Annotated in this window: 357 protein-coding genes, 2 tRNA genes, 1 other RNA gene and 1 pseudogene (1 of these 361 only partly in view); 197 read left to right on the forward strand and 164 right to left on the reverse strand. The window is 62.7% G+C overall.

Translation table 11 applies throughout. The features are described from left to right. Positions 1-2: 2 nt before the first annotated feature. Positions 3-797: an ABC transporter permease gene (locus tag SZ64_RS00595; RefSeq protein WP_156313377.1), complete on the forward strand. Its 795-nt coding sequence runs from the start codon at positions 3-5 to the stop codon at positions 795-797. Between the two features lie 10 nt (positions 798-807). On the opposite strand, the gene SZ64_RS00600 is transcribed toward SZ64_RS00595, so the two are convergent. The 3 genes from SZ64_RS00600 to hspQ form a co-directional block, all read right to left on the reverse strand. Further along, positions 808-1404, reverse strand: a complete 597-nt coding sequence (locus SZ64_RS00600) for a hypothetical protein (RefSeq protein ID WP_054529057.1) — start codon at positions 1402-1404, stop codon at positions 808-810. A gap of 64 nt (positions 1405-1468) precedes the next feature. Further along, positions 1469-2053, reverse strand: a complete 585-nt coding sequence (locus tag SZ64_RS00605; RefSeq protein ID WP_054529058.1) for a PH domain-containing protein — start codon at positions 2051-2053, stop codon at positions 1469-1471. An 83-nt stretch (positions 2054-2136) separates the two neighbouring features. Continuing rightward, positions 2137-2517 (reverse strand): heat shock protein HspQ, encoded by a 381-nt coding sequence (gene hspQ / locus SZ64_RS00610; RefSeq protein WP_054529059.1) that lies wholly within the window; start codon positions 2515-2517, stop codon positions 2137-2139. A 159-nt stretch (positions 2518-2676) separates the two neighbouring features. Here hspQ and SZ64_RS00615 point away from each other — a divergent pair. Continuing rightward, positions 2677-2766: transfer RNA gene (locus tag SZ64_RS00615), tRNA-Ser, on the forward strand. Between the two features lie 377 nt (positions 2767-3143). On the opposite strand, the gene SZ64_RS00620 is transcribed toward SZ64_RS00615, so the two are convergent. From SZ64_RS00620 to SZ64_RS18070, 3 genes are read right to left on the reverse strand one after another with little or no spacing between them, the layout of a single operon-like run. Next, positions 3144-4739 carry a recombinase family protein gene (locus SZ64_RS00620; protein ID WP_054529060.1) on the reverse strand — a complete coding sequence of 532 codons (1596 nt, stop codon included), beginning with the start codon at positions 4737-4739 and terminating at the stop codon, positions 3144-3146. Continuing rightward, on the reverse strand, positions 4736-5131 hold the full coding sequence (locus SZ64_RS00625) for a DUF2924 domain-containing protein (protein ID WP_082384362.1): 396 nt from the start codon (positions 5129-5131) through the stop codon (positions 4736-4738). The genes SZ64_RS00620 and SZ64_RS00625 overlap by 4 nt, the downstream gene beginning before the upstream one ends. After that, complete coding sequence (locus tag SZ64_RS18070; protein WP_082384363.1) at positions 5128-5442, reverse strand: DUF3489 domain-containing protein; 315 nt, start codon at positions 5440-5442, stop codon at positions 5128-5130. Before SZ64_RS18070 ends, SZ64_RS00625 begins: the two co-directional genes overlap by 4 nt. A 579-nt stretch (positions 5443-6021) precedes the next feature. Here SZ64_RS18070 and SZ64_RS00640 point away from each other — a divergent pair. Further along, on the forward strand, positions 6022-6366 hold the full coding sequence (locus SZ64_RS00640) for a hypothetical protein (RefSeq protein WP_162225046.1): 345 nt from the start codon (positions 6022-6024) through the stop codon (positions 6364-6366). Positions 6367-6500: 134 nt separating this feature from the next. Here SZ64_RS00640 and SZ64_RS00645 read toward each other — a convergent pair whose 3' ends face one another. Then, positions 6501-7202 (reverse strand): hypothetical protein, encoded by a 702-nt coding sequence (locus SZ64_RS00645; protein ID WP_054529063.1) that lies wholly within the window; start codon positions 7200-7202, stop codon positions 6501-6503. Here SZ64_RS00645 and SZ64_RS18410 point away from each other — a divergent pair. Continuing rightward, entirely contained in the window at positions 7189-7608 is a 420-nt protein-coding gene (locus SZ64_RS18410) for a hypothetical protein (protein ID WP_156313379.1), read from the forward strand. The two genes, SZ64_RS00645 and SZ64_RS18410, sit on opposite strands and share 14 nt — an antisense overlap. A 66-nt stretch (positions 7609-7674) precedes the next feature. Here SZ64_RS18410 and SZ64_RS00655 read toward each other — a convergent pair whose 3' ends face one another. Beyond that, positions 7675-8904, reverse strand: coding sequence for a hypothetical protein (locus SZ64_RS00655; protein ID WP_054529065.1), 1230 nt, complete (start codon positions 8902-8904; stop codon positions 7675-7677). 243 nt (positions 8905-9147) lie between these two features. Between SZ64_RS00655 and SZ64_RS18075 the strand changes: the two genes are divergently transcribed. Continuing rightward, positions 9148-10211 (forward strand): IS630 family transposase gene (locus SZ64_RS18075; protein WP_193391501.1). Its coding sequence is split into 2 segments (ribosomal slippage): positions 9148-9639 and positions 9642-10211, totalling 1062 coding nucleotides; the frame shifts between segments, so codons are not numbered across the junction. Positions 10212-10331: 120 nt separating this feature from the next. On the opposite strand, the gene SZ64_RS00670 is transcribed toward SZ64_RS18075, so the two are convergent. Continuing rightward, positions 10332-11066 (reverse strand): hypothetical protein, encoded by a 735-nt coding sequence (locus SZ64_RS00670; RefSeq protein ID WP_054529068.1) that lies wholly within the window; start codon positions 11064-11066, stop codon positions 10332-10334. After that, a complete protein-coding gene (locus SZ64_RS00675) occupies positions 11063-11644 on the reverse strand; it encodes a hypothetical protein (protein WP_054529069.1) in 582 nt (193 codons plus the stop codon). The genes SZ64_RS00670 and SZ64_RS00675 overlap by 4 nt, the downstream gene beginning before the upstream one ends. 27 nt (positions 11645-11671) lie before the next feature. Here SZ64_RS00675 and SZ64_RS00680 point away from each other — a divergent pair, with 27 nt between their 5' ends. From SZ64_RS00680 to SZ64_RS00710, 7 genes are all read left to right on the forward strand, one after another. Further along, positions 11672-13066, forward strand: coding sequence for a hypothetical protein (locus SZ64_RS00680; RefSeq protein WP_162225049.1), 1395 nt, complete (start codon positions 11672-11674; stop codon positions 13064-13066). 4 nt (positions 13067-13070) lie between these two features. Next, positions 13071-17471 (forward strand): hypothetical protein, encoded by a 4401-nt coding sequence (locus SZ64_RS00685; protein WP_054529071.1) that lies wholly within the window; start codon positions 13071-13073, stop codon positions 17469-17471. 2 nt (positions 17472-17473) lie between these two features. Then, positions 17474-22699 (forward strand): hypothetical protein, encoded by a 5226-nt coding sequence (locus tag SZ64_RS00690; protein ID WP_054529072.1) that lies wholly within the window; start codon positions 17474-17476, stop codon positions 22697-22699. Positions 22700-22950: 251 nt separating this feature from the next. Beyond that, entirely contained in the window at positions 22951-23658 is a 708-nt protein-coding gene (locus tag SZ64_RS00695) for an IS6 family transposase (RefSeq protein WP_054529073.1), read from the forward strand. Between the two features lie 265 nt (positions 23659-23923). Continuing rightward, on the forward strand, positions 23924-38536 hold the full coding sequence (locus SZ64_RS00700; protein ID WP_054529074.1) for a polymorphic toxin-type HINT domain-containing protein: 14613 nt from the start codon (positions 23924-23926) through the stop codon (positions 38534-38536). A gap of 15 nt (positions 38537-38551) precedes the next feature. Then, entirely contained in the window at positions 38552-38980 is a 429-nt protein-coding gene (locus SZ64_RS00705) for a hypothetical protein (RefSeq protein WP_054529075.1), read from the forward strand. A gap of 100 nt (positions 38981-39080) precedes the next feature. After that, positions 39081-39788: an IS6 family transposase gene (locus SZ64_RS00710; RefSeq protein WP_054529076.1), complete on the forward strand. Its 708-nt coding sequence runs from the start codon at positions 39081-39083 to the stop codon at positions 39786-39788. Between the two features lie 198 nt (positions 39789-39986). Here SZ64_RS00710 and SZ64_RS00715 read toward each other — a convergent pair whose 3' ends face one another. From SZ64_RS00715 to SZ64_RS00730, 4 genes are all read right to left on the reverse strand, one after another. Then, entirely contained in the window at positions 39987-41201 is a 1215-nt protein-coding gene (locus tag SZ64_RS00715) for a Ca2+-dependent phosphoinositide-specific phospholipase C (protein WP_162225050.1), read from the reverse strand. 70 nt (positions 41202-41271) lie between these two features. Continuing rightward, on the reverse strand, positions 41272-44163 hold the full coding sequence (locus SZ64_RS00720; RefSeq protein ID WP_162225051.1) for a TonB-dependent receptor: 2892 nt from the start codon (positions 44161-44163) through the stop codon (positions 41272-41274). A gap of 206 nt (positions 44164-44369) precedes the next feature. Next, positions 44370-45317 (reverse strand): FecR domain-containing protein, encoded by a 948-nt coding sequence (locus SZ64_RS00725; protein WP_054529079.1) that lies wholly within the window; start codon positions 45315-45317, stop codon positions 44370-44372. Next, positions 45286-45801 (reverse strand): RNA polymerase sigma factor, encoded by a 516-nt coding sequence (locus SZ64_RS00730; protein ID WP_054529080.1) that lies wholly within the window; start codon positions 45799-45801, stop codon positions 45286-45288. The genes SZ64_RS00725 and SZ64_RS00730 overlap by 32 nt, the downstream gene beginning before the upstream one ends. 742 nt (positions 45802-46543) lie before the next feature. Between SZ64_RS00730 and SZ64_RS18415 the strand changes: the two genes are divergently transcribed. After that, a complete protein-coding gene (locus SZ64_RS18415) occupies positions 46544-47011 on the forward strand; it encodes a hypothetical protein (RefSeq protein ID WP_156313387.1) in 468 nt (155 codons plus the stop codon). Here the strand turns inward: SZ64_RS18415 and SZ64_RS18080 are convergent. Further along, positions 47008-47641, reverse strand: a pseudogene (locus SZ64_RS18080) (IS5 family transposase). The gene SZ64_RS18415 and the pseudogene SZ64_RS18080 sit on opposite strands and share 4 nt — an antisense overlap. A 362-nt stretch (positions 47642-48003) precedes the next feature. On the opposite strand from SZ64_RS18080, the gene SZ64_RS18420 reads away from it, so the two are divergent. Continuing rightward, positions 48004-48468 carry a hypothetical protein gene (locus SZ64_RS18420; protein ID WP_156313389.1) on the forward strand — a complete coding sequence of 155 codons (465 nt, stop codon included), beginning with the start codon at positions 48004-48006 and terminating at the stop codon, positions 48466-48468. 465 nt (positions 48469-48933) lie between these two features. Here SZ64_RS18420 and rlmJ read toward each other — a convergent pair whose 3' ends face one another. Continuing rightward, complete coding sequence (rlmJ, locus tag SZ64_RS00735) at positions 48934-49764, reverse strand: 23S rRNA (adenine(2030)-N(6))-methyltransferase RlmJ (protein WP_054529081.1); 831 nt, start codon at positions 49762-49764, stop codon at positions 48934-48936. 74 nt (positions 49765-49838) lie between these two features. Further along, positions 49839-50387: a pseudouridine synthase gene (locus SZ64_RS00740; protein WP_054529082.1), complete on the reverse strand. Its 549-nt coding sequence runs from the start codon at positions 50385-50387 to the stop codon at positions 49839-49841. Here SZ64_RS00740 and SZ64_RS18855 point away from each other — a divergent pair. Further along, positions 50340-50621: a hypothetical protein gene (locus SZ64_RS18855; protein ID WP_199797094.1), complete on the forward strand. Its 282-nt coding sequence runs from the start codon at positions 50340-50342 to the stop codon at positions 50619-50621. The two genes, SZ64_RS00740 and SZ64_RS18855, sit on opposite strands and share 48 nt — an antisense overlap. 12 nt (positions 50622-50633) lie before the next feature. On the opposite strand, the gene SZ64_RS00750 is transcribed toward SZ64_RS18855, so the two are convergent. From SZ64_RS00750 to SZ64_RS00765, 4 genes are read right to left on the reverse strand one after another with little or no spacing between them, the layout of a single operon-like run. After that, positions 50634-52637: a TonB-dependent receptor gene (locus tag SZ64_RS00750; protein ID WP_054529084.1), complete on the reverse strand. Its 2004-nt coding sequence runs from the start codon at positions 52635-52637 to the stop codon at positions 50634-50636. A gap of 5 nt (positions 52638-52642) precedes the next feature. After that, entirely contained in the window at positions 52643-53212 is a 570-nt protein-coding gene (locus tag SZ64_RS00755) for a cytochrome b/b6 domain-containing protein (protein WP_054529085.1), read from the reverse strand. Further along, positions 53209-54156: a glycerophosphodiester phosphodiesterase family protein gene (locus SZ64_RS00760; protein ID WP_162225052.1), complete on the reverse strand. Its 948-nt coding sequence runs from the start codon at positions 54154-54156 to the stop codon at positions 53209-53211. Before SZ64_RS00760 ends, SZ64_RS00755 begins: the two co-directional genes overlap by 4 nt. A gap of 35 nt (positions 54157-54191) precedes the next feature. Continuing rightward, positions 54192-56159, reverse strand: a complete 1968-nt coding sequence (locus SZ64_RS00765; protein ID WP_054529087.1) for a TonB-dependent receptor — start codon at positions 56157-56159, stop codon at positions 54192-54194. A gap of 80 nt (positions 56160-56239) precedes the next feature. Here SZ64_RS00765 and SZ64_RS00770 point away from each other — a divergent pair, with 80 nt between their 5' ends. After that, positions 56240-56905: a helix-turn-helix domain-containing protein gene (locus SZ64_RS00770; RefSeq protein ID WP_206742893.1), complete on the forward strand. Its 666-nt coding sequence runs from the start codon at positions 56240-56242 to the stop codon at positions 56903-56905. 136 nt (positions 56906-57041) lie between these two features. Here SZ64_RS00770 and SZ64_RS00775 read toward each other — a convergent pair whose 3' ends face one another. From SZ64_RS00775 to SZ64_RS00785, 3 genes are all read right to left on the reverse strand, one after another. Beyond that, positions 57042-57614, reverse strand: coding sequence for a sigma-70 family RNA polymerase sigma factor (locus SZ64_RS00775; RefSeq protein ID WP_162225053.1), 573 nt, complete (start codon positions 57612-57614; stop codon positions 57042-57044). A gap of 189 nt (positions 57615-57803) precedes the next feature. Continuing rightward, complete coding sequence (locus SZ64_RS00780) at positions 57804-59096, reverse strand: ATP-binding protein (protein ID WP_082384370.1); 1293 nt, start codon at positions 59094-59096, stop codon at positions 57804-57806. Then, positions 59093-59791: a response regulator transcription factor gene (locus tag SZ64_RS00785; protein WP_199797061.1), complete on the reverse strand. Its 699-nt coding sequence runs from the start codon at positions 59789-59791 to the stop codon at positions 59093-59095. Before SZ64_RS00785 ends, SZ64_RS00780 begins: the two co-directional genes overlap by 4 nt. Positions 59792-59904: 113 nt before the next feature. Here SZ64_RS00785 and SZ64_RS00790 point away from each other — a divergent pair, with 113 nt between their 5' ends. The 5 genes from SZ64_RS00790 (at position 59905) to SZ64_RS00810 (ending at position 66075) form a co-directional block, all read left to right on the forward strand. Continuing rightward, complete coding sequence (locus SZ64_RS00790; protein ID WP_054529090.1) at positions 59905-61101, forward strand: efflux RND transporter periplasmic adaptor subunit; 1197 nt, start codon at positions 59905-59907, stop codon at positions 61099-61101. 10 nt (positions 61102-61111) lie between these two features. Further along, positions 61112-63061, forward strand: a complete 1950-nt coding sequence (locus SZ64_RS00795) for a MacB family efflux pump subunit (RefSeq protein ID WP_054529091.1) — start codon at positions 61112-61114, stop codon at positions 63059-63061. 3 nt (positions 63062-63064) lie between these two features. Then, positions 63065-64489, forward strand: coding sequence for an efflux transporter outer membrane subunit (locus SZ64_RS00800; RefSeq protein WP_082384371.1), 1425 nt, complete (start codon positions 63065-63067; stop codon positions 64487-64489). Positions 64490-64539: 50 nt separating this feature from the next. Beyond that, complete coding sequence (locus tag SZ64_RS00805; RefSeq protein WP_054529092.1) at positions 64540-64905, forward strand: BA14K family protein; 366 nt, start codon at positions 64540-64542, stop codon at positions 64903-64905. A 222-nt stretch (positions 64906-65127) separates the two neighbouring features. Further along, positions 65128-66075 (forward strand): TauD/TfdA family dioxygenase, encoded by a 948-nt coding sequence (locus SZ64_RS00810; protein ID WP_241773080.1) that lies wholly within the window; start codon positions 65128-65130, stop codon positions 66073-66075. A gap of 30 nt (positions 66076-66105) precedes the next feature. Here the strand turns inward: SZ64_RS00810 and SZ64_RS00815 are convergent, their stop codons facing one another. Then, the gene (locus tag SZ64_RS00815; protein ID WP_054529094.1) at positions 66106-66618 is read right to left on the reverse strand and encodes a MarR family transcriptional regulator; all 513 of its coding nucleotides are present in this window, start codon (positions 66616-66618) and stop codon (positions 66106-66108) included. Between the two features lie 312 nt (positions 66619-66930). Between SZ64_RS00815 and SZ64_RS00820 the strand changes: the two genes are divergently transcribed. The 4 genes from SZ64_RS00820 to SZ64_RS18695 all read left to right on the forward strand — a co-directional run bounded on the left by SZ64_RS00820 (position 66931) and on the right by SZ64_RS18695 (position 77672). After that, positions 66931-70059: a TonB-dependent receptor gene (locus SZ64_RS00820; RefSeq protein ID WP_054529095.1), complete on the forward strand. Its 3129-nt coding sequence runs from the start codon at positions 66931-66933 to the stop codon at positions 70057-70059. 125 nt (positions 70060-70184) lie between these two features. Then, positions 70185-72341: a PQQ-dependent dehydrogenase, methanol/ethanol family gene (locus SZ64_RS00825; protein WP_241772947.1), complete on the forward strand. Its 2157-nt coding sequence runs from the start codon at positions 70185-70187 to the stop codon at positions 72339-72341. 376 nt (positions 72342-72717) lie between these two features. Further along, the gene (locus tag SZ64_RS00830) at positions 72718-76743 is read left to right on the forward strand and encodes an autotransporter domain-containing protein (protein ID WP_054529096.1); all 4026 of its coding nucleotides are present in this window, start codon (positions 72718-72720) and stop codon (positions 76741-76743) included. A gap of 575 nt (positions 76744-77318) precedes the next feature. Continuing rightward, positions 77319-77672, forward strand: coding sequence for a TonB family protein (locus tag SZ64_RS18695; RefSeq protein WP_054529097.1), 354 nt, complete (start codon positions 77319-77321; stop codon positions 77670-77672). Between the two features lie 6 nt (positions 77673-77678). Here the strand turns inward: SZ64_RS18695 and SZ64_RS00840 are convergent, their stop codons facing one another. The 3 genes from SZ64_RS00840 to SZ64_RS18430 form a co-directional block, all read right to left on the reverse strand. Continuing rightward, complete coding sequence (locus SZ64_RS00840; protein ID WP_054529098.1) at positions 77679-78776, reverse strand: cytochrome c peroxidase; 1098 nt, start codon at positions 78774-78776, stop codon at positions 77679-77681. A gap of 5 nt (positions 78777-78781) precedes the next feature. Beyond that, positions 78782-81268 (reverse strand): TonB-dependent receptor plug domain-containing protein, encoded by a 2487-nt coding sequence (locus SZ64_RS00845; protein WP_156313393.1) that lies wholly within the window; start codon positions 81266-81268, stop codon positions 78782-78784. Between the two features lie 65 nt (positions 81269-81333). Next, on the reverse strand, positions 81334-81576 hold the full coding sequence (locus tag SZ64_RS18430) for a hypothetical protein (protein ID WP_156313395.1): 243 nt from the start codon (positions 81574-81576) through the stop codon (positions 81334-81336). Between the two features lie 9 nt (positions 81577-81585). Between SZ64_RS18430 and SZ64_RS00850 the strand changes: the two genes are divergently transcribed. The 3 genes from SZ64_RS00850 to SZ64_RS00860 all read left to right on the forward strand — a co-directional run bounded on the left by SZ64_RS00850 (position 81586) and on the right by SZ64_RS00860 (position 86227). After that, entirely contained in the window at positions 81586-83898 is a 2313-nt protein-coding gene (locus tag SZ64_RS00850) for a TonB-dependent receptor (protein WP_193391502.1), read from the forward strand. Between the two features lie 29 nt (positions 83899-83927). Next, on the forward strand, positions 83928-85553 hold the full coding sequence (locus SZ64_RS00855; RefSeq protein WP_054529100.1) for an alkaline phosphatase D family protein: 1626 nt from the start codon (positions 83928-83930) through the stop codon (positions 85551-85553). 236 nt (positions 85554-85789) lie between these two features. Further along, on the forward strand, positions 85790-86227 hold the full coding sequence (locus SZ64_RS00860) for an Rrf2 family transcriptional regulator (RefSeq protein WP_054529101.1): 438 nt from the start codon (positions 85790-85792) through the stop codon (positions 86225-86227). Here the strand turns inward: SZ64_RS00860 and SZ64_RS00865 are convergent. The 3 genes from SZ64_RS00865 to SZ64_RS18700 form a co-directional block, all read right to left on the reverse strand. Beyond that, a complete protein-coding gene (locus tag SZ64_RS00865) occupies positions 86214-86909 on the reverse strand; it encodes an alpha/beta hydrolase (protein WP_082384375.1) in 696 nt (231 codons plus the stop codon). The genes SZ64_RS00860 and SZ64_RS00865 overlap by 14 nt on opposite strands. Before the next feature lie 165 nt (positions 86910-87074). Then, complete coding sequence (locus tag SZ64_RS00870; RefSeq protein ID WP_206742894.1) at positions 87075-87455, reverse strand: hypothetical protein; 381 nt, start codon at positions 87453-87455, stop codon at positions 87075-87077. 9 nt (positions 87456-87464) lie between these two features. Continuing rightward, complete coding sequence (locus SZ64_RS18700) at positions 87465-87998, reverse strand: cytochrome b (RefSeq protein ID WP_162225054.1); 534 nt, start codon at positions 87996-87998, stop codon at positions 87465-87467. A 147-nt stretch (positions 87999-88145) separates the two neighbouring features. On the opposite strand from SZ64_RS18700, the gene SZ64_RS00880 reads away from it, so the two are divergent. Then, complete coding sequence (locus SZ64_RS00880) at positions 88146-89489, forward strand: cytochrome C (RefSeq protein WP_162225055.1); 1344 nt, start codon at positions 88146-88148, stop codon at positions 89487-89489. A 20-nt stretch (positions 89490-89509) separates the two neighbouring features. After that, on the forward strand, positions 89510-89902 hold the full coding sequence (locus SZ64_RS00885; protein WP_082384689.1) for a c-type cytochrome: 393 nt from the start codon (positions 89510-89512) through the stop codon (positions 89900-89902). Between the two features lie 56 nt (positions 89903-89958). Here the strand turns inward: SZ64_RS00885 and SZ64_RS00890 are convergent, their stop codons facing one another. Continuing rightward, complete coding sequence (locus SZ64_RS00890) at positions 89959-90558, reverse strand: TetR/AcrR family transcriptional regulator (RefSeq protein WP_054529104.1); 600 nt, start codon at positions 90556-90558, stop codon at positions 89959-89961. 100 nt (positions 90559-90658) lie between these two features. Here SZ64_RS00890 and SZ64_RS00895 point away from each other — a divergent pair, with 100 nt between their 5' ends. The 10 genes from SZ64_RS00895 to SZ64_RS00940 all read left to right on the forward strand — a co-directional run bounded on the left by SZ64_RS00895 (position 90659) and on the right by SZ64_RS00940 (position 105582). Beyond that, on the forward strand, positions 90659-92089 hold the full coding sequence (locus tag SZ64_RS00895) for an efflux transporter outer membrane subunit (protein ID WP_054529105.1): 1431 nt from the start codon (positions 90659-90661) through the stop codon (positions 92087-92089). 13 nt (positions 92090-92102) lie between these two features. Then, a complete protein-coding gene (locus SZ64_RS00900) occupies positions 92103-93269 on the forward strand; it encodes an HlyD family efflux transporter periplasmic adaptor subunit (protein WP_054529106.1) in 1167 nt (388 codons plus the stop codon). 8 nt (positions 93270-93277) lie between these two features. Continuing rightward, the gene (locus SZ64_RS00905) at positions 93278-94840 is read left to right on the forward strand and encodes a DHA2 family efflux MFS transporter permease subunit (RefSeq protein ID WP_054529107.1); all 1563 of its coding nucleotides are present in this window, start codon (positions 93278-93280) and stop codon (positions 94838-94840) included. Between the two features lie 194 nt (positions 94841-95034). Beyond that, a complete protein-coding gene (locus tag SZ64_RS00910; protein ID WP_054529108.1) occupies positions 95035-95679 on the forward strand; it encodes a sigma-70 family RNA polymerase sigma factor in 645 nt (214 codons plus the stop codon). Then, positions 95676-96644 carry a FecR domain-containing protein gene (locus tag SZ64_RS00915; protein ID WP_054529109.1) on the forward strand — a complete coding sequence of 323 codons (969 nt, stop codon included), beginning with the start codon at positions 95676-95678 and terminating at the stop codon, positions 96642-96644. Before SZ64_RS00910 ends, SZ64_RS00915 begins: the two co-directional genes overlap by 4 nt. After that, positions 96613-98913 (forward strand): TonB-dependent receptor, encoded by a 2301-nt coding sequence (locus tag SZ64_RS00920; RefSeq protein WP_241772948.1) that lies wholly within the window; start codon positions 96613-96615, stop codon positions 98911-98913. The genes SZ64_RS00915 and SZ64_RS00920 overlap by 32 nt, the downstream gene beginning before the upstream one ends. Positions 98914-99011: 98 nt before the next feature. Further along, on the forward strand, positions 99012-99593 hold the full coding sequence (locus SZ64_RS00925) for a sigma-70 family RNA polymerase sigma factor (protein WP_054529111.1): 582 nt from the start codon (positions 99012-99014) through the stop codon (positions 99591-99593). Positions 99594-99714: 121 nt separating this feature from the next. After that, entirely contained in the window at positions 99715-100677 is a 963-nt protein-coding gene (locus tag SZ64_RS00930; protein WP_054529112.1) for a FecR domain-containing protein, read from the forward strand. 86 nt (positions 100678-100763) lie between these two features. Further along, positions 100764-103961 (forward strand): TonB-dependent receptor, encoded by a 3198-nt coding sequence (locus SZ64_RS00935; RefSeq protein ID WP_054529113.1) that lies wholly within the window; start codon positions 100764-100766, stop codon positions 103959-103961. A 73-nt stretch (positions 103962-104034) separates the two neighbouring features. Then, complete coding sequence (locus tag SZ64_RS00940; protein ID WP_054529114.1) at positions 104035-105582, forward strand: alkaline phosphatase D family protein; 1548 nt, start codon at positions 104035-104037, stop codon at positions 105580-105582. Between the two features lie 30 nt (positions 105583-105612). Here the strand turns inward: SZ64_RS00940 and SZ64_RS00945 are convergent, their stop codons facing one another. The 3 genes from SZ64_RS00945 to SZ64_RS00960 all read right to left on the reverse strand — a co-directional run bounded on the left by SZ64_RS00945 (position 105613) and on the right by SZ64_RS00960 (position 110343). Beyond that, on the reverse strand, positions 105613-106395 hold the full coding sequence (locus SZ64_RS00945; RefSeq protein WP_241772949.1) for a UTRA domain-containing protein: 783 nt from the start codon (positions 106393-106395) through the stop codon (positions 105613-105615). Positions 106396-106569: 174 nt separating this feature from the next. Next, complete coding sequence (locus SZ64_RS00955; protein ID WP_199797062.1) at positions 106570-109362, reverse strand: TonB-dependent receptor; 2793 nt, start codon at positions 109360-109362, stop codon at positions 106570-106572. 429 nt (positions 109363-109791) lie between these two features. Further along, positions 109792-110343: an HD domain-containing protein gene (locus SZ64_RS00960; RefSeq protein ID WP_054529117.1), complete on the reverse strand. Its 552-nt coding sequence runs from the start codon at positions 110341-110343 to the stop codon at positions 109792-109794. A gap of 129 nt (positions 110344-110472) precedes the next feature. On the opposite strand from SZ64_RS00960, the gene SZ64_RS00965 reads away from it, so the two are divergent. The 9 genes from SZ64_RS00965 (at position 110473) to SZ64_RS01005 (ending at position 128237) form a co-directional block, all read left to right on the forward strand. After that, positions 110473-112611 carry a phospholipase C, phosphocholine-specific gene (locus tag SZ64_RS00965; protein ID WP_054529118.1) on the forward strand — a complete coding sequence of 713 codons (2139 nt, stop codon included), beginning with the start codon at positions 110473-110475 and terminating at the stop codon, positions 112609-112611. Positions 112612-112824: 213 nt separating this feature from the next. Further along, positions 112825-114114, forward strand: coding sequence for a DUF5690 family protein (locus SZ64_RS00970; RefSeq protein WP_241772951.1), 1290 nt, complete (start codon positions 112825-112827; stop codon positions 114112-114114). Continuing rightward, the gene (locus SZ64_RS00975) at positions 114095-115216 is read left to right on the forward strand and encodes a TIGR03364 family FAD-dependent oxidoreductase (protein WP_054529120.1); all 1122 of its coding nucleotides are present in this window, start codon (positions 114095-114097) and stop codon (positions 115214-115216) included. The genes SZ64_RS00970 and SZ64_RS00975 overlap by 20 nt, the downstream gene beginning before the upstream one ends. Positions 115217-115226: 10 nt before the next feature. After that, a complete protein-coding gene (phnX, locus tag SZ64_RS00980) occupies positions 115227-116027 on the forward strand; it encodes a phosphonoacetaldehyde hydrolase (protein ID WP_054529121.1) in 801 nt (266 codons plus the stop codon). A 317-nt stretch (positions 116028-116344) separates the two neighbouring features. Beyond that, a complete protein-coding gene (locus SZ64_RS00985) occupies positions 116345-121126 on the forward strand; it encodes a hypothetical protein (RefSeq protein WP_156313399.1) in 4782 nt (1593 codons plus the stop codon). Between the two features lie 221 nt (positions 121127-121347). Then, positions 121348-121956, forward strand: coding sequence for a TetR/AcrR family transcriptional regulator (locus SZ64_RS00990; protein ID WP_054529123.1), 609 nt, complete (start codon positions 121348-121350; stop codon positions 121954-121956). 382 nt (positions 121957-122338) lie between these two features. Beyond that, positions 122339-123595, forward strand: coding sequence for an efflux RND transporter periplasmic adaptor subunit (locus SZ64_RS00995; RefSeq protein WP_054529124.1), 1257 nt, complete (start codon positions 122339-122341; stop codon positions 123593-123595). 21 nt (positions 123596-123616) lie between these two features. Next, entirely contained in the window at positions 123617-126808 is a 3192-nt protein-coding gene (locus tag SZ64_RS01000; RefSeq protein WP_054529125.1) for a multidrug efflux RND transporter permease subunit, read from the forward strand. 10 nt (positions 126809-126818) lie between these two features. Beyond that, on the forward strand, positions 126819-128237 hold the full coding sequence (locus SZ64_RS01005; RefSeq protein ID WP_054529126.1) for a TolC family protein: 1419 nt from the start codon (positions 126819-126821) through the stop codon (positions 128235-128237). 41 nt (positions 128238-128278) lie between these two features. On the opposite strand, the gene SZ64_RS01010 is transcribed toward SZ64_RS01005, so the two are convergent. Continuing rightward, entirely contained in the window at positions 128279-130621 is a 2343-nt protein-coding gene (locus SZ64_RS01010) for an arylsulfatase (RefSeq protein ID WP_241772952.1), read from the reverse strand. Between the two features lie 164 nt (positions 130622-130785). On the opposite strand from SZ64_RS01010, the gene SZ64_RS01015 reads away from it, so the two are divergent. Both SZ64_RS01015 and SZ64_RS01020 read left to right on the forward strand, forming a co-directional pair. After that, positions 130786-131748, forward strand: coding sequence for a formylglycine-generating enzyme family protein (locus SZ64_RS01015; protein ID WP_241772953.1), 963 nt, complete (start codon positions 130786-130788; stop codon positions 131746-131748). A gap of 270 nt (positions 131749-132018) precedes the next feature. Next, on the forward strand, positions 132019-132855 hold the full coding sequence (locus SZ64_RS01020) for an alpha/beta hydrolase (protein ID WP_054529128.1): 837 nt from the start codon (positions 132019-132021) through the stop codon (positions 132853-132855). A 292-nt stretch (positions 132856-133147) separates the two neighbouring features. Here the strand turns inward: SZ64_RS01020 and SZ64_RS18435 are convergent, their stop codons facing one another. Together SZ64_RS18435 and SZ64_RS01025 are read right to left on the reverse strand one after the other, a co-directional pair. Beyond that, entirely contained in the window at positions 133148-133732 is a 585-nt protein-coding gene (locus tag SZ64_RS18435) for a hypothetical protein (RefSeq protein WP_156313401.1), read from the reverse strand. 590 nt (positions 133733-134322) lie between these two features. Beyond that, entirely contained in the window at positions 134323-135252 is a 930-nt protein-coding gene (locus tag SZ64_RS01025) for a LysR family transcriptional regulator (protein WP_054529129.1), read from the reverse strand. A gap of 112 nt (positions 135253-135364) precedes the next feature. On the opposite strand from SZ64_RS01025, the gene SZ64_RS01030 reads away from it, so the two are divergent. Continuing rightward, positions 135365-136063, forward strand: coding sequence for a pirin family protein (locus SZ64_RS01030; protein ID WP_054529130.1), 699 nt, complete (start codon positions 135365-135367; stop codon positions 136061-136063). 84 nt (positions 136064-136147) lie between these two features. Here the strand turns inward: SZ64_RS01030 and SZ64_RS01035 are convergent, their stop codons facing one another. Beyond that, a complete protein-coding gene (locus SZ64_RS01035) occupies positions 136148-137311 on the reverse strand; it encodes a cytochrome P450 (RefSeq protein ID WP_054529131.1) in 1164 nt (387 codons plus the stop codon). Positions 137312-137429: 118 nt separating this feature from the next. Between SZ64_RS01035 and SZ64_RS01040 the strand changes: the two genes are divergently transcribed. Continuing rightward, positions 137430-138338, forward strand: a complete 909-nt coding sequence (locus tag SZ64_RS01040) for a helix-turn-helix domain-containing protein (RefSeq protein ID WP_054529132.1) — start codon at positions 137430-137432, stop codon at positions 138336-138338. Here the strand turns inward: SZ64_RS01040 and SZ64_RS01045 are convergent. After that, positions 138335-140047, reverse strand: coding sequence for a sigma-54-dependent Fis family transcriptional regulator (locus SZ64_RS01045; protein WP_054529133.1), 1713 nt, complete (start codon positions 140045-140047; stop codon positions 138335-138337). The two genes, SZ64_RS01040 and SZ64_RS01045, sit on opposite strands and share 4 nt — an antisense overlap. Positions 140048-140263: 216 nt before the next feature. Here SZ64_RS01045 and SZ64_RS01050 point away from each other — a divergent pair, with 216 nt between their 5' ends. From SZ64_RS01050 to SZ64_RS01060, 3 genes are read left to right on the forward strand one after another with little or no spacing between them, the layout of a single operon-like run. Then, on the forward strand, positions 140264-140659 hold the full coding sequence (locus SZ64_RS01050) for a hypothetical protein (protein ID WP_054529134.1): 396 nt from the start codon (positions 140264-140266) through the stop codon (positions 140657-140659). Beyond that, positions 140656-141036, forward strand: coding sequence for a cytochrome c (locus SZ64_RS01055; RefSeq protein ID WP_054529135.1), 381 nt, complete (start codon positions 140656-140658; stop codon positions 141034-141036). The genes SZ64_RS01050 and SZ64_RS01055 overlap by 4 nt, the downstream gene beginning before the upstream one ends. Before the next feature lie 16 nt (positions 141037-141052). Beyond that, positions 141053-142603: an FAD-binding oxidoreductase gene (locus SZ64_RS01060; protein WP_054529136.1), complete on the forward strand. Its 1551-nt coding sequence runs from the start codon at positions 141053-141055 to the stop codon at positions 142601-142603. A gap of 51 nt (positions 142604-142654) precedes the next feature. Here the strand turns inward: SZ64_RS01060 and SZ64_RS01065 are convergent, their stop codons facing one another. Both SZ64_RS01065 and SZ64_RS01070 read right to left on the reverse strand, forming a co-directional pair. Next, positions 142655-145054 (reverse strand): TonB-dependent receptor, encoded by a 2400-nt coding sequence (locus SZ64_RS01065; protein ID WP_054529137.1) that lies wholly within the window; start codon positions 145052-145054, stop codon positions 142655-142657. A 238-nt stretch (positions 145055-145292) separates the two neighbouring features. Continuing rightward, complete coding sequence (locus SZ64_RS01070; protein ID WP_054529138.1) at positions 145293-146057, reverse strand: IclR family transcriptional regulator; 765 nt, start codon at positions 146055-146057, stop codon at positions 145293-145295. A gap of 191 nt (positions 146058-146248) precedes the next feature. Here SZ64_RS01070 and SZ64_RS01075 point away from each other — a divergent pair, with 191 nt between their 5' ends. Further along, on the forward strand, positions 146249-147886 hold the full coding sequence (locus tag SZ64_RS01075) for an NAD(P)/FAD-dependent oxidoreductase (protein WP_054529139.1): 1638 nt from the start codon (positions 146249-146251) through the stop codon (positions 147884-147886). Continuing rightward, positions 147883-149076 carry an aromatic ring-hydroxylating dioxygenase subunit alpha gene (locus SZ64_RS01080; protein ID WP_054529140.1) on the forward strand — a complete coding sequence of 398 codons (1194 nt, stop codon included), beginning with the start codon at positions 147883-147885 and terminating at the stop codon, positions 149074-149076. Before SZ64_RS01075 ends, SZ64_RS01080 begins: the two co-directional genes overlap by 4 nt. Positions 149077-149084: 8 nt before the next feature. Here the strand turns inward: SZ64_RS01080 and SZ64_RS01085 are convergent, their stop codons facing one another. Genes SZ64_RS01085 through SZ64_RS01100 form a run of 4 tightly spaced genes read right to left on the reverse strand, consistent with a single transcriptional unit; the run spans position 149085 to position 154189 of the window. Continuing rightward, positions 149085-151616, reverse strand: a complete 2532-nt coding sequence (locus tag SZ64_RS01085; RefSeq protein WP_054529141.1) for a CehA/McbA family metallohydrolase — start codon at positions 151614-151616, stop codon at positions 149085-149087. Further along, positions 151613-152749 (reverse strand): P1 family peptidase, encoded by a 1137-nt coding sequence (locus SZ64_RS01090; protein WP_054529142.1) that lies wholly within the window; start codon positions 152747-152749, stop codon positions 151613-151615. The genes SZ64_RS01085 and SZ64_RS01090 overlap by 4 nt, the downstream gene beginning before the upstream one ends. Positions 152750-152762: 13 nt before the next feature. Then, on the reverse strand, positions 152763-153248 hold the full coding sequence (locus SZ64_RS01095) for a GNAT family N-acetyltransferase (protein WP_054529143.1): 486 nt from the start codon (positions 153246-153248) through the stop codon (positions 152763-152765). Positions 153249-153250: 2 nt separating this feature from the next. Then, entirely contained in the window at positions 153251-154189 is a 939-nt protein-coding gene (locus SZ64_RS01100; RefSeq protein ID WP_054529144.1) for a 3-keto-5-aminohexanoate cleavage protein, read from the reverse strand. An 87-nt stretch (positions 154190-154276) separates the two neighbouring features. On the opposite strand from SZ64_RS01100, the gene SZ64_RS01105 reads away from it, so the two are divergent. From SZ64_RS01105 to SZ64_RS01115, 3 genes are read left to right on the forward strand one after another with little or no spacing between them, the layout of a single operon-like run. Beyond that, a complete protein-coding gene (locus tag SZ64_RS01105; RefSeq protein WP_054529145.1) occupies positions 154277-155293 on the forward strand; it encodes a LysR family transcriptional regulator in 1017 nt (338 codons plus the stop codon). Then, a complete protein-coding gene (locus tag SZ64_RS01110) occupies positions 155290-156636 on the forward strand; it encodes an aspartate aminotransferase family protein (RefSeq protein WP_054529146.1) in 1347 nt (448 codons plus the stop codon). The genes SZ64_RS01105 and SZ64_RS01110 overlap by 4 nt, the downstream gene beginning before the upstream one ends. Beyond that, positions 156633-157667: a histone deacetylase family protein gene (locus SZ64_RS01115; RefSeq protein WP_054529147.1), complete on the forward strand. Its 1035-nt coding sequence runs from the start codon at positions 156633-156635 to the stop codon at positions 157665-157667. The genes SZ64_RS01110 and SZ64_RS01115 overlap by 4 nt, the downstream gene beginning before the upstream one ends. On the opposite strand, the gene SZ64_RS01120 is transcribed toward SZ64_RS01115, so the two are convergent. Further along, positions 157656-158078 (reverse strand): acyl-CoA thioesterase, encoded by a 423-nt coding sequence (locus tag SZ64_RS01120; RefSeq protein ID WP_054529148.1) that lies wholly within the window; start codon positions 158076-158078, stop codon positions 157656-157658. The two genes, SZ64_RS01115 and SZ64_RS01120, sit on opposite strands and share 12 nt — an antisense overlap. A 112-nt stretch (positions 158079-158190) precedes the next feature. Between SZ64_RS01120 and SZ64_RS01125 the strand changes: the two genes are divergently transcribed. Beyond that, entirely contained in the window at positions 158191-159528 is a 1338-nt protein-coding gene (locus SZ64_RS01125) for an amino acid permease (protein ID WP_054529149.1), read from the forward strand. Positions 159529-159617: 89 nt separating this feature from the next. After that, positions 159618-160235: a TetR family transcriptional regulator C-terminal domain-containing protein gene (locus SZ64_RS01130; protein WP_054529150.1), complete on the forward strand. Its 618-nt coding sequence runs from the start codon at positions 159618-159620 to the stop codon at positions 160233-160235. A 3-nt stretch (positions 160236-160238) separates the two neighbouring features. Here SZ64_RS01130 and SZ64_RS01135 read toward each other — a convergent pair whose 3' ends face one another. Both SZ64_RS01135 and SZ64_RS01140 read right to left on the reverse strand, forming a co-directional pair. Beyond that, positions 160239-162239, reverse strand: a complete 2001-nt coding sequence (locus tag SZ64_RS01135) for a S9 family peptidase (protein ID WP_082384379.1) — start codon at positions 162237-162239, stop codon at positions 160239-160241. A gap of 3 nt (positions 162240-162242) precedes the next feature. Next, a complete protein-coding gene (locus SZ64_RS01140; protein WP_054529151.1) occupies positions 162243-165176 on the reverse strand; it encodes a TonB-dependent receptor in 2934 nt (977 codons plus the stop codon). 268 nt (positions 165177-165444) lie between these two features. Here SZ64_RS01140 and SZ64_RS01145 point away from each other — a divergent pair, with 268 nt between their 5' ends. The 10 genes from SZ64_RS01145 (at position 165445) to SZ64_RS01190 (ending at position 177155) form a co-directional block, all read left to right on the forward strand. After that, positions 165445-166182: a response regulator transcription factor gene (locus SZ64_RS01145; RefSeq protein WP_054532022.1), complete on the forward strand. Its 738-nt coding sequence runs from the start codon at positions 165445-165447 to the stop codon at positions 166180-166182. Then, the gene (locus SZ64_RS01150; protein ID WP_241772954.1) at positions 166179-167531 is read left to right on the forward strand and encodes an ATP-binding protein; all 1353 of its coding nucleotides are present in this window, start codon (positions 166179-166181) and stop codon (positions 167529-167531) included. The genes SZ64_RS01145 and SZ64_RS01150 overlap by 4 nt, the downstream gene beginning before the upstream one ends. Further along, positions 167531-168130 carry a hypothetical protein gene (locus SZ64_RS01155; protein WP_054529152.1) on the forward strand — a complete coding sequence of 200 codons (600 nt, stop codon included), beginning with the start codon at positions 167531-167533 and terminating at the stop codon, positions 168128-168130. Before SZ64_RS01150 ends, SZ64_RS01155 begins: the two co-directional genes overlap by 1 nt. A 69-nt stretch (positions 168131-168199) precedes the next feature. After that, complete coding sequence (locus SZ64_RS01160) at positions 168200-171148, forward strand: CHAT domain-containing protein (RefSeq protein ID WP_054529153.1); 2949 nt, start codon at positions 168200-168202, stop codon at positions 171146-171148. Between the two features lie 189 nt (positions 171149-171337). Next, positions 171338-172414: a hypothetical protein gene (locus SZ64_RS18785; protein WP_193391503.1), complete on the forward strand. Its 1077-nt coding sequence runs from the start codon at positions 171338-171340 to the stop codon at positions 172412-172414. A gap of 270 nt (positions 172415-172684) precedes the next feature. Beyond that, positions 172685-173344: a PepSY-associated TM helix domain-containing protein gene (locus SZ64_RS01170; protein ID WP_241772955.1), complete on the forward strand. Its 660-nt coding sequence runs from the start codon at positions 172685-172687 to the stop codon at positions 173342-173344. Positions 173345-173349: 5 nt separating this feature from the next. Beyond that, positions 173350-173859, forward strand: a complete 510-nt coding sequence (locus SZ64_RS01175) for a DUF2271 domain-containing protein (protein ID WP_054529155.1) — start codon at positions 173350-173352, stop codon at positions 173857-173859. A gap of 14 nt (positions 173860-173873) precedes the next feature. Beyond that, positions 173874-174788, forward strand: coding sequence for a DUF4198 domain-containing protein (locus tag SZ64_RS01180; RefSeq protein WP_054529156.1), 915 nt, complete (start codon positions 173874-173876; stop codon positions 174786-174788). 28 nt (positions 174789-174816) lie between these two features. Continuing rightward, complete coding sequence (locus SZ64_RS01185) at positions 174817-175818, forward strand: FAD:protein FMN transferase (protein ID WP_054529157.1); 1002 nt, start codon at positions 174817-174819, stop codon at positions 175816-175818. Next, positions 175815-177155: a sulfite reductase subunit alpha gene (locus SZ64_RS01190; protein WP_054529158.1), complete on the forward strand. Its 1341-nt coding sequence runs from the start codon at positions 175815-175817 to the stop codon at positions 177153-177155. Before SZ64_RS01185 ends, SZ64_RS01190 begins: the two co-directional genes overlap by 4 nt. Here the strand turns inward: SZ64_RS01190 and SZ64_RS01195 are convergent. The 6 genes from SZ64_RS01195 to SZ64_RS01220 all read right to left on the reverse strand — a co-directional run bounded on the left by SZ64_RS01195 (position 177149) and on the right by SZ64_RS01220 (position 183599). Then, a complete protein-coding gene (locus tag SZ64_RS01195) occupies positions 177149-178270 on the reverse strand; it encodes an alpha-hydroxy acid oxidase (RefSeq protein ID WP_054529159.1) in 1122 nt (373 codons plus the stop codon). The genes SZ64_RS01190 and SZ64_RS01195 overlap by 7 nt on opposite strands. Further along, a complete protein-coding gene (locus tag SZ64_RS01200; protein WP_054529160.1) occupies positions 178267-178947 on the reverse strand; it encodes a Fe2+-dependent dioxygenase in 681 nt (226 codons plus the stop codon). Before SZ64_RS01200 ends, SZ64_RS01195 begins: the two co-directional genes overlap by 4 nt. A gap of 128 nt (positions 178948-179075) precedes the next feature. Next, complete coding sequence (locus SZ64_RS01205; RefSeq protein ID WP_054529161.1) at positions 179076-181412, reverse strand: TonB-dependent siderophore receptor; 2337 nt, start codon at positions 181410-181412, stop codon at positions 179076-179078. Positions 181413-181599: 187 nt separating this feature from the next. After that, positions 181600-182313 carry an energy transducer TonB gene (locus SZ64_RS01210; protein WP_054529162.1) on the reverse strand — a complete coding sequence of 238 codons (714 nt, stop codon included), beginning with the start codon at positions 182311-182313 and terminating at the stop codon, positions 181600-181602. Positions 182314-182436: 123 nt separating this feature from the next. Beyond that, the gene (locus SZ64_RS01215; protein WP_054529163.1) at positions 182437-182940 is read right to left on the reverse strand and encodes a sigma-70 family RNA polymerase sigma factor; all 504 of its coding nucleotides are present in this window, start codon (positions 182938-182940) and stop codon (positions 182437-182439) included. Then, positions 182937-183599, reverse strand: coding sequence for a M23 family metallopeptidase (locus tag SZ64_RS01220; RefSeq protein ID WP_054529164.1), 663 nt, complete (start codon positions 183597-183599; stop codon positions 182937-182939). Before SZ64_RS01220 ends, SZ64_RS01215 begins: the two co-directional genes overlap by 4 nt. Positions 183600-183738: 139 nt before the next feature. Between SZ64_RS01220 and SZ64_RS01225 the strand changes: the two genes are divergently transcribed. The 10 genes from SZ64_RS01225 to SZ64_RS01270 are packed head-to-tail and all read left to right on the forward strand — an operon-like array spanning position 183739 to position 194781. After that, the gene (locus SZ64_RS01225; RefSeq protein WP_193391504.1) at positions 183739-184545 is read left to right on the forward strand and encodes an aldolase/citrate lyase family protein; all 807 of its coding nucleotides are present in this window, start codon (positions 183739-183741) and stop codon (positions 184543-184545) included. Positions 184546-184550: 5 nt separating this feature from the next. After that, complete coding sequence (locus tag SZ64_RS01230; RefSeq protein WP_054532026.1) at positions 184551-185381, forward strand: inositol monophosphatase family protein; 831 nt, start codon at positions 184551-184553, stop codon at positions 185379-185381. Then, positions 185378-187261: an SLBB domain-containing protein gene (locus SZ64_RS01235; RefSeq protein ID WP_054529165.1), complete on the forward strand. Its 1884-nt coding sequence runs from the start codon at positions 185378-185380 to the stop codon at positions 187259-187261. The genes SZ64_RS01230 and SZ64_RS01235 overlap by 4 nt, the downstream gene beginning before the upstream one ends. Next, entirely contained in the window at positions 187258-188379 is a 1122-nt protein-coding gene (locus tag SZ64_RS01240; protein WP_054529166.1) for a hypothetical protein, read from the forward strand. The genes SZ64_RS01235 and SZ64_RS01240 overlap by 4 nt, the downstream gene beginning before the upstream one ends. Beyond that, a complete protein-coding gene (locus tag SZ64_RS01245; protein ID WP_054529167.1) occupies positions 188376-189314 on the forward strand; it encodes a glycosyltransferase family 2 protein in 939 nt (312 codons plus the stop codon). Before SZ64_RS01240 ends, SZ64_RS01245 begins: the two co-directional genes overlap by 4 nt. Beyond that, positions 189311-190627 (forward strand): glycosyltransferase family 87 protein, encoded by a 1317-nt coding sequence (locus tag SZ64_RS01250; protein WP_054529168.1) that lies wholly within the window; start codon positions 189311-189313, stop codon positions 190625-190627. The genes SZ64_RS01245 and SZ64_RS01250 overlap by 4 nt, the downstream gene beginning before the upstream one ends. Then, entirely contained in the window at positions 190624-191637 is a 1014-nt protein-coding gene (locus SZ64_RS01255; RefSeq protein WP_054529169.1) for an NAD(P)-dependent oxidoreductase, read from the forward strand. Before SZ64_RS01250 ends, SZ64_RS01255 begins: the two co-directional genes overlap by 4 nt. After that, positions 191625-193457: a thiamine pyrophosphate-binding protein gene (locus SZ64_RS01260; RefSeq protein WP_054529170.1), complete on the forward strand. Its 1833-nt coding sequence runs from the start codon at positions 191625-191627 to the stop codon at positions 193455-193457. Before SZ64_RS01255 ends, SZ64_RS01260 begins: the two co-directional genes overlap by 13 nt. Beyond that, positions 193454-193867 (forward strand): GtrA family protein, encoded by a 414-nt coding sequence (locus SZ64_RS01265; protein ID WP_054529171.1) that lies wholly within the window; start codon positions 193454-193456, stop codon positions 193865-193867. Before SZ64_RS01260 ends, SZ64_RS01265 begins: the two co-directional genes overlap by 4 nt. Beyond that, on the forward strand, positions 193864-194781 hold the full coding sequence (locus SZ64_RS01270) for a methyltransferase domain-containing protein (RefSeq protein WP_054529172.1): 918 nt from the start codon (positions 193864-193866) through the stop codon (positions 194779-194781). Before SZ64_RS01265 ends, SZ64_RS01270 begins: the two co-directional genes overlap by 4 nt. A gap of 149 nt (positions 194782-194930) precedes the next feature. Here the strand turns inward: SZ64_RS01270 and rfbG are convergent, their stop codons facing one another. Both rfbG and rfbF read right to left on the reverse strand, forming a co-directional pair. Further along, positions 194931-196046 carry a CDP-glucose 4,6-dehydratase gene (rfbG, locus tag SZ64_RS01275; RefSeq protein ID WP_082384381.1) on the reverse strand — a complete coding sequence of 372 codons (1116 nt, stop codon included), beginning with the start codon at positions 196044-196046 and terminating at the stop codon, positions 194931-194933. Then, on the reverse strand, positions 196010-196783 hold the full coding sequence (gene rfbF / locus SZ64_RS01280) for a glucose-1-phosphate cytidylyltransferase (RefSeq protein WP_054529173.1): 774 nt from the start codon (positions 196781-196783) through the stop codon (positions 196010-196012). The genes rfbG and rfbF overlap by 37 nt, the downstream gene beginning before the upstream one ends. Before the next feature lie 29 nt (positions 196784-196812). Between rfbF and SZ64_RS01285 the strand changes: the two genes are divergently transcribed. From SZ64_RS01285 to SZ64_RS01325, 9 genes are all read left to right on the forward strand, one after another. Beyond that, positions 196813-198489 carry a glycosyltransferase family 39 protein gene (locus tag SZ64_RS01285; RefSeq protein WP_162225056.1) on the forward strand — a complete coding sequence of 559 codons (1677 nt, stop codon included), beginning with the start codon at positions 196813-196815 and terminating at the stop codon, positions 198487-198489. A gap of 218 nt (positions 198490-198707) precedes the next feature. Continuing rightward, complete coding sequence (locus SZ64_RS01290; protein ID WP_054529175.1) at positions 198708-199910, forward strand: aromatic ring-hydroxylating dioxygenase subunit alpha; 1203 nt, start codon at positions 198708-198710, stop codon at positions 199908-199910. A 273-nt stretch (positions 199911-200183) separates the two neighbouring features. Further along, entirely contained in the window at positions 200184-200669 is a 486-nt protein-coding gene (locus tag SZ64_RS01295) for a VOC family protein (protein WP_054529176.1), read from the forward strand. Positions 200670-200869: 200 nt separating this feature from the next. Then, positions 200870-201652: a 4,5-DOPA dioxygenase extradiol gene (gene ygiD, locus SZ64_RS01300; RefSeq protein WP_054529177.1), complete on the forward strand. Its 783-nt coding sequence runs from the start codon at positions 200870-200872 to the stop codon at positions 201650-201652. Between the two features lie 49 nt (positions 201653-201701). Then, positions 201702-202793: an acetamidase/formamidase family protein gene (locus SZ64_RS01305; protein WP_054529178.1), complete on the forward strand. Its 1092-nt coding sequence runs from the start codon at positions 201702-201704 to the stop codon at positions 202791-202793. A 31-nt stretch (positions 202794-202824) separates the two neighbouring features. Next, on the forward strand, positions 202825-203796 hold the full coding sequence (locus SZ64_RS01310; protein WP_162225057.1) for a helix-turn-helix transcriptional regulator: 972 nt from the start codon (positions 202825-202827) through the stop codon (positions 203794-203796). Between the two features lie 62 nt (positions 203797-203858). Beyond that, positions 203859-204860: a bile acid:sodium symporter family protein gene (locus tag SZ64_RS01315; RefSeq protein ID WP_156313403.1), complete on the forward strand. Its 1002-nt coding sequence runs from the start codon at positions 203859-203861 to the stop codon at positions 204858-204860. Positions 204861-204879: 19 nt separating this feature from the next. Further along, a complete protein-coding gene (locus SZ64_RS01320; RefSeq protein WP_347230247.1) occupies positions 204880-205662 on the forward strand; it encodes a TauD/TfdA family dioxygenase in 783 nt (260 codons plus the stop codon). Next, on the forward strand, positions 205662-206966 hold the full coding sequence (locus tag SZ64_RS01325) for a serine hydrolase domain-containing protein (protein WP_054529182.1): 1305 nt from the start codon (positions 205662-205664) through the stop codon (positions 206964-206966). Before SZ64_RS01320 ends, SZ64_RS01325 begins: the two co-directional genes overlap by 1 nt. 115 nt (positions 206967-207081) lie before the next feature. Here the strand turns inward: SZ64_RS01325 and SZ64_RS01330 are convergent, their stop codons facing one another. From SZ64_RS01330 to SZ64_RS01355, 8 genes are all read right to left on the reverse strand, one after another. Further along, positions 207082-209412 (reverse strand): acetamidase/formamidase family protein, encoded by a 2331-nt coding sequence (locus tag SZ64_RS01330; protein ID WP_054529183.1) that lies wholly within the window; start codon positions 209410-209412, stop codon positions 207082-207084. 188 nt (positions 209413-209600) lie between these two features. After that, positions 209601-210836, reverse strand: a complete 1236-nt coding sequence (locus tag SZ64_RS01335; protein ID WP_054529184.1) for an MFS transporter — start codon at positions 210834-210836, stop codon at positions 209601-209603. A 120-nt stretch (positions 210837-210956) separates the two neighbouring features. Then, entirely contained in the window at positions 210957-212210 is a 1254-nt protein-coding gene (locus SZ64_RS01340; RefSeq protein ID WP_156313405.1) for an MFS transporter, read from the reverse strand. After that, positions 212207-212887, reverse strand: a complete 681-nt coding sequence (locus tag SZ64_RS01345; RefSeq protein WP_054529185.1) for an isochorismatase family cysteine hydrolase — start codon at positions 212885-212887, stop codon at positions 212207-212209. Before SZ64_RS01345 ends, SZ64_RS01340 begins: the two co-directional genes overlap by 4 nt. After that, positions 212880-214004: an LLM class flavin-dependent oxidoreductase gene (locus SZ64_RS01350; protein ID WP_054529186.1), complete on the reverse strand. Its 1125-nt coding sequence runs from the start codon at positions 214002-214004 to the stop codon at positions 212880-212882. The genes SZ64_RS01345 and SZ64_RS01350 overlap by 8 nt, the downstream gene beginning before the upstream one ends. A gap of 606 nt (positions 214005-214610) precedes the next feature. Next, positions 214611-214814, reverse strand: coding sequence for a hypothetical protein (locus SZ64_RS18445; RefSeq protein ID WP_156313407.1), 204 nt, complete (start codon positions 214812-214814; stop codon positions 214611-214613). A gap of 126 nt (positions 214815-214940) precedes the next feature. Beyond that, positions 214941-215660, reverse strand: a complete 720-nt coding sequence (locus SZ64_RS18450) for a hypothetical protein (RefSeq protein WP_156313409.1) — start codon at positions 215658-215660, stop codon at positions 214941-214943. 274 nt (positions 215661-215934) lie between these two features. Further along, complete coding sequence (locus SZ64_RS01355; protein ID WP_054529187.1) at positions 215935-216846, reverse strand: ribokinase; 912 nt, start codon at positions 216844-216846, stop codon at positions 215935-215937. Between the two features lie 178 nt (positions 216847-217024). Here SZ64_RS01355 and SZ64_RS01360 point away from each other — a divergent pair, with 178 nt between their 5' ends. The 3 genes from SZ64_RS01360 to SZ64_RS01370 are packed head-to-tail and all read left to right on the forward strand — an operon-like array spanning position 217025 to position 219142. Next, entirely contained in the window at positions 217025-217867 is an 843-nt protein-coding gene (locus SZ64_RS01360) for an oxidoreductase (RefSeq protein WP_054529188.1), read from the forward strand. Beyond that, positions 217860-218546 carry a cysteine hydrolase gene (locus SZ64_RS01365; RefSeq protein WP_054529189.1) on the forward strand — a complete coding sequence of 229 codons (687 nt, stop codon included), beginning with the start codon at positions 217860-217862 and terminating at the stop codon, positions 218544-218546. Before SZ64_RS01360 ends, SZ64_RS01365 begins: the two co-directional genes overlap by 8 nt. Then, positions 218543-219142, forward strand: coding sequence for a nitroreductase family protein (locus SZ64_RS01370; RefSeq protein ID WP_054529190.1), 600 nt, complete (start codon positions 218543-218545; stop codon positions 219140-219142). Before SZ64_RS01365 ends, SZ64_RS01370 begins: the two co-directional genes overlap by 4 nt. A gap of 77 nt (positions 219143-219219) precedes the next feature. Here the strand turns inward: SZ64_RS01370 and SZ64_RS01375 are convergent, their stop codons facing one another. Further along, positions 219220-220299, reverse strand: coding sequence for a TauD/TfdA family dioxygenase (locus SZ64_RS01375; protein WP_054529191.1), 1080 nt, complete (start codon positions 220297-220299; stop codon positions 219220-219222). Positions 220300-220676: 377 nt separating this feature from the next. On the opposite strand from SZ64_RS01375, the gene SZ64_RS01380 reads away from it, so the two are divergent. From SZ64_RS01380 to atzF, 4 genes are all read left to right on the forward strand, one after another. Continuing rightward, entirely contained in the window at positions 220677-223058 is a 2382-nt protein-coding gene (locus SZ64_RS01380; protein ID WP_054532029.1) for a TonB-dependent receptor, read from the forward strand. Between the two features lie 123 nt (positions 223059-223181). Then, positions 223182-224579, forward strand: coding sequence for an amidohydrolase family protein (locus SZ64_RS01385; protein ID WP_054529192.1), 1398 nt, complete (start codon positions 223182-223184; stop codon positions 224577-224579). 130 nt (positions 224580-224709) lie between these two features. Further along, on the forward strand, positions 224710-225201 hold the full coding sequence (locus SZ64_RS01390; protein WP_156313411.1) for a VOC family protein: 492 nt from the start codon (positions 224710-224712) through the stop codon (positions 225199-225201). Positions 225202-225259: 58 nt separating this feature from the next. Then, positions 225260-227044 carry an allophanate hydrolase gene (gene atzF / locus SZ64_RS01395; protein ID WP_054529194.1) on the forward strand — a complete coding sequence of 595 codons (1785 nt, stop codon included), beginning with the start codon at positions 225260-225262 and terminating at the stop codon, positions 227042-227044. Positions 227045-227300: 256 nt separating this feature from the next. Here the strand turns inward: atzF and SZ64_RS01400 are convergent, their stop codons facing one another. The 5 genes from SZ64_RS01400 to SZ64_RS01420 all read right to left on the reverse strand — a co-directional run bounded on the left by SZ64_RS01400 (position 227301) and on the right by SZ64_RS01420 (position 234484). Next, positions 227301-229400, reverse strand: coding sequence for a phospholipase C, phosphocholine-specific (locus tag SZ64_RS01400; RefSeq protein ID WP_054529195.1), 2100 nt, complete (start codon positions 229398-229400; stop codon positions 227301-227303). A 24-nt stretch (positions 229401-229424) separates the two neighbouring features. Beyond that, positions 229425-230432, reverse strand: a complete 1008-nt coding sequence (phnE, locus tag SZ64_RS01405) for a phosphonate ABC transporter, permease protein PhnE (RefSeq protein ID WP_054529196.1) — start codon at positions 230430-230432, stop codon at positions 229425-229427. Next, positions 230429-231235 carry a phosphonate ABC transporter ATP-binding protein gene (locus SZ64_RS01410; protein WP_054529197.1) on the reverse strand — a complete coding sequence of 269 codons (807 nt, stop codon included), beginning with the start codon at positions 231233-231235 and terminating at the stop codon, positions 230429-230431. Before SZ64_RS01410 ends, phnE begins: the two co-directional genes overlap by 4 nt. Continuing rightward, the gene (locus tag SZ64_RS01415; RefSeq protein WP_054529198.1) at positions 231232-232164 is read right to left on the reverse strand and encodes a phosphate/phosphite/phosphonate ABC transporter substrate-binding protein; all 933 of its coding nucleotides are present in this window, start codon (positions 232162-232164) and stop codon (positions 231232-231234) included. Before SZ64_RS01415 ends, SZ64_RS01410 begins: the two co-directional genes overlap by 4 nt. Positions 232165-232324: 160 nt before the next feature. Continuing rightward, positions 232325-234484: a TonB-dependent receptor gene (locus tag SZ64_RS01420; protein ID WP_241772956.1), complete on the reverse strand. Its 2160-nt coding sequence runs from the start codon at positions 234482-234484 to the stop codon at positions 232325-232327. A 326-nt stretch (positions 234485-234810) separates the two neighbouring features. Here SZ64_RS01420 and SZ64_RS01425 point away from each other — a divergent pair, with 326 nt between their 5' ends. Further along, positions 234811-235719: a MurR/RpiR family transcriptional regulator gene (locus SZ64_RS01425; protein ID WP_241772957.1), complete on the forward strand. Its 909-nt coding sequence runs from the start codon at positions 234811-234813 to the stop codon at positions 235717-235719. Here SZ64_RS01425 and SZ64_RS01430 read toward each other — a convergent pair whose 3' ends face one another. Beyond that, on the reverse strand, positions 235720-236499 hold the full coding sequence (locus tag SZ64_RS01430; RefSeq protein WP_156313413.1) for an HAD-IA family hydrolase: 780 nt from the start codon (positions 236497-236499) through the stop codon (positions 235720-235722). Between the two features lie 284 nt (positions 236500-236783). Between SZ64_RS01430 and SZ64_RS01435 the strand changes: the two genes are divergently transcribed. From SZ64_RS01435 to SZ64_RS01450, 4 genes are all read left to right on the forward strand, one after another. Continuing rightward, positions 236784-237449: a PilZ domain-containing protein gene (locus SZ64_RS01435; RefSeq protein ID WP_054529200.1), complete on the forward strand. Its 666-nt coding sequence runs from the start codon at positions 236784-236786 to the stop codon at positions 237447-237449. A gap of 76 nt (positions 237450-237525) precedes the next feature. Next, positions 237526-239010, forward strand: coding sequence for a thymidine phosphorylase family protein (locus SZ64_RS01440; protein WP_054529201.1), 1485 nt, complete (start codon positions 237526-237528; stop codon positions 239008-239010). Then, complete coding sequence (locus SZ64_RS01445; RefSeq protein WP_082384382.1) at positions 239010-239897, forward strand: ribose-phosphate diphosphokinase; 888 nt, start codon at positions 239010-239012, stop codon at positions 239895-239897. The genes SZ64_RS01440 and SZ64_RS01445 overlap by 1 nt, the downstream gene beginning before the upstream one ends. Before the next feature lie 10 nt (positions 239898-239907). Then, the gene (locus tag SZ64_RS01450) at positions 239908-241515 is read left to right on the forward strand and encodes an MBL fold metallo-hydrolase (RefSeq protein WP_054529202.1); all 1608 of its coding nucleotides are present in this window, start codon (positions 239908-239910) and stop codon (positions 241513-241515) included. 39 nt (positions 241516-241554) lie between these two features. Here SZ64_RS01450 and SZ64_RS01455 read toward each other — a convergent pair whose 3' ends face one another. Both SZ64_RS01455 and SZ64_RS01460 read right to left on the reverse strand, forming a co-directional pair. After that, positions 241555-242229, reverse strand: coding sequence for a phosphoribosyltransferase family protein (locus SZ64_RS01455; protein WP_054532033.1), 675 nt, complete (start codon positions 242227-242229; stop codon positions 241555-241557). A gap of 96 nt (positions 242230-242325) precedes the next feature. Continuing rightward, complete coding sequence (locus SZ64_RS01460) at positions 242326-242763, reverse strand: MarR family transcriptional regulator (RefSeq protein WP_054529203.1); 438 nt, start codon at positions 242761-242763, stop codon at positions 242326-242328. Between the two features lie 103 nt (positions 242764-242866). On the opposite strand from SZ64_RS01460, the gene SZ64_RS01465 reads away from it, so the two are divergent. From SZ64_RS01465 to SZ64_RS01480, 4 genes are all read left to right on the forward strand, one after another. Continuing rightward, complete coding sequence (locus SZ64_RS01465) at positions 242867-244033, forward strand: HlyD family secretion protein (protein ID WP_054529204.1); 1167 nt, start codon at positions 242867-242869, stop codon at positions 244031-244033. 83 nt (positions 244034-244116) lie between these two features. Then, complete coding sequence (locus SZ64_RS01470) at positions 244117-245604, forward strand: DHA2 family efflux MFS transporter permease subunit (protein ID WP_241773081.1); 1488 nt, start codon at positions 244117-244119, stop codon at positions 245602-245604. An 8-nt stretch (positions 245605-245612) separates the two neighbouring features. Continuing rightward, entirely contained in the window at positions 245613-247073 is a 1461-nt protein-coding gene (locus SZ64_RS01475; RefSeq protein ID WP_054529206.1) for an efflux transporter outer membrane subunit, read from the forward strand. Between the two features lie 271 nt (positions 247074-247344). After that, positions 247345-249690 carry a TonB-dependent receptor gene (locus SZ64_RS01480; RefSeq protein ID WP_054529207.1) on the forward strand — a complete coding sequence of 782 codons (2346 nt, stop codon included), beginning with the start codon at positions 247345-247347 and terminating at the stop codon, positions 249688-249690. A gap of 76 nt (positions 249691-249766) precedes the next feature. Here SZ64_RS01480 and SZ64_RS01485 read toward each other — a convergent pair whose 3' ends face one another. After that, positions 249767-250678, reverse strand: coding sequence for a LysR family transcriptional regulator (locus tag SZ64_RS01485; protein WP_054529208.1), 912 nt, complete (start codon positions 250676-250678; stop codon positions 249767-249769). Between the two features lie 196 nt (positions 250679-250874). On the opposite strand from SZ64_RS01485, the gene SZ64_RS01490 reads away from it, so the two are divergent. From SZ64_RS01490 to SZ64_RS01505, 4 genes are all read left to right on the forward strand, one after another. Continuing rightward, positions 250875-251786: a formylglycine-generating enzyme family protein gene (locus SZ64_RS01490; protein ID WP_054529209.1), complete on the forward strand. Its 912-nt coding sequence runs from the start codon at positions 250875-250877 to the stop codon at positions 251784-251786. Between the two features lie 17 nt (positions 251787-251803). Next, positions 251804-254110 (forward strand): arylsulfatase, encoded by a 2307-nt coding sequence (locus SZ64_RS01495; RefSeq protein ID WP_082384384.1) that lies wholly within the window; start codon positions 251804-251806, stop codon positions 254108-254110. A 222-nt stretch (positions 254111-254332) separates the two neighbouring features. Beyond that, positions 254333-256300, forward strand: coding sequence for a TonB-dependent receptor (locus SZ64_RS01500; protein ID WP_054529210.1), 1968 nt, complete (start codon positions 254333-254335; stop codon positions 256298-256300). A gap of 17 nt (positions 256301-256317) precedes the next feature. Continuing rightward, the gene (locus SZ64_RS01505) at positions 256318-257502 is read left to right on the forward strand and encodes a hypothetical protein (protein ID WP_156313414.1); all 1185 of its coding nucleotides are present in this window, start codon (positions 256318-256320) and stop codon (positions 257500-257502) included. A 10-nt stretch (positions 257503-257512) separates the two neighbouring features. Here SZ64_RS01505 and SZ64_RS01510 read toward each other — a convergent pair whose 3' ends face one another. From SZ64_RS01510 to SZ64_RS18705, 4 genes are read right to left on the reverse strand one after another with little or no spacing between them, the layout of a single operon-like run. Continuing rightward, positions 257513-261613 (reverse strand): cobaltochelatase subunit CobN, encoded by a 4101-nt coding sequence (locus SZ64_RS01510; protein WP_054529212.1) that lies wholly within the window; start codon positions 261611-261613, stop codon positions 257513-257515. After that, on the reverse strand, positions 261591-261980 hold the full coding sequence (locus tag SZ64_RS01515) for a DUF2149 domain-containing protein (protein WP_054529213.1): 390 nt from the start codon (positions 261978-261980) through the stop codon (positions 261591-261593). Before SZ64_RS01515 ends, SZ64_RS01510 begins: the two co-directional genes overlap by 23 nt. Continuing rightward, on the reverse strand, positions 261980-262600 hold the full coding sequence (locus tag SZ64_RS01520; protein ID WP_054529214.1) for a MotA/TolQ/ExbB proton channel family protein: 621 nt from the start codon (positions 262598-262600) through the stop codon (positions 261980-261982). The genes SZ64_RS01515 and SZ64_RS01520 overlap by 1 nt, the downstream gene beginning before the upstream one ends. Next, positions 262597-263178 (reverse strand): hypothetical protein, encoded by a 582-nt coding sequence (locus tag SZ64_RS18705; RefSeq protein WP_054529215.1) that lies wholly within the window; start codon positions 263176-263178, stop codon positions 262597-262599. The genes SZ64_RS01520 and SZ64_RS18705 overlap by 4 nt, the downstream gene beginning before the upstream one ends. A 314-nt stretch (positions 263179-263492) precedes the next feature. Here SZ64_RS18705 and SZ64_RS01530 point away from each other — a divergent pair, with 314 nt between their 5' ends. The 8 genes from SZ64_RS01530 to SZ64_RS01565 are packed head-to-tail and all read left to right on the forward strand — an operon-like array spanning position 263493 to position 270332. Continuing rightward, positions 263493-265082, forward strand: coding sequence for an FAD-binding oxidoreductase (locus SZ64_RS01530; RefSeq protein ID WP_054529216.1), 1590 nt, complete (start codon positions 263493-263495; stop codon positions 265080-265082). Beyond that, the gene (locus SZ64_RS18105; protein WP_156313416.1) at positions 265079-265531 is read left to right on the forward strand and encodes a cytochrome c; all 453 of its coding nucleotides are present in this window, start codon (positions 265079-265081) and stop codon (positions 265529-265531) included. Before SZ64_RS01530 ends, SZ64_RS18105 begins: the two co-directional genes overlap by 4 nt. Next, the gene (locus SZ64_RS01540) at positions 265528-265932 is read left to right on the forward strand and encodes a hypothetical protein (protein WP_054529217.1); all 405 of its coding nucleotides are present in this window, start codon (positions 265528-265530) and stop codon (positions 265930-265932) included. The genes SZ64_RS18105 and SZ64_RS01540 overlap by 4 nt, the downstream gene beginning before the upstream one ends. A gap of 4 nt (positions 265933-265936) precedes the next feature. Next, entirely contained in the window at positions 265937-267550 is a 1614-nt protein-coding gene (locus SZ64_RS01545) for an FAD-binding oxidoreductase (protein ID WP_054529218.1), read from the forward strand. After that, on the forward strand, positions 267547-267984 hold the full coding sequence (locus SZ64_RS18110; protein WP_199797063.1) for a cytochrome c: 438 nt from the start codon (positions 267547-267549) through the stop codon (positions 267982-267984). Before SZ64_RS01545 ends, SZ64_RS18110 begins: the two co-directional genes overlap by 4 nt. A 7-nt stretch (positions 267985-267991) precedes the next feature. After that, positions 267992-269575 (forward strand): FAD-binding oxidoreductase, encoded by a 1584-nt coding sequence (locus SZ64_RS01555; RefSeq protein WP_241772958.1) that lies wholly within the window; start codon positions 267992-267994, stop codon positions 269573-269575. Beyond that, entirely contained in the window at positions 269572-269913 is a 342-nt protein-coding gene (locus tag SZ64_RS01560; protein WP_054529220.1) for a cytochrome c, read from the forward strand. The genes SZ64_RS01555 and SZ64_RS01560 overlap by 4 nt, the downstream gene beginning before the upstream one ends. Further along, on the forward strand, positions 269910-270332 hold the full coding sequence (locus SZ64_RS01565) for a hypothetical protein (protein WP_156313417.1): 423 nt from the start codon (positions 269910-269912) through the stop codon (positions 270330-270332). Before SZ64_RS01560 ends, SZ64_RS01565 begins: the two co-directional genes overlap by 4 nt. A gap of 143 nt (positions 270333-270475) precedes the next feature. Here the strand turns inward: SZ64_RS01565 and SZ64_RS01570 are convergent, their stop codons facing one another. Continuing rightward, a complete protein-coding gene (locus SZ64_RS01570; protein WP_156313419.1) occupies positions 270476-271327 on the reverse strand; it encodes a helix-turn-helix domain-containing protein in 852 nt (283 codons plus the stop codon). Between the two features lie 92 nt (positions 271328-271419). On the opposite strand from SZ64_RS01570, the gene pobA reads away from it, so the two are divergent. The 12 genes from pobA to SZ64_RS01630 all read left to right on the forward strand — a co-directional run bounded on the left by pobA (position 271420) and on the right by SZ64_RS01630 (position 289250). Further along, entirely contained in the window at positions 271420-272589 is a 1170-nt protein-coding gene (gene pobA / locus SZ64_RS01575; RefSeq protein WP_054529223.1) for a 4-hydroxybenzoate 3-monooxygenase, read from the forward strand. Positions 272590-272765: 176 nt separating this feature from the next. Further along, positions 272766-274982: a BamA/TamA family outer membrane protein gene (locus tag SZ64_RS01580; protein ID WP_241772959.1), complete on the forward strand. Its 2217-nt coding sequence runs from the start codon at positions 272766-272768 to the stop codon at positions 274980-274982. Further along, positions 274982-279229, forward strand: a complete 4248-nt coding sequence (locus tag SZ64_RS01585; RefSeq protein WP_054529224.1) for a translocation/assembly module TamB domain-containing protein — start codon at positions 274982-274984, stop codon at positions 279227-279229. The genes SZ64_RS01580 and SZ64_RS01585 overlap by 1 nt, the downstream gene beginning before the upstream one ends. A gap of 1 nt (position 279230) precedes the next feature. Then, positions 279231-279422 carry a hypothetical protein gene (locus SZ64_RS01590; RefSeq protein WP_054529225.1) on the forward strand — a complete coding sequence of 64 codons (192 nt, stop codon included), beginning with the start codon at positions 279231-279233 and terminating at the stop codon, positions 279420-279422. A gap of 653 nt (positions 279423-280075) precedes the next feature. Continuing rightward, positions 280076-280450, forward strand: a complete 375-nt coding sequence (locus SZ64_RS01595; protein ID WP_156313421.1) for a DUF6152 family protein — start codon at positions 280076-280078, stop codon at positions 280448-280450. Positions 280451-280467: 17 nt separating this feature from the next. After that, positions 280468-280848 carry a DUF6152 family protein gene (locus tag SZ64_RS01600; RefSeq protein WP_156313423.1) on the forward strand — a complete coding sequence of 127 codons (381 nt, stop codon included), beginning with the start codon at positions 280468-280470 and terminating at the stop codon, positions 280846-280848. Positions 280849-281060: 212 nt separating this feature from the next. Next, the gene (locus tag SZ64_RS01605; protein WP_054529228.1) at positions 281061-281837 is read left to right on the forward strand and encodes a glutathione S-transferase family protein; all 777 of its coding nucleotides are present in this window, start codon (positions 281061-281063) and stop codon (positions 281835-281837) included. Next, positions 281834-282553: a glutathione S-transferase family protein gene (locus SZ64_RS01610; RefSeq protein ID WP_082384387.1), complete on the forward strand. Its 720-nt coding sequence runs from the start codon at positions 281834-281836 to the stop codon at positions 282551-282553. Before SZ64_RS01605 ends, SZ64_RS01610 begins: the two co-directional genes overlap by 4 nt. Positions 282554-282647: 94 nt before the next feature. Continuing rightward, on the forward strand, positions 282648-285092 hold the full coding sequence (locus tag SZ64_RS01615; protein ID WP_054529230.1) for a TonB-dependent receptor: 2445 nt from the start codon (positions 282648-282650) through the stop codon (positions 285090-285092). 66 nt (positions 285093-285158) lie between these two features. Further along, complete coding sequence (locus SZ64_RS01620) at positions 285159-286571, forward strand: MFS transporter (protein WP_054529231.1); 1413 nt, start codon at positions 285159-285161, stop codon at positions 286569-286571. An 11-nt stretch (positions 286572-286582) separates the two neighbouring features. Continuing rightward, positions 286583-287557 carry a hypothetical protein gene (locus SZ64_RS01625; protein ID WP_054529232.1) on the forward strand — a complete coding sequence of 325 codons (975 nt, stop codon included), beginning with the start codon at positions 286583-286585 and terminating at the stop codon, positions 287555-287557. A gap of 61 nt (positions 287558-287618) precedes the next feature. Continuing rightward, complete coding sequence (locus tag SZ64_RS01630) at positions 287619-289250, forward strand: MFS transporter (RefSeq protein WP_054529233.1); 1632 nt, start codon at positions 287619-287621, stop codon at positions 289248-289250. Positions 289251-289322: 72 nt separating this feature from the next. Here SZ64_RS01630 and SZ64_RS01635 read toward each other — a convergent pair whose 3' ends face one another. The 3 genes from SZ64_RS01635 to SZ64_RS01645 are packed head-to-tail and all read right to left on the reverse strand — an operon-like array spanning position 289323 to position 292219. Then, positions 289323-290381, reverse strand: coding sequence for a hypothetical protein (locus SZ64_RS01635; RefSeq protein ID WP_054529234.1), 1059 nt, complete (start codon positions 290379-290381; stop codon positions 289323-289325). 30 nt (positions 290382-290411) lie between these two features. Continuing rightward, entirely contained in the window at positions 290412-291323 is a 912-nt protein-coding gene (locus tag SZ64_RS01640; RefSeq protein WP_054529235.1) for an SDR family NAD(P)-dependent oxidoreductase, read from the reverse strand. Between the two features lie 5 nt (positions 291324-291328). Beyond that, positions 291329-292219 (reverse strand): SDR family NAD(P)-dependent oxidoreductase, encoded by an 891-nt coding sequence (locus tag SZ64_RS01645; RefSeq protein WP_054529236.1) that lies wholly within the window; start codon positions 292217-292219, stop codon positions 291329-291331. A 237-nt stretch (positions 292220-292456) separates the two neighbouring features. On the opposite strand from SZ64_RS01645, the gene SZ64_RS01650 reads away from it, so the two are divergent. After that, the gene (locus tag SZ64_RS01650; RefSeq protein WP_054529237.1) at positions 292457-292960 is read left to right on the forward strand and encodes a MarR family transcriptional regulator; all 504 of its coding nucleotides are present in this window, start codon (positions 292457-292459) and stop codon (positions 292958-292960) included. A gap of 205 nt (positions 292961-293165) precedes the next feature. After that, positions 293166-293885, forward strand: coding sequence for a glutathione S-transferase family protein (locus tag SZ64_RS01655; protein ID WP_054529238.1), 720 nt, complete (start codon positions 293166-293168; stop codon positions 293883-293885). Here SZ64_RS01655 and glgX read toward each other — a convergent pair. The 6 genes from glgX to SZ64_RS01685 are packed head-to-tail and all read right to left on the reverse strand — an operon-like array spanning position 293870 to position 304641. Then, positions 293870-295705, reverse strand: coding sequence for a glycogen debranching protein GlgX (glgX, locus tag SZ64_RS01660; RefSeq protein WP_054529239.1), 1836 nt, complete (start codon positions 295703-295705; stop codon positions 293870-293872). The two genes, SZ64_RS01655 and glgX, sit on opposite strands and share 16 nt — an antisense overlap. After that, entirely contained in the window at positions 295702-297333 is a 1632-nt protein-coding gene (locus SZ64_RS01665; protein ID WP_054529240.1) for an alpha-D-glucose phosphate-specific phosphoglucomutase, read from the reverse strand. Before SZ64_RS01665 ends, glgX begins: the two co-directional genes overlap by 4 nt. A 2-nt stretch (positions 297334-297335) precedes the next feature. Then, positions 297336-298784: a glycogen synthase GlgA gene (glgA, locus tag SZ64_RS01670; RefSeq protein ID WP_054529241.1), complete on the reverse strand. Its 1449-nt coding sequence runs from the start codon at positions 298782-298784 to the stop codon at positions 297336-297338. Further along, positions 298784-300046: a glucose-1-phosphate adenylyltransferase gene (gene glgC, locus SZ64_RS01675; RefSeq protein ID WP_082384390.1), complete on the reverse strand. Its 1263-nt coding sequence runs from the start codon at positions 300044-300046 to the stop codon at positions 298784-298786. The genes glgA and glgC overlap by 1 nt, the downstream gene beginning before the upstream one ends. A gap of 12 nt (positions 300047-300058) precedes the next feature. Next, on the reverse strand, positions 300059-302230 hold the full coding sequence (gene glgB, locus SZ64_RS01680; RefSeq protein WP_054529243.1) for a 1,4-alpha-glucan branching protein GlgB: 2172 nt from the start codon (positions 302228-302230) through the stop codon (positions 300059-300061). Then, entirely contained in the window at positions 302227-304641 is a 2415-nt protein-coding gene (locus SZ64_RS01685) for a glycogen/starch/alpha-glucan phosphorylase (RefSeq protein ID WP_193391505.1), read from the reverse strand. Before SZ64_RS01685 ends, glgB begins: the two co-directional genes overlap by 4 nt. A gap of 232 nt (positions 304642-304873) precedes the next feature. Here SZ64_RS01685 and SZ64_RS01690 point away from each other — a divergent pair, with 232 nt between their 5' ends. Then, the gene (locus tag SZ64_RS01690; RefSeq protein ID WP_054529244.1) at positions 304874-306502 is read left to right on the forward strand and encodes an alpha-amylase family glycosyl hydrolase; all 1629 of its coding nucleotides are present in this window, start codon (positions 304874-304876) and stop codon (positions 306500-306502) included. A gap of 823 nt (positions 306503-307325) precedes the next feature. Here the strand turns inward: SZ64_RS01690 and SZ64_RS01695 are convergent. The 3 genes from SZ64_RS01695 to SZ64_RS01705 all read right to left on the reverse strand — a co-directional run bounded on the left by SZ64_RS01695 (position 307326) and on the right by SZ64_RS01705 (position 310854). After that, on the reverse strand, positions 307326-307790 hold the full coding sequence (locus SZ64_RS01695) for a nuclear transport factor 2 family protein (protein WP_054529245.1): 465 nt from the start codon (positions 307788-307790) through the stop codon (positions 307326-307328). Between the two features lie 5 nt (positions 307791-307795). Further along, the gene (locus SZ64_RS01700) at positions 307796-309922 is read right to left on the reverse strand and encodes a PQQ-binding-like beta-propeller repeat protein (protein WP_054529246.1); all 2127 of its coding nucleotides are present in this window, start codon (positions 309920-309922) and stop codon (positions 307796-307798) included. 92 nt (positions 309923-310014) lie between these two features. Further along, a complete protein-coding gene (locus tag SZ64_RS01705) occupies positions 310015-310854 on the reverse strand; it encodes a DUF3617 family protein (RefSeq protein WP_054529247.1) in 840 nt (279 codons plus the stop codon). Positions 310855-311023: 169 nt separating this feature from the next. On the opposite strand from SZ64_RS01705, the gene SZ64_RS01710 reads away from it, so the two are divergent. From SZ64_RS01710 to SZ64_RS01730, 5 genes are all read left to right on the forward strand, one after another. Beyond that, positions 311024-311581, forward strand: a complete 558-nt coding sequence (locus SZ64_RS01710; protein WP_054529248.1) for a zinc ribbon domain-containing protein — start codon at positions 311024-311026, stop codon at positions 311579-311581. A gap of 37 nt (positions 311582-311618) precedes the next feature. Next, positions 311619-312689 carry a hypothetical protein gene (locus tag SZ64_RS01715; RefSeq protein ID WP_054529249.1) on the forward strand — a complete coding sequence of 357 codons (1071 nt, stop codon included), beginning with the start codon at positions 311619-311621 and terminating at the stop codon, positions 312687-312689. 484 nt (positions 312690-313173) lie between these two features. Next, a complete protein-coding gene (locus SZ64_RS01720; RefSeq protein WP_199797064.1) occupies positions 313174-313560 on the forward strand; it encodes a hypothetical protein in 387 nt (128 codons plus the stop codon). Between the two features lie 19 nt (positions 313561-313579). Continuing rightward, positions 313580-314932, forward strand: coding sequence for a CsgG/HfaB family protein (locus SZ64_RS01725; RefSeq protein WP_054529250.1), 1353 nt, complete (start codon positions 313580-313582; stop codon positions 314930-314932). Between the two features lie 147 nt (positions 314933-315079). Then, positions 315080-319966 carry an S-layer family protein gene (locus SZ64_RS01730; RefSeq protein WP_156313425.1) on the forward strand — a complete coding sequence of 1629 codons (4887 nt, stop codon included), beginning with the start codon at positions 315080-315082 and terminating at the stop codon, positions 319964-319966. A gap of 273 nt (positions 319967-320239) precedes the next feature. Here SZ64_RS01730 and SZ64_RS01735 read toward each other — a convergent pair whose 3' ends face one another. The 6 genes from SZ64_RS01735 to SZ64_RS01760 all read right to left on the reverse strand — a co-directional run bounded on the left by SZ64_RS01735 (position 320240) and on the right by SZ64_RS01760 (position 326690). After that, positions 320240-321250 carry a cation transporter gene (locus SZ64_RS01735; RefSeq protein ID WP_082384391.1) on the reverse strand — a complete coding sequence of 337 codons (1011 nt, stop codon included), beginning with the start codon at positions 321248-321250 and terminating at the stop codon, positions 320240-320242. A gap of 131 nt (positions 321251-321381) precedes the next feature. Next, positions 321382-323481, reverse strand: a complete 2100-nt coding sequence (locus SZ64_RS01740; protein WP_054529252.1) for a PQQ-dependent dehydrogenase, methanol/ethanol family — start codon at positions 323479-323481, stop codon at positions 321382-321384. Positions 323482-323486: 5 nt separating this feature from the next. After that, the gene (locus SZ64_RS01745; protein ID WP_054529253.1) at positions 323487-324278 is read right to left on the reverse strand and encodes a nuclear transport factor 2 family protein; all 792 of its coding nucleotides are present in this window, start codon (positions 324276-324278) and stop codon (positions 323487-323489) included. Further along, on the reverse strand, positions 324278-325009 hold the full coding sequence (locus SZ64_RS01750) for a nuclear transport factor 2 family protein (protein ID WP_054529254.1): 732 nt from the start codon (positions 325007-325009) through the stop codon (positions 324278-324280). Before SZ64_RS01750 ends, SZ64_RS01745 begins: the two co-directional genes overlap by 1 nt. Next, positions 325009-325728 (reverse strand): nuclear transport factor 2 family protein, encoded by a 720-nt coding sequence (locus SZ64_RS01755; RefSeq protein WP_054529255.1) that lies wholly within the window; start codon positions 325726-325728, stop codon positions 325009-325011. The genes SZ64_RS01750 and SZ64_RS01755 overlap by 1 nt, the downstream gene beginning before the upstream one ends. Beyond that, complete coding sequence (locus tag SZ64_RS01760) at positions 325728-326690, reverse strand: hypothetical protein (RefSeq protein ID WP_156313427.1); 963 nt, start codon at positions 326688-326690, stop codon at positions 325728-325730. Before SZ64_RS01760 ends, SZ64_RS01755 begins: the two co-directional genes overlap by 1 nt. A 177-nt stretch (positions 326691-326867) precedes the next feature. Here SZ64_RS01760 and SZ64_RS01765 point away from each other — a divergent pair, with 177 nt between their 5' ends. The 3 genes from SZ64_RS01765 to SZ64_RS01775 are packed head-to-tail and all read left to right on the forward strand — an operon-like array spanning position 326868 to position 331455. Further along, a complete protein-coding gene (locus tag SZ64_RS01765) occupies positions 326868-329006 on the forward strand; it encodes a PQQ-dependent dehydrogenase, methanol/ethanol family (RefSeq protein ID WP_054529257.1) in 2139 nt (712 codons plus the stop codon). 16 nt (positions 329007-329022) lie between these two features. Continuing rightward, positions 329023-330804: a hypothetical protein gene (locus SZ64_RS01770; protein WP_054529258.1), complete on the forward strand. Its 1782-nt coding sequence runs from the start codon at positions 329023-329025 to the stop codon at positions 330802-330804. A gap of 24 nt (positions 330805-330828) precedes the next feature. Next, on the forward strand, positions 330829-331455 hold the full coding sequence (locus tag SZ64_RS01775; RefSeq protein WP_241772960.1) for a hypothetical protein: 627 nt from the start codon (positions 330829-330831) through the stop codon (positions 331453-331455). On the opposite strand, the gene SZ64_RS01780 is transcribed toward SZ64_RS01775, so the two are convergent. Continuing rightward, positions 331452-332051 carry a murein L,D-transpeptidase catalytic domain family protein gene (locus tag SZ64_RS01780; protein ID WP_082384392.1) on the reverse strand — a complete coding sequence of 200 codons (600 nt, stop codon included), beginning with the start codon at positions 332049-332051 and terminating at the stop codon, positions 331452-331454. The two genes, SZ64_RS01775 and SZ64_RS01780, sit on opposite strands and share 4 nt — an antisense overlap. A gap of 77 nt (positions 332052-332128) precedes the next feature. On the opposite strand from SZ64_RS01780, the gene SZ64_RS01785 reads away from it, so the two are divergent. The 7 genes from SZ64_RS01785 to SZ64_RS01815 all read left to right on the forward strand — a co-directional run bounded on the left by SZ64_RS01785 (position 332129) and on the right by SZ64_RS01815 (position 343691). Next, positions 332129-333262 (forward strand): L,D-transpeptidase family protein, encoded by a 1134-nt coding sequence (locus SZ64_RS01785; protein ID WP_162225058.1) that lies wholly within the window; start codon positions 332129-332131, stop codon positions 333260-333262. A 102-nt stretch (positions 333263-333364) separates the two neighbouring features. Then, a complete protein-coding gene (locus tag SZ64_RS01790; protein ID WP_054529260.1) occupies positions 333365-333892 on the forward strand; it encodes an RNA polymerase sigma factor in 528 nt (175 codons plus the stop codon). Between the two features lie 38 nt (positions 333893-333930). After that, a complete protein-coding gene (locus SZ64_RS01795; RefSeq protein WP_054532041.1) occupies positions 333931-334869 on the forward strand; it encodes a FecR domain-containing protein in 939 nt (312 codons plus the stop codon). A gap of 1 nt (position 334870) precedes the next feature. Next, positions 334871-337303 (forward strand): TonB-dependent receptor, encoded by a 2433-nt coding sequence (locus SZ64_RS01800; RefSeq protein WP_054529261.1) that lies wholly within the window; start codon positions 334871-334873, stop codon positions 337301-337303. 108 nt (positions 337304-337411) lie between these two features. Further along, the gene (locus SZ64_RS01805; RefSeq protein WP_054529262.1) at positions 337412-340633 is read left to right on the forward strand and encodes an autotransporter outer membrane beta-barrel domain-containing protein; all 3222 of its coding nucleotides are present in this window, start codon (positions 337412-337414) and stop codon (positions 340631-340633) included. 191 nt (positions 340634-340824) lie between these two features. Then, positions 340825-342405: a tannase/feruloyl esterase family alpha/beta hydrolase gene (locus tag SZ64_RS01810; protein WP_162225059.1), complete on the forward strand. Its 1581-nt coding sequence runs from the start codon at positions 340825-340827 to the stop codon at positions 342403-342405. A gap of 38 nt (positions 342406-342443) precedes the next feature. Further along, positions 342444-343691 (forward strand): MFS transporter, encoded by a 1248-nt coding sequence (locus tag SZ64_RS01815; protein WP_054529264.1) that lies wholly within the window; start codon positions 342444-342446, stop codon positions 343689-343691. 42 nt (positions 343692-343733) lie between these two features. Here the strand turns inward: SZ64_RS01815 and SZ64_RS01820 are convergent, their stop codons facing one another. Together SZ64_RS01820 and SZ64_RS01825 are read right to left on the reverse strand one after the other, a co-directional pair. Then, the gene (locus tag SZ64_RS01820; protein WP_241772961.1) at positions 343734-345344 is read right to left on the reverse strand and encodes a tannase/feruloyl esterase family alpha/beta hydrolase; all 1611 of its coding nucleotides are present in this window, start codon (positions 345342-345344) and stop codon (positions 343734-343736) included. 100 nt (positions 345345-345444) lie between these two features. Next, positions 345445-346059, reverse strand: a complete 615-nt coding sequence (locus SZ64_RS01825; RefSeq protein ID WP_082384394.1) for a glutathione S-transferase family protein — start codon at positions 346057-346059, stop codon at positions 345445-345447. Between the two features lie 299 nt (positions 346060-346358). Between SZ64_RS01825 and SZ64_RS19005 the strand changes: the two genes are divergently transcribed. Together SZ64_RS19005 and SZ64_RS01835 are read left to right on the forward strand one after the other, a co-directional pair. Further along, entirely contained in the window at positions 346359-346877 is a 519-nt protein-coding gene (locus SZ64_RS19005; protein ID WP_054529266.1) for a MarR family transcriptional regulator, read from the forward strand. A gap of 126 nt (positions 346878-347003) precedes the next feature. Then, on the forward strand, positions 347004-347522 hold the full coding sequence (locus SZ64_RS01835) for a hypothetical protein (RefSeq protein WP_054529267.1): 519 nt from the start codon (positions 347004-347006) through the stop codon (positions 347520-347522). A gap of 156 nt (positions 347523-347678) precedes the next feature. On the opposite strand, the gene SZ64_RS01840 is transcribed toward SZ64_RS01835, so the two are convergent. Next, positions 347679-350738: a TonB-dependent receptor gene (locus SZ64_RS01840; protein ID WP_162225060.1), complete on the reverse strand. Its 3060-nt coding sequence runs from the start codon at positions 350736-350738 to the stop codon at positions 347679-347681. A gap of 554 nt (positions 350739-351292) precedes the next feature. On the opposite strand from SZ64_RS01840, the gene SZ64_RS01845 reads away from it, so the two are divergent. Next, positions 351293-352627 (forward strand): MFS transporter, encoded by a 1335-nt coding sequence (locus SZ64_RS01845; protein ID WP_162225061.1) that lies wholly within the window; start codon positions 351293-351295, stop codon positions 352625-352627. A 43-nt stretch (positions 352628-352670) separates the two neighbouring features. Here SZ64_RS01845 and SZ64_RS01850 read toward each other — a convergent pair whose 3' ends face one another. Continuing rightward, on the reverse strand, positions 352671-355031 hold the full coding sequence (locus SZ64_RS01850; protein WP_054529270.1) for a serine/threonine-protein kinase: 2361 nt from the start codon (positions 355029-355031) through the stop codon (positions 352671-352673). Between the two features lie 99 nt (positions 355032-355130). On the opposite strand from SZ64_RS01850, the gene SZ64_RS01855 reads away from it, so the two are divergent. Both SZ64_RS01855 and SZ64_RS01860 read left to right on the forward strand, forming a co-directional pair. Continuing rightward, positions 355131-355850 (forward strand): protein phosphatase 2C domain-containing protein, encoded by a 720-nt coding sequence (locus SZ64_RS01855; RefSeq protein ID WP_054529271.1) that lies wholly within the window; start codon positions 355131-355133, stop codon positions 355848-355850. Positions 355851-356120: 270 nt separating this feature from the next. Then, complete coding sequence (locus SZ64_RS01860; RefSeq protein ID WP_054529272.1) at positions 356121-357107, forward strand: TIR domain-containing protein; 987 nt, start codon at positions 356121-356123, stop codon at positions 357105-357107. A 61-nt stretch (positions 357108-357168) separates the two neighbouring features. Here the strand turns inward: SZ64_RS01860 and SZ64_RS01865 are convergent, their stop codons facing one another. Further along, positions 357169-358860: a DUF4231 domain-containing protein gene (locus SZ64_RS01865; protein ID WP_054529273.1), complete on the reverse strand. Its 1692-nt coding sequence runs from the start codon at positions 358858-358860 to the stop codon at positions 357169-357171. Between the two features lie 210 nt (positions 358861-359070). On the opposite strand from SZ64_RS01865, the gene SZ64_RS18710 reads away from it, so the two are divergent. Then, positions 359071-360030: a nuclear transport factor 2 family protein gene (locus tag SZ64_RS18710; RefSeq protein ID WP_082384399.1), complete on the forward strand. Its 960-nt coding sequence runs from the start codon at positions 359071-359073 to the stop codon at positions 360028-360030. Between the two features lie 19 nt (positions 360031-360049). On the opposite strand, the gene SZ64_RS01875 is transcribed toward SZ64_RS18710, so the two are convergent. From SZ64_RS01875 to SZ64_RS01900, 6 genes are read right to left on the reverse strand one after another with little or no spacing between them, the layout of a single operon-like run. After that, on the reverse strand, positions 360050-360970 hold the full coding sequence (locus SZ64_RS01875; protein ID WP_054529274.1) for a 2-dehydropantoate 2-reductase: 921 nt from the start codon (positions 360968-360970) through the stop codon (positions 360050-360052). Between the two features lie 32 nt (positions 360971-361002). Then, a complete protein-coding gene (locus tag SZ64_RS01880) occupies positions 361003-361866 on the reverse strand; it encodes a hypothetical protein (protein ID WP_054529275.1) in 864 nt (287 codons plus the stop codon). Further along, positions 361866-362417, reverse strand: a complete 552-nt coding sequence (locus tag SZ64_RS01885; RefSeq protein WP_054529276.1) for an NUDIX hydrolase — start codon at positions 362415-362417, stop codon at positions 361866-361868. The genes SZ64_RS01880 and SZ64_RS01885 overlap by 1 nt, the downstream gene beginning before the upstream one ends. Further along, on the reverse strand, positions 362414-363094 hold the full coding sequence (locus SZ64_RS01890; protein ID WP_054529277.1) for a hypothetical protein: 681 nt from the start codon (positions 363092-363094) through the stop codon (positions 362414-362416). The genes SZ64_RS01885 and SZ64_RS01890 overlap by 4 nt, the downstream gene beginning before the upstream one ends. Positions 363095-363105: 11 nt before the next feature. Beyond that, on the reverse strand, positions 363106-363945 hold the full coding sequence (locus tag SZ64_RS01895) for a TPM domain-containing protein (RefSeq protein ID WP_054529278.1): 840 nt from the start codon (positions 363943-363945) through the stop codon (positions 363106-363108). Between the two features lie 26 nt (positions 363946-363971). Beyond that, positions 363972-364613 (reverse strand): LemA family protein, encoded by a 642-nt coding sequence (locus SZ64_RS01900; RefSeq protein ID WP_054529279.1) that lies wholly within the window; start codon positions 364611-364613, stop codon positions 363972-363974. A gap of 163 nt (positions 364614-364776) precedes the next feature. Between SZ64_RS01900 and mscL the strand changes: the two genes are divergently transcribed. After that, positions 364777-365196 (forward strand): large conductance mechanosensitive channel protein MscL, encoded by a 420-nt coding sequence (mscL, locus tag SZ64_RS01905; protein WP_054529280.1) that lies wholly within the window; start codon positions 364777-364779, stop codon positions 365194-365196. A gap of 17 nt (positions 365197-365213) precedes the next feature. Beyond that, positions 365214-365557: a transfer-messenger RNA gene (ssrA, locus tag SZ64_RS18120) on the forward strand. Positions 365558-365640: 83 nt separating this feature from the next. Here the strand turns inward: ssrA and SZ64_RS01910 are convergent. The 4 genes from SZ64_RS01910 to SZ64_RS01925 all read right to left on the reverse strand — a co-directional run bounded on the left by SZ64_RS01910 (position 365641) and on the right by SZ64_RS01925 (position 369482). Then, positions 365641-365898: a hypothetical protein gene (locus SZ64_RS01910; protein ID WP_054529281.1), complete on the reverse strand. Its 258-nt coding sequence runs from the start codon at positions 365896-365898 to the stop codon at positions 365641-365643. Between the two features lie 109 nt (positions 365899-366007). Continuing rightward, positions 366008-367258, reverse strand: a complete 1251-nt coding sequence (locus SZ64_RS01915) for an N-succinylarginine dihydrolase (RefSeq protein WP_054532043.1) — start codon at positions 367256-367258, stop codon at positions 366008-366010. Further along, positions 367255-368271, reverse strand: a complete 1017-nt coding sequence (locus SZ64_RS01920) for an arginine N-succinyltransferase (RefSeq protein WP_054529282.1) — start codon at positions 368269-368271, stop codon at positions 367255-367257. Before SZ64_RS01920 ends, SZ64_RS01915 begins: the two co-directional genes overlap by 4 nt. After that, positions 368268-369482, reverse strand: a complete 1215-nt coding sequence (locus tag SZ64_RS01925; protein WP_054529283.1) for a hydrolase — start codon at positions 369480-369482, stop codon at positions 368268-368270. Before SZ64_RS01925 ends, SZ64_RS01920 begins: the two co-directional genes overlap by 4 nt. Before the next feature lie 136 nt (positions 369483-369618). Here SZ64_RS01925 and SZ64_RS01930 point away from each other — a divergent pair, with 136 nt between their 5' ends. Both SZ64_RS01930 and SZ64_RS01935 read left to right on the forward strand, forming a co-directional pair. After that, positions 369619-371721, forward strand: coding sequence for a malate synthase G (locus SZ64_RS01930; RefSeq protein WP_054529284.1), 2103 nt, complete (start codon positions 369619-369621; stop codon positions 371719-371721). Between the two features lie 62 nt (positions 371722-371783). Further along, a complete protein-coding gene (locus tag SZ64_RS01935) occupies positions 371784-372185 on the forward strand; it encodes a Rap1a/Tai family immunity protein (RefSeq protein WP_156313429.1) in 402 nt (133 codons plus the stop codon). A gap of 18 nt (positions 372186-372203) precedes the next feature. Here the strand turns inward: SZ64_RS01935 and SZ64_RS01940 are convergent, their stop codons facing one another. Both SZ64_RS01940 and SZ64_RS01945 read right to left on the reverse strand, forming a co-directional pair. Further along, complete coding sequence (locus tag SZ64_RS01940; RefSeq protein ID WP_156313431.1) at positions 372204-373106, reverse strand: hypothetical protein; 903 nt, start codon at positions 373104-373106, stop codon at positions 372204-372206. Positions 373107-373361: 255 nt separating this feature from the next. Further along, complete coding sequence (locus SZ64_RS01945; protein ID WP_054529287.1) at positions 373362-374276, reverse strand: hypothetical protein; 915 nt, start codon at positions 374274-374276, stop codon at positions 373362-373364. A gap of 208 nt (positions 374277-374484) precedes the next feature. Here SZ64_RS01945 and SZ64_RS01950 point away from each other — a divergent pair, with 208 nt between their 5' ends. Next, positions 374485-374985 (forward strand): PilZ domain-containing protein, encoded by a 501-nt coding sequence (locus SZ64_RS01950; RefSeq protein ID WP_162225062.1) that lies wholly within the window; start codon positions 374485-374487, stop codon positions 374983-374985. Here SZ64_RS01950 and rsmA read toward each other — a convergent pair. The 4 genes from rsmA to lptD form a co-directional block, all read right to left on the reverse strand. Next, positions 374960-375781 carry a 16S rRNA (adenine(1518)-N(6)/adenine(1519)-N(6))-dimethyltransferase RsmA gene (gene rsmA / locus SZ64_RS01955; RefSeq protein ID WP_156313432.1) on the reverse strand — a complete coding sequence of 274 codons (822 nt, stop codon included), beginning with the start codon at positions 375779-375781 and terminating at the stop codon, positions 374960-374962. The two genes, SZ64_RS01950 and rsmA, sit on opposite strands and share 26 nt — an antisense overlap. Beyond that, a complete protein-coding gene (gene pdxA, locus SZ64_RS01960; protein ID WP_054529290.1) occupies positions 375778-376791 on the reverse strand; it encodes a 4-hydroxythreonine-4-phosphate dehydrogenase PdxA in 1014 nt (337 codons plus the stop codon). Before pdxA ends, rsmA begins: the two co-directional genes overlap by 4 nt. Before the next feature lie 7 nt (positions 376792-376798). Further along, the gene (locus SZ64_RS01965; protein WP_082384698.1) at positions 376799-378118 is read right to left on the reverse strand and encodes a peptidylprolyl isomerase; all 1320 of its coding nucleotides are present in this window, start codon (positions 378116-378118) and stop codon (positions 376799-376801) included. 223 nt (positions 378119-378341) lie between these two features. Further along, entirely contained in the window at positions 378342-380633 is a 2292-nt protein-coding gene (gene lptD, locus SZ64_RS01970; RefSeq protein ID WP_082384401.1) for an LPS assembly protein LptD, read from the reverse strand. A 118-nt stretch (positions 380634-380751) separates the two neighbouring features. On the opposite strand from lptD, the gene SZ64_RS01975 reads away from it, so the two are divergent. From SZ64_RS01975 to ndk, 4 genes are all read left to right on the forward strand, one after another. Further along, positions 380752-382215 (forward strand): leucyl aminopeptidase, encoded by a 1464-nt coding sequence (locus SZ64_RS01975; protein WP_054529291.1) that lies wholly within the window; start codon positions 380752-380754, stop codon positions 382213-382215. A gap of 16 nt (positions 382216-382231) precedes the next feature. Then, on the forward strand, positions 382232-382669 hold the full coding sequence (locus SZ64_RS01980) for a DNA polymerase III subunit chi (protein WP_054529292.1): 438 nt from the start codon (positions 382232-382234) through the stop codon (positions 382667-382669). 79 nt (positions 382670-382748) lie between these two features. Continuing rightward, entirely contained in the window at positions 382749-383249 is a 501-nt protein-coding gene (locus SZ64_RS01985) for a hypothetical protein (RefSeq protein WP_054529293.1), read from the forward strand. 126 nt (positions 383250-383375) lie between these two features. Beyond that, positions 383376-383798, forward strand: coding sequence for a nucleoside-diphosphate kinase (ndk, locus tag SZ64_RS01990; protein ID WP_054529294.1), 423 nt, complete (start codon positions 383376-383378; stop codon positions 383796-383798). Between the two features lie 82 nt (positions 383799-383880). Here ndk and SZ64_RS01995 read toward each other — a convergent pair whose 3' ends face one another. From SZ64_RS01995 to purM, 4 genes are all read right to left on the reverse strand, one after another. Continuing rightward, the gene (locus SZ64_RS01995; RefSeq protein WP_054529295.1) at positions 383881-384498 is read right to left on the reverse strand and encodes a MarR family winged helix-turn-helix transcriptional regulator; all 618 of its coding nucleotides are present in this window, start codon (positions 384496-384498) and stop codon (positions 383881-383883) included. Positions 384499-384768: 270 nt separating this feature from the next. Continuing rightward, positions 384769-385965, reverse strand: coding sequence for a sulfotransferase (locus tag SZ64_RS02000; RefSeq protein WP_054529296.1), 1197 nt, complete (start codon positions 385963-385965; stop codon positions 384769-384771). Between the two features lie 4 nt (positions 385966-385969). Continuing rightward, positions 385970-386920: a phosphoribosylglycinamide formyltransferase gene (gene purN, locus SZ64_RS02005; protein ID WP_054529297.1), complete on the reverse strand. Its 951-nt coding sequence runs from the start codon at positions 386918-386920 to the stop codon at positions 385970-385972. A 146-nt stretch (positions 386921-387066) separates the two neighbouring features. After that, positions 387067-388173, reverse strand: coding sequence for a phosphoribosylformylglycinamidine cyclo-ligase (gene purM / locus SZ64_RS02010; protein WP_054529298.1), 1107 nt, complete (start codon positions 388171-388173; stop codon positions 387067-387069). Between the two features lie 72 nt (positions 388174-388245). On the opposite strand from purM, the gene SZ64_RS02015 reads away from it, so the two are divergent. From SZ64_RS02015 to SZ64_RS02030, 4 genes are read left to right on the forward strand one after another with little or no spacing between them, the layout of a single operon-like run. Further along, positions 388246-389538 (forward strand): heavy-metal-associated domain-containing protein, encoded by a 1293-nt coding sequence (locus tag SZ64_RS02015; protein WP_241772962.1) that lies wholly within the window; start codon positions 388246-388248, stop codon positions 389536-389538. A 3-nt stretch (positions 389539-389541) separates the two neighbouring features. Beyond that, the gene (locus tag SZ64_RS02020; protein WP_054529299.1) at positions 389542-390153 is read left to right on the forward strand and encodes a hypothetical protein; all 612 of its coding nucleotides are present in this window, start codon (positions 389542-389544) and stop codon (positions 390151-390153) included. 29 nt (positions 390154-390182) lie between these two features. Next, positions 390183-390893: a serine O-acetyltransferase EpsC gene (gene epsC, locus SZ64_RS02025; RefSeq protein WP_054529300.1), complete on the forward strand. Its 711-nt coding sequence runs from the start codon at positions 390183-390185 to the stop codon at positions 390891-390893. Then, positions 390893-391249, forward strand: coding sequence for a DUF2794 domain-containing protein (locus SZ64_RS02030; protein ID WP_054529301.1), 357 nt, complete (start codon positions 390893-390895; stop codon positions 391247-391249). Before epsC ends, SZ64_RS02030 begins: the two co-directional genes overlap by 1 nt. A 17-nt stretch (positions 391250-391266) precedes the next feature. On the opposite strand, the gene SZ64_RS02035 is transcribed toward SZ64_RS02030, so the two are convergent. From SZ64_RS02035 to SZ64_RS02045, 3 genes are all read right to left on the reverse strand, one after another. Continuing rightward, positions 391267-391929: a DUF4328 domain-containing protein gene (locus SZ64_RS02035; RefSeq protein ID WP_054529302.1), complete on the reverse strand. Its 663-nt coding sequence runs from the start codon at positions 391927-391929 to the stop codon at positions 391267-391269. 21 nt (positions 391930-391950) lie between these two features. Then, a complete protein-coding gene (locus SZ64_RS02040; protein ID WP_054529303.1) occupies positions 391951-392601 on the reverse strand; it encodes a DUF4328 domain-containing protein in 651 nt (216 codons plus the stop codon). Between the two features lie 87 nt (positions 392602-392688). Continuing rightward, a complete protein-coding gene (locus SZ64_RS02045; protein ID WP_054529304.1) occupies positions 392689-393600 on the reverse strand; it encodes an SDR family NAD(P)-dependent oxidoreductase in 912 nt (303 codons plus the stop codon). Between the two features lie 303 nt (positions 393601-393903). On the opposite strand from SZ64_RS02045, the gene SZ64_RS02050 reads away from it, so the two are divergent. Next, a complete protein-coding gene (locus tag SZ64_RS02050) occupies positions 393904-395040 on the forward strand; it encodes a porin (RefSeq protein WP_054529305.1) in 1137 nt (378 codons plus the stop codon). Positions 395041-395260: 220 nt separating this feature from the next. Here SZ64_RS02050 and SZ64_RS02055 read toward each other — a convergent pair whose 3' ends face one another. Next, positions 395261-395926: an HAD family hydrolase gene (locus SZ64_RS02055; protein WP_054532047.1), complete on the reverse strand. Its 666-nt coding sequence runs from the start codon at positions 395924-395926 to the stop codon at positions 395261-395263. A 62-nt stretch (positions 395927-395988) separates the two neighbouring features. Between SZ64_RS02055 and glmU the strand changes: the two genes are divergently transcribed. The 4 genes from glmU to SZ64_RS02075 all read left to right on the forward strand — a co-directional run bounded on the left by glmU (position 395989) and on the right by SZ64_RS02075 (position 402561). Beyond that, on the forward strand, positions 395989-397353 hold the full coding sequence (gene glmU / locus SZ64_RS02060) for a bifunctional UDP-N-acetylglucosamine diphosphorylase/glucosamine-1-phosphate N-acetyltransferase GlmU (RefSeq protein WP_054532048.1): 1365 nt from the start codon (positions 395989-395991) through the stop codon (positions 397351-397353). A gap of 28 nt (positions 397354-397381) precedes the next feature. Continuing rightward, entirely contained in the window at positions 397382-398212 is an 831-nt protein-coding gene (locus SZ64_RS02065; RefSeq protein ID WP_054529306.1) for a TIGR00266 family protein, read from the forward strand. Positions 398213-398308: 96 nt separating this feature from the next. Next, entirely contained in the window at positions 398309-400132 is a 1824-nt protein-coding gene (glmS, locus tag SZ64_RS02070; RefSeq protein WP_054529307.1) for a glutamine--fructose-6-phosphate transaminase (isomerizing), read from the forward strand. A 137-nt stretch (positions 400133-400269) separates the two neighbouring features. Beyond that, positions 400270-402561 (forward strand): EAL domain-containing protein, encoded by a 2292-nt coding sequence (locus SZ64_RS02075; RefSeq protein WP_241772963.1) that lies wholly within the window; start codon positions 400270-400272, stop codon positions 402559-402561. Between the two features lie 43 nt (positions 402562-402604). On the opposite strand, the gene purQ is transcribed toward SZ64_RS02075, so the two are convergent. The 4 genes from purQ to purC form a co-directional block, all read right to left on the reverse strand. Then, positions 402605-403282 carry a phosphoribosylformylglycinamidine synthase subunit PurQ gene (gene purQ, locus SZ64_RS02080; protein ID WP_054529309.1) on the reverse strand — a complete coding sequence of 226 codons (678 nt, stop codon included), beginning with the start codon at positions 403280-403282 and terminating at the stop codon, positions 402605-402607. Next, entirely contained in the window at positions 403279-403515 is a 237-nt protein-coding gene (purS, locus tag SZ64_RS02085) for a phosphoribosylformylglycinamidine synthase subunit PurS (protein ID WP_054529310.1), read from the reverse strand. Before purS ends, purQ begins: the two co-directional genes overlap by 4 nt. An 81-nt stretch (positions 403516-403596) precedes the next feature. After that, on the reverse strand, positions 403597-406485 hold the full coding sequence (locus tag SZ64_RS02090) for a M16 family metallopeptidase (protein WP_054529311.1): 2889 nt from the start codon (positions 406483-406485) through the stop codon (positions 403597-403599). 185 nt (positions 406486-406670) lie between these two features. Continuing rightward, positions 406671-407471, reverse strand: a complete 801-nt coding sequence (purC, locus tag SZ64_RS02095; protein ID WP_054529312.1) for a phosphoribosylaminoimidazolesuccinocarboxamide synthase — start codon at positions 407469-407471, stop codon at positions 406671-406673. Positions 407472-407640: 169 nt separating this feature from the next. On the opposite strand from purC, the gene SZ64_RS02100 reads away from it, so the two are divergent. The 6 genes from SZ64_RS02100 (at position 407641) to SZ64_RS02125 (ending at position 412771) form a co-directional block, all read left to right on the forward strand. Continuing rightward, complete coding sequence (locus SZ64_RS02100; RefSeq protein ID WP_054529313.1) at positions 407641-408051, forward strand: ketosteroid isomerase-related protein; 411 nt, start codon at positions 407641-407643, stop codon at positions 408049-408051. Then, entirely contained in the window at positions 408048-408635 is a 588-nt protein-coding gene (locus tag SZ64_RS02105) for a GNAT family N-acetyltransferase (protein ID WP_054529314.1), read from the forward strand. Before SZ64_RS02100 ends, SZ64_RS02105 begins: the two co-directional genes overlap by 4 nt. Continuing rightward, positions 408632-409519, forward strand: a complete 888-nt coding sequence (locus SZ64_RS02110; protein ID WP_054529315.1) for a carbon-nitrogen hydrolase family protein — start codon at positions 408632-408634, stop codon at positions 409517-409519. Before SZ64_RS02105 ends, SZ64_RS02110 begins: the two co-directional genes overlap by 4 nt. 107 nt (positions 409520-409626) lie before the next feature. Beyond that, positions 409627-411903, forward strand: coding sequence for a TonB-dependent receptor (locus SZ64_RS02115; protein WP_054529316.1), 2277 nt, complete (start codon positions 409627-409629; stop codon positions 411901-411903). A 182-nt stretch (positions 411904-412085) separates the two neighbouring features. Further along, positions 412086-412517, forward strand: a complete 432-nt coding sequence (msrB, locus tag SZ64_RS02120; RefSeq protein ID WP_241773083.1) for a peptide-methionine (R)-S-oxide reductase MsrB — start codon at positions 412086-412088, stop codon at positions 412515-412517. Positions 412518-412543: 26 nt separating this feature from the next. Then, a complete protein-coding gene (locus SZ64_RS02125) occupies positions 412544-412771 on the forward strand; it encodes a hypothetical protein (RefSeq protein ID WP_054529318.1) in 228 nt (75 codons plus the stop codon). An 18-nt stretch (positions 412772-412789) separates the two neighbouring features. On the opposite strand, the gene SZ64_RS02130 is transcribed toward SZ64_RS02125, so the two are convergent. After that, positions 412790-413176 carry a helix-turn-helix domain-containing protein gene (locus SZ64_RS02130; RefSeq protein WP_054529319.1) on the reverse strand — a complete coding sequence of 129 codons (387 nt, stop codon included), beginning with the start codon at positions 413174-413176 and terminating at the stop codon, positions 412790-412792. Positions 413177-413284: 108 nt separating this feature from the next. Here SZ64_RS02130 and SZ64_RS02135 point away from each other — a divergent pair, with 108 nt between their 5' ends. Continuing rightward, complete coding sequence (locus SZ64_RS02135) at positions 413285-414037, forward strand: SDR family NAD(P)-dependent oxidoreductase (RefSeq protein ID WP_054529320.1); 753 nt, start codon at positions 413285-413287, stop codon at positions 414035-414037. Between the two features lie 3 nt (positions 414038-414040). Here SZ64_RS02135 and SZ64_RS02140 read toward each other — a convergent pair whose 3' ends face one another. Beyond that, positions 414041-414877, reverse strand: coding sequence for an NAD(P)-dependent oxidoreductase (locus tag SZ64_RS02140; RefSeq protein ID WP_054529321.1), 837 nt, complete (start codon positions 414875-414877; stop codon positions 414041-414043). 71 nt (positions 414878-414948) lie between these two features. Between SZ64_RS02140 and SZ64_RS02145 the strand changes: the two genes are divergently transcribed. Beyond that, positions 414949-415314 (forward strand): nuclear transport factor 2 family protein, encoded by a 366-nt coding sequence (locus SZ64_RS02145; protein ID WP_054529322.1) that lies wholly within the window; start codon positions 414949-414951, stop codon positions 415312-415314. Here the strand turns inward: SZ64_RS02145 and SZ64_RS02150 are convergent, their stop codons facing one another. Further along, positions 415315-415803, reverse strand: a complete 489-nt coding sequence (locus SZ64_RS02150; protein WP_054529323.1) for a nuclear transport factor 2 family protein — start codon at positions 415801-415803, stop codon at positions 415315-415317. Between the two features lie 828 nt (positions 415804-416631). Here SZ64_RS02150 and SZ64_RS02160 point away from each other — a divergent pair. From SZ64_RS02160 to SZ64_RS02175, 4 genes are all read left to right on the forward strand, one after another. Beyond that, on the forward strand, positions 416632-417732 hold the full coding sequence (locus SZ64_RS02160; protein ID WP_054529325.1) for a mechanosensitive ion channel domain-containing protein: 1101 nt from the start codon (positions 416632-416634) through the stop codon (positions 417730-417732). A gap of 208 nt (positions 417733-417940) precedes the next feature. After that, positions 417941-418717, forward strand: a complete 777-nt coding sequence (gene otsB, locus SZ64_RS02165; RefSeq protein WP_054529326.1) for a trehalose-phosphatase — start codon at positions 417941-417943, stop codon at positions 418715-418717. Continuing rightward, positions 418693-420486: a glycoside hydrolase family 15 protein gene (locus SZ64_RS02170; RefSeq protein WP_054529327.1), complete on the forward strand. Its 1794-nt coding sequence runs from the start codon at positions 418693-418695 to the stop codon at positions 420484-420486. Before otsB ends, SZ64_RS02170 begins: the two co-directional genes overlap by 25 nt. Beyond that, positions 420483-421889: a trehalose-6-phosphate synthase gene (locus tag SZ64_RS02175; RefSeq protein ID WP_054529328.1), complete on the forward strand. Its 1407-nt coding sequence runs from the start codon at positions 420483-420485 to the stop codon at positions 421887-421889. The genes SZ64_RS02170 and SZ64_RS02175 overlap by 4 nt, the downstream gene beginning before the upstream one ends. Positions 421890-421955: 66 nt before the next feature. Here the strand turns inward: SZ64_RS02175 and SZ64_RS02180 are convergent, their stop codons facing one another. The 6 genes from SZ64_RS02180 to infA form a co-directional block, all read right to left on the reverse strand. Next, positions 421956-424460 carry a G8 domain-containing protein gene (locus SZ64_RS02180; protein ID WP_054529329.1) on the reverse strand — a complete coding sequence of 835 codons (2505 nt, stop codon included), beginning with the start codon at positions 424458-424460 and terminating at the stop codon, positions 421956-421958. Between the two features lie 439 nt (positions 424461-424899). Then, positions 424900-424975: transfer RNA gene (locus tag SZ64_RS02185), tRNA-Phe, on the reverse strand. Positions 424976-425081: 106 nt separating this feature from the next. Next, positions 425082-425258, reverse strand: a complete 177-nt coding sequence (gene yacG / locus SZ64_RS02190) for a DNA gyrase inhibitor YacG (RefSeq protein ID WP_054529330.1) — start codon at positions 425256-425258, stop codon at positions 425082-425084. Then, the gene (locus tag SZ64_RS02195; protein WP_054529331.1) at positions 425255-426229 is read right to left on the reverse strand and encodes a ribonuclease E/G; all 975 of its coding nucleotides are present in this window, start codon (positions 426227-426229) and stop codon (positions 425255-425257) included. Before SZ64_RS02195 ends, yacG begins: the two co-directional genes overlap by 4 nt. Next, positions 426222-426824: a nucleoside triphosphate pyrophosphatase gene (locus SZ64_RS02200; RefSeq protein WP_054529332.1), complete on the reverse strand. Its 603-nt coding sequence runs from the start codon at positions 426822-426824 to the stop codon at positions 426222-426224. The genes SZ64_RS02195 and SZ64_RS02200 overlap by 8 nt, the downstream gene beginning before the upstream one ends. Positions 426825-426833: 9 nt before the next feature. Beyond that, positions 426834-427079 (reverse strand): translation initiation factor IF-1, encoded by a 246-nt coding sequence (gene infA, locus SZ64_RS02205; RefSeq protein WP_021689091.1) that lies wholly within the window; start codon positions 427077-427079, stop codon positions 426834-426836. Positions 427080-427289: 210 nt separating this feature from the next. Between infA and SZ64_RS02210 the strand changes: the two genes are divergently transcribed. The 3 genes from SZ64_RS02210 to SZ64_RS02220 all read left to right on the forward strand — a co-directional run bounded on the left by SZ64_RS02210 (position 427290) and on the right by SZ64_RS02220 (position 433502). Continuing rightward, positions 427290-430424 (forward strand): hypothetical protein, encoded by a 3135-nt coding sequence (locus tag SZ64_RS02210; protein ID WP_054529333.1) that lies wholly within the window; start codon positions 427290-427292, stop codon positions 430422-430424. Positions 430425-430894: 470 nt separating this feature from the next. After that, the gene (uvrC, locus tag SZ64_RS02215) at positions 430895-432835 is read left to right on the forward strand and encodes an excinuclease ABC subunit UvrC (RefSeq protein WP_054529334.1); all 1941 of its coding nucleotides are present in this window, start codon (positions 430895-430897) and stop codon (positions 432833-432835) included. 13 nt (positions 432836-432848) lie between these two features. After that, positions 432849-433502, forward strand: a complete 654-nt coding sequence (locus tag SZ64_RS02220) for a 5-formyltetrahydrofolate cyclo-ligase (protein ID WP_054529335.1) — start codon at positions 432849-432851, stop codon at positions 433500-433502. 6 nt (positions 433503-433508) lie between these two features. On the opposite strand, the gene SZ64_RS02225 is transcribed toward SZ64_RS02220, so the two are convergent. From SZ64_RS02225 to SZ64_RS02245, 5 genes are all read right to left on the reverse strand, one after another. Next, a complete protein-coding gene (locus SZ64_RS02225; protein WP_241772964.1) occupies positions 433509-435599 on the reverse strand; it encodes a TonB-dependent receptor in 2091 nt (696 codons plus the stop codon). Between the two features lie 148 nt (positions 435600-435747). After that, positions 435748-436653 (reverse strand): acyl-CoA thioesterase II, encoded by a 906-nt coding sequence (locus SZ64_RS02230; RefSeq protein ID WP_054529337.1) that lies wholly within the window; start codon positions 436651-436653, stop codon positions 435748-435750. Positions 436654-436684: 31 nt separating this feature from the next. Beyond that, positions 436685-437572, reverse strand: a complete 888-nt coding sequence (locus SZ64_RS02235) for a cupin-like domain-containing protein (protein WP_054529338.1) — start codon at positions 437570-437572, stop codon at positions 436685-436687. Then, entirely contained in the window at positions 437569-438705 is a 1137-nt protein-coding gene (locus SZ64_RS02240; protein ID WP_054529339.1) for a GNAT family N-acetyltransferase, read from the reverse strand. The genes SZ64_RS02235 and SZ64_RS02240 overlap by 4 nt, the downstream gene beginning before the upstream one ends. Positions 438706-438905: 200 nt before the next feature. Beyond that, positions 438906-440999, reverse strand: coding sequence for a sodium-translocating pyrophosphatase (locus SZ64_RS02245; protein WP_054529340.1), 2094 nt, complete (start codon positions 440997-440999; stop codon positions 438906-438908). A 254-nt stretch (positions 441000-441253) separates the two neighbouring features. Between SZ64_RS02245 and SZ64_RS02250 the strand changes: the two genes are divergently transcribed. Next, positions 441254-441448 (forward strand): hypothetical protein, encoded by a 195-nt coding sequence (locus SZ64_RS02250; protein WP_054529341.1) that lies wholly within the window; start codon positions 441254-441256, stop codon positions 441446-441448. A 31-nt stretch (positions 441449-441479) separates the two neighbouring features. Beyond that, entirely contained in the window at positions 441480-442496 is a 1017-nt protein-coding gene (locus SZ64_RS02255) for a fatty acid desaturase (protein WP_156313433.1), read from the forward strand. Positions 442497-442546: 50 nt separating this feature from the next. Here the strand turns inward: SZ64_RS02255 and thiL are convergent, their stop codons facing one another. After that, positions 442547-443422, reverse strand: coding sequence for a thiamine-phosphate kinase (thiL, locus tag SZ64_RS02260; RefSeq protein ID WP_054529342.1), 876 nt, complete (start codon positions 443420-443422; stop codon positions 442547-442549). Between the two features lie 69 nt (positions 443423-443491). Here thiL and SZ64_RS02265 point away from each other — a divergent pair, with 69 nt between their 5' ends. Continuing rightward, positions 443492-444325, forward strand: coding sequence for a S1/P1 nuclease (locus tag SZ64_RS02265; RefSeq protein WP_241772965.1), 834 nt, complete (start codon positions 443492-443494; stop codon positions 444323-444325). Between the two features lie 7 nt (positions 444326-444332). Here the strand turns inward: SZ64_RS02265 and nusB are convergent, their stop codons facing one another. Genes nusB through hisG form a run of 3 tightly spaced genes read right to left on the reverse strand, consistent with a single transcriptional unit; the run spans position 444333 to position 446721 of the window. Beyond that, positions 444333-444785, reverse strand: a complete 453-nt coding sequence (nusB, locus tag SZ64_RS02270; RefSeq protein WP_054529343.1) for a transcription antitermination factor NusB — start codon at positions 444783-444785, stop codon at positions 444333-444335. Then, entirely contained in the window at positions 444782-446068 is a 1287-nt protein-coding gene (gene hisD / locus SZ64_RS02275; protein ID WP_054529344.1) for a histidinol dehydrogenase, read from the reverse strand. The genes nusB and hisD overlap by 4 nt, the downstream gene beginning before the upstream one ends. Further along, on the reverse strand, positions 446068-446721 hold the full coding sequence (hisG, locus tag SZ64_RS02280) for an ATP phosphoribosyltransferase (protein WP_054529345.1): 654 nt from the start codon (positions 446719-446721) through the stop codon (positions 446068-446070). Before hisG ends, hisD begins: the two co-directional genes overlap by 1 nt. Positions 446722-446756: 35 nt before the next feature. Between hisG and SZ64_RS02285 the strand changes: the two genes are divergently transcribed. Then, entirely contained in the window at positions 446757-447848 is a 1092-nt protein-coding gene (locus SZ64_RS02285) for a DUF2332 domain-containing protein (protein ID WP_347230249.1), read from the forward strand. On the opposite strand, the gene SZ64_RS02290 is transcribed toward SZ64_RS02285, so the two are convergent. The 4 genes from SZ64_RS02290 to SZ64_RS02305 are packed head-to-tail and all read right to left on the reverse strand — an operon-like array spanning position 447845 to position 451208. After that, positions 447845-449146, reverse strand: coding sequence for a low temperature requirement protein A (locus SZ64_RS02290; protein ID WP_162225064.1), 1302 nt, complete (start codon positions 449144-449146; stop codon positions 447845-447847). The genes SZ64_RS02285 and SZ64_RS02290 overlap by 4 nt on opposite strands. Further along, the gene (locus SZ64_RS02295) at positions 449115-450035 is read right to left on the reverse strand and encodes an alpha/beta hydrolase (RefSeq protein WP_054529347.1); all 921 of its coding nucleotides are present in this window, start codon (positions 450033-450035) and stop codon (positions 449115-449117) included. Before SZ64_RS02295 ends, SZ64_RS02290 begins: the two co-directional genes overlap by 32 nt. A gap of 4 nt (positions 450036-450039) precedes the next feature. Next, positions 450040-450933 carry a pirin family protein gene (locus SZ64_RS02300; RefSeq protein WP_054529348.1) on the reverse strand — a complete coding sequence of 298 codons (894 nt, stop codon included), beginning with the start codon at positions 450931-450933 and terminating at the stop codon, positions 450040-450042. Further along, the gene (locus SZ64_RS02305) at positions 450930-451208 is read right to left on the reverse strand and encodes a BolA family protein (RefSeq protein WP_054529349.1); all 279 of its coding nucleotides are present in this window, start codon (positions 451206-451208) and stop codon (positions 450930-450932) included. Before SZ64_RS02305 ends, SZ64_RS02300 begins: the two co-directional genes overlap by 4 nt. Positions 451209-451259: 51 nt before the next feature. Between SZ64_RS02305 and SZ64_RS02310 the strand changes: the two genes are divergently transcribed. Further along, positions 451260-451886, forward strand: coding sequence for a J domain-containing protein (locus SZ64_RS02310; RefSeq protein ID WP_054529350.1), 627 nt, complete (start codon positions 451260-451262; stop codon positions 451884-451886). A gap of 136 nt (positions 451887-452022) precedes the next feature. Here the strand turns inward: SZ64_RS02310 and SZ64_RS02315 are convergent, their stop codons facing one another. From SZ64_RS02315 to SZ64_RS02355, 9 genes are all read right to left on the reverse strand, one after another. Then, positions 452023-452439, reverse strand: coding sequence for a hypothetical protein (locus SZ64_RS02315; RefSeq protein ID WP_156313435.1), 417 nt, complete (start codon positions 452437-452439; stop codon positions 452023-452025). A 291-nt stretch (positions 452440-452730) separates the two neighbouring features. Further along, positions 452731-453354 carry a glutathione S-transferase family protein gene (locus SZ64_RS02320; protein ID WP_054529352.1) on the reverse strand — a complete coding sequence of 208 codons (624 nt, stop codon included), beginning with the start codon at positions 453352-453354 and terminating at the stop codon, positions 452731-452733. Positions 453355-453406: 52 nt separating this feature from the next. Then, positions 453407-453853, reverse strand: a complete 447-nt coding sequence (locus SZ64_RS02325; protein ID WP_054529353.1) for an SRPBCC family protein — start codon at positions 453851-453853, stop codon at positions 453407-453409. Between the two features lie 23 nt (positions 453854-453876). Continuing rightward, complete coding sequence (locus SZ64_RS02330; protein ID WP_054529354.1) at positions 453877-454524, reverse strand: glutathione S-transferase family protein; 648 nt, start codon at positions 454522-454524, stop codon at positions 453877-453879. Between the two features lie 5 nt (positions 454525-454529). Then, a complete protein-coding gene (locus SZ64_RS02335) occupies positions 454530-455012 on the reverse strand; it encodes a VOC family protein (RefSeq protein ID WP_347230250.1) in 483 nt (160 codons plus the stop codon). Further along, complete coding sequence (locus tag SZ64_RS02340) at positions 455009-455809, reverse strand: VOC family protein (protein ID WP_082384406.1); 801 nt, start codon at positions 455807-455809, stop codon at positions 455009-455011. The genes SZ64_RS02335 and SZ64_RS02340 overlap by 4 nt, the downstream gene beginning before the upstream one ends. Beyond that, entirely contained in the window at positions 455806-456162 is a 357-nt protein-coding gene (locus SZ64_RS02345; RefSeq protein ID WP_054529356.1) for a DUF1428 domain-containing protein, read from the reverse strand. The genes SZ64_RS02340 and SZ64_RS02345 overlap by 4 nt, the downstream gene beginning before the upstream one ends. Before the next feature lie 3 nt (positions 456163-456165). Next, a complete protein-coding gene (locus tag SZ64_RS02350) occupies positions 456166-456561 on the reverse strand; it encodes a DoxX family protein (protein WP_054529357.1) in 396 nt (131 codons plus the stop codon). A gap of 25 nt (positions 456562-456586) precedes the next feature. Then, positions 456587-457000, reverse strand: a complete 414-nt coding sequence (locus tag SZ64_RS02355) for a VOC family protein (RefSeq protein ID WP_054529358.1) — start codon at positions 456998-457000, stop codon at positions 456587-456589. 68 nt (positions 457001-457068) lie between these two features. On the opposite strand from SZ64_RS02355, the gene SZ64_RS02360 reads away from it, so the two are divergent. Further along, the gene (locus SZ64_RS02360) at positions 457069-457776 is read left to right on the forward strand and encodes a helix-turn-helix domain-containing protein (RefSeq protein WP_054529359.1); all 708 of its coding nucleotides are present in this window, start codon (positions 457069-457071) and stop codon (positions 457774-457776) included. Between the two features lie 111 nt (positions 457777-457887). Here SZ64_RS02360 and SZ64_RS02365 read toward each other — a convergent pair whose 3' ends face one another. Next, the gene (locus SZ64_RS02365; RefSeq protein ID WP_054529360.1) at positions 457888-458529 is read right to left on the reverse strand and encodes a glutathione S-transferase family protein; all 642 of its coding nucleotides are present in this window, start codon (positions 458527-458529) and stop codon (positions 457888-457890) included. An 89-nt stretch (positions 458530-458618) separates the two neighbouring features. Here SZ64_RS02365 and cobS point away from each other — a divergent pair, with 89 nt between their 5' ends. Both cobS and SZ64_RS02375 read left to right on the forward strand, forming a co-directional pair. Continuing rightward, positions 458619-459611, forward strand: coding sequence for a cobaltochelatase subunit CobS (cobS, locus tag SZ64_RS02370; protein WP_054529361.1), 993 nt, complete (start codon positions 458619-458621; stop codon positions 459609-459611). Between the two features lie 81 nt (positions 459612-459692). Continuing rightward, a protein-coding gene (locus tag SZ64_RS02375) for a transglycosylase domain-containing protein (protein ID WP_241772966.1) crosses the window boundary here: on the forward strand, positions 459693-461373 show its 5' portion. It continues 497 nt past the right edge of the window; the window shows 1681 of its 2178 coding nt (coding positions 1-1681); it begins with the start codon at positions 459693-459695; the stop codon falls past the right edge of the window.

Genomic DNA, 461373 nt, shown 5'->3' on the forward strand with positions numbered 1-461373 from the left:
CCGTGATCGGCGGATTGAACCGCATCGGGCTGTGGACTCTCTATATGAAGGAGGTCCGCCGTTTTCTCAAGGTCCAGACCCAGACTGTCTGGGCCCCGGCGGTAACAACCTTGCTGTTTCTGGTGATTTTCACCGTTGCACTGGGCCGCGGCGGGCGTGAAGTGCTGGGCGTGCCCTTCGCCAGCTTCGTCGCGCCGGGCCTGATCATGATGGGCATGATGCAGAATGCCTTCGCCAATTCCAGCTTCTCGCTGCTGGGCGGCAAGATGCAGGGCACCATCGTCGATTACCTGATGCCGCCGCTTTCCGAAGGGGAATTGATGATCGGCATCGTCGGCGCGGCAATGACGCGCGCGATCATGGTGGGCCTTGCGGTGGCGGCCGCCATGCTGCTGTGGCCGGGAGTCACACTGCATGCCGCGCATCCCTGGGCGATCGTGTGGTTCGGCCTGATGGGATCGATGCTGCTGGCGCTGATGGGGCTGATGACATCGTTGTGGGCCGACAAGTTCGATCATGCCGCGGCGGTTACCAATTTCGTGATCCAGCCGCTCTCGCTGCTGTCGGGCACGTTCTACGTGATCCACAACCTTGCCCCCGCCTTCCAGGCGGTGAGCCGCGCCAATCCGTTCTTCTACGTGATCTCGGGCTTCCGCTTCGGCTTTCTGGGCGCCAGCGACATCGGCAATACCAATCAGGCCGTGCTGGGCGCGGCTGTGGGGCTGGGCCTGTTCAACCTCCTCTTCGGCTTCATCTGCTACCGCGTGCTGAAGAGCGGGTGGAAGCTGAAAAGCTGAGCCGGGCCGGTCAGGAACCGCCCCCGTCGAAGGTCCTTATCTGGCGCCGGACATCGCGCATGGTTGCGCCTGCGGACAGCATCGTATCGTCCACATCCTCGCCGTGCTTCATGCTCTGGCACAGCGTCTCGTCAGCGCCGCCGTAATCCGGGTCTGCAGTGTCGCAGGGGCAGTAATCGCCCAGGCAGCGCGGCGTTCCCGCGGGTTCCGGCGGAGCTTCGTAATCGGCCGCCAGCGGCAGGGGCGCGGGCGCGCTGTGCGTCTCGTCCACCGGCGAATCGATATCGATGCCGCCGGCTGCATCCGTGCCGTAGCAGCGGCTGGTCATGGTGCTGAACTGATCGTCCGAAAGCAGCACTACGCCGGTATCTGCCGCATGGTAGAAGGGCTGGAAGCCGACATAGGCGCCATAGCCGTTCTTTGAATTATATTCCCCGCGGATCAGCGCGGGATCGTCAGGACAGGCGGAAACTTCGCGGAATTGCGTGGCATCCGGGTCTTTCATCGCGCGGCGCACGGCATCCTCGGCCTGTCGCACCTCGCTGTTGCAGGCGGCGGCAAGGCAGCAAAGCGCGATCAGGCCGGGCAGGCGGAAATGGCGTTTCATCCGCCCTGCTTATGGCGCGCTGCCGCCTATGTCTCGGCCCGAACGGTCCGAATGGAAATCTGTTTCAGAAGGTGGGCCGCGCCGCCCGATCCATTGCCTCGCGCAGCCGGCTCTCGACCATACGGACATTGGGAATGTCTGGCAGTTCGAAAGAGCCGCTCCGCGCATCGCCGGGCGCCCGGTCAGCCAGTTCGATCCGCAAGGTGCCCGAACCATCCCGCGATTCGGTGCGCTGCAGGCCGCCCACGCGGCTTACGGGCAGGCTCTGCACATCCAGCTTGCCTGCCTTCTGCAGCCGCAGCACACGCTGGTCGGTAATGGCGAACAGAGTGCGCCGCGCGCGTAGCGGGGCGAGAAAGGGCGAGGCCAGCATTCCGAAGCCCACCAGAACGAAGGGCAGGCCGAACAGGGGGAACACCCAGTCGATCAGTCCCCAGCCGCCGGCGTCGGGCACAGCCTGAGTCGCCGTCCAGGCCATGCCGGTCCAGAACAGGGCAAAGGCCGTCCAGGGAATGGCGAAAAGCCACATGACAAGCGAGGCAGGCCGGAAGCGGCCGAGCGGGCGGCCCTGCCACAATATGCGCTCTCCGGGCTGCAATTCCTGCCGCAGCAAGGCATTGAGCGGATCTGGCAGATAGGGATCGTCCATCGCTACCTGATGCCCAATGCTGCAGGGCAGGGCAATCGCGGAAAGCCTCCGGGCCAGTGGCGCGGAGGTACCAGCGGGAACGATCAGTGCGTCAGGCGGCGGCGCAGGCGATAGCGGCCTTCGGCGAAATCGTCGAACAGCTGGGCTACGCTGGGGTGATCCACCGGGCCGCCTTCGCTGTCGGCCATCAGGTTCTGCTGGCTGACATAGGCGACATAGGACGAATCGTCATTCTCTGCGAGCAGGTGGTAAAAGGGCTGATCCCGGCGTGGACGCATGTCCTTGGGGATGGCCTCGTACCATTCCTCGCTATTGGCGAAGACGGGGTCGATATCGAAAACTACGCCGCGGAAATCGAACAGCTTGTGCTTCACCACGTCGCCGATGGCGAAACGGGCTTCGGCATGAAGGGGGGCGTCGATTCGGCGGCCGGCCTGGGCAGAAAAGAAATGGGCACGATCCATGGCTGTGAATATAGTTTGCCGGGAAGGCGAAACAAGCGGCCCTTTGCGGGCGTCCCCGCATTTGTAACGGTTTGGGGCTTGGCAAGTGCCGAGCCTTCGGCTAACCGCGCGCTTCCCGGCCCTCGGGCGCGCATCCGCCGCGCCCAGAACACCCGATACGGAGAGGTGGCAGAGAGGTCGAATGCGCCGCACTCGAAATGCGGTGTACGGGCAACCGTACCGTGGGTTCGAATCCCACCCTCTCCGCCACAAGCCATTGATATTATTGGGTATTCTCTGAACTCGCGCCAGAACCGCGCGGTTCTGCGCGCGCCTGCGCGAGCATCTGTGTGCCCCTGCCCGATGGATCGGCCGGAAGGCCCCGGTTTTCGCTTCCGGTCTCTGCGACCCTTGGCCCACACACCCTTTGCCACCTGTTATCAGTTTTTTCGAACAGATGTTTCCGCATCCGGATTCGCCGGTCCTGGCCACAACTCCAGCAATTCTGCGGGGTGGCGAGCAGCGGGCGCAATCTGGTGTTTCCGGCCACCGCAAAGATAACAGGCAAATATCAGGACCTGATCACGGTTGGATCACGCAGGTATCACGACCTGATCAGGGTCAGATCAGGAATGTTGCAGGACCTGTTATCTGTGCAGGTGCAATGCAAACCCGAACCTGTCGCGCTGCGCGTCCCATGCGAGCGGAAAGCCTTCGGCCATGAGCTCGGCCAGGGTGACGCCGGCCGGCTGGTGGCCGGCAAGGATCGCCTGCTGGATGTCGGGGGCAAGGAAAGCGAGCTGCATCAGCCTGCGGTTCCAGGGATCATCGATCCCGCGTGCGTCGGCAAGGTGGGGAACCCGTGGGAGGTGATGGACCGCATGCTCCTCAAGGATGGCGTGCGCGCGGCGCAGGCCGGAGATCAGGGTCTGGTCGGGCCGGGCGCGCGCAGCGCCGGTTGCGTTGATGACCGAGCGGCGCCCGCCGCGCGGACGGACCGCGGCGGTGATGGTGATGCGCAGTTCGTCGGTAGTGAGTGTCTCGACCCTGTCGGCTGCATCAATCCGCTCATGCCAGCAGGCGTTGGCCGGACAGGTGAGATCGATCACTGCCGATCGGGGATGAACCTCGACCCGGGTGAGGTGGGGCAGGAACCGCTCCCAACCGGCATGCGGTTCGCCTGACCAGAGCCGCAGGCGTTCGAGTACAAGCTCCTCGACCGGTTTGGCAGGAATGCGCCGCAGCGTACCTGCGGGCGCTGAGCGTCCCTGCTGCAGCGGGGCGGAGTTGTAGTAGCGGTAGCTCACCCCCCAGCGCCCGCGTGCATGCACCGGCGACATGCGGTTGCCGGCCGCATCGAACAGCAGCCCGGTGAGCGGAGCGGCCTGCGTCAGGGCAGCCTTTCGCCGGTGGATCTTTGCATCGAGCATGGCCTGCACCGCATCGAACAGCTCGCGCTCGATGATTGCCTCGTGCTGGCCGGGATATGTCCGGTCGCGATGCCTGATCTCGCCGACATAGATGCAGTTGCGCAGGATATGGAAGATCTGCCCGCGGTTAAGGATCGTGCCGCCCCGGACAGTGCCGCGCGATGTCGTCCATTGCCGCGAACGCACACCTTCGGCTTCGAGCTGCTGCTGAAGGACATGGACCGAGCCAAGTTCGAGATAGCGGGTGAAGATCGAGCGGACGAGCTCTGCCTCGCCTTCTATGATCTTCAGGCTGCGGTTATCCGGTTGGTAGCCCAGTGGCGGCAGGCCGCCCATCCACATACCCTTTGCCTTCGAGGCGGCGATCTTGTCGCGAATACGTTCGCCGGTGACCTCGCGCTCGAACTGCGCAAACGAGAGCAGCACGTTGAGGGTAAGCCTGCCCATCGAGGAGGTCGTATTGAACGCCTGGGTGACCGAGACGAATGATACCTCCCTGCGATCGAACGTCTCGACGATCCGGGCGAAGTCCGAGAGCGAGCGGGTCAAGCGGTCGACCTTGTAGACCACCACGACATCAACCCGGCCTGCCTCAATGTCGGCGAGCAGACGGGCCAGACCGGGCCGGTCCATGTTGCCACCGGACCAGCCGCCATCGTCATACTGTGCCGGCAGGGCGACCCACCCTTCGCTCTTCTGCGAGGCGATATAGGCGAGGCAGGCCTCGCGCTGCGCATCAAGGCTGTTGAAGTCCTGTTCAAGCCCTTCCTCCGAGCTCTTGCGGGTGTAGATCGCGCAGCGCAGCCTGTTCATGCTGGATCCCTCAGGCCGAAGAAGCGCGGACCGTTCCAGCGGGTGCCGGTGATGTGGCGGGCGATCTGCGACAGGCTCTTCCAGTGCCGCCCGTCATGGATGAACCCCTTGTCCGCGATCTCGACCCGGTACACGGCTCCCTGCCACTCGCGGGTCAGGATGCTGCCGGCTGCGAGCACACTCTCCGGACCGGTCGCGCCCCCCCTGATCTGCTTGCGGGTGGCGGCATCGAGACCGCCGCAGCTGTCCGCCTGGATGCGCCATGCCAGTACCAGCCGAAGGAGCGCGGCCGAGCGCAGGCGCGGTGGCGGGCCATATTGCCGCTGCCACCGCGCGCGCAGGGCCGGGAGGTCTTCGGCGGCGATCGCCGCGAGTTCCCGGGCGATGTTCACGAGGCCGCCTTCCCGGCAATGATACGATAGACCCGGCCGGCGTCTTCCTTCTGCGACACCAGTTCGTGACTGAGCTTCTTGCGCACCGTTCCGGCGAGGAAGCCGCGGACGGAGTGTTGCTGCCAGCCGGTAGCCTCCATCATCGCGGCGATGGTCGCGCCCGCCGGCTTCGACAGCATTGCGACCAGCGTATCGCCCTTCGAGAGTGCCTTCGCTTTCGGTGTGGCCGCTGCCCTGGTCGTCTTCGCCGCAGTTCCTGCGGTGCGGGCCGTGCGCGGCTTGGCGGCAGCGGTGTTTTCAGTTTTCGTCATTTCGATGCTCCTGTGTCAGCGCGGCGGTTCGCCGCACTGCTCACAGCCCCGAAAAGCATGGTACCTGCGGGGCGCTGCCGGCGATCGGGGCGCCGGTGGAGCCCGTCCAATGGCGCTCTGTTCCGAAGGGAAGTCCAGTCCTTTGTCGGGCTCCCGCGAAAGAATGAACTTGCCTGCGGCAGACAGTCGAGCAAAGTGGCCCCGCTTCCCGTGAAAGCCGGGCGTGGAAACCCCATCGCTAGACGCTCGGTCGAGATATCGGCCGGGTGGCATGCGCGCATGTCCAGCCGGCAACGGTAAAGGCGCATGCGCCTGATCCTAGCGACAGGTTTCCAACACCCGGCTTCGGCCGTCGCCCCGAGTGGACATAGGAGCGACTGGTGGAGCCAGAAGACAGCAGTGAAGGGGAGCAGCCATCGACCTGGCGGTTGCAGACCCACGGCTCGAAGATGGTCGAGCAGACCCTCGAATACCGCTTCCTTGCCGAGATGACCGCAGGCCTGCTGCGGCGCGGGTTGCACTATGAGATCCTGCGCGGCGACTTCGACACCAGCGGTTACGACATCGTGATCGAGGTGGGTGGGTGGGATCATGCGGCATATTCAGCTCAAGGCGAGCATCGTCGGCGGCAAGGCCCGCCATGTACCGATCCACACTGCGCTCGCCGCCAAGCCGTCAGGCTGCGTGGTGCGTATGCGCTACGATCCGGGCACGCTCGACATCACCGGATGGGAGTGGTTTGGGGCAGAGCCCGGCGAGCCCCTGCCTGACCTCTCCGACCGGGTTGTTCGTCACACCAAAGGCGACAGTGAAGGGCGCAAGGGAGAACGGCCGCATCTGCGCGAGCTGAAGATATCGCGGTTCGAGAAGATTGCGATTCCCGCTGCGGTACTCGATCGATTGTTCGGGCCCGCTCTGAACTGACGAGTGTTCGCGAGGGCAGGTTTGAACGTTGTGTCGGAGGGCCAGGACCGGCCGCCTCCGAAATGGGACTGGCGACAAGCTGCCGTTCCCTCTGATCGAGGCCAACGTCAGCTACGCGCCTTCAATCCGGACGCTCAGAGCGGCAGATATTCCATCTTTATGCCCCAAAAGTCCGCCGGGGCGGCATACTTGTTAATCGTGTCGCTCGAACAATATGCGACCAATCCTGAAGGCGGCATCGCCGGCAGGGAAGGGGACCACCACACAAACCAGTACGGATTCGGGTAAGCTTCCTCTTTCCAATGCATCGTCATTTCGCGGCGTACGCCGAGCAGTTCCTTCAAAAGCGCTTTGGTGAACGGTCTGTCCTTCGCTTCCACTCCGAGCAGGATCTCGTACGGATCAGGACGGCCGTCGGTTTCGGGCATGACGAGCACGATATCGAGCTCATGGCATTTGCCGTAAAGATGGCCGGTAAGCGCCTTCGCGCCGCTGTCGGCACTGATCGCGAGGCACTCGATATCCACCCACAGCTCACCAACCGGACTGCCGTGTTCGTCGATGCGGATATAGGGCCAGTTCGTCCGGTCGATCGGGCCGCCCTTGGCGCGGAACGTGACCGACGTTCCGTGTACCAGCGTGAAGCTGAGGAAGGGGCGCGCGTTCTTCAGTTCACGCATCACGGCGATCAGCGCGTGGAGCTCGTACGCCTTATCCTGCAGCGTCGCGCTCGCCAGCAACTGACCCGCCGTTAGACGATCCACGCCGAGATGCGATTTGAAAGCGGCTTCGAGCTTGGCCTTGATGGCGCCGGTGGTAGGCTTGCGCGTCGCCATCAGCGATCACCCCCCCCTCAGCCTCGGTGGCTCCGTCCCAATAGTTGCGGTCCTCGCCGTACAGCTCGTCAAGGAAACGTCGCAGTTCTCCGATCATCGCTGCGTTGCCGTCGAGGTGCTCATCGAGCCGCCGTATCTCGCCGCGGTCGCCAAAGGACACTGTAAAATCGGCCACGGGACGGCCTTCGGTTGTGCGCAGCAGACTGCCGAGGCTACGACGCTGCATATCGAGCGCCTCACCCGTTCGACCCTTCAAAAGGCGCATAAACGCGGCGACATAACGCCTCAGTCCGTCAAGCTCCGGGATGTCGGAGGCGACGTCCGTCCGCCGATCGAAGGCTTCCTCATCGCTTTCTCATCGCTTTCGATCAGCGCATCGGCCATCGCGCCATCCCACTCGGCATAGCCCGCGCGCACGACCAACAAGCGAAACTCGTCAAGCACCTCCTGCCAGTCGCGATCGCTGTAGTTCTCAAGATCCATCGGCTGATTCGGTCCTTTGCTGTCGTTCGATCACAAGCATAGCGGCAGCCGGCCATCCGGGCAGACAAATCGCAACGCTAATTTCGCTCGATCTGAGCGAAGTATGTCTACGGCTGGCGGTAAACGCGCATCTGTACTTCAGACGATTGGTTGGAGACATTTCAAGATGCGGCATCGCGGCCGCGCATTCCATGACCAGAGTCGAAGAAACGGGCGACGCTAGCGTCGAATTTTTCCTCGGCCGCCGGCGCGACTTGTGGCACGTTGTGATCAGCAGGCAGACAGGGGCGGATGTGGACGCCGCCGCGACCGAGCGTTGCGCGCCGCACGCCTTGCGGCTGGATTGTGGCCAGGCGCGCACGAGCTGCCTCCCGCCCTCAAGCGCATCCGGATACTCGGTCTGAAGGGCAGCACTCCATTGCCCTCCCGCTTCGGCAATGCGAGCGTCGGGCGCGAGCCAAATGGTGTGTTTAGATTGCTCGGGCGGTTTCAGCAGGGCGCTCAGCGCCGTATCGGCGATCAGATCAACCACAAATCCGAGCTCCACCGCGCCGTAGGGCGTGAAATGGTTGCCGCAGGACGCCTTCTGCTCGGCTTCCTCCTTCTTCGTCAGAACATGGGGTTCGCGCTTCAGGGACTCCCGGATTGTGAATGCGATTCTTTCGCTGTCGCAGGCGAGCATCGCAGCCGTCTCGCCGCGCACGATGTCGCCGCCGACGGCGCGAAACGCCGCGAAAATGGCGTTGAGCGCAATCTCGAGGCGATCAATCGATGCCGGAGCAATGGCGACCGCGACGAGGCCCGGGCCGCTCGCAGATACGAGTCCGTTTTCGGAGGAGGGTCTGGCCTTGCGCAGTCTTGCGAGGGTGCGCTCGACAATGGGGTGAGGGGCAATCGCAGGTTCGCCGGCCGGAGACGACAGAAGCACACGGGCGTTCTCGCGCGCGAGCGTAAGCGGGGCGGGCTCGTCCCGCAACTCGGCGCCCGCAATCGTGATCCGCCCGGTCCCCGGGTCGGGCGAGGGCGGGAGGGGTGTTATGGCCACACGCTTGCCCGCGGCCTTCTTTGCCCACCATCCGGCCGGTGGTGTCGGGATTGCGTGCTTGCGGCAGACCTTGTGCAAGGCGACATCGGAGAGGCCGAACTCTTTTGCGAGGTACGTCATCGGCTTCGACCAGACGAGGGCGCAAAACTCCTCGCGGGTAAAGTCCCGGGCCATGGTTGTTCCGTCCGGATTGCTACAACAGGATCTGTCGGCCGGTAGACCGGGGGAGCGGGCGATGTCTCCATCAAGGCGCCGCGGTCAGGCAGTGGTCATGGCGTGACGGGGCAGGGGGCTAAATGCCGGGCGAGGGGGCTCGAACCGGACTTATACCAACTTGTGCGGCCGCTGACTCACGATGGGGATTCCCAAGAGCCTGAAAGTCTGAATCTATGACGCCCTGTTCTGGAGGGTAGTTTGATGGGTTCAGCGATCGGCTTGCGTGATGATTATGATGGCGCTGCCTTGAGGCGATTGGCGCGTGCGTCGAAGAGCGCGAACCAGACGCGGCGGCTTTTAGCCTTGGCCGAGATCTACGACGGTGGCAGCCGGACTGCGGCGGCGCGGATCGGCGGGGTGGGTCTGCAGATCGTGCGAGACTGGGTGGTCCGGTTCAATACCCGTGGCCCGGATGGCCTTCTGGATGGCAAGGCACCCGGTCCTCGATCCCGGCTCAATGATATTCAGCGCCGCGCGCTTCTGGAGGTTGTCGAGCGTGGTCCGATCCCGGCGGTGCATGGCGTCGTGCGCTGGCGGCTGATCGATCTGGTGCAGTGGCTTCATGATGAGTTTGCGGTTTCGCTCGATGTGAGCACCGTGTCGCGCGAACTGAAGAAGCTGGGCTACGTCAAGCTCACGGCTCGGCCTCGCCACCATGCCCAGAACGAACTCGCCGCGGAGGCCTTCAAAAAGGGGGTTTTGCCGCCGAGCTGGCAAAGGTCAGAGCAACCCTCCCCAAGGGCACGCCCATAGAGATATGGTTCCAGGACGAAGCGCGGATCGGCCAAAAGAACAAGATCACGCGGCGCTGGGCCAGACGCGGGACCCGGCCATCAGCGCCCAAGGATCAGCGGACGAAATCGGCCTACATCTTCGGCGCGATCTGCCCCGAGCAGGGCAAGGGTGCCGGCCTTGTTCTGCCCTTCTGCAATACAGAGATGATGTCCCTGCATCTTGCCGAAATCTCCCTCGCCGTCGCCCCCGGCGCTCACGCGGTCGTGCTGATGGATCAGGCCGGTTGGCACATGACCGGAAAGCTCATCGTGCCCGACAACATCAGCATCATCGCGCTGCCAGCCAAGTGCCCAGAGCTCAACCCCGTCGAGAACATCTGGCAGTTTATGCGCGACAACTGGCTCTCCAACCGCGTGTTCACCTCCCACGATAACATCGTCGATCACTGCTGCGAGGCGTGGAACAAGCTCACCGATCAGCCATGGCGCATCATGACCATCGGCCGCCGCAAATGGGCCCGTGGGTCATGATCAATGCAGGTTGGTATTAACATAAGAGCACTGACGACCCCAGAAAGGTACGGATCGAGCAGTTGCCAACTGTTGAACGCCCAATGCGGCGGGTTGGCCTAGCGTGCGCGCTTGGCGAGTTTAGTTCTTCTCGATCCAGAACAGCACGAACTCGCCGCCATAGCTCTTGAGGGTGTAGGAATCTTCCATTGAAAGCGCGCCGTGATAAGTGCGATCCCCCGGCAAGTCGGAGGAATTGCAGGCTGGCGCAAAGTTCGCTCCCGAGTTGCCTCCGCCGCCGCGCTTGACGGCTGAATTGAGGAGCAAAAGCTTCGGCTGGACGCTGCTGTTTGACCCCGATGGTCGATCCAGTCCGAAAATGGTGACGATATGTCCGCCGTAATTGTTGCTTCCGATACGCGTGAAGGACGTCATTACCGGCGTGATCGAGGCGAGGTAAGAGAGAGTGGAGCCGAGCGTTCCCGCTGCCGAAATCCCTGTCTTCCGCACGACCTCGTCCATGAATTCCTCGCCCGAGGAGTAGGTGCGGCGCATCAGCCGGTAATTGTTCGAGGTCAGCTGAGAAACGGCACGGACCCAGACCGAATGCGAATAGGCGGTCTCACCAGACTGAATGGCCCCTTCGATCGCTGAACGCACGCGTGCTTCAGCGGAACGGACGCCTGCGACCGTGTCGAGTTCGTAGCCCGGAACCCCGGCACGGGCGAGCGCAAAGGCAAGCGAATAGGACTGGCAAGTATTGGTGAATGCCTGCGGAATCGGGCTGCTCACGACATCCAGCGATTGCGCCTGCGCAGGGATGTGCAGGCCTATCGCCGCCGCAGCCAGGGCAAAGCTGGAAATCGCGCACTTCATTTCGTTACCTCCGAGTATCCGACCGGCTCACACAAGCCCTTGCCAGGATCGAGCAGCAGGCGGCGTGACGGTTCAGTCGCGCCTTCGCTTCGTGCGATGACACCCATTCTCGTGAATCCCGTCGAATAGATCGCTGCCGTCACCGGGCCGAGCATGCATCCGGAAATTCGTCGAAAATCGGCCCGTCCGGATTCCAGCCGGCGCAGAACTCCCGGCGTGTATAGGGCTACGAAGGGCTCCACTATTCGTACGACCCGTGCAATCACCGTCCGGTCTGCAAGGGTGCGGAGGTCTCTGCCGCGCTGCGGATCATGGAAAGCAATTGCGCAGACCGGATCCATTGCCGGGGCGATCCGCCTCAACGCGCCGGCGACGGCCTGGTCGCTTGCGTCGAGTGCCTTGGCGATGTCGGGTATGACGGCGGCGGTCCGAACAAGATTGTGAGGCGCAGCAGCGGAACTTGAAGAGAGCCCAACCACTGCGAAACCTGCAAACTGCATGGCTACACGGCGATCGCATTCCATATTGCCTACCTCATTGGCGATTTCCTTGATAGTCAATAAATATACTTTTTGCATGTGTCCACAATTGATATAGATTTCCCAGTGCTGGGGGCAAAGATGATTCGATTGTGTTTATTTGTAACTGCGACACTTTTGCTGTCTGCTTGTGCCAGCACAATTGAAGGCACCAACCAGCTATATTCCACGCAAACCTACCTGCCGTTGCCCAAGGAATGCCGCGGGGCCGCAGATAAATGCGAACTCCAAGACATCAGACCCACCGCCATGCCGGACAATTGCGTTGCCGGCGCGGTGCTCAATTCCGACCGGGCATTCCGCAGCCGAAAGCGCTTCAAGATTCTCAAGGGCATGGAACTGGATGTTATCCAGACCGGCTATTCCGCCACCGACCGCACGCGTGCGCCGGCCATGGCAAGTTGGCAGTGGCGTGTGCCTGCAGCGCAAGATTGCGGCGACAACGTTGCTGCAATACCGCTTTGGGCGCGCGGCGATCTTGTTACTGTGCGCCATCTTTTCAGCACTGCCGAGCTGCATACCCCTGCCGAGACGGATCCGCCGACCCCGCTTGCGCCGCAATTCTACTCCGAAGCGCTGATTGCCGCTTCGGATTGCGGGGCGGGGAAGAGCAAGTGTCTCGTCGATCGGTTTCTCGAAAAGTTCGCGGATGGGCTCGAACTCGATGTCAGGGACATGGAGAACGATTCCGGCTCGACCGAACCCGAGCAAGCTCGATCGGATTGGGTTTCGGAGCCCATTACGCCCGCCGGCGGGCTGGCATTGTGGTTTGCAAACCTTTTCCCGGCCCGGGATGCGGACTTCGATCTGCTCGGGATCCGGGATAGGCCCGGCAATCCGCCGATCGATTGTGCCAAGGCGGATCAAACGATCGACAATGAGCGCCCACCCGCCGAGTGCAATTTCGCGCAGGCGGCGCTGATTTGGAAGGGCGACGTGGGCGACTTGCCGGGTGAGTTCCTGCAAGGCTACACCCGGCTCGACCTGTTGCGAACCGGCGATCCGCTCGCTGCGATGCGGCCTCCGCGGACCGATATTCCGCTCGACCCTGCGATTGGCGAAATTGCGCCTTGTGCCAATGATGGGATCGGTTGTCGCCTGGAACGGCAGATGGTTGCCGGCTTCAACGACATCGATATCCGTATCCCGGTGCTGGTCCGGTCGGTCAGCTATCCCGGTAGCGAACGGCTTGTGATGGTCCCAGCATGGATGAGCATCGAGGCATTCAGCCGCGAATATGGGACGATTCGGAGGATCGAACGCCCACTCGATTGGATTCCGACAACCGTTTCCCTGGTGAATGGCAAGTCGATCGCCAGCTCGAAGCTCGCGGATAGCGACGGACGCGTTACCCTGTTCATCGACCAGGGCGGCCTTGGCAAGGGCCTCAGACTCAAGGATGTCAGGCTCAGCGATATCTTGCTGGCCCCCGGGGACCTGATCGTAATCGATCCGTTCTGAACCAGTGGCCGGTTTACGACTCTTCGGATGGACACTTCCGCTGGAGCAATCGGGCGATACCTATATTGTTGGCCATCCCACGGAACACCACGACGGCGATACTTACTGGGATCAGGGCAGCTTCGTCCTTGTTCCGGAAAACGGAAGGTACAGCGCCTATCTCGACTGGACGGCGCTTCGTCTTGCCGGCCTGGTGGTCCGGATCGAGATAGAGAACCTCGGACTTGAGAAGATCGGCGAGGATTTCCGGCCCAAGCGCGGGAATGTCGCCGGTGAAGTAAAGGTGCGCTTCTCGAACAAGGCAGGCGCCGAGGCCTTGCTGCGATTTGGGCCGGTCGCTCTTCCCGCGGTTTCGTATAGCCTGTTCTTCGACAAGGACGATCCCCGTGCCCTGGGTCGCTTCAGCACGGCGAGTGATTGGTGCGAGCGTGGAGCGACGGATGAGAGCGTCGCGCCCTTGGCCTTGCGAATTCCGGACGGTCGGGGCCTCCTGCTTGACTTGGCAAATCGTGAATTCATCCTGCCTGAGGGATCACTGCGCGCAACGCTTTCGAGCCGCCGGCCCGCGGATATCGACGCGCCAAGGCCCGCGCTGTTCCTAAATCGCGACGATATCCCGGTCCCGTTTGCGAAGATGCGCGAAGGCAGGGCGGAAGACCTCACTGTGCGGTTCGAAAAGACCGACGATACACCCGTCATTCTCAACGCGGACCCACGCGACGGAAAGCATGCGATCGAAGTCACGATTGCCGATTTGGACTTGACCTTGCGCGAGCCGGGCGGAGGTGCGGCGGGCGCCCGGGGTGGGCCCAATTCGATCCTTGCCAGGGCTGATCTGGCGCCTCCTCCGGATGGCGAGCTCGTGCTGCGCTTTCTCGCGATCAGGAATTCGCGCAACCGCGCCGAGGAATGGGCAACGTCCGATCGGGTCAGGCTCGGCTTCCGCAAGCCTGTCGGCAACGACCGGCGCTGCGTCTTGATACAGCCCGAGGATGAAAGGGAACCGAGGCGGAAGCTGCCTGAATTCCACCGGCTCAAAGGCAACCGGCAAACAGGCGGACAAACCCGGCATCTGCCAATGCACAGCTGGTTCGGCAATTCGCATCTCGTCATGGCGGAAGCGACCAGAATGCAATTACGCTGTTCACGGGACAGTTCTTCGAAGATGCCCGGGCAAGATGCGTCGATCCCGGATGACAATCTGTGGTCGTTCACGCGGCCCTGGCTTCAAATCGAGAATGCGAAACTGCGACAGGGCCGGCCGGGTGACGCATTTCGCGGCGGAGAGGCCTCGGCAAGTTGGATGTTCGAGGGTCCCGCCGGTGCGCCGGTCGCCGGTATTCCGGCTCTGCACCGGAAAAGCTGGGAGATCGGCGGCTCTATCGACGGCAATGCCCGGCTGAGGCATGCCAACGCCCTCGTCGACGGCAGCTTCAAGAGCATGAAGTTGCTTGTGCGGGAGGCAGTGCATGAAAGCGGCCTGAAAGACGTCACCGCGGCAGCGCCAGGCCTGAAGGCGATCGTGCCTGACGGTCGTCTGCCGATCGGCGAAATCCAGTTGGAGACGCATGGGCGCATGCTTGAAATTTCGGCACCCAGGCCGGTCTCAGTCGGTGTCGAACGGGTCAAACTCGAAATTCCCTTTTCGGTCCCTCAGATGCAATCGGCGGACTTTGTGCTTTTCTGGCCAGGTTGGGGGAGCACGCTCACCTTCCCCAAGCTGACTCCGGGCGATTTCAAGAAATGGGGTCCGCAACTCAGCCAGGTGATCGACGAAGCGGCGCCGATAAAACTCGTCGCGGATCTGCCGGATGCAAACTGGCTACCCGAGTTTCCCAGGGCCCTCGTCAAGCTCGGACGCAGGAAAGGCCTGAAGGAAATTCTCGACGAGCTTCGCGCCGCGATAAGCCATCGGCCCGACGCGAACCTGTTCGACGCCAAGCGCACGGAAATCGAAGCGGCGATCCGGGAAACCAATCCCGAATTGTTCGAGCCGAGCTGGTTGGGCGTGGTGTTGTTCGATGCGCCGATCGATTTCAGCGATTTCGCGGTCCTCGAAGCGCTCGTGCCGACAAACCCGGAAGATGCCCCGCGTTTCAGTTTCTTTGCGCTCGCACCGCGTTCACCCGACCACGACGCCGATGTCGCGATCTCCGCCGCGGTGCATTGGAGCAACGATTCAGACGCCTGGCCAGGGCAGTCCGGAGAGCAATACGAAGCGGCGCTCAAGCCTCTCAAACTCGATGCCGGGTTTCGCGACAACCGGCTGGTCAATTTCTCGTCCAAGGCGCGGCTGCGCCTTTACAGTTTCCTTGCCGTGAAAGGGGCGGGCGCCAACGACACCAAAGATATCGATATACTGGGCAGCGTCCGGCAGACCGGGAACGGCGCCGGGAGCAATAGCGCCTATGAGGTTCGTTTCGCCGCCGAAGTCAGGGACAATAAGCGCCTGACACTGTTTCCGGTGGGCGACGGCAAGCCGGACCAGGCCGAAAAGTTCTTTGTCGAAAGCGTCTGGCTGCGGCGCCTCGAAGTGGTCGACCGTCCCGCTACTGCCGAAGAGCAGTCGGATCCAAGTGTCGGCAAGCGCAGGGCCGAGATACAGATCGATGGTTCGATCGAATTCAACAAGGATTTGAAAGGCTTCGGCGGTTTGTCCGGTGCGCAGGACTTCTTCCAGGGATTGCGTTCGGTCTCCTTCGCGAACCTGAGGGTCGACCTTACCGCATTGACCGGCAAGCTGCCGCGAGACCTCAAGCTCAAATACCCAAGCCTGCAGTTCGATCTCAACCTGCCGCATGTCAGCCTGTTGGGGAACGCCTTGCGGCTCAAATTCCAGCAACTGGTGATCGACTGGCCGGACAGTCTCCCTTCGCTGAATCTCGGGGATTTCGTCGACATTGGCAGTTTCCCGCGGCTCGACCCGAAACTGCCGAAGATATTGTTCCTCGGGCAGCTCGACTTCGGCGACTTGCCGGACCTGTTCGCGCGCAAGCTGAGCAGCTTCTCGCTGGAGGGGGTGTTTGGCTTCAATTTCAAGAACGGGCTGCTCAGTGGCAATCCCTTCATCGGGATGCGCGGCTTCGGCTTCTCTGGGCTCAACTTGGACCTGGCGAACTTCTTCACGCTTCGGATCAAACAACTCAGTCTTAAACATCGTAGCTGGAAGAACCCGCCTGGACCTGACGTCTCGGGAGCAGCGCTGACACTTGAAGGTGGCGACCTCTCGATCCTCAAATACAAGGTCTTCGAGAATCTGAACGGCGGCTATTTCAGCCTGAAAGACGACAGGGGCGACGGCTTCTGGGCGCTATTCGAACGGCCGGTGAAATTTCCGTTGCTGGAGTTCCACTGGGCGTTTGCGGCACAGAACGTCGATTTCCCGCCCGAGGTCGCGAAACTGCTGCTCGCACCGCCGAAGATCCGTGAAGGCGATGATCCCGGTGGCGGGGATGACGGGGACAGCGACGTCAGCGGAATGGGCGGGAAACTTGCTGATTACTGGAAGGATGGCGTCCTGCGGCCGGCACTTGGCCGCAAGAGCATCGGCTGGACCTTTGCCGCGAGTATCAGCGCGCTGGAGGATGCCTTGCAGGGGCGGGCGCTTTTCCAGGACGGCGGGTTCATGGGGCTCGCGCTCAATGGCGGCGCGCTTAGCGAACTCTTCGGCTGGGATTTCGCCTTCGTCGGTCTCTATAGAAAGGACATTACGCCTGGCGAAGACTATTTCTACTTCTCCGTCACCCTTCCGCCGATAACCTTCAGCACGATCCACTTCACCGGCGGCGAAATTGCCGCGGAACTCTACACGTCAGGCGATTTCGCCATCGATTTTGGTTTTCCGTGGCAGCTTTCGCGCGGCGGTCGCGCATGGGAGCGCACGATCGGAGCGATCGTGACGCCCGGACAAGCCTCGGGCGGTTGGTACGTCCGCAAGCGCGAACATATGGTGCCGCAGGGCAAGCAGCTTGTGATCGCTGCCGGGATCGCGATCCAGTGGGGCCTCGGGGCCGCATTCGGTGGCGGAACTTTCAAGGCATGGGTCCGGATCGGCGTCTACGGAATTCTCGAAGGACAGCTAACGCTGCTCTTGGGCGAGCAGAGGGGCAAGGCCCCAAGGATCACGGCAATCCATGTCCAGGGTGCGGCCGGCATTCTTGTCGAAGGCCAGGGCGAGATCGACTGGTGGGTCATCAATGTCAGCGTCGGTGTCAGGGCCACGGCCGAAGTGCGCGTCGCCATCGCCTGGGTTGAGGGGAACGACGTCGTGCACATGCACGTCGAAGCTGAACTGAGCGTCAGCGCCTATGCCCGCGCCTGTATCGGACCTCGATGGGCTCGCATATGCAAGGGCATCTCGGTTGGCCTCAGCATTCCGGTCAAGCACACGCTGGAGTTCGGATAGCGATGCCAGTCAAAATTACCCTCGTCCCCGATCTCTATTACCGCAATTGGGTAGAAGGCGCGGATAGCGGGCCGGGAGAGCTGTGGCTTTGCCTGCGGCCGTTCGTTTCCGGCACGATCGATCCCGATGCTCCGGCCGGTCTCGACGAGTTCCTGGCCTGGGCCTCGTTGTCGGAAAAATCCTTCGATGGCGAAACGGCGCGCTTCGAATACGAGACCGTGAACACCGATCCCAGCTGCGGCCCGGATGGAGACAGCGACCTGTTGCCCGTCAACCTGCCGGACGATGTCGATCTGGTCGTGACGATCGGCGGCAGCGCGGACGGCCCCATTCGCATTGACCGGTCGAGCGGCTGTCGGGTCATCAAGAAGGACGGGTCACGCGATCCCATGGACCTGTTCGAGGAACATCCGGCCACGAACAGCGGAATGCCGTTTCCGACCGCATTCAACGACGAGTTGCGCGCCGGCTTGCGGGGAGAGAGAACCGAACCGGGAACGCCGGTCGACAAGTTCTCTGTTGCTTTTGCGATCTCGCAAATGCTGGATTTCGGCCGCCGCTATCATTGGACCGACGAGCAGGTTCACGGACTGTGGGATAAAGGGCTAATTCCCGAATTGGGCGGCGTACCGGACAAGCACGTCACCGGAATATACTGGCTGCTGGGACTGATGATACCCCTGGGGCGGCAGGACGACCTTGACGCAATCCACAAAATCCACTCGATCGACGTCGATCTCGTCGCCGGAGGGAAGATTGTCGGCGAAGTAACCTATCCCGAAGCAGGCCCGGGGATTCCCAATCTCAACAGCTATTTCCGGCGGATCGGTGACAACTTCGAACGAAAACTCGAAAGCGAGATTGTCGACCTCGGTGTGCCGGGAAGGCTGGGGCGCGAGCACATTACTTACGTTCAGCCGGGCTATCACGCCCTGGCTCATGGCGGGCAATTTTCGGCGCAGATTCCGATCTGGCGCATGGAGGAGCCCGGCGCAGTTCGAAACGACGATGGCGGTGCGGCTCGGCGAATGCCGCGGGGCGAAGCGGGTGCAAATTCGACGATCAAGCATGGCTTCGAGCTGAAGCGGCTTGCCGGAATCGAGATTCGGCCCCTCCAAAAGACTGTCAGTGGAGAGGCACCGCGAGCCGGCCCTCTTCCCGCCAACGCCTCATCACTGAAAATCACTCCAGGCCTCGCCATCGAAGGTACGCTCTCGCTGTACCGGCGTTTTCCAGACGTGGCCGCAGAGGGCGAGAACAAGGCTCTGTTGCAGACCGTACTCCTGTTCGAGCCCGAACCAAGTGCGGCGGTGGCGCTGGAAGCGATGTCGGCAAGGCTTTCCGATGCCGGTTTCAGGTCGCTGTTCAATGCTGCGCTATCGGCGGCAGGCGAGGCGAATTGGACACTCACGCTACTCCACCACGGGATACTTCCGTGGGACGGGCCGCGCACCCAGTATCGTCTGCTGGCGATTCCGCAAGGTGGCGCTGCCGTACCTGAAGGGGGAAGCCGGATGTATCCCGGTAGGAAGCTCTCGCTCTTCGTTGCGGCGCAACTGAGCGCCGGAGGGCCGATTGAACTGAGCCCCAACATCGATGCTGGCGAGAGGTTTATCTGGCGCAGTCCAGCAAAATCAAGTGTGGCGGCACTCGAGGGGTTCTGGACCAGGCTTGCGCAAAGCGGCGAAATGAGGATCAACGCCATACGAATGGCCGGGTCCGGAGATCCGTCGGACATTTCACTTGTCGCGATGCCGATCGATGCCTTCACCTTCGCTGCAGCGGAGAGCCCGGTGCGGCTTGAAAAGGTCTTGCGCGTCAAGGGAACATCGGATTGTCCTGCGGGTGATCCTGACGACCCCCGTCCCGACTATGAGGACGATCTTGAGAACTACAACTCGGCCGTCCTCTCGCGAAACGGTGAGGATCTGGCTCCCGCGCATTATCGAATCCCGCAGCGGATGGATGCCGCCGACCGATCGCCGCAACGGGAGCAATTTATCCCGCTGATCGAGGGTTTTCCGCGCGATCCCGCCGATCGGTCGGTGGAGCTCGAACGCGCAGGCGAACCGATACCCTCAATTCCGCACTGCAAGATCAGGGATGCGATTGCAGAAATCTACGGGCTCGGACCGGCTTCACTGGAGTTCCAGGTCGAATTGGAACATACTTACGGCGACCGGATGGAAGTCGGGGACGCATTTCGCATCTCAAAGCGCTTCGACTGGCCGGTCCAACTCGCGAGTTCGGTCGAAGGCGAGAAGGTTGACGGTCTTGACCGTCCATTCGTTATCGCGAGCTACGACTACACCACAGAGCAGGTCGCCCTGACATTCGATCTTTCGCTCCTGCGTGGTCACTTCGATCCTGGCGGCGGACCAGCGCTGGCCGCGTTCGGTACGGGGCAGGCGGCTTACAGTATTGCCGTTGCAGCGTGGCGCTCGCTGGCGGAACTGGCGATGGACGACATGGAAGTCGAGCTTGTGATCGAATCCGCAACCTTCGATCTCGGTGAATCCCTATCCAAATCAGATCCCGCAGGCACGCTGGCATCCTGGGGATTTCCCGGTGGTATTTCGGAAGCAGTTGCAACTAGGCCGGGACTTAGAAAGTCTGAAACAATTGGGAAAAATGACCCACTCAGGACGTTTGCCCGCAACCTGCTGACCGGCGTGGAAGAACCGGACGATGACCGCAGGGTGTTTTACTTTACCCTCAAAGGCGGCAGCGCGCTTGGCGACGAAGCCCATGTCAGCCGGATCGACCTGAAGGTGCGCCGCGCCGAAGCGCATGCTCGGCCGGATGTCCAGACACTGCTGCCGCTCTCGCAACAGCCGGGCCTGTTCCGCTACATCGATGAAACGCTGCTGGGCAATTGGGCGCGCCTCGGCTTCGGGCCCGATGTGCCGCCCCTGCCGAACCAGCTAACCGGGCCGGTCGCGGAGCAATTGAAGAGCCAGCACGGGGCATGGATCGATCGGATCAGGGAAGGACGGCAGCCCTTCCGGTCCGATACGGGTGAGGACGATGCGGTCGCCGGTGCACTTGTGGCATCGCTCGACGGCACTGGCTGGTTCGTGCCGGACGGGCCCGGCCCTGGCGGCAAGGCCCAAAGCGTGGATGCTTTGCTCCTGCCTCTCGGCTTCGTTCCGACAATGCCTTTTGGAGGACTCGGCAACGGAACCGAGCCGTCGCTTCAGCGGCTGGCGGTCGCCTTTGGCGACGCTATCGACCTTTCATATCGGAGCTGGGCCACCGATGAGACAATGGACTGGCTGGCGCGATTTGCCGAGGTCGCCGCGCTGGCCGAGCCCAATGGCGACAATGGCTGGAAGGGCAACCTGTTCGATTTCGTGCGTATCCTGGTGGAAAAGCTGCTCTTTCCGCAGCCGGCGGACGACCCGCTTAACGATGGCAGCATTGTTGCGCTCGCCAATGCCGTTCGGAGCTCGAGCGGTGATTTAGCGAGTCTGCGCAGGGCAGTGATTGTGCGGCTTCTCAAGAACCCCGCGCTTTTTGCGGATAGCAAGGCAATCCTGCTCACCGCCCTCCGTTTCGTCGACGCGCGAACGCCGGGAAGGACACCGCCATCGGTAAGCCTTGCGCGCGCGCGCTTCGATCGCGTAATCCGGCCAGAAGGGAATGTCGGTGAAGGACCGGAATCGCCTTCCGATCCGTCGTCCCAGCGCGTCAGCTCTGTACTCACGATCGACAATCTCCAGCTAACCGGACCTCTCGGAGAGAAGGATTGGGATAGCAGATTCGGCTTTTTGGAAATGCTGGACGACGCTCGCTACGACAATGCGTTCATCGCCGCTGCCGATGGTCGTTTTTGGCCGGAATCATTTGAAGACGTCGTCGATCCACCCGATGAAACCGATGATCCGCGCCTCGCTTCGCGCTGGCTGCCCGGCAAGCTGGTCGTGCCCCTGGCGGCCGATGCGACGGCTGGAATTGTGCGTCTTGCTTCGCGATCACCCGTCGCACCCCCGGTTCTCGTCTGGTCAGGTCCTGCACCTAGTCTGCGTGTGTCTTTACGCAAGGATTCGAAGTGGTCGCTTGATCACCTCTTGGAGCGGCAGGCAGGTCAGGGTGCGGGGGCAATTCTCGAGATTATCGGAAAAAGGCTGGAACAGCACGACTTCTATGCGGATACGGGCCAGATCTTCGCGCTGTATCGGATTGAAGGTGATGAGGAGACAACCAGCCTTGCCGAAGCGCTCGAGAATGACGGGTTGTTCCTACGGCTGTCGGAAGCCGATGCCGGCCCACCCCTCTTACCGGAGGACGATCGCGAGCCGGGCAATGGCGGGAAGACAATCGATCGCGAGAAATTGCAGGCTGCAGAGCTGAATCTTTCGCTCCTGCTCAAATCTGCCCGTGGCACGTCCGAAGCCGCTGCCGCACTGTGCGATCTGGCGCTGGCAAGCGGTGATTTCACCGATCTCATGGGGCAGATCGTCAGATCATCCTCCGCTGCTTTGCCCGCGAACGACTTCTTGCTTCTCCGCCCATCGCAATCGCTCGAACCGCGCGTGCACAATACTGCGCCGCCGACGGATCGGAAAATTCTCGACCTCGCACTCTTTGCGCAAAAGGACGCTGGACCAGCGGAGGCGCGAACCGGTTACCTGCTGTGTTCGTTCGAAACGGAGGTCTGGAGCCGACGCCGGCTGGAAATACTGCACGGACGCAATCTCGATTATTCCGATTGGAACGGCTCGATCAACGGGCTTCCGGACGCTGTATTCGGCAAGGAGTTTTGGCAGGCGGCACCACAGGCCAGCCGGCCTTCGCAATATACGCTTGCGCGGCATTTCGAGAATATTCCGGAAGACTGGGGCGAGTCTGAACGGACCTCCGAGCTTGACGATAGCTGGCGTCCCAGCCGGTCCGCGAAGGAACTGATCGAGCTGATGTTGCGGACTTCGGGCAAGACAATCCGCGGCTTGGAAGGTGCACCCGCGATTCTTTCGCCGGCCTCGATATCCAAACTGCTTTCGCATGAACTGAACATCTCGATCTATCACGAACAGTTTGAAGACGATCCTGCGACGGGGGCTGAGCCGGTAGGCCGGATAATGCTTGAAAGCCGGAGGATCACAAATATCGACGCAGAGTTCGCCTTCTTTGACCGCGATTACGATCATTTTTCTGTCGACTTCGACTGGTATTCGCGATCCGGGGTGGCAGTTCTTCAGCTCAGGCGCTTATTTGCCCAGTTCTAGACTTCGTGCCGGAAGTTTGTATCGGGTGGGGTTGTCAGCTTAACTTCCGTCGGTCGCACTGAAGCCCGAAACCGAAATTTCATCCAGCAGCGGCGGATGCGGCGTTCCACTCCGCAAAAGCGGCGGTCCGGAAATTTCGCATGGTCTTTCGGGAGGTGGGGTGGCGCTGGATAGCGAAGGTGTTGTAGATCGCCGAATGGTGCTGTCAGAGCAATCTCGACGGCGGTGCAAGGCGTGGGTAAGCTCGAGAAATGAGCAAGCCAGCCAACCCGTTTCGCTGTTTCAATTCGTCGCCCGAGGTGATCCGGCTCGTCGTGATGATGTATGTTCGGTACCCGCTCAGCCTGCGTAACGTGGAAGACCTGCTGTTCGAGCGAGGCATCGATATATGCCACGAGACCGTGCGGTTCTGGTGGAACCGGATCGGCCCCCTGTTCGCCGCAGATATTCGACGGCAGCGGGTTTCGCACATGCGGGTCTTCCGGCACTGGCGCTGGCATCTCGACGAGGTGTTCGTAAAGATCAACGGCGAGCAGCATTACCTTTGGCGTGCAGTGGATCACGAGGGTGAAATCCTGGAGTCCTTCGTCACGAAGAAACGGGACAAATCCGCGGCTCTGGCATTCATGAAGCGAACGTTGAAGCGCCAGGGAAAGCCGGAGAAGGTCGTCACCGACGGTATGCGCTCATACCCGGCGGCCATGCGCGACCTCGGCAATCTCGACCGGCGCGAAGTGGGCCGTTGGTTGAACAATCGGGCAGAAAATAGTCACCTGCCACTCCGCAGAAGAGAGCGGGCGATGCTGCGTTTTCGACAAATGAAGTCGCTTCAAAAGTTCGTCTCGGTCCATGCCAACGTTCACAATCACTTCAACCAGCAGCGCCATCTCGTCGATAGAAAGACCTACAAGGAACGACGCTCGACCGCTTTGGCCGAGTGGCAAATCCTCATGGCCTAGGCAAATGCCGAAAAGGGGTGAACTGTGTCGATCGGAGACAAGTTGCGGTTAGACTGACAGCACCCTCCTGCCATCTGACTGACAGCACCAGAAAAATCTCTAAACTTCTCATTCCCTCGTCTGATTGGGTTTCGGAGCGGGACGGAGTGCGCCTCGCTGTGGAACAGGCTCTTTGCCGGCGAGGGGTTCGATGGTTGCGATTTATACTGGACTAGGTGCGGGTTTCACTCGGGGTTCGGGCAATCTTCTGGGTGGAGTGGGGCAATTGGGTTCCGCGCTGCTGGGACGCGGGAGTGATAGTGTTTCGCTCAACGCTGCGACCGGTAATCTGCTGATCAGCCATCAGGACGAATTTCTTATCGGTCTCGGACCCGATGCCGCAATCTCACGGACCTATAACAGCATTCAGGATGCTGCTGACGGCGACAATGGCGATCATTGGCAGCAGAATACCGCTCGCAAGGTTTTCGGCCTGACTGGCACCCTGAACACAGTCGATAGCACCATCAGCCGCTTGGGGGCCGATGGTTCTGTGATCGTTTACGGATGGGATACGGGGCGAAGCGCATATCTGACGAAGGACGGATCGGGAGCCTTCGACACACTGACCAATTCCGGATCCGAATGGGTCTGGACCGACGGCGACAGCCAGGTGAAGGAATATTACGAGGTCGCCCAGACCGCTGGCGAATATCGCATTCGCACTGTGGCGGATATTGATGGCAACGCGCTTACCTTCACCTATATCACGGGTTCAGACCACCTCGACAAGGCAACCACCGCCGACGGCAGCTGGACCCAGTATGGCTGGAGTGGCAATTCGATCACCCAGGTGGTTACTGGGTACACCGATCTTGCCACATCTTCCGCCAAGACCCTCACCCGCGTCCGATATGGTTATGACGGGCAGGGACGGCTCGAGACTGTCACGACAGATCTCACGCCGGGCGACAATTCAGTGGGCGACGGCAATAGCTATGTCACCACTTACACCTATGACGGGGCGACCAATCGGATAGCCTCGATCAGTCAGGCCGATGGATCGCATCTGGCGGTGACCTACGACGGCTTGGGCCGTGTCCTGACCCTGACGCAGGCAGTTGCAGCTGGGGTTACTCGGGTTACCACACTCACTTACGGTGTGGGCTATACCGAAGTTGCCGGGCCGGACGGGCAGGTCACCCGGCTTGACTATGATGTCCAGAACCGCCTCACACAGATCACCGCGCCGCCGGCCGCTTCGGGCGCTGCCGTGCAGACCGTTCAGTTTGCCTATGATGCTGACGGCAATCTCGAAACGGTGACTGACTCCAACGGCAAGATCACCAGCTACACATACGACGCGAATGGAAATAACACGCGGGTCACCGATCCGACCGGTAACGCTCTCGCGCGCACCTATGACGGCAAAAACCGCCTGATCACCGAACAGAGCATCGGCTCGGATGAGCGCGGGAAGGCCTTCGCTCATTACACCCAATATGCCTATGACAGCGAAGGACATCTACGCTTCACTGTCGATGCGGCAGCCCGCGTTACCGAATATCGTTATACTACCGCTGGTCAGCTTTCCCGTACGATTTCCTATGTCGGGCATTCCCGCGTGGCCGGGGAGACGGAGATATCGGTGGCGGAGATGGAAGCATGGGTTCCTTCGCTCACCGACCTCAATTCGGTGCGTATCGCCGAGAATACCTATGACGCGCGCGGCAATCTGGTTCTTAGCAAGGCTTACGGCATTGCCGACAACTCGGGTAATCCATTGACGAGCGAGGGCGTTACGACCGCCCATTACGCCTACGACCAAGCTGGAAATCTGCTGGAAGGTTGGCGCGAGGGTGAAGCGCACGAGACCTTCCTCTACGATGGAATGGGGCGGCTCTATTCCTCGACGGACAGGAATGGCGGCACGACAACCGTAACATTCATCGGCGGCGGTAGCACAACAATCGTAACGACTGCGGCAGGCCTGACCACAACCTCGGTTTATAACAAGGCAGGGGAACTGATCAGCCTGACCGAGAGCGGCGCAGGCACGACAGCAGGCACAGCCACATACGAATATGATGCCGCCGGACGATTGCGCTCAGTGACAGATGCAAGCGGACGATCGAGCTACATCTATTACGACAAGGGCGGTCGCAAAGTGGCCAGCGCCAATGAATACGGCGAAGTCACTGAATTCCGTTACGATACGGCGGGCCGCCTTGCGGCGACAATCAGCTACGCTACGGCGCTTTCCGCAGCGAACAAGACGGCCTTCCAGAACCCGGCATCGACCGCTGATTTTGCAGATATTCGCCCTTCAACCAGTGCCGCCGATGTGTGGAGCTGGACGGTCTATGACGATGCCGGCCGTGTGATCCAGTCGATCGACAATGCGGGTGGGACCGTCACCAACGAGTATGACAAGGCCGGGCAGCTGGTGAAGTCCGTTGCGTGGTATACCGCGCTTTCAGGATCGGCTCTGGCCGCTCTGAAGGTAGGACTGCCGACCGCGCCAGTGCTGCCGACGGCACACGCCAAGGACGTAGTCGCGCGCAGCTTCTACAACGCGGCCGGTCAGCATGTGGGTGTGCTCGACGGAGAGGGTTACCTCTCCGAGACGATTTACGATGCTGCCGGGGTGGCAATTGAGACCATTGCCTATGCGACCGCGACCAAGGCAGCAGATCGAGCGAGCGGAACCTTCGAGGCGTTGAGAGCATATGTGGCCGGCAGCTCCACCGTCGACCGGTTTGGCTATGCCGTTTATGACGGTCAGGGGCTTTTGCGTTTTGACATCAATGCGCAAGGTGGGGTCGTCGGCTACGGCTATGACGCTGCAGGACGGCTCGTAAGCACCACTGTCTATACTACCGAACTTGATCTGGGTGCACTTGCCGACCGGACCTACGCGTCGGTCAAAGCCGCTGTCACTTCCAATGCTGTCGATCGGACAAGCCATACGGTTTATGATTCCGCGGGACGTGTAGCTTACACTGTCGATGCCAAAGGCGGTGTGGCAGCCTTTTCTTACGATACGTCGGGGCGTGTCACCAAGGCTGTGGCGTTCGACAATCTGTACAGCTCCAGTGTGACACTCTCTGCGTTGAACAACTGGGCTGCAAATTCCGCGCAGGCAAACGATACGGCCAATCGCATTACCCGAAACTGGTATAATTCGCGTGATGAAGTGGTCTTCAGCCTCGATTCCGGGAATTTCGTTACCGGTTATGCTTACGATCAGGAAGGCCGCGCCGTGTCGACCACGCGCTACGGCGGGAACGGGATGCCGGTGGGCGATTCCACTACCATTTCTCAGCTCGCGTCGCTGCTCGCGGGTACGCCGACCACCACGGCCATTACCGTCAGCCAATCCTATGACGAAGCGGGCAATGTGCTCTCCACCACTGATGGAGAGGGGTTTGTCACCCGCAATGCCTATAATGCGCTTGGCCAGCTGACCGACGTCTATACCGCCTATGGGACAGCGGATCAGGTCCGCACTCATTACGAATACGATGGAGTGGGCCGGCTCAAGAGGCAGTTTTCTGCATACGGCGAGGCCGAGCAGATCTCAGTCCAGTTCGCCTATGATGGCCTTGGCAACCAGTCCAGTGTGACTGACGCCAATGGCAATGTAACCAGCTTTACTTATGACAAGCTGGGTCGGGTGTTGACCGCCACTAACGCGCTGATCGGCACGACACGCTACGTCTATGACACATTTGGCAATGTGGTGAAGGCTACCGACGCGCTCGGTAACGCCACGTACAATTACTACGATAGCCTCAACCGCCTCGTCGCTACACGCGATGCCCGGGGTTTTGTGACGACCACGCGCTATAACCGCTTCAACGAGGTTGTGGAGAGCGCACGCTTCAGTGTCGCGGTAACCGGTTCGGCTGAAACCGGCGTCGCCGTTTTTGATCCTGCCCAAATGCCGGGAACGTCAGGCTCGCTGTATTCGCTTTACAACCAGTTGCAGGCGGCGGCCCATGCTTTGAATGCTCCGGCTATTGCAGCGGAAGGGGTCGCGGCGCAGGCGCAGGCCGATGCAGATGCCGCGCAGGCCTATGCGGATAATCTGCCAACTGCGGCAGATGTGCAGACAGCCTACAATGCTGCAACTCAGGCACAGGCGGCTGCCGATGCCACACAGGCTGCAGCTGTTCAGGCCGCAGCCGATGCTGCCGCCGCCGCCGCCGCGGTGTTGCCGTTTCAGGCGGCAGCAGGTGCCTCGCAGGCTGAAGCCGATGCGCTCCAGTCCATCGCTGATGGAGTCGCCGCTGACGCAGCGCAGGCGCAGGCGGACGCAGTGGCGGCACAGGCTGCTGCTGATGCTGCCTGGGATTATCTTGAGTCGCTTCAGGGTCCCGATCAGGCAGAGGTTCAGGCGGCCTATGATGCTGCCGCTGCACTTCAAGTCACAGCCGATGGCTTGCAAGCCACGGCGGACCAGAGCGCGGCCGATGCAGCCTCGGCTCAGGCGGCTGCAGTCACTGCCCAGAGCGCAGCGAACGCTGCTGCGGCAACAGCCGCCCAGAAACTGACAGCTTACAATAATGCGGTGACCGCAGCAGCCAGCGCGCAAACTGCCTATAACACCGCTTCGCAGGAAGCTGCCGATGCACTGGCAGCAGCGAACGCTGCGACCACTGCCTACAACACCGCAGCGGCGGCGGTCACCAGCCAGCAAACCACCGTTAACAACCTTGCCAGCCAGCTTTCGTCGAACACCGTCGCGCAGGCCTATGCCAGCCCGATTACATCCTTGCAGGCATATTCCAACTCGCTCCAGACGACCTCGAATAACCTCCAGACGCAAATCAGTGCGGCAACGGCCTCAATGGCGTCCCTGTCCCCTGAGTATCAGTATTTATATTATATTCAGTATGTTCAGCCGTTGCAGCAGCAGCAGCAGGCGGTCAATACCACAAGAACTGCGGTCAATAATGAAATCACAAGTGTGCAGGCAGGCAGCCAACTGAGTGCCGCAGGCAAGACCTATGTGAACACTTACAAGGGATTCACGACCCAGCAGGTCAGTGATTACCAGGCGCTCCAGTCCAATTACGACACCGCTGTGGCGACGCTGGCGACCCGTCAGTCGCAAAAGGCGAGCGCACAGACCGCGATGAACTCGGCGGTGACGCTTTCCAACCAGAAAGCCAGCGCGAAAACTGCTGCACTCAACACCAAGAATACTGCCGATGCGGCCGTGGTCACAGCCAACAATGCGAGGCAGGCTGCCAACACGGCAGCCACTCAGGCGCAGAATGCTGCAAACGCAGCGCAGACCACCGCCAATGAGGCCGCCTCTGCCGCGGCATCTGCACAAGCCACGGCCGATGCCGCGCAAGATGCTGCCGATCAGGCGCTCGATTATGCAGACCTGCTGGCATCAGGTGGTAATCCTGATGTTCAGGCGGCCTATGAGGCGGCCACACTGGCGCAGCAGTCTGCCGCCGCTCTGGATGCTCAGGCCGATGCGGGCGAGGCCGCCCAGGCACAGGCGCAGGCGATCGCCAATGCCGCTGCGGCTGCCGCCGCCGGCGCCGAAGCGCTGGTCGATGATCTAGAGGGGCAGATTGCCAATTACAGCGGTGGAGGTGCGGTCAGCTTTGAAGCAGAGCGTGCGGCTGCATTGGCAAATGCCAGCAGCTGGATCAACTCGCACGAGAACTGGCTCGACAACGCCGAGGAAGAGGTGTCAGACCTCGACAACGGAACCAGCGGCCTCGTGCTGGCGGAACTCACGAATTATTGCAGCCTCTACTCGGCCCAGACGAACTACGTCGAGGATCTTGGTGGTTCATACCGCAGTCTCTACATAAACGTCTATTATAACAACCTGACTTGGCGGGCAAATAACGTTGGTGCGGATCGCGCCGTCGCTCTGGCTGACAAGCTTAGTTGGCTTGTTGCTCGCGAGCAGGATCTGGAGAACTGGATAACCGGCTTTGCGGGCGTTTCGGGTGGGGGTGTCAACCCTACTCAGACGATGAACAAGCTGAAGCTGCTGTGGGTGCAGGTGCGCGCAGCAATCTATGACCTCAATCACAACACTTATTCGACGGGCTGGCCATCCAGCACATCGACGGTCAACAGCTTCTACAGCAGTGGCAAGGACAATGCGTCCTTTGTTCCGTCCGGGATTTCTGGTTCCTCATCGCAAACGTCGACATATCGTGCTGGCGTTGTAATCAATGCCTATTTCGATGTCGCGAACGGGGTTGGTGAACCGCTCGGCGGAAGCGATCCTGCCTATAGTGCTCTGCTTGCCGATCTTGCTCAGGCGCAATCCGCAGCCAGTTCGGCGCATGATGCTGATACTGCGGCGCAGGTTGCTCTTGCAGCGGCAACTTCCACGGCAACCCAGTTGCGGACGGCGTCGGATTTGGCCCAGTTGGATGCCGATGCGGCAATTGCCTATGCCGATCAACTGGCGGCGCAGCAGAACAATTCTCAGGAAATACAGGCTGCTCAGGATGCCTATGATGCGGCTTTAGAGGCTGCTGACGCGGCTCTGGCAGCGGCAAATCAGGCAGTTGCCGATGCAGTTTCTGCTCAGGTTAGTGCCCATGAGGGGCAGGCCAGCGCAGATGCTGATCTTGTCCTTGCGCTAGCTGCGCAGGCCGCCGCAGATGAGGCCGCCTCCGACGCTGTCCAGGCGCAGAGTGATGCCGATGCCGCGCAAGGTGTCGCAAACGCTGCACTCGCAAATGCCCAGCAGATAGAGGCATCCATTGCCGACCCGGCGGCGGCTCAGGTGGCTCACGACGCCGCAGTGCAGGCACGGGCTGAGGCGGATGCGGCGCAGGCCATTGCAGACCAGTTGCGTAATGACGCCAATGTCGCCCAAGCTGAAGCAGATGCGGCATATGCTGCGGCGCAGGCCGGCTCGGGCGCAGGCATCCTCGACAACTTTGAGCTGTTCAATCTGCCTCAGCTGGGAGCCCGATCGGCAGTTTATTATTCCTATGACAAGCTAGGCCACGTAACACAGCGGATCGATGCCGAAGGCTATGTAGAAACTTCTGCATATAACGCATTCGGGCAGATGGTGTCCTTCAGCCGCTATGAACTGAGCATCTATGGTTCCCGTGGTGGCCAGTCCGGCAAGATACAGGAAGCCGCTGCGAATGTCGCTTCGCTGCAGCAGATTGCCGATAGCCGGGCTGCGCAGGCGGACGCCCTCGCCGCTGAAGCCGCTGCCGATCACGCGGCCCACACCGCCCTTGCCAACAATGCTCAAGGCCTTCGCGCCGATGCCAATGCCAAACTGAGTACAGCGAACAGCCTGCAGCAACAGGCGAACACGACGGCAACCAATCTGGCGCCACAGATCACTGCCGCCTTCAATGCCTATTTCGTGGAGCTGGCCGCCAAGCTGCCAAGCATGCAGCAGACTGCTCAGAATGCTCAGCAGGAGATGGAGAATTGGTATTACAGCCTCACACCTGAACAATTGGCCAATCCCAGTGTTGGGGCGATGGCCCAATATTATCAAAGTCAGGTAGACCAAGCTTGGGCGAATTATAGCGCGGCCAACACCGTCGTGAATAACCAGGCGAACTATTCGCCTGGAGATGCTCTCCCGATTTTCGGGACTTCGGCTGGGGCCACTTACACCAGCCTGCTCCAACAGGTTGCAAGCGCCCGGACGGCCGCCAGCAATGCCATGGCTGCTTATGTCACTGCAGATGGGCTGGCTGACAGCGCAGAAGCTGCGGCCAGTGCGGCTCAGGTCACTGCCAATCAATCGCAGGCTGCGGCAAATAGCGCTCAGTCTCAAGCAAACACAGCGCAGAACGCTGCCAGTGCCGCGCTTCTGAATCTGCAACAACTGAAGGCGGCCCAGCAGAACGGAACGGCACAGTTGCCTTCCTTCACTCTCGGCCAGCTCGACGATCCGGCGACGACCAGCTTTGAATATGACCTTCGGGGCCAACTGGTCAGGTCGACAGATGCGGAGGGCTTTGCCGAACGTTACACATATGATGCGTTCGGTCGCCGTGTGAGCACCGTGGCTCGATCATACACGACGAACCCAGCCACTGCCGGCGGCACGACTACTTACACCTACGACAAGCGCGGGCTTTTGCTGAGTGAGACCGATCCGTCAGGTTCGGGCAGGACCGAATACCAGTATGACGGGCTCGGAAATGTCAGGCGCAAAATCGAAGCGGCTGGCTTCACCGAAGCGCGCGCAACCAACTACGTCTACGACAAGCTTGGTCGATTGACCCAGACAACCGGCGATACGCGCACGGTGCTCGATCAGAACGGGCATGTCGCCTTTGACGCGAATTTCGTGCCGACGGAGGCGGTCACTTATGACGCCAACGGCAATGTGACGAAAACCGTGGATGCAGCAGGCAATCGTACCGTGTTCTTCTACGACAAGCTCAACCGTAAGACCCACGAGATCAACGCGATTGGCGCTCACACCGTCTACACATATGACGCAAACGGTAACGTGAAGACCGTTTCCGTCTATGAAGGCAATGGTTCCCAGCCGGCAACCGGTGGCGCTGACAATCTTGCGCCGGGCCTCGTGGGGGCGGTGCGTCAAACGAGTTTCGAATATGATGCTCTCGGAAAGATGACTGAGAGCAAAGTCTTGCTGCCGAGTGGTTACAAGACGGGCGTCTGGAACGGTTCGTCATGGACTAACACGACCACCACCGAACTGGTCACCCAGTATGAATACGATTACCTTGGCAATGTCGTTAAGCTGACTGACCCTGAGAACAACAAGACTTTCAGCTATTATGACGCGCTGGGGCGCAAAACGTCGCAGGTGGACGGTGAGGGATATCTCACTGCTTGGTCATACAATTCAGATGGCAATGTCCTGAGTGAGCGCCGTTTCGCGGCCCGTTTCACCGGGGCGCCGAATACGAGCAGCGCGCCCGTCATTGCGTTTGATGCCAATGATCGAGTGACCGAATATACTTATGACGAAAATGGCAATCGGCTTTCCGAGAGGCGCCTGAAAGTCACAATCTTCGACGGTCAAGGCGCTAGCATCTCCGCCGACGCGACCGTTCACTACCAATATAACGGGCTCGGGCAGGTCACTCGGAAGACCGAGGCGACAGGGGATGCAATCAACTACTTCTACGATGCCGCAGGTCGGCTGTGGAAGGAGCAGCGGCCGCAGTTCACTGATTATCAGGGGAGCCTCGCTTCTCCGCAGGTCAATTATGAATATGACGCGCTCGGCAATCTGACGCGGACGACGCAGGCAGGCCTGGGCGGCACTGCGGCGCGTATTACTCAATATACATATGGTGCGGGCGGCCTGCTCGATACGGTTACCGACGCCGAGGGCAATGTTCACCAGTATTTCTATGACGATCTCGGCCATGTGATCCGCGACCAGTATTTCCGCGCCGGATCGGCAGGCGGGCAGGGCACGCTTGAGGCCGTGCTTAGCAAGTATGACGCGCTCGGCCGGGTGACCGAACAGAAGGTCGCGGCATGGATCAGCAGCGCTTGGCAGGCGGGTGACGTCAGCAGCACCGAATACAATACCTTCGGCGACGTCGTGCGCAGCGGCATTAACGGGGCTTGGCAGCAGCAAAATATGTATGATGCCGCAGGCCGACTGTGGGCGTCCAATTCCGGCGACGGGATCTGGAAATATTTCGGCTATGACAAGAACGGTAGTCAGACCGTCGCTATTACCAGCGCTGGCGCCGATCTGAGTGGCAAGACCTTCAGCCAAGCAAGAGCGCTGATTAGCGAGGCCAACGTCAATGCGACCTATACCGTTTATGACGGTCGCAATCTGGCAACCTCAGTGGTGGAGGAAGAGCGTCAACTGATCGGCAGCGCTGGCGTGAAGTTGACCACGACCCGCAACTACAACGCCTTTGGCGAGGTCGCGAGCGAGACTAATGCGGCCGGGGCGAAGCTCAGCTATACGTATAACACGATGGGGCGGATGATCCGCTCGGAGAGCCCGGCTGTCGAGATCACGCTGGAATCCGGCGCCACCAAATGGGTGAAACCAGCCGAAGATTACTATTATGATGTGTCCGGGCGCCTCGTTGCCATGCGTGACGCTAACGGCAATTATGCGGCAGGCGGAGCAGATGCGGCAACTGGTACATCGAAAGATGCAAACAAGGGCAATCTTACGCGTCTGACCTTGCTGGCGGGGACCGGCTATGACGGAAGCCAGGCGCTGGTCACCGAGGAAATTTACGCCGACGGCGGCCGGAAGCGCACTGGATACGACATTCACGGTGATGCCCGCGTGGCGAAGGTGCTGTTCGACGGGACCGGCTCGAGCTCCAACGACATCTGGCTCGAGACCGAGCAGACCTTCGACAAGCTTGGTCGCCTCATCGAACGCCGGGAACTGCGTCAAAAGTATTCAACAGGCACTCAGAATCTCTATACGGCCGACGATTTCTACGAGAGCTACCGCTACGATTTGCTCGGGCAGCAAATCAAGCACGGTAACAGCCACTACAATGCTTATGACGCTGGTGCAGGCGGCTATCTCGGAAGCAACATCGAGACGACGGATTACGACCTGCAGGGCAGGGTTGTCTCGACGCGCGCTTTTGGCGGCGATGTAACGACGTACACCTACAGCTGGGATGCAACCATCGCAGCGGGCGGGATCGGCTATACGGCGCCTGGCGGTTGGAGCAAGGTCACTACATATGCCAATTCAAAGATGCTGACTGAGAGGGCAGACCTGTTCGGCCGTGCGACCTACAAGAGCGACCTGGGCGGCCACATCACCAGCTACACTTACGACTTGGCAGGCCGGCTGACCAAGTCGCAGATCGGATCGACCAGCTACAATTACGAGTATTACAACACTGGTCAGATCAGCAAGGCATTCACCGTTGCCTCTGGCTGGACCTACTATACCAGTACGGTCGGCAATGGCGGCATTGCCGCGAAACAGACCCTCAGCGGTACGACCACGCAGAGCGCGATCTACACCTATGACGAAGTTGGCAATCGGCGGACCGAATACGGCACGCTTGAAAGCGGCAGCACGACTGTGGTCTGGAAGGATCACACGGCGACCTATGACGCGCTGGGCCGCCTGACTTCCGACACGATCGAACCGACCACAGTCCAGCCTGAGGCCAAGGTCGAATTCGGATACGACGCCAATGGCAACGTGATGATGAAGCGCTCAACCTATCGCTACATGAACGCGGAAGGGGGTTTCAACACCAGCGATGCGGTCCGGACATCCTGGTACCGTTACGACAACATGAACCGGGTCGTGATCAACAACGGCGATCTCTACAATGGCGTGATCAGTCTGGCGACGCCGATAAACAAGGATTTCGTCGGCGATCCGTCGCAGTCTCTCACCTATAACAAGGCGGGCCAGCGGATTTCCGTCACCACTAACCAGTTTTATGAATACTATCTCCAGCCCATGGACTTGCCGCCTTACGGCTCTTTTTCGGGCAGTTTGACACAATATACTGCTACCGAAACCGAGAGATACGTGTATGATGGTGCCGGTCGCCTGAACAAGATTTACGTCGCCGGGAACACTTTTAACCAGCAGGCCTATATTGGTGCGGCGCTCGATGCCGCGACGGGCGGCCCGCCCATGCCTTCGGACCAAGCCTTCGTCGTCTATACCGCCGAAGTCCTGCGCGGCACCTTCGCATACGATAAGCTGAACCGGCAAACTGCGCAGAACACCTATGACACGGACGGGACGACCGTCGTCTACAACACCACCACCACCTACAACACCCAGAATGGCCGGGTAGACGCGACCTTCGCCTCGACGCTGAAGAGCGATGGAAAGACCTACACTCAGTCGGTCACCAACAATTACGGTGCGGGCACCAGCTATGCGCTCGGCACCGTGATATCCTTCATCAGCACAAACAACGTCACCGGCCAGTCAGCAAAGACCTCGACTACCACTAACACTTTCGAATGGTGGGATGGCGCGGTGCAGAAGACCATTCACTACGTTGAAGGCAGCAACGACTGGACGACTACCTTCAATTACAATGGCCTGGGCCAGCTGATCAACGCGCATATCGCCGATGACCAGGTGCGCGACGTCTACTTCACGCTCGACGAAGTCGGCCAGATCATCCGCCGCGATGAAACCAAGCCGAGCAACGCGCCCTCCGCACAAACCGGCAGCCCGCACGAGCTGTGGTATCGCCTGGGCGACCGCGAGATCGGCTATGTCGGCAATAATGGCGGCACCAACCCGACCCTGCTGACTTCACTCTCGCAGCAGCAGACCGTCGGCGATACCGGCACTTTCCGCAGCGGATCGACCAAGGCGCAGTCGAGCATCGGGTTTGCTCAGGCGCTCGATCCGATCAATTTGCACGAACAGGGCAGCCTTGGCGGCAGCTGGACCGTGAAAGCTGGCGATACGCTGCAATCGATCGCCCAGAAGCTCTATGGCGATGCCTCGCTGTGGTACAAGATCGCCGAGACCAACGGGCTTTCGGTCGCCAGCAACCTGATCGCCGGGCAGCAGCTGACCCTGCCCTCCGGCGTGCTGCGCAATACCTACACGGCGGACAGCTTCCGCCCCTACGATCCGGCACAGGCGATCGGGGATCTCTCGCCCTCGACGCCCAAGCCGCCCAAGAAGAACAATTGCGGCCTCTTCGGGCAGATCCTGCTGGCCGCGATTGCTATCGGGATCTCTGTCATCGCTCCCTTCGGCGGTAGTTTCTTGGCATCGATTGGCAATTCCATGCTGGGCAGCGTGGTCAGTCAGACTGTGGGCTTCGCCACCGGAATCCAGGATTCCTTCAGCTGGAAGAGCGTGGCATTGGCAGGTGTCAGCTCCGTTGTTGGCGCTGGCGTTGCCGATGTCTTCGGTCAAGGCGCAGTCGCGGGCAGCCAGTTCCTTGGCGATGTCGTGCGTGGCGCGGTCTCCAGCGCAGTGACCCAAGGGATCGGTGTAGCGACCCATCTCCAGGACAAGTTCAGTTGGGCAGGTGTCGCGGCGGCGGGCATGGCGGCGGGCGTTGGCGGGGCAGTGCAGCGCGGGCTCAACAGCAAAAACGGCAGTTTCGGAAAAGATGGATCCTGGAGTTGGGACAAGGACTTCCAGCCCGGTCAGATCTCGCAAGCGGTCGCAGGGGGCGCATCACTCATCGCCAGCGCCGCCACACGAAGCGCGATCGAAGGCACCAGTTTCGGTGACAATCTCATCGCGGGTCTTCCCGACGTGATCGGACAAGTGCTGGCGAGGGCGGTCGTCGCGGCGGCAAAAGGAAATGGTACATCCGAAGTGCCGGCGATCGAAATTGCAAACGTCAACTACGATCCCGCGCGGGGGCCCTGTTTTGTGGCAGGCACTTTGGTAGCCACAGCCTCCGGGGCGCTCCCCATTGAAGATCTGCGAGTGGGCGATTTGGTCTATTCCAGAAATGATAGGGACGTCAACGGTGCCGTTTCGGAACGAAAGATCATCGAGCGGTACAGGTTTGAGAACAAAGACGTTATCGAAATCGTATTCCAAGGCGAGAAGGGGGCAGAGGAAACAATTATTGCGACCAAGGAGCACCCATTCTACGTGGTTGGAAGCGGTTGGGTGGCAACGGGCGATCTGACGATCGGGATCGAAGTCATCAATCAATTCGGAAGAAAGTACCGGATTTCTTCGCTGAATGCTCTTCCCGACAAGGCGGACGTCTACAACTTTGCCGTCGAAATCGATCATACCTACTTCGTCGGAAACAGCCGGATTTGGGTGCACAATGAGTATTTGACCGTTGGCAATGCGGTGATCAACACCGTCAAGGCTGAGACCAACGGAAAAAGAGAGCGCATCGACGGCCCTGAAGCTCCTAAGGAATTGCTTGAGGCGATGGGGGCGGATGAAGCGCGATTTGTTAAAGAAGGCGACCTTTACGGATACGAATTATACAAAGACGGAAAAGCGTTCCGTGCAATTGATGTCGCTCTTATGGGAAATGCGGCTCAATCCTATTTAAGTGAGCAGCTTAATGGACTGGATACTTTTTCGGCTACCAACCGGTTCGTCGACTGGAGCCGGGAAATTTCCGCTAATTTGACCGACTCCGGAATATCGACGAACGGGTTGAGCGGCGGTGCGGCTGCATTGGTATTCGCTCATAGCTTGACCGAATACGATGGATCTGGGGACTCGTCGTTCCTCGGTGCTTTGAAATCTGCGTGGTCGGGTTTCGTTGATTGGCTTTCTGGGCCGTCGGCGCTCTTCAATGAGTTGCCAAGGGCGTCAACTATCGTGACGTCGGTCGCGCCTATGCAAATCTCCGGAACGGGAGCGGAAGCAAGCTTGGCGATCGCCATGGCGGCGTCACAGGATGTGAGTCCTTGGTTGCGAGATGAGGCGACCCTGATGCGACCGGCCACCCGCGCTGACGACCTAGAATTTGGGCTGAATCTCTTGGGCGTCTTGGGGCTAATTGCGCCGGAGTTTCGTGCCGCTTCTCCGGTAGCGAGGATCGGCAGCATTGATCTGAGAGTGGCCGGAGCCGCAGAGAGGGGTGTTTGGAGGCTCAATCCTTTCGCGCGTGGTCAGCAGATCGAACAGGCGCTTGGTCACAATCTTCCCGGTAACTTCCCGGTTATCGACAAGTTTGAGAATGGGCTGGCGACGAGTATCAAAAGCGTCGATCTGGATGCTGTGACGTATCAGAGCGGTTCCACCCTAACCCGAACGCTCAACGGCTACGTGGATACGGTGGCAGAGTTTCAGGGCAGGACTTGGGCTGGTGTTCGAATCCGCCCTCAGGACATTTCTGGGCGCGCGCTTGATCTCGCTATCCCCCATAGCGGATCGTCGGCGCAGCAGGCTATCATCAATCAGACAGTGGAGTATGGAGCCTCACGCGGTGTTTCGGTAAATGTCATACTCTTTCCATGACGAGAGCGAGGTTCGATGAAGGCTGCAACTATCTATGAGCGTGGAGGTAAGATTTACGTCCACAGCTCGTCGAAGACTACTGCCGGTATATGGGTTATCAATGATCCGGTTATGATAGTCGAGAAAGATGATGTCGAGGAGTTGGGGCTATCCGTAAGGCGATGCTTGGATGCGTCGCGTGAGGGTGTTCCGCATCCGAAATCTTTTGCGAATCTGTTCGATCCAGTTCTCGCGCTCGCTGGGGTGAAGTCGTTCAATACGTTCGTGAAGTCTGCGAAATGTGTTGAGGTCGAGATGGTAGGTGAAACGGCTACCTTAATACCTACTCGAAATGAGGGAGCTGAAGACGGGTTTGTGCCCTTATTTGGAAAAGCGCAGGCTGCAGTTGACACGAATAAGGCTGTAGGCTCAGCAGCAGTCGCTGCACTCGCAATAGCGGTGTGAACAAGGGCGAGGCCCTGCCTCACTTGGTCCTGGTGATCTGACGCTGGCGGGTGCTGTCAAAGGGATGGCTCGAGCGGCGACTGAGTGCTAGCCGCGGCAGATGAGCAAAGCCGCCAATCCGTTCAGATATTTTCATTCATCGCCCGAGATCATCCGGATGGTGGTGATGCTCTACGAGCGATATCCGCTGTCATTGCGGAACGTCGAGGATCTGCTCTTCTCGCATGGATATGATCTTTGTCATGAGACGGTGCGGCTTTGGTGGAACCGGTTCGGGCCGATGTTCGCTGCCGAGATCCGCAGGCAGCGCGTGAGCCACATGCGTGGCTTCCGGCACTGGCGGTGGCATCTTGATGAAATGTACGTCAAGTTGAATGGCGAGATGGTTTACCTCTGGCGCGCCGTTGATCATGAAGGTGAGGTCCTGGAATCCTTTGTGACGAAGAAACGGGACAAATCCGCGGCTTCGGCGTTCATGAAGAAGGCGCTGAAGCGCCACGGCAAGCCCAAGAAGATTGTGACTGACGGGCTTCGATCCTACCCTGCTGCGATGCGCGACCTGGGCAATCTCGATCGTCGCGAGATTGGGAGGTGGTTGAACAATCGGGCTGAGAATTCACATTTGCCGTTCCGAAGACGAGAGCGGGCAATGCTGAGGTTTCGACGAATGAAATCGCTACAGAAATTCGCTTCGGTCCAAGCCTCATTGCACAACCATTTCAACTCGGAACGCCACCTCGTCGATCGTCAAACCTACAAGATCCGTCGCTCGGCCGCCCTGGCCGAGTGGCAGTCGCTTTTGGCCTGACGTAACGATGGTCTCGCCGTAGCTGCGCCGTTCGGAGACAAGTTGCCATCCGACTGACAGCACCTTCGTGACTATTTTAGCGTTCGGCCTAATGACCGCAACGGGTCGTGTCCGGAATGCCGAGAAGTAGGGGGGCGAATGCCGGGCCAATGACAGGGCTGGGAACGCGTATCTGTCTTTCAGGCGCGAACGCAGGCTCTAGGGATCCGGGCACTCGCCGATTGGTTCCAGGGCGCCTTGCGGGCTCTGCCCCTGCCAATGGGGATTGAGGCGGGCGGTGCGATGGCCTTCCAGCGATACGGAATAATCGCTCAGGTCGGGGTGGGCTTCGTAAAGATCGGTGGTCACAAATTGCGCGCCCGATTTGAGCGCTGCGGTCAATCGGGATGTGTCGCCCGTGCGGGCTTCCTTGAGGTCGGCATCGGCGCGCGTGCGAACGATGAAGCCGGCATCTACAAGCCCGCAGATCTTGTCGTATTGTTTCAGCGGATCGTTCTCCACAAACACCGCCGCATGGGGCTGTTCGGGCGAAACCGACTTGACGAACAGCAGCTTGCCTTCCAGCGCCTTGCTGCGGTCCAGATATGTCTTGATGACGCTTTCGCCTTCGTCGACCAGGAAGAACACTTTCCCCCGCGTATCATGCAAGCTGGGCCAGCCGTGCTTGCGTAGCGCCTCGGGCAAGGTCGCTTCTCCCCGGCGTACGTCGTCGGGGGTCACGATCCTGTCGCGGACGAAGACCGACAGAATCTCTGTTTCCAGTGCGGCAAAGACCTTCCTGCTTACCGGCAATGGCCGGACAGTCCCCTCGAAATCGATAGTTTCCTGCTTGGTGTTGAACATGATCAACAGCGGTACATGGCCGGGGTGCGCCTGCGACCATGCGCTGATCTCGCCAAGGCAGGAAACCAGCGTGGCGCAACTGGACCGCACATCGATATCCTGCATATGCATGACCTTGAACCCCGGCCATTGCATCGGCGTGGCATCGTAGGGAGCAGCGCCCCGGGTTCCGGCCGTCAGCCGCGGGCCGAGCGGATCGGCGTAACGGCCGCCATCGGGGTCGTAATAGACGTCCAGCTCCAGCTGACGCATTCCGCGATCAAGCTGATCGGCAAGCGGCGCATGGCCATAATCCCAGCCGTGGGACGGGCCGCGCCGGATATGCTCGATCAGCTTGAGTTCCGGCGGTGTTGGCCGCTGGTGATAGCTGTTGTGCGAACCGATCGTCTGAATCCGGTTCATGGGCATATCGTCGAACATCGAGCCGCAGGGGCCTTCGATATCCGCATCGGACTGGCAATCGTTCTGCGCGGGCGGCGGCATAGGCACGGGCTGGGGCTGGCTCTGGCCATGGACAACAGAAGCACTGGTGCAGGCGAGTAGCCCGGCAAAGGCAAGTTTCAAACGCATGGATGGATTATCCCCGCACTGAGATAGAGAGCGGGGCGCCCGCACCCGATTGTGCCGACGCCCCGAAGGATCAGAAACGATAGGTGGCGCCAAGGAAGAAGGAGCGGCCGAACTCGTTCTCTTCATAGATATACTGGAAGCCCGGCCCCTGCATCTTGCGCCGATTGGCGTTCGTCAGGTTCTTCGCTTCAAGTTCCACCCGCAGTTTGTCGGTCACCTTGTATTGCAGCTTGGCATCGATGGTTTGCCAATCGGTCCAGCGGGTCTGGCTCTTGAGATTGACCGCGGTCTCGTCGGAATTGAGGCTTACGCCGTCCTGATAACCGCCCAGGAAATTATAGGCGACGCGGGTTTCCAGCCGGTTCGTCCATTCGTAGCTGACGGCGACATTGGCCACGAATTTCGACTGGTAAGGCAGGAAGGCCAGTTCCAGATTGTCGCTATACTTCATCCGGGCACGGGTGAGCAGGGCGTTGGCATTGAAGCCCAGCCGGTCAAACGGCTTGGGCAGGAAGCTCAGATCGGACAGCACAATCTGCGCCTCGGCACCCCAGACCCGCGCGTTCTCGGCGTTCTGCGGCTGTTTGACCCGCACGTCCTCATACAGGACACCATCATAGACAAGGTCCATCACGCTGGTGCGGGTGACGATCTCATCCTGGATATATTTGTAGAAGGCCCCGACCATGATCAGGTTCTTTCGGCCGCTGAAGTAATATTCCAGAGCGCCATCCAGATTGGAGGAACGACGCGGCTTCAGATCGGGGTTGCCGCGTGTCGCTGACGTCAGTTCGTCATCCGCGTTGAACGATACGCTTTCACCCGATTTGGCCACTTGCTCGGGATTGGGACGGCCCAGCGTTTGGCTGAAGGCCAGCTTCAGGCGCAAGTCGTCGGCCAGCGCATAACGGAAGCTGACACTGGGGCTCAGTGCGCGGTAACCACCCTTGATGTCCTGGCGGCTGTAGAGATCATGCGGAGAAGCTTCCTCCACCGCATTGTACCAACCGCGCACATCCACATCTTCATAGCGCAGGCCGGCGGCCAGCTTCATTCGATCGGTGGCGTAAGTGCCCATGGCGTAGACCGCCTTGATGGTCTCGCCATAGGCGCTGTCGTCCTGGCGATCATATTCATAGGAACTGTTCACATCCTCTGTCTGGCTCATCACTTCCTGCCAGCGCTGGAAATCGAGCAACAGCATGGGCTGCCCGTCGCGCCCGGAAATTTCGAAATCGCTCAGATAGGTGAAGTCGTAATCGGAAATGCCGGTGTTCGTGCCTCGCACGCCGCGGATGCGGCCATCGTCACGCGTGCGATAGAGATCGGTAATCTTGATCCCGGTCTTGAAGCCCAGGCCCAACTCGCCCTGCGTGTGCCAGTCGTAATCCGCCTTGAAATCGATCACCCGCTCCTCGCTATGGCGCGAGCGAATGTCGTTGGAGGTGACGTTCACGTAGCTGGGGCTGGAATACCACGCCGTGGTCGATGCTTCATTTGGGATCAGGCGCCAGAAGGTGTCCGATGTGTCGTAAGTGCCGGCAATATTGGTCGCCGTGCGAATGCTGACGTCGGGGAAGGCATCATCCTTCAGCCTGTGCTGGCTGTAGCCGAGATCCATGCTCAGCTTGCCGTCATTGCTCCATGTATGGTCGCCGTGAAGCTTGGAACTGATCTGGCGTCGATTGTTCGGGAAATAGGCTGCCTGGATTTCACCATAACCCTTCGCGAAGGTGCCAGAGGTGGCGTCCGTCACCTTCATGTTGCTTTCGCTGATCCCGCGGATGCCGTGCATGAAACGGTTTTCGGATTCGTTCATCGTGTAGAGCGCGCCGGTCCAGGCCAGATAGGTCATCGGATCGGGCTTCCATTCCAGCTTGGCCACGACGCCCGCGCGCTCGACCGCATTGGTATAGGCATAGGCACGAATTTCCCGTGGGACGACCGTATCGCCCACCCCATCGCCATCCTCGTCGGCCCCGAGATAGCCGAGCGTATTGTACTGGGTTTTGTATTGGTGGCGGTTCTTGTAATAATAGCTTCCGCCCAGAACGAAGCCGAACTGGTCATCCGAACCGAAATGGTCGCTGACGGTCAGATCGGCCTGATAGCCCAGCGTGTCGGCGCTGTTGGCGTCTCCCACCGGAACGGCCGTGGGTGTGTCATTGGCGGTGAAGTAATTCAGCTTGGCGCGCGCGACGAGATAAAGGCCCCTGGCATCGAAGGCAGACCGGGTGTCGGTGTTGAAATGGGCGCCCACCCAGCCAAGGTCCTGATCGGACATATGGGATTTGTAGACTTCCAGCCGCTTGAGCGCGGTGGAAGGAATGGCCTGCATGTTGATGTTGCGCGAGCCATCGCCATAGCCGCCGATGGTGGACATCACCATGCCGTCAAAGGTCGTGAGATTGTAGGAGACGGGCAGGCCACGCGCCGTCATGAACTGGCCTTCGTCCTCGTCGTAAATTGCCGAAACGCCGGCAATTCGGCGCATGGCTTCCGGGATGTTGAAATCAGGAAGTTGGCCGACATCATCCACGTTCACGGAGTCGTAGATTTCGTCCATCTCGTATTTGCGGGCAATATTCGACTGATCGACAGCCCTCTCACCCACAACCACGATTTCATCTGCAAGTGCGGGAGCTGCTTCTGCCAGTGGCTGGGCAGTCGCGGCCGAACTCGCTTTGCCTGCTGGCTTTGTGTCGGGCTTGGGCTTGGCCGTGTTCCGGGCCTTGTCTCCGACAACCAGATAAGTGCTTCCACGTTTTTGATAGGTGAGGCCCGACCCGTGCAGAAGCCGGGCCAGCGCCGTTTCGACCGAAGATACGCCTTGAATTGCCGGCGCTTTCTTGCCGCGCAACAAGGCCTGATCATACAATATCTGAGCGCCGTATTGACGGGATAGGGCGTTGAGAGAATCCTCCAAGGTTCCGGAGTGAAGGTCGATGGCTTCCTTCGCCAACGTCGGCGATGCGGCTGCAACAGCGCCAATAGCAAGAGCGAATGCGGCGACCCCCGCATGAAGCGAGCTCTGGAACGTTGACACTATGTATTCCCCTGTGTGCAAGTTGATTGGGTTCGGGGGAAGACGCAGCCAGTGCCGAAATTTGCCAAAGTTTTTTGTTGCAGATTTATGGCAGTCTGCGGGTGAAGAGCGCGGCCTGCAGCTCAGTTGCCTGAAACGATCAGGCCATCATCGCCGCGTCGCACGCGAAACTCATGGATGATAGCCAGATTTTCAAGCTGGCCCGCCGGATCGGTCAGACGAATCCGGCCGCCGACCAGCTTGTTTGCGAGGCTTTCATCGGCAATGGTGATGGGCAAAGGCGAGAGCGTTTGCAGATCGGCCACCACCTGCCTCAGGGGCGCTCCCTTGTATTCCACCCACTCATTTCGCCAGCGGGCGACATCGTCGGGTGCCACATCCGCTATCCGGCGCAGTCCCGCCGGGCCAAGGCTGGCCGCCTGTTTCTGAACCAGTCTGATCGGCTGGCCAAACCAGCCATTGCGACCGAATTCGACCACACCCGAAGCCACTGTGACGCGGACATTCCCGGGCCTGCTCGAAACCTCGAAGCTCGTGCCGAGGTCAACGATGCGGGCGCCTCCAGTATCGATTCTGAAGGGCCGCCGCTCATCATGGGCGACATTGGCAAAGATCGCGCCCTGGGTAAGCTCAACCACTCGGTCATGGCGCGTATAGCGCACCGTCACATGTGCACCGCCTGCCAGGAAGATCTGCGTTCCGTCCGCAAGTTCGACCTCGCGGATATCTTCGCCGTTTACTGCAAACTTCTGCGGCTGGGCGAGCTGCAACTCAACCATGGGCATGGCTTTGTAACCGCCTGCCATGACCAGCACGGCGACCACTGCCCCTGCGACAAGTTTGCGTCTGGAAGCGGATCGCCGGTCAAACCGGTGCAGGGCGGCGTCCATGTCCTCTCCCATGATGTGCTGCCACATAGTGTCGAACACCAGAGGGCGCCGGGAATCCCCGGCGAGCCAGGACTGAAAGGCGGACTCGTCGAACGGCTCGCCGCTGGTGCGCCGGTCTATCCATTCCGCTGCCTGGAACTCAAGGGAACTAGTCTCGGACAGGGCCGCCTCGTTTTTCAATTTTCTCGATCGCCAGATGCAAGTCCACAATCGCACGCGCCATGTGGTGACTGACAGCACTGGCAGAAAGCCCCATCGCTGCCACGACTTCACCCGCAGATTGCCCGCGCACACGGCGACGGATGAAGACTTCCCGGCGCAGGCGCGGCATCTTGCCCAGAACATCCGCCACGAGCCCGATCAGTTGCCGTCGTTCAATTTGCTGATCCGCAGTCGGCATCGGACAGGGAATTGTCTCGCACAATTCAACAACCGGAACACGGGTGACGCGGCGGAAATGGTCCCGCACCAGATTCAGCGAGATGCGGCGCAGAAAGGCTGGCCGGTTGGTAATGGTATTGTCCGGTTTGGCCTCAAAGGTCAGCATCCGCAGATAGGCTTCCTGCACGATGTCTTCGCTCAGCGCAGAATCACGCACCTGCCGGCCGACATAGTCCAGCAGAGCGGCGTGTTGCGCGTGAAATCGGGATGCAGTGCCAGCCATCGCGGCGCGCTGATACGGACCTCAAATGACAATTGCATTTCGCCCAGCCTGCATCACCGGCCGACAGGCCAGTAATGCTTGCCCCTTAAACTGATCGATTTGTCCGCCAGTGTGATCCTCACTCACGGATACCCCTTCGAATGACGGTGTTGACGTCTTCGGCCCGGATTTCGTTCGGAAATGCTGGTGCTGACGCCCTGGTCCTGCAAGAGATAAAGCGGACTAGCTAGTCTGATAATTGATTTGCATACGCAGAAGTCTGGAAAACTTTTGCGAGATGGACATGGGCAGATCTCTTCCCCTTCTTCTGATCCATCCTCACGCCATTCTGGCTGCCAAGGTCAGCCACACAGCGTGGCATATGATCTCAAGCGGAAAGCGATGGCGCTTGAAGGATAGGGGCTTCGTAGCCCGCTGTTTAGACACGAAAATTCGTGAAGTGGAGACGAGCTGCGGTTAGGCTGAAAGCACAGGTTTAACTGCCGACGTTGTCGGGCAATGACACTTGCATCCGCCTGGAGGCGGCAACAATTTTTCGGGCCAACTTCCTGGTGATCAGAGGAGCTATATTATATCTTTTAATGGATATCACACAGGATCTAGTCCGAGAGATTTGATATTTTATATTGGCGGTGAGGATGGAGGTTTTGATAATTTTTATAGATAGCCTATAACGAATTAATTATAAATATAAAGAATATGTGGGATTTTTGTCGAAAATTAAATTAATGTATGGAAAATAATGATGAGGAAAATATTTTTCATTGCAACATTGTTTATCATTTCTTCATGTATTAATAATAATAATTATTTAAATGGGGTTGATACTCCGATTAATTACCTTACGCAATTCATCCGTTCGTCCACTGATTATTCGTCTTCTTCCGCTCCGGAGCGCGCAAGGGTGAAGATATTTCTGGGAAATCCGGAGAATGATTATTTCCAGTTTGGAACATTTTTGAATAACGAGGAGATGCCCGAGTTGGGGTGTCGCGGCAATGTTGAAATTATGGTCATTTACGATAAGGAAATTGGGCCTCGTAACATTATAGGAAAGCGAGGTCATCCGGAGGCGCCATATCGGGAAGCTATTGTTTCAGGAATTCCTAAGAAAGGTGATTTCAGTACGATTTTCGGGGCGCTCTTATTTACTGCGAATTTCGTGATCGAAGATGCTCGTATAGAGAGTTATACGGGGCGGACATGCTAGGCCGTAGACTCATAAACGCGGAGCCACAGGCGCATTGATGCCAGTTGGACCATGGCGAGGAAGTTTTCCACCAGCTTGTCGTATTGCTTAGCAACCCCGCGGAAGTGCTTCAGCTTGGAGAAGAAGCGCTCGATCAGGTTACGCTCGCGATAGAGCTATGTGCTGAAGCGGGGCTTCGATTTCCGATTGGGCTTTGGCGGGATATTGGCGAACGCTCCTTTTCCTCGGAGGGAGGCCCAGCCCGTCTGCGACCGCGTGGATTTCGGTCGTGAGGCCACCTCGGAAACGACTGAGACAATCATCTCGCTCCCCCTTTTTGCCGACGCGGCCTGCTGATGGGGGCGGCGGATGTGCAGTCGATCATTTGAATGTCGCCATCATGTGCGGCGGTGATGGCGTCCATCATCCGATCCCACACCCCGGCCTTCCGTCATCGCACTAAGTGGCTGTAGCAAGTGGTGCGCGGGTCATAGCGTTCCGGCCAGTCGCGCCGCGGTGCACCGGATCGAAGCGCCCAGAAAATGCCGTTCAGCACGCGCCGGTCATCGACACAGGCCACGCCCCTAGGTTTGTTAGGCGAAGCGGCTCGATAACGCGCCACTCAAAGTTGGTCAGATCATGTCGGCTCATGCCGGTGCTGAAGCAGTTCGCATTGGATTGCGCATGCTGGTGCTGGGAGGACGGGAGAAATCCCTCTGCTCTTCGCAGAGCCCCAGCTGTTCCCCTCGCCAATTCTTGCCTCCTGACTTGGCTAAGAGAGCTGACAGCTTGACGCCATCCGTGCTTCTAGCGCAAGTTTATGAGTTCGCGACCTAAATCCTATACTGACTATTATTCTGGCCGCGGTTCTAAAGATTTTATATTTTATCTTGGAGGTGATGGCGGAAGTTTTGGTGTCATTTCTCGCGACCATATCGCGAAAAAATTGAATCCTATAAATAATGTATATGCGGGATTTTCGTTCAAAATTAATATGATTAACGGAATTAATCATGGTCAAAATTTGTTTATTTCCAATATTTTTTCTTTTTGTGGCTTGTGCTTCGAACGGTGGTGGGCCGGCGCAGAATGCCCCCCCCGTTCATGATCTTTCGCAATTCATCCGCTCGGCCGCTGACTCTGCGGGTGCTTCCGAGGCGAAACGAACGAAGGTGAGGCTGTTTCTGAGTAATTCGGAAAATGACTACTTTCTGTTTGGGACATTTTTGAAAAATGAAGAGACTCCGGAGTTGGGGTGTCGTGATGACTTTCAAATTATGGTGATGTATGATAAGAAAATTGGGCCTCGTAATGTAAAAAGGAATCCCGGGCATCCAGAGGCGCCATATCGAGAGGCTATTGTTTCAGGAATTCCTAAGAGCGGTGATTTTAGTACGATTTTCGGGGCGCTCTTATTTACTACGAATTTCGTGATCGAAGATGCTCGTGTTGAGAGTTATACGGGGCGGACATGCTAAGCTGGCCCATTGTAACGGTTTTGGAGACCTGTCTTTCAAGGATGGTGGTGACAAGTGCGAAAGCGCTCCTGCCAGACGTGACGCACCTTTTTGAAAGGTGAGGCGATTTGGCTAGGCGGGGTGGCAGATTTGAGCGTGGCTTTGCGGAAAAAAGCTGCGATGCAGACGCGATCCGGGTCGGCCTCGCCGTGCGGAACATTGACCCCGTCTCCACGGTCGATCGAACCGCCGCGTAAAGAACGACTACTACCGGACAGGCTATAAGCAGCCCAAACGTATCGTGCTGATGTACGCCGGTTTCCCTCCAGCTCTGCGGAATGTTGAAGGCTGAGTGGCCCCTGGATTTCTGGACGCCTTCGACCCTGATTTTGAGGCCAAGAGGCAGGACTTTCCATCAGCGGCTAATGCAGGTCACCACGATCACCGAGCCGATGCTGCCGCGTTGATCTGTCAGCATCGTTTATTCTAATCGTCCAACCAATAGGCTGCGATCTCGCCGCTATGCCCTTCCGGTGCCAGCGTGGCGCGGAGTGCTTCCAGTAGAGGCGGCAAGGCCTGCGTGAAGGCGTATGGCGGGTTGACGATGAAAAGGCCCGCGCCGTTATAGATGCCGGGCTGATCGCTATCGTACAACCAATGCTCCACCGCCAGAAATTTCGGGATGCCGAGCTTGCGCAACTGTTCCTTCCACCGGGAATGTGTGTGGCGCTCTTTCAGCGGATACCAGATCACTGTCACGCCATGCGCCCATTTGCGGTGAGCGGCGGCGAGGGTGGTTGTGATACGGGTGCGTTCATCCGTCTGCTCGTACGGCGGATCGACCACCACCACGCCGCGAGGCGTACGGGTCGGCAGCATCGCAAGCCATAGCTCGTAGGCGTCGCGCTCATGCACTGCGGCGGGTATGCCGCGCATCGCGCCGCGCAGGGCACCTGCGTCCTCGGGATGCTTTTCGTTGAGGATCAGGACATCTTGCGGGCGCAACAGCTGCGCCAGAATGCGCGGCGAGCCGGGGTAAAGGTGTGGCTCGCCCCCCTCGTTCACCGCCTGTACGGCAGCACGGTAGTCGGCCAGCAGGGGGTTCGGATCGGCAAATGCCCGCAGCACGCCCTGCGTGGCCTCACCGGTGCGTTGGGCCTGATCGCCGTGAAGGTCATACAGCCCGCAGCCGGCATGGGTGTCGATCAGGGTCAGTGCGCCCTCTTTGAGCTGCAAGGCCCGAACGAGGGCGATCAGCAGGCTATGCTTCACGACATCGGCGCTGTTTCCGGCATGGAAGGAATGGCGATAATTCATGGGAATTCAGAATCCTGACGACTTGCCTTGATGACGATTGAAAGCGTGGCGGTGCCTTCCGCGGTTGACTTCGCCTAGACAGAGAGTTCCTTGAACTGGCCCGGCGCGATCCCGGCGACAGTCCAGTCACCGATCGACCAGCGCACCAGCCTGAGAGTGGGCAGCCCGACCGCCGCCGTCATTCGGCGCACTTGTCGGTTGCGGCCTTCGCGGATGGTGATTTTCAGCCAACTGTCGGGAATGGACTTGCGCTGGCGTATCGGCGGATCGCGCGGCCAAAGGTCCGGCTCGTCAATGCGCGCAATTTGGGCCGGCAGGGTCATGCCATCCTTGAGCCGGACGCCCTTCCGCAAGCGTTCAAGTTCCTGCTCCTGCGGATCGCCTTCGATCTGCACAAGGTAGGTCTTGGGCAGCTTGAAGCGTGGATCGGCAATGCGCGCCTGCAGCCGCCCGTCATCGCATAGCAGCAGCAGGCCCTCGCTATCCCGATCGAGGCGCCCGGCGGGATAGATGCCCTTCACTGCAATGAAGTCGGACAATGTCGAGCGAACCGTTGGCGAACCGCGGTCGGTGAATTGCGACAAGACCCCGTAGGGTTTGTTGAACAGAAGCAGCCGGGCCATCCCGGATCCATATCGTTCGATTGCGGCTATGTCTTCAAGCTCATGTCGCCGCCGGATGTGATCGGCCTCATGGTGATGATGGAAGTCCGCTTCCCGTTGAGCCTGCAGAACGTCGAGGATCTAAAAGCCGAGCGCGGGATCCACATCGCGCAGATTCTCGCGCTCTTAAGCCGCGCTTTGCCGGTTGGAGACAGGTCGCCATCCGACGACAGAATTGACCTGGACGTCAGCTGATCCCGCCCGGCGTCAGAGCTGGCGCCGCAATGACAGGAACAGGCCGGTGGTGGAGCGATACCAGCGCTCTTCCTCGAACAGCAGGCGCCCGTCTGCCCGTGTCCCGTCATAGACTTTCCGGTCCCGCTCCCGCTTGCGGCCAAGGATGTTCTGGGCACTGGCCTCGATGGTCAGGCGCGGCGAGGCGGTGTAGGTCCATTTCAGGCTGATATAGGGCTCGTCCGAAGTCTGCCGCCATTCCGCAAGTCGGCGATAGGTCAGTTCCTGTCCGAAATAGACGTCGATCGCGAAGCTGGACCGCAAGGATGGCCGGTCGAGCGTGGCGTGGATTTCACCCGTGAAGGGCGCCAGTGCCGTGATCGGGCGACGCGAACCATCGACCGGATCGCGCACCGCACTGGATCGCCATTCGCCCGAGAAGGACACCCGTCCGCCCGAAATGCCAAGCGGATCGAGCGGCCATGTCACTTGAGCGCCCAGCGCGTTGATATGGCCCCGGCCGATATTGCCCGGCGCATCGAGCCCCTCGACCGGAATGAGGTCCAGCACGTTGTCGATACGGTGATGGCGATAGGTCAGTGTGACCACCCCGTCCTTGCCGAAACGCCGTTCGGCCGCCGCTTCCCCGATCCAGGCCGTCTGCGGTCGCAAGTCGAGATTGCCGGCATTGACCGTTCCGTCGATCAGCGAGGCTGAGCTGGCAAAATCGGTGAAATCCAGCTGCCCCACTTCTCGTTCCAGCCGCAGGCGGATCTGGCTGCGATTGCCTGCATCCCAGCGCATGAGCAGCTTGGGTTTGAAGAAGCCGAAGCGAGTGGTGTAGTCGAAATCGGTGACGCGGTTCGTCTGGCCAAGGCTGGAATATTCTCCCCGCGCAGTCGCCTCCGCAGTGAGGCGCGGGGAGAGGGGAACGGTCAGCTTGGCGGATGCATCGCCGCGCCATTCGGCAATCCGCACATCCGAATTCGGCAGCGCGACAGGCACTCCGTCGATCTCGAAGGCGCTCTGGCTGTCGAGCGAATTATAGGCGACCTCGCCATTGATTTCCCACGCAATGCCGCTGCCGGGCGCGCGGGCAAGGGTGGCGCGCAGGATGCGCTCGTCGGCGATGCTGTCGGCGCGGTAAAGGCTTGAGCCATCCGGGCCCTCACTTGCCGAACGGGTCGACACATCCTTGCGCGTGGCAAGAACGAGCAGCTTGGCCGAGAGGTTCGAGGCAAAGCTGCGCGACCATTCGGCACCAGCCTCGCCGCTATTGGTCCGGATCGCATCATCGGTGCGAGCCATACTTCCTGCAAGCGGCCCCTCGAGAAAATCGAGGACTTCGTGCGTTCGGTAATCCTGATGCGTGAAGGACAGATTGCCGCGAATGACCCCGCCCGCGAAGCCTGTGTCACCCGCCAGCCGGGCCTCAGCCCCGCGAATGGGAGAATCGATAGCCACCTTCGCTCGGTCAAACACGGTGCCATCGGGCAATCGGGTGATCCTTTTGCCGTCCCCGCTCTCATCCTGGTTCAGCGACAGGAGGAACGAGGCTTCCCAGCCGCCTTTCCTATTGCGGCGCGACATCTCGCCGCGCAGCGACGGCAACAGGGCACTGCCCGCATAGGAATAGTTGGAGAGCGTGACAGCCTGACTGCGGGATTCCTTGGCCACACGCACCACGTTGACCAGCAATTGCGCGCCCTGCTGATCGAGGCCCGGACGCGGGGTGCGGATCAGTTCGATACGCAGCACCTGCGCGGCGGGGATAGCCGTCAGCACATCGTCGATCGTGCGGTTCTTGGTGGACGGGCGCACCCCGTCGACCAGCACATTGCCCGCTGCCCCGGCAAAGCCACGCACGGCATCCCCGGAATCGATCACGAAGCCGGGTACCCGGCGGACCATGTCCAGCGCGGTCACCGGAGCGGCCTCGGCGAAATAGGCAGGTTCAAAGACAAGATCGCCGGCGGGCGTGGCCGTTGCGGCAGATGCGCCCTGCACGAGGGCGGTCGCCAGAATGAGTGTATTCAAGGAAATTACTTTCTCTTGCCCAATCGAGGCAGCATCGCTCGCAACGTCCGGTCGTCGGGGCGCTGGCCGTGCCAGAGGGCTGCCGCGATGTGGAGCGCGGCGATACCCAGCAGGGTTAACCCGCCCCATTTGTGGATATAGCTGAGCGCCAAGCTGAAGGTCTGGTGCCTGGGCAGCGGGCTCGGCAAAGAAACCCCGCCGGGCAGCTCAAGCGCGGGATTGATAAGGGCATCCATCAGATAACCGCTCACCGGCAGCGCGATCAGGAAGGCGAGCATCAGCCCTTGCGCCAGAATGGCCGCCGCCTGCATATGCGGCCCGCCCGTGCGCGGTGGCCTTGGCTTCAGGCGCCGCAGCGCGATCCACCCCGCCGCCAACAGCAGGACCGCCAGACCGCCCAGGCGGTGCCAGCCGATCCATGCCATGTAGCGATCGATGTAGAACTGGCTCCATTCGGGAGGGGAGAGCAGAAAGACGGCCAGCCCTGCGACGGCCAGAACCAGCCCCCCGGTCACCCAGTGGAGCAGGATGACCGGCAGGCTCCAGCCCGAACTTCCGCTCTCGTCTTCCGTCACTTCGGCTCCATTCCCACAGCCTTGCACTGACGCAGCGCCGCCTCGATCGGGCGGACCCGGGCAATCTCGGCCTGTGCCGCCACCGCCCGGTCGGTTGCGAGCAGCGCGACGCCGTCCTGCGCCAGTTCGGCATAGATGCCCTTGAGATCGAGATTCTCGACCGCACCGTCAATGAACCACAGCGTGCCGTAAGACACGGTAAGGCCCTGCGCGCGCAGATCGTTCCAATAGGCCCGGTCGCGCTTGCCGATCCCGGTCCAGGCGATCACACGCTTCATGTCGATACCGGCCTCCTTGGCGCGGGCCAGCGCGGTTGCATCGGCCATTTCGAAGGTGATGCTGATCGTCGGATCGAGTTCCTGCACCCGTTTGGCATCTTCAAGGCTGTTGACCAGCAACATGAAGTTGGTCTGCGCCCCGGCCGCGCGGATTTCCCGGATCATCTGGGGCAGCGCATCGCTGTCCTTCACTTCCGCCAGCACCAGCGCGCGATTATGCGCCCATTCGGCCATCGTGCTCAGCCGGGGAATGCGGAAAGTGGTGAGGTTGCCGTCATTGTCCTCGAGATAGAGCTGGGACAGCGCCGACCAGGTCTGCGCCTCCACCGGGCCGGTGCCGGTGCTGGTGCGGTCGAGCGTGTCGTCATGCATCAGCACCAGCACGCCGTCACTGGTACGGCGCACGTCCACTTCCACCAGAACGGGGAATTGCGACAAAGTATGCGCCGCAGTTTCGATGGCGTTTTCCGGATAGCCGGGCGCGGCGCCGCCGCGATGGGCGCTCACCAGCGTGCCGGTGTCGCGGGTGCAGTCGAAAAGGTCGTGAACCGAGGCAAAGGGATTGGCCACCGGAACCTTCGGCTCGGGCAGCTTCGCGTCGGGCGCCGCGAAGGCGGTTGCCGGAAGCAGGGCGGCGGCTATCACGCAGGGCAGAATCTTACGCATGGGCATGTTCCTGATATGTGTGGGAGAGAGACGGGTCAGAACCGCGCCCGTGTGCCGATCTGCCAACTGCGCGGTGCGCCGCGGTAGCTGTCCGGCTCTTCGTAAGTCTGGTCGAAGGCATTGCGCATATTGGCGAACAGTTCGACGCTGTCGGTCACGCTGTAGCGAGCCGAGAAGCTGACCAGATCGTATGCCGTGACCAGCCCGTCGCCGACATAGCCGCCACCCGGCCCCCATGCGCTGCTGTCGTCATAGACGACGTCCATGCGCTGGCCGCGGCGATACCAGTCGGCCGAGAGGGAAAGGCGCTCGATCGGGTTGAGCGTGAGGCTGGCCGACCAGCTGTGCTTGGGCCGGCGCAGCAACTGGTCGCCGGTCGCGTCGTTGAAAGCGTTGGTGCGGCTGTAATTGACCCGCAGGTCCACGATCCGGCCGATCTTCGCCTGCACGCCAAGTTCGAAACCGTCGATAGCGGCCTTGCCGACATTGCGGTTGGCAAGCGCGGCATAATCATATTCGATCAGGTCAGTGATCTTGGTATCGAAATAGGTGAAGTTGAGCCCAATCCAGCCTTGCGCGCCCACTTCGGTGCCGACATCGGCGCCCGCCTCGAAGGACTTGCCGTGTTCCGGTACGAGGTCGGGATTGCCCAGGTTCCAGGCGCTCTTGGTGAAGCGCTCGCTCAGGGTCGGGGCTTTGAACGAAGTGCCATAGGAGACATAGGCCCGGCCGCCGACTTCGGGCAGGTGCAGGACGCCGCCCGCGTTCCAGGTGGTGACCGCATCGAAGCTTTCCGGATTATCGTGCCGCAGCGATCCGTTAAGATCGACCCGGTCGGCAATCGTCACCTGCGCAAGGCCATAGAGGGCTGTCTGTTCTTCGGAGCGGGACAGCGCATCGCTGTAGCCGTCAAAGGCGTCCACCTTGTCCTTCTGCCATTCGAGACCGGCTGAAACGGTCGCCTTGACCGCATCCGAGGGGCGGACTTCCAGCCGGTTGCGCCAGGCAGCGAAAGTGCGCAGGCCGCTTGCTTCGGTATCGGCGCCGCCGAAGCTGTCATTGGTATCGGGGTGGTTCCATTCCGAACGCTGGTTGTCGACCTGCCCGAATTCCAGATCGCCCTGATAGCGGCCATCGAGAGCGGTGAGGCGCGGGGCGATCCGCCAGAGGAAATAGCGATCGCGTCCGCCGCGCCCTTCGCGGTCCAGCGCGGCATCGTCGAATTCCGACTTCGCCCGGCGATAGCGGGCCAGCCCGCGGATCGTCAGTCCATCGGTCAGCGTCAGTTCGCCATTGCCGGTGATAGTGAAGAAGCGGCTGCCGTCGCGCTCGCCCAGATCGTCGGCAATGCGCGCGGCGACATTGTCGTAACCGCCCGTCTCGAAATATTCGGCCGTCAGGCCATAGGCGAGAATCCCGGCCGTGCCGCGCGCGCCGACCAGCCCGCGATAAGTATCGAGATTGCCAGTCGCGACTTCCGCATAGGGCATGAAGGCCCGTTCCCCGCCGATGCGCGGGATGAAGTTGATGACCCCGCCGATCGCATCGGAACCGTAGACGGCCGAGGCAGGGCCACGCAGCACCTCGATCCGTTCCAGATCGCCCAGCGTGTCGGAGCCGAAATTGAACTGGCCATTGGGGGTGGAGGCATCGTTGAGGCGAATGCCGTCATACAGGGCCAGCGTGTGCTTCGAATTGGTCCCGCGCGAGAAGACCGAGGTCAGCCCGCCGGCACCGCCGCTCTGCACCAGGCTGAGGCCCGGCACCGATTTGAGCGCATCGGCCGCGGTGACGAGGCCCTTGCGCTCGATATCGTCGCGCGAGATCACTTCGGTACGCGCAGCGACGCTTTCGACAGCGGCATTGCCGCGCATGGCGGTGACGACGATCAGTTCGCCTTCGGGTTCGGTCTCCACTGTCTCGGCATGGGCAGAGACGGTCAGAGAGGAGAACGCCAGAAATGGCAGCGAGAGTATCACAATGTTGTAACGGGACACGGTCATGGAGGGGGCTACCTGCTGAGGACTTTCCCGCGTGCCCCTAGAGTGCCGCCATGACCGGTAGATTTCCCTTCGATGATCGCTTGAAGAATCCCGCGTATAAAAGCGTATCTTCGCGCCCCACGCAGAGCCTTCGCAACGAACCGCGCTGGCCGCGCCTGATCCGGCAGGTCCGCCAGCAGATGGGGCTGACGCAGGCTGCCTTTGCAGAAATGATGGGCGTGAAGCAGGCATCGGTTTCCCGCTGGGAAAACGGCCATGACACGCCCTCCCTCGCGCAGCGCCAGCGGATCACGGACCTGTGGCGCGCGGCCGATGCGCCGCGGCTGCGGCAACAGTTGAAGGCGCGCATGATCTATGCGCCCAATCCGATCAGCATCGTCGGCCGCGGGGCGCATTTCCTGGAATTCAGCAACAGCTTCGCGCGCGAGGCCGGCGTCACTACGGATCAGCTAAGGGGCTGCCCGGTCTATGGCCAGTTCGGCGACATCGTGGACCGCACCACCGAAGCATGGGAGCAGAGCGGCATTTTCAAGGGCGACATCGCCTTTACGCTGACTGTCCTGACCCTGACCGATGTTGCCGGGCAGACCATCCACCTCAAGAATTTCGACACGCCCTATCACCTGGATGACGAGATCGTCTCGGTCTGCGAAGTGAAGCGGATCGACGAAGCGGAGTATGAGCAGCACGTGCGCGCCTATGGTGCCCCGGTCTTCAGCCTGAGCTACGACGATCTGCCCCGCTAGGCTGGGTGGGCGATTTCGATTTCTGGAGACAATGTCTGCCATGCCGATCGGAGACCAGGCGCCATCTGGCTGACGGCACCGCAATAATGCGTCCGGGCATGTTTTGCGATCGGCGCCGGGTGCCGTCGATCGGCCGTCATGCGAATACATCGAGATCGTGGGAAACGACGCCTTCCGTAAACAGGCTGGAACCCAGCTTTCGTCTGGCGCGGTGCAAAAGGGATTCGAACGCCTTGATGTCCATATCCAGCAATTCGGCGGCTACCCTGTTCGAATAACCTTCGAAATAGGTCAGCACGATGGCCGTCCGGTACCGGCATGGCAGCGCCTGCAGGCAGGAATCCAGAGCGGCCTTGATCTGGTCGTGTTCGATCCGGCGATCCGCGGGGAGGGCGGGGTCCACAAATTCGGTGATTTCTTCGGTCCGCCAGCGGCCGTTTTGCCTGACGCGGTCAATACACAGGTTCACGCAGACACGGTGGACCCAGCCGCCCACGCCCGCGCCCACATGTGCCCACCGCGGTGCCCTGCGCCAAAGCCTGGCGAAGGTTTCCTGTGTGACGTCTTCAGCCTCGAACCGGTCATGCAGAATGCGGAACGCGCTGCGATAGGCTGCGGCGACATGGCGGTCCACCAGCTGGCCGAAGGCGCAAACGTCCCCTCGTCCAGCGAGGACGATCAGTTCTGCATCGGGTGTTTCTGCGACCACCAACCAACTCCGGCTCCAGTGGCCGGGCTGGCGGTTGCATTCCAGACCCGGCCGGGCACGCGGAATATCGCCCGGATCGCCGCCCCGATGGGGTAAAGAGTTCGTAAGCCGAATGTAAATTTTCCGACAATTGGTTTCCGACGAGCCCGGTTTGAGCGGATCGGGCCGTTGTCGCGGCCTGCCGCGAGGTCAATCGACGGGAAATGCCATGGCCACTGTAAAGCCGCCCCCGACGCGGTTGCGCGCTTCCACGGTGCCGCCATGCGCCATCACTGCGCGCGATGCGATTGACAGGCCAAGGCCCAGCCCGGCGCCGCCATCTTCGCCCCTTACGAAGGGATTGAACATCGCGGCGATGTCCGCATCGGGCACACCGGGGCCGGCATCGGATATTTCCACCCGGTACAGCCCGGCCTGAGGATCGAGGCCGATGAATACATCGATGTCCTGCCCGGCCTTGGAGAAGCGCAAGGCATTGCGCATGATATTGTCGATTGCCCGGCGGACGAGTTCCGCACTGCCGCGCACCAACGGGCGGTCGTCTTCATCGGGTATGTCGGCTTGCAGCCTGATACCGATCCGGCTGGCTTCCGCTTCGAAACGCGCATCTTCCAGCACGCTTTCCAGCACGCCGGCCAGATCGAAATAATCTTCCTGCGACCTTTGGCCGTGCTCCGCGCGGGCGAGGGTCAGCAATTCTCCGACGAGCATTTCGAGCCGCTGGGCCTCCTGCTCGATGCGCTGCAACGTCTGCTCCGTCTTTCCAGCGTCTTTGCGGGCCAGCGCGATGGCCAGTTGCATGCGGGCAAGGGGAGTGCGCAATTCGTGGGAAACGTCGTGCAGCAGGCGATCCCGCGCTGACACGAGCATTTCCAGCCGTTGCGCCATCAAGTCGAAATCGCGCCCCAGATCGGCGATCTCATCCCTGCGACGGCCAATCGAGGCCGCCAGCCGCACTTCAAGGTCGCCCCGAGCGAGCCTGTCGAAGCCCTTGCGCAGTCGGTTGATCGGCTCGGTCAGATACCACGCCAGTGCGGCACTGAATGCCAGACCGCCAAACAGGCCGAGAATGAGCATTTCCGGTGGAGCGCTGGGCAGGGAACGGCGAGCAGGCATGCCCTGATAGGTGTAGGTCAGGCGATATTCGGTCCCGTCCGGCCCATTCACCATGCGTGACACCACGCGTTGCAGATCATCGCCAGACTTCGGTCGGACGGGATCGGCGGGGTTGCTCAGTTCCACCCGTCCGCGCTGATTGTCGGGGAGGGATTGTGTGAACGAGGAAAGCGCGGCGGGGCCGCCCGTCGTCACGGCTTGCGCGCCTGCGGCAAGGATTGCGGGCGCAACTTCTTCTTCCATCAGCCGCTGGGGATTCGGGCGGTCATTCCTGTTCAGCTCGAACAGCAGCCAGACCCCTTGGGTGATCGCGAAAAGCGTCAGCCAGAAGGCGAGCAGGATCTTCCAGAACAACCTGCGCTTCATGCCGTCACCTGAAGGCGATAACCCACACCGCGCACGGTTTCGATCGCGATGGCGCCGCCGGAACTGCCTTCCAGCTTGATCCGCAGATTGCTGACATGAACGTCCACGCTGCGATCATAGGATTGCCGCGCGCGTCCCAGCCCTTCCTGCGACAGGCTGTCCTTCGTGGCCACATCGTCGCCGGTGCGCATCAGCACGACCAGGAGGTTGAATTCCGATGCCGTGAGTTCGAGGGGCTGCCCGTTCCAGCTGGCGCGGCGCGCGGCGACCTGAACTTCCAGACCGCCAACCACAACCGGGTCGGCCGGGCGGCTGCCATGTGCCGTATTGCGTCGCATGACTGCCCGCAGCCGGGCGACCAGTTCGCGCGGGTAATGCGGCTTGGCCACGTAGTCGTCCGCGCCAAGCTCGAGGCCGACCACCCGGTCAATCTGATCGCCTCGGGCGGTCAGCATGAGGACGGGTATCTCGCTGGAACGACGGATCATCCTGAGAACCTCGATCCCATTGATGCCGGGCAGCATCACGTCCAGGATCACTGCATCATGCTCGCCGGACAAGGCTCTGGCAGCGCCGTCAGTGCCATTGGAGACGATTTCGACTTCGAAGCCTTCGCCTTCGAGATATTCGCGCAACAGGGCGCTGAGATCGGCATCGTCATCGACGAGCAGGATGAAGGGGTGATCGGTCGACACCGCATCTGCATGGCGCAGACAATCCCGCGAGTCATGCCGCCTTTTCGAAAACTTTACGTTTCGATTGCGGACTCTTTACCCACAAGGCCAGCGTCACCGCCCATATCGCCGGAATGATGTCCCGCAGACGTATTGTAGTCGGTGCTGCCGGTCTTGGCGCGCTCATCCTCATCCTGATCCTCTGGCGCGTGTTTTTCGCCGGTGGCGACGAGCCAGCTCTCCTCACCGCGGATGTGACGCGCGGCGATATAGAGCAGACGGTGGAGGCTACCGGCACGCTGGAGCCCAAGGAAATGGTCAGCGTGGGCGCGCAGGTTTCCGGCCGGCTCGAAACGCTGAATGTCGAAGTGGGGCAGGTGGTCAGGAAGGGCGAGTTGATCGCCCAGATCGATGCGCAGACGCAGACGAATACGCTCAGGACCGCGCAGGCGGAACTGGCGAACATGCAGGCTCAGCGGGCTTCGCAGCAGGCCACTCTGGCCAAGGCTGAACTGAGTTTTCGTCGCCAGCAGGCCATGGTGCCGGGCGAGGCTACATCCATGGCGGATTTCGAGGCTGCGGAGGCCGATCTGAAATCCGCGCGGGCGCAACTGGCGGTGATCGACACACAGATCCAGCAGGCGCGCGTGGGCGTGAACACGGCGGAGATCAATCTGGGCTATACCCGCATCGTCGCCCCGATGGACGGCGTTGTGGTGGCCGTGGTCACCAAGCAGGGCCAGACGGTCAATGCCAACCAGTCCGCACCGACTATCGTCATTCTTGCCCAGCTTGATGTGATGCAGGTGAAGGCCGAGATTTCGGAGGCCGATGTCATCAAGGTCGATGCGGGCCTGCCGGTCTATTTCACGATCCTGGGCGATGCGGATCACCGCTATAACGCCTCCCTGCTGCAGGTCGAACCGGCGCCGGAATCGATCGTGGACGAAGTGAATTCCACCAGCTCCAGTTCTTCCAGCAGTTCCACCGCGATCTATTACAACGCGCTGTTCGAAGTGCCGAACACGGACGGAAAACTGCGCGCGCTGATGACGGCGCAGGTTTCCATCGTGCTCGCCCGGAAGAAGAACGTGCTGCTGATTCCGTCGTCCGCTCTGGGCGCAAAGGCCAAGGACGGCACCTATTCCGTGCGAGTCATGGGCGCGGGCGGCCGGATGGAGCAGCGCCAGATCAGGATCGGGATCAATAACAACGTGTCGGCCGAGGTGCTGAGCGGGCTGAAGAGTGGCGAGAAGGTTGTGGTCGGCCAAGCGACCGAGGCAACCGCTTCCAGCAATAGCGGCGGCCGGATGGGGCCGCCCCCCTTCTGAGGCCGCGCCCGTGACTGATACCCCCTTGTTGCGCCTGCGGAAGGTCTGGCGCGAATATCCTTCCGGCGACGGCGTGTTCGCTGCCCTGAAGGATGTCGATCTGGATATCCATTCCGGCGAGATGGTGGCGATTGTCGGCGCTTCCGGTTCCGGCAAGTCCACCCTGATGAACATTCTGGGCTGCCTCGATCGGCCCAGCCGGGGCAGCTATGCCGTAAGCGGCCGGGAGACTGCCGAACTCGTACCGGATGAACTGGCAGAACTGCGGCGCGAATATTTCGGCTTCATCTTCCAGCGCTATCATCTGCTGGGCGATCTGACCGCGCTGGGCAATGTCGAAGTGCCGGCCGTCTATGCGGGCAAGGGCCGCGAGGCTCGCGCCCAGCGCGCCCGTGCCCTGCTGGGGCGGCTGGGGCTGGAAGAACGCACCGGCCACCGGCCCGGCCAGCTTTCCGGCGGCCAGCAGCAGCGCGTTTCCATCGCCCGCGCCCTGATGAACGGGGGCGAGGTGATCCTGGCCGACGAGCCGACCGGCGCACTGGACAGCGCAAGCGGCGTGGAAGTGATGCGCATCCTGGGCGAATTGCATCAGGAAGGGCACACGGTCATCCTCGTCACGCATGACATGGCAGTGGCCGAACATGCGGACCGGATCATCGAGATCAGCGACGGCCAGATCGTTGCCGACCGGACGACGCGCAAGGCGCAGGCTGTGCGCAAGCTCCCCCCGCCGGAAACGGGCGGCAGTGCGCTGGAACAACTGGTTGATCGGTTCCGCGAGGCTTTTCGCATGGCCCTGCTGGCCATGGCGGCGCACAAGCTGCGCACTTTCCTGACCATGCTGGGCATCATCATCGGCATTGCCTCCGTCGTTTCGGTGGTGGCGCTGGGCAATGGATCGCAGCAGCAGATCCTCGAGAATATCAGCAGCCTGGGCACCAACACGCTCGACGTCTATCCGGGCAAGAGTTTCGGCGACATGCGATCCAGCCGGATCGAGACATTGGTTCCGGCCGACGCGGAAGCGCTGGAAAGCCAGCCCTTCGTGGACAGCGTGACCCCGTCTGTTTCCAGCAATGTCACTGCCCGTTTCGGCAATGTCGCCGCCACGGCGCAGGTGAGCGGGGTGGGCGAAGGCTATTTCCGGGTGAAGGGGCTGGATATCGTCCAGGGCAGCCTGTTCAATGCCGCCAGCGTGAAGCAGCGCGCGCAAGACGCCGTGATCGACGAGGATACGCGCGACACTTTGTTCGTGAACGGCGAGGAACCCATCGGGCGGATCGTGATGCTGGGCAATGTCCCCGTCCGCGTGATCGGCGTGATCGAAACCAGCCAGTCCGGGCCGATGAACAGCGACAGCCTGAAGTTCTTCGTGCCCTATACTACGGTGATGACGCGGATGCTGGGCCAGACCTATCTCAGCAGCGTCACCGTGCGTATCGTGGACGATGCGGACATGTCGGCTGCGCAGGCGGCGGTCGAACGCCTGATGGCCATGCGCCACGGCACGACGGACTTCTTCATCCGCAACACTGACGACATCCGCGAAACCATTACCAGCACGACGCAGACGATGACCCTGCTGATCGCGGCAATTGCGGTGATCTCCCTCATCGTCGGCGGGATCGGGGTGATGAACATCATGCTGGTTTCGGTCACCGAACGCACCAGCGAGATCGGGGTGCGCATGGCCGTTGGCGCGCGCCAGTCTGACATCCTGCAGCAGTTCCTGATCGAGGCCGTTCTGGTCTGCCTGCTGGGCGGGGTGATCGGCGTGCTGCTCGCGCTGGGCATCGGTGCCGTCTTCAGCTGGAGCGGTGCGAGCTTCCCGATGGTGTTCTCCACCATCTCCATCGTGCTGGCTTTCGCCTGTTCGACCCTGATCGGCGTCGCCTTCGGCTTCCTGCCCGCTCGCAGCGCGGCTCGCCTCGATCCGGTCGATGCGCTTTCCAGGGATTGAACCATGTCATTGACCGCCACACCCACGATCATCCGCCACAAGCTGCCGCTGACTGTATGTCTCGCGGCCCTGCTGGTGAGCACGAGCGGCTGTGCCTCGATTGCCCGCAGTACATATTCCGCGCCGCAATTGCCGGTCGAAGCAGCATGGCAACAGGCCGCAAGCGGACCAATCGCCCGGCAGACCGGGCCGTGGTGGGACGAGTTCGGCGATGCCGAGCTTTCCGCCCTGGTGGATCGTGTGCTGGAACAGAACGCGGACCTTGCCGCCGCAGGCATTCGCTTGCGGCAGGCCCGCATGTCGGCCCGCCTTGCGGCCAGCCAGATGCTTCCCACGCTGGGTACCAGTGCCTCCACCGGTGCATCGCATGAACTGGACGGTTCGGCATCGTGGAATGAAAGCTCCTCGGCTTCGCTCGGTGCCTCGTGGGAAGTGGACCTGTTCGGCAGGCTCGATGCAGAGCGCGATGCCGCACATTGGGAAGCGGCGGCGAGCGAACGCGATCTGGCCGCCACGCGCCTTTCGCTCGTCGGCACAACGGTGAGTGCATGGTGGCAACTTGCCTATGCCAATGAACGGATCGCGATCAGCGAGCGGACCCTTTCCTATTCGCGCAAGAAGCTCGAACTCGTGCAGAAGCAGTTCGATGCCGGTGCCGTGCCGCGGCTGGATCTGCGCGAGGCGGAGCAGACTGTCGCCTCGCAGGAAGCCTCCCTTTCGCAACTTGAGCAAAGCCGCGCTGAAACTCGCAACGCGCTGGCTGCCCTGCTCGGCAGGCAGGTCTATGACGGCCCGGAACGGACCGAACTGCCCCACGCGGATTTGCCTTCCGTCGATGCAGGAGTGCCCGCCGAATTGCTCGCCCGCAGGCCGGACCTTTCCGCTTCCGAATTGCGGCTGCGCAAGGCGCTGGCGAGTTCAGACGCAACGGCGGCGAGCTATTACCCCAAGCTCAGCCTGACAGGTTCGCTTGGGACAGCCAGTAGCAGCTTGCTGTCTATCCTCAGCAACCCCGTGGCCAGTCTGGGTGCCGCTCTGTCCCTGCCGACACTCAATCCTGACCGTATCCGGCTGGGTACGGGCATCGCGCGCGCGGATTACGAGGCCGCCGTCCAGCAGTTCCGGCAGGATTTCTACGATGCCCTGCGCGATACGGCGAATGCCCTTTCGGCGCGCCAGCATTATCAGCAGCAGGGTGAAGCCCTCCAGCGGTCGCTGGATGCGGCGAAGGATGCGGAAGGCCTCTACGCTCGTCAGCATGCTGCCGGGGCCGTCGCCTTGCGGAGCTGGATCGACGCGCTGGAGCGCCTGCGCAGCGCCGAGAGCAGCGTGAGCGAAAACCGGCTCAACCAGCTCAACGCCCAAGTCGCGCTCTATCAGGCGCTTGGTGGCGGTGCCGTGATGCCGCCTGAAAATGCCGACCAGTGATTTCCCGCCTCGTTCCCCCCTTTTCGAGGCACTGCACAAGGAGTGAAACAATGCGCAACTTCCTGGCCCCGCTCTTCGCGGCGGCACTTCTGACCATTGCCCCGCAGGCGCTTCAGGCCCAACCGAAGCCGGCTGAACCGCCGCGCAAGGAAGGACAGGCCAAGCCCCAACCCCAGCCCACGCAGAAGCCGGCGGCAAAGAAGGAGGCGCCGAAACAAGGGCCTTCATCCAAAAGCCCCTATGGCGAATGGAAGAGCGCGTGGGGCAAGGCCCCGCCGGCTCCTCCCAAGCATTGGACCAAGACGAATGACTGGCATCGCCACGTCCGCGCCTGCCAGCAGCGCTACAAGTCCTATAACGCCAAGACCGACACTTATCGCACGCAGTCGGGCAAGCGGCCCCGCTGCAAGCTCTGATTTTTTGGTGATGGCCCGGCCGAACGAAGGGTCAGGCTGATTGACCGCTGACGGGCCTGCCTTTCGCCTGGAGCGGGGGCAGGTTCCAGTTCGGCGCAGATGTTGGCCTCGAACTGATTGTCAGGGATCGCGGGCAGTCTGGCCCGGCCTCGCGCTGCGGAGCTTCCCTTATAATCCCTACTATGGTAGGCAATACCAACTATAGAGGATTCCGGGGTGAAGATGGCGTTGAAGTGCGAACCGATTCTGGAGAAGTTCGGGGCAGAGTGTTCCGGGCTGGACCTGACGAAGCCACTCTCCGCTGAGGAAGTGCAGCAGGTGATCGACGCCATGTCGCAATATGGTGTCTGCGTCTTCCGGGACACTGGCATGAACGACGAACAGCACGTCCAGTTCAGCCGCAATTTCGGCTATCTGGAACGTGTTCCGAAGCGGGAGGGCAGCAAGTTTCGCTTGCCTCATCGTGAACTGTTCGATGCATCCAACCTCAATGCGGAAGGCGAGATCACGCAGGATCCGGCCGCGATCCAGTATCGCAAGGGTGATCGCCTGTGGCACACCGACAGTGCCTTCATGGAAAAGCGGACGTCCTATTCTCTGCTGCTGGCGCATGAAGTCCCGGCAGAGGGTGGGGAGACCGGCTTTGCCGATGCCCGTAGCGCCTATGACGATCTGGACGAAGAGACCAAGGCACTGATCGAAGGCAAGGTGGGCATCAATTCTCTGTGGTGGAGCCGCAAGCAGGCCGGCGCGGAAATCTCGGAAGAGGAGATCAACGACCGGTTCAAGGCCCGCCATCCGATCGTACACACCCATGCCGGGTCTGGCCGCAAGTCCCTGTTCATCGCGGCGCATACGATGGACATCGAAGGGATGGACAAGGAAGAAGGGCGCGCCCTGATCAGGCGGTTGATTGAGCATACAACCCAGCCGCGCTACACCTTCTATGTCACCTGGAAACCCGGCGATCTGGTGATCTGGGACAATCTGTGCAGCATGCACCGCGGCGGAGATTTCGATGCTGCCCGGTACAAGCGCGACATGCGCCGGACCACTGTGCGCGAAGGCACCGAACCGTTCAGCGTGGATCTCGACGATCCCTATACGGACCTGTTCTCCCGCGCGCCCAAAGTGGTGGACATTCAGCAGGCCCGCACGGACGGGGCCTGATCGCGGGAGAACCTGGGCGGGCGCGATCCCTCAGCGGATCGCGGCCTCGAAGATCTTCTGCAGCATGGCGGTGCAGCGAGGCAGATCTTCGTCCGAAAGGCCGGAGAGCAGGGCGGTTCTCTCCCGATCCAGCGTCGGCTGAATGTGCGCCACCACATCGTCGCCGGCCTTGGTCAGCCGGAGCAGCTTCGACCTTTTGTCTGCCGGGTTGTTCTCGCGCGTGATCAGTCCGTCGCGCTCCATGCTTTCCACGACACGGACTAGCGTTGGCCACTGGACCCGCGCGCGATGGGCGATGTCCGACATGGTGGCGGGCTGTTCAGCGAAGGCGATGGCGAACAGCACCTGCCAGCGCGCGCGGCTCTGGCCCGTTTCCTGACGTAACAAATTGTCGATTCGGTACATCCAGTTGCGCGCTGCAAGAACGAGCAGGCGCGACGTGCGAAACTCGAGGTCAAGGCGCGAGCCTACGGGGTAATACTCGTTATAATGGTCGCTCCAGGCATCAAAATCGTCTGCGCTGCCTGCGTCGCTTTCGGTCATAGTCAACTACCTCTTCCGCTGCGACGCCCCCGCAGCGCCCTTGAACATTCGTCCCCCCGGACTTTGGCTACGCCAGCGGACGCATAACCGCAAACGACCAATTTGATGTTGAACTATCTACCACGATAGATAGATTGTTAAGGCCGAAAAGCGGCACGGCACACAACAAGTGCGACTCACGGAAAGGGATCGTCTGCAAGATCCCACCGATGAGGGGAGTGGGAGAAGGATATGACGGGCACTACAGCAAAGTTGCGTCTTGCGTTCGCGTGTTCGACGGCGATTGCCATTGTGGCAGCGGCGTCACCAGCCATGGCGCAGACATCTTCAGGCGACGAAGCAGAGCCGCAGGCTCAGGACATCGTCGTCACCGGCTCGCGCATCGTCAGGCGCGATTATGAAGCGAACAGCCCCATCGTATCGGTGGGCGAGGATTTGCTGAAGGCGACAGGTACTGCCGCCATCGAAACCAGCCTGAACAAGCTGCCCGCTTTCACTCCGGTACAGACGCCTTCGCTGGGTGGCGACATCCAGCCCACTGCAACTAACACTCCGGGCGCGGCAACCGTTTCGCTGCGCGGCCTGGGCACCAACCGCAACCTGGTGCTGGTCGACGGGCGTCGTGCTACGCCGGCCAACGCACTTGGCGTGGTCGACATCAACACGATACCGGCTGCTGCGATCGATCGTGTCGAAATCATCACCGGCGGCGCATCGGCAACCTATGGTGCTGACGCGGTCGGCGGCGTCGTGAACTTCATCCTCAAGAAGAACTTCCAGGGGCTCGATCTCGATGCGCAGATCGGCACCACCGAACGTGGCGACGGCACGGAATACACCATCAGCGGCATCATGGGCGCAAATTTCGACGATGGTCGGGGCAATGTGACTTTCGGCCTGTCGATGAACGATCGCCGTTCCGCCGCCCAGGCAGAACGCGAATGGTTCCAGGAAGTGTGGTCCGATCCACGCTTCACCGGCACGGAATTTTTCCCGGATTTCTCGGGCTTCCAGCCCTATGGCGGGATTAATCCCACGCAGGGTTCCTATGACGCGATATTCGGCGCGGGTGCGGTGGCAACCGGCTCTCGCCTGTATTTCAATGAAGACGGCACTGCCTTCACCGGCTTCTTCCAGAGCCCTCCGGGCGGCGTTTCCCGCTTCAAGGGCGACACATCCGGGCCGAAATGGAAAGAGCAGGCCGATGGCACGCTCGGCCAGAACTTCCTCGATGGCTTCGTCCAGCTGCCGTTGTCGCGCTATAACGTTTACGCTCGCGGCAATTACGAGATCAACGACTGGATCGGCGTATTCGGGCAGGGAACCTTCACCCATGTCACGACCAACACTGTCCAGCAGCCTTCGCCCTCGGTGAATGGCTGGTCGGCCTTCGTGCCGGCCGCCAGCGAAGTTCCAACGGAACTGCGTTCGATCCTCGACAGTCGCGTCATCCCGATCGGCACGCCGGATTCGATCCGCGACCTGCTGCATTGCGATCCCTCGGCAGTGGCCGGGGCCGCCGGTTCCGGGGCGAGCTGCGACTGGCAGCTGACCTATTACCTCAATTATGCGAACCGCGAATCCAAGACCGAGGTGATGACCTATAACCTCGTCGCGGGCCTTGAAGGCAGCATTCCGGGCAGTGACTGGACCTGGGAACTCTATGCATCGCGCGGTCAGTCGCAGACCACGTCGCTGATCACCGGTACGGCTTCGCTCGAGCGGTTCCGTGCGGTGATCGGTTCGCCCAATTGGGGCGCGGGCTTCAAATCGACTGGCAATTCCGCATTTGGCGGCTTTGGTGCCTCCACTGCCACCTGCACCAGCGGGTTCGATCCGTTCGATGTCGACCAGGTCGTCTCGCAGGACTGCATCGAGGCGGTTTCCGCCAATCTGCAGAACAAGGCCACGATGGAACAGACGGTGTTCGAATTCAACGCGCAGGGCGGGTTGTTCGAACTGCCGGCAGGGCAACTGCGTGCGGCCATCGGCGCCAGCCACCGCAAGAACAGCTATGATTTCATCAACGATACGCTGACCACGCAGGGTCGTTCGTTCAAGGATCAGGCAATCGGCATCTACCCGAGCGGTAATTCATCGGGCGAGATCGAAGTGGATGAATTCTACGGCGAATTGCTGATTCCGGTTCTGGCGGATGTGCCGGGCATCAAGAAATTCGAGCTAAATCTCGGCGCGCGTTCGTCCGATTACAACACCACCGGCAACAGCTTCACCTGGAAGGCGATGGCCGATTGGGAAGTGACCGACTGGTTGCGTCTGCGTGGCGGGTTCAACAAGGCGGTGCGCGCACCGAACATTGCCGAACTCTACCTCGCTCCGCAGCAGACCTTCACTGCAGCGGGCGGCGGCGACGTTTGCCGTCGGAACAACACGCTGGGCTGGTCCGCCAACCCGGGCAAGAACTCGAACGCGGCCAATGTCGAAGCGGTCTGTCGCATCCTGATGGACAAGTCGATCGCGGGAACGGCCGATACGTTCTATTCGAACCCGCAATTCTACAACGCGCTCGGCCCGGCATTTGCCTTCCCGACACTGGTCGGCAATCCGGATGTGAAGCCTGAATCCGCCAAGACCTGGACTCTGGGTGCTGTGGTCAGTTCGCCCTTCGATGCGGAAATGTTCAATCGCCTGCGTCTGTCGGTCGATTATTACAACATCGCCGTGGACGATGCGATCGGGCCGCTCACGCTGGATACGGCGCAGCGCTTCTGCTTCGATCCCACTTTCAATCCGGCAATCTCAAGCGATCCGTCTGCTGCTGCGGCGTCTTCCTTCTGTCAGGCAGTGGGGCGTGTCGCGGGTGATGGTGCGCTGGGCAATGTTCAGGTGACCTATCTGAACAATGGCCGCTTCCGGACTGAAGGCATCGACGTTCAGCTCGACTGGTCCTTCCCGATCGGCCCGGGCACGTTCAGCCTCAACACGGTGTTCAACTACCTGCTCACCCTCAAGTCGGCGGCACTTCCCGCCAGCGCGGGTGCAGCCGGCCAGCTTGTGGAATATGCAGGCACGCTCGGCCCGGCAGGCAGCAACGCCATTGCGGAAAACGGCCTCAATCCGGGTACCTTCCGCTGGAAGATGCTGAACAACTTCACCTATTCCATCGGCAAGGCCACGATCGGCCTGCAATGGCAGCATCTGCCGGCGGCGAAATCCATCGCCTACACGTCGGATCCGAACACGCCCTTCGTCGGTAGCCCGGCCTATGACCTGTTCAATCTGAACGGCAGCTATGCGGTTACGGACAATGTGACGTTCCGCTTCGGCGTCGACAATCTGTTCGACAAGGCACCGCCGCTTACCGAGTATAATGCCTCGGCAACCGGCCTTGCCAACACCATCGGCGGCTTCCCGATCAACGCCTATTTCTTCGATCAGATCGGTCGCCGTTTCTATGCCGGGATCAACGCCAAGTTCTGACCTGGCGTTACCCTGGATGTGGGGCTCCACAGCAAAATCCTCCCGGAGCCCCACACCCTTAATTCAGTCAGGCAGGCAGTGACACTGCGATGAGGCATCGCGGGCGCATCGAAAGGGCGTCTGCGATGGCTGCCGTCCGGGGGCGGCGCGCGTCCATTGCCTGCGATTATCGCGGAGTAACGCTTGTGTTCCACAGGGCAGTCATGCTGGCCGCAGCACTTCTTCTCACCGGTTGTGAAAAACCGCCTGCAGGCAATGTCACCGAAGCGCGGTTGCTGGCTGCGGAAGACGATCCGGATAACTGGCTGTCCTATGGCCGCACCTATGCCGAACAGCGATACAGTCCGCTGGAAGACGTGAATGACGGCAATGTCGGCAAGCTAAGCCTTGCATGGTCCGTCCCGCTGGACACCAACCGCGGGCAGGAAGCCACGCCCATCGTGGTGGATGGCATCATGTATGTCTCCACCGCATGGTCCAAGGTCATGGCGGTGGACGCCAGCACCGGCAGCCTGTTGTGGAACTACGATCCCAAGGTGGACGGGCAGAAGGGCGCTCACGCCTGCTGCGACGTGGTCAATCGCGGTGTCGCGGTGTGGGAAGGCAAGGTATTCGTCGGCACGATCGATGGCAGGCTGATTGCGCTGGATGCGGCCAGCGGCAAGGAATTGTGGTCCACCGTCACGGTCGACCAGAAGAAGCCCTATACGATCACCATGGCCCCGCGCGTGGTGCGCGGGAAGGTCATCATCGGCAATTCGGGCGCCGAACTGGGCGTGCGCGGCTATGTCAGCGCCTATGATGCCAATACCGGAAAGCTTGTGTGGCGGTTCTACACCGTGCCCGGCAATCCGGCCGATGGCCCCGATGGGGCCGCTTCGGACGAGGCCTTCGCCAAGTTCGCGGGCAAGACCTGGAACGGCAATTGGTGGGAAATGGGCGGCGGCGGCACCGTGTGGGACTCGGTGGTCTACGATGCCGATTTCAACCAGCTGATCGTGGGCGTGGGCAATGGCTCGCCCTGGAACCACCGCGCGCGCTCGGCAGGCAAGGGGGACAATCTGTTCCTCTCCTCGATCCTCGCGCTCGATCCGGATACGGGCAAGTACAAGTGGCACTATCAGGTGAACCCGGGCGAGACCTGGGACTTCACGGCCACGCAGCAGATCACGCTGGCGGATCTGACCATCGACGGGAAGCCGCGCAAGGTGCTGATGCAGGCGCCGAAGAACGGGTTCTTCTATGTGATCGACCGCAGCAACGGGAAGCTGATCAGCGCGGAGAACTTCGTTCCCCAGAACTGGGCCGAGAAGATCGACCTCGTCACTGGCCGCCCGGTTGAAAAGCCCGAGGCGCGCTATGCGGACAAGCCCTATCTCATCCATCCCGCCGGGATCGGGGCGCATGCATGGCACCCGATGAGCTATTCGCCCAAGACCGGGCTGGTCTATATCCCGGCAATGCATGTGCCGTTGGCCTATGGCGATGACAAGAATTACACCCGCCATGTCGGGCGCTGGAACACCGGCGTTACGTTCCTCGATCCGCCGGAAGGCACCGTGGCCGGTGCCACGCCTGCGGAACGACGCGCAGCCCTCGCCAAGATGAACCGCGGCATGCTGGTGGCCTGGGATCCGGTGAAGCAGAAGGCACGCTGGCAGATCGACATGCCGTGGCCGTGGAATGGCGGCACGCTGGCCACTGGCGGCAACCTCGTCTTCCAGGGCGATCCCTATGGCATATTCCGCGCCCGCGCTGCGGATACGGGCAAGGAATTGTGGAAATTCGATGCCCAGCGCGGGATCATGGCGGGGCCAGTCACCTTCCGGGCAAAGGGCGTGCAATATGTCGCGGTGCTGGCCGGCTATGGCGGCTCCATGGGCATGGCCACGGCCAGCGACTGGATGCGCCGCCCGCCTGCCAATGGCGTGCTGCTGGCCTTCCGGATCGATGGCAAGGGCACTCTGCCCAAGCTGCCGCCGATCCCGCAACTGCCCTTTGCCCAGAGCGACGAGATCTTCACCGCAGCCCAATATGCGGAAGGGGAGAAGCAATATTTCGCCTTCTGCTCGATCTGCCACACCGGACCGGTCAACCCGAACCTGTTCAAGAGCCAGGTGGCGACGAACCGGGATGCATGGCGCTCGGTTGTGATCGAGGGGGCATTGAAGGACAACGGGATGATCAGCTTCGCCCCTTGGCTCAGTGCCGATCAGGCAGAGGCAATTCGCGCCTATGTGCTGAAGTCCGCCAAAGAACAGCAGGCCACCGCCGGCCACTGACGAGTGTGTTGCCGGAGCGTGACCAGAAGGTTACGCCCCGGCGATGCGTCCGACGCAATGGTTGCCTCCGAAGGCGGTCGGACAAGGCTGACGAACCGGCCTTCCAAACTCCATTCAGACGCCATCACTGCCCCCGTCGCCTCGCTGGCGACGGGGCGTTTCTGTGCGTCTTAACTGGGCGTTTCTGTGCGTCTTAAGTGCCTTTGTGGCCCTGCTCAGCACTCACTAGGTGAAATAGCGTGTCTTGCGTTGACACTTTATATAACCTTATGAAAGATCAATGAATATTGAAGTTCGTGCCTTGCGGGTTAAGTCCCGGAAGTGAGCAGGATTGCTCGCTTTGCGCGTGTTCGCGAACTTCCAAAGGGGGAATGAGATGCAGTCCGAATACCAATCAACGCATGCGCTGAAGCCGCTTCTTCTCGCAGGGGCCGCCCTTGCATGCCTTTCCGCATTTCCGCAGCAGGCATCCGCCGCCTGTTCGCCCGGCGGGCCTGGCAGTGTAACCGTGCTGAATTGCGGGCCTGACAGGATTGACGCAACGGCAAATTCCGGGGCGGGCAGCCTCGATGTTACCGGCGAAACCCTCGAAGATGGCAATATCAACTACAATCCCCATCCGGATGCGGAAGGCCCGCTGGGCATTACGCTGACGGTTGAGGATACCAGCGTGAACTCGACCGATTACGGCGGCATCAACATCAATTCCTTCGTCGAGGATACGACGATTTCCGTGACGCTGGCCGATGATGTGGACATCACCAGCACCGAAGGCTTCGGCGGCGTATGGGTGCGTAACAACATCGGCGGCGACATCACGATCGAAAGCGGCGCGACCGTCACCGCCGGGACGCCTGACCCGAACGGCGCGGGCATTACCGCCACCAGCAATGGCGGTTCTGTCTCGATCACGAATACCGGGACCGTCACCGACACGAACAATCGTGGCATCTATGCGGATGGTGCGGGCACTGTGGACGATTTCGCAACGGTGCTGATCGACAATAGCGGCGAGGTGAAAGGCAATCAGGCAGGCATTCGCGCCGTTGGCTATTTTGCCGACGTCACTATCGAGAATTCCGCCAAGGTCACTTCAGAACAGAAGCAGGCACTGGTCGCTTGGTCGCAGACAGGCGATGTGAAGGTCACCAATTCCGGCCAACTGATCGCATCGGCCGATGCTGGTATCCGTGGATCGGCCAATCAGGGCGACACGACCGTCCTGAACACCGGCACGATCAACGCCTATCAAGGCATCTTCGCAGATGCCGGATATTACGATGATGAAGATGGCTTCGGCGATGTTTCCGTCACCAATGAATCCGATGTCATCGCAACCGGAAGCGAAGGCATTTACGCCTTTGCCCGCAATGGCGAGATCGAGATCGTCAATTCCGGCAAGGTCGTCGGCAAGACGGACGGCATCAGTGTCGAAGTCCTGACTGGCAGCGCGACGATCGACAATAGCGGTCAGGTGCAGGGCGCGGATGGCATCCGCACCGGGGCCACCACGACGACGATCACCAATAGCGGCACGATCACGGGAACCGGATCGGCCGTGGTAGTGGGCAGCGGCGCCACGACCCTCGTTCTCGAGGAAGGCTCTGTCCTCAACGGCGATCTCACCATCGGCACTGGCTCTCTGGCAATCGATCCTTCGCTGGATACGAGCCTTTCCAACGTGGTTGCAGGCGGCGGCACCCTGATCAAGCAAGGCGATGCGAAGCTGACCCTTACCGGCGACAGCTCCGCCTATGCGGGTGACGTTCGCGTGGAAGAGGGCCTGTTTGAACTCACCGGACAGCTTGGCTCCACCAATGCCTTTGTTGGTTCCGATGATGGCGCATCCGCCGCTATTTCGGGCGAGGACGCCGAGTGGATCAACACCGCCACCTTCACCATCGGCCAGGAAGGCAGCGGCGATGTGACCGTTTCCGGCGGTGCCCGGGTTGAAACCTACCAGACAGTGATGGGGCCGGAAGAAGGCTCGCTGACGCTGGAGGGGGAAGGCACCCATTGGTTTAACGAACTTCATGCCCAGATCGGCCGGGAGGAAGGTTCCAGTGCGACGATCATGGTGCGTGATGGCGCCGTGTTCGAAACCTCCGGCGGCGGGCTTTACGCTGGCGAAGGCGCGGACATCACCATCACCGGTGAAGACAGCAAGATGCTGATCGGCACCTTGCATCCCGAACTTCCGGCGGATTGGGGCGCAGCCGATGGCTGGTTCAGTCTGGACGAAGGCAAGACGCTGGTTTCCGAAGGCGGCCTGCTGCAGGCAGATGGCGTCTACATCGGCGGCTATGGCGACAGCCTGGCCGAAATGACGGTTACTGGCGAGGATAGTGCGCTGGTCAGCCAGCTGAGCCTCTATGTCGGCGGCTCTGGCAACGGCACTGTGGGCTATGGCCAGCTGACCATTGCCGATGGCGCGAGCGCAACGGCCTATACGGCAGCGGCTGGCGTGGACGAAGGGTCTTACGGCACGGTTCTGATCACCGGAGAAGGCTCCTCCCTCGAGGTGCTCACACGTGAGGGATATTCCGGCAATATGCGTGTCGGCTTCACCGGCAATGCCACTGTCATCGTGCAGGATGGCGGCTTGCTGAAGGCAGCCAACAAGATCGACATCGCCACTTACGATACGGCCACCGGTACGCTGGTGATCGGCGCGGAAGAGGGTGAAGATGCGGTCGCCGCCGGTACGGTCGACGCAGTCAACGGCATCTATTTCGGTGAAGGCGATGCCACTCTGGTGTTCAACCACACCAGCAATATCGACTTTGACAATGTGATGTTCGGCACGGGCGGCGAAATTCGCCACCTTGCCGGGGTTACTGACCTGACAGCGGATTCCCCGGACTATTTCGGGACGATCGACGTTGCAGGGGGGCTTCTGAAGGCGAACGGGAACCTGGCCGGCGCGGGCGTTGCCGTAGGTGACGGTGGCACCCTTGGCGGCGCGGGCACGATCGGTTCGCTGGTCGTTGGCGATGGCGGTACACTGGCGCCGGGCAATTCGCCGGGCCAGCTCACCATCGTTGGCGACGTGTTGTTTGAAAGCGGCTCAATCTTCGATGTGGAGATCGATGGCGCGCTGCATGACAGCATTCTGGTGGAATCCGGCGATGTCACCATTGAGGATGGCGTGCAGTTGACCGCGGATTTCGCGCCGGGCGTGCTGCTCGACAATCCCTATCAGGTGATCGCGCTGGGCGAAGGTTCCACTGGCGAGATCGTGGTGGAAGGCGATGGCTTCCTGCTGCCCGTCGAGAACAATCCGCTGCTGGAAGGCGTGGTGACCTATCTCGATGACGGTGTGACGGTTACCTATCAGGGCATCAAGACTCCGTGGTCGGCGCTGGTGACAGCTGCCAATCAGGGCGCTGCGGCCAATGCCGTGCAGGCGCTGGGCGGCACCAATGCGATCAACTATGCGGCGATGTTCCTGGAACAGGGTGACCTTGCCGCTGTTTTTGACGGGCTTTCCGGCGAAATCCACGCATCGATCAAATCGGCGCTCATCAACGAGAGCCAGATCCTGCGCAGTGTCGCGATGGACCATGCGGCCGAAAGCGGGGAGGGCACTGGCCTGTGGGCGACAGGCTTCGGCAATTGGGGCCACACGAATGGCGATGCCAATGTGGCGAAGCTGGAGCGGGATAGCGCTGGCGTGTTCGTCGGGTTCGATACGCAGCTTGGCGATTGGCGCCTCGGCGTGCTGGGCGGCTACAGCAGCAGCGATTTCGACGTTGCGGCCCGAGCCTCGACTGCGGAAGCGGAAACCTATCACCTTGGCGCCTATGCCGGCGGGGAAATCGGCCAGTTCCGCCTGCGCGGTGCGTTCAGCCACAGCTGGCATGATCTCTCCACCGTTCGGGAAGTGGCCTTCCCGGCAGCGCAGACGCTGGCAGCCGATTACGATGCCGGCACGACGCAGGTGTTCGGTGAAGTGGGCTATGCGCTCAAGGTCGGGGCCATCGATCTCGAGCCGTTTGCGGGCCTTGCCTATGTCAGCCTGAAGACCGACGCCTATGCCGAAGCCGGGGGCGTTGCGGCGCTGACTGGCGGCAGCATGACCACGGACACAACCTTCGGTACGCTGGGCCTGCGCGGTTCGGCCAAGCTGGACGTGGCTGAAGAAGGCGCCGAACTGAAGGTTGTGCTGGGCTGGCGTCATGCCTTTGACGATACGGCGATCCTCGCGACCCACTCCTTCGGTGCGGCGGCAACGCCGTTCACGGTTTCGGGTGTGCCGATCGACGACGATGCCCTGCTGGCAGAAGTCTCTCTGGACTTCCCGATGAGCGAGAATGTCCGCCTGAATGTCGGATACAAGGGCCAGTTCGGCGCCGACGCGACGGACAACAGCGTGTTGGGCGGTCTCAGCATCCACTTCTGATCCTGCCAATATGGCGCCCGGATTGGCGGGCAGATGGGATGGGGCGGCAATTGCCGCCCCACTTTCACTCGTTTGGCCCGGCTTCTCAATTCCCGCCAAGGGCGAACCAGAACTCCCGGACTGACCATCAGAGTGATGGTTCGGCAACTTGATAATGCGAGTAATTCGCGTTAAGCTGCAGCATGTTTGGCCAACGGGCTTTCGCCCTGGTTCTTTCTGTGGCGATTCATGGTGCGCTGGCCTTAATTCTCGTCTCGCGTGCGTGGAATCCTGCGTCCATGGGCGAGGGGCCGCTTGAGCCTGCCCTCACTGTCGTCAGTCTGTCCGCACCCCCGGCTGAGCAAACACAGTCTCGCCCGTCGTCGCCTTCCCAAGTGGCAGAGGCTGTGTCGCCACTTCCTGCCGTCAGCAGTCCGCAACCGGCATTTCGGCTGGTAAACGAGCCAGCGGCGGAAGCCGTGCGGCCAGCCGACGTTCCTGCCTTACCTGACGTGAACGAAGGAGGAACCGTCTTCGCGACCGGTGTCGTCACGAGTGCTGCAACCGGTACACCCTCAGCCCCGGTCAGCGCAAATGTGGCTGCGCGCTCCGCTCCGGCTGACTCCATCCCCACCAATGGGCGCCCGGCGGCGAATGCGGAGGAAGCCTATGGCGCGGAAGTGCATCGCTGGATTGAGCGGCGCAAGTCCTATCCTGCCAATCTGGCCGCGAGGGGGCTGCAGGGCACGGTGACGGTGGCATTCCAGATCGATCGGCGCGGCAGGCTCAGCGGGCCGGTGCGGATCGTCGCAACCAGTGGAGAGCCTGCGCTGGACCGGCTGGCCCGGCAACAGATAGAGGCGGCATCCCCGTTTCCTCGCCCGCCTGCCACTTCCACCTGGAAGCGGCGCAGTTTCACCATGCCGCTGACTTACCGGCCCCGGACGTAGGCGCGCCTAAAGCGTTTCCAGAAAGGCAACCAGAGCGCGCCGTTCTTCCGCCGTCAGGTTCAGTTCCTTTACCAGCGGGTCCAGCGCAGGGCGGGGGGCGGCCGGGTCGGCCAGCGAAGCCTCGCGTTTTTCAGTCACGCCGCCTGCATTGTAGAGGTTCACGATCCCGAGCAGGGACGGGAACAGGCCGTTATGCATATAGGGCCCTGTTCGCCCCGCCGCGCGCAGGCTCGGCGTGCGGAACCGGCCGACATCCTCGGCCTTTCCGGTCAGGAGATAGCGGCCCAGATCCTCATATTTCCGGCCGTAATAGGTCAGGCCGATATTGTGATAGCGCTGATCGCTGAACAGCGGGCCGTTATGGCAATTGGCGCAGCCCGCCTTGGTGCGGAAAAGGTGCAGGCCGGTCAGTTCCTCGTCGGTGAAGACCTGCGGCCCGTCCTCCAGCATCCGGTCCCATTTGCTCCGGGGTGGGCGCAGGCTCTTCTGGAATGCGGCAATGGCACCCACAATCTGTTGCAGGGTGATGCGGCCTTCACCCTGAAGCGCGGCGAATTTCTCGCGATAATGATCGTCGGAATTGATCCATTCCTCGATCCGGGCAGGTTCGCCAGCCATCTCGATGGGGTTGGTCATGGCCGCGATGGCCTGATCTTCCAGAGTGGCGGCGCGCCCGTCCCAGAACCATTCATGCATCAACCCGGCAGTGAATATCTGCTGGGAATTTCGGCTGCCACGCTGGCGGTCATGGCCGAAGGCCGTTCGCAAGCCGTCGCCCATGCCCAGCTCGCGATTGTGGCAGGATGCGCAGGCAAACTGGCCGGAGCCGGAAAGGCGCCGTTCGTTGAACAGTTCCTCGCCCAGTTGCGCCATCTGCGCATCGCGCCCTTCCAGCGTGGGGCGTGCGGGAAGCGGGCCGAATTCTTCGAACACGGCGCCGTCATGCAGGGTGGGGCGGGGCCAGTCCTGAGGTTTCCCGGCATAGAGCATGCGCAATTCGCTTGCTGGGGGCACAGGCTCAGGCTCTCCAGCCGCCCCCGCCAGCAGCAGGCCTGCGCCAAGCAGGGATGCCAGCCGTATCCATTTTCCATGCCGGGAATTCACGGTCCTCAGAACCTGTATTTCGCGCCGATCCAAGCCTGCCGGCCGAGCAAATATGGGCTGCTGCCTGCAAGATCGTCGTCCGACTGCTTGGTGTCGAACAGGTTGCTGATCGCGGCTGTCAGCGTGAGCGTGCCGTAGCGCGAGCGGACCACGTCCGCCTCGAGATTGAGGTCCACGTCCACCGCGTCGGAATAATGGACCAGCTCGTAGACGTCATAACGGACGCCTTCGATCGTCTGGTTGACCAGCGTATCCTCAATATAGTCGAAGCCGCTTCGGAAATGGACGCTGACATTGCTACGCAACCTGTCGGACAGCCAACTGCCCGACCATGTCGCGTTGATCAGCAGTGGAGAATGATAGTTGGACGCATCGTTCAGCGCGGCGATCTCGCGCGAAGTGTAGAACCCGCCATCGTAGAGGACCGGCAGCACATCCCAGAACAGGTCATCGACATCTTCCAGATAATCCGGGTTTGAACGGTCGGTAGTGGAATAATTGACGCTGAAACCCAGCGCATGCTTGCCGAGGCTACGTTCCCATTCGAACGAGACGCCGCGATATTTGGTCCAGCCATCGTTGCTCATATTGTAATAGCGCAGCGTCAGGTTGCCGGCATCTTCGGTCAGCATCGGGGTTCTGACGAAGGCGTTCTTCCCGTCACGATAAATGCCCTTGAGGCGCGCGACGCCGCCCAGTGCCCGGCCGGTTACGGCAGCGGTGAGTTCGTCCGAATACGGAGTCTTGAGGTTCGAATTGCGATAGCTGGTGGCATTGGTGACGGAATACAGTGCCCATCCGTCATCGGAATAGAGCAGATCGCTGCCGCTGCTCACGCCGGTGCGGCGCCAAAGTTCGGTGCTCGGATATTGTTCGCGCAGGGCGTAGCTAAGCATGCTGGTGCCGTAATAGCGATTGGCGCCAACACTCACTTCGATGTCGTTCCAAGGGAGGCGGTAGGCAGCGGCAAAACGCGGCGCCAGCACGTGATTGCCCAGGAAGCTTTCATAATCGTAGCGCAGGCCGCCGCGCAGGGTCAGCGTGCCGGTTTCCAGCGTTCCCTCAAGCCATGCTCCAGCGGAATCGAGAGAGACGCGCGCATTGTAAGCCTTACTGTAATTATACTGTTCCAGCGCATATTCGCCGCTGGCGCAGTCGAGACTTTCGCCGTCCAGGCAGACGATGTTGCTGGCAAGCTTGCCCCGGCTATAGGCCAGAACGTCCACGGGGCGTGATTTGCGGGCAGTGACATGTTCGTAATCCACGCCGCCGCGCAGGGCCAGATCGCCCAGTTCGGTGCTCATGGTGCCCTTCAGCGTGTAGATACGCTGGGTCTGGTCCAGATCGCCAATGCCGCCAATTGTGCAGGAACTGTTGTCGCAGAAGGCACCGTTCGTGGTGGTGTTGGGGATATTGTATTGCACGCCCGGCGCTGTGCGGCTGGTATCGGTATAGGCATAGGAGCCTTCGACTTTCCAGTTGACGGTGCCGGTATGTTCAAGTTCCAGCTTGGAAGTGATCCCGCCGCCTTTGGAATTCACGACCGCGTCCACTGCCACATCGGTGGATGAGGTGCTGCTGTATGGCGAATAGGCGAACTGTCCGCGCAGGACGGTGGCATTGTCGATGTCGAAAATGCCCTTCACCAGCACATTGTCGCTCAGGTCGCGGAAGCGACGCTGGGCATTGCCATATTTGGCGCTGGCGAAGTGAGTGACGCGGGATTCAGAGTGATTATAGGCGATCAGCACTGCTGCACGGTCGCTCAGTGGAAGGTCTATCGTGGCGCCGTAACGCCATTTCTCGAATTCCGGCGTTGCCGGAAGATCACCATCTTCATACAGGGCTTCCGCGCTGCGAGTCAGCTTGAAGCTCGTGACTTCGTCACTGGTGTGGGAAGCAGTGGCCGTCACGCCGAAAGTGCGGCTGGGGTCGCGCGTTTCGATCGTCACTGCACCGCCGGTGAAATTCCCATATTCGGCCGAGACGTTGGAATCGAAGACGGTGATCTTGCCGATCAGTTCTGAATCGAGCCAGTGCGTCTGAGAGCTGGGGCCCGCGACTTCGCTGCCGTTCTGCGGATTGTCGTTCGTGACGTCGAGGCGCGAATTGATGTTCACGCCATCCAGCGTGATGTTGTTCGCGTAATAATGCCCGCCTGAAATCGTGATATTTGCGGGACGGATGTCCTGAATGTTGTCTTGCGATGCTACGCCGTCGGTTTGGTCGAACTGTACGGTGGGCAGGATGCGAAGCAGCCTGTTGACGTCGCCCGAGCCGGGTGTGCGCAACTGGATGTCCTGCCGGTCGATCGTTGTCATACCGGAAGCGACCCCGGTGCCCAGCTTCGCGGGCGGGGCGATCTGTTCGCCTTCCGCGACCACTTCGGGCAGGCTTTCCGCCGCCCCATCGCTGTCCGATTGAGCCTGTGCCGCCCCGCCCCAAAGGCCTGCGGCGGCAATGGCGATCCAAGCTGTGTGCATTCGCATCATTCGCGCCCTGTTCTGTTGCTTACAGGCGCGTCAATAACGATCCTCAATGCTAATGCAAATGATTCTCAATAGATTTTTATGCAATTGATCAACTGTGCATCATTCCTGTCCATGGCGCGCAGGATGACAGGTGTTCCGATATGGTCAGGTGGCCTTTCGCGATGCGAGATGTCTTGCGGGTGCGTGGATGAGCTTGCTGGATAAGACTGTTTGAAGGCGTTGGTCGCAATAGTGACCTGAAATCGCAAACGACCGGTCATGCCAACGTAACTACCTGAGTTCATTGGCGCGGCGACACCAAAATCCATGAGGAACCTATGATGCGCCCCTCCATCAAGTTCGCTTCGATTCTGCTCGCCGGCACTGCGCTGATCCCGTCCGTCGCCATGGCCGAGGAGGCCGCCGATCAGGCCGGTGGCGCCGTAGACGAGGCCACAATCATCGTTACGGCTCAGAAGATCGAACAGCGTGCCATCGACGTGCCGATGACGATTTCGGCAAATACGGGCGCGGCGATGGAACGTCTGGGCGTGTCGGATCTCGACGAACTGGCAAATTATGTTCCCGGCCTGAACATTCAGGAGCAGAGCGCCAACAATCCGGGCATCGTCATTCGCGGGATCACGTCGGACAGCGGTTCTGCCCAGCAGGCCGCGCGCGTGACGCTTTATTATAACGGCGTGGACATCTCGCGTTCGCGCGGTGCCTATCAGGCAATCTACGACATGAACCGGATTGAGGTGATCAAGGGACCGCAGGCCACCCTGTTCGGCACGGCATCCACTATCGGTGCCGTCAGCATGATCACCAACAAGCCGGAACCGGGCGTGTCCGGCGAAGTGACGGGCGGCCTCGGCAATTACGACGCCATCCTGCTGCGCGGCTACCTGAATGCAGGCAATGACGTTATCGCGGGCCGCATTGCTGGCGAATGGAAGAAGCGCGACGGTTATGTCACTAACCTGTCCGACCGGCAGGACGATCTCTACGCGCAGGACAATCTCGGCTTGCGCGGATCGCTGCGCTACACCCCGAATGATGCCCTGACGATCGACCTTGTCGGCACCTATGACCGGCAGCGCAATTCGGGTACGCCGTTCGTTTCCGGCACTTATCCGACTGCTGACGGGCCGGCGAACCCCTTTGGCTCAGCCAACCTTTCCGGCGCGCCGGAACCGATCGCGAGCCAGGTGTTTGGCGACGGCAAGCTCGGCCTTGTGCGCGATGTTTACGATGCAAACCTGTCGTTTGATTGGGAACTGGGCGGCGGCTGGACGCTGTCCATGGTAAATGGCTATCGCGAATTCGATGCCGACGAAGTGTTCGATGCCGACGGTACGCAGGCGTGGTTCCTCGAATTCGCAGAGGAAGCGGCGGGTTGGCAAACCAGCCACGAAACCCGCTTCACTTATGACAGCGATACGCTGCGCGGATCGTTCGGCTTCAACTATTTCTATGAGAACAGCCACCAGATCGTTCCTTTCTCCACGGAGGAAGGAACCTATCTGCAATGCGCCGCAAAGGTGGTGCCGAACCTTCCCTGTATCGCGGCAGACGGCACGCTGATGGCGGATCAGGCCACCGGTTTCCTGACCGGCGGGCTGGCCGCGGCGATCCCCTATACCTCCACTTTCGGCAATTACGGCAAGAACGCATCCTATTCGCTGTTTGGCGATGTCACCTGGCTGCCCACGCCCGATCTGGAACTGACGGCGGGCGTGCGCGGACTGCTGGAAAACCGCAAGTCGGGCTATTTTGCAGTGGTGCCCAATTCGGTGCTCACCGGAACTCCGCTTATCCCGGGTCAGGTCGATACCGATGGCACAATCTGGGCGGATGATAATTTCGATGCAATCCTGCCGCGCTTCAACGTGCTGTATCGCCTCAGCCCGCAGGTGAACCTCTATGCCACCGTTTCGAAGGGCCGCCGCTCGCCCACGCTGAACGTCAGCGCCAGCAGCATCAGCGTGATCCCGCAGGAAGTGGTCTGGAACTATGAAGGCGGGGTGAAATTCTCCAGCCGGGTCGCTTCGGGTTCGGTCGGCGTCTATTACCAGAAGTATGACAACTTCCAGGTCAGCCGCCAGGTGACCGATGCCAACGATCCTTCGGGTCAGCCGGTCGGCTCCACCGTGACGGAAAGCGCGGGCAGCGCCAGCAATCTTGGCATCGAGGCCGAACTGCAGCTGCGGCCCACTTCGTGGCTGAGTGTGTTCGGCAATATCGGCTATATCGATGGCGGGATCGACGACAAGGCGGCCAATGGCATCTATGCGGGCGACCGCTTCCGCCTGCAGCCGGAAGTGCAGGCATCGGCCGGCTTCACGGTGGATGCGCCGCTTGCACAGGGCGTGCGCTTCTTCGCAACGCCTTCGCTGACCTATCGCGGTAAGATCTATTTCGAAGTGCCCAATTCGGAAGTCACCAGCCAGGGGCCGGTCACGCTGATCAATGCGCGCGCGGGCGTCAGCTTCGCGAATGACAAGTATGAGATTGCCGTGTTTGGCCGCAATATCGCCGATGAGAAATACCTGCTTGACGCAGGCAATACGGGCGGCGCCTTTGGTATTCCCACCTTCATCCCGGCGGAGCCGCGCATGTATGGTGTGCAGGCCACGGCGCGGTTCTGATCTTTCGCGAACAGAAGGACAGGCAAACCATGAAACTCGCGATTGACCGCAGAACCCTCGTCAAGGCCGGCATGCTCGGCCTTGGCGCCCTTTCCACGCCGGGCGTTGCCGCGCTGCTGACTGCGCGGGGCTTTACCCACGGGGTTGCCAGTGGGGAACCGAGGCAAAACAGCGTGCTGCTGTGGACACGCTACGCCGGGTCCGGCGATACGACTCTGCGTGTTGACGTGGCGCGCGATCCCGACTTTTCACAGATTGTGACTGGCGGAGAAGCGATTGCACGGGCCGATGCCGATTACACCGCCAAGGCCGTGATTGGCGATCTGCCCGCCAATAGCTGGCTGTTCTACCGCTTCGTCGCGCCCGATGGCTCGATGAGCCGGGTAGGGCGCACACGCACCTTGCCGGAAGGAGACATCGCCCGCTTCGGCATTGGCCTCTTCTCCTGTTCCAACCTGCCCTATGGCTGGTTCAACGCTTATGCCCATGCCGCGGGCCGCCAGGACATCGATCTGACGATCCATGTGGGCGACTATTTCTACGAATATGCGGCGGGCAATTACCCGCCTGTGGACGAAGCGGTGGCCGGGCGCTTGCTGCAGCCCGACCACGAGACGCTGACGCTGGCCGATTACCGGATGCGCTATGCCTGTTACCGGCTGGATGAAGACCTGCAGAACCTGCACGCGGCCTTTCCGATGATCGCCCGCTGGGACGATCACGAGAGCGCCAACAACAGCTGGAAGGATGGGGCAGAGAACCACCAGCCCGATACGGAAGGCCCTTGGTCTGTCCGCAAGGCCATGGCGGAGAAGGCCTATCGCGAATGGCTGCCCGTGTCCGAGAACGTGTGGGACAGCTATCAGATTGGCACGCTGGCCACGATCTTCCTGCCCGAAACGCGCCTGACCGCGCGGACCGAAGAGGCAGACATCGCAGCGGCGCTTAAGGGCCAGACCGACATCGGCAAGGCGCTCCTCCACTTCCGTGACGAAGTATGGATGGACCCGTCGCACACCCTGCTGGGACAGGCACAGGAAGACTGGTTGTTCGGCGGGCTTCGCCAGTCGAAACAATCCGGCACGCAGTGGCAGATTCTGGCGCAGCAAGTGGTGATGGGGACGGTTTCCGCCCCGCAGGACATGCTGAGTTGGTTCGGCAACGACGCATCGGAACAGGTGAAGCGCTATGTCCAGCTTGCGGCAGCTTCGGCGCAGGCAGGCCTGCCGTACAATCTGGATGCGTGGGACGGGTATCCGGTCGCCCGCAATCGGCTGTACGAGGCCGCGCTTGCCGCCAACGCGGATCTGGTCGTGCTGGCGGGTGACAGCCATAACGCCTGGGGCAATAATCTAGCCCATGGCAGCGAGCGTGTGGGCGTGGAATTCGCGGGCCACTCCGTGACCTCGCCCGGTTTTGAGCATTACGCCGTCGGTGCTCGCCCGCAGGACGTGGCCCGATCGCTGATGCAGGCCAATCCCGGCCTCGTGTTCAGCGATACCAGCCGGCGCGGCTATGTCTCGCTCGACGTCAGGCCGGATGCCGTCACGGGGGCGTGGCACTTCCTCGACACTATCCAGCGGCGCAGTTCCGCAATGGCGGAAACGGTCAGCATGAAGGTGCGCAAGGGCCAGCACCTGCTTGAGGCTGTGTAGGTTTGCTCAAGGGGCCGCCGCGTTGCGTGGCGGCCCTTTCCTGTAGGAAAGGGGCACTACCATCAGGCCCGCGTCGGGAAACCCCATTAGAAAGCTGGAGATAACCTCTCGCTGGAACTCTTCGGCTTGACCGCCGGAAGCCGGAACAGGCGGCTAGTTACGAGCGGCGCCGTGCGGTCAGGCATAAACTCTATCGCTGCACTTGAAAAAGCTGTCGCAAGGAATAGGGTTCGGCGATGCTCTCGCAGAAAAGCCGCTATACCATTCGTGCGCTTCAGCATCTGGCCGCGATTTACCCGGAAGGCCGCGCCCAGATGGGTGAGATTGCGAAAGCACAGAACATCCCGCCCAAATTTCTGACAGTGATCCTGTCGGAACTGGTCCGGGTGGGTATCGTGATGTCCCAGCGCGGGCGCGAGGGCGGATACCAGCTTGCCCTACCGCCAGTGGACATTCGTTATGGCGACATCATTCGGATAACGCGTGGTTCACTGGCGCTGGTGCCATGCGCCAGCCGTTATGCGCACGAGCATTGCGATCATTGCTTGCCGGAAAGCGAATGCCGTCTGCGCGCCCTGATGCTGAAAGTGCGGGACGAGACGGCAGCGATCCTCGACGGGATAACTCTCGCCGATCCGATCGCCACCGCACCGGAATTCATCATCGAAGACTGAGCCTGGCAGGACCATCGGGTTCGCACCTGACATAAGGGCGGGACGTCCTGCGGACGGAGTCAGATGCTCGCTCGGTAACCTTTCGGCGCTCTTCTTCCACCTTGGCCTGCGCAGCATTGTTGAGCAGTCGGCGCAGCAGGAAGCGGCCATAGGGCCAATCCCTGATATTCGACTGCGCGTTGATGTGGCCCAGCGGACCGGCATCGATCAGGCGGCTGCCCCATGTGCGCGCCATCCGCCTTGCCTTGCCGAAGCTGGCATAGGGATCGTTGCCGCTCGCCACCAGTATCGAGGGGAAAGGCAGCTTTCCGCGCGATAGCGGTGCGAAGGGGGCAAGGCGGGAATCGATCGGCGCATCCTCCACTTCGGGCGGGGCAACCAACAGGGCACCGATCACCTTGCCCGTTTCCGGCCGCCGAAGTGCGTTCCACCAGGAGACGGCGTGGCAGCCGAGACTGTGCGCGACGAGCAAGACTGGACGGTCCGCAGCTTCGATTGCAGCGCCAAGACGGTCGGCCCAAATTGCCGGCTGTGGGCGGTCCCACATGCCGAGTTGCACGCGGCTGCAGTCGTCGCGCTCCCGTTCCCAGTGAGTCTGCCAATGACCGGGGCCGCTATTGTCGAGACCCGGGACGATCAGCACCAGTGGCCTGTCCGGGTTGCTGTTATGGACTTCCGTCATTTTCTCGCTCCTTCGTGGCCATGCCTAAGGGTCGTCGAATATCCCTATCTAAATGGTAGGGAAATGCGAATTAGGTGAAGCGAGATGATTTGTCGACTAATTTAGTAGAGATTTGAGGTTAGGAAAATTTGGCCGGGCGATGGCTGGGCTTGCGACAGCTCGTGCTCAGTCCTGTGGCGGAACAACGGCCCAGTGCGGACCTGCATCGACCAAAGCCAATCCGGTCTGCCGGGCAAGCTGACGCGCGGCGGACATTGTATCAGGCGGGCCGGGTAATTCGCCATTGAATGCCAGCCTCCGCAATTGCGGCAGCGTCACGATGCGCAGGCTGGAATAGCGGTTGAGATCGTCAATCGCTTCGCCAAGCGTGGCATTTCGGTAGACCAGCCTTGTTCCTTCGATCTTACCGTGCAGGCCTTTCTGCCATTCGGCACGCGCTGCGCGGTCTTCAAGCCAGTGCGGAAGCACGGCAAAGACGGCGAGCGCGCACAGTGCTCCCGCCGTCAGTCGCAAGATCATCCGCCGAGTTGCAGTGCGAAGTGCCATCGGCAAGGCTCAGGGAAGAGTGGGGCGGAAGCGTAGCATGTTCGCAAGTACGCCGTCCCGCCGGACGAAATGATGGTAAAGGGCGGCTGCCGCGTGCACACAAATCAGGCCCAGCAGCACCCAGGCCAGTTGCTCGTGCCATTCGCCAAGCCGGTCCGCCAGATCGCTGTCATGCTTCACCAACGCAGGCAGTTTCACGCCGAAGAGCTTGAATTTGCGCATCTTCGCGCTGGACTGGGCCCAGCCCAGCAGGGGCATGGCCAGCATCCCGGCATAAAGGGCAATGTGGGAAATGCCCGCTGCAAAGCGCAGCAACGGGTTGGTCTCATGTAGCCGTTCGAACCGCACAGCGACACGAAACAACAGGCGCAGGGCTGCAAACGCCAGGATCGCAAGGCCGATTGCCCGGTGCATGTCGAGCCAGAACAGGCGGCTGTCCGGATCTTCCATTCCTTCATGTGTGAAGCCGATCACAAATACCACGGCGATCAGCACGGCACTGGTCCAGTGAAACGCCACTCGCAACGCATGCCCCTTCATCATTCGAACGCTCCCTGAAGTTCCGATGCTCAGACGCCGCCGCTTGCCGATCGCCTCAGTCGCCCAAAAATTTTTTCGTCGGCCGAACTGGGGAGGGAGCCGGTGGGCGGCGTCTGGGCCAACAGCGAGTGCTCTCTTGAGGGGAAATTTATGCGGTATTATCTGCTTGGCGGCGCCAGTGCCCTGCTTGGTGCGGCCTTGATGAGTCCGGGCTGGCTGGCGCCCGATCCGGCTCGGGCGCTGCCATCCTATGCCCGCCAGACGGGTGAGGACTGCGCGGCCTGCCACGTCGGCGGCTTCGGCCCGCAGCTGACGCCGCATGGGCGGGACTTCAAGATCAACGGCTTTTCAGACGGAACGACCAAGATCCCGCTTTCCGGCATGGCCGTGGCCAACTTCACTCACACCGCAAAGGCGCGGGAAGACGTGATTTCCGACCATGACGGCCGCAACGACAATGTCGCTCTGCAGGAGGCGTCCGTTTTCTTGGCTGGCCGTCTGGCCAAAGGGCTAGGCACATTCGTGCAGACGACCTATTCGGAAGTGGATCGCGCCACGGCGCTGGACCATGCCGAAGTCCGCTATGCTCACCCGGTCAAGATCGCTGGTGCTGATGCGGTGATTGGCGTGGACATCAACAATAACCCGACCCTGTCCGATCCGTTCAATTCGGTTGGGGCATGGAGCTTTCCCTATACAAGTTCGGACCTCGGCTTCGAAGGCGCGGCTGCGCCGTTGTTGCAGGGCGGGATCGAACATCAGGCCGTGGGCGCCACTGCCTTCCTTTCGATCGCAGACGGGCTTTACGCCGAAGCAGGCGGTTATCGGTCGCTGCGCCCATCGCTGCTCGGCACGTTCGGGATCGAAGCCGAAGCGGGCAGCATCAGCGGGGTCGCGCCCTATTGGCGCCTTGCCTATTCAAAGGATTTCGGCCGCTCGAATGCCTCCATCGGTGTGATCGGGATGAGCGCGCATCTCAACCCCGACCGCGACGGTGGGCCGACCGACAAATTCAGCGATGTCGGCGTAGATGCGACTTACCAGTTCCTGGGTAACCGCAAAAACATCGTCAGCGCGAATGCGTCCTACATTCATGAGAACCAGACGCTGGACCATGCCGTCTTTGCGGGCGAAACGAGCATGGCAAATCACAGTCTCGATACGATCTCCGGCGATGTCAGCTGGTATTACAAGAAGCATTTCGGCCTGACGCTGGGCGGCTTCAGCACCACCGGCACGCGCGACACGGACCTGTTCGCACCGGCTGCAGAGGAAGGCAGCCGCACCGGCAAACCCGATACGGCCGGCTATATCCTTCAGGCCGACTATTCCCCCTGGGGCGGCGAAGGGCAGTCCACTTTCGCCAACCTGCGGCTGGGCCTGCAATACAAGGGTTACACGAAGTTCAATGGCGCGAGCCATGACTATGATGGTTCGGGCCGGGCGGCGAGCGACAACAACACTGTCACGGCCTTCATATGGACCGCATTCTGAGCCAGCTGGAGATGGGTTCCATGAGAAAGACAGCAATGGCCGCGATTCTGGCAATGGTTCTGGGTGGGCTTGGCGTTTCCATGCCTGCTCGTTCGCAGCCGGCAGGCGACGCGGATGCGGGCGGCGATGTGTTCGACAGCTATTGTTCCGATTGCCATTCGGTTTCGCCAAAGGGCACGAACAAGAAGGGGCCTTCGCTTTACAAGGTGATCGGACGGAAGGCGGGCGCGATCTCCGCCTTTTCCTACTCGGCGCCGATGAAGTCTTCCGGCATTGCGTGGACGCCCGATAAAATTGCGGCCTATCTCGCCAATCCCAAGGCCGTGGTTCCGGGAGGGACCATGAAGTTCAAGGGACTGGCGAAGCCTGCCGACCGGGCGAATGTGATTGCCTATCTGGCTAATCCGGATTGAGCTTGCCCGATGCCGGCTGAACCTTGCGGGCCGGGGGTAATTCCGCCTTCGGCCCGTCAGTTCCGGCGATAGGCCTTGATAAAAGTCGAGACGGCCGCCGTCACGGCGTAGTCCGCAGTAAATGCAGCCGGGGCGCCGAACAGCAATGGTTCCATGATCCCGGCTTCCAGCAAGACCTTGAATTGGTGGGCGGCAATCTGTGGGTCAGCGATTTCCATGTCCTCCCTTGCGGACAAGGCGCGCATATAGTCCGTAATCGCGTCCAGCCCGCGCTGTGGGCCCAGGGCATAGAGATGCTCACCCAGCCTTTCGCGGGCCGGGCTTTCTGCAATGGCCGTGCGCGTAACGGACAGCGCTTCAGGCGATGCCAGAAGCGTGAGATAGGCAAGGCCAAACCGGTGGAGCACTTCCTCCACATCCGGTCGGGACGCATCCAGCAGATCGATCAGATCCTGCCCCTGATCTTCCAAGGCATCGATCATCGCTGCCGCGAACAGTTCATCCTTCGACTTGAAGTAGCCGTAGAGAGTGGCCTTCGAACCGCCGACTTTCGCGGAAATGGCGGCCATGCTGGCCCGTTCGAAGCCGACATCCCGGAAAATATCCTTCGCCGCCTTGATGATCGCGCGGCGGCGATCGTCAGTTCTTACCCGCATCGCGGCCTCTCCTTTTCTGAACCAGCATGTACAGTTTTGGCTTGACTGGCAAGTCCCCTGCTTTAATTGAACTGAACGGTTCAGTTTTATGGGCTACGTTATGATTCGACGGAATTTTTCCGCGCAGCGTCTGCGTGCTGGGGTGCTTATCGGCGCGCTGCTTCTCGCTGGCTGCGTTACGCCTCCTCACGCAGCCGATCTGCGCAGCCCGGCCTCGCCGGATAGCCTAGGGGCGACACGCAGCTTCGCGGCCCCTGTGGGGGAATGGCCATCGGACCGCTGGTGGGAAGGGCTGGGCGATCCGCAGCTTTCCGCGCTGATCGAGGAGGGTCTGGCAGGCGCCACCGATCTGCGCGTGGCGCAGGCACGGTTCGATCGTGCCGATGCAATCGTTCAACAGGCGCGCAGCCGTTTGCTACCGACAGCATCGCTCGCGGCCGAGGGCGGTGTCACCAAGCAGAGCTATAATTACCTCTTTCCCAAGGAAGTGGCGCCCCAAGGTTGGCCCGATTACGGGCAGGCAAGTCTTGGCCTCAATTGGGAGCTGGACTTCTGGGGCCGCAATCGCGCCGTGCTTGCGGCAGCACTCTCCGATGCGGAAGCAACTGGGGCGGAGGCAGCATCGGCGCGGCTGGCTGTCTCGGCGGGGATCGCTTCGGCCTATGCCGATATGGCGGGCCTTGAAGCCGAACGGGATTCCGCCGAACTGGCAGTGACCGTCCGGGCGAAGACTCTGGACCTGATGACCCGGCGCAAGGCGGAAGGGCTGGAAAACCAAGGGGCCGTCAGCCGTGCCGAGGCAAACCTTGCTGGCGCAAAGGGCGATCTTGCCGCACTCGATGAGGCGCTGGCCATCACCCGCAATCGCATTGCCGCGCTGTTGGGTGCGGGGCCTGATCGTGGCCTTGCCATCGGCCGCACTACTTCTGCCGCGCATGCGGATTTCGCCCTGCCGGACCAACTGCCCGCCGAACTGATTGGCAGGCGCCCTGACATCGTTGCGGCTCGCCTTCGGGCAGAGGCCTCCGCAAGCCGCATCAAGGCTGCACGTGCCGCCTTCTATCCCAACGTCAATCTGGCCGGCCTGATCGGTTTCCAAGCGCTGGGCATTGGAGATGTTTTCAAATCCGGCTCCGAATTCGGCACTGCCGGGCCTGCCATCAGCCTGCCTATCTTCGACGGAGGGCGGCTGAAGGGCCAGTATCGCGCAGCAGAGGCGGATTATTCCGCCGCAGTCGCGCAATATGACGGCGCCCTGGTGCAGGCCCTGCGCGAAGTCGCCGATGCCGCCACGAGCCAGCGTGCGCTGGAGGAAAGGCTCAGACTCGCGGCACAGGCTGAACAGGCTGCGGAAGCAGCGTGGACGGTGGCGAACAACCGCTATCGCGGCGGCCTTGCGACCTATCTCGATGTGCTGGCAGCCGAAGATGCGCTGATCGCGGCCCGGCGCAGTGTCGCCGTGCTTCAGACCCGTGCCTTCGCTCTCGATATCGCTTTGATCCGCGCGCTCGGCGGCGGTTACCGTTCCTGATTGGGGAAAGTAGATGACCAAGATCACCCATGTCGTCGAGCATGACGTCTACACTACAACCGAGGAAGAAAGCCCTGCCGAGGAGGTAGCGCGCAAGGGCAAGCGCAAGCGCCTGTTCCTCGCGTTGGGGGCCAGCGTCGTGGTGCTGGGCGGACTTTACTTTGCCTACGATGCCATCTTCGCCTCCCGTTATGTCTCGACCGATAATGCCTATGTCGGTGCAGACGTGGCGCAGGTTACCCCACTGGTCGCCGGGCCTGTCGTGGAAGTGACAGTGCAGGATACGCAGGCGGTCAAGCGTGGCGATGTGCTGGTGCGGCTTGACGATACCGATGCGCGGCTTGCCCTTGCAGAGGCGGAAGCAGCCTTGCAGGCAGCGGAACGCCGGGTGCGCGGCATTGTCGCCACCGACAGCGGGCTTGCCTCGCAAGTCGCCGCGCGAGGTGCGGAACGGGCGCAGGCCGCCGCGCGGCTTGCTTCGCGCAAGGCAGACTTGGACAAGGCCCGCATTGATCTTGAACGGCGCGAGGCGCTCGCTGCCTCCGGCTCGGTCTCCGGTGAGGAACTGACCAGCGCCCGCAATGCATTCAACATCGCCTCGGCCAATCTTCGCTCTGCAGAAGCGGAGCAGGCATTGGCGGCAGCGAACCAGTCGGCAGCGGCCAGCCAGCAGCGCGCCAATTCCGCGCTGATCGAGCATTCGACCGTCGACACCAACCCCGAAGTAGCTGCAGCCCGCGCCCGGCGTGACCGGGCCAAGGTCGATCTGGAGCGGACGGTAATCCGCGCGGCAGTGGACGGCGTTGTCACGCGCCGTCAGGTCCAGGTGGGGCAACGTGCTCAGCCCGGCACGGTACTGATGATGATTGTCCCGACTCAGCAGGCCTATGTCGATGCGAACTTCAAGGAAGTGCAATTGGCAAAGGTCCGGCCCGGACAGCCGGTGACGCTACATTCCGACCTATATGGCAGCGATGTGGAATATCACGGCAAGGTCGTGGGCTTCTCGGGCGGTACTGGTGCTGCCTTCGCCGTTGTGCCGGCCCAGAACGCCACGGGCAACTGGATCAAGGTGGTTCAGCGTCTGCCGGTGCGGGTCGCGCTCGATCCCAAGGAGCTTGCGCAGCATCCGCTCCGCGTAGGCCTTTCCATGAACGTCACAGTCGACGTTTCCGAATAGGTCCGGCCATGGCCAGCACGGCAATCTCTCCATCGGGGGCGGGGCAGACTCCCGCCGGCCCGGTGCCCCTTTCCGGCTTGCGCCTGCTGATTGCTGCGCTGGCCATCGGCTTCGGCAATTTCCTCGTCGTCCTCGATACGACGATCGCCAATGTCTCTGTGCCGAACATCGCCGGTTCGCTGGGCGTTTCGGCCAGTCAGGGGACATGGGTCATCACCTCTTACGCGGTGGCGGAGGCAATCACGGTTCCGCTGACAGGCTGGCTGACCAAGCGGTTCGGCGCGCAGCGCGTGTTCATTACCTGCTATTTTGCTTTCGGCGCCATTTCGCTGCTTTGCGGCCTTGCCCAGTCACTGGGCATGCTGCTGGCTGGGCGGGTGTTGCTGGGGCTTGTCGGCGGACCGCTGATGCCGCTTTCCCAGATGCTGCTGCTGCGCATCTTCCCCCCGCAGAAGGCCACTATCGCGGCGGTTATCTGGGCGATGACGACCCTGATCGCGCCGGTCGCCGGTCCGATCCTTGGCGGCATCATCAGCGATTCGATCGGCTGGCCCTGGATCTTCCACATGAAGGTGCCCATCGCGCTGATTGGCGGCTTTATCGCTTGGACGATGCTGCGCGGCCAACCTGATCCAAGGGAACGAGCGCGGATCGACGTGGTTGGCCTGGTGCTGCTGATCGTGTGGGTCGGCGCGCTGCAGATCATGCTGGACGAAGGTCGCAACCATGACTGGTTCGCTTCGGGCGAGATCGTTGTTCTGGGCATTGTCGCAGTGGTTGGCTTCATCGCCTTCCTGATCTGGGAACTGACAGAGCCGAACCCCATCGTCGATCTGCGGATTTTCCGCCATCGCGGCTTCACAGCCTCAGCGATTACCTACAGCGCAGGCTTTGCCGCCTTCTTCGCATCGCTGGTGCTGATCCCGCTCTGGTTGCAGACCAACATGGGCTACACCGCCACCTGGGCTGGGCTGGCTACTGGCATGATGGGCCTTCTGGCTATCGCGAGTGCGCCAGTGGTGGGCAAGGCAGTGGAGAAGATCGACGCCCGGCTGATCATCTGTACCGGCCTGATCGGGCTGGGCGCTATTCACCTGTGGCGCATGAGCTTCACGCCGGATGTGACGTTCTGGCAGATGGCCTGGCCGACACTGGCATCGGGCCTGTTCATGGTGATGTTCTTCATCCCCGTCACCGGCCTTGCCATGGCGAGCGTCGATCCGGAGGAGGCGGCCAATGCGGCGGGCGTGTCCAACTTCATGCGCACTCTGGCGGGGGCCTTTGCTGCCGCTCTCGCCCAGACCGGATGGAGCAATGCCGCGCGCACCAGCCAGACGGAAATGGCGGGAGCCATGACACATGCGCAGGACGTAGTGGACGGGATGGTGGCAGGCGGGGCATCGCCCGATGCTGCGGTAGCCAATCTTTCCTTCCTGGTGGAAGGGCAGAGCCTGATGGTGGCAACGTTGCATATTTTTGCGATCATTGCGCTAGTGTTCTTTGTATCGGCGACTCTGATCTGGCTCGCGCCCCGGCCGAAAGGGCCGATCGACACGGCTTCCGGGCACTGACCGGGCCCTTTTCCGCCACGCGGCGATTTTTCTTCCGGTGCGACTGGGGAGGGTGCCCATCGGTGTCGTCCCGGCTGTGACGGGAAAGGGGGCGCAGCCCTTGCCGTCGCATGGAAATTTGCCGCGGAGCGTATTTGGGTGCAGGAAGTGTCGGTAACGCGCCCGGCCGGCGGTTTGCCGGCAAGGGCGGCGGGATGAAGCCACACGGGCCGGGGCAGATTATGGTTCCCGAGGACAATGCGGCACAGGCAGCCGGCCTTGCGCAGGTTCTGGTGCAGCATAGCGGCGAGTTGCTGCGCTTTCTGGCCGCGCGCTGCGGCGATGCGGCCGAAGCGGAAGATTTCCTGCAGGAATTGTGGATCAAGGCATCGCGCCAGTCCGCTGGGCCTATCGGCGACGGGCGGGCATATCTGTTCCGCATGGCAAACAACATCGTGCTGGACGCGCTTAAGATGCGCCGCCGGGCAATGGTTCGCGACCGTAGATGGATCGTGGAGGAGGCAGGCGCGGAAGGCCCGCCGGAAGACCGGCCCGATCCCGCCCCCAATGCCGAGGAAGATGCATCCAGCCGGCAGGAGGCCGAACTGGTGCGCAAGGCAGTGGCCGGCCTGCCCCCCGGCGCGCGCGAGGCTCTGCGTCTCTATCGTTTCGAGGGCAAATCCCAGGGAGAAATCGCGCAGATATTGGGCATCAGCCGCAGCGGGGTGGAAAAGCATCTGGCGCTGGCCATGAAACATCTTCGCAATGCGCTGGCCGACTGTGGATTGTATGGCGCGGCGGCGTCTGAACAAGCGGGGACGCCCGGCGGATCGGTTCCGCCTGCGGGGCAACTGACATGAGCGATACGGAACAGGCGATTATCGAACAGGCGGCGGCATGGCATCTTGCCAGCCTTGGCCATGCGGCCGACGGGGCCATGGATTGGGACGCTTTCACCCTGTGGCTGGAGGCAGACCCACGCCATCGCCGGGCCTTTGACGAGGTGGCACTGGCCGATGCCTTGCTGGGCGATCATCCGGGCGCATTGACCGCGCAGGAAAGTGCGAATGACGACTGGGCGGGAGAGAATGCCCAACCCGAACCGCCAAGGCGGAGCTTCGCCCTGCGCTGGACCGGGGCGGCCATGGCGGCATCGCTGGTGGTCGCGCTGGCGGTGTGGCAGTTCGGCATGGGCAGCGTGCAGACCTATGCCACCGATATGCAGGCGCGGCAGATCGCTTTGGCGGACGGATCGCAAATCGAGCTGGCACCGCATAGTAGCCTGCGGATCGAAGGGCGCGATCAGCAACGCATCGCACTGGAGGGCGGGGCATGGTTCGACATTCGCCACGATCCATCGCGGCAACTGGCGATCACGGCCGGTCAGCTCGAAATCAGCGACATCGGTACGCAGTTCGATGTGCAGTCTGCTGCCGGGCAGGTCCGGGTGCAGGTGGCACAGGGCAGGGTGCGCGTATCCTCCGACGCATTGGGCAAGCCGCTTAACCTCACCGCGGGCCACGGGGTTACGTTCGATCCTGCCGGGGGCACCGCGGAAGTCATGGCGGTTCCTGCCGGGAAGGCTGGCGAGTGGCGCGAAGGCAGGCTGTCGTTCGATGCGGCGCCCATGCCGCTGGTCGCGGCCGATCTCAGCCGCTATGCGGGGGTGAAAGTGTCGGTGGCCAAATCCTTGCGCGGCCGACGATTTACGGGAACCTTGGTCATCCGTGATGGTGAAGCGGCGCTGCGCGATCTTTCCCAGCTCATGGACCTTGAGCTTGGCCGCAGCGGCGATGGCTATCGCCTGCAGCCCCGCACACGCTGAGGGTGAGCGCCGCCGCATAGATCTGCCCGCTTCCACACTGAGCCACGCCATTGCCCTGCTGTCGCGCGAGGCGGGCATTTCCATCGGCACGGACGGCACCTTGCCGCATATCCGCACAGGCCCCGTGCATGGCAGCATGGAGCCGGGTGCCGCGCTCAAGGCGCTGCTGATGGGCACGGGATACCACGCGCGGCAGGTTGGGCCCACGGCGTGGCGAATCGAGCGCGATGCCCCCGCGTCCGCTCTCGCCCCCCGCCAGTCCGGCCCAAAGGCAAAGCCGCCGGCGGACGGAACCGGCACCCCGATCCTTGTAACGGCGACAAAGCGCGCTGCCCGCCTCATGGATCTGCCTATGGCCGCATCGGTAGTGGAACTGGGCGACCGGGCCGAACTGCGCCCCGGCGCGGCGGTGCAGACGGCGGATGTGGCAGCTGAAGTAGACGGCATGACGCTGACCGCATCGGGCCATGGCCGCAACCGGTTGTTCCTGCGCGGGATTGCCGACAGTGCCTTCAATGGCGAGAGCCAGTCCACCGTTGCCGTCATCCTTGACGAGGCGCGGCTGACCTATGCCGCGCCGGACCCTGACATCGTGCTGGTGGATATGGAGCGGGCTGAAGTGCTGAAGGGGCCACAGGGCGCCCTGCACGGCACCGGTGCGCTGGGCGGCATCTATCATCTCGTCACCCGCAAGGCGGATACGGACACCGCATCCTTCTCACTTTCGGGCGGGGCGGAAGCGATGTCGGGCGGGGATCTGGGCTATGACGCTGCGGCAGTGGTCAACCTGCCCGTCAGCCCCGGCGTGGCGGGGGCAAGGCTGGTGGCCTATGCACGCAGGGATGCCGGCTGGATCGATACAGGCGCCCGGGAAGACAGCAATTCGAGCCAGCTTCTGGGGGCAAGGCTAGCGCTCGGCGTGGAGGCTGGCGGCGGCTGGCGGCTGAACCTGACCGGCTTTGGCCAGTGGCGGGAATCGCGTGACAGCCAATATGTCTATCAGCCCGGCGCCCGTACCCGCCCGGATCAACTGGCAGAGCCGCATGACAACGATCTGCGCCATGTCGCGCTGAACATCGCGCGCGATGGGGAAGGGGCAAGGATCGTCCTCAGCAGCGCAATGACCTGGCACGATGTGAACGATGTCTACGATGCCACACAGGGCGCCGAAGGCTTCGGCCTGGCCGATCCGCTCAGGCTGAATCTCGAACGCACTTATCGTGTGTGGGACAATGAAGTGCATGCCAGTGGCGATATGGGCGGGATCGCCTGGTTGGCAGGCATTTCCGTCATCGAGGCGCGCCAATACGATCTGACGCTCCTCACCTCTGCGACTGGCCAGCTTTCGCTCGATGACGATCGTCGGATCACTACGGACCTGTCGGCATTCGGCGACCTGTCCGTGCCGCTCGGCTCGGGCCTTTCGCTGGATGCCGGGGCGCGGCTGTTCCGCAGCAGCCTGTCCGAAACTCGGACGCTGCCTTCCGGCGTGCTGAAGAGCGATCTGGGCCGAACCGGAGTGACGCCCGCCTTTGCGCTGTCATGGCGGCCGGACGGGGCGCATCTGGCCTATCTGCGATACGGCTCCGCAATCAGGCAGGGCGGGCTGGACATAGATGGCATCGGCGAACAGGCCCGGTTGAAGGGTGATGAACTGGCGACTGTCGAAGCGGGCTGGCGCCAGCAGATCGGCGCAAAGGGCACCCTGGATCTGGGGGCCTATTTTACCCATTGGCAGGACGTCCAGTCAGACATGTTGCAGCCTGACGGGCTGATCGAAACAGCCAATGCCGGCAATGCGGAAATCATCGGTTTCGAAGGATCGCTGGCCTTGCCGCTGGCGGGCGGCTGGCAGGTTTCGGCAGGGGCATCCTATCAGGACGCCCGGCTGGTGCGGAACGATCTGGGGATCGACGTGGAAGACCGACGCCTTCCCATGGCGCCGGAATATACGTTGCGCGGGTCGCTGGGATATTCCTTTGCCATCGGTAACGCGGAAGCTTCGCTGCGGGCAAGGCTGCGTTATGTCGGGCCGGCAAGGCTCAGCTTCGATCCGGCAGTGGACCGGCCCATCGGCGATTATCTGGAAAGCAGCCTGCAGGCACGGCTCGATCTGGGGCAGGTCGGCTTTGCGCTGGACGTGGACAATCCCTTCGGTTCGGGCGCGGACCTGTTCGCCTTCGGCAATCCGCTGCGTTTTGGGAGCCTGCGCCAATATACACCGCAGACACCTGCAAGCGTGACCCTGTCCGCGCATTGCAGGTTTTGATCGGGGCAGGCCGCTTCGCGCCGATGCGATGTACCTGTCACCGGGCGGCAACATTCCCACCTTAGCGGCCGGCGGAACTCCTCCAATCGTCAGGCCCGATGTCCGCTCTGCGCCCCATAGATCGCTGGTTCATCGATGAGGTTCTGCCTCATGAACCCGCCTTTCTCGATGCCGCGCGCAGGCTGGAACGCGATCCCGAAGCGGCAGCCGATCTGGTGCAGGAGGCATTCGTGCGCCTGTTCGCCATGGACGGCTGGGCATCCATCGGCAATCCGCGCCATTATGTGCTGCGCATGTTGCGGAACATCTCCATCGAGCGGCTGCGCCGGGCGCGGATCGTTGAATTCCAGCGCATTACCGAAATCGACGATTTCGACATAGAGGATGAAACGCCGGACCAGTTCCGCACCCTTTCCGGCAAGGAAATGGTGGCACGGGTCAACGCGGCCCTGTGGTCCATGCCGGAACGCTGCCGGACGGTGTTCATCCGCCGCCGGTTCGACGAGCAGCCGCCGCGCGAAATCGCCAGTGAACTGGGCATCAGCCTGTCCACCATGGAAAAACGGCTCGCCCGGGCTGTCGTGCTGCTGGGCAGGGCACTCAATCCCGAAAGGGCGCGCGGCGAGCCGGAGCAGTCGGTTGAAGATGTGCTCCGGCGGGACGATGCCCGGCACGGTTGAAACGCGGCCGAGGCCGGACCGAATTTTTTTCATTCGTAATTGGCGGTAAGCCGCTTCCCGTTCGTCTCTTCATATAAGGGCTCGCGGGGAGCCCGCCCTGAAAGGGAGCGGAAACATAGAGTTGCCACGCCGATCCGGGCCAGATCGCCTTGCCGAAGAAGCTGCCGAATGGGTGGCGCGGCACGATTTGGGCACGGCCTATCCTGCCGCATTCGAGGAATGGCGCGGCCGCAGCCCGGCTCATGCGCTGGCCTTCGCACGCGCCTATGCGGCGTGGGAAAAGGTCAGCCCCGGCATCGGGCTGGATGCGGAACAGGCGGGCACCTTGGCCGGCGCGTCTTTCTCCCGCCGCGCGATGATGCGTGCGGCAGGCGCCGCGGGCCTGATTGCGCTGGGCGGCGGTGGGCTGGCGGTTTCGCGCGCCTATGCGTGGGAGCGGATCGAAACCGGCATCGGGGAATCGCGCAAGCTGCGCCTGCCCGACGGCAGCCTGCTGGCGCTCAATACCGACAGTTCGGTCGCCTGGCGGGTCAAAGGGGGCAAGCGTGTCCTCCGGCTGGAAAAGGGCGAGATGGCGCTGGAGGTTTCGCCTAACGGCCCACCGCTGCTGCTGATGGGCGACGATGTGGCGATCAGCCTGACCAGCGGATTGTTCAATGCGCGGCTGAAGCCCGGCGGGATCGACGTCATGGTGCTGCGTGGGCAGGCGCGCAGCGCGGAAGGGGCGCAGGCCGGCGCCAAGGGCACGCATGCACCCGGTGCGGCCGGGGCCTATCGCATGCTCAGCGTCACAGCCGCCGGGCCGCGTATCAGCCCGGCCTCGGAACTGCAGGTCGCGGCGACGCTGGCGTGGCAGAATGGGGAGATCCTGTTCCAGGACGAACCGCTATCGGCCGCGGTGGACGAATATAACCGGTATCTCGACGGCAAGATCATGCTCGACGATCCGGCGCTGGGCGCGATCCGAGTGGGTGGGCGTTTCACGTCCACCGATCCCACCGTGTTCTTCGAGGCGCTGGATACCTCGCTAGACATCCAGGCGATGCCGCAGGATGGCGGTTATCTGCTCAGGCAGAAAAAATAGTCACCCTGCATGGCGGCATCTGCCCTGCCACTCGTCTGCCCTGATGAGAACGAAATTCATCGTGCTTCGGGGCAACGGAGATTCCAATGGCAAATAAGTCCTTCGTATCGGCGCTGAAATATGCGTGCTTTATTCCTGTCGCAATTGCGCCATATGCGGCCGAGGCGAAGGAAGAGAAGGCTATCTATTTCGATATTCCGGCGCAGGCGCTGCCGGATGCTCTGAACCTCTATGCCCGCCAGGCAGGCGTTCAGATATTCTTCCCCAGCGAGAAGATCAGCGCGATCCGTTCGACTCCCATCAAGGGCGAGATGAAGGCCAGCCAAGCCCTGCGCACCCTGATCGCGGGCAGCGGGCTGGAAGTGGCCAGGGGCAGCTCGGGCACGGTGATGCTGCGCGCCGCACGCGGCCCGGCGGCTCCGCCTGCTTCCGCCTCTGCCCCCGCCAAAGTGAGCGAAGCCCCCGCCGCGGAGGCGGCGCCGATCGTGGTGACCGGATCGCGCATCGCCCGCGTGGCTGAAGAAAGCTCCACCCCGGTCTCGTCCGTCGGGCGGGAGGAGATCGAAAGCACCGGGGCACTGGCGCTGGAGGATTTCCTCACCCGCCAGCCGCAATTCGCCGGCGGGCGTACCAGCCGCTCGAACAATCCGGGCACCGGCAAGGCAGAGATCGACCTGCGCAGTCTGGGCACCGGGCGCAATCTGGTGCTGGTGAACGGCCGGCGCTACGTCTTTTCCGGCTCTTACCAGACGACCGACATCAATACGATCCCCGCCGCGCTGGTGGAACGGGTCGATGTGGTGACCGGCGGCTCTTCCGCCGTCTACGGCTCCGATGCCATTGCCGGCGTCACCAACTTCATCCTGCGCACGGATTTCGACGGTGTCGAAGGCAAGGTGCAATATGGCGGCGACACTGCTGGCGATTCCACCAGTTACAGTGTTGACCTGACGGCCGGCACCAATTTCGCGGGCGGTCGCGGCAATATCGTGCTGAGCGGCAATTACTACAATCGCGGGGCGGTGACGCAGGCCGACCGGGCCTATTCCAGCATTCCCTTGGCCGACGGCATCGTGGACGGTGCGCCGGGGCTGATCAGCCGCGCGGCCACTTCCACGCCGAACGGCAGCTTCCCGATGCTGACCGCCGCGCAGCTGGCGAAGCTGCAATCGGGCACGCCTGCCTATGCCAACCTTGCCGCGGCGCTGGACGCGGCCGGGCTTTCGGGCCTCACCTCGCTGGGCTTCACGTTCGACGGCGCGGGTTCAGATGCCCGAATGTTCCGCGATCCGGAGGACCGCTACAACTTTGCCGGGTACAATTACCTGCAGATTCCAGAGGAACGCAAAGGCCTGTCGGGCTTTGGCCATTTCGACGTCAGCGACAATGTCACCCTCTATGGCGAAGGTTCCTGGTATCGCACGCAGGTGACGATGCAGCTGGCGCCCACCACACACGGTGTCGCGGCCTATCTGTTCGATGTGGACAATCCCTATGTCTCGCCGGAAATGCAGGAAGTGTTCCACCAGCTGGACCTGCTTGAAACCGGCGCGAATGCCAATAACGGCCAGGTGAGCATCCGCTTTGCCCGCCGGTTCGAGGAAATCGGCCCACGTAATGTCTACATCAACACCGATACGTTGCGCATCGGCGGTGGCCTGAAAGGCACGCTGCCGGATGCCGGCGACAGCTTCCTGCGCAACAACCGCTTCGACGTTTTCTATTTCTATGGCGAGGCGAAGGGATCGTCAGATCTCACCGGGATGGTCTCCCGTTCGGCCTATACGGCTGGCCTGCTCAGCGTGGACGGTGCGGCGCCGCTGGTGAACCCGTTCGGCTATGGCATGTCGGATGCCGCGGTAGAGGCGTTGACCATCAACACCCACAATGAATCCTTCAGCAGCTTGCACACCGCAATGGGCACGCTGTCTTCGGATGTCGTGCCGCTGCCGGCCGGGCCGCTGAGTGTTGCGTTGGGTGCGGAATGGCGCAAGGCCTACGATGAATCCAACCCGGATCCGGCGCAGCAGAGCGGCGATGCCATCGGGCAGGATCCGTTCTATCCCACGTCAGGCGGAATCGAGGTGTTCGAACTGTTCGGCGAAACGCGCCTGCCGTTGTTGTCGGAAGATTCCGCGGTCGGCCGCCTCACGGCCAATGGCGCCCTGCGCTATTCCCACTACAATCTGACCGGTGCGGGCAATGTCTGGACCTGGCTTGGCGGGCTGGAATGGTCGCCTGTGCCGGGGCTGGAACTGCGCGGCCAATGGCAGCACGCCGTGCGTGCGCCCAATATCGGCGAATTGTTCAGTGGCCAGTATTCCGACAGCCCTTCCGCGCAGGATACCTGCGCACTGGCTTCGGCGGCAGCCGATCCGGTTGTGCGCGATCTGTGCATCGCCACGGGCGTTCCGGCCAGCATGGTGGGGCAGGCCGCGCTGCAGCCTACATCGCGGCTGGACGTGCTTTATGGCTCCAACCCCGATCTGAAGCCGGAAAGCTCCAACACGCTGAGCTTCGGGGCCACGTTGCGGCCGGAAGCGCTGCCGGAATTCTTCCTCAAGGTCGATTACTTCAATATCGAAGTGAAGGACGCAATCGCGCCGCTCGGCTCCTCGGTCGCGGGTATTTTCGACCTGTGTTACAATGTGTTGCAGGATGCAGAGAGCGCGCCGTGCCTGGCGATCCGCCGCGATCCGGAAGATGGCAGCATCGGCTCGCCCTACAGCGTGGAAGCTTTCAATACCAACATCGGCAAGATCGCTACTTCCGGCATCGATTTCCAGTTGGGCTGGGCGCACGATCTGGCGGGTGGTGAAGTGAGCCTCGATCTGCGCGGGACATGGCTGCACAGCTATGACGTCACGCCGATGCAGGATCTGCCGGACGAAGTGAACCAATGTGCCGGCACCTTCGGCGCCCTGTGTGGCTATGAAGTGCGGCCCAAGTTCAAGACTGTAACACGGCTCGGCTGGAGCTCCGGCGCTTTCAACGCCGCGTTGCAGCATCGCTACATCGGCCCGGTGACGGATGACCGCATTGCGGTCGGCGGAGGCGCAGAGGCCAACTATGCCGTGCCCGTGCTCCATTCGCGCAGCTATTTTGACCTTTCGGCCAGCTATGAAATCGCAGACGGCAAGCTGACGCTCTATGGCGGGGTGAACAATCTGTTCGATACCCAGCCGCAGATGCTCGGCACCTCGCAACAGCAGGCCAACAGCTATCCCTCGACCTATGATGCGCTGGGCGCGGAATATTTTGTAGGGGCGAAGGTTCGCTTCTAGGCAGATTGCCGGCAAACCCCACCGGCGCCCTCAGGGCCGGTGGGGCCATGCCCGGGCAGGAAGGAATGGTGCCATGCGTCTCGATCGCCGCAGCCTGATCCGGGGCGCCGGCCATCTGGCAATCCTTGGCGGCCTTGCGCCCATCCGGGCGCTTGCGGCCATGCCGGGGGCCTATCCCTTCACGCTGGGCGTGGCGGCGGGCGATCCCTGGCCGGACGGCTTCGTGATCTGGACCCGGCTTGCGCCCGATCCCTTGGCCGAACATGGCGGTATGCCGATGGCGCCGGTAGTTGTGCGTTGGGAAGTGGCGGCTGACTATGGCTTCACCCACGTCGTGCGCAGCGGCGAGGCGCTGGCCCGGCCGGAACTGGGCCATAGCGTGCATGTGGAAGTGGACGGCCTGCTGCCGCGCCGGCCCTATTGGTACCGCTTCATGGCAGGTGGCAACGACGTCAGCACGCTGGGTATGGCGCGCACGGCCCCTGCGGCGGACGAGATGCCGGAAAGCCTGCGGATCGGGGTCGCCGGGTGCCAGAAATGGGAGCATGGCTATTTCGATGCCTGGGGCCATATGGCTGCCGAGCCGGACCTCGATCTGGTCTTCCATTATGGCGATTACATCTATGAAGGGGCGTCAACCCCGCTCGGCCCCTATATTCCGCGCCAGCACTTGGGGGATGAGCCTTACAGCCTCGACGATTATCGGCGCCGCTATGCCCAGTACAAGGCCGATCCCCATTTGCAGGCGGCACATGCGGCCTGTGCCTTTGCCGTTTCGTTCGACGATCACGAAGTGGACAATAACTGGGCAGGCGATTTCGACCGGGACGGGACGCCGCCCGAAATCTTCGCCCTGCGGCGGCTGGCCGCGATGCAGGCTTGGTACGAACATATGCCCCTGCGCCGCGCGCAAATGCCCGGTCCGGGCGGAGTGCGGGCCTTTCGCCGGCTGAATTACGGGCGGCTGCTGAGCATGCATGTGCTCGATACGCGCAGCTTCCGGTCCGATCAGCCCTGCGAGGATGGCAAGGCGCTGCCGTGCCCGTTCGAGGCGCATAATTCGCCCGATATGCTGGGCGCTGTGCAGGAAGGCTGGCTGGATGCGGGTATGGCCAACAATGCACAATGGAACCTGCTGGCGCAGCAGATACTGACCATGCCCTATGACCGGAGGCAATCCGCCACGGCGCAGCCCGATTTCGCCTTCGATACCTGGGACGGCTATCGTCCGGCGCGCAGGCGGCTGGTGGAAAGTATCGCGCGGCAGGGGCTGGGCAGGACGGTAATCGCCTCGGGCGATTTTCATCGCCACTTCGCGGGTGCGGTCCCGCTGGATGACGAGCGGCCGGATGGCGAAATGGCGGCTGTGGAATTCCTCGCCACGTCCATCAGTTCCAATGGCGACGGGATGGAAATTCCCGGCGCCGATTTCCAGATGGCCAACAATCCGCATATCAGCCTGATGACCGACCGGCGTGGGTATCAACTGTTCCGGATCACACCGGAAAGCTGGCAGACCGATATCAGGGTGATGGACCGGGTGACCACGCCCGGAGGGAGCATTTCCACGCTTGCCAGCTTCACTGCCAGCCGTGGTCGTGTGGCGATTGATCCCGCCTGACATTTGCCCGGCGAGTGCTGCCCGACAGGATCAGGTGACGTCCAGATCCACGTGGATGCGGATGGCGTCGTGGCGCCAGTATTCCTGATCGTATTCGACCACGCGCCCGGTCTTGTCGAAACTGGTGCGCACCACCAGCAGGCCAGGCGTCCCGGCCTTGACACCCAGCCCGTCTGCCGCCGATTTGACCAGCGCGCAGGGCCGCATGGTCACGCGGTTGCGGGCCACGGACAGGCCGTAATTCTTGCTGAGGATCTGGGTGAGCGAACCGTCCAGCGAATGCTCGAACAGGCCCGGCGCCAGCTTGGGGTCCACCGTGATCCGTTCCACCAGCACCGGCCGCCCGTCGATCAAGCGGCGGCGTGAGACAACGAACAGGCGCGTGCCGGGCGCCACGCGGAAGATGTCCGCTACGGCGGGCGGGGCGGGCAGTTCTTCCGTCGACAGGGTCTCGGTCGCCGGGGTGCGCCCCTGTTCGGACACATAGGTCATGAAACCGGCCCAGCGGGTCGGATCGTAGGTCACCGGCGGCGGGGAAACGTACCAGCCGCTGCGGTCGCGGCGGTAGATCAGCCCTTCGGCCTCCAATTGAAACAGCGCTTCGCGGATTGTGCCGCGCGCTGCGCCGCTATCGGTTTGCAGACGCCTTTCCGAAGGCAGGCGGGCGCCGGGCGGCAATTTGCCCAGTTCGATCCCTTCCGCGATCTGGTCGCGCAGTGCCAGATATTGGGGCATCGGCTGGTCGCCGCTTCTTGAGGCCTTTCCCCGGCCTTCGCCCGGCATGCTGGCGGTCTGTTCGGGCGTGGTCGGCATGATCGGGCAGGTTCTCGCGGGAAATGTGCAGTTCGGGGTTCTGCCCCGCCAGCACTATAGAAGCGAGCGGGGACGCAAAGACAAGAGGGCGGATGTAAGCGCGAGGGGGACCTTCCCCGGCTTCCATCCGCCCATGTCGCAGAGCGCAACGCTCCGCTATCGCGGTTCAGGCGATCAGTAGTTGTAGCTCAGGCGCGCAAGGAAGGTTCGGCCCGGCTCCAGATAGTCCTTCTGATAGGAAGGATTGTCGCCCTTGGTGGTGTAGTATTTCCAGTCGTTCAGCAAATTGCCGACGTCGAAATCGAGCGCGAGGTTCCGGGAGAAGTTGTAGCGCGTGTGCAGATCGACGCTGCGATTGTGCTGCACCCATTTGTCCACGGCATTGTCGCGCAGATCTTCAACGAATTTGCCGCGATAATTGTAGGACAGCTTGGCTTCGAACCCGTACTTCTGGAAGGTCAGAGCCAGATTGTAGAGCACGTGCGGCGTGTTCACCAGGCGCATCTTCTCGCCTGCGCGATAGTCCAGCCCGCTTTCGGCCGCGCTGTGCTGCAGCGTCAGGTTGCCTTCGAAGCCGAAGCCGTCGAACGGCGCCGGAAGGCCTTCGAAGCCCTTGATGAGGTTCATTTCCACGCCATAGACAGTTGCCGTCTCACCATTCTTCGGCTGAGTGATCTCGATCGTGCCGATAGTGGTGTTGGCGTCCACCTGATTGCCGTTGGTGAAGATGAAGTTCTCGATGTGCTTGTAATAGCCCGAGACCGAGACGACGCTCGACCGGTCGGGATAGACTTCCAGCGACAGGTCGGCGTTATAGGCCTTGGCGGGCTTCAGATCGGGATTGCCCTGGCTGATGGCGATGATTTCCTTGGTCGTCTCGTCGCGCGTGATCGACTGGCCGGCCGAGACATTGCCATATTCCGGCGGCGAATAGCCGGTCCACAGTGCGCCGCGAATGGCCACCTTGTCGTTCGGGCGATAAGTCGCGGTCAGGCTGGGCAGGAAGATGGTGTATTTGCTATCCGAGCTGCCGAAGCCGCTATCGTCGCCATCGTCCACCCAGAAGATGTTATGGATGTCGCGATGTTCCAAGCGGGCGCCGGCGATCAGGCGGAGTTGGTCCCACTTGAAGGCGGCAAGCGCATAGGCGGCATAGACGCTTTCGGTCCCACGCTTGTCGTCTCGCAGCAGGTCTTCCTCGCTCACGCTGTCGGGATTGGCGGCCTCGGCAGCGCGGATCGCGGCGATCACGGCGTCGCGGCTGAACACGTCGCCGTAATAATACTGGCCGCCCAGCATGCTGGTGACTTCCTTGTCCACCAGCCCTGAATCCGCGAGGCTCAGCCCGTCGAGCGGAGTGCCGGCAAAGTCGCCATCCCAGATCGGCGTGTTGTCATACTCGCGCTTGGAACGCAGCCACTTGGCACCGGCCTGAACGTAATCCAGCGCGCTGCCAACATCGTAGCGGGCATCCAGCTTGGCGGCGAAGCGGCTGTCCGTCTGCTTCGAGCGCGAGTGGCTGGCCCCATCGAACGGCAGCAGGGAACTGTCGGTTTCGACCGGAACAGCATAGGCCGGCAGGCTGGCATGCGGGAAGCGCGGATCGTTCGATACCCAGTCGATCCCGGTGGCATTGAGCGGATAGGTGCACTTGTCGCAATTGTACCCGATCGAATAGCTGTCCGGGTTCTCCCGCGCGCCGCCGGAATAGCTGGCGCTGTAATTCAGGGTCAGTGCGCCCAGCTTGCTCTTGCCGCCGAATTCCACCGTGCCGAGCGTCTGTGTGACGTCGATGGTGGAGAAGCTGCGGGCGAACTGGAAGGCTTCCGGATCCCACACGCCCGAACGGCCATTGAGCGACCAGTATTTGCTGGAAGACCGGTCGGCGTCGGTGATCTTGCCATCGTGGTCGGTGTCGACGATCTGAGCCGTGGTGTAGCCGTAGATGTTGCCCAGATCGTCATCGTGGCCGATGACCATGTCTTCGGGCTGGAGCAGGCTGGTGTCTTCCAGATTGACCTGCGTCAGGCGCGGAGTGGGGCGGTTGCGGTAGTCGGTATAGTCGTTCGTGCCGACCAGTTCCTGGCGCGCATATTGGCCGCGCAGATAGAGTTCGGTCGTATCGCCGTGATAGTCGAAGGACAGATTGCCGCCATAGCGGGTTTGCTTCACGCGGCGATAATCGAGGTCGATACCCGGAAGGTGCATGTTCTGTTCCGAGATTGTCTCGGTCGAGTTCTTGCGCCAGATATGCGGTTCCCACTCGCCGTCATTCTCGGTTTCCTGGCCATTGCCATGCGAAACGCCGTAATTGGCCGAAAAGAACATGCCGAAGCGATCGTCGGCGAAGCGGTGGGCGAAGTCGAGCTGGCCCTGATAGATTGCGGCATCTTCGCCCGCGCTGTCGGCACGGCCGTTAAGGCCGGCATTGGCATAGACGCGCACGGTGGTCGGCTTCATGAAGTCGAAGGCGGTTGGGGTGCGGAAATCGATCACGCCGGCAATGGCATCGCCTTCCTGGTCGGGCGTCAGCGTCTTGGTCACGCGGATCGCGGCAAGGCCGTTGGGCGGCAGCACGCTGAGCGAAACGTCGCGGCTGCTCGGATCGGTCTGCGCAACGCGCACGCCGTTTACGGTGACGGCATTGTAAGTGCCGGAAAAGCCACGGATGGTGACGTATTCGCCTTCGCCCGTGTCCTGATTGACCACCACGTTCACGCCCGGAAGGCGAGCGAGGGCGTCGGCCACATTTGCATCGGGCAGCTTGCCCAAGCTGTCCGCGGTTACTTCGTCGATCACTGTTTCGGCATCGCGCTTGGCCGCGATTGCGCTTTCGACGCTGAGCTTCTGGCCGGTCACCACGATGGCGCTGCCTTCACTGTCTTCTGCGTGAGCGGTGCCAGCGGCGAGCAGAGCGACGAGGCCGGCGGAATAGAAAAGCGACCGTTTCAGAGCACGGCAAGACACAGGATGTTCCATGATAGCCCTCATGATTCCCAGAGAAAATGATAGAAATTCAGACGTTTGAGATGAGGCTGGGGCGCGCGGCATCGCATGCGGAAACGCGTTCCACATTCGATCTCCCCCCGATTTCCCTGCCACGGCGAGTCGTTACTGCCGGTAAACTGGTATAGGCCAGATTCGAATTACACGAACATGACAGTTGGCTGCGTCGCAACGAAAATTTCGGCGAAAAATTACCTATCTATCTGTAAATAAGAAGATATTTTATGCTGCGCCGCCGCAAAATGGCCTGCTTCACATGAAGGGCACCTAAACGCACCGCTCATGCAAATTCGCCCGCACCGCGCGGGAAGGCGCGGGCGGGCGATGCAATATTCCGGCAGCGGCTCTGTGCAACGGATGTTGGCGCAGCCTGATCGCATGCCTTTGCGATCAGGCAGTAAGTTGTTCCTCGCGGAGCAGCGACTGCAGAAGATCGCGATAGGTCTCCAGGCTTGGAACCTCCCAGTCCGGGCGCTTTCCGGCATCGTCGAAATGGCGCAATTGAACGGACTGCTCGAAGAAAGGTTCGGCGCGGAAGGCTTCGACTTCTTCCTCGTTCATCCGGCCGCCCTGGAGGCGCAGGCTCAGCAGCGAAGCGCCGCTCAACCCGGCCTCATAGGTCGGTTCCACGGTGCAGAGATAGCGCTTGGCATCGACATGCAGGCGCACGGGTTCCGTCACTTCCGGGCCAAAGCTGCGCGCCAGATAGGCTGCGCCAGTGATCTCGTGCCGGGCATCGAGGTTCAATTTTTCGGCTGCATTGCCGGCATCGTCGATGAACTGCCCGATGTCGTGAAGCAGGGAAGCTGCAATCAGGCTGGGTTCGCAGCCGTGATCCTGCGCCAGCTTGGCGCATTGCAGCGCGTGCTGAAGCTGGTTTGCATTTTCGCCGTAATGCTCGCTGCCGAACGTGTCGAACAGGGAGAAGATGGAATCGATCATCGGTTTGTCACTGTCCCGTGCCTTTGCTGACAAGCGAGGCGCGAGTGCCCGGATTGTCGCAGGATTGTAGTTTTTGGACTATACCAAAATGGCGTTGCCCATCTAGCTTAAGGTCAGGAGCAAGGAAAGATGATTCGCAGTTCGCGCCGGCGATTTCTCGGAATGACGGGTGGCGCAGCGATCGCCTCGCTTTATCCGAACCTGATTGATCGGGCGCTGGCTATCCCGGCCAGTCGCCGCACCGGGACGCTGCAGGACATCGACCACATCGTGGTCCACATGCAGGAAAATCGTTCGTTCGATCACTATTTCGGCATGCTCAACGGCGTGCGCGGGCTGGGCGATCCTCGGCCCCTGCGCCTGCCGGGCGGAAAGTCTGTCTGGGCGCAGCCGTCCGGCCAGCACGCTGACGGCTACGTTCTGCCCTATCACGGGGATTCGAAGACCACGCGTTCGTTCAAGGTGGATGGGGCGGACCAGTCCCATCAGGAGAACATGGTGATCTTCAACCGCGGCCGGTACGATCGCTGGGGCCATACGGATGAGCTGCATAATCGCATGCTCCACTACACGGCTGGCGATCTGCCCTTCTATTACGCTCTGGCCGGCGCTTTCACGGTTTGCGATGCCTATCACTGCTCCACCATGACGCAGACCTACCCCAACCGTTTGCACCTGTTCAGCGGGTGCAATGGCGGCGGCACGGTGGGGCGCGATCCGCAGATGCACAATTACGGCGAGGACGAGACGCCCAGTGCCGATATGCGGCAGGACCAGCCGCTGGACCCCGATGCCTACACCTGGTCGACCTATGCCGAGCGGCTGCAGAAGGCGGGCGTGAGCTGGAAAGTCTACCAGGAATACGACAATTTCGGCGACAATCTGCTCTCCGTCTTCCCGGCTTTCCGGCCCTGCGATCCGGAATCCGAACTCTATCGCCGGGGGCGTTCCTGGGTCAGCGAACACAAGGCGGAACCCGACCGGACCCGTTCGGACGGGGGTCAGCTTGTCGCGGCTTTCCGTGCCGATGTGGAATCCGGCAATCTGCCGCAGATAAGCTGGATCGTTACGGCGGCGGATCTTTCCGAACATCCCAAGGCGGAGCCTGCCAAGGGCGAACATGTGACCGCCGGGCTGATTGCCGCGCTGGTCGATAATCCGGAAGTCTTTGCCCGCACGGCCTTCATCCTCAATTTCGACGAGGCCGGTGGATTCTACGATCACATGCCGCCCCCGGTGCCGCCTGTGGGCGACTATCGCGGGCACAGCACCGTGCCGCTGGACGGTGAGACGAAGGTGTGGGGGCCGGAAGCGGAAAAGGTGCAGGGGCCCCATCCCATCGGGCTGGGCATCCGCACGCCAACCGTGATTGTCTCTCCATGGAGCCGGGGCGGGTTCGTCTGCTCGCAATTGTTCGACCACACATCCGTATTGCGGCTGATGGAAGAGCGTTTCGGCGTAGAAGAACCCAATATCAGCCATTGGCGCCGCTCGGTCTGCGGCGATCTCTCCTCGGCCTTCGATTTCGCCAGGCCGGATGAGAGCCTGAAGCGCATTGCCTTGCCCGGCACGGATGATTTCAAGCAGCGCGTGGCGCAGTCTGCCGCCGGAACCGCCAATGCCATTCCGCAAGTGCAGCAGCCTGCGACGCAGATGGAGGGACGTCGGCCCCATCGCCCGCTGCCTTATCGCTTCGCGGTTCAAGGCCGGGTGAGCAGGGAAAAGGGCCTGCGGATCGAGTTCGTGAATGACGGGCCGGTCGGCGCAACCTTCACGGTCCATGACAATCTTGAGCGGATGGAGCCGAGCCATTTCACGATCGGCGCGGGCGATCGCCATGTGGCCGAAGACTGGCAGGAAGGCAGCGCGCCTGCGGCTTATGACCTCACTTTGCGCGGGCCTAACGGCTATTGGCGGCGCTATGCCGGATCGCCCGCCACTGCGGCGCCGGAAGCTGTGCTGGAAGAGGACGGCGAGGCTGGAGCGATCCGGCTTGTTCTTGCCAACAGGGGCGAAGAACCGCTGACTTTCCTGCTTGAAATGGACCCCGCCTATGCCGGTTCGGGCGCGGCGCGGCGCGAGGTTTCGGTCGCGCCGGGCAAGACGGTGACCCGTGCCTGGCTGCTCGACGCGACGCAGGGCTGGTACGACATCGCGGTGACCGCGAAGGGTGCCGAAGGCTTCCTGCGGCGTTTCGCGGGCAAGGTGGAAACCGGGCATGCAGGGTTGACGGACCCCGGAATCGGGACGCTGCGCGTCACTGTCTGAGCATCTTCGCAAGCATGTGCTCAAGGGAACACAAGGCGTACTCAAAGGCACAGACGGTGGCGATACCGGCCTGCTGGCGGCACCGGCAAGGCAGATTTGCCGGGTGCGTCCAGGTTCGCCCGACTTCGCCGCCGTCACGAAAATGAAGTCAAACTGGCCTAGACCAGATTCCTGGCTTCGTTGGATGCCGCAACCAGTTCGATGGCGATATTCTTGACCGACTCCACTCATTCCACTCGCGGGCGCAAGGCTGCGCTGATCCTGGGCGGCATTGCCGCCTTCAGTGCCTATTTCGCCATGTATGCCTTTCGCAAACCCTTCGCGGCGGCAACCTTCGCCGATCATGCGACGGTGCTGGGCGGGCTGGATTACAAGACGGTGCTGCTGATCGCGCAGGTGCTGGGCTATGCCCTCTCCAAGCTGATCGGCATCCGCGTGATTGCCGAGTTCGGCCGCAAGGGCCGGGCGCTGGCCATTCTGGGCCTGATCGTGGCGTCATGGGTGGCGCTGATCCTCTTTGCGCTGGTCCCGGAGCCGTGGAACGTCGCCTGCATGTTCCTCAACGGATTGCCGCTGGGCATGATCTGGGGGCTGGTGTTCAGCTATGTCGAAGGGCGGCGCGTTTCCGAAGTGCTGGGCGCGGTGCTCTGCGCCAGCTTCATCATTTCTTCCGGTGCCGTGAAGTCCGTCGCCGTGCTGGTGATGGGCTGGGGCGTCAGCGAGATCTGGATGCCTGCCGTCACCGGGGCGCTGTTCTTCCCGGTGCTGTTCGTCTCCCTCTTCCTGCTGGAGCGCATGCCGCCACCTGACGAGCGGGACGAGGCGGAGCGGACAGTGCGCGTGCCGATGCTGAAGCAGGATCGCGCCGCCTTCCTGCGCAATTACGGCGTCGCGATGGCGCTGCTGGTTTCCGGCTATGTGCTGCTGACCGCGATGCGCGACTTTCGCGATAATTTCGCCGCCGAACTATGGACGGCGATGGGCTATGGCGGGGTCGCCTCGGTGTTCTCCGCGAGCGAACTCCCTGTAGCGGTAGTGGCACTGGCCGCGCTTGGCGCGCTGATGCTGATCCGTGACAATATGCGCGCCCTGCTGGCCATGCATGCGATCATCTTTGCTGGCGCGGTGTTGCTGGGCCTGTCCACGCTGGCGTTCCAGATGGGTCTGCTCGGGCCGCTGGGCTATATGATCCTGACCGGGGCGGGGCTGTATTTCGCCTATACGCCGTTCAACGCAATGCTGTTCGATCGGATGATCGCGGCGATCGGCCATGCGGGCAATGCCGGTTTCCTGATCTATATCGCGGACAGTTCCGGCTATGTCGGCAGTGTCGCCCTGTTGCTCTATCGCAGCTTCGGCGCGCCGACGATGGACTGGCTGCCTTTCTATATCGACTGCGCATATTGGACGGCGGGCGCTGTGGCTTTGCTGACGCTGTGTTCCGCGCTCTATTTCCACCTGCGTCTTGGCCGGAGGCACGCCCATGCCGTCGCCGCAGCCTGACCTGATCGTCGTCGGCGCGGGGATTGTCGGCCTCGCCCATGCGCTCGCCGCGTCGCGCAGGGGGTTGCGCGTGCTGGTGGTGGACCGCGATGCCCAGGCAAACGGCGCCTCTATCCGCAATTTCGGCTTCGTCACCGTCACCGGGCAGCAGCGGGGCAAGGTGTGGGATCTTGCCCGGCGCAGCGCCGCGACCTGGCGCGAAGTGGCGCCGCAGGCAGGCATTGCAGTGGAACAGGAAGGGCTGCTGCTCGTGGCGCACCGGCCCGAGGCAGTGGACGTGATCGAGGCTTTCGCCGCCACCGAAATGGGCGAGGGGTGCCGCCTGCTCACACGCGAACAGGCGCGCCAGCATTGCCCCCAACTTCGCACCGAATTCGGCGGCGCGCTGCTTTCCACTGCCGACCTGCGAGTGGAATCGCGCACGGCCATTCCGCTGCTCGCCAACTGGCTGGAACAGGTGATGGGCGTGGAATTCCTGCGGGCCGCTGCAGTAAGCCGGATCGAGCCGGGTGAGGTTCTGCTGGCAGACGGAACACGTCTGGCCGCGCCGCGCATCGTCGCCTGCCCCGGTGATGACTGGGCGGGGCTGTTCCCGGCCATTTACGCGGACGAGGGGATCACGCGCTGCCAGTTGCAGATGCTCCGCCTTGCCGCACCGGGCTGGCGCCTGCCCAACCCGGTGATGAGCGATCTGAGCATGGTGCGCTATCTCGGTTATAGCGAGTTGTGCGCCACTGGCCCCTTGCGCCGCCGCCTGATGCGCGAGGCGGCGCAGGAGCTTGACCACGGCATCCACCTGATTGCGGTGCAGAGCGCCGATGGATCGCTGGTGGTGGGGGACAGCCATGTTTACGGCCCCACGCCCGCGCCCTTCAGCCATGCGGCGATAGACGATCTGATGCTGCGGCAATTCGTGGATCTGTTCGGCCATGCCCCGGCCGTGATCGAGCGCTGGACCGGCACCTATGCCAGCGGCCCGGAACACAGCATCGTGCGCAGCCCCATGCCGGGCGTGCGGCTGGTGGTGGTCACCAGCGGCACTGGCGCCTCCACGTCCTTCGCGCTCGCCGATGACGTGATTTCCTCGTTTCTTGAAGATTGAAAGGCATCCCATGCAGGCAAATATCCCTCCCGCGCTCAAGGCGGTCATCTTCGACTGGGCGGGCACCATGATCGATTTCGGCAGCCGCGCCCCGGTGATCGCGCTGGTCAAGCTGTTCGAGGAACAGGGCGTGCCGATCTCCGAAGCCGAAGCGCATGAGGATATGGGCCGCGCCAAGTGGGATCACATTGCCTGCCTGCTTGCCAAGCAGCGCATTGCCGCCGCGTGGGAAGTCGCCAAGGGCGTGCCGCCTCAGCCTGACGATGCGCTGCGCCTGTTCGATGCCATCGGCCCGGCGATGATCGCGGCGGCGCGTGAATGCGCCGTGCTGATCCCCGGCGCCGCCGATCTGGTGCGCGATCTGCGGCAGGCAGGCGTGAAGATCGGTTCCTGCACCGGCTATACGCGAGAGATGATGGACCATGTCCTCCCGCTTGCGGCCGATCAGGGTTACGTCCCCGATTGCGTCGTCTGTGCGGGGGAGACGACCGAGGGACGCCCTTCGCCGCTGATGGCATGGAAGAACCTGGTCGAGCTGGGCGCCTGGCCCGCCAGTGCCTGCGTGAAAGTGGACGATACGGAAGTCGGCATTGCCGAAGGGCGCGCGGCGGGCATGTGGACCGTGGGCGTGGCCGCCAGCGGCAACGAGATCGGCCTGACGCCGGAGGAGCTTGCCGCCCTCGATCCGGCAGACCGGGATGAACGCCTCTCCCACGCGCGCAGGAAGCTGCTTGAGGCCGGGGCGCATGTCGTAATCGATAGCGTGGCAGACTTGCCCGGGGCGCTGGAACAACTCCTGCCCGCGGACTAGGCGGCAGCGACGTATACGGCCCGAATTCGCGATCATTCGGGCCGTCGTCGCGCCTGACTTGGCGGTTATCGAAAGATGCACTGCAAGTTCACGGGAATTGTCTGCGCGCGCAAGCGCGGCAGTGCCGCCGTGGATTGCAGGATCGACAAATATTACATTGTGTAAAAAGTGTTTTTTCGGAGCGATATCCGCCGATTGAAGAGGCGGTTTCGCTTGATTGCCTCCCCTAAAGATAGTTAACGGGACCGTCGCAGAAAATCCGGATGGCTACTTTGCAAGTTCGGTCCGGGTCACGGCGACTTCAAAAGGGGCACATCATGAACAAACTGACCAATACGGGCCGTATTAATTTAATGGTCTCGGTAGGCACGGCCATGGCCGCGTCGCTGATCGTCACCGGCGCGCAGGCCGCAGACACGACAATTTCGCCGACCCTTCCTGGGCCGCTGACGACCGAGACCGATACAGAGGCGCATGACGTCGTCAGCGCAGTGCTGGCCAATGTGGCGACCGTTTCCTCCCAGATCGTTGGTTCATCCGGCGGCGTAGTGCTGACCGAGGCACCGACCGAGACCAGCGACATCCTGGTTGATGGAAACGACGATCAGGTTTTTGCGCGGGCAAACAACTTTGCGAATTCGATCGATCTGTCGGTGATCGAAAACGACGATGATGGCGACGGCGCGGCGGCACTGGGCTTTGAAACCAATTTTGGCGCGGTGACAGGTGCGGCGAACGGCAATTCGATCCGTGCCGATCTCGATAATTTCCAGAATGGGTCGGTGGCTGTCACCGATAACCGGATTGCCGCGAACGCGACGGGCAATATCGGCAGCACTTCGCTTTCGGGCGAGCTTCCGAACGATTACGCCTCCGGCGCTGCCGGGTCTTCTACCCTTACGGCAGGCTTGCCTGCGGACTGGCTCGATGCGTCCGGCAGCCTGGTTGCCAGCACGGTCCAGTTGCAGGGTGATCCGCAGATCGTCGCAGATGCAGGCGCGGACACTCGCAATTCCATCTATCTGGACCTCTCCAGCACTGGCGATAACACCGTCCAGGCGGATCTTGTCGTGAGCGACAATCTCATCGGATCGACGGCCAAGGGCAATACTTCGGCTTCCGTGATCGATGTCCAGTCCGGCGGCGCACCTGCCTTTGTGGGCAGTGCAGTGGTCACCAATGGCCAGATCAATTCCGATGCTGGCGGAACAGGCACGATCGAAGCCGTTACTCAGGGTTCGATCTACTCGACGATTGAAGCTGATAGCTTGGGGGCTACCAACCTGCTGAGAGGCAGTTCGCTTGTTGCCGATAATACGGTCAGCGCGAGCGCAACCGGCAATGAGGCGCTGGGCGAAGGCGTGGCCGGGAACCGCATCGTGCTTGGCGATGGCCTGTCGTTCCAGGGCGCGGGTTCTGCCGGTGCGACGGTGGACACCGCCTATGACGATGTAACCATGACGAGCACGGCTGCCGCCGATCTCGTAATCCACAACAGTCAGGGCAATACCGGTCTGGGCAATTCTGCCCGCATGGACATCGACGCGGTCAACACCAGCCCGACTGTGGCCGCATGGGTCCAGTCGACAGAGAATGGCTCGATCGCCGTTTCCGGTAACGATACGCTTGCGACCGCTCGCGGAAGCAGCGCCACCAGCGCGTTTTCAAGCGGCGCGGATGCGGCCTATTTCTCCGGCACTGTCGCAGTCGCCAACCAGCAGACGAACGTCCACACGGATGTGACGGCGCAGGTGGCCGATGCCGAGATTTTCGCCGAAGTGGCCGAAGGCGGCCTTGGTGTGCTGATTGGCGGGGATGTTACGGTTGACGCCAACCGATCGGCAGCTTCTGCCTATGGCAATCAGGTGGGACAGAGCCTGTCGCTCGCTGCGACGGTGATCGATGCACCGCTGACCGGGGTCGTGTTGACTGGCGGCACGGGCGTGGACGGTAATGTTTCGGCGGATGGCAACTTCCTCGTGACCAGCCTCCAGAGCCAGTACACGGCGGATGTCGCGGCTGACCAGCGAGGTAATGTCTACATCGACTATTCTTCCGGCAGCGCAGAAAACAGCACTCTGGCTGTCTCTGACAATGCGCTGGAAGCTGTCGCACTCGGCAATAGCGGTTCGAATGCCGCTTCTGTTGCCGGCACCAGCCTGACAGCGGGTGCAGGTGTTGCGAACGTTCAGATCGCCGCGGATGGCAGCGCTGTTTCGGCAAGTTCGGTCGGCGAAATCTGGCTTGCGGGCTACGCCGTGAACACCAGCGATCTCTCGCTGACGGGTAACCTCAATCGCGCGATTGCCTATGGTAATTCCGTGGGCAACAGCCTGACGGTTGACGGCGAAGTGCTGGAAGTGGCGGCCAGCGAGAGCCAGATCGGCTCGGCCATCACTCTCGATACCGGTGCGATCGATGGTTTCGTGTTCGACAATTCCGTTCTTCCGGTGGTCGACGCGGCTTATGGCCTGTTGAACGATCAGAGCGTTTCTGGACAGATCAGCGCCCAAGCCTTCGGTTACGACGGAGGCGATGCGGCTGCGGGCATATATGTCGACAATGTCTCTGGTTCGACGCTGGTAACGGACGACAACGTCCTCGTCGGCGCAGCCTATGGCAATGACGCGACCAATGCGGCAAGCCTCAATGTCGGCAATCTGACCGCGACTGAAGACACGATTGGCGGCGAACCCGATTTCGCAACTGTCATGAACGTCACCAGTGTCCAGACAGTGGCAACCGGATCGTCGATCACGGTGCAAGCCGGTGGGTTGAACACGTTCGAAACCCAGATCGGCTATTATAGCGGCGGCGGGGTTTCCACATCCAGCGTCTCCACCTCCGACAATTCAGTGCAGGCGCTGGCTTACGGCAACCGTGCAGGCAATACGCTATCGGTGAACGCTACCAATATCGACACCGAAGCGGATTCCTTCCCCGGCGGTACGCGTGGAGAGGCTTCTGTCGAAGGCGGCATTGCGCAGACCGATGCATCCTTCGGCGTCAACAATGCCCAGGCGGCTGCCGGCACTATCGACGTGTCGCTCACCAACCGGTCTGGCAACGCGCCGGCCGGTGTGATGACGCAGGTAGTCAACGAAGTCTCTTCGTCCTCGGTGGTCAGCAACGGCAACATGCTGTCTTCCGGGGCGACTGCCAACCGCGCGGACAATCTGCTCGATCTGTCAGCCAACGGCCTGGCAACGACCGGCGCGTTGACCAATTTCCAGATCGCAAATGCTGACGTCACGTCCAATATCGGCGTAGAGACGCAGTCGATTCAGTACTGGACTACGCTCAGCACGCTCCCCTGCGCACCTGACTTCTGCGTCAATCCAGGATCGGCCTTTGACGTCCTAACCATTTCACAACTCACGCCGGAGCAGTACGACTATCTGCTGGCCAATGGATGGTCTGTTTCCGGGCCAGAACTGCGCCGGGAAAACACCACGGTTCCGTCGGTGATTACGGCGGCGCAATCAGCCGAATATGATGCCGCTTTCCTCAGCTATCTTCTCTACGGCGTCGGTTTCCACCTCGATTACGCCTCGCCCTTTGCCGACCCGGGCGGGGTGACGGTTTCTGTTGGAGAGAGCGTTTCCTATTCAACCATTGCCGTCGATGACAACGCGATTTCCGGTTCGGTCACCGGCAACAGCGCGAGCAATTCGGTCAAGGCAGAGGGCACGGGCGTGCCCGATGGCAGCGATCACTTCGCGACCTGGGGCATCACCGATGGTGGCGATGTCACGGCGCTGGGCGATTACATGCTGACCAGCTTGCAGATCGTAGGCGAACGCGATCTGGCCAGCACTGTGTATGGCCGCTTTTCGATCGAAGTGACCGACGCTGCCGACATCTGGGAAAGCACGCTCAGTGTGGACGATAACAGCCAGGCCTCGCGTGCCGTCGCCAATACCGTCACGAACGCCGTGGAATTGGATGCGGTCAACACTGAAGCGGGCGTTGCCCTGGTTTCCAGCCAGGAAAGCGCCGGCAATGTTCAGGCACTCTCGGGCCTCGAAGTGTCTGCGCCTGCTGCCATGACGTCTGCCACGGTCAGCATGTCCGGCAATTCGAACCTCGCACTCGCGGTCATCAATAATGCCAGCAATTCGGTGGCTGTGTCGGCCACCAATGCCGGACCGGTGACTTTCCCGCGTGAAGTGATGCTGGATGCTGATAGCAATGAAGTGGCAGTGGGCGATCATGTCCTGCTGAACCGCCAGCTGGCAACCACGGCTGCAACGGCCACGGCAATGACCAGCGTCCACAATGGCGATGATCTGCCCGGCTTTGACAGTATCGACGGCAGTTCGGCCACCGTCATGGGCAATTCCACTACGGCAGAAGCTTCGGGTAACCGGGCCTTCAACACCATGGCAGTGGAAGGCAGTGCGAGCCTTGGGGCGAGTGCGGGGATGCTCAACATGCAGGCAAGCACGGCGACTGTTTCGGCATCGTCGACGATGTCTGCCGGCGTCGTGTTGAACGGCAACGATCCCGTTGTGGGCGCTCTTCAGAACGGTAGCATTTCTGTTGGCGAGAACACGACCAGCGCCCTTGCCCGGGGCAACACTGCAAGCAACGTGCTGAACTATTCGGCGGGCGCCGGATACGGGGACGTATCGGTCTTCGGCACCACCGGCACGACCATCGCATCCGGCGGCAGCGTTGACGCTGTGGTCAATGCGCGCGCAGGCATCCTTAACGTCCAGTCCAATTCCGGCGCAGGTGTTTCGGCAACGAGCACGGATGCGAGTTATCTCGTGGCCTTCAATGTGGATGCAGACTTCAACATGATGGTGGATGGTACCGTTGGCGTCATCGGCAACAGCGTACAGGCAGCAGGCTATGGCAACACCGCCAGCAACCTGCTGACGGTCAACCCGCTCAATACCGGTATGCCGACTGCGGCGATCGGCAGCAGCCAGGCCAACTCGGCATCGGTCGTTGCTTCGGTCACCACCGTGACATTCGGTATCCAGGGTGGCGTTGGCGCGGTCACCGGCAGTTCGCTGGCTGTGAGCGGAAATACCGTAAGCGCGACGGCAATCGGCAACAACGTCGCATCGGCGCTGACTGCCGGGTTCTGATCCGGGCTTTCAGAACGAATGAGGGGCGGGGGAAGCGATTCTCCCGCCCTTTTCAATTGCGAGCCACGCGAATGCGCGCGCTGTGGATGGCTCATTGGCAGGTTGGCCATGCCGATCCCGGCGACATTTTGTCAAAATCTTCGTCGCAGCCATATGGCCCGTGACCGGAAAACGCATTAGGGCATGGATTTTCCGGCAATGGGCGTTATATACCAAGCGTTATGAAAAGTACCACGGCATGCGTCGCGCGTGGGCGTCCGCGCGAATTCGATACCGACCAGGCTCTGGCGGCGGCTCTTGGCGTGTTCTGGTCCAAGGGTTACGAAGGCGCGTCCATGGCGGATCTGACCGAGGCGATGGGCATTACCAAGCCCAGCCTTTATGCCGCCTTCGGAAACAAGGAAGCGCTGTTCACAAAGGCGCTGGATCTCTACCAACGCGAAAAGCTGGCCTACGTGGGCGAAGCGCTCAAGGCACCGACCGCTCGCGGAGTGGCGGAACATTTCCTGCGCGGCGCGCTGGAAATTTACGGCGGCCAGCAATGCCGCGGCTGCCTGACCGTGATCGGTGCCAGCGCTTGTGGCGACGAAGCGGAAAGCATTCGTGAACAGGTGGTGGCGCGCGGTGCGGCTGCCAAGCAAGCACTGCTGGAGCGTTTCGAGCGGGCCAAGCAGGAAGGCGAATTGCCCGAGCATATCGATGCGCAGGGGCTGGCGGCTTATCTCACTGCGGTACTGCAGGGGATGTCGGTTCAGGCAGGTGCCGGCGCAAGCCGGAAAGAGCTGGAACAGCTTGTAAATACGTGCCTGATGACCTGGCCGACTGCCTGACCGAACTGCATTCTGGACATTCCTTACCACCCAGTATAAATATCGCTTGACGATGCGGCAGCTTCTTTCTATACCAATCGGTATGAAATTGAGGCGTCCCGATTCTCTCCCCGCGCGGCAGATGGCGGGGCGCTAAGCAACAACAAGGATTACGAGACAGCGAGACCTCGGCGGCGCACGGCCACATGGCGCCGCCGGGGGCACTGGGTGTCTTCGCCTTGCGCGCAACCATGTGTGCGGGGCTTTCGGCGGAAGGCGTTCGGCCTCTTCGCAAATCACGGGGTGAGGACTGTGCAGCCGGGAAGCGTGCTTCCCGGACGGTTCCGCGCGGCCCGTCGCCGTGCGTCCGGCACGCTGCGCGTCCAGAAACAGGGTACGAATTATGAATGAACTGACTTCCATCGAACTGCATGACGGCAGGGATTCAGTGTTGCCCGGCGTGTTGAACAGCGGCCGCGGACGTCTGATCGCCATCATCGCGCTGATTGCCGCCCTGATCGGGGCCTGGTTCCTATTCGCCGGTGCCGGGCAGGATGCCCCTCCGGCCGCGCCGTCTACGGTCACGGTTTCCGTGCCCTTGCAGCGCGAGATCACCGAATGGGACGAATTCGTTGGCCGGTTCGAGGCGAGCAAGGCAGTGGAAATCCGTCCGCGCGTGTCGGGTGCGGTCACTGCGGTTCACTTCCGCGACGGGCAGATCGTCCGCAAGGGGCAACCCCTCTTCACCATCGATCCGCGCCCGTTCACGGCCGCCTTGCGTGAGGCGCAGGCGGACGTCTCCGCCGCCAACAGCGAACTTGCCCTTGCGCGCGCCGACCTGGAACGGGCGAACCGGCTGGTGGAATTCGATGGCGTCTCGAAGAGTGAGATCGACCGTCTGCGCGCTCGCGAACGCGCGGCTTCCGCCACGCTCGCAGCCGCTCAGGCCCGCGTGAATTCGCGTGCGCTGGATGTGGAATTCGCCACGGTGCGTGCGCCGATGACGGGCCGCATCTCCGATCGGCGAGTGGACCCGGGCAATCTGGTTTCCGCCGGTGATGGCGGTTCGGGCACCTTGCTCACCACGCTGATGGCGGTCGATCCGATCTATTTCAGCTTCGAAGGTTCCGAAGCGCTTTACCTGAAGGCCAAGCGTAACGGAGCAGGCGAAGGCCTGCCCGTGGCCGTGCGCCTGCAGGACGAAAGCGATTACGTCCATCAGGGCCGTCTGGACTTCACCGATAACGGCCTCGATCCGCGTTCGGGCACCATCCGCGCCCGTGCGACCTTCGACAATCCTGACCTGTTCCTCACGCCCGGCATGTTCGGCAACATGCATCTGGCAACCGGCGGCAAGACGAATGCCCTGCTGGTGCCCGATACTGCCGTGCAGACCGATCAGGCGCGCAAGCTTCTGCTCGTCGTCAAGAAGGACGGCACCGTTGCCGCCAAGCCGGTGGAACTGGGGCCGCTGATCGGCGGTCTGCGCGTGATCCGCACCGGCCTGTTGCCGACCGACCGTGTGGTCATCGTCGGTACGCAATTCGCTGCGCCGGGCAGCAAGGTTGAAACCCGCCAGGGCACCATTGCCCCCGTCAAGGCCGAGCCCAAGCCCGCGATTGCCGCGCCGCTTTCGGGCAAGGCCACTTTCGCAAACTGATCAGGACAGGGGGCCAAAGCCATGCGCCTATCCCGCTTCTTCATCGACCGCCCGATTTTCGCCGCGGTGATCGCAGTGCTGATCACCGTGGTAGGGGCGATCTCCTATTTCTTCCTGCCGGTTTCCCAATATCCGGAAATCGTTCCGCCGACCGTGACTGTGTCGGCCATCTATCCCGGCGCTTCGGCCGAGACCGTTGCCGAAACGGTTGCAAACCCGATTGAGCAGGAAATCAACGGCGTGGAAGGGATGCTCTATCAGACATCCCAGTCCACGGGTGACGGCCGCGTGGTCATCACCGTAACCTTCCAGCAGGGCACCGATCTCGACGAGGCACAGGTGCTGGTGCAGAACCGCGTGGCCATTGCCACGCCGCGTCTGCCCGCCGAAGTGCAGCGCCTGGGCATCGTCACCAAGAAGACCTCTCCGGACTTCCTGCTGGTGGTGAACCTGATTTCGCCCGACGGTTCGCTGGACCGGGAATATCTCTCCAATTATGCCCAGACCCGGATCAAGGACCGGCTGGCGCGCCTTGACGGCGTGGGCGATGTGCAGCTGTTCGGCTCACGCGATCTGTCCATGCGCGTCTGGATCGACCCCACTCGTGCGGCGGCCTATGGCCTGACTGCGGGCGAGATCGTCAACGCGCTGCGTTCGCAGAACGTGCAGGTCGCTGCCGGCACGCTGGGCCAGCCCCCTTCGGGCGGCAGCGCCTTCCAGTTGAACGTGGAAGCACAGGGCCGCTTCACCGAGCCTGAGCAATTCGCCAATGTGGTGATCCGGACCGATGCGGAAGGCCGCCAGGTGCGTGTGTCCGACGTGGCGCGCGTTGAGCTGGGCGCCGAGGATTACGGCACCTCCGCCTATCTGGGCGACAAGGATTCCGTGATCATCCCCACTTTCCAGCGTCCCGGTTCCAACGCGCTGGCCGCTGCGGAAGGCATCAAGGCCGAAATGGACGAGCTGGCGAAGGAATTCCCGGAAGGGATGGAATACCGCATCGTCTACAACCCCACCGAATTCATCGCCAAGTCGGTGGACGCCGTGGTGCACACGCTGTTCGAAGCCATCGTGCTGGTGGTGCTGGTCATCATCGTGTTCCTGCAGAAATGGCGCGCGGCGGTGATCCCGGTGCTGGCGATCCCCGTATCGCTGATCGGCACTTTCGCGGTGCTGGCGGCGCTGGGCTATTCGCTCAACAACCTCTCTTTGTTCGGCCTCGTGCTGGCCATCGGCATCGTGGTGGATGACGCCATCGTGGTGGTCGAGAATGTGGAGCGTAATATCGAGGAAGGGCTTTCGCCCTATGCGGCCGCCCGTGCCTCGATGGACGAAGTGGCAGCGGCCCTTGTGGCCATCGTGCTGGTGCTCTGCGCCGTGTTCGTGCCTACCCTGTTCATCGGGGGCCTGTCGGGTGCGTTCTATCAGCAGTTCGCCGTGACCATTTCGGCCGCGACGATCATATCGCTGATCCTCTCGCTCACGCTTTCGCCTGCCTTTGCGGCCCTGTTGCTGCGTCCGTCGCGCCGTGCGCCGGACCATGCGCGCTGGCACCGGATGGTGGAACGCGCTGGCGACAGCTTCAACCGCGCGTTCGAACGCTTCAGTGCCTCTTACGCCCGCCTCACTGCGCGGCTGGTGCGCATGCTCAAGCGAATGATGGCGGCTTATGGCGCCCTGATCGCGCTGACCATTGGTTCGCTGTGGTGGACGCCCACGGGCTTCATCCCGGCGCAGGATCAGGGCTATTTCTTCACGATCATCCAGCTTCCGCCCGGCTCTGCCACGGCGCGCACGGATGAGGTGATGAAGAAGGTTGCCGACCGCATGCTGCCGATCCCCGGCATCAACAATTCGGTGATGCTGTCCGGCTTCGACGGTGCTTCGGAAACCCGCAATGCCAGCTCTGCTGCTGCCTATTGGGTGCTGGACGATTTCGAGGATCGGGCAAAGAACGGCCAGACCATCGACAAGCTGATGGAAGAGGCCCGCAAGGCCACTGCCGACATCACTGAGGCTCGCCTGATGATCGTCAAGCCGCCGCTTATTCGCGGGATCGGTTCGGCCGGTGGTTTCCGCCTGATGGTGGAGGATCGCGACGGGCAGGGTTACCAGGCACTGGAACAGGCTTCCAATGCCCTGATCGCCAAGGCAAACCAGACCCCCGGCTTCTCCGGCGTCTATACCTTCTTCGATACGGCGACGCCGCGCGTCTATGCCGATATCGACCGCGAGAAGTCAGAGCTGCTGGGCGTGCCGCCGGAACGTGTGTTCGAGGCATTGCAGGTCTATCTGGGGTCCGCCTTCGTGAACGACTTCAACCTGCTGGGCCGCACCTATCGGGTGACCGCGCAGGCCGATGAACAGTTCCGCCAGTCCAAGGCCGATATCGCCAATCTCCAGACCCGTTCCGACAATGGTGCCATGGTGCCGCTGGGTGCGGTGGCGACCTTCGAGGACAAGGCAGGGCCGTATCGCGTCACGCGCTATAACCTCGCCCCGGCAGTTGCCGTGGATGGGGATACGGCGCCGGGCTATTCCTCGGGCCATTCGCTGGACACGATGGAAGCACTGGCCAAGGCCGAATTGCCGCGCGGTTTCTCGTTCGAATGGACGGGCATTGCCTACCAGCAGAAGTTTGCTGGCAACACGGCCGGGCTGGTCTTCGCCATGGCAGTGTTGTTCGTCTTCCTCGTGCTGGCCGCGCAGTATGAAAGCCTGGTGATGCCGCTGTCTATCATCCTGATCGTGCCGATGTGCCTGCTGGCTGCAATGCTGGGCATCAATATCAGGGGAATGGACAATAACGTCCTCACCCAGATCGGGTTGGTGGTGCTGATTGCTCTTGCGGCGAAGAACGCGATCCTGATCGTGGAATTCGCCCGCCAGGGTGAGGAACACCACGGCTACAGCCCCGCAGAGGCGGCAGTTCATGCCGCGGAGCAGCGCCTGCGCCCGATCCTGATGACCAGCTTCGCCTTCATCCTCGGAACGCTGCCGCTGGTGATCGCGAGTGGGGCCGGTGCGGAACTGCGCCAGGCACTGGGCACGGCCGTGTTCTTCGGCATGGCCGGTGTCACCGGCTTCGGCCTGCTGTTCACGCCCACCTTCTACGTGGTCTGCCGCAATCTCGGTGATCGGCTCGCGCGCCTGCGCCGCCGCCCCGCCGAAGATGAAGGCGATAATGGCCACGCACTTCAACCCGCCGAATAGGAGACGCCCTATGCCTATCGTTCGCGCTTCCACTCGCGGCTTGCTCGCTTCCCTTTCCGCGCTGGCGCTTGCCGCCTGCGCGGCCGGGCCGGACTACGTTGCACCCGTCCCCCCCCAGACGTCGTCCGGCCCGTTTCTCTCTTCCGCCGAACCGGCCTTTGCGCAGGAAACTGCGGCAAAGGACTGGTGGCGCCTCTATGACGATCCCGTGCTCGACGGGCTGGTCGGCGATGCGCTGGCAAAGAACACCGATATCCGTGTGGCGATTGCCAATATCGAACGGGCACGGGCGGGCCTGCGCGGATCGCGGGCAGGGCGCCTGCCCAATGCCTCCATCGGTACGGGCGCGACATATGGCCGCCTGCCCGAATCCCAGCGTGCCCCCGGTGCAGACCGGGAGAGCTGGTCCATCGACGCGGGGATAGACGTTGCCTACGAAGTCGACCTGTTCGGCCGCGTGAGCCGCGACATAGAGGCTTCGCGCGGCGATCTGGATGCGGCGCGGGCCGATGCGGATGCCGTGCGCGTGATCGTGGTGGCCGACACGACCCGGGCCTATGCCGATGCGGCATCTGGCGCGGCGCGGCTGGCTGTCGCCAATCGCATCGTCGGCCTGCTCGACAAGTCGCTGGACCTCACTCGCAAGCGGCAGGAGGCTGGCCTTGCCACCGGGCTGGACGTTGCCCAGATCGCCGCCCTGCGGGATCAGCGCGCGGCGGAAATCCCGGCAATTGAGGCAGAGCGGCAGGCGGCCCTGTTCCGCCTTGCCACCCTGACCGGGCGAACCCCGGCCGACCTGCCGCAGATCGCGGCGGAGCGGGCAGTGAGCCTTGAGATCGTCGATCCGATCCCGGTGGGCGATGGCACGGCATTGCTGGCCCGGCGGCCCGATGTGCGCGCGGCGGAACGCAGGCTGGCGGCAGCCACGGCGCGGATCGGCGTCGCCACGGCGGACCTTTACCCGCGCATCACGCTGGGCGCCTCTGCCGGCTCGACCGGGTCCGACATCGGGGACATCTTCGGTGGCGGCCCGTTGCGCTGGCTGCTCGGCCCGCTGCTCAACTGGACCTTCCCCAATCAGGAACCGGTTCGCGCCCGCATTGCCGGGGCGGAAGCGGATTCGCAGGCCCGGCTTGCGGAATTCGACGGTGCGGTTCTTGGCGCGCTTGAGGAAACGGAGACGGCCCTGTCCGGCTATGCCCGCTCGCTCGACCGGCGCCGCGCGCTGCAATCGGCGCGCGATCAGGCCAAGCGCGCGGCGGACATTACCGACGCGCAATTGCGGGAAGGGACAATCGATTCCCTGCGCCTGCTCGATGCGCAGCGGACCTATGCCGAAACGGAAGCGGCACTGGCCAACCAGGACGCGGAAGTCTCTCGCCGCCAGATCGACCTGTTCCGTGCCCTTGCGGGCGGCTGGAGTTCCTGATCGCGATGGAGCGGTGTCGGGCCTGAACGGTCCGGCGCCGCTCAGCGCGGTGCGAGATCGAACTCCACCGCGTCGATCTCGCCCTCGAAGCTGAAGGGCAGGGCATATTCGTCTGACAGGGATGTGCCCACATCGCGCCCGATGGTGCCGGGTTCGGCGATCCATGCAGGCACGGTCGCCGCGATGCGCCCGCTGGCGACTGCCTGTCCATCGACCACGATCGTCGCTTCCCCGCCTTTGCCATAGCCGCCGTCATAGGCGAACTTCAGCTCGATCCGGTGCTTGCCGGGGGCAAGGGCAGCCGCCCCGGCAATGCGCGTGGCGTCCGCATCCTTGTGCGAATAGCGATAGAGGAACACCGGCTTGCCTCCGATCAGGTAGAGGCCCCAGCCGCAGAAGCGGCCGCCTTGCCCCGCGATCATGCCCTGCGCAGCGCCGCTCTCCACTGTGATGGAGGTCGCCATGGTCCAGGACTTGTTCTTCACATCAGGCCATGCGCCGCCTTCATACCAGAAGGGGTTGCGTTCCAGCACATAATTGGTGCGCGGTTTGGGCCGGTACGTCTTTGGGTCCTGCAGCCGGTCGAAGCCGCGGCTGTCGATGGGCAGGGCGTCATATTTGGCTGCCTCCTCGTAGAAGGCCTCCTGCATTTCCTTCAGCTTGGCGGGCATCTTTGCGGCAAGGTCACTCGCCTGCGAATAGTCGCTGCGCAGATCGTAAAGCTCCCACTGGAAATCGTCAGGCCGGGGCGATTTGCCCTGTGTCCAGGGCAGGCGCAGCGGGTGGGTGGAGGCCATCCAGCCATCCTTGTAGATGGCGCGGTTGCCCATCATTTCGAAATATTGGGTGGTGTGCAGTTCCGGCGCACCGGCATCGGCGAAGGTGGGCACGAGGCTGAAGCCCTGCAGCGGCATCTGCACGGCGCCGTTCACTTCGGCGGGCGCTGCGATCCCGATGGCATCGTAGAGGGTCGGCGCGATGTCGATTACGCTGGAAAACTGGCTGCGCACCTTGCCATCGGCCTTGATCCGTGCGGGCCATGACACCACCAGCCCGTTGCGCGTGCCGCCGAAATGGGAGGCGACCTGCTTGGTCCACTGGAACGGGGCGTCCATTGCCCATGACCATGGGGCGGGGATTTGCGTTTGCGTGCGGGCAGTGCCGATGCCGTCATAATCGGCCAGCATGGCGGCAGTATCCTGATGCACGCCGTTCTGCGTCATCACTTCATTGGTGGAACCGTTCAGGCTGCCGTCGCCGCTGCTGCCATTATCCCCTTCGATGAAGATGACGATGGTGTTGTCCATCTCTCCGCTCTTGCGCAGTTCGGCGAAGATGCGGCCGATCTGGTCGTCGCAATAGGCAAGGGCGGCGGCATAGCTTTCCATCATCCGCGCGGCGACCTTCTGCTGGTCGGCGGAGAGGGAATCCCATGCCGGGATTTCCGGCGGGCGGGCGGTCAGCTTCGTATCGGCGGGAATGATCCCGGCGGCCTTCTGGCGGGCGAAGGTTTCCTCGCGGACCTTGTCCCAGCCCTGATCGAACTGTCCGTGGAACTTCGCGATCCAGTCTTCCGGCGCGGCGATGGGCGAATGGGATGTGCCCGGCGCGTAATAGAGCAGGAACGGCTTGTCCGGCGCGATGCTGTGCTGCAGCTTCATCCACTGCACGGCGTGATCGGCCAGATCCTTGTCGAGGAAATAGTCCGCCTTGCCCAGCGAGGGATCGACCGGTTGGGTGTTGTGATAGAGGATCGGCGCCGTGGGATCGGTCTCGCCGCCCATGAAGCCGTAGAATTCCTCGAAGCCCAGCCCGGTGGGCCAGCGGTCGAACGGGCCGGTGGGGGTGATCTCGCTCTGCGGGGTGTTGTGGTTCTTGCCGAACCATGCCGTGGAATAGCCGTTCTGCTTCAGCACTTCCCCGATGGTCGCCGCGCTTCTGGGCAATACGCCGCTATAGCCGGGATAGCCGGTGGCCAGTTCCGACAAGGTGCCGAAGCCCACCGAATGGTGGTTGCGGCCCGTCAGCAGCGCGGCGCGGGTGGGAGAACACAGGGCTGTGGTGTGGAACCGGTTATAGATCAGCCCGCTTTCGGCCAGCGCTTCCAGATTGGGCATCGGCACCGGGCCGCCGAATGTGGCGGCGGAGCCGAAGCCTGTATCGTCCGTCATGATCAGGATTACATTTGGCGCGCCAGCAGGTGCCTTCACCGGCGGATTGGGCGTGGGGGCGGAGGATTGGTCCACCGTGCGGCCCAGTGTGCCTTCATAGGGCTTGTCGGGCAGAGGCAGGACCGGGCGTTGCGCCGGGGCCGATTGCGCAAGAGCGAGGCCGGAGATCGAGGCAAGCGCCGTGCTTGCGGCAAGGGCGATCAGGGTTCTCACGGGCATGCTCCTGTGCGGATTGGCCCGATGGGTAGACCATGGCTGCCCGCATGGGGCTTGATTGCGCGCGAGAAATAAGTTGCATCCCCGGCGGGGCGTGGCGCCATATGGCGCCGACGGGGCTAGGCCTGCAGACAGACGATCGTGGAAGGACGCATGCGGAAATGAGCGGACAAGTATCGGCGCGGCGCGATCCGGATGGGATGATCCTGTTGCCCGGCGGCACGTTCTGGATGGGATCGTCAGACCATTATCCGGAAGAAGGCCCGGCCCGTCAGGTCCATGTCGATGCCTTCGCGATTGACCCCTATCCGGTGACCAACCGGGATTTCGCCGCATTCATCGCCGCCACGGGCTATGTCACGCTGGCGGAAAAGGCGCCCGATGCCGCGCTCTATCCCGAAGCCGATCCGGCGCTGCTGCAGCCGGGATCGTCCCTGTTCGTGCCGCCGCCTGTGCCGGTACCGCTGAACAATCCCTTCGCCTGGTGGCAGTTCTCATTCGGCACCGACTGGCGCCACCCATGGGGGCCGGACAGTTCGTGGGAGGCGATCGCCGATCATCCCGTGGTCCACATCGCCTATGATGACGCACAGGCCTATGCCGCATGGGCGGGCAAGCGCCTGCCGACCGAGGCGGAATGGGAATTTGCCGCGCGCGGCGGGATGGACCGCAAGCCCTATGCCTGGGGCGACGAATTCGAGCCGGGCGGTGTGCCGCAGGCCAATTACTGGCAGGGCGCCTTCCCGCATCACAATTCTCTGGCCGACGGCTATGAACGGACTTCGCCGGTCGGCACCTATGCGGCCAATCCATTCGGCCTGTTCGACATGATCGGCAATGTCTGGGAATGGACTTCGGACTGGTACGAAATCCACCCGGCTGCTGTGCCGGGCGAGCAGGCGAAAAGCTGCTGCATCCCGCGCAATCCGCGCGGCGGCACGGAAGAGGCAAGCCGCGACCCCTCCGATCCGGGCCGCAATTTCGGGCGCAAGGTGCTGAAGGGCGGATCGCATCTGTGTGCCGAGGCCTATTGCAGGCGTTACCGCCCGGCGGCGCGCTATCCGCAGACGGTGGACACCACCACATCCCATATCGGCCTGCGCTGCGCCCGCGACGCGGCATAGACGCCCCGATTGCATCCGGCGGAACAAGTTCCGCCAATCGGCTGTTGGTTGAAACGGGGAAGGGCAAATGCCCTTTTTCCCGCTGCGCCGGTTTGCGGAGGTGCTGAACTTTTCGAAATTCTGGAACATATGGCGTGAATTTATACGACTGTTTCGCGAAACTGCCCGGGCCTAGACCTGTCATCAGCCCGAACGGATAGGAGTTTACCCCTTCCGGACTGCCGGCAAGCCACGATCGAGATGGCACCAGAGAAGCGAAAGGAATGTCCCATGGCCTACGTAACTACGAAGGACGGCGTCGAAATCTTCTTCAAGGACTGGGGCCCGAAGGATGCCCAGCCCATCATGTTCCACCACGGCTGGCCGCTCTCGTCGGATGACTGGGATGCGCAGATGCTGTTCTTCCTCCAGCAGGGCTATCGCGTCATTGCCCATGATCGCCGGGGGCATGGCCGCTCGGCACAGGTGAGCGAAGGCCATGACATGGCCCATTACGCCGCCGATGCTGCTGTGGTGGCAGAGCACCTCGATCTGCGCAATGCCGTCCATATCGGCCATTCCACCGGTGGGGGCGAGGTCGCGGCCTATGTCGCACGCCATGGCATTCCGCAGGGGCGCGTGGCCAAGGCCGTGCTGGTATCCGCCGTGCCGCCCATCATGGTGAAAACCGATCTTTATCCCGGCGGCCTGCCAATCGAGGTGTTCGACGGCTTCCGCGCCGCGCTGGCGGCAAACAGGGCGCAGTTCTTCCGCGATGTCGCCGCAGGCCCCTTCTACGGCTTCAACCGCGACGGTGCCCAGGTCCTGCCCGCCGTGATCGACAATTGGTGGCGGCAGGGCATGATGGGCAGCGCAAAGGCCCATTATGACGGGATCAAGGCCTTCTCGGAAACGGACCAGACCGACGATCTGAAGGCCATCACCGTCCCGACCCTGATCCTCCACGGCGATGACGATCAGGTGGTGCCTTACCGGAACGCGGCACTGCTTCAGGCAGAACTGCTGCCCAATGCGACCCTGAAGATCTACGAAGGCTTTTCCCACGGGATGCTGACGGTGAATGCCGACACGCTCAATCCCGATCTGCTGGCTTTCGTGAAAGGCTGAGCACCTGTTTTCAAGCTGAGGATGCCGGGCGGGTGCAGACCTGCCCGGCATTCCTGCATGCGTAGCCCAGGCGGCGCAGGCAGATAGCAGCGCAAGCTTCCCTGACTGCTTTTCAGAGTTTCGGCCTAAAAGCGGCCTCTCCGGAGACGACAACATTCCTGTCGTGCCGTTCGCAAAACAGCTTACCCAAAACGGACGATTATCCAGTTCGGAATTTGTCCACGCCGCCTAGGAAGTTAACCTGACAATCCCTTCGGTGCAGTTGGTCTGACGGCACCCCCGCTGCAATTACTCATTTCGACAAGTTCGTTTTTATTGCGGCTTTCACCTGTCGATGCAAATAAACGGACAAACACATAATCGTAAATAGGAAACAGGCCTTGAACACAAGCTCCCCAAGCAGCGACCCGCCAATACGCCCAAGAAGGGGATTTGTCGCATAAAGTGAGGCCATCATTAAAAATGCCGGAGGGAATCCCAATACCAAACTTCTATCTTTAAGATTTATAAATAGATATATCATGCCAGAGCAAAATCCTATAAAGGCTGCTGATAGAACGAATACAAGATTTACATATGATACCTCGATCAATCCACTTTCATAGTCTGGAGCCAATACAAATAGGATGCTCAAGATCACCAATGCGATGGAGAACATCAAACTTGGCGTCGAAATCAAGCCTAGCCATCTACGACAAACAAACACATATCCGAATCGAAGAAGCTCTATCGACAAGCAAGAGGCAACAAAAGAATATTCACTTAACGAATAGGATATAATTGAAACCGGTATTGCTATTACTAATGAAGTAAATAATAAAATAAATATATGTAAAAATCGCAAATTTTCGAGCACAATATTTTTTTCCATCCCCATATTGATGTCCTAATTGTCACGTGGGCCATATGGCGGATTTGCGTGGTTCTGACCAGATAGCGGCCTGTCTGCACACGACAACATTGCGGGCATTTGCGCAATCGTCATCCTGAACTTGTTTCAGGATCCATTTCTCCAGATTGCACGGCAGTTGGTGAGGATGGATGGATGCTGAAACAAGTTCAGCATGACGGGTTAGGATGGTCCGCTTCCCACCCCTGAAATGCCGAAAGCCGCCAGCCCGCACACGACGGCATTGCGGGCATCCTCCAACATCCCCTCGTCCTGAGCCTGTCGAAGGACACGCGCCAGCGCTTGCCCAACAAGTGGATACGGGGCTGACGGTTTCCCGTGTCCTTCGACAAGCTCAGGATGAGCGGGCGTGGTGGCTTGGGATAAGGATTCTACTCACTTACCTTCGTCATTCCCGCGAAGGCGGGAATCCAGATCAACGGTTGCCACTGGATTCCCGCCTTCGCGGGAATGACGAGTTGCGGGCTGACAGCTCCCCACAACATTCCTCTCATTCAGGCCGCAGGCTGTCCTCCGGGATTTCAGACGTCCATTCAGGTCCGAATTGTCCGCGCTGCCTAGACGTCGCCCAAACCGGGCAAGTGGCTGTCTTTCTGCCCCAGCGTAACGAACTGGTCGAGCAACCAGGATGCGGCGGGGCCGGGCGGCGCGTCCCGGCGCCAGATGCCGGAGAGGCGATAATTCCCGCCCGGATTGTCGGGCATGGCAAGGCGCACCAGCGTGCCGGCGATCAGATCGTCCTCGATCATGTGCAGCGGCATGTTGCCCCAGCCGATCCCTTCCCGCAGCAGGGCGTGCTTGGCGCCCAGATCGGCCAAGCGCCAGGTCTTGGGGCTGACCACGGAAAAGTCCCGCCCTTCGGTAAAACGCGAACGGTCGGTCAGCACGATCTGGGTGAAATCGCGCGCTGCGCCGGGCAATATCAGGTCCATGCGGCCCAGCGGATGATCGGGTGCGGCAACGGGAACCATGGTGACCGATCCGGCGGCGATGCTCTCGATCCCTTCCACGCCCAGCGACAGCGGGCCGGAAATGCCGATGATGGCCTTACGGTCCAGCACCATGGCAGTGATCGCCCCCAGCGTTTCGGCATGGAGGCGCAACTGGACGGTCGGGAATTCCCCGGCAAAGGCCCGCAGCACTTTCGCCAGCCGGTCAGTGGGCAGCATCACGTCGACCGCAAGGTCCACTTCTGCTTCCAGCCCGTCCAGCAGGCCTTTGACCTTGGCGCGCAGGCCGTCGATCCCGTCGGATATGGTGCGCACTTGTGCCAGCAAGGCCCGTCCGGCCGTGGTCAGCTGCGGCTTGCGTGTCCCCTCCCGGTCGAACAGCGGCAGGCCCAATTGCGCTTCCAGATTGGCGATGCCGTAGCTGATGACCGAGACGGCGCGGTTTAGCTTGCGCCCGGCGCCTGCGAAGCTTCCCGTATCCACGATGGCCAGGAATATGCGCAACTGATCGAGCGTGGGGGTGCCGGGATTGTTCACTTTTCAACTTTCTCGAACATGAGGACGGAATTTATCCCTCTGAACGGGAAAGCGGGCAAGACCTAAATGGGGTCCAACAGCGGCGCCGACGCGCCGCCGAAGGAGACAGACAATGATTGAACTTCGCCCCTTTGCCACCCTCGGTGCCGCCGATCACGGCTGGCTGGATGCCCATCACCACTTCTCCTTTGCGGGTTATCACGATCCGGCCCGCGTCCACTGGGGCAATCTGCGTGTGTGGAACGACGATACGATCGCGCCGCAGACCGGCTTTCCGCCGCACCCGCATCGCGACATGGAAATCATCACCTATGTCCGTGAAGGCGCGATCACGCATCAGGACAGCCTGGGCAACAAGGGCCGCACGGAAGCCGGCGATGTGCAGGTGATGAGCGCGGGCACGGGTATCCGCCATTCGGAATATAATCTGGAGGATGTGACGACCCGGATTTTCCAGATCTGGATCATCCCCACTCGCGAAGGCGAGCCGCCCAGTTGGGGCGCAAAGCCTTTCCCCAAGGGTGATCGCGCCGGGGGTTTCGTGACGCTGGCCTCCGGTTTCGATGGCGATGATGAAGCCCTGCCGATCCGCACGAATGCCCGCGTGCTGGGCGCGACCTTGCGGGCCGGTGAGACGGCGGAATATCCGCTGGGTGCGGATCGCAAGGCTTATCTCGTCCCGGCGACGGGTGCGGTGCAGATCGAGGATGTGCGTGCGAATGCCCGCGATGGCGTTGCGATCAGCGATCTGGAAGTGCTGCGCGTGACCGCAATCGAGGATAGCGAAATCGTCCTCGTCGATGCTGCCTGAGGCAGGCGGCACACACTGAAGCGAAGCATCGCCCTTCCGCATGGCGGGAGGGCGATGTTCTTCGTGCCAGTCAGCCCAGAACAGTCAGCCCCGTGCGAGCAGCAGAGCCTGCGGGCTGCGGAAGTTGGACGATGGCACCCAGCTCAGTTCGGCATCCACCCGCGTGAATTCCGGCATGACTGCAAGGAATTCCTCGAACACGGTCTGCGTTGCCACGCGGGCGAGCATGGAACCGAGACAGGCATGGACCCCGCCGCCAAAGCCCAGATGGCGCTTGGGCTTGCGGGTTATGTCGTACAGCTCGGGATCGGGGAACATGCGCTCGTCCCGATTGGCGGAGCCATAGCAGAGCATTACCGCGTCCCCGGCCTTCATCTGCTGGCCGTGCAGTTCCACATCCTGCTGCAGCGTGCGCTTGAAGCGCTGGGCAGAGGTGTTGAAGCGCAGGGATTCCTCCATCGCGTCGGGGATCAGCGAGGGGTCTGCCGCCAGCGCCCGGCGTGCATCGGCAAAATCCGCCAGATTGAGCGCGAACATGCCCAGGAAGCCCGACAGGCTCTCGATCCCGGCCATGATCAGCGTGGTGACGGTAAGCTGCACTTCCTTGTCGAGCAGCTTCTCGCCGTCGATCTCGGCAGTGATGAAGTTGGACAGCAGATCGTCGCCGGGGTTCTTCTTGCGCTCCTGCACCAGATTTTCGGCATAGTCGGCCATCCAGCGGAAGGCGGCCAGATGCTGTTCGGTCTTCTGGCGGGTGACGGGATCGGTCTGGACCATCAGCACGGCGTTATCGCGCACTTCCTCCGCATTCTCGCGGGGCAGGGCGAAGAGGTAGAACAGCAGGTCAACCGTCACCTTCGATCCGAAATCGTTGACGAAGTCGAAGCTGTCGCCCTCGCGGACGGAGGCCAGATGGGCGCGGCAGGCGGCGCGGGCCGGATCGATGATGTGATCGAGCGCGCGCTTGGTCATCGCGCTCTGGATCAGGGCGCGCAGCCGGTCATGCCGTGGCGGATCGGTGCTGCCCAGAGTGGCTCCGGCGCGGCCGGGGAATTCGTCCACCAGATTGCCCTGCGCGGAACTGTAGACCTTCCAGTTGGTCAGCGCGCCGAGAATGTCGTGGTAGCGCGACAAGACCCACATGCCTGCCTCTTCGCTCCAGAAGCAGGGGTAGTCGTCACGCAGGGTCTTGTAGGCGGGGAAGGGATCGGCATCGATCAGGGGGGAATAAGGGTCGAATCTGAACATCCCAGGTTCCTCTCCATGGGGGTTGTGGTGCCCTTATGGTGCCGTTCAGTCGCCCTTGCGACGCAGGATTTTGGCAAAGTCTTGCACTTTTCGATCAAAATTGAGAGATTGCCTGGCGATGGAAAGCGATGGCGATCTGGCCAGATATGGCCTTTATGGCGAACATGAGGGGCCGCCTGCCCCGGAATTCCTGCATATCGAGCCGATCTCCGCCCGGGCGAGCCTCTATGAGTGGGAGATTTCCGCCCATAGTCACTCCACGCTGCACCAGATCATCCTGCTGGACGAAGGAACGGGCACGCTCCACGCGGATGAGGAGGCCGTGCCGCTGGCCCCGCATTCGCTGATCGCGATCCCCAGCCAGTGCATCCATTCCCTGCAATTCGCACCGGGCAGCGAGGGCTGGGTGCTGTCCTTCGCGGTGGAGATGTTGCACGATCCACGCCTTGGACAATCCGCTCAAACAAATGCCCTGGCGCGCCCCACCGCCAGCCGCGCCCGCCTTCCATCGGGCGGCAGCGATCTTGCGCGGCTGCGGTGGATCATGGAGGCGATTGCGGCCGATCTGGCGGCAGCGACTTCGGGCGGGCTTTCCAAGGTGCTGGTTGCCGAATTTGGCCTGTTGCTGGCGGCAAGCGATGCCCTTCTTGCTCAGGGGCAGGCGCGCCCCGCGCTGACACGGCAGGAGGCGCTGGCGAGGGGTTTCCGCCGATTGGTGGACAAGGGTTTCGATCGCGATTGGCCCGTATCCCATTATGCTCGCGAACTCGGCTCTTCCGAGCCCACCCTTAATCGGGCCTGCCGCGTGGTGTTCGGCAAGGCGCCGGGGGAAGTGATCCAGGCGCGCCTGCTGCTGGAGGCGATGCGTTATCTCACCTATTCCAACGGCAGCATCAGCCAGATCGCCGGGCGGTTGGGCTTCAGCGATCCCGCCTATTTCGCCCGCTTCTTCAAGAGCAAGGCAGGCGTGACCGCCAGCGAGTTCCGCCGCCAGCGTCGCTGGGCCGCGAATGAGGGCAGGGCCTAGCCTTCCGCATAGGTCTTGAGCCGGTAATTGAACTGGGCGCGGGTGAGGCCCAGCGCGGCGGCAGCGCGGGTGCGGTTGCCGCCATGGGCTTCCAGCGCGCGTTGCAGGATGCGACGTTCGATCTCGTCGAGAGTAAGGCCGGTTTCCAGTGCCTCGGCGCCGATGTCACTGTGGCTCTGAGTGCCCGATCCTTCTCCGAAAGGCGCTCGCTCGACCGCGCCCTCGCTCGTCAGCCGATAGCGCGTATCGCCCAGTTCCTCACCGGCAGTGAATAGGTCGTGGACGCCCAGCGGCATGTCTGGCTGGGCCATGATGACGCCGCGCTCGATCACGTTTTCCAACTCGCGCACATTGCCTGGCCAGTCATAACTCAGCATGGCGGAGACGGCCTCTTCGCTGAACCCTGATACATCCCGCCCGTGCCTTGCGCAGAACTGCTTCAGCAGATGGGCCATCAGGACGGGAATGTCAGCTCGCCGCTCCCGCAAGGGCGGGATGGCGATGGGGAATACGTTTAGGCGGAAGAACAAATCCGCGCGGAACGCGCCCCGCGCAACGGCCTCACGCAAATTGATGTTGGTTGCGGCCACCACCCGCGCGTCGACCGGGCGGGAATGGCTTCCGCCAATCGGTTCCACCTCGCCTTCCTGCAGCACGCGTAGCAGCTTGGCCTGCGACGCCATGGAGAGCGTGCCGATCTCGTCTAGGAAGATCGTGCCGCCATGGGCGCGTTCGAACTTGCCCTGACGGCTCGATGTGGCCCCGGTGAAGGCGCCCTTTTCCACCCCGAACAGTTCCGCCTCGATCAGCGTTTCGGGCATGGCGGCGCAGTTCACCGCAATGAAGGGCATGTCCTTGCGGGGGCTGAGCAAGTGCAGGCTGCGCGCGAACATCTCCTTGCCTACGCCGCTTTCACCCAGCAGCAGCACGGCAGCCTGCGTGCCGGCCACCTTACGGGTCTTCTCGAATGCCATATTGAACCCGGCGGAGGCGCCCACCAGCAACTTGTCCGGCCGCCCACTGCCATCCCTGCTGGCCACGACCAGCCCTTCGCCCTCATTGGGCTGCAACAGCACCGGTGCGGCGCGCAGATAGCGCAGGTCATTCCCGGCATCGGGCCATTCCTCGCGCGGGCGGCCCACGATGCGGCAGCATTCATGGCCCATCGCGATACATTCCACCTCGCGATAGACGATGGGGCGGCCCAGGAATTCGCTGGCATAGCCGCTGGCATAGCCGATCTGGCTCCATCCCGCGGCGATCTGGCCGCGCCCGAATTGCTTGAGATGGGCCGCGCATTCGCTGGAATGGTGCCAGCGATATTCGGAATAGAAACGGCCTTCCTCGATATTCACGTCAAAGGCGATCTGTTCGGACAGCACGATCCCTTCCAGCGCGTGCATTTGCGGGCCGACCGAGAACATGGCGTGCAGGCTGGTATGCGGGCGCACCTTGGTGGCAATTTCTGCATCCATGGCGCCTGCATTGTAGCCTTGCCGGGTGAAGGCGGCGCGGGCGCGTTCCAGCCCGATGGCGTCGACGACTTCGCGGCGCAGTAGCCCGGCGGAATCCTCGTGCATCAGCACCATGCGCCGTCCGGCGAGCCAGATATGGCCGGTTTCCGGCGAGAAATGCAGCGTGGCTGCAAGGTCCGCCATTACGGGCATTTCCGGCGCGGAGGCGGCGGCACGGGTCAGGAGGTCGGGCATCGTGTTACCTGCTGTTGAAAATCAGACGATCTGAGCGGGATGATGCGCCTTCAGTGCGTGATATTCAACGATTTTGCATTCCGCAGGCATCGGCTATCGTTTCAGGAAATTACATAAAATACTGAATTACAGTGTATTTATATGGAAATACTCCAACTGGCACGGCGCTTGCAAACTCCCTGATCCAAACCGTCAGCATCAGCGCGGCGGCAAGGCATGGGAGAAGATACAGTGCTGTCCCGACCAATTTCGCGCAGGCATTTCATTGCCTCCACCTCCCTCGTGGCGGCGGCCGGGGCCGTTCCTGCCGCGCATCTGTGGCAATCAGGCGGAGGTGCCGCGCATTTCGTTTCGGCTGAACTCGCGCCCAAAACTGGCCTGCCCGCGCGGGCCGTCCTGCTCGACGGGCCGCGTATAGAACGCCTTCAGGCCATGGCCGAAGGACTGCGCAAGGCAGCCGCCAATATCGTCCTGCGGCTCGACGGCACGGACGATCACCTGCTCGACATCGCCGCCCAGATGGCCCGCGTCACCGTGAAGCGGGGCGCGGTGCTGCCGGGCGGGAAGGGCATTTCTGCCCGCATCATTCCCCAGGAGAGGAAATTCGCATGAACCGCAAAATCAGTTACCCCCTGCTCGCCACGGCGCTCGTCGCGCTGGCGGCATGCGGTTCGTCTTCCGAAACGGCCAGCGCCGGAGACAAGGGCAAGCTGACCTACCTCGGCAAGGAATCGATCCCCGAGGACAAGGCCGAGATGGTGTTCCAGCAGACCTGCATGGCCTGCCATTCCACCGGCGTAGGCCCGGTGATCCTTGGCCGCGACCTGCCGCCCGAAGCGATCAAGCTGTTCGTGCGCCACGGCAACCGCGCCATGCCCGCCTTCACCGAAGCCATGATCGATGACGAGACGCTCGATCGCGTGGCCGAGATGGTTTCGAAATCCAAGGCGCCAGCCACTCAGTCCGCCCCCACTCAGGCCGCGCAGTGATCCGGAGTATCTGACAATGACCGACACTACCCAGTCCGCCCTGCCGCAGGGCATTTCTCCGGCTCAGTTCGAGGCTGCTCTGGGCCAGCTTCGCGCCTTGCTCGGCCCGGAAAACGTGCTGACCAGCGAAGAAGACCTCGCCCCCTACACCAAGGTGATGATGTCCGACGCGGACGAGAAGCACATGCCCGGTGCCGCCGTGCTCGCCACTTCGGTGGAACAGGTGCAGGGCGTGCTGAAGATCTGCAACCAGTTCAAGACGCCGGTCTGGCCGATCTCCACCGGCCGCAATTTCGGTTACGGCTCGGCCGCCCCCGGCACACGGGGGCAGATCGTGCTGGACCTCAAGCACATGAACAAGATCATCGAGGTGGACCCGGTGCTGTGCACCGCGCTGCTGGAACCGGGCGTGACCTACCAGCAGCTGTGGAACTACCTGAAGGAAAACGACATCCCGCTGTGGCTCTCATGCCCCGCACCCTCTGCCATAGCGGGGCCGGTGGGCAACACTCTCGACCGGGGCGTGGGATACACGCCTTATGGCGAACACTTCATGATGCAATGCGGCATGGAAGTGGTTCTCGCCAACGGCGAGGTGTTGCGCACCGGCATGGGCGGGGTCGAGAAATCGAACACCTGGCAGGCCTTCAAATGGGGCTACGGACCCTATCTGGACGGGATCTTCACACAGTCGAATTACGGCGTGGTGACCAAGCTGGGCATCTGGCTGATGCCGCAGCCGCCTGCCTACAAGCCGTTCTGCATCCAGTATGAGGACGAAAGTGACATCGACACCATCGTGGAGATGCTGCGCCCGCTGAAGATCGCCAACATCGTGCCCAATGCGGCGGTTATCGCCAATGTGATGTGGGAAGCAGCCGCGATCACTCCGCGGTCCAAATATTACGATGGCACCGGTTCCACGCCCAAGGATGTGCTGGAGGAGATCAAGCAGAAGGAAGGCATGGGCGCCTGGAACGTCTATGCCGCGCTTTACGGCACGGCCGAGCAGGTCGAGGTCAACTGGAACATCGTCAAGCAGGCGGTGGAAGCCAGCGGCAAGGGCAAGCTCATCACCGAGGAAGAGGCGGGCAATCGCGAGCCTTTCCGTTATCGCGCCCAGCTGATGAAGGGCGACATGACCCTGCAGGAATTCGGCCTCTATCGCTGGCGCGGCGGCGGCGGTTCCATGTGGTTCGCCCCGGTCTCGCAGGCCAAGGGTTCCGAAACCAAGGCGCAGATGGAACTGGCGCAGGAAATCCTCAACGAATACGGGCTGGATTACGTGGCCGAATTCATCGTCGGCATGCGCGACATGCACCACATCGTCGATGTGCTGTTCGACCGGAGCGATCCGGCCGAAACAGCTCGTGCCCATGCCTGCTTCGCCAAGCTGCTGAGCGAATTCGGCAAGCGCGGCTATGCGGTCTATCGCGTGAACACCGGCTTCATGGAACAGACCGCCGACCTTTACGGCAAGGTGAAGCGCGACGTGGACCAGACGCTGAAGCGCGCGCTCGATCCCAACGGTATCATCGCGCCGGGCAAGTCGGGTATCTTCGTCTGATAGAACGGGCGGGGCGGAAGGCGCGGGATGCGCTGATCCGCCCCGTCTCGATCAGAAATCGTATTGCAGCGTCACGCCCACTTCACGGGGCTTGCCGCGCACCACGGACAGGGCCGAACGCGGCGGTGCAGCAACGCCGGTGCCTGCCCCGCTGTCCCAATAGCCGCCGCCGAAGCGAGTGCCGTAAGTGGCATAGGTGTTGTCGAACAGATTGTTCGCGAACAGGCTGATCGTCACCGGCACATTGCTCGGCTTGAAGCCGATGCGGGCATTGACCAGCTCGATGGCGGGCAGCTGATAGGCGGAATCGCCTACTGCGCTGGGGTGCGTGGATTGTGAGCTGGTATAGGCATAGTTGAGGTTCAGGCTCAACTCGCCCGGGCCGATGTCCTTGCGGTAATTGGCGCCGACGTTGAAGTTGAATTCCGGCGGTCCGGGGAACAGGTTGGGCCCGCCATTGGCCGCCGGGTCTTTCAGGTCATAGCCGGAATAGCCGAACGATCCGTCGATCGAGAAACTGTCGGTGATGAACAGGTTGGCGTCCAGCTCGACGCCGAAGATGTCCACGTCACCCGTGTTCGATACCATGATGGTGAAGCCCACCGGGCAGGTTTGCGGATCGTAGGTGCAGGTCACCTGACGGGCGGCCTGGCGGTTGGTCCACTGCATGTAGAAGACGGTGGGGTTCAGGCGCAGGCGGCCGTCAAGTGCCTCGATACGCATGCCGCTCTCGAAGTTGACTACCTTTTCCGGGGCCAGCACGGGAATGAAATCGCCGCTCTGGTCCGGGCCTGGCACCCCGCCACGGATGGTGTAGGAGAACTGGCCGGCCTTGTAGGCCTTCGATGCGGTGGCATACCACATCCAGTCATCGGTCAGCTTGAAGTCCAGCGTGGCGCGCCAGTCGATCTGGTTCCAGTCGTGATCGCTGGTGACCGTGGTTGACGTGGTGCCCGGGGCCGGAGTGAAGCTGTCCGAAGCATATTCGGTCTGCTCGTAATCCTTCTTGTCATAGGCATAACGCAGGCCCCCGGTGAAATTCAGCCGGTCGGTGATGTGCCAGGTCGCGCTGCCGAACAGGCCGATGGAATCCGAGATCTGCGTCGTTTCGATGTCGCTGCGATGCTGCAGCCCGCCATCGCCGTCCCCCGCCGGGGTCGAGGGATAGACGCTGGAGCCGCGCCGGGTGTTGATATAGCCGTCGCTGTAGGACTTCTCGTGGAAGTAGGTCGCGCCGGTGACGAAATCGACCGCTCCGCCGAACAGTTCGGCATTGAGCTGCAGTTCCTGATAGAGCGTATCGGACTTCACGGCTGAATAGCGCGCTTCGGTGCCGATCATCTGCCAGTCTGTAGTGCTGTTGTGGTCCAGCTTCGAATAGCCGGTGGTGCTGGACAAGGTGACCGTGTCGCTGAGATCGTAACCCATGCGCAGGTCAGCCTGCCAATAGGTGTTGTGCTCGAACTGTTCGCAGGCCTTGTCCCAGTCGGGGTCGAAATCGTCCAGTAGGCAGATGTCGGGCGCGGTGAAATCGTCGAGCACGAGGCGCGGGTCGTTATAGGCGGCCAGCGGCGCCTGCCCGTCCAGCTTGAAGGCATCGTTCAGCCAATCGGCATAATTGCCCTGCAGATAGCCTTCGATGCCCGGACGCATGTCGAATTCCTCGAACACCTGCGGTGAGCTGGTCGCATCGGAATCCGAATAGAGGAAACCGGCGTCGATGCGGAAATCGCTGCTCGGCTCGATGCGCAGATTGGCCCGGCCGATCCAGTCCTCGGATTCGCCCATCATCTGGCTGCCGCGCTGGACCCAGCCGCCCTGCTTCAGATAGGCCCCCTGCATGCGCAGGGCCGCGTCCTGGCTGATCGGCACGTTGAGCGCGCCGACTACGTCGGCCCGGCCCATATTGGCTGCGGTCACCCGCAGATAGCCTTCGGTGCGGTCAAATTCGGGTTGCTTGGTGAAGATGCGGATCGCTCCGCCGGTGGAATTACGGCCGAACAGGGTGCCCTGCGGCCCGCGCAGCACTTCCACCCGGTCAATATCCAGCACGCGCAGCACGGTGCCGTTGGTGCGCGGCACATAGATTCCGTCAATATACAGGCCCACGCCGCGTTCGCTGGTCGCCCCGCCGCCGCCGGACACGCCGCGGATCGAGAAGGACGGGTTGGAATTGCCGCTGCCGCGCCCCGGCGTGATGTTGAGGTTGGGGGTGAAGGTGGCAAGATCGGCCAGATCCTCGATACCCTTGGCCTCGATTGCATCCTCGGTCACGGCCACGATGGACAGCGGCGTATCCTGCAGATTGGTCTCGCGCCGTTCCGCCGTCACCACGATGTCCCCACCGAAGCGCGAGGAATTATCCTGCGCCTCAGTGCTCGTGGAAGTGTCTTCCTCTTCTGCCGCGAATGCGGGTGTTGAAAGTGAACATGCCGCGATTCCCGCAAGCAAAGCCGCTCGCCAGGCCGGTTTCACGTGGCCTGGACGCACTTGTCCCCTAGTTTCCCAGATCATTGCCTCTCCCTTTCTTTTTCTTGTCCCGATAGGGCGTCAGGGGGGCGTGGACTGTCAACCGGCTAATTGTGATTTCGATTTAGATTTCCGTATTTAGGAAATTGTCAAACAGGTCGCGTGCGGGAATGCCTACCGGTGGGCGACGGCGATGTTCCCTGCCTTGGGCAGTGATTGCTCAGCCGGCCATTCCGGCTTGGGCGCTCAGCGCTCTGGCCGCATCGCGCACGGCTTCGGAAAGTTGATCGAGCGGCTGGAGCGGCTCGCGCGAGGAAGGCAGGATCACGCTGACACTGCCCAGCACTTCGCCTTCGCCCTTGAACACGGGCGCGGCAATATCGACGAGGTCGAGGTGATCGTCGCGATGAAGCGCGAAGCCCTTCTCGCGGACATGGGCGAATTCCACCTCGAGCTTGGGCCGGGCGGGGCGGGGGCGTCCGGTGATGGGGCCGGTATTTTCGCTGCGCAGGATCAGTTCGATCTCGGCAGCTGGCAAAAAGGCCAGGATCGCATGGCCCAGTGCCCCCCATGGCAGCGCCAGGACTGCCCCCCGCTCGATGGCAAAACGCAGCGGGTGAGGGGTCAGCACAACTTCGGCGGTGATCGCCCGGTGCGTGGGCGGGCTGTAGACGGACAGCACGGCCGTTTCGTGAAACCGGTCAACCAGGGCTTCGAGCAGCGGGCGGGCAAACCGCCCGATGTCGAACCGGGCAACGATCAGCGAAGCGATGCGCTGCAACTCGCGCCCCTGCCGGTACGTCAGGCCGGATCCCCGCTCCACGAAGCCGGCGCCTTCCAGCGTCTTGAGCAGGCGGTGGACCGAACTGAGCGGCAGACCTGCCCGCACGGCGAAATCGCCCAGCGTGAAGCTGTCCGGCCCGGACGCGATCAGGCGGATCAAGTGCAGCAGCCGTTCCCCCGACCCGCTGGGTGCCGATGCCATGGTCTGACCTCTTTCGATTTCCACTATGCGGAATTTAACTTCCTTCCATCGGAATCCCAATCGAAAATGCAGGCTGCCGTTTCATGCCCTGGCGGGGAGCCGGTCGAGCCTTTGACAGGCACCGCTTGTGTTGCCGTTGGACACGTGTCAAACACTCCGCCGGGGCTTCCGCGCTCAAGAAAGGGCTGGCTGTGGAACCTGGGCTATTCGATGCGCTTGTGATCGGCGGCGGCCATAATGGCCTTGCCTGCGCCTTCTATCTCGCCCGCGCGGGGCACCGGGTCTGTGTGCTGGAAAGGCGCGGGATCGTCGGCGGCGCGGCGGTTACGGAGGAATTCCACCCCGGCTTCCGCAATTCGGTGGCCAGCTATTCGGTCAGCCTGCTCAGCCCGAAAGTGATCGCGGATATGGAGCTGGCCCGCCATGGGCTGGAAGTGCGCACCAGGCCGATGTCCTATTTCGTGCCGCTGGAAAATGGCGACTATTTCCTGATGGGCCGCTCCAGCGAGGAGAAGCTGGCCGAGATCGCCCGATTTTCGGCAAAGGATGCGGCTGCGTGGCCGGAGTATAACCGACGGCTGGATGCGCTGGTGGAGATGCTGCGCGCCACGCTCCACAAGACGCCGCCCAATCTGGGTGGTGGGCTGCATGCGCTGCTGGCCGGGCTGGGGCTGGGCAATGAGTTGCGCAAGCTCTCACCCGAAGCGCAGCGCGATCTGCTGGACCTGTTCGGCAAGAGCGCGGGCGAAATTCTGGACCATTGGTTCGAAACCGATGCGCTGAAGGGCATCCTCGCCTTCGATGCGCTGACCGGCAATTACGCCAGCCCCTACACGCCCGGCACCGCCTATGTGCTGTTGCATCACATATTCGGCGGGGTGAACGGGGAAGATGGCGTGTGGGGCCATGCCATGGGCGGCATGGGGGCCATCACTCAGGCCATGGCCGCTGCCTGTGTGGAAAAGCAGGTGGATATCCGAGTGGACAGCCCTGTGGAGGAAGTCCTGATCGAAGGCGGCCGCGCTGTTGGCGTCAGGTTGAACAGCGGGCAGGTGATCCGGGCGAAGGCAGTGGTTTCCAACATCAATCCCCGCCTGCTTTACGGCAAGCTGATTGAGGAAGCGGCGCTGCCGCCTGCCTTTGCCGAGCGGATCAGCCAGTGGAAATGTGCATCCGGCACGTTCCGCATGAATGTGGCCCTGTCTGAATTGCCGAACTTCACCTGTCTGCCTTCTCCCTCCGATGGCTCGCCGGGCAGGCATCATGGCGCCAGCCTGATGTTCGCGCCTTCCATCCCCTATCTCGAACGCGCCTATGACGATGCGCGCCAGTTCGGCTGGTCGCGCCAGCCGGTGATCGAGATGCATATTCCCAGCGTGCTGGACCCGTCGCTCGCCCCGCCGGGGCAGCATGTGGCGAGCATGTTCTGCCAGATGTTCGCGCCGGAGCTTCCCAATGGGCGCAGCTGGGAGGATGAGCGGGAGCAGGCCGCCGATACGGTGATCGAGACGATCAATCGCCATGCACCCAACTTCAAGGCCTCTATCCTCGGGCGCATGGCGCTCTCGCCGCTCGATCTGGAAACGAAGCTGGGCCTTGTCGGCGGGGACATTTTCCACGGCCAGTTGCGGCTCGATCAACTGTTCAGTGCGCGGCCCATGCTGGGCTTTGCCGATTATCGCGGCCCGTTTGACGGGCTCTACATGTGCGGCTCCTCCACCCATCCGGGCGGGGGCGTCACGGGCATTCCAGGGCACAACGCCGCTGCTGAGATTCTGCGCGATCTCAAGGGCGGGGGGCTGCCTAAGAGGAGGCGTCCGGCCTTATGAGCAGCATTCCTCTCTATGGTTCCGCCGGGCTTCGTCCGGTCGCCGATCAGGCGGGCTGGAGCCTCCCGGCATGGACCTATGAAGACCCGGACTTCATGAAGCTGGAACTGGCGAAGGTCTGGCGCCGGGCGTGGCAGCTGGTCTGCCATGTCAGCGACATTCCCGATCCGGGCGACTGGCAGAGCTTCCGCATGATGGGCGAACTGGCCATCGTGGTGCGGGGCAGGGATGGCACGATCCGGGCCTTCCACAATGTCTGCCGCCACCGCGCCGCCCGCCTGCTGGACGGGGATTACGGCAATTGCGGCGGGCGCATCCTGTGCCCCTATCACGCATGGAGCTTCGGGCTGGACGGTGCCCTGCTGGGCGTGCCGTTCATCGAGGAATATGAAAATTTCGACAAGGCGGATTACGGCCTCACGCCCGTGGAGCACGCTGTGCATGCAGGCTTCGTCTATATCCGCTTCGAACCGGGCGGGCCTTCACTGGCGGATGAAATGGCGCCCATCGCGGAAGAGGCGGGCATTTACCGCTTCGAAGAACTCCAGCAGCTCTATCCCGTGCGCACCCGCATTCGGGAAGTGAACTGGAAGAACGCCTGCGACAATTACGTCGATGCCCTGCATGTCCGCGTGGCGCATCCCGGCCTCGATAGTCTGGTGCGGGAGACCTACACTCTCTCGGTCGATCGCGGAGTGGACAAGATCTTCGCCTCGGTAGACCTGCCGAACCGGGCGGGGCCTTCGGTGGAGCTTTACCGCAGGCTGCTGCCTCACGTGGATCACCTGCCAGCTGAGCGGCAGAAGATGTGGACCTATTTCCGCCTGTTCCCCGGCCTGATGTTCGATGTCTATCCCGATCAGATCGACTTCATGCAGTTCATTCCCCTTACGCCCACCACCTGCATCCTGCGCGATGCGGCCTATGCGCTGCCGGATGATCGGCGGGAAATGAAGCTGGCCCGCTATCTCAACATCCGCATCAATCGTGACGTGAACCGCGAGGACAAGGGCCTGATCGAGCGGGTGCAGGACGGGATGGCATCCTCCAGCTTCACGGCCGGTCCGCTGGGCCGGAACGAGATATGCCTGCGCAATTTCGCCGAACGGATGCGGCGAGAAATCCCGCTGGCGCGCGAGCGGCAAAGGCCGGGCCGGGATCGGCTGGACGCGGCCCTGGCGGAAAACTGAGGGCTGCCTCAGCGCATCCCTTCGAACACCGCCCGTGCCCTGGCGATGTTGCCCATGACTTCGGCCCGTTCGGCATCGTCATTATACTCGCCGGCGCCGGCGGATTTTTCGATCAGGTCCAGCCAGTCGAGCATATAGCGCGCATCTTCCGGCGAGCGGGGCGGGGCGCCTTCCACCGTGACGTAAACCGGGGTGGTGGTGGCATAGGGATACATGTCCAGCACTTCGGGCCGGTCGTCCGAAGTCCATGCCCGCAGCAATACCCAGCCGCTCGTCGCGATCTTCAGCGAGCCGGAGCCGCTGGCGGCCCGCCCATCCGCGCCCGGTTTCAGCGTGGCGACGACCTTGCCGTTCTGCACCACTTCGACATGATCGACCCCCGCGATGGAGGCCATTTGCGCATCCCAGCGCAAGGTGCCGCCACCCTTGGGCAGGGCGATGCTGTCGCCCGGCAGTTTCCCGTCCAGAGTGAAGGCCAGCAGCGGGCCATTGGTGGCGAAGCTGTGCCCGGCGCGCAGCCCTTCGATCCAGGCATCGCGACGCCCGGCCGGGCTGGTGTCGCTTCCGGTTTTCGGCAGCACATAGGTGCGGGCAAGGCCCACAGGCCCATGGAGCGAGGCGTAATTGGCCATGGCATCCGTGCCGCCCGCCGCCGCGATGCGGAAGCCGAGATTGAGCAGGCGATACCAGATGTCTGAAGAGATGATCTGGTCCGAAAAGCCGACCGTCTCGTAATAATCCATCGCGCCCAGCGCCGCGCTGACCGGCACGGCGTGAGTGGAATAGGTGTTCGGCGCCGGCCCCGGATCGAAGGGGTGGACATAGCCCACCAGCGCGCCCTGTTCATGCGCCAGCCGGGCCACGGCGATATTGTCGGGATAGAGGCTGGCAAGGCCGGTATTCGCATAGGCGGAAAAGCCGGGCAGCAGCAGATGGTCCGAAAGGCCGATCACCCCCAGATGGCCCCAATAGCTGGTGTGATATTCTTGCGCCGGGACAAGCAAGGCGTCTGCGGTGGAGGCGGGATCGGGCTGGGGCGAGAAAGTGGCCACGTCGGGCACCCGTTCCTCTTTGTTGACGATGGTGTTGAACACCACGTCCAGATCTTCTGCCCGGGCCTGGGCGATCATCCGTTCCGGCGTATTCCGGTAATTCCCGCCATAATTCATATGGACGTGAACATCGCCGCTGACCCAGCCCTTCAGCGCGGGCAGGGCGATGGAAGTGAGGGGGACGGTCAGGCTGTTCTGTCTGGTGGCGGAGATAGTGACCTTGCGGTGCTCCACCCGGTTTTCCAGCCCGCGCCACACGGTCACTTCCGCCTCGCCCGCCGGCAGGACGAGCGTGCCGCTGCCAGCGAGGTGGAAATAATGTTCCTCTTCCGGGATGTCCTTGCGGTCGAATGTCTCGTTGGCGTGCATCCAGCTGCCTTCGGCGCCATAGGCCCGCCCGTCGCTGCCGATTACGGAGACCCGCGCGGGAACGGGTGAACCGTCCGGGCCGGTCACGGTCAGGTCCAGCGCGCCCATCGGCTGGAGGTAATCGGCGGCTTCGAAGGCGAGCGTGCGGGTCGCGCCGCCGGGCAGGTCCATCACGCGGATTTCGCCGTCGCCATGCTCGTTCGAGATGTAGGCCACGTGCCGCCCGTCGGGCGACCAGCGGGCGGAGGTGGCATCGAACTCCCCGAAGGTCAGCGGCAGGGGATCGCCCTTGCCGCCGGGCGTGGTGAGCCACAATTGGTGCCATTGCCGCCCAGCATAGGATGCCCAGACGATCCGCTTGCCGTCCTTCGCCCAGTCGGGCCTTGCGCGCCAGCTCGTCTCCTCCTCGCGCACCAGCACGGGATCGCCGCCCGCCACGGCGCGGCGCCAGAGCGAGCCGCTGCCGTAATAATCTTCCGGGTTGGTGAGGTAGAGCAGTTCCTTGCCGTCCGGCGACCAGGCGGGGCTAAGCTCATGATCGAAGGCGCTGTAGTAATAGCGGGAAATCCCGCTTTTGCGTTCGGGCGAGAACTGCACCGGCTCGAACGGGCCGGACATGCTGGCAGTGAAGATGCGGAAGCGCCGGGTCGCCTTGGTGGAAACGAAGGCGATCTTTGACCCATCGGGAGAGAAGCGCGGTTCGAGGTTCACGGCCCCGCCGCTGGTAAGCTGCTGCTGGACGCCGCTGGAAAGGTCCAGCGTCCACAGTTCGATCGCATCCTTGCGATAGCGGGCAAAGACGATGGTCCTGCCATCGGGCGACCAGTCCGGCTGATAGTCATAGCCCGGCCCGGCAGTGATCTGTTCGGCAATGCCGCTGCCCGCTTCCTGCCGCCACAGGCTGCCGCCCATGGAATAGACGAGTTCCTTCCCGTCGGGCGACCATGCGAGCGAGCTTGGCCCCATGGTCAGCTGCGGCACATACATTTCGCGCCAATAGTAATTATGCGGCACGTCCACCTGCTTCAGCACCGCCTCGCGCTGGGCTGTGGCCGGAGTGGGCAGAGCGAGCAGCAGAAATGCCCCGGCAAGTGCGGGGGCGAAGTTCAGGCGGCTCATCGCGTCGCTCCCGCCAGGCGGTTGTGGCGCTGCAGGATCGCGCGAAGCTGCGCATGGTCCAGCGCCGGCACGAAATGGCCGTCTACCCCAGTCATGTCGCGCCCGGCGGCCAGTGCATTGACGATTGCCTCGTCCGTTGCCTGCACCGTGGCTTCGAACAGGGCGTCCATCCGGTCATTGGCGAGGAAGGCGGCCGGGGGCGGGCTGGCGGTGCCCGCTTCGGGATTGGCGGTGGAGAAGGCGATGAAGATGTCACCCGATCCATTGCCCGAAATCGCGCCGGAGCGGGCAAGGCCAAGGCTCGACCGGCGGGCAAGGCGCTTCAGCTGGTGGGGCAGCAGCGGGGCATCGGTGGCGACCACTATGATGATCGATCCGGTTTCCTCGTTCCACACGCGCGGGGTGGTCAGTTCCCTGCCCACCGGCACGCCGGAGACCGTCAACTGATCGCGCAGCCCGTGATTGGCCTGCACCAGCACGCCCACGGTATAGCCGCCATCCTGCGCGGTCAGCACGCGGGAAGAGGTGCCGGTGCCGCATTTAAGCTCATAGCAGATCATGCCGGTGCCACCGCCGACATTGCCTTCCGCCACCGGGCCGCCCCTGGCGCTTTCCAGTGCCTGAAACGCGTGTTCCGGCTTCACATGGAAGCCGTTGATGTCGTTCAGATGGCCGTCCCACGTCTCGCCGACCACGGGCAGGGACCACCAATAGCCGCTTGCATCCGCGCCGCCTTGCGCCACGCGCCACTGGATCGTGGCATCGCGCACCGTGCCCACGCTGTGGGTGTTGGTTATCATCACCGGCCCTTCGAGAAAGCCGGATTCCTCCACCCACGTCGTGCCGGTCAGCTCGCCATTGCCGTTCAGGGAGAACCAGCCCGCGAAGGAAGGCTTCGAAAGGGTTTCCGGCCCGCGCGGCAGGATCGCGGTCACGCCGGTGCGGGCCGCATGGGCGCCTTCGCCCTCGACGATGGTGGAAAAGCCCACGGTCACGCCGGCCACGTCGGTGATGGCGTTCAGCGCACCGGGCGTCCCGTCGAAGGGAATGCCCAGATCGCGCCCGCGCGGGGCCTCGGCCATGGCGGCGCCTGCCCAGCAGAGCGCGGCACAGGAAAGCAGCAGGCGCAGCATGGTCAGTTCCTTCCTATTCCCGGATGAAGGCGGCGAAATCCTTGCCTTCCAGCACGAAGAGGCGCTCCTCGTCGGAAGGAGCGAAGCCCGCCTTGAGATAGAAGTGCTGGGCCGCGATATTATCCGCACTGGCGGACAGGCGCAGATATGTGCCCTCCATCTCTTCGCAGCGCTGCGCCACCTCGCTCAGCAGCGCCCGCGCCACACCCGCGCCGCGCGCGCTTTCGATCACGTAGAGATCCTGCACATAGATGCCGGGCCTGCCGCGCCAGCTGGAATATTCGGGGAAGAACAGCAGCAGGCCCACATCGACGCCGCTCTGCGATGCGATCAGTGCTTCGAACAGGCGGGAAGGGCCGAAACCGAAGCGTTCGATATTGGCGACGCTGCCCTTGATCCCGCCGGGCTTGCCGATGCTGGCGGCCAGTTCTTCCAGCATCAGTTGCACGATGGGCGCTTCGGCGCGGCTGGCGGTGCGGATGGCGATGGGCGTGTCCATGGTCAGAAAGCTACCGCTTCGCGCCCTTTCAGCGCCAGCATTTCGCGCGCATCGTCAGGCGTGGCGATGGCAAGGCCGAGCTGTTCCAGTATCGTGCGGATCGCCGCCACCTGATCCGCATTGCTGGTGGCCAGCGATCCGTCCGGCATGATCAGGCTGTCTTCCAGTCCCACGCGCACATGGCCGCCCATGATCGCGCCCACCGTGGCGATGGGCAATTGCCGCGCCCCCGCGCCCAGCACGGAAAAACGATAGGCATCGCCCAGCAACTGATCCGCCCGGTTCTTGAGGTGGACGAGGTTCTCCACCGTCGCCCCCGCGCCGCCCAGCACGCCCAGCACGAACTGGACATAGATCGGCGCCTTTATCCGGCCCTGCCGGAAGTAATAGGCCAAGGTCTCCACATGGCCGATGTCATAGCATTCGAACTCGAAGTGGGCGCCGCGCTTCTCGCCCAGTTCCTCAAGGATCGTCTCGATATCGGCAAAGCTGTTCTTGAAGATGGTGCTGCGCGTCTTCGCCAGCAGCTCCGGCTCCCAATTGTGCTTCCATTCCGAATAGCGATCCAGCAGCGGGAAAGTGCCGAAATTCATCGATCCCATGTTGAGCGAACACATTTCCGGCTCGGCGGCGAGGGCGGGGGCGAGGCGCGTTTCCAGCGACATGACCGAACTGCCCCCGGTGGAGATGTTCACCACCGCATCGCTGCGCGCCTTTATCTCTTTCAGGAACGGCTCGAAATGGGCCGGGTCCGCGCTGGGAAAGCCACTTTGCGGATCGCGCGCATGCAGGTGGATGATCGCCGCCCCGGCCTCTGCCGCCGCCACGGAAGCATCCGCGATCTGCTGCGGGGTGAGCGGCAGATGCTCGCTCATGGTCGGGGTGTGGATCGATCCCGTCACCGCGCAGGTGATGATGACCTTGCGGGCTTCGCGCGCCATGCCTGCTCCCTTGCCATTGTGGCCGATATTATGCCATTCTTCGTTCTGATGGTGATTCCGTCAATCATAGTTTGAATGAATGGTGTCATGACCGGGGTCGACAGCGATATTGCCTTGAAGCTGGACTGGAATCTGGTCCGCACCTTCCTCGTCATCGTGGAGGAGGGCAGCATTACCGGTGCCGCGATCCGGCTCGATCTCAAGCAGCCCAGCGTCAGCAATGCCCTGCGGCGGCTGGAAGAAACCTTGGGCCACCGGCTGATCGAACGCGGCCCGCGCAATTTTGCCGTCACGCCGCAGGGGCAGGTGCTCTATGCCGAAGCGCGCGACATGTTCGGCGCGATCGAGCGCCTGCCCGGCCTGCTGGCCGATGTTTCGGGCGAAGTATCGGGCACGGTGGCGCTGGCCATGGCGACCCATGTGGTCAGCCCGCTGGTGGACGGCACGCTGGCGGAATTCCAGCGCAGCCATCCTTCGGCCAGCGTTTCGATCCATGTCCGCTCCAGCAGGCAGGTGGTGGAAGATGTGCGGGCACGCCGTGCGCCGCTGGGCATCTGCCTTGCCGGGCGGCATTACGCCGACATTACCTACACGCACCTCTATACCGAACATTTCGGCTTCTTCTGCGGGCCGGGCCATCCGCTGTTCGGGCGCAAGGGTCTGAAGCTGGAAGATCTTGCCGGGGAACGCAGCGTTTCCTTCGATACGGACCAGATTGACGATGTGCTCAGCCCCGTTGCGGTGCTGCGCGCGCGGGCCAGTTTTTCCGGGCCGCCGGTGGGCGTGTCCAACAATCTGGAGGAAGTGCGGCGGATGGTGATCGCGGGGCTGGGCATCGGCCCGCTGCCGATCCACGTGGTGGCGCGCGATTGCGCGGACGGCCTGCTGTGGCGCCTGCCGCCCTATGACGATCCGCCCGCAGTGGACGTCTCGGTCGTGCGGCTGAAGGGCAACCGGCTGAGCCGGGCGGAGGCCGCCTTCTGCGCCATCCTTGACCGGCGGATTGCCGAAACCCCGCTCGACAGCCGCACCTATGGCCTCGACCGCCATTTCTCCCGGTCCGCCAACCCCAGGACCGTGCCGCCCAGGATCGTACCCCTATGAACCAAAGCAAATCCCATCTGTTCTATCAGTCCCGTCTGCGCCGCCCGATGCTGGCAAGGGCGGATGGGGTCTATCTGTGGGATATTCACGGCAATCGCTGGCTGGATGGATCGTCAGGCGCGATGGTGTCCAATATCGGCCATTCCAACCCGCGCGTGTTGGAAGCGATGAAGGCACAGATGGACAAGGCGACCTTCGGCTATCGCCTCCATTTCGAAAATGCCCCAGCAGAAGATCTGGCGGCGAGGATCGCGCAGATGAGCCCGGGCGATCTCAACCGGGTATTCTTCGTTTCGGGCGGGTCCGAAGCGGTGGAAAGCGCGGTGAAGCTGGCCCGTGCCTATAAGCTGGCGATTGGAGAGGGTTCGCGCTGGCAGGTGATCTCCCGCATGCCCAGCTATCACGGCTGCACCCTGGGGGCGCTCGCCCTGTCCGGCTATGGCCCGCTGACTGAACCCTTTGCCCCGATGATGCGGGAAATGCCCAAGATCCCCGCGCCGCGCTGCTATCTCGACCGGGATAACCTGACCGACGAACAGCGCGGCATCCGCTATGCCGAGATGCTGCGCGACCGGATCGAGGAACTGGGGCCGGAAACGGTCCTCGCCTTCGTGATGGAACCGGTGGGCGGGGCGACCACGGGCGCGCTGGTGGCGCCCGACAGCTATTATCGCCGCATTCGCGAAATCTGCGACGAATATGGCGTGCTGCTGATCTACGATGAAGTGATGACCGGGGCAGGGCGCACCGGCAGCTTCCTTGCCTGCGAACACTGGGGCATCGTTCCCGATATCGTGGCCATCGCCAAGGGCTTCGGCGCGGGTTACGCCCCGCTTGGCGCCGCCATCGCGCCTGACCGGCTGATCGAGCCGGTTCTGGATGCAGGCGGCTTTGCCCATGGTTTCACTTATGCCGGGAACCCGCTGGCCTGCGCCGCCGGGCTGGCCGTGCTGGACGAGATCGAGCGGCTGGACCTGATGACCAATACCCAGGCCATGGGCGATCTGCTCAAGGCCCGGCTGGAAGGGCTGATGGCCCGCTATCCCTTCATCGGGGACGTGCGCGGCAAGGGCCTGCTGCTGGCCTTCGAACTGGTGGCGGATCGCGAGACGATGGCCCCCCTGCCGCCCGAGACCAATGCCTATCTGCGGCTGGTGGAACTGGCTTACGAGAGGGGCCTGATCCTCTATTCCCGCCGGACGCGCGAAGGGATCGAGGGCGATCATTTCCTCGTCTGCCCGCCGATGATCGTCACGGCGGCTCAAGTGGACGAGATCATGATGAAACTGGTCGCCAGCCTCGATGCCCTGGCGGTGGAACTCGATCTGGACATGGCGGCGTGAAAGCCTTCCTCGCCGAGGCGCGGCAGGCGGAACATTATCCGCAGCATTTCCTCGTCAACGGAGTGATGCAGCCCAATCCGGAAACGCCCGAACGGATCGCGGCGCTGAAGGCGGGGGCGCTCAGGGCCGGATGCGAAATGGTGGCGCCGCGCGAATTCGGGATGGAGGCCATCGGTGCCGTCCACACGCCCGCCTATCTCGCCTTCCTCGAACGGGCTTGGGAGCGCTGGCAGCACATCCCCGATGCGGCAGGGGCGGTGACGCCCAACATCCACCCGCCGCACCGCCATGCGGGCTATCCCGCATCGCTGGTGGCGCAGGCGGGGTTCCACATGGCCGATGCGTCCTGCCCCATCGCAGGCGGTACCTGGCAAAGCGCCCTGTGGAGCGCGTGGAGCGCGTTGAGTGCCGCTGAGGCCCTTCTGGGTGGCGTTCAGTCTGCCTACGCTTTGTGCAGGCCGCCGGGCCATCATGCGGGCACCGATCTGGCGGGGGGCTTCTGTTATCTCAACAATTCCGCCATTGCTGCCCGATATTTGCAGGCGCGCTGGCCGAAGATCGCGATCCTCGATGTCGATCTGCATCACGGCAACGGCACGCAGGACATTTTCTGGACCGACCCCACTGTCTTCACTGCCTCGATCCATTGCGATCCCCGCAGATTCTACCCGTTTTTCTGGGGTTACGCGGAAGAAGAAGGGGAAGGGCCGGGCAAGGGTTTCAACCTCAATTTGCCGCTGCCGCGCGGTTCGGGCGATGCGGAATTCCTCGCCGCGCTCGATACGGCCCTGGCCCGCATCGAACACTTCGCGCCCGATGCGCTGGTGGTGGCCCTTGGCCTTGATGCGTTTGAAGGCGACCCCTTTGGCGGGCTGGGGGTGACGACAGGCGGCTATGGCCGGATCGGCGCTGAGATTGCCCGCCGCCTGCCGGTGCCGACCCTGTTGGTGCAGGAAGGCGGCTATCTCTGCCCCGAGTTGGGCGATAATCTCACGGCCTTCCTGGGCGGGTCTTCCGGTTCAGGCGGCTGAATGATCCAGCATCGCCTCGATCCGCGCGCGCATTTCCCCCTCGATGGGGGAGGCCCGCCGCGCGGCGAGGTCGAAGCGTACGAGGGACGAGGTCATGCTGGCCACAAGATCCCCGCTGCCGCGCCGCTGCATCCGGTATTCGACCGTGACCGAACTGGTGCCCAGCCGCACCGGGCGGCCGGTGATCTCGTACAGATCGCCCGCGCGCATTTCGGCATGATATTCGTAAACCTGCTTCACATCCGCCCAGCCAAGCCCGCCATCGGGCGCGACAGGCGGCTCGCCGGTCATGGCCCAGAGCAGCTGATAGCTCGCATCGTCGAACACGGCGGCATAGCGGCGGACGGTGAAATGGCCCATCACGTCACAGTCCCACGGCTGCACTACACCGAAGGCGAGCAATTCGCTCATCGCCGGGCCATCCGGCAGGCAGCAAGGGGGTAAGCGGCATGCATGTGCGGAACAGTCCTTCCCGTGGCACTGAGGCGCAGACTGCCCGCAAGCCGGGCGGAGCGCAATCGCGATGAATTCCGCAGCGACGGGAGCGGCCGGAACAGGCAGCGAGCGCAAGCTGGGCCGCTGGATGGCGGTTTCGCTGGTGATCGGCAATATGATCGGATCGGGCGCTTTTCTGCTGCCCGCGACGCTAGCCCCTCTGGGGTGGAGCTCGATCGGCGGCTGGCTGCTGACCATTGCGGGCGGGGTGTGTCTTGCGGCGGTGTTCTGCTGGCTGGTGCGGGCCATGCCGCGCGATGGCGGGCCATATGTCTACACGCGCGAGGCTTTCGGGCCCCTGGTCGGCTTTACTGTCACGTGGAGCTACTGGATATCGCTGTGGATCGGCAATGCTGCCATCGCCACGGCGTCGGTCAGCTATCTGGGGGCTTTCTTCCCGGTGTTCAACGGAACCAGCGGGGCCGCGCCACTGGCGGCCTGTGCGGTGACCTGGGCGCTGACCCTGCTCAACATCCGGGGCGTGCGTTCTGCCGGGCGGTTCCAACTGGTCACCACGCTGATCAAGCTGGTGCCGCTCACGTTGGTGGTGGTGCTGGCCGCATGGGCACTGGGCGCGGGCAAGGCGAGCCTGCCGCCGCTGCATGACGGCGAGATTACTCCCGGCGCGGTGACGGCAGCTGCAACGCTGACCCTGTGGGCGCTGCTGGGCCTTGAATCCGCGACCGTTCCGGCAGGCAAGATCGAAGATCCGGAACGCACCGTGCCTTTTGCCACCATGGTCGGCACGGCGGGTACCGGGCTGGTCTACCTCCTCACCAGTTCGGCCATCATCCTGCTGATGCCGAGGGATGTGATCGCGGGTTCCGGCGCGCCCTTCAGCGACTTCGTGGCGCATTACTGGGCGGCGGGGCCGGCGCTGGCTGTGGCGGGGTTCGCCGCGATCAGCTGTGTCGGCGCGCTCAATGGCTGGATTCTGGTTCAGGCGGAACTACCCTATGCCATGGCCCGCAACGGGGCCTTTCCCGAATGGTTCGGCAAGGAAACGCGGCACGGCACGCCGGGGCGGGCGCTGGTGGTTTCCAGCCTGTTGATGACCATCGTGATCCTGCTGAATTACCAGCGGTCCGCCGCCGAGATATTCCAGTTCCTGATCCTGCTTTCCACCGCGACCACCTTGTTCATGTATCTGGCCTGCATGCTTGCGGCGCTGCGCCTTTCGGGCAAGGGGCGGTTGGCCCGGTCTACACTGCTGCCCACAGTGGCGGTGATCGCGGCGGCCTATTCGCTCTGGACGATCTATGGCGCGGGGGGAGAGGCAGTGGGCTGGGGCTTGTTGCTGCTGGCGGCGGCGATTCCGGCCTATTACGCGATGAAGCTGGCAAAGGGGCGTGACACCGTGGATTGACGGGGCGCCGCCCTTGCTGGCCACGGGCGGCAGGGTTTATGCGCGAAGGCGTCGCCCCGGTTGCGGCACTTTCGGCAAGGCGAAGATCCATGAACCCGGCCCCGAGCAAGCCCCGCGCGCCGCGCCAGGATGCGGAGGATCGCCGCAAGGAATTGCTGGCGGCGACCGTTTCCTGCCTTGCCCGGCTCGGTTCGCGCGCCACAACCGGGCGCGAAATCTGCCGCGAGGCGGGCGTGTCCCACGGGCTGCTGCGGCATTATTTCGCCAACCCGGAAGACCTGCTGCTGGAGACCTATCGGGATCTGTGCGACCGGTTCCTGCGCCGGTTCGAGGAAGTGGTGGTCAACCAGCCTTCCGACGATCCGATCGAGGGGATCGACCGGTTCTTTGCCGTCCTGTTTTCGGAAGAATGGTCGACTTCGGAAATCCTCGGCGCGTGGACAGCCTTCTGGTCGCTGGGGCGCAGCAGGCCGGAATTTGCCGCCGTCTATGAGTCCTTCAACCGCGAATACCGGCAATTGCTGGATGTCGCGCTGGCCCGGCTGCCCGCCAGCGCGGAAGGCATTGCCCGCAGCGATGCGGTGGAAATCCTCTCCGCAGTGATGGACGGGCTGTGGCTGGACCTGTGCCTTGCGCCCAGCGGCCGTTCTCGCGAGCGGGCGCTGGCGCTGTGCAGCCTGACCCTGCGACGCATTGCACCGCGGTGAGCCTCAGGGCGCGGTTGCCGCGCCTTTCAGCCAGCGATCGTACCAGTCGATGTCGCTGCGCATGCGGTGGATCAGATAGCTCGGCACGGTCAGCCCGTGGTTCTCGCCCGGATAGACGATCAGCCCGGTGGGCACGCCGTGCGATTTCAGCGCCAGATACATCTGTTGCGCTCCCGCGCAGGGCACATTGTCGTCCGCTTCGGCACATTGGAACAGGGTGGGGGCTGTGATGCGGCCGGATTCAAGGAAGGGGTAGGCCAGCTTCGTCCAGGTTTCGAAATTCTCCCACGGGGCGCCCAGTTCCAGCATATATTCGCGCGCATACATATCGACGCCGAAGGTCGCGAGCACATTGGCGACCCCCGCGCCCGAGACGCCTGCCTTGATCCGCTTGTCGCTGGCGATCATGTAATCGGTCAGGATGCCGCCATATGACCAGCCGCCAATGCCGATCCGGTCAGGGTCGGCAATGCCCTGGTCGATGGCATAGGTGATCCCGGCGCTGATGTCCTGCACGTCCAGATTGCCCCAGTCGGCATAGATCGCGCGGGAGAAGTCGAACCCCCGGCCGGATGACCCGCGCGGGTTGATTTTCAGCACGACATAGCCGGCCGCATTGAACAGCCGGGCATCAATGTCGAATTCATGGCTGTGCTGATAGACCGGCCCGCCATGCAGATCGACGATCAGCGGATATTTCCGCGCCGGATTGTAATCGGCGGGCAGGGTCATGAAGCCGTGGATTTCAACGTCGCCACTGGTGAAGGAAACATCGCGCGTGGCGCCCAGCGCGCGGGTTTCCAGCCAGCGATTATGGTGTGTCAGGGCGCGTTCCGAGCCGTCCAGCGCGACCAGTTCAGCCGGGCTTTCGGTGGTCGTGTCGAGCAGGGCGATATTGCCATTGGGCGCAATGGCGAAATCATAGCCCAGCCGCGCGCCCTTGGTCAGATAATCGACCTTGCCGCTTTGCGGATCGATCCGGGCAAGCCAGGTGTCGCGATCCTGCTCGATCAGGGAGACGAGCGAACCGTCCGGCGCCCAGCGGGGGAAATAGAACCAACGGTCGATCCATGCCGGGTGAGTGACTTCGCCGGTGGTCACATCGCCCACGGCAAGCTGGACCGATCCGTAATATATCCACTTGTCTTCGCCACCCTGCAACCAGACGAGCTTCTTCGAATCCGGCGACCATGACGGGCCGGAACCCCAATCGGGATCGTTGTCGGCCCCGACGAAATTGCTGATCTTGCGCGGCTCGCCGCCTTCAGGGGCGATGACATAGATCTCGTAATTCAGGTTCCGGTCGTCGGCATGATCCTTGGCCACATAGGCGATCAGCTTGCCATCGGGCGACCATGCCGGATGCCAGTGATCGCGCGCACCGGACGTGATCGGCACAGCCTTGCCGCTGGCCAGATCGACCGTGAAAAGCTGCTGCGTGCGGTCATCCAGATAGCCGCGCCCGTCATATTTGAAGAAGAAGCGGTCGACTTCGATGGGCGGCGGAATGTCGGACTTGTCCCCCACGTGGCGGCCCTGTTCGGCCACTGCCACGGCGCGCTTGCCGTCGGGCGACAGGGAATAGTCGCTGATCCCGCCGGGGATCGCCGTGATGCGCCGTGCCTTGCCGCCCTTTGTCGGCATGGACCACAATTGCACATCGCCTTCCCCGTCGGGGCCATCGGCATCGCTCAGGAAGAACAGGGTCTTGCCGTCCGCCGCATAGTGCGGTTGCCACTCGCTTGCCTCGGGCGTGCGGGTCAGTTGCCGGGGCTGGGCGCCCTTCCAGGGCACTTCCCACAAATCGCTGGTTTCCTCGTCCCGGTCCTTGTCCGCCAGCGAGACGGAATAGGCGATCCGGCTGCTGTCCGGGGAGAAGTCGGGGCCGGAAACGCTGGCGAGGTTGAAGTAATCCTCCAGCGTAACCGGTGCAGTCTGCGCCGCCGCACCCGCGGCCTGAAGGGCGAGAAGCAGGCCCCCGCCCAGTACCCAGAGCTTACCCATCGCCTAGAACACCGGGCCGAGCGAAACGGTCACGCCTGCATAGACGAAGCGGCCCATGCCGGAGATCGGATAATAGCTATAGGCAAAGTCCGGCCTGCTATCGAAGATGTTCTGCATGCCCGCATAAAGGTCCACCTTGTCGGCGATGTTGTAGCTGATCTGGAAATCATGCTCCCACTTCGCCTTGATCTTGAAATAGCTGGGATCGGCATAATCCGGGTCACCCGCCAGATCTTCCGCCGTGAAACGGTCGGTCGAGCTGAACCAGTTGATCCCGTAATTGATGGTGACTGGCTCCATTTCCCAGGTGAGGTCGAAGGTGGCCGAATATTCGGGGGCGAACATCTCCCCCTTGTCGGAATTCACATCCGCGCCGGGGCTGGAGATGAATTCCAGCCGGTCGAGGTAATTGCCCACCAGCGTGACGTTGAATGTGCCCAGCCTGGCCGTCGGCAGGCGATAGCCCATCGTCAGGTCCAGACCGGCGGTGCGGAACTGGGCGACATTGGCCGGCATCACGGAAAAGCCCATGATGTAGCCCGTATCGGGATCACGCTCGATCCCCGGACAGAACTGGTTGTCCAGCGTCGGCTGGTCGACGCACAGGCGGGCCAGATCCTGCGCTTCGGGCGTGTTGATCGCATCCTCGATCTTGATGTCGTACCAGTCGGCCGAGAAGCTGAAGCCGGGGATGAAGCTGGGCCGCAGGACCACGCCTGCCGTCCATGTCTTGGCGGTTTCTTCCTGCAGGTCGGGATTTCCACTCGCCAGTCCTTCGGTATAGACACTGGCCACTTCGGGGGCGTTGGAGGGCTGGAACGTGGTGGGGTCGATCCCCATGGATGACAGCAAAGAGGCGCAATTGGCTTCGCGATAGCTGGTGCCGTTATTGGTTTCCTGCGTGTCGCACGGATCGACAATGAAATTATAGGCCGTGCTGGGCGCGCCGAACAATTCGCCGATATTGGGCGCGCGCACTGCCTGCGAATAGGTGGCGCGGAAGGAGATGTCGGGGATCGGGGCATAGACGCCGTCGACCTTCCACGTGGTGGTGCCGCCAACCGTGCTGTAATCGGAATAGCGCGCTGCGGCCCCCAGTGAGAGCAGATAGGCACCCGGCACGTTCTTGAGGATCGGCAGGTTGATTTCGCCGAACAGTTCCTTGACGTCGTAGCTGCCGCTGGAAGGCTGGACGGCGCCCTGCCAGGTGAGGCCCGCCGCGATCATGGCATCGGGATCGAAGCGGCTGCTTTCCTTGCGATATTCCGCGCCCAGCGCGAAGCCGACCGGTCCTCCGGGAAGTTCGAACAGGCCGGTAGTGTCGCCCGAGATCGAGCCGGAGACGACATGCTGGGTGACCTTGGACTTGCTGAGGCTGTCCGTCGTGACGAAGGCGATGGCGGCCGGATCCTGATCATATTCGCCGAAGATGTTGTAGGGCACGCAGCCCGCCATTTCGGGCGGCGCATCGGGGTCGAGGCTCACGCGGCACACCGGATCGCCGGTGATCGGATCTTCGACCACGTCGATGGCGGCCTGCCATTGCGCTTCCAGCCGGTTGCCGCGTGACAGGACGCGGCTCTTGGTCTGGCCATAGACATAGGAGATTTCGTAATTCAGGTGGTCGCTGATCGCGCCCTTGGCACCCACCACACTGCGCCATGTCTCGCGAGTGACCTGCTCGGTATTGATGCCCAGATCGTAATTGTCGCGCGTCACCAGCACGCCGTCGGGGCTGGGTTCGCCGAACCACCATTCCGCCGCCGCGCCGGGAATGATCGCATCGCGGATGGATTGCGGCATGAAGGGGTTTTCAGCCGTCTGGAACAGGTAGAAGTCGAAAGTCGGCTGCGAGAGGGTTTCGCTGCGCGAACGGACATATTTCCCCTCGGCGAACAGCGTCAGGGCATCGCTGAATTCGTAATGGGCAAGGGCGTTCACAAGGTGGCGCTCGATGCCGGGGAACAGATCGCCCTGATAGCCATCGACCGGAGTGCTCGACCCGCCCTGCGCGTAGCCGCCGGATTCATCGAGCACGAGGCCGCGATCGTAGAGCTTGCCGTTGCCTTCGTAATCGGCGGCATAATCGAAATCGACGTCCACCGCGCCCATGGTGGCGCTGTCGGCGTAACGCACGTCATTGTAATAGATCAGGTCCGGAATGTTCGGATCGTCGGGGATGTCCGCCTGATTGCGGTAAAGCGCGCCGGCCACGGGATTGCGCAGCCAGGGCCGCGCCTGATCGGAAACCCGCTCGTCATTGCTGTATTCATAGGCGATGGCGAAATTGCCGCGCCCTTCGGAAAAGTTCTGACCGAAAGTGACCGCGCCGAACAGATTGTCGCCATCACCATATTTTGATGTGCCGGCCTGAAAGCGGGCGGTGATGCCGTCGAAATCGTGCTTCAGGCGGAAATTGACCACGCCGGACACGCCGTCCGCGCCGTAAATGGCCGATGCGCCGCCGGTGAGGACGTCCACGGCCTCGATCAGGTCGGTCGGGATCGCGTTGATGTCCACTGCCGCAGAGCCGGAGACGGCCGCGACATGGCGCCGCCCGTCGACCAGCACCAGCGTGCGATCCGTGCCGAGATTGCGCAGGTTCAACAGGTCCAGCCCGGATTCGCCGAAATCGGGGAAGGAACCGGCGGTCTGGGCGCCGGTGATGGAATTCACCAGTGCGGGGCTTTGCACCAGAAAGTCCGCGATGTTGGTATAGCCCGATTCCTGGATCGCCTCGGCCGAGACCGTCACCACAGGGTTCGCGAAATCCAGCTCGCTGCGCGCCACACGGGTGCCGGTGACGACGATTGCATTGCCTTCGTCCAGAGCTTCTGCGGCAGGGTCCGGGGCCGGATCGGCATCTTGCGCGAAGGCGGGATGGGCAAGGCAGGCGCTGGCTAACAGTGCCGCGCGGAACAGGGCAGATTTCGTCATATTTCCCCCTTGAGGCTGCGCGCCGGGACTCCGAATGCCTGACATTGCAGCTAACTTTTGGGAGCATGTGGTTGCATAGGATATTAGTCAACTGTCCAAAGCTTCCGGTGCGGCAAATGCAAAGGGTTAGGGCGCCGATCGCCAGCCGGATGGGCAAGAATCCTGCTTTGCCGCGAACTTAACTGCATTTGTAACCAATTCTCCCATCTTGGCGGTTGCGAAGCTGCGGGAAACCGGCAAGTTCGGAATCAGTGCGAAAGCTGGAACGATGAACGAAAGCGGGATTGTCAGGACGGGGCCGGGCGGGCCGGACGGTGTGCGCAGGGGCCTAACCATCCTGTATGTGGAGGACGATCCCCGCGCCGCGGCGGAAGTGATCGAGCTCGCGCGCGAAAATGGCGATACGGTGATCTGGGAAAGCAGCGGCCATGGCGGCCTGTTACGCGCCGGCAGGGATGGGTTCGACGTGATCGTGCTCGACCGGATGCTGCCAGATCTCGATGGCCTGGCGATCCTTGCCCGCCTGCGCGAAAGCGGGGTCGGTACGCCGGTGTTGATGCTGTCCGCCCTTGGCCGCACGAGCGACCGGGCCGAAGGGCTGGACGCCGGGGCGGACGATTATCTGGCCAAGCCGTTCGAGGCGGAAGAATTGCTAGCCAGGCTGCGCGCGCTGCATCGTCGTGCCTCCGGGCGGGAACATAGCGCGGTGATCATCTATGGCGCGTTTGAATGCCATGTGAAGGCCCGCACAGTGTTCCGTCAGAACCGCCATGTGCCGCTCAGCCCCAAGGAATTCGAACTGTTCCGCTATTTCATCGAGAATGCGGGCGAAGTGCTGACCCGGCAGATGCTGCTGCGCGACATCTGGCGCATGTCCTTCGATCCGCAGACCAATGTGGTGGACGTCAATATCGGCCGCCTGCGCCGCAAGCTGGAAGATGGGTTCGACACTCCAGCGCTGGAGACGATCTATGGCTCCGGCTATCGCCTGCTGGACGGAAATTGACCGCCATTTCCGCCCACAGGTCGATCTTCTCACGCCTCGTGCTGTGGGCCATCGCGGTATCCACCGTGGTGGTGCTGCTACTGTGGCTGATGACCTATGCCTCGATCGAGCGATCCACCGTCGCGGCGCAGAAGCGGGCTGTGGACGTCGATCTCGCTGGCCTTGTCGACATCTACGCCAGCGGAGGGGAGCAGGAACTGGCCCGGCGGATCAACGATCGCCTCGCCTTCGTGCCGGGAGACGGCAATAGGCCGCATTACCTGCTCGTCCGCGCAGGCGGGGCACATATAGCTGGCGATCTTCAAAGCTGGCCGGCGTTGAACGCGCGCCTTTCCGAACGCGGTGAAGTCGCCTTGCCGGGTGGGCGCAGTGCCATTGCGCGGGCAACCCAGCTCGACGAGGATTTGCGCCTGCTGGTCGCGCGGGAGCGGGGGGACGATGCCAGCCTGCTCCATGCGGTGACGCTGGTATTCCTGGGCGGCGGTGCCGCACTGATCGCAGCGGTGGGCCTGCTGGGCCGATATGCCGCGCGGCGCCTTGCGCGCCGGATCGGGCGGATCAACGCCGCCTTTCGCGAACCCAATGTGCAATTGCTGGATACACTGACCGTGTGGCCCGGCGATGCGGACGAGATCGGCGAACTGGCCAGCCGCAGTGCGGCGGCACTGGCGCGATTGCGGCGACTGGTGGATGCCCACCGCGAAATGTCGGACCAGATTGCGCATGAAATCCGCACCCCGCTGATGCATCTCGACAATCGTATCCTGAAGGTGTTGCGTACCGAACCGAACGAGATGGTTGCCATCGGCTTGGTCGAAGCGCGGGCCGATATTCGCCGCATTGTCGATATGCTGGAATCCCTGCTGGACATCGCCACGAGCGAGGCACGCCGGGGCGAGACTCTGGGCCTGCGCGAAGTGGACCTGAGCGAAATGGTCCAGCGGCTGGGCGAGCTTTATTCCGATAGTGCGGAGGAATCGGGCCATCGCTTCGAATGCGAAGTGGAACAGGGCGTGACGATCAGGGGCGAGGAAAGCCAGTTGACCCGGCTGGTGACCAACCTGCTGGACAATGCCTTCAAATATGTACCGGCGGGCAGCGCCGTCCGCCTCAGCCTGCGGGCAGGCCCGGTGCTGACCGTCAGCGACGATGGGCCGGGCATTCCGGCGGAAGAGCGGGAACTGATCTTCCAGCGGTTCCGCCGGGGCGCGGGCCAGCGGCCCGAACGTCAGGGCAGCGGCCTTGGGCTGGCACTTGCCAGAGCGATTGCGGAGCGGCACGGGCTTACGATAAAGCTGGCCGATGCAGGCGTGGGCGCCTGTTTCGTGATCCGCAGGGAGAAGGCGTGATGGACCTGTCCGGCCGCGAACGTTGCTGTTCGGGCGCGCTTGCGTTGCTGGCGGCGCTTGTCTTGCCGGCTTGTGCCACCGCCCCTGCAGAGCAGACGGTGCGCAGCGGCGGGTTGAACCTTGCTGATCCGGTTGAACAGGCCGCACTCGCCCTTGCGGAAGCGGACGAGGCCGCTTCCGCAGGCGAGATGAAGCGTCTTGCAACTGCTGTTCACGCCATCGAAGCATCCGGTGCACAGCCCTTGGCGGATGAGCCGGAAAATCCCGTTCCCGGCTGGCGCAGCCTTGCGGGTATTTCCCGCCCGCCTTTGCGGGGCAGCCCCTTGGGGCCGGGTTTCCGCAGGGGGCAGCTCAAGCCGGGCGAGACGGTGAGCATCGAGCAATTGTTCCTTTCGGGCGAGCAGGCCCGCGTCGTGCTTTCGGCGCCCGCTCGCGCCCCGCTGGCACTGCAAGTGCGCGATGCCCGGTCTGCCGGTGTGTGCGAGCGCGAGGGGACGCCCAACCAGTGCCAGTGGGTGCCGATCTTTACCCAGCGCTATTCGATCGTAATATCCAACCGGGGGCAGGGGCCTGCGCGCTATTACCTCGTGGTGAAATAGGGGCGGGGCAGACCCTGCGGAATATTTTGCGGCCGGCCTGTCCGGTGAGCTTGGGGGCAAGTTTCCGAAATGCAGATTGACCGAAAGACCGGGTGCCGCCGCGCGCCGCTTGCGATTTTATCCGCCCTGTTGCTGGCAACGGTGGCCATGCCCGGCGCGGCACTGGCCGAAACCGGCGCGCAAACGGCACTTCCGGCAAAGACGCAGGCTCTGGTGAAGGAAATCGACGCATGGGGCGAGGCGGACCCCAGCCGCGATCCGGCCGGCGATCTGGTGAAGCTGGCGGAGCTGCAGAAGCGGGTGGATGCCGATGGCAAGGTGCCCCCTACCACGCTCGGTAATCTCGCCTCCGCTGTCGGCGCGGCATATTTCTACTCCCAGAGGTATAACGAGGCGGCCGATTATTACGGCAAGGCTGCTGTCCAGTTCGAACTGGGTGGGGCGCCGCCAGAGGACATGGCCGGGCTTTACAGCAATCAGGCAACGATCCTTGCGTCCATCGGGCGCTATGCCGAGGCGGAGCAGGGCCATCTCAAGGCGCTGGCGATCCGCAAGCAGATGGAAGGCGAACGCGGACCGATGGTTGCCTCTTCGCTCTTCGGTCTGGGCTATGTCTATTACCGTCAGGGGCTGGTGGAGAAGGCGCTTCCCTTCCTGCGGGATTCGGTCGCGATGCAGGAGGAATTCCTGGAGCCGGGCAATCCGCTGACCGTGACGCGGATGACGTCGCTCGCATCGGTGCTGGGCCGTTCGGGCCGCGAGGCGGAAGGGCTGGACTGGGCGCGCAAGGCCGAAACTCTGGGGCGCGAATATCTGGGTGACCAGCACCAGACCTACGCCATCGCACTGAACAATCTGGGCAATGCCCTGATCGAGAACGGGCTGTATCAGGAAGCCATTCCGGTCCTGCGCGAAGCCTTGCGCGTGCGCCAGTTGAGCGTGGGTGAAGATGCTGCCGGTACGGCAATCACCATGCGCAATCTTGCCACGGCCCTGGTCGAAACCGGCAGCCGGGAAGAGGCAGAACAACTTACGCGCAGTGCACTTCAGGTTTACGAAGCGTCGGGCGATATCGATGTCAATTATGCGTTGGCCTATCTCCATGCCGAGCTGGCGAATTTCTCCGCCGAGCGCGAGGATTGGGAAAGCTATACGCCCGAAGCCGAAAAGGCGATGGCGACTGCGGACGAGATGCTCGCCCCCGACAATTATGAGCGGGCGCAGATCCATATCTACCATGCCAAGCAGTTGCGAAGGCAGGGGAGAATTGTCGAGGCACTGGCTGTAGCCGAACAATGGGTGCCGGTGATGCAGGCGGCGCTTATCCCGACGCACAAGGACAGGATCTGGGCGGAAATGCTGCTCGCCCGCCTGCGGCAGGAAGCCGGAACCGGCGATGCATGGGGGCAGGCCGATGCCGCCATCGGGAAGCTGAAGGAAAAGCTGGCCGATCTCACCGTGACCGACCGCAGTCTGGCGCGCGAAGCGGAAACCAACCGTGCCTCTGCCATACTCTATTTCGAAATGGCGGCAGCCGCACAGGATTCCGAACGAATTTTCGGGGCGATGCAGCTGGCGGAGATTTCGGAACTTTCACTGGGCCAGCAGTTCGCGGACGATAATCGCAACACGGCGGACAGCGCCGCGATGCAGGCGCGCGAGCACCTGTTCGATCTGACGCGAGCCGTGGAAGAAACCCGCAGCCGCTATACCGCCTCGATTGATGCGGGCGATGGCGAGGCGACGGCTGCGCTGAACAATGAGCTGACCCGGCTGGAGGGAGAAAAACGGCAGGCGGAAGAAGCGTTGCGGCGCGACTTTCCCGAATATACGGCGCGGTTCCGCCCACAGCCGATCAGCCTCGATCAGCTTCGCTCGACCCTGGGCGAGAAAGACCGGCTGATCGCCTCGCTTGAAACCGTCGATGGCGAGGACAAGACCTGGATCGTTTCCATCACCTCCAGCGGGCTGCAATGGCACCAGGCCGATCCGCAGACCATTACGGACGATGTGGCCGCCATCCGCCAGGCGGTGAACAATGCCGCGCTCGACGAGGACGGGTTTGCCTTTGCCGAGGCGAATTCCCTTTACCGTGCCGTTTTCCCCGATGGCGTGAAGTCGGGATCGCGCATCCTCTATTACGGCGGCGGCGAGCTGGCCTATGTGCCCTTCTCGCTGATGCTGACGTCCGAATATTCGGGCAGCCTGCGCAAGGCCCCGTGGCTGCTGCGCAAGGCTTCGTTCCAGGTGGTCGGTAATCTGAGCCTGTTCGGCAGGAATCCGGGCCGCGAGGCTGGGCCGCGCGAACTGGCCTTTGCCGGCATCGGCGGGGCCGAACTGCCTTCGGGCCAGCCTGCCGAAGACGCTGCCCAAGGCGTTGCGCTGGCGGGCCTGTTCCGTTCGGGCAGGCCGGCGCTCAACTCGATCGCGGAGCTTCCGCCCCTGCCGAACGCGGCGGGCGAATTGCAGGCGATTGCCGATGCGCTGCCGGGCACGGACGATATTCTGCTGCTCGGCCCCGATGCGGCGGAAGAGAGCTTCAAGGCCCGCGATCTCAGCAAGGCCGATGTGATCGTGTTCGCCACGCACGGGCTGGTCGCCGGCGAAGTGCGCGATTTGTGGGAACCGGCCCTGCTGCTGGGCACATCATCGCCCGATGCGGGCGAAGACGGGCTGCTGGGGGCAAGCGAGATCGCCCGGCTGAAGCTCAACGCCGATTGGGTGATCCTGTCTGCCTGCAACACGGCCAGCGGGGATCGGGCTGGCGCTCCGCTCTATTCCGGGCTGGCGACGGCCTTCTCGCAGGCGGGTGCCCGCTCGCTGATGCTGTCGCACTGGCGCCTGCGCGATGATGCGGCCGCGCGCCTCAGCGTGGGCACGGTCAGGCAGGCGGCAGGCGGTGCGGACCGGGCGGAAGCCCTGCGGCAGGCGCAGCTCTCGCTGATCGGCGACAGGAAGGTGGAAGGCGCGGCTCACCCGGCGACCTGGGCAGGCTTCATCATCGTCCAGAACTGGTAAGCGGGGGCGGCCGAGCCCACACTCCGGAAGCGAGCAATTGCCGCTTCCGGATATATGCATCCATGCGTCTTGTGCGCAAAAATGACAAATATTGTCAGTTAAATAACGCGGTCCGTAGGGGGATGGACAGCCGCGGTGTGCGGCAGGCAAGCGGGTTTTCAGAGACCCCGATCTGCCTGGAGCGACACCGTGAAATACACCAAACTGGCATCTGCCGCTTCCGTCGTGGCCCTGTCCCTGGCACTGGTTGCCTGCGGCAATGGCGGCGTGAATTCCACGCCCAACCCGACACCCACGAGTTCGCCCACGCCGACGCCTTCGGGCAGCCCGACGCCTACTCCGTCGGGAACGCCGACCCCGACGCCTTCCGGCACGCCCACCCCCACTCCTGGGCCGACGCCTACGCCTACCCCCGGTCCCGGTACTGGCGGGGAATCTCCGGCTGCCAAACTGGGTTTCACCTCGAATACTACCTTCGAGGCGGCAACCTCCTTCTTCGCGACCCGTCCGCCCTCGACGATCTATGGCGATCAGGATGCGGAGCCGTTCGGCCAGGGCACCAAGATCGCCTTCAACGCCGGGGCAGACAGCTACACCCTGACGCGCAGCGACAATGTGAAGGTCACTGTGACACCGGCTGACATTGACACGGACGGTGTGCTGACCGGCGAAGGTGGCCTCTACGGCAGCAGCCAGGGCACGGTCTATGTCGTCAAGGATGGCGACATCACTCACACCGTCGCCATGGTCGGCCCCGGCACTTATGACGACATCACGCTGAGCTACATGGCCATCTCGCTCTGGAACATCCAGAACAGCAGCGGAACGCTGCCGACCAACGAAGTGCAGTGGCAGATCTGGGGCAAGCAGACCGAGACCCTGCCGACGGGGTCTGCCACCTACACGCTTGATGGCGGGGTCGGAGCCAATGGTTTCGCTCCGAATGAAGGGATCATCGGCGCGGCCTATGACTTCCTCAACGGCAACTCGACCGGTTCGCTTAACGTCAATTTCGGTAGCGGCGACATCGACGTGCTGCTGCATCTGATCGGCTATGACTATGTCGCTTCCGCGAGCAAGGATTTTGGCAACTTCCTTGGCAATGGCGCGATCACCAGCGGTGCAGCCTATGGCGGTACATTCGACAAGGGCGGCGAATTCTACGGCGCCTTCTTCGGCCCGAATGCCGAGGAAACCGGCTTCAGCTTCTACATCGACACCGCCAATCTGATGGCGACCGGTATCGCAGTCGGCACGAAGGACTGACGCCAGCCAGACAAGCTCCTTAACGGGGGGAAGGGTGTCCGGTCCGACCTAGCCGGGCACCCTTCTTTATTCTGCGAAGGCGGCCGAAGGGCCGCCTTTTTTTTGCGCGAGCCCTGCCTCGTTCGCCTGCGTGATACCTTTTGTGACTGAAGACCGGAAGCCTTTGCCGATCAACTGGTGTATCGGGGAGAACGATCCTTCCAGGCACTAAAGCACCTCACCGGCAGGATTATTCTTGCGAGTGATTTGCGATAGCGATAGGCGAGGGCCGTGACCCGCAGTGATTCCGATTCTTCCGGCCAGTTGCTTGCCGCCAGCCGCAGCCGTGGCTTTTGGCTGCGTCAGGTGCATCGCTGGCACTGGATCAGTTCCGGCCTTTGCCTTGCCGGCATGTTGCTTTTCGCCATCACGGGCATCACCCTCAACCATGCGGGCGATATTGCGGGCGATCCTGTAACGCGCGAGCAGACTGCCACTCTGGACGCAGCTCCGCTGGATGCCTTGCAGCGCCCGGTGGAAGAGGGCGCCAAGCAGCCCTTGCCGCCTAGTGCGCGCAATTGGCTGGAGCAGAAATTCGAGATATCGCTGGCGGACGCCACGGCAGAGTGGTCCGAATATGAAGTGTTCGTACCTATGCCGCGCCCCGGCGGGGATGCCACGCTGACGATTGACCGCGAGACGGGCGAGGCCCGCTACGAAACAGTTGATCATGGCTGGGTTTCCTATTTCAACGATCTGCACAAGGGCCGCCACACCGGCACGGCATGGTCGTGGTTCATCGACATATTCGCGGTCGCCTGCCTGGTTTTCTCCATCACCGGGCTTGTGCTGCTGCAGCTTCATGCGCGGACCCGCCCGTCCACCTGGCCGGTGGTTGGCTTCGGCCTGCTGCTTCCGCTGATCCTCATGCTCCTTTTCGTACACAGGTGAGAGACATGTCCCCCATTGCCTATCGCGTACTGTTCACCGGCGCTGCTGCCGCAGGCCTGACGGCCCCCGCCATGGCCGGAACGGTCGAGATGACCGTCACCATTCCGCAATTGAAGGTGGCTGAATATCACCGCCCCTATGTCGCCATCTGGCTGGAACAGGTTGGTCAGCCCAATATCCGCACGCTGGCGGTGTGGTACGATTACGACAATCGCGAGAATGCCGGCACCAAGTGGCTGCGCGATCTGCGGACATGGTGGCGAAAGGGCGGCCGTAACTCGGCCAAGCCCGCAGATTCAGTGACCGGCGCCACTCGCGCACCGGGCGCGCAGAAGGTCCGCTTCGATGTCGGCAACCTCAAGCCCGGCAATTACGCGCTGGTTGTCGAAGCCTCCCGCGAGGAAGGCGGGCGCGAACAGGTCACTCTGCCGTTCACCTGGAATGGCAAGAGCGCAACCGCATCGGCCAATGGCCGGACCGAACTGGGTGCCGTCAAGGCCACCATCAAGCCCTGAACCGGAGAAGATCCATGAACCGCAAGATTCTTCTGGCCGCAGCCGCCATTCTCGTCGCCGCGCCGCTTCAGGCGCATAATGCCTGGATCAAGCCTTCCACCACTACCGTGGCGGGCGAGGATGGCTGGGTGACGTTCGACGTTGCCGCATCCACCGATGTCTACAATGCCGATCACCGCCCGATGGGCCTGAACATGATCAAGGCGATCGCGCCCGACGGCAGCGAAGCCAAGATCGAAAACGGTTCGACCGGCCAGTTGCGCAGCACGTTCGACCTGCATCTGACCCAGCAGGGCACGTGGCAGATCGGCACGGAAAGCGTCAGCGTGAGCGGCAGCTACAAGCTGGGCGATCAGGAATATCGCGTGGGCGGCCGTGGTGGCCCGCCTCCGGGTGCACAGGGCGGCCCGGGTGGCGCCGGTGCTCCCGGTGCGGCCCCCGGCGGTCAGGGTGGCCCCGGTGGACCGGGCGGCCCCGGTGGCGCGGTGATGGTGCCTGCCAGTGCGGACTTCACGCCGCCTGAAGGCGCGACCGACATCAAGCTGAACGCAACCAGCAACCGCAATTTCGTGTTCGTGACCCTGGGCATGCCCAGTGATCTGCGCCTGTCGGGCACCGGTCTTGAAATGGAGCCGGTAACCCATCCGGCCGACCTGATCGCGGGTGAGCCTGCCACCTTCCGCTTCCTGGTGGACGGCAAGCCGGCTGCGGGCATTGAAGTGGAGGCAACGCCGGATGGCCGCCGCTTCCGTGACGATCAGGGCACGATCACTGCGACGACCGACGCCAAGGGCGAAGCCTCGCTCGATTGGCCGGCTGCCGGGCTTTATTGGGTCCACGCATCGTTCAGCGATGATACTTCGCCGCGTCCGGGCATCACCGGCCGCCGCTTCCAGTACACCGCCAATGTGGAGGTGATGGCGCCCTGATCCACAGGGTGCCCGTCCGGAGCCGGATGTGAGCGAAACACTGGTCCTGTTGCCGCCGGAGGTGGAGCCGGGTCGGCTGGTGCGTTCTGCCGGCGAGGGACGGCATGCCCTGTCCGGCGCCTCCATGGGCACGCGTTGGTCGCTGGACTTGTCCGGCGATGCAGACCCGCGTGAGCTTGAGGCGCTGGTTCAGGGCGAACTCAACGCCGTGGTGCGCGAGATGAGTCAGTGGGAGCCGGATTCCGAAATCTCCCGCTTCAACCGCGCGCAGGCGGGAGGCTGGCATGAACTGTCGCCGGGCTTCTTTCATGTCCTGCGGGCCGGGCTGGCCATGGCCCGTGCGACCGGGGGGGCATTCGATCCCACACTGGGCGCAGTGGTGGACCTCTGGGGCTTTGGCCCGGTGGCGGTCGAGCATATCCCGCCACTGCCCGAGGCACTGGCAGAGGCGCTGGGCGCATCAGGTTGGCAGAAGCTGGAACTGGACGAGGCGGGGCGCCGCGCGCGCCAGCCCGGCGGGTTGCGGCTGGACTTCTCCGGTATCGGCAAGGGGCACGGGCTGGACCGGGTGGCGCGGGTACTGGAACAGGCGGGCTACCGCTCCTTTCTGTTCGAACTGGGTGGAGAACTGATTGCGCGGGGGCTGAAGCCCGATGCATATCCTTGGTGGGTGGAACTGGAATTGCCGCCCGGCGCCGATCTCTCCCCTATCCGGGTGGGCCTGCTGGACATGGCGATTGCCACATCGGGCGATTACCGGCGGTTCGTGGAGATCGATGGGCAGCGCCGGGCGCATTCCATCGATCCGCGCACGGGCGCTTCTCTCATCGGCGCCCCGGCTTCAGTGACCGTTCTCCATCCCGAATGCATGATCGCCGATGCGCTGGCGACGGCGATTACCGTGCTCGGCCGCGAAGCGGGGCTGGAACTTGCTGAAAAGGCGCAGGCGCCTGCCATCCTGATCGAACGGGATGGGCAGGGCTGGCGGCGCACGCTTTCTTCCAAAGCACAGGAAATGGCCGATCTGTGAGCGAAACGGTTCGCCTTGTTCTGACAGCATTGGCCTGCCTTGCCTGGCTTGCGCTGGTAGGCGTGACCATTTGGCGCCACCGTGCGCGACGGGAGGCCGGGGCGGAACCCGGCGCGGTGCTGGTGATCCATGCGAGCCAGACAGGTACTGCAACGGCGCTGGCCAAGGCATCGGCTGAGGCACTGGAAGTTTCGGGCCGCAAGGTTGCACTGCGTTCTTTGGCGAGCGTTACCCCAGCCGTGCTGGCCGATGCTGGCGAAGCCCTGTTCATCGCTGCGACGACCGGCGAGGGCGATGCACCGGATGATGCAGCGGCGTTTCTTTCCCGCTTTGCCGCCGGGAAGCCGGAGCTTTCAGACCTGCGGTATGCCGTGCTGGCGCTGGGCGACACACATTACCGGCATTTCTGCGCCTTCGGCCATGCGCTTGACCGGCTGCTGCACGATGCGGGCGCGGTTCCGGTGGCCGATCTGGTGGAGGTCGATCAGGGCGACGCCGGGGCTTTGCGCCATTGGCAGCAGAATCTGCGCTTGTTCGGCGCCTCTGCCGCCCTGCCGGACTGGGAAGCGCCCAGCTACAGCCGCTGGACTCTGGCCGGGCGCGAATTGCTCAATCCGGGCAGCGCGGGCGGGCCGATGTATCGCATTCGCCTGACCTGCGAGGGTGACGCATCCGCCTGGGCAGCGGGCGATATTGCCGAAATCTACCCCGGTGATGTGGAAGAGGCCTTTGCGCCCAAGCCCCCACTGCCCCACCGGGACTATTCGCTGGCAACAATCCCGGAGGAAGGCGAATTGGGGCTGGTGGTGCGCCTGTTCCGCGATGAACAGGGGCGCAGCGGCCTCGGTTCCGGCTTCCTGTGCGAGCGGGCGGAAATCGGATCGGGCGTGGCCTTGCGTATCCGGGCCAATCCGCGCTTCCACACGCCTGCACCCGAAGTGCCGCTGGTGCTGATCGGGAATGGTACGGGCATTTCCTCGTTGCGTGCCCACGTCCGGGCGCGCAGGCCGGGCACGAGCAATTGGCTGATCTATGGCGAGCGCGATCCGGTCCATGACCGGCCTTTCGCCGGGGAGATCGAGGACTGGCTGCGCCTTGGCCATCTGGCCCGTGTGGACCTGGCGTTTTCGCGCGCCCGGCAAGGGCATTATGTGCAGGATGAGGTGCGTCACGCTGCGGATATGCTGCGCGGTTGGGTGGCGGGCGGCGCAGCGATCCTCGTCTGCGGCAGCGTGGTGATGGGCGAGGGCGTCGATGCGGCCCTGCGCGAAGTGCTGGGCGCCAGCGAAGTGGATGCACTGCTGGCTGCCGGACGCTATTCCCGCGACATTTACTGAGGGGCAGTGAACAACCGGTCGGCAGAAATGTCGCCGGGTGTCGGACAGCCAAGCTGGGCCATGGTGAGTTCGAGTTCCGCGCGCAGCATGTGGAGCATGTGGGCAACCCCAGCCAAACCTGCCACGGCAAGCGCATGCACTTGTGGGCGGCCAAGCAGCACGGATGAAGCGCCCAGCGCCAGCGCCTTGGCCATATCGGTTCCGCGCCGCACGCCGCCGTCCATCAAAAGCGGAACCCTTCCGCCAGTCGCATCGGCAATGGCGGGCATTACGTCCAGCGCGCTGGGCATGCCGTCCAGCACTCTGCCGCCATGGTTCGAGACGACGAGGGCGTCCACGCCTTGTGCAATGGCCTCTACGCCGTCTGGGGCGGCCATTACGCCCTTGAGGAGCAGGGGCAGGCTGGTTTGCGAGCGAACCCATGCCAGATCGCTCCAGCCGGGCGCTGAATCTGCCAGCGGAGTGCCGAACAGGATGCGGCCGCCGGCGCCCGCCGTCTGGCGCAGGCGGGGCATGCCGCGCAGATTGGCGGCATCGACGCCGGGGGGCAGCGTCAGCGTGGCGCGCTTGATCGAGGCATCCACCGTCAGCATGACGGCTTCGTAGCCTGCGGCTTCGGCGCGCTGGATCAGTTCGGCGGAAAAGGCCCGGTCTTCCTGCAGATAGAGCTGGAACCACAGGGGCGGCACGGCCACGCCCAGTTCCTGCGCCGCGCCGCGCGCGGCGTCGGCGATTTCCTCCAGCGTGAAGCTGGACAGGGTGCTGACCACCATTCCCGTGCCCAGCGCCGTTGCGGCGCGTACGGTGGCCAGTTCGCCTTCGGGATGGGCAAGCCGCTGATAGGCCACCGGGCCGAGCAGCAATGGCGCCTCATGTATGCGGCCGAGCAGGTCCAGGGCCGTATTGCCGCCGCGCAGATCGGTTAGGATACGGGGCAACAGGCGCAGCCGGGCGAAAGCCTTGCGGTTTTCCGCCAGCGTAATCCCATCGCCCGTACCTTCCTGCAGATAGGCCCAGGCATCGGCGGCCATATGCGCCGCGGCCCGTGCCTCGTAATCGGCAAGGCTGGCGATCCCCGCGGGGATCGCTGCCAGCGGCGGCAATGGCTCGCTCACGTCTCGGACCAACCGCGCATGAGGTTGTGATAGGTGTTGGTGAACCCGTCGATGGAAGGGTGATCCGGGTGGTCGGCCGTGAGCTGCTGGATCGCGCTGTCCAGTTCGAACAACATGCGCCGCTGGCGGTCGTCGCGGATCAGGCTCTGCGTCCAGAAGAACGAGGCGAAACGGGTGCCGGATGTTACAGGTGTTACACGGTGGAGGCTGCTACCCGGATAGACGATGGCGTCGCCTGCGGGCAGTTTCACGTGCTTCTCGCCGAACGTATCCTCCACCACCAGTTCGCCGCCTTCATATTCATCGGGGTCGCTGAAGAAGATGGTGGTCGAGACATCCGTGCGCACTCGCACCGGGGTTCCGGGCACGGGGAAGACGGCGTTGTCGACATGATTGCCGTAGGTTCCGCCACCTTCATAGCGGTTGAAGCGCGGCGGCAGGATGCGCAGCGGCAGGGCGGCTGCGAGGAAAAGCGGAGTGACGGAGAGCCGCTCAAGAATGCGTTCACCCAGTTGCCGGGCAACCGGATGGTCGAGCGGGATCTGCAGATTGTCCTTCACGCTGACGGCGCGGTGGCCGGCGGTAACACGCCCGTCCACCCATTCCGCCCCTTCCAGCAAGGCGCGGATTTCGCGGACTTCTTCGGCTGAGAAGAGAGCGGGGATCTGCAGGAGCACGCAATGTCCTTCCCGAAAACGGCTGACGCCCCGGTCTTAGCCGAGGCGTCAGGATCATGCCACCTCGGGAGGCGGTACTGGATGGCCCAGGGCGGGACGGGCATCCTCCCCGGGCCATTGGAGAGGCATCAGAAGTTGAAGTTCGCCGTGAGAATGGCCGAACGGCCGTCGCCCGGGGTTGCCCAGCCATTGTTGCGAACGCGAGTGAAATAAAGCTCGTCCGTGAAGTTCTTCACATTGAGCTGCAGGTTCACGCCCTTGGCCACATCGTAGGAAACGAAGGCGTTGTGGATCAGGTAATCCTCCACTTCGAACAGCGTGGTGGCATTGTTGTTCAGATAGAAGCTGCCCTGATAGGTCAGGCCGTAACCCAGCGTGAGGCCGAAGGGCAGCGTGTAGGTGGTGAACAGGCTGCCGGAATGCGACGGCGTGTTGGTCAGCGGATTGCCAGCCTGCGGGTCGCTCGTGCCGGGCAGGGAGTTTTCCGCGATGCTGCGGATCACCTTGCTGTCCAGATAGGTGTAGTTCGCGGTGATCGCCCAGGCCGGGGTAATGTGGCCCGAAGCGCTGAGCGCGATGCCGTTCACGCGCGAACGGCCGTCAAGCTGCTGTTCGGGAACGGTCGGATCGCCGGTGGCCACCTTGTACTGGTCACGCTCGTTGCGGAAGGCAGCGGCAGAGAGCAGCAACCCGCCGTCGAAGAGTTCCGCCTTGGCGCCGATTTCGTAATTCAGCGCGCTTTCCGGCTTCACGTTGCAGGTCAGATCCGTGCAGGAACCGTTGACCGAGGTCTTCGAAGGCGTCTTGGAATTGCCATAGGCGACATAGAGGCTGACGGTTTCGACCGGCTTGTAGACCAGGCCCACGCGATAGGAGAACAGGTCGTCCTCGTTCTCGAACTTCGTGCCCAGAGTGGTCGTTCCGGCGCTGGTGGAGGTCGCACCGGCAATGGTGTCGGCGCGGTACCAGCCCTTGTTGTGCTCGTAACGGATGCCGCCGTTGATTTCGAACTGGTCGGACAGCTTCATCGTGTCGAACAGGTAGACGGCGTAGTTTTCAAGCTCGCCATTCTGCTTGGTTGTTGGGATGAAGTTGACCGGGCCGGTCCAGTAATTGCTGCCATAGGGGGCGGCGTACCCTGCCGGACCCTGCACGATCTCATCCGGGTTGGCGATGTTGATCAGCATCGAGGTCGAAACCGAGGTGCCATCGGCATTGCGTGCCCAGTTGCCGCTGTAAAGCTCGTACTTTTCCCAGCTTACCGAACCGCCGAAGACGAGCGTGTGCTCGATCCCGCCGGTGTTGAACGTGGCCGAAAGGTCGGTCTGGTTGAAGGCAAGCTGATTGCGGGAATCGCGGGTGTTACCGCGCGGGCCGCCGGTCAGGTAATAGCCTGCAGGGGCAGTGGTGCAGGCGGCGCCCGTGGGCAGGGTGCCGTCGGCAAGGCACCAGGTGCCCTGCGGCGGGCTGACCATGGTCAGCTGCGTCACGTCCTGCCAGCGGGTGAGGTTGCGGATGCTCAGTGTGTCGCTGAAATCATGCTCGAAGATCATCGTCGCCTGGTCGACATTGCTGTCCTGCGTGTCGACGTTGCGGTTGCCGTAATAGGAACTGCGATCCACGCCCGGCAGCATGCCGCTGGTCACGCCATTGCTGAAATAGGGCAGGCCGTATTGCGGCGTATTGGTATCTTCCTGATGGAAATACTGCAGCGTCAGGCGGGTGGGGTTCTCGATCCCGATCGTGACCGACGGGGCAACGCCCCAGCGGCTGAAATCCTCGTAATCGCGGTCGGGCACGTCGTTGCGGTGCGCCATGGCGTTGAGGCGGAAGGCGATCAGATCGTTCGCGCGGACATTGATGTCAGCCGTGCCGCGCAGATAATCGTCGGTGCCGACGCCCATCGTGGCGTTATATTCGGTATCCGCCTTGGGGCGCTTGGTCACGAGGTTGATCGAACCGCCGACCGAGCCGGAACCGGCAGTGACCGAATTGGCGCCGTTGGTGATTTCCACCTGTTCCATGTTGAACGGATCGGTGCGGCTGTACTGCGCGCTGTCGCGCACGCCGTCGGTGGTGATGTCGGTATTGGCGGAATAACCGCGCAGGTTGATGCTGTCGCCATAGCCGCCGCCGCCTTCGCCTGCGCCGAAAGTGATGCCGGGAACGGTGGAAAGCACATCGCGCAGGGTCAGCAGGTTCTGCTGCTGGATCACTTCATTGGTCAGGATGGTGACGGTCTGCGGCGTATCGCGCACGGGGCGCGTTGCCTTGGGGCTTTCCTGCTTGCGGCCCGGTTCCTCGTCGATGGCGGTGTCGGTGACGGTCACTCCGCCCAGAACGCGCGGTTCCTCCTGCGTGGAGGAATCCTGCGCATAGGCTGCCTGCGGTGCGAGCACCGAACCGACGCAAGACAGCGCGAGAAACGCGTGTGCTTTGGCGGCGCGCGAAGTGGACTTGGTCATGAGTTCCCCTTGTTATCCCTGAGAAGCGAAGTTGGCGCCTGTTATTGCGAATCGTTCGCAGGGTCAATTGGGAATGATTCTCAATAGCGAAATTTTCCTTGCATATCGGCGCATGGCCGGAATGCAGGCGCCGGCCAAGGACGCACCCCGTTGGAAAACCGCCGGAAAGAGGCCTGTTGGGGAGGGGTTACGTGCTCAGCACGAAGGGAATGGCGACTTGCCCTTTGACGGTGACGGCGATCCCGTCCCGCTTGAAGGGTGCCCAGCGCCACTTCCTGACTGCATTGAGCGCGGCTTTGTCGAGCCGGTCGAACCCGCTGCTCTTCGCGACGGAGATTTCCGCCACATCGCCTGCGGCTGAAAGCAGCACCGCAAGCACCACGGTGCCCTGTTCCCGCTTGCGCCTGGATTCCACCGGATAGGAAGGTGGCTTGGCGGAAATCAGATTGCCGCTCAGATCGCCGCCATCGGCCGGTCCGGCCGCCATTGCCGCCCTGGGGGCCGGCGGTGCGGGAGGGGCGGGCGGAGCAGGAGGGGCCACCATGACTGGTGCGGGCCGGGAAAGTGCCAGAGCAGGGGGCGGCGCTACCGGAACGGGCGCCTCCGGCTGAGGGACGGGGGCTACCACTTCCTGCTGCACTATCTCCACCTCTTCCGGTGTCGGTCGTTCCAGTTCCTTCTCAGGTTCCTTCTTGGGCGTATTGTCCAGCTCCACCACAGCGATGCTGGTCCGTTCTTCTTTCCGGCCGGCCACGTTCAGCATGAAGAGCGAGGATACGAGCAGCGCCGTGAAGCCGACCGATGCGGCCATCGCAAACGCTTTGCTGCCCCCCGACGGCTGATAGGCCGCGGGCGTCATCCGGCGTTCGATCACGATTTCCGGCCTGAAGGGCGCATTCATTTCCGGGGGTCCAAGAATCGGCTATTGCGAGGCATTCGCATATGCTTTTCGCGTGCCCCGGTCCAGAGATCATTGACTTGAGTCAAGCGGAATCGTCTGACAGCCGACGGAACGTCAAGGCGATTACTCGGCGTCGAAGCGCCGTTTCAGCTCCGCCAGTGCGCGATAGGCCTTCTGCAGATCCTTCTCCACCGAACTCAGGCTCACCCCCAGTTCGCGCGCGATGGTTGCCTGGCTCTGTTCCTCCAGCCGGTATCTGCGAAAGGCGATGCTGACGCGCGGGCCGAGATCGCCCAGCACTTTCTCGACGGCTTCCAGCCGCTGGCGGGCGATCAGTGCCCGCTCGCACAGGGCATCTTCCGATGCGGCCGATACGGCCTCATGCCAGTCGAATTGCCGCCGCGCGCTGCTCTGGCGGGACCGGCGCAGATCGCACATCAGATTGTCGGCAGCCCTGAACAGGTAGGATAGCGGATCGGAGATGGGCTGGGCAGGCGGGCGGGCGGCGCGTTGCCACAGTTCCTGAAACAGATCCTCCGCATCCTCGCCCGCGCCGCGTGCCGCAAGGAAGCGCAGCAGACGCGGGCGCTCGGCGATGGCAACCATTTGCAGGCTGGTCCCGGTCATTGCGCGTCCCCCGCCTCACGGGCGCGGGCAAATGCGGATATGTAGGGTGCGCTCCGTTCCAGCGGTGCGGCGGCAGGCAGGATCTGGCGCGTGTCGCTAGTCAGGAAGCCAAGCGGGTCGAGCGGGCGGCCCCCGCGCCGGACCTCGAAATGCAGATGGCTGCCAGTCGCCCGTCCGGTGGCGCCCATCAGGGCGATGCGCTGGCCCTGCGCCACTTCGGCGCCGGGGCTGACAAGGCTGAGGGAGAGATGGGCATAGCGCGTGGTCAGGCCGCCCCCGTGGTCGATCTCCACCATTTCGCCATAGCCGCCCCGCCAGCCGGTATAGACGATGCGTCCGCCCGCTGCGGCATAGACCGAGGAGCCGGCTGGGCCGGGAATGTCGATCCCGGCGTGCAGCCGGACCCCGCCTTCCAGTGGATCGGTGCGGTAGCCGTACTGGGAACTGAGGCGCGGCAAAACGGCGCGCGCTTTGCGGGGCGGCGCGGGCGGCTCCGTCTGGACAGGTGCAACAGTGGATTGGGGGCGCCATTCCATCATGCGCTGACGGAAGGCGGCATCCGCGCCGGAAGGCAGTTCCTCACCTCCTGCCAGTGCCGCCGGAGGTGCGGCAATCAGTGCGCCTGCAAGGGCGGCCAGAACGGATGGGCGTAGGGGCATCTTCTATAGAACGGAGACGTCCGGGCCGGGCCTTGGCCGGATCGGGAAAATTTTTCCGGATGCATTTTTCGTTGAGGGGAGCGCCCGCCTGCTCCGTCTCCCGGTGCGTAGAACATGCGCTTCACCACGGGAGTCCACGATGAATACCACCGAACGTTCGATGCTCGACATGCTCAGGAAAGGCCGCGAGGAATTCGGGGTCGTGGCCGTGAAGGCCGAGTTCGAGGCCGAAGGCACGCGGCCGGACGAATTGCTGCGCCTGCTGGAGCTTACTCACCGCGCCGGGCTGGATGTGGCACTGAAGATCGGCGGCTGCGAAGCCGTGTCGGACTTGCTGGCCGCGAAGCTTTATGGTGCGGACTACATCATCGCTCCGATGGTGGAGACGCCCTATGCGCTGACCAAGTTCGCCGAGGCGCGCGACAAGAGCTGGGGTGAAGAGGCGCAGAACGCGAAGTTCCTCTTCAACCTGGAAACCACCACTACGCTCGGCAATCTGGGCGAGATGCTGCCGATTGCGCGGCGCCATCTGGATGGCGTGGTGTTCGGCCGGGTGGACTTCACTCTTTCGGGCGGGCTTTCGCGGGCGGACATCAATTCGCGCAAGATCAGCGAATGCGTGCTGATCGCGGCGCAGGCCTGCCGCGATAACGATCTGGAACTGGTCGTGGGCGGCGGCGTCTCTGCCGAGGCCGCAGGCGCATTGCGCGAATTTCGCCAGATCCGGCTCGACCGGTTCGAGACGCGCAAGGTGGTGTTCGACGGGGCCATGGCGGAATCCCCGCGCTTTGCCGATGCCATTGCCAATGCGGTGCAGTTCGAACTGGCATGGCTGGAAAACAAGCGCGCCTATTACGGTGCCATCGCCGACGAGGATCTGGCCCGCATCCGCATGATCCGCGAACGTAGCGGCGCGGCCGCCCCTGTCGCGAGCCTTGCCGCATGATCTCCATGACGCTCTACCGTGAGGTCGGCGCCTTGATGGAGCAGGTGGCCGAATGCGCCATCCTGCCCCGCTTCCGGCGGCTGTCAGGCGCTGATGTGGCGGAAAAAAGCCCCGGCGAAGTGGTCACCAGTGCCGATCTGGAGGCCGAACGGCTGCTGGCCGAAGGGCTGGCGAGCCTGTGCCCTGGCGTCCGCATCGTGGGCGAGGAAGCAGTCTCGGCCGATCCGGGCCGGCTTTCCGGCGTGGGCGAAGGGCTGGTCTGGCTGGTCGATCCGTTGGACGGCACCGCCAATTTCGCTGCCGGCTCCGCCCTGTTTGGCATGATGGTGGCGCTGGTGGAAGATGGCGTGCCGCAGATGGGCTGGATACTCGACGTGGTCACCGGCCGCATGTGCTTTGCCGAAGCGGGCAAGGGCGCGACCATCGATGGCCAGCCGGTCAGGGCGCGTGGCACAGGCTCCCCCCGGCCGGTGGCGGCGCTCGGCACCCATTTCCTCGAACCGCACCGGCGCGAGCGGGTGCATGCCCATGCACAGGGCCAGTTGCAGCGCGTGGCCGTGCCCCGCTGCGCCGCCGAGAGCTATCCCCGCCTCGTGCTGGGCGAGAACGACATTGCCCTGTTCCAGCGCTCCCTGCCGTGGGACCATGCCGCAGGCGCGCTGTTCGTGAACGAAGCGGGCGGGCGCGTCACCCATTGGGACCGTTCCCCCTATCGCGTCGGCGGGCACGGTACGGGCATCCTTGCGGCGACCGATCCCTATCTGTGGGAAGTGGGCGCGCAGGTGCTGCTGGGCGAAGAGGCGGGCCTTCTGTCCGTTCCGGAACTGGTCGGATGATTTCCATGCCGGGCAGGATCGCTTCCACATTGGCTCTGGCGGCTGCCTTGCTCGCCACGCAGGCGACGGCGCAGCTCGCTCTGCCGGTCGATCCCGGCCAGCAGCAGGGGGCAGCCGCGCGCAGCGATACGGGTGGCGGCACGCAGGTTCCGGGCGTCTCGCCCGCGCCGGTGCAAGCCTATGAGCCGGACAGCCTTGATGGCGGCATCGCCCCTGCGGTGCTGGACGATCCTTCAACGGCCTCAGCAAAGCCCGTCAAGGTTCTGACCAAGGCGCCGCCAGCCAGCGAATTCGAAAGCTACGTTTCGGAAATGGCGGGCAAGTCGCTGCGCCGCTTCGGCTCGGAACTGCTGATCCCCTCCGCGCGCGATTTCACGCCGCCGCCCGTCGCTGCGATTCCGCCCGATTACCGCCTGAACCCGGGTGATCGCATCCGCCTGTCGCTGGCGGGGTCTGTGCAGGCGAGTGACCTGCAGCTGACCGTGGACAATGAAGGCCGCATCTTCGTGCCCAAGGTCGGCTCGATCATGGTTGGCGGCCTGCGCTATGGCGATCTGCGCGAGGCGATCGCGCGTGAAGTTTCGCGGCAATATCGCAGCTTCGAACTGGAAGTGACGGTGGCCCGCCTCAAGGGCGTGACCGTTTACGTCACCGGCTTTGCCGCCACGCCCGGTTCCTTCACCGTGGGCAGCCTGTCCACGCTGGTGAATGCCGTGCTGGCGGCCGGCGGGCCTTCCTCCGGCGGAAGTTTCCGTTCCATCCAGCTGCGCCGCAATGGGGAGCTGGTTTCCGATTTCGATCTCTACGATCTGCTGCTGAAGGGCGACAGGCGCGGCGATGCCGTGCTGCAGAACGGTGACGTGATCTATATCGCCCCTGCGGGTGAGCAGGTGGCTGTCACCGGCAGCGTCAATCGCGAGGCCATTTTCGAGCTGGCCCCGAACGAGACCCTCTCCGACGCGCTGCTCTATGCTGGCGGGGTCAACACGATTGCCGACCGCAGCCGCCTGATGGTGTTCGATCCGCTGGGGCAGAGCGGCACGGGGTGGGAAGAAATCTCCGCCGCCGATGCGCAGGCTCGCCCGGCAAAGCGCGGCGAGATCATCCGCGTGGTCAGCAATGCCGGGATCGCCCGCCCGCTGCAGCAGCAATCTTTGCTCGTCACCATTGGCGGCGAAGTGGCAAAGCCGGGCCGCTATTACTTCCGCCCCGGCGCCACGCTGGAAGAAGTACTTCAGCGCGCCGGAGGGCTGACGCAGGAGGCATTTCCCTATGCCAGCGTCATCACGCGCGAGAGCGTGCGCCAGCAACAGCAGGCCAGTTTCGAGCGGGCAATCCAGGATGTGGAGATGCAGCTCACCGCGCAGCCGCTCACTTCGGTTGATCGTGCCCAGCGGGTGCAGCCCGCCAATATCGAGCTGATCCGTTCGGTGGTTGCCCAGATGCGAGAGCGTGAGCCGACCGGGCGGCTGGTGTTCGATCTGCCCGTCAATGCAGCAGACCTTCCGGGCGAACTGATCCTTGAGAATAACGATACGATCTATGTCCCGCCCCGGCCGGTTACGGTCGGCGTGTTCGGCGCTGTGCCGACGCCTGCCTCCTTCGCCTATGCCGATGGGCGGCAGATCCGCGATTATGTGGGTCTTGCCGGCGGTATCCAGAAGCTGGGCGACAAGGGCGAGATCTTCGTGGTCCGCGCCAATGGCACTGTGCTGGCGGACGGCAAGCGCACGCTGAATGCCAAGGCGCTGCCGGGCGATCTGGTGTTCATCCCCATCGAGGCCAATCGCGGCGAGTTCTGGGCGCGGTTGCGCGACATTACCGGCAGCCTGTTCGGCGGGCTGATCGGCCTGGCATCCGTGAAGACGATCGTCGAATGAGCCGGGTGGAGCAAATGACGGCGGCGCTGGCCGATCCGCGCAAGCGCCGCAGGGCCTATGCGGGCCTGGGCTTGCTGGCGGCGGTGCTCTGCGTGGTGCCGCAGCCCTATGTCGCCCGGTCCAAGGTGGTGCCGCAGGACGTCAACAGCCTTGGCCTTGGCAGCATGACCAGTTCCTATGCCGGGGGCTTCTCCGGGGTCGCGGCCCTGCTGGGCGGGGCCAAGCAGCCGGTGGACCTCTATCTGGCCGTGGCCCGCAGCAGCGAAGTGAGCGGCGAAGTGATCCGCAAGCTGAAGCTGGTGGAAAAGGGCGATTATGCCAGCGAGCGTTCCGCCCGCGTCGCGCTGGACAAGATGGTGGACATCCATTCGCTGACTGGCGGGATCATCGAAGTGGAAACCCGCAGCCATGATTCCGCCGAGGCCGAGGCGCTGACCAAAGCCTATAGCAGTGCGATCAGCGACAGGATCGTGGCGCTGGGCCGCGACCGGACAGAGCGCAAGCGCCGGGTGATCGAACAGCGCTTTGCCGATGCCTCCGCCAAGGTGGCAAAGGCGGAAACCGCGCTGGAAGCCTTCCGCCGCAAGAACAACCTTGCCGCGCCCGAGGCCCAGCTCGGCACCGAAATCTCGCTGCGCGCAGGGCTTCAGGCGCAATTGCAGGCCAAGAAGGTCGAACTGCAGACGCTCAGCGGCTTCCTTGGCCCTGAAAATCCGCGCCTTGCCGCCGTCCAGTCCGAAATCGCCTCGCTTCAGGGACAGATCGGCCGGACCGCGCGGCCCAGCACCGATGCCGCAGGGCCGAATGTGGCCGGGCTTTCGGCAGTGTCGGGCGAATATGTCGATCTCTATCGCGACTATCGCTTCGCGCAGGCGCTGTACGAAGTCTATTCCCGGTCTTCCGAGGAAGTGGCGGTGGAAACGCTGGCGGGCGATACCGCTACCGATGTGCAGGTGATCGAGGCTGCGCGGCTGGATGCGGATCGCAAGTTTAATGTCCCCGCCGTCGCCGCTCTGGCCCTGCTGCTGCTGCTGGCGGTCTTCACGGAAGTCTATGCCCCGGCAACCGGCATTCGCCTGCCCTGGCTGTCCCGCAAGGATGGGGAGGGCGGCGAATGACGCGGCCGGAACTCTCCATCGTCATCCCCTGCTTCAATGAGCAGGAGAATGTCAGGGCGATCTGCGCAGCCGTTACGCTGGAGGCGCAAAAGGCGGTCCGCTCGCACGAGATCGTGCTGATCGACAATTGCTCCACTGACGATACGCGCAGGATCATCCGGCAATTGTGCCGTGAGGATGGCCGCATCCGGGCGATCTTCAACAGCCGCAATTACGGCCAAATGCGCAGCCCCACTTACGGCATCTATCAGGCCAGCGGGCAGGCGGTGATCGGCATGTGCGCCGATTTCCAGGACCCGCCCGAAATGATCGGCCGTTTCGTGGAAGAATGGCGCAAGGGCGCTCAGGTGGTGCTGGGCCAGCGCCGCAGCGAGCCGTCTTCGCTGGTGCTGCGCATGGTGCGCAAGGCTGGCTATGCGTTCCTGAGCCGCTTCGGCGATCAGCCGATCATTCCTGGTGCGACCGGCTTCGGCCTGTTTGACCGCAAGGTGGTGGACGCGCTGGCCGCATGGAACGAGCCGGAGCCGTTCTTCCGCGGGATGCTGGTGGAAGTGGGCTTCCGCCTTACCGTGATCCCCTTCGACCGGCCGCCCCGCGCGGCGGGGGAGAGCAAGAACGGCTTTCGTACCCTGTTTTCCTTCGCCATGTCGGCCCTTGCCGGATCGACCCGATCCTTGTTGCGACTGCCTCTGTTTGCGGCCGGTTTCTTCGGGCTGGCTACTCTGGGGTTGGTGATCTCCACGCTAGTGGCCCTGTTCCTGGGCGGGCCGGCGGGAGAGCTTGCCCTCTTCGGGCTGGCAACGGCATCCATGACGCTCATCATGCTCTGCATGGGGCTGGTGGCCGAGCAGGTCCGTCTGCTGAGCGAGCGCAGCCGCAACGTGCCGTTGGTGATCGAGGATGAGCGGATCAATTTCCCGGCAGGCGCGCAATGAGCGAGGCGGAGGCCGGGGGAGGCCGCCGCTTCTGGCCGCTTCTGCCCGAAATTCTACTGGCGCTGGCCGTGCTGGCGAGCCTTGGCATGACTGCCGCATTCTTCCTGCACCACGGTTATCTGCCGCAGCCCTTCGTACTCGATACGAACGACACCTTCATGGACTGGTTCAACACGGCCTATTGGGCGAATAATCGCGGCATCTACGATGTGTGGCGCAGCATCTATCCGCCGCTTTCCTTTGCCTTCCTCGACAGTTTCAGCCTGCATTCCTGCTATCTCCAGTCGCCATTCTACGCCCGCGATTGCGACCGGCTGGGGCGGGCGACGCTGATCGGCTTCTATCTGCTGGACGTGGTGCTGATCTGGCTCAGTCTGCGCCGGATCGATCGGGTGACCGCGCCCTGGCGCACCATCGCACTCGGGTTGGGCCTGCCCCTGCTGTTCACGCTGGAGCGGGGCAATCTGATCCTGGCCTGTTTCGCATTCTTCGTGCTGGCCCACGGCCCGCTGCTGCAATCGCGGCTGTGGCGCGGGCTGGCGGCGGCAGTGACGATCAATTTCAAGCCCTATCTGGTGCTGCCCGTGCTGGAACTGGCCGTGCGCCGCCGCTGGCGGATGCTGGAACTGGCGGGGATTGCCACCATTGCCCTCTTCCTCGTCACGCTGGCGGTGGTGGGATCGGGCACGCCGGGGGAAATCGCCTCCAACACCGCCAACTGGATCGTGTTCCAGAGCGGGCAGGTGTGGAACGAGGTCAATTACTCCACCAGCTATGCCCCCTTCCTCACCATGCGGCAGGCGCAGGTGCCGCTGCTGGATTTCGTGCCTTCGCGCACCATCGAGACCATCGAATTTGCCGTGCCGCTGGCCATCCGGCTGACGCAGGTGATGGCACTGGCCGCACTTGTGGCGGCATGGCTGCAGCCGCGCGCCTTGCCGGCCAGCCGCATCGCCGCGCTGCTGCTGGGGGCCTATCTCGTCACCCAGTCACCGGGCGGGTATACGCAATTGTTCCTGCTGTTTCTGGTGTTCATGGAACCGATGAAGCGGCCGGGGCCGTCTCTGGCGATCCTGTGCGCCTATCTGCTGTGTCTGGTGGGCGATGTCATGCTTGCCCCCGTTCTGCAGATCACCAGCACCAGCTGGCTGGGTGAGCGGACGGTCGATCCGCAATTCGGCCTCACCTATGGCCACTTCGCGCGGCCTGGCCTGATCATCCTGATCGTCTGGGCATTGTCGCTGGATGCCATTGCGCAGGTCGCGCGGGCACATGGCGCCTCGCGGCCCTCGCTGGGGCTGGCGGCGGCATGATCGTGCAGCAGGATATTGCGGCGGCGGTAGAGGCCCTCGCACCCGTCTGGCCGAAGCTGGACGGCGCGCGCATCTTCATGACCGGCGGAACGGGCTTTATCGGTCGCTGGATGCTGGAAATGCTGGCCGCAGCGCCAGTGCAGACGGAAGTTTTGCTGCTCAGCCGCAACCCGGTGCGCTTTGCCCAGTCGGCACCGCATCTGGCGGCACGTTTCTCGCTTATTCAAGGGGATACGGGCGCATTTCACAAACCTAAAGGTGACTTTAGCTATGTGATTCACGGCGCTACGGACGCCAGTGCGGCACTGACAGCCAATGATCCGCGCCGTATGTTCGACACGATCCTGAACGGTACGCGACGCACATTGGATTTCGCGCTGGAAAGCGGGGCAGGGCGCTATCTGTTCATGAGTTCCGGTGCGATATATGGCTCCCAGCCACCTGACATAACGCATATTCCTGAAGACTGGATGGGCGGGCCGGATCTGTGCGATCCCAAATCCTCCTATGCGGAAGGCAAGCGCGCGGCGGAGACGCTTTGCGCGATCTATCGCCACCAGTTCGGGCTGGACACGGTCAGCGCGCGCATCTTTGCCCTGCTGGGGCCGATGCTGCCGCTCGATACCCATTTCGCGGCGGGCAATTTCATTCGGGACGCAATGGAAGGCCGCCGCATTCGGGTTGAGAGTTCGGGGCAGGCGGTGCGATCTTACCTCTACGCGGCAGACCTTGCCGCATGGCTGTGGACCATGCTGGCCGATGCCCCGGCAGGCGCGGCCTATAATTGCGGATCGGAGGAGGCTGTCTCCATCGCCGATCTGGCCCGGCTGACGGCGGATGTCCTCGGCGGACCCGGCGTCGATGTGCTGGGCAAGCCCGATCCCGGCTGGAACCCCGGCCGTTACGTACCTTCGACAGCGGCGATCCGCCGCGATCTCGGCCTGCGCCCCACGGTCCCTCTCGCAGAGGCGATCCGGCGCACGGCCCTTGCCAATGGATGGACCAAGTGAGCACGATCAAACTTTCCGACTGGGTGGCGCAGACGCTGGTGGAACACGGCATTGCCGATGTCTTCATGCTGACCGGCGGCGGGGCGATGCACCTCAACCATTCGCTGGGCACGCATCCGGGGCTGAAGACCACCTTCACCCATCACGAACAGGCGCTGGCGATGGCGGCGGAGGCCTATTACCGGCTGACCAACCGGCTGGCGGTTGTGAACGTCACTTCCGGGCCGGGCGGCACGAATGCGATCACCGGCGTCTATGGCGCCTATGTCGATTCCATCGGCATGGTGGTGATTTCCGGGCAGGTGAAGATGGAAACCACCGTGCGCCACACGGGCCTGCCGCTGCGGCAATATGGCGACCAGGAACTGGACATCGAACCGATTGTCCGCCCGGTCACCAAATATGCCGCGATGGTCACCGATCCGCGTTCGATCCGCTATCATCTCGAAAAGGCGCTCTATCTGGCGAAGAGCGGCCGCCCCGGCCCGGTGTGGCTGGACATTCCGCTGGACGTGCAGGCGGCCAAGATCGACCCGGACGACCTGCTGCCCGGCTTCGATCCCGCCGAACTGGACGAGCCGTGGAAGCAGACCGATCTGGAAAGCGCGGCCTCCGCCATTCTCGCCATGGTCGCATCGGCCCAGCGTCCGGTGGTGTTTGCAGGCGGCGGCGTGCGGCTGAGCGGCGCACATGCCGAATTCATTCGCCTGATCGAAAAGCTGGGCGTGCCCGTGGTCACCGGCTGGAACGCGCATGATGCACTGTGGACCGACCATCCGCTGAATTGCGGCAAGCCCGGCACGGTGGGCGACCGGGCGGGCAATATGGTCACCCAAAGCGCGGATCTGCTGATGGTGCTGGGCAGCCGCCTGAACATCCGGCAGGTCAGCTACAATTGGCAAAGCTTCGCGCGTGAGGCGTTCAAGATCTGGGTGGACATCGATCCGCTGGAACTGAGCAAGCCCAATGTCGCTCCTGACATGCCCGTGGTGGCCAATCTTGCCGATCTGATCCCGGAACTGCTCGCCGCACCCTATTCCGGGCCGACCGAGGCGCATCGGGAATGGCTGGTATGGTCACAGGAACGCGTGCGCCGCTTCCCCGTCGTGCTGCCCGAATATCACAGCCATTCGCAGTTGATGCATCCCTATGTCGCGCTGGACGAGCTGTTCCGCCAGCTGGGGGATGACGATATCGTCGTCACCGGCAATGGCAGCGCCTGCGTGATCGGGTTCCAGACGGCCCATATCCGCGAAGGCCAGCGCCTGTGGACCAACTCGGGCTGCGCCACCATGGGTTATGATCTGCCCGCCGCCATCGGCGTTTGCACTGCCACCAGCGGCACGCGCCGCGTAGTGGCCCTTGCAGGTGACGGCAGCATCATGATGAATTTGCAGGAGATGCAGACCATCGCCGGATACGGCCTGCCGGTGAAGGTCTTCGTCATCAACAATTCGGGCTATGTCTCGATCTTCCAGACGCACCGCAATTTCTTCAACGGTGTGGAAGTGGGCGGCGGCCCCAAGAGCAACGTGACTTTCCCGGAATTCGCGCGTCTGGCCGATGCTTTCGGCTTCGCCTATTTCAGCGCCCGTTCGCATAATGAACTGCCGGGCGCGGTGTCTGCCGCGCTTGCGGCGGACGGCCCGGTACTGTGCGAGTTGTTCGTGGACGAGGACGTGTCCTTCGCCCCCAAGCTGGGCGCAAAGTCCCATCCCGACGGGCGGATCACCTCGCCCGCGCTGGAAGACCTCTCCCCCTTCCTCCCGCGCGAGGTGTTGCGTGAGAACATGCGTATCGAGCTGATGGACGAGGAATGAGCGGCGCGCTTTCCCTTGGCGGCAGGCCCCTGCGCTTTCTGGCGGCAGGGGCACTGAACACGGCGTTCGGGCTGGCATTCTATCCGGCGCTGGTGTGGTCTGTGCCCTTCTTCCACCAGCATTATCTGGCTGCGCTGGGCGTATCGCAGGTGGTGTGCCTGCTGTTCGCCTTCATGACCTACAAGCTGGGCGTGTTCCGCACGCGCGGCAATGTGATGCGGGAATTCGGGGCGTTTTCGGGGTTCTATCTGGTGAACTACGCGGCCAACTGGGGGGCGCTGCCGCTGCTGGTGGAACTGGCGCATGTTCCCCCGGCCGTCGCCCAGACGGGCTTTACCTGTCTGGTCATTGCCGGAAGCTGGTTCTGGCACAGCCGCGTAACCTTTGCGGAACGGGGGCGGAAGGCATGAGCGAACAGGCCTTCCTGCGGCGCCTGTGCCCTTGCTGCGGATCATGGGCGGGCGAAATGGAGATGGAAAGCCGCCGGGTGGCGGAACACCTCCCGCTCAGCCAGTTGCGCCCGCTCTGGGCCGGGCTGGACAAGGAACCGGTGTTCTTTTCCTACCGCCGCTGCGCCAATTGCGGGCTGCTCTACAATCCGGTCTATTTCACCGGGCGCGCGCTGGCCGATCTCTATTCGGAACTGGCGCCGAATATGAACATGGTGCCCCGTTCGATGATCGAGGCGACACAGCGCGGCTATTTTGATGCGATTGCCCGTTCGGGTGCGCTTGGCGGCGATTATCTGGAGATTGGCCCCGATGTCGGCCACATGACGGCGGATGCCGCCCGACGCGGCAGTTTCCGCCACTTCTGGCTCTATGAACCCAACCGTGCGGTCCACAGCCTGCTGCGCAAGGCGGCAGGCACGGAAGCGGTCACGCTGGAAAGCGGGATGGACGATCTTTCCGCCGTACCTGAAAACACGGTTGGCCTTGCCGTGATGGTCCATGTGCTGGACCATCTGCTCGATCCCCTGCCGCTCCTCACCCAGATCCGCGCCAGGCTGCGGCCCGGTGGCATGCTGGCGATTGTCACCCATAATGAGGGATCGCTGCTGCGGCGCGTGCTGGGTCGCAAATGGCCGCCCTTCTGCCTGCAGCACCCGCAGCTTTTCAGCCCCGTGACGATGAAGGCGATGCTCGAACGGGCCGGGCTGGAACGAGTGGAAGTGACGGGCAGCAGCAACCAGTTTCCCAGCGATTTCCTCGTCCGTCAGGGCGCGCAGGCTGTTGGCCTGCCGCTGGGCAAGGTTCCGCTGCCTTCGTTCCCGGTGCGGTTGCCGCTGGGGAATATCCTCACGCTGGCGCGAGCGCCGGGTTAAAATCGTCACTCGTCATTCCCGCGCAGGCGGGAATCCAGCAGCAACCGTTGATCTGGATTCCCGCCTGCGCGGGAATGACGAAGGTGAGAACAACCTCCGCTCATCCTGAGCCTGTCGAAGGACGAGCGGTGGTTGGAGGTATTCCCCCCTCAAGCCGCCGCCGAAAGTCCCGCCCGGTCGCCGCACAGCCGGGCATAGGCAGCGATTTGCCCCAGCGTTACTGCCCGCGCATCCGCTCCTTCGCCCACGGCCTTGTGCCATTCCACGATCCAGTCCAGCGCGCTTTCGAGCGGCAGAGCCGGTTTCCAGCCGAGCATTCCATGCGCCCTGGAGCAATCGAGGCGCAACAGGCCCGCTTCGTGGGGATGGGCGCCGGACTGGCGCTCTGCCGGGATCGTGCCGCCCCAGCGCGCCTGCATCCGGTTCACGATCCATTGCACGGGCTGGGCATCCTCATGCGCGGGGCCGAAGTTCCAGCCATCGGCGAAGGCGCGCTCTCCCGCCAGCAGGCGCTCGGCCAGCATGAGATAGCCGCGCAGGGCCTCCAGCACGTGCTGCCATGGGCGCACCGAATGGGGGGAGCGGATCAGTGGCGCAGCGCCAGCCTCGAAGGCGCGGACAAGGTCGGGGATCAGCCGGTCCGCCGCCCAGTCCCCGCCGCCGATCACATTGCCTGCCCGGCCCGAGGCGAGCAGTGGGCCTTCGCCGGAGAAGAAGGATCGCCGCCAGGCCGAAACCACCAGTTCCGCGCAGCCCTTGCTGCTGGAATAGGGATCGTGTCCGCCCATCGGATCGTTTTCGCGATAGGGCCAGGGCCATTCGCGGTTTTCGTAGCATTTATCGCTGGTGATGGAGACCACTGCCTTCACCCCCGGCACGGCGCGGGCAGCTTCCAGCAGGTTCACCGTGCCCATCACATTGGTGGCGTAAGTGCCCGCAGGGTCTTCATAGGAAAGCCGCACCAGCGGCTGGGCGGCGAGGTGGAAGATCACTTCCGGCCGGGCCTTCTCCACGGCAGAGGCCAGATGCGCGGCATCGCGCACGTCGCCTGCGATATGGTGCAGGGTTTCGGCAACGCCGGCGGCATCGAACAGGCTCGGCTCGGTCGGGGCAGGCAGGGAATAGCCCGTTACCCGCGCGCCCATGGCGTGCAGCCACAGGGCCAGCCAGCTGCCCTTGAAGCCGGTATGGCCGGTAAGGAAAACCCGGCGGCCTGCCCAGATCGGGTTCACCAGCGTTTCCACGGCGCGGCCCCGCTGTTCCACAGATCTTCCAGATAGAGCTTGTCGCGCAGCGTATCCATGGGCTGCCAGAAGCCGTCATGGCGATAGCCCATCAGCTCGCCGCTGCTGGCCAGCCTTTCCAGCGGTTCGGATTCCCACGGCACATGCGGCCCTTCCACAAGGTCCAGCACGGAAGGATGGGCCACGAAGAAGCCGCCATTGATCCGTCCGCCATCGCCATCGGGCTTTTCCTGAAAGCCGGTGACGCGCTGCCTGTCGAACGCCAGCGCGCCGAAGCGGCCGGGCGGGGAGACGGAAGTGATGGTGGCCCGCTCGCCATGGCTCTTGTGGAATTCCACCAGCGCGGCGATGTCGATATCGGCCACGCCATCGCCATATGTGAAGCAGAACGGCTCATCCGGGTCGAGATAGGGGCGCACGGCGGCAAGGCGGCCGCCGGTCATCGTATCGGCGCCGGTCTCCACCAGAGTGATGCGCCACGGCTCGCTGCGGGCATTGTGGATTTCCATCCCGTTGCCGTTGCGCAGGTCGATCGTCACGTCGGAGGTCTGGAGGAAGTAGTTCGCGAAGAACTCCTTGATGACATAGCCCTTGTAGCCAAGGCAGATCACGAAATCGTTGAAGCCGCTGGCGGAATAGATTTTCATGATGTGCCACAGGATGGGCATCCCGCCGATTTCCACCATCGGCTTGGGGCGCGTGGCGGTTTCCTCGCCGATGCGGGTGCCAAGACCGCCGGCCAGAATTACGGTTTGCATCGATCCTCCACGTCATGTCGTTCGAGACTATGACGAAGCCATCCGCGCCCAACCGTAACCGCCTTTTGGGCCTGTTGCTCCGCTACGGACCTGTCGCCGCCGTTCTGGCGCTGGCCACATGGCTGCGCCTGGACGGGGTGGGCTTCGGCCTGCCCGCACTGAACGATCCGGACGAGCCGCTGTTCATGATGCTGGCCTATTCCATGCTGGATCGCGGATCGTTCGACCCGCAATGGTTCGGCCATCCGGGCACGATCACGCTCTACAGCCTGGCACTGGTGATGGTGGGGGTGGCCGGTTTCGGCCTGATGAGCGGGCGCTTTGCCAGCATCGCGGATTTCGGCGCGGCAGTGCATCTCGATCCCGGTATCGTCTTCCTGCCTGCCCGGCTGTTCATCGTCGCCAATGGGGTGGCCTGCGTCTGGCTGGTCTATCTGATCGGCAAAAGGTTGTGGGGGGAACGGGCCGGGCTGGCGGCGGCCCTGGTGCTGGCGGTGAATGCCGTTCACATCTCCTGGTCGCAGGTGATCCGCACCGATGTGCAGGCCAGCCTCTTCATGCTGGCCTGCGTGCTGCAATCCATCGCCATCATGCGGGACGGGCGGCTGAGGCATTATGTGCTGGCGGGCATCTTAGCCGGGCTGGCCTGCGCCACCAAATGGCCGGCGGCAGTCATCGCGCTCAGCCCGCTGGGCGCCGCGCTCTGGCGAGTGGTGAAGCTGGGGGATGACCGGCGGCTGGTGCTGGTGGTGGCAGGGGTGCCGGTGCTGACCCTGTTTGCCGTCTCGCCTTACCTCCTGCTCAGCTACGACATCGTGCTGCGCGATCTTTCGGGCGAGGCACGGCCAATCCATCCCGGGGCAACCGGGGGCGGAGTGCTGGACAATCTGGGCTGGTACCTCTCGACGCCCCTTGGCACCTCCTTTGGCGCCATAGGCCTCTTTCTGGCCGCCTTGGGTGCCTTTGTGGTCCTGTTGCGCGACAGGGGGTGGTTATGGGCTGTAATGCCCGGATTTGCGGCGTTTCTGCTGGTGATTTCCACTCAACATCTGATCTGGGAACGCTGGCTGGTGCCGGTGTTGCCTTTCCTGGCGCTGGGGCTGGGCTGGGTGGCCGGTCCGGCAGTGGATATGCTGGTTCGGGAACGCAGGAAACTGGCGGAATTCCTCGCCTTCGGGGCACTCGCCGCCCTGTGCCTGCCGATGCTGCAAGCCAGCCTTGCCCGCGCGGAAGAACGCCGCCACGATACGCGCCAGATGGCCAGCAATTGGGTGAAAACCCATGTCCCGCCCGGTTCCACCATTCTTGTCGAACATGCCGCCATCGACCTGATTCAGGGGCCGTGGAAAGTGATCTTTCCGCTGGGCAAATCGGGCTGCGTCGATGCCGGCGCCATGCTGAAAGGGCAGATTTCCGCCGATCAGGTGGAGGATTCCCGGCAGGGCAGCCCGGTGGTCGATTTCGCCCATGTGGACCCTGCACGGCTTGGCACCTGCAAGGCCGATGTAGCGATCTTTTCGCATCTTGGCGTCTATCGGGCGGACCGGGCGCGCTTCCCGGCGGAATATGCCCGCTATGCCGGGGCAGTGGGGCAGGGCAGAATATGCCATGAAATCAGCTCGATGGTGGGGAAATCCGGCGGGCCGGAAATCGTGATCGTCGGCTTTCCCACGGCGCGAAACGCTGGCCTTTCCTGCCCGGCCTGAGGCCGAAAACTTGCCTGCCCGCGCACATGATGGGTGTTGCTGACGGACAAGAAATTGCTCGCGCAATGCAAAGCCGCATGTGCCTTCCCCACGTATGCTGCAACGCAGAAAGTCGGATTCGTACCGGATTTCCGGGTTTCGGGTGCTGCACATGCGAGCTCTTGCGCGACTCGTATTGTGCGTTGCACAATAGGCATGCACAGGATCGAGGTCACACAATGACACTTCTAACCGACCAGTTCTTCGACAGTTTCGCCACCTCCGTGATGCCCACGGAAGATGCGGAAACCCTGCCTCCGGAAATCTATACCAGCGAGGAGTTCTACCGCTTCGAAAAGGAAGCGCTGTTCTACCGCGAATGGCTTTGCGTCGGCCGCGAGGAATGGATCCCCGCTTCGGGCGACTATTTCACCGCCAGCCACGCGAACGAGCCGATCATCATCGCCCGTGACCGCGAAGGCAACATTCAGGCCATGTCGGCCGTGTGCCAGCACCGCGCGATGCTGGTGGCGGAAGGCAAGGGCAATGCCCGCGCTTTCATCTGCCCCTATCACCACTGGACCTATGACCTTGACGGCAAGCTGGTCGGCGCTCCGGCGATGAACAAGACCTGCAATTTCGACAAGGCGAAGAACAATTTGCCCAAGCTCAAGGTCGAGCTGTGGCACGGCTTCGTGTTCGTCAATTTCGATCCGGACGCCGAAGCCCTCGTCTCGCGCCTTGCTCCGCTGGAGCCGGTGGTCGCCAATTACGAGCTGGAAAAGCTGCGCGGGCCGGAACCGATCGTCGAGAACTTCGCTTGGAACTGGAAGGTCCAGTTCGAAAACAACAATGACGGTTATCACGCCAGCCGCCTGCATCAGGGCCTGCACGATTACATTCCCAGTGCCAAAGCGAGCTTCCCGGAAGTGCCCAAGGGCACCGCAGGCTATTACCGCCTCAACGGCACTCTGCATAAGAACGCCGCCTTCAACCCCACGGAAAAGGCGCTGTTCCCCGTCTTCCCGAAGCTGAGCGAGGAAGAGCAGAACCGCCTGCTGTTCGTGAACCTGCCGCCCAGCCTTTCGCTGGTGATCACCAATGACGTGGCGATCTACATCATCATGGATGCCGTTTCGGCAACCACTCACAAGGTGACTTTCGGCAGCCTCTATATGCCCGAAGCGATGGAAGATCCGCTGTTCGAAACCAAGGCGAAGGTGACGAGCGACTACACCAATTCGATCTTCGCGCAGGATCTGCACACCGATCTTCTGGTGCAGCAGGGCCTGGGTTCCAAGTTCGCACCGCGTGGCCGCTACAGCTGGCAGGAAGATGCCCAGCGCCAGTTCAACGTCTGGCTGGTCGATCGTTACATGGCCGAATGGGATCGCCGTCGCGGCCCGGCAGCTCCGATCACGAAGCTGCACGCAACGTCCTGATCCAGAGTTTGCGCCGGCCGCACGGTGCGCAGCCCCCTGCGCCCCGTTGCGGCCGGCGTTCCGATTCCGGCCCGGCGGTAAATCCGGTGCAAGGGGCCATTCTGCCGGCCCGCCACAAGGCAGATACAGCGCCACATGCGACGGACCGAGTGACGTTCCGTTTTGCGGGCAGTGAAAATCAAGAATTTGTTCGCCAGCGCGCCAGCCGGGCAACCGCCACTCCTGATAGCGGAAAACTCACGAGCTTTCCCAATCTGCATATCAGGGGTTCCGATGACCAATACGCTGATCTTCTTCGACATTCCGGCCGACGATCCGAACGCTGCCGGTGAGTTCTACGCCCAGGTCTTCGGCTGGGAAAACGATGCCCGCCCGATGGGCAAGTATCACCGCATGGTGCCCGGCGGCTTCTTCAAGAAGAAGGACGGGACCGACAGCGAAATCGGCAATCTCCACATGGGCATCGCCAATGTCGCCAATATGCGCCCGCATCCCGAACCCTATGGCGTGGAGCCGCGCTTCATCGCCACCGAAGGACGCAAGCCGCGCTTCTGGGTGCTGGTGAGCGACGACGATTCTCACGAGCGTATTCTCGAAACTGCCGAGAAGCTGGGCGCCAAGATTCTTTGGCGCAACCACTATTGGGCCGAGTTCAACGGCTTCAACCACGCCTTCGCCGATCCCTGGGGCAATGAAGTGGTCCTGTGGGTGAAGGCTGGTGAAAACCCCGTGATTCCTGAGGATTACACCCGCGAATAATCGTCTGACGCGGGGCGCCGGAAGCCGGCTCGCCAACATCTTGTGCGTGAATATGCAAGACCGTTTCGCCCCCCGTTCCATAGCCTTTGATCAACAAGACTAAACACAGGGCCGCTCTTCCAGATGCGCGAAGCCAAGACAGAAATTCAAAGTTTGCCGTCCACCTGCGGCACTCTTCAAGCGACCGGGAGGCAACTCCCATGAGCCGCCTTCCGGTCGTCTTTTTCGGTCACGGCAGCCCGATGGTCGCGCTCGAAAAGAGCGATACCACGGCCGCCTGGAATGCGATTGCCGGCAAGATCGGCAAGCCCAAGGCCATCCTGTGCATCTCGGCGCACTGGCTCACTCGCGGCACGGCCGTCACGGCGATGGATCAGCCGCGCACGATCCATGATTTCGGTGCCTTCCCGCAGGCGCTGTTCGACATGCAATATCCCGCGCCGGGCGATCCGGAACTGGCGATGCGCGTGCGCGAGCTGCTCGATCCGGTGCCGGTGGCGCTGGATGCCAAGTGGGGCCTCGATCACGGGACCTGGTCCGTGCTCGTCCATGCCTATCCGGAAGCGGACATTCCCGTTGTCCAGCTGGGCATGAACGTATCGGCCACACCTGCCCAGCACTGGGAAATCGGCAAGGCCCTGCGGCCCCTGCGCGATGAAGGCGTGCTGATCATGGGCACGGGCAATATCGTGCACAATCTTCCGGCGATGGATTGGGATAATCCCGATGCGCCGCCCTATCCTTGGGCCGAACGCTTCAACACCGCGATGCTCGATGCAATCGTGGAAGACCGGCCTGAAACGGTGATCGACTTCGCGAAGCTGGGCGACGATGCCCGCCTTTCGGTGCCGACGCCGGACCATTTCTGGCCACTGCTCTACGTTCTGGGCGCGCGCCATCCGGGTGAGGCGGCAGTGCTGAATCCGGATTTCATCCATCACAAATCTCTCGGGATGACCAGCATCCTGATCGGTGCCGCCTGATGCCCCCGGCAACAGGACGGTTTGTTCCAATGACCCACAGGGGAAAGACATGGCGTTGATCTGCGATCACGGTTTGCGGCGGAGCGAAGTGCAGCCCAAGGCGCTGCACTATCTGAGGGCTACGCCCGAAACGGTACACTGGGGCTTCTTCTCGCCCGAGTTGAAGCCGGCTCTGACCGTCCAGAGCGGCGATCTGATCATGGCTCAGGCAGTGACGCATCACGCGGGCGACGATCCGGAACTGATGTTCGACGAGGACATCCAGCGCATCTTCACGGAGATCGATCCGAGCACCCGTTCGCCCGGCTGCCACATCATGACCGGCCCGATCTATGTGGAAGGCGCTGAACCCGGCGACATGCTGGAAGTGCGCTATTTCCAGATGACGCCGCGCTTCAATTACGGCTCCAACCTGCAGGCCAACTGGGGCCACCTTTACAAGGAATTCGGCGAGACCGAGCGGGTTACGATCTATGAGCTGAACCCGAACGCCAATACGGCCAAGGCGCTTTACGCCTATGACGTGGAGGAAACCTACCTCGTCCCCGGCCGCATCACCCACTGCGCCGCGTGTGATCGCCAGCCCGCGCTGGAAGGCATCACCATCCCGGCCCGTCCGCACCTCGGCACTGCCGGTGTTGCACCGGCCGTGAACGAGCCGGTCAGCACCATTCCGCCGGGCCTGCATGGCGGCAATATCGACAACTGGCGCATTGGTGCCAATTCGCGGATGTATTACCCGGTTCAGGTCAAGGGCGGCCTGTTCTCCATCGGCGATCCGCATGTCAGCCAGGGCGACGGCGAAATCAGCGGCACCGCGATCGAGGCCTCGCTCAACGTGCTGTTCCAGATCATCCTGCGCAAGGACTTCAAGTTCCCGTCGCCGCTGCTCGAAACTCCCGATCACTGGATCGTCCATGGTTTCGGCGAAGATCTCGACATGGCGATGAAGAACGCCTCGATGGACATGCTCCACCTGCTCAACGAGCATCAGGGCCTGTCCAAGACCGATGCCTATTCGCTGATGAGCGTGGCGGCCGACTTCGGCGTCACTCAGGTCGTCGACGGTACGCAGGGCATTCACGTGCGGATCGATCGCGGGATCTTCCCGGACAAGGGAAGCGTCAGCGATCCCGAATGAAAGGGGCCGAATGAAAGGGGACGTGAAGGCCTTGGCTGACCGGCAAGCAGCCTGGTCCTTCGATGCGGCAAGCCTGCCGCATGGCGAGCGCGCCGCCGCATGGGCCGATGCCATGCGGCGGCTGCACTTGCCTTTTGCCGGCCCCGCTCCCGAAGCGGAAGCGGTGGGGCGGGTTCTTGCTGCCACTTCCCCCATGGGTTTCGAATTTGCGGTGGTTTCCGGCGGGGCGCAGTCCATTGCCGGGCGGACGCCCGGCGCGGAACGGGGCCTGTGGATGGGCCTGCTGATCGACGGCAAGGCCCGGCTCAGCACGGATGACATGCCGGTTGACCTGACCCCTTCAGTCTTGATCTATGGCGCCACCGGCGTGGATGCCTCGTTGCAGTTCGATGGGCCGTTTCGGCAGCTTTTCGTGCGTATTCCCAGCGTTGCCATCGACGCGCGCCTGCTGGCGCCGCTGGCGGCACGGGTATCGCTAGTCGAGCCGAGAAGCATGTCGGGCCATGCGCTGCTGGCGCTACTCCATTCCTTGGCGGCGTCGCTTGCAGAAGGCCGACCGGGTGAACTGGGGCCTATCGAAAGCGCGCTGATCGAACTTCTCGTTCCCGTCATCGCGGTTTCCGGTGGTTTTGCGGGCAAGGGCGGGGCGATGGGGCAGCGGGCGCGCCAATATGAGCGCATTTGCCGCGCGCTCGAAAGCCAGCTTGGCGATCCCGATCTGACAGTGCAGGCGATTGCCGCGGCCGAAGGCGTTTCCGTGCGCTACCTCCAGCAGCTTTTCGCCCGCTTCGGTCAGACAGTGACAGGATACCTAAAATCCCGCCGGTTGGAACGCGCACGGGCAGAGCTTGCCAGCCCTCTCCATGCGCAGCTCAGCATCTCGGAAATCTGTTTTCGCTGGGGTTTCAATCAGTCCGCACATTTCAGCCGGGCCTATCGGGAACGTTTCGACGAAGCACCGCGCGACACGCGCAACCGGGCAAGGCGTAGCGGCACCGCCTGACAAACGAGCCTGCGCAGGGCGACAAGACTTACTGGTGCGATCTCGCCCAGACATTGCGCATCATGCTTTCCCGATTTCGTCCTGACGGATTTCTCCTGCTGTTGCTGGCTGTGCAGGCATTCGCCACCTTTCTGCCCGCCCGCGGCGACGGTGCGGTGTGGCTGGATCATCTGACCGATGTGGCGATCACGCTGCTGTTCTTCCTCCACGGGGCCAAACTGTCCCGTCAGGCGATCCTGGCGGGGATCGGCGCGTGGAAGCTGCACCTGATGGTGCTGGCCACCACCTTCGTCCTGTTCCCCCTGCTGGGGCTGGCGATGGTGACGGGGCTGGGCAGCTGGATCGATCCGGCCGTGGCGAGCGGTTTCCTGTTCTTGTGCATCGTTCCCTCAACCGTGCAGTCGTCGATAGCGATGACGGCGATTGCGCGGGGGAACGTTCCGGCGGCGGTCTGCAGTGCGTCCCTCTCAAACGTGCTCGGTATCGTGCTGACCCCGCTGCTGGCCACCCTCCTGGTCAGCAGCGGGCAAGCCGGGCAGGAATTCTTCCTGTCCGCGCTGATGAAGGTGGGAACGACGCTACTGCTACCCTTCATTGTCGGCCATCTGTCGCGCCCGCTGATCGGCGGTTTCATCGACAAGCACCGCAAGCTGGTAATGCGCACGGATCGCGGGGTGATCCTGCTGGTGGTCTATGGCGCGTTCAGCGCGGCGGTTGTCGAAGGGTTGTGGACCCGTTTTTCGGCCATGGACCTTGCGACCATCCTTGCACTGGACGCGGTGCTGCTGGCTGCGGTGCTGCTCGTTACGCGGCAGGCGTCCCGCCTTGCCGGCTTCTCTCACGAAGATGAGGCCGTGATGGTTTTCTGTGGCTCGAAGAAGAGCCTTGCCAGCGGCGTGCCCATGGCAGGCGCGCTGTTTCCGCCGGCGCAGGTCGGCCTGGTTGTTTTGCCATTGATGCTTTTTCACCAGCTCCAGCTGATCGTCTGCGCCGCCCTGGCGCAGGCCTATGCCCGTCGGAGCGAAGCCCAATCCAAGAGCGAGGAACTTGTCCATGCCGTATGACGTGCTCGAAGTCCGCCCGATGACCAAACCGATCGGTGCCGTGGTATCCGGGGTCGCTCTGAACGAGCCACTCAGCAACAAGGTGGTGGATGAACTCCACTCGGCCCTGATGGAACATCAGGTGCTGTTCTTCCGCAATCAGCCAATGGACCACGAAAGCCACGAGCGGCTTGGCCGCTATTTCGGCGAACTGGCCGGGCATAGCGGCGTGGGCGGTATCGAAGGCCATCCCAATGTTGTGAAAATCCACGCCGATGCCGATAGCAAGTTCGTCGCCGGGGAAGACTGGCACATGGACCTTTCGGAAGATCCGGAACCGCCCATGGGCAGCATCCTCTACCTCCACACGGTTCCGCCTGTCGGCGGCGATACGCTGTTTGCCAGCATGTATGCGGCCTATGACGCGCTGTCGCCCGCGATGAAGGCCTTCATCGATCCGCTGACGGCGGTGCACGATTCCAACCATATCTATCGGGAGCTTTTCCCGGATGTGGACAAGAAATATCCCACCAACACCCATCCGCTGGTGCGCACCCATCCGGTAACGAAGCGCAAGTGCCTGTTCTTCAGCAAGTCCAAGATCATTCGCATCAACGGGTTGACCAAGCCGGAAGGCGAGGCGCTGCGCGATTTCCTGGCGCATCATTGCGAGAACCCGAACTTTCAGGTGCGCTTCCGCTGGGAACCGCATTCGATCGCTTTCTGGGATAATCGCTGCACCCAGCATTTCGCCACCTGGGACTATTTCCCTGAAACCCGTTCGGGCTACCGCGTCTCGGTTGCAGGCGATAAGCCGTACTGATGGCAAAGTTCGGCATGGCTCGTGTTTCGGCGCTGACGGCCCTGGGGCTTGCTCTGGGGGCGTTTGTGCCTGCTGCGCCGGCATATGCCGAAACGGCTGCCGTTGCGCCTCTCAGCGCCGTTACGGAGCTGCATGACGGGCTGGCGGCGATGATCGCGGACGGCACATTGCCCAATGCGCAGGTCGTGATCGCGCGGGGCGGCAAGGATATCGTCCGTTTCCACATGGGTGACCTTGACCGGGAAAGTGCCACGCCGTTGCCGGAAGATGCGATCTTCCGCCTCTATTCCATGACCAAGCCGATCACGACCGTGGCGGCCATGATGCTGGTGGAAGAGGGGCGGATTTCGCTCGACGCGCCCATTGCTCGCTACATACCCGAATTTGCGGACATGCGGGTGTATGAAAGCGGCGATCTGGACCACATGGTCACCGTGCCCGCCACCCGGCAGATCACCGTCCGTGATCTGATGACCCACAGCAGCGGGCTGACCTATAATTTCACCGGCAATACGCCGGTCCAGCAATATTACCGCAAGCATGGCGTGATGCGCGGCGGCGGCGTTGGCCGCCAGCCCGGCGATGCGGCCCCAGCGGCATCGATGGACGAGCTGATCGCGCGCCTCGCGGCCGCACCGCTGCTCCACCAGCCGGGGGAGCGGTTCTCCTACAGCAATTCCACGGGTGTGCTGGGCGTAGTGGTGGAGCGGGCCTCCGGCATGCCGCTTGATCGGTTCTTCAAGGAACGGATTTTCGATCCGCTGGAAATGCACGATGCCACCTTCGTGGTGAGCGATGCGCAGCTTCCTCGTTTCGTTACCAATTACACTGCCAGCAAGGGCGGCATGACGGCGGTCGAAACGGCTGAGGCGTCAGAATATCGCGACCCCCAGCGCATGTTCGACGGGGGCGGGGCGCTGGCCGCGACGATGGAGGATTACCTCCACTTCGCCCAGATGCTGGCCAATCGCGGCGAATGGCATGGCCGCCGCCTGATCAAGGCGGAAAGCGTCGATGCGATGTTGACGCCGTTGCTGCAAACCGGCGGGCAGGCCCATGAAAATGTGATGTTCGGCCTCGGGCTGGGCATTGGCGATGCAGCGAGCGAAGCCATCGGCGGCATGCCTGCCGGGGCAGGTGGCTGGTCCGGCTCGGGCAATACATATTTCTTCGCTGACCCGCGCCGCAATCTGGTGGCCATTCTGATGACCAACGAATTGATCGGCGGCGAGTTTACCGAACGGACGGTGCGGATACGCACTTTGCTGGACCGTGCTGCGGTTGAAGTTGGTTCGGGGCAGTGAGGGTCAATTCGTCATTGCGAGGAGTGTAACGACGAAGCAATCCAAGGCGGAACGCACTGGACGCTGGATTGCTTCGCTACGCTCGCAATGACGGAATTGGGTTCACCTTGCTCAATCAGGCCGTGAACAAACCCTTGCGGATGATCGCGTGGACGCCCCAATTGCCGTTGGCGACCTGGGAAATCCCGAAATCGACCGCAACCGAGATCAGCGAGATCGCCTCGTCTTCCGAGAGGTTCTTGGTCGTCATCAGGAAGCGGCGGGTCTTGCGGAAGGCATCGCGCATCGCGCTGTCGATCGAGGCGCGCTTGTAGACTTCGCTCTGTGCGTCCTCGCCCAGTTCCTTCAGGTAATCCGGGTGGCTGAAGCCCATGATGACCCATTCGCTCTCGGTCTCGATCATCGGGTAATCGAGATCGCGCATCATGCCCGAAAGTTCGCCCTTCGGATGGCGGATCACCTGGATCAGCGCCGTCATCGAACATTCAATGGCCGTGCCGCACAATTCGGAATCGCCCTGCGAGGCATGGGGATCGCCCAGCGAGAGCAGCCCGCCGGAAACCTGTATCGGCAGGAATACGCTCGATCCCGGGCCGGTACGCCAATTGTCCATATTGCCGCCGAAGGAACTGGGCGGAATGGAATCGACCGGGCCGGTATGGGCGGGCGCCACGGCAATCACGCCGAAATGTGGGCGGACCGGGATTTCGACATCGCGCAGGATGTCATAATTGCGCTCGATCGTGTCCGGATCCACTGGCACGCCGGGATAATTATACCGCTCATGCACGATGCCTGACGGATCGGTTTGCGGGGTCCAGCGGAAGGAATAGACCGCATGGGCGGTGGGAACGCGTTCCTTGCCGCTTTCCACTTCGTAGATCGTCACGACTTCGCGTGGATTGGGCTGGGTCAGCAGATCGTTATACTGGAAGCCCCAGAAGGTCGCGGCATTGCTGCCGAAAGCCTTGCCCTGAAAGCGCGGATTGCCGCTGCGCCGGGGTTCCAGGCTGAGGATGCGCACTTCGACGATGTCGCCCGGCTCCGCACCCTGAATGGCGATAGGCCCGGTGCAGATATGCACGCCGAAGCCTTCGCCCGCGCCGCGACCCACTTCGCTTGCGTCCATCGGCCCGGCGCCGCGCCGTTCCACGGCCTTGCCATGTTCGTCCCAGTGGAACACGCTTTCGGCGCCTTCATCGCCTTCCACCATGCGTTCCGGATCGTCATTGGCGTGATGGGTCAGCGTTTCCACCGTCACGAAATCGCCGGAGCGGACAGTGAGGACAGGCTTCAGCAGCGAGCTGAAATAGCCCCAATGGACCGTGTTCGGGCTGACGGGCAGGTGGTGGTGGCGCACCGTGCCATCGTCGCCGATAGGCAGCAGGCTGGTGGGGATGCCGACCGTTTCCGAAATTTCGGGGAATGCTTCGGCCTGCGCGGCCTCATCCTGCGCACTGCGCCGCGCGGGGCGGCCACGACGCAGGGTATCGTTCGCATCCCCTTCATCGGGCATGCCGGACTTGCGGTATTCGCGCGGCGAGATCCCGTATTGTTCGCGGAAGGCGCGGCTGAACGATGCGGAATCGTTGAAGCCCCACTGGAACAGGATGTCGGAGATGGATTTCTGCGTGTGCAGCGGGCTGCGCAGGTCCAGTCGGCAGCGTTCAAGCCGCCGCACTTTCACGTAATGGCCGAAACTGTCATCGATCGATTCGAACAGCTTCTGCAGGTAGCGCGGCGAAATGCCATGTTCGCTCGCCACCTGCTGATAATTCAGGTTCGGATCGGACAGGCGCATTTCGATGGTCTGGAAAATGCGTTCGAGCAGCGCCGCGCGCATGCCGGCAGCGCCGCCAAGGGCGCGGGGCGGGGCGTCGGAGAGGAGAGCCGCCAGCAGGAATTCGGGCAGGGCCAGCTCAACCGGGCGCAGGCCTTCATCCGGCGTGTCGCTGGTCGTCATATCAGCGACGGAACGCAACATGCTGGAAAGAACCCTGCCAGGGCCACCATCGGAAGAGAGGGTGCGCGGCTTGTCCGGCAAGGGCGCCTTCAATCGCTGATCCAGCGATTTGGACGGAATTTTCAGCAGCAACATCCGATGATCGCTGGTGAATTGCAGCGAGACCGGTGTCTCGCCGCGCCCGCAGATCATGTCGCCATCGTTGAAGGTGATTGTTTCCGTGCCGCTGCGCGCAAGGCAAAGCCCGTCAAGCAGCACTGCCAGCCAGAGGCTGCCCGGCTCTTCGCGGAAGTCGATCGTATATTCCTGAGCCGTCCCCACAAGGCGGACGAACTGGATGCCGACATCGCTGCTGAACTGGATGATTTCGCCGTAAAGGCTGGCCTCATCTGCGGCTTCAAGGGCAAGCGACGCGCGTTTTAGCGCAAAGCGCCATGCGTCGTAACGCTGTTCCTTGGGATAGGCATTAGTCGTGAAACGCAACGGGGCTCTCTATCAAACTTGGACCGGCCCCTCTCCCGGCGTGTCTTCTATGCACGCATAAGTGATATTTCGGAGGCCGCACGTCAACTGGCCATTCTGACCTTGTATCAGAATGGGGTCTTGTTGTGTCTTGGCGACACGCACCTGCCCCGTCCGGAAGGCGCGTGTCGCAATCTTTCTCCCGGCCCTCAGCAGGCGGGGGCAAGCACCGTTTCTGCTTCTTCGGCCTCAACCGGCTGAGTGGGGCGCTTGAACAGCAGCAGCGCCATGAAGAAGGCGGTGCCGATCAGGCCGCATGCAAGGAAGACCAGCGAAAAGCTGCCCAGCTGGTCGCGGGCAATGCCGCCCAGGGCCGGGCCGATCGCCGCCGAAGTGGAGATCAGGCTCATCGTCGAATAGAGTTCCAGATTGGGGCGCTTGCCGAACACGTCCAGCAGCAACATGGCCACGCTGACATAGCTGAAGCCGATGCCGATCCCCAGGCCAAGCGTCGCGATCCCGATTGCCGCCGGATTGTTCCCGCCCATCAGCGCGAAAACGCCGATGATGGCAGTGGCCAACGACAGCATCGAAAGCGCACGGGGCTTCATCTTTTCGCCCGCCACACCGGCCACGGCCGATGCACCGGCACTGATCAGGGCCAACGCGCTCATCACCGTGGCCGCACCGCCCATGCCAAGGCCGCTGTCGGACAGGTGCTGCACGGCGAAACCATGAACGGTGGTGCTGATCAGCAGCAGCGAAGTGTAGGCGCCCACGATCACGTAATACTGCGGCGTACGCATGGCTGCGCGCACGTTCCAGCCAACCTTTGCATCCGCGGACTTCGCCTTGCCGCCGGCATCCTTGTTGTTCCAGCGCGTCGCAGTGACAGCGGAGGTGAACATGGACAGCAGCAGGGCCGCAACCGCCGCGCCGCCCCAGAACAGGCGCCATTCATTGGTGAATTCCTGCGTGGCGAAGGCAATCAGCGGGCCTGCGACCGAGCCGAGGCCGCCCACGGTGAAGTAGAAGCCCATCGCGGTGGAGTGCTTCTTGAAAGAGTGGGAAATGACATTGACCGCCGGAACCTGCCCGCAGATCGCAAAACCGATGCCCAGCAGGATCGTGCCGAGGAAATAGACGAACGGGTTGTAAGTCAGCGCCAGGCAGGCGAAGCCGCTGAACAGCACGGTGCCGCCCGTCAGCATCGTGCGCGAAACGCCGAACTTGCGGATCAGCAGGGCGGGAATCAGGCCGGAAAGCCCACAAGCGATGCCCAGCAGGGTAAAGCCCACCCCGGCAGTCGCCCAGCTCCAGCCCAGTTCTTCCACCATATAGGGCAGAACCACGCCGAGGCCGTTGAAAGTACAGGCGTTCAGAATGAAGAAGAGCAACGCAAGCGCGCCCAGCACCAGATATTTCAACCGGCCGTCGAACGTCATGGCGGGAACACTCCTTCGCGCAGAAACTATTAGCGTAGAATGAAGTGAGGCCGGTTTTGAGTCTTGATCGCCTGCGCCCTCACGCTTTGCAGCTTTGACATACGGCCCGAAGGCCGCCGCTTAATGGGCGACGGCGACTGCGGCCCCTGCCGGAACCTTCCGCTCGCCGCGATAGGCGGGGAGAAGGAACAGCAGGGTGCTGCCAAGTCCCATCACCGCCATGGAGACGACGATTGCGTCGCGATAGCTGCCTACAGCGTCAAACGCGGCATCCAGCAGCACCGGAGTGATGCCCTGTCCGGCGATGACGGCGGAATACATCACGCCCAGGATCGCGCCGAAGTGACGCAGGCCGAAATAGCGGGCGATGAAGAAGGGCAGCGCGCCGAACTGGGCGCCCAGTGCAATGCCAAGGCAAACGCCTGCGCCGAGCAGCATGGGGGCCGAAGTGCCGAATTCCAGCAGGAACAGGCCGGGAATCGCCAGCGCATACATCGGCACCACTATCCGGGGCGTGTTCGCCTTGTCGAGCATGCGGCCGCTGGCGACCTGCCAGGCCGAGGCCGAAAGGGCGAAGACGCTGACCACGGCAGTGCCCAGGCCGAGGCTGTAGCCGCGGTCACCCACGATCGGCACGACATGGCTGAGGATGGCGGTGGAAATGCCGCCACCGGCAGCGATGGCGATCATCAGCAGCCAGAACGCGGGAACGCGCGCGGCTTCCTTCAGCGTCATCCCTTCCAGCTTCGCGCCGGCGGCGGCGCGCTGGGCGGGATCGCTGCGGCTGGGCACGTCATGCAGCAGGAAATAGAAGACCGGGAAGCCTACCAGCAGGATGATCCCGGCAATACCGAGATAGCCTGCGCGCCAGCCCATGGTGGAAACAAGGACAGCCGCGACAATCGGCATGATCGTTGAGCCAACGCCATTGCCGAAGCCGGAACTGAAGCCCATCGCCGTGCCGCGATTGCGGTCGAACCATTCGGCCACCAGCTTGGCGAACATTGCGGTGCTGGGCAGTGCGCCGAAGATGCCGATGGCCAGGAAGGTGAGATAGAACTGGGCAAGGCTGCCGCTGGTCAGCGACAGTGCCGCAATGGACAGGCCGAGCGCGACATTGCCGAACAGGATCATCTTGCGCGAACCGTGCTGGTCCGAATAGCGGCCCGCAAGCGGATAGGCGATGGCGCAGGATACGGCGATAATCGCCATCACCGCCGAGATGCTGGCACGGGTCCAGCCGAAATCTTGGGACAGCGGCACAAGGAACGTCCCGAACACCGCGTGGACCGTGGCCGTGGTGGAGAGCACGCTGCCGGTTGTCGCGGCGGCGAGCACGCCCATCTGGCGGCGGCTGTCGAAGAAACCGGTCATAGCGGCGCTCCTTGCGCATTATTCGCCCATGCCGAGACTACCGCATCGGCGGTCGTCAGCAGAGCGCAGTTCTTGTGGAGGACCTTGAGCGTTCCGGTGTGCAGTTCCTCTTCATAAGAGGCGCAGGCGTCGGAAACGACGAAGACGTGGAAGCCCCGGTGAAAACCGGCCCTTGTGGTGGCATCCACACAGCAATCGGTGGCTACGCCGGTCATCACCAGCGTGTCGATGCCGCGCGCACGCAACTGATCTTCCAGGTCGGTGCCGTGGAAACTGTCGTAAAGCAGCTTGGCGATTTCGATGTCGCCGGCTTCGGGCGCAACGCGGTAATAATCTGCCCCGCCATCCGCAGTGCGGCAGATCGCCTGACCGCCGGGCCGCCCCTTGCGGGCATAAAGCGCCTTGAGTGCATCGGAATCGGTTTCCGGTTCCGTCACCACGCGCATGAAGGCCACAGTGGCGCCTGCTGCGCGAGCCGCCGGAATGATTGCCTCGATCCGGTCGATGGCCGCTTCGGCCAGCGTCATGTCCACGCCAACACGCTTCAGCAAGCCGGACGGTCCGGCGAAATCGTTCTGGATGTCCACCACGATCAGTGCAGTCCTGGCCGGATCGATCAGCGGCGCAAGCGTTGCCGCATCCAGATGCGGCAGACCGGCAAGATCGGCCTCAGCCATGCACCGTTACCTTTTCACCAGCGGGAAAGCGTTCACGCAACGCGGGAAGCACCTTCTCGCCGAAGGTGGGAATACCCTTCAGATAATCGTCGAAGATCAGCATCAGCCCATCGGAGCCGGAGATTTCGAACAGGTCCGTCAGATATTGCAGTACCGTTTCCGGCGAACCTGCCACATGCGGGGCCATGAAGCCCGAACGCGCCTTGCGGGTGAAGTCGTTTTCCTTGCCGATCTCGCTGTCGAGGAAGCCATAGGCGCGCATCATGCCCGCCAGTGCGCCTTCATCGAAGCCTTCGCGGATCGCCTGAACCTTCTCTTCCGCCTCGGCATCGCTTTCGCCGAACACCAGGGTCATCATCGAATAGGTGCGGATCGAGCGGCCGACAGCGGCGGCATCGGCCTTGGCGGCCTCGCTCTCACGCTTCAGCTTCTCGTGCTGGCCGCCATAGAGGAAGATCGCGTCCATCTCGGCCGAGGTGAAGGCCATGCCCTGCTTGGACGTGCCCGCACAGACCAGGAAGGGCCGTGAAGAGGGCTTGGGCCAGCTGTGGCAGTCTTCCAGATTGAAATAATCGCCATGCTGGGTGACGCTGTCCTCGCTCCACAGGCCCTTGATCGCACGGATCCATTCGAGCGCGAGGTCATAGCGCTGATCGTGCCCGACATTTTCGGGCCATGCGCCCATCTGGTCGAACTCGCCGCGATAGGAGCCGGTCACGACGTTGAGGCCGGAACGGCCGTGGCTGATCTGGTCCAGCGTGGCGACCATCTTGGCGGCAACGGCGGGGTTCTGCAGCAGGGTGTGGATCGTCCCCCACACCTTCACCTTGCTGGTCGCTTCAGCGATGCCGGCAACGGTGAGGAAGGAATCCAGCTGTTCGTCCCAATGCCGGGTTTCGCCGCCATATCCGCGGAACTTGGCCATCGCCATGGCAAAATCCAGCCCGTGCTGTTCAGCAAGAACTGCCGAGGCCCGGCAATAGTCATAGGAACCGTCGATCTCCGGCTTGTTCTTCGACATGATCCAGCCGCCATTGGCGATGGGCAGGAAAACCCCCAGATCCTTGCCACCAGTATCGGAAGGCAACCCGAAGGGCGTGTGCTCAAGCTCGCTCATATCTCTTCGATTCCGTATTACTGTTGGCGGAACCGAACTTATGCCTTGTGCGCAGGCGATCTTGATTGGGGGCGTAGTTTAATTTGGCGGGCTTGTTCCCTGTCCGGTTGATGGGAGGAAGCGGAGCTTGCTCTGCAAAGGCCCGAGGCGCGTGGACCTGTCCGGCAGCTTGCCCAATGGCGGCTTTTTGCGATCTTTGACCGGAAGGGGTCATTCCGGAAACGATGACATTGCGGACACTCGCCATTCATGTTTTCATCGCGGCGTGGGCGACCGAAAGCACCTTCCCGATCCAGTCAGCTATTGCCGAGCTTTGCCTGATGAGAAGGTTCGGGCCTATCGCTCCATCTTCGGCACGGAATCACGCGAGTGGATCATCGCAAAACGCGAATTAGCTCGACGCAAATTTCCACGTTGGAAGCGCTACATCTACGATCGCTTGAACTGCGGCTATTGGCTTCCCTGGGATCCACCTGAACCAGACTAGATGGTAGGAGTGATGCGAACCAATGTCCGCTAACCCCAACTTTCCAGTCAATCAGGTTGGCAGCCAGGCGGTTCGTTAGCTGCCCATAGTTCAGGCTGACTGCAAAGGGCGGCTATCCTTCAATCTGCACCAAAAGCGGCCTCTCCGGAGACGACAATATTGCGGACGTCTGCGCTATCGTCATGCTGAACTTGTTTCAGCAACCATGTATCCTCACGAACTGCCGTGCGATCCGGAGAAATGGATCCTGAAACAAGTTCAGGATGACGGGTAAGATGCCCGCTCTCCACCCAAGAAATGCCGAATGCCGCCAGCCCGGACATGACAACATTGCGCACGTTTGCAACCAGCTAGGCTTTCACCACAAGCGGATCAAGTTCTCAATCTTGTCAAGAACGAACGGGTGAGCGCATCACATGTAAGTCACCTCCGTTGAGCGCCTTGAGCAGTCACCAAGGTCTATTATCGACAAAGAAGTCTAGCATCACTCCAACGGTCCTATCTTCGGCATCAGCCAACCTATATGCCGGATAGTCACCTCTGCTATGGCCACCATGAAACAGTATGGCCGCACTTGATCCTTCTTTATTCTCTATCCTGATTGATTTGGATCGAGCGTTTTCTTCATCAGAGGCTTGCTCGCGAAAAAGGTCCATAACCCGCAACGTCCATCGACCTGCGTGACCCCCCGCTACTTCTTGTAGCACTCCTGAACCCGCAAAAGCAAAGAACCGCCCGGCGATGCCAAGCTCTTTGCCATGCTCATCCATAAGGGAGCTAATCGACACAACATCATGTTTGGGTTGAAGAAGAGCAAACGCATGGGAGATGTGCTCCTCATAATCATCTGTTCTCTTATCTCCCATATGTGCGATGATTAATGTGATTTCATATTCACCCGGATTAACCTTTGTTGTGAAACCATCATGGGGCAAATCCCCATCGGCGATTGTCAGAAGGCCATTCGTGAGTGCAATGGTTCCCGCACAAAGCCTTCGACTATTGACGAGAGAATTATTCCAGGCTTCGCCCAATCGTTCCGTCCAATCAGGATCAGGGCGGACTCGATATCTGACGAGTGGATTTAGAGGGTCTTCGACCAAGGAGGCATCATTTTTGGCCTCGATTTCCGCCATCGTCTGGGCCGACAAGCCGATACGTGCAGCCAAGGCTCTAAATCTCGACCACATCTCACTTCTCAGCCAAGCTGGATATCATGGATTCTTCATAGCCAATCTGGGCAAAAGAGGACAGTCCGCTTCCCACCCCAGAAATGCCGAATGCCGCCAGCTTCGCTTCCGACAGGCTCAGGATGAGCGGGCGTGGTGGCTTGGGATAAGGATTCTACTCACTTACCTTCGTCATTCCCGCGAAGGCGGGAATCCAGATCAACGGTAGCCACTGGATTCCCGCCTTCGCGGGAATGACGAAGTGGGGTCTGGCTCACACCCCGCCCGTCAGTGCCGCCTCCGCTTCGCTGCGCGACGGCATGGCGGGAATTGCGCCCTGCTTCTGCGTGCAGAGTGCGGCGGCGGCATTGGCGAGGGGCAGGGCTTCTTCCACCGATTCTCCCGAATCGATCAGGGCAGCAAGGGCGCCGCAGAAGCAGTCGCCCGCGCCGATCGTGTCGATCGGGCTGACTTTCAGGGCGGGGGCATGGAAATGCCGGTCTGCCCACACCGCCACGGCGCCCAGTGCCCCCAGCGTCACGATCACGATCTGGCCGTCCCGTTCGATCAATTGGCGTGCGATCAGGGCGTCCTCGGCGCTCTGCGGCGCGTCGGAAAGGCCCAGATAATGTGCCAGCTCATGCTGGTTCACGATCAGGATGTCGGTATGTTCGAACAGATGCGCGGCCTCGCGCAAGGCGGGCGCAGCGTTGAGAATGCGGACGCGATCCTGTGCGTCGGGCGCAGTGAAGAAGGCGCGAACTGTGTCCGCCGGGATTTCCAACTGCGCCAGCAACACTCGGGCATCGGCTCCGATCTGTGTGGCCTGATCCGGCTCCACCGCTTCATTGGCACCGGGATTCACGATGATCTGGTTCTCTCCGCTGCAATCGACGGCGATGGAGGCAAGGCCGGTCGCCATATCTTGCAGCGCGGCGATTGCCTGCGTGTCGACGCCATGTTCCTCCAGCATGCCGCACATCCACCGGCCGCCGTCGTCACCGCCGACTGCGCCAATCATGCGGGTGGTCGCGCCCATGCGCGCCGCGGCGACTGCCTGATTGGCTCCCTTGCCGCCCGGCAGGCGGGCGGAGCGGAACGAAAGCACGGTCTCGCCCGGACGGGGAAGATCCTTCACTGACTGGATCAGGTCGACGTTGATCGATCCTGCAACCTGAACTGCCATAATTGCCTCCCTCTAGGACGATATGTGGCAGCATTCCTCAGCACGGACGCCGGGTGGATCGCAACCGGAACGCCATCCTGTGCGCCAGCGGACAACAAATGCGGTTTGCCCTGCAAAGCGCTCTGCGCAGCCTGGCGTAGACAACGCGGGTAACGCAAAACGAAAAGGTCCATTCGAAATGACGAACTGGTTGATTACGGGAATTGGCGGCGGTCTGGGGCGTGAACTGGCCAAGGCCGCGCTGGCACGGGGCGACAAGGTGTTCGGCACGTCGCGCAGTCAGGAAAGCTGCGACGCGTTCGAAGCACTGGCGCCGGGGCAGGCCTTTGCCGCCGTGCTCGATTTCTCGGACAAGGAAGCGCCCGCGCGCGTGGTTGCCGAGGCTGAAGAAAAGCTGGGCGGGATCGACCGGCTGGTGAACAATGCCGGTTTCGGCATGGTCGGCGCGATCGAGGAAGTCTCGGCCGAGGAAATGCGCGCCCTGTTCGACGTGAACGTGTTCGGTGCGATCTCGATGATCCAGGCCGTGCTGCCCTATATGCGCGAGCGTGGGGCCGGCCATGTGGTGAACATCACTTCGGTCAGCGGCCTTGCTCCCTGGGCTGGCACCGCGCTCTACGGCGCCAGCAAATATGCGCTGGAATGCATCGGCCAGACGCTGGCGCAGGAAGTCGGCCCGATGGGCATCCGCGTGACCAATGTGGCGCCGGGCGGCATGCGCACGGAATTTGCCGGTGGATCGCTGCGCGTCGCGGCCAAGGACATCCCGGCCTATGAAGATACCGCCCACTTCGCCAAGCGTTCGCTGGCCGAAGGGCAGGGCAAGGAAAAGGGCGATCCGGCGCTGGCCGCTGCTGCCATCATCGGCGCGCTGGACCAGGCAGAACCGCCGCTGCACCTGCTGCTGGGCAAGGATGCGCTCCATTACGCGGAAGGGCAGACCGATCTGCTCCGTTCGGAAATGGAAAAGTGGAAGAGCTATTCGCTCTCCATCGCCTATCCGGAATATGCCGATGCATGATGCCTTTCTCCCCGAATGGGCGGTGGAGCGCGGCAAGTGGCTCAACTCCTTCGGGGAGATCGACCCGGCGCGCACGGCGCTGGTGATCGTCGATATGCAGGGGGCGTTCGTCGCGCAGGGGGAGATTTTCGGAAATCCCCATGCAGAGGCGATTATCCCCGCCGTCAACCGCCTTGCCGCCGCCATGCGCGCGGCGGGCGGAACGGTGATCTGGACCCGCCAGACCGTGAGCGAGGAAGCCCCGCTCGCCATGGCGCCATGGCAGTATGATCCGACGGACGCCCGGGTAAGGGAAGCGATCGACGCGCTCACTCCGGGTGCCGCGTCGCACGGACTGCACCCCGATATGGTCGCCGCCGGTTCCGATCTGGTACTCGACAAGTACCGATACAGCGCCTTTGGGTGCCCGTCAGGCGCCCTTGAGGCAGCCTTGAGGCAACGCGGGATAGAGATGCTGGTGATTGCCGGAACGCTCACCAATGTCTGCTGCGAAAGCACCGCGCGAGACGGCTATATGCGCGGATTCAAGGTGATTTTTCTCTCCGATGCGACGGCCACGGTCTGCGACGAGGAACACAATGCGGCGCTGCTGAGCCTGCGCCTGCACTTCGCCGATGTGCGGGATACTTCCGCCGTCATTTCCATGCTGGAACAGCACTCTAATCAGGTAACTTCATGACCGTTCACGATACCAGAGCGACCGAACACCCGATCCACGAAGTCTTCACCCGCCGCTGGTCTCCCCGTGCATTCGACCGCACGCCGCTGGAAGAAAGCGAGCTTTTCCGCCTGATCGAAGCCGCGCGCTGGGCGCCGTCAGCCTTCAATGTCCAGCCCTGGCGGTTCCTGTACGCCCTGCGCGACAGTGCCGACTGGGAGCGTTTCTTGGAAATCCTGGTGCCGTTCAACCGGGCATGGGCGGCCAATTCCGGGGCGATCGTCTTCATTCTGTCGGACCGCTATGTCCGCGATGAGACGGGGGCGCCCAAGGAAGAGCTTTACAGCCATGCTTTCGATGCCGGTGCCGCCTGGGGCCAGCTTGCTTTGCAGGCCATCCATGACGGGCTGCATACCCACGGCATCACCGGGCTGGATTTCGAAAAGGGTTACAGGGAACTGGGCATCCCGGAAGACTTCCGCATCGAGATGGCCGTAGCCATCGGGCGGACCGGCGATCCGGAGGAACTGCTGCCCGACTATCTGCGCGCCCGCGAAGTTCCCTCGGGCCGCATGGGAATTTCCGAGCTGGCATTCCCCGGAAACTTTCCGGGTTAAGAACCTCCAGATAAAGAAAAAGGCCCGGAAAGCGATCCTGCTTTCCGGGCCTTTTCATTTGGCGCCGTGGCGCCCGATCATGTGATCAGGCGCGGTACGCAAACTTCGCGGATGCTGAAGTGCGCATCGGGATGCTCGGTCTTGCCGTCGCGCGGGGCGGAGCGAATCTGCACCACACCGTTCTTGCCGAAGCCCTCCACCACCGGACGGCCGGCGTCGCGGTGCAGCCACAAGCGCAGCAGGTGGCGGCGGCGCTGCGGTTCGGGGAAATCGTAGAAGGTAGTCCGGGCATGAAGCGCGGCATAGTTGGACAGCCACTGGATGTCGCCGGGGCGGAAATCCATTTCGATGGCCATGCCTTCTTCATAGGTGATCTTGTCGAACAGCTCGAGCACTTCGACCTGTTCCGGGGTCAGCTTCGGCACGCCCGGATAGTTCTGGGCAGTGATGATGTAGAGCGATCCGGCATACATGCTGAACACGCCTTCTTCCATGCTGATCACCGGCGAAGTGTAGGTATCGGCCGGGGCTTCCTGATCCTGGCGGCGCCAGTCCCAGTGGAAGGGTTCGAGCAGCAGTGGAGCGAGATCCGGGCGGCGCTTGAGGATCTCGTTATAGATCTGCGCGCCGGAAACGAGGCAGGATGCGCCGCCGGCCATGGCCGGACGCAGGCACATCAGGGCCACCACGTCCGAACTGTCGGAGTGGTAGACGAGCTGGTCGCGTACCTTGGAGGACTTGGCGGTGGGATCGTCCATCGTCTTGTCGGACGTGGCATAAACGTGGTCGATCAAATCGCCCATTTCGTTCTGGCGGATCGGATCGCCCATGTAGAGGCCGAGAATGTAGTAGATGGCCGAGGAAAGCGCGTCGGAATAAAGATAGGTGCGCAGCCCGCGAACGAGAACGAAGCCGCGGCCATAATCCACGTCCTTGCCCCATTCGGCTACTGCATCGGCGCAGGCGACCAGCGGATAGTCTTCCTTCTGTACGAAGCGCAGGTCCGGGTCTTCTTCAACGAAGCGCTTGCCCAGTTCCTCTAGCTCCGCGACCTGTTCGTCGGACAGCAGGTAAACCCAGTCCTGCCGGGCCGAAAGTTCGTCACCGCGCCAGGCGGCCTCGGTGCGCACGGGTTCCAGCTCGGTAATCACGGACATCGGACAGTCTCCTTGTTCGGCCAGTCTCGCGGAATCGACACAGCTGTAACGTGCCTGCCGCAATATTGTGTCTATCCCGAGTTGCGAAAAGCATCTTGGCCGGTCGTGCAGAATTTCTGTTCCGGGCGCGAATCATATGCGTTCTGAGGCAAAGCGCCTCCCGACCATTAACCATCCCGATATGGGAAACTGCCCCGGTGCGAGGGGTGGAGGCGCGATCGCGTCAACAAGTTCTGCGCGACTCCTCAAGATTGGAACGCCGCTTGATGGCTCAATGTAAGGCAAGCGGTACCCCGGCAAACGGGGGCCTCTCAACAGGGTATGAGATGAGGGTGCCTCGAGCGGGTTTCGATTCCAATCGGGGAAGCGCGATGACCATGACAAGAAATAACAATCGTAAGTTTCTGCTCGCCGGGGTTGCTCTGGCCGTTTTGGCGCCCAGCAGCGCCTGGGCGGAAGAAGCAGCTGTTGAATCCGGCGAATATGAGAACGAAATCGTCATTACGGCGACGAAGCTCAACACCAGCCTGCAAGATGCATCGCTTTCGGCAACGGCAGTTACCGCCGATACGCTGAAGCAGAACAACATCACCGACGTCACCGGCCTTAACGGCAGCGTGCCCAGCCTCGTGGTCGCCAAGAGCGGCGGCGGCGAGCGTATGGTCACCATTCGCGGTATCGGTTCCGAAACTCCGGAAAACCTGAACTCGCAGCCGGGCGTTTCCTACCACATCGATGGTGTCTACATCTTCAACTCGATCGCCGCCAACGCGGCCTTCGTGGATGTCGGCCAGGTCGAAGTCCTGCGCGGCCCGCAGGGCACTACCTTCGGTCAGGGTTCGACCGGCGGTACGATCAACGTCGTGTCGCGCGAACCGCTGCTCGGCAAGTTCGGCATGAACGGCGAAGTCGGCCTGGGCAATTACAACCTGATGAATGCCGAACTGGGCATGGACGTGCCGGTTGGTGAAACCCTTGCATTCCGCGTCTACGGCAACCGCCGCAAGCATGATGGCTATGCATATGCCACCGACGTCGAAGGCTACGACAAGTACGAGCTGGACGACGAGGACTCGACCTCGTGGAAGGCCATGATGCGCTGGGAGCCGACCGACAATCTGAAGGTCACGCTCGCCACCATCCAGTATGACAGCGACACCCACGGCCCCGCACAGAAGAACGTGCTGGATCCCTCGGAAGATCCGCGCATCGTGACCCAGGACTATCCGGGCCGCTCGGTCGTGAATACGGACCTGTATTACGGCACCATCGCGCTGGATCTGGATTTCGCCACGCTGAAGTCCATCACCAGCTACCAGAAGCTGCACAGCGAACAGAGCTGGGACGGCGACGGCCTGAATGCCGACCTGTTCAGCGATGTCACCTACTGGGTTGGCGCGAACCCCTGGGAAACGGGTTACTTCAACTACGACCACGTCGCCCTGTGGGAAAGCAACAACGAAAGCTGGACCCAGGAAGTCAACCTGGCATCCAACGGCGAAGGCGCGTTCAACTGGATCGTCGGCGGTGTGTATCTCTGGTCCAAGAACGACCAGTACATTGTCGAATATCGTGGCGCTGACGACGTGCTGGTGCGCGATCCGCTTCCCTCGAGCGCTTCGTGGGACGATCCCAACGTCCAGTATCTGACCTATGCCAGCCTGCAGTCGGCTACCCGCAAGGCATGGGCCGCCTACTTCCAGGGCACCTATGACGTGACCGACAAGTTCTCGGTTACTGCCGGCATCCGTTACAACCATGACGAATATAGCGGCACGAGCGACAGCATCAGCGGCGGTGAAACGCCCTATACTTCGGGTCCGTACATCCAGCCTTCGGTCAGCCCGGGCCTTTCGACCAACGAATGGACCGGCAAGTTCGCGCTGGAATACAAGTGGACGCCGGAAAACATGGTCTATGCCAGCTATACCCGCGGCTTCAAGCCGGGCGGTCTTAACGGCAATTCGACCTCTTACGTGAACTTCGGTTGGGAAACCGGCATCAAGCCGACCTATCAGCCGGAAATCGTGGACTCGTTCGAAATCGGTACCAAGAACCGCTTCTTCGACAACGCGCTGCAGCTCAACCTGTCGGGCTTCTACTACAAGTACAAGAACATGCAGTTCCTCGATGAGGATGCGATCCTGTACGGCGAAGGCACGGCCAATGCTCCCAGCGCGAAGATCTACGGTCTCGAACTGGAAGCCAACTATCGGATCACCGATAGCTTGCGCCTGGAAACCAGCCTGTCGCAGCTTAACGGCGAATTCGACGAGGACTACTACGCCCTCGATCCGGTTGATGCTCTCGCTGCCCAGAATGCAGCCGGCTATCCCGACTGGCTGTTCTGGTCGAACTACTATGCCGCTTCGCTCGCTCGCGAAGGTGCACGTTCGAACATCAACGGCAACAAGGTGCCCAAGCTGCCGAAGTGGCAGGGTTCGGCCGCGCTCGTCTATGACGGCAAGGTTGGCCCGGGTAATCTGACGGCCCGCGTGCAGTACCAGTATCGCGGTGAGTTCTTCTACCGCGTGTTCAACAACGAGTTCTACGACACGACCCCGGCCTACAGCGTAGTGAACCTGTTCGTTCGCTACGAACCCGAAGGCAGCCCGGTCTATGTCACTGCTTCGGTCAGCAACCTGTTTGACGAAGCCGGCGTGAACTCGCGCTTCTCGGATCCCTACGGCAGCTCGCAGGGCTTCGAAACCTACATCGCGCCTCGCCAGGCGATCTTCTCGGTCGGCTTCAAGTTCTGAGCCACCGGCATTCCACCCTTGCGGGCGGAATGATTTGAAGAAACAGAATTGCGGCTCCTTCCCGTCCGCATACGGGAAGGGGCCGTAACCACGTTTGAAACGGGCATATTGGAAACGGATTGCATGACCGAAAAGCCGATTATCGAAGCCGATCTCCTCATCACCGGCGCGGAAATCATCACCATGAACGCCCAGCGTCATGTGATCCGCGACGGGGCGTTGGCCATCAAGGGCAACCGCATCGTGATGGTGGGCAAGCGGGAAGAAGCGGAACGCATCGTCCGCGCGAAGGAAACGCGCGACGGCAGCAACTTCGTGATCTCGCCGGGTTTCGTCGACGGCCATATCCACATTACCGCCGATCCGCTGACCCGCGGTTTCGTGCGCCGCGTTCCAACCGATAGCTGGAACGACAATCTCACCAAGTGGGTCATCCCGCTGTTCAAGTCGCAGACCCCGTCGGACGAGAAACTCGCCGCCCAACTGTCTGCGCTGGCGATGATCCGTTACGGCACTACCACTTTCCTCGAAGCGGGCACGGTGATCCATCTCGACGATGTGATGGAAGGCCTTGCCGAGGCAGGCATTCGTGGCCGCGTGGGCCAGTGGGTCGAAGGCCGGGCCTACGATCCTTCCGCCGATCAGGCTGCCAAGATCGCCGATGCGATTGCACTGCTGGAAGGGGAAGTGGAAGCCTATCCCGACGATGGCGATTGCATGCTGGCCTGCTGGCCGGTGCTGGTCGGCCATTCGACCAATCCTGACGAGGTCTGGCTGGCCGCAAAGGCACTGGCCGACGCCAAGGGGCTGAAGGTTTCTGCCCATATGAGTCCGCGCCAGTCAGATCCTGACTGGTTCATGGCCCGTTATAACCGCCGCCCGATGGAACACCTTGCAGACATTGGCGCGCTGGGCCCCAATGTCTGCATCACGCACCTTGCCGCGATCGACCGCAGCGAGATGGAACTGGTGGTGGAAACCGGAACGACCTGCATCCATTGCCCCGATGCCGCCTTCAAGGGCGGTATGGGCCTGGCCAAGCAGGGCCTGCATCTCGAAATGATGGAAGGCGGGGCCACGGTGATGTTGGGGACGGACGGCAATGCGACCGATATCCTGTCTTCCGCGCGCCTGATGGCTGCCGGCTATCGCGATGCGCGTGGCGATCAGGATCTGCTGCCTTCCACCACCTTGATGGAACTGATGACCGTCAACGGTGCGAAGGGCATGGGCTGGGAAGACCGGATCGGCACTCTCGCCCCCGGCTACAAGGCCGATTTCGTACTGCATGACACGCGCCTGCTTGAATGGGGGCCGATCTTCGATTCGGTTGGCCAGCTTGCCCAGCATGCGCCGCCGAACGGTGTTCACAGTGTGTGGATCGACGGTCGTCAGGTGCTCGACGGTGGGCGCAACCTGCTGCTCGACGAGGAGAAACTCCTCGCAGAAGCGGTGCCTGCCGGGAAGGCGCTGGTTGAACGCACCGGGCTGCCGATCCGAACGCCGTGGCCCATCCTCTGAGATGACGGAAATGCGTCGCGACACGCCATGTCGTGCGCGTAGAGTTCAAAATCTGGGCATCAGTGGCAAAGTGCCCATGCGTCTGCGGTGATAGGTTGCAGGCCAATCCGTAGTGGAAGGAAGCACCAAGGTGAATCAGATCGTTCATTCGGTTGGCCCCAAGAAGGCCACCTGGACCCACCTCGCACTCGCTGTCAAAAGCGTCGATGACACTATCGCCTGGTATGAAAAGTACACGCATCTGCGTGTTCTGCGCCAGCGCGAAGACGAGGATGGGAAGAACGTCTGGCTTGCCGATCCGAACGAGAAGGATCGCGCATTCGTGCTCGTGGCCGGGCAGTTCTTCGAAGGCCATGATCCCTTCGCACCCAAGCAGCACCTTCCGCTGGGGCCCTTTGCTCATATCGGCATCGAACTGCCCACCAAGGAAGCGGTTGACGCTGTGGCCGAACTGGGCCGTGAAGGCGGCTGCCTTGCCCTGGGCCCGATGCAGTTTCCCAAGGAAGACGTGGGCTACATCTGCTTCCTGAAGGATCCGGACGGGAACACGATCGAATTCTCCTACGATCAGGGCGTGTTTGAAACGGCTCGCGAACTCTGGCAGGTTGGCGTCGACGCATGATTGTGCTGGCGGGCGCCTTCGGGCGCCCGGTAGCTTCCTTATCTGATGGAGTAGCGGAATGAGCGAACGTATCGGGCCGTTCGGCTCGATCGGGGTAATCCTGTCTGCGGTGCGTTCGGGCGAAAGTTCGGCGGTCAAGATCGCGCAAGATGCCCTTGCACGTGCGGATGCCTATGAGGCTGTGCAACCGCAGGTCTGGATTTCGCGGGTTCCCGCCGCCGATGTGCTGGCCGCCGCCGCCGAGGTGGACCGCAGGATTGCCGCGGGGGAAGACCTTCCGCTCGCGGGCGTCCCTTTCGCCGCCAAGGACAATCTCGACGTTGCCGGGATGGTGACGACGGCAGCCTGCCCTTCGGCAGGCTATGTTCCCGAACGCTCGGCACGAGTGGTGGAACTGCTGCAGGTGGCCGGTGCAGTGCTGATCGGCAAGACCAATCTGGACCAGTTCGCTACCGGCCTTGTGGGGACTCGTTCCCCCTACGGCGCCTGTGGCTGCGTATTCGACAAGGCCTTCGTCTCGGGCGGATCGAGTTCAGGCTCTGCCGTTTCAGTCGCGGCCGGTGTAGTCGCCTTTGCGCTAGGCACCGATACGGCGGGTTCAGGCCGGGTTCCCGCAGCGTTCAACGGCCTTGTCGGGCTGAAGCCCACCAAGGGCCGCTGGAGCACTCGCGGATTGCTTCCGGCCTGCCGCTCGCTCGATTGCGTCAGCGTGTTCGCCCATTCGCTGGAGGATGCCCGCGCGGTGGACGCCGTGCTGACATCTTTCGACGAGGAAGACATCTATTCGCGCGAGGCCGGCGCTTTCGCTGCACCCGAAAAGCCGCGCATCGGCATTCCCCGCAAGGAAGATTTGCACTTCCTGGGCGACGAGGATTCCGCCGCTTTCTACGCCGAGGCTGCGCGTCATGCCGCCACGCTGGGCGAAGTGGCGGAAGTGGATATTTCCCAACTGCTCGATTGCGCGCAGCTGCTCTATTCCGGCCCTTGGGTGGCGGAACGCACTGCCGCGCTGAAGGATCTGCTGGAAACCAACCCCAAGGCGATCCACCCGGTCGTGCGCGGGATCGTCCAGTCTGGTGTGAGCAAGAGCGCGGTCGATGCCTTCGAGGGGCAATATGCCCTCAAGCACTATGAACGGGCCGCACAGGCCATCTGGCGCGCGGTGGACCTGCTGGTGCTGCCCACCACGCCCACGATCTACACCAAGGATCAATTGCTGGCCGATCCGGTGGCGCTGAACAGCAATCTGGGCCTCTACACCAATTTCGTGAACCTGCTGGACATGAGCGCGCTGGCCATTCCGGCAGGGTTCCGCGCCAATGGTACGGGTTTCGGCATCACGCTGATGGGCCCGGCATGGGCCGATGGCTTCCTGCTCGATTTCGCTTCCGCCTTTCAGGAGAACCAGACCATGTCCGCCACGCCGCCGCTCGACGAAACGCCGCACAAGGCGGACATCCATCTCGCCGTGGTGGGCGCGCATCTGCATGGCATGCCGCTCCACTTCCAGCTGGAAGAACGCAATGCCCGGCTGGTCCGTAAAGCCAAAACCGCGCCCGCCTATCGCCTCTATGCAATGGAAACCACGCCGCCCAAGCCGGCACTGATCCACGTGGGCGAAGCGGATGGTTCTGCGCTGGAACTGGAAATCTACGAGATGGATTACGCCAGCTTCGGCAGCTTCGTGGAAGAAGTTCCCGCGCCGCTGGCCATCGGCACGGTGACGCTGGACGATGGCAGTGAAGTGAAAGGCTTCGTGGCCGAACCCCGTGCGATGGAGGGATCGAAGGACGTCACGTCGTTTGGCGGCTGGCGGGCCTATATTGCCTCGCTGAAGGGGTAGGGGCTTTTACACCCAAACCCGTTCGTCCTGAGCCTGTCGAAGGACGCGCGAGACGTTAATTGTTGGGGCATTGTAGCATCGCCAGTTCGCGTTCGGCATCCGGCCGAGGCGGCCCCTTGATCAATGGGTAGTGCGCGTCCTTTGACAGGCTCAGGACGAACGGTGGCTGGGGCGAGGAATGAAAGCCGGATGGGGCGGCGTTCATCACCCTGTCCGGACAAACGCCCGGCGCTCGGGCGCCGCGCTCTCCCAACTCTCAGGCCCGCATTAGCGGATCGCTCATGCCCGGTTTACCGTCTTCGATGCGGCCCGCGAGGCGGATGGTCCAGCCTTCCGCGTCGATAGTGAAATCGTACCAGCCATGGCTCTGCGAGGTGGGCCAGCTGGCGTTGGCTTTCTTTCCTTGTGCCAGCGCAAGCTGCTTGCGCGGGTTCGCACCGTACAGATCATTGCCCAGCGTCAGGGCGAGATCGCCTTGTGTGGCGTTTTCCAGCGTCAGGCCGACCGACTGGCCTGCTGTATCGTAGCGTGCAGTGAAGGCGGGCAGGGCGGCGCCGGCACGTGCGGTGAAGGAACGCATGAAGCCGTTGGGGCCAAGCACCAGCAGGTCCGCACCCTGTGCCGGGTCGATCGCCCATTCGTCGCTCAGCGCCTTGCCCGCTTCCACGCAATAGCGGCGCGGGATGCGGTCGAGGTGGAGCTTGTCATAGACGTGGAAGGTGGTACCCACCTTGCCATCGTTGATGAAGCCGAGCGTGATCGCCTTGCCGGCGGCCCTTGCGTCGACATGCAGCACATAGGGCAGCGGGCGCGCACGGCGCAGGCCTTCTTCCTGAAACAGCCCTTCATCCGCGCGCGGGGGCAGGATCTTGGGGCGCTTGAGGTGCTCGGCCAGCACCGCCACCGAACCGCTTGCATCGGGCAGGGCGGGGAAGGCGGCATCGCCTTCCATGCTGAAATCGAAGCAGGATGTCAGGTCGCCGCACATCTTTCGGTGCCACGGGCTGATTGCCGGGATGGTCACGCCGAAGCGCTGCTCGAGGAAGCGGCCGACCGAGGTATGGTCGAATGTCTCCGAACTTACCCAGCCGCCCTTGCTCCAGGGGGAGACGACATAGAGCGGAACGCGCGGCCCGAGGCCGAAAGGGCGGGTGGTGCCGGAGACATTGTCGTCGCGCGAGGTATATTTGTCTTCGTGGTCGTCGAAATATTCGCCGTCCAGCGGGAAGGTCGATTTGCCGGCCAGCGTGCCATCGAGATTGTAGGAAGGCGGGGCGGGCGGGGGCAGATGGTCGAATAGCCCGTCATTCTCGTCGAAGGTCTGGAAGAAGACAGTGCTGGCCCAGACATCCGGATTGGCAGTGAGCGCGTCGAGAATGCGGGCGGTATATTCCGCGCCTTCGATGGGAGTGGAGGCCGACGGGTGTTCCGACCATTCCTTTGGCGGCAGCACCCAGGATACGGCGGGCAGGGTGTCGTCCAGCACGTCCTGTTCCAGTTGTTCGAGCGACCAGTGCTTCATCCCGCGCTCGTAAAGTGGTTCGCCCGGCTTGCAGTTGCGGAAGCCACGGAAGGCCAGCCCGCCATGCATCGCGCCGGTCCAGTTATCGTTCGGGTCCTGATAGATGCGCCAGTCCACCCCGTGCTGTTCCAGCACTTCGGGGATGGTCTGCCATTCCAGATCGTTACCGGCATAGGTGTAGCCCGGTTCGGGCAATGACCCCTTGATCCAGCAGCGCAGATTGTTCGGCTCGGACTTGTCCTCGCGGCAATTGCGGCCTGCGGCCTGTTCGGCCGGGTCGAAGTTGGAGCCGGACCAGAACACGATCCGGTTGGGATCGGTGCCGGTGGTGATGGAGCAGTGATAGGCGTCACAAATGGTGAAGGCCTCTGCCAGCGCGAACTGGAAGGGGATGTCCTCGCGCTTGTAATAGCCCATGGAATAGTCGGTCTTGAACTTGGGCCACATGCCGAAGCTGCCCTGGTTCCATGCTGCCTGTGCGTCGGAAAAGCTGTGCGGCGTGCCGGGCACTTTCATGCCGTTGGTCTTTTCCGTGTCCAGCCAGAAGGGCGGTAGCACGCGCGCGCCATTATGCTGTTCCCACACGCTGCGTCCACCAGGTAGCGGCACGGTGTGCCGGTCACCAAAGCCGCGAACGCCTTTCATTGTGCCGAAATAGTGATCGAAGCTGCGGTTTTCCTGCATCAGGATCACGATGTGTTTCACATCCCTGATAGTGCCCGATACGCGCTTGGCAGGCAGGGCCAGTGCCCGTTCGATGCTGAGCGGAAAGGCGGAGGCGGCGCCCAGCGTGCCGATGCCTTTCAGAAAATCGCGCCTGTTGTTCTTCACCACGGGACACTCCTGCAGGGGATGGGATCAGAGGAAGCGTCGCCTCAGCCGGGCCGAAATGTGGTCCAGCACAAGCACGACAAGGAAGATGGCGATCAGGATCGTGCCGACATGGCCATATTCGAACATGTCATAGCGACCCTTCAACTCCTGCCCGATGCCGCCACCGCCCACGAGGCCGATAACGGTGGCCATGCGGACATTGCGGTCGAGCACGTAGAGCGTCGCGCCGATGAATTGCGGCATCACCTGCGGCAGCACGGACAGGCGCCAGATGGCCAGCTGGCCCGCGCCGATGGCCGCTAGCGCCTCTTGCGGGCGCGGATCGGCATTTTCCATGTCGTCGGCATAGAACTTGCCCAGCGCGCCTGCGGCGTGAAGGCCCAGCGCCATGAAGCCCGCAATCGGCCCGAAACCATAGGCAATCACCAGAAACAGCGCGCTGATCAGTTCCGGCACCGCGCGCAGGAAGCTGACCACAGAGCGGGCAAGGAAACGAACGCCGCCTTGCCGGGTGATGTTGCGCGCGCCCAGCATGGCCAGCGGCAGGCCGAGCACTATGCCCACCAGCGTGCCCCACAGGGCGATTTCCAGCGTCTCGAGAATCTTGATCGCGACATGGCCCACATAGCCCAGCGGCCGGACCAGATAGGTCTTCGTGACGGGCCTGGCCTCAAGCTGCAGCGTGGCCGGGTTGAGCGTCTGTTCGGTGGAGCGGACTTCTTCCAGATAGGCAAAGGGCGGCAGATGGCCGGGATCGAAGTGCTCCATCCGGGCCACGTCCTGCCGATCGGAAATCTGGATCGGGAACAGCCGGTCCATCACATTGCCCAGACCCTCGCCGGCCCCCGAATTGTTCGCCACCCCCGTCTTTTCGAGCAGGGCAGTGCCGGTGAGTGACAGCATCTTGCCGACTTCCACGCGCTGCCCGGTGAAGAACAACAGGGCCAGTGCGGCGATGACGATCAGCACGGTCTTCGTGCCGAAGGGCTGCGGATAGGCCCATGCCTGCGAGCGGAGGGAGGCGACAGTCATACGGCCTCCTTCAGCGGCAGTGGCAGAGGTGCCGTATCGGCTTGCGCTGCAGGTTCCGCCCTTGCGTAGATTACCGCCAGATCGCGTTCGCACAGCGCATCGGGCGGCCCGTCGAAGATCACCCGGCCGCGATGCAGCGCCACGATCCGGTCGGCAAAGGCGCGTGCCAGATCGAGCTGGTGCAGGCTGCACAGCACCGTGGTGCCATGTTCGCGCGCCTGCGCCTTGAGCAGTTCCAGAACTTCGCGGCCAAGCGCAGGGTCGAGGCTGGCCACCGGCTCGTCCGCCAGAATGATCGCCGGATCGGCCATGAAGGCACGGGCAAGGCCGAGACGCTGCTGCTGCCCGCCGGAAAGCTGTTCGGCCCGGCGGCGCAGATGCGCCTCTTCCAGGCCGACCGCCTCCAGCAAGGCACAGGCCTTGCGCTTCAGGGCTTCAGGATAAAGGCCCGTCAGCACGCGCCAGAGTGGAAGCCGAGCAACCGCGCCGGCCATCACATTGGCCGCCCCGCTCGATCTCGAGACGAGGCCGAAATGCTGGTGAACCATGGCGATGCGGCGGCGCAGGCCGGGCAGGGACCGTCGATCGACTTCCTGCCCGCCGATCAGCACGCGGCCCTCGCTCGGCGTTTCCAGCCCGTTCACACAGCGCAGCAGAGTGGATTTGCCCGCGCCGGAATGGCCCAGCAGCACGCAGAACTGCCCGGCGGGAACTGCCAGGTCGACGGTATCCAATGCACGCGTGCCGTCGGGCCAGCACTTGGCCAGCCCTTCGAACCTTATGTCGAGACCGGCGGCACTCACCGTTCGGAGGCCTTTTTCAGGATCTCGCCCTTCATCTCGTCGGTCACCAGCGCCAGTTTGCGCGCAGCACCGTCGAACTTTTCGGGCGGGAAATGGGCGTCGTAGCCATCAAGCTTGGCCCCGGCATAGCCGCGGATCATTTCGGGCTTGATGCCCGGCGCCTTGGCAACGCCTTCGAAGGCATTGCGCAGTTTGGCCTTGGTTTCTTCCGGCAGGCGGCTGTTCACCACCAGCGGCGGATAAGGGATCGGCTCGCTGCGGGCGATTACCTTCACATCCGTTGCGCCGGGCACACCTTCGCGCACGGCCTTGTCATAGGAATCGAACGACAGTGCGGCGGCATCGACGCGGCCCTCGATCAGCGCGGCAAGGCTGTTAGCATGGCTGCCGGTGAGGCGAAGGGCGGAAAGATCCTTCACCGGATCGACCCCGGCTTCGATCATCATGGCCAGCGGATAGGCGAAGGACGAGGTGGAGTTCACATCGCCGAAGGCGGCGCTCCTGCCCTTCAGATCGGCAATCGTGCGGATCGGGGAATCCTTGCGGGCGAAGATGCCTGCATAATAGATCGATTGCCCGTCCTTCACGCCCACGGCGAGAAGCTGGGCGCAATCGCGCTCTTTGGCCTGAAGATAAGTGACCGGGCCGACAAAGGCGATGTCGGCATTGCCACTGCACAGGGCCTCCACCACGGCGCCGTAGGATTGAGCTACCTTGAGATCGAAATCGATCCCGGAGCTTTTGCCGACTGCGTCGAAGATCGGGCGGTAATCGGCCAGAGTGCCGCTTTCCGTGCCGCCATCGGCCGGTATGAGCAGCACCTGCAGCGGGTGTTTCTCCGCCTCGCCGCCCTGGTCGGAACAGGCCGCAAGGCCCAACAGCGCCAGCGCAAAAATGCCCTGCAAAGCTTTCTTCAACTTGAGTTTCATGATCCCATCCTCCTGGACAGACGCACATCCTGCCGGGCCGCTAGGCCTGCGGCATGACGGGCGGATGAAACTGGGTTGAATGTGGCGGTCAAAGGGCGGATTCTTCTGGAAAAATGGGGTGCCGGGCGGGAGATGAGGGATATCCCGCCCGGCGATGGGGTCAGAAGCTCGTCGAGTAGGAGACGAACACGCTGCGCGGCTTTCCTTCGAACGGATAGCCGTAGTAATATTCCGGGCTGCTGGTCGTGATCTCGCCGCGGACGAAGGCCTCGCTGAAGCGCATGTTGCCGTAGCCGTAGCGTTCGGCATATTTCTCATCGAGGATGTTCACGAGACGCAGCTGGAAGCGGTGCTGCAGGTCATCACCCGCCCAATAGGCAATCGACCCGTTCATCACGAAGTAATTGCCGAAATTGTGGCGAAGCACGCCGCCGACGCCGCCCGTGGCCCATTCAGGCCCCTGGTAACGGGGGAACAGGCTGACGTGGAAACGCTGGTCGGGCGAGTTCCAGTTCAACGTACCCTGGATCATGTATTCGGGCGTTTCGTTGATCTGCAGGTCTGAACCCTTTAGATGTGCGCTCTGTTTGGTGAAGCCGAGGTTGAGCACCCATTCCTTGCCGATCGCCAGATCGAGATCGGCAGTGATGCCGCGGATCTGGGTGACGGCGGTGTTGTTGTAATAGGTGTTCGGCGTCAGGCCCGAAGTGCCCTGGATGCGGTTGGTGATGTCCGTGTGGAACAGGCCGGCCTCGATCCGCAGATTGGCGCCGCCCAGGTCCTTCTGGAAGCCGATTGCTCCATTATAGGTCTCGGTCGATTCCGGCTTCAGGTCGGGGTTGCCAACGGTGGTGGCGCTTTCGGCATAGAGTTCGTTGGTCTTGGGCAGGCTGTACGACGTGCCGCCATTGGCGCGGATGTAGAACGCACCGATGGGCTGACGCAGGCCGAACTTCCAGATGAACTTGCTGTCGAACGCCTTGGAGAAGTCCAGGCGGCCTGCAAGACTGATGGCGGTGTTCGGGCTGAAGGGCAGCACGGGACGAAGGTCCGCATAGATGCCGGTCGTGGTGTTCCAGTCATTGCTGATCGGGAAAACCGGATCGGAATCATTGCGATAGGACGTGCGCTGCGCCCCGAACACGGCTTCGCCGACATTTTCCAGCGTCACCGTGTTCCGCAGGTTCAGGCCGTATTCCATGAAGCCGCTGACCTTGGAATCCGCGCCGAAGCCCTTGTTGGCGTAGGGGATCGAATGGCCGGTGGCCTTGCCGAACGCGATCGTCTTGCCGGTGTCGGGGTTGATACAACCGGCGGGCTGGCGACAGATTTCGGCATAGGTTTCTGTATTGTTGAGCTTGGGATTGCTCCAATAGGCCGAAAATTCGGTCAGAACCGCATCCGACCAGCGGTGCGAGATGCCGCCATCAATGATGGGATAACGCACGCGGTTGGGCGAATAGGTTTCATTGTCCGGGAAGGCATCCTGGAACTCGATCTGGGTGTATTGGCCGTTGAGCGTGATCTCGGTCGCGTCGCTCGGGGCGTAACGGAACTTGATGCCCACATTGTTGCGGTTGAGCGGGTATTTCTGGATGGCGCCGGCAGCGGCCACATTGTCCACGAAATCAGCGGGATTGAAGATGCGCGGGCCATCGGTGTTCTGCGAGCTGCCATAGACCATCACGCCCAGCTTGCCGTCGCTGTCCAGCTTGGCCTGGGCATTGCCCCACAATTCGCGCGAATTGAACGAACCGTAGCTGGCGCCCAGTTCCACCTTGTTCTCGCCGGTGGGGCGCTTGGTCTTGATGCTGACCACGCCGATGCCGCCGTTCGAGCCGAAGAACAGGCTGTTGCCGCCACGGAACACTTCCACATGGTCGATCATGTGCGGATCGATGGTGGTGGTGCCCCAGATTTCCTCCAGAGCGGGGCCGCGGTCGTACAGGGGCACACCGTCGAGCACGACCAGAGTGTCACGGTCGCCGCCACCATCGAGGCGGATGGTGTATTCGCCTTCGTCCGGCGAATAGCCGACATTGGCGCCCTTGATCAGGAACTGGGCCAGTTCGGCGAAGTTGCTGGCGCCGCTGGCTTCGATTTCCTGCGAGGAGACGATTTGCACGTAATTGCCGAACTCGGCGGCTTCTTCGGCTACCTGGGAAGCCTTCACGGCCTCGCCGGTGACGACGATGGCGCCTTCGCCGGGCGCACCTGCTTCGGCGGCGGCTTCTGCATGCGCCGGGGCGGCCGTGAAGGCGGAGCCTGCCGCCAGCATCGCCAGAATATGCGCGACCGAATGATAAGAGCGTTTGTTCACCGCTAGTCCCCTGAAATGGTTTGTCCCGAAGCGGGGAACCGGACCGGCCGCGGTGTTGCCCCTCGGGCATCAGCCGGTTGCGATTCGGTTCCATCGCCTGCGGGCTGGCCACTATGGGGTCCATGTGACACTTGAATGAAAAACACTCATTTCAATGCGAGTCATAAAGTAAGAAAAGCGCACTTCGGATTGAGATTTCGGCGCCGCTGAAGCGCGCAGCCTGCGGAAATCGCGGGGCTTTCCGGAATTGAGTGCTACTCAATGCTGGCGGTATCGTTGTTGAGCATGCATGGTGCACACGCGCAAAAATTGTGAAGGGGGCAGAGGTGGCAACTAACGGCAAAGGCGTGAAGACGCCGAAGGGCAGGGCGTCTCAGGCGGACAACCGCCCCGTCGAAAACGCACTGGGGCGAATCCGCGTTGCTCAGCCCAATATGGCGAAGAGCGCCCAGCGCATTGCCCAGTTCATTCTGGAACGCCCGGAAGAGATCGTCGGCATGTCCGTGACGGAGCTTTCCGAGGCGACAGGAGTAAGTGAAGGCAGCGTGATCAATTTCTGCCGCTCCATTGGCCTGTCCGGCTTCCAGCAGATGAAGCTCAGCCTTGCACAGGAGATCGTCCAGCCAGTCCAGTTCATTCACGAGGATCTGGAACGCAATGACGACATGGATACGATCTGCCGCAAGGTCTTCCATTCGGGCATTCAGGCATTGCGCGACACTTTGTCCGTACTGGAGCCGGACGCGCTGGAGCGGGCGGTTGGGGCCGTGCGTGGGGCCAAGCGAGTGGAGATCTATGGCATCGGCTCCTCGGCGCCGATCGCCGAAGACACGCATTACCGCATGCTGCGCATCGGGCTGGACGCACGGGCGGTGACCGACAGTCACGTCCAGGCGATCAGCGCATCGCGCTGCGATCCTGACGTGACCACGATCACAATCTCTCACAGCGGCGCCACGCATGAGACGGTGGCGGCAACGCGTCTTGCCAGGGAGGCTGGGGCGAAGACGATCGTGATCACCAACTTCGCCCGGTCGCCAATTCAGGCCTATGCCGACATCGTACTGTTCACAATGGCGCGCGAGACCCGTTTCCGGACCGAGGCGATGACCAGCCGTATCGCGCAGATTTGCGTGGTCGATGCATTGATCGCCGGTTTGGCCCTGACGGATTACGATCACGCCACCGATGTGCTGAAGAAGACCTTCGACGTCTTGTCGATCAAGCGCTTCTGACTATTCGGCGGCCAAGGGTTCCAGCAAATCGTCCATGCGCAGCCGAGAGTTGCCGCCGATCAGGATCGGGCGGATTCCGAATTGCAGTGCGCCTTCACCATCGGTTTCGGGATTGTCGCCGATCATCACCGCTTCGGCCGGGCCTATGCCCAGATGTTTGCAGGCCCGATCAAACAATATCGGACCCGGCTTGCCGATCATTTCAGGGGCGGGGGCGTATTCGCCGGCGCAAGAGAGCAGGGCGGCGAGCAGCGCGCCGGTTTCCGGCACCAGTCGCCCGCCAACTCCGGGGTGGGCCCGGTCCGCATTGGCAACCACCAGCCTTGCTCCGTCGCGCAGCGCATTGGCTGCGCGTTCCAGTTTGGCATAGGTGAAGCGGGGGTCACGCATCAGCAGGACGAGATCTGGCTCTTCGCGGACGAGCGGAATGCCCAGATCGAGCGCATGGCGCCGCATCGCGGTGGATGAAAGCATCAGCACTCGTGTGCAGCCGCTATCCCGCACGCGATGAAGGGCCTCGATCCCCGCGGTGAAGATGCGCTCTTCCGGAATTTCCAGGCCGTTGCGTTCAAGAATACGGACGAAATCTTCCCGCAGATGGGTCGAATTGTTCGTGATGACAGCCACGCGTTCCAGATGCCGGGCGATCAACCGCGCGGCGGACGGCAGAATCCGGTTATTCACCGCGACACATCCGTCCCAGTCGAACAACAGGCCTCTTGCGGCCTCAAGCGCCTCGCGTTCTGCCCAGCCAGATTGGGCCAGCCCCTCCAGAGACAAGTCACTCCCCCTCGATCGCGAATCTGGGGCGTCTGCCTAGTTTCAATTCTACCTTATGTAAATATGAGTATATTTCATTTTTTGAGGGGGTGCGTAATCCGCCCTCAATCTCTGTGAGTTGACCGGGCATCTGGTTGCACAGGTGAATACGGCGCCCAGGTCAGGGGCTTGCCTGACCGGATGGTTAGCGGCTTGTTAAGTTTGATACCGTAGGTTTCGTTTACCATAAACCGGCGCACCAAACGCGGCCGAGGGCCAAACCCGGCCGATGGAAGGAAAGTGCGATGCTGGCGCCGATCGAGACGAATGCTGCCAAGTCGAGGAGCCTCTCCGAGCGGCGCAGCGGCAAGCGGCACCGGCTACTGATGCGGGTGGCGAAATTGCGCTGCCTGAGCGGCGAATATGCGTGCATCGTGCAAGACGTGTCGCAAAGTGGCACCCGACTGCGCCTGTTCCACGCCCATCCGCCTGAAACCCACATGTTCCTCGAGCTCGCCAATGGTGAACTCTATGCGATGGAGCGGCGCTGGATTGACGGCGAGTTCTCCGGTTTCCTGTTCTCGGCGCAAGTCGAAGTGGAGGAATTCACGCGTGAATCCGGTCTTGGCGCCCGGCGGCCGATCCGCCTTTCGTTGCAGCACGAGGTCTCCTTCATCGCCGATGGCCAGCCCGGACAGGCATTGATGCTGAACTTTTCCGCTCAGGGTGCCTGCATTGAGGCGGGGCGTCAGATTCCGGTCGGCCAATTGCTGAAAATCGGGATGCCGGGGATGGAACATCGCTACGCCCATATTTGCTGGCGGCGAGAATATCGTCACGGCATCGCCTTTCAGGAAGCACTACCATTGCCCGATTTCGCCCGGCTGGCGCATTCACTTCAGCCCTATAGCGACGGGGTAGGGATCATGCAGACTATGGTGGAGGCGGGCGAGGCGATCCTGCGCGCCTGACAGGTTCTGGCCGGCGACGGGTGACACGGCTGCGCCAACTGCCTAAAGCCCGGAGAATAATTCCAAGGGCAGAGCGATGCCGAAGATTCGGCGCATACCGATTGATACCCATCCGGAAAACACGGCCTTCCTGCTGCGCCATGGCAATCACTATTCGCCAGAGCAGTTTCAGGCCTTGCGCAAATTGCGCGTGAAGGCCGATTGCGGGGAAATCCTCGCCACTCTGGCGCTGGTTGACGATCCGGCCATTGTCGAGCCGGGTGAAATCGGCTTGGGCGAACAGGCCTTCCGCCGACTTGGCCTTCCTGAGGGCACGGAAGTCAGTTTCGAACAGGCGCTCGCTCCGGACAGTCTCGAATATGTTCGCCGCAAGATCGGCGGCTACACGCTGGGCGAGGGGGAGATTACCGCCATCGTGCGCGACGTGGCGACCCACCTCTATTCCCCGATGGAAATCGGCGCCTTTCTGGTAGCCTGCGCCGGTTTCATGAGCACTGATGAGACTTTGGCCCTGACCCGCGCAATGATTGCCGTCGGCAATCGCCTCCACTGGGATTCCCCATTGGTGGTGGACAAGCATTGCATCGGCGGGATCCCGGGCAACCGCACCTCGATGATCGTTGTGCCCATCGTTGCTGCCCATGGCCTGATCTGCCCCAAGACCTCCTCCCGAGCGATCACTTCGCCATCCGGCACGGCCGATACGATGGAAGTGCTGGCCGATGTGGATCTTACAGAAGCCCGGATGCAGGAGATCGTCGCGCGGGAAAAGGCAGTGCTGGCTTGGGGCGGACGGGTGAACCTTTCCCCGGCGGACGACGTTCTGATCTCGGTCGAACGGCCATTGCGGCTTGATACTTTCGAACAGATGGTCGCCTCGATCCTGTCCAAGAAGGTTGCTGCGGGATCGACCCATCTGGTGATCGACATTCCTGTCGGGCCGACTGCCAAGGTCCGCAGCCAACGCGATGCGGTTCGGCTGCGCAAGCTGTTCGAATATATTGCCGGCCATCTCGGTCTCGTCACCGATGTGATCTTTACCGATGGCTCCCAGCCCATCGGGCGGGGTATCGGTCCGGTGCTGGAGGCGCGGGACGTTATGCAAGTGTTGCGCGGCGATCCCGATGCGCCTGTTGACTTGCGCGAGCGTGGACTGCTGCTTGCCGGGCACGTGCTGGAGTTCGATCCCGCACTCAAGGGCGGGGAAGGGCATGAACGGGCCCGTGAATTGCTGGCCAATGGTGCCGCGCTGGCGGCGATGGAACGGCTGATAGATGCACAGGGGAAGCGGACGGAGCATATCGGGCCGGGGGCGAACTTCCATGAGATACTCGCGCCGCGCGGGGGCACTGTGGTGGCCATCGATTGCGAACGGATCGCCCGCATTGCCCGCCTTGCCGGCGCCCCGATGGACAAGGGCGCGGGCATAGATCTGCTGCATAAGGTGGGCAGTTCCGTTACCGGCGGCGAGCCGATTTATCGCATTCACGCCAATTCCGAGACGGGATTGGGCTTCGCGCGCGATCTCGCAGCGGAAAACTCAGGCTATGGCATCGCGTGATGGAAGGCACGATCTTCGCTTTTCCCGAAGGCAGGGATGCCGCGATGCGGTTGGCCGGGGAATTGGGCATCGGTTTCAGCGAAGTGGCTCTGCGCCGCTTCCCTGACGGGGAGAGCCTTGTGCGCGTGGAGCCGACGCAGGGAGTTGCGTTGCTCTATCGTTCACTGGACGATCCCAATGCCAAGCTGATCGAACTGTTTCTGGCTGCGGCAACCCTGCGCGAGAACGGCGCGCGCAGGCTGATCCTGATTGCACCTTATCTTGCTTATATGCGGCAAGACGTGGCCTTTCATCGGGGCGAAGCGGTCAGCCAGCGCGTGATCGCGGGGATGCTTGCGGAGCGTTTCGACGCGGTCCTGACTGTGGACCCGCATCTGCATCGGATCCATTCTCTGGAAGAGGTCATGCCTGACACGGAGGCGGTCGCCCTTTCCGCTGCGCCTGCCCTTTCCTCTGTGCTCGCCGATGCTGACTACCCGCTGTTGGTGGGGCCGGACAGCGAATCCCGCCAATGGGTGGAGGCAATCGCCGCGCCGCTAGGGCTGGATGTCCTGGTGGGAGAAAAGCTGCGTAGCGGCGACCGTGAAGTGGCGATCCGCATTCCGGGTGTCGAGCGGGCGGAAGGGCGCTTGGCCGTGTTGGTGGACGATGTCGTTTCCAGCGGCGCGACCCTGATTGAGGCTGCGCGCCTGCTGCGCGAGGCAGGTGCCGCACGGATCGAGGCGCTGGCGACGCATGGCCTTGCCCGTCCGGACGATCTTGCCCGCATGGCTGAAGCGGGCATCGCCGCCCTGCGTTTTACAGACAGTGTCGGTAAGTCCGACGGGGCGATCCCGCTTGCCGCGTTGATCGCCGCAGAAATCCGCCGCCAGCGCTGGCTGGGCTGACAGGAGTGCTATGTCCGAACATCCTCTTTCGCTGACCTTCCATGGTGCCGCGCGCACTGTCACCGGCTCCTGCATGGAGTTCCGGCGAGACGGGCAATCGCTGCTGGTGGATTGCGGTATGTTCCAGGGCTCTCGCACGCTGGAAAACCTCAATATGGGGAACTTCGCCTTCGATCCGGCGCGCCTTCCCGCCGTGGTGCTGACCCATGCTCATATCGATCATAGCGGATTGCTGCCCAAACTGGTGGCTCAGGGCTTTTCCGGCACGATCTGGTGCACCGGGCCGACGAAGGATCTGCTCGAGCATATGCTGGCCGATGCCGGGCGCATTCAGGAAGCGGATACGGAGCGGCGCAACCGTCGGCGCGACCGCGCGGGCGAGGATGCGTTCGAGCCTGCCTATACCGAGCGCGATGCCATCGCTGCATGGAAGCTGTGCCGTGCCGTCGAACTGGAAGAATGGTTCGAACCTGCACCGGGTTTCCGCGCGCGGCTGTGGAATGCGGGCCATATCCTCGGCTCGGCCTCGGTCGAGCTGGAGGCGGGCGGCGTCAGGGTGATGTGTTCGGGAGATGTCGGGCCGGAGAACAAGGCCTTCCTGCTCGACCCGCAAGGCCCCGCCGGTTTCGACCATGTGATCTGTGAATCCACCTATGGTGACCGGGAGCGGGAGAAGGTCACGATCGAGGAGCGGCGCAAGCTGCTGGAAGCGGAAGTGCGTGCGGCGATGACGCGCGGCGGCAATCTGGTGATCCCTGCCTTCGCGCTGGAGCGGACGCAGGAATTGCTGCTCGATCTGGCTTACCTGCTGCGCGAGGGTGCGATCCCGAATGTGCCGGTGTTCATCGATTCACCGCTGGCAAGCCGGACCACGGCAGTCTTTGCGCGCTATGCGGCAGGGCTTGAAGATACGGGCGGGGTGAATGTGTTCGAACATCCCTCGTTCCACTTCGTGGGTGACGTATCGGAGTCCATCCGGCTCAACTCCGTGTCCGGTGCGATCATTCTGGCGGCTTCGGGCATGTGCGAGGGTGGCCGGATTCGGCATCATCTGGTCCACAACCTCCATCGGCGGGATTCCACCGTGCTGTTCGTGGGCTTTCAGGCGCAGGGATCGCTTGGGCGTGTCATTCTCGAAGGCGCGCCACGGGTGCGCATTTCCGGGGCGGAAGTGCGTGTTCGGGCGCAAATTCGCAGGATTGACCACTATTCCGCCCATGCCGATCAGGGTGAACTGCTCGCCTGGATTGCGGCGCGGGCGCCGATTTCCGGCAGTCTGATCCTGGATCATGGGGAGCCGGAAGGGATGGAGGGCATGCGGCGCGAGTTGCAGCGGGTAATGCCAGACCTGACAGTGCGCCTGCCTGAACTGGGCGAGACTTACGGCCTTTCCCCGGGCAAGCCCGCCAAGCGTATCGCGACCGGAAATATCGAGGCGCAGCAGGCGGTTGGGCGGGATTGGCAGAATGAATATGCCGCCTTTGTCACCGGGCTGAAGGGCGAACTGGCCCGCATCCATGATGAGCGCCGGCGTGAAGAGGCACTGGCTCGTCTGCGTGAAGTGCTTGATTCATATAAGGAATTCAAGGACGGCAAAAGGGAGGCTCAAGGCGCCTGAAGGGGTGCAGAACGGCACCCAATGATGCCTGACGGGTTCTCACGCTGCCCCTAGGGCATCCCTCCCGCGCGCCTTGGCCAGCAAGTCGATCACTTCGGCGTCTTCGGTCTGGGCGAAGTCCCCATAATGCGCGCCGACGGCATAGAACGGCTCAGGTGAGGAGAGGCAGACAATCTGCCCGCAAAGCGGTTCAAGCTGCCACAGGGCCGAACGCGGGGCGACCGGCACGGCAAGCGTAACCGAAGCTGCGCCGACTTTCGCCAGCGCCTTGAGGGCGGCCTTCACCGTGCCGCCAGTGGCGATCCCGTCATCCACCACCACGACATTGCGTCCGGCCAGGGGGATGGGATCGCCGGTGCGATAGGCGGCGCGGCGGCGCTCTATCTCGGCGAGCTGGCGTGCGGTCTCCCGCTCGATATAGGCAGCGTCGGCGCCGGTCAGGCTGGCGGCTCGCTCGTCGATCACGATCTGCGGTGCGGCGCCGTCAACCAGCGCGCCGATGCCGTATTCCTCATGCCCCGGTGCGCCGATCTTGCGCACCAGCAATATGTCCAGCGGAGCCTTCAGCCGCCGCGCAAGCTCGAAGCCCAGCGGCACGCCGCCGCGCGGCAGCGCCAGCACGACCGGATCGGCAAGGCCAAGCGGCTCGATAGCATCGGCCAGCAGCCGCCCGGCTTCCCGGCGATTGGCGAAATAATCCTGCCGCTGCTTCATGCGCTGCCTCCCGGCAAGTGGCGGGGGAACCTGCAGGCAATAATAACGCATGGCCGGCTTTCTGGCCAGCGCGGGGCCAAGCCGCGCTAAAGCGCGTCAGTCGGCCGCATCTGCCGATTTGAGGCTGGCCGAAGCCTTGTTGAGCAGCCTGAGCAGCGTTGCGCGCTCATCATCGTCCAGCGTGCCGAAAGTCTGGTCGATCAACTGGCGGCGCAGCGGCTCGGTCTTGGCGGCTGCTTCGAGTCCTTTTTCGGTCACGTTGATGAATTTGGCACGCCGGTCATCCGGGTCGGGCTTGCGTTCCACCAGCCCGTCACGCTCGAGTCCGTCGATGGCTTCGGTCACCGTGCGGGGGGACTGGCTGAAGAAATCGGCAATGTCGGTGGCGCGCAGCGGCCCCCTTTTCTGCAGGCAAAGCAGAAGCTTGGTCCGCGCGAGCGACGCGCCCTGATCAGCCATGCGACGATCCATCGTCCGCATCAGCTGCAGATAGAGTTCCGCATAGGCGGAGACGAGAGGCTCCAGTTCCGACATTGTTGTGGTCCCACAATATATGGTATTGCCATATGCTGCAATTGCGAGCATCTGGCAAGCAGTTCCGGCTCTTTTGTGAGTCGTTCGAAAGGATCAAGAGACAGTGACGAGCCCTACCGCCGAAGAACTCGGTGCGGACGAAAACGCGTCTGCAGCCGAGGCGAAGCCATCGCCCCTGAAGCGCAAGGGTGTGCGGCTGGTCATATTGGGCGTGGTCATCGTGGCCCTGGTGCTGGGCGCAAGCTGGTTCGCCAATTACTGGATGGTCGGCCGCTATGTGCAGGGCACGGAAGATGCCTATGTCCAGGCCGATGCCGTAGTCGTGGCGCCCAAGGTGGCCGGCTATGTCGAACAGGTCTTCGTGGCGGACAATCAGGCTGTTTCTGCGGGCGATCCGCTGTTCAGCATCGATCCGCGCGATTATCGCTCGCAGGTGGCGCAGGCGCAGGCGCAGATCGACATGGCAAATGCCAGCGCCAAGGGCCTGCAGGCCCAGATCGCGGAGCAGCATGCTGCCGTGGATGGGGCCATTGCCCAGCTTGCTTCTGCCGAAAGCGATCTGCGTTTCGCGAAGACCATCCGCGACCGTTACGAGGCACTGGCCGCCAGCGGTGCTGAATCGCGCGAAACCTTTGCCGAGAAGCGCAGCCAGTTCGAACGGGCCGAAGCCGCCGTTGCGGCCCGCAAGGCCAACCTTGCCAGCGCCCAGCGCCGTGTCGCGACGCTGGAGGCTCAGGTTGGCCAGGCCAAGGCCCAGGCCGAAGGCGGGGTTGCGCAGCGTGCGGCCGCCGATGTCGATCTGGGTTCAACGGTGGTGCGCGCCAGCATCGCAGGCCGCATCGGCAACAAGACCGTGCAGCCGGGCCAGTTCGTGCAGCCCGGCACTCGCGCCATGTCGATCGTGCCGGTGCAGCAGCTTTATATCACGGCCAATTTCAAGGAAACGCAGCTTGGCCTGATGCGTGTGGGCCAGCCGGTCTCGATCGAGGTCGATGCGCTGGAAGGCGTTGAGCTGAAGGGCAAGGTCGAAAGCATCGCCCCCGGCACCGGCGCGCAATTCTCGCTGTTGCCGCCTGAAAACGCCACGGGCAATTTCACCAAGATCGTCCAGCGCGTTCCGGTGCGGATCGCGGTGGAAGCCGGGCCTGAAACCCGCGCCCTGCTGGTGCCGGGCATGTCGGTGCATGTCTCGGTCGATACGCGCTCTGCCAAGGGTTCGATCGAGAAGATCGCCAAAGAGCAGAAGGCGCTGGAGCAGGCGAAGAAGTAATGGCTGGCGCCGCCGCCCAAAAGCAAGCGCCTGCTGCCGGCACGCGCCCGCCAAACGCCGATCTTGGCGCATGGCTGGCGGTGATGGCCGGCACGCTGGGCGCGATGATGGCGACTTTGGACATTTCCATCGTCAATTCCGCGCTGCCCACGATCCAGGGCGAAATCGGCGCGAGCGGCACGGAAGGGACGTGGATCGCCACGTCCTTCCTCGTGGCGGAAATCATCATCGTGCCGCTTTGCGCATGGCTGGAAAGGCTGTTTGGCCTGCGCCGGTTCCTGCTGATCTCGGCCGTGCTGTTCACTGCCTTTTCGGTGCTGTGCGGCGTTGCCGATAATCTGACGACCATGATTATCGGCCGTGCGGGGCAGGGCCTTGCCGGTGGGGGCATGATCCCCACGGCGATGACCATCATCGCCACGCGCCTGCCACGGCACCAGCAGCCCATCGGCACATCCCTGTTCGGGGTCACCGCCATTCTCGGCCCGGTGGTCGGCCCTCTGCTGGGTGGCTGGCTGACCGAGGAATTCAGCTGGCACTATGCCTTCCTCATCAACGTGCCGATCTGCGCCCTGCTGGTCGTGCTGCTGCTGGTCGGCCTGCCGAACCAGAAGATGAAGCCCGAACTGCTGAAGGATGCGGACTGGCTGGGCCTGTTCGGCCTGTCCATCGGCCTTGGCTGCATGACGGTGGTGCTGGAAGAGGGCAATCGCGAACAGTGGTTCTCCTCCACCCTCATCATCCAGCTCACTGCGGTTTCCGCCATCGGCTATGCGATGATGATCTGGGGCCAGTTCCGCGCGAAAGACCCGATTATCCGCCTCGCCTTGCTGTTTGACCGACAGTTTGGCGCGGTGGTGGTGATGGCTGTGATGCTGGGGATGGTGATCTACGGCACGTCCTACGTCATCCCGCAATTCCTGGCGTCCATTGCCGATTACAATGCCCTGCAGGCGGGCAAGGTCGTCATGATCTCGGGCATTCCGTCGATGATGATGATGTTCATTGCCCCATTGCTGATGCGCTATTTTGATATACGCCTTGCCGTGATCGTGGGCCTGCTCATCCTTTCGCTCAGTTGCTGGGTGGATACGGCGCTCACGGCCAATTCGGTTGGCGGCGATTTCGTCGAATCTCAGCTGCTGCGCGGTGTGGGTACGGTGCTGGCTTTCCTGTTCCTCAATCAGGCAGCGATTTCCTCCGTGCCGCCGCAATATGCGGGCGATGCCTCCGGCCTGTTCAATGCGGCGCGTAACATCGGCGGTTCTCTGGCACTGGCGGCGATCGCCACGGTGCAGGAACAGCGCCTGTGGTTCCATTCGCGCCGGATCGAGGAAACGCTGGAAGCCAACAGCCTGGCTGTGCAGGATCATGTCTCTGGCATGGCACAGATGCTGGGCGGCACCGATACTGCCCTGCGTGCCATTTCCGGCAGTATCACGCGCGAGGCGCTGGTGATGACCTATAACGACATGTTCTGGCTGCTCGCGGTGGGCATCCTGATTGTTACTCCGCTCGTCCTGCTGCTGCGTCCGCTGCCCAAGGACATTTCCGCCGCTCCGGCCCATTGAGACAAGCGATGCGATATTCCACGCGCCACCTGATCCTGCCCGCCCTGCTTACGCTGGGGGCCTGTACCGTCGGCCCCGATTATGCCGGGCCGCCCGCACTCGGTTCTGCCGGTGGTGGCGACGGCTTCGTGCGCGCCGAAGGCGATTTCGCGCAGGGCCAGCCCGCGCTGGCTGACTGGTGGACCGGGCTGGGCGATCCGGTGCTGAACGAACTGGAAACGCGCGCCCTTGCCGGCAGCCCGGATCTTGCGGCGGCCAAGGCGCGCATTGGCGGCGCCCGTTCGGCACTGGCGGTGGAAAAGGCCGGCAGCAAGCCGTCGCTCACCGCCATGGGCGTTGCCGCCCATGTCCGCATTCCCGATCTGGGTGGTGGAAATTCGAGCGGTGAACCCACCACGGAAGAGGAATCTGGCGGGACGACTTCGACCAATTTCTTCAATCTTGGCCTCAATGCCGCGTGGGAAGTGGATCTTTTCGGCGGCCAGCGCCGGAAGGACGAGGCTGCGCGGGCCGAACTGGCCGGTGCCGAGGCAAGCGCGCAGGATGCGCAGGTCAGCCTCACTGCCGCCGTGGCCGAGGCCTATATCTCCTATCGCGAGCGTCGGCAGGGCCTGGCCCTTGCCGAAGCGGCAGTGAAGCAGCGTGAGGAACTGGCGGCCTATGCCCGCCAGCGTTTCGAACTGGGTTCGGGCACTTCAGTGGCAGTGGAACAAGCCAATTCGGCGCTGGAACAGGCGCGCCAGCAGGTTGCGCCGCTGCGGGCGGAAGCGCAGAGCTATGCCAATGCGCTGGCGATCCTGACGGGCGAGGCGCCCGGCGCGGTCGATCCGCTGCTGGCGCAGGTCGCGCCCATTCCGCTGCCGCCTGCCAGCGTTGCTGTCGGCAATCCGGAAGAACTGCTCAAGCGCCGCCCCGATATTCGCGTGGCCGAAAGGCGGCTGGCAGCGCAGAACGCCCGGATCGGTGTGGCCGAAGCCGCGCGTTTCCCGCGCCTCAATTTCATGGGCATTTTGGGGCTGGGCGGCAGCAATCTGGCCGATCTGACCCATCTGGACGATTTCACCGCCGTCGCCGCGCCGATGCTGCAATGGAACTTCCTCGATTTCGGCAAGGCGAAAGCCCAGGTCGGGCAGGCGGAAGCACGGCGCGACGAGGCGGAGGCGCTCTATCGCGGTACCGTGCTGGGCGCGTTGCGCGATGTGGAAGATGCACTTGCCGCCTTCCGCGCCTCGCGCGAGACAGTGGCCAGCCTTGCAAGGGCGGAAGAGAGTGCCGCCAAGATCGAAGACCTGCAACGCCAGCGCTATGAACTGGGCGCGGCGGGCAAGCCTGCCCTGCTGGAAGCGGAACTGGCGCACAACTCCGCCCGTCAGGCACTCGACCGGGCGACCGCCAAATTGACCAGCGATTTCGTGGCGTTGCAGAAGGCCCTCGGGCTCGGCTGGAGCGAAGGCGTTTCCGGCTTCTGATCCGATTTCTATGTGGCCGGAGGGCAAGCCCCAGCCTTCCGGTCACACCCCATGGGTTCAGCAGAGCTACAAGCGATAAGCTATCGCTTATAAGTGTCATAGAAGGTTGCTCCGTTGCTAAGCGACTGAGTGTGCCAATATTTCAGACCCCGTCCGGAATGGCGGGGGCTTCCCAACTCACCTCCCGCTTCTCCGACGCCAGAGAATGGGCGGCGTGCGTCATGCAACGAACCGCACCCCGCCTGAGAGCGATAAGAATTTGGGAGGACATATGCGTTTTACGAAGACCAGCCTGTTGCTGTGCGCGGCGACCGCCGCCCTGACAGGTGCAGCCCCGGCCATAGCGCAGGATGGAGCCGCTTCCGACACGGCAAACGACGATATCGGCGAAATCATCGTCACGGCACAGTTCCGCGAACAGCGGCTGCAGGACACGCCTATCGCGATCACCGCCATCGACGGCGAAGGTCTTGCGGCCCGCAGCTATTCGACCGTCACCGACCTGACCAACAGCGCGCCCAACGTGGTGCTGAAGCCCACCGGCTCGGCCTTCGGCCCCGGCGCGGCGGTGTTCATTCGCGGTGTCGGCCAGGCGGACACGAACTTCGCCTATGAGCCGGGCGTGGGCCTGTATGTCGACGATGTCTATCACGGCACCGTCTTCGGTTCGCAGCTGGACCTGTTGGACCTTGACCGGGTGGAAATCCTGCGCGGCCCGCAGGGCACGCTGGCGGGCAAGAACTCCATCGGCGGGGCAGTGAAGCTCTATACCAAGAAGCCCACCGGCGAAGGCGGCTTCCTGGAAGCCACCGTAGGTTCGCGCGATCAGCTTGACCTGCGCGGCAGCGCCGATTTCACCATCGTGCCCGACCGGCTGTTCATGCGCCTTTCCGGCGTTACGCGCCATCAGCAGGGCTATGTCACGCGCTACGATTTCGGCTGCAAGAACCCGGGCGTGGCGGGCATTCCGGCAACCGGTTCGCCCACCGAAGACTGCGTCATCGGGCATGAAGGCGGCAGGGATTACACCGCCGGCCGCATGGCCCTGCGCTGGGTGGCCAGCGACAATGTCGAAGTGAACATCTCCGCCAGCAAGCTGGTGGACGATTCCGAACCGCCGCCGACCACGCTGCTGGCCCTTACGGTGTCCAATGCGCTGACGCCCGGCTTCACCGATCGTTCGCTGCTGATCCCGGCTGAAGGCGAGTATTACAACTACTCGACCTATGTGACCCCCGCGTTCACCGACGCTGACGGCAGCCATCCGGCCACCGTGTGGGACCCGAATACCCGCCTGCGTGCGTGGGAAGTGGCGGGCACGATTGACTGGACCATCAGCGATACGCTGGCCCTCAAGTCGATCACTGCCTATCAGGATCTGTCGGGTTCCTATGGCTCGGACTATGACGTCACGCCGTTTGGCATCAACACGTCCAACATCACCAATTCGCACCACCAGTTCACGCAGGAACTGCGCCTGAACGGCACCAGCTTCAACGACAAGCTCGATTGGACCCTGGGCGCCTATTACTATGACGCGACGAGCTACATCGAAGGCGGCGACATCATCGCGCCGGGCCTTGCGACTTCTTCGGTCTTCTATTCGGACGATACGATTCCGGCGGAAAGCATCTCGGGCTTTGCCCATGCAGTGATCCACCTGACCGATCGCCTGAACCTGACCGGCGGCATCCGCTACACGCATGACAAGAAGGATTACCACTTCCGCCGCCTGAACGTGTTCGACACGAGCGAGCCGAGCTACACAGCGCAGAACAAGATCGACGGAGCCATCGGCAGCTATTCCGGTGACCGCGTGGATTATCGCGTGAATGCGGATTACCAGCTGACGCCGGACCTGATGGTCTATGCCCAGTTCAGCACCGGCTATCGCGGTGGCGGCGTAAATCCGCGCCCCTTCGTGATCCAGCAGGTGCAGCCGTTCCAGCCTGAATCGCTCAATGCCTATGAAATCGGCTTCAAGAGCGATTTCCTGAATCGCGCGGTGCGGCTGAACATGTCGGCCTTCATCAACGATTATAAGGACATCATCTTCTCCAACACCGCGCCGACCGTGGTGGACGGAGTGACGCTGAGCGCCCAGAACGCAACGCCGACCAATGCCGGCGATGCGCGCTTCACTGGCGTGGAAGCCGAACTGACCCTGCGGCCGGTAAAGGGCCTCACCATCGACGCCACCGGCAGCTATCTGGACTTCCAGTTGAAGAGCATCGGCGCGACCGGGGCGACGATCAGCGGCATCACGCTGGATTCGCTGGCGCCTTACATCACCAAGTGGAAGGCCAGCTTCGGTGCCCAGTATGAAGCCGACCTGGGCAGCGCCGGCACACTGACGCCGCGTTTCGACCTGGCCTACCAGTCGTCGTTCTTCACTGCGTCGGACAACAACCCGGCAACGCTGGTTCCGGCCTACACGGTTATGAACGCCCGCCTTACCTGGACCTCGCCGGACGAGGACTGGCAGGTTGCGCTGGCCGTCACCAACCTGACGGACGAGTTCTATTACCGGAACAAGGGCCGCCTGCCGATCGGCATCGTGTCGGGCCAGCCCGGCGCGCCGCGTGAATGGTCGCTCAGCGTTCGTCGCAATTTCTAGAGGTACCTCCCGAGGCGGGTCGTTTCCGGCTGAGCACCGGAGGCGGCCTGCCTCACCCTCTCTCCCGAGCCAGAGATCAGGCGGAAATGGCGCGTTTTTCGTTCAACGCGGCCAGAACGAATTCCTCCACGATCCGGGCAGCGGGCGTCGCGGTCGGAGAACGTGCAACCAGCCGCTGGAGCGGAGGGAAATCGCCGTCGAGCACTTCCAGCCGCCCGCTCGCAATACTGCCCGCCACCTGTTCATGCATCAGCACTGCAACGCCCTGGCCGTCTTCCACCATCTGCTGGATGATGTCTGGAAACTCCACATAGAGAAACGGCCTGACAGGCTTGATGCCCTTGCGCCGGAACTGCAGCTCCACCCAATGCTCCGGCTGCGCGTCGGAAGAGTGGATGATGTAATTCAGATCGTCATAGCTCAATTCGCCGGAATCCAGCTTCGCCCGCGTGCCCGGCGCGCCGACCAGCGCGGTGGGGACTTCGGCAATATGGCGGACATTCGGCCAGCTGCCGATCACTTGGCCCACCGAATAGACGACGATGTCGATCTTCCCGCGATCGAACCCGCTCTGCACTTCGTCAGGCCGGATCAGCGGCATCAGCACCAGCTCGATTTCAGGATGTTCCCTATAGAGGCGGGGAAGTGCGGGCTTGAGGTAGACGTCACGCAGGCGCGGGCCGATGCACAGCCGCACACGCTGGCGGCGGGCGCCCGGTTCGTCGCCGCGCATTTCCTTGCTCGCGCTCAGCATCATTTCGGCGCTTTCCAGTAGCTTCGTGCCGTCATGGGTCAGCAATGGCGTGGTTCCCCGGCGCCGGATGAACAATTGGCAGCCCAGCCGATCTTCCAGCATCGAGATCTGGTCGCTCACAGCGGGTTGCGAAATGCCGAGCTGGTCGGCCGCGCGGCTGAAACTGCCTGCCTTTGCCGCGCAAACGAAGGTCCGCAATTGCTGGAGCGTGAAATCGCGCTTGTCCTGAAACATCCGATTTCTCCCGGTATGGCGCGCGAATTTCGGCAAGCCATAAGTTATAACTTATGAAGCGTATAAGCACCGGATGCCTTGCAATTGCAAGGCCGCAGCTGTCTCCTCCCAATCGAAAAGGCGCGGAAAAGCGCGGTATCGAGCGTTTGATAGGGGAGATGGCGGGGTGACTACGGTGGCGGGCGAATTGTGCCCGATGGTCCTGCTGGAAGGTGGGCGGTTCTGGATGGGATCGGACGATCACTATCCCGAAGAACGGCCCTGCCGCGAAGTGAAAGTCGGCAGGTTCGAGATCGACGTCGTGCCCGTGACCAACCGGCAATTCGCGCGCTTCGTGGAGGCCACGGGATACGTCACCGTGGCAGAGCGGGCGCCCGACCCGGCGGATTATCCCGACGCCGATCCAGCCCTGCTCCAGCCCGGCTCGTCAGTCTTCATGGCGCCTGCGCGGCTGACCATGGGGATGAACCCCATGCAATGGTGGCAATTCGTGTTCGGCGCCAATTGGCGAGAGCCGCTGGGGCCGGGGAGCGGTTCTGCCGGGCTTGCCGATCATCCTGTAGTCCACATCGCCCACGAAGATGCCGATGCCTTTGCCAGATGGGCGGGCAAGCGGCTGCCGAACGAGGCGGAATGGGAATATGCCGCCCGCGGGGGGCTGGGCCGGCTGCCCTATGCCTGGGGCATCGAACTGGCGCCGGGGGGCGCTATGCTGGCCAATTACTGGCAGGGCGCTTTCCCGCTGGAGAATTCGCTGCTCGACGGGTGGGAGCGAACTTCCCCCGTCTGTTCCTATCCGCCCAATCCCTTCGGGCTTTACGACATGATCGGCAATGTCTGGGAATGGTGCAGCGACTGGTACAGCGATGCGCCGGGCAGGAAGGCGCCTTCCTGCTGCGGCGGTGACGATGCCCGCGTCGCCAGCCACGATCCCGACGATCCGGGCCGTAACTTCCCCCGAAAGGTGCTGAAGGGCGGATCGCATCTGTGCGCCGAGAATTACTGCCGCCGTTATCGCCCGGCGGCCCGTTATCCGCAGACCATCGACACATCGACATCCCATATCGGCTTCCGCTGCGTCCGCGACGTGGCGGCCAAGGCCGCTTGAAACGGAGAGAGCATTCCATGACTTCCCCTAATCGCCGCGCAAAGCAGGCCCGCGCCGCCATCGGTACGGCCATCGCACTGGTGTTCACGGTCAATGCGGCTGGCGCGGCCGCGGAAAGCCAGCCCGCAGGCGCCGCCCCCGCGCGCGAGTGGAAATATTATCCGCAACCTCCGCGTGCGCCTGCCGGGGCGCCCAATGTGCTGCTGATCATGACCGACGATGCCGGGTTCAGTTCGGCCAGCACTTTCGGTGGCCCGATCCCTACGCCCACTTTCGACCAGCTGGCGAAGGACGGGCTGCGCTATAATGAATTTCACACCACGGCCATGTGCTCGCCCACCCGTGCGGCGCTGCTGACCGGGCGTAATTCGCATGCCGTGGCCAGCGGTTCGATCACCAATGTCTCGGTGGATGAAAAGGGCTATACTTCGGTGATCCCCGACAGCGCCGCCACCTTGGGCAGCGTGCTGCGCGACAATGGCTATGACACTGCCTTCTTCGGCAAGAACCACAACACCCCCCTGTGGGAGACCGGCCCGATGGGACCGTTCAACCACTGGCCCAATGCCTGGGGCTTCGATTATTTCTATGGCTTCAACGGTGCGGCGGATGACCAGTTCAGGCCGCAGCTGATCGAGAACCGCAATCAGGTGGAGCCGCCGGCCGACCCGGATTACATCCTCGACAAGGACATGACCAATCACATGATCGACTGGCTGCGCGTCCAGCGCGTGCAGCGGCCCGATCATCCCTTCTTCGCCTATTTCTCGCCCGGTTCGATGCATTCGCCGCATCAGGCACCGGCAGACTGGATCGCGAAGTTCAAGGGCCAGTTCGACATGGGTTGGGACAAGCTGCGTGAACAGAACTTTGTCCGGCAGAAGGCCCTGGGCGTGATCCCGCAGGACGCAGTGCTCACGCCGCGCCCTGACGTCTTGCCCGCGTGGGACAGCATCGGGCCGGAAGCGCAGAAGATGTACGCGCACCAGATGGAAGTCGCGGCGGCGCAGCTGGCTTTCTTCGACTTCCAGCTAGGCCGCGTGATCGAGGAATTGCGCCAGAGCGGTCAGCTTGAGAACACCATGGTGATCTATCTGCAGGGCGATAATGGCGCCAGCATGGATAGCCAGCACGGTTCCAGCATGGAATTGCAAAGCCTGCTGGGGATCGAGCCTACCGAAGCGGAACTGATCGCCAATTCCGCCGCCGACGGCACCCCGCATTCCTATTCCAACTATAATGCGGCCTGGGCCTGGGCGCAGAATGCGCCGTTCCCATGGGGCAAGCAGATCGCATCACATCTCGGCGGCCTGCGTGACGGATTGGTCATCAGCTGGCCCAAGCGGATCAAGGCGACGGGGCAATTGCGCAGCCAGTTCCATCACGTGATCGACATCGCCCCGACCATCTATGAGGCGGCGGGGATTACTCCGCCCGAAACGGTTGACGGCGTAAAGCAGCAGCCGATTGACGGGGTGAGCATGGTTTACAGCTTCGATGCCCCCAAGGTGCCTTCTGCCCGCAAGGAGCAGTATTTCGAGATGCTGGGCAACCGGTCCTATTACAAGGATGGCTGGCTGGCTTCGACCACGCCGGGCCGCGCGCCTTACGATCGCTCCACCAACCCGCTGGACCCCGCACAGTTCAAGTGGGAACTCTACAATCTCGATAGCGACTATTCGCAGTCGAAGAACGTCGCCGCGCAATATCCTGCAAAGCTGGCGGAGTTGAAGGCCGATTTCGAGACGGCGGCGAAGCAATACAATGTCTATCCCATTGCCGCCGATCTGATTGGCCGCGTGGGTCCGGGCAATCGCCCCTCGGTCCTCGATGGGCGTAAGGACTTCACCTTCTACGCAGGGGGCACGCGCTATCCGGCCGGTTCCTTCCCGGCGCTGGCGGCAGGCTGGGACATGGCGGCCCGCTTCACCACCAGCGCTGTCGATGCGGATGGACCGATTGTGTTCTCCGGCGATGAGGCCGGCGGGGCGGGGCTGTACCTTGAAGGCGGTCGACCGGTCTTCCTCTACAACGCCACTGCGCGCGAGAAGGAACGGCAGTGGCTGAAGGGCGATGTGCTGGCGCCCGGAGCGCATGAAGTGACCCTGTCCGTCACGGCCGATCCGGCCTCTGGCCCTCGTGCTGCGCGGCTGGTGATGCTGGTAGACGGGAAGGAAGCGGCGTCTGCCTCCTTCCCGGTCTATTACGCACCACGTGGCGGCGGCGTGGTCGGGCGGTACGGCACGCGCACTCTGCTCAAGGATCTCGCCAATCCGCCGGCCAAGGGGCTGACGGTGGATACGGTGCGCTTCACTCAGCGCTGACCGCCTGACGGCGGGAACATCTCACCCCCGTTCGCCAATGGTGTGCGGGGGTGTTTTGCGCCTTGGATCAGGGAAATTACGCAGAATTCTGCGGTGTAACGGCCTGTAACCGGGCGGATTACCGTAATTAACTTACCTGTCTGCCCGATTGCCGCAATCCCCACCCTGTGTGGCAGCCCCCTTGACGAGGAGGGCGCCAGCCTATTCGGAGTTTGGGGGAAGATGAGGAAATTCAACGCAATCTATCGTCGTCAGCACATTCTCGGTTCGGCAGCATGTGCCGCGCTGGCGCTGGCTTTGCTCCCGCAGGCGGCTCAAGCAGCCGAAGACGACACTGCCGAGGCGCAGGATGATGGCGTGGCCATCGTCGTCACTGCATCGCGTTCCGGCGACGGCGTGCGAGCCGATCAATTGGGTGCATCGGTGACCGTCCTCGACAGCGAGGCACTGGAACAGCGCCAGACCCGCGTCGTATCGGACATTCTGCGCGACGTGCCCGGCGTGGCCGTGAGCCGCACCGGCTCCATTGGCGGCCAGACGGCAGTGCGCCTGCGTGGCACCGAAGGCAATCAGGTGCTGGTGCTGATCGACGGCATCGAGGCGGCTGACCCATATATGGGCGAATATGATTTCGGCACGCTGATCGCAGACCCTGCCGCGAAGATCGAAGTGCTGCGCGGGCAGCAAAGCTCGCTCTACGGCTCCGACGCGATCGGCGGCGTGATCCACTACATCACGCTTTCCGGGCGTGAAGCGCCAGGCATCAGCATCCGGGGCGAGGGCGGTTCCTTCGGTACGGTAGGCGGCGCAGTGCGCGTTGCCGGTGCGTCGAGCGATTTCGACTATGCCGTCTCCAGCAGCCTGCACCATACGTCAGGCTATCCCACCGCGCGCGATGGCGTGCGCGATCTGGCCTCCACCAGCCTTGGCGCCAGCGCGAAGGTGAACTGGACGCCCTCCGACACTTTCAAGCTGACCGGCGTGCTGCGCTACAGCTGGACCGATGCCGATACGAACGACACCGAGAATGACAGCAGCAAGCCGAATTTCGGCTACATCGTGGACAGCCCCGGCACCCATTACGTCAATGAGGCGTTCTATGGCCTGCTCGCGGCGGAACTGACCGCGCTGGATGGCCGCTGGACCAACACGCTGACCGGACAGTTCTCCGACACGCAGCGCAAGGGCTTCAACGCTGATGGCTTCAATTATGGCGACAAGGGCCAGCGTTATAAGGGTAGCTTCGTTTCCAGCATGCGCCTGGGGAATGAGGCGATCTCGCACCGCCTGACCGCAGCCGTGGATGGGGAGCGCGAGGAGTTCCAGAACACCAGCCTCTATGCCTTCAACGGCAAGCGCCACACGGACAATGTCGGCATCGTCGGCCAGTATGAACTGACTGCTGGAGCTTTCTCGGGCGGGGCATCCATCCGGTATGACGACAACAATCGGTTCGACAATACGACCACCTGGCGCGTGCAGGGCAGCTATCGCCTGCCGACCGACACACGCATTCGCGCGGCCTATGGCACCGGCGTGAAGAACCCCGGCTATTTCGAACTCTACGGCTATATGGATGGCCGATATATCGGCAATCCGAACCTCAAGCCGGAAAAGTCCGAAGGCTGGGAAGCCGGGCTTGAGCAAAGCTTCATGAACGGCAAGGTCACGCTGGGTGCGACCTATTTCGATTCCGTGCTGACGGATGAAATCTACACCACCTATCCGGCGCCCGATTATGTTGCGACGCCCAGCAACCGGGCGACCAAATCGAAGCAGAACGGGGTAGAGCTATTCCTGTCTGCGCGGCCGATGGCGCAGCTGCGGCTGGATGCTTCCTACACTTACCTCAATGCCAAGGAAGACGGCGTGGTGGAAGTTCGCCGCCCCGGCGACATCGCCAGCTTCAATGCCACATGGTTCAGCAAGGACGACAAGTTCTCGGCCACACTGACCGTGCGGTATAACGGCCGGACCGACGATGTGGCCTATACCGATCCCAGTTGGGTTCCGGTGCGGGTTTCCATGGACCCGTTCACGCTGGTGAACCTCAATGCCCAGTACGAAGTGATGAAGGGGCTGACCCTGTTCGGCCGCGTGGAGAACCTGCTGGACGAGGATTACGAGGAAGTCTTCAGCTTCGCCACGCCGGGCACTTCGGCCTATGCCGGGATCAGCGCCCGGTTCTGACCGGGCCAAGGTCCACAATGGCAAAGCCGCGTATGTTGGCGCGGTACGCGCTGCCGTTGATCCTGCCGCTGGCGGGCTGTGCGCATCTGCCCGCCCCGGTGGTGGAGGCCGGGGAGATGCGGGCTCACGAGTTGAGCCTTGCCGTCTCCCCGCAGGCCGCCTGGGCCGCATGGCACGGCGGAATGGGGGAAGGTTCCGCGATCTTCCTCCAGCCCTTGGATGCGGCGGCACAGGCCACAGGACCGGCCGTGAAGGCGAGCAGCGAAGGCACCACTTTCGCCTATGAGCCTGACCTGATCCAGGGCGACGGCGGCCTGTTCGCCGCCTGGTATCAGAAGAACCCTTTCTCCAATGAGCTTTCAGGCTGGCTTGCCGGCCTTGATGCCGCAGGCAAAAGGCGCTGGCTGGTCCCGCTGGAGCAAGAAGCGGATTGGTCGCGCAATCCGGTCGTGCGTATCGCCGGCAAGCGGCTGCTGGTCGCATGGATTGCTCAGCCTTCGCTCGCTACCTCCGCCCGCGATCCGTCAGTCTGGTATCGCGAGTTTTCCCTGTCCGGCAAGCCGCTGACGGCGCCGCGCGAAGTGGGCGGGGCTGATCGCGATACGTGGAACCTCAACGCCGCGGTGGCGGACGGGAGAATGGTTCTCGCCCTCGATGCCGCCGGTTCTGGCGATACCAACGAATTGCATCTGATCGAGGTGACGGAGCAAGGCTCACGCCATGTCCAACTCACGCCGGATGACGGACACGCTTCCCTCTATCCCGATCTGCAGGTGAATGAGGCAGGTCAGGCTGCCCTCACATGGTTTGACGAGCGTGACGGCAACCGCGAGGTCTATCTTTCGGTCGGTCCGCTCGCGGATTTTCTCACCGGGCATATGGCTGCGCCGATCCGTGTTACTCACGGCGAGGGGGAGTCTATCGGCGCCTATCTCGCGTGGAATGGCGACCGTGTCGGACTTGTGTGGAGCGATGAAGCAGCCGGACAGCGGCGCATATTCGCGCAGGCGTTCGGCAGTGCGGGCAGGCCACTGGCCGAAGCACGGCAATTGTCGAGCGGGCCGGGCAAGTCATCCATTCCGGCGATAAGGGCGAGCGGGGCGGGGTTCCTCGTCGCATGGAACGATTACGAGATGGAAGGCTCTGGCGGCCACGCGCAGGTAACATGGTCCCGCGCGCGGTTCGCCCGCTTCGATCCCTAGGCGCAGCCGCCTAGGCCGGGGAGGCCTGCATCCGGCGCTCCCGCCAGTTCCAGCCCAGCAGTAACAGCACGAACAGCACGGCAGGCCAGATCAGCCCGCTGGCCGAAAGCCGGGGCGGTTCTGCCCGCTCCGGCGCGCGGATGGTGGGCGTGCGATCTTCCTCGGTCATCACCTGGCCCTTCAACTGTGGGTTCTGCGAAGGGGCAGTGCCGGAAGGTGCCATTGCCTGCGGGGCATTGCGCGGTTCCCGTTGCCGGGGTGCCTCTGCCGGGGCGCCTGTCGCCTGCTGTGCGGTGGCAGGGTGCTGGCGGGCAACCAGATCCTGTGCCTGCTGGCGCTCCGCCGCTTCACGCGCATCGTTGCGGCGGGCAAAATCGCGCAGTTCGTCGGCAGCGCTTTCGATCGAGCGGCCCATGGCCTTTTCGAAGGCATTGCGCGCCTTGGCGATGGTGGGGGCAGGCACGCCGCTGCGCTGGGCTTCCTGCATCACATATTCCAGCAGCCGCCCATTGCCGCAGGACACATCCGTGCAATTGACTCCGTGTGTGGTGACGTTCTCCAGATATTCGCTGACCAGTTTGCTGCGCGTCGCCTCGTCCGCCTTCCAGTAATCCTTGCGGATCGTCTCGATCATGCGGGCGGTGATGTCCTGATAGGCGAAGGGGGAATTCTTCTCGAAATAGGCCTTCATGCCCATGTTGCGCTTGTCGAGCACATAGGTCTCATAGGTTTCCTGCCACATGGCATCGTCCACCACATCGGTTGCGGTGGCATCCCAGCCCCAGAGATATTCCACGAATTCCCGCATCGCCCCTGCGCCGGCATAGCCTTCCTTCTGCATCCCCTCGATCCAGGTCGGGTTGACGTAGCGGGAGCGGAATTCGCGGCCGATGAAGGTGTCCAGCCCGGTCATGGCAGGCTTGCCGGGATCGCGCGTGTCAGTGATCTGGAGGTCCGGCGTCGTGCCATCGAGGCTGCGCACGGCGGAGGCGAGGCCGCCCATATACATGAACATGTCATCGTTATCGAGCGTGCCATAGAGCATGGTCGAGTTCGAATGGACGATGGTTTCGGTGCCAGAGATGGCCAGCCGGAATACGTCCGGCATGGGCTGGCCCCAATAGCCATTGCCGTAACCGTGGCCCATCTTGCGGATATAATCGTTGGCGAAACCAGCTTCGTCATCCCACGATCCGCTGGCGGCCACGATATTCGAGGTGTTCAGGTTATAGCTGCCCGGCGGCTCGTCGAAGATGCGCACGCCGGCCATCTTGTCGGCCTCCTCGGGCGCGACGCCCTTCTCGATCAGAACGCGCTTCATTTCGAGATAATGCTGGCGAACCTGATTGTCGGCTTCGTCCAGCGCCTTCAACTTCTGCACGGCTTCGTCCATCAGGCGAGTGACATTGCCGAACAGTCCTTCGGCGGCGGAGGCGATCACGATGTCCACGCGGGGGCGGCCCAGCTGTTCGCGCGGGATCACCTCCACGCCCACCACCTTGCCGCGTGCATCCCAGACCGGCCTGGTGCCGAGCAGGTAGAATATCTGCGATTCCAGCACGCCTTCATGGCGCATGGTTTCGTCCCCCCAAATCACGAAAGATACCTTGGAGGGGTATTTGCCGTTCTTGCGGAAGGATTTCTGCAGCAGTTCTTCTGCCAGCTTTGCCCCCATTTCCCATGAGGCGGGCTTGGGCACCTTGTCTGGATCGATGCCGTAGAAATTGGCGCCGGTGGGATAGGAATCCGGATTGCGCACCGGCTCGCCGCCCTTGCCTGCGGGCACGAAGCGTCCTGCAAGGCCGAGCATCAGGCCGTCAAGCTCGCGCGGGCCGGAGGCGAGGATGCGCTGGCGCATGTCGTCGGCAAAGATTTCACTGGCATCGGGCAGGGCGGAACGGTCAACGCTCATGATCGCCTTCACCGTGCTGTCCACGGCGTCGGGAACCGGCGTGCGGCCGAAGGCGTGCATGCCATAGGGGATGATCTGCCCGCGCAGTTCCAGCAGGTAGTCCTCCACTTGATGGAGCTGCGCGTCAGTCCATTCGACATCCGGATCGAGGCCGACATCCTTCGCGACGCCCAGCTTCACCGCCTGTTCGCGGGCCTGCCTGCCGTAAATGCGCGCCAGTTCGGGGTTCTTGCTCTCGTTCTTGGTATGGTCGTTGAGCAACTCGCTCAGCTTGGCGAGGTCTTCGGTCAACCCGCCTTCGGTGAAGGGCGGCACCATGTGATCCACCAGAGTGGCCATGCCGCGCCTGCGGGCGACCAGGCCTTCGCCCACAACGTCCACATTGTAGATGTAGAGGTCCGGCAGGTCCGAAATCAGCGCGTCGGGCGCGTCTTCCTCGCCAAGGCCTGCATCGCGCCCGTCGAGCCATTCAAGCGTGCCATGCGTGCCGATATGCACCACCGCATCCGCCTTGTAGCCATTGCGCAGCCAGGCATAGGTGGCGACATATTGGTGCGGCGGGGCAAGGTCCGTCGCGTGATAGAGCTTTTCCAGATCCTCGCCCCAGGCGCGATTGGGCTGCGGCATCAGCATCACATTGCCGAACTGCACGCCCGGCACGATCAGGTTGACGCGGCCGTCCCGGCGCTCGGTCATCAGCTTGCCGTCTTTCGGATCGCCCCAGTCCTTCAGAATCTTGGCGCGAAGGGTAGGGGCAAGGGCATCCAGCCACTTGCGATAATCTTCAACGTCCACGCGATTGGCACCGCCCTGCGCGATCATTTCCTCCAGCTCGCCGGGCGCATCGCTGCCGACATTGCGGGCCTTGGTGGTGATCTGCGCCAGCACCTCGTCGGCCAAGGGTGCGGGACCGCCAATGTCATAGCCTTCTGACGCCATGCGCTGGAGGATATTGGCCAGCGTTTCCGCCACGTTGAGATAGCTGGCGGAAATGCCCGCCTTGCCCGGCGGGTAGTTGTAGTAGATCAGCGCGACCTTCTTTTCCGCATTGGGCTTGCGGGACAGTTCCGCATATTTCAGCCCGCGGCTGACGGCCATTTCCACGCGGGAGCGGATCGGGCTGGTAATGACGGAATTCAGCCCGGTCAGCGGATCGAGCACCTTTTCCTTTGTGCCCACCACTGTGGGAGCGATGGTGCCCGCCAGTTCGGGCGAGGCGAGATTGAAGGTGCCTTCGAATGCGGAAAGGCCCTGCGGCGAATTGCGCCAGTCTTCCTCGCTACGGCCATAGAGGCTGATGAGGTTGATGACCGGGATGCCCACGCCTTCCAGCACGCTGGCCGATTGGGCATCGTTGAACTGGAAGAACAGGCCTAGCCCGACATCGGCGCGCACATCCTTGCCTTCACCCAGCAGCTGCTGAAAGGCGACTGCGCCGGGATAGCCGAAGACGGGGATGGCTTCGGCGCCCTGCCGTTCCACTTCCGCGATCACGGCATTCAGCAGACCGGTGTCGCCCGTGTAGTAATTGGCCTTGAAGAAGCCCACTGCCACGCGAGGGGCGCCGGGGTGCAGCTTGCCGTTCGCGGCGCGCCAGTTCTGGAATTCCTCCCATGTGGCGAATACGCGGCCCGTTTCGCCATCGGGGTAGTAATAGCCGAAATCGAGCGAAGGCTCGGGATCGGGCAAGGCATCGAACCCGGCAATCCCCGCCTTTCCCAGTGCCAGCTTCATCAGGGCAAGCTGGTTCTTCGGCCCGCCATGTTCCCAATAGGCGCGGGCGCGCGGCACCCATGTCACGCCCAGATTGGCGAAGAATTCCTCGCTTTGCAAACCCTGTCCGACGCCCAGAACCGTGCCGCTCTGGCTGGTGGAGCCAACGACATCGAGCTGCTTTTCATCGTCGAAACGGCGCAGCATCTGCTCATTCATGATGTCGTAAACCAGCACATCGCTGGCGACGAGCTTGGCCGGGTCCACTTCCTCGAAAGTGGATTCCGCCAGGAATTGCAGCTCCACCTTGCCCTTCAGGTCCGGCCGTTCTTCCATCAGCTTGCGGAAGGCGGCCAGCGTGCCGGGGATGTTCCCGTCGGAAAAGACGTAGCCCAGCCGCACAGGCGCCACCTGCTGCGCATGGGCGGCGGCAGGCAGCAACAGCAGGGCGATCAGCAGCGCCTTAAGGGTTCGGAGCAGCTTCATCGCCTGCGGGCTTGCCTTCGGTTTCGGGGGTTTGGGTATCCGGCACATAGATGATCTGGCCATTGGCGAGGCGATAGGCGGCGCCCAGACGTTCCCCGTCGCCCTCTCCGGTCGCGCCGGACATCTTGTAGGCCTTGATGGTCTCGCCCTTTTTCACGATGATTTCCTGCATGCCGTTGGCATCGGTCTTCACCATGGTGACTTCGCTCTCACCGCTCATCAGGTCGCCCATATTGTAGACCGAGAACAGCGTGATCATCAGGCCGACGATGAACACGATGGAGGCGTCGAACAAATTGGCGACGCCCGCCAGCGGATCTTCCTCGGCCGGTTCTTCCGGCGCGGCTAGCTTGATGAAGCGGCCCATTACTGGCCCTCCATTTCGGCGGCGATCACTTCTGCCAGATAACGCTGTTCGCGGATCGAGGCGCTGACCCAGCTCTGGCGCAAGGCGACGAGGCCATAGGCCACCGTGCCGGTGGCAAGGCCGATGATCGTGCTGGTGAAGGCCACCACCATCTGCCCGGCCATGGCATTGAGGTTCCCGCCTGCCATCGCGGCAAGGGAGGTGCCCATAGGGATCAGCGTGCCGATCAGGCCCAGGCTGGGGCCGACCTTCACCAGCGCGCGCGGGCCGTCCAGCCCGTGGCGCAATTGTTCCTCATATTCGGCGACGACGTTCTCCAGCCCGCCATGATGCAGCGCCTTGGCCGCATCGAGTTGCTGGATCGCACCGAGCATGGCGGAAAGATTGGCGGGCAGGGCGGCGCGGCGATCGTCCGGTGTATCGAGCACGCGGCCTTCTTGCAGCCATTGCTTGAGATCGAACCCCGAACGCTCGCTGCGGCGGCGCACGGCCTCCACCATATAACGCCCGGCGTAGAACAGGGTGGCGGCCACACACACCCACAGCAGCAGCATCACCGGCAGGCGCAGCACTTGCCCCAGTGCAAACAGCCCGTTTTCGAGGACTTCCGAAAAGTTCATCGCCTGATCCACATTCCCCTGAGGAGACCGGCACCAAGCGCCAGCCCCACGATTGCGATTGCCCATGCTGGCGGAGCCGGGGCGGCGGATTGTGCCGCGTCCTGGCTGAGCACGGTGGCCGATTGCCATCCGTAAAGAAGATCGCCGATCAGCCCCGCCAGCGGCGCGCCCAGCGCGGCAAGGATCAGCGCATGGCCACGCAGTTGGCCATTGCCTCTGCCCGGTCGGGCAAGGAGGAAAGCAATGGTCAGTGCCCCGCCGGTCACGGCGGCCGCTGGCAACAGATCGACGCCTCCGCCAATCTGCAGGGCAGCTGCCAGCCCGGCGCAGGCGCCAGCAACCAGTGATCCTGTGCGCGGCAGAGGGCCGGAGATGAGGCGCCAGCCTGCTGCCACGCCTACCAGTACGCCGATCCAGTTGGGTTGCGGGTTGAACTGCAAGGCGACCGCCAGCACTGCCGCGAAGGCCAGCGCGGCCGCCACGGCGCTGCGCAGGCTGCGGCCGGAATCCTGCAGGCACACTGCCGCCGCCAGCATGGCCAGCAGCCAGATGAGCGAAACGGTCAATGGCAGCAGCACGGTCAGTTCCCGGCTACCGTGGCGCCGCTGCGCGGGCGCAACGCGGCATCGAGGCCCAGCACTTGCATTCCTCTCGAACGGGCGAGCTTTCCTCGCTGTTTGTGAAGAACCAGCGCTAGGGGAGCGGGGGCGGGCAACAAGTAAATTACGGTAATGTAACGCCCCGATTACGTAACAACGGCCCGCTGAAGCAACGAAACTCCCGCGTTTTCCATGCCCCGGCCGGTGCGGCTTGACGGGCGGAGGGGTGGAATTTATGCACTTGCATAAATCGACCGCGCGCGCAGATTCCGCACCGGTCCGGGAGGGATAATATGCGTACACCGCCGGGCGTTTCCGCCGCCACTTTTGCTGACGGCATCGCCGAGATGAAATCCGCCGTGGGGGAGGAGTGGGTCTTCACTTCCGATCCCGACGTAGACACCTATCGCGATTTCTATTCGGTCCTGTGGGGCGAGGAGGACGAGCGGATCGCCTCCGCCGCCGTTGCGCCCAAGACGGTGGAAGAAGTGCAGGCCGTGGTTCGTGCCGCCAATGCGCGCGGGATTCCGCTCTATCCTGTCTCCACCGGGCGTAACCTCGGCTATGGCGGTTCCGCGCCGGTCTATTCCGGCAGCGTGGTGCTGGACTTGAAGCGGATGGACCGCATCATCGAGGTGAGCGAAGGCAATGCCTCCTGCCTCGTCGAGCCGGGCGTGTCCTATTTCGACATGTACCGCCATCTGCAGGAAACCGGATCGAAGCTGTGGATCGACGTGCCCGATCCGGGCTGGGGCAGCATGGTGGGCAATGCGCTGGATTCCGGCGGCGGCTATACCGCAGCGCCCTATCGCGGCCATTTCGAGGCGCAATGCGGGATCGAAGCCGTGATGGCCGATGGCGAGGTCTTCCGCACCGGCATGGGCGCTTTGCCCGGCAGCGAGACCTGGCAGCAATACAAAATGGGCATCGGTCCCTGCCTGGACGGGCTGTTCCGCCAGTCCACGCTGGGCGTGGTGACCAAGATGGGCTTCTGGCTGTTTCCGCAGCCGGAAGCTTACATGAGCTGCTCGGTCGAATTACAGCGCTTCGCGGATATCGACCCGATGGTCGATCTGTTCAACGAGCTGGAATATGGCAACATCTTCAACGGCATGCCTTCCATCGGTTCGCCTGTGCTGTCGCAGGGCAATCCGCTGATCTTCGCGGAAATTCCCGAGGAAGAGGAAATGAACCGCCGGGTGCGCGAAACGGGCCTTGCCGCCTGGCGCGGGTCGATGGTGTTCTATGGCCCCGAAAAGGTCATCCGCGCACAGTGGGACTATGTGCAGGAACGCTTCGCCCATTTCGAAGGGGTGAAGTTCAAGGAAAACCAGTTCGTCAAACTGCCGCTGCGGCCGGAAGACATGGACAAGATCCAGAAGAACCGCTTCGGCATTCCTTCAATGGAAATCTTCGCGGTTGGCTCGCGCGGCTTCGGGGACTTTAACCCCAGCGACGGGCATATCTGGTTTTCCGCCATCATCCCGCGCAGCGGCAAGGGCTTCGTGAAGGCCAATCGCGTGATGCGGCAGGCCTGCGCGGAACATGATGTGCCGCTATTCATGTTCAGCCCGGCGGTCACTTGCTGGACCCGTTCCTTCGTCCTGTTTGCCGCCGTGCCGGTTTACAAGGACAAGGAAAAGAACCGTCGCCTGCGCGAATCCGTGTTGAAGGTGATCCAGATCTGCGCCGAACATGGCTGGGGTGAATATCGCTGCCCGCCTGCCTTCCAGGATGCGGTGATGAATGCCTATAGCTTTAACAACAACATGCTTCGCCGGGTGAACGAGAAGATCAAGGATGCGCTGGACCCCAACGGCATCCTTTCCGCCGGGCGCTATGGCGTCTGGCCTAAGCATCTTCGCGACGGGAGGCACGCATGAAGGCGGCCTATATCGCGCTGGGCGCGCTGGCGCTGGTGGGCGGTTATGCCTTGCAGGCGCAGACCGGAAGCGCTCCGGCCAAGACGCCGGGCATGATGACGCAGGGCGATCCCACGCTGGGCAAGACTTCGCCGCAACTGGCGGAAGGCCGCGCGGTCTATGAGCATTGGTGCGCGCCCTGCCATGCGCCCGATCCCAAGCTGGCCGGCACCTCGGCCCTGCGGGTGAAGTATGAGGGCGAACTGCCCGCCGCGCTGGTCCACCGCGAGGATATGGACAAGGATACGATCGCCTATTTCGTGCGCAACGGCGTCGCCTGGATGGCGCCTTTCCGCAAGACGGAGATCAGTGACGCGCAGCTCGACCAACTGACCGATTTCCTCACCGCTCCGCTGGAGCAGCGCGGGGTCAATCCGGCCGATGTGAAGACCAAGGGGGCAGGCAAATGATCAGCCGGCGTGACCTGATGAAATGGGGCGCAGTGGTGCCCGCTCTGGTGGGCGGTTCTGCCCGCGCCATGGCCAATGTGCCCGAAGGGCTGGACGCGCTGGTGGTTGATGCCCGGCATGCCCCCGGCATCATCGCCAATCCAGGCGGGGTGCAGGTGCTCCGCTTCGATGGCGATGTGACGCAATTGTGGTTCGAAACGCTCGACCCCCTGTGGCGCAAGCCGGGCTTCGTGCTGGGCGGCATTACCGGGCGCGATGCCCTGTTCGTGCTGGAAACCTTATCGTGGGATCGCGGCCGCCGGGTGGTGAGCCGCAAGGAAATGCCCGGTCGTTCGGGCAGGATGGATGGCCCGGTCAGTTGGGTGATCGCGCCCGTTCATCCCAGCGTGAAGAAGGGCTGACCCGGTGGCAGTGCTTCCCCCCGATCTCGATGCCGCAAATTTCGCGCGTTTCCTTGAGGAATTGCGCGGCGCGGTGGGCGCCGACTGGGTCTGGTCCAGCGAGGACGACCTCGGCCCCTATCGCGACAGCTTCTCGCCCGTGTGGAACCAGCCGGAAGAGCGCCATGCCTCTGCCGCTGTCGCGCCCGCCGATGTGGAGCAGGTGCAGGCCATCGTGCGAATTGCCGGACGCTACAAGGTGCCGCTCTTCCCGATCTCGACCGGCAAGAATTTCGGCTACGGCGGGCCTTCGCCCAATGTCACCGGCAGCGTGGTGCTGGACCTGAAGCGCATGAACCGGGTGCTGGAAGTGGACGACAAACGCCATTTCGCACTGGTGGAGCCGGGCGTTTCCTATTTCGACCTCTATCGTCACATCAAGGACAAGGGCCTGAAGGTGATGATCGATTGCCCCGATCCGGGTTGGGGCAGCCCCATCGGCAATTCGCTGGAGCGTGGCATCGGATACACCATGCCCCAGTTCCGTGACCATTTCGGCGCCAGCTGCGGCATGGAGGTTGTCCTGCCCAATGGTGAAGTGATGCGCACGGGCATGGGCGCGCTGCCGGGATCGCAAAGCTGGCAGGAATATAAATACGGCTTCGGTCCCGATCCCTCAGGCCTGTTCGCGCAGGGTAATTTCGGCATCGTCACCAAGATGGGCTTCCGCCTGATGCCGCTGCCCGAATATTATCGCACCGGCCTGATCACCGTGCCGCGTCGCCGCGATTTCGTGAAGCTGGTGGAGCACGTGAACTTCCTGTCCGACAGTTCGCTGATCGGGGAGGCGGTCTATGGCAGCCCGCTGGCCGCGCTGATGGGTGACAAGAGCTTCTATGCTCTGGCCACCAAGCAGGGAGGCCCTTCCGATGCGGAAATGGACGCTGCCGCCAGCAAGGCGGGCCTGCCCAGCTGGCAGGTGGACCTGCAATTCTTCGGGCCTGAAGCCGCGACGCAGGAAAACTGGGAATATGCCAAGCAGCGCATCCTGGCTGATATTCCCGGCGCCAAGGCAATCAACGGGGATCATTTCCCGCTGCCGGCTACCGAGGAACAGCTGCTTAACACGACCCAGCCCTACAAGACCGGCATCCGCCGTTATGGTGCGCTTGGCGTGCCGAGCCTTGGCATCTGGCGGATCGTCAGCAGCAATGGGCATGTGGGCTTCTTCCCCGTCCTGCCGCGCAGTGGGGAGGCCGTGTTCGAGATGCAGCGCGTGATGTGCGACGGCTTGCGGGAATTCCCGCTGGCCGGGCGTTTCTTCAACGCCACCACCGCGCCGCTCTATTGGCACAGCTATGCCTTCCAGATGGTGTTCGCGCCTTCGGTGAAGCATGACGATCCGGCGCTGAATGCGCAGGTCCATGCCGCGATGAAGAAGGCCGTGGCGGTTGCTGCGGAACATGGCTGGGGCGATTACCGCGCCGCGCCGATCTATCAGGATGACGTGGCTGCTACCTACAGCTTCAACAACCACGCACTGCGCCGTTTCCACGAACAGTTGAAGGACGCGATCGATCCTGACGGGATCGTCGCGCCCGGGCGCGGCGGCATCTGGCCCCGGAGGTTCCGTAAATGAGGCGGCTTGCAATCATGGCGCTCTCCCTTGCGCTGGCACCGCTGGCATGGGCGGCCTTCGGAGCTGACGGAGCAAGCGGGCAGACCGCGCAAACTGCCGCGCGCGCTCCGGCCGCCGCGCCGCATCTGGTAAAGGCGGACCTGCCCGGCCGCGCGATCTTCGAACATCAATGCGCGCCCTGCCATGCGGCGGGGCCAGGGGACGACGGGGCGCCGATGCTGCCGGGCACTATGGCGCTGGCCATGCGCTATCAGGGCGAATTGCCGGGCGAACTGGAACTGCGCGACGATCTTGACGGTGACACGATCCGCCTGTTCGTCCGCAATGGCCTCGGCGCCATGCCGATGTTCCGCAAGAGCGAGTTGAGCGACGCCGATATTGACGCAGTGGCGGCCTATCTCAGGGCTACCGCGGAAGCGAGCAAAGCCAAGTAACAAGCGAATGCCTGAAAAGGGCAAGTTGGGAGAGCTTATGGAACTGGTGCTGCCCAAGGGCATAAGCGCCGCCGCCTTCGATGCAGCCCTGGCGGATTTCCGCTCTGTCGTGGGCGATCAATGGGTGCTGGCGACCGATAGCGACCGCGAGACCTATCTGGACGCTTACGCGCTGGGCGACGGGCACAATCATGCGCCTTCCGCCGCTGTGGCTCCGGCCAGCGTGGAGGAAGTGCAGGCCCTGCTGCGTCTGGCCAATCGCCACAAGGTGCCGCTCTGGCCGGTGGGGCGGGGCAAGAACCTGGGCTATGGTTCGGCTGCTCCGGCGATCCCCGGCACAATGGTGCTGGATATGAGCCGGATGAACCGGATCGAGGCGGATGGGCATTTCGCCCATGCCCTGATCGAGCCGGGCGTGGGCTTTTTCGATCTCTACAATCACCTCAAGGATAACGACATTCCGCTGTGGATGTCGGTCCCCGGCAATGCCTGGGGCAGCGTGATCGGAAATGCGCTGGAACGTGGAATCGGCTACACGCCCTTCGGCGATCATACCGATATGCTCTGCGGGCTGGAGGTCGTCCTGCCCGATGGCGAGATTGTCCGCACCGGCATGGGTGCCATGGAAGGCGGCAAGGCCTGGCAGCATTACCAGCACGGCTTCGGCCCTGACTGGGCGCAGATGTTCGTCCAGTCCAATTTCGGAATTGTCACCAAGGCTGGGGTCTGGCTCCAGCCCGAGCCGGAAATGTCCGCCAAGGTGACGATCAATCTGCCGAAGTTCGAAGATATTTCCTGGGCAGTGGATGTGCTGGCCGAACTGCGCCGCCGCGATGTGATCCAGCACAATATCGTCTTCGGCAATTACCTGCACGATGCCTCGGTCTTCTCCCAGCGTTCCGAATGGTATGACGGGCCGGGCGCGATCCCCGACGATGTCAGCCAGAAGATCATCGACCATTACGGCTCCGGCTGGTGGAGCTTCACCCTGCGCCTGTTCGGCTATGAAGGCACTGTGAAGAGCCACATGCAGGTGCTGCGCGACATGATCGAGCCGAAGCTGGGCAAGGCGCTGGAATTCACCGAATGGCGCAAGGGCGATCCGATCGAGAAATCGGCGCGGGGCATTCCCAGCGTGCTGGCGCTGCAGATCGTCAACTGGCACGGCGGCCGGGGCGGGCATGTCGGCTTCTCCCCCGTCATGCCTCCGGATGGCGCGCTTGCGCTCGCGCAGGCAAAGCGGATGAAGGCCCGCTTCGAGGAAGCGGGGCTGGACTACTACACGAGCTTCACCATGGGCCGCCGCCACATCAGCAATGTGAACCTGCTGATCTATGACCGCGACAATGCCGACATGATCGCGCGGACCAGGAAGCTGTTCGAGACGCTGATCGAGGATTCCGCGAAGATGGGCTATGCCGAATATCGCACCCATCCGGATTTCATGGACCGCATCGCGCGCGGCTTCGATTTCAACAATCATGCCCTGTTCCGCCTGAACGAGCGGCTGAAGGCCATGCTCGATCCCAACGGCATCATTGCGCCGGGCAAGAACGGGATCGGCACTGCGCTGAAGGGAGGCGCGGCATGAAGGGTCTGATCGCATTTGCCGGGCTTGCCTCGCTTGCCGCCGGAACCGCCTATGCCGTGACGCCCGACGACAGAGTTGCCGCGGGCCAGAAGGTGTTCGAGGCGAAATGTGCGCTGTGCCACGCCAAGGTCGGCACCGGCACGATGATGCTGGCCCGCCGTCTGGGCGAGGCCGATGCAATGCTCGCCAACCGCAAGGATCTCGATCCGTCCTACGTCGAAGCAGTGGTGCGCCACGGCATCGGCTCCATGCCCGCGATCACCCGGGTGGAAGTGAGCGACGAGCAGCTCGGCCAGATTGCGGCCTATCTCACTCGCAACAATCCGGAGGAGAAATGATGCGCGCCAGTCGCAGGCAAGTCCTTGGCGGGGCGGCCCTCGCAGCAGGTGCCGCACTGGTGCCGGGCGTTGCTCTGGCCATGCCTGGCCCGGCGGCAGGCATCGTTGCAGACCCCACGCTGCCCGCGGGACGCCTTGCCGCAGGTCACGCACGCAAGGGCGCGCTGCCCTTGTCCGAACAGGGTAATGACCTTGCAGGGCTGTTCTATGGCACGGGTGCGGGCTGGCTTTCCGACGGACGCATGCTGGCGGGCGTTACCGGCTATTCCGGCATGGTCCTCGCCCAAGGTATCGCCCGCGAACAGGGCCGGGACTTTCGCCTGATCGAGCATGGCAGTGATGCGCCGCAGCCGGTGGCGGAATTGCTTGCCGCCATGGGCGAAGGGCGGGGGACGGCTTTTGTCTGGGTGATGGAGTGAGCTGATTTCGAGCGTGGCGCCCCCACTTTCGTCATTCCCGCGAAGGCGGGAATTCAGCGGCAACCTTTGAAACTGGATTCCCGCCTTCGCGGGAATGACGAAGGGCGAGTAACTGCGTCTGTCATCACCTCTTCTATTCTGCGCTATCTCTTCTCCTCGCTCGGCCTGCGTCCGGTCATTCTGTGGTAGAAGCGCGAGAAATAGGATGGGTCTTCGAAGCCCAGTTCCTCGGCCACTTCGCTGCAGCTTGCATTGGTGAAGCGCAGCACGCGGCGGGCTTCCAGTGCGATGCGGCGGTGCAGGGCCTCGCTGGGGGTGATGCCCCATGCGGCTCGGGTGAGGCGGGACAATGTCCGCTCCGTGCATCCCAATTCCTCAGCATAATAGGATAGCGGGCGATGCTCGCGAAAATGGCGCTCCACCAGCGTCTGGAAGCGGGCGAGCTGGGGCGGAAGACCGGGCGTCTCGGGCTGGGCCAGCGGGGCCGTGGCCACGCGCAGCCAGCTTTCCGCCAGCGCCCGTTCCAGCAGGGCGCGGCCTTGCCCGGCACTGTCGCGCTGCGCTTCCAGCAATTGCCGCCCCAGCACCATCAGCCGCCGCTTGGCCCGAATGTCCAGCGGCACCAGAGCGGCGGCGGACAGATAGGCGGCCAGCGGATCGTCTTCGCCCAGCGCCACGCGGAACTCGCGCGAAAGCGTCAGCACGAAGCCAACGGCATTTTCAGTGAAGCGGAAGCCGTGGACGGAGCCTTGCGGCGCGAAGACCAGCAGCGGCCCGGTTGCACGTGTCGTCTTGCCTTCCAGCAATATGTCCGCGCCGCCCGAAGCGAGGAAAAGCACCTGCGAGAGCGACAGGTGGCGATGGGCCGCGATTTCCCATTCATACAGGCGGCTGCGGGCCTCGATCGTCTCGCAATGCACATAGTCGCCGAAATCCGGGGAGGTGTCCTCACCGTAGAGCGCGTAATGCGGAACGGGCGTGGGCGTGCGTGCCATGTCCGAAAAATACCAGAAAGGGTCGCCCGCGTCCCTTCCAATTTTTCCCGCGTCCGGCGAAATCGCCGCATTCAATCAGTCGGGTGAGGACAATGAAGACCCAGGTTTGCATTATCGGCGCTGGCCCCGCGGGGCTGATGCTTGGCCATCTGCTGCGCGCGGAAGGCATTGAATGCGTGGTGCTGGAACGCCAGAGCGGCGATTATGTGCTCGGCCGTATCCGCGCAGGCGTGCTGGAAACGGTCACGGTGGACCTCATGGCGCGGCTGGGCCTCGATGCCCGGCTCAAGGCCGAAGGGCTGGTGCATGGCGGCTTCAACCTTGCCGATGGCGAGCGCCTGATCCGCATCGATCTGGCAGAACTCACCGGCAAGCATGTGACCGTCTATGGCCAGACCGAAGTGACGCGCGATCTGATGGAAGCCAGTGCCGAACGCGGGCTGGACGTGATCTACGAGGCGGGCGACGTTGCCCTGCACGATGTGGACAGCGATGCGCCCTATGTCACTTACACCAGGGACGGCGCCACACAGCGGATCGACTGCCGATTCATTGCCGGGTGCGACGGGTTCCATGGGCCGAGCCGCCAGGCCGTGCCCGCCAGTGCCGGGCAGGCGTTCGAAAAGGTCTACCCCTTCGGCTGGCTGGGCATTCTGGCCGATGTGCCGCCCTGCAATCACGAACTGATCTACGCCAATCACGAACGCGGCTTTGCGCTGGCTTCCATGCGCAGCGAAACGCGCAGCCGCTATTACGTGGACGTGCCGCTGACCGACAAGGTCGAGGAATGGAGCGACGACCGGCTGTGGGATGAGCTGACGATCCGCCTTGGCCCCGATGCCGGATCGCGCATCACGCGCGGCCCCGCGCTGGAAAAGAGCATCGCCCCGCTGCGCTCCTTTGTCTTCGCGCCGATGCGTTACGGCAGCCTGCTGCTGTGCGGCGATGCCGCGCATATCGTGCCGCCCACCGGCGCCAAGGGCCTGAACCTTGCGGCCAGTGACGTGCTCTACGCCGCCGATGCGCTGACCGGCTTCTTCCGTCGCAACGATCCCGATGCCATTTCCGGCTATTCGGACAAGGCGCTGGCCCGCGTGTGGAAGTCTGAGCGGTTCAGCTGGTCGCTGACCATGCTGATGCACCGTTTCCCGCAGGATGGGCCGTTCGAACGGGCGATGCAGGTGGCGGAACTGGATTACATCGCCTCCAGCCGCGCGGCGCGCACCGCGATTGCCGAAAATTACGTCGGCCTGCCGGTCTGACGGCTCGTCTTCATGCCGGAACGGGGCATTCGCGCGGTGAATTGCCCCGTTCGGTCAGCCACTTGCGGGGCGTTGGGCGGCCTCGACGCACGTGTCACCGTAGGCTTCCCACAAGGGGCCTTTCTCTTGTCGCAACTGCGAACTAGTCTCTCCAGCTTGTCTGTCTGGAGACATATGTGCTTATTCCCGGCCGGAATTTCCCCGGCCTGATCCTGCCCGGAACTGCGGCGCGCGGCCTGTGCGCGGCGGCGTGGCTTGCGCTGGCCGTGGGCCTGTGCCCGCCCGTGCATGCCCAGGACGAGGCAGCCGCGCCGAAGCCGATCGTCTCTGACGAGGATTTCGACAAGGCGATTCCTCCGCTCGACGGCGATCTCGAGAGTATCGAGGCGTGGGAGGCCGAGCAGGAACGGCTTGAGGAAGAAGCCGTGCTGAAGGCCGGCGCCATGCCGGTGCGCGTGCGCGAGGATGCCGAGAAAACCGCTGCGGACGAAGCAGCTGCGATCTCCCGCATGCCGATGATCGACGATATGGGCGAGCCGATCCCGCTCGATTCCGGCCTCGACGAACCGCTGCCGCCGCTATCCGAATTCGATCTGGAACCGGTCGACGCCAAGGCCTTGGGCGAGGATACGGACCTTGATCGCAAGCTGCGCTATGACTGGCGGATCGACGGGCTGGACGGCGTGCAAGGCACCGTTTCCGAAGGCGAAATCCGTTCCCGATTCCGCAGCGTTTCCGCGCTGGACGATGGCGATGGGGATTCGGCGACCGGCACGCAGCTCAGTTCGCGCCTCACGGCTGACCGGCAATTGCTGGCCGATGTGCTTTCCGCCGCAGGCCATTTCGACGCTGTGGTGGAACCGGCGATCGAACTGCCCCCGCCCGACGGGGAGGGGAGGGCGACTGCGATCCTGACGGTCCAGCCGGGGCCGCAATATGCCTTTGGCGCCATTGCCTTCGATGCCCCGCCGGTGGAGCCGGAAAACCTCATTCGCCGTTATTTCCCGCTCAAGACGGGCGATCCGATCCTGGCGGAAGATGTGCTGGCGGCAGAGGCGGGCATTGCCATCGGCCTGCCACGCAATGGCTATCCCTTTGCCGAAGTGGGCCAGCGGGACATTCTGCTGGATGAGGAAATGCGCACCGGGGATTATACCTTGCCGGTAACGCCCGGCCCGCGCTCGCGCTTTGGCGAAATGATCGTGGAGGGCGATCCGGTATTCGATGCGGAACACCTCTATGTCCTTGCGCGGTTCGACAAGGGCGACCTCTATAATTCTGAAAAGCTGGACGATCTGCGCGATGCGCTGGTTGCCACCGGGCTGTTCGCCGTGGTCGCGGTGGAGCCGCGCCAGACCGGGCGCGATGCGGGAGAGGGAACGGAATTTGCCGATCTCGCCGTACGTCAGAGCCGGGGGCCGCAGCGTTCCATCTCGCTCAGCGGGGGTTACAGCACCGGGCAGGGCCTGCGGGCGGAAGGCAGCTGGACGCACCGCAACCTGTTCCCGCCCGAAGGCGCGCTGATCCTCAGCGGGCTGGCAGGGACGCAGGAACAGGGCGCCAGCGCCACTTTCCGCCGTTCCAATGCCGGGCGGCGCGACCGGACGGTGGAACTCTCTCTTTCGGCGCTGCATAGCAATTACGATGCCTACAGTGCCTATACCGGGCGGCTGGCCGGGCGGATCAGCTATGACAGTACGCCGATCTGGCAGAAGAAGCTGACCTATTCCTATGGCTTCGAACTGCTGGCGAGTAACGAAAAGAGCTATGTCTTCGCCCGTCAGGCGCGGGAGCGGCAGACCTATTACATCGCCGCCCTGCCGGGGCAGGTGGGCTTCGATACTACCAACGATCTGCTCGATCCGGTGCGCGGTTTCCGCCTTAATCTGAAGCTTTCGCCCGAATATTCCGGCGGCGATCAGAACCAGATCTACGCGCGCGGAATGGTGGAGGGTTCGGCTTACCGTTCCTTCGGCAATTTCGTGCTGGCGGGCCGCGTGCGCGTTGGCTCCATCGTGGGGACGGGGCGAGAAGATCTGGCCCCATCGCGGCGCTATTATGCGGGCGGCGGCGGATCGGTGCGCGGCTTCGGCTATCAGGAACTGGGGCCGAAAGACCCGGATGCGAACCCCGTGGGCGGGCGCAGTCTGGTGGAAGGCGCGGTAGAGGCCCGCTATCGCTTCGGCGATTACGGGGTCGTGGCCTTCCTCGATGGGGGGCAGGTCTATGAAAGCTCCATGCCGGGCTTTTCCGACATTCGCTTCGGCGCGGGCATCGGCGGGCGTTTCTACACCAATTTCGGGCCTGTGCGTCTGGATGTCGCGACGCCGCTGGGCCGCAAGGAAGGCGAATCCCGCATCGCCGTCTATGTTTCCATCGGGCAGGCCTTCTGATGGCAGACGAGGTGGATATCGCGGTCGAAGAGGCACTGTCGCCGGAAGAGGGGCATGAGGCTCCTGCGCGGCGCCACTGGCCGCTGTGGCGAATTCTCGCCGGCCTGCTGGCGCTGATCGTGCTGGCGGCAGGCGGCGGGCTGTGGTGGCTCGATACGGCAGGCGGGCACCGCTTCATCGCGCGGCAGATCAACGCGCTGGAGTTCCAGAACGGCATGACGATCCATGTCGGGCGGCTCGACGGATCAATCTACAGTAAACTTGAGGTTCGTGATCTGGCGCTGGGAGACCCGCAGGGAACCTTCGTTTCCGCGCCGGACGCGACGATGGACTGGCGGCCCTTCGCCTATCTCTCCAACCATGTGGACATAGGCTCGCTCACGGTGCCGCTGCTGCAGGTCAAGCGCCTGCCCGCGCTGCGGGAGGTCAAGTCCGACGAGCCGCTGCTGCCCGATCTCGACATAGATGTGGCGAAGCTGGAGATTGCCCGGATCGAGATCGACCCGGTCATAACCGGCCAGCGCCATGTCGCCTCGATCAGTGCCAAGGTGCAGATCGCGGACCGGCGGGCCATCGTGGATGCGAGGGCGCAGGCGCTTGCCGGGGATGGGCTGGCTGGCGGAGACCTGCTGGTGCTGTCGCTGGACGCCGTGCCGGAAAAGAACCTGCTGAACATTTCGGCAAAGCTCGATGCACCGGCCAATGGGCTGGTGGCCGGGCTGACCGGCAGGGCAGAGGCGCTTACGGCCTCGCTTGGCGGCAAGGGCGATTGGGCGAAATGGGACGGCGCGCTGACCGCCGCCTATGGCAAGGCCAGCCTCGCCGATCTGGCGCTCACTGCGCGCGATGGCACTTTCGGCGTGAAGGGGGAGGCAAGCCCCGGCCTGCTGCTGCCCGCATCTGGCGCAAGCATGTTCCAGCCCGTCACGAGGGTCGACCTTACCGCCGGGCTGGACCAGCGCCGGGTCGATCTCAAGGGTGTGCTGGACAATGCCAATTTTCACCTGGCTGCCGATGGCCTCGTCGATCTGGGAGAGAACAGATTTGAAGATCTGGCAGTGGATTTCCGCCTGCTGCGCCCCGCGGCCATCGCGCCCGATTTCCGGGGGCAGGGCGTTGCCGCCAGCCTGAAGCTGGACGGCGCTTTCGCCACGCCGCGCATCGCCTATACGCTCAACGCCGCGCGGCTGGGCTTTGGCGATACGGCGATTGTCGGCCTTTCCGCGCAGGGCGAAGGCCGCGTGGATGCGGATAAGGCACAGGTGCCTGTCCACGCCCGCGCGCGGATGATCGACGGGCTTGATGCTGCGGCGGGCGAATTGCTCACCAATGTGCGGCTGGATGGCGATCTGGCGGTGAAGTGGCCGCGCATCCTTTCCGATAATCTCAAGATCCGCTCTGACCGGATCGACGTGACCGCTGTGTTGGTGGCCGATGTTTCCACCGGCCTCTACACCGGAGCGTTGAACGGGCGGATAGGCAATTATGCCGTGGCGGGTGTCGGCCGGTTCGACGTGTCGAGTTCGCTGGACCTCAAGACCGAAGGCAACGGTTTCCGCATCGCGGGCAAGGTCACGGCGCGCAGCCGCGAGATATTCAATGAATCCGCCCGCGATTTTCTGGGCGGGAACGGCCTGATTTCTGCCGACATATCCTATGGCACCGATGGCGTGGCGCGGGTTTCGGGACTGCGGATTGCCGCGCCGGAATTTCGCATGGCGAATGGCGCGGGTTCCTATAGGCCCGATGGCGCGATTGCCTTTGCCGGTTCGGGCATTTCGGACCGTTATGGCCCGCTGTCGCTGGATGTCAGTGGCACGCTGGGCAGCCCGGTGGCTATCGTCAAGGCGGAGCGGCCGGGGCTGGGCGTGGGCCTGGCCAATCTGCGCGCGGAACTGAAGGGCACGCAAAGCGGCTATGCCCTGCTGGCCACGGGGGAAAGCGATTACGGGCCGTTCGATGCCGATCTGGCGATCCTGTCCGGCACTGGCCCGCTGACCATCGACATCAATCGCGGCAATTTCGCGGGCGTGAACCTGTCTGGCAGGATCGTACAGAGTGCTGACGGGCCATTCACCGGCACGCTGGCGGCCAATGGTTCGGGGATCGACGGGCAGGTGCAATTGCTCGCCGAAGGCGAGGCGCAGCGCGCGCTGGTGGATGCCACCGCCAGCAATGCCGTGCTGGGCAGCCCGGCGCGGCTTTCCATCGCCCGCGCGATTGCCAAGGCGGATATCATCCTGCTGGATCAGCCCCATGTAGTGGCCGATGTGCAGGTGGCGGGCCTTGCGATGCAGGGCTTCGCGCTGGAACGGGCGCGCGCACAGATCGACTATCGCGGCGGCGCCGGCACGGCAAAGCTGCTGGCCAAGGGTAATCGCGGCACGCCATTCGACATTGCCGCCAATGCCCAGATGGCGCCCGAACAATGGCGCGTGGCGCTGCGGGGCAGTGCGGGCGGCGTGGCCTTCCACACGGAGAATCCGGCGCGGATCAAGCTGGCCAAGGGCGCCTATGAATTGCTGCCCACGCGGCTCGCCCTGCGGCAGGGCAGCGTGCAGCTGGCGGGCAGCTATGGCGAAGAAACGAAGCTGCAGGCGCGCCTCAACGATGTGGACCTTGCCGTGCTGCGCCCGGTCATGCCCGAACTGGGGCTGGGCGGCGTGGCATCGGGCAGCGTGGATTTCACGCAGGTGGGCGATGGCTTCCCCAAGGCCGATGCACGCCTGACGGTGGAGCGATTTACCCGCACCAGCCTTGCCGCGATCAGCCAGCCGGTCGATCTGCGCGTAGTGGGCAGGCTGCAGCCCGATGGCGGCACGTTGCGGGCGCTGGTTCAGCGTAACGATACCGATGTCGGCCGGGTGCATGTCGATCTGAAGCCGCTCGGCCCGGAAAGCGGAAGCTGGACCACGCGGCTGATGGCGGCGCCCCTTGGCGGGGGCATTCGCTATAACGGCCCGGCCAGCGTGCTGTTCTCGCTCGCGGCCCTGCCGGATCAGCATTTGACCGGCGTTATCGGCGTGGCGGCGGATTTCAGCGGAAGGGCGCAGACGCCTTCGCTGACCGGCGTGGTCCGCGCGGACGATCTCACTTATGTGAACGATGCCTATGGCACGCGCCTCACCAAGATGCGGCTGCGCGGCACTTTCACGGATGACCGGCTGGAAGTGACCGAATTGTCCGCCAATGCGGGCGGGGGCACGGTCAGCGGTAGCGGCTTCGTCAGCCTGTCGAGCGAGAAGGGTTATCCGCTCCAGCTGGACCTCAAGCTGGATAATGCCAGCGTGGCCGATGCGCCGGGGATGGAGGCGCGCGCTACCGGCACGCTGGCTATCATCAATAATCCGGGCGATCCGGCAGTGATCCGCGGCGCGATCCGCCTTCCCGAAACCCGCTATCGCATCGTGCGCGAAGGGGCGGCCGAAGTGCGCACCCTGTCCGGCATCCGCCGCAAGTCCGACGAGGCGCAGGCGGCGCTGGCGCAGGCAGTGGCGGCCAAGGCCAAGCCCGATGCGATTTCGGGCGTGCCGTCCAATTGGCGGCTGGAAGTGGATGTGGTCGCGCCGGAAAGGGTGTTCGTCAGCGGGATGGGGATGGAATCCGAATGGTCGGCCGACATCAAGCTGCGCGGCACCACGGGCAATCCGCGCATCACCGGCGGGATAGACCTTGTGCGCGGCACGCTGGGCTTTGCCGGGCGGACCTTCGACCTCCAGTCCGGCCGCATCCGCTTCAATGACGGCAATCCCTATAATCCAACGCTGTCGGTGACGGCGGAGGGCAAGGCCGACGATGTGGATGTGGCAATCTCGCTCACCGGATCGGCCGGGAACCCGCAGGTCACTTTCAGTTCCACCCCGTCGCTGCCGCAGGACGAAATCCTGGCGCGTATCCTGTTCGGCAGTTCCATCGGCGAATTGTCCACCATTCAGGCCGTGCAGCTTGCATCCTCGCTCAACGCCTTGCGCGGGGCAGGGGGCTTCAGCCCGCTGGGCGTGCTGCAATCGGCATCGGGGATCGACCGCATCCGCATTCTGGACGCGGACGAGGCCAATGGGCGCGGCACGGCGGTGGCGCTGGGTCAGTACATCACGAACGACATCTATGTGGAGATCGTGACCGATACGCGCGGCTATACCGCCACCCAGATCGAGATCAGCCTGACGCCCGCCCTTTCCGTGCTGAGCCAGATGGGCAGCTTCGGCGGGTCGAACGTCAATATCAGATACCGCAAGGATTACTGAAATGCGCAGCCTTGCCACGCTATGCCTGCTCTGCGCCGCGCTGGCAGGCTGCAAGGAACAGGCCTTTGACGAGCGCTATTCCGAGCAGGAGCAGAAGCTGTCCAGCGAGGCTGCCGCGATGGATGCGGAACTGGATCAGCGGATGACCGAGAAGCCGGGGATGGAGACGCCTGCGGAGGGTGAGGCGGAGTAGGGGCGGCCTTGCGTTATGGGGCCCTGCTTGCGCTGGGGATTATGGGGGGATGTAGCGCTTTATGCGTCTTGCCTTGCGAAGCCTCCCAACCCCCGCTCAGCCTGAGCTTGTCGAAGGATACGCGCTGACCTTTGGTCCGAGTGCAATCAAGTTTGCGCTCGGGGCTTGCTGTGAAGTGGTGTGGGGCGAGTGTTTCCCGTGTCCTTCGACAAGCTCAGGATGAACGGGTGTGGGTGAGCGGGGCAGGTGCGCTCAACCCCCTTCTCGTCATTCCCGCGCAGGCAGGAATCCAGTTCGACGGTTGCTGCTCGGTTCCCGCCTGCGCGGGAATGACGAAGAAAAGAAACACACCCCATCATCCGACGGCGGGCCCGGACGTAACGCCGTGAGGAAATCCGAAGGAACCGCGCGGCCGGCAATGCGCCTGGGATGCGTGGGCGGGCTCGCACGATCCGCGCTTCCATCGCGGCCGGTGCCGCGCGCTGACAGGCCCTTGCCGCCGCATCACTCTCTTCATCGCAGCTGTGCGATTACCTTATTGACGAAATCAAAAAGATGACGTTAGGTAGATGCACGAGCGGGCGAACCGCCGATTGGGAGAGTATTCTGTGAGTTTAGGCATGAAACTGGTGCGGCTCGGTCTGGGGGTGGGAATGGCAGCGCCTCTCGCCCTGGCGGGAACCGCACAGGCACACCACAGCTTTGCAATGTTCGACCAGAAGAAGATGGTGACTCTGGTGGGCACCGTGTCCGAATTCCAATGGACCAACCCCCACGCCTTCATCGAGATCGACGTGCCCAATGGCAGCAAGGTCACGCATTGGAGCATCGAGCTGAACAGCCCGAACAATCTCAAGCGGCAGGGCTGGAGCCGGGTCTCGCTCAAGACGGGTGACAAGATCACCATGCGGGTCAATCCCTTGCGTGACGGCAGGCCCGGCGGCCTGTTCCTCGACCTGAAGAAGGCCGACGGCAAGGTGCTCGATTCCGGCCTGCCGAAAGACGGCAAGCCCGCGAACGTGTTTTGAGGATGAGGAGCAAGTCCATGCGCAAGGCAGCCCACCCTCTCCTCGCCGCCCTTATGCTGGCTGCGGCCTTCGTCGCGCCGCCTGTGGCCGCCCATCATTCCTACGCCATGTTCGACATGACCAAGACAGTCGTGCTGGATGCCACCATCGTGCGTTTCCGCTGGCAGAATCCCCATTCCTTCATCGAAGCCAATGCGGCGGTGAAGGGCAAGGGGGAGGTTTGGGCGATCGAAATGAACAGCCCCAACAACCTTATCAACGAAGGCTGGAAGCGCACCACGCTGAAGCCGGGCGACAAGGTGAAGCTTTATGTCCATCCGCTGCGCGACGGCAGCAAGGGCGGCAGCTATGCCGGGGTGCGCCTGCCGGACGGATCGACGCTCGGCACCGTGAAATAGGGGCGGCGGCCTGCAGAAGAACCAGCGTGCGAATATCTGTTTGATCAGCGGAAGGCGTCTCACCGATCCCTCGTCTTCCTGCTGGCAGTACGCCCGGCTCCAGGGCCGGGCGTACCTTTTTGACTTTGTAAAATTAGCTTATTGACGGAATCAATATGCGCCGATAGGCTTCAGTTAAATCGCCCGCAAAGACGGGCGGACAGGGAGAAGCGATGCTCGAGGTTTATACCTGGGAACCCAACGCAAATTCAGGCAAGCCATTGCTTTGCCTGCATGAAAAGCGCGTTCCCTTTACGCATCACTATATCGACATGGGCAAGCTGGAACAGTTTTCTCCGGCTTTTCTGGCAATCAATCCGGACGGGACGATTCCCGCCGTCGTGCATGACGGATTCGTGATGACGGAATCGACCCCGGCCATGGAATATATCGACGATGCCTTCGAAGGCCCGTCGCTGCGCCCGGCAGATCCCATGTGGCGCTGGCAGATGCGCCAGGTGATGCGATACATGGATAATATCGTGGCGCCTTCGCTCGCCATGCTGGCTTCCAACCGGCTCGCCGCCCCGCGCTATGCGGAAGTGGACGAGGAAGAAAAGCGCCGCGAACTCGACAAGATCCCGCTGCCGGAACGCCGTGCCGCCTGGGAAAAGCTGATGTTCGGCAAGACCCCGCAGGCCGATCTGGATGAATCCACCCGGCGCGTGGCGGAAAGCTTCGATGTGTTCGAAGATCTGCTGTCCTGCTCGCCCTATCTGGCGGGGGAAGACTTCTCGCTGGCGGACATCAATGTGATGGCCACCTTCTATCACCTGCCGCAATCCTATCCCGACGATGTGAACGACCAGCGCCGCCCGCATATCATGGCGTGGCTGCGCCGCTGCCATGCGCGCGAAAGGCTGCAGCGCGGCTTTGCCACCGGGCGCGGCTTCATCACGCAGAGGGCTGCCGATGTCCGGCGCCTGCTGGGCGTGGAGGACGTGGCATGATTGAGTTGTATCATGGCGGCCCGACTGGCCATTCCGCTTCCGTCCTGATCGCTCTAACCGAAAAGGGGCTAGATTACACCTCGCACGAGCTGGATCTGGCACGGTTCGAGAACCATTCCGATGCGCTTCTGGCGCTCAATCCGGAAGGGCAGGTGCCGGTTCTGGTGGCCGATGGTCAGGCGCTGACCGACACGTTCCATATCCTGCTTTACCTCGACGAGGCTTTTGCCGAGCCCGCCCTCGGCGGTCCGAACCCTCAGGCGCGATATGCGGTCCACAAGTGGGGCAAATATGTGGAGACGCATATCGCGCCAAACCTCGCCATTGCACGCTGGGCGCGCCTGGGCGGGGCGAGGAAGGCAGGTGAAGGCCCCCGGCTTGACCGTTTGACGCCGGAACGCTCCGCCCTGTGGCGCAAGGCGCTGGCCGGATTTTCCGACGAGCAGGTGGAAGCGGCGCACAAGGCGCTGGAGAAGGCCGCGGATCGCGTCGCGCAGGATGCCGCCGATGGTGGATGGCTGGCGGGCGATGCCTATTCGGTCGCCGACATCGCCGTCTATCCGCATCTGGCCCAGTTCGCGGCACTGGGGATCGACCTGCCCGAAGCTGCTGCCGAATGGCTGGGCCGTGTAGCTGCCCGTCCGGCAGTGGCCAGTGCGGCGGGCGACATGCGCATCGTTGCTACGATGGGCCCAGAACTGGGGCGCTGGGGGTGATGCAGACAGTCTGAAGTGAATTTTCCGGAGCACGCGCAGGAAGATGGGTGCCCGGGGGGACAAGCAAGAACCAGAATTTGTGGGGAGAGAGATAATGAAAACCGATAAGCGTGTCGGGCGGTATGCCGCCATTCAATTCGCCACCCGCGCAAGCTGCGCGGCCCTGGCAGCGGCCCTGCTGGTGCCTGTCGCAGCCCAAGCGCAGGACGATGGCGCAGACGAAAATCCGGCCAATCGTGAAATCATCGTGACCGCGCAGTTCCGCGAACAGGCGCTGCAGGATGTGCCGATCGCCATTTCGGCCGTCACCAGCGAGGAACTGGAGCAGCGCAGCGTCAAGAACGTGCTCGACATCGCCAATTCGGTGCCGAACGTGGAAATGACCAGCGGCGGTTCGGGCTATGGCGCGCAGACCAACCAGGCCTTCATTCGCGGCCTCGGCCAGGCGGACTTCCTGACCGCCTTCGAACCGCGCGTGGGCTTCTATGTGGACGATGTTTATTACGCGACCACCTATGGTTCGGTGTTCGACGTGCTCGACCTGGAGCGTGTGGAAGTGCTGCGCGGCCCGCAGGGCACCCTGTTCGGCCGCAACTCGGTGGGCGGTGCGCTGCGCCTGATCTCCAAGAAGCCCAAGGGCGATAACAGCGGCTATTTCGAAGTCACCGGTGGCAGCCGCGAGCGTTACCAGCTTCGCGGCGCCTATGATCTTGGGCTGACCGATCAGTTGGCCCTGCGCGTGGTGGCCAATGCCAAGGGCCAGGAAGGCCACGTCAAGCGGCTCGACTACAAGTGCGAGCATCCGGAATACGGCAATGCGCAGGTTGGCGGCGTCGGCCTCGGCCCGGTCAACAATGACAGCTGCCAGGTGGGCACGCTGGGCGGCGGCCATAGCTACAGCTTCCGCGGCACGCTTGGCTGGGAACCGACCAGCGACGTGCAGGTCTATCTCTCGGGCGATTACACCAATGAAACGGCGGAAAGCTCGGCTGAAGTTATCATCGATGCGCAGTCTTCGCTCATCAACCCGGAAACCGGCCTTGCGGGTGGCGCGATCCCCGTCGGCGGGGTGGACAATAATGGCCTCGCCAAGTGGCTGAAGGGGCTGGGCACCAGCTATTACGGCTTCGACGTTTCGACGCCCGAAAAGCTGCAGGCGGTCATCGCTTCGCTTGAATCGCCCGACGGCTACAGCACCTATGCCCGCTACGGCAACCAGCGCACCGGCCTGATCAACGATCCGGAAGGCACGATGGAAGCCTATGGCGGCTCGCTGACGGTCGAGGCCAATCTGGCCGAAAACCTGCACCTGACCTCGATCACTGCCTATCGCAAATATTCCGGCGATTTCGGCCAGAGCCTTCTGGCCATTCCGGTGGAAGAAGTCCGCAATGGCCTGACCCACCGCCAGTTCAGCCAGGAACTGCGCCTGCTGGGTTCGACCTTCAACGATGTGCTGGATTACACCCTCGGCGCCTATTACCTCGATACCGAGACGCTCAACCCGGCCCGTGTGCAGACCGAAGGCTTCACCAACGGGCTGGACTTCTTCAGCGACGATACGGCGACGCTGAAGAGCTGGGCCGTGTTCGGCGCGGTGGACCTCCACCCGGTCGAGCGGCTGACCCTGTCTGCCGGCGTGCGCTATTCGAACGAAAAGAAGACTTATACGTTCGACCGCGATTATTCGCCTTCGAACCTGAGTGTGCTGAACTTCGTTTCGACCGGCAAGAACCACGACGATCGCGTCAATCCGCGCTTCTCGATCTCCTATGAAGCATCGGACGATGTGAACCTCTATGCGTCCTATTCCACGGGCTTCACGGCTTCGGCCTTCAACGCCCGCCCGTTCGGTGCCAGCGGTATCTTCGCCCTCGAACCGGAAGACGTGACGTCCTACGAAGTCGGCTTCAAGTCGAACCTGTTCGGCCGGATGCTGCGCCTCAATGCGGCGGCCTATCTGACCGAGTTCGACAAGATCGTGGGTACCGTGCGCGATCCGGCCTATCGCGGCGGCGCCTGTGCGGTGTTCTGTAACGAGAATGTCGGCAATGCCGAAATCAAGGGCTTCGAAGTGGAAGCGGTGGCCCGTCCGGCGGATGGCCTGATGATCTCCGGCAATGTCGGCTATACCGATTTCCGCTACAAGGAACTGCTGGCCGCCACGCAGGGTCTGACCCTCGACAGCCCGCAGACCCGCGTGCCCAAGTGGAACCTATCGGGTGCCATCCAGTACGATGCGGATCTGAGCGAAAGCCAGACGCTGACCCCGCGCGTGGACGTCAGCTACCGTTCGGACATCGCCTATTCGAACAATGTCCTGGCGACCTCCTCGGTGCAGCCGTCCTATGCGCTGGTGAACCTGCGCCTGACCTATGCGAACAAGGATCTCGGCTTCTCGATTGCGGCAGCCGTCACCAATCTGTTCGACGAATATTACCTCACCACGATCACCGATCAGCGGGAAAGCTTCGGCTTCCTCAGCGCCACGGTCGGGCGGCCTCGCGAATGGTCGCTCACCCTGCGCAAGGAATTCTGAGCAATCCACACAGGGGGAGGCAGGGCTGGTCCTGCCTCCCTTCGCCAGTCTTGAGAGGATGATCCGATGGGCAGTGTTGCCGGGGATGATTTCAGCAGTTCGTTTCAACCGGGGGCGAGCGGGGCAGAAGGGGCTGGTCCTGCTGCTACCCCCGCCGCAGGCCCCGGCTATCCGCCACCGGCGCAGGCCTGGTTCACCGTCGGCGTCCTGGCCACGGTCACGACCGTCGCCATGCTCGACCAGAATATCCTCGGCCTGCTGATCCAGCAGATCAAGGCGGACTTCAACCTGACCGATGCCGAAGCAGGCCTGCTGCTCGGCCCGACGCAGGCCATTTTCTACGCCCTCGTGGCCGTGCCCTTCTCGCGCTATATTGACCGCTGGACGCGCAAATGGATCATCGCGGGCGGGCTGATCGTCTGGAGCCTGGCCACAGCCGCATCCGGCCTTGCCGCCAACTTCGCCCAGCTCTTCATCGCGCGCGTCGTGGTCGGGGCGGGCGAATCCGTCAACGGGCCGACGGCCTATTCGATGGTGGCGGACTGTTTCCCGCGCGACAAATTGCCGCGCGCCGTCTCCACCTTGCAGATCGGATCGGTGGCGGGCAGTGGCCTGTCGCTGCTGCTGGGCGGCCTGATGATCTGGCTGGTCACTACCCTCGGCTCGCCCGATCTGCCGATTGTCGGCACATTGCGCCCATGGCAGGTCGTGCTGCTCGCGCTGGGCCTGCCGGGCCTGCTGATCTCGCTGCTGCTGATCAAGGTGAAGGAACCGCCGCGCCATAATCTGCGCCTGAAGACCCGCAATGCCGGCTTCAAGAAGACGATCAGCTATCTGTGGCTGCATGTCGCCGTATTCGGGCCGATGTTCCTGGGGCTGACCATCGGCTCGCTGGATGCCGGTGGGCGCGCCTGGGGTGCAGCCTTCTTCGAACGGACCTATGGCTGGTCGCCCACGCAATATGGCATCGTTTCCGGCGTCGTATCCATCGTCGCCATGCTCGCGGGCCTCTATCTGGGTGCGAAATGGGCGGAATGGTTCCAGAACCGGGGCGATCCGGCCGGGGCCTATCGCGTGATCCTCTATACCCGCCTCGTCGCCATTCCCTTCGCGATCTTCCAGCCGCTGATGCCCACGCCCGAACTGGCGATGGCATTCAGTTCGGTTGCCTACCTGTCGCTGGGGATGAACGGCCCGATGCTCAATGCCGTAATGCTCGCCATCTCGCCCAATGAGATCCGCGGGCAGGTGATGACGCTGTACCTGTTCATCTACACCGTGGTCGGCGTGGGCATGGCGCCCTTCGTGACCGGCCTGACTACCGACCATATCTTCACTTCGCCCGATGACCTGCGCTGGTCCATCATGCTGCTGCATGTTGTGTTCCTGCCTGCCGCACTGGCAATCACCTGGCTGGGCCTGAAGCCCTTCCGCAAAGAAGTGGAGCGACTGAACGCAGAAGATGCGCGGGTCGCCTGAGGGAGAGAGAAATGCTGAAGAAACTGATTGCCGCTGCCGCCCTGATATTGGGCATAGCCGCAGCGCCCGCTGCGGCTCAGGCGAAGGACGCCCCGATCCCGTGCGAGCGGGCCTGCATGGAAGACCTTGCCGGGCGCTTCCTCGACGCACTGGCCTCGCGCGATGCCTCGAAGCTGCCGCTGGCCAAGAATGCCCGCTACACGGAAAACGGGCAGGCCATGGGCTTCAACAACGGCATGTGGCAGACGGCCAGCAAGGTCGGCGCCTATCGCCATGTCTTTGCCGATCCGGCCACCGGCCAGTTCGGCGTGTTTTCCACCATGGATGAAAACGGCCACGGCCTGACGCTGGGTGCCCGCGTGCGCCTGCATCTGGGCCAGATCACCGAAGTGGAACTGGTAACCTATCGCACGGGCGCAGGCCCGGCGTGGAACGATGCGGGCTATGGCTATCTGGAAAAGATGCAGAAGCCCAAGGACCTGTGGCTGGACAGCCCGCCTGCCGGCAAGCGCCTCAGCCGCCAGGAATTGATCGCGGCGGCCAACAATTACTTCAACGCCATCGAGAACAATGACGGCAAGGGCTATTATCCCTTCACTGAAGATTGCGACCGGCTGGAAAACGGCACGCTGACCAGCAACAATCCCGGCATCGTCCGCATGGGCGGCATCGATATCGGCGGGATGGGCTGCAAGGAACAGTTCTCCACCGGCCTCTATGGCGTTGTCACCGAAGTGCATGACCGCCGCTTCCCCATCGTGGATGAAGAGCGCCAGGCCGTGTTCGCCTTCGCCGTGTTCGATCACTGCGGCTGCAAGAAGGAACTGGTGACGCCCGACGGCCGCAAGGTGGATGTCGGCATGTTCAACAAGCCGTCCAGCATCCTTCTGGCTGAAGCCTTCAAGCTGAAGGAAGGGATGATCCAGCAGGTCGAGGCGGTCGGCACCAGCGTGCCCTACCACTCCGATCCGGGCTGGAGCCACTGATCCCCTGACCTTCCGGGCACGGATCTGCAGACCCCACACCTGTTTAATTTAGCGGGGCTACATGGCGAATAGTAAAACCCAGCCGCGGGGGCCGGGCACATGGTCGCCGCTGCGCCATAAGGTGTTCCTGGCGATCTGGCTCGCGAGCATCGTCAGTTCGATCGGCAGCCAGCTTCAGCAGGTGGGGGCGGCGTGGTTGATGACCTCGCTCAACCCCTCGCCGGAAATGGTGGCGCTGGTCACGGCGCTATCCACTCTTCCGATCCTGCTCTTCTCGCTGCCGGCGGGGGCACTGGCGGATATTCTGGACCGGCGGCTGGTGCTGTTCGGCGCGCAGATCCTGATGCTGGTGGCATCGGGCGTGCTGGCGGCACTGGCCTTTGCCGGGCTGGTGACGCCGGGCCTGCTGCTGCTGCTGACCTTCATGGTGGGATCGGGGCAGGCGATCATGGCGCCCGCCTGGCAATCGACCGTGGGCGATCTGGTCCCGCGTGAGAAGGTGCCCCATGCCGTGGGGCTGAATACCATGGCCTTCAACATCGCCCGCACCGTCGGCCCGGCACTGGGCGGCGTGCTGGTGGCGATGGTGGGCAGCAAGGTGAACTTCGCGCTCAATGCCGTCAGCTATCTGGCACTGATCGGGGTGCTGCTGGCCTGGCGGCCGGAGCGGCGGCAGGGGCTGGACGCGGATTCCGTCTTCGCCGCGATGCGCGACGGGGTGACCTATACGCTCCATTCCACGCCGGTGCGCCGCGTGATCGTGCGGGCGATGTGCTTCGGCTTCTGTTCCTCCATCGTCGTTGCCCTGATGGCGCTGGTTGCGCGCGACCTGCTCCACCACGGGGCGACCGTGTTCGGCGTGCTGATGGGGTGCATGGGCATGGGGGCCGTTGCCGGTGCCTCGCAGCTCGGGCGGATGCGGCACCGCTTCGCCACCGAAGGGCTGATCCGAATTTCCATCGCGGTCACTTCCGCCGCGCTGTTGGGCATCGGCCTGTCACGCCATTTGCCGCTGACCTGCCTTGCCCTGTTCGTGGTGGGCGCGGGCATGGTGCTGGGCCTGTCCACTTTCAATGTGGCTGTGCAGATGAACGTGCCGCGCTGGGTCTCGGGCCGTGCGCTGGCGCTCTATCAGATGTTCACCTTCGGCGGGATGACGGTGGGGGCGTGGTTCTGGGGCCATATCGGCGAAAGGGTGGGCATCGGGCCGACCTACATGATCTGCGCCGGTGTGCTGGTTTCCACCCTGCTGCTGGCCTGGCGCCTGCCGGTGGAGGAAGTCCATTCCAGCGCGCTGACCTCCGCCCCGCATGAGGACGAGCATGTCCTGCCCGAAGCGCCCGAAGGCGTGGGCGTGGTGGTGGTGATCGAATATATCGTGCCGCCCGCCAGGCTGGACGATTTCCTCGCCGCCGTAACCGCGCGGCAGCGCATCCGCATGCGTGACGGGGCGCAGAAGGTCACTCTGCTGCAGGATGCGACCAATGGGGAATTGTGGGCGGAAAGGTTCCAGGTGCGCAGCTGGGCGGAATATCTGCGCCAGCGCCAGCGCCGCACGCTGGAGGCCAAGGAATATGACGATTTCCTGAGCGAGTGCCATGGCGGATCGCAGCCGCCGGTAACCCGTTTCTATTTCGAGCATCGGGCGCGGCCCGACAGCGGGGAGACGATGGTATCCTACCCGCTGGGGTAAGGATGCTTGCTTGCCGCTGGGTGTAGCGCGGGCGGGCGGCCCTCCTGTGTCCGCCCGCGCACACCTTTCACATCAGTTTGGATCCGCGTGGGTCCATCCGTCATTGGTGCCATAGGGAATGGTGACGAAGGGAAAGGCTTCCACTTCGTAGATCTTCCCGTCGCGAATGCCGAAGGTTTCCATCGTGGTGAGGTTTAGGACCATGCCCGCGCCGCTTTGCGGGCGCTGTAATCCGCCTGGCACCTGATCGCGCACGCCATCATGCACGAAGAAGGGGAAGGTCGCGACCAGGCCCTTCTGCTGATCGACCACCAGTGCGCGGTGCGGCCAGATACGCTTGATGCCGTTGAACACGCCGATATCGATCTGTTCCTTGCAGGTCATGGTCGACAGCTTGCTGAAGTAACGGCCCATTTCGGTGTTGAGATCGGGCATCTTCGGCGTGGGCGATGCGCGGCCTGGCTGCTTGTTCGCCACGGTCTGATAGCCCTGTTCGTACCGCACGCATTCGTCGGCAAAGGGCGCGATGGAGCCATCTTCCCCGGTCAGCGCGTCGAAATAGCTTTCGGCGGCATAGGTCAGATATTCGCGGCTCATTTGCTTGTCCTTCGGCACATCGGCCAGCAGGGTGGGGCGCGGATGGGTCAGCAGTTCCATTGCCTCGGGCGCGACATTGCGATCGTACCAGTGCTCGACCTCGGTGATCATGTTGCGTTCCACCCGGATGCGGATGGCTATCATCGCGATCTGGCCGTCGATCTTCATCACCGTCTGGAAGGCCATCTGGCCCTGCACCGGATCGGCCACGGTGATCTTGAAGGCGGTCGGTTCCATCTTCGCGCGCCAGAACAGGCCGGTGCCCATCTGGATCTTGCCGGTATTCTCGGTGGCGATCACCTGTTCGGCAAAGGGCAGGGCGCTCATGTCCTTGGTCTGCAGTGCGGTGAGATAGGCCTCGCCGATCTTCACCAGACAGTCCCGGTCGCAGGGCTTCACATTGGCCGCGTTCCACGTCTTCTTGTACCACGGCTTTGCCGCCTGATCCGCGGCGGCGGCCGGGCTGGCCGCTGCCGTTGCCGCCAGCGCGACGGCCAGCGCCAGACCGGCGCCGGCAAACTTTCTCAATGCCATTCTTGCTACTCCCCAGAAGTGGCGGGCGCCTTAGGGTGCCTCGCGATAGATGGGGCTGCCGACCAGCCCCGGAATGAGATCGAGCGCGGTCTTCTCCCGCTCCTCGTCATGGCCGATGGCTCGCAGCATGGCCTCGAACCGGTCGGTGATGCCGGGTCGGAACTCCGGCGCGGTAAAAATGTAGAGCGCATTGTCGCGAATGCCTTGCAGCACGATCTCGCCCGCCTCTTCGGGGCTGGCGGTCAGCTTCGACAGGCGCTCGCGATCCTCATCGCTCAGGTTGAAGCGCGGGGGCGGACCCTTGGGCGCTTCATCCTGCGCGGCGAAGCGGGCAGGGCGGGTCTTCTCATATTCGCGGATATTGCTGCGCACGCCGCCGGGGCAGAAGGCGGAAACGCCGATCCCCTGCGGGGCCAGTTCCGCCCGCAATGCTTCGGACAGGCCCACCACGGCGAACTTGGTCGCCACATACATGCCGGCCTGGCTGTATTGCAGCACACCCGCCATGGACGCGGTGTTGACGATGTGCCCCCCTTCAGCATGCGCTAGGATGCGCGGAAGCATCGTGTGGGTGCCGTTGAACACCCCGTTGAGATTGACGTCCACTGCCCAGTCCCAATCGGCATAGGTGGCGGAACCAAGGCTCTTGAGGATGCCGATCCCGGCATTGTTGCACAGCACGTGCAGCTTGCCGATCAGCCGTTCCACCTCATCGGCGGCGGCGGCATAGGCATCGCGGTCCGTCACATCGAGCAGCAGCCCGTGGACCTTGCCCGCAAGGCCCGCTTCGGCCAGTTCGGCCTGTGCGGTGTCGAGGTGATCTTGCCGCACATCGGCAATCACCACGTTCATTCCCGCGCGGGCGAACACGATTGCCATTCCCAGACCGATCCCGCTGGCGCCGCCGGTGATGAAGGCGCCTTTTCCGGCTACGTCCTGCATGGCGCTCAGCCCGCCTGGCCCAGAGCGTCAGCCACGGCCTTGGCTTCTGCAGTCATCTTTGCGCGGCGTTCCTCGCTGGCGCGGCGGCGTTCGTCCAGTTCAAACTCTACGGGAAAAGCTGCCAGCATATCGTTGAAATAGCCGGCCACTTCATCGCGGAATTCGCCATGCGGGAAGATGTAGGGGCGGTTGTTCTCGATGGCGTCCACCACTTCATTGCCCAGATCGAACGGGTCCATCCCGCCTTCGATCGTGTCGCGTTTTTCATCGGCACCGGCGCCTTCATGGGCCTGGCGATAGACATCGCCTGCAGTCATCGCACGGGTCTTCACCATGCCGGGGCACAGCACGGAAACGCCGATATTATACGGCGCCAGCGCCAGCCGCAGGGAATCGCTCAGCCCGCGTACCGCGAATTTGGAAGCGGCATAGACGCCTGCGAAAGGCGGCACCGGGATCATCCCCGCCATGGAGGATGTGTTGACCACATGGCCGCCTTCGCCATGGGCCTTCATGCCGGGCACGAATTCCACGATGCCCGCGATCGTCCCGCCCAGATTGACGTTCAGGACATAGTCCCAATCCTCATAGCCGGCCTCGTCGATGGGGCTGCGCTGGCTGACGCCCACATTGTTGCACAGCACGTGGACATTGCCGAAGATGCGCGTGGTTTCCTCTGCAGCTTCTTTCATTGCCGCGCGATCCGAAACATCCAGCCTGATACAATGCAGGCGATTGGTGGAGCCGAGCAATTCGCGCGCCTCGGTCAAGTGGCTGTCCAGCAGATCGGCAACCACCACATTCATGCCCCGGTCGAGGACGGCGCGGGCCATGCCCAGGCCAATGCCGCTGCCCCCTCCGGTGATGAATGCCGTCTTGCCGCGAAACTCACGCATGGTCTTCTCCCCTTTTGCTGCCCGGTTTCTTGACCTTGTCCGCTTTTCGGACCGGTTTCTCCGGAGCCTTTGCATCGCGCGCCCTAGCTAATCTCGAAAGGATCGGTAGAAGGCGCTATCTGGGAGAGTTAGAGCACAAAAGCCTTTTTGACACCATCAAAAAGATGGTGTCAGATCACTCAGAGTCCCGTGGGGGTTAGTTTGACCGAGTTACAAACCAAGGTGCAGCAGGCAGATATGAGCGACGAATCGGGCCGGGCGACACGCAGCCCGAACCAGCGTTCCGGCCCGCTGGGCGAACTGGTTACCATGCGCATGATCATCCTGTTCGGCCTGCTGCGGCGCAGTGGTGTGCTGGCCCAGCGCAGGCAGTTCGACCTTTCGGAAACCGAATGGCGGATCATGGTGCAGGTCGGCGAATTTGCCCCGCTTTCGCTCAATGGTCTGGCCGATCTCCTGTTGCAGGATCGCGGCCAGCTCAGCCGGGCCGTGAAAGCCATGGTGGAACGCGGTCTGCTCTCGCGTGAGCGCAAGCCGGGCGGCCCTGAGATCGAGATCGATCTTACCAAGCAGGGCCGCGAGCTTTACGCCCGCATGATTGAACGCGTGGTGGAACGCGACCACAAACTGACCGAAGGCATTCCGCCGGAGGACATCAAGGTGCTGTGGCGCATCATCGATACGATGGTGGGGCGTGCGGAAGTGATGATGGAGGAAGAGCGCAGGCTGGGCGGCGAATAGGCCCTGACATCGTCATTGCGAGCAAAGCGAAACAATCCAGGGCCTGACGCGTTCCGCCTTGGATTGCTTCGGGCCTCCAGCCCTCGCAATGATGAGTGCATATAGGTCGCGCTGCTTTCAATTCATCCTTTTTTCCCGCATCCCTCTCGACATTTTGACAATGTCAAATAAGAGTGCCCCAAAAGCCATACGGGGAAGGATGCACATGCTCGCGCTCTATCATTTCGGTCCGGTCGCCAATTCGCTCACGCCGCTGCTCTGCCTGCTGGAGAAGGGGCTGGAGTTCGAGAACCGCTTTCTCGACAGCCGCAAATGGGAACATCACACGCCGGAATTTCAGGCTCTCAGCCCTGACGGCATGGTGCCGATCCTGGTCCATGACGGCCGCGTCCTGCGTGAATCGACGGTGATCAACGAATATATCGACACCGTCTTCCCCACTCCGCCCCTGCGCCCGGACAATGCCTGGCTCTGCGCGGAAATGCGGGTGCTGACCAAATATGTGGACGAATATTTCTGCCCCGCGCTGACCACGGTTGGCGCACACGGCGCCACGCCTTTCGCCTCCAAGATCGACAAGGAGGAAATGGCCCAGATCCTTGCCCGCATGCCGAATGACGAAGTGCGCAAGAAATGGCAGACCGTTTCCAACAAGGGCTATTCGGTCGAGGAACTGGCCGATGCGAAGCGCCGCCTGTCCAATTGCATAGCGCGGGCCGAACAGCATCTGGCCCATGGCGGCGACTGGCTGCTGGGCGATTTCTATTCGCTGGCGGATATCAAATGGTATTCGATGGCACCCGCCCTGCCGCGCGTGATGCCCGATGAATGCAATGCAGAATCCGCGCCGCTGTTGACGGCTTGGCTCGCCCGCATGGCGGAACGCCCCGCCGTGAAGGCGCTGGACGACTATCGCCGCAAGTGATTGCCGCCGTTCACCGGCTCTCCACCTATTTCGGCCATGCTCACCTTATGGGCATGGCGGTCCAGCGTGATCGTATAGGGGCGGGCCGGATCGGCTGAAGTGAAGGTGAAGCCCTTCGTGCCGGGCCGTTCCCAGTCGCTCACGGCCATGGCGTGCCCATCCGGGTGGCACCATTCTCCGATGACCGGGAAATGGCGGAACCAGTCCACTCTGGCCGCGCGCCATTCGGCAAGGGCGAAGGCATGGGCTTCCAACTCGCGGTTGCGGCCTTCCCAGTCCAGCCAGCCTATTTCATTATCCTGGCAATAGGCGTTGTTGTTGCCGTGCTGGGTGCGTCCGAATTCGTCGCCCGCAGTGAGCATGATCGTGCCGGTGGAGGCCATCAGCGTGTCCAGCATGGCGCGCAGATCGGCCATGCGCTCGGCAATGATCGCCGGATCGCTGCAGGGCCCTTCAACGCCGTGGTTCCATGAGTAATTCTCATGGTGGCCGTCGCGATTATCCTCGCCATTGGCTTGATTGTGGCGGTGTTCGTAGGCGACCGTGTCGGCCAGCGTGAACCCGTCATGCGCGGCAAGGAAATTGACCGTGCGGCTGTGTCCTTCGCCGAAAATGTCGGAAGAACCGGCGATCCGCGTGGCGAGCAGCCCGATGCCTACATCGCCGCGCCAGAAGCGGCGGACATCGTCGCGATAGCGGTCGTTCCATTCCAGCCAGTTGGCTGGGAAATGGCCCAGCTGATAGCCGCCCGGCCCGATGTCCCACGGTTCGGCAATCAGGATACGGTCCGCCAGCAGCGGATCGGCGGCGATTTCGGCAAAGATGGGCGCGTGGGGGGCGAAACCCGGCCCGCGCGCCATCACCGGGGCCAGATCGAAACGGAAGCCATCCACTCCGCAATGGCGCACGAAATGGCGCATCGTGTCGAGCGCAAGCTGCCGCACGGCCGGATTGGCGAAATCCAGCGTATTGCCGCAGCCCGTATCGTTGATCAGGGCGCCATCAGGTTCATGCGCATAGGCGGCATCGTCCAGCCCGCGCAGGCAGATCACGCCGCCCTCCAGATCGCTCTCGCCCGTGTGGTTCAGCACGATGTCCAGGATTACGTCGATCCCGGCCTTGTGCAGTGCGGCCACCGTTTCGCGCAGTTCGGCCACGCCGCCGGGGCACAGGCCCGGATCGAGCGCCGTGGGCGCCACAGGATTATAGCCCCAGGCATTGGTCAGGCCCAGCGGGGGCAGGTGCCGCTCGTCGATCCAGGCGACCACCGGCATCAGTTCCACCGCGCCGACATGCAGCGCCTTGAGGTGAGCCAGCACAGCAGGGTGCGCCAGCGCCGCCACTGTGCCGCGCAGATGCGGCGGCACGTCCGGGTGGCGCATGGTGAAGCCGCGCACGCTCAGCTCATAGACCAGCCCGCCCGGAGTGAAGCCGGGCTTGCGCTTGCGCACGGCAGGCAGTTTGCCCGGCACGATGGCGCGCGGAACAAGCCCGCCCGTATCGGCGCCATGTTCGGCCAGGGAGGGATGCTGGGTGAAGCGCCGGTCAAGCTCCACGGCATAGGGATCGACCAGCAGTTTGGCATGATCGAACCACAGGCCCTTTTCCGGCGCCCAGTCGCCCGATGCACGATAGCCGTAATGGGCGCCGGTCAGATCCTGCGGCAGGTCCGCCAGCCAGATGTCGCCATCCCGGTGCATCGGCACATGGCGTTCCCGCCCATGTTCGAACAGGCATACGCACATGCCTTCCGCGCGGGGCGCACGCACTGCAAAGCGGGTGCGCCCCTTGCTGAAGCTGGCGCCGAGGGGAAAACTCACGTTACGACGTCAGGCGCGGTGCGGCCGGTGTGGCGGGCGATCCCGGCGATTGCATCGGCGGCGGCGGTCAGATCGGCCAGCATGGCGGGGGGTTTCTCAGCCAGAGCGCCGCCAGCGGGTTCGTAGCGTTCCAGATAGACGCGCAGGGTGGCCCCATCCGTGCCCGTGCCGGACAGGCGGAAGGCGATGCGCGATCCGCCTTCGAACAACACGCGGATGCCCTGATTGGCGCTGACGGAGCCATCGACCGGGTCGCTATAGGCAAAGCTGTCTGCCTCCGCGACTGTCAGCGGGCCATAGGTGGTGCCGGGCAGGGTGGGGAGGGCGGCGGTCAGTTCCGCCATCAGCGCATTGGCGCTCTCGGTCGGCAGGGCTTCGTAATCATGGCGGGCGTAGTAATTGCGGCCATATTTCGCCCAATGCTCCCGCGCCAGATCGGCCACGCTGATCCGGCGGACGGTCAGAATGTTGAGCCACAGCAGCACGGCCCACAGCCCGTCTTTCTCGCGCACATGGTCGCTGCCGGTGCCCGCGCTTTCCTCGCCGCAGATGGTGGCCATTCCGGCATCCAGCAGATTGCCGAAGAACTTCCAGCCAGTGGGCGTTTCATAGAAGGCAATGCCCAGCGCAGCCGCCACCCGGTCCGCCGCGGCGCTGGTGGGCATGGAACGGGCAATGCCTTTCAAGCCGCTCGCATAGGCCGGGGCGAGGTGGGCATTGGCCGCCAGCATGGCCAGCGAATCCGAAGGAGTTACGAAGCAGTGCTTGCCGATGATGAGGTTGCGATCCCCGTCGCCATCGGAAGCCGCGCCGAAGGGCGGGGCATCCGTGCTCATCATCAGATCGTAGAGGACCTTGGCATGGACGAGGTTCGGATCGGGATGATGCCCGCCGAAATCCTCCAGCGGGGTGCCGTTATGGACAGTGCCTGCAGGGAAGCCGAGCCGGTTTTCCAGGATTTCATGGGCGTAAGGCCCGGTCACGGCATGCATGGCGTCGAAGGCCATGGTGAAGCCTTCTGCCACCGCCGCGCGGATGGCGGCGAAATCGAACAGGCTTTCCATCAGGTCGGCATAATCGCTGACCGGGTCGATTACTTCCACGGCCATGCCCGCGACCTGCGCCGTGCCCAGAGTGTCGAGATCGACATCGGGCGCGTCCACACTCAGCCAGCGGTCAATCGTGGCAGTGCGGGCAAAGATCGCCTCGGTCACGCTCTCCGGCGCGGGGCCGCCATTGGCGATGTTGTATTTGATCCCGAAATCCTCGTCCGGCCCGCCGGGATTGTGGCTGGCAGACAGGATCAGCCCGCCGCTGGCACCATATTTGCGGATCACATGGCTGGCGGCCGGGGTGGACAGGATGCCGCCTTTGCCCACCAGCACACGGCCATAGCCGTTCGCGGCGGCGATGCGGATCGCCTGCTGGATCACCGTGCGATTATGGAAGCGCCCGTCGCCCCCGATTACCAGCGTCGATCCTGCCTCCGGCTGGACCGCGTCGAACACGGACTGGATGAAGTTTTCGGCATAATTGGGTTGCTGGAACACCCGCACCTTCTTGCGCAGGCCGGACGTGCCGGGCTTCTGCCCTTCGAAGGGAGTGGTGGGGATCGAGATCGCCGTCATGCTCAGCCTTCCGTCAACTGGCGGTACAGGGCGGCATAGGCCGCGCCGCTGCGCTTCCACGAGAAATCGCAGGCCATGCCGTTCTTCTGCAGCCGCTGCCATTCGGCCCGGTTGCGATAAAGCTCTATCGTGCGGCTGATCGCGGTGGCCATGGGGTGATAATGCACCCCGCCGAACTGCACGCCGGTGGCTACGCCTTGGGTCAGCGCGGCGACATTGGCGTCGATCACCGTATCGGCCAGCCCGCCCGTGCGGGCCACTACCGGCACGCAGCCATAGGCGAGGCCGTAAAGCTGAGTGAGGCCGCAAGGCTCGAAACGGCTGGGGATCAGGATCGCGTCGCCACCGCCCTGCATCCGGTGGGAAAGCGCTTCGTCATAGCCGATGCGGATGGCGATGCGGCCGGGATGGCGCGCCGCCGCCTTGTGCAGCGCCTGTTCGATGGCCTTGTCGCCCGATCCGAGCAGAGCCAGTCTTGCGCCATTGCCCACCAGATGGTCGGCAATCTCGGGCAGCACATCCATGCCCTTCTGCCAGGTGAGGCGGCTGATGGCGATGAACAGCGGGCCGTCATCCATTTCCAGCCCGAATTCCGTTTCCAGTACGCGCTTGTTTTTCAAGCGCTTGGAAATTGTTTTTGCAGTGAAGTTTGAAGAAAGGGCCGGGTCCGTTTCCGGGTTCCATTCCTCGCTGTCGATGCCGTTGAGGATGCCGCTCACCCGGTCCCCCCGGCTGGCGACGAGGCCTTCCAGCCCCATGCCGAATTCGCTCATGCGGATTTCGGCGGCATAGCTGGGGCTGACGGTCGTCACCCGGTCTGCCAGTTGCAGCCCGGCCTTGAGGAAGCCTACCCCGGCATAGCTTTCCACCCCGTCGATGGACCATGCGGCCTGCGGCAGGCCCAGCCCGCCGAAGATCGACGGCGGGAAATAGCCCTGGAAGGCCATGTTATGGATAGTCATCACGCTGGGCACATTGTGCCCTTCGAAGGGGGCGAAGCGCAGATAGGCGATGGCCATGGCGGCCTGCCAGTCATGCGCATGAAGCACGGCGAAGCGCTTGCCCTTTACCGCGCCACCCGCCACATCGGCTGCAGCCCGGCCAAAGGCAGCGAAGCGCCGCCAATTGTCGCCCCAATCCTTGCCGTTCGGATCGGAATAGGGGCTGCCGTCACGGCTAAAATAGCCCGGCGCGTCCAGCACCAGCAGCGGATGCGTGCCCAGCTTTGCCGAAAGCAGCCGGGCCGGTTCGCCCAGCAGGCTGTCCCACCGATGGACCTCACGCGCGCGCTTCAGCCCGGCCAGCACCTTGGGATAGCCGGGCAGCATGGTGGTCATGGCCACGCCATGCGGCTCCACCGCGGCGGGCAGGGCGCCCGCCACATCGGCCAGCCCGCCGGTCTTGATCAGCGGGACGGCTTCCGACGAGAGAGAAAGGACGGGTAGCGGCATCAGTCCTTCAGCGCGGCAATCATCTGCTTGGTGATCAGGCATACGCCGTTTTCGGTGCGGCGGAAACGGCGCGCATCCAGTTCAGGATCTTCGCCCACCACCAGCTTTTCAGGAATGCGCACACCGGAATCGATGATCACGCGCGAAAGGCGGGCGCCCCGGCCGATGTTGCAATAGGGCAGGATCACGGCCTCATCCACGCTGGAGAAGCTGCCCATCTTCACGCCGGTGAACAGCAGGCTGCGCTTGGCCAGCGCGCCCGAGACGATGCAATCCTGGCTGATGAGCGAGGAAATGGCATGGCCGCGCCGCCCATCCTGATCATGCACGAACTTGGCCGGGGCGGCCACGATCTGGTCGGTCCAGATCGGCCATTCCCGGTCATACATGTTGAGCTTGGGCACTGTGTCGGTCAGGTCCAGATTGGCCTCGAAATAGGCATCCAGCGTGCCGACATCGCGCCAATATTCCTCGATTTCCTCGGCGGCGCGGATGCAGCTGTCGGTAAAGCGGTGGGCCACTGCCTTGCCGTGCTTCACGATGTAGGGGATCACGTCCCCGCCGAAATCGCGCGAAGAATTGGGATCGGCAGCATCGCGGCGCAGCTGGTCGAACAGGAATTCCGTGTCGAACACATAAATGCCCATGGATGCCAGCGCGTGATCCGGATCGCCCGGAATGGCCGGGGGATCGGCGGGTTTTTCGACGAATTCGGTGATCGTGCTGTTCTCGTCCACCTTCATCACGCCGAAGCCGGTGGCATCCTTGCGCGGCACGACCAGACAGCCCACGGTGACATCGGCGCCCGAATTGACGTGCTGGCGCAGCATCAGTTCGTAATCCATCTTGTAGATGTGATCGCCTGCCAGAATGACCATATATTTGGGGGCGTGGGCTTCGATGATGTCGATGTTCTGATAGACCGCGTCGGCGGTGCCTTCATACCAGTGCAGCTCGTCGATACGCTGGGATGCGGGCAGGATGTCGAAGCTTTCGTTTCGTTCCGGCCGCATGAAGTTCCATGCGCGCTGCATGTGGCGGATCAGCGAATGGGCCTTGTATTGCGTGGCCACGCCGATGCGGCGGATGCCTGAATTGATCGCGTTGGACAGCGCGAAATCCACGATACGGCTCATGCCGCCGAAATAGACCGCGGGCTTGGCGCGGTTATCGGTCAGTTCCTTCAGGCGGCTGCCGCGGCCGCCTGCCAGCACATAGGCCATGGCGTCACGCGCCAGAGGTTGTCCGGAGAGATCCCTCATCGTCTTACCTGCTCAGTCCTTTCCCGCATATTCGAGCATGATCGTGGCAAGCGGCGGCAATATGACATGCGCCGCCCCATTTTCCGCCACAACCTGCCCCTTGTTGCCCTTGCCGCTGCCGCCGTAATATTCGGCATCGCTGTTCAGCACTTCGCGCCAGACCCCGTCGATCGGCAGGGGCAGGCGGTAATGGTCATGCAGCGTCGGTGTCATGTTGCTGATCACTGCCACGGGCGCCGCATCGGGTGCCTTGCGCAGCCAGGCGAACACCGATGCCCCGGCATCGTCCGCCACCAGCCATTCGAAGCCGTCGCCTTCGCAATCGCGCGCATGCAGCGCGCCGCGCGTGCGATAGAGCCGGTTGAGATCGCGCAGCAGGCGGCGTACCCCTTCGTGGGACGGTGCATCCAGCAGATCCCAGTCGAGCGCGCGTTCTTCGCTCCATTCGCGGCGCTGGGCGAATTCCTGCCCCATGAACAGCAGCTTCTTGCCCGGATAGCCCCACATGAAGGTGTAATAGGCGCGCAGATTGGCGAATTGCTGCCAATCGTCGCCGCTCATCTTGTTCAGCAGCGATCCCTTGCCGTGGACCACTTCGTCATGGCTCAGCGGCAGGACGAAATTCTCGGCAAAGGCATACATCAGGCCGAAAGTGATGTCCTCGTGATGGAACTTCCGGTGCACCGGTTCGCGCCCCATGTAGCGCAATGTGTCGTGCATGAAGCCCATGTTCCACTTGAAGCCGAAGCCGAGGTTCTCGCGCGGGCCATCGTCATAGGCAGGCAGGCTCACGCCGGGCCATGCCGTGCTTTCCTCGGCAATGGTGATCGTGCCGGGCTGGCTGCCATAGACGGCGCGGTTCATCTGGCGCAGGAATTCCACTGCCTCCCAGTTTTCGCGCCCGCCTTCCTTGTTGGGAATCCATTCCCCGGCCTCGCGCGAATAGTCGCGGTAGAGCATGGAGGCGACGGCATCCACGCGCAGCCCGTCGACGTGATAGCGTTCCGCCCAGAACAGCGCGTTGTTGACGAGGAAGCTGGAAACCTCCCGCCGCCCGAAATTGTAGATCGCCGTGTTCCAGTCAGGATGGAAGCCAAGGCGCGGGTCTTCATGTTCATAGAGCGCCGTGCCGTCGAAGCGGGCGAGGCCGTGCTCGTCTGTGGGGAAGTGGGCGGGCACCCAGTCGATCAGCACACCGATCCCGGCGCGGTGGGCGCCGTCCACGAAGCGAGCGAAGCCGTCCGGCCCGCCGAAACGGGCGGATGGGGCATAAAGCCCGGTGGTCTGGTAACCCCAGCTGGGATCGTAGGGATGTTCGGATACCGGCAGGAATTCGATATGAGTGAAGCCCATGTCGACCACATAGGGGATCAGCCGCTCGGCCATTTCATCCCAGCTCAGGAACCAGCCATGCTCGTTCCTTTGCCACGATCCGGGGTGAACTTCGTAGATCGAGATCGCTTCGCGCCGGGGATCGACGGATGACCAGTGCCGCCGGTGTGCATCGTCGCCCCAGTCGTGCTTCACCGGATCGGCAGTGAGCGACGCGGTCTTGGGGCGCAGTTCCGACGCGAAGGCATAGGGATCGGCCTTGAGCGGTTGCACCGTGCCGTCCGGCCCGACGATGCGGTATTTATAGGCGCGGCCCGCGCCGATATCCGGCACGAAGATTTCCCATACGCCAATGTCCTTGCGGTTGCGCATGGGGTGGCGGGCAGGGTTCCAGTCGTTGAAATCGCCCACCACGCTCACCTGCCGGGCATTGGGTGCCCAGACGGCGAAGTGCACGCCTTCGGCGCCTTCATGGGTGATGCAATGGGCGCCCATCTTGTCGAACAGGCGGTAATGCGTTCCCTGCGCGATCAGGAAATCGTCCACCGGGCCGAGCACCGGGCCGAAGGCATAGGCGTCCGTCACCCACCATTCGTGCCCGCCGCCGCGGCAGCGATATTTCACCGGCTTGGGCTGGCCCCGCAGCTTGCCTTCGAACAGCCCGCGCGGATCGGTGCAGGCCATCTTGCCCAGGGCACCGCCCTTCAGGCTGAAGGCACTCACTTCCTCCGCGCCGGGCAGAATCGCCCGGGCGAAGGTTCCTTCCGGCCCCGCATGGGGGCCTAACAGCGAAAACGGGTCCGAGTGCGTGCCATCGAGAAGCGCGGAAATTGCGGATTTGGATGGCTTCACAGGACTCCCCAGATCTCCCGGGCGTATTCGCCGATGGTCCGGTCCGAAGAGAACCAGCCGACATTGGCGATATTCCGGATTGCCTTCTCGCGCCAGCCCGCTTGATCTTCCCACATGCGGTCGACGCCGCGCTGGGCCGAGTGATAGGCATCGAAATCGGCGGCGACCATGAACCAGTCATGGTCGTAAAGCCCGCGCATCAGATCGGCATAGCGGGTCGGATCGTCGGGAGAGAACACGCCCGAGGCAATGCAATTAACGGCCTGATGCAGCTCGCGCGAACCTTCGATCACTTCGCGCGGGACATAGCCATTGGCCCGCTTTTCCGCGACTTCTTCCGCCGTCAGGCCGAAGATCACGATGTTCTCGTCGCCCACCCGGTCCTTGATCTCGATATTCGCGCCGTCCAGCGTGCCGATGGTCAGCGCGCCGTTGAGGGCGAATTTCATGTTGCCGGTGCCGGATGCTTCCATGCCGGCCGTGGAAATCTGTTCCGAAAGGTCCGCCGCCGGAATGATCTGTTCGGCCAGGCTGACATTGTAGTTCGGCACGAACACGACCTTCAGCAAACCGCCCACTGCCGGATCGGCATTGACGCGCCGGGCAATGTCATTGGCCAGTTTGATGACCAGCTTGGCATTGTGATAGCTCGCCGCCGCCTTGCCGCCGAAGATCTTCACGCGCGGCACCCAGTCCTGTTCGGGATGGCTGCGGATCTGATCGTAGAGCGCCACGGTCTCCACCAGATTGAGCAGCTGGCGCTTGTATTCGTGGATGCGCTTCACCTGCACGTCGAACAATGCATCGGGATTGAGGCGGATGCCGGTGAGTTCCTTCACCCGCGCGGCCAGCGCCACCTTGTTGGCGCGCTTCACTTCCGCGATCCGTTCGCCCAGCTGGGGATCGGCGGCCAGCTTGTTCAGATCGGCCAGCTTTTCCGTATCGTCCAGGAAGCCATCGCCGATGGCGTCCTTCAGCACGGAAACCAGCCCGGTATTGCATTGCTGCAGCCAGCGGCGCGGGGTGACGCCATTGGTCTTGTTGTTGATCTTGCCGGGATAGAGCTTGTGCAGATCGGCGAAGACGGTGGTCTTCATCAGTTCCGTATGCAGCGCGGCCACGCCGTTCACACTATGCGCCCCGGCAAAGGCCAGGTTCGCCATGCGCACGCGGCGGCCGTTGGTTTCGTCGATCAGCGAGATGGCGGAGATCGCCGCATCGTCCAGCCCCTTCTTGCGGGCTTCGCGCAGCACGCGGCTGTTGATCGCATAGACGATCTGCATGTGCCGTGGCAGCAACCGCTCGAACAGAGGTAGGGGCCATGCCTCCAGCGCCTCGGGCAGCAGAGTGTGGTTGGTATAGGCGACAGTGCGGCAGGTTACGTCCCACGCTTCGTCGAATTCCAGCCCGTGCTGATCCACCAGCAGGCGCATCAGTTCCGGCACGGCAACGGCAGGGTGCGTATCGTTCAGCTGGATCGCCGCGTGATCGGGCAGGGTGCGCACATCGCCCTGATATTGGACGTGGCGGCGCACGATGTCCTGGATGGAGGCGGAGGTGAAGAAATATTCCTGCCGCAGGCGCAGTTCCTGCCCGGCGGGGCTGGAATCCGCCGGATAGAGCACGCGCACAAGGCTGTCGGCCCGCAGGTTGGATTCGAGCGCGCCGAAATGGTCACCCGAATTGAAGGCGCCAAGGTCGATCGGGTCGAGCGAATTGGCCGTCCACAGGCGCAGGGTGTTCACCCGCTTGCCGCGCCAGCCCACCACCGGCGTATCGACGGCAGAAGCTTCGACATGTTCGGCAGGCTTCCACACCGCTACATCGCCTTCGGCCACCACTTCGCCGCCGAAGCCGATCAGATAGGCGCTTTCCCGCCGGTCGAATTCCCAGGGATTTCCGTGGCTCAGCCAGGTTTCCGGCAGTTCGACCTGCCAGCCATCCTTCAATGCCTGACGGAACATGCCGTTCACATAACGGATGCCATAGCCATATGCCGGGATGTCCAGGCTGGCGAGGCTCTCCATGAAACAGGCGGCCAGGCGGCCAAGCCCGCCATTGCCCAGCGCCGCATCGGGCTCCAGGCTTTCGATGGCGGCAAGGTCCAGCCCGTGATTGCGCAGGGCCTGTTCCATCTCCCGCGTCAGCCCCATGTTGGACAGGGCATCGCGCAGCAGGCGGCCGATCAGGAATTCGAGGCTGAGATAATAGACGCGCTTGCCCTTAGCATCGTAAGTCTGGCGGGTGGATTCCATCCACCTGTCAATGACTTCATCGCGCAGGGCGAGCACCGTGGCCGTGAACCAGTCATGCTGCTTGGCGGCACGCTCGTCCTTGCCTACGCGGTGGCGCAGCACGTCGATCAGGTTGGCGTCGATTTCCCGGGTCTTTTCGCTGGGTGTGGATGGCACGGACGGCAGGCTCCGAAATACGGTTGCACCGGCCGGCTGGCACCGCGTTGCCGCGAGACCGCCGACGACTCTTCCTCCGTAGCTCCTCAACTCATCGCCTAAGCCATTCCGGCACCCGCCCGCAAGCACTTGCCGCAGCGTAGGGAATAAAATTCGTCCACCGTTGCAAGGCCACTGCCCTGACACGAATTTTTGCTTATGCTGCACTGCACAGTAATCTTGTGGGGCATTGATGACCGAAGCCGACCGGAACCCTGATCTTCCCTGGTGGCGCGGGGCCGCGATCTACCAGATCTATCCCCGCAGCTTTCTGGACACGAATGGAGACGGGGTGGGCGATCTTGCCGGGATCGCGCGCAACATGGGCCACATCGCCTCGCTGGGCGTGGATGCCATCTGGATTTCGCCCTTCTTCACCTCGCCCATGCGCGATTTCGGCTATGATGTGGCCGATTTCTGCGATGTTGATCCGGTGTTCGGCACGCTGGGAGATTTCGACCGGGTGGTTGAGGTGGCCCATGCGCACGGGCTGCGCGTGCTGATCGACCAGGTCTATGCCCATACGTCGGACCTGCATCCGTGGTTCGCCGAAAGCCGCTCCGCCGTCGAAAATCCCAGGTCGGACTGGTATGTCTGGGCCGATCCCAACGAAGACGGGACGCCGCCCTGCAACTGGCAATCGGTGTTCGGCGGCCCGGCATGGACATGGGACGGCCGCCGTCGCCAATATTACATGCACACTTTCCTGAAAGAACAGCCGCAGCTTAACGTGCATAATCCGCAGGTGCAGGATGCCTTGCTGGGCGTGGCGCGTTTCTGGTTGGAACGTGGGGTTGACGGCTTCCGGCTGGATGCGCTGAACCATTCGATGCACGATCCGCAATTGCGCGATAATCCGCCTGCCCCGCATGACGGCAGGCAGTTCAACCGGCCATTCGATTACCAGTTGAAAATCCACAGCCAGTCCCAGCCGGGGATCGTGGGCTTCATCGAACGTATCCGCGGCCTTTGTGACGATTACGGCGCGATCTTCACCATGGCTGAAGTGGGCGGGGAAAAGTCCGAGATCGAGATGAAGGCCTTCACCGCGGGCGATCACCGGCTGAACAGTGCCTATGGCTTCAACTTCCTCTATTCCCCCGCGCTCACTCCCGCGCTGGTGGCCGATGCCATGGCGCAGTGGCAGGGCCTGCCCGGCGAAGACGGGCTGGCCGAAGGCTGGCCGAGCTGGGCCTTCGAAAACCACGACGCGCCACGCGCTGTATCGCGCTGGTGCGCCATGGTGGACATGGACCACTTCGCCCGGATGAAGTTGGCCCTGCTCGCCTCGCTGCGGGGAGATATCATCCTCTATCAGGGGGAGGAACTGGGGCTGGAACAGGACGAAATCCCCTTCCACCTGCTGCAAGACCCGGAGGCAATCGCCAACTGGCCGCTCACCCTTTCCCGCGACGGCGCACGCACGCCGATGCCGTGGATCGCCGGGGCAGAGCAGGGCGGCTTTACCAGCGGCACCCCCTGGCTGCCGCTATCCGCCCCCAATCTGGAACGCGCGGTGGATGTGCAGGAACAGGACGGGGATTCCATCCTCAACCTCACCCGCCAGCTGCTTGCCCTGCGCAAGGCCCATCCGGCACTGCATCACGGCAGTTTCGGCGGCTGCATCGCGGCAGGCAATGTGCTTTCCTTCGAGCGGGAAGCGGATGGGCAGCTTGTGCGCTGCATCTACAATTTCTCGCCCGAGCCGGTCGATCTGGCGGAGCTGGATGGCATTGAACCGGGCGGGCAGCCGCTGCTGTCGCTCAATCCGGGTGAGGATGGGCAGTTGGGCGGTTACGCGGCTTTGTGGCTGGTGGTTTGAGGGCTCTTGGGGTGGAGGTTTCGGCGCAGGTGGTGACCTCCGCGTTATCTTCATCGTCATCCTGAGCTCGTCTCAGGATCCATTTATCCGGATCGAGTGGCAGTTCGTGGGGAAGAATGGATGCTGAAACGAGTTCAGCATGACGAGAGATTGAACAATGCGGTTCCCTATCTTGACAAAACGAACCATATTGGCTATGTACTCGCCCGCCAGTAACCAACTGGCTCCAGCGGCGGGTCGGGGGTGCTTTGCGCTTCGCTCTTGGTTCCTCCGTTTCCGGGCCGGCGTTTCGGGTGAGCCGGGTGAGGTCAGGCGGATAGCAACGCCTCCCTCGCCTTTCACGGAAGCGTCCGCACCTTCTGCCGGCACAGGCGCCGGCTCTCGCCGAATGTCACGGCGCGGGCTGCGCGGGTAGCGCCGGGGGCGGCTCACTTGCGAGCCCTTCGCTGCCCCCGTCTGAGCCGGAAAGGGCCGAGCGGTGAGTTCTCGCGGACTTTACCCGCCATTCGCAGACAAAACCGCGTCACCGGGCTCCCATGCGGGCGCCCCGAAACACCGGCCCGGACCCGTCCGACTGGTTTTCCCTTCCGGCGTTATTCCGCATTCGCCAGCGGAGGATGGGTGTGTCTGCCTACTTCGTCATTGCGAGGAGCCGAAGGTTCCGAAGCAATCCAGAGCCTGCGCGGAGGCAGTGGATTGCGTCGCTGCGCTCGCAATGACGAAAGGAAGGGGCGTCATCCCGGCGGAGGCCGGGATCGCTGGCGTCTTGGCGCCCGGATCGCAGCGGTTCCGGATCAAGTCCGGGACGACGAAAAAGGCGCTCTTACAGCCCCAGTTCCGAAAGCCCGGGATGATCGTCCGGCCTGCGGCCCAGCGGCCAGTGGAACAGGCGGTCTTCCTCGCGGATAGGCATTTCGTTGATGCTGGCGTGGCGATTGCTCATCAGGCCGTCCGCGTCGAATTCCCAGTTCTCGTTGCCATAGGCGCGGAACCAGTTGCCGCTGTCGTCGTGATATTCATAGGCATAGCGCACCGCGATGCGATTGCCGGTGAAGGCCCACAATTCCTTGATCAGCCGGTAATCCAGTTCCTTCGCCCATTTGCGGGCAAGGAAGGCCTCCGCCTGATCCCGCCCGCGCGGAAATTCCACGCGGTTTCGCCAGGCGGTGTCTTCGGTATAGGCCAGCGCCACCTTGGCGGCATCGCGGCTGTTCCAGCCATCTTCGGCCAGCCGCACCTTCTGGCGGGCACTTTCCTCGGTAAAGGGCGGAAGCGGGGGGCGGGACATGGGGCTTACTTCTCCTGTTCGGGAAGGGCGTAGACATAGATCGCCGAGCTGTTGACCGGCGGCATCTGGATTTCCGGCGTCAGCGCGCCGAGGCCGAAGGACAGCGGATTGCCGCGCCCGGTGACGATGGCGATATATTGCTTGCCGTCCACCGAATAGGAAATGGGCGAGGCATTGGGCACGTCCGTCACGCCCGTGCGCCACAGCACCTTTCCGCTGCCCTGATCGTAGGCGATGAACTGGCGGTCGACCGATCCGGTGAACAGCAACCCGCCTGCCGTTGCCAGCACACCCATCGAATAGGGCGCGCGCTGGTGCACGGTCCAGGCGATCTTCTGGTTCTGCATGTCGAGCGCCTGAAGCATGCCATAGCGCCCGTCGCTGTTTTCCGGCGGGGCATAGCGCATGTTGATGCCCGTGGTCAGGAAGCCGGGCTTGGCGGGCACGATGTCCATGCAGACATCCCGCGCGTTCACGAACAGATGGCCGGTGCCCTGATTGAAGGCCGTGGGGCTCCAGTTACGGCCGCCGCCGCCATTGGGGCAGGCGAAGAAGGGCGCGCCGCCATCGGGGATTTTCGCGGGATCGTAGATCTTGTCGCCCGTCTTGGGATCGACCTTGGTCACGATATCCTGAATGCCCATGTCCAGTGTGGAGAGGTACTTGCCGGTCTTGGCGTCCACCGTGTCGAACAGGCCGATCTTGCCCGCCGTCATCACTACGCGCTGTTGCTTGCCGCCTCGTTCCAGCGTGCCGATCACCCGGTCGAACACCCAGTCGAGATCCCACTGGTCGTTCTTCATGTGCTGGAAATACCAGACCAACTCGCCCGTGCGCGGGTTCAGCGCCAGAGTGGCGTCGTTATAGAGGCCGTCATTGTTCATGCCCGGCTTGCGATCGCGCAGCGGGGCAGTGTCGTAAGTCTGGGCGACGCCCCACAGGGCCAGCTTGTTTTCCGCGTCGTAGGAACCGGAAGTCCAGACCGAGCCGCCATGGCGCTTGTCCAGCGGCAGGCCGTTCCACGTATCCCCGGCAGGCGTGCCGGGGCGGGCAACGGTGTGGAAGGTCCACAAATGCTTGCCCGTCTCTATGTCGAACCCGTCGATCTGGCCGCCGCCCGCTTCCTGCGTGGCCATGCCGATCATCACTACGCCATCGGCGGCGAGAGGCCCGCCGGGGATGCGGAAGCCGGGCTTGTCGGTGATCGCCACGTCCCACACCGGTCGCCCGGTGCGCGCATCCAGCGCCACCATATGCAGGTCGCCCGTGGCCAGCAGCACCTTGTCGCCATAGAGCGAGATGGTCTTCTTGGAGATGGCGGGCGGGGTGGCATGCTGGCGCTTGTAGCGCCACAGCAGATCGCCATTGGTGGCATCGAGGGCGAAGACCTCGTCGCCATAGCCATAGGCATACATCACCCCGTCGCGCACCAGCGGCTCGGCCATGTTCGGGCCTGCCGGAAGCGACTGCGCCCATGCGACGGTGAGGTTCTGCACATTGCCCGCGTCGATTTGCTTCAGCGGGGAGAAGCCCTGCCCGGTATGGCTGCCGCGCCATGCCAGCCAGTTCTCGCCCGCAGGCGCGTTCAGCATGGCATCGGTGACGGGAGTGAAATTGGCGAACCGGTCAGGCTTTGCGGGCCATTCGGGAATCGGGCGCCGCGTGGTGACGCCACCGAAGCCGGAATCCGCCGCGTCGGGATTGGCGGGCTTGGGCACCATCACGCTGGCCAACTGCGCCGGATCGGGCCGCAGCGGCGTGTCCAGCTTGACCCCGTTTTCGGCAAGGATGGAGGCCACGATGGCGGCATAAGTTTCGTCAGGCAGGCCGCCCGCGTTGCCCGGCGGCATGGAGCTGCGAATATAATCATACAGCTTGTCCGCTCCGGCATCGCCCCACTTGGCTTGGAACGACGCGCCCTTCAGCGCGGGGGCGAAGGCGCCATTGTCCATGGTGGTGCCGTGGCATGCCGCGCAATCGCTGGCATAGGCCTCGTGGCCCTGCTGGGTCTGGCTTTCGAAGGTTGTTTCAGCGGCAGGTGTGCTAGGCGCGAGCGAGAATGTCCCAGCAGCCACGGCAAAAGCCGAAACGCCCAGCGCCATGGCGCTGCGGCCGGTCAAGATGCGAAACATGAAGAACCCTCCCGAACTGTCGTTGGGCACCTGCTAGGCGAAGAGGGCTTTTGAGGGCAAGATGACTCTGTCTGGCCCTGCCGCGTTCGCCGTCAATTGCAGGGGCCGGTCCGCGCTGCCGTGAGGCGATAGTCCAGATAGACCTCGGGCACTTTTGCGAAATCCCCGCTCACTACCTGTGCGGGAACGCGCACCCGCGCCGTGATCGCCGCCGTATCGGCAGTGTAGCTGCCATTGGCCTCGACCGGCCGGGCCCCGCCATTCTGCGGGAAGTTGCAGGTCATGCTTGCGCGATACGATCCCCCCGCAATGGCATAGCTGCCGGGACGACACCCCATGGAGGGGCGGAAGGGAAACGCCGTCGAACGCGGCTGGGCAGCTACTTCGGGGCTGACGCATTGCGACCATGTCTCGCTGCGGCCAAGGCCCTGCCGGTTGAGCTGGAAGCTGGTGTCCGATGCATCCACCTTGCTCACGTTTGTCAGCACGGTGGTGAAGGTCCAGTTGCCTGGCATGATCGCCGTCTGCAGGGCAGGGCGGTCGTCGCTGGCGGCGGTGGGGGCTGCGCTTGGTGTTTCGCTTGTGGCGGGGCTTGGCGTTTCCGTGGCGTCCGGGGTTTCGCTAGCGTCGGGCGTGGGCGTTTCGCTCGGCTCTGGCTCGGCTGAAAAGTCCGGCACGAAGTCGCCCAGGGCGATGCGGATTACCTTGCCCTGTCGGGATTGCTGCGCAAACAAAAGGAAAGCGCCGCCACCAAGCGCGATCAGGCCGGTCATCACGCCAAGCGTGATCAGGATGCGCCGGCGTCGTCTCCGGGCGCTAACCAGCGCGGGCAGGCGAACCGGATCGGCCGCATCCGCAATCGGTGCGCCGCATTCACCGCAAAAGCGGTCATTGGCCAGGATCGTATTGCCGCAAGATGCACAAATTCCCATTGCATCTCCTTCCCCGGGCGGTGCCTAACCGGTCGCTCCGGCCATTTCCAGCCATGATGCGACTTGTCGGTGATGTGGTTTGCGATTTACAGCGCAGGTCAGATCGGGGCAGGCACTCGCTTTCACATGGGGCGATCTGCACATGGGGCAAAGGGGCACAGGCAAACTCATGCAGCGCTGCGGCACTTGCGGAGCGGAGAACCGTGAAGGCGTGCGTTTCTGCACCACCTGCGGTGGGCAGCTTGTGCTCGAACTGCACGAGGAATTGCCGCATCTGCCGGAACTGGAGCTGCGCAGCCCGACTGTCGAGGCATCCCGCTGGTGGTGCGGCGCCCGGCGCGGCGCGGCGGCAGCGGCATTGCAGGCACTGATTCCGGTGGCAACGGTGGCTCCGTTTGCTGCCGATCAGGGCTGGGCCGGTTTCGCCCGCCGCAGCGGCAGCCACGCGGCGGACTTCATGCCCGGCCTCGTGATCGAAGGAACCGTGCTGGCGGAAATGTTCGATGTCGCGCCGGGCGACTTGGCAGATGATGGTGCGCTTGATCTCGGCCTGTGGCGCGGTTCGCTCGTCAGCCTCAGGGATGTCCTGCGCCTGCACGATGGCGCTGCTGGCGGACTGGAGCGCCACGCGGACGGGGATCAATTCCCGGTTCGCAGGACAAGGCCCGGTGAGGTGAGTTTCCGGCGCTGGAAGAACGAGTTCCTCTGCGCGAACGGGACGCACTGAAATGCAGCCTCGCCGCTTCCGGCTGTCCCCGGCGCAAATGTCTGAAGGCTTTGCCGCCGCTGGGGCAATTCCCGCGCTGTCGGATTTCCTCTCCGGTCTTCCCGGGGCCGGCGGGATTTTGCCAGAGGTGCTGGCAGGGGTGGACGGAGAACTCGATCCGTCGGCGCGCCTTATATTCGAGACATTGGCTCAGCCGGGCATTTCGATGCGTTTCCTCTGTATTGCAGAAGGCAGCTTCACCGCGCTGGAGGTAAGACTGGCAAGCCGCGATGGTGGGCAGTGGGTGGCCTTCGCCCGGCCTGAGCCGGAATGCTGGGACTTGGCGATAATCGGCGAGCGCGAACAGGCGCTGGCATTGGTTGACGAAGTGCTGGGCGTCACGTTCCTGCCCGATCCAGCGATGGAACTGGCAATGGACCTGCCCAAGCGCGAACTCGTCCATCTCCTTGCCCGAATCCAGAAGGCCAGGAAAGCCGGGCTGCAAGCCCGGCTCGACGGCTGTGAAGATGCCGGGGAAGGGGCGGCCGCGCCCGCTGCCCTTGGTGAACTGGAAGCGATTGTCGCGCGGGAGTATGCACGGCCCGATCCGGGCTCGCTTCTGTCGCGCTTTGCGATCGCTGCGGGCGGGCCGGAATTACTCTCTGCGTGCGACGAAGTAACCTTGGCCGCCGGGCTGGAAGGGCTGGTGGCACAGGGGCATGCTTATCCTGGTGGCAGCCTGACGGTGGAAGGTGCTGCCCTGGCTGATTTGCTTGCCTCGCGCAGTGCAATCACGGTCATACAGACGGCACACCGTGCGGGCGAAGCCGTCGTCGTCGATCAGATAATGCTGCTTCATGGCCCCGGCAGTGTCCTGCTCGGCGCGTGGAGCGACACCGATGGGAATAGCGAGCCGTCCCTGTCGCTTCGTTCTGCCCGACCGGGAGACGTTCTTGCGCTCATCGATTGCCTGCTCGGCGAGCCTCCCAGGAAAGAAGGCGCGTTTGAACCGGAAGTGGAGGCGGCTCCGCCGAGCGAGGCTGGCATCTGTGGGTCTTGCGGCACACTTTACGAAGCATCCTCACGATTCTGCCGCGAGTGCGGTATCGCGCTTTCGGACGCAAAGTAACGCGTAAGTAACCCTGAATCAGGGTTTTTACGGGGTCCAGCCTTGCCGGCAGTGGTGAAAGGCGGGGTGAGTCGGCAGTGAAAATTTCGCTGAGAAACGACTTGGAACTGTCCAAATTCGCGCCTAAGGGAAGCGCAACGGGTCTCCAAGAATAAGAGATAATTGGTTTTTTTCCGGTTTCACTGGCGGAAAAGCGTCAACACGACGCTTGACCTCTGGTAAACTTTCATGGTTAATGCGAGCCTTCGGTTCGCACCAATTGTCAGTTCACACGTCGCCTCACTTGGCTTAGCAAGTGGAGCAAGAGCAGTAGTGCTGGAGCGTTGTTTTGGGGGTTTTCATGAAGCGTCTACTCGCTTTTTCGAGTGTGTTCGTGCTCGCGAGCCTTGGCTCTACGGCTGGCGCGAACAATGTTGGCGAGAATTACGCCTAGCAGTTCCAGACAACTGCAGACAAGGTCAATCAGGCGGCCATTCTTGACCTGATGGAGAAGAAGCGCAGCGGTTATTACGCTCCTCCGACCTACATCACCAACATTGATCGGCAGTACAATTGCAATGTTGCGGCCACCGCGACGGGCAATGAAGGCACGAATACCAATCTTGCCAACTCGCCGACTACGTCCGGTTCTACGGCCAGTTCGACAGGCAACAACAATTCCACCGACATTGACGGCTGGCGTGGCGATACGGACACGAACAGCGATCAGAACAACAGCGGCAGCGTCGGTTCTTCGGTCGATGGTTCGACTTCCGCCCATGTGAGCGGTTCGCCAAATCAGGCGCTGAACTCAACCCAGACAAACAGCGGCGATCAGACCGCGACCGTCAATGGCAGCACGGCTTGTCATTTCGCAAACGTGCTGAACTGAGACTGAGAGAGGATCAAGCATGAGCTTCAGGCTTCCCGTGGGGCGGGGTAAGCGTCTTCGGACTTTGTCTCTGGTGTCGGTGCTGGCTGTGTCGGTGACGCTTGCCGGTTGTACCACTCCCGAAGCGCAGTCGGTTGCGCCGGGTGAACTCCCTCTCGTCATTGGTCCTCCGGTTCGCGACAACGTGACGCCGATGGAAGGCGTGCTGGCCTGCTTTGCGGATCATGTGGCTTCCACGGGTATGGCGCCAGTCGTGGTCGGCGTGGGCGACGTGAAGGATTTTACCGGCAAGTATTCGCTGAACGAAGGTAACGCCCTGACGCAGGGCGGCGCGCTGATGGTCTATTCGGCGCTGGGCAAGCTTTCGGGCGCAGTGCGCATCGCGGAACGCTTCGATCCCTCGATTGCGGAACGCGAGCTGGGTTATACCGACCGTCGCCAGCTCGGCGATGGCGAAATCCATGATCTCGACGGGCCTAATGGCAAGCAGAAGGTTCCGTGGATTCCCTATTTCGGCGGCACCATCCAGCAGTCTGACTATTTCATCGTCGGCGGTATCACTGAAGTGAACTACGATATCCGCTCAGGTGGGTTCGAGGCCGGCGTGAACCAGATCGGCGGCAAGGGTCGCACCTACAGCCAGCAGGTGGCGATCGATCTTCGTATCGTCGACACCAGGACGCTGGAAGTGGTGAAGACGGTCAGTCTCGCCAAGCAGTTCACCGGCTACGAAGTCGGCTTCAACGTCTTCCGCTTCTTCGACAATGATCTGTTCGACATCAATGTCGGTGCGCGTGGTCAGGAACCGATGCAGCTGGGTGTTCGCGCCGCGCTGGAAGAAGGCGTTGTCCGCCTGATCTCCGCAGTCACGAATGTCGATTACGAGCCTTGCAAGGCTGTGCAGGTCGGTGGTCGCATTGCCGTCACTCCGGCAGAGAAGCTGCGCGTTGTAGCTAATCCTGCAAGCGGCTTCGGTGCACCGGCGCCGGTGGTGAAGTCCGGCGGCCAGCCTGTGAACAGCGGCGGCAATGCGGTTGCTTCCGCGAGCGGTTCGGACGTCAGCATCGGATTCGAATTCGGTTCTGCGCAGCTTGGCGGTGAAGCGCTCTCGCGTATCGACCAGATTGCGGCTGCCGCGAAGCAGGGCGGCGTGAACGTACTGCTCGTCTCGCGCGACACGGAAAACTTCGATCCGGGCAAGCGCGATGCGCTGTCCGATCAGCGCGTTGCTGCGATTACCAGTGCGCTGGCGAGCCGGGGCATCGCTCCTGCGGCCGTGAGCATCATCTGGCGCCCGGCACCTTCGGATACTTCGATCCACCGCGATGGTCCTGGCATGCAGGAACTGGTGAGGCTTCGTATTGGCGGCTGACGCGCTGTGAAGTGAAATTGAAAAGAAACAGGGATAATCGTTCGGGTTCGTGAAATTTTAACAAGAAATATTTCGGAATTTGAATTTCGTTTGAACGATTGTGGGTCTGCCTTTGGTCAGATTCGTTGATTTTGTTGAAAGGGGCATATGATGACTAAGATTACCGATAAGGGCCGTAACCAATTACTGGCAACGGTTGGCACTGCGATGGTCGCCACTATGATGGCAGCCGGCGCGCAGGCTGCCGATACCGTGGTTCAGCCGGTTGGGCCGGATCTCAGCGACGTGATCACCAACGTGAGCGGCGAGGACGTGATCAGCGCCGTGCTCGACAACGTGGCGACCATCACTGCAACGATCAATGGAACCACTGGCGGCGTCGGTCTGGAAGAAACCGGCACCACGACCTCTTCCGTTACGGTCGATGGTAACGACATTCTCGGCGTTGCGATCGGTAACTCGTTCGACAACGAAATCGATCTGTCGCTGCTTGAAAACGACCTTTGGGACGGTTCGGCTTCGCTCGGCCTGGAAACCAACACCGGCGTCATCGCGACCGACATCTATGACAACGACATCGCGGTCTCGATCAACAATTTCCAGACCGGCAGTGTCGCTGTAACCGGCAATGACATTGAAGGTCGCGCAACCGGCAACTCCGGCAGCACCACCCTCGAAGGCACCGTGCCGAACACCTATAGCTCGACCGTTGCCGGCAGCTCCAGCATCGATTCCGGCCTCGTGCCTGAATGGCTGAACGCCGAAGGCAGCGTGGTTGCCAGCACCATTCAGATCAATGGTGATCCGAATATCACCACTGACGTCATTGATAACAACATCTACCTGGAACTGATGAGCACAGACGACAACACCGTCACCTCTGCTCCTGCAGTCGAAGACAATACCATCGCCGCCAACGCCAAGGGCAACAGCTCGACTTCGGCTATCAACGTCCAGTCGGGTGGTGCACCGGAATTCGAAGGCAGCCTCGTTCTGAGCAATGGTCAGACGAACGTGGACACCTCGGGCAACGGCGTCATCCAGGCCTATAATTACGATGGCGACATCTATGGCGTGATCGAAGCGTATGATTACATCTACGACTACAACACCAACACGCTGAACGGCAGCCTGTCCGTTTCGAACAACGCCTTCACCGCCACCGCCTCGGGTAACGATGCGCTCGGCAGCAACGGCGTTGCCGGCAACAGCATCACTCTGGACGATGGCCTGTCTTTCGAAGGCAATGCTTCCACTGCCACTTCGGATACGGCTTACGCTTCGGGCACCGTTTCGGGCACCGTGGCAGCTGACGTTGTGATCAACAGCAGCCAGGGCAATGTCGGCGCCTCGAACGGCAATCGTCTGAATGTCGATGCGACTGCCGAATACAGCTACATCTACGCCGACGTTGAAGCGCTGGATACCGGCTCTGTTTCGGTCGAAGGCAACGAAATCAGCGCAACTTCGCGCGGAAACGCTGCCAGCAGCGCGTTCGCGTCGGGTGATGGTTCGGCCTATTTCAACGGCACGGTCGCTGTTTCGAACCAGCAGACCAACCTCTACACCGATGTGTCGAGCAACAATTACGAATCGGTCATTTCGTCTGACGTCGGTTATGACGATGGCCTGATGGAAGACAGCACGCTGGCTGTTGACGGCAACCGCTCGGCTGCGGCTGCTTACGGCAACCTGGTGAGCCAGAACGTTGCGCTCGAAGCGACTACGCTTGGCCTGCCTGACGATCGCGTGAACCTGACGGGCGGCACTGGCCCCGACGGTAACGTATCTGCTGAAGGCAACGTGCTCGTCACCAGCCTGCAGAGCCAGTATAGCGCAAATGTCGAAGCAAATGTCGAAAGCAACGAAATCTACGCAGATTCGGGCGCTGACGAAACCATCAACAGCTCGGTTTCGGCCAATGGCAACACCGTTGAAGCTATCGCCCTGGGCGACTCCGCTTCCAACGGCCTGTCGCTCGCCGGCACGACTGTCGGCACCGGTGCAGGCATCGCCAACGTGCAGATCGTCGCCGACGCTTCGACCGTCACCGCCTACAGCGACTCGATGATCTATGCTGAAGCTGATGACGTTGACGCCAGCTCGATCGAAACCAACGGCAACCTGCAGCGTTCGATCGCCTATGGCGCATCGGCCGGCAACGCGCTCTCGGTTGATGCGCAGACCGTAACCGTATTGTCGGATGTCGACTCTGTCGCTTCGACCGTCACCGTTGATTATCTCGAAGAGTTCCCGCTCGATTTCAGCGTCGCTCCGGATGTTGAAGCAGCCTACGCTGTGCTGAATGTCCAGTCGGTCTCGGCCGGTATCTCGTCCATTGCCCGCGGCTATGACGAAGACAGCCCGTTCGATACCGAAATCAACGATGACGCCTATAACGGTTCGAATATCACAACCGACAGCAACACCCTTGTCGCTGCCGCTTACGGCACTGACTCGAACAATCAGGCTGTCCTCAACGTCGGTACGCTTAATGCTACCGAAGACGATGTGGCTGGCCAGCCTGACTTCGCCACCGTGGCGAATGTCACGAACGCACAGACCGTTACCGAAGAATCGTCGATCTACGCCGAAGCTTCGGGTGACGAACTGGCCGAAACCGAAGTCAACGGTTACCTTGATCAGTCGAGCGTTTCGACCTCGGGCAACGTCGGACAGGCTCTCGCCTACGGCAACCGCGCCAGCAACGGTCTGACCGTTACTTCGACCAACATCGACACCGAAGCTGACGCGGTCCCGTACCCGAACGGTATTCGTGGTTCGGCCGAAGTCATCGCGATCCTCGATGGCGCTGAAGCCAGCACGGATGCTTCCTTCAGCGTGAACAACGTCCAGTCCGCCGGTGGTGCGATCACCGCCTCGCTGCTGGATAGCGTCGTCGCTCCGGACTATTCGCTTGAAGTCGTCACCTACATCCAAGACGAAGTCACTGACTCTTCAGTGGTGAGCAACAACAACCTGCTGACCGCGGGCGCCACCGGCAACCGTGCGGACAACCTGATTGATCTGAGCGGCAACACGCTGGCCACCACCAGCGCACTGGTGAACTTCCAGCAGACGGAAGCTGATATCCAGGCTCTGATCGGGATCGAAGGTTCGGAAGGCACGCCGTTCATTCCGGGCACTCCGGATACGCCGGGCTACACTGCCAGCATGTCGGGCAGCAGCTCAGCTGGTTCCTTTGTCCCGTCAGGCAACAATATCGATATCACTGGCTCGATCACGGTGACCTTCTCGGGCACTTTCAATCAGCGTGAAGTCGATTATCTGAACAGCATCGCTGGTGTGAGCGGTGCCACCGTTGGTGGGAACACGATCACGCTTACCGGAACTGTCGATACGACTGCGTTCAACAGCCTGAACACTGACAATGGGACGGGCGGTTATGGCGTCGGTAACGACGATACTTTCACCGTTTCCGGCTTCAACGTTCCGCTGATCCCCGGCACGGCCGACACTCCGGCAACCCCGCGTACGCCGAACAATGGTGGTGTGACGATCGCTCTGGACAGCTCGCTGTCTGCATCGACCGTCTCGGTTGAAGGCAATTCGATCGCTGGTTCGGTCACTGGCAACAGTGCAGCGAACACGGTCAAGGTCGCCGGCAACTCGGTTCCGGATGGCAGCGATCACTTCCAGGGCACTGCCACTTCCGATCTGTTCGACACGACGGCCGATGGTGATCACATGCTCACCAACGTTCAGATGGCCGGCGACTCTGAGCTGACCAGCACTGTCTATGGCACTTTCGCCATCGACATGACGGAAGGCGCCGAGATCGACGACTCCACCCTGACGGTTGACGGTAACAGCCAGAGCTCGCGTGCGGTCGCCAATACGGCAACCAACACACTTGAACTGACTGCCACCAACACCGATGCGGCTGCAGTGCTGGCTTCGAACCAGTTCGGCGCTTCGGAAGTCTCGGCCCTGTCGAATGTTCACATCTACGCACCGGTTGCTTCGGACAACACCAGCGTCAGCATGTCGGACAACTCGAACCTGGCCCTGGCTGTGGTGAACAACGTCAGCAACAACCTGACCATCGAAGGCACCAACGTCTATCCGAACGTCATCTCGCGGGATGTCCTGCTCGACGTGGACAGCGACGTGTATGGCGGTGGCGACAACATCCTGCTCAACCAGCAGATCGCCAACACCACCGCAATCGCGGAAGCTGTGACCATCCTCTACAACGAAGACGGTACGTATCTCTCGACCGATGGCGTTGTTGACGGTTCGGTGACGATCACCGGCAACACCACCACTGCGGAAGCTTCGGCCAACCGTGCGGTGAACGTGGCCGATGCAAGCGCCGGTTCCAGCCTTGGTGCCAGCGTGGGTATCGTCAACTTCCAGGGTAGCAGTGCAGACGTGAATGCTTCGGCAACCACCAATGCGGGCGTGACCCTTGCTGGTGACGATGTTCTGGCGGCTCCTGCCCTCAACGGCAGCAGCGTGACCCTGGGCAGCAACACCACCAGCTCGCTTGCTCGCGGTAACTCGGCTGTCAACGCGCTGAACTACTCGGCAGGTGCCAACTACGGTCAGATCGACCTGCTGGCGAACACCGGTGCGTACACCGTAACTGACCCGACGAACGTTTCCACTTCGGCTCGTGCCGCCGTGCTGAACGTTCAGGGTAACAGCGGTGCCGTCTCGGCCACCAGCACTCAGGCTACCTACGTGGTCGCTCTGAACACAGACCTGGGCGATCCGGCTGTCACGAACGCCACGGTTGGCGTGATCGGCAATGCCGTCTCGGCAGCTGCCTATGGCAACACCGCGACCAACTCGGTCACGGTTGCTGCTCTGAACACCAATGTCCCGTCCGTCGCGGTGGGCAATGTTCAGACCAACACCGGCCCGGTCACCGCCACTGTCACCACCGTGACCTACGGCGTGAGCGGCGGTTACGGCGCCATCGCCGGCAGCGCGATCTCGGTCACCAACAATGCTGTCACCGCCACTGCGGTCGGCAACAATGCGGTGAACGCAATCGTCGGCAACTAAGCCTCTCGGCAGAATGCCTTGAAAGGGGCGGGGGAAGGGCAACCTTCCCCCGCCCTTTTTCTATGCGGCTCCGGCGCCATGTGCTGGCCCCGCTCGCCAGGGCAGAGGGGGAGGGGGCGTGCAGGATGAAACGACGGGCGGGCCGCGGCCTGCCGTGACAGTGGCGTCAAGGGAGGGCGCCGGGTCGGCTATCGACCTGGAGCAGGCATCGTGCAGGCCTGTCTCGCTACTGCATATCGGGGAAGCGGAAGCTGCCCGGCCCCGCCGACAGGCTCAGGAGCCGAGCAGATAGCTCGCATAGGCGCTGAACAGATAGGCCAGCAGCAGGGAAAGGCTGATCCAGCTCACCGTGCCATGGATGCGGCTCTGCGGCTTGAACAGCAGGGCGACAATGAAGATGCCCGACATGATCACGGCGGCGAAGACCGTGATGCCATGTGCGTCCGATACCGATGAGAGCAACGGCCCCTTGGTATAGGCGATGTCGTCAATCGCCAGCACCAGCACATCGAACAGATTGCTGCCCAGCAGATTGCCGATTGCCATGTCCACCGCGCCCATACGCAGCGCGCTGATGCTGACGACCAGTTCCGGAACAGATGTCGTGGCGGCGATCAGCAAGGTGCCGACAAATGTCCTTTGCCAGCCCATCGTCTCGGCGATCTCGATGCCCACGAAGGGCAGCCATATCCCGGCCGCGATCACTATTGCTGAAGCTGCGGCATAGCGCGCCACGGCCTGACGCAGCGTCAACCCCGGCAGTGATGCCTCTGCATGCGCCGCGGCAATAGCGCGCTTCTGGTAATCGAAGGCGGATCGCATGGCGATCAGATAGAGGAAGACCAGGAAGGGCGTGTAGATGCTGACATGGCCGAGCGATACGTCCAGCCCGGTGTGATTGAGCAGGATGACGGCACCGACCGTGCCGATCATGATCACGCCGAACCCGGCCGTCAGGATATGGCCCTGATCGATCCGGCGATAGACAGGCTCGCTGCGCGAAAGCTCGTCCAGCAGCACGAGCATCAACAGGTTGAACACACAGCTGCCCAGCGCATCGCCCACGGCGATATTCGGCGCATCGGCTATGGTGACGGAACTGACCCCGGTGAACAGTTCGGGCAAGGATGTGGCGGTAGCGAGGAGGATGAGGCCGATCCAGGAGCGGGAGAGGCCGGTCAGTTGGGCGATCCTATCGCCATTTTTTGCAAGGGCAGGGCCTGCGAAACCGATCAGCGCCATGCAGATGGCGAGTTTCAGCCAGGGTAGTGCCAGATCGAACAAGCCGGTGCCGCTCCGGTTCGTAAACGGAAGTCGGGAACACTATACAGCTTTTGGGATGGCTGTCCCGCCGCTTTGCCTCTCTGGAGTGCCTGCCCCGGCGCATGGCTGCACCGGGGCACGGCGTTGCGGGATCAATCGCCGCCCCAATCCTCATTGGCGCGGGCGATCAGGTAATTGTGGATCGCCTCGACATCGTCGGGCTTCAATATGTCGGCGAAGCTGGCCATGCCCTTGTCCTGATAAATCCCCTTCAGGACGATGTCGTTGAACTTGCCATGGGTTTCCATGGTCATGTGGCGCAGATCCTTCACGCCACCCTTGGCATTGGCGCCGTGGCACAGGGCGCAGGTATTGGCGAACAGCTCTGCCCCGCGTGCAACCGATGCCTCGCTGGCGCGCAGCGGGGGCGGGTTGGGGATCGCTTCTGCCTTGGCCAGCGGGGGGAGTTGCTGCGTTCCGCCCAGTTTGAACACCAGCAGGCGGGCCGGGGCGCGGGGCAGTTCCGTGCCGGCGCCACGCTCGATCTGCGCTGCACCGCCGCCCCAGCCGGCATTGATGGCGACATATTGCACGCCATCCAGCTCATAGGTGATCCCGCCGGAAACGGGCGCGCTCTGCGTCGGATATTCCCACAAGACCTTGCCAGTCTTCGCATCGAAAGCGGCGAAGGTCTGTTTGGTGGTGCCTTCGAAGACCAGATCGGAAGCGGTGACGAATACGCCGCCATTGCCATGGCGGGGCAGGGGCACCTGCCAGGCGATTGCCTGCCTCACAGGGTCATAGGCGGTCAGCCAAGCCTTCTCGTCCGCATTGGCCTGTTCCATCAGCTTCATGCGCTTCTGCATGGCTTCGCCCGTATAGCCGCCCCAGCCCGCATTGGAGCGGAAGGGCTGCGGCTTGAAGTTCGGGTCCAGCGCATAGACCATGCCCGACTGATAGGAGGGGAAATAGGCCAGCTTGGTGCGCGGGCTGAAGGCCATGGGGAACCAGTTATGCGCGCCGCCGGGGCCGGGATAGACCAGCACCGGATCCACGCCATAGCGGGTTTCGGGGTTCTCGATGGGGCGGCCGGTCTTCTTGTCGATGCCGAAGGCCCAGTTCACCTTCACATGCGTTTCCGCGCTGATGAGTTTGCCGGTCTTGCGGTCGATCACATAGAAGAAGCCGTTCTTCGGCGCCTGCATGATCACCTGGCGCATCTTGCCGCCGATCTTCAGGTCCGCGCTGATGATCGAGGAAGTGCAGGTGTAATCCCAGTCTTCCCCCGGAACCATCTGGTAATGCCAGGCATAGGTGCCCGTATCGGCATGAAGTGCGACGATGGAGCAGACGAACAGATTATCGCCCTTGTTCTCGCTGCGGTGATAGCGCGAGAGGGGCGAGCCATTGCCGGTGCCGACGAAGACGAGCTTGTTGGCCGGATCGTAAGCGATGGAATCCCACGCATTGGCGCCGCCGCCCAGCTTCCAATATTCGCCGTGCCAGGTCTTGCGGGCCATCTCCATGATGGAATCCGAAGCCTCGCCATCCGGGCCGTTGGCGGGGTTGCCGGGGGCCAGGAAGAACTTCCACAGTTTCTGGCCCGTATCGGCATCCAGCGCGATCACGAAACCGCGCACGCCCAGATCGCCGCCGGACTGGCCGACCACCACCTTGCCATCGAACACGCGCGGTGCGCCGGTGATGGAATAGGGCATGTCGTGACTGAAGGTCTGGGTGGACCAGATCTGCTTGCCGGTCTTGGCATCAAGCCCGATTACGCGCCCGTCCAGCGTGGCAATGATGATCTTGCCGTTCCACATGGCCAACCCGCGTGCAACAGGCTCACAGCAGGCATAGCGGCCATATTCGCGCGGAACCTGCGGGTCGAAGGTCCACAGCAGTTTGCCGGTCTTCGCGTCGTAGGCCGATGTGATGTTCCAGGCGAGGATGTTGTAAAGCACCCCGTCGGCATAGATCGGCGTGCCTTCCACCCCGCGATAGGTGTCGAGATCGGCATACCAGGCCAGGCCCAGCTTGCTGACATTCCCGGCATTGATTTGCGTGAGCGGGCTATAGCGTTGAGCGGTGTAATCCCGCCCGTCGCTCGGCCAGGCATCGGCGGGCGGATTGGCCAACAGGCTTGCTGGACCTTGCGCGATGGCAGGCGATCCCACTTGCAGGGCGAAGACCGCAAGAAAAAGGGCGAAGAGGCCCGCGACCTGCGCGGCAAGGCGTTTGCGGAAAGGCATCGAAATCAGTCCTTGGGCGGTTCGGCAATCGGCTGGGTTCCGTCAACCAGACGGCCAACCTTGAGTGACGCGGCCTGTTCCGCCGTGCCCGGCGGGCGGTGATAGGCGCCCACTTCGCCCGCATCGGGCTGGAAGGCCTTGCCCGTCACCGGGTTGGGATAATGGAACGGCACGATGTAATAGGCGGGATAGGTCAGATAGACCGTGGAAGGCGGCAGGTCTGGCGGCGGATCGAACTTGTCCGGCCAGGTGTTGTTGAGGGCGTTCTTACCCCAGCCATCCCAATTGGTGTACATGGTGAAGGGGCCGGACAGGCGGCTGATGCGCCAGATACCGTCATCGCCTTTACGATATTCGTTTTCGTACAGAGGCAGGCCCCAGCCGCCGATGCTCATCACATAGGCGCGGCTGCGGACCCAGCCGGTTTTTCCATCGGCGGAGATGTCCGGCACGGGCTGGAATTGCATGTGGTTGGCCAGCATGCCCGGCTTGGCGCCATCGGGGCCAAAGGCGGTCTGCATATATTCCAGCACGCGTTTCTTGCCCAGGAACAGGCCCTTGCCGCCGATTTCCAGCGTGGCATCCTCCGTGAATAGCTCGGAAAGCTGGGTCCATTGGCCCTTGTCCACGAAATAGCCGTATGTGCGCTGGAGCACTTCGATCTGGTTGAGGTCTTCCAGCCGCGTGATGCGGGCTTCGAGCTGGTCGAGTTTCTGCTCCGCGCCAGCGTCCTGCGCAAAGGCGGGCGAGGCAGTGGCTGAAAGCAGCGCTGCGGCAATCAGGAAACGCATTTTCATCACTTCCTCCCCACAACATCGTCAGGCGGCTGCGGCAGGTCTTTCAGGGACTTGCCCGTAACCGGGTGAGCGAAGCTGAAGGGCGGAATGTAGTTGCCCGGCAGCGTGCGATAGATTTCCGTCGGTGGCCTGTCCGGTGGGAACAGGGCGCTCATGCCCTCCATCGGCAGGGCCGATTTCATGAAGCCCAGATCGTAATCGGTCAGCGCGGTGGGATAGAAATGCAGGCTGGAAATCTTCCAGACGCCCGCTTCCTTCACATAGCGGTTTTCATAGATGCCGACGCCCCAGACGCCATTGCGGCCGGGTTCGCCCAGCATCACCATGCCCTGCCAGCGGCCGGTGGCGCTCTTGCCGTCCTTGGCCACCACGATCACGCTTTGCAGCTGCATGTGATTGTTCAGATGGGCCGGAGCAAGGCCGTTCGGGCCGAACAGCAGCAGCGCACGGCGGATGCGTTCACGCCCGATATAGACGCCGCGCTGGCCATATTCGAAGCTGCCATCCTTGCTGAACAGATCGGCCACATCGTCCCACAGGCCCTTGTCGAAATAATATCCGTAATCGGCCTGAAGATTTTCGACTGCGTCCTGATCCTCCAGCCGTTCCACCCGCTCGCGATAGGCAGCAAGGCGGGCTTCCGGGGATTGGTTCTGGGCAAGGGCGGGGGTGGTCGCGGCCAGAGCGGCCGTGGCGAGCACCAGTGCCCGCAAGGGTTTCAATCCGCGCATCACTTGCCTCCCTTCACCGGCTTGCCGGTCGCGGGATTGGGCGCCTGGAACGGCGGCACCTGAACTTCGGGGAAGGGCTTGTAGCTGGCCGTAGGCGGACGATCCGCCGGATAGGCCTTCGATGCTTCGGACTGGACCAGGCCTTCGCCCGGTTTCAGCCGCGCCCAGCCCTTTTCGTAAGGGGCGAGGAAGTTGACGTAGAGATGCAGCGACTTGATCCGCCAGATCCCGTCCGCGCCCTTCTCATAGGTGTTTTCGTAAATGCCGTCGCGCCATTCGGCGTGCTTCTTGTACTGGCCCAGCATTCCCAGATCGCGCCAGCGGGCAGTGGCGCTGCGGCCGTCCTTTGCAACATCGATGGAGGGCTGCAGGGTAACCCATTCATTGAGCTGGCCGTAGATCAGCCCTTCCTGCCCGCCATGCAGCCGCTTGAGATATTCACGGATGCGGTCCTTGCCGACATAGACGCCGTCCATGCCGATCTCGATGGTGCCGTCATCGGCAAACAGGTCTGCCGCGTCACCCCACAGGCCGCGGTCGACATAATAGCCAAAGGCGCGCTGCAGCTTCTTTACGGCGCGCGTGCCTTCCAGCTTTTCGACGCGGGCGGTCAGCGCATCGACCTCGGCGTCGATCTGCGTCTGGGACAGCTTCTGCGCGGCGGCAGGCAGGGGGAGGGCGAGTGCCGCCCCTGCAAGGGCGATGGCGAGCGCGCGCATCACGGCCAGTCCGGCAGGTTGAAGGCGCGGATGATGAAGGGATCGGGGCTTTTGTCCTTCAGCGCCGGATCGAACATATAGGCGATCTTGCCTTCGGTGGCGTAGGCGACGCCGTCCACATGCGTGACGCCGGGTGAGGAATCCAACCCGGTGCGGATCGGGGTGATCTTCGCCGTATCGCCATCGACATCGACATAAGTGACGCGATTGCCGGAGCCTTCGGCCTGCAGGAAGCGATTGCCGCCCACCAGGCGCAGGGCGTCCGGGCCGCTGACCGGTTCGGACAGGGTGAGGGTGGTCAGCCCGGCATAGCTTTCATCCGGGTTCTGATTGACCCGCTGGACGAGGTTCTGGCGGACGTTGTTGATGTACATCGTGCCGTCACCGGAGATGGCAATGCCGTCCACACCGACCAGCGCCGGGTCTTGCACGAAAAGCTCCAGTTCCTGCCCGTCCGGCGCGAGGTGGAAGATCCGCCCGCCCGCCGTATCCGTGACGTAGAGGTCAGCCAGGTTCTGGATCGTGATGTCATTGCAGGCGGCAGGGCCGTCGCCGGGGAAGTCATAAGTGCCCAGCAATTCGCCGGTCTGCAGGTCGAAGCTCTTGATGCCGGATTTCACGCCGGGCTGGGGAGGGCCGCCAAAGGGTGCGTTGTTGCACACCCACAGCAACCCGCGATTATCGTCTGCCAGCACGCCGAACAGCGAAGTAAGGCCGTTTTCCGCACTGGGGACGATCCAGGGTTCCGCCGTCTTGCCTTCGCTTTCCACCCGGTAAATCGTGCCGCTGGAACTGCCGACATAAAGATTGCCGTCAATGTCCGCGCTGATGCTTTCGGGGAAGATGCGGCTGCCGTTGATCGGAATGTCCGCCGGGGTGCCATCGGCCGCATGCAGGGCGGCAGGCATTGCCGTGCCACCGGCAAGGAGCAGGGCCGCAAGCATGGCGCTGCTTCGAGTCATTTCAGTATTCTCCCCCAGAATTGGACCGATCGGTTCCTAATTGCGGCACCATATACGCAGCAGGCGGTGTGAAAAGGGGGCATGCGCAACATAATCTGTTTTGCATGCTAACAAGGCTTCACTTTGTCGCCAGTGCCCGGCAAAGCATGTCTCAAACCTGCTTGAACGGGATTGAGGATGATACTGGATTTCCAATGCGGCGCCTCGCGCTTCGCTTCACGCACAATTGGCGCCATGGCCGCCATCGGCCTGTTCGCCGGCTGCGTTTCGGCCAGTGCCGGCCCGGTAAATGGCGATCGGCTGCGCCATGCCGATGCGCCTGCCAATGTCGGCGACTGGATGAGCTACAGCCGCACGTGGGACGAACAGCGCTTTTCCCCGCTCAAGCAGATCAACGATGGCAATGTGCAGCGCCTTGGCCTTGCCTGGTATGACGATCTGGAAACCTATCGCGGCGTGCAGGCCAGCCCGCTGGTGGTGGACGGGGTGCTGTATAATGAAAGCATCTACAACGTCGTCACAGCCTATGACGGCAAGACCGGGCGCAAGCTGTGGACCTATGATCCCAAGGTCGGCCCGGAATGGGCGCGGCTGGCTTGCTGCGGCCCTTCAGCGCGCGGGATCGCGGCGTGGAACGGCAAGATCTATATCGCCGCGCTGGATGGCCGCCTGATCGCCATCGATGCCAAGGACGGGCACCAGATCTGGTCCAGCCAGACCTTCCCGGAAGGGCAGGAATATTCGATCACCGGCGCGCCGCGCGTCTATGACGGCAAGGTGGTGATCGGCAATGGCGGCGCGGATTACGGATCGCGCGGCTTCGTCACCGCATGGGATGCGGAAACGGGCAAGAAGCTCTGGAAATTCTACATCGTCCCCACCGATCCGGCCAAGGGCCCGGATGGGGAAGCTTCAGACAGCGCGATGAAAATTGCCCAGCCGACCTGGTTCGGCAAGTTCTGGGAAGCCGGGGCCGGCGGCAATGCCTGGGATGCCTTCGCCTACGATCCCGAGCTGGATACGGTCTATATCGGCACCGGCAATGGCGCGCCGCATATGTGGCACTTCCGCAGCGAGGGGAAGGGCGACAATCTGTTCCTCTGCTCCATGGTTGCGGTGAGCGCGACCACAGGCGAATACAAGTGGCACTATCAGATGGTGCCCGAAGAGGATTGGGATTTCACCTGCACCCAGCCCATTGTGCTGGCCGACATGAAGATCAAGGGCAAGCAGCGCAAGGTTGCGATGCAGGCCCCGAAGAACGGCTTCTTCTATGTGATCGACCGCGAGACGGGCGAGCTGATTTCCGGCAAGTCCTATGTCTCGGTCAACACCTGGGCCAGCCATATCGACATGAAGACCGGCCGCCCGGTGCTGCAGCCCGGCGCGCATAATACCACTACACCGCATCTGATGAGCCCCAGCTGGATGGCCGGGCATACGTGGCATCCGATGAGCTACAGCCCGTTGACCGGGCTGATGTATTTCTCCGCGCAGGAACAGGGTTCCGTCTATGCGCGGGCGGAAGACGGCGCCTATCGCTACATCAAGGGGCGCAGCAATTCCGGCCAGGCCTATGGCAACGAACAGGAATTGCGGGCGAAGCTGCAGGCAGAGGCTGTGGCGAACGAGAAGGGCTATCTCCTCGCCTGGGATCCGAAGACCCAGACCGAGAAGTGGCGCGTGGATTACGGCATGCCCGGTTCGGGCGGCGTGCTCTCCACGGCGGGCAATCTGCTGGTGCAGGGCACCATCAACAAGACGCTGGCGATCTACCGCGCCGACAATGGCAAGAAGCTGTGGGAGATGAATATCGACCAGGCGCCGGTGGCCGGACCGATCACCTATATGATCGATGGCGAGCAATATATCGCGATCAATGCCGGCTGGGGCGGGTCGCCCGTCTACAACATCAACAAGGATGGACCGTTCCGCACGGCCACGGCCAAGCTGCTGGTGTTCAAGCTGGACGCCAAGGGCGTGACCCTGCCGCCGATGCCGCCGCCATCGCAGATCCCCGCACCGCCCCGGCTTACGGCGACGGAAGCGCAGGTGACGCGTGGGCGCGAGCTTTATTCCCAGACCTGCGTGCGCTGCCACGGCGAAGACGCGATCGGCGGGGTGAAAGACCTGCGCTGGATGGACAAGGAAGCGCATGACCTGTTCAACGATATCGTGCTGAAAGGCATCTATCGCGAGAAGGGCATGGCGAGCTTCGCCGATGTGCTGAACGAAGAGGATGTGCAGGCGATCCACAGCTACCTCATCGCCCGTGCGAATGAGGATTATCAGGACGCCAGCGCAGGCAAGAAATAATCAGGGGGAATTGAGGATGCGTTTTCATCGGACCATGCTGGCGGCATTAGCCGCATCGGCTGCCCTTTTGCCCGCAACGCCTGCTTTGGCGCAGGCGGCGGGCGAGGAAAGCGCGGTGCCGGACCGTTCCTGTGAGCGGGACTGTCTGATCGGCCTGCTGCGCGATCACATGGCAGCGCTGGCTGCCAAGGACCCTTCCAAGGCGCCTTTCGCGGCGAATGTCATGTTCACGGAAAACAATGTCCCGATCAGCATCGGGCAGGGCCTGTGGAAGACGGTGACCGGGGTGGATCAGGTTGGCCTTGAAGTGGCCGACAAGGTGACCGGCAATGCTGCATGGTTCGGTTCCGTGAAGGAAAACGGTGCGCCCGCGATTTATGCCGTGCGTATCCATGTGAAGGACGGCAAGATCGACGAGGTGGAAAGTGTCGTCCACCGCAAGAGCGGCCTTCCTGCACCTTTTGGCGACGTGACGAAGATGGTTCACGATCCCGAGTTCAACGAAATCCTGCCGCCCGAACAGCGCCGCTCGCGCGAGCGCATGCTGGCCATTGCGGATTCCTATTTCGATACTGTGGAAGTGAATGACGGGCAGGTCTTCGCGCCCTTTTCGGACGATTGCGGGCGGTTGGAGAACGGCATTTCCACCACTGCGCCCACGCCGGGCAGGACAGGCGGAAACGCCGCCGCGCTCGCTACCGGTTGCCGGGCCCAGTTCGAACTGGGCCTCTACAAGATCAACAAGCGCGTCCGCCGCGATTTCTTCATCGTGGACGAGGAACGCGGCGTGGCCGTGGGCCGGGGCTTCTTCGATCACGCCAATGAGTGGGACCATTATCTGCTGACCAACGGGCGCGAGATGAAGACTGCGCTCAAATGGCCCAACTCGATCACCCTGCTGGAAGCGTTCCGCATCAAGAACGCCGAAATCCAGCGGATCGAGGCGGTGTTCACTTACGTTCCCTATTTCAAGAACAACCCGTTCTGGCGGCCGGATTCCAAGGTGCCGACCTATGCACCCAAGCCTGCGGAATGTGACGATGCCTGCGTGGACCAGACGACCCGGAAGGTCGTGGCCAGCTTCGCGGGTAACAAGTGGCACGATGTGAACTGGGCGCCCAAAGTGGGCTATGCCGAAAACAGCGTGGGTATTCGCGTGGGCGAGGGGATCTGGGCAGGTGTCAGCGCCGTTGACCAGAACCCGCTGGTCATCGCCGATGCCAAGGCAGGCAAGGGCGTCTGGATCGGCCGGATCGAGGAACACGGCCAGCCGGCATGGGGCGCCTTCACGGTTTCCTATGACGGCAAGAATGTCGGTTCCATTGATGTGCTTGTTCGCCGCAAGGAATATGGCGCGCCTTATGTGGAACCCAATGGCGGCACGTCCTTCGCGGAACTCGCCCCGGCGGAGCGCACCAGCGCCAAGGCAATGCGAGCCGCGACGGAGAGCTTCTACAAGGCGATGAACACCAAGGGTGGCAAGGCCCCGGCGAATGTCTCGACCGAATGCCGCTGGGCAGTGAACGGGCAGGAAGTTGGCGATTGCGTCTCGCCCTTCGGTGGCCCGGTTCTAAGCAGCCTGGAGCAGGTGCGCGACCGTGAAGTGCTGGCAGTGGACGAAAAGCGCGGGCTGATCGTCTATCGCACCTTCGAGGATTTTCCGGCCGTGGGCGGGGCGGAAGGCACCTATCCGCACACCTATCAGGTAGTGGAACTGTTTCGCTTCAAGGGCGGCAAGATCGAGCGGGTGGAGGCCTTCAATTCCGAACTGCCTTATGGGATGAAGCCTCACCGCTGATCGAGGCAGGCTACTGAGGCAGGTGTGGAGAGTTTTGGCCCCTTACTGATCCCGTTCGGGCCTTATCTGGCCCTGTTCGGGCCATATCTGGTCCTGTTCGGGATCGTCTTCGGGGTGAACCTCCTGCCTGCCTTCGGGCCGCCGACATGGTCGATCATCGTCCTGTACGGCCTCAATTCCGAACTGCCGGTGCCTGCGATCATCCTTGTCGGGGCACTGGCGGCGGCGTCCGGGCGGCTGGTGCTGGCCCATGCCTTCCGCCTGCTGGGCACGCGTGTTTCAGAAAAGACCCGCTCCAACCTCACGGCCGCGCGAGAAGCGTTCGAGCGTAACCGCAAGGGCGGCATCGTGGCACTGGGCCTGTTCGCGCTCTCGCCGGTTCCCTCCGCGCAATTGTTCGAAGCGGCGGGGCTGGCGGGCGTGAAGCTGCTGGGCTTCACTGCCGCGTTCTTCTGCGGACGGATCGTATCCTATTCGATCTATGCCTACAGCGCGAAAGGCGTGAAGGAATCTTCCTTCGGCGAAGTGCTGGCGGGCGGCATCTCAAGCCCGCTGGGCATTGGCCTGCAACTGGCGATGATCGCTGCCCTGATCGCGCTTGCCCGGATCGACTGGGCGAAGCTGATCTCCCGCAAAAAGGGCGGGAATTAGCTGGCCGCGAACAGAAGTGCGCCGTTGCCCAGCCGGTCCATCACTTCGTTCACCAGCCGACGCTCGAGGGCGAAACAGCCCTGACTGCGGCCAATGCGGCCCTGCATGGCCACCAGCGAGGGATCGACATAATCGGCCCCGTGGATCACGATTGCCCGCTGCAAGGCGAGATTGTTCTGGGGGTCGAGGCCGATCAGGCGGCGCGACTTGCCGTGCTTGCCGTAATAGGTCTCGCCGGTGCGGAAACTGCCTTCGGAAGAGGCGTTGGAACCGGGGCGATTGGAAAAGCGCGTTGCCCATCCACTATTCGCCGGGTCGGAACCCTTGCCATGAGCGACCAGATAGGAAGCGACAACACGGCCATTGCCGATGTCGACGATCTGAAAGCGCTGTTCGCGCGAGTGGTGGGAAAAGTCTACAACGCCGACAATGTCGCGGCGGAGAATCGAATTGTGATGCTGGTTCAGTGCAGCCAATGCTCGGGGCAGCAGGTCTGGCATGGTGTCATTCTTCACCGCAGCGAATGCGCGCGGGGAAGCCAGTCCAGCAGCTCCGGCAAAAGCGGCACCAAGAAAATGGCGCCGGTTGAAATTCATGGTGCGATCCCGAATATGCGTTTTCTCTGATGTAATCCCCGAGTGAGACCTTGCAACGCATGCGAATTGGAGTGTCGATGAAGCGAGCCGTACTTGCGATGGTTGCGTTTGGTCTGTGCGGTATTGTCAGTCCGGCGCAGGCGCAGACGGGCGATTGGGGGGCTGCGAATCTCGCAGTGCTCAAGCGGTGGGTTGCCATGGCCCCGATGGACGCGCTGCCCGCGCCGTCTGATTCCGCCTTGAAGAAGGCGGAGGCGTCGGGCGATCAGGCCGCCATTACCAGCGCGGCAGACGATCTGGCGCTCCGGCTTGCGCGGATGCACCTGCTGGGCTGCGCCACCGCGGCTGAACGCAAGGGCTGGAACATCGAAGATTCCGACAAGGCGATGGACCTGCCGGGCCTGCTGAAGGGTTCGCTTCAGGCCGGCACGCTGGATGCCTTCTTCGTCAGCCTGCGCCCGCGTGATCCGGAATATGCCGTGCTCCAGTCCGCTTATGCCTCTGAGACCGACGAGAAGACACGTGCGGCAATTTCGCGGAATATGGAACGTTGGCGCTGGATGCCGATTTCGCTGGGGGCGGACCATGTGCTGGTCAACGCGGCGGCTTTCGAAGCCGGCCTGTGGCGTGAAGGTCGGAAGGTCGGCACCTGGAAGGTGATCGTCGGCAAGACCAGCACGCCCACACCTGTCTTCAATACGGTCATCACTGGCGTGAACCTCAACCCATGGTGGGAAATTCCCGCCAGCATCGTGCGTGAGAGCGTAGGCGCGTTGGTCCGCCGCAGTCCCTCCACAGCGCGGGCGCGTGGCTATGTCTGGGAAGGCGGGCGTTATCGCCAGAAGCCGGGGCCGACCAATTCGCTGGGCCAGATGAAGCTCGTCATGCCCAACCGCTACAGCGTCTACATGCATGATACGCCCAGCAAGAACCTGTTCGAGCGCGACGTGCGTGCATTCAGCCATGGCTGCATTCGCACAGGCGATGCGATCGGTTATGCGGCGACGCTGCTGGAAGGAGTGAAAACACGCGAGGAAGTCGACGCAATCGTCGCATCCGGGAAATCCACTGTTGTAGATCTTTCCCGGCCCTTGCCCATCTACATCGCCTACTTCACTGCAGTCAGCGACGGTCAGGGCGGGGTGAAGATCCTGCCCGACGTCTATGGCCGGGATACACGCATCAGCACATCGCATGGCGGGTGTGTCTGATGTTCGATCCGATAGGGATTGTTTCGGTGTTTGCGCCCCGGCTTTCTTCTCGCGCCGGTTGAAACTATATGCAGCCGCTCGCAACAATCGCTGCGGTGAAACTTGTCCGCAAACCGATCATCTTCCGGCCTCGAGGCGGCTTTCCTCGAAAACCGAGCGCGCCTTCTGCGCTTCCTAGCCGCGCGCGGTGCGGGCGATGCCGCGGAAGACATCCTGCATGAGGTGTGGCTGAAGATCAGCGCGGCGCAGACCGGGCCGATTTCCTCGCCTCTGTCCTATCTCTTCCGTGCGGCGGACTTGCTGATGATCGACCGTTATCGCTCGGTTCGGCAGGCAGAAAAGCGCGAGAAGGACTGGACGGAAGTGAATGGCGGCGCGGTTCCCGGTGTTTCGGATGCGCCATCTCCGGACCGGGCGATCATTGCCCGCCAGCAGGCGCAAATGGTGCGGGAAACGCTCGACGCGCTGGGGGAACGGCCATCCGCAGTGTTCCGCCGCCACCGCGTGGACGGCATCCCGCAGCGTCAGGTGGCGGAAGAATTCGGCGTGAGCCTGAGCACTGTCGAAAGCGACCTGAGAGGGGCCTATCGGGCGCTGGCGAGACTTAAGGAAAAAATCGATGAGGCTTGATCGGGTCGTCTCCGTCTTTGCTGCAGGAGGCTTCGACCATGGCGTTTGACGATCGAATTCTGGACCAGGCAGCAGCCTGGGCCGCGCGTGCGGCCGACCCTTCCTTCGAGGATTGGGAAGGCTTCACTGCGTGGCTGGAAGCCGATCCCGCCCATAGCGAAGCCTATGATCTGGTGACTGCCGCCGCAGCCGATGCGGCTGACGCGCTGCGCGCCGCGCCGGCATTGGCCCCGGCGCATGTTCCGGCCAATGACGACGATGGTTCGCGCCTCACCCGCCGTCGCTGGATCGGCGGGGCATTGGCCGCCTCCCTCGCGGCGCTTGGTGCATTTGGCCTGTGGCAGTCGCAAGGCGGCACCTATGTGGTGGAAACCGCGCCGGGCGAAACCCGCATGATCGCGCTGGAAGACGGAACGTCGGTGCTGCTCGCCGGGGGCAGCCGGATCGAACTCAGCCGCCGTGATGCCCGTTTCGCGGAGCTGGAGGCCGGGCAGGCCCTGTTCACAGTCCGCCATGACGAGGCGAACCCCTTCCGGGTGGATGTGGGAAGCGATGAATTCGTCGACCTTGGCACCGTCTTCGATGTGAAGGTCAACGGAGCAGTGACGACCGTCGCCGTTTCGGAAGGCGCGGTGGCGTTCAATCCGCGCAAGCAGAACGTCCGGATTGATCCAGGCCATGTGCTGACCAGCGATACGGGTTCTGCCCGTTATACGCTTGGCACGATTGCCACTGCGCAGGTGGGCGAATGGCGCGATGGGCGCCTGACTTTCCAGAATGAGACGCTGGGCACAGTGGCGCAGGATCTTGGCCGTGCCACGGGCCTTGCGATCTCGGCAGCACCTGGCGCTGCCCAGCGCCGCGTTTCCGGCAGCCTGCTGATCGAACCTGTACGCAATGATCCCGCAAGCCTTGGCCCGTTGCTGGGCGTTGGCGTCAGCAAGGCGGGCGAAGGGTGGGTGATCGGGGCAAGATAGGATGCGGCGCTACGCCCTTCTGGCCCTTGCGGCCCTGATCGCCACGCCCGCCCATGCGCGGGACGTGGCTGTCAGCGCACCTGCGGGCCGAGGTGGCGATGCGGCGGTGGCGATCGCGCGCCAGACAGGCACCAGCATCGTTCTGGCCGATCCCGCGCTGGCCAATCGGCAGGTTCCGGCCATCAAGGGGAAATATTCGCCGTCCGAGGCAGTGAAGAAGCTGGCAAAGGCACTGGATGCGAAGGCAATTCCGGCCGGCTCGAGCGGCTGGCGACTGGTGCCTGACGCGAAGCCCCGCCGTAGCGCGGCAAGGCCCGCGGCAGGGCGTAAGGCCGGGCCGCGAAAAGCAGCCCCGCCGCCTCGTCAAGCCCCGACGCAGGACATCATTGTGATCGGCTCCAAGCGGGATATGGAGCTTTCGCTCTATCCCGGCGCAGTGGAGATGATCGACGGCAAGGATCTGACCTTTGGCGGCACAGGCGGCACGGAAAAGATCATCGAGCGAGCGCCGACTGTTTCCTCCACCCATCTCGGCAGCGGGCGCAACAAGCTGTTCATTCGCGGGATCGCCGATTCCAGCTTCACGGGGCCGACACAGGCCACCGTGGGGCAATATTTCGGCGATCTTCGCCTGAGCTACAATGCGCCGGACCCTGACCTGCGCCTGTCGGACCTTGAACGGGTGGAAATTCTGGAAGGTCCGCAGGGCACGCTTTACGGCGCGGGCGCGCTGGGCGGCATTTTGCGCATGGTGCCCAAGGCGCCGGAAACCGGAGTGACGAGCGGATCGGGCATGATCGGCGGCAGCGCCACGCAGCATGGCGCGCTGGGCGGCGATGCCAGTGCTATGATCAATCTGCCGGTGGGCGAACGAGTGGCACTGCGCGTGGCTGTCGATGCCGAAACGCGCGGCGGCTACATCGACAAACCCCTGCTCGATCGCAAGGATGTGAACCGCACGGATGTGCTGGGCGGGCGCGCTGCCCTGCGCTTCGAAGTGGGGGAGGACTGGACGGTAGACCTGATCGGTATCGGCCAGACCACTTCGGGGCGCGACAGCCAATATGCCGACCGCGACGGCCCGCCGCTGACCCGCGCAGCACGCGTGGGCGAAGGCTTCGATGCCGATTATGCGCAGGGCCAGATCGTCGTCTCGCGCGAGTTCGGCGAAATTCGCTTCAAAAGCTCCACCGGCATTACCGGGCAGGCGCTTGAAGAACGCTATGATGCAACACCTCCCGATGGCGATCCCCGCCTGTTCGTGCAGAAGAACGAGACGGAGATGTTCGCCAATGAAACGCGCATCTGGCAACCGCTAGGCGAGAAGTTCGGCTGGCTGTTGGGCGCCAGCTTCACCAGCAACGATACGAAGCTGACCCGCACGTTGGGCAATCCGGACCTGTTCGCGGCAACCACCGGTGTGCGCAACGCGGTGGACGAGTTCACGCTGTATGGGGAAGCGAGCTATCGTCTGGCCGAAAGCCTTGTCGCCACAGCAGGCGGGCGCTTCACCCATTCCTGGCTGAGCGGCGATGGTGAGGATATTGCCTTTGCCAGCCTGACTGCTGAAAAGGCCGACCTGCTCGCCGCGGTGACAGCCGACCGGAAGGAACAGGCGTTCCTTCCCTCGGCTTCGTTGGTGGCAACGGTGCTGCCAGAGACATCGCTCTATCTGCGTTATCAGGAAGGCTTTCGTCCGGGCGGGCTGGCTATCGCAGGCGACATCGTCACCCGCTTCAAAAACGATCACATCTCCACATTCGAATTCGGCGCCCGGCACGGCAATCCCGGACGCGGGCCGTTCGACCTGGCGGCGAACATCTCCTACACGCGCTGGACTGACATTCAGGCCGATTACATCGACAGTTCCGGTTTCCCTACCACGGCCAATATCGGCGATGGCCACATCTGGTCGGCCAGCTTGAAGGGCAGCGTGGCAGTCACGCCGGAACTCCGGGTCGATGCTGGGCTGACCTACAACGACAGCCGGGTGGACGATCCTTCGCGAATGCTGGACATCTCCTTCGGCACGGCGGTCGGCTCGCCGGTGTTCGGGCCTCCATTGCAGGATGCCAACACCGGTCGGATCAGCCAGGTGCCGAATATCGCGCGCTTCGCCGGGCGGATCGGGTTCAATTACGATCGCGAGATTGGCGACGATCTTTATCTCACAGCTCAGGGCTGGGCGAATTATGTCGGCAAGTCCCGGCTGGGCGTCGGGCCTGAATTGGGCGAGGAACAGGGCGACTATCTCGATAGCGGGCTGACCGTGCGGGTGGGCAACGATGGAATGGGCGTGACGCTTGGCGTCACGAACCTCACCGACGAAGAAGGCAATCGCTTCGCGCTTGGCACCCCTTTCGCCATCGGGCGCGATCAGATCACACCCCTGCGCCCGCGCACTGTCCGGCTGGGCCTGGACGCTGCCTTTTAGGCAATAATCGTCCTGCCCTTGGGGGCACTACGTATTTTTTCGTCGCTCACGCCAAGGCTCCGGCCCGGCGCCTCCGTCTGCAGTTCGAAGACAGAGCTGGAGCAACCGATGTCCCGTAACCTTCTGGTTTCCACTGCCGTTTCAGCAGTGGCTGCCGCCTTCCTCGCAGCCCCTGCAGCGGCGACCACTATCTCGACCGCAGTAACCACCCAGGTGCGGACCTCTACGGCAAACAACGGTTCGCCCGATGCCGTTACCATTGCCTCCACCGGCTCGGTCAAGCCGGCGAACGGGACTGCGGTGGCGATGGATTCCAGTCATGCTGTCACAATTCAGGGGGCGGTGGCGATCTCCAATGCCAATGACGCAGTTGGCATTCGTGCTTCAGCCGACACCAATGGGGCCATCGTGAATAGTGGCGCGATCACTGTGGACGAGACATATTCACCTGCCGACAGCGATAATGACGGCGATCTGGACGGGCCTTTTGCCCTAGGTTCCAACCGCTTCGGTATCCGGACCGATGGCGCGCATACCGGAGCGATCACCAATTCGGCTACCGGCACGATCACGGTGGAAGGCAATGACTCGGCCGGTATCTGGCTGGGCGGCCTGCAGACCGGGGCCTTCACTCATGACGGCAAGACTTTGGTGACGGGTGATCGAAGCGTTGGTGTCCATACCGGCGATATCACCGGCAATGTACGGTTGGCTGGAACCGTTTCCGCCACTGGCAAGGATGCAGTGGGTGCTGAGTTTACCGGAGATATTGTCGGAGCGCTGGTGGTCCAGGGCACAATCACCTCCACCGGCTATCGCAAGACGAGCGCGCCGAGCGACGCCTCCAAGCTCGATGCTGACGATCTGCTGCAGGGTGGCCCAGCGCTGATCGTGGCGGGCAATGTGTCTGGCGGGATCGTGCTTGCGGTGCCTCCGAAGGATGCCAGTCCGACCGACAATGACGAAGACGATGACGGGATTGAGGATGCCAAGGAAGGTTCTGCCTCGGTAATTTCCTATGGTGCGGCTCCCGCCTTTGTGATCGGTGCGAATGGCAAGGATATTGCCATCGGGCCGGTTGTGGGCGCGGGCAGCGCCTATGGCGTTCAGATCCAGGGCACCGTTGCGGGCAATGGCGTCTACAATGGCGTGAGCGCCAGCGGCATGGTGATTGGCGGGCAAGGGGGCGCAGTCAGCGTCGCGAATGGCATGTCCGTTTCGGGCAATATTTCCGCGACTGCCAAGGGAGCCAGCGCCACGGCTTTGCGTTTCGGTGCCGGTGCGTCCGTACCGGTTCTGCAAGTCTCCGGCACGGTTTCGGCTACGGGCGGCGGGGACGACGCTTCAAAGAGCGTGGCAATCCAGATCGACGCAGGCGCCAATGTCCCTGCAATCTCGAATAGCGGGACGATCAAGGCCGTTTCCGGGAGCGAGGGCGGCCACGCGACCGCGCTCCTCGACAAATCGGGCAGCCTCGTCCTGATCGAGAATTCCGGCGTCATTTCCGCGAGCGGTGCGGCTGCAAGTTCACCCCGCAACATCGCCATCGACCTTTCCGCGAACACGACCGGTGCAGTCGTCAAGCAACTCGCGGTCGGTTCCGGCGTTGCCGCTCCGCAGATTCTGGGTGACGTGCGCTTCGGCAGCAATAGCGATGTATTCAGCGTGGCCGATGGCCTCGTGAAGGGGAATGTCTATTTCGGCGAGGGTAACAACAGCTTTGCCCTTTCCGGCGATGCCGTGTTCCAGGGCAAGGCCTTTTTCGGCGGCGGAGCGGATAGCATCACGCTCGGCAATACGGCCGTGTTCGATGGTGTGGCCGATTTTGGCGGGGGTGCCGATACGCTGACCCTTGGCGCGACTTCGCTGTTCAAAGGATCGCTGGTCAATTCGGGGAACCTCGCCATTACAATGAACGGCGGTGCGCTTGATGTCGCGACGCCTGCCACGATCGGCTCGCTCAATGTCGGGGCAACAGGTGTGCTTGTGGCCACTCTCGACAAGACGGCGGGCGAGGGGACGGCCTATAATGTCGCAGGCACGGCCAGCTTCGCCAGCGGATCGCAGCTCTATCTGCGCCTGTCCGATACGACGAATGCCGAAGGGCGCTACACCATCCTGCAGGCAGGCACGCTCACCGGCGCGTCGAACATCACGACCAAGTCCGACCTGCTACCCTACATGTTCAAGGGCACGCTGGCGACGGATGCGGGCGCGAACAAGCTTGCCGTGGACGTAGTGCGCCGCACCACCACGGAACTGGGCCTCAACCGTTCCCAGAGCGCGGCCTACAATGCAATCTATGCCGCACTGTCGCAGGATGACGAGATCGAAGATGTGTTCCTGGGAACCACCAATGCCGATCAGTTCCGCAATCAGGTGCGGCAGATGTTGCCCGATCATGCGGGCGGGGCTTTTTCCTCGCTCAGCCTGGGCAGCAGGGCATTTGCCCAGCAGGTCGCCGATCCTTACGGGCCGCTCTATTCGGCCGGCAAGATCGACATCATCCTTAGCGCCGCCGCATGGAACGCCAAGAAAGACGAGGGCGATACCGCAGCCTACGATCTGGGTGGCTTCGGCTTTTCCGCCGCTGCCGAAATCCAGTCGGGCGTCGGCAGTTTCGGCCTGTCGCTGGACTGGCTGTCGAACGATTACGACACCGGCAGTTCGGACAATAATGTCAAATCGAACACCTATGAACTGGCGGCCTATTGGCGAGGCCAGTGGGATCGCCTGAATGCCTGGGCGCGTGGTTCCTACGGTCTGGCAAGCTTCAACGGCCAGCGTATCTTCGTGGGTAAGGCCGGGGAAGAAACGATCCAGCGGACGGCCTCTCGCAATTGGGATGGCGACCTGATTACCTTTAGTGGGGGTGCATCCTTGGAAGGCGGCGGTTCGCTGTTCTACCGCCCATCCGTGACCTTCGACTATATTCGGCTGAAGGAAGACGGTTATTCCGACACAGGCGGCGGCAAGGGTTTCAACCTTATCGTCGAAGGGCGCACTTCGGATGAGCTGGCGGTCAACGGCGGGATGACGCTGGGCGTCGATTTCTCGGGCAATAGCCGGTATGACTGGAACTGGTTCCGCGTGGAGGCCGAAGGCGGCTGGCGCCAGATCGTCGCCGGTGCGCTGGGTTCCACTACGGCGCATTTCGAAGGCGGCCAGAACTTCACGCTCGATCCCGAACAGACCACCAGCGGCTGGTATGCCCGGCTGCGTGCCGTGGGCGGGGATGCCGGTTACACTATGGGCGGCGAACTGAGTGCGGAAGACCGCTTTGGCAATACGGCTCTGGCGGTGCGAGGGAATCTGCGCATTGGCTTCTGACCTTGTGGGAGCGGGAGGGAGCTGCCCCGCCCCTTCCGTTCCCAACCCCACTGCGTGCGAAGTGCAGGGCAACGTTGTCTCTCGCTTGCAAGCGTCCTCTCTTCGTGGAATGAACCGGCCCGGAAATGGCGTGGCACAATGCCCGTCTGGTCGAAGCGCGCCAGAAGGCGGGCCGATGGGGGAGATCGACGATGAAGTCCTGGAAGCTGGGCGGCTGCGCCCTTTTGCTGGCGGGCACTGCCTTCACCATGGGCAATACGGCCCCCGCCGCCAATGGCGCCGCCGCTGCCGGCATGGCGCCGGCCTGCGCGGCGTTTGCTGCCACCGTGCTTGGTCCGGATGTGAAGATCACCTCGGCCACACACGTGGATGCTTCCGACAAGGATTTCGTCGATCCGAATGGCTGGACCGTCGCCGGACTTCCCGGCCATTGCCGCGTGGAAGGGGTCGTGAATGAACGCAAGGGTGCTGGCGGGAAGACCTATGGCATCCGCTTCGCCATGGCTTTGCCGGATGATTGGAGCGGGCGCTTCCTGCTGCAGGGCGGGGGCGGGCTGAACGGCTCCGTTCTGCCACCGACTGGCCCTGTCGCATCGGATGGACGCCCGGCACTGGCGCGCGGTTTTGCAGTTATATCCAGCGATAGCGGCCATCAGGGCGTAGTGTTCGATGACAGCTTCATGGCCGATCAGCGCGCCGCGCTGGATTTCGCCGAAAGCTCGGTTCGCACCGTGGCCCTGCTCGGCAAGCAGGTGGCCCAAAGCTATTACGGCAAGCCTGCCGATCACAGCTACATGACCGGCTGCTCCACCGGCGGGCGCGAAGGCATGTTGGCCTCGCAGCGTTACCCCGAATTGTTCGACGGCATCATAGTGGGCGCGCCTGCCATGCGCACCGGGGATTCCAATCTCGGCGTGGAATATACGCAGGTGCTGTTCAATCAGGCCGCCCCGCTTGGTGCGGATGGCAAGCCGGACTTCACGCAGATTCTCACCGCAGCGGATCGCTCCACTCTGCTCAACGGCATTCTGGACCAGTGCGATGCGCTGGACGGGTTGAAGGACGGCATGATCGAGAATGTCGCCAAATGCGACTTCAAGCCGGCAAAGCTGCAATGTACGGGCGCGAAGAAGGATGGCTGCCTAAGTGCAGGGCAAGTGCGCGCGCTGGAGCTTGGCCTTGCCGGTCCAAGCGACAAGGCAGGCTTCCCGATCTACACGCGCATGGCCGCCGATACGGGCATCATGTCTACTCCGATGGGTTATCTGCCCACGGGCGGGCCAGGGCCGTTCGGGCCGCCGAGTACGGCCACCAGCATCGATCTGGACGCCCGCGCTCATGCCATCCGGCAGGATGCGGCCCAGCGGCTGACCGACACGAATTACTGGACGAACCTCAACACCTATCTCGATCGCGGCGGCAAGATCATGTTCTTCCACGGCGTTTCGGATTTCTGGTTCTCGCCCTTTGCCACGTGGGACTGGTATCAGCGCGCGCAGGCGACCAATGGGCAGGCGTTTACCGATGCCAGCCGGTTCTACATGGTCCCCGGCATGCTCCACTGTCAGGGCGGCAATGCCTATGACCAGTTCGACATGCTGGGCAAGCTGGTTGACTGGGTGGAACAGGGCAAGGCCCCGCAGGAAGTGATTGCCCATCGCAAGAGTCCGGCAGTGGCCAGCAGGCCGCTTTGCCCCTATCCTTCCTATGCGCATTATACCGGCGGAGATCCGGACAAGGCGTCAAGCTTCGCCTGCAAAACGCCCGACTGAGGCAGAGGCAGGGCCTGAAACGGGGGAGAGGGGGATTGATGGAGACGCGGCGTTCTTCGGGCACATATCAGGTCCTCCTCGTCACTCTGCTGTGCCTCAATTTCGGCATTCTGTTCTTTGACCGGAATGCCCTCAATTTCCTGATGCCCTTCGTGCAGCCCGAACTGGGGCTGAGCTACACGCAGGTCGGCATGCTGGGCTCGGCGCTGTCGCTCACCTGGGCGGTCGCGGCGATCTTTGTCGGCTGGCTGTCCGACAAGGCCGGCAAGCGCAAGATCCTGATCGTACTTTCCACCTTGCTGTTTTCCGCCTGTTCGGTCGTCTCGGGCTTTGCCTCATCCTTCCTCATGCTGCTGGGCGCACGGCTGGTGATGGGCCTGTCCGAAGGCGGTGTCATGCCGATCAGCCACGCGATGGTTGCCGCAGAGGTCACGCCCAAATGGCGGGCACTGGCCATGGGCGTGACGCAGAATGTCGGGTCGAGCCTGCTCGGCTCAACTGTTGCCCCGCTGGTTCTGGTGCCGGTCGCGCTCGCCTGGGGCTGGCGCGATGCTTTCTTCCTCGCGGCGGTGCCGGGGCTGATTTCGGCGCTGCTGATCGTGCTCTTCGTGGTGGAACGGCCGGTGCCGAAGGCCGCCCCCCGCAAGGCGGGCGAGCGGGCGCCGGTGGCCGACGTGCTCACCAACCGCAACGTGATGGCCTGCACAGTGATGGCGGTGCTGCTGGTTTCCTACCTTGTCGTAACCTGGGCCTTCATGCCGCTGGTGCTGGTGCAATATCGCGGCATTGACGACAAAACGGCTGCCGGGCTGATGGCGGTGCTGGGTGTCTCATCCTTCCTCGCCAGCTTCATCGTCACCGCCATTTCGGACTTTGTCGGCCGCAAGCCAGTGATGGTGGTCAGCAGCTTTGTCGGGGTGATCCTGCCGCTGGGCGCGCTCTATTTCGATGGGCCGGTGGCGATCCTGGGGCTGATCTTCTTCGTCGGCTGGATGTTCAACGGCATCTTCCCGATGTTCATGGCCACAGTGCCGACCGAATCCGTCGGGCCGCGACAGGTGGCCACGGCCATGGGGCTGGTGATGGGCGTAGGCGAGATATTGGGCGGTGTCTTCGCGCCGTTCATAGCGGGCTGGCTGTCCGACCTGTACGGCCTTCAGGCGCCGCTCTGGTTCCTGATCGTGCTGGTGATACTGGGTGGGATCACGGCGTTGTTCCTGCGGGAAACGGCACCCCGCATCGTGGGTGAACGGATCGAGCCGGAAATGGCCGACGATTTTGCCTGAAAGGCGCGGCGGGACTGGCCCGGCCGCGCCTTTCATTCATTTTCAGGCCTGCGGGGCTGCCTTGCAGTCGAAGTTCTTTGCATCCGCCTTGTCGCCGGAGCCCTTATAGGTCGGCACCAGCGGATAGGGGCAGAGCGGGCGGGTCATCGGCGGCAGGGCCGGAGCGGCCGGACCGGCGCCCATGGCCGGGGCAGCGACTCGCGAGGCGATAATGCGGCGCGGAGCCTTGCCGCTGGTGGCCCAATCGTCGATCACGCCCAGCGTATCGAAGGAGGAAGGCCCTTCGCCGCCTGAGCAATGTTCCATGCCCGGTGCCATGAACAGGCGGACCTGATCCTTTGCCTGATTGGCAGGCAGGACGCGGTAAAGCGAACTGAAGAATTCCACCGTATTATTGGCGGGGATCAACCCGTCAGACCAGCCATGGCTGAGCAGAAGCTTGCCGCCGCGCGCGAAGAAGGGGCGAAGATCGGCCGGCGTTACGTCCAGAATGTCCTTGCCATAGAAATGCGCGCGGCTGGAATCCGCGCCGTAGTCGAAGCTACGCCAGTTCCAGTTCGGGCGGTCTGCGAAGACGAGCATGCTCATATAGGTGAGCGCTACGGGGAAGGGCGCATCCCCGCCGGTCAGTGCGGCAAGCTGCAGTTCCGATCCGCGCGGCCAGCCGGGGAACAGGATCTGGCCGGAACGTGGCTCCTTCACGCCTTCATAGATGGCGCGCATGGCAGTAACCTGATCGGCATTGAGGCAGCTATCGCCCGCGCCGGATTTGCACAGCAGTTCGGCCGGATCGAAAGTGCAGGCGTCGGGCCGCGAGATCAGCCCGTCTTCCAATCCGTCCAGCTTGTCACATTGCGCGACGGCGGCCTTGTGGACCAGTGTCAACGCCTGCGGAGTGAGCTTCGACTGCGGCGTGCGCTGCGACTGGAAGCCGGCCCACATGGATTGGGTCATCAGTTGCGTCATCGGATTGGCGGGTGCCATGGCCGAGATCGCGTCATAATCTTCCGGGTATCGGAAGGCCGCCATCAGGCCCTGTCGGCCTCCGGTGGAGCAGCTGTTCCAATAGGAGAAGCTCGGCCCCTTGCCGTAGAAATCGCTGATTGCGGCCTTTGCCGTCACCGTCATGCCGTGCACGGCACGATGTCCGAAATCGATCAGCTTCTGGGTATGGCCGATGGCCCATTCGGCGGTCAGGCCGCTGCCCGTATGTCCGGTATCGGTCGTGGCGACGGCATAGCCGCGCGAGAGTGGATCGCCGAGCTGCGAATAGCTGAGCTGGCCGGCCCAGATACCATTGCCGATGCCCACGAACTTGCCGTTCCAGCCTGTGGCTGGCAGCCAGACTTCAACCTTGATGTCGGAGTCCGAAGTAGGGGTAAGCGTGGCCTGCACCCGGCAGAAGGCAGGCAGGTTCTTGTAGGCAGCGTTGGCGACGCCGGGTGGCGGGCCGAAGGGATTGGCGGGCTGTTCGAAAGCTCCCGCCGCCACGAGCTGGGCGGAAGTCACCTTGCCCTTATCGAGCTTGAGCCCCACCAGTTCGCTGCAATCCTTGGCTGCTGCCGGGCTGGCCGCGGCCAATGCTGTAACGCTGGCCGCGATGCCCATTGCGACGCGCGCCTGCTTGCGAAACTTCGCCTGATTGTGCCCCATTCCTTCAACTCCCCCAGAAGGCCCCGAATCCAGTTCGGGCAAGTCCGTCTTTGAGCTCCGGCAGGCCTGATCTCGCAAGCCTGCCGGGGCAATGCGTCACTTACTTTGCAGTAGCGCGCTGATAGGCCGGACGGGCCTTCAGTCGCTCAACATAGGCGGCGACCTTGTCGGACAGCGCGTCGCCCATGTCCAGCATTTGCGCGATCATCAGCGGATAGCCGACCGAAATATCGGCGATAGTGAACTTGTCGCCCATGATCCACTGGCGACCGTCCTCCATGTGGGCATTCAACAGCGCCATGCGGCGGCCGAAGGCGGCCTTCAGGTCGCGGACGCTGAAATTGTCCTTCTCGCCTTCCGGGGCGAGCTTCACGGTGCGGAAGATGACGGAGACGGCCGAGGTCAGGCTGGCCTCGCCATAATGCAGGAACTGGAGATGTGTCGCGTAATCGGCAGGTTCCGGGTTCGGGCCGACAGTGAAATCCATCGCCTGTGGCAGGCGGCGGCCAGTGATATATTGCAGGATCGCAAGGGATTCGCCCATGCGGATGCCGTCGTCGTCGATTGCGGGCACGGTGCCTGCAGGATTGATCTCCAGATATTCTGCCGGCAGCGGAAAACCCAGCTTCTCGACCCGGTATTCTTCGCCCAGCTCTTCCATCAGCCAGAGCACGCGCAATGAGCGGGTATGGGGGACGTGATACACGGTAATCATGGCAATCCTCTCCTTCGTTCGAACGCGCTCTAACGCCAGTATGTGTCGAATGGCAATGCGGCAGGAAGGGGGAGTGGCTTTGCCCAAGAATGCATAGTCTTGCACTGATTGATGTCCGAACGAGGCTGAAGATCAGGCCACGCTTTTCTGCCGGATTTTCTCTGTCATAGAGTGCCTGGAACTAATTCGAATGCTAAGAGATAGCTGATGGGCGCTTCCATCTGGTGGGAAGACGGTTATGGGCTCTGGCGTGCGGCCGCGTGCGCTGGCGGCAAGCAAAGGGCGGGAACAGGCAAGCGATGACAACAGGTGGCGGCGCAAAGCAGGTCAAGGGAGTGAAGAGCAGCTTCACGCTCTATCGCGAAGGGCGATCAACACCGGAAATCCGCATGACCGTGCATATGGTGCTGACTGCCCGTCGCTGGCGCTCGCTGCTCGATGAAAGGCTACGCCCTATCGAGCAGAGTTCTGCGCGGATGGAGGCGATGTCGGCCATCCTCAATTCCCCGCCGCTCAGCCCACAGGTGGAAATCGCCCGGCGGCTGCGGATCGAAGGGCCGACACTCACCCGCATGCTCGATACGCTGGAAAAGGATGGGCTGGTGGAACGCCTGCCCGATCCCAAGGACCGGCGCACCAACCAGTTGCGGCTAACCGGCAGTGGTGAGGCCGAACTGGCCAGGATTTTCGCCATTTCCGACGCGATGCGCGGACGGTTGCTGGAAGGCTTCTCGGAAGAGCAGATCCTGCAGGTGAACGAGGTTCTGGAAGTGCTGTTGGCGCGTCTCGATGCCGGCCTTCCCGACACCGAAGAATAGTGCCTCCAGCCCGGCCTTGTGCTGGGTTCCTCTCCTGCTAATAATTAGCAAGCAATTTAATTTCTGAACCGTGCTTCAGGGTGCCGGTCTGCAGAGGGATCGACGGAATCGGGGGAGGAAGAGAATATGGGCAAGTTGCGTATTGCAGCGTTGGGCGGTTGCACGCTGCTGGCAACGGGAACAGCGCTGGCGCAGGGCGCGGGGGCAGACCCGGCGGCGAATTGGCAGGAGATTGCCCGCTGTGCTGGTGAAGACCGGAGCGCGCGGCGCCACACTTGCATGGATGAAGTGCTGCGCCGTGCAGGACTGCTAGATCCGCAGCAGGAAGTAGCCGAACAGCGTGAGACCTTCGGCCAGCGGCCTGGTAGGGACGATCCTCAGGAAGCGGCGAAGGCCGAGGTTCCCCGCTCCGCATCTCCCGCTCGGCTGGATGAGGTGAAGGGCCAGGTCGCCTTCGCGAAGCTGGTCGGCAAGGGACGCCTTTTGGTCGTCACGTCCGAAGGAGCCGTCTGGCGGCAGACCTCTGCGGAAACGATCCGCATCGTACCGGAAGCGGGGGTGGAATTTACCGCCATGAAAGCCGCGATGGGCGGTTATCGATGCAAACTGGGCCGCACTACCTATCGCTGCGAGCGGCTTGACTGACGTAACTTGCGTGAACCTCACAAAAATGAGGCCCCGCAACCACGATTGCGGGGCCTCAGTGCGTGGGAGGTCAATGCCTGGGCAGGCAAGTGAGTGGCCTGCCCAGCCTCTCCACGGCCGCCCTGCCGCAACCGGGCAGGGCGGGCGGGATCAGGTTCAGAGCGAGGCCTTGATGCCCAGATAGAAGCGGCGACCGAGGATGTCGTACACACTCGCATCGGTCGTGCCGGACGCGGAATTGCCGCCCGGAACTGTGCCCACGGCGGGGGGTTCCTTGTTGAACAGGTTCTCGACGCCGAAACGCATGGACAGGGTGTCGTTCACTCTCACGCGGCCTGCCAGATCGAAGATGTCGTAGCTCTTGACCGGGATGGAGCCGGTTGCAGTCGGCTGGATCTCGGGCCGGTGGCGCCAGCTGAGCGAGAGGCTGCCGAGGCCGAAATCGTAGCCGACAGTGGTGTTCAGTCGCCAGTCGAACTGTGCGCCGAAGCCATTGGTTCCCTTGTAATGGGTGACCGCACCGCCAGGGACTGCCTGGACGTCGAACTTCTCCAGCCAGTTGAACGCAACGTTGAGGAATACCGAGCCTTGCTCGCCAATGCCAGGCGCAGGAACGCGCCAGTCGAGCGAGGCGTCGATACCCGAAGTCGCGAGCATGCCGAGGTTCTGGTATTCCGCCGTGGTCGACAGCCAGAAGCCGGTCGTGGAGTCACGATTGATGAGCTGGCAGTACTGGTTGTTCGCGTCATAGGTCGGGTTGCTGGCACCGTCCTTGTTGAAGCACTGCTCATACACGAACTGGGTCGAGGCCGACTGGATCGCACCGTCCACGCGGATGTTGTAATAATCGACCGAGAGGCTGAGATTGCGCAGCCAGTCAGAAGTCGATGGTGCGCGCAGCACGCCGCCCAGAGTCCAAGTCTTGGCGGTTTCCGACTTCACGTCGGGGTTGCCCACCACATAGTCGCGCCCGAGCACGAAGAGGCGCGGCTGATTGCCGACATAGGAATCGTTGATCACGTTTGTCGTGCCTGCAATCGCGTTGCACAGCGCCTGAACCTTGGCTCGGTCCGGATTGCGCGCGACATTGCCGTAATCTGCCAGAGTGAGGTTGGAGCATGGATCGTGATCCGCCCAGCCGACTGTCTGATACGTGCCGGGCTGAAACAGTTCCGCGATGTTGGGCGCGCGATTGGCATATTGATAGCCGCCACGCAGCTTCAGCCAGTCTACCACTTGCCAGTCCGCCGTGGTTTTCCAAGTCGTGACGCCGCCGGCCGTATTGTAGTCCGAATAGCGGATGCCTGCATTGAGCGTCAGTTCCTGAATGCCCGGAATATCGGCCAGCACGGGGACGAGGACTTCTCCGTAGATTTCCTTGACGTCGATCGATCCGCTTGCCGGGAGCACGCTGAACACGCCGGTCGTGAGCGAGGTCAGATTGTCGCTGCGGAAGGCTGCATCGGGAGAATAGTCGTAATCGTTCTCGCGATAGGCGGCGCCCAGAGCAGCGCGGACTTCGCCCGCCGGAAGCGTTAGCAGTGAGCCCTGGAAGTTCGCTTCCACCTGATCCTGCGTCAGCCATGTCAGCGTGTGCAGATCGGGCGAGATGAGTTCGCGGCAATCGTCCGAGACGGTCGTTACCGTGAAGGGGTTGAGCCCGCTGGTGCATGTGGCGTCCAGACCGACACGCGGATTGTAGAAGGTAGAGTTCGCACCGTAATTCGGCAGCGATACCAGCTTCTGCGCCTGACTGAGGACGACGAAGTTCTCATAGGTCGTTTCCTGCCCGGTGCGACCATGCGAGGCGAAGATATCGAAGGTCCAGTCCGAGAAGGGCAAGTTGCCGCGTGCGCCCACCATCACTTCGTAAGTGGTCAGCGTGGTCTTGAGTTTTTGCGGGCCGAGATAGGTTGCGGGCCAGTTCAGTTCCCATGCGCCGTTGGGGTTGGGGCGGCTGCGCAGGATATCGCACAAATCCTGTGGCACGGGATGGCCCACGGCTGCACCGCAGGTTGCCGCATCGAATGTCACGCCGATGCCCCATTGATCGGCAACGCTGGAATAGGTCGACTGCGTCTCCACGTCCGACTGATTGAACAGCCCCTGCACGTAGAGCGTGATGTCGTCGGTCACATCGTAATAGGCGTGGCCGAACAGCGAATAGCGCCGCATCGGGATCGAGGCGTAAGCAGTCGATATGTTGGGCGCAAGCGAGCCGTTCGCCAGCAGGCGGGTATCCGGATATGCGGTGCCCTTGTAGTTCACTGCCGGTTTGCCGGAGACCTTCCCCGGGGCCGTGCTGAACAAGGTGCCGTCCGAATTGAAGAACAGATCCGTGTTGGAACCGGTCAGGACGTCACCCGCGGCATAGCCGTATTTCTGGAAAACGGCGTCGATTGCTGCCTGAGTGGGGTAATTGTTCGTGCTGCCGTAATCGAAAGTGACGAGGTTGGCAGTTGGGAACAATGTATAACCGGGGAACAGCGGGAATGTGCCACCGCCGGTGAAGTTGGGATCGCGCAGCGAGCGTTCGAAGAACGGAATATCCTGCTCGTAGACTTCCCTTCGGTCGGAGAAGTTGACGCCCAGGATCGCATTGCCGCGATCATCCGCGAAGTTGGAGCCGACAAGGGCTGAAACGTCCCAGGTGGCGCCGTCACCGCGTTCGGTGATGCCGTATTGGGTGTCGATGTCGATGCCGGAGAAGTTCCGCTTGAGCTGGAAGTTCACCACGCCGGCCACGGCATCGGCGCCATAGGTCGATGCGGCACCGCCGGTGATCACTTCCACCCCCGAGATCGCCGCCTTGGGGATGACGTTGGTGTCCACCACCATGGTCGCGTTGGCGGGCTGGACACGCCGCCCGTCAAGCAGCACCAGGGTGCGGTTGGAGCCGAGGCCGCGAAGGTTCACGGTTGCGATGCCCGGACTGTTCGTGGGCAATTGCTGCACGTCGCGCGAACTGACCTGCGCACCGGCGCCACCGGTAAATTGCGGCAGTTCCTTCAGCTGTTCGTCTAGCGAGACGGAGCCGGAATTCTCCAGCATTTCCGGTGCGATGGTGACGATCGGCGAATCCGAATCATAATCACGTCGCACGATGCGCGAACCGGTGACGACAATCGCCTGATCGTCATATTGTTCGGCGGTGGTCTGCGCGGAATTGGCATCCTGCGCCTGTGCCGTTGCTGATCCCACAGCAATGGCGATCACACTGGAACACGCGAATACACTCTGGCCAAATCTGGCCAGGCAACGTCCCTTCAGCATTATATCCTCCCAAATCTCCCCCGACGTTCCGGCCGGTCTGTTTGACCATTTTTCCGAAAGCGCCTTGGCACTGCGTCTTGTTAAGTGGTCGCGCGGAATCACACGGCCCCGGTGCGGTGGCCGTTCCTGTTGCGGCAAGCGCCCGTCTGACGACGGATTGAAGCACGCCACGGCACGAGATTCCGTGAGCGCCCGATGGACCGGATGCCGCGCGCGCAGCAGCCCGGACCGGGCACCGCCCGGCATGGCTATAATACTTATCTAGCTAATGAATGCAACACTAGCCGATAGGTAGAAAACAATTAGCTAGAGATTGACTCTGTCTGCGAAGGTCGGCTTATTGGAGTAATCATAGATAGCTAATAATTACCTTGCGCATCATTGTCCGGGCAGGGTAGCCACTCGCGCCGTTGCCGAAAACGATCTCCAACAGAACAGAGGCGCAGGCCATGGACGAGGATAGAAAAGCGCCGGAAAACGGAGCGTCGCGGGGTAGTGTGGAGTCGCCTTACCCCAGTGCCGCCGTGGCTTGGTATGCCATTGCGATGCTGGGCCTTATCAATGCGCTGGACAGCATTGATCGCGGGATCCTGTCCCTGCTGATCCAGCCGATCAAGCGCGATCTCGGCCTGTCCGATACGGAGATCGGCCTGCTCAGTGGGATCGCATTTTCCGGCGTCTATGCGCTGGTTGGGCTGCCGCTTTCGCGTCTGGCCGATACGCGCAATCGCAAGTTGATCCTGTCCTTCGGTATCACGCTCTGGAGCACGGCCACAGCGCTGGGTTCGTTGGCTCAGAACTTCTGGCACCTGTTCCTTTCGAGAGCCGGTACGGGAGCGGGCGAATCGCTGAAGGGGCCCAATGCACTCTCGATGATTTCGGATCTTGTCCCGCGTGAGAAGCTGGCGCGCGCGATGTCGCTCTATTCCATGGGTATTGTGGGCGGAATGGCTTTTTCGCTGATTGCTGGCGGCATGTTGCTCGGCCATTTCGAGGGAAGGGACATCGCTGGTCCGCTTGGCACGAATTTCCGCGACTGGCAGATTGTCCTGCTGCTGGTCGGCGCACCAGGCATCGTCGTGGCCCTGACCTTTCTGCTCACAGTCAAGGAGCCGGTCCGGCGCGGGCGCAGGAGCGCGGAAAAGCCGCCCGCTCTGGAAGTGCTGCGCTTCATCTGGGCGAATTTTCGCTTCTTCGGATTCTTCCTCTGCGGTGTGGCCCTGCTTCAGATCGAGCTGACCGGGCTGCTGCATTGGCGTATCCCATTCTACGAGCGGACCTATGGCTGGGGGCCGGCAACGGCTGGACCATTGATGGGCACGATCTCGCTGGTGACTACGCCGGTAGGTCTTGCAATCGGGGCCTGGCTGGGCGAGCGGATGGCCCGGCGAGGCGATCCCGGCGCAATGCTGCGCTTGTCGCTGATTGGCCTGACTTCCGCCCTGCCTTTCGCCATCGTGCAGCCGCTGATGCCTACACCGCAACTGGCCATGGCCTGCTCTGCCGTGTCGCTGCTTTGCTCCAGCATCGCTTCGCCGGGCTATGTGGCAGCGATCCAGGTTGTGACGCCCAATGAGTTTCGCGGGCAGGTGAACGCGATCTACCTGTTCATGATCAGCGTGGTCGGCTCAGCCATCGCACCGCTCGCCGTTTCGCTCATCACGGATTACGTCTTCGCTGACGAAACCATGCTGCGCTATTCCATGGTGACGATCGCAATCGTCTTCGGCACGACAGGCCTGGCGATGAAATATCTGTCGCTACGCCCCTATTGCGTGATGGTAAGCCGTATCATGGAGGAAGAAAGGTTGGCGGGCGAGGTTCACCGATGAACCGTCGCCCGCCTGAAATGCCGTAAGTCGTCCTTAGGCGTCCTTAGTCGGCCGCCTTGGAGCCAGAGAGAAGCTGCGAGAGGTAGGACTTTGTCTGGTTCGCCTGCGTGATGAGTTGGTCAGCTTCCGTCTTGGTTCGTGCGCCACGCATGGAATTAGTGAGCGTATCGAGATATTTATCGTAGTCGCGCGCCGTGGTCGCATTCGCCTGACGGGTGCGGTAGCCTTCCTGCTGCTCAGCCGTAGCATTGCTGCCCGGCTTGTTACGGTCGGCTAGACGGATCACCTGTCTGGAAATGTCCTTGGCACTGTCGACCACGGATTTGAGCTGGCGCTTCTGCGCATCGGTTGCCGGTTCGCTCTTCCCGGCGGGCGGAGATGATGCCGCAGTGGCGGAAGGCTGAGCCGTGTTGGCAGCGCTCGAACTGTTGCTCTGCACCGCCGCGCTTTGCGTTTCGGCCGCACCGGTGGCGGTCGTGGCTTCGGCTGTGCCGTCCTTGGTGCGATAGGCCCTTGCGATCAACGCATTATAGGCGCTGTTGCGGGCAAGCGCCTGCCGGGCCAGCGTCAGCGCCTGTGCGGTATCGGTGGCCTTGGACGAGGCAGTGGCCGCGCCGCGTATGTCGCCCAATGCCCTGCGAATGTCCGCGGAGATCTTCTGGCGTTCCGCGGTGGCACCGGCAGCGGCACCAGGATTTCGCGGATTGGCCCATGGCAGATCGGCTGCGAGGCGGCGGGCACGTCCATCGGCATCGGCGACCAGCGCGGCGCCGAACTGCCCGGCAGCCGTGCGCGCGAGCGTGCCCATTTCGTCTTCCTTGGCCTTTGCCGCATCGCCAGTGAGCTTCTGCCGTTCAGCATCGAGCGAGGCAATCTGCGGCCCGGCGTCGGTGAGGGGTTTCAAGGCAGCGGCCGGTGCGCGCAGGCGGCGCGCATCGTCAACCAGCGCCTGCACGGCCTGGGCAATGCCGCTGGCGTCCTGAATGCTGACGGTTTCCACCACTTCCTCGGTGGGCAGGACATCGTCAGCCAGCAGCGCCTCGTCCGTCTGACTCGCCGTATCTCCGCTCGAAAGATACCAGCCACCAGCAACCGCCAGCACCAGCGCGACCGCCGCGCCGCCGATGAGGGCCGGATTGAGCTTCTTTGCGGGGCCGGAAGCCTTGGCCGGGGCAGCGGGCTTCTTCGGCGGAGTAGCAGCGCCGACAGTCTTGGCGGCGGGCTTTGCCTTGTCTTCCTTGTCGGCAGCGGGTTCCGGCGCCACCGCCCTGGCTTCCACCGGCGGAGGAGGGGGAACCTGATCGACCTTTTTCGTGGTGCCAGTATCCTGACCGGCGCGCTTGAAGCGGGCATCCTTCGGATCGTCGGGAACGCCGGTATCGGACTGCTCCACCTTGGCGATACCCTCCGCCGGAGGGTCCACCGGCACGAGTTCTTCAGGCGTAGAGACAAAGGCCGACACACGGGTCGCGTCTTCGTCTTCCTCATCCGGAACAGGGGCGGGCAGAGGTACATCTTCGCCCCGGTCGAACAGTTCGAGCCACTGCGAGATGGACTGCGGCCGTTCGCTGGGTTTGATCGTCATCGCTGCATCGACAGCGCGCAGGAAGCCCTTGCTGTAACCAGGCCAGTTACCTTCGACGAGTGGCTTGCCCAGCCCGCCATGCATGCGTTCGAGCACTTCCGGCGGCTTCTCGCCGGTGATGCATTCGTAAAGCACCACGCCCAGTGCGTAGATGTCGGTCCACGGGCCCTGATCGTAGGTCTTCACATATTGTTCGATCGCCGCATAGGGCGGGGTGTGGAACGTGACCTTGGTGCTGGTCGCTTCCCCGGATTCGAAACGGGCCGAACCGAAGTCGATCAGCACCGGACGTCCATCGTCATTCACGAGAATGTTCGGCGGCTTGATGTCGCGGTGAAGCACGCCGACGCGGTGCGCGCGTTCGAGCCCTTCGGCGATCGGGCGGATCAGCGCGGTCAGGCTCTGTTCGTTGAACTGGGTGCCCTGCTTGAGCAGCTTGGAAAGCGACACGCCATCTTCGAAATCCATCACCATGTAGGCGGTGCCGTGGATTTCGAACAGGCTGCGCACACTGACGATATTGGGATGGCGCGTGGGGGTGGAGAGGTTCCAGAGGAGCTTGGCCTCTTCCACGAACTTCTTCAGGCCCAGCGCGTGTACTTCCTCGGCATCGGAATCGATGGGAACTACAGTTGCATCCTCGTCACGCTCGCTGATTGAGCTGGGGAAGTATTCCTTGATGGCGACCAACTCGTCGAAATAGATGCCCCGGCCCTTGTAGACGATGCCGAAGCCGCCCACGCCAAGCACTTGTTCGAGGCGCCATTCGCGCAAGATCGTGCCAGCGGGCAGCGCCTTGTTGCTATAGGCCTTGCTCATTGATGACTTCCCGTGCTCTAAATGTTGCGCCGCAACGGAAATTGCACGATCCATTGCAAATATCCAGCCTTTAGGCAGGCCCTGTGTAAGGAATAAGTAATGGGTTTCGAATGCGTCGTGCGAACCCATGTCGGGCTCCGCAGGAAGCTCAATGAAGACTCCTTCGCCAGCTATCCCGACAAGGGAATCTGGGTGGTTGCCGATGGAATGGGCGGGCACGAAGCCGGCGAAGTGGCCAGTGCGAAAGTGGTGGAGGCGATCTCGGGCCTCTCGCCGTCACCCGATCCCGAAGCGCTGACCGGGCAGGCGGTTGCCGCGCTGAAGGAAGCCAACAGTTTTCTGATCGACCTTGCCCATCAGGGTATGGAGCCGCGCACGATCGGCAGCACCGTGGTGGGCCTTGCGCTGGGTGGCGGGCAATATCGCTGCTTCTGGGCGGGGGACAGCCGGGCCTATCGCTATCGCGATGGTACTATCGTGCAGATCACGCGCGATCACAGCCTGGTGCAGGATCTGGTCGCGGCGGGAATGCTCGATCCGAACGATGCGGAAAAACACCCCAATTCCAATGTAATCACGCGCGCAGTGGGGGCTTCTGAAGATCTGCATGTGGATACCAAGGGCGGTGTCGCATTCCCCGGTGACATCTTCCTGCTCGCCAGTGACGGGTTGACGCGGATGGTAACCCAGGTGGAGATTTTGGCTGCGCTCTATTCCAAGCCGCTTGATCAAGCTGCTGATTCACTGCTGGAAATGGTCCTTGCACGCGGGGCGCCCGACAATGTGACAATGGTGATAGTCAGGGTAAAGTCAGGTTAACTTTCGACATCGGAAACCCGCGCATTTCCGCGATTTCCGGGTTGGCGGGGCGAATTGTGTCAACGATCTTTTGCACTTGCGAATGAAGGGTCTTGAGCTATCTTCCCGCTCCAATCGCGCACCCGGCTTGGGGGAGTCGGGCGTGTTTCAAGAACAGATGGTCGCTGCCGCAAAACCTCTCGGGGCTGGTGAGCAGCGTCGCGGTGGGGATCGCTGAAATGCCAACATGCCTGGGTGCGAACCCATGGCTGTTCTGGTTGGAGTGTCGAGTTGCACGGACAGGACATCTTCGTTTCCTACGCCCGGGATGATCAGGGGACTGCGCAGAAATTCGCCGAGGCTTTCGGACAGGAAGGCTTTTCGGTGTGGTGGGATGCCGCGCTCCATTCGGGCGAGACCTTCGACGAGATAATCGAGCAGGAACTGCGCGCGGCCAAGGCCGTGGTGGTGCTGTGGTCGCCGCGTTCGGTCGTTTCCCGCTGGGTGCGCGCCGAAGCCACGCTGGCTGACCGGAACCGCACGTTGGCTCCGGTGATCATTGAGCCTTGCAATCGCCCGATCATCTTCGAACTGACCCATACGGCGGATTTGTGCCATTGGGATGGCGATATTGAAGACGATCACTGGAAGGTGTTCGTCAAGGATGTGCGGCGCCTGGTGGATAGCGGGCGCGCCAAGGATGCGGCTGCCGGCCTGCCGCCGCCGCCGCCGCCGCAGCCGGTCGCGGTCCGCCCGGCACCTCCGCCGTCGCGTTCGGCCCCTGCAACTGCCGATGGCGCTGCCAACGTGAAGATGGACAGCCTGCTGTCGGCAGTGGCTGCCTTGCAGGAAGCGATCATGAAGCAAGGCGGCACACAGGCTGCTGCTGCGATCGAAGAGCCGGAAGAAGAATACGAAGCCACCCAGTTCTACACCCAGTCCGACGAATTCGCGATGATGGGCAGCGATGAACTGCACTGTCTGGAAGTGTCGGTGGGTGATGGGGAGGCGAAGCGCTACATCGTCGGGCCGCTGGGCATAAAGATTGGCCGTGTGGCCCCAGCCGATGTGGTGCTGGCCGATTCAAAGGTTTCGCGTTCGCATTGCACGGTCGAACTGAAAGACAACGATCTCTTCGTGTCGGACCTCAATTCGACCAACGGCACCTATGTCGATGGCCAGCGGGTGATGGGTGCGGCAGTGCTTCCGGTCGGCTCCGTATTGACGGTGGGCCATTACACCTTGGTCCACGAAGTCCGTACCCGCGCGGAAGTCTGATAGTTTCAGGAGGCTGGTCCTGCCGACTGGCCTCCCGAATACAGACCTTGCCTGGCAGGGATTAGCCCGGGATCGTCAGTCGCCGCCCTTCCGCCAGTAGGCGCCAAGCGGCCACATCGCTCAGCATGATGTCGGCGGCGCGGCGGGCAAACTCCTGCAGGCTGGCGGAGTCCTGCGGCCCGGCTTCCCAATGCTTTAGCAGCGCGTTTAGCCCCAGCGAGATCTGGTGCGCACGCCCGGCAATGCCTTCGAAATCGAGGATCACGCGGATGCCGTAGCTGGCCGTGGCGACAGCGGGCAGGCCTGCGGTGATGGTGGTGAGGACATATTTCAGGTCCGTCGCGATATGCTCCGCCGTGAAATAGAGGATCAGCCAGCCTACCGAAGAGGCGAGCACGGCCGCGAACAGCACTTCGCCGAAGCGTTCGATCCGGTGTGCAGCCAGATGCATCCGGTGCGATGTGCTCTCGTTCCAGTTGGCCTGGCTCGTCACTTCCGCGATCAGCGGTTCGGCAGCGATCAGGGTGTGTGAGAGGTCGACAGATTCCATCCCGCAACTGCGCGCAATGGCCCCGGCATACCAGCCATTGGAACCGCCTTCACCCGGATCGGCAATTCCGCGCCCGATGCCAACGCTGCGCAGCATGGTGCACACGCGCAGAAGTTCTGCGACCTGACGGGATTCCAGCCAGCGTTCCTGCCAGCGCATCCGTCCGGCATGGACGGCATTGATCAGCAGCAGTAGAATGGTGACGATTTCCGCCACCACGAACAGCCATTTGTAATGCCCGCCCAACACGCCACTGGCGGCGAGGACGACTGCCATGGCCGCGAGCGAGAAGTTGACGATCACGGCAGAGCGGAAGGCCTGTGCCGCGCGGATCGCGGCATCGTCCCACCAGTGGAAGGCCTCTGCCAATGCGCCCTTGGCCGGGGGATCTTCCCACGCACCGCCCCCCGCGCTCTTGCGGCGGAACCACGGGCGCACACCGGCCAGCTTGAGCAGCAGCGGATAGGCTTCATGGATCAGCGGGTTGGGCGGCATTTCGGCGAGCTTGCGCCATTCCGCCTCTTCCTTGGCATCGCCATAGGTGCCCAGCAGCGAGGCGACAATGTCAGGCAGGATGTCGAGCGAATGGGTGGGCAGATCCATGAAGCGCATCGGCTCGCCATGGATCGATCCGTGAACGGTGATGGAGGCGCCGTCGGGCGGGATCACTACCACCGGCATGGCACGCCGCGCAGCCTGGCCGATGATCTCGCGTGTACCGCCCCGACCGCGTCCCGGCCCACCATCCCAGATGGCAATCAGCAGGTCGCAATTGTCGAGCAGGGTCATCCCCGCTGCCTCATAGGAACGGGGGCGGTCCTCATCATTGCCGTCCAGCACGAGGAGGGCAGAGGCGCGGCCCAGCAGATCGTGGAATTCGGCGCGGGATTCCGCAGTCTCGAAATCCCTCTCATATTCCGGGATCGGGAAGGGCAGGACCACTTCCAGTGTCTCACCGAGGTCCAGTGCGGCCTCGGCGGCCATCCGATCTGCCCCTTCCGCGATGGCGGAAACCATCCGCAGCGGGTGGCGGCCTGCCTGGAACAGGTGACCGGTCGTAATGTGATCCATTGCCTGCTGGATGGTCTTGAGAACCTCGTCCACCCGGGCGCGGACAGCAGGCTTGTCAACGATCCGGTCCGCTCGGTGTCCGGTGATGCCGACACTGAAACCCAGCGAAGGAGGTGGTGCGGAATTGCTCATCGGGCGGAAATCCCGCCTAGAAGGGCTGTCGATTGCATGGTCTCAAGCTCGGCAGACTGTGCCCAGGCGGGCGGTAGATGATGTCGCTTGGTTAGCATGCGCGTGGTGCAGCGCAACAGCCAAGCAATCCATATGCATTGTTTGAAACAAATGACGGGGCCGTTACACAAACCCGGTACGGGAGAATCAGGAAGTCAGAGGGGAAATTCCATGAAGACCAAAATAACGATGCTGGCAGCGACGCTGCTGGCTTCCGGCATGCTGGCGGCTGCACCCGCATCCGCGCAGATGAAACCGTTGAGCGATCCGGTGATTGCCCATCCGGACCCGGTCTCGCTGTTCAACAGCAGCGATCCCAAGCTGCATAAGAACAAGCAGGCTGCGCTGCACATCATGAAGGAACTGCTGCAGTGCAATCAGTGGACCCGTGCGCCGGAATGGATCACGGACCGCTATATCCAGCATAATCCCTTCGCCGCATCGGGCCTGAAGGGCGTGATGGATTATTTCATCAACGTGGCGAAGCGCCCCGAGGACAAGGAGTGCAAGACGCTCACCTCGCCCATCGTGGCTGTTCAGGCGGAAGGCGATTACGTCACCGTGCTGACAGTGCGCGCCCTGCCGATGCCGGGCGATCCGACCAAGACCTATACCACCACCTGGTTCGACACCTGGCGGTTCGTGGACGGCAAGGCGGATCAGCACTGGGATCCGGCCAGCCTGCCTGAAGGTGGCCCGCCGGCAGTCGGCAGCGTGGATTCCGAACTGCGCCGCGCCAAGGATCGCGAGGAGATCGAGGCGCTGATGTGGCGTTACGACCGCGCGCTCGACAGGTTCAATGCCGATGCCTACGCGTCGGCCTTCACGGAAGACGGCTCATTCGGCGAAACCAAGGGCCGCGATGCCCTGCGCAAGATGATCGCGGACTTCACCAAGGACGGGAAGGCAGCACCCAAGCTGCAGCACGCTACCAGCAACCAGTGGATCGAATTCACTGGCCCGAACACCGCCAAGATCCACTATTACTGGCAGACCTACGGTTTGAGCGCGACCGGCAAGCTGGACGATCCGCCGAAGTTGCTGGCCGTGGGCAATGGCATCGACGAAGTCGTGCGCGTGGAAGGCAAGTGGCTGTTCCACAGCCGCAAGGTCGTGGCTCCGGAAGATTGAGGAACGGGCGGGGCTGGGGCTATTCCCCCAGCTTTGCTTCCTCCAGCTTTACCAGGCGCCACAGTGTCTCGGTAACGGGGGCTTCGGCCCCCGCCTTTTTGGCGGCTTCCACGATGGCGCCGTTGATCGAATCCACTTCGGTGCGCCGTCCGGCCTTCACGTCCTGCAGCATGGAAGCTTCATGATCGGCATGGTCGGTCATTGAAACCAGTGTCAGGTCGTGGATCGGTTTTGAGGAAATGGCATAGCCATTGGCATTCGCCGCCGCCGTGCCTTCTTCCACCACCGCATGGATCATCCCGCGCGCTTCCTGCTTTTCGAGGAAGAAGCCCGGCGTGCGGCGGGTGAGGGCGCAAAGCGGGTTCATGGCGGCATTGAAGATCGCCTTTTCCCAGATCGCTTCGTGGATCTTCGGCTCCAGCTTTGCGGTCATTCCACCCTGCGTCAGCTTTTCAGCAACTTGAGCTGCAAAGCTCTCGTCCTGTGTGAAAGCGGGATAGAGCCGCGAGCCGCCTTCGCCCATGGAGCGGACCTTACCCGGACCTTCCAGATCGGCTGGCAGGGAAGCGATGCCCACCAGTACGCGATCCCTCGGCACATGGGCGGCGATCCGTTCCGCATTGCCGAGGCCGTTCTGCAGGGTGAGGACGTGCGTGTCAGGTCCGATCAGATGAGCGGCGCCGACCATGGCTCCATCGGTGTGGAACACCTTGGTGAAGACCAGCAGCAGGTCCATGATCCCTTCCGCATCTTGCGGCAGGCGGGCGGGCAGGGGCAGCACTTCGTGCCCGGCACGGGTTTCCAGCTCTAGGCCGTGTTCATTGATCGCGTCGATATGCGGGCGATTTACGTCCACCAGCGTCACGGCACAGCCCGCGCGGTGGAAAGCGGCTGCATAGAGGCAGCCCATGGCTCCCGCGCCGACGATTGCGATCTTCATTCTTCTCTCCCCTATGCCGCGTGTTGTCGCGGTCACTTCGCCGGGCTGTAACCGAAATCCGGTGTCCGGCGGAAAAGCATGTCTGCCCGCTGCGGCATGGATGCCCAGACGGCGCGTGTGAAGCGTTCGTAATGCTGGACAAAGCGGGTCACGCCTGCCCGGTCCATGCGGGGGCGGTCGCTACCGGCGGCCAGCCCGTCTTCCTGCTTCAGGCGCGATGCAATAACGGTTTCGATATCCGGCACTTCTATCGACACGAGCAGGGCGAAGCGATCCCAGATGGCGGGATATGCCTCCGCTAGCTCGCTCAGTGACCAGCGGAACCAGTCTCCTGCCGGGTCTTCTTCCGCTTCCAGTTCGTTGATCGGGCCGGTCCATGCGGGCACATCTTCAGCGTGCAGGCCCACGCACCAGCCTTCCAGCAGGATCGCATCGGGGCGGCCTTCAAAGTCGGGCCATTCCTCGCGGCTTACCCGGTCGTCATCCAGCTTGTCGAAGCGGGGCAGAGGCGTGCGACTGTCCGGCTCGGCCTTGGTTAGCGCGTTGAGTGTGTCGGCCATCAGCAGCACGTCATGCGTGCCGGGCACGCCGCGTGTCTCGCACATCGGGTGAACCAGCCGGGCAAGCTGGAGGCGGGGCGGCTTGCCGAAGTAGAAATCGTCCAGCGAAAGCAGGGCCGGGCGCATTCCATGGAAGCGTTCCAGCGCGATGCCGATCAACTGGGTGAGCGTGGACTTGCCAGAGCCTTGCGCGCCATTGATCCCGATGACAGGGGGCGCCGCGCCGCGCGGCAAATGAGCTATCCGTTCCGCGACGAGGCAGGCCGCCTCGGCAGAGGAATGGTTGGCGGGGAAGCCTTCAGGCAGGAAGGCGAGCAATTCCTCGGGCCGGGACATTACCCGCCGATAAAGCCTGCGCCGAGCAGCATCAACAGGCGTACGTCGATCCCGTGCCCCTTTGCCCGGAATTCGGCAATTGTTTCGGCCATGCGGCTCAATTTCACGCGGTGGACAGTGATATTCTCCTCATCCGTGCCGCCACCTTCGCCCACTTTCGTCAGGCCGGTGGCCTTCAGCAGAGTGAAGCTTTCGCTGACCATACCGGGGGACGAGAAATACTCGCCCAGATTTTCCCACTGGGCCGCGTGATAGCCGGTCTCTTCCTCCAGCTCGCGCTGGGCGGCATCGAGCGCATGTTCGCCTTCCGCGCCAGCATCGTCACCGATCAGCCCGGCAGGCAGCTCGAGGCAGGGGCGGCCAAGCGGCACCCGGAATTGCTCGACCAGGATCACTTCGTCGCCATCCAGCGCGAGAATGACAGCGGCGCGGATATCGCGTGCGCGGCTGACATATTCCCACTTGCCGCGGGTTTTGGCGATGATGAAGCGGCCCTGCCAATGGATTTCCTCCGGCATGCTTGCCTCGGGCGGAATTTTCGTTGCGGTCATACTTCGATCAGTCGGTCCGGCAGTTCGTTGCGATCATCTTCGGCGCGGGGGAAGTGCTGGGCAAGGATCGCGCCCACATCCTTCACGCCCACGGCCATCCCGTCACCGATCCGGCCGTCCTTGATATGGGTCAGCATGTCCACCATCGCCTCGCCCCAGACGGTCGGCTCCACCTTGGCCGCAATCGCTTCGTCTGCGACGATCTCTGCGCGATGTTCGCGCATGGAAAGATAGATCAGGATGCCGGTGCGGCCATGGGTGCGCCGTTCCGCGCCCACCTTGAAGAAGCTGATTGCACGGTCCCGCACACGGGCGGCCTTGACCGAAGGGGGGATCAGGAAGAATTTCAGGGGCTGAATCAGCTGCAGAAGCATCATCGCGATGAATTTCACTACGCCGATTGCCATGACGATGGAGAGCAACTCGCGATGCGTCCATTCATGGCCCCACAGGCCGAAAATCCGGTCAATCAGCCCAAGATAGAAATCGGGAAAGGCCGAGAACAGCGCCATGGCCAGAAAGCTGACCGCGACCGACCAGGCAAAGGCGATGTCGACATAACCGTCGGACCGGTCGGTCACGATGGTCACGATTTCGCCTGCAGTCTCTGCCTCCGCAGCGCCAACGGCGTTGCTGACCTTGGTGCGTTCTTCGTCGGACAGGGTGATGCTTGCCATGGATATTCCCCTCACCAACTGCCCGATGCGCCGCCGCCACCGGACATGCCGCCGCCGAAGCCGCCGAAGCCGCCACCACCACCGCCGCCGCCTCCCCAGCGGCCGCCATCATGGCGGCGGCCGCGCGTGGCAGCGTTGAGGGCTTCCCACAGGATGATGTTGCCCACTGCATTACCGAAACCGCTGCGGCGATAGCCGCGGTTGCGACGGCCGAACACGCCCACAAAGAACACGATCAGCACGATCCAGAAGATGATTCCGCCGATGCTGGGGGCACTATCGGACTGGCGTTGTTTCTCTGCCGCAGCTGCCGCTTCCGCAATGGCCTTCGCGTCTTCAGGCGAACGGTCGAGCTGGGCGACGATGGCGTTCACACCGGCGTCGATCCCGCCGGCCATGTCGCCTTCCTTGAATCGCGGAGTGATTTCGTCACGGATGATGCGGCCTGACAGGATGTCGGTCAGATAGGGCGTGGCGCCATAGCCGACCTCGATCCGCACCTTGCGTTCGTTGGGGGCAACCAGCAGCAGCACGCCCATGTCGCGCTCTGCCCCGCCGATGCCCCAGGTTTCGAACAGCTTGGGTGCATAGCTCTCGATAGTGTCGCCATCGAGGCTGGGCACGGTCGCCACGATCACCGCGCGGCCGGTTTTGGCGTTGTAGTCGCGCAGCCGCACATCCATCGCGGCTTCCTGCTGATCGGGGATCAGATTGGCGCCATCGTAGACTGGCCCGGCCGGTCGCGGCGGCATTGCCGCCTGTGCGGGGGTGGCCAGCCCTGCCAGCAGGAAAACCGCCAGCAGGGCATTGATCACGGCGAGCGCAACGCCACGCAGGTTGGGCAGGGCCATCGGACGATATCCGTCTGGAGGCCGGCTCAGTTCGTCGGGGCGGCGGAAGAGGGCGCGCCGGCCATGCCGCCGAAGTCCACCTTCGGGGCCTGCTTGGCGCCTTCCTCGGCCTTGAAATATTCCATCGGCTTGGCGCCATAGACGATCTTGGCAGCCATGATCGACGGGAAGGTGCGGATTTCGGTGTTATAATCCTGTGCCTTCTCGTTGTAGCGGATGCGTTCCACGTTCACCTGGTTTTCCGCGCCTTCCAGAGCCACCATCAGATCCTTGAAGTCCTGCTGGCTCTGGAGCTGGGGATAGGCTTCCACGATAGTGCGCAGCTGGCCCAGTGCCTGCGTCAGCTGGTTCTGCGCGGCCTGGAACTTGGCGAATTCCTCGGGATTCGAAAGATCGTCGGTCGTGATGTTGATCGAAGTCGCGCGGGCGCGGGCTTCCACCACATTGGTGAGGATCTGGTTTTCGGAGCCGGCAGCGGCCTTCACCGTTTCGACGAGATTGGGAATGAGGTCGGCGCGGCGCTGATAGGCGCTTTCCACCGTGCCCCACTGGGCCTTGGCGGCTTCTTCCTTGGTCGGCACGCTGTTGATGCCGCAGGCCGCGAGGCCGAGCGCGGCAACAGCCACGACGGCAAGGCGTGTGATGCGGGCGGTGAGCGAGCTGGTCATGGCGATCGTTCCTCCATGCCGCCGGTTCCTGTGGGCGGCTTACTGTATTGCTTAGATAGCACGGTGGGTGCCGCGTTCAAGGATAACCGGATAGGGCATGCTTGTGACAATTGCGCAAAGCTGGCAGTGTGAAGTCTACATCGAGAGCTTGGAGGGAAAGTGAATGCTCAAGGAATTCAAGGAGTTCATCGCAAGAGGTAATGTGATGGACCTGGCCGTGGGCGTCATCATCGGCGCTGCCTTTTCCGCCATCGTCACTTCTCTGACCGACAGCGTGATCATGCCGGTGGTCGGCGCGATCATCGGCAATGTAGATTTTTCGGACCAGTATATCGTGCTCAGCGGCGATGTGGCGCCGGGCACTCCGCTGGCCGCCGCCAAGGAAGCCGGGGCGAACATCCTGGCATGGGGCGCCTTCATTTCCGCCGTGATCAATTTCCTGATCCTGGCCTTCGTGATCTTCCTGATGGTTCGCACGGTGAACAAGGTGCTGCGCAAGCAGGAAGAAGCCGCTCCGCCGCCGCCCGCCGGGCCGAGCGAGATCGATCTGCTGACCGAAATCAGGGACGCGCTGAAGAAGTAAGGAAGGTGGCCATCCAGCCACTTCCCATTCAGCAAAGCGCCCCTATATAGGGCCTGCCGGTTTCGGCCGGCTATGGCGATAAATTGCGGTGTGCAATAGGCACAGCGGACCCGGGGGCAGTACCCGGCGGCTCCACCACCTCCTCCGTTGTCGCGGGGGAAATGACGGGGCCGAACCAGGATCGACGTGTGTTGAAAAGCACTGTTTTCGCCCGGGCTGAGTAACCCGTTAAAGGCTCAAAACTCATAAGTGCCAACGACAACGAAGCACTCGCTCTCGCGGCGTAATGTGACGGCCTAACGGCCTGAATTTACAAAGCTAAAGCGCGGTTGGACCCACCGGGCAACAGAAGTGGATTCCGGGGGCTCGGGGGAGCCTAGCAACAGAATCCCCCACCTCACTCACATCGTGATTGTGCCCATGCCAGGCTAGGGCGGCAGGCGTTCAGCGAGACGCTTGGGCTATCGCTTCTGCCTCGGAGGCGCGTTTTTCCCGTTCAAGCTTCAGGCAATCGAGAATCTTGCCGCCAGCCATGAATACTGCGCCGGTGCAGGCGAGGAACAGCAGCTTGCCGCCAAAGCCCGGATATTGCCCCAGATAGGCACTGCCGCGTTCCACTGCACCCAATGCCAGAGCGTAGATGATCAGAAAGGCCTCGACCTTCGTCCTGATCATAAACAGCCTTCTGACTTTGGCGAACATGCGTGGCCCTCTTGCTTAACGCAGTGAAGAGCAACGATCATGCCAGACGCAGAAATCCGTGCAACTAAATGGTTAACATTATCCTAAGGTGTAAAGCTGACCGACAGGGTCAGGCGAGGTCGGCCAGGTCCAGCGCTTCGATCAATCTGAGCCGTGCGGTGGCCACTTCATGTTCGAGCGTGGTGGAGCCGAGCGTCGCCGGGTCGATCTGGGCGGGCCACCATTCCTCCACAACCGAAGCGATCGTCTGCACCTTCGCCGGGGTGAGCAGGAAGCGGGGATCGACGGCTTGTGGATCAGCAACCACGCGCAGGCGCAGGCAGGCCGGGCCGCCGCCATTGGCCATGCTCTGCTTCACATCCACCGGGATTACCCGGCGGATCGGGCCGTTGCCCGCCAGCATGTTGTCCAGCCAGCCGCGCACGGTGGGGCTTTCATGGGCTTCCATCGGGATCACCAGCGCGATCTCGCCAGTCGGCAGGGTGAGAAGCTGGGCGTTGAACAGATAGGTGCGGATGGCTTCCTGCAGGCTGACGGCACTGGCCGGAACGATGACGATTTCCGCCTCGGGCATCTTCTCGCGGATCGCGGCATAGGTGCCTTCGGGATCGGCAAAGGCCAGTTCATGCGTGAACAGCACTCGCTCATTCGCCACGGCAACCACATCGTTGTGGAATGCGCCCGCGGTGATGGCATCCGGGTTCTGTTCAACGAACAGCACGGCGTCGGGATTGAGGCCATGGGCACGGGCCACGATGCGGCTGGCCTGTTCGTGCTGACGTGCGGGGAAGGGGCCGCCGCGCCTGCCATAGACGAAGATTTCCAGTCCGGCGTCGCCATGCGTGCGGCACATACGCATGTGGTTTGCCGCGCCTTCGTCTCCGAAGCAGGCCGGCACCGGATCATGCACGGCGAAATGTGCCTCGTCGGCAAAGGCCAGCCGAAGCTGGCGCGCCGTGTCGGGCCATTCCTGATAGCGATGTGGCATGGTGACGAGGTTTGCCGTGGTCAGATGGCAGCGCCCGTCACGTGTATCGGGGCCGGGCGAGACAGTGGCAGCATTGGCCGTCCACATGGACGAGGCAGACCATGCCGCTGCGATCAATCCGTGATCCGTATTCCCGTCCGCCGCGATCTGGGTCAGGAAACGGTGATTGGGGCGAGGCAGGGGCAGGAAAAAGCCCTGTGGCAGGCCCAGCTCCATATTTCCCTGCATCTTGGCAAGGCCCTGCAAGGCGGCCGCGCGCGGATAGGAGATTTCCCCCGCATGGGCCGTTGCGGCGAGATTGCCCAGGCTGAGGCCGGCATAATTGTGGCTGGGGCCGACCAGCCCGTCAAAGTTGATTTCGACCAGCGTCACCGGGCCACGCTCCACACCTCGTCACCGGGCGTCACGTCGAGGATGTCCGCGGCGCGGGAATCGATCGAGATATTGCCGTCGGCATCAATGCTGCGCGCGCCATAGCAGCAGCGGAAGGTGGAAAGATGGCCAGTGGCGATCAGCGCACGTTCGCCCATGTCCACTTCGGTCGCGACCACGGTGCAGCACTTGGAATTGCGCACGCTTTCCACCTTGTCGGTCCGCGCGGTCATGGTCGGGCCGCCGTCGAAAATGTCGACATAGCCCTCGAAATTGAAGCCTTCGGCCTCCAGCATGCGCATGGCGGCGCGGCCGGTGGGGTGGGGCACGCCGATGGCGTTGCGCGCATCGTCATCCAGCATGGCAATATAGACCGGGTGTTTGGGCATCAGGTCAGCGATGAACTGGTTGCCGTTGATGGCGTTGAAGTAATCCGCTTCCTGAAAACTCATGCCGAAGAAGCGGCCTGCCACGCCATCCCAGAAGGGCGAGCCGCCGCGTTCGTCGATAATGCCGCGTAGTTCCGCCAGAATGCGGTCCGCAAAGCGTTTGCGGTGCATGGCGATGAACAGATAGCGGCTGCGGGCCAGCAACATGCCAAGGCCGCCTGCGCGCTCGTTGGGGTGCAGGAACAGCCCGCCCACTTCGCTGGACCCTTCCAGATCGGTGACGAGGCTGAGCAGTTCGGCACGCACCGTGCGGTCCAGTTCCTGCGAATGCTGGGTCAGCGTGGTGAGACGATAGGAATAGAAGGGCCAGAGTTGCCCGACCTGCGTGAACAGCTGGCAAGTGCCGCGCACTTCGCGCGTTTCCACATTTTCCAGCACCAGCACGAACACTTCGTCCGCCATCTCGCCATCGGGGCGGGTGAAGGCGGTCTGGGCGCGTTCCAGCTTGGCGGAGAGCGCCTTGCGATCGGGCGGCAGGTTAGTGAAACCCCCGCCGGTCAGCTTGGCCATCTGGTACAGCGGTTCGAGGTCCGCGGCAGTCGCGGCGCGCAGGCGAAAACTCAAAGCGGGGCTCCCACAGACAGGCGTTGAAGGACAAGCGCGGACAGGGCCGCACGTTCGCGAAGCGAAGAAACGATCATGAATTCCTGCGGTGAATGAATAGACCCGCCGCGCACGCCCATCGTATCGACCACAGGCACGCCGCATGCGGCGATGTTGTTGCCATCGCACACGCCGCCGCTGTTCTGCCAGTTAAGGGTCTGATTCAATTCTGCGCCACAAGCCTTTACCAGATCGAACAATTTCTGCGCCCGGCCATCCACCGGCTTGGGTGGGCGCGTGATCCCGCCATGGACGTGGAAGGCAACCTCAAGCTCGCTGGAAAGCTCCGCCAGAAGTGCCGCAAATGCGGCCTCGAAACCCTCCGCCGCCTCGGTCGAGCGCGGGCGGATGTTGAAGCGCAGAACGGCGTTATCGGGCACCACATTATTCGCGCTGCCGCCTTCAATCTTCGCCGGATTGACGCTGAGGCCCGCATGATCGAGCGCCTTCAGGGCCACGGCCAGCCGGGCCGCCGCGACCACGGCATTGCGCCCGTCCTGCGGATTGCGCCCGGCATGGGCGGATTTGCCGGTGACGGTGATGGAGTAGTTCCCGCTGCCGCCGCGCGCATGGGCAAGGGTGCCGTCGGGCAGGGCGGAAGGCTCATAAGTCAGCGCGGCATATTTGCCCTTCGACAGCGCGGAAATCAGCGGCGCGGAGGACAGCGATCCGGTTTCCTCGTCCGAATTGATCATCACGTCGTAACCGACCTGAGAGGCACCTACGGTAGCCTCAAAGGCACGCAAGGCCGCCAGAATGACACTCAACCCGCCCTTCATATCCGCCGTACCCGGCCCGTTGAGCGTATCGGCATCCAACCAGGTGAGCGACTGGAAGGGATGGTCGGCAGGGAACACCGTGTCCATATGGCCGGTCAGCAGAAAGCGCCGTTCCGCATCGGGGCGGACGCGCAGCACCATGTGGCGGCCGTGATGCTTCGCCACTTCCCGGCCGTCGGGCGCAATAGCGGTTACAGGGGCAGGTTCTTCCAGCGTCACTTCGCCGGGCAGGGCGGAGAAGGCATCGGCCAGTTCGCCCGCAACATTGGCGAGTCCGGCAAGATTCGCCGTGCCGCTGTTTATCGCCGCCCAGCGTTCCACCTGTGCGAGCATGGCACTCTGGTCGATGGAATCGAGCAGCGCAGCCCCGGAAATGTGTGCGTCCTGTTGCATAAGAAACCATCTCTAACTTCCCGATTGGCACTCTCCAACCCCTTGTGAGATGCATGTGTCGGAAAAGCTCTGGTCGCGGCAGGAAAGTTCTCTAGTTAGCTGGCTAATGAAATCGAGTTCCAAAGGAGTAAGGCAGATGAGTGAGCGGGTTGATCGCAGCGGGTTGCAGGTGGATGCGGCGCTGGCCGCCTTCCTTGAAGACCAGGTGCTGGCGCCGCTCGACCGCGATGCGGGCGAATTCTGGCAGGGCTTCGCGGCGATCTGCGAACATTTCGCGCCGCGCAACCGGGCCTTGCTGGCTGTCCGTGACGATTTTCAGGCGCGCATCGACGCATGGCACAAGGAACGGCGCGGCAAGCCGCACGATCAGGCCGCCTATGAGATGTTCCTGCGCGAGATCGGTTATGTCGTCCCCGAACCGGCGCCGTTCACTATCGGCACGAAGAATGTCGATGCGGAAATCGCCACTCTGGCAGGGCCGCAGCTGGTGGTGCCGGTGCTCAATGCCCGTTTCCTGCTGAATGCCGCCAATGCCCGCTGGGGCAGCCTGTACGATGCGCTCTACGGCACCGATGCGCTGGATGCCGCACCTGCCACCGGGCCGGGCTACGATCCGGTGCGCGGTGCGGCGGTGGTTGCCGCCGGTCGCGCCTTCCTGGACGAGGCGCTGCCGCTGTTCGAAGGAAGCTGGGCCGATCTGGAAGGGCCGGACCCGGCAATCCCGCTGGCCGACGTCAGCCAGCTTGTGGGCGAGACGGACGATTCCATCGTCTTCCGCCACAATCGCCTGCTGATCCAGGTAGTGTTCAACGATCAGCACCCCGTGGGCAAGACGGACAAGGCCGGCATTTCCGACATCCGGCTGGAAGCGGCGCTGACCACCATTGTGGACCTTGAGGATTCCATCGCTGCTGTCGACGCGGCGGACAAGCTGGCGGCCTATTCCAACTGGCTGGGCGTGATCCGGGGCGATCTGTCCGACACATTCGAGAAGGGCGGCAAGACAGTTACCCGCACATTGAATGATGACATCATGGTCCAGCGCACCGGGGGCGAGCAACTCGCCCTGATGGGCCGCAGCCTGCTGTTCGTGCGCAATGTCGGCCATCTGATGACCAATCCGGCGATCCTGCTGCCCGATGGCAGCGAAATCCCCGAAGGGATCATGGATGCGGTGTTCACCAGCGCCATTTCCACACTGGACCTCGAAGGCAAGAGCCGCTGGGCCAATAGCCGCGAAGGCAGCATCTATATCGTGAAGCCCAAGCAGCACGGGCCGGACGAATGCGCCTTCACCAACGATCTGTTCGATGCGGTGGAGGATCTGCTGGGGCTGGAGCGTTACACGATCAAGGTGGGCGTGATGGACGAGGAACGGCGCACATCCGCCAACCTTGCGGCCTGCATTCATGCCGTGAAGGATCGCATTGCCTTCATCAATACCGGCTTCCTCGACCGGACGGGCGACGAAATCCACACTTCGATGCAGGCCGGGCCGATGGTCCGCAAGGCGGACATGAAGGCCTCCGCATGGCTCGATGCCTATGAGAAGCGCAATGTCGCCATCGGGCTGGCCTGCGGGCTTTCGGGCAAGGCGCAGATCGGCAAGGGCATGTGGGCCGCGCCTGACCGGATGGGCGCGATGATGCAGGAAAAGATCGGCCACCTGAAGGCCGGGGGCAGCACCGCCTGGGTGCCGTCTCCCACGGCGGCCGTGTTGCACGCACTGCATTATCACCGCGCCGACGTGTTCGAAATCCAGAAGACCCTGCCGCCCGCGCCGGGCATTGGCGCACTGCTCACCATCCCGCTGGCCGAAGGCGCGAACTGGAGCGAGGAGGAAGTGCGCGCGGAACTGGACAACAACGCACAGGGCCTGCTGGGCTATGTCGTGCGCTGGATCGATCAGGGCGTGGGTTGTTCCAAGGTGCCGGACATCAACGATGTCGGCCTGATGGAAGATCGCGCCACCCTGCGCATTTCCAGCCAGCACATGGCCAACTGGCTGCTGCATGGTATCGCCACGCGAGAGCAAGTTATGGATTCGCTGCAGCGTATGGCGGCCAAAGTCGATGCGCAGAACGCGGGCGATCCGGCCTATGAGCCGATGGCGGGCAATTGGGAAACCAGCCTTGCCTTCAAGGCTGCCTGCGATCTGGTGTTCAAGGGCGTGGAGCAGCCCAGCGGCTATACCGAGCCGTTGCTCCACGCATGGCGCCTGAAAAAGAAGGCGGGCTGAGGCCGTTCTGCTTCGCGCTGCCCCCGCCTGTGTGATAGGCGGGGGCGAACAGGGAGAATTCTATGCACGCACCGTCTGTAGTCAGAACCGCCATGCTCGCGACGGCGCTGGTCTGGGGTCTTGCCGGCACCGGGGCAATTGCCCAGTCCGACACGGCCACTCCCTCCAGCGGGGTCTTCAAGGCGGGCGAAGATCTCTACACCGATTGTTCCAGCGATGACGAAGTAGTCATCGAAAAGTGCTACGGCTTCATCATGGGCGTGTTCGACACGGTGACCTATATGCAGGACATCGGCGTCATCAATCCCTCGGTCTGCCCGGTGGGCAATGCAGTCGTGGGCGATGTGCGGGACGAGGTGCTGGACTATCTGTCCAGCCACGATCGCAGCTTCTCGGCCGTCAGCCTTGTGGTCAACGCACTGACGGACGCCTATCCCTGCGCAGAGGCAGAGGAAGCCAGTTGAAGTAACAAGGCGGGCTGATCAGCGGTTTATTGAGAAGATCACGCTGGTAAGAAAAACGCTTGGCACAGGCTTCCCATCTGCGTCCAGCGCCGGTTGGAACTGGCTCACAAGGTTGTCGCAAATCGCGCCCTTGAAACTCTCGTCGACTGTGTAGCGCTGGATCACGCAATCCGTCGCTGTGCCGTCGGCATCCACCATGATCCTGACGGGCACGAATGCGTTACGTAACTGCTTGAGCATTTCGGGCGGATAGCTCTTCTGAAGCTTGTCGACCGAAGAGGGATCGGGAATGGGCCGGCGGGTAAGTTCTCTCTGCACCGATGGATCGCGGCCCCACGATTTTATCAGGCCGTCAACGCAGAGGCGCAGGTCATTCAAGGGCTGGGACATTTCGCCCAGGTTCAACGAGACAGTCTTGCCGGGCGCCAGCCGTAGCGTGAATTCGTCTGTCGTTCGTTCGTAATCAGGCACAATCGTTTCAGGCTGAGCCTGTGATGCCCAATATTCCTTCTTGGTGAGCTGCGTTAGCTCGGGGAAATCCATTTCGGGGGGCAGGAACCACATGCTGAACCACAGTGCTTTGCCGTTCGCTGATGTCCCCCGCAAAAATTTGGTCCCCTCTCCGAAGTCTTCCTTGCCAGAGAGCCGGTAAGTGAGCGTGCCGCTGACCCCGGACGGTCTGGGGGCGGACTTGCCGCTGACCTCGACGCGAAATCCCGAGCGTGAGCCATAGGAATCTATCAGCAGATGCAACGGCCTTTCGGCATCGCCGAATTGCCTGCTCAACCTGCAGCGTTCGGAAGTCGAATCGACCTGCCAGCTTCCCAGGGGCTGCAGGCTGGCGGCGGATTTCGCACCGGCCATTTGCGGGACCGCAAAAGATGCCGCCAGGGCAAAGCTGGCAACCAGACGTGAACGCAATTCTTCCTCCCCCCAATTCCCATACGGGCCCCCAATTCCCATACGGGCCCCCAATTCCCATACGGGATAGCATGGCCCCCTTCGCGCGAAGCACTAAGGATCAACCCATAGGCCAATTCCCCCCACACGGCAGGCGGCGCTGCAATCCCTCTGCGTGATCGGCAATGCCAACGTCAGCACACTGACGGAAGCCTGGCCATGTGTGCAGGAGGGCGGCAGTTCTTCGTAACCATGCGGCGGCAATGATCTGCTGCGTCAATTGATGCGATAGATCACGTTCGTTTGGTAAAAGCTGGCGATCGGATTCCCGTCTGCATCCAGTGCCGGCTCAAATCGGCTTGCCAGGCTGTTGCAGACTGCATCCCTGAACGGTTTGTCGGCATTGTTATTCTGCACAACGCAGGATGTGGCATTGCCATGTTCATCCACCATGATGCGGACCGAAATGAACGCACTCGTTCCGCTGTAGCGCATCGAGACGGGGTAGCTGCTGAGTATCTGCAGCACGGATTTCATATCGGGAATCGGGGCCCGCGATTGGGTGTGCAGTTTCGCCGGATCAAGCCCCCAGGAAACATAGAGGTTGTCGATACACTCCCTCAGCGCCGCAAGAGGCTTGGTCATCTTCCCCATCTTCAGATGCACGTCTTGCAAGCGTTCAAAGTGGAGCGTCATGGAATCGGTCGCCTGCTCGAATTCCTGCCGAATTGATTCGGCCTCGGCAGCCCGCTGAAATATCTCTTTCTGGCTCAATCCTTCGTCGTCCAGCCCTGCATCTTCAACGGGAAGAAACGCGGCACCGAATGATACGGCATTCCACTTCCTGGCCTTTCCGAGGAGAGCGTCCTGATTTTTACGGAAGCCGTCGTCGGGCGTGAACTTCACGCTGATCAGGCCAGCAGGTTTGTTCGATGAAGGGACATAATTCCCAGTTACGAGGAAACGGAATTTGGCCCGCGATCCGTAGGAGTCGATCTGTAACTGCAGACCTTTCTTTTCATTGCCGAAATGGCGGATCAGGCTGCAGCGTTCCTCGGCATAGTCGAGTGTCCACGGCCGGTCGGGTTCCAGAACGATCGGTTCCTTCGCGCCGGCCATTTGCGGGAGCGCAAAAGACGCTGCCAGGGCAAAGCTGGCAACCAGACGTGAACGCAATTCTTCCTCCCCCATTTCCCGCGCCGGATACTATGGCTCTCTTCGCGAGAAACACTAAGGGGCAACCCATAGTGACAGCAGAACCCGGCACGCAGGTGGGCGTGTGGCGGCGGAGCCAATGCAGGGGCGATACTTAACCGGCGCGTTCTTAACCTCTCCACAAGGTTTGCCTGCGACCTTCATCCTGAAGGTTAACAGGGGCACGGACAATGGGAACCTCCTGATGGAGCAGACCCCCAGGGTTGAAGCACGCACGAAAGTGATGATCCGGGCGCGCCTGCGGGGCGCGGGGCCGGAGCGGGACGCGTGCATCGTCAACCTGTCTACCCGTGGCCTTGCCGCCAGTGCGGAAGGCGCACCTCAGCGGGGCGAGATCGTGGAACTGGTCGTGGGGCGCAGCAATCTGGTGGGGCAGGTGAAATGGACCAGTCCACGCCGCTTCGGCATTGCCTTTCGCGATCGCATCAGCGTGGTTTCGCTCATTTCGGGCGAGGGGGACTTGCAGCTTGAACGGGCTACCCGTTCCAGGGTGCAGATCGATGCACGTGCCGCCAATGAAAACGGCAGGGGGCGCGGCAGGGTGGAATTCCTGCTGATCGCAGCGGCCGCCGCGCTTGGCACGTTCTACATCGCCGATTTCGCGACTTCTGCGCTGGGTTCGCTGCAGGGCGTGGAACAGGCGCTGGGCGGCAGCCCGGTCACTTCGTTAGCGCACGTCCAATAGAAACGAATTCGGCAACGCTCAGCGTTTCGGCGCGGCGCTGCGGATCGATCCCCAGACCTTCCAGCACCTCCACGGCACCGGGCAGGGACTTCAGGCTCTGGCGCAGCATTTTGCGCCGCTGGCCGAAGGCCGCCTCGGTCACGCGTTCCAGCATGCGGGCAGAGACGCCTTGGGGCATCTCTGACGGCGTTACATGGACGATGGCGCTCATCACCTTGGGCGGCGGGGTGAAGGCACTGCGATGGACCTTCATCGCCAGCTTCGCCTCAGACCGCCACTGCGCCAGCACGGCCAGGCGGCCATAGGCGCCGGTGCCTTCCTTCGCCACGATCCGTTCTGCCACTTCAAGCTGGAACATCAACGTCAGTGAACGCCACTGCGGCGGCCAGCTTTCGCCGGAGAGCCAGCCAGTGAACAGGGCCGTGCCGACATTATAGGGCAAGTTGGCCACCACATCGTAGGCTTCCTCACCGAACAGGTCGGCAGGGGCGAATTTCAGCGCATCGCCTTCGATCACGCGCAGCTGGCCGGGGAAGGCATCGGACAATTCGGCCAGCGCGGGCAGGCAGCGCTTGTCCATCTCGATGGCCGTCACGCGGGCGCCTGCGCGCAGCAGGGCGCGGGTCAGGCCGCCGGGGCCGGGGCCGACTTCCAGCACGGCGCGATCCTTCAGATCGCCCGGAATGGCGGCGATCCGGTCAAGCAATTGCTCGTCGAACAGGAAGTTCTGGCCCAGTGCCTTGGACGCGCTGAGCCCGTGGCGGGCAATCACTTCGCGTAAGGGGGGCAGGCTCATGCGTGAGCGGGGGCGTTTGCGGCGCGGCGTGCGGCGCATTCGCCTGCCATGCGGATGGCGGCGATGGTCGCGCCCGGATTGGCGATACGCTTGCCCGCGATGCCGAAGGCGGTGCCGTGATCGGGCGAGGTGCGGATGATCGGCAGGCCCAGCGTCACATTCACGCCATTGTCGAAATCCAGCGCCTTGAGCGGGATCAGCGCCTGATCGTGATACATGCACAAGGCCACGTCGAAGCGGCCGCGCTCATGCGGGGCGAACAGGGCGTCTGCGGGGTGGGGGCCAGTGGCGTCGATCCCTTCGGCGCGCAGTTCCTCTATCGCCGGGGCGATGATGCGCTGTTCCTCATCCCCGAACTTGCCGCCTTCACCGGCATGGGGATTGAGCGCGGCAATGGCCAGGCGCGGGTTCTCAAGGCCGAAATCGCGGGCGAGGGCGCGGGCCACGATCCGGGCCTTGCCCACGATCAGCGCGCGCGACAGGCGGCCGGGAACTTCCGAGAGGGCGCAATGGACGGTCAGCGGCACGGTCCGCAATTGCGGCCCGGCCAGCATCATCACGGCATCGTCAGCCGCAATTGCGCTGGCATCGGCCACGAATTCAGTCTGGCCGGGAAAGGTGAAACCCACTTCGGACAGCAGCGCCTTGGAAATCGGGCCAGTGACGATGCCTGCGGCCTTGCCTGCCACGGCGAGGCGGGCTGCATCGCTCAGCGAAGAAAAGGCCAGCCTTGCGCCATCGGGTGAAGGTTCGCCGGGGAAATAATCGCCATCCGCCTCGCCCAGAACCGGCAGGCCTTCGGAGAAGGCATCGGCCGCGTCGGCCGGGTCGGCAATGGCGATAATCGGCGTATCCACGCCGCGCCGGGCGGCGGCTGCCGCCAGCAAATGCTCCCCACCCACGGCGAAGAAGGGCATCAGCCCTGCATCCTTGCGCGCGGCCCATGCCTCGCACAGCAGTTCAGGCCCGATCCCGGCGGGATCGCCGAGCGAGGCCGCGAGCGCCTTCATAGCCGGCTCAGTTATACTCGATGATCGCGTCGCGACGAAGGTCGCGCAGGTAACGCTGGGCGCGCTTGCTGATGCGATCGTCTTCAAGCTGGTTCATCAGCTGCTGGAAGGTGGGGCCGCTATCCACTTCCGGATCGTCGCGGCCGCAAAGCATCAGCACGCGCACGCCATCCTGCACCGAACCGAAGGGCGGGGTGCTCTGGCCGACAGAGAGCTTCAGGAGGATGTCCTGCAGCGCCTCGGGCAGGGCGCGTGCCGCGATCTGATCGTTGGAGACCACATCAGCGCCAATTTCCTTCGCAACCGATTCCGCATCGCCGCAGCCGCGCATCCGGGCGACACCTGCGTTGAACTGGCTGATCTTCGGTTCCGCGTCCGCCTCTGAAGTGCCAGCGGGGAAGCTGATCGAAATCTGCTTGAGGCTGAGCGTCGCGTCGCGAGGATCGGCCGTGAGAACCTGGCGCTTGTCGATCAGGTAGAGCAGCGAGAAGCCGCCGGGAACCTTCACCGGGCCGACAAGCTGGCCGGGCTGCATCTGGCGCGCAGCGGAAGCAAGTTCGGCGGGAAGCAGCGGCAGGCGAATCCAGCCAAGATCGCCGCCGACGGCAGCGCTGGAAGCTTGCGAGAACTGGCGCGCATAGGCCACGAAGCTGCCGCCCTGCTGCAGCTGGTCCATGATCTTGCGGCCGTTTTCGGCAACTGCCTGCTCGTTTTCAGCCGTGGCGGGGAGGTAGATTTCGCCGATGCGATATTCTTCGGTGCCCTTGGCGGCCTTCAGGCGATCGAGCAGTTCGTTCACCTCTTCTTCGGACACGCTGATGAAGGGCTGGATATTGCGCTGCTGGATGCGCTGCCAGGCCAGTTCGCCTTCGATCTGGCGCTTGAGCGAGCCGGGCGAGGATCCGATCTTCTTGAGATAGGTATCGAGTTCGGTCTTGCTCTGGCCGAAATTCTGGGTGGCAACACGCTCATAGGTCTGATCGACCTCGGCCTTGCTCACTTCGATCTCAAGGGCCTTGGCTTCCTGAATCTGCAGCGTTTCGTCGATCAGGTTGCGCAGCACCTGCAACTTGAGACGCTGATGTTCTTCCGCCGAGACTTCCTGCTTGTTGGCATCGAGGATCAGCGCCACGCGCTGGTCGATATCCGTGCCGGTAATGACGAAGCCGTTCACCACCGCTGTCGCCTTGCGCAGGTTCGGGTCTTCCTTGCCCAGCAGGGTGATGGAAGATGGCAGGTTGAACGGATCGGAGCTGTCAGCGGTTTCGCTCTGGGCGTGGAGGGCAGTGACGCCTGCAAGCGCGGTCCCGGCGACAAGTGCCGCCATGGTGATGCCGCGCCCGGTATTCAGCAGATTCTTGACCGATTTGATCACGCACTAATTCCCGTCAGCGGCGCGTATCCGCGCCTTTCGTAGCTGTCTTCCGGTTCGCCTTTTGCTGCTTAACCGAAGCTGAGCGTCCCCTGCAGTGAGCGGCGGATAGCGCGTTTGCGCATCCATGCCAACGCCGGAGGGCGCGTGGTGGCACTACAACGTCCCGGCGCGGGAATCAGAAGCCCAGATTCTTGAGTGCGATATGCACCTGGAATGTGTTGCCCTTGCGCGCATCGCCGCTGGCCACATAGTCGCGCCGCCAGGTGAAGCCCAGTTCCAGGCAGTCATCCGCATAGGCCACGCCAAGGCGCGTGCGCAGCGGTTCGAAACCGTCGGAAGTCAGCGTCGGGTCTTCGTTGCGGTCGGTCAGGTTGATGACCGCAGAACCGAAAGCGGACCAGTATTTGGCAAAGGCCACGCGGCCGGCAACGCGCAGTTCCTCGCGATCCTGCAAATCCTCGATGTCCACGGCAATGTCGCGGTTCAGGCGCAGATAGCCAGCTTCGAAATAAGTGCGGTTGGAACCGACCGTAAGGTCGAACTCGTTGCGGCGGACGGCCAGATTATCCTTGTCCAGCCGGAAGCGGTGCGTGACCTTGAGGAAATCCTTGTAGCGCACTTCCGTGCGGCCCACGAAGTCAGACACGCGTTCCGAAATGCCGGTGCCATCGGGCAGCAGGGTCGGGTCCGTCGTCAGGCGATAGGACTGGCCGATGGTCGTCTTGATCTTCAGGCCAGGCCGGTTGAACTGCCAGTCAAACCCGTAAGTGAAGCGCACACCGTCTTCCACCCGGTCGTAACCGGGGAAGCGGTTGAGCGCGAAGAGGTTGGAATCTTCAAGGTCAATGGCGCGGGCATCTTCGTTCGGCACGGCCAGATTGCGGATTGGCGGGCTTGCCACCACCTGCACGCGGGGCGTGAATACCTGCGTTCCGCCAAGGAATTCGCCCACGAAGGGCCATTTCACATCCACCGCGCCCAGTGCCACGCCGCGCGCCTGCCAGCCCGGATCGCCCTGATAGATGACGGTGGAGGTCAGCTCGTTCTGATCGGAATGATAGACATCGCCGCGCAGCAGCGCTGTCAGGGTCACTTCCTGCCCCATGGAGGTGATGCGGCGCATGTCCCATTGCGCACCGGCAAAGGCGCGCTGCGTATCCTGCCCGTTGGTGCGGGTGATCGCCAGGCTGTTGAGTTGCAACTGCACCTTGCCGCCCAGCACGGGATCGTCGATGCGGCGGCGGTAATCGATCATCGGCAGGACGATCGGCACCTGCCCCTGCGGGTCGCCATAGCGCAGCGTCTGCGTGGCCCAGCCCTGAATGGTAAGATAGGAATCGTCGTCGATCCGCTCGACATTGAAGGTGGAGCGCAACCGGTCATCGCGGCTGATGTCGTAACGGCGCAGGAAGGTGCGGTCGCTCGCCACGCGGGCAGACGCGGTCACGCTCCATTCGGGTGAAAGCTGGAAGCGGCCATTGCCGAAGAAATATCCGCGCCAGTCCTGCTGGGTAATCGTGTCCGTTTCCGGACCGATGGGAATGCGGGCGCTGCGCGTGGCATAGCCGGTGATCTGGAAGGCGCCCTTGTCCAGCAGAGCGCGATATTGCGCGCTCACCATGGGCGGGGCCTCGGTGTAGACATAGCCCGACACCAGCAGATCCTGATTGTCGGCCAGCCGGTGGTAATAACTCTGGCTGATTTCCACGCCATTGGACGGGGAAACACGCAGGTTGGGGATCATCAGGCCGGAAATCGCCCGGCCGTCCGTTGCCACTTCGAGACGGGGGATCGGGATCAGCCGCGCGCCGAACATTTCCAGCATTGCGCCTTTGAAGCGCACGCGATTGGCTTCCGGATCGTAGATCACCCGTTCAGCCACGATCCGCCAGCTTGGCGTTCGCGGGCAGCCATTGTCGTCTTCCACGGCACAGGCCGAATAGGCCGCTTGAGACAGCACCACTGTGCCGTCTTCGGCGCGTTCGCCGGAACTGGCTGCAAGGCGGCCACCCTCGCGCAGGGCGAGCAGCATGTTCTGCATCGCCCCCACCTTCAGATCGTCCGTCAGGGTGAGGTTATCGGTGTAGAGCACATTGCCGTCGCCATCGACGAAGCGGATGTTGCCCGATGCCGCGATATTGTTCGCCTTGCGATCCCAGGTAACCTGATCGGCACGCACGGATTGTTCGCCGCTGCGCATAATGACATTGCCAGAGGCAGTGACGATGTCGTTATCCGTGTCGTAGCTCAGCTCGTTCGCTTCGAAGGCGACTTCGCGCTGTTCTTCCGCCTCCTGCCCGGCAGGGCTGGCTTCGCCACCATCCTGCGCATGGGCGGGCAGGGCATGGCCCAGCGCTACGGCGGCCAGCGCCAGCGCGGCGGCGCGCAGGCGGGTGCCTTGCGAGGCGGACGCGGCCGTAGCGCAACAGAAAGGAGCATGCAGCGGGTGCTGCGAAGGAGGGGCCATGACTTGCCTATCGCACTGGCGGGTCTTAACTGCAACGATACGCATCACGCGCGGCGCAAGGACATATCGCCCTGCCGCATACTGACCCGAGCCGCATTTCGCCATACCCGGAGTATCCATGAAGTTCACATTCTCCACTGCCGCCGAAAGCCAGCTTCCCCGCCTGCGTGCCATGGCGATCGATCAGGACGGGCTGCCCGCCGATCTTGAAGCTTCGGTGGTGGAAGGCGCCAAGGCGGCGCGTTTCAGCGGCAAGGCAGGCCAGATCTTCGAAACTTTCGTGGAACGCGATGGGGCGGTGCTGCGCCTCGCACTGGCAGGTACGGGCCTGACCGGCGCATCGGATCGCGATGCTGCGATGGAACTGGCCGGTGCCGCGCTGGCAACCCGTTTCCTCACTTCGGGCGAGACGGCGATGGCGCTCGATCTGTCGCGCTCCGGCCTTTCCGCCTCGCAGGCTGCCTCGGTTCTGCTGGGCCTGCGGCTGCGCAGCTGGCGCCACGATGCCTATCGCACGCGCCTGAAGGACGAGCAGAAAGTCAGCCTCGGCGAAGTGGTGGTAACGTCCGCGCCGGAAGGCACCGAAGCTGCGTGGGCTGTGTTGCAGGCGCTGGCTGAGGGCGTGGAATTCACGCGTGAACTGGTCACCGAACCGGCCAACATCATTTACCCGGAAAGCTTCGTCGAACGCTGCCAGGCCCGTTTCGCAGGCACTGGTGCGGAACTGACCGTGCTGGACGAAGCCGAAATGGCCGCGCTGGGCATGGGCGCGCTGTTGGGCGTGGCGCAGGGTTCCGCCCGCAAGCCGCGCCTGCTGGCGGTGAAGTGGAATGGCGGCAAGCCGGGTGAAAAGCCGTTGGCCTTCGTCGGCAAGGGTGTCACTTTCGACACGGGCGGCATTTCGCTCAAGCCCGCGGCGGGCATGGAGGAAATGAAGTGGGACATGGGCGGCGCCGGTGCCGTGGCTGGCGCGATGCTGGCCATTGTGAAGCGCAAGGCTGCGGCCAATGTCATCGGCGTAATGGGGCTGGTGGAAAACATGCCCGACGGCAACGCGCAGCGCCCCGGTGACGTGGTTACATCCATGTCGGGCCAGACGGTGGAAGTCATCAACACCGACGCCGAAGGGCGGCTGGTGCTGTGTGACGTGTTGACCTGGGTGCAGCGCGAACATGCGCCTTCTGCCATCGTGGACCTTGCCACGCTGACCGGTGCGATGGTGATTACGCTCGGCCACGAGCAGGCCGGGCTGTTCTCCAACAATGATACGCTGGCCGGAAACCTCGTTGCGGCAGGCGATGCGAGCGGCGACAGGCTGTGGCGCATGCCGCTCGGCCCCGCTTACGACAAGCTGATCGACAGCCCGATCGCCGACATGAAGAATGTCGGCCCGCGTTATGGCGGCTCGATCACGGCGGCGCAGTTCCTGCAGCGCTATATCGAAAACGGCACTCCCTGGGCGCATCTCGACATTGCCGGCATGGCCTGGGCCGACAAGCCCGGCGCCACATGGGACAAGGGCGCGACCGGCTATGGCGTGCGCCTGCTGGACCGCTACGTCCGCAACGTGATCGAAGGCTGATCGCGGGCGGGAGGCGATGCGGGTCGATTTCTACCAACTGGGCACCGAGGCGGCAGAGCGGGCAATCCCGCTGCTGGCCGCCAAGGTGCGTCAGGCGGGGGAGCGGCTGCTGGTCGTCTCGCAGGAAGAGGCGCAATTGCGCGCCGTTTCCGCTGCCCTGTGGGCCGAGGCAGGGGAGGAATTCCTTGCCCACGGCTTTGCAGGGGAAGCGCATGCGGATCGTCAACCGATCCTGCTGGCTCCATCTTGCGAAGCGGCGAACGGGGCGCGGATGGTGATGTTTGCCGACGGGTTGTGGCGGGATGAAGGGACCGGCTTCGGCCGCGCCTTTCTGCTGTTCGGCGATGACGGCATCGAAGGTGCGCGCGGTGCATGGCGCAGTCTCGGTACGGCCACGGAAGTGGAGCGCCGCTTCTGGAAACGCGAAAACGGGCGCTGGCGCGAGGGTCCGTAGCGGCAAAGCGAGCGTTGCGGGGGTTGACCTGCAAAGCGCCTCCACAGACAAATCCCCTGCATCAAACAGGGAGTGGGAAATGCGCAATCTGGTGATCCTGTACGGCGCGCTGGCGCTGGCCGCCTGCGGCTCCGAAAAATCCGGAACGATCGAAACCAAGGACGGGACGACCGAATACACCGTCGACAATTCGGGCGATGGCGGATCGATGACGATCAAGACCAAGGACGGGGAATTCAATGTCCAGTCCGGTTCTGACGCTTCTGCTGCCGGCCTGCCGGACGGTTTCACTGTCTATCCCGGCGCGGAAGTGGTGACGAATGCCAGGATGAGCAGCGATACCGGCAGCAACAACAATCTGGTGATGAGTACCAGCGCTTCTCCCGATCAGGTGGTGGATTTCTACACCAAGCAGGCGAAGGCCGCTGGCGTAGAGATCGAAACCGAAATGAAGATGGACAAGGTCCGCATTGTTGGCGGCAAGTCGAAGGATGGCCTGACTTTTACGGTCCACACCTCACCCAATGACGATGGGAAGACATCGGTCAGCCTTGGGCTGAGCCGCGAGAAGGCGAAATAGGCAGTCTTCCAGAGGGGCAGGGGCATCGCTTGCTCTTGCCCCGACGGTCCGGGGGCGCTAGGGGCGCGCGCGAAATCCATACGAGGGCGCGCCCGGTGCCTTTGAACTCGCATAAGGAACAATCCCATGGCGGTTACCCGCACCTTCTCGATCATCAAGCCCGACGCCACCCGTCGTAACCTGACCGGCGCCGTCACCAAGATGCTGGAAGAAGCCGGCCTGCGCGTCGTCGCTTCCAAGCGCATCCACATGAGCCGCGAACAGGCCGAAGGCTTCTACGCGGTCCACAAGGAACGCCCCTTCTTCGGCGAACTGGTCGAATTCATGATCAGCGGCCCGGTCGTCGTGCAGGTGCTGGAAGGCGAAGACGCCGTGAAGCGCAACCGCGACATCATGGGCGCCACGAACCCCGCCAATGCCGAGCCGGGCACCATCCGCAAGGAACTGGCCGAATCGATCGAAGCCAATTCGGTCCATGGTTCGGACTCGGATGAAAATGCGGCGATCGAAATCGCCTTCTTCTTCAAGCCGGAAGAAATCGTCGGCTGAACCGGCCTTCAGGCTGAACGAGACTAAGGGCCGTCCTTCAGGGCGGCCCTTTTTCGTTGGCGACATGTCGAACCCGTCTCGCTCAGGGCGGGGGCAGATTATTGGCCCATTCGCGCAGTCCAATGTAAAATTCATCCAGCGCCGCGCGGGTCTTGCCGGTCAGCCGGTGGAGCTTGCGCCTGCGGTCCGCATGGTCGGGCAAATCGTCGATCAGGCGTAAATCCGCCAGCCGCTTCAGCGCCATGTAGAAGGCGCCAGGCGAAGTGTCCGATCGGGCGAGGAGTTCGCCTGTCGTCAGGCATTCCTCGTCATAGAGCCAGAGCAGGATCTGAAACTCGCCGGAAAAGACCTTGGTCCGCAACAGATCCTGCAATCGCGTGACCGAGCCGAAAATTCCCTTTTCCGCGTCAGCCCGACGCCCGCAGGGTTCCCACATCACCGGAAAGCGCAGTTCCTGCGTCAGAATGTCATGGGTGTCGGTACTCAGTCGCCAGGTGCGACGGCGGCCATCCGCATCGTCCCGTTCCCAGCCAATCAATTGCCGCGCGGCGAGATTGCCGAGTGATTTCTGGAAGGTGGCGAGGGCCACATGGCATCTGGACGAAAGCTCACCCGAAGTGGCGGAGCTGTTTTCAAAAAGTTCGAGGAGAATCTGATATTCGCAGGACAGAACCCTGATTCCAAGGTTCTCTGCGATCATATCTGCAAGAACGCTCTTGCTACGGGCCAGCACAAATCAACTCGCACATCTTGTCATAAGGTTGCCTCACTTGCCGAAATACCAGAGCTTCGCCATGAATTTTGCAGCTAAATTTTGCACTGGAATGTGACCGGTGCGACGCCCAGTAAAGTGCGGCGACCCGCCGGTAACGGCAAGTGGGTAACTGCCCGGTCCAGTGATGGGCCGGGCTTCTTTCTTCCACGCCATTCGATTCACAACAGCCTGGCGTTCAGAATTTGCGCGCCCGTATCAGGCCGACTGGAAGGCGCGCATATCATCGGCATGGCGCATATGGGGCGAAGTGCCCGCGCGCCTTTGTTCGCGATGCATGGCGGCGATGGCGCGGTCCGACAGATCCAGTTCGAGCCTGCGATAGATGGAAGCCATCGCCATTTCCCAGTCCAGTTCGAAGGCGTGGAAGTCCACGCGCGCAAGGGGGCCGCGGAACCCGGTCAGGGCAGCTTCGGCCCGCTGTTCACGCAGAGCGATCTTGCGCTGCCATTCCTGCTCAATCCAGCCCAACTCCACTGCGTCAGACTGGATAGTCATCTGGTTGGCCACCAGTGATACGGCGCTGCGCGCCACGTCGCGCGCCGCGCGATGGGTCACGATGGCGCGGGCATTGGGGAACTGGGCGAACAGGGCGGGCAGGTCTTCCGCGAATTGGGGCACCTTCATCACGCGCGGGCGGCGGGCATTGCCGTGCCGAGCCGCGTCAGTCGCCAGAATGCGGGCGAACTCCCGATAGACGGGCGCGGGATCGCGCTGTTCGCTGAAACGGGTGAAACTGGGCACGTGCCACTGGGCTTCATAGGCGCAATGGTTCAGCGCGCTGGCCAGCCAGCCCAGTTCCTCATCCGCACGGCCCGCGCCGAAGGGATGGATGGAATCGATCCACGGGTCGATCCGCCGCGCACCCAACAACATGCAGGCAGAGCGCAGGGCGCGAAAGTCCGGCATTTCCGGCACGGGGTTCCAGCTATCGCAAAAGCGTGTGCTGGAATGGGCGGGATCGGCGGCGAGCAGGCGATGGATACGCGTGGTGCCCGCGCGCATCTGTCCGATGACGAGGATGGGCGGCGCCAGCCGGGTGCGGGCAAGGCGGGGATTGCGTTCCCACAGCCGCCCTAGCCGCAGGCGCTGGCTCAGCACGCGCACCAACTGACCGTGAGCGACTGCCTCGCCCAGCGGGTTGAGGCGCGCTTCTGCCACGAGGGCCTCAGTCAGCACTTCAAGCCTTAGGCGGAAATCAGCCGCATCTTCCTCGCACCGACCGCCAATTTCGCTGCCGCCGCGCACGGAGCGGTAGGCCTTGCGCCACAGGGCCTCGGGGTCCAGCGGTGGGCGGGAGAGCATTCCCTTGCGCCATGCACTGTCCAGCCACTCATTGATCCGGTCGATCAGCGGCGCGCGGGCCAGAGGGTGGATGCGGGGGCAGCGCGCCATGGCCCTAGAACTCCGCTGCCGCGTTTATCAGGCCGGAAAGCTTCTTGGGCGCCACCGAATGCCAGCTTGCCGCAAGCCTTTCGGCCACTTCGTCCCAGTCGGTGTCGCCCAGATCCAGCCGCAGGCCGATCCAGCCATCGCCGAAATAGGCGGGGCGGTAATAGCGGTTCTCGTCATGCTCGATCAGCATGGCCTGCTCCTCGGCGCCGCTGATTTTCACCAGCAGGGCCGTCTTTCCGTCGCCATGGTGGTTCATCGAGACATAGGCGAATTTCTTGCCGCCCGCGATACCGAAACAGGGCATCCCGTGGGAAAGCACTTCATCCGCATCGGGCAGGGCAAGGGCGCGTGCGCGCACCTGCCCGGCCAGCCATTCCGGATCGACTTCGCGCCCGACATAGGCGTTCAGCACTCGCGAATAGAGCTGGTGTTCGGCGATCAGCACCCGCTTCGCCAGCGAGTCTTCCGTATCGCCGGGAATGATTGCAACTTCCGCCTGCCCCAGAATCTCGCCCGCATCGAGTTCCGCCGTCACCAGATGGACAGTGGCCCCTGCATGGCTGTCCCCCGCTTCCAGCGCGCGGGCATGGGTATGCAGGCCCTTGTATTTCGGCAACAGGGAAGGGTGGATGTTGAGCATCCGGCCTTCCCAGCGGCGCACGAAATCCGCGCCCAGCACGCGCATATAGCCTGCCAGCGCGACATGGGTGGCGCCTGCTTCACGGATGGCCCGGTCCATCGAATCTTCGTGAACTGCGCGCTCCATTTCCTTGTGGGAAAGGGCAAAAGTGGGAATGCCTTCGGCCTCCGCCAGCTTCAGTCCGCCAGCTTCGGGATCGTTGCTGGCGACGAGCACAACATCGTAAGCCGCATCGTTCATGCGGCTGGCATAGAGTAGCGCGGCCATATTTGTACCGCTGCCGGAAATCAGGATCGCGACCCGGGCCCGTGTCATCCCACGCGCCTCAACCTGCCGGGTCGGCCGCTATGCAACATCTTGAAGCCCTCCCCTTTCGGGCAGACTTTGCGGCAGGAAGCGCACTTGCACAAGCACGGGATTTATACGCGGCTTCGCCGGAAGCGCGTGGTTGCCGCCACGAATCATGCCAGATGGCTGGCTTCCCATGCTTCTGACGCGCCCCAGATACCCGCCGCGCCGCGCACGGTGCAGCCGCGTTCGCCCGCCTCGATGCTGCCGATGCGGAACAATGTTTCCCCGCGCGAGGCAAGCTCTGCCGTCACTTCCTCCACCTGCGCCTCGTCCACAGCCAGCACCATGCCGATGCCGCAGTTGAAGGTGCGGGCCATTTCGCCGGGCACGATATTGCCCTGATTCTGCAGGAAACCCATCAGCGCGGTTTGCTCCCAGCTTCCAGCGTCGATCACCGCATGGGCGCCCTTGGGCAGCACGCGGGGGACGTTCTCCAGCAGGCCGCCGCCAGTGATGTGTGCCAGAGCGGCGATCTTGCCGCCGCGGATCGTGGGTAGCAGGCTCTGCACGTAAATCCGGGTCGGCTCGATCAGATAGTCGATCAGCAGGCGCGAAGAATCGAACGGTGCCGGTTCGGCCAGCTTCCAGGCAAGATCGGTCGCCAGGCGGCGGACCAGTGAATAGCCGTTGGAATGAACGCCCGAACTGGCAAGGCCCAGCAGCACCTGCCCCGGCGCGACCTTGTCGCCCGTGAGCTGTTCGCCGCGCTCCACTGCGCCCACGCAGAAGCCGGCCAGATCATATTCGCCATCGGCATACATGCCCGGCATTTCAGCCGTTTCGCCGCCGATCAGCGCGCAGCGCGCAATGCGGCAGCCATCGGCGATCCCGGCAATCACGCGTTCGGCAACACCGGTATCCAGCTTGCCGGTGGCGAAATAGTCGAGGAAGAACAGCGGTTCCGCGCCCTGAACGATCAGATCGTTCACGCACATGGCCACAAGGTCGATCCCGATCGTGTCATGCCGGTCATGGTCGATGGCCAGCTTCACCTTGGTGCCCACGCCGTCATTGCCGGCCACAAGCAGTGGATCCTTGTAGCCGGCCGCGCGCGGATCGAAGAAACCGCCGAAGCCGCCCAGTTCAGAATCCGCGCCGGGCCGCGCTGTGGCCTTCACCAGAGGGCCGATTGCCTTGACCAGCGCATTGCCGGCGTCGATCGAAACACCGGCCTGTTCGTAGGTATAGGAGCCGGTCGAGGGTTTGCTGGACGTCATGGAAAAGGCCTTTGGCGCATTCGCGCTTGGATTTCCATGTCCCTTTGGGCAAAAGGCGCGCGGTTTCCACTAATGACCACTTTTGCAGCAACCTTTCGTCCCACGATGGACCGCCCGGCAAGCTGGATTGCGGCGCTGGGGGCGTTTGGCCTGGCGATCGTGGCCGGAACTGCGCTGATTGCGCAGGTTTCCGGGGATCGCGGCATCGCGCCCGTGGCCAGCAGCACCGATATTTCCATCGGCGGAATCGAAGTGAACGCCACCGGCCGGAATGCCGACGATGCGCGTCGCAACGGCTGGCTGCAGGCCGAACGCAAGGCCTGGGAAAAGCTCGGCGGCCCGAAGATGAGCGATTCCGACATCGATTCGATGGTTTCCGCCGTCGTGATCGAGAGCGAGCAGATCGGCCCGCGCCGCTATATCGCGCGGCTGGGCGTGGTATTCGACAGGACCAAGGCCGGCCCGATGTTGAGCGGGCAGGGCGGCCCGGCGGTCCGTTCCGCGCCGATGCTGACGATTCCCGTCCTCAAATCGGGCGGAACCTACACCGTCTACGAAGTGCGTAATGTGTGGCAGCGCGCCTGGGCGGAATATCAGGCCGGGCGCAGCGCGATCGATTATGTCCGCCCATCCGGCGCAGGCGGTGATTCGCTGCTGGTGAATTACGGCCAGATCGGGCGCCGCAGCCGCAGCTGGTGGCGCAATGTGCTCGACGCTTTCGGTGCGGCCGATGTGATCGTGCCGGTTGCCCAGCTTGACCGGCAATGGCCCGGCGGCCCGGTGACGGGCACTTTCACGGCTCGCTATGGTCCGGATGACCGGTTCCTTGAGACCTTTACTCTCTCCGCCCGGAATGAAGACGAGGTTCCGGCGATGCTGAACAAGGCGATAGCCCGCTTCGACCAGATCTACACCGCCGCGCTCAATGCCGGCCATCTGCGCCCCGATCCCAGCCTGCGGACTGACAGGGTGACGCTGGATCCCACGGTGGCGGCGCTGATCGCGGCCGAGCGCGATGCGCAGAGTGCGGAAGCCGCGGCGGCTGCCGCAGCCGCTGCCGCCGCTACAGCGGAAAGCGCGGCCCTGCCAGGCGAGACCTTGCCCGGCCCGCCGCCTGCGGCAGCTGTGGTGAACAGCTTCGTCGTCCAGTTCACTACGCCTAGTGCGGCGGCGGTCGATTCCGGCCTTGCTTCGGTGCGCGGCACTCCCGGTGTGCGCGGCGCAGCCACCAGCAGCATGGCCATCGGCGGCGTTTCCGTGATGCGGGTCAGCTATGGTGGCGATCTGGCCGGGCTGGCGGCGGCCCTGCGCGCGCGCGGCTGGACCGTGAACCAGAGCGGCAATTCGCTGAGCATCAGCCGCTAAGCCATGAGCCAGATTGCATTGCCATTGCGTGGCGGGCTGGGAGCCGGCCCCGCGCGGATCGTGGTCGGCAACGCGAATGCGCCGATATTCGATGCGCTGGCCACCCCGCAGAACTGGCCTTTCCGCACTGCCATCCTCGCCGGGGCGCCGCGTTCGGGCAAATCGCTGATTGCGCGCTGGTTTGCCGAACAGGGCGTGGGCGAGGCAGTCGACGATGCGGACCGGATGGACGAGACCGAGCTGTTCCACCGTTGGAATCGCGCGCAGGAAAGCGGCACGCCACTGCTGCTGACCACAGGGAACGAGGGATGGGACATCGCCTTGCCCGATCTGCGATCGCGCATGGGGGCGGCGCTGAATCTCGAACTGGGCGAGCCGGATGACGATATGGCCGCCGCGCTGATCCTTGCCCATGCGCAGCTGCGCGGGCTTGTTCTGGGCGAAGGAGCCACCACATATCTCGTGCCCCGCGCAGAGCGCAGCTTTGCCGGGATAGAGAAACTTGTCGCGGCGATTGACCGGATCAGCCTGGAGCGGAAACAGCCTGCCACGCTCTCGATCTGGCGCGATGCGCTGGAGGCCGTTGTCGGCGCAGAGCAGCCTCGCTTGCTTTGAGCGGGATTTTGAGGGAGAATCAGGGGGCTATGTTCGACCGGTTGAAGACCTACCTGGATTCCATCCACGCACGCGATCCCGCGCCGCGTTCGCGTTGGGAAATCCTGCTTTATCCGGGTGTATGGGCGCTGTTCTACCACCGCATCGCGCATTGGCTGTTCAAGGGGCACATGTACTTCCTTGCCCGGCTCGTGAACCACTGGTCGCGCTGGCTGACGGCCATCGACATCCATCCGGGCGCGAAGATCGGGAAGAACTTCTTCATCGATCATGGCTTCACCGTGATCGGTGAGACGGCCGAGATCGGTGATAATGTAACGATCTACCAATGTGTTACGCTTGGAGGCACCAATCCGACCAATGGCAAGGGCGGCAAGCGCCACCCGACGCTGTGCGACAATGTGATTATCGGTTCCGGCGCGCAGATCATCGGCCCGATCACTGTGGGCGAGCGTGCCCGCGTGGGCGCCAATGCGGTAGTGACGGACGATGTGCCCGAAGGTGCGACCATGATCGGGCTGAAGGCCCGCTCCACTCTGGTGCCCGCTGAGACCTGGCTGCGCGAATTCATTCCCTATGGCACGCCCTGCGACGAGCCTTGCGAGCCGAGCAGCAGTCGCCAGCGGCTCGAAACGCTCGAAGCGCAGATTTCCGAAATGAAGGCCGAACTCGATGCCCTGCGCGCGGTGAGCGCGGCGGCTGAACAGGGCACGGCCAAGCTGAACGGCACGGATAGCTGATGGCGTCGGTTCCGGGCGGGCCTTCGGTTGTTCCCTTTCCCGGGCGGGCGCCCAATCAGGTCGGCTTCGAAAGGGCTGAACTTCAGCGCATTCTCGATCTCTATGGCCGCATGGTCGCCGCTGGCGAATGGCGCGATTACGCGATGGATTTCACCAAGGAATTTGCTGCATTTTCCGCTTTCCGCCGCGCCGCCGAATATCCGCAGGCCCGGATCGAGAAGCGGCCCGCCCTGCGCACCCGGCAGGGCATGTGGACGCTCTATGGCGAACAGGGGCAGGTTCTGAAGCGCGGCCATGAACTGGCCGGAGTGCTTGCCCCGATCGAGCGGCGGCTGGTGAAGATCGTGGAAGGCTGAAGGGCCTTCCCCGCCGGTCAGGCGAAGGTTTCCGCAATCCCCGCGAAGGATCGCTGTGCTGCCGTGATCGCGCCGATCACCCGCCACAGGAACCACGCGGCAGCGATTATCAGCGTCGTGCCGAACAGCGCCATCAGCAGCTGAATGAAGATGGGCGCGGTGATCATCAGCGCTCCGCCGGTCAACAGGGCCAGTAAAGGCACCAGCGCGGTGAAAGTGCTGACGCAGCCCCCGCCGATATAGCAGGCCCACCACGAGGTAACGTCAGCCGCGCTTTCATCCGCGTGGTCTTCGTTCTCGCCCAGACTGCGGTTGTAAAGCTCGCGCATGGCCAGAAATGGCACGAACAGATTGGCGATGGGCACGAAGAAGCTCAGCGCCGCCCATGTGGGCGAATGGCGCAGGCCGGAAAGTCCGATAAGCTGTAGATTGGCCCATGCGCGATAGACCCACAGGGGCACTGCGATGACGGCGGCAAGCACCAGCAGCACGCGTAGCAGGGCAAGCACGCCCAGACTGGTAAGCACTAGGGTAATGGTCGGCGTGGCCGACGTCATGAACATGGTATATGCCAGCTGTACCAGCACAGTCAGCGCCAGCAGGGCTGCTGCCGCGGCCACCAGCCATTGCGCCAGCTTTGCGCGAACCGCCAGCGAAGCAAGGCCTTCATTGATCGTCATAGTGCGCCCCCGCAAATTCGATTAGCTAAATGCTTCCTGCACCTGCAGGTGATTGCGCTGTCCTTCGACCACTTCGCGCACGATAGCGCGCAGGAACCAAGCGGCGGCAGCAAGCAGCAATCCGCTAATCGCGCTGAGCACGAGGGCCAACGAACCGTCCGCATCCGCCCCGGCCAATGTCATGCGGAAGCTGATATTGCCCAGTATGTTGCCCGAAACCCAGAAGGCCCACCATGTGGCCACCGTGGACGGGCTGGGCGCGCCATAGGCATTGCTGGTGCCGTGGCTTTCGTTCCACAGTTCCTTCATCGCCTGAAACGGCTTGAACAGGTTCATGATCGGAATGAAGAACCACCCGACCGACCAGCCGGGCGAAAATTCCAGATCGGGCGCGCCCGCAGCGCGCAGATTGTCATGCGCGCGATAGATCCACAGGCTGACAAGCACGATGGAAATTATGAATGCCACTGCATAGGCCAGATCGATTGCACCGAAGACAAGGCTGAGTGAGCTCAGTTCAAGCCCCTCGAAGTCGATGACCCTGCCGACTTCGAGCATGTCGCTCAGCACGGTGCCCAGTGACAGGGCCAGAACGGCCCAGATCGCGACGGATACCGCCTTCGTGCGCCGTTCAAGCAGCGCCAAACCTTCGGAAAATGGCATTGCCGCCATGTCATACCCCCCTGTCCCCGAGGGGGGTATGATGCAACCGGCTTTGCTGGACAATTCCCTAAGGGATTTCCAGTAGTGAGGCCCGGATCAGCTGCCCGAAGCGGCCTTCTGGATTGCCGCCAGCACGCGCTGGGTCTGTTCCATGCCCGATACCGGCACGAAGTCGCCTTCGCGGTTGGAAATCTGGTCCCAGTGAGCGGCGAAGCCTTCCACGCTGCGCTCGCCTTCAGGCAGGATCACCGGTGTGTTCATCGTGACCCACGCCGAGTGATAGCCGCCAGCGCCCGCGCCAACGATCACATTGTTCGGCGCATCTTCGCTGACGAGGAAAAGGGCGGCGGGCACCACGTTTTCGGGGGCGAACATCGGGAAGATCTGCTCCGGAATGATGTCCTCGGTCATGCGCGTGGCGGCCAGCGGGGCCAGAGTGTTGACCTTGATATTGTATTTCGCACCTTCCAGATGCAGCGTCTTGGCAAGGCCCGCCAGGCCCAGCTTGGCCGCGCCGTAATTGGCCTGGCCGAAATTGCCGAACAGGCCTGAAGAGCTGGCCGTCATCATGATGCGGCCGTAATTCTGCTCGCGCATCAGTTCCCAGCAGGCCTTGGTGGCATAGGCGGAACCGAACAGGTGGACCTTCACCACGAATTCGAAATCATCCGGCTCCATCTTGGCGAAGCTCTTGTCGCGAAGGACGCCGGCATTGTTGATGAGGACGTGAACGCCGCCCCATGCCTCTTTGGCCTTGGCGACCATTTCGGCCATCTGGTCATATTCGGTGACGGATGCGCCGTTGGACATAGCCTCGCCACCGGCGGCCTTGATCTCTTCCACTACCTGCAGTGCGGCGTCGGAATGGCCGGTGCCATCGCGCGCGCCGCCCAGATCGTTCACGACCACCTTTGCGCCGCGCTTCGCGAGTTCGAGCGCATAGGCGCGGCCGAGGCCCCCGCCTGCGCCGGTGACGATGGCAACGCGACCTTCGAAGGAAATGGACATGGCATGCTCTCCGCAAAAGGATGGGCGGGCTGTGCCGGTCTGGGCGGTAGCCGCGCCGCGAACAGGGGCGGGATGGCACGGCTTTGCAGGGGTTTCAACCACCCGCTTAAAGAGGCACGATGCCGTAGCGGCAGGGGGAATATAAGTTTGTCATACAAGAGTCTTAAATGTGACCTAGAGGCGCCTCCGAAATGTCATAAACAGAATCGGAAACGACAGATCGTGGGTGCAAATATTCGTAAAACCGCCGTTTCAGGCGTTGTTCTCGCTACCTTGGGTGGGCTGGCGAATCCTTCCGTTGCGATGGCGCAGGACGGCAGCGACTGGTCGCTGGAGCCGCGCGGGCGCTTGCAGATCGACGCGGGCTGGGTCGATGCCGATCCGGCAGTTGAAGCCGCAGCCAATGCCGTGACGCCGGGCGGGCTGGATGCAGATATCGAAGTGCGCCGCGCCTATCTGGGCGTTGACGGCAAGATGCCGGGCAATCTGGGTTTCCGCATCGAAGGCGAATTTGCCGCGCCGTTCGACGGCGGCACTGTGACCTGGACCGATGCCTATCTCTATTGGGACGCGGCAAAGAACCTGCGCGTCACGCTGGGCAACCACAAGCCGTTCTGGGGCCTGGAGGAACTGACCAGCGATCTGTTCCCCTCCATGGCGGAACGCGCCGCGATCAACACCGCTTTCGGTAATGAACGCCGCGTGGGCCTGAGCGCGGCCTATACGACTGGCGACGTGCTGCTGCAGGGCGGCGCCTTTACCGACGATCTGGATAGCTTGCTGGGCAATAACGATCGCGGCCACAGCTTTGACGGACGCGTGGTCTACATGCCCAAGCTGGGCGGCGGGCAATTGCATCTGGGCGGATCGGCCCATATCCGCAGCTTCGACGATCCGGCCAGCATCCGCTATTCGGTGCGGCCCTTCATCCATAATGCGGATACGAAATTCGCCAACACCGGCTCGATCACCGGCGCCACTGGCGAGGCGAGCTACGGGCTGGAAGCGGCATGGCTCAAGGGCCCGCTGCACATCGCGGCGGAAACCCGCTGGCAGCATGTGAACCGCACAGCCGCGCTGGTGGAGCCGACCTTCTTCGGCGGCTATGTCGAGGCAGGCTATTTCCTGACCAAGGGCGATGGCCGGCGTTACAAGGGCGGCACCTTCGAACGGGTAAAACCGGTCAAGCCACTGGGCAAGGGCGGCATCGGCGCGGTGCAGGTGAATGTCCGCTACGATTATCTCGATCTGGTGGACGGACCGATCGTGGGCGGCAAGCAGAACGGCTATGAAGTCTCGCTGATCTGGACGCCAACCTCGCGCACGCGCTTCATCGCCAATTACGGCCGCATGGAATACGATCAGGCTGCCATCGCGGTGGGTGCTGACCGGTCCTATGGCGTGGATGCCTTCGGGATGCGCGCGCAGTTCGACTTCTGATGGGGCGAGCCGGGAAGAGGACAGGTTGCCTCTTCCGACCTTGTCATCCCGGCCTTGTGCCGGAACCGCATTGATCGGGGCGCCCAAGAACTTCGTCATTCCCGCAGAGGCGGGAATCCAGTTCGACGGTTGCAGCTGGATTCCCGCCTGCGCGGGAATGACAAGGGTTTAGGAGCCAAGCTCACAACGGTCCCAGATCAAGCCTGGGGCGGTGAAGCCGTTACAGCCCCCTCAGCGCGGGCAGCAGCTCGTCGTAATGGTCGATCACCATGTCGGCGCCCAGTTCGGGAACTGGTATGTCGTGATAGCCGAAGCTGAGCGCCACGGACGGAACCCCGGCGGCTTTGGCCGCCCGCACGTCGAACGACGAATCGCCCACCATGGCAAAGCGTCCGCCGCCGCAGCGGGCCATTGCTTCCTGCACTGTATCCGGGTGGGGCTTGGCGCGCGGCAGGGTGTCGCCGCCGATCACGCACTGGAAACGCCCCAGCATGTCCAGCTCCTTCAGCAGCAGCAGCGAAAGCGCCTCGGGCTTGTTGGTCACGACCGCAAGGCCCACGCCCAGTTCGGTCAGCCGGTCCAGCGCGTCAAGGCAGCCGGGATAGGGGCGCGAATGGACTGAGATATTGGCGGCGTAATGGGCGATCAGCCTGGGATAGAGTTCCTCGAATTCCTCATCGGGAATCTGGCCGCCGGTCTGGTCCAGCGCGCGCTTCAGCATCAGGCGCGAACCGCCGCCGATCAGGGATTCGACGCTTTCCAGCGGCACGGGTGCCCGCCCGATCAGGGCGAGGGCATGGTTCACCGCCACGCCGAGATCGCCCTGCGTATCTACCAGCGTGCCGTCGAGGTCGAAGCCGATTGCGGCGAAAGGAACTGTGGTCATCGCGGCTCCCTCTGCCGCGCCCATATGGAAACCGCAACAAAATGGTGGCATGCCCCGGCACCATGAGTGACGCCAAACGCCCCATCGCCGCCATCGTGCTTGCCGCAGGCAAGGGCACCAGGATGAAGAGCGATATCCACAAGGTTCTCCACCCCGTAGCCGGAAGGCCGATGATCGAGCATTTGCTCGCCTCGCTGGCCGAACTGGCGCCGGAACGCACGGTGGTGATCGTGGGCGATCTGCGCGACCAGTTGAAGGATGCGCTGGGTGGCCGTGTGGAAATGGCCGTGCAGGATCCACAGCTGGGCACCGGCCACGCAGTGCAGCAGGCCGAAGGCGCGCTGGGCGGTTTCGCGGGCGATGTGCTGATCCTCTATGGCGATGTGCCCTTCGTGCGCCCCGAAACCATGTGCGCCATGGCGGAACGGTTGAACGAGGGTGATGCGCCTGCCGTGGTGGTGCTGGGCTTCGAACCGGCTGATCCGCTGCAATATGGCCGCGTGATTGCCGAAGGTGGCTCCATCAGCAAGATGGTGGAATTCAAGGACGCCAGCGAGGCGGAGCGTGCGGTGCGCCTGTGCAATTCCGGCCTGATGGCCGTGCGCGGGGAAGAATTGTTCGGCCTGCTTCACCGGGTGAAGAACGACAATGCCCAGCGCGAATATTATTTGCCGGATATCGTGAACCTCGCGCTCGCCGATGGCCGCCCCTGTGCCGTGGTTGTCGCTGAGGATGCGGACGAAGTGGCGGGCATCAACAGCCGCGCCGAATTGGCCGAGGCGGAAGCCCGCTGGCAGAAGCGCCGTCGTGCGCAGGCCATGGCGGATGGCGCCACGCTGACCGCGCCCGATACGGTGTTCTTCAGCTGGGATACGCAGCTGGGCCGCGATGTGCTGGTGGGACCCAATGTGATCTTCGGCCCCGGCGTTTCCGTGGCGGACAAGGCCCGCATCCGCGCCTTCAGCCATCTGGAAGGCGCGACGCTGGCCAGCGGCACCGAAGTCGGCCCCTATGCCCGCCTGCGCCCCGGCGCGAAGGTGGAAGAAGGCGCCAAGGTGGGCAATTTCGTGGAGATGAAGAATGCCGTGCTCGGCCCCGGCGCCAAGGCCAATCACTTGACCTATCTGGGCGATGCGGAAGTGGGGGCAGGCGCCAATATCGGCGCGGGCACCATCACCTGCAATTACGATGGCTATTTCAAATATAAGACCGTGATCGGCCCGCGCGCCTTCATCGGATCGAACAGTGCCCTGATCGCCCCGGTCAAGATCGGTGCCGACGCCATCGTGGCCGCAGGCAGTGCGGTGACGCGCGACGTGGCCGAAGGCGAATTGCGCATGGTCCGCGCCGAGCAATTGGTGAAGCCCGGCTGGGCCGACCAGTTCCATGACGCGATGAAGAAGAAAAAGGCCGAAAAGGCCAAGTAAGCCCCCGTTTTCCTTTCCGGAGAGAAATATGAGCCAGAGCCCCTGGAGCCATAGCCGCAATTCGTCCGTCGCCGACGATGTCGATTTCGAGATCAAGGGCCAGGAACTGCAATTCGTCGAGATCGAACTCGATCCGGGCGAAAGCGCCGTGGCGGAAGCCGGGGCGATGGTGTGGAAGGATGCCCATGTCGAAATGTCCACCGTCTTCGGCGATGGCAGCGGCGATCAGGGCGGCGGCTTCATGGGCAAGCTGCTGGGCGCAGGCAAGAGGCTGGTAACGGGCGAGAGCCTGTTCACTACCGTCTTCACGCATCAGGGGCAGGGCAAGGCGCGGGTCGCCTTCGCGGCGCCGGTGCCGGGCTCCATCCTGCCGATCAAGCTGGACGAAGTGGGCGGCACTCTGATCTGCCAGAAGGATGCCTTCCTTGCCGCCGCGCGCGGCGTTTCCATCGGCATTCACTTCCAGCAGAAGATCATGACCGGCCTGTTCGGCGGTGAAGGCTTCATCATGCAGCGGCTGGATGGCGATGGCTGGGTGTTCGTCCAGATGGGCGGCACGGTGGTGGAACGCACGCTTGCGCCCGGCGAGGAACTGCATATCGATACGGGCTGCGTTGCGGCCTATACGTCCGGAGTGGATTTCGACGTGATCCGCGCAGGATCGATCAAGTCGATGATATTCGGCGGGGAGGGCGTGTTCTTCGCCCGGCTGCGCGGGCCTGGCAAGGTGTGGATCCAGTCTATGCCCTTCTCCCGCCTCGCCGGCCGCATGCGCGCGGCGCTCGGCCCGATGGGCGGCCAGAACCGGGGCGAAGGCTCCGTACTGGGCGGGCTGGGCAATCTGCTCGACGGGGATTGATGGCCGGGCGGACGCCTGCCAGACCCAAGGCACGGGATTCGGCCGGAGCAAAGCTCTCCTGCTGCGTTTTCTCCAGAGTGCAGGAAAGCTAGAAGCATGTGCGGAATTATCGGCATTGTCGGCAAGGATGAAGTGGCATCGCGGCTGGTCGAAGGCCTGCGGCGGATGGAATATCGCGGCTATGATTCCGCCGGTGTCTGCACCGTGGATGGCGGACAGCTGATCCGTCGCCGCGCGCCGGGCAAGCTGATGAATCTCGTGGCGGAGCTGGAGGGCAATCCCGCGCCCGGCACGATTGGCATCGCCCACACGCGCTGGGCCACCCATGGCGCGCCGACCACCAGCAACGCTCATCCCCACGCTACGGGCGAAGTGGCGCTGGTGCATAATGGCATCATCGAGAATTTCCGCCCCCTGCGCGAGGAAATGCAGGCACGTGGCCGCCATTTCGAGAGCGAAACCGATACCGAAGTGGTCGCCCATCTCGTTTCGGAAAAGGTCGAGGCAGGCATGGCCCCGGCCGAAGCGGTCAGCGAGGTGCTGCCCCGCCTGCGCGGTGCCTTTGCGCTCGCCATTGCCTTCCGCTCCCACCCCGATCTTCTGATCGGCGCGCGGCTCGGCTCGCCGCTGGTGGTCGGCTATGGCGACGGAGAAACCTATCTCGGATCGGACGCGCTGGCGCTGGCTCCGCTTACCCAGCGTATCTCCTATCTCGACGAGGGGGACTGGGTGGTCATCACGCGTGAAGGCGCGCAGGTGTTCGACAAGGACAACAAACCAGTCGAGCGCGAAATCACTACTTCCGGCGCATCCTCCATCGCCATCGAGAAGGGCAATTACCGCCACTTCATGCAGAAGGAGATCTTCGAGCAGCCGGTGGTGGTGGCGCAAACCCTGCGCAGCTACATCCGCCAGCTGGAACGCAAGGTGGCCCTGCCGCAGATCGACTTCGACCTTTCGGCTGTGAAGCGCGTCACCATCGTGGCCTGCGGCACATCCTATTATGCTGGCATGGTGGCCAAATACTGGTTCGAACGTTTCGCCCGTGTGCCGGTGGACATCGATGTGGCGAGCGAGTTCCGCTATCGCGAGCCGGTACTGGAAAAGGGCGGGCTGGCCCTGTTCATTTCCCAGAGTGGCGAGACGGCGGATACGCTGGCGGCCCTGCGCCACTGCAAGGCGGAAGGCCAGGTCATCGCAGTGGTGGTGAACGTGCCCACCAGTTCCATGGCGCGCGAGGCTGACTTGCTGCTGCCCACCCATGCGGGGCCGGAAATCGGCGTTGCCTCCACCAAGGCCTTCACGTGCCAGTTGGCCGTGCTGGCTGCGCTGGCTGCGCATCTGGCCGTGAAGAAGGGCCGGATGGACCGCGAGGAAGAGGCCGAGGTTGTCGGCCATCTGCTCGAAGCGCCGGCCAGCCTCAATGCCGCGCTTTCCCATGACGAGGAAATCGCCGCCATGGCCCACCTGATCGCACCGGCGCGCGACGTGCTCTATCTCGGGCGCGGGCCGGATTATCCGCTGGCGCTGGAAGGCGCGCTGAAGCTGAAAGAGATCAGCTATATCCACGCCGAAGGCTATGCCTCGGGCGAAATGAAGCATGGCCCCATCGCCCTGATCGACGAGGCAGTGCCGGTGATCGTGCTCGCGCCTTCCGGTCCGCTGTTCGAGAAGACCGTTTCCAACATGCAGGAAGTGCGCGCGCGCGGCGGCAAGATCGTGCTGATCTCCGACGCGAAGGGCCTGGCCGAAGCGGGCGAGGGCTGCCTTGCCACGATCGAGATGCCCGAAGTCCACCCGCTGATCGCGCCGCTGGTCTATGCCGTGCCGGTGCAATTGCTGGCCTATCACACGGCCTGTGTGAAGGGCACGGATGTCGATCAGCCGCGCAATCTGGCCAAATCGGTGACGGTTGAGTGACGCAAGGCCTTGGCGGTTCTCTGCCGCCGAAGTTTACGCTGCGCTAACCATTCCGCGTTATCCCCCGAGGGGTGACGGACTCGCACTCAGATATTCCTCAGCTTCCCTTGAGGTTGAGCAACCTCGCCGTCATTGGCGTGACCCAGCCCCAGGAAGGGAGCTGGGCGAGGTTGCGCGCGCTGCAATATTCGCGGCTCGAAGTGCTTTCGCTCTCCCGTTTTCTCGCCCACGCGATCGCGCTGGTGATCGCGGTCAGCATCTTCTTCGGCAAGGTTTCGCCTCTGCTGCTGGCCGGGTGGTCGGTGGCGTTGGTAGGGGCGCTGTGGAACGCCAGCCGCGTCGATAACGGGCTGCGCGATGTGGATCGCCGGGCCATGACCAAGGGCGAATATGCGGCCCATGCGTTCAGCGTGGCATTGGTCGCTGCGGTATGGGCGGTGCCGTTCTTCCTGTTCGAGCCGCATGGCCCGATGGAAGACCGGCTGGCCTTCTGGGCCATCATGACCATGCTCATCACCGGCACAACGCTGGCCTTTGCCGCCACTCCGCTGGCGACACTTGTCTTTGCGGGTGTGACCGGGGCTGCGGCCATTTTCAGTTTCGCGGTGGATGGCGCGCTCGGTTACGCCGCGCTTGCCGCTTCCTTCTGCGGCCTTGCCATGGGCGGTGCGATCCGCGGTGCGCGTACTTATCTTTCGGCGCGCATTGCCGAAGCTGGCGTTGCGGAAAAGAGTGAGGTCGTCTCGCTGCTGCTGCGCGAATTCGAAGATACGGATGCAGACTGGCTTTGGCAGATTGACACTTCCCGCCGCGTCCGTTCCGCCAGCTCGCGCTTTGTCTATGCATTGGGCAAGGAACTGGACCAGATCGAAGGCAAGAGCTTCATCCAGCTGATCGCAGGTTCGGCTTGGGAGACGGGCCAGTTCCCGCCCAGCCTGCATGACCTGGCCGAACGGCTGAAGCGGCGCGAAAGCTTCTCCGATCTGCTGGTGCAGGTATGCATCGGCAGTTCCAAACGCTGGTGGGAGCTTTCGGGCACTCCGATCATCGACGAGAACGGCACTTTCCACGGCTTCCGCGGCGTGGGTTCGGATGTGACCGAACAGCGCGAAAGCGATGAGAAGATCGCCTATCTTGCCCGCTACGACACGCTGACCGGCTTGCCCAACCGCCTGATGCTGACCGAGGCGCTGAACGAGGCGCTGCGTTATGCCGATCAGTGGCGCACGCGTTGCGCATTCCTGATGATCGATCTCGATCGGTTCAAGGCCGTGAATGATTCGCTGGGCCACCAGGTGGGCGATCAGCTGCTCGCGCAGGTTTCTGCCCGGTTGAAGAGCCTGATGAGCGAGAACGAATTGTGCGGCCGCCTTGGCGGCGATGAATTCGCCATCGTGATCCGCGACGCTTCCGACCGGACGCGCGTGGAAAAGGTCGCTCGCGCAGTGATCGACCATCTTTCTCTGCCTTACGATGTGGATCATCACACGCTGTATGTCGGCGCCAGCGTCGGCTCCGCACTTGGCCCGCGTGACGGGGATTCGGTCGAAACGCTGATGCGCAACGCCGATCTGGCGCTGTATCGCGCCAAGGATGAAGGCGGTTCGGTCCACTGGCCCTATGAGCCTTCGCTCCATGCCGATGCGGAAGAGCGCCGCCAGCTTGAATTCGCGCTGCGCCGCGCGCTGGACCGCAAGGAACTCTATCTCCAGTACCAGCCGGTGGTGGATGCCCGCAGCGAAACTGTGGTCAGCTTCGAGGCGCTGCTGCGCTGGAACAGTGCGGAGCACGGCTTCATCAGCCCGGCCAAGTTCATCCCGCTGGCGGAAGATACCCGCCTGATCGTGTCCATCGGCGACTGGGTGCTGCGCGAGGCCTGCCGCGAGGCGCTGAACTGGCCCGCCCATGTGCGCGTGGCCGTGAACGTCTCGGGCGAACAACTGCTCGATCCGCAATTCTCGGGCAAGGTCGTGGCCGCGCTGGCCGCCACCGGGCTTCCGGCTCACCGGCTGGAAATCGAAGTGACCGAAAGCATTTTCGTACGCGATGGCGCCACGGCCCGCGCCACGCTGGAACAGATCATGGCGCTGGGTTGCTCCATCGCGCTGGACGATTTCGGCACCGGCTATTCCTCGCTCGGCTATCTGCGCAAGCTGCGTTTCTCCACCATCAAGGTGGACCGCAGCTTCGTGCAGGGCGCCGCCAAGGACAATGCTGAAAGCCTGGCGATCATTCGTGCCGTGGTGGCAATGGCCCAGAGCCTCGACATGGCGACGACGGCGGAAGGCGTGGAAACGGCAGAAGAAGCCGCGCTGATCCGCGATCTGGGCTGCACCAAGATCCAGGGCTACTATTTCGGCCGCCCGATGGACGCCGCCGATGCGATCACCCTGTTCCGCACGCTGGCTGCGCGGGGCGCTGCGGCTTGATCCTCCTCACACCCCTCCTCAGAAGAGGAGGGGGAAGAAAGCTTCAGGCTTCCACCAGGCTCCGGATCGCGCTTTCGAACAGCGCGCGGCCATCGCTGCTGCCCAGCACATCTTCGATCGCGCGTTCGGGGTGGGGCATCATGCCCAGCACATTGCCAGCCTCGTTCAGTACGCCGGCAATGTCGCGGGCGGAGCCGTTGACCGTTTCGGCATAGCGGAAGGCCACGCGGCCTTCGCCTTCCAGCCGGTCCAGCGTGGCATCGTCGGCGAAATAATTGCCGTCGTGGTGGGCCACGGGGATGTCGAGGATCTGCCCGGCTTCATAGAAGGAAGTGAACAGCGACTGGCTGTTTTCGACCTTCAGCTTCACCGTGCGGCAAATGAAGTGCTGGCTGGCATTGCGCATCAGGGCGCCGGGCAGCAGGCCGGATTCGGTCAGCACCTGGAAGCCGTTGCACACGCCCAGCACGGGCACGCCGCGCTTTGCGGCAGCGACTACGGACTGCATCACCGGGCTGCGCGCAGCCATTGCGCCGGAGCGCAGATAGTCGCCGTAAGAAAAGCCGCCGGGCAGGGCGATGAAATCGAGATCGGCGGGCAGATCGGCATCGCCGTGCCAAACGCGGATCGCGGGAACGCCGGAGACGGCCTCCAGCGCCACGGCCATGTCACGGTCGCAATTGGAGCCCGGAAAGGTGACTACCGCGCCCCGGAAGCTCATGCCGCCACCCGTTCGATACGGTAATTTTCGATCACCATGTTGGCGAGCAATTGCTTGCACATGGCGTCCAGCGCTTCGTCCGTCACGCTATCATCCACGTCCAGCTCGATTTCGCGACCGGCGCGAACGTCGTTCACGCCCGAGAAGCCGAGGCCTTCCAGCGCGTGATGGATCGCGCGGCCTTGCGGATCGAGCACGCCGGGCTTGAGGCTGACATGGATCCGGACTTTCATGGGCGGCGCCTTTCGCAAATTCGGCTTGATGGACTCGCGCGCCCTATGGCCTCATGGCGCGTTTTCCGCAAGCCGGTGCCGTCATTCCTCCCCGTTCGCGGCTTTCGGGCGCGGCAGGGCAACCACTTCCAGCGCTTGCGCCGGATCGAGATAGCGCTGGGCCATCTGGCGCAGGTCTTCCGCGGTCAGGCTTTCCAGCAGATCCTTCGATCTCAGGAAGCGTTCGATCCGGTCCGGCTCGCTCTGTGCGCGATCGACCAGGCCCATCCAGCCACTATTTGTCTTCAGCGCGTTCTCGATATTCTCCACCATCGGGCGCCGGGCACGCAGCAGCGTATCGTCATCCACCGCAGTGGTGCGCAGCGCAGTGATCGTGGTGACGATGGCCTGCCGTACCGCCTCAAGGTCGGCCGGGTCGATGGAAGCGGCAATGTCGAACGTGCCATAGCCAGTGTAATAGCGAGACTGGCCGGCATTGACCGAAGGCGAATAGGTGCTGCCCAGCTTCTCGCGCAGTTCCTCGGTCAGTTCGATCTGCACCACGGCATCAAGCAGACCGAGAATTGCGCTTTCGCGGGCATCGCTGTCATCGCGGGTGGGCCAGGAAAAGCGGATCATCGCCTGATCCGCCGCGCCGTCATGCCATACGGTGCGTTCGCTCCGGTCAGCAGTGAAGCTGCGGGTGCGGTTCTCGGTATAGGGTCGGAAATCTTCCTCACGTCGGGGCAGGGCGCCCAGCGTGCGGGCAACCATGGCGATGGCCTGATCCTCGTCCAGATCGCCCACCAGCGCCACTTCCAGCGCGCCATGGTTCAGCCTGTCGCTGACATCGGCCTTAAGTCGCTGGAAATCGAGCGCCATGTAATCGGCTTCGGGCCTGATGGTGAAACGCGGGTCGCCATCGGAAACGATGCCGCCCAGCGCATTGCCGAGCGCGCTGGAGGGCGTGGCATCGCGCCCGGCGAAGAAATCGCGCACACCGCGCCGATAACGCTCTACGCCTTGCGGACGATAGCCGGGATCGGCAATGCCAGCCGTCATCAGCTGCAATTGCAGTTCCAGATCGCGCGGAGTGGTGGTGCCCTGCATCTGGAACGTCTCGCCATCGCTGGCGATGCCCATGCCTACGCTTCGGCCCGCCAGGATCGACTGCAGATCGTCATAGCTGTGCTTGCCCAGCCCGCCCAGCGGCAGGCTGGTGATCATACCGGTCGCCAGCGGGTTCTCGCGCGTGTTGAGCATGTCGCCGCCATCAAGGTTGATCTCGAAGCTCACGCGGTCCTTCTTCAGTTCGGTGCGCTTCAGGTTCAGCCGCACGCCATTGGCGAAGCGGATTTCCCGAATGCCGAGCGGCGGGGCGACCTTGTCGGACACGACCGTGCCGGGGGTGCCGAAATCGGTATAGCCGAAGCTGCCAACGTCCAGATCGCTGCGGGCCTCCACCGGGGCGACGGCGGCCTCGTTCCAGGCCGCGCGCAGGGCTTCTGCGCCGCCTTCCGGCTCTACCCGGCCCTGAAAGCGCAGCATGGGATTGTCGAGCGGCAGAGCCTCTGCCTTCACTGCGTCCAGCACCGCTTCGGGCGTGATGCGGGGCAGGGCGGCTTCGAACCGGGCAAGGGTGCTTTGCGGAGTGGTGGGCACGCTGCCATCGCGCAGCAGGGCAATCGCGGCCTCGGTAAAGGTCGAGTTATAGCGGGTTTCCGCCGTCGCCAGCGTGTTTTCCAGCCCGGTGCGCAGATTGGCAATCTGTTCGGCCAGTTCGCCCTCGCTGAAGCCAAAGGCCAGCGCGCGGCGATATTCCTCGACTGCCGCCATCAGGCCTTTGCGCCATTCACCGTCGGCCGAAGCGACCACCAGACTGGTGGTGCGCCCGCTTTCGAACAGATCGCTGGTGCCGAAGAAGGCGTCGCGGAAGGGGGCGTCTTCGCTATTGGCCAGCCGGTCGAACCGGCGGTTGATGATGCCATATCCGATCTGGCGGAGTAGGTTGCGGAACCGGTTTTCGACCGTGTCCGGCTCGTCGATCCATGGGCCGTTGCGGGTGGCGGAAAGGTTCTCCGGCAAGGCTGGGTCGATGAAGATGTCGGTCTGCCCGGCCAGCGTGGTGCTGACCGGCCCGGCGTCCACTTCCTCAGGCGGCTGAGGGGCGGGCGCCCAATCGGAAAAGCGGGATTTGATCTCCTGCTCGACAAGGTCGGGATCGAAATCGCCCACCACGACAATGGCCGAATTCTGCGGCGTATAGATCCGCGAATAGAGGCCGCGCAGGCTGGTGCTGGTTGCCGCGCCGATGGTCTCGGCGGTGCCGATGGGCAGGCGCTTCACGAAGCGCGCGTCGGGATACTGGAAGGCCAGCCGGTCAACCAGATTGCGCAGCGCATAAGTATCGCGCACGCGCTTTTCGGAGAGGATCACGCCCTTTTCATGGTCGATCGCGTCCTGCTCGAACGAAACCTCGCTCGCCGTTTCGCGCATCAGCATCAGGGCAGTGCCCAGCAGGGCCGGATCGTTGCGCGGCAGGTCCAGCTTGTAGAGTGTGACGTCGTAATTGGTGGAAGCGTTGGTATCGGCGCCGAAGGCAAGCCCCTCGCGCTCCAGCAGCTTGTACATCTCGTTGCCGGGCACATGGGTGGAACCGTTGAAGGCCATGTGTTCGATGAAATGGGCATAGCCCAGCTCGTTGTCGTTTTCGGCCAGCGATCCGGCGTCGATCACCAGACGCACTTCGCCCGTGCGCGCAGGGGTGGCGTTGTGGCGGATGACATAGCGCATGCCGTTGGGCAGCACGCCGAAGCGATAGGCAGTGTCGAGCGGTAGGTCGCTATCCTCGAAGGCCCAGACTGGCTTTGGCTTGCTGACTTCCTGGGTCGCCGCAGCGGCCTGCTGCGCGGCTTCGAGGGCCGGGTTGGCAGAGGCGGGAAGGGCAGTGGTTAAGGATAGGGCGGCAATTGCCGTAAGAACTGAACGCATCACACTCCCGTCGCCCCGTTAAGGCCGGGGTAAAGCCAGCTTTTTTTCAGGCCTTGGCGGGCAATTGCCATGGCCTGTCTGGCTCCCTGCGTAGCAGGGGGAACGCGGATGTGAAGTCACATCGCTGAATGATGCGTGAAAGGAGGAAACAAAAACCCCCTCCGGATCGAGAGGGGGGCTTTGTTTTACTTCTTCGGCTTTTCCGTCTTGCCGCGCAGCTTGCGGTGGGCGGAAAGGTCGAACACTTCGCCGGGAGTGCCATCGTCCTGCAGCAGGCCGAGACGGCGGGCTACTTCCTGATAGGCTTCTTCCTCGCCACCCAGGTCGCGGCGGAAGCGGTCCTTGTCCAGCTTTTCGCCGGTGGCCATATCCCACAGGCGGCAGCCGTCGGGGCTGATTTCGTCAGCCAGGATCACACGGCTGTAATCGCCATCCCAGATGCGGCCGAATTCCAGCTTGAAGTCGATCAGGCGGATGTTGATGGCGGCGAACATACCGCACATGAAATCGTTCACCCGGATCGCCATGGCAGAGATGTCCTGCATCTCTTCATTGCTGGCCCAGTTGAAGCAGGCGATGTGTTCTTCGGCCACCATCGGGTCGCCCAGCGCATCGTCCTTGAAGTAATATTCGATCAGGGTGTGGGGCAGGGGCTCGCCCTCTTCCATGCCCAGACGCTTGCAGATCGAACCGGCGGCGACATTGCGCACGACCACTTCGATGGGGATGATTTCAACCTGACGCACCAGCTGCTCGCGCATGTTCAGGCGGCGGATGAAGTGGGTGGGAATGCCGATGTGCGAAAGGCGCGTGAACACATGTTCGCTGATGCGATTGTTGATCACGCCCTTGCCATTGATCGTGCCGCGCTTCTCCGCGTTGAACGCGGTGGCATCGTCCTTGAAGTACTGGATCAGCGTGCCGGGCTCGGGGCCTTCGTAAAGGATCTTGGCCTTGCCTTCGTAGATCTGGCGGCGACGGGTCATCGTTTTCCTCGGAAAAATAGCAAGCCCCGGCACTAGCGAGTCGGTTTGGACTGCCTGGCCGGGGCGATCGGTTCCCTATACGCTCACCGCACCGAAAAGCAATTGTCCGATCCCCCGCGATTGCCTAACGGCGCGAGAGGCCTACCCGGGAACCTGCAGGGAGATTTTCATGGCACGCGCCGAGGCACTGAAGCTGGTCGAAACCTATTATGCTGCCTTCAATTCCGGCGATGGCGAAGGAATGCTCGCCTGTCTGGCCGAGGATGTGGCACATGACATCAACCAGGGTGCCCGCCAGTCCGGCAAGGACGCCTTTCGCGCGTTTCTGGCCCATATGGACCGCTGCTATGCCGAAAAGCTGGCCGACATCGTCATCATGGCGAATGACGAAGGCACGCGTGCCGCGGCGGAGTTCGTGGTGCATGGCGAATATCTGACGACCGACGAGGGCCTGCCAGAAGCGGCGGGCCAGAAATACGTTCTGCCCGCCGGTGCCTTCTTCGAGATTTCAGGCGGGCTGATCGCGCGCGTTACCGTCTATTACAATCTGGAAGACTGGGTCCGGCAGGTCGGGGGATGAGCGTTTCGGTCCGTCCGCTGGCGGGCGATGAGATCGCCGCTCACATCAGCGATCTGGCGGCTTTGCGCATCGCTGTCTTCGCGGCCTATCCCTATCTCTATGACGGGGACGAGGCGTACGAGGTGGAATATCTCAAGGAATTTGCCGCCGCGCCAGATGCGGTGCTGGTCGCCGCCTTTGACGGAGGCCGGGTGATCGGCGCGGCCACGGCTTCGCCGATGTGGGCGCAGAAGCCCGAGTTCCGGCAGGTGTTCGAAGAGAAGGGCATCGACACTTCGAAGCTGTTCTATTTCGGGGAAAGCGTGTTGCTGCCCGAATATCGCGGCCATGGCATCGGCCACGCCTTCTTCGATTATCGCGAGGCGGCGGCGAAGGCGGCCGGGGCCGAACGCGCCTGTTTTGCGGCAGTCGTCCGCCCTGACGATCATCCCGCGCGGCCGGCAGGCTACAGCCCACTCGATCCGTTCTGGCGCAAACGTGGTTACTCGCCGGTGGAAGATTTCGTCACGCATCTTGCGTGGAAGGAGCATGGGGAGGAAACCGAAAGCCTCAAGCCCATGCAATATTGGATGCGCAATCTTTGAGCTTCACGGTCGCAGCCGCCCAATATCCCATCGAACGGCATGATCGCTGGGATTCCTATGTCAGCAAGATCACCGGTTGGGTGAGCTATGCCGCGCGGCGCGGTTCGAAGCTGGCGGTGTTCCCCGAATATGGTTCGATGGAACTCGCCTCGCTCGATGCGGAGACGATGGGCGATCTGGAAGGATCGCTGCGCTTCGTTGCCTCCATGGCGCCGCATGTGGATGCGCTGCATATGGAACTGGCGCGGGAATTCGGGCTGCATATTCTGGCCGCCAGCATCCCGGTTCTGCGTGACGGGCATTATCGCAATGCCGCGCGCCTGTTCACGCCGTCAGGCGCGGTGGGCGTGCAGGAAAAGCTGGTGATGACCCGGTTCGAACGGGAACATTGGGGCGTTCATTCCGGCGGGCCACTGCGCCTGTTTGAAACCGAACTGGGCCGGATCGGGGTGCTGATCTGTTATGACAGCGAATTCCCGCTGCTGGGCCGCGCGCTGGTGGAAGCGGGCGCCGAACTGATCCTTGTGCCCAGCTGCACGGACAGCATGGCCGGATACAACCGCGTGAAGATCGGCGCGATGGCCCGGGCGCTGGAAGGGCAGTGCTACACCGTCCAGTCGCCTACCGTGGGCATGGCGCAATGGTCCCCCGCCGTGGACGAGAACCATGGCGCGGCGGCGGTCTATGGCCCGCCCGACCTTGGCTTTCCCGACGATGGCGTGGTGGTAAGCGGCGAAGTCGATGCCTCTCAATGGGCCTTTGCCGATATCGATCTGCGCCGCGTCGCCAAGGTCCGCCGCGGGGGCGCAGTGTTCAACATGGCCCATTGGGGTGAACAGCCCGGCGCGGTTCCTTTGCCGCCCGTGGAGCGAGTTTTCCTTTAAAAACCAAGGTTTCCGTAGCGTCAATTGACAGGCCGATGGCTTGCCGCCAGAGGGGCGCGCGAAACGCCCGGCCCGGGTTCCGGCCGGATGCGTGGGAGAAAACAACAATGTCGCAGCCGCGCATCTTGGGTGCCGTTTCCCTTTCCACCCTGGCCATTTCGCTGGGCCTCGCAGCCCCGGCCGCCGCCGAAGAGGCCGCCGCGCCGGATAGGGAAGAATCCGTCATCATCGTTTCCGCCAAGGAGCCGGGCGCGGATCAGCTCGATTATGCAGGCAGCGTGGTGGCCATCGATGCGGCGGCCTTGCAGGACCGCAAGGTGCAGGATCTTTCGACGCTGAGCTATGCCAGCCCCAATGTCTCGCTGGACCCAATCGGCACCTTCAAGGGCGTTGCCAATTTCGCCATTCGCGGACTGGGCATCAACAGTTCCATCCCCTCGATCGACCCGGCGGTCGGCCTGTTCGTGGACGGGGTCTATAGCGGCATCAACGCAGGCAGCGTGTTCGACATGCTGGATGTGGAACAGGTGGACGTGCTGCGCGGCCCGCAGGGCGTGGCCTTCGGGCGCAACACCACCGGCGGCGCGGTTCTGGTGAAGACGGCCGATCCTAGCTGGGAATGGGAAGGCCATATGCGCATGGCGCTGGAAGGTCCGGTGGACGAGGGGCGGGGCGATCCGATGCTGACCGCCCGAGCGGTCGTGTCCGGCCCGCTGTCCGACCAGATCGCCATCCGGCTGGGCGTGCTGCACACCAGTGACGGCGGTTATTTCAAGAACCTCTACGATGGCGGCGATCTGGGCGAGGAAGAAACCACCGTGCTGCGCGGCGGCCTTGCCCTGCGCCCGGCTGAGCGCCTGACGCTGACGCTGAAGGGAGAATGGACCAAAAGCTCGGGGCAGGGCGCGGTCAGTCACAATAACGCCCAGCACCCGCGCGACAGCTTCGATATCTCTCTGGACGAGCCGGGCTTCTATCGCAGCGAGGGTGGTTCGGTCACTCTGCGCGGCGAATATGAGCTGGGCGTCGGCAAGCTGACCAACATCTTCGGCTGGCGGAAATACGACCTTTCCACTCGCAACGACATCGATTCCTCGCCCAGTCATTTGTTCCATTCGGACACGGGCACCAGTCAGGAGCAATGGTCGAACGAGCTCTATTACGCGGCGGATTACGGCGCGCTCTCGCTTACGACCGGGGCCTACATCTTCCATCAGGACGTCGGCTATGACGAGGTGCGCGACCTTACCGGCTTCGGCCAGCCGACCAATTCCTATGGCGGCGGACGGCAGGGCCACGATGTCTACGGGCTCTATGGGCAGGCCGATTACGCGCTGACTTCGGCACTTACGCTGACGGCTGGCCTGCGCTGGTCACGCGAGGAAAAGAGCGCGGCGATCACTTATGTCCGCCCGCGCGATGCGTGTTCTGCCATCGAAGCGACTTGCCCCACCAGCGGCGAACGGATCGCGGGCGAGAATAACGGCTTCACCGACAAGCATTCGTGGGACAGCCTTTCGCCCCGTCTCGCGCTGGCCTTCAAGCCTTCGGAAGAAAGCACGCTCTACGCAAGCTGGACGCGCGGCTACCGTTCGGGTGGCTATAATCTGCGCATCACCCAGCCTGCCGCGTTCGAGCAGGTTTCCGCAGAGATTGGCTCGCCCGCTTTCGATGAAGAGAAGGTGGACAGCTATGAGGCCGGGGCCAAGTGGCAATCCGCTGATGGCTTCGCCCGCGTGAACGCGGCAGTCTACTGGACCGAAGTGGACGGGCTGCAGCGCGAGGTGAACGTGCCCAGCCTGACTTCCGGGCTTGCCCAGTCGGTCTACAACACTGCCGATGCGCGCATTCGGGGCGGCGAGGTGGAAGCCCAGATCGCGCCCGCGGTTGGCCTGACCCTGTCGGCCAATCTTGGCTATACCGACGCGCAATATCGCCGGATCTACTTCGATCTCAATTCGGACAATGTGATCGATGCGGCCGACCTCGATCTTGCCCTGCCGCGCGCGCCCAAATGGACCTGGGGCGGCAGCGCCCGTTATGAAGCGGGTCTGGGAAGCATCGGCACGCTGGTGGCCAGCGCCTTCTTCCAGCACCGTGCGGCCTATGCCTATACGGACAACAATTGGGGCTTCAACTCCGCGTCGGACCGGCTGGATGCCAGCCTTGCGTTTAAGCTGGCGGATTCCGATTTCACCATCACCCTTTATGGCCGCAACCTGCTGGACGAGGTCCAGTTCGGGGGCGATACGCAGCTCGGCTTTTCGGGCGGTCCCTATGCGGATGGAAACAACCGGCCCTTCGATCCCAGCCCGGGTTCGGGAACTTTCTCGCCCATCTTCAAGGGCCGCGTGCTGGGGCTGGAACTGGCGGCAGATTTCTAATTGCCCGTCAGGGCAAGTGGACAGTTCGGCCGGGCAGGGGCTAACATGTCGCTTTCACGCGAAAGGGCCTGATGCATGCTCCGCGCCGGAATTCCGCAATGACACGCCGCGAGATGATCGGCATGGCGAGCGTGGGCGTGATCGCGGCAGCGATTGCCGCGCGCTTCGCCTTGTCGGGCGGCATGGGCACTGATGGTAAGAAAGATGCCCCGCCGGGCAACTTCCCGGTGACGCACAGCGATGCGGAATGGCGCGCGATGCTCAGCGCCGAGGCCTATCGGGTGCTGCGCAAGGGCGCGACCGAGGCGCCCTTTACCAGTCCGCTGTTGAAGGAACATCGCAAGGGCACCTTCACCTGCGCTGGATGCGCAACCCCGCTATTCGCTTCGACAACGAAGTATGACAGCCACACCGGCTGGCCGAGCTTCTGGGACGTGCTGCCCGGCGGGATCCTGGAACGTGCCGACTATACGCTGGGCATGTCGCGGACAGAGGTTCTGTGCAAGACTTGCGGCGGCCATCTGGGGCATGTGTTCGATGATGGACCCAAGCCCACCGGCCTGCGTTATTGCATGAACGGGGCTGCATTGAACTTCACGCCGCAGGCGGCATGAACCGCAATTGGGGATAGGGGATTATCATGGCTGAACTTTTCAACGGTGCAGGGCGGGCTATCGCCACGATCATGGGGTTGCTCATGATGGCAATGGGCAGTGTGTGGATTCTGCAGGGGCTGAACATCGCCTTCCTCGACAGCTTCATGGCGAATGACAAGCAATGGGTGCTGTGGGGCGGGCTGCTGGCACTGGCGGGCCTGATCCAGGCAGTGTGGAGCAATACGCGCGCCGGCTATTACAAGCGTCGCTGATCCGACAGAGCACATGCTTTAAGTGCGCGCGTCGAATTCGGCGCGCGCCGCTTCCACCTTCCCGATGTTCGCCTCTGCCCAGGTCCACACACCGCAAAAGGCGTAGCTGAGCGAGTGGCCCAACTGAGTCAGCCTGTATTCCACCTTTGGTGGGATCACCGGGTGGACAGTGCGCTTCACAAGCCCGTCCCGCTCCATCTGGCGCAGGGTCTGCGTCAGCATCTTCTGGCTGATCCCTTCCACCTTGCGGCCGATCTCGGTGAAGCGCTGCTCGCCGTGGTCTTCGAGGACTTCGAGGATCAGCAGGGTCCATTTATCGGCCACGCGGCCGATCATGTCATGCACCAGCCGTTCCAGCGCCGGGTCGACCTCTGGCGCCATTTCCTGTGCTAATTGCTCGCTCATCCGCTGAAATCCTTACGCTCTCTTTCGAGTAAGTATAAATCTTTCTGGTGCCTTCTTTCAAATGGAGAGTTTGCGCGTAACTCTGACCGGCAACAAAAGGAGGTTTTCATGAAACTCACGGGCAACACCATTCTCGTCACCGGCGGCGGCTCGGGCATCGGGCAGGGGCTGGCGTGGAAATTCCACGATCTGGGCAACACTGTGATTGTCGCCGGGCGCAGGGCATCGGCGCTGGCCGATACGGTGGCCGGGCGAGACAACATGCATACGCTGGAGCTGGACGTAGCCGATCCGGCATCGGTTGCCGCTGCACTGGAAGTGCTGGCGCGCGATTACCCGCAGCTCAACATGCTGATCCATTCCGCCGGGATCATGACCCATCACGAACTGGGCAGCGGCGGCGATGTCGATACGGCGGCGCAGATCATCGACATCAATCTGATGGGTACGATCCGCGTGGTGGAGGGACTGATCCCGCAGCTGGAAGGCAAGGAGGATGCGGTGATCTGCACCGTTTCATCCGGTCTGGCCTTCATTCCCCTGCCTTCCACTCCCGCCTACAGCGCCAGTAAGGCGGCGGTGCATTCCTACACCGTCTCCCTGCGCCACCGGCTGAAGGGCAAGGCGGAAGTGATCGAGATCGCACCGCCCGCAGTGCAGACCGGCCTGACACCCGGACAGGAAAGCCGGCAAGGTTTCATGCCGCTTCCGGCCTATCTGGACGAGACGATGGAGAACTTCGCCAAGGTTCCCACGCCGCAGGAAAACCTTGTCGGCAATGTCCTGCCGCTGCGCAATGCCGATCGGGACGGCAAGGTTGAGGAAATGCTGGCGATGTTTGAATCGCTCGGCATCCTGTAAGCCTTACCGGGCGAGGAGCGCCTTGATTCCTTCAAGCTCCTCGCCCGCCTCATAGGCGCGGGCGCGGTCGGTGAAGAAATCGCCCAGCCCGTGCCAGATGGCGGCAGCAGGTGTATCGTCGGGCGCCAGAAAGCCGGCGATTTCGTGCATCTCCGCATCCCAGCGATAGGCGCGCGGATACATGGTGGGGATGGCTCCGCGCTGGCGGCCCATCAGCCATTCCATGCTGATGCCCATTTCCTTGAGCAAATCCTCATCCGCGCCGTGGCGCTCAGCGGCCAGCAGCATGGCGGTGACAAGGCCCATCACGCCCTTGTTGATCCCGCCATAACACATCTTGAGCGCGGAGGCTGCGCCTAGCGGCCCCTCCAGCACCCGCGTGTCCAGCCCGAAAGGATTGATCGTGGCGGCGACTTCCCCGGCACCGTCGCCGCAGACATAGAGGCGCGGGCCGTCGTAATTGTCGGCAGGCGGAAAACCGATGATCGCGCCGTCGACCATCCGCCCGCCCAGTTCCTTCACTCGGGCAGCCATGCGGTGCTTGGTCTCCGGACTGAGCGCATTGGCGTCGCAGAACAGCGGCGCATTCGCCTGCGCGAAGACAGGGGCGAGGGTTTCGACGACGGCTTCGGCCTGGGCAGGGGGCACGATCGACAGGATCAGATCGGCGCTGGCGATTTCGTCCAGCGTAGCCTCTTCCATTCCCGCAGCCGCAGCCCGCTCGCGCGTTGCAGCACTCCGGCCGTCCAGCAGGGTAGGGACGATGCAGCCATTGTCGTGAAGGCGGCGGGCCACGCCGGAGCCCATGGCCCCGGCACCGATGATCGCGATTTTTGTCATAGGCAAACTCCCTAACGGCTCGCGCGCCGGAGTCACTACCGCCAGTGTGAATCTTCGGATAGGCTGACCCTATGAGTGGCCTTGAAAATCCCGCAAAATTCGCCCGGCTCTGGACCGCCGCATGGAACGCGCACGATGTCGATGCCGTACTGGACCTGTTTCATGACGATGTGGTGTTCACATCCCCGCTTGCCGCGCGAGTGGTGCCCGAAAGCGGCGGCGTGATCCGCGGCAAGGATGCCCTGCGCGATTACTGGACCGCTGCCCTTGCGGAGCGGCCGGGCCTGCAATTCGAACTGACGGGTATTCAGGCCGGGATCGACAGCCTGCTGATCGTCTTCCGCCATCCCGGTGGGCCGGAACGGGTGGACTTGCTGCGCCTGCGCGACGGGCTGGCCTTCGAAGGGCATGGCACCTATCCGGTGCCGCTCGGCTGATCAGGCGACCGCCTGACCGGGCGGGGTGCCCCATGCGCGCTCTTCACCCACCCATGGCACGTTGCCTTCGATCCACAGATCGACATCCACGCTCTTGAAGCGCCATTCGCCATCGGCTTCCTTCGCGGCCAGCGTATCCCAGGTGCCCATGCCGAAAACGCGGTTTTCGTGTGTGACGACATCGTGCTGCAGGATTGACCAGAAGGCCTTGATCCGCACGCCATCGGCGCCTTCCGGGCTCATCAATACGGCACTGAAACGATGCTGGCGGCCCAGATAGTGATTGGGCCGGTCATACCATAGCGAATCCGTTGCCCGCTTCAGCCCGTCGCGCCCCACGCACTTGCCCTGCGGCCAATGCGCCAGCCAGCCATCTTCGGCGAAGGTGGCGGCATATCCATCGAAGTCCCCGGTATCGAGTGCCCAGCAATAGCGGGCCATCAGTTCCTCGATCTCAACACGGTCTTCCAGCGGCACTCTCGGCTTCATCACGCGCTCTCCCCAGCGGCTTTGTTTGCGGTGATGCTGCGCGCGGGAAGGCGACTTGGCAAGGTGGGGCGTGCCGATTGTCAGCGTTAAGCCCATGCCGCCAGACCTCAGACCTGGCAGGTGATCGCGGTGGAGACAATTGACGTCCAGGCCGTTCGGTTCGAGCGTCCGGGTTTCCTTGAGCAATTGCAGCGCATGGCTTTAGCCACCGAACCAGATGGGCTATCCGGGCACCTTGCAAGAGAGCACGCCCAGCTTCATCGCAGCCCCGTCATGGAAGACCCTTGGGGGCGATCGCATAGGCTTTGCCGGTCTGCCCGGCGCCTTGGTCTGTTTGCTGCGACCGCGCATTTCACAGGAGATGTGCGCCCAATTATCGTTCACGGCCTTACCATCCAGGGACATGCCGGCAACTCGGTGCCATTCGGTTGGCGAGTACCGCGGCGACATGCAAAAGCGCTGATTTTTCGGGAGATGCCGGAAGGCTGTGCACTTTCTGTGACGGTCTGACCTGCGATGACCCGTGCATCTGCCGCTCCGGACCGAGCCTTGGAGTGTGGCGCCGCCGCCTCTCTCATGTAGGGTAAAGGCACCACGTCCGGCTGCCTTTGAGCAATCTGCCGGGCCGCCGCGCTGCCGCATGCAGTGACTCTGCCGATCCAGCCTCGATGCCGTTGGATCACAGGTGCCCCTGGTACCGACATTGCAGGGAACGGAAAGGAGCAGGGCCATGCCCGATCCCTTCGTGAAGGGAACAATCCAAGCCGCTACGGTGCCAGAGACAATCGTCTCGCGGCAGGAGCAGGCTCGCCTTGCGTGGAGGCTGGCATGTCCCGGATACTGACAGGCCTGCCCTTCTGGCTTCAGCCCGTGGCCATCGTCGTACTGGCCTTGTTTGCGGCCTTTCTCTTGCATTGGGCGCTGTTCGCCGTGCTTGGCCGGGCCGTGCGCCATTCGGAATGGGGCGCATCGGATATTGCCATGAGAGGGCTTCGCAAGTCGGCCCGGTGGGTGATGCTCGCACTGGCCGTGTCGCTGGTGCAGCCGGCTCTTCCGCTGCCACCGGAAACGGCGGTCATTTGGCGGCAGATCGAGCGGCTGGTGGTGCCCGCCCTTTTCGGCTGGCTGGTGATCGCAGTGATTGGCTGGGCATTCAGCATCGTGCAGGCGCGAACCGATATTTCCGCGCCCGACAATCTCTCTGCCCGCCGCAGAAGCACCCGGGCGCATATCCTTTACCGTGTGCTGGTCTTCGTGATCGCGCTGGGCACTTTCTGCATCATCCTGATGGGCATCCCCGCTGTGCGCAATGTCGGGGTAACCCTGATCGCCTCGGCGGGGCTGGCTGGCCTGGCGGTGGGCGCAGCCGCCCAGCCTGCTCTGAAGAACCTCGTGGCGGGCATCCAGATGGCTTTCACCGAGCCGATCCGCATGGACGATGTGGTCATCATCGACGGGGAATGGGGCCGGATCGAGGAAATCCGCCTCACCTTCGTGATAATCCGCATTTGGGACGAACGCAGGCTGGTGGTCCCCATTTCCCGTTTTCTCGAAGACAGCTTCCAGAACTGGACCCGCACAACCAGCCAGATACTGGGCACGGCATTCCTCCATGTCGATCCTGCCACTGACGTGCCGCAGCTGCGCGCGAAGCTGCAGGAAATCGTGGCAGCGAACGACAAATGGGACGGCCGCGTTGTGGGTCTGCAAGTCACCGAGACTGCGCCCGATCATATCGAACTCAGAGCATTGGTAAGTGCTGCCGATGCCGGAAAGGCCTTCGACCTGCGGTGTGACGTCCGCGAAGCCATGATGGCTTACATCCGCGACGAGATGCCGGATGCGCTCATGCGCAAGCGCGGCGAATTCCTGCTCGACCGGCGGCGCGGAGATAAGGGGGAGATGCAGATGTACAGCCCAACATGCTGAAATGGTTATTTATCCCGCCAGAAGGGCAGCCCGCCGTGCGTCAACGCGCCTCTCGGAACGACGGGAGTGCTCGGGCGCTGAGGAATTGTCTTGTCCGAAAGAAAATCCGGAGCAGACCCGATGATCTACATGAAGGCGCTGTACCCGCCGTTGTCCCGTCCAGGCCGGGAAGGCCTGCCATCCTCGATAGTCCGCTGGAAATCCCGTCATGAGCGGTGAACTAACGGCTCAGCCTGTGCCGGATGCGCCGGCCATACCCCAACTTGCCCCCTTCATTCCGCGCCACGATGAAATCAGCCTGTTGCTGGATTTCGACGGAACGCTGGTCCCCATCGCGGAGACACCGGAAGCGGTGTTGATCGACCAGCAGCTGATTTCTTTGCTGGAACGGCTCGCGACGAAGCTTGACGGCAGGCTGGCGGTGATCAGCGGGCGCGACGGCCTTTGGCTTGAGCGTCACTTCGGCAGGACTGGCGCGATATTGGTCGGCAATCATGGCGCCGAATTTCTCGACGATCCGCAGCCCCGCCCAAGCTCGCTTGATAGTGTTTCAGGTCAGTTGCTCGCCTTTGCAGCCACGCATCCGGGGGTGCTGGTGGAGGAAAAGCGCTTCGGCATCGCGCTGCATTTCCGGCAAGCGCCCGAAGCAGGCGCGGCCTGTGTCGCCATGGCGCAGGCCATTGCGGAAGAATGCGGCCTCAACCTGCAGACTGGAAAAGCAGTGATCGAATTGCGTGCTGCCGGAAGTGACAAGGGCACTGCCGTTCGCGCCGTGATGGAGCGTGTGGCGCGCACCGGGCCTCAACCCGTCTTCGTGGGCGATGACGACACGGACGAAGCGGCATTCAGCGTAGTTGCCGAACTGGGTGGTTTCGGTGTCCTCGTCGGCAATCCGCGGCCCAGTGCGGCGCGCTTCCGGTTGGGCGATGTTTCTCAGGTACGTAACTGGCTGACAGGCATATGCGATCCGAACGACCGAACCTGAACCTCTGGCCGATCGGGAACTGCCAGGTTTCCGCATTGATCGACGATGCCGGCAGGTTCGTGTGGGCTTGCGTACCCAGAGTGGATGGAGAGCCATTGTTTTCCGCGCTGCTCGATGGGGAAGAGCCAAAGGCCGGCTTCTGGGACATCGCGCTGGAAGGCTGCGTCGAAACGAGCATCTCCTACCTTCGGAATACGCCCATATTGCTTACCCGCCACCGCGACGAAGCGGGCAATGCCATCGAAGTGGTCGATTTCTGCCCGGACTATCCGCAGGATGCCGGTCTTTACCGGCCGATGGCCTTTGCACGCATAGTCCGCCCGGTCCACGGCTCGCCGCGCATCCGCGTCCGCCTGCGCCCTGCAGGCGGATGGGGGCGCCCCGCAGACATCGTTAGGGGAAGCGGCAATTACCTGCGCTTCGGCACTGGCGATGCCGAACTGCGCCTTACGACTTCGGCCCCCATCGGCTTGGTGCAGGAAGAGCGGGCGTTCCGGCTGGAACGTCCGACGCATTTCTTCCTGGGTCCAGACGAACCCTTCCTGCAGGAGATTGGCAGCGCGCTGGACGCGATGCTGCAAAAGACCATGCAGTCCTGGCAGAGCTGGGTACGCGGCCTTGCGATCCCGCTCGAATGGCAGAGTGCGGTCATCCGCGCGGCGATCACGCTGAAGCTGTGCCAGCATGCGGAAACCGGGGCGATCGTCGCGGCACTGACCACTTCGATCCCCGAACATGCCGGATCGGAGCGAAACTGGGATTACCGGTTTTGCTGGATACGAGACGCCTATTACACGGTTCAGGCGCTCAACCGGCTGGGGGCGCTGGACATTCTGGAGGGCTATCTGGCCTTCCTGCGCAACATCGTGGATGCCGCGCGCGGCGGCCATATCCAGCCGCTTTACGGTGTGCTCGGCGAAGCGGAGCTTGAAGAACGCATCGTGCCCGAACTTGCCGGCTATCGCGGCATTGGGCCGGTGCGGATCGGCAATCAGGCAGCCCGGCAGATTCAGCACGATGCCTATGGCCAGATTGTGCTGTCAAGTGCGCAGGCATTCTTCGATGAACGGCTGTTCCGCCCGGCGGGGGAGGAAGATTTCCTGGCGCTGGAACGGGTCGGCCAGCGCGCGTGGGAGAATTACGACCAGCCGGACTCCGGCCTCTGGGAGCTGCGCAACAGCCAGACTGTCCATACCTATTCTTCGGTGATGTGCTGGGCCGCCTGCGACAGGCTGGCCAATGTCGCTGCCGCATTGGGCAAGCCAGGCCGGGCGAGACTGTGGCAGCAGCGGGCAGACCGCATTCGCGCTCATGTCGAGCAGGCGACCTGGCGACCGCAAAGCCGGATATTCTCGGCTTCGTTCGAGGGCGATCAGATTGATGCCAGTGTGCTGCAACTGCTCGATCTGCGATTCATTCGCCCTGATGACGAACGCTTCCTTGCCACCATCGACACGATGGAGAAGGAACTGCGGCGCGGGTCGCACATGCTCCGATATGCCTCGGAAGACGATTTCGGCCTGCCGCAGACGGCGTTCAACGTCTGCACCTTCTGGCTGATCGAGGCATTGCACCTGACCGGACGTTCGGAAGAGGCGCGCGGACTGTTCGAGAGCATATTGGCGCAACGCACCCCCTCGGGCCTGCTGTCCGAAGACATCGACCCATACACGGGCGAGCTGTGGGGGAATTTCCCGCAAACCTATTCTCTGGTGGGCATCATCAACTGCGCGATGCTGCTCAGCCGATCATGGAGTACAATCCGATGAGCCGACTGATCGCCATTTCCAACCGTGTCAGCGCCGGCGGCGGATCGCATGGCGGGCTGGCCGTTGCGCTGACCGCCGCGCTTAATTCCTATGGCGGCATCTGGTTCGGCTGGTCCGGCGAAGTGATCGACAGTTTCTCCGGGCAGGTGAACCTGAGCCGCGAAAACGGTCTGACCACTGCCACGGTCGATCTGGAGGAGCAGGACGTCGAGGAGTATTACGACGGCTATGCCAACCGCACGCTGTGGCCGCTGCTGCATTATCGCGTCGATCTGGCGGAATATGAGCGCAGCTTTGCCGATGGCTATCACCGGGTGAACGAGCGCTTGGCCCAGACCGTCGTCCCCCTGATCGAGCCGGAGGATCTCGTCTGGATACAGGACTTTCACCTGATCCCGCTCGGTTCGCGCCTGCGGCAGGCCGGCATCGAAAACCGTATCGGCTTCTATCTCCACACCCCGTGGCCGCCGCGTCGGCTACTGACCACCTTGCCGGAAGCGACGGAACTGGTCGAGAACATGTTCGATTATGATGTGGTGGGCTTCCAGACGCGGGAATGGCTGGAGACATTCTGCGAATATGCGGTCCACGAAATGGGTGCGCGGATCGAGGATGACGTGCTGCATCGGGCGGGAAGGGCGGTGCGCCTCCTCGTCTGCCCGGTGGGCATTGATGCGGACGGCTTCGCGCAGGCGGCGTGCGGTGAGGCGGCACAGGCAGCGATGGCGAGGGTAGATGCCAGTCTGGTCGGGCGCGCCCTGATCGTTGGTGTGGACCGTCTCGACTACTCCAAGGGCCTGGAAGAGCGCTTCCTTGGTTATGAGCGGTTTCTCGCCAGTCACCAGAATGCATGGAACAGGGTGGTGCTGCTCCAGATCGCGCCGCCGTCGCGTGCAGGGGTTGCGAGCTACCAGCGGATCAGGGCAAGCCTTGAACAGCAGGCCGGCCGGATCAATGGCGCCTATGCGGATCTGGACTGGGTGCCGATCCGCTATGTGAATCAGGGATACGGGCATGACATGCTGGCAGGGGTTTACCGGGCCAGTCGGGTTTGCCTGGTTACGCCGCTGCGAGATGGGATGAACCTCGTCGCCAAGGAATATGTCGCGGCACAGGATCCGGCTGATCCCGGCGTGCTGATCCTTTCCCGCTTCGCCGGCGCGGCAGAGCAAATGCAGGGCGCCATCCTCGTGAACCCCTACAGCGCGGAAGAAATCGCTGACGCGCTGGAACGTGCGCTGGCGATGCCTTTGGCCGAGCGGCAGGAGCGGTGGGGCACCATGATGGAGCAATTGCGCGAACAGAACGTCTTCTGGTGGCTGGAAACCTTCCACGAGGCATTGAGCGCCGCGCCCCAGCGGGATGAAGAGCCACGGCACCCGGACGGGATCGCCGCAGAGTGACCGGCGGGCGTGATGCAGGGGTGCCAGGCCTCCTGCATCACGCCGGTCCGTAACGCGCGTCTGGCCTTACCTGCTGACGTCGAGGCGGGCGCCGGCAGCGAAGGCGCCGCCGGGGCCGGGGCCGACGGTGCTCACGCCTGCACCGGGGGTGCCCACAGTCATGCTCTGCCCGGCGGTATTGTCGACCACGAGCTTGACCCACAGAGTGCCATCCGCACCGAAGTAGGACGTTTCACCGGCCTCGCGCAGTGCGGCAAGACTGGGCTTCCGGACGCCATTGGCGGGGGCGCTGAAGCCGGGAAGTTCGAAGACGACCCACGAGCCATTGTCCATTTCGCTCAGCGAGAGGGACAGGTCTTTCTTGCCGGTTTCGATGCGCACTTCGGCGCCGCTGCGGATGGTGGTCTGGCCAGTATATTCCCAGCGCCTGCCATTGCGGCTGAGCATGACCGGATCGGAAATCGGGCCGCTGCCGAAGCCGAAATTGCCACCCACGCTGAAGTGGCCGAAATCGCCCCGGCACACGGCCGCGCCCCAGTCGGGCCTGATCTGGCAGGCTTCCTCGTCAGAGGCGATGCCATTGTCCAGCACGATATAGGAATTGGGGATACCGCCGACCGAGCCATCCTTGTCATGGATCGCCGCGCCTCTCCAGGCATTGGCGCGCCCAAAATCGGACGACCACTTGCGCACGACCGGCGGGAAATCGACCGGTCGGGAATTGACGAATTTCGCGCCTTCGATGGCGTTTTCGCTGCTCATGCCGAAGCTGGTGTACATCAGGTAGGAAAGCGCGCCCGCGCTGCGCGTCTCGTTGGGCTTGAAGTTCACGAAGGTGGTGTTCTCCACGTCGTGGCGCAGATCGTAATATTCATAGCCGCGGATCGGATAATCCGGGATGTCGTTGGGCATGCTGCGGCCATAGGCCAGTTCCTGCGGAGTGCGGGGTGTGCCGATATTGTCCGATTCACCTACGAACACCGAGTCCACCACCTTCGAGGTGTAGGCGGCCCGCCCGACGGCGGATGCTGCATGAGTGAAGCCGATTGCATTGTCGGCCACTCGCAAGTTCCTGAACAGATGCAGCTCGCCCCGGCCCCACACGGCACCGTGCCGGTTCTTGTAGGCGGTGAAATCCTCGAACAGCGATCCCTTGGGCTGGCTGTTCGGATCGGCCGGATCGGTAAAGGCGAAGTGGTAATTGCTGCCGCCGACACTGAAGGTGCCATCCGGCTTGGGGCCGCGATCGAACATGAAACCATCGAAATTCGAATGGGCGGTGTTGCCCGAAAATTCCCGCACGGCGGTGCGGCGGGGGAATATCCGGTCGCTGCCGTCCTTGCCTTCATGGGCACCTGTCGGATGTTCCGGCAAGGCGAACCAGAAGCCGGTCTGATCGGACCCGGCGGCGACATTGTCGCGATAGATATTGTCCGGGTTGGTGATCCAGAAGGTCGAGGCCGTATTGTCCGACGGAATCAGGATTTCCTTGGAAGCCTGTCCAGCCGGCCCTGCTGTCGTCCCACCCGGGCCGAGGTTTGTCGGAATACAGGGCAGGGTGGGGTGGCACTTTGTCTGGATGCCCAGATTATGGACGAACCGGTTGCCCGTCTCCACTGCGTCTTCGAGGAAGAAACAGTGGCCAACCGTGTTGAAGGTCACGTTATTTTCGATCTGCAGGTTATTGGTGCCATGCACGGTCACGCAGCGGCTGTAGGTGTCGTGGATCGACGAGTTCCGGATATACTGGCCCTGGCCTTCGCCAATGATGTGCCAGTGGATCGGATAACGGGCCAGATGCAGATGCTGGCCCATGCGATTAAGCTCAATGCCCGAAACATACATTTTGGACCCGGCCATCGCCATGATGTGCCCCCCGAAATAGGAACTTTCGGCATCGTCAGAGGCCTGAATGCGGATGTTGCGGGTCAGCAGCCCGACTTCGCCCCGCTCGTCCACGCCATAGGTGACCTCACCGAAATGCATATATTGCAGCGGCATATCCAGGGTGAGGGTATTCCCCCTGATGGCAGTGATCGTGCGCCTTTCCGCCTGCCGGGGATCGAAATCGGTGGAGGCGAGGACAATCTCGTCGCCCTTGCGCCAGCCGCCGGCATCCAGCACTTCGATCGAGGCGCTGCCTGCCTTTGCCGTCTTGCTCAGCTTGGTCCAGCTATTGGTGCGGTCGCCATGAAGGTTCAGGGTTCCGGCCATCATCATGATGCCCCGGTCCCCCATCGTATTGATGTCTTCATCGGGGACATTGTCGGTCAGCGTGATCGTCGCCTTGCGCGTATGCGGCTTCGCCTCGCTGCCAATGCCCAGTTCACCGCCCGCGACCAGAATCCATTCGCTTTTCAGTTCAAGATCCAGATCGTCGGAGAAGCTGAGCTTCCCGGCGATCGTCAGGCTGCGCAGAGCCGGAGGGCTGACGTCGAGAACGATGTTCCGGTCGCGCTCGATCGTAACCGCATCGCCATCGCGCGGCACCTTGCCGTTCGGCCAGGATGCGGGATCGGACCAGCGCGACTGCTTTGCCGGCGCGGCATGTTCCTGCGCGGGCATGTCCATATGTGCGTGCGAATCCTGAGCGCGGGCTTCATGCCCCAGGCCTAGCCCAAGGGAGACGGAAAAAAACACAGCTGGAAGGAGCAGTCGAAACCGCATGCGCATGATGATGATCCCCTCATTCGGGACTGTGAGTCCCGTTTTGTATTTGACCATAGTGTGCAGGGGATAGCCGGCTTTGCCAAGCCGACATTGAGAAGCAATTCGGAGTAATTTGAGGACGGTTTCGGCTGCTCCGACGTCTTCGGGATTTATGCGATCAAATACGCCGGTGCCGAAAACGATCGCAGTTCAGTCGCGGCGAGGAGTTCTTCGGCCGAATTCCCGGACATTTGGTCGGGCAACCTTGGCGGTGACGGTCACATCAATTGTGACAAGGAATGCGCACCGCACCTGCGTGCTGGAAGTCACCACCTGATTTCGCGGAAATTTGCGAAGGAGGTGGTGCCCGGGGACGGAATCGAACCGCCGACACCATGATTTTCAGTCATGTGCTCTACCAACTGAGCTACCCGGGCAACGCTGCGGCGGCGGTCATTCAATGACCGGCGAGCGGCTTGGAGAGCGCGCCTATGGCGAAGGGAGGGCGGCTTGGCAAGAGCAAGAATCCCCCTTTTTTGAAATTCACTCTTCGCGGACGATGTCTTCCGGGTCTGCGGGCGGTCCGGGCAGGGCATATCCGTCGTTCAGCCAGCGGGCCAGATCGCGGTCACGGCAGCGGGCGGAGCAGAAGGGCGCGAATTCCTTGACCTGCGGCTTGCGGCAGATCGGGCAAGGCTTTGCTTTTGCGGCGTCGGTCATAGCGGCACGGCCTGCGCGAAGCCTGCTTCCAGCGCAAGGGCAGGATCGCTTTCCACACGGATTTCACGGCCGGTGCGGCGGGCCAGTTCTGCCAGCCATTCTTCCTTCAGCTTCGCGCGGATGGCTGGATGGCAAGTGAGCAGCAATGCGCCCGGCTCCATCACGCCTTCCGCCCGGCGCAACAGGCGGCGTGCGGCCATGCCGGTGCGGCTGCGGGCAGCCCGGTGGAGCAGTGACGGGCGGGCAAGCCTCGCGACAAGCTGAACGAAGCCGAATCCGTTCATCGCCGTGCGTTCATGCGGCCATTCGGCCAGTGCGGTGCCCAAAGCCTCGTCCACGGCGCGCCGTTCTGCCTTGGCCACCAGCGTGGGGAAATCCACGCCTACCGATCCGCCGATGTCCAGCCGGCGCAGAGCTGCGCCGATGGCTGGCACGGCCGCAAGGGCGAGTTGCACGGGGGGCAAGGTGCCGTCCACGTCGATCAGCGTCATCGCGGGCGTCGGGCTGAGTATCAGCGAGCCGCCGGCAAAGGCGATCTCGCGGGAAAAGGCCTCGTCCAACAGATCGTCCCATCCTTCCACCGGGAAGCGATGGACGATGCGGGCCGAATGGCCTTCCAGTTCCAGTGCCTCGGCCAGCGAAGGGGCGGGGCGAGGGCATTCCTCTGTCGGGCGGGCCTGGGCAAGCTTGGTGCGGCCAGCTTCACCGATGGAGGCACGGATGACCTGCAAGCGGATTGTGGAGCCTTCGCTGGCGCCTTTGGGCAGGCGGTCCACCAGCGCTTCTTCGCCACCGGCAAAACGGGCCGTGCCGCGCGCGCTGCCCGCGCTGCGGGAGATCAGCCTTGCGTCTTCCACCTGACCGGCCGCCAGCGCGCCGGGCCAGTCGATCCGGGCGGCGGCAATGGTATCGCCTTCGAGCAGGATCGCGCGGCTTTCGCCGATCCCTTCCTCGACCAGCCATTCAGCCAAGAGGGAAACCCGCCGATTTGAGCAGCGCTCGCGTTTCAAACAGGGGCAGGCCCATCACGCCCGAATGGCTGCCGCTGATCCAGACGATCAGCCCTTCGGCCGCACCCTGAATGGCATAGCCGCCGGCTTTGCCGTGCCATTCGCCGCCCGCGACATAGGCTTCGATTTCCTCGTCGGACAGGCTCTTGAAGCGCACGATGGTTTCGCTCAGCCGCTCCTGAAGGGCACCGGTGGGTGAGAGAAGGGCAATGGCGGACAGCACGCGGTGGCGGCGGCCGGAAAGCAGGCGCAGGCATGAACGTGCGGTCGCTTCATCTTCAGCCTTGGGCAGGATGCGGCGCCCGCAGGCCACCACCGTATCGCCCGACAGGATGAAGGAGGGATCGCCCGCCGCAAGCCCCTGATGGGAAGCCAGCGCCTTTTCCCGCGCCATGCGCAGGGCATAGGCGCGCGGGATTTCCGCGCGGTACGGCGTTTCGTCAATGTCGGAGGCGCGGATCGCAGCGGGCACGATGCCCAGCCGCGCGAGCAATTCGCGCCGACGTGGGCTGGCGGAAGCCAGGATCAGCTGCGGGGAGCCGAGGGGCGCGGTCACGCGCCGGCCTTATTGCGGGCCGGGGCCGCCCCGGCCGGGCATGAAGCGGTAGGTGATGCGGCCCTTCGTCAGATCGTAGGGCGTCAGTTCAACCAGCACTTCATCGCCCACGAGGACGCGAATGCGGTTCTTGCGCATCTTGCCGGCAGTGTGGCCGAGGATTTCATGGCCGTTTTCGAGCTCGACCCGGAACATCGCGTTAGGCAGCAATTCCACTACCTTGCCGCGCATTTCGAGGAGTTCTTCTTTAGCCATATGTGCTCTGTTTCCGGGTGAGATTGTCGATCTGGCGCGCCCAATAGCCGCCAGAGCGCAAAAAGGAAAGCCCGTGCCGAAGATGAGCGTTCATCGGCGCTCATGCGGCATTAATCGAATTGCGACCTTTTGTTACGAAACGCGGCTTGAGGGTCGTGCGTTACCTCCGCATTAGACGCCAACCATCCCTAAAAAAAGACAAAGTCAACGATGACCCTGAACCGCGCCCTACTGCTGTCGGCCATTTCCAGCCTTGCCGTGATTTCGGCAATTCCTGCCCACGCCCAGCAGGTGCCTGCATCGTCCTCGCAGGAGCCGGTGGACCCGGCCGACGACAGTTTGGACACCGAAAACGAGATCGTCGTGACGGCGCAGAACATCCGTGGTTCGGTGCAGGTCGCCCAGCCGCCGATCCAGGTCCTGAGCGAGACGGACATCGCCGCCTATGGCGCAAGCTCGATTGCCGATCTGGTCGCCGCGCTGGCGCCGCAGACGGGTTCGGGCCGTGGCCGTTCGTCCGGCCCGCCGGTGTTCCTCGTCAACGGCATGCGCGTATCCAGCTTCCGCGAAATGCGCTCCTTCCCGCCCGAGGCGATCCAGAAGGTGGAAATCCTGCCGGAAGAAGTGGCTCAGAAATATGGCTTCTCTGCCGATCAGCGCCTGATCAACTTCATCCTGAAGAACAATTATTCCAGCCGCGAACTGGAAGGCGAATATAGCCAGCCCGGCGCCGGGGGCACTTCCACCAAGCAGGTGGAGACGACCTATCTGCAGATCGCCGGGCCGAGCCGGTTCAATATCAATGCCGAATGGAACGATACCAGCCCGCTGACCGAGGCGGAGCGCGGGGTGGTGCAGTCTGTTGTGCCCGGCCTTGCGACCGATCCAAACCCGGCGAATTATCGCAGCCTTGTGGGCGACAGTTCCGATCTGGAGCTGACCGGCAACGTCACCACCCGGCTTGGCGGCGCGGGCAGTTCCCTGTCGGTCAACGGCACCTATGAGCGTGGCCGCAGCCAGAGCCTGTCGGGCCTCAACACAGTGACGCTGACCGATCCGAACGACGCGAATAACAGCCTGCTGCGCACCTATGGCGAGGACGACCCGCTCGCCCGCCGCAGCCGGACCGAGACGGTGTCTTTCGGCAGCACGCTGAACGCGCCGCTGGGCGATTGGCAGCTGACCGGCACGATCGACGCCAGCCGGGCGCGCAGCACTACGGAAATTGACCGTTACGCCGATTCCACCGTGTTGCAGGATGCGGTTGCCGATGGCCTGCTCGCCTATGACGGGCTGCTGCCCACCACCAGCGACGCGGGCTTCGATACGGCGAAGACGCTGACCGATTCCGCCAGCTCGCTCGTCACCGTGATGGGTTCGCCCCTGATCCTGCCCGCGGGCGACGTTACGCTTACGCTGGACGCAGGCTACAAGTGGAACCGCGTCCAGAGCGAGGACACGCGCAATCCGGGCGTGGAAACCAGCCTGACGCGCGGCGATCTCTCCGCCGGGTTCAACCTGGGCGTGCCGATCACCAGCCGGGATGACGATTTCCTGGGCGCCATCGGCGACATCAGCCTGAACTTCACGGCCGGGATCGACCACCTTTCGGACTTCGGCACGCTGACTGACTGGACGGCCGGGATCAATTGGGGGATCACCGATACGCTGAACATCCAGGCCAGCTACATCACTCGCGATGCGGCGCCCGGCCTCAGCCAGCTCAACAGCCCCGAAGTGGTGACGCTGAACGTCCCGACTTACGACCTGTCGCGCGGCGAAACGGTGCTGGCTACTGTCACCAGCGGCGGCAATCCCAATCTGACCAACGAGAAGCAGCGCGACGTGCGCATCGGCGCCTTCTGGCAGCTGCCATTCCTCAACAATTCCAGCATCTCGGTGGAATATAACCGCAACAATTCCTCGGACGTCAGTGCATCCTTCCCGCTGCTGACCCCGGCAATCGAAGCAGCCTTCCCGGATCGGGTGCAGCGCGATCTGGTCACCGGTCAGCTGATCTCCATCGATCAGCGCCCGGTCACCTTCGATAGCCAGAAATCCTCGCGCCTGCGCTTTGGCCTCAATCTTTCCGGGCCCTTCGGCAAGGCGAATGCCAGTGCGGGCAATGCCAACAATCCCTTCGCCATGGCGCGTGCTGCTGCGGGCGGCGGGCAAGGTGGCGGGCAAGGCGGGGGCGGGCAGGCTGCGCCGCAGGGCGGCGGCGCACCCGCACTGGGAGCCAATGGCCCTCAGGGTGCTGGCGGACCGCCGCAGGGCGGCTTTGGCGGGCCGGGCGGTGGCTTCAACCCAGAGCGTTTTGCGCAGTTCCGGCAGCAGCTTTGCGCAGACGGCGCGACGGTGCCCGATATTTCCACCATGCCGGAACAGATGAAGGCAAACCTGCTCAAGCCGGATGGCACGATCGATCAGGAAAAGCTGAACCAGTTCAAGCAGCGCATCTGCAGCAGCGATGGCCCTCCCGGAGGGTTCGATCCGGCGCGCTTTGCGGAAATGCGCCAGCGCTTCTGCGCGACCGGCAGTGACGAAGTGCCTGATCTGTCCGCATTGCCAGACCGTATTCAGGAAGAACTGCGCGGGGCGGACGGCAAGCTTGATCCCGAGAAATATGCACAGTTCAAGCAGCGCATCTGTTCCAGCGACGGCCCGCCGCAGGGTGGGCAGGGCAATGCTCAGGGCGGCGGCCAGAATGGTGGCGGACAGAACGGTGGTGGACAGGGCGCAGCCTTTGCCGGCCCGCCTCCGGGTGGTGCCGGTGGACCTGGCGCCGGTGGGCCTGGTGGTGGCGGCCAGCGCGGCGGTGGCGGCTTCCGTGGGCCGGGCGGCCCCGGTGGCGGCGACGGCCGAGGCCGCTGGTTCATGAACCTGACCTACACGCTCGAACTCGAAAACGAGGTCCAGATCGCCGAAAACCTGCCGGTTCTCGACCTGCTGGATGGCGGTGCCCTTTCCGGAAGCGGCGTGGTGCGCCATTCGGCGCAGCTGGTGGGCGGGTTGTTCTATCGCGGCATCGGCATGCGTTATTCGGCCAGCTATTCCGGCCCCAGCCGGATCGATGGCACCGGCTTGCCGGGCAGCACAGATCTGGAATTCGGCAGCCTTGCCAAGCTGGACCTGCGCCTGTTTGCCGATCTTGGCCAGCAGGCGAAGCTGGTGGAAGCCGTGCCCTTCCTGAAGGGCAGCCGCATCTCCTTCGGCGTGGACAATGTGTTCGACAGCTATCGCACTGTCACGGACTCCAATGGCGATGTGCCGCTGCGTTATCAGCGTGCCTATATGGACGCGAACGGGCGGACCTTCTCGCTGGAATTCCGCAAGATGTTCTGATGCGGATGGCCGGTTGGAGCGAAATCCTATTTCGCTTGATGGGGCTCGTCATTGCGAGCGTAGCGAAGCAATCCAGGGCGAAGCGCGCCGAACCCTTGATCGCTTCGGGCCTTTGGCCCTCGCAATGACGAGCCAATCAAGAACGGTCATGCCCTGAGGCAGATGGAAAGATGCAAAGGGGCCGTCGCCAAGTGGCGCGCGGCCCCTTTGCTTATTCGTCATGCTGAAACGAGTTCAGGGTGACGAGTGAGGGAATGGGGCCTTTGCTTTTCATTTTCCTACAGGCCGCCTGCTTGCCATAAGCCGGTCATGACCTGCATCGCCCCTCGCAATCCGTTTCTTTCCGCCTGTTCGGGCGGCCATGGGGCAGGGGGCGAGTTTTCTCCCAGTACAGTGTCAACCTTGTCAACTTCGGCGGATTTCCGAGGGCGTGCGGTTCCCTTTTTCGTCGATTTTCCTATCTGGCGCGCATGAGCAAAACCCCCGCCGGAACACCGCACGATCCCCGAGGGGCCGAACGCTTCAATGAGGAGCGGGCGGCCTATACTGTGCGCTCGGCCCAGCCTGATCTGGAGGCGGGCGTCACCGCCATCCGTGAGACGGTGAAGGTGTTGAAGCCCAAGCCGGGTGTCTATCGTATGCTCGATGCGCGGGGCGATGTGCTTTACGTCGGCAAGGCGCGGGCGCTGAAGAACCGCGTTTCCAATTACACGCAGGTGGAGCGGCTGACGAACCGGCTGCGGCGCATGGTCAGCCAGACGCGCAGCATGGAAATCGTCACCACCAATAGCGAGGCCGAGGCGCTGCTGCTGGAAACCCAGCTGATCAAGCGTTTCCGCCCGCCTTACAACGTGCTGCTGCGGGACGATAAGAGCTTCCCCTTCATCCTGCTGCGGGCGGACCATGACTTCCCCCGGATCACCAAGCATCGCGGGGCAAGGAAGGCGAAGGGGAATTATTACGGGCCGTTCGCCAGTGCCGGCTCGGTGAATTCCACGATTAATGCACTACAGAAGCTGTTCCTTTTAAGATCTTGCACAGACAGCTTTTTTACCCGGCGTGACCGGCCATGTCTGCTTTATCAGATCAGGCGCTGTGCAGCGCCATGCGTGGGCCGGATAGACGAGGCGGGCTATGCCGATCTGGTCCGTCAGGCGAAGGATTTCCTCGGCGGCAGGTCCACGGCCGTGCAGCAGGAAATCCAGCAGCAGATGGAAACGGCGGCCGAAGCACTGGATTTCGAGCGGGCGGCCATGCTGCGCGACAGGTTGCGCGCCGCCACGGCGATCCAGGGCAGCCAGGCAATCAACGCCGCAGGCATTGCGGAGGCGGATGTCTTCGCCATGGCCGTGAAGGGCGGGCATGTGGCGGTGCAGGCCTTCTTCATTCGCGGCGGCCAGAACTGGGGCCACCGTGCCTTCTTCCCCGCCCATACCGACGGGGTGGAGGAAGATGCGATTCTGGCGGGCGTGATGGCCCAGTTTTACGAGGAAGTGCCGCCCCCGCGCCTTGTGCTGGTGGATCGCGAAATGGAGGGCGCGGACCTGTTGGCGGAAGCTCTGGCCAGTGCCAGCGGGCACAAGGTGGAAATCTCCGTCCCTCAGCGCGGGGACCGACGGCGGCTGATCGAACAGGCATCGCGCAATGCGGTGGAGGCGTTGGAACGGCGCATGGCCGAGAGCAGCACCACGGCGAAGATCCTGCGCGAAATGGCTGAATTTCTCGAACTGCCGGAGCCGCCGGAGCGGATCGAAGTCTACGACAACAGCCACATTCAGGGCACCAAGGCTGTGGGCGCCATGGTGGTGGCGGGGCCGGAAGGCTTCATCAAGAACCAGTATCGCAAGTTCAACATCAAGTCCGCGCAGACCGATGACGATTACGGCATGATGCGCGAAGTGATGACCCGCCGCTTCTCCCGAGCGCAGGAAGAAGACCCGGACCGGGACGGCGATAGCTGGCCGGACCTTGTGCTGATCGATGGCGGCAAGGGCCAGATGAACGCAGTGAAGGATGCGCTGGAGGAACTTGGGATCGAGGATGTGCCCCTGATCGCCATAGCCAAGGGGCCGCATCACGGGCGTGAAGGGCGCGAAGTGTTCCACTTCCCCGACGGGCGGGAAAAGATGCTGCCGGTGAATTCCCCGCTGCTGTTCCACTTGCAGCGCCTGCGGGACGAGGTGCACCGCTATGTTATCGGGGCGCACCGGGCCAAGCGCAGCCGCGCGATCACCGCTTCACCGCTGGACGAAATCCCCGGTATCGGCCCGGCAAGAAAACGCGCCTTGCTGCTGCACTTCGGAACCGCCAGCAAGGTGCGGGCGGCTTCGCTGGAAGACCTGCAGCGGGCACCCGGCGTCAGTGCCGCCGTGGCGCAGACGATCTACGATTTCTATCACCCCAGCGGGTGAGGGGAGGTGCAGGATGGCCGATGAGGAAGAACGCGAATTCGCCTCGCCGCCATGTTCGCTTGGCGAAGTCGATCCGGCCTATGCCGGGCTGGACGGCGCAGGCGGCCTGAATGACTGGCGCAAGGCGGAGCGGGAACGCCTGATTGCCCTGCGCATGGCGATCCCGGCGAGTGACCGGGCCGAACTGGGCGAAAGGATCGCCGCCTATCTGGAAGCGCTGATCGGCGATCCGGCGGGCCTTGTCGTCAGCGCCTATTGGCCGTTCCGGGGCGAACCCGATCTCAAGCCGATGCTGGCCCGTTTACGGGAAAGGGGCGCGATCACGGCCTTGCCGGTCGTGGTGAAAAAGGCGCACCCGCTGGTATTCCGCCAATGGCAATCGGGCAACCGGCTGGAACGGGGCGTGTGGAACATCCCCATCCCGGCAGACGGCGCCGAAGTGGTGCCGGATATCGCGATTGCCCCGGTCGTGGGTTTTGACCCGCTCTGTTACCGCCTCGGCTATGGCGGTGGCTTTTTCGACCGTACGCTGGCGGCGCTCCTGCCGCACAAGCCGCGCCTGTTCGGCGTCGGCTATAACGTGCAGGCGATCCCCACGATCTATCCGCAGACCTATGACATCCCGATGGATGCGGTGGTGACAGAGGTAGGTGTCACCACCGCGTGACCGGGCTTAATAGCTCGCGCGAGCCGTTAGGAAGAAGCTGCGGCCGGGTTCGGGGAAGCCGTCCACCAGCGTGTAATTATCGTCGAACAGATTGCGCACCCCGGCGCCCAAGGTCACCCCGTCGATCACTTCGTAATCCACGCGCAGATTGGCCTGAGCATAGGCGCCGGTCCTGTAATAGAGCGTGCCGGCCGTGTTCACCGTCCAGCGGTCAGACGCCACTTCGAGCGAGGGCAGGATGCTCAGCCGTTCCAGCGGCTGCCATTCCAGCCAGGCGAAGGCCTTGTGCGTGGGAACGCCGGTGGCCTCGAAGGCCGAGATCGAGGGATCGGTGAAATCGCGCTGGGTCCAGGTGTAGTTGGCGCCAAGACTCAGCGTGGCGCTTGCCTGTGCGCTCACCGCCACTTCGGCCCCGTAATATTCACCCTTGCCGACATTGCGGCTCTGGCTGACGGCATTGTCCGAGCAGACCGGCGGCGTGGCATTGTCGCAGGTCTGGTAGATGTAGGGGAAGGATACGATGGCGTCGTCCAGCCAGGAATAGAAGGCTGCGCCTTCCACCTTCACGGCGCCGAAGTTCTTCGATCCGCCCAGTTCCAGATTGGTGGAGCGTTCGCTCTTCAGATCCGGGTTGGATGTCGCCCCGCCAAAGCGCGAGCTGAAGCGTTCGAAGATGGTCGGGAAGCGGGTGCGCGAACTGAGCGACAGGTGCAACGCAGTGTCCGCATCCGGCGTCCAGTCAACTCGGCCCTGTGCGTTCCAGGCATCGGCATTGGCCAGCGGATAGTTGAACAAAGTGCCGCCATCGCGAGTGCCGTTGAGGGTGAATTCCTCGGCCGTGTAAAGCTTGCGCCAGTCATAGCTGAATCCGCCGGTCACGCTGAGCGTTGGGCTGAGCTGCAGGCGATCCTCGATCGCGACGCTGAACGTATCCTCGTCATCGGCCTGCGGCGGTTCGATGTAACCGGTGGGGAAGTACTGCGAATATTCGCTATGTTCGTCGCGCCGGTAATGGAAGGCTACGCCGAGCTTGTTGCTGCCGGTGGTGTAATCGAGCTGGACGGTGCCGCCATAGGCCTTGTCTTCATACCAGCTGTTGAACACCTTGCCCGCAGTCAGTGTCTGGCTGTTCTGGTTGCGATTGTCGAAGCCGCGCAGCAAATTGTCGAAGCTGTTGTGATAGAGCTTCGTCTTGAGCGTCAGATCGTCGCCGAGGGCCGTGGTGGAGAGGAAGTAGAAGCTTTCGATATTCCAGTAGGGCCAGCTCCAGTAGCGCTGGCTGTTCAGCGAATCCGAGACGTGCAGCGGCGCGTTCTTCGAGCCTTCCTGCCTCGTGTAGCTGATCGAATATTCGTCGGTCGCGTTGGGGGTGAAGCCGATCTTGGCATTCACGCGCCAGTCTTCGGTGCGGCTGAAATCGCGTTCGCCGCCATCTTCCGTGGCAGTGGGGGTGAAGTCTTCCGGTAGATCCCAATGATCGCGGAACGTGCGGGCATAGCTGGCCTGCGCATACCACTGGTCCTGCTTGGTGCCGATCAGGGCGAAGGCGCTGTAGCCGGCGTAATCGGCATCGCGATCAAGCTCCAGCGTGCCGCGGGCTTCCACTTCCAGTTCCTTGGTGGGCTTGCGGGTCACGAGATTGATCGCGCCGCCCATCGCGCCGGGGCCGTCGAGGACCGAGGCATAGCCCTTGGCTACCTGAATCTCGGCCACGTCCGGTGTCAGGAAGCGGCCGTAATCGAGGCGATTGTCGGCCGGGAGATAGACACGGATGCCATCGATCGAGAGCGGGACCTGAAACCGGTCGAAACCGCGGACATAGATCAGGCGTTCATTGCGCGAACCGCCGCTGTTGGAAGCTGACACGCCCGGCATGAGGTTGGCCGCATCGTCCAGCTGGTTGCGGTTGAAGGCTTCGATGGCCTCCGCCGTCATGGTTTCGCCAGTCACCGCGATGCCTTCCGGCTTCTTGCTGGTGACCAGAATCTGGCCGAGGGTGAAGGTGTTATCAGCGGTTTCTGCGGTAGTTTCTTCCGCATGGGCCGTGGCAGGCAGGCAGACGATCAGGCAGGCCGAAGCCAGCAGGCGCAATTTCATTTTCCGGTGTTCCCTCATTGCAAAAACGCCCCTCGCTGCGTGGCGAAGGGCTATATATGATGGAATATGGTATGCTATGTTTTGTGAAATATAGCAAGGGCCGTGCAAAAGGGCCTTCAGGCATGCACGCAGATAGCGGGAGTCGGTCTTAGCCCTTCGGGTCGTTCGCGACGGGCCGGATCATGCCTTCCTGCGCCGTACTGGCCACAAGGCGGCCGTCGCGACTGAAGATCTGGCCGCGCGTGAAGCCGCGCGATCCGCCGGCCCAAGGGCTGTCGGTGACATGCAGCAGCCACTCATCCGCGCGGAAGGGTTCATGGAACCAGATCGCGTGATCAAGACTGGCGGCCTTCACTTCTCCGCGATACCAGTTGACGCCATGAGGGCGGGTGCTGGTGGCCAGCAGATGCATGTCGCTGGCATAGGCGAGCACGGCGCGGTGTACGCGCGGATCGTCGGGCAATTCCGCAACGGTGCGGAACCAGACGTGGCTCAGCGGCTCGTTCTTCTGCGGGAACATCCAGTCGCGCGGTTCGACCGGGCGCGTATCGATCGGCCAGGGCTGCAGCAGCCTGTCGCGATACATGTTGGGCACCAGTTCCGCCATTTCGCGGCGCAGTTCGACGTCGGATTTAAGGTCTTCAGGCGCGGGAACATCCGGCATCTGCTGATATTGATGCTCAAGCCCCTTCTGGGAAATTTGAAAGGACGCTGTGAGGTTCAGGATCGGCTGGCCTTGCTGGCTGGCCACAACCCGGCGGTTGGAGAAGCTGCCGCCGTCGAAATCCCGCATCACCTGATAGTCGATGGGGTATTCCTCGTTCCCGCCGCGCAGGAAATAGCAATGGAGCGAGTGGCAATGGCGATTATCGTCCACCGTGCGCTCTGCCGCGCCTAGCGCCTGGGCGATTGCCTGACCGCCGAATACGCGGCCGACGCCGCCCTTCTTGCGCCGCCCCAGGAATCGGCCATCGCCGCCGCGCGGTTCGAGATCCAGCAGCAGGACGAGGTCGGCAACGAGGGCTTCGGGCGTGGGATTGACGTTGGTTGCCATTTAAAACGTATGGGGATCGGGCCAGCGAAGGTCAACGCGCCTTCAGAAATTTGCGATAGAGCCGCCAGCCGATTGCCTTGGCGGTGTTGCGGCGCGGCCACCGGCCGGGGGCATTCGGCTTCAATCCGGCTCGGCGCAGCAAGGCGTTGAAGGCGCGGGCATCGGCTTCTTCATAGCTCCATTCGGATCGCCAGGTGATGGAGAGCGAGATGGAGGGGGAAGGGCCGACCTTTACCCAATGCGGAGCCATTACCGGCACGAACAGCGCATCGCCGGGTTCCAGATGGAACTCCATGCCGCCCGCAGCCAACGCGTCTGCCCATTTGAGTTCGCGTGCACCGCCGGTGTGATAGGTCTCATGCACCTGATCGGGGGCGAATTGCGCATCGCCTGCCGGGAATTGCACCATGGTCTTGGTGCCCATCAGCTGCATCAGGATGTTGTGCTCCGGATCGAAGTGATAGGGCGTCACCGCGTCGGGCGAGGAAACGAAGATGAAGCCCTGCGTCTTCATCATCCGGCCAGTCTTCGCCTCGATGGAGGGCTTCAGTTCCGCCAGCAGCGCTTCCAGCAGATCGGCATAGGCCGGGTTCTGCTCGATATTCTTGAGCACGGCCCAACTGTTGGTTTCGTGAATGCGCCGGATCGTGTCGCCGATGGTCAGGCCGGTTGAGCCGGGCTTGGCCTCGATCCCGATGGGCAGATCGCCGCGATTATATTCGATGGAACTGTCGGGCAGGCTCTCGCCAAGGGCAGCGAGGGCGTCGAGCGCGAGCAGTGGATTGTCCGGCAGATTGTGGCGCAGCTTGTGCGGCACTTCGGGATAGGATTGCGCGAAGGTGGCGCGCGCGTCCTCTGGGAAGACCTGCGCCGCGCCGAAGGGCGATGCGGAATTTGGCTGGGGCGTCTCGGGCTTCATGCAAGCTCTCCGGAGAATTTGTGCGTTTCGGCAAAGGCGATCGCGCGGAACAGGCCGCGGCGCAGCGGGCCACCAATGCCGATGTTGATACGCCCGATGGTGCGGCGTTCCCGCCAGATATGGTCGATCATCGGATGGTCGGCGCTGGCGCAGCTGTCGCACCAGTCAATTCCGTCGTGTTCCAGTAGGGCAAGGTTTTCGCGCTGGAGCAGGACGCCGGGCGAGAAGCGGGCGTAGCGCTCGTCAAACGCGGTCTTGTAGGAAAATGCGCCGGGCGGGGTGAGGAAATTGGCCAGCATCGCAATGGGTTCACCGTCGAGTGACAGGGTCAGTCTCTCCAGCCGCCCGCGCCATGCTGCACCGGTCAGCGCTTCGCGGAACAGCCAGGTAGTGGCCGTGTCGCGGGCGAGGGCATGGCCGGAGGTGCCTTTCCAGCCGGAGGCTTCGAGCGCGAGGAATGCCTCGGTCCACGCTTCCACCCCCTGCGCATCGCAGCGGCGTTCGAAACGCAGATCGCCCAGTTCGGCCAGGCGATTGTACTGGCGGCGCAGTTCCTTGCGCTTCTTGCCCGTCATCGCCGCATCCAGATAGGCATCGGGCGTCAGGTCGGATTCCAGCATGGCCCGCTCTTCCCGGTGGACCAGCACAGCCGGGCGGGCCTGTTCGGCAAGCACTGCCTTCAGCGCATCGTGCATGGCGCCTTCAAGCGGCAATTGCGGCAGGTGAAGGAACAGCGCGCCCGCGGCATTGGCGTCGGCCCAGTTCAGCAGATTGCGCCAGAAGGGCCGTTCCATTCCACGTGCGACCAGTGGCACGCCCAGAAAGCAATTGCCGTGAATCCATGTCGCCCATTGGGGCAGGCGATGGCGGTAATAACGGCTTTCGCGCAGCACCGGCAGCAGGCCCACCAATGTCCCGTCCGCCTCCACGCAGAGCAGGCTGACCCGCCCGAACGGATCGAGCCCTTCCAGTGCGGGCAGAAGATACCAGCTTTCAAAGAAAGGATTGGGGCTGGATGCCCATTGCGCCAGCGCATCCCAGCGCAGCACGGCATCCACGCTGGCCATTTCACGCCAGTCTACCGCCGTGGCGCGGAAAGTGGGCGCGCCTGTTCCACCCGCATGGCCGGCCATTGCGCTGTCCTGTCTGTGAAGCGGCCTGCTCGCCACGTTAACCCTCGTGTCACGGCTCGCGGCGCCGCATGGCCGGGCTTTATCCTGCGAAACCGAATGAAGCGTTAAGCGGACGTTCCGGAGGATGGATTAGTGCCCTGAAAACAAGAACCCCGCCCGGATCGCTCCGGGCGGGGTGACACACCTGCTCGGGCAATGCGTCAGCCGGCGAGGGCCGCCAGCAGCAACAGGGCCACGATATTGGTGATCTTGATCATCGGGTTCACGGCCGGGCCGGCAGTGTCCTTGTAGGGATCGCCCACCGTGTCGCCCGTTACTGCGGCCTTGTGGGCTTCACTGCCCTTGCCGCCGTGGTTGCCGTCTTCGATGTACTTCTTGGCATTATCCCAAGCGCCACCGCCGGAGGTCATGGAGAGGGCCACGAACAGCCCGCCCACGATCACGCCGAGCAGCAGGGCGCCAAGTGCGGCAAAGCCGTTCTGTTGACCCGCCACCAACGTGATGACGAAATAGACCACGATTGGCGCCAGCACCGGCAGCAGCGAAGGAATGATCATTTCCTTGATCGCCGCCTTGGTGACGAGATCGACCGTGCGGGCATAGTTTGGACGGCTGGTGCCGGCCATGATGCCCGGATCGCTGGCGAACTGGTCGCGAACGTCCTTCACCACGTCGCCCGCCGCGCGGCCCACTGCCGTCATGCCCATCGCGCCGAACAGATAGGGCAGAAGCGCCCCGAGCAGCAGGCCGACGATGACATAGGGGTTCTCAAGGCTGAAATTGACTTCCAGTGTCGGGAAGAACTCCTTGAGGTCAGTGGTATAGGCAGCGAACAGCACCAGTGCCGCAAGGCCCGCCGAACCGATGGCATAGCCCTTGGTCACGGCCTTGGTAGTGTTGCCTACGGCATCGAGCAGGTCGGTCTTCTCACGTACGCTGTCATCGAGACCCGCCATTTCGGCAATGCCGCCGGCATTGTCGGTAACGGGGCCATAGGCGTCGAGCGCCACGACCATGCCTGCCAGAGCGAGCATGGCGGTCGCGCCATAGGCAATGCCGATCAGGCCAGCGAGTTGATAGGCGATGATGATGCCCGCCACGATCACGATAGTGGGAAGGGCGGTCGCCTCAAGACTGATGGCGAGGCCCTGGATCACATTTGTGCCGTGGCCCGTTTCCGAAGCCTTGGCGATGGAGCGGACCGGCCGGAAATTTGTGCCGGTGTAATATTCGGTGATCCAGATGATCAGCCCGGTGATGACCAGGCCCAGCAGCGAGCAATAGAACAACGCGCGGCCGTTGAAGTCCGTGCCCGGGAGCACTTCTTCCATTCCGCCCAACGCAGTGCTGGTAGCGAACCAGATAGCCGGGACTGCGAGGATGGCCGAGACAAGGAAGCCCTTGTACATCGCGCCCATTACATTGTTCGAACCGCCAAGGCGGACGAAATAGGTGCCGATGATCGAAGTGACGATACACACGCCCCCGATCAGCAGCGGCAGGGCCATCAGGTTCGGCAACAGATCGCCCACGCTCTTCAACAACAGTGCAGTCAGCACCATGGTCGCGCCTACGGTGACCACATAGGTTTCGAACAAATCGGCGGCCATGCCGGCACAGTCGCCCACATTGTCGCCCACATTGTCCGCGATCACGGCCGGGTTGCGTGGATCGTCTTCCGGAATACCCGCCTCGACCTTGCCGACAAGGTCGGCGCCGACGTCTGCGGCCTTGGTGAAGATCCCGCCGCCGAGGCGCGCGAAGATCGAGATCAGCGATGCACCGAAGGCGAGGGCGACAAGGCCGTCCACCACCGTGCGGTCCTCTCCGCCTACCGTGAAGCCGGCAATGTCGGTAAGATACCAGTAAAACACCGCAATCGCGAGGAGGGCGAGCCCGGCCACGAGAAGGCCGGTGATCGCGCCCGCGCGGAAGGCCAGCGTCAGCCCGTTTTGCAGGCCCTGCTGGGCCGCTGCGGCAGTGCGGACGTTGGAGCGGACGGAGATGTTCATTCCGATGAACCCGGCCACGCCGGACAGGATCGCGCCGATCACGAAGCCGGTGGCAGAAATCGGCCCCAGCGTAGCGAAGATGATCACCGCGACCACCACGCCCACGATGGCGATGGTGGTGTACTGCCGCTTCAAGTAGGCTTGCGCACCTTCTTGAATTGCCGCGGCAATTTCCTGCATCTTTTCATTGCCGGCACTTGCGCCGAGCACCTGGCGGCTGGTTACGAAGCCATACACGATGGCAAGCAGCCCCAATATGATGGAAATAGTGACGAGGTTCACGTGAGCCTCTCCCCCTCTGCAAAGAATTGCGGATCGCGTGGCTCCTTCTTTTATTTTGAGGCGCTCACGCCAATGCAGATGGCTATAGGGGCATTATAGGGCGCGCAAGCCCTAAAACCCGCATTTCTCCTTAGGTTGTCATTAGCCGCTTGGTTCGGCGCGCGGCCGGCTGTCCTAAGTGTGAATACGTGACAGAGATGTCGCACGAACCATGGAATCTTGCGCCTTCCAATGGTTTATGCGAGGTTAATGTCATGACTGAAGCCATCCGTAAGCTGTTCGCCGTGATGCCGTTTCTGTTCGGCATCGGTTTTATCGCGCCTCTCACGGCGCAGCTCATGGCTGCATTGGGCATCGATGGGCCGTTCGGCATGAGCCGGATCGGCTTCGGGCTGCTCTTCGGCGGGGCATGGGGGCTCTATGCCAATATCAAGGGGCGTTGGCTGTGAGGGGGCTTGAGGCTGTGAAAGGGCTGGGGCTGTGACTGACGGACCGGTGAAGGAAGGCGGCCTGATCGAGGCCGAGGTGATCGAGACCGAAGAGATCGGGCGTAACTCGATCGAGGTTCCCGGCATCATCCCGGCCGAAGACGGCCCGGTAATCGGCCTGGCGGGCGACGATACGCTCGACAAGCACCTGCGCCGCGAGTTGATGAAGGAAGAGCGGGCGATTGCCATGCAATTCCACGGCGGGGCGACCTGGGTCTATGCCGCGCTGACCGTCACCTGCTTCGCGATCTGGGTCAGCTTGTTCCCACTGGCGATCTTCGGCTATCTCGGCCCGGTCGGCCTCACGCTGGGCTTCGTCTTCTCTACTTTCTGCGCGGCCTATGGCTTCATTCCCAGCCATGAGGCGATGCATTCGAACATCTATCCGCGCGGGCACAAGCTCTATTGGGTCAACGAACTGACCGGGCATCTTTCCACGATCCCGATTGCACTGGGCTTCGGCGTGGCGCGGCTCACCCATATGGAGCACCACAAATACACCAACGATCCGCAGCTCGATCCGGATTACACCGATGGCGCGCCGAATTGGTGGAAGGCCATCCTCAAGACATGGTGGAACCGCCAGCCGGGCGTTGAAGGCTCGGTCATGCGCTACAAGAAGATGATGGTGGACATGGACACGCCTGCCTCGCGCAAGGCCGCCATGCAAACCACGATTCTTCAGCTGGTTATGCTGGGAACCTTCTTCGGCATGGCATGGAGCGGCCATGCGATTGAAGTGGCGGTGCTGTGGTGGCTACCGCGTCAGGTCGGCCTTTCATGGATCCGTTACTGGCTCAGCTGGGCGCCGCATCACCCGCAGGAACGCGGCCGTTACAAGAACACCAAGATCTTCAAGGCGAAGCTGGGTTACTGGGCTTCCATGGCAATGGAATACCACCTGATCCATCACCTCTATCCGGGCATTCCCAACCACCGCCAGAAGGAAGCCTATCACGCGATGAAGGATGTGCTGCGCCGTCAGGGCGTGGACGTCAGCGCGCACTGATCCGGTTGATTTGTCTGCGGGGCTGAATGCCCCGCAGCAGAACAGGCGCATCAGCCGTGCTGGTATCCCAGATCGTCGGCTTCGCTCAGTGGAGTGCCATCCAGCAGCAGCGGGGCATGTTCCGGCAGCAGCACAGTGCCGATTCGGTGCGCGGGGACAGGCAATGGAGTGGTTTCCGGAGCAGTGAACAGCAGTTCGTAATCGTCCCCCCAGCGCAGGGCATCCAGAAGGCGGCCTGAAGGGCAGCCTAGCGGCACTGACGCGCCTGCAAGCGACATTGAGACAGCACTTGCGCGGGCCATGCGGCAGGCATCCAGCAACAGCCCGTCCGAAACGTCCATCATTGCCGTGGCATAGGGCGCGAGTGCCTGCCCTTCTGCAAGACGGGCCATGGGGCGGCGAAAGGCTGCACTGTCTCCTTCCAACCCATCGCGCAGCGCCTCGAACCCCATCATCGCCGCGCCGACCGGCCCGGTGATGTAGATCGCATCGCCCGGTTGTGCGCCGGATCGGGAGGGAACGGGGGTGAAGGTGGCCTTGCCCACTGCGGTCAGCCCGTCGGCACGGGGTGGGCCGCCGGAAGTGGTGTCGCCGCCCAGCAGGGGGACGCCGTAATGGCTCAGCACATCTTCCAGCCCACGCAGGAAATCGCCGTCACCGGGGCCGAGCATGTGGCCCAGTAGCACGCCAATTGGCTCCGCGCCTTTCGCGGCAAGGTCGGACAGGTTGGTGGCGACGAGCTTCCATGCCACATCGTCCATGTCCGCGCCCGGCAGATAGTGGATGCCTTCCACCAGCATGTCATGGGTCAGGATCAGGGTTTCGCTGCCCAGCGGCAGCACGGCGCAATCGTCGTTCAGTCCGCGCGCGGCGGGATGAGTGGCGAGAGCGCGCAGCCGCTCGATAAAGGCCAGTTCGCGTGTCATGTGGTTGCCATCCGGGGGGCGCAGCCGTTAGGCAGGAAGCCTGCCCGCAATCGAGGAAATGCCCCAGCCATGATGCGTCTCGCCAAAATCTTCCTGTCCGTTGCCGCGCCTGTCGCCGGGCTTGCGGCAGCTTCGCCCGCACTCGCGTGGGGGCCTATTGGACATCGGGTAAGCGCCGAGATTGCGGAGCGCAACATCAGCGGCAAGGCTCGCGCGGAAATCGCCGGAATTCTGGGCGCTGAAACTCTGGCCGATGCTTCCACCTGGCCGGATGACGAACGGTCCAATCCCGATCCCTTCTGGCAGACCGAAGCATCGCCCTGGCATTACGTGACGCTGCCTGAAGGCAAGCATGCCACGGAACTGCTTCATCCGGACGAAGGTGATGCAGCGACGGCGCTGGAACACTTCGCTGCCGTTCTGAAGGACAAGCAGGCCAGCCGCGAGGACAGGCAGCGCGCATTGCGCTTCATCGTCCATATCGTGGCAGACCTGCATCAGCCGTTGCATGCCGGGAACGGCAGTGACCGGGGCGGCAACTGGTTCAACGTGCTGTGGTTCGACGAGCCGCAGAACCTGCACTGGGTCTGGGACGAGGGGCTGATCCTCAAGCGCCAGCTGAGCTACAGTGAATATGCAGACCGGCTGGAACGCCAGATGACGCCCGCCGAAGTCACTATGTGGTGGAACAGCGATCCTGCCCTTTGGATCGACGAAAGCACGGCCCTGCGCGACCGGATCTATCCGCCCAAGGGCGGCGATCTGGGCGAGGGGACGCGGGAATCTCCCGTCACCCTCTCATGGCAATATCAGTGGCAATGGACGCCTGCGATGGAGCAGCGGCTGGAACAGTCAGGCATCCGCCTTGCAGCCTATCTGGATAATCTGCTGGGCGGCGAATGAGCCGGGCTTAGCTGCGTACAGCCTTGGCCACGCCGTCCAGCACGCCATTCACGAACTTCGCCTCGCGCGCGTCGAAGAAGGCGTGGGCCACGTCCACATATTCGCTGATCGCGCTGCCGATCGGCACATCTTTCCGGGCCAGCAATTCATAGGTGCCTGCGCGAAGGATCTGCAGCATGGTCTTGTCCAGCCGCTCCAGCTTCCAGCCTTCGGCGAGGCGGGATTCGACCAGACCGTCAATCTCGTCCTGTCGGGCGATCACGCCGGAAACGATATCGTCGAAGAAGGCGACTTCGGCATCGACCAGTTCGTCTTCGTCATCGTCCTGCGCGCGGCCCAGCCGGTGCTGGTGAAATTCATCGAGCAGACGGGGCAGGGCGACTTCTTCCATCTCGCGCTGATACAGCGCCTGGACGGCGGCCAGTCGCGCAGCGGAACGGGATTGGGAACGCGCGCTCATTTCAGTCTCAATTCCACAGATTTTGCGTGGGCCGGAAGGCCCTCCATTTGGGCCAGCCGTACGGCGGCAGGGCCGATCTTCGCCAGAGCTGCATCGTCCAGCGAAATGAAGCTGGTGCGCTTCATGAAATCCAGCACCGACAGGCCGGAAGAAAAGCGGGCGCGCCGCCCGGTGGGCAGCACGTGGTTCGGCCCGGCGACATAATCGCCCACCGCTTCCGGCGTCATCCGGCCGAGGAACACGCTGCCTGCGTGGCGAATGCCCGCAAACAGGCCTTCCGGATCGTCCACGGCCAGTTCGACATGCTCTGCGGCCAAGGCATTGGCAAGGCGCGGGGCCTCCGCCAGATCGGCCACTTCCACGATCAAGCCATGCGCGGCCCAGCTGGCCTGCGCGGTCTTCTTCGTGGAGAGCATCGCGCTCTGCACGTCCACCCGGTCCGCCACCTGATCGGCGAAGGTCGGATCGTCCGTGATGAGGATCGATTGCGCGGCGGGATCGTGTTCGGCCTGGCTCAGCAAATCGGCAGCGATCCAGTCCGGATCGTTCTTGCCATCCGCGATCACGAGGATTTCGGACGGGCCAGCCACCATGTCGATGCCGACCACGCCGTAAAGCTGGCGCTTGGCTTCAGCGACCCAGGCATTGCCCGGCCCGGTGACGACGTCGACCGGCTTGATGCGCTTGGTGCCATAGGCCAGCGCGCCAATGGCCTGTGCGCCGCCCACCGGCCAGATTTCGTCCACCCCGGCAAGATGTGCGGCGGCCAGAACCAGTTCGTTGATCTCACCCTTGGGTGTGGGGGTGCAGACCACCAGCCGCCCGACCCCGGCAACCTTGGCGGGGATGGCATTCATCAGCAGGGATGACGGGTAGGAGGCCCGCCCGCCCGGCACATAAAGCCCGGCTGCATCGACAGGAAACCACTTGGCGCCCAGGCGCACGCCGGCGGCGTCCGTATAGTCGCGATCCTGCGGCAATTGCGCTTCGTGATAGGCGCGGATGCGCGATGCGGCGAGTTCCAGCGCTTCGCGCAGATCGCCGTCCAGCGCGTCGAACGCGGCCTTGCAGGTCTCGGGCGCAATCCGCCATTCGTCTTCGGGCAGGGCGAAATCGTCAAAGCGCCGGGTATATTCCGCCAGCGCCTCGTCGCCGCGCGCGCGCACTTCGTTGAGGATGGTGGCGACCGATTGCGCCACGTCACCGCCGCTTTCGCGCCGGTCGGCCACGATGCGGGCAAATTTCCGCTCAAAATCCGGGTCGGAAGTCTTGAGGCGGATCATCAGCGGCGGCCCTCTGCCACGGCGCGGAATGCTTCCACCAGTTCGCCAAGGCGGGCGTCGGTCTTCATCGCGGCGCGGTTGACGATCAGCCGGGCCGAGACGGGCAGGATAGAGGTGGTTTCCACCAGTCCATTTTCCTTCAGCGTGCGGCCGGTGGACACAAGGTCCACGATGCGCTGCGACAGGCCAAGGCTGGGGGCGAGTTCCATCGCGCCGTTCAGCTTCACGCATTCAGCCTGAATGCCCTGCTGTTCGAAGAAGCGGCTGGTGAGGTTGGGATATTTGGTGGCCACGCGCAGGTGGCTGATCTTGCCCAGCGGCTCCAGCCCGGAATCCACCGGTTCCGCCACCGAAAGGCGGCAATGGCCGATGTCGAGATCGACCGGCGCGTAGAGATCGGGATAGTCGAATTCCTCGACCACATCGGAACCGACAATGCCCGCCTGGGCCGCGCCATGAGCGACGAAAGTGGCGACATCGAACGCGCGCACGCGGATGATCCGCATGTCAGTGGCTTCGCAGGCGAAGCTGAGGGCGCGGTTGTCCTTGTCGTTGAACGCGGCTTCGGGCACGACGCCGGCGCGTGCCATCACGGGCAGTGCTTCCTCCAGGATGCGGCCCTTGGGAACGGCAAAGGTAAGCGGTTTCGACATGGCGCGGGCCTTAGGGACACAGCGCGGAAAGGGCAATGGAAATGGCGGAAGCGGGTTCGGCGGAAAATGCGGTCATGGCAATCGCCAATCTCGAACAGGCGCTGCAATGGCAGGCCGATCACACCGCCCGCGCCAATGCCCCGTGCACCAGCCGCGTGATCGCGGCGGAGCGTGCCGTGATCCACACCGACACCGAAGTTGCCCGGCGGATGAACAACTGGCCGGGCCTGACGCTGGAGGATGCGATGCCGCTGCGCATCGCGGGCGGGTTCCACAATCTCTACCTGACGGGCGACGCGCCTGAACTGGGGCCGGTCTATGTGGGCGAACTGACCGATCAGGCCGAGATCGACCGCATCGTCTGCGCGCTGGTGGAGAAGTTCGACGCCCGGCTCGCGCCGTGGCTGGACGGGCCGCCGCAGACTAATGAGGCCGGGCGGGCCAACAGCCTGATGGCGGGTCTGTTGTGGCTGGCCGGCAAGCTTGGCCCGAAATTCGAACTGAATGAGATCGGATCGAGCGCGGGCGTCAATACGATGATGGAACGCTATCATTTCGATCTGGGCGGCGTGACGGTGGGGCCGGAGGCCTCGCCCATGCAGCTTAAGCCCGAATGGCGCGGGCCGCCGCCGCCCGCCTCGCCAGTGGAGATCCTCTCCATCCGTGGGTCCGACATCGCGCCGGTGGACCTGTCCAATCCGGCCAAAGCCCTGCGCCTCAAATCCTATGTCTGGCCCGATGCGACCGAGCGCATGGCGCGGATCGATGCGGCGATTGCGCTGGCAGCGCAGCAGAAGCCCGATCTGGTGCGGATGGACGCAGGCGATTTCGTGGCGGACATGCTTGCCCGGCCGCAGCAGGAGGGCGTTACCCGCGTGCTCTATCACTCGGTGATGTGGCAATATCTGCCGCATGAAACCCGCGCCGCGATCACGGCGGCGATGGAGGAGGCTGGCGGTAACGCAACGGCCGCACGCCCGCTTGCATGGGTGCGGCTGGAAACCAACCGCAAGACCTTTGCTCATGAGTTGAACGTGAAATACTGGCCCGGCAGCGGCCAGGAATGGACGCTGCTGTCGCAGGCTCACCCGCATGGTGCGTGGGTGGAGTGGTTCGGGAAGGATTAGTCCGGCTTGCCGCCGAAGCGTTCTTCCCGTTTGGCCTCGGCCCGGACGGCAGCCCGCTGGAGATAGCGGCCGACAGGCCCAAGCCGGTGGCCAAACCGTTCCACCCAGCCGCCGTGGAAGCTGGTCCATTCCCAGATGACGACAAGGGCGAAGATCGCCACGGACAGCCATCCGAAGATCAGGGCGGGCGGCTCCAGCAGCATTCCCAGCAGGGCCAGCCCGGCAAGGGCAATCAGGCCGAAGCGGTGCGACATGGGGAAGTTGCGGAACGGATTGGCGAAGCGTTTGAACAGGCCCACGCCCAGAATGTAGATCGCCCCGCCGCCGCAAAGCGAAAGGACAAGTGCCGGTTCCGTATGGCCGTGCGGATGGGCCAGCAGCAACTCGTCGGCCACGGCCGTGCCGATGATGCCCAGCACGATGGGCATGTGCAGATAGGTATAGGCGCTGCGGGCGATCCGTCCGGGTTCGTGGTGATGCTCGATCAGTTCGGCGCCGCGCTTCGCCCCGACATCGAAATAGATCCACCACATCAGGACAGAGCCGGTGAAGGCGGCGAGGAAGGCCGAGCTGTTGAGGAATGTGAGGGCATTGCCGGCGTATGTCGCGCCGGTCACGATGATCCCTTCGCCCAGCGCGATGATGATGAACAGGGCGCAGCGTTCCGCCATGTGGCCGCCGGAAATGCGCCAGTCGCTGGGCATCACGCTGCCGCCGAAGGGCAGGCGGTATCCGGTGCTCGGCCCCGAATATTCGATGGCCAGTGCAGCCAGCCAGCAGGCCAGGCGGACTTCCGTGTGCTGCGACAAGGCGCCTGCGATCCAGAGGCATCCACTCAGAACGAAGTAGAGGACGATCCGCTGCATCGTCCGCGCGGCCTCGTGGTTGTTGCGGCGCATGACGATGGCGACGAAGGCGGATCGCCCGATCTGGATGGCCAGATAGGCGCAGGCGAAGATCAGGCCGTGTTCGGCAAAGGCCTTGGGAATGGAAACGGCCATCACCAGGCTGGCCAGCATGGTCAGCAACAGGGTGATGCGCACCTGAACCCGTTCGGGATCGAGCCAGTTCGCGGCCCATGTCGTGTAGACCCAAGCCCACCAGATCGCCGCGAAGATTACCAGCGCCTCGACCACAGCCGCCGCGCCGTGATGGGCGAGCAGGAAGTGGGAAATCTGGGTGATGGCGAAGACATAGACGAGATCGAAGAACAGCTCGAGAAAGCTGACCCGGACCTCGCCATCGGCCGGATTGCGCAGCAGCGAGCTAGGCAGTGGCGGCATTTTCGGTTCGGCCAAGGAAATCCTCCATTGCCGCGATCACTGCAGCCGGACGTTCCCATTGCACGAAATGACCGCAGCCGGAAACGCGCTCGATAGTGAGGTTCTCGGCAAGGTCTTCAAGCCCATCCAGATTGCAGGGCGGCAGGGCCAGATCGTCCAGTGCCCAGATCACCAGCGTGGGGATGGTGAGCTTCGGCATGGGCGGTGGCGTCCAGTCTGTGGGCAGGGCATAGGGCGCGTCTTCGGCGGGGACTTCGACGGCAGAGGCGCGATACCAGTTGAGCATGCCGAAACAGGCATCGCGATCCTGCCAGCTGGCCAGCATGAAATCCCGCTCTTCCGGTTCCAGCGCGGCGGAGGGCTGCCAGCGCAGCGCCTTGACCAGCAGGGCGGCAAGGCCGTGCTGGCGCACCAGATCGTCATTCGCCGGATCGCGAAAGGCACGCATATACTGGCTGGCGCGGCGCTGGACTGGGTCGGTGTAAAGCAGACGCTGGAACAGCGCCGCATGGGGCGCATTGGCGATCACGGCGCGCGTCACCCGGCCGCTGGCCTGACCGATCATCGCAATGGGCCAACTGATCGCGCCGCCCCAATCATGGCCGACGATGGTGAAGCTTTCGACGCCGAGCGCGTCGGCCAGCTGGAAGATATCCGCGATCAGCCTGTCCGCACTATAGCTGGCCACGTCCTGCGGCTTGGACGATCCGCCATAGCCGCGCTGGTCGGGCGCAATGCAGCGATAGCGCGCGCTGAAATGGCGGATCTGGTGGCGCCAGCTGCGGTGGCTTTCGGGAAAGCCATGCAGGAAGATCAGGGCGGGGGCATCGCGCGGGCCGCTGTCCCACACGGCCAGTTCGATGCCGGTAGCAAGCGTGACGGCGGAAAGTTCATCCCCCGTCACGGCCTTACTCGCTGCGGGTCAGCGGCTGTTCGGGCAGGGGGATGAACTCCACCTCGTCACCCGGAACCTTGGGGAAGCGGCCTTCCTTCCAGTCGCGCTTGGCCTGCTCGATCCGGTCCCTGCGGGAACTGACGAAATTCCACCAGACATGGCGCCTGGTGCTGAAGGCTTCGCCGCCCAGCAGCATCACCCGGCCGCCGGTGCGGGAATCCAGCACCATTTCCGCGCCGGGGCGCAGCACTGCCAGTTCATAGAGCTTGAGCGGCTTGCCATCCAAAGTCGCCTCGCCGCCCACCAGCATCACCGCGCGTTCGTCCGCATCGGCTTCGATGGGGATCGCGCCGCTGGGGCCCAGCAGGATTTCGGCATAGATGGTTTCGGCATAGGTCGTGGTGGGTGCCTTTTCGCCCCACAGCTCGCCCATGATCACGCGGGCGGTAACGCATTGATCCTCGATCAGTGGTAACTCGCTGACAGATTCGAAGGCAGGCGCGATCTCTTCCTTGCCATCGGGCAGGGCGAGCCAGGTCTGCATGCCATAGAGGCGCGGCCCGGCTTCGCGTTCGGCACCCGGGCTGCGTTCGGAATGGACGATGCCGCTGCCCGCAGTCATCAGGTTTACCTGACCGGGGCGGATGATCGAATGGCTGCCCAGGCTGTCGCGATGTTCGATCGCACCGGCATATTCGCCGCCGAACAGCCAGGTGACAGTCGCCAGATTGATATGGGGATGCGGGCGCACGTCCATTGCCCGGCCGATATCGAGCTGGGCCGGGCCGAACTGGTCCACGAAGATGAAGGGGCCGACCATCCGGCGTTCCTTCGCGGGCAGCACGCGGCGAACCTCGAAATCGCCCAGATCGTGGGAGATCGGCGTAATGGTGTCGATCACATTCATGGGGTGTCCTCGGGTGCAGTGGCCTTGATGGCAAGGGCATGGACGCGTTCGCCCGGAATGTCACCCAACGCCCGGTTAACCATGCGCTGGCGTTCTACGCGGGATTTGCCGGCGAAGGCGGCACTTTCGATCACCACGGTGAAGTGCGATTCGCCGCTGCCATCGTCACCCGCGTGGCCGTGATGGCGGGCCGAATCATTGATGACTTCCAGCTTCAGCGGGCTGAATGCCGCCTGCAGCAAGTCTTCCATTTCGCGCTGTAGGGGGCCGGCCATGAATTCTCCTGTGCTGGATTTCGTCTGTGAAAGGGGGTTCCCTTATAGGCGATGAATGCCCATCCTAAAGATGTGAAGGATACGAAGCACGACAGGTTCAAGGGGCGGTACGAAGCACAGGGGCGCCAGTGCGAGGCGCCGGGATGCGAAGATTCAGGAGAATTTCGCGCGCCGGGTTCGCGCCCTTCGGGGTTTGACGGGCCGGGGCAATGGCGCTGGTTCTGCCTGGATCACGTCCGCGAATTCAACGCCGGTTATGACTGGTTCGACGGGATGAGCGCCGAGGAAATCCTTGAAGCGCAGCATCCCGTGGCGGGCTGGCGGCGGGAAAGCCGTGCCTTTCGCCCGGATGGCGGGGTGGGGGCAGCGCCGCGCTGGGCCGATTTCGACGATCCGCTGGAAGCCATCGGCGCGCGGGCGGCGGATATTCGCCGGCGGGCTGCCGGGCGGTATTCCGAAGATCAAGCCAGAGCACGTTTCAGCCCGCGCGAGCGCGAGGCGTTGGGCGTGATGGGGCTGGAACCGGATACGGACCGTTCGGGCCTGCGCAAACGCTATTCCCAGCTGGTCAGGAAGTATCACCCCGATCGCAATGGCGGTGATCGCAGCCAGGAAGCGCGGCTGGGCAGGGTGGTGGAAGCCTATCAGATATTGAGGAAGTCGAGCGCTCTGGCGTGACGTTGCTCATCTCGGCGGCTTGGATGACAGGAATGGGGAGGAAAACGCACACTCACCTTTCAGGCTCAGAATGTGAGAAGTCATCTTCGAAGACCTGGCTGGCTGGCACATTGAATGGCAATCAAGCTGAGTGCAGCTATGCAATCCCAAGCCAACTCAATGCAAACAGGATCACTGGAATTCCAATCCCCCAAATCAAAAATCCGGCCAGAATTCCGCCAAATGCATCCTTGCCCTTTTGCTTATACCCCTGCGCCAAAAGAGACAGCGCCAGGGGAATGGATAAGATTAGAACGGGGCCAATTGCGGCAAAGAAAATCCAAGCTGGGTGACTTAACGCAATTTTAGGGCGGCCGTCTTCCTCACTTTGCAGTCCTTCATGATTGCGTCGGACCTCTGACAGGACTGCAGAATCGACTTCTCTGGCGGCTAATTCCCTACGTGCTGCCGCTATGACATCCAGTTCAAATCCATCCGCTGGTCTGGACTCAGCGATGGCGACCAAATCTTCCAGACGCGCACTCGACATGCGCATTTCCAGTTCATCCCCCATGGCCGCCCCCTCCATTACTTCAGTATATCTCGCTATATTCACTCGCTAATTCGATTAGATCAATGACTGCATTGTCGTCGTATCCGGAATGGCTGCTTTTAGGCCGAAATTCTGAAAAGCAGTCAGGGAAGCTTACGCTGAAATTTGCCCATGCCGCCTGGTCCTCTCCTTTTCAGGGGAAGAGATTGGTGGTCATGCGTAACATGGCGGCACCATCCCGCTGCGACTAACGCCCGCGATGCGGACGCAAGTCTCGCGCCCCTCCCTTGACGAGGAGGGGTTAGGCAGGCGTCAGCCCTTGGCCATCCGCTGTTCGATCTGGGCGTTATCGATTGCCTTGGCAGCCCGATAGGCATCGCGCGCGCGGCAGCGTTCGGCATAGGCCATGAAGGCCGGGGTTTCCGGGAAAGTCTTGAACTGAAGGCCCCAGTCTACCTGACTGCCGACATAGACATCCGCCATGGTGAAGCGATCGCCGCAGACGAAATCTCGCCCGGCCAGATGGGTATCCAGCATGCCCAGAGCCACATCGATATCGCCCCAGCCGACGCTGATGCGGGCGCGGTCGTCCTTCGGTTCATAGCCGTAATGGCGAGCCGTGACGCCCTGTTCGATCGGGCCGGCAGCGAAGAACAGCCAGCGGTAATAATCCGCGCGCTCCGCCGCCGTTGGCGCAAGATCGCCTGATGCCAGATAGGCGCAGATCGCGGCGGCTTCGGAAATCGTCCGGTCACCATCCGGGGCGTGGTGGATAATAGTGGGCACCTTGCCCAGCGGGTTCACCGCGAGGAGTTTGGCAGGCTTGGGATGCCATTCCACCGTCACTTCGTCATAGCTTGCCCCGGCCTCGTGCAAGGCCCAGCGACCGATCTGCCCGCGAGACATCGGATTGGTGAAGAATGTGAAGTCTGCCATGCCGATTCTCCGGTCGATTGCTTGGAACATAAATGGAACAAACGCAAAAAAGTCAATCCGTCTCGCATAGTTCCTTCAGCTGTTCGGCCACTGCGCTCCAGCCTTGAGTGAAGCCCATTTCCTCGTGTTTCCGGCGTGCTTCCTCGCTCCAGTGCTTGGCGCGGGCGGTGTAGCGCGTGCCGTCGCCTTCCGGTTCGATTTCCCAGAAGCCGACCATGAAAGGCCCGGCCGGATCGAAATCCTCAGCAGTGAAGGCATCGGTGGTGACGAAGCGGCGGCCTTCCTCCCAGGCAAGGAAGATGCCTTCATTGGGCATGACTTCGCCGTTCGGGCCATACATGGTCATGGCGCAGCGTCCGCCTGCGCGGCGATCCTGATGATCGACCTCGACGCGCCAGGGCTTGGGGCACCACCATTCCTCCATGCGGTTGGTGAGCACGTCCCACACCTTTTCCGGCGGGGCGGCGATGAAGCAGGTTACTTTCAGTTCGTGGGACATGCGGTTTTCCTCTCTCGATCCATTCAATCCCGGTCCGGCGCGCCGGGCGGGAACCACGGGCGGAACGGGCGCGCATCTTCGACGCAGCGGCTGACTTCCGGCAGGGCGAGCAATTCGGCGCGAAATGCGGCAAGGCGCGGGGCCTCGGCGGGGATCGGCTCAACCCAGTCGGCATAGAAAAGCGATGGCGCGGCCGCACAGGTCACGAGCGAGACATGGGCGGGCATGGCGTTGCGCTCCAGCCAGCGTTCCAGCCAGCGATAGGCGCGGCGCAGACCCTGCTTGCCGGTCTCGATCTGTGCCGGATCGGGCGCCTGCATGTCGGCCAGATAGGCATTCACTACAAGCTGGGCGCTGCCCATCACGTAATTGTCGAACACCCGGTCAAGCATGCGTGCCGTGGCGGCTTCGGCCGGGTCGGCAGGGATCAGGCTGGAACCCGGATATTTCAGCGCCAGATGCTCTACGATGGCAGTCGCCTCGATCACTGTGGCATTGCCATCCACCAGCACCGGGAACTTGCCTGCGGGATGGGACTGCGCAACGAAATCACTGTGGTCCGGATTGTCCGGCCCCACTTCGCGGAATTCGAATTCGGCCCCGGTGGCATAAAGCGGGATCAGCCCTTTCCACGTGTAGGAGGAGAATGGGTGGCCGTAGAGTGCGAGCATAGCGGTCAGCCTTCGATGGCGGCTTCGATGGCCGCGATGTCGATCTTGCGCATACCCATCATGGCCTGAAAGGCGCGGACACGGGCAGCTTCGTCAGGGTGGGAGAGGGCGTCCATCAGCATGCGCGGGGTGATCTGCCAGGAGACGCCCCACTTGTCCTTGCACCAACCGCACATGCTTTCTGTGCCGCCATTGCCGACGATGGCATTCCACAGCCGGTCGGTCTCTTCCTGCGTGTCAGTGGGGATCTGGAAGGAAAAGGCTTCCGACTGCGGGAAGACTGGCCCGCCATTGAGACCGAGGCAGGAAATTCCGCCCACGGTGAATTCCACCATCAGCACGTCGCCCGCCTTGGTGGAGGGATTATCGACCGAGGCGCGGTGAACCTTGCCGAGCGATCCGCCCGGCATTGTCCGGGCATAGAAGCCAGCGGCCTCTTCAGCGGTCTGGTCGAACCACAGGCAGACATAGGCTTGCGTGGTCATCATGCCGCTCCCTTGCGTGGGCCGACAAAGGCGACCGCGGCGCCCGCCGGGTCGCGGGCCATGAAGATGAAATCGCCGGAAGGAACCTGATGGATGTCCTGCGTCGCCGTGCCGCCATTGGCCTGCGCCGCCTTTCTGGCAGTATCGATATCCTCCACGCCGAAGAACAGCAGCCAGGCGGGTGAAGCCCCCTCGGCGATCATCGGGTTGATCGCCCCGATCTGCTGGCCTTCGCATTCGATGAAGCGATAATCGCCCGCCGCACCCATCGGCATCGTCTGGTCTGTCTTCCAGTCGAACAGGGCAGTGTAGAAGGCATTGGCGGCGGGGGCATCGGTGGTGTCGAGCTGCATCCAGCGGCAATGGCCGGGCTTCGCGGCATCGAACACGTCGCTCTTCGCATCGGGCATTCCGGGCGGCGGGACGGGGTTCATGATGTAGAATGGCGCGCCCTGCGGGTCGGACAACATGGCCATGCGCCCGGTGCCGGGGATGGTCTGGTCCATCCAGAGCTGCCCGCCGAGGGCCTTGGCCTGCAGCAGCGCCGCGTCAATGTCAGGGCAATGGAAATAGGGCAGCCAGCCCGCCATTGCGCCGCCTTCGATCATTGCCGGGGTCAGCGTCAGTGCGCCGCCTGCATTGCCGCCATCCGGGCGCCCGATCATGCGATATTCCGCGCCATTGGGCATCATCGTGCCCTCGGCGGGAATGTCGAGACCGGCAGTGGCGCGATAAAAGGGGCCAATTGCCGCAGCATCCGGCGTCATCAGCTCATACCAGATCGGGAATCCGGCCATCATTCGCTCCTCAGGTTAACCAGCGGCTCGAACGAGCCGAAGATCATGCGGCGCCCGTCGAAGGGAACATCCGTCATCGCCTTGAAGCGTTCATCCTCGTGGACCCGTTCATGTGCGGCATCGGCAGTCGCCTTGTCGGGCCAGACGATCCAGGAGAAGACGATCTTCTCCCCTTCCTCGGCCATCACCGCCTTGCGGAAATCGGTGCGCTTGCCTTCGGGAACGTCTTTCTCCCAGCCTTCGACCACCTGTAGGGCGCCGAATTCGATCATTGCCCGGTCGAACCATTCGGCCATTTCCAGAAAGGCCTGCTTCTTCGCTTCGGGCACGGGGATCACATAGCCATCGATATGCATGGGTCAGGCTCCTTTCGCAGTGAAGGGAAACAGGGCGCGCAGGGCAGGCAGGCGCAGCCACAGCCCGCCCCACATGAACAGGCTGAGGTAGATTCCGAACAATGTATGGCTGAACAGCGGGCTGCCGACGCGGATATGCGTGGCCATCGCCCCGCCGATCAGTGCGGTCATCAGCACAGCACCGAGCACGCTGGTACGCGGGAAGAGGTAGAGCAGCAGGAAGGCAAGCTCGAACCCGCCGATCATAAGGGCAGAGCCTGGTTGCCAGCCCAGACCGGCCAGTGTTTGCGTGGCCGCATCCATGCCCAGCAATTTGGGCGTGATCGATGCGCCGAGCATGAACAGCGCGAACAGCCCTGTCAGAACCCAGCCTGCGACGGTCATCTGTCTTGCGGTCATTGCGTTTCCTCCCCCGAGTGCAGCTTCAGCCCGCGCTGTCGCCCATCGCAGCCATATCCATCCAGAAGACTTCCCAGACATGGCCATCGGGATCGGCGAAGCTGCGGGAGAACATGAAGCCATGGTCCTGTTTCGGATTGACGTCGGCCGTGCCGCCTTGCGCACCCGAAAGGTCGACAATGCGGTTCACTTCATCGGTGCTGTCAAAATTGATCGCCAGCATCACTTCGCTCGCGCCTTCGGCCGGGAAGGGGCGCTGAGTGAATTTGCGCCAGTGGCCATGGGTGAGCAGCATCACGAAGATCGCATCGGACCAGACCATGCAGGCCGCGTTCTCGTCAGTGAATTGCGGATTGTTGGTAAAGCCCAGCGATTCATAGAACGCCATGGATTTGGGCAGGTCCGTGACCGGCAGGTTTACGAAAATCATCTTGCTCATGTCCGCATCTCTCCCCGTTGCGAATCGCGCTTGCAGATTCATCACCTCTCGAGTTACTAAAAGCAACCATGAAGTTACAAAAAGAAACCAATTCGTCGCAAGAGGGGCACGGCAAGTGGTATGGCGATGCCTGCGGCACGGCCTTTGCGCTGGAACTGGTGGGCGAACGCTGGTCGCTGCTGATCGTGCGCGAATTGCTGCTTGGCGGGCGGCGTTTCAGCGATCTGCGCCGCGTATTGCCTGGCATCAGCGCAAAGGTGCTAACCGAGCGGCTGGCCGGGCTGGAAGCTGCGGGTGTGCTGGTGAAGCGCCAATTGCCGCCTCCTGCAACCGCTCAAGTCTATGAATTGACGGAATGGGGATACAAGGCAGAACCCGCTATCCAGGAGCTGGGCCGCTGGGCGGCGCAATCGGTATTGCACGATCCGCGCCTGCCCTTGTCGGCGGTGTCGCTGATGATCTCGATGCGCACCATGCTGGACAAGGAAGGTAGCAAGGCTTTCGACGCCACCATTGGCTTCGATGTGGCGGGGGAGACGTTTCTTGCGGTGCTGAAGGATGGACAATTGCCGATCCGCCGCGCCGATCCCTCAGGCGCGCAGGCCATCTTTCGGGCGCCGGATGCGATGGCCGTGGCCGCTTTGCTCTATGCTAAGGTTCCGCTGGAAGCCTTGGAGGCAGAGGCCGGGCTGGTGGTGGAGGGCGACCGGGAACTGGCGCTGCGTTACGCCGCGCTGTTCGAATTGCCGCCGAAAATCGGGGTGCCTGCTCAATAATTCGTTCTTGGTCAGTCGTTCGTCATTGCGAGGCGCCGAAGCAATCCAGCGTGTTGCACGCAAGCCCCAGGATTGCTTCGCTTCGCTCGCAATGACGAAGGATAGGCCGGATCAGCCGCCCAGCGAGGCGAATACGGCTGCTTCCTGCTCGGCTGCGGCCTGCCATGCATGGCGGGCGCAGACCCGGTCATACCAGTCCACCATGGCGGGATGGCGCGAATTGTCGAGCTGCCAGCCGGTATAGCCCAGCGTCTTGATCGCGCTGGCGACGGCAATGTCGCCCACCGAGAATTCGCCGGCCAGCCAGCCGCCATTGCCCAGCACGCCTTCGAGATAGTCGAGCGGCTTGAGGGTCGCTTCTTCCGCAGCCACTGCCGCGGCTTCATCGCCTTCCTTCCCGAAGATCTTGGGATAGAGGAAACGGTTGACCACGATAGGCGCGCCGGCCGGGATCAGGATCGTATCGGCCACTTCATCGAACCACACGGCCTTACCGCGAGTCTGTGGGTCGGCTGGAAGCAGTGGTGCGTCCGGATATTTGGCATCCAGATAGGCGACGATGGCTGTCGAATCGGCCAGCCGGAAATCGCCGTCCTGGATTGCCGGAATCTTGCGGAACGGGCTTGCCTGCAGAAACGCCTCGTCAGGCTGGTTAGGGTTGGACGGGATCAGTTCCGCGTCGATTCCCTTCTCCTTTGTGGCCACCAGCACCTTGCGGACGAAGGGCGAGAGGGGAAATCCGAAAATCTTCATGAAAGCACTCTCCCGTGAGGCCGAATCTGGCCATTTGCGGGGATTGCTTGTTGCAGCGGCGCGCGCGCGCGTCTAGTCGAACCGGCGCGATGAACGAGATGACGAACAAGCACTCAGAGCCCACCGGAACCACCCGCCTTGCTGAGCCGGATACGGTTGTCAGCGTACGCGAAGTTTTCGGGATCGATACGGACATGACCTGCCCCGCCTTCAGTGTGGCGGATGAGCGCGTGCCCGATCGTGACGACACCTATGTGTTCGATCCGGATACCACTCTCGCGATCCTTGCGGGCTTTGCCTATAACCGCCGCGTGATGGTGCAGGGCTACCACGGCACCGGTAAGTCGACGCATATCGAGCAGGTTGCAGCCCGCCTCAACTGGCCTTGCATCCGCATCAACCTTGACGCGCATATCAGCCGTATCGACCTGATCGGCCGCGATGCGATCGTGCTGCGCGATGGCCTGCAGGTTACCGAATTCCGCGAAGGCCTGCTGCCCTGGGCGCTGCAGCACCCTGTGGCTCTGGTGTTCGACGAATATGACGCAGGCCGGCCAGACGTGATGTTCGTGATCCAGCGCGTGCTGGAAACCGAAGGCAAGCTGACGCTGCTTGACCAGAACCGCGTCATCCGCCCGAATCCCAATTTCCGCCTGTTCGCCACAGCGAACACGGTGGGCCTCGGCGATACCAGCGGGCTTTATCACGGCACGCAGGCGATCAATCAGGGCCAGATGGACCGCTGGAACATCGTGGTGGCGCTGAATTATCTGCCGGAAGCGACCGAACTGGAAATCGTCTCGGCCAAGAATCCGGACATGGACAAGGACGTGATCGCAAAGATGATCCGTGTGGCGGGGCTTACCCGTCAAGGCTTCATCAACGGCGACATCTCCACCGTGATGAGCCCGCGTACGGTCATCACCTGGGCGCAAAATGCCGCCATCTTCAACGATGTCGGCTTCGCCTTCCGTCTCAGCTTCCTCAACAAGTGCGACGAGGCGGAGCGGATGCTGGTGGCCGAATATTACCAGCGCGTCTTCGGCGAGGACCTGCCGGAAAGCGTGGTGGGCAAGGCGTAAGCCTGCCCGCCGCAGCCGGCTGAGGGCATTCGTGCAAAGCCTCTCGCCAAGGCTGTGTTGTTTCGCTAATACAGCGTCCTGATGGACCTGCTTTCCCGTAAGCCGGGCGTGAAGCGACGTTGGTGGCGCTGGCCCTGGTCGCGTGATACGCGGCCGGTGCAACATATCTATTACGAGGAAATGCCGCATTCCCCGCTCTACGGAGCGGATGCGGATGATGACGATTTCGCTCCCGGTGCACTGGGCACGGGCGGGATTCCGCTTGGCGGCGAACCCGCTCCGCAAAATAAGCCGCGCACCCGCTGGTGGTGGATCAGGCGGGGCATTGCTGCCTTTTTCATCCTGTTCCTGCTGATGATCGGCTGGCTGATGGTGACGGCGCCCCTGTCCAAGTCGCTCCAGCCCATCGCACCGCCCGAACTGACCCTGCTGGCGGCCGACGGTACGCCGATTGCCCGCAATGGCGCGGTGGTGGACAAGCCGGTGAAGGTGGCGGACCTGCCGCCGCATGTGACGCAGGCCTTCATCGCCATTGAGGACCGGCGTTTTTACGATCACTGGGGAGTCGATCCGCGCGGCATTGCCCGCGCGGCGTGGAGCAACCTCACCACGGGGCGCACGCAGGGCGGCAGCACGATCACTCAGCAGCTCGCCAAGTTCACCTTCCTGACGCCAGAACAGAACCTGACCCGCAAGGCGCGCGAGGCACTGATCGCCTTCTGGCTGGAAGCTTGGCTGACCAAGGACGAGATCCTGGAGCGCTATCTGTCCAATGCCTATTTCGGCGACAATGTGTATGGCTTGCGGGCGGCGTCCCTCCATTACTTCTACCGCCAGCCGGAAAAGCTGAAGCCTGAACAGGCCGCCATGCTGGCCGGGCTGCTGCAGGCACCTTCGCGCTATGCGCCCACCAAGAACTACAAGCTGGCGGAAGAACGCATGCGGGTGGTGCTGCAGACGATGGTGGAGGTTGGCTATCTGACGCAGGCAGAGGCGAAGGCCATGCGCTCCCCACGTCTGGATGTGCGTGACGGGGGCGATGATCTGCCCACCGGCACCTATTTCGCCGACTGGGCACTGCCGGAGGCGCGCAAGCTGACCGAGGCGGGCTATGGTGGGCAGACGATCACCACCACGCTTGATTCCCGCCTGCAGGCCGCCGCGCGGCGTGCCGTAAGCCGGGCCGGGTTGGGCAAGGCGCAGGTGGCGCTGGTGGCGATGCGTCCCAATGGCGAAGTCGTCGCCATGATCGGCGGCAAGGATTACGAGGATTCGCCCTTTAACCGCGCCACGCAGGCGCGGCGGCAGCCCGGTTCCACCTTCAAGCTGTTCGTCTATCTTGCCGCATTGCGCGATGGCATGTCGCCCGACGATACGATCGATAATTCTGCCTTCGAGACAGGCTCCTACCGCCCGGCCAATGCCAGCGGCAGCTATTCGGACAGTATAACGCTGAAGGATGCCTTTGCCCGGTCCAGCAATGTCGCTGCCGTGCGCCTGTTCGGGCAGGTCGGGGGCGAGAAAGTGATCGAGACGGCGCGCGATCTGGGCGTCACTTCACCGCTGGCTGAAGGCGATCCCAGCCTTGCGCTGGGCACTTCCAGCATGACCCTGCTTGAACTGACGTCCGCCTATGCAGGCGTGGCGGGCAATGCCTTCCCGGTGAAGCCGCGCGCGGTGAAGGCGGAAGAGGCAGGCTGGTTCGACTGGCTATGGAATTCGCAGCAGAGCCTCTCCTCTCGTGAGCATGAGGGGATCGAGG

The sequence above is a fragment of the Erythrobacter sp. SG61-1L genome (assembly GCF_001305965.1).
Taxonomy (GTDB): domain Bacteria; phylum Pseudomonadota; class Alphaproteobacteria; order Sphingomonadales; family Sphingomonadaceae; genus Andeanibacterium.

Bases quoted from the DNA above. Each gene is read 5' to 3' on its own strand.
- SZ64_RS02360 (WP_054529359.1), top strand. From the start codon at position 457,069: ATGAAGTTACAAAAAGAAACCAATTCGTCGCAAGAGGGGCACGGCAAG.
- SZ64_RS01720 (WP_199797064.1), top strand. From the start codon at position 313,174: ATGGAGAAGAAGCGCAGCGGTTATTACGCTCCTCCGACCTACATCACC.
- SZ64_RS01385 (WP_054529192.1), top strand. From the start codon at position 223,182: ATGACCGAAAAGCCGATTATCGAAGCCGATCTCCTCATCACCGGCGCG.
- SZ64_RS00985 (WP_156313399.1), top strand. From the start codon at position 116,345: ATGAACAAACTGACCAATACGGGCCGTATTAATTTAATGGTCTCGGTA.
- SZ64_RS02240 (WP_054529339.1), bottom strand. From the start codon at position 438,705: ATGGCCGGCCATGCGGGTGGAACAGGCGCGCCCACTTTCCGCGCCACG.
- SZ64_RS01665 (WP_054529240.1), bottom strand. From the start codon at position 297,333: ATGACGGCGATCTCGATCCCCACCACTCCCTTCGAAGGGCAGAAGCCC.
- SZ64_RS02130 (WP_054529319.1), bottom strand. From the start codon at position 413,176: ATGAGCGAGCAATTAGCACAGGAAATGGCGCCAGAGGTCGACCCGGCG.
- SZ64_RS02180 (WP_054529329.1), bottom strand. From the start codon at position 424,460: ATGGACATGCCCGCGCAGGAACATGCCGCGCCGGCAAAGCAGTCGCGC.
- SZ64_RS01255 (WP_054529169.1), top strand. From the start codon at position 190,624: ATGATCGTGCAGCAGGATATTGCGGCGGCGGTAGAGGCCCTCGCACCC.
- SZ64_RS00620 (WP_054529060.1), bottom strand. From the start codon at position 4,739: ATGAACAGGCTGCGCTGCGCGATCTACACCCGCAAGAGCTCGGAGGAA.
- SZ64_RS01240 (WP_054529166.1), top strand. From the start codon at position 187,258: ATGAGCCGGGTGGAGCAAATGACGGCGGCGCTGGCCGATCCGCGCAAG.
- SZ64_RS01355 (WP_054529187.1), bottom strand. From the start codon at position 216,846: ATGGCAGTTCAGGTTGCAGGATCGATCAACGTCGACCTGATCCAGTCA.
- SZ64_RS00890 (WP_054529104.1), bottom strand. From the start codon at position 90,558: ATGCGGGTAAGAACTGACGATCGCCGCCGCGCGATCATCAAGGCGGCG.
- SZ64_RS01045 (WP_054529133.1), bottom strand. From the start codon at position 140,047: ATGCCCGACCTCCTGACCCGTGCCGCCGCCTCCGCGCCGGAAATGCCC.
- SZ64_RS02225 (WP_241772964.1), bottom strand. From the start codon at position 435,599: ATGAAATTGCGCCTGCTGGCTTCGGCCTGCCTGATCGTCTGCCTGCCT.
- SZ64_RS01770 (WP_054529258.1), top strand. From the start codon at position 329,023: ATGCGTTTTCATCGGACCATGCTGGCGGCATTAGCCGCATCGGCTGCC.
- SZ64_RS01440 (WP_054529201.1), top strand. From the start codon at position 237,526: ATGCCGAAGATTCGGCGCATACCGATTGATACCCATCCGGAAAACACG.
- ndk (WP_054529294.1), top strand. From the start codon at position 383,376: ATGGCGGTTACCCGCACCTTCTCGATCATCAAGCCCGACGCCACCCGT.
- SZ64_RS00655 (WP_054529065.1), bottom strand. From the start codon at position 8,904: ATGGCCCGGGACTTTACCCGCGAGGAGTTTTGCGCCCTCGTCTGGTCG.
- SZ64_RS18435 (WP_156313401.1), bottom strand. From the start codon at position 133,732: ATGGGGATGGAAAAAAATATTGTGCTCGAAAATTTGCGATTTTTACAT.
- SZ64_RS01520 (WP_054529214.1), bottom strand. From the start codon at position 262,600: ATGAACTTTTCGGAAGTCCTCGAAAACGGGCTGTTTGCACTGGGGCAA.
- SZ64_RS01710 (WP_054529248.1), top strand. From the start codon at position 311,024: ATGCAGCGCTGCGGCACTTGCGGAGCGGAGAACCGTGAAGGCGTGCGT.
- SZ64_RS01895 (WP_054529278.1), bottom strand. From the start codon at position 363,945: ATGGCCCTGCCCAACCTGCGTGGCGTTGCGCTCGCCGTGATCAATGCC.
- ygiD (WP_054529177.1), top strand. From the start codon at position 200,870: ATGAGCCGCCTTCCGGTCGTCTTTTTCGGTCACGGCAGCCCGATGGTC.
- SZ64_RS01745 (WP_054529253.1), bottom strand. From the start codon at position 324,278: ATGAAAATGCGTTTCCTGATTGCCGCAGCGCTGCTTTCAGCCACTGCC.
- SZ64_RS18430 (WP_156313395.1), bottom strand. From the start codon at position 81,576: ATGGATTTTGGTGTCGCCGCGCCAATGAACTCAGGTAGTTACGTTGGC.
- SZ64_RS02210 (WP_054529333.1), top strand. From the start codon at position 427,290: ATGACCCTGAACCGCGCCCTACTGCTGTCGGCCATTTCCAGCCTTGCC.
- SZ64_RS00920 (WP_241772948.1), top strand. From the start codon at position 96,613: ATGGCTATCGCCTGCAGCCCCGCACACGCTGAGGGTGAGCGCCGCCGC.
- SZ64_RS01515 (WP_054529213.1), bottom strand. From the start codon at position 261,980: ATGGGCCGCTTCATCAAGCTAGCCGCGCCGGAAGAACCGGCCGAGGAA.
- SZ64_RS01100 (WP_054529144.1), bottom strand. From the start codon at position 154,189: ATGGCGCGCGAAGCCCGCAAGGTCATCATCACCTGCGCGGTGACGGGA.
- SZ64_RS01945 (WP_054529287.1), bottom strand. From the start codon at position 374,276: ATGGGGGAGGAAGAATTGCGTTCACGTCTGGTTGCCAGCTTTGCCCTG.
- SZ64_RS01435 (WP_054529200.1), top strand. From the start codon at position 236,784: ATGCTGGCGCCGATCGAGACGAATGCTGCCAAGTCGAGGAGCCTCTCC.
- glgC (WP_082384390.1), bottom strand. From the start codon at position 300,046: ATGAGGGATCTCTCCGGACAACCTCTGGCGCGTGACGCCATGGCCTAT.
- SZ64_RS00820 (WP_054529095.1), top strand. From the start codon at position 66,931: ATGGCGCAGACATCTTCAGGCGACGAAGCAGAGCCGCAGGCTCAGGAC.
- SZ64_RS01475 (WP_054529206.1), top strand. From the start codon at position 245,613: ATGCGATATTCCACGCGCCACCTGATCCTGCCCGCCCTGCTTACGCTG.
- SZ64_RS01160 (WP_054529153.1), top strand. From the start codon at position 168,200: ATGCAGATTGACCGAAAGACCGGGTGCCGCCGCGCGCCGCTTGCGATT.
- SZ64_RS00800 (WP_082384371.1), top strand. From the start codon at position 63,065: ATGTCATTGACCGCCACACCCACGATCATCCGCCACAAGCTGCCGCTG.
- SZ64_RS01020 (WP_054529128.1), top strand. From the start codon at position 132,019: ATGGCCTACGTAACTACGAAGGACGGCGTCGAAATCTTCTTCAAGGAC.
- SZ64_RS01540 (WP_054529217.1), top strand. From the start codon at position 265,528: ATGATCAGCCGGCGTGACCTGATGAAATGGGGCGCAGTGGTGCCCGCT.
- SZ64_RS01210 (WP_054529162.1), bottom strand. From the start codon at position 182,313: ATGAATGCGCCCTTCAGGCCGGAAATCGTGATCGAACGCCGGATGACG.
- SZ64_RS00705 (WP_054529075.1), top strand. From the start codon at position 38,552: ATGAAGGCTGCAACTATCTATGAGCGTGGAGGTAAGATTTACGTCCAC.
- SZ64_RS00975 (WP_054529120.1), top strand. From the start codon at position 114,095: ATGCCGTCGCCGCAGCCTGACCTGATCGTCGTCGGCGCGGGGATTGTC.
- SZ64_RS01090 (WP_054529142.1), bottom strand. From the start codon at position 152,749: ATGCTGCGCCTGCTGCTTTCCTGTGCCGCGCTCTGCTGGGCAGGCGCC.
- SZ64_RS02000 (WP_054529296.1), bottom strand. From the start codon at position 385,965: ATGGCGCGCTGCCCCCGCATCCACCCTCTGGCCCGCGCGCCGCTGATC.
- SZ64_RS01225 (WP_193391504.1), top strand. From the start codon at position 183,739: ATGAATACCACCGAACGTTCGATGCTCGACATGCTCAGGAAAGGCCGC.
- SZ64_RS01505 (WP_156313414.1), top strand. From the start codon at position 256,318: ATGGCAAAGCCGCGTATGTTGGCGCGGTACGCGCTGCCGTTGATCCTG.
- SZ64_RS02055 (WP_054532047.1), bottom strand. From the start codon at position 395,926: ATGACCACAGTTCCTTTCGCCGCAATCGGCTTCGACCTCGACGGCACG.
- SZ64_RS01235 (WP_054529165.1), top strand. From the start codon at position 185,378: ATGATTTCCATGCCGGGCAGGATCGCTTCCACATTGGCTCTGGCGGCT.
- SZ64_RS01700 (WP_054529246.1), bottom strand. From the start codon at position 309,922: ATGTTTCGCATCTTGACCGGCCGCAGCGCCATGGCGCTGGGCGTTTCG.
- SZ64_RS01175 (WP_054529155.1), top strand. From the start codon at position 173,350: ATGTCCCCCATTGCCTATCGCGTACTGTTCACCGGCGCTGCTGCCGCA.
- SZ64_RS00675 (WP_054529069.1), bottom strand. From the start codon at position 11,644: ATGCAAAAAGTATATTTATTGACTATCAAGGAAATCGCCAATGAGGTA.
- SZ64_RS01695 (WP_054529245.1), bottom strand. From the start codon at position 307,790: ATGTCCCGCCCCCCGCTTCCGCCCTTTACCGAGGAAAGTGCCCGCCAG.
- SZ64_RS00960 (WP_054529117.1), bottom strand. From the start codon at position 110,343: ATGATCGATTCCATCTTCTCCCTGTTCGACACGTTCGGCAGCGAGCAT.
- SZ64_RS02320 (WP_054529352.1), bottom strand. From the start codon at position 453,354: ATGGCAGACTTCACATTCTTCACCAATCCGATGTCTCGCGGGCAGATC.
- SZ64_RS00730 (WP_054529080.1), bottom strand. From the start codon at position 45,801: ATGGCTGGCACTGCATCCCGATTTCACGCGCAACACGCCGCTCTGCTG.
- SZ64_RS01625 (WP_054529232.1), top strand. From the start codon at position 286,583: ATGCTGAAGAAACTGATTGCCGCTGCCGCCCTGATATTGGGCATAGCC.
- SZ64_RS02340 (WP_082384406.1), bottom strand. From the start codon at position 455,809: ATGATGGCCGGATTCCCGATCTGGTATGAGCTGATGACGCCGGATGCT.
- SZ64_RS01800 (WP_054529261.1), top strand. From the start codon at position 334,871: ATGCGGCGCTACGCCCTTCTGGCCCTTGCGGCCCTGATCGCCACGCCC.
- SZ64_RS01820 (WP_241772961.1), bottom strand. From the start codon at position 345,344: ATGGGGCACAATCAGGCGAAGTTTCGCAAGCAGGCGCGCGTCGCAATG.
- SZ64_RS02330 (WP_054529354.1), bottom strand. From the start codon at position 454,524: ATGCTCGCACTCTACGGCCACCCATTCTCCTCCTACACGTGGAAAGGG.
- SZ64_RS01600 (WP_156313423.1), top strand. From the start codon at position 280,468: ATGCGCAAGGCAGCCCACCCTCTCCTCGCCGCCCTTATGCTGGCTGCG.
- SZ64_RS02050 (WP_054529305.1), top strand. From the start codon at position 393,904: ATGGCGCAGGACGGCAGCGACTGGTCGCTGGAGCCGCGCGGGCGCTTG.
- SZ64_RS02135 (WP_054529320.1), top strand. From the start codon at position 413,285: ATGAAACTCACGGGCAACACCATTCTCGTCACCGGCGGCGGCTCGGGC.
- SZ64_RS00825 (WP_241772947.1), top strand. From the start codon at position 70,185: ATGGCTGCCGTCCGGGGGCGGCGCGCGTCCATTGCCTGCGATTATCGC.
- SZ64_RS18105 (WP_156313416.1), top strand. From the start codon at position 265,079: ATGAAGGCGGCCTATATCGCGCTGGGCGCGCTGGCGCTGGTGGGCGGT.
- SZ64_RS02065 (WP_054529306.1), top strand. From the start codon at position 397,382: ATGAGCCAGAGCCCCTGGAGCCATAGCCGCAATTCGTCCGTCGCCGAC.
- SZ64_RS01250 (WP_054529168.1), top strand. From the start codon at position 189,311: ATGAGCGAGGCGGAGGCCGGGGGAGGCCGCCGCTTCTGGCCGCTTCTG.
- SZ64_RS01155 (WP_054529152.1), top strand. From the start codon at position 167,531: ATGGACCTGTCCGGCCGCGAACGTTGCTGTTCGGGCGCGCTTGCGTTG.
- yacG (WP_054529330.1), bottom strand. From the start codon at position 425,258: ATGACCGACGCCGCAAAAGCAAAGCCTTGCCCGATCTGCCGCAAGCCG.
- SZ64_RS18420 (WP_156313389.1), top strand. From the start codon at position 48,004: ATGGTCAAAATTTGTTTATTTCCAATATTTTTTCTTTTTGTGGCTTGT.
- SZ64_RS01975 (WP_054529291.1), top strand. From the start codon at position 380,752: ATGAAGTTCACATTCTCCACTGCCGCCGAAAGCCAGCTTCCCCGCCTG.
- mscL (WP_054529280.1), top strand. From the start codon at position 364,777: ATGCTCAAGGAATTCAAGGAGTTCATCGCAAGAGGTAATGTGATGGAC.
- SZ64_RS00855 (WP_054529100.1), top strand. From the start codon at position 83,928: ATGAAACTCGCGATTGACCGCAGAACCCTCGTCAAGGCCGGCATGCTC.
- SZ64_RS01125 (WP_054529149.1), top strand. From the start codon at position 158,191: ATGAATTCCGCAGCGACGGGAGCGGCCGGAACAGGCAGCGAGCGCAAG.
- SZ64_RS01530 (WP_054529216.1), top strand. From the start codon at position 263,493: ATGCGTACACCGCCGGGCGTTTCCGCCGCCACTTTTGCTGACGGCATC.
- SZ64_RS01245 (WP_054529167.1), top strand. From the start codon at position 188,376: ATGACGCGGCCGGAACTCTCCATCGTCATCCCCTGCTTCAATGAGCAG.
- pdxA (WP_054529290.1), bottom strand. From the start codon at position 376,791: ATGAAGGCGCTCGCGGCCTCGCTCGGCGATCCCGCCGGGATCGGGCCT.
- SZ64_RS00645 (WP_054529063.1), bottom strand. From the start codon at position 7,202: ATGGCGACGCGCAAGCCTACCACCGGCGCCATCAAGGCCAAGCTCGAA.
- SZ64_RS01760 (WP_156313427.1), bottom strand. From the start codon at position 326,690: ATGACTCGAAGCAGCGCCATGCTTGCGGCCCTGCTCCTTGCCGGTGGC.
- SZ64_RS02040 (WP_054529303.1), bottom strand. From the start codon at position 392,601: ATGGCGGCAATGCCATTTTCCGAAGGTTTGGCGCTGCTTGAACGGCGC.
- SZ64_RS02265 (WP_241772965.1), top strand. From the start codon at position 443,492: ATGATGCGTCTCGCCAAAATCTTCCTGTCCGTTGCCGCGCCTGTCGCC.
- SZ64_RS02145 (WP_054529322.1), top strand. From the start codon at position 414,949: ATGAGTGGCCTTGAAAATCCCGCAAAATTCGCCCGGCTCTGGACCGCC.
- SZ64_RS02125 (WP_054529318.1), top strand. From the start codon at position 412,544: ATGGCTGAACTTTTCAACGGTGCAGGGCGGGCTATCGCCACGATCATG.
- SZ64_RS01565 (WP_156313417.1), top strand. From the start codon at position 269,910: ATGATGCGCGCCAGTCGCAGGCAAGTCCTTGGCGGGGCGGCCCTCGCA.
- SZ64_RS01995 (WP_054529295.1), bottom strand. From the start codon at position 384,498: ATGATCGCAGAGAACCTTGGAATCAGGGTTCTGTCCTGCGAATATCAG.
- SZ64_RS01650 (WP_054529237.1), top strand. From the start codon at position 292,457: ATGAGCGACGAATCGGGCCGGGCGACACGCAGCCCGAACCAGCGTTCC.
- SZ64_RS01095 (WP_054529143.1), bottom strand. From the start codon at position 153,248: ATGGACACGCCCATCGCCATCCGCACCGCCAGCCGCGCCGAAGCGCCC.
- SZ64_RS01930 (WP_054529284.1), top strand. From the start codon at position 369,619: ATGAGTGAGCGGGTTGATCGCAGCGGGTTGCAGGTGGATGCGGCGCTG.
- SZ64_RS01265 (WP_054529171.1), top strand. From the start codon at position 193,454: ATGAGCGGCGCGCTTTCCCTTGGCGGCAGGCCCCTGCGCTTTCTGGCG.
- SZ64_RS02160 (WP_054529325.1), top strand. From the start codon at position 416,632: ATGTCCCGGATACTGACAGGCCTGCCCTTCTGGCTTCAGCCCGTGGCC.
- SZ64_RS01145 (WP_054532022.1), top strand. From the start codon at position 165,445: ATGAACGAAAGCGGGATTGTCAGGACGGGGCCGGGCGGGCCGGACGGT.
- SZ64_RS01880 (WP_054529275.1), bottom strand. From the start codon at position 361,866: ATGTCCCGGCCCGAGGAATTGCTCGCCTTCCTGCCTGAAGGCTTCCCC.
- SZ64_RS00870 (WP_206742894.1), bottom strand. From the start codon at position 87,455: ATGGCACTTCGCACTGCAACTCGGCGGATGATCTTGCGACTGACGGCG.
- SZ64_RS02310 (WP_054529350.1), top strand. From the start codon at position 451,260: ATGAATGCCCATCCTAAAGATGTGAAGGATACGAAGCACGACAGGTTC.
- SZ64_RS01635 (WP_054529234.1), bottom strand. From the start codon at position 290,381: ATGGCATTGAGAAAGTTTGCCGGCGCCGGTCTGGCGCTGGCCGTCGCG.
- otsB (WP_054529326.1), top strand. From the start codon at position 417,941: ATGAGCGGTGAACTAACGGCTCAGCCTGTGCCGGATGCGCCGGCCATA.
- SZ64_RS01340 (WP_156313405.1), bottom strand. From the start codon at position 212,210: ATGACCGGTTTCTTCGACAGCCGCCGCCAGATGGGCGTGCTCGCCGCC.
- SZ64_RS01415 (WP_054529198.1), bottom strand. From the start codon at position 232,164: ATGAAACTCAAGTTGAAGAAAGCTTTGCAGGGCATTTTTGCGCTGGCG.
- SZ64_RS01335 (WP_054529184.1), bottom strand. From the start codon at position 210,836: ATGACGTTCGACGGCCGGTTGAAATATCTGGTGCTGGGCGCGCTTGCG.
- SZ64_RS02140 (WP_054529321.1), bottom strand. From the start codon at position 414,877: ATGACAAAAATCGCGATCATCGGTGCCGGGGCCATGGGCTCCGGCGTG.
- SZ64_RS02325 (WP_054529353.1), bottom strand. From the start codon at position 453,853: ATGTCCCACGAACTGAAAGTAACCTGCTTCATCGCCGCCCCGCCGGAA.
- SZ64_RS02150 (WP_054529323.1), bottom strand. From the start codon at position 415,803: ATGAAGCCGAGAGTGCCGCTGGAAGACCGTGTTGAGATCGAGGAACTG.
- SZ64_RS01755 (WP_054529255.1), bottom strand. From the start codon at position 325,728: ATGCGCGCGCTCGCCATCGCCCTTGCAGGGGCGGCACTCGCCCTCCCC.
- SZ64_RS01345 (WP_054529185.1), bottom strand. From the start codon at position 212,887: ATGGCTGAGGCCGATCTTGCCGGTCTGCCGCATCTGGATGCGGCAACG.
- SZ64_RS01375 (WP_054529191.1), bottom strand. From the start codon at position 220,299: ATGTCCGTGATTACCGAGCTGGAACCCGTGCGCACCGAGGCCGCCTGG.
- SZ64_RS02350 (WP_054529357.1), bottom strand. From the start codon at position 456,561: ATGACCGCAAGACAGATGACCGTCGCAGGCTGGGTTCTGACAGGGCTG.
- SZ64_RS01290 (WP_054529175.1), top strand. From the start codon at position 198,708: ATGACACTTCTAACCGACCAGTTCTTCGACAGTTTCGCCACCTCCGTG.
- SZ64_RS01655 (WP_054529238.1), top strand. From the start codon at position 293,166: ATGCTCGCGCTCTATCATTTCGGTCCGGTCGCCAATTCGCTCACGCCG.
- SZ64_RS01910 (WP_054529281.1), bottom strand. From the start codon at position 365,898: ATGTTCGCCAAAGTCAGAAGGCTGTTTATGATCAGGACGAAGGTCGAG.
- hspQ (WP_054529059.1), bottom strand. From the start codon at position 2,517: ATGGATCGTGCCCATTTCTTTTCTGCCCAGGCCGGCCGCCGAATCGAC.
- SZ64_RS01445 (WP_082384382.1), top strand. From the start codon at position 239,010: ATGGAAGGCACGATCTTCGCTTTTCCCGAAGGCAGGGATGCCGCGATG.
- SZ64_RS01480 (WP_054529207.1), top strand. From the start codon at position 247,345: ATGCGTTTTACGAAGACCAGCCTGTTGCTGTGCGCGGCGACCGCCGCC.
- SZ64_RS01875 (WP_054529274.1), bottom strand. From the start codon at position 360,970: ATGAAGATCGCAATCGTCGGCGCGGGAGCCATGGGCTGCCTCTATGCA.
- SZ64_RS01640 (WP_054529235.1), bottom strand. From the start codon at position 291,323: ATGCAGGACGTAGCCGGAAAAGGCGCCTTCATCACCGGCGGCGCCAGC.
- glmS (WP_054529307.1), top strand. From the start codon at position 398,309: ATGTGCGGAATTATCGGCATTGTCGGCAAGGATGAAGTGGCATCGCGG.
- SZ64_RS00935 (WP_054529113.1), top strand. From the start codon at position 100,764: ATGGCAAATAAGTCCTTCGTATCGGCGCTGAAATATGCGTGCTTTATT.
- SZ64_RS01765 (WP_054529257.1), top strand. From the start codon at position 326,868: ATGATACTGGATTTCCAATGCGGCGCCTCGCGCTTCGCTTCACGCACA.
- SZ64_RS02015 (WP_241772962.1), top strand. From the start codon at position 388,246: ATGACCACTTTTGCAGCAACCTTTCGTCCCACGATGGACCGCCCGGCA.
- SZ64_RS00910 (WP_054529108.1), top strand. From the start codon at position 95,035: ATGAAGCCACACGGGCCGGGGCAGATTATGGTTCCCGAGGACAATGCG.
- SZ64_RS01815 (WP_054529264.1), top strand. From the start codon at position 342,444: ATGGAGACGCGGCGTTCTTCGGGCACATATCAGGTCCTCCTCGTCACT.
- hisG (WP_054529345.1), bottom strand. From the start codon at position 446,721: ATGTCGAAACCGCTTACCTTTGCCGTTCCCAAGGGCCGCATCCTGGAG.
- rsmA (WP_156313432.1), bottom strand. From the start codon at position 375,781: ATGAGCCTGCCCCCCTTACGCGAAGTGATTGCCCGCCACGGGCTCAGC.
- SZ64_RS02030 (WP_054529301.1), top strand. From the start codon at position 390,893: ATGGCGTCGGTTCCGGGCGGGCCTTCGGTTGTTCCCTTTCCCGGGCGG.
- SZ64_RS00885 (WP_082384689.1), top strand. From the start codon at position 89,510: ATGAGAAAGACAGCAATGGCCGCGATTCTGGCAATGGTTCTGGGTGGG.
- SZ64_RS00995 (WP_054529124.1), top strand. From the start codon at position 122,339: ATGAATGAACTGACTTCCATCGAACTGCATGACGGCAGGGATTCAGTG.
- SZ64_RS00765 (WP_054529087.1), bottom strand. From the start codon at position 56,159: ATGACCGTGTCCCGTTACAACATTGTGATACTCTCGCTGCCATTTCTG.
- SZ64_RS18445 (WP_156313407.1), bottom strand. From the start codon at position 214,814: ATGTCCGGGCTGGCGGCATTCGGCATTTCTTGGGTGGAGAGCGGGCAT.
- SZ64_RS01495 (WP_082384384.1), top strand. From the start codon at position 251,804: ATGACTTCCCCTAATCGCCGCGCAAAGCAGGCCCGCGCCGCCATCGGT.
- SZ64_RS02365 (WP_054529360.1), bottom strand. From the start codon at position 458,529: ATGAAGATTTTCGGATTTCCCCTCTCGCCCTTCGTCCGCAAGGTGCTG.
- SZ64_RS00830 (WP_054529096.1), top strand. From the start codon at position 72,718: ATGCAGTCCGAATACCAATCAACGCATGCGCTGAAGCCGCTTCTTCTC.
- SZ64_RS01380 (WP_054532029.1), top strand. From the start codon at position 220,677: ATGACAAGAAATAACAATCGTAAGTTTCTGCTCGCCGGGGTTGCTCTG.
- SZ64_RS01835 (WP_054529267.1), top strand. From the start codon at position 347,004: ATGGGCAAGTTGCGTATTGCAGCGTTGGGCGGTTGCACGCTGCTGGCA.
- SZ64_RS00945 (WP_241772949.1), bottom strand. From the start codon at position 106,395: ATGCCGACCACGCCCGAACAGACCGCCAGCATGCCGGGCGAAGGCCGG.
- SZ64_RS01260 (WP_054529170.1), top strand. From the start codon at position 191,625: ATGGACCAAGTGAGCACGATCAAACTTTCCGACTGGGTGGCGCAGACG.
- SZ64_RS01590 (WP_054529225.1), top strand. From the start codon at position 279,231: ATGCGCAGCCTTGCCACGCTATGCCTGCTCTGCGCCGCGCTGGCAGGC.
- SZ64_RS01455 (WP_054532033.1), bottom strand. From the start codon at position 242,229: ATGAAGCAGCGGCAGGATTATTTCGCCAATCGCCGGGAAGCCGGGCGG.
- SZ64_RS00815 (WP_054529094.1), bottom strand. From the start codon at position 66,618: ATGACCGAAAGCGACGCAGGCAGCGCAGACGATTTTGATGCCTGGAGC.
- SZ64_RS01285 (WP_162225056.1), top strand. From the start codon at position 196,813: ATGACGAAGCCATCCGCGCCCAACCGTAACCGCCTTTTGGGCCTGTTG.
- SZ64_RS01620 (WP_054529231.1), top strand. From the start codon at position 285,159: ATGGGCAGTGTTGCCGGGGATGATTTCAGCAGTTCGTTTCAACCGGGG.
- cobS (WP_054529361.1), top strand. From the start codon at position 458,619: ATGAACGAGATGACGAACAAGCACTCAGAGCCCACCGGAACCACCCGC.
- SZ64_RS00805 (WP_054529092.1), top strand. From the start codon at position 64,540: ATGCGCAACTTCCTGGCCCCGCTCTTCGCGGCGGCACTTCTGACCATT.
- SZ64_RS01130 (WP_054529150.1), top strand. From the start codon at position 159,618: ATGAACCCGGCCCCGAGCAAGCCCCGCGCGCCGCGCCAGGATGCGGAG.
- SZ64_RS02115 (WP_054529316.1), top strand. From the start codon at position 409,627: ATGTCGCAGCCGCGCATCTTGGGTGCCGTTTCCCTTTCCACCCTGGCC.
- SZ64_RS01325 (WP_054529182.1), top strand. From the start codon at position 205,662: ATGGCAAAGTTCGGCATGGCTCGTGTTTCGGCGCTGACGGCCCTGGGG.
- SZ64_RS01085 (WP_054529141.1), bottom strand. From the start codon at position 151,616: ATGAGCCGCCTGAACTTCGCCCCCGCACTTGCCGGGGCATTTCTGCTG.
- SZ64_RS01205 (WP_054529161.1), bottom strand. From the start codon at position 181,412: ATGACCAAGTCCACTTCGCGCGCCGCCAAAGCACACGCGTTTCTCGCG.
- SZ64_RS00810 (WP_241773080.1), top strand. From the start codon at position 65,128: ATGGCGTTGAAGTGCGAACCGATTCTGGAGAAGTTCGGGGCAGAGTGT.
- SZ64_RS01985 (WP_054529293.1), top strand. From the start codon at position 382,749: ATGCGCAATCTGGTGATCCTGTACGGCGCGCTGGCGCTGGCCGCCTGC.
- SZ64_RS01315 (WP_156313403.1), top strand. From the start codon at position 203,859: ATGCTTTCCCGATTTCGTCCTGACGGATTTCTCCTGCTGTTGCTGGCT.
- phnE (WP_054529196.1), bottom strand. From the start codon at position 230,432: ATGACTGTCGCCTCCCTCCGCTCGCAGGCATGGGCCTATCCGCAGCCC.
- SZ64_RS01610 (WP_082384387.1), top strand. From the start codon at position 281,834: ATGATTGAGTTGTATCATGGCGGCCCGACTGGCCATTCCGCTTCCGTC.
- SZ64_RS01000 (WP_054529125.1), top strand. From the start codon at position 123,617: ATGCGCCTATCCCGCTTCTTCATCGACCGCCCGATTTTCGCCGCGGTG.
- SZ64_RS02355 (WP_054529358.1), bottom strand. From the start codon at position 457,000: ATGAGCAAGATGATTTTCGTAAACCTGCCGGTCACGGACCTGCCCAAA.
- atzF (WP_054529194.1), top strand. From the start codon at position 225,260: ATGAGCGAACGTATCGGGCCGTTCGGCTCGATCGGGGTAATCCTGTCT.
- SZ64_RS01060 (WP_054529136.1), top strand. From the start codon at position 141,053: ATGACCGACACTACCCAGTCCGCCCTGCCGCAGGGCATTTCTCCGGCT.
- purM (WP_054529298.1), bottom strand. From the start codon at position 388,173: ATGACGTCCAGCAAACCCTCGACCGGCTCCTATACCTACGAACAGGCC.
- SZ64_RS01885 (WP_054529276.1), bottom strand. From the start codon at position 362,417: ATGACCGCAACGAAAATTCCGCCCGAGGCAAGCATGCCGGAGGAAATC.
- SZ64_RS00780 (WP_082384370.1), bottom strand. From the start codon at position 59,096: ATGAAGCGCAGGTTGTTCTGGAAGATCCTGCTCGCCTTCTGGCTGACG.
- SZ64_RS01965 (WP_082384698.1), bottom strand. From the start codon at position 378,118: ATGGCGGCACTTGTCGCCGGGACCGCGCTTGCAGGCGTCACTGCCCTC.
- SZ64_RS18710 (WP_082384399.1), top strand. From the start codon at position 359,071: ATGAAGACCAAAATAACGATGCTGGCAGCGACGCTGCTGGCTTCCGGC.
- SZ64_RS00900 (WP_054529106.1), top strand. From the start codon at position 92,103: ATGACCAAGATCACCCATGTCGTCGAGCATGACGTCTACACTACAACC.
- purN (WP_054529297.1), bottom strand. From the start codon at position 386,920: ATGACACGGGCCCGGGTCGCGATCCTGATTTCCGGCAGCGGTACAAAT.
- SZ64_RS02090 (WP_054529311.1), bottom strand. From the start codon at position 406,485: ATGCGTTCAGTTCTTACGGCAATTGCCGCCCTATCCTTAACCACTGCC.
- SZ64_RS01035 (WP_054529131.1), bottom strand. From the start codon at position 137,311: ATGTTCAGATTCGACCCTTATTCCCCCCTGATCGATGCCGATCCCTTC.
- SZ64_RS02300 (WP_054529348.1), bottom strand. From the start codon at position 450,933: ATGAATGTGATCGACACCATTACGCCGATCTCCCACGATCTGGGCGAT.
- SZ64_RS02285 (WP_347230249.1), top strand. From the start codon at position 446,757: ATGGAAATGGCGGAAGCGGGTTCGGCGGAAAATGCGGTCATGGCAATC.
- SZ64_RS01630 (WP_054529233.1), top strand. From the start codon at position 287,619: ATGGCGAATAGTAAAACCCAGCCGCGGGGGCCGGGCACATGGTCGCCG.
- SZ64_RS01810 (WP_162225059.1), top strand. From the start codon at position 340,825: ATGAAGTCCTGGAAGCTGGGCGGCTGCGCCCTTTTGCTGGCGGGCACT.
- SZ64_RS00845 (WP_156313393.1), bottom strand. From the start codon at position 81,268: ATGATGCGAATGCACACAGCTTGGATCGCCATTGCCGCCGCAGGCCTT.
- SZ64_RS01040 (WP_054529132.1), top strand. From the start codon at position 137,430: ATGGAAAGCGATGGCGATCTGGCCAGATATGGCCTTTATGGCGAACAT.
- SZ64_RS01490 (WP_054529209.1), top strand. From the start codon at position 250,875: ATGGTCCTGCTGGAAGGTGGGCGGTTCTGGATGGGATCGGACGATCAC.
- SZ64_RS01925 (WP_054529283.1), bottom strand. From the start codon at position 369,482: ATGCAACAGGACGCACACATTTCCGGGGCTGCGCTGCTCGATTCCATC.
- SZ64_RS01350 (WP_054529186.1), bottom strand. From the start codon at position 214,004: ATGAGCGAGCTTGAGCACACGCCCTTCGGGTTGCCTTCCGATACTGGT.
- SZ64_RS01305 (WP_054529178.1), top strand. From the start codon at position 201,702: ATGGCGTTGATCTGCGATCACGGTTTGCGGCGGAGCGAAGTGCAGCCC.
- SZ64_RS00790 (WP_054529090.1), top strand. From the start codon at position 59,905: ATGATGTCCCGCAGACGTATTGTAGTCGGTGCTGCCGGTCTTGGCGCG.
- SZ64_RS01005 (WP_054529126.1), top strand. From the start codon at position 126,819: ATGCCTATCGTTCGCGCTTCCACTCGCGGCTTGCTCGCTTCCCTTTCC.
- SZ64_RS01370 (WP_054529190.1), top strand. From the start codon at position 218,543: ATGACCGTTCACGATACCAGAGCGACCGAACACCCGATCCACGAAGTC.
- SZ64_RS18700 (WP_162225054.1), bottom strand. From the start codon at position 87,998: ATGATGAAGGGGCATGCGTTGCGAGTGGCGTTTCACTGGACCAGTGCC.
- SZ64_RS01360 (WP_054529188.1), top strand. From the start codon at position 217,025: ATGACGAACTGGTTGATTACGGGAATTGGCGGCGGTCTGGGGCGTGAA.
- SZ64_RS00940 (WP_054529114.1), top strand. From the start codon at position 104,035: ATGCGTCTCGATCGCCGCAGCCTGATCCGGGGCGCCGGCCATCTGGCA.
- SZ64_RS01485 (WP_054529208.1), bottom strand. From the start codon at position 250,678: ATGTTTCAGGACAAGCGCGATTTCACGCTCCAGCAATTGCGGACCTTC.
- SZ64_RS00895 (WP_054529105.1), top strand. From the start codon at position 90,659: ATGATTCGACGGAATTTTTCCGCGCAGCGTCTGCGTGCTGGGGTGCTT.
- SZ64_RS01560 (WP_054529220.1), top strand. From the start codon at position 269,572: ATGAAGGGTCTGATCGCATTTGCCGGGCTTGCCTCGCTTGCCGCCGGA.
- SZ64_RS02235 (WP_054529338.1), bottom strand. From the start codon at position 437,572: ATGAAGCCCGAGACGCCCCAGCCAAATTCCGCATCGCCCTTCGGCGCG.
- SZ64_RS00905 (WP_054529107.1), top strand. From the start codon at position 93,278: ATGGCCAGCACGGCAATCTCTCCATCGGGGGCGGGGCAGACTCCCGCC.
- SZ64_RS01105 (WP_054529145.1), top strand. From the start codon at position 154,277: ATGACCGGGGTCGACAGCGATATTGCCTTGAAGCTGGACTGGAATCTG.
- SZ64_RS01220 (WP_054529164.1), bottom strand. From the start codon at position 183,599: ATGCCCCTACGCCCATCCGTTCTGGCCGCCCTTGCAGGCGCACTGATT.
- SZ64_RS01070 (WP_054529138.1), bottom strand. From the start codon at position 146,057: ATGGCATCGGCACCCAGCGGGTCGGGGGAACGGCTGCTGCACTTGATC.
- SZ64_RS00925 (WP_054529111.1), top strand. From the start codon at position 99,012: ATGTCCGCTCTGCGCCCCATAGATCGCTGGTTCATCGATGAGGTTCTG.
- SZ64_RS00880 (WP_162225055.1), top strand. From the start codon at position 88,146: ATGCGGTATTATCTGCTTGGCGGCGCCAGTGCCCTGCTTGGTGCGGCC.
- SZ64_RS01825 (WP_082384394.1), bottom strand. From the start codon at position 346,059: ATGATTACCGTGTATCACGTCCCCCATACCCGCTCATTGCGCGTGCTC.
- SZ64_RS01980 (WP_054529292.1), top strand. From the start codon at position 382,232: ATGCGGGTCGATTTCTACCAACTGGGCACCGAGGCGGCAGAGCGGGCA.
- lptD (WP_082384401.1), bottom strand. From the start codon at position 380,633: ATGGCCCCTCCTTCGCAGCACCCGCTGCATGCTCCTTTCTGTTGCGCT.
- SZ64_RS02170 (WP_054529327.1), top strand. From the start codon at position 418,693: ATGCGATCCGAACGACCGAACCTGAACCTCTGGCCGATCGGGAACTGC.
- SZ64_RS01585 (WP_054529224.1), top strand. From the start codon at position 274,982: ATGGCAGACGAGGTGGATATCGCGGTCGAAGAGGCACTGTCGCCGGAA.
- SZ64_RS00600 (WP_054529057.1), bottom strand. From the start codon at position 1,404: ATGAAACGCCATTTCCGCCTGCCCGGCCTGATCGCGCTTTGCTGCCTT.
- msrB (WP_241773083.1), top strand. From the start codon at position 412,086: ATGGGCACTGATGGTAAGAAAGATGCCCCGCCGGGCAACTTCCCGGTG.
- SZ64_RS01645 (WP_054529236.1), bottom strand. From the start codon at position 292,219: ATGCGTGAGTTTCGCGGCAAGACGGCATTCATCACCGGAGGGGGCAGC.
- SZ64_RS02045 (WP_054529304.1), bottom strand. From the start codon at position 393,600: ATGTCCATTTCCTTCGAAGGTCGCGTTGCCATCGTCACCGGCGCAGGC.
- SZ64_RS19005 (WP_054529266.1), top strand. From the start codon at position 346,359: ATGACAACAGGTGGCGGCGCAAAGCAGGTCAAGGGAGTGAAGAGCAGC.
- SZ64_RS01855 (WP_054529271.1), top strand. From the start codon at position 355,131: ATGGGTTTCGAATGCGTCGTGCGAACCCATGTCGGGCTCCGCAGGAAG.
- infA (WP_021689091.1), bottom strand. From the start codon at position 427,079: ATGGCTAAAGAAGAACTCCTCGAAATGCGCGGCAAGGTAGTGGAATTG.
- SZ64_RS00865 (WP_082384375.1), bottom strand. From the start codon at position 86,909: ATGACGGAAGTCCATAACAGCAACCCGGACAGGCCACTGGTGCTGATC.
- SZ64_RS01605 (WP_054529228.1), top strand. From the start codon at position 281,061: ATGCTCGAGGTTTATACCTGGGAACCCAACGCAAATTCAGGCAAGCCA.
- SZ64_RS01935 (WP_156313429.1), top strand. From the start codon at position 371,784: ATGCACGCACCGTCTGTAGTCAGAACCGCCATGCTCGCGACGGCGCTG.
- SZ64_RS02305 (WP_054529349.1), bottom strand. From the start codon at position 451,208: ATGGCCGGCCCCCTACAGCGCGAAATGGAAGACTTGCTGCAGGCGGCA.
- SZ64_RS02105 (WP_054529314.1), top strand. From the start codon at position 408,048: ATGAGCGTTTCGGTCCGTCCGCTGGCGGGCGATGAGATCGCCGCTCAC.
- SZ64_RS01055 (WP_054529135.1), top strand. From the start codon at position 140,656: ATGAACCGCAAAATCAGTTACCCCCTGCTCGCCACGGCGCTCGTCGCG.
- SZ64_RS01850 (WP_054529270.1), bottom strand. From the start codon at position 355,031: ATGAGCAAGGCCTATAGCAACAAGGCGCTGCCCGCTGGCACGATCTTG.
- SZ64_RS18070 (WP_082384363.1), bottom strand. From the start codon at position 5,442: ATGACGAAAACTGAAAACACCGCTGCCGCCAAGCCGCGCACGGCCCGC.
- SZ64_RS01595 (WP_156313421.1), top strand. From the start codon at position 280,076: ATGGCAGCGCCTCTCGCCCTGGCGGGAACCGCACAGGCACACCACAGC.
- SZ64_RS01500 (WP_054529210.1), top strand. From the start codon at position 254,333: ATGAGGAAATTCAACGCAATCTATCGTCGTCAGCACATTCTCGGTTCG.
- rlmJ (WP_054529081.1), bottom strand. From the start codon at position 49,764: ATGAATTATCGCCATTCCTTCCATGCCGGAAACAGCGCCGATGTCGTG.
- SZ64_RS01450 (WP_054529202.1), top strand. From the start codon at position 239,908: ATGTCCGAACATCCTCTTTCGCTGACCTTCCATGGTGCCGCGCGCACT.
- glmU (WP_054532048.1), top strand. From the start codon at position 395,989: ATGAGTGACGCCAAACGCCCCATCGCCGCCATCGTGCTTGCCGCAGGC.
- SZ64_RS02220 (WP_054529335.1), top strand. From the start codon at position 432,849: ATGGCCGATGAGGAAGAACGCGAATTCGCCTCGCCGCCATGTTCGCTT.
- SZ64_RS01570 (WP_156313419.1), bottom strand. From the start codon at position 271,327: ATGGCACGCACGCCCACGCCCGTTCCGCATTACGCGCTCTACGGTGAG.
- SZ64_RS01615 (WP_054529230.1), top strand. From the start codon at position 282,648: ATGAAAACCGATAAGCGTGTCGGGCGGTATGCCGCCATTCAATTCGCC.
- SZ64_RS01780 (WP_082384392.1), bottom strand. From the start codon at position 332,051: ATGAATTTCAACCGGCGCCATTTTCTTGGTGCCGCTTTTGCCGGAGCT.
- SZ64_RS02335 (WP_347230250.1), bottom strand. From the start codon at position 455,012: ATGATGACCACGCAAGCCTATGTCTGCCTGTGGTTCGACCAGACCGCT.
- SZ64_RS01740 (WP_054529252.1), bottom strand. From the start codon at position 323,481: ATGCCTTTCCGCAAACGCCTTGCCGCGCAGGTCGCGGGCCTCTTCGCC.
- SZ64_RS01805 (WP_054529262.1), top strand. From the start codon at position 337,412: ATGTCCCGTAACCTTCTGGTTTCCACTGCCGTTTCAGCAGTGGCTGCC.
- SZ64_RS02035 (WP_054529302.1), bottom strand. From the start codon at position 391,929: ATGACGATCAATGAAGGCCTTGCTTCGCTGGCGGTTCGCGCAAAGCTG.
- SZ64_RS02020 (WP_054529299.1), top strand. From the start codon at position 389,542: ATGAGCCAGATTGCATTGCCATTGCGTGGCGGGCTGGGAGCCGGCCCC.
- SZ64_RS01080 (WP_054529140.1), top strand. From the start codon at position 147,883: ATGAGCAGCATTCCTCTCTATGGTTCCGCCGGGCTTCGTCCGGTCGCC.
- SZ64_RS18415 (WP_156313387.1), top strand. From the start codon at position 46,544: ATGATGAGGAAAATATTTTTCATTGCAACATTGTTTATCATTTCTTCA.
- SZ64_RS01890 (WP_054529277.1), bottom strand. From the start codon at position 363,094: ATGGCAAGCATCACCCTGTCCGACGAAGAACGCACCAAGGTCAGCAAC.
- SZ64_RS01215 (WP_054529163.1), bottom strand. From the start codon at position 182,940: ATGACCGGGACCAGCCTGCAAATGGTTGCCATCGCCGAGCGCCCGCGT.
- SZ64_RS01900 (WP_054529279.1), bottom strand. From the start codon at position 364,613: ATGACCAGCTCGCTCACCGCCCGCATCACACGCCTTGCCGTCGTGGCT.
- SZ64_RS01320 (WP_347230247.1), top strand. From the start codon at position 204,880: ATGACCAAACCGATCGGTGCCGTGGTATCCGGGGTCGCTCTGAACGAG.
- nusB (WP_054529343.1), bottom strand. From the start codon at position 444,785: ATGAGCGCGCGTTCCCAATCCCGTTCCGCTGCGCGACTGGCCGCCGTC.
- SZ64_RS18110 (WP_199797063.1), top strand. From the start codon at position 267,547: ATGAGGCGGCTTGCAATCATGGCGCTCTCCCTTGCGCTGGCACCGCTG.
- rfbF (WP_054529173.1), bottom strand. From the start codon at position 196,783: ATGCAAACCGTAATTCTGGCCGGCGGTCTTGGCACCCGCATCGGCGAG.
- thiL (WP_054529342.1), bottom strand. From the start codon at position 443,422: ATGACACGCGAACTGGCCTTTATCGAGCGGCTGCGCGCTCTCGCCACT.
- SZ64_RS00915 (WP_054529109.1), top strand. From the start codon at position 95,676: ATGAGCGATACGGAACAGGCGATTATCGAACAGGCGGCGGCATGGCAT.
- SZ64_RS01180 (WP_054529156.1), top strand. From the start codon at position 173,874: ATGAACCGCAAGATTCTTCTGGCCGCAGCCGCCATTCTCGTCGCCGCG.
- phnX (WP_054529121.1), top strand. From the start codon at position 115,227: ATGCAGGCAAATATCCCTCCCGCGCTCAAGGCGGTCATCTTCGACTGG.
- purS (WP_054529310.1), bottom strand. From the start codon at position 403,515: ATGAAAGTCCGGATCCATGTCAGCCTCAAGCCCGGCGTGCTCGATCCG.
- SZ64_RS01730 (WP_156313425.1), top strand. From the start codon at position 315,080: ATGATGACTAAGATTACCGATAAGGGCCGTAACCAATTACTGGCAACG.
- SZ64_RS00990 (WP_054529123.1), top strand. From the start codon at position 121,348: ATGAAAAGTACCACGGCATGCGTCGCGCGTGGGCGTCCGCGCGAATTC.
- SZ64_RS01030 (WP_054529130.1), top strand. From the start codon at position 135,365: ATGATTGAACTTCGCCCCTTTGCCACCCTCGGTGCCGCCGATCACGGC.
- SZ64_RS00740 (WP_054529082.1), bottom strand. From the start codon at position 50,387: ATGGCCCGGCTGCTTCTGTTCAACAAACCCTACGGGGTCTTGTCGCAA.
- glgA (WP_054529241.1), bottom strand. From the start codon at position 298,784: ATGCCGCTACCCGTCCTTTCTCTCTCGTCGGAAGCCGTCCCGCTGATC.
- SZ64_RS01950 (WP_162225062.1), top strand. From the start codon at position 374,485: ATGGAGCAGACCCCCAGGGTTGAAGCACGCACGAAAGTGATGATCCGG.
- SZ64_RS01865 (WP_054529273.1), bottom strand. From the start codon at position 358,860: ATGAGCAATTCCGCACCACCTCCTTCGCTGGGTTTCAGTGTCGGCATC.
- SZ64_RS01690 (WP_054529244.1), top strand. From the start codon at position 304,874: ATGACCGAAGCCGACCGGAACCCTGATCTTCCCTGGTGGCGCGGGGCC.
- SZ64_RS01510 (WP_054529212.1), bottom strand. From the start codon at position 261,613: ATGAAGCTGCTCCGAACCCTTAAGGCGCTGCTGATCGCCCTGCTGTTG.
- SZ64_RS02345 (WP_054529356.1), bottom strand. From the start codon at position 456,162: ATGCATATCGATGGCTATGTGATCCCCGTGCCCGAAGCGAAGAAGCAG.
- SZ64_RS01120 (WP_054529148.1), bottom strand. From the start codon at position 158,078: ATGAGCGAATTGCTCGCCTTCGGTGTAGTGCAGCCGTGGGACTGTGAC.
- SZ64_RS00965 (WP_054529118.1), top strand. From the start codon at position 110,473: ATGATTCGCAGTTCGCGCCGGCGATTTCTCGGAATGACGGGTGGCGCA.
- SZ64_RS01725 (WP_054529250.1), top strand. From the start codon at position 313,580: ATGAGCTTCAGGCTTCCCGTGGGGCGGGGTAAGCGTCTTCGGACTTTG.
- SZ64_RS01555 (WP_241772958.1), top strand. From the start codon at position 267,992: ATGCCTGAAAAGGGCAAGTTGGGAGAGCTTATGGAACTGGTGCTGCCC.
- SZ64_RS00760 (WP_162225052.1), bottom strand. From the start codon at position 54,156: ATGCGTAAGATTCTGCCCTGCGTGATAGCCGCCGCCCTGCTTCCGGCA.
- epsC (WP_054529300.1), top strand. From the start codon at position 390,183: ATGTTCGACCGGTTGAAGACCTACCTGGATTCCATCCACGCACGCGAT.
- SZ64_RS01140 (WP_054529151.1), bottom strand. From the start codon at position 165,176: ATGACGAAATCTGCCCTGTTCCGCGCGGCACTGTTAGCCAGCGCCTGC.
- pobA (WP_054529223.1), top strand. From the start codon at position 271,420: ATGAAGACCCAGGTTTGCATTATCGGCGCTGGCCCCGCGGGGCTGATG.
- SZ64_RS01110 (WP_054529146.1), top strand. From the start codon at position 155,290: ATGAACCAAAGCAAATCCCATCTGTTCTATCAGTCCCGTCTGCGCCGC.
- SZ64_RS01750 (WP_054529254.1), bottom strand. From the start codon at position 325,009: ATGCGCGGATTGAAACCCTTGCGGGCACTGGTGCTCGCCACGGCCGCT.
- SZ64_RS01705 (WP_054529247.1), bottom strand. From the start codon at position 310,854: ATGGGAATTTGTGCATCTTGCGGCAATACGATCCTGGCCAATGACCGC.
- SZ64_RS00710 (WP_054529076.1), top strand. From the start codon at position 39,081: ATGAGCAAAGCCGCCAATCCGTTCAGATATTTTCATTCATCGCCCGAG.
- purQ (WP_054529309.1), bottom strand. From the start codon at position 403,282: ATGAGCTTCCGGGGCGCGGTAGTCACCTTTCCGGGCTCCAATTGCGAC.
- SZ64_RS01795 (WP_054532041.1), top strand. From the start codon at position 333,931: ATGGCGTTTGACGATCGAATTCTGGACCAGGCAGCAGCCTGGGCCGCG.
- SZ64_RS01365 (WP_054529189.1), top strand. From the start codon at position 217,860: ATGCATGATGCCTTTCTCCCCGAATGGGCGGTGGAGCGCGGCAAGTGG.
- SZ64_RS00860 (WP_054529101.1), top strand. From the start codon at position 85,790: ATGCTCTCGCAGAAAAGCCGCTATACCATTCGTGCGCTTCAGCATCTG.
- SZ64_RS02315 (WP_156313435.1), bottom strand. From the start codon at position 452,439: ATGGGGGATGAACTGGAAATGCGCATGTCGAGTGCGCGTCTGGAAGAT.
- SZ64_RS00605 (WP_054529058.1), bottom strand. From the start codon at position 2,053: ATGGACGATCCCTATCTGCCAGATCCGCTCAATGCCTTGCTGCGGCAG.
- SZ64_RS02100 (WP_054529313.1), top strand. From the start codon at position 407,641: ATGGCACGCGCCGAGGCACTGAAGCTGGTCGAAACCTATTATGCTGCC.
- SZ64_RS00715 (WP_162225050.1), bottom strand. From the start codon at position 41,201: ATGCGTTTGAAACTTGCCTTTGCCGGGCTACTCGCCTGCACCAGTGCT.
- SZ64_RS00690 (WP_054529072.1), top strand. From the start codon at position 17,474: ATGCCAGTCAAAATTACCCTCGTCCCCGATCTCTATTACCGCAATTGG.
- SZ64_RS00850 (WP_193391502.1), top strand. From the start codon at position 81,586: ATGATGCGCCCCTCCATCAAGTTCGCTTCGATTCTGCTCGCCGGCACT.
- SZ64_RS02230 (WP_054529337.1), bottom strand. From the start codon at position 436,653: ATGGCAACCAACGTCAATCCCACGCCCGAAGCCCTCGTTGCCGACCTC.
- SZ64_RS02250 (WP_054529341.1), top strand. From the start codon at position 441,254: ATGACTGAAGCCATCCGTAAGCTGTTCGCCGTGATGCCGTTTCTGTTC.
- SZ64_RS01015 (WP_241772953.1), top strand. From the start codon at position 130,786: ATGAGCGGACAAGTATCGGCGCGGCGCGATCCGGATGGGATGATCCTG.
- SZ64_RS01470 (WP_241773081.1), top strand. From the start codon at position 244,117: ATGGCCGGCACGCTGGGCGCGATGATGGCGACTTTGGACATTTCCATC.
- SZ64_RS01295 (WP_054529176.1), top strand. From the start codon at position 200,184: ATGACCAATACGCTGATCTTCTTCGACATTCCGGCCGACGATCCGAAC.
- purC (WP_054529312.1), bottom strand. From the start codon at position 407,471: ATGACCCGTCGCCGCCAGATCTACGAAGGCAAGGCCAAGATCCTTTAC.
- SZ64_RS01050 (WP_054529134.1), top strand. From the start codon at position 140,264: ATGGGAGAAGATACAGTGCTGTCCCGACCAATTTCGCGCAGGCATTTC.
- SZ64_RS00670 (WP_054529068.1), bottom strand. From the start codon at position 11,066: ATGAAGTGCGCGATTTCCAGCTTTGCCCTGGCTGCGGCGGCGATAGGC.
- hisD (WP_054529344.1), bottom strand. From the start codon at position 446,068: ATGATCCGCCTCAAGACTTCCGACCCGGATTTTGAGCGGAAATTTGCC.
- SZ64_RS01715 (WP_054529249.1), top strand. From the start codon at position 311,619: ATGTCTGAAGGCTTTGCCGCCGCTGGGGCAATTCCCGCGCTGTCGGAT.
- SZ64_RS01785 (WP_162225058.1), top strand. From the start codon at position 332,129: ATGAAGCGAGCCGTACTTGCGATGGTTGCGTTTGGTCTGTGCGGTATT.
- SZ64_RS01135 (WP_082384379.1), bottom strand. From the start codon at position 162,239: ATGGGTAAGCTCTGGGTACTGGGCGGGGGCCTGCTTCTCGCCCTTCAG.
- SZ64_RS01460 (WP_054529203.1), bottom strand. From the start codon at position 242,763: ATGTCGGAACTGGAGCCTCTCGTCTCCGCCTATGCGGAACTCTATCTG.
- uvrC (WP_054529334.1), top strand. From the start codon at position 430,895: ATGAGCAAAACCCCCGCCGGAACACCGCACGATCCCCGAGGGGCCGAA.
- SZ64_RS01270 (WP_054529172.1), top strand. From the start codon at position 193,864: ATGAGCGAACAGGCCTTCCTGCGGCGCCTGTGCCCTTGCTGCGGATCA.
- SZ64_RS02175 (WP_054529328.1), top strand. From the start codon at position 420,483: ATGAGCCGACTGATCGCCATTTCCAACCGTGTCAGCGCCGGCGGCGGA.
- SZ64_RS01230 (WP_054532026.1), top strand. From the start codon at position 184,551: ATGACGCTCTACCGTGAGGTCGGCGCCTTGATGGAGCAGGTGGCCGAA.
- SZ64_RS00695 (WP_054529073.1), top strand. From the start codon at position 22,951: ATGAGCAAGCCAGCCAACCCGTTTCGCTGTTTCAATTCGTCGCCCGAG.